The organism is Pseudomonas fluorescens, from assembly GCF_001307155.1.
GTDB lineage: Bacteria > Pseudomonadota > Gammaproteobacteria > Pseudomonadales > Pseudomonadaceae > Aquipseudomonas > Aquipseudomonas helvetica.
In genome coordinates this window covers 170,278-623,648 of the sequence record NZ_CP012830.1, presented here as the reverse complement: position 1 = coordinate 623,648, position 453,371 = coordinate 170,278, and the positions used below count along the sequence as shown (strand labels likewise).

Annotated in this window: 423 protein-coding genes, 9 tRNA genes, 2 pseudogenes and 1 riboswitch (2 of these 435 only partly in view); of the genes and pseudogenes, 281 read left to right on the top strand and 153 right to left on the bottom strand. The window is 58.7% G+C overall.

Annotated elements, in window-relative coordinates:
• Positions 1–436, bottom strand: partial view of a DUF6680 family protein gene (locus tag AO353_RS02925; RefSeq protein ID WP_146016078.1) — the 5' portion only. The gene continues 335 nt to the left of window position 1, outside the view; 436 of the gene's 771 nt are visible here — the first part of the coding sequence; it begins with the start codon at positions 434–436; the stop codon falls past the left edge of the window.
• Between the two features lie 27 nt (positions 437–463).
• Entirely contained in the window at positions 464–1,084 is a 621-nt protein-coding gene (locus AO353_RS02920; RefSeq protein ID WP_054593607.1) for a recombinase family protein, read from the bottom strand.
• A gap of 1,069 nt (positions 1,085–2,153) precedes the next feature.
• Between AO353_RS02920 and AO353_RS29500 the strand changes: the two genes are divergently transcribed.
• The 5 genes from AO353_RS29500 (at position 2,154) to AO353_RS02895 (ending at position 9,937) form a co-directional block, all read left to right on the top strand.
• Positions 2,154–3,155, top strand: a complete 1,002-nt coding sequence (locus AO353_RS29500; protein ID WP_237142959.1) for a fimbrial protein — start codon at positions 2,154–2,156, stop codon at positions 3,153–3,155.
• Positions 3,156–4,713: 1,558 nt separating this feature from the next.
• Positions 4,714–6,318, top strand: a complete 1,605-nt coding sequence (locus AO353_RS02910; protein WP_054593606.1) for a tetratricopeptide repeat-containing response regulator — start codon at positions 4,714–4,716, stop codon at positions 6,316–6,318.
• A complete protein-coding gene (locus tag AO353_RS02905; protein WP_054593605.1) occupies positions 6,315–7,007 on the top strand; it encodes a sensor histidine kinase in 693 nt (230 codons plus the stop codon). The genes AO353_RS02910 and AO353_RS02905 overlap by 4 nt, the downstream gene beginning before the upstream one ends.
• A 228-nt stretch (positions 7,008–7,235) precedes the next feature.
• Positions 7,236–8,477: a glutamine synthetase family protein gene (locus AO353_RS02900; RefSeq protein ID WP_173859950.1), complete on the top strand. Its 1,242-nt coding sequence runs from the start codon at positions 7,236–7,238 to the stop codon at positions 8,475–8,477.
• Positions 8,478–8,548: 71 nt separating this feature from the next.
• Positions 8,549–9,937 carry an MFS transporter gene (locus AO353_RS02895; RefSeq protein WP_054593603.1) on the top strand — a complete coding sequence of 463 codons (1,389 nt, stop codon included), beginning with the start codon at positions 8,549–8,551 and terminating at the stop codon, positions 9,935–9,937.
• 56 nt (positions 9,938–9,993) lie between these two features.
• Here AO353_RS02895 and AO353_RS02890 read toward each other — a convergent pair whose 3' ends face one another.
• The 4 genes from AO353_RS02890 to flgA all read right to left on the bottom strand — a co-directional run bounded on the left by AO353_RS02890 (position 9,994) and on the right by flgA (position 12,591).
• On the bottom strand, positions 9,994–10,740 hold the full coding sequence (locus tag AO353_RS02890; protein ID WP_054593602.1) for a flagellar brake protein: 747 nt from the start codon (positions 10,738–10,740) through the stop codon (positions 9,994–9,996).
• 95 nt (positions 10,741–10,835) lie between these two features.
• Positions 10,836–11,303, bottom strand: a complete 468-nt coding sequence (locus AO353_RS02885; protein WP_054593601.1) for a flagella synthesis protein FlgN — start codon at positions 11,301–11,303, stop codon at positions 10,836–10,838.
• Between the two features lie 48 nt (positions 11,304–11,351).
• Entirely contained in the window at positions 11,352–11,678 is a 327-nt protein-coding gene (gene flgM, locus AO353_RS02880) for a flagellar biosynthesis anti-sigma factor FlgM (RefSeq protein WP_054598161.1), read from the bottom strand.
• Between the two features lie 151 nt (positions 11,679–11,829).
• On the bottom strand, positions 11,830–12,591 hold the full coding sequence (gene flgA / locus AO353_RS02875) for a flagellar basal body P-ring formation chaperone FlgA (RefSeq protein ID WP_054593600.1): 762 nt from the start codon (positions 12,589–12,591) through the stop codon (positions 11,830–11,832).
• An 81-nt stretch (positions 12,592–12,672) separates the two neighbouring features.
• Between flgA and AO353_RS02870 the strand changes: the two genes are divergently transcribed.
• The 6 genes from AO353_RS02870 to flgE all read left to right on the top strand — a co-directional run bounded on the left by AO353_RS02870 (position 12,673) and on the right by flgE (position 17,689).
• Entirely contained in the window at positions 12,673–13,605 is a 933-nt protein-coding gene (locus AO353_RS02870; RefSeq protein ID WP_054593599.1) for a chemotaxis protein CheV, read from the top strand.
• Positions 13,606–13,650: 45 nt separating this feature from the next.
• Positions 13,651–14,478, top strand: coding sequence for a protein-glutamate O-methyltransferase CheR (cheR, locus tag AO353_RS02865; protein WP_054593598.1), 828 nt, complete (start codon positions 13,651–13,653; stop codon positions 14,476–14,478).
• 249 nt (positions 14,479–14,727) lie between these two features.
• Positions 14,728–15,135 carry a flagellar basal body rod protein FlgB gene (gene flgB / locus AO353_RS02860; RefSeq protein ID WP_054593597.1) on the top strand — a complete coding sequence of 136 codons (408 nt, stop codon included), beginning with the start codon at positions 14,728–14,730 and terminating at the stop codon, positions 15,133–15,135.
• A gap of 3 nt (positions 15,136–15,138) precedes the next feature.
• Complete coding sequence (gene flgC, locus AO353_RS02855; RefSeq protein ID WP_054593596.1) at positions 15,139–15,582, top strand: flagellar basal body rod protein FlgC; 444 nt, start codon at positions 15,139–15,141, stop codon at positions 15,580–15,582.
• A gap of 15 nt (positions 15,583–15,597) precedes the next feature.
• Entirely contained in the window at positions 15,598–16,326 is a 729-nt protein-coding gene (gene flgD, locus AO353_RS02850; RefSeq protein WP_054593595.1) for a flagellar hook assembly protein FlgD, read from the top strand.
• A gap of 31 nt (positions 16,327–16,357) precedes the next feature.
• A complete protein-coding gene (gene flgE, locus AO353_RS02845) occupies positions 16,358–17,689 on the top strand; it encodes a flagellar hook protein FlgE (protein ID WP_054593594.1) in 1,332 nt (443 codons plus the stop codon).
• Between the two features lie 172 nt (positions 17,690–17,861).
• On the opposite strand, the gene AO353_RS02840 is transcribed toward flgE, so the two are convergent.
• Positions 17,862–20,756 (bottom strand): ribonucleoside-diphosphate reductase subunit alpha, encoded by a 2,895-nt coding sequence (locus AO353_RS02840; protein ID WP_054593593.1) that lies wholly within the window; start codon positions 20,754–20,756, stop codon positions 17,862–17,864.
• A gap of 730 nt (positions 20,757–21,486) precedes the next feature.
• Here AO353_RS02840 and AO353_RS02835 point away from each other — a divergent pair.
• Positions 21,487–22,212: a response regulator gene (locus tag AO353_RS02835; protein WP_054593592.1), complete on the top strand. Its 726-nt coding sequence runs from the start codon at positions 21,487–21,489 to the stop codon at positions 22,210–22,212.
• Positions 22,209–23,819 (top strand): ATP-binding protein, encoded by a 1,611-nt coding sequence (locus AO353_RS02830; RefSeq protein WP_054593591.1) that lies wholly within the window; start codon positions 22,209–22,211, stop codon positions 23,817–23,819. The genes AO353_RS02835 and AO353_RS02830 overlap by 4 nt, the downstream gene beginning before the upstream one ends.
• Before the next feature lie 132 nt (positions 23,820–23,951).
• On the opposite strand, the gene AO353_RS02825 is transcribed toward AO353_RS02830, so the two are convergent.
• Both AO353_RS02825 and AO353_RS02820 read right to left on the bottom strand, forming a co-directional pair.
• Positions 23,952–24,677, bottom strand: coding sequence for a 4'-phosphopantetheinyl transferase family protein (locus AO353_RS02825; RefSeq protein ID WP_054593590.1), 726 nt, complete (start codon positions 24,675–24,677; stop codon positions 23,952–23,954).
• A gap of 224 nt (positions 24,678–24,901) precedes the next feature.
• Positions 24,902–25,693 carry a dienelactone hydrolase family protein gene (locus AO353_RS02820; RefSeq protein ID WP_054593589.1) on the bottom strand — a complete coding sequence of 264 codons (792 nt, stop codon included), beginning with the start codon at positions 25,691–25,693 and terminating at the stop codon, positions 24,902–24,904.
• Positions 25,694–25,932: 239 nt separating this feature from the next.
• Here AO353_RS02820 and AO353_RS02815 point away from each other — a divergent pair, with 239 nt between their 5' ends.
• Positions 25,933–26,610 carry a response regulator transcription factor gene (locus AO353_RS02815; protein WP_054593588.1) on the top strand — a complete coding sequence of 226 codons (678 nt, stop codon included), beginning with the start codon at positions 25,933–25,935 and terminating at the stop codon, positions 26,608–26,610.
• A complete protein-coding gene (locus AO353_RS02810) occupies positions 26,607–27,953 on the top strand; it encodes an ATP-binding protein (RefSeq protein WP_054593587.1) in 1,347 nt (448 codons plus the stop codon). Before AO353_RS02815 ends, AO353_RS02810 begins: the two co-directional genes overlap by 4 nt.
• 30 nt (positions 27,954–27,983) lie before the next feature.
• Here AO353_RS02810 and AO353_RS02805 read toward each other — a convergent pair whose 3' ends face one another.
• Positions 27,984–28,982: an AraC family transcriptional regulator gene (locus AO353_RS02805; RefSeq protein ID WP_054593586.1), complete on the bottom strand. Its 999-nt coding sequence runs from the start codon at positions 28,980–28,982 to the stop codon at positions 27,984–27,986.
• A 336-nt stretch (positions 28,983–29,318) separates the two neighbouring features.
• Between AO353_RS02805 and AO353_RS02800 the strand changes: the two genes are divergently transcribed.
• Positions 29,319–30,653, top strand: coding sequence for a dicarboxylate/amino acid:cation symporter (locus AO353_RS02800; protein ID WP_054593585.1), 1,335 nt, complete (start codon positions 29,319–29,321; stop codon positions 30,651–30,653).
• A gap of 145 nt (positions 30,654–30,798) precedes the next feature.
• Positions 30,799–31,980, top strand: a complete 1,182-nt coding sequence (locus AO353_RS02795; protein WP_054593584.1) for a CaiB/BaiF CoA transferase family protein — start codon at positions 30,799–30,801, stop codon at positions 31,978–31,980.
• A 119-nt stretch (positions 31,981–32,099) separates the two neighbouring features.
• Here the strand turns inward: AO353_RS02795 and AO353_RS02790 are convergent, their stop codons facing one another.
• Together AO353_RS02790 and AO353_RS02785 are read right to left on the bottom strand one after the other, a co-directional pair.
• Positions 32,100–32,594 (bottom strand): SprT family zinc-dependent metalloprotease, encoded by a 495-nt coding sequence (locus AO353_RS02790; RefSeq protein ID WP_054593583.1) that lies wholly within the window; start codon positions 32,592–32,594, stop codon positions 32,100–32,102.
• Positions 32,595–32,778: 184 nt separating this feature from the next.
• Entirely contained in the window at positions 32,779–33,381 is a 603-nt protein-coding gene (locus AO353_RS02785; RefSeq protein ID WP_054593582.1) for a Yip1 family protein, read from the bottom strand.
• Positions 33,382–33,817: 436 nt separating this feature from the next.
• Here AO353_RS02785 and ttcA point away from each other — a divergent pair, with 436 nt between their 5' ends.
• Both ttcA and AO353_RS02775 read left to right on the top strand, forming a co-directional pair.
• Positions 33,818–34,642, top strand: coding sequence for a tRNA 2-thiocytidine(32) synthetase TtcA (ttcA, locus tag AO353_RS02780; protein WP_054593581.1), 825 nt, complete (start codon positions 33,818–33,820; stop codon positions 34,640–34,642).
• Between the two features lie 67 nt (positions 34,643–34,709).
• Positions 34,710–35,381 carry a DNA-3-methyladenine glycosylase I gene (locus AO353_RS02775; RefSeq protein WP_054593580.1) on the top strand — a complete coding sequence of 224 codons (672 nt, stop codon included), beginning with the start codon at positions 34,710–34,712 and terminating at the stop codon, positions 35,379–35,381.
• A gap of 111 nt (positions 35,382–35,492) precedes the next feature.
• Here AO353_RS02775 and AO353_RS02770 read toward each other — a convergent pair whose 3' ends face one another.
• Genes AO353_RS02770 through arsC form a run of 3 tightly spaced genes read right to left on the bottom strand, consistent with a single transcriptional unit; the run spans position 35,493 to position 36,866 of the window.
• Positions 35,493–35,918 carry a DUF2069 domain-containing protein gene (locus tag AO353_RS02770; RefSeq protein WP_054593579.1) on the bottom strand — a complete coding sequence of 142 codons (426 nt, stop codon included), beginning with the start codon at positions 35,916–35,918 and terminating at the stop codon, positions 35,493–35,495.
• Position 35,919: 1 nt separating this feature from the next.
• Entirely contained in the window at positions 35,920–36,516 is a 597-nt protein-coding gene (gene wrbA, locus AO353_RS02765) for an NAD(P)H:quinone oxidoreductase (protein ID WP_054593578.1), read from the bottom strand.
• The gene (arsC, locus tag AO353_RS02760) at positions 36,513–36,866 is read right to left on the bottom strand and encodes an arsenate reductase (glutaredoxin) (protein WP_054593577.1); all 354 of its coding nucleotides are present in this window, start codon (positions 36,864–36,866) and stop codon (positions 36,513–36,515) included. The genes wrbA and arsC overlap by 4 nt, the downstream gene beginning before the upstream one ends.
• 116 nt (positions 36,867–36,982) lie before the next feature.
• Here arsC and AO353_RS02755 point away from each other — a divergent pair, with 116 nt between their 5' ends.
• On the top strand, positions 36,983–37,450 hold the full coding sequence (locus AO353_RS02755) for a TlpA disulfide reductase family protein (protein WP_054593576.1): 468 nt from the start codon (positions 36,983–36,985) through the stop codon (positions 37,448–37,450).
• Positions 37,451–37,646: 196 nt separating this feature from the next.
• On the opposite strand, the gene AO353_RS02750 is transcribed toward AO353_RS02755, so the two are convergent.
• From AO353_RS02750 to AO353_RS02735, 4 genes are all read right to left on the bottom strand, one after another.
• Positions 37,647–38,051: an META domain-containing protein gene (locus tag AO353_RS02750; protein ID WP_054593575.1), complete on the bottom strand. Its 405-nt coding sequence runs from the start codon at positions 38,049–38,051 to the stop codon at positions 37,647–37,649.
• Complete coding sequence (locus AO353_RS02745) at positions 38,051–38,485, bottom strand: hypothetical protein (RefSeq protein ID WP_054593574.1); 435 nt, start codon at positions 38,483–38,485, stop codon at positions 38,051–38,053. Before AO353_RS02745 ends, AO353_RS02750 begins: the two co-directional genes overlap by 1 nt.
• 81 nt (positions 38,486–38,566) lie before the next feature.
• Positions 38,567–39,556 carry a 2-hydroxyacid dehydrogenase gene (locus AO353_RS02740; RefSeq protein WP_054593573.1) on the bottom strand — a complete coding sequence of 330 codons (990 nt, stop codon included), beginning with the start codon at positions 39,554–39,556 and terminating at the stop codon, positions 38,567–38,569.
• A 66-nt stretch (positions 39,557–39,622) separates the two neighbouring features.
• The gene (locus AO353_RS02735) at positions 39,623–42,373 is read right to left on the bottom strand and encodes a response regulator (protein ID WP_054593572.1); all 2,751 of its coding nucleotides are present in this window, start codon (positions 42,371–42,373) and stop codon (positions 39,623–39,625) included.
• Positions 42,374–42,590: 217 nt separating this feature from the next.
• Between AO353_RS02735 and AO353_RS02730 the strand changes: the two genes are divergently transcribed.
• The 7 genes and pseudogenes from AO353_RS02730 to AO353_RS02700 all read left to right on the top strand — a co-directional run bounded on the left by AO353_RS02730 (position 42,591) and on the right by AO353_RS02700 (position 50,422).
• Entirely contained in the window at positions 42,591–43,313 is a 723-nt protein-coding gene (locus AO353_RS02730; RefSeq protein ID WP_054593571.1) for a response regulator transcription factor, read from the top strand.
• Between the two features lie 28 nt (positions 43,314–43,341).
• Positions 43,342–44,040, top strand: a pseudogene (locus tag AO353_RS02725) (sensor histidine kinase); the annotation flags it as partial.
• 210 nt (positions 44,041–44,250) lie between these two features.
• Positions 44,251–45,153, top strand: coding sequence for a cysteine synthase CysM (gene cysM / locus AO353_RS02720; protein ID WP_054593570.1), 903 nt, complete (start codon positions 44,251–44,253; stop codon positions 45,151–45,153).
• On the top strand, positions 45,153–46,505 hold the full coding sequence (gene rlmD / locus AO353_RS02715) for a 23S rRNA (uracil(1939)-C(5))-methyltransferase RlmD (protein ID WP_054593569.1): 1,353 nt from the start codon (positions 45,153–45,155) through the stop codon (positions 46,503–46,505). The genes cysM and rlmD overlap by 1 nt, the downstream gene beginning before the upstream one ends.
• Positions 46,506–46,627: 122 nt before the next feature.
• The gene (gene relA / locus AO353_RS02710) at positions 46,628–48,871 is read left to right on the top strand and encodes a GTP diphosphokinase (protein ID WP_054593568.1); all 2,244 of its coding nucleotides are present in this window, start codon (positions 46,628–46,630) and stop codon (positions 48,869–48,871) included.
• Between the two features lie 149 nt (positions 48,872–49,020).
• Positions 49,021–49,854 (top strand): nucleoside triphosphate pyrophosphohydrolase, encoded by an 834-nt coding sequence (gene mazG, locus AO353_RS02705; RefSeq protein ID WP_054593567.1) that lies wholly within the window; start codon positions 49,021–49,023, stop codon positions 49,852–49,854.
• A gap of 25 nt (positions 49,855–49,879) precedes the next feature.
• Positions 49,880–50,422, top strand: coding sequence for a DUF2058 domain-containing protein (locus AO353_RS02700; RefSeq protein WP_054593566.1), 543 nt, complete (start codon positions 49,880–49,882; stop codon positions 50,420–50,422).
• A 256-nt stretch (positions 50,423–50,678) separates the two neighbouring features.
• Here the strand turns inward: AO353_RS02700 and AO353_RS02695 are convergent, their stop codons facing one another.
• The 4 genes from AO353_RS02695 to purM form a co-directional block, all read right to left on the bottom strand.
• Entirely contained in the window at positions 50,679–50,867 is a 189-nt protein-coding gene (locus AO353_RS02695) for a hypothetical protein (RefSeq protein WP_054593565.1), read from the bottom strand.
• Positions 50,868–51,134: 267 nt separating this feature from the next.
• Positions 51,135–51,848, bottom strand: a complete 714-nt coding sequence (locus AO353_RS02690; protein WP_054593564.1) for a DUF3108 domain-containing protein — start codon at positions 51,846–51,848, stop codon at positions 51,135–51,137.
• An 8-nt stretch (positions 51,849–51,856) separates the two neighbouring features.
• Positions 51,857–52,507, bottom strand: a complete 651-nt coding sequence (gene purN / locus AO353_RS02685) for a phosphoribosylglycinamide formyltransferase (RefSeq protein ID WP_054598160.1) — start codon at positions 52,505–52,507, stop codon at positions 51,857–51,859.
• 11 nt (positions 52,508–52,518) lie between these two features.
• Entirely contained in the window at positions 52,519–53,577 is a 1,059-nt protein-coding gene (gene purM / locus AO353_RS02680; RefSeq protein ID WP_054593563.1) for a phosphoribosylformylglycinamidine cyclo-ligase, read from the bottom strand.
• A gap of 385 nt (positions 53,578–53,962) precedes the next feature.
• Between purM and AO353_RS02675 the strand changes: the two genes are divergently transcribed.
• The 6 genes from AO353_RS02675 (at position 53,963) to AO353_RS02650 (ending at position 59,269) form a co-directional block, all read left to right on the top strand.
• Positions 53,963–55,012 carry a DUF2066 domain-containing protein gene (locus tag AO353_RS02675; protein ID WP_173860021.1) on the top strand — a complete coding sequence of 350 codons (1,050 nt, stop codon included), beginning with the start codon at positions 53,963–53,965 and terminating at the stop codon, positions 55,010–55,012.
• Positions 55,013–55,047: 35 nt separating this feature from the next.
• Entirely contained in the window at positions 55,048–56,118 is a 1,071-nt protein-coding gene (locus tag AO353_RS02670; RefSeq protein WP_054593561.1) for an AI-2E family transporter, read from the top strand.
• Positions 56,119–56,350: 232 nt separating this feature from the next.
• Positions 56,351–57,055, top strand: a complete 705-nt coding sequence (gene hda, locus AO353_RS02665) for a DnaA regulatory inactivator Hda (protein WP_008033543.1) — start codon at positions 56,351–56,353, stop codon at positions 57,053–57,055.
• A 213-nt stretch (positions 57,056–57,268) separates the two neighbouring features.
• Positions 57,269–57,892 carry a C40 family peptidase gene (locus tag AO353_RS02660; protein WP_054593560.1) on the top strand — a complete coding sequence of 208 codons (624 nt, stop codon included), beginning with the start codon at positions 57,269–57,271 and terminating at the stop codon, positions 57,890–57,892.
• A gap of 165 nt (positions 57,893–58,057) precedes the next feature.
• Entirely contained in the window at positions 58,058–58,591 is a 534-nt protein-coding gene (locus AO353_RS02655) for a C40 family peptidase (RefSeq protein WP_054593559.1), read from the top strand.
• A 15-nt stretch (positions 58,592–58,606) separates the two neighbouring features.
• The gene (locus AO353_RS02650; RefSeq protein WP_054593558.1) at positions 58,607–59,269 is read left to right on the top strand and encodes an O-methyltransferase; all 663 of its coding nucleotides are present in this window, start codon (positions 58,607–58,609) and stop codon (positions 59,267–59,269) included.
• Between the two features lie 27 nt (positions 59,270–59,296).
• Here the strand turns inward: AO353_RS02650 and AO353_RS02645 are convergent, their stop codons facing one another.
• On the bottom strand, positions 59,297–59,881 hold the full coding sequence (locus AO353_RS02645) for a hypothetical protein (RefSeq protein ID WP_054593557.1): 585 nt from the start codon (positions 59,879–59,881) through the stop codon (positions 59,297–59,299).
• A gap of 157 nt (positions 59,882–60,038) precedes the next feature.
• Positions 60,039–60,274, top strand: a riboswitch (cobalamin riboswitch).
• 80 nt (positions 60,275–60,354) lie between these two features.
• Between AO353_RS02645 and cobO the strand changes: the two genes are divergently transcribed.
• The 13 genes from cobO to AO353_RS31850 all read left to right on the top strand — a co-directional run bounded on the left by cobO (position 60,355) and on the right by AO353_RS31850 (position 71,069).
• Entirely contained in the window at positions 60,355–60,966 is a 612-nt protein-coding gene (cobO, locus tag AO353_RS02640; protein WP_054593556.1) for a cob(I)yrinic acid a,c-diamide adenosyltransferase, read from the top strand.
• Positions 60,963–62,300: a cobyrinate a,c-diamide synthase gene (locus AO353_RS02635; RefSeq protein WP_054593555.1), complete on the top strand. Its 1,338-nt coding sequence runs from the start codon at positions 60,963–60,965 to the stop codon at positions 62,298–62,300. Before cobO ends, AO353_RS02635 begins: the two co-directional genes overlap by 4 nt.
• Entirely contained in the window at positions 62,297–62,947 is a 651-nt protein-coding gene (gene bluB, locus AO353_RS02630) for a 5,6-dimethylbenzimidazole synthase (RefSeq protein WP_054593554.1), read from the top strand. The genes AO353_RS02635 and bluB overlap by 4 nt, the downstream gene beginning before the upstream one ends.
• Positions 62,944–63,852 (top strand): adenosylcobinamide-phosphate synthase CbiB, encoded by a 909-nt coding sequence (gene cbiB, locus AO353_RS02625; RefSeq protein ID WP_054593553.1) that lies wholly within the window; start codon positions 62,944–62,946, stop codon positions 63,850–63,852. The genes bluB and cbiB overlap by 4 nt, the downstream gene beginning before the upstream one ends.
• A complete protein-coding gene (gene cobD, locus AO353_RS02620) occupies positions 63,845–64,837 on the top strand; it encodes a threonine-phosphate decarboxylase CobD (protein WP_054593552.1) in 993 nt (330 codons plus the stop codon). Before cbiB ends, cobD begins: the two co-directional genes overlap by 8 nt.
• A complete protein-coding gene (locus tag AO353_RS02615) occupies positions 64,834–66,285 on the top strand; it encodes a cobyric acid synthase (protein ID WP_054593551.1) in 1,452 nt (483 codons plus the stop codon). The genes cobD and AO353_RS02615 overlap by 4 nt, the downstream gene beginning before the upstream one ends.
• 12 nt (positions 66,286–66,297) lie before the next feature.
• Positions 66,298–66,819, top strand: a complete 522-nt coding sequence (gene cobU, locus AO353_RS02610; protein WP_054593550.1) for a bifunctional adenosylcobinamide kinase/adenosylcobinamide-phosphate guanylyltransferase — start codon at positions 66,298–66,300, stop codon at positions 66,817–66,819.
• Positions 66,816–67,871 carry a nicotinate-nucleotide--dimethylbenzimidazole phosphoribosyltransferase gene (cobT, locus tag AO353_RS02605; protein ID WP_054593549.1) on the top strand — a complete coding sequence of 352 codons (1,056 nt, stop codon included), beginning with the start codon at positions 66,816–66,818 and terminating at the stop codon, positions 67,869–67,871. The genes cobU and cobT overlap by 4 nt, the downstream gene beginning before the upstream one ends.
• On the top strand, positions 67,868–68,443 hold the full coding sequence (gene cobC / locus AO353_RS02600) for an alpha-ribazole phosphatase family protein (RefSeq protein WP_054593548.1): 576 nt from the start codon (positions 67,868–67,870) through the stop codon (positions 68,441–68,443). Before cobT ends, cobC begins: the two co-directional genes overlap by 4 nt.
• A gap of 2 nt (positions 68,444–68,445) precedes the next feature.
• Complete coding sequence (locus tag AO353_RS02595) at positions 68,446–69,177, top strand: adenosylcobinamide-GDP ribazoletransferase (RefSeq protein WP_054593547.1); 732 nt, start codon at positions 68,446–68,448, stop codon at positions 69,175–69,177.
• Positions 69,178–69,259: 82 nt separating this feature from the next.
• Positions 69,260–69,664, top strand: coding sequence for a MarR family winged helix-turn-helix transcriptional regulator (locus AO353_RS02590; RefSeq protein WP_054593546.1), 405 nt, complete (start codon positions 69,260–69,262; stop codon positions 69,662–69,664).
• Between the two features lie 86 nt (positions 69,665–69,750).
• On the top strand, positions 69,751–70,950 hold the full coding sequence (locus AO353_RS02585) for an MFS transporter (protein ID WP_162491277.1): 1,200 nt from the start codon (positions 69,751–69,753) through the stop codon (positions 70,948–70,950).
• Positions 70,947–71,069, top strand: a complete 123-nt coding sequence (locus AO353_RS31850) for a hypothetical protein (RefSeq protein WP_256583894.1) — start codon at positions 70,947–70,949, stop codon at positions 71,067–71,069. Before AO353_RS02585 ends, AO353_RS31850 begins: the two co-directional genes overlap by 4 nt.
• An 86-nt stretch (positions 71,070–71,155) precedes the next feature.
• Here the strand turns inward: AO353_RS31850 and AO353_RS02580 are convergent, their stop codons facing one another.
• From AO353_RS02580 to AO353_RS02570, 3 genes are all read right to left on the bottom strand, one after another.
• Positions 71,156–72,427, bottom strand: coding sequence for an OmpP1/FadL family transporter (locus AO353_RS02580; RefSeq protein WP_054593544.1), 1,272 nt, complete (start codon positions 72,425–72,427; stop codon positions 71,156–71,158).
• Positions 72,428–72,572: 145 nt separating this feature from the next.
• Positions 72,573–73,055 (bottom strand): hypothetical protein, encoded by a 483-nt coding sequence (locus tag AO353_RS02575; RefSeq protein ID WP_019693082.1) that lies wholly within the window; start codon positions 73,053–73,055, stop codon positions 72,573–72,575.
• Positions 73,056–73,333: 278 nt separating this feature from the next.
• Entirely contained in the window at positions 73,334–73,558 is a 225-nt protein-coding gene (locus tag AO353_RS02570) for a hypothetical protein (protein WP_007898912.1), read from the bottom strand.
• 1,018 nt (positions 73,559–74,576) lie between these two features.
• Between AO353_RS02570 and AO353_RS02565 the strand changes: the two genes are divergently transcribed.
• Together AO353_RS02565 and rmuC are read left to right on the top strand one after the other, a co-directional pair.
• Positions 74,577–74,900 carry a hypothetical protein gene (locus tag AO353_RS02565; RefSeq protein WP_054593543.1) on the top strand — a complete coding sequence of 108 codons (324 nt, stop codon included), beginning with the start codon at positions 74,577–74,579 and terminating at the stop codon, positions 74,898–74,900.
• 175 nt (positions 74,901–75,075) lie between these two features.
• Complete coding sequence (rmuC, locus tag AO353_RS02560) at positions 75,076–76,440, top strand: DNA recombination protein RmuC (RefSeq protein ID WP_162491276.1); 1,365 nt, start codon at positions 75,076–75,078, stop codon at positions 76,438–76,440.
• An 18-nt stretch (positions 76,441–76,458) separates the two neighbouring features.
• Here rmuC and AO353_RS02555 read toward each other — a convergent pair whose 3' ends face one another.
• Positions 76,459–79,929, bottom strand: a complete 3,471-nt coding sequence (locus tag AO353_RS02555) for a hybrid sensor histidine kinase/response regulator (RefSeq protein ID WP_054593541.1) — start codon at positions 79,927–79,929, stop codon at positions 76,459–76,461.
• Between the two features lie 140 nt (positions 79,930–80,069).
• Positions 80,070–80,609, bottom strand: coding sequence for a TetR/AcrR family transcriptional regulator (locus AO353_RS02550; protein WP_054593540.1), 540 nt, complete (start codon positions 80,607–80,609; stop codon positions 80,070–80,072).
• 91 nt (positions 80,610–80,700) lie between these two features.
• On the opposite strand from AO353_RS02550, the gene AO353_RS02545 reads away from it, so the two are divergent.
• The 4 genes from AO353_RS02545 (at position 80,701) to AO353_RS02530 (ending at position 85,498) form a co-directional block, all read left to right on the top strand.
• On the top strand, positions 80,701–81,885 hold the full coding sequence (locus AO353_RS02545) for an MFS transporter (RefSeq protein ID WP_054593539.1): 1,185 nt from the start codon (positions 80,701–80,703) through the stop codon (positions 81,883–81,885).
• Positions 81,886–81,969: 84 nt separating this feature from the next.
• Positions 81,970–82,281 carry a cupin gene (locus tag AO353_RS02540; protein WP_054593538.1) on the top strand — a complete coding sequence of 104 codons (312 nt, stop codon included), beginning with the start codon at positions 81,970–81,972 and terminating at the stop codon, positions 82,279–82,281.
• Positions 82,282–82,387: 106 nt separating this feature from the next.
• Positions 82,388–83,539: a TDT family transporter gene (locus tag AO353_RS02535; RefSeq protein WP_054593537.1), complete on the top strand. Its 1,152-nt coding sequence runs from the start codon at positions 82,388–82,390 to the stop codon at positions 83,537–83,539.
• An 84-nt stretch (positions 83,540–83,623) separates the two neighbouring features.
• Positions 83,624–85,498 (top strand): MFS transporter, encoded by a 1,875-nt coding sequence (locus AO353_RS02530; RefSeq protein ID WP_054593536.1) that lies wholly within the window; start codon positions 83,624–83,626, stop codon positions 85,496–85,498.
• 91 nt (positions 85,499–85,589) lie between these two features.
• Here the strand turns inward: AO353_RS02530 and sugE are convergent, their stop codons facing one another.
• The 3 genes from sugE to rdgC all read right to left on the bottom strand — a co-directional run bounded on the left by sugE (position 85,590) and on the right by rdgC (position 88,060).
• The gene (gene sugE, locus AO353_RS02525; protein WP_054593535.1) at positions 85,590–85,910 is read right to left on the bottom strand and encodes a quaternary ammonium compound efflux SMR transporter SugE; all 321 of its coding nucleotides are present in this window, start codon (positions 85,908–85,910) and stop codon (positions 85,590–85,592) included.
• Between the two features lie 118 nt (positions 85,911–86,028).
• Positions 86,029–86,994, bottom strand: a complete 966-nt coding sequence (locus tag AO353_RS02520; RefSeq protein ID WP_054593534.1) for a bile acid:sodium symporter family protein — start codon at positions 86,992–86,994, stop codon at positions 86,029–86,031.
• A 145-nt stretch (positions 86,995–87,139) separates the two neighbouring features.
• Positions 87,140–88,060 carry a recombination-associated protein RdgC gene (rdgC, locus tag AO353_RS02515; RefSeq protein WP_054593533.1) on the bottom strand — a complete coding sequence of 307 codons (921 nt, stop codon included), beginning with the start codon at positions 88,058–88,060 and terminating at the stop codon, positions 87,140–87,142.
• A 160-nt stretch (positions 88,061–88,220) separates the two neighbouring features.
• Between rdgC and AO353_RS02510 the strand changes: the two genes are divergently transcribed.
• From AO353_RS02510 to AO353_RS02495, 4 genes are all read left to right on the top strand, one after another.
• Positions 88,221–88,296: transfer RNA gene (locus AO353_RS02510), tRNA-Val, on the top strand.
• A gap of 19 nt (positions 88,297–88,315) precedes the next feature.
• A tRNA-Asp gene (locus AO353_RS02505) sits at positions 88,316–88,392 on the top strand.
• A 186-nt stretch (positions 88,393–88,578) separates the two neighbouring features.
• Positions 88,579–88,654, top strand: a tRNA-Val gene (locus AO353_RS02500).
• A 19-nt stretch (positions 88,655–88,673) separates the two neighbouring features.
• A tRNA-Asp gene (locus tag AO353_RS02495) sits at positions 88,674–88,750 on the top strand.
• Between the two features lie 140 nt (positions 88,751–88,890).
• Here the strand turns inward: AO353_RS02495 and AO353_RS02490 are convergent.
• Positions 88,891–90,027 carry a catalase family protein gene (locus tag AO353_RS02490; protein WP_054593532.1) on the bottom strand — a complete coding sequence of 379 codons (1,137 nt, stop codon included), beginning with the start codon at positions 90,025–90,027 and terminating at the stop codon, positions 88,891–88,893.
• 28 nt (positions 90,028–90,055) lie between these two features.
• Entirely contained in the window at positions 90,056–91,864 is a 1,809-nt protein-coding gene (locus AO353_RS02485) for a c-type cytochrome (RefSeq protein ID WP_081013849.1), read from the bottom strand.
• Between the two features lie 270 nt (positions 91,865–92,134).
• Between AO353_RS02485 and AO353_RS02480 the strand changes: the two genes are divergently transcribed.
• From AO353_RS02480 to AO353_RS02450, 7 genes are all read left to right on the top strand, one after another.
• Positions 92,135–92,848 (top strand): FKBP-type peptidyl-prolyl cis-trans isomerase, encoded by a 714-nt coding sequence (locus AO353_RS02480; protein ID WP_019693069.1) that lies wholly within the window; start codon positions 92,135–92,137, stop codon positions 92,846–92,848.
• Positions 92,849–93,141: 293 nt separating this feature from the next.
• On the top strand, positions 93,142–93,597 hold the full coding sequence (locus AO353_RS02475; protein ID WP_054593530.1) for a YkvA family protein: 456 nt from the start codon (positions 93,142–93,144) through the stop codon (positions 93,595–93,597).
• A gap of 115 nt (positions 93,598–93,712) precedes the next feature.
• Positions 93,713–94,054 (top strand): helix-turn-helix domain-containing protein, encoded by a 342-nt coding sequence (locus AO353_RS02470; protein ID WP_054598159.1) that lies wholly within the window; start codon positions 93,713–93,715, stop codon positions 94,052–94,054.
• Positions 94,051–94,422, top strand: a complete 372-nt coding sequence (locus AO353_RS02465; protein WP_019693066.1) for a hypothetical protein — start codon at positions 94,051–94,053, stop codon at positions 94,420–94,422. Before AO353_RS02470 ends, AO353_RS02465 begins: the two co-directional genes overlap by 4 nt.
• The gene (locus tag AO353_RS02460; protein ID WP_054593529.1) at positions 94,423–94,824 is read left to right on the top strand and encodes a hypothetical protein; all 402 of its coding nucleotides are present in this window, start codon (positions 94,423–94,425) and stop codon (positions 94,822–94,824) included.
• Between the two features lie 229 nt (positions 94,825–95,053).
• Positions 95,054–99,862 (top strand): RHS repeat-associated core domain-containing protein, encoded by a 4,809-nt coding sequence (locus AO353_RS02455; RefSeq protein WP_054593528.1) that lies wholly within the window; start codon positions 95,054–95,056, stop codon positions 99,860–99,862.
• On the top strand, positions 99,855–100,229 hold the full coding sequence (locus tag AO353_RS02450; protein WP_054593527.1) for a hypothetical protein: 375 nt from the start codon (positions 99,855–99,857) through the stop codon (positions 100,227–100,229). Before AO353_RS02455 ends, AO353_RS02450 begins: the two co-directional genes overlap by 8 nt.
• Before the next feature lie 47 nt (positions 100,230–100,276).
• Here the strand turns inward: AO353_RS02450 and AO353_RS02445 are convergent, their stop codons facing one another.
• Together AO353_RS02445 and AO353_RS02440 are read right to left on the bottom strand one after the other, a co-directional pair.
• Entirely contained in the window at positions 100,277–102,052 is a 1,776-nt protein-coding gene (locus tag AO353_RS02445) for a bifunctional diguanylate cyclase/phosphodiesterase (protein WP_054593526.1), read from the bottom strand.
• A 127-nt stretch (positions 102,053–102,179) separates the two neighbouring features.
• Positions 102,180–104,267, bottom strand: a complete 2,088-nt coding sequence (locus tag AO353_RS02440; RefSeq protein ID WP_173860024.1) for a carboxy terminal-processing peptidase — start codon at positions 104,265–104,267, stop codon at positions 102,180–102,182.
• A gap of 220 nt (positions 104,268–104,487) precedes the next feature.
• Between AO353_RS02440 and AO353_RS02435 the strand changes: the two genes are divergently transcribed.
• Entirely contained in the window at positions 104,488–105,450 is a 963-nt protein-coding gene (locus AO353_RS02435; protein WP_054593524.1) for a zinc-binding dehydrogenase, read from the top strand.
• A gap of 40 nt (positions 105,451–105,490) precedes the next feature.
• Here the strand turns inward: AO353_RS02435 and AO353_RS02430 are convergent, their stop codons facing one another.
• From AO353_RS02430 to AO353_RS02405, 6 genes are all read right to left on the bottom strand, one after another.
• Positions 105,491–106,144 (bottom strand): HAD family hydrolase, encoded by a 654-nt coding sequence (locus tag AO353_RS02430; protein WP_054593523.1) that lies wholly within the window; start codon positions 106,142–106,144, stop codon positions 105,491–105,493.
• 40 nt (positions 106,145–106,184) lie between these two features.
• The gene (locus tag AO353_RS02425; protein ID WP_054593522.1) at positions 106,185–107,189 is read right to left on the bottom strand and encodes an ABC transporter ATP-binding protein; all 1,005 of its coding nucleotides are present in this window, start codon (positions 107,187–107,189) and stop codon (positions 106,185–106,187) included.
• On the bottom strand, positions 107,186–107,986 hold the full coding sequence (locus AO353_RS02420; RefSeq protein ID WP_054593521.1) for an ABC transporter permease: 801 nt from the start codon (positions 107,984–107,986) through the stop codon (positions 107,186–107,188). The genes AO353_RS02425 and AO353_RS02420 overlap by 4 nt, the downstream gene beginning before the upstream one ends.
• Entirely contained in the window at positions 107,973–108,818 is an 846-nt protein-coding gene (locus tag AO353_RS02415) for an ABC transporter permease (protein WP_054593520.1), read from the bottom strand. Before AO353_RS02415 ends, AO353_RS02420 begins: the two co-directional genes overlap by 14 nt.
• Positions 108,815–109,621 (bottom strand): alkaline phosphatase family protein, encoded by an 807-nt coding sequence (locus tag AO353_RS02410; protein WP_054593519.1) that lies wholly within the window; start codon positions 109,619–109,621, stop codon positions 108,815–108,817. The genes AO353_RS02415 and AO353_RS02410 overlap by 4 nt, the downstream gene beginning before the upstream one ends.
• A gap of 137 nt (positions 109,622–109,758) precedes the next feature.
• Positions 109,759–110,835, bottom strand: coding sequence for an ABC transporter substrate-binding protein (locus AO353_RS02405; RefSeq protein ID WP_054593518.1), 1,077 nt, complete (start codon positions 110,833–110,835; stop codon positions 109,759–109,761).
• Positions 110,836–111,183: 348 nt separating this feature from the next.
• On the opposite strand from AO353_RS02405, the gene phnR reads away from it, so the two are divergent.
• The gene (gene phnR, locus AO353_RS02400) at positions 111,184–111,897 is read left to right on the top strand and encodes a phosphonate utilization transcriptional regulator PhnR (RefSeq protein ID WP_054593517.1); all 714 of its coding nucleotides are present in this window, start codon (positions 111,184–111,186) and stop codon (positions 111,895–111,897) included.
• Positions 111,898–112,592: 695 nt separating this feature from the next.
• Here phnR and AO353_RS02395 read toward each other — a convergent pair.
• The 7 genes from AO353_RS02395 to minC form a co-directional block, all read right to left on the bottom strand.
• Positions 112,593–114,749 carry a mechanosensitive ion channel family protein gene (locus AO353_RS02395; protein WP_054593516.1) on the bottom strand — a complete coding sequence of 719 codons (2,157 nt, stop codon included), beginning with the start codon at positions 114,747–114,749 and terminating at the stop codon, positions 112,593–112,595.
• A gap of 78 nt (positions 114,750–114,827) precedes the next feature.
• Positions 114,828–115,004 (bottom strand): hypothetical protein, encoded by a 177-nt coding sequence (locus AO353_RS31300; protein WP_173860023.1) that lies wholly within the window; start codon positions 115,002–115,004, stop codon positions 114,828–114,830.
• Between the two features lie 139 nt (positions 115,005–115,143).
• Positions 115,144–116,433 (bottom strand): M18 family aminopeptidase, encoded by a 1,290-nt coding sequence (locus tag AO353_RS02390; protein ID WP_054593515.1) that lies wholly within the window; start codon positions 116,431–116,433, stop codon positions 115,144–115,146.
• A 230-nt stretch (positions 116,434–116,663) separates the two neighbouring features.
• Complete coding sequence (locus AO353_RS02385) at positions 116,664–117,299, bottom strand: RluA family pseudouridine synthase (protein WP_007940846.1); 636 nt, start codon at positions 117,297–117,299, stop codon at positions 116,664–116,666.
• Between the two features lie 91 nt (positions 117,300–117,390).
• The gene (gene minE, locus AO353_RS02380) at positions 117,391–117,645 is read right to left on the bottom strand and encodes a cell division topological specificity factor MinE (protein WP_019693048.1); all 255 of its coding nucleotides are present in this window, start codon (positions 117,643–117,645) and stop codon (positions 117,391–117,393) included.
• Positions 117,645–118,457, bottom strand: coding sequence for a septum site-determining protein MinD (minD, locus tag AO353_RS02375; RefSeq protein ID WP_054593514.1), 813 nt, complete (start codon positions 118,455–118,457; stop codon positions 117,645–117,647). Before minD ends, minE begins: the two co-directional genes overlap by 1 nt.
• A 200-nt stretch (positions 118,458–118,657) precedes the next feature.
• Positions 118,658–119,395, bottom strand: a complete 738-nt coding sequence (minC, locus tag AO353_RS02370) for a septum site-determining protein MinC (RefSeq protein WP_054598158.1) — start codon at positions 119,393–119,395, stop codon at positions 118,658–118,660.
• Between the two features lie 121 nt (positions 119,396–119,516).
• Between minC and AO353_RS02365 the strand changes: the two genes are divergently transcribed.
• Both AO353_RS02365 and AO353_RS02360 read left to right on the top strand, forming a co-directional pair.
• Positions 119,517–120,449: a lipid A biosynthesis lauroyl acyltransferase gene (locus tag AO353_RS02365; protein ID WP_054593513.1), complete on the top strand. Its 933-nt coding sequence runs from the start codon at positions 119,517–119,519 to the stop codon at positions 120,447–120,449.
• A gap of 51 nt (positions 120,450–120,500) precedes the next feature.
• A complete protein-coding gene (locus AO353_RS02360) occupies positions 120,501–121,673 on the top strand; it encodes a patatin-like phospholipase family protein (RefSeq protein WP_054593512.1) in 1,173 nt (390 codons plus the stop codon).
• Positions 121,674–121,783: 110 nt separating this feature from the next.
• Here the strand turns inward: AO353_RS02360 and AO353_RS02355 are convergent, their stop codons facing one another.
• The 8 genes from AO353_RS02355 to puuE form a co-directional block, all read right to left on the bottom strand.
• Positions 121,784–122,638: a pirin family protein gene (locus tag AO353_RS02355; protein WP_054593511.1), complete on the bottom strand. Its 855-nt coding sequence runs from the start codon at positions 122,636–122,638 to the stop codon at positions 121,784–121,786.
• Between the two features lie 197 nt (positions 122,639–122,835).
• Positions 122,836–123,621, bottom strand: coding sequence for an outer membrane protein OmpK (locus AO353_RS02350; RefSeq protein ID WP_054598157.1), 786 nt, complete (start codon positions 123,619–123,621; stop codon positions 122,836–122,838).
• 520 nt (positions 123,622–124,141) lie between these two features.
• Complete coding sequence (locus tag AO353_RS02345; RefSeq protein WP_054593510.1) at positions 124,142–125,500, bottom strand: nucleobase:cation symporter-2 family protein; 1,359 nt, start codon at positions 125,498–125,500, stop codon at positions 124,142–124,144.
• Positions 125,501–125,688: 188 nt separating this feature from the next.
• On the bottom strand, positions 125,689–126,996 hold the full coding sequence (locus tag AO353_RS02340; RefSeq protein WP_054593509.1) for a urate hydroxylase PuuD: 1,308 nt from the start codon (positions 126,994–126,996) through the stop codon (positions 125,689–125,691).
• 51 nt (positions 126,997–127,047) lie between these two features.
• A complete protein-coding gene (locus AO353_RS02335; protein ID WP_007898831.1) occupies positions 127,048–127,551 on the bottom strand; it encodes an ureidoglycolate lyase in 504 nt (167 codons plus the stop codon).
• 121 nt (positions 127,552–127,672) lie between these two features.
• On the bottom strand, positions 127,673–128,668 hold the full coding sequence (gene alc / locus AO353_RS02330; RefSeq protein WP_054593508.1) for an allantoicase: 996 nt from the start codon (positions 128,666–128,668) through the stop codon (positions 127,673–127,675).
• A gap of 89 nt (positions 128,669–128,757) precedes the next feature.
• Positions 128,758–129,273 (bottom strand): 2-oxo-4-hydroxy-4-carboxy-5-ureidoimidazoline decarboxylase, encoded by a 516-nt coding sequence (gene uraD / locus AO353_RS02325; RefSeq protein ID WP_054593507.1) that lies wholly within the window; start codon positions 129,271–129,273, stop codon positions 128,758–128,760.
• The gene (gene puuE / locus AO353_RS02320; RefSeq protein ID WP_054593506.1) at positions 129,270–130,196 is read right to left on the bottom strand and encodes an allantoinase PuuE; all 927 of its coding nucleotides are present in this window, start codon (positions 130,194–130,196) and stop codon (positions 129,270–129,272) included. Before puuE ends, uraD begins: the two co-directional genes overlap by 4 nt.
• 436 nt (positions 130,197–130,632) lie before the next feature.
• On the opposite strand from puuE, the gene uraH reads away from it, so the two are divergent.
• Complete coding sequence (gene uraH, locus AO353_RS02315; RefSeq protein ID WP_054593505.1) at positions 130,633–130,986, top strand: hydroxyisourate hydrolase; 354 nt, start codon at positions 130,633–130,635, stop codon at positions 130,984–130,986.
• A 223-nt stretch (positions 130,987–131,209) separates the two neighbouring features.
• Here uraH and AO353_RS02310 read toward each other — a convergent pair whose 3' ends face one another.
• The 3 genes from AO353_RS02310 to AO353_RS02300 all read right to left on the bottom strand — a co-directional run bounded on the left by AO353_RS02310 (position 131,210) and on the right by AO353_RS02300 (position 134,038).
• Positions 131,210–131,836, bottom strand: a complete 627-nt coding sequence (locus AO353_RS02310) for a LysE family translocator (RefSeq protein WP_054593504.1) — start codon at positions 131,834–131,836, stop codon at positions 131,210–131,212.
• A 65-nt stretch (positions 131,837–131,901) separates the two neighbouring features.
• Positions 131,902–133,251 carry an NCS2 family permease gene (locus tag AO353_RS02305; protein WP_054593503.1) on the bottom strand — a complete coding sequence of 450 codons (1,350 nt, stop codon included), beginning with the start codon at positions 133,249–133,251 and terminating at the stop codon, positions 131,902–131,904.
• A gap of 343 nt (positions 133,252–133,594) precedes the next feature.
• Positions 133,595–134,038, bottom strand: coding sequence for a MarR family winged helix-turn-helix transcriptional regulator (locus AO353_RS02300; protein ID WP_054593502.1), 444 nt, complete (start codon positions 134,036–134,038; stop codon positions 133,595–133,597).
• 82 nt (positions 134,039–134,120) lie between these two features.
• Between AO353_RS02300 and AO353_RS02295 the strand changes: the two genes are divergently transcribed.
• A complete protein-coding gene (locus tag AO353_RS02295; protein ID WP_054593501.1) occupies positions 134,121–135,287 on the top strand; it encodes a PLP-dependent aminotransferase family protein in 1,167 nt (388 codons plus the stop codon).
• Between the two features lie 194 nt (positions 135,288–135,481).
• On the opposite strand, the gene AO353_RS02290 is transcribed toward AO353_RS02295, so the two are convergent.
• From AO353_RS02290 to AO353_RS02270, 5 genes are all read right to left on the bottom strand, one after another.
• Positions 135,482–135,853 (bottom strand): glutathione S-transferase N-terminal domain-containing protein, encoded by a 372-nt coding sequence (locus tag AO353_RS02290; RefSeq protein WP_054593500.1) that lies wholly within the window; start codon positions 135,851–135,853, stop codon positions 135,482–135,484.
• Positions 135,854–135,956: 103 nt separating this feature from the next.
• Positions 135,957–136,502 carry a GTP cyclohydrolase I FolE gene (gene folE, locus AO353_RS02285; protein ID WP_019693029.1) on the bottom strand — a complete coding sequence of 182 codons (546 nt, stop codon included), beginning with the start codon at positions 136,500–136,502 and terminating at the stop codon, positions 135,957–135,959.
• A 77-nt stretch (positions 136,503–136,579) separates the two neighbouring features.
• The gene (locus AO353_RS02280) at positions 136,580–137,137 is read right to left on the bottom strand and encodes a Smr/MutS family protein (RefSeq protein ID WP_054593499.1); all 558 of its coding nucleotides are present in this window, start codon (positions 137,135–137,137) and stop codon (positions 136,580–136,582) included.
• Between the two features lie 75 nt (positions 137,138–137,212).
• Complete coding sequence (locus AO353_RS02275; protein ID WP_054593498.1) at positions 137,213–137,533, bottom strand: hypothetical protein; 321 nt, start codon at positions 137,531–137,533, stop codon at positions 137,213–137,215.
• A 132-nt stretch (positions 137,534–137,665) separates the two neighbouring features.
• Positions 137,666–138,256, bottom strand: coding sequence for a cysteine hydrolase family protein (locus AO353_RS02270; protein WP_054593497.1), 591 nt, complete (start codon positions 138,254–138,256; stop codon positions 137,666–137,668).
• A gap of 238 nt (positions 138,257–138,494) precedes the next feature.
• Between AO353_RS02270 and prmB the strand changes: the two genes are divergently transcribed.
• Positions 138,495–139,403 carry a 50S ribosomal protein L3 N(5)-glutamine methyltransferase gene (gene prmB, locus AO353_RS02265; protein WP_054593496.1) on the top strand — a complete coding sequence of 303 codons (909 nt, stop codon included), beginning with the start codon at positions 138,495–138,497 and terminating at the stop codon, positions 139,401–139,403.
• 180 nt (positions 139,404–139,583) lie between these two features.
• Here the strand turns inward: prmB and AO353_RS02260 are convergent, their stop codons facing one another.
• Positions 139,584–140,375, bottom strand: a complete 792-nt coding sequence (locus AO353_RS02260) for a hypothetical protein (protein ID WP_054593495.1) — start codon at positions 140,373–140,375, stop codon at positions 139,584–139,586.
• 101 nt (positions 140,376–140,476) lie between these two features.
• Positions 140,477–141,490, bottom strand: coding sequence for an alpha/beta hydrolase (locus AO353_RS02255; protein ID WP_081013690.1), 1,014 nt, complete (start codon positions 141,488–141,490; stop codon positions 140,477–140,479).
• A 95-nt stretch (positions 141,491–141,585) separates the two neighbouring features.
• Here AO353_RS02255 and aroC point away from each other — a divergent pair, with 95 nt between their 5' ends.
• The 6 genes from aroC (at position 141,586) to AO353_RS02225 (ending at position 146,287) form a co-directional block, all read left to right on the top strand.
• The gene (gene aroC / locus AO353_RS02250) at positions 141,586–142,677 is read left to right on the top strand and encodes a chorismate synthase (protein ID WP_019693022.1); all 1,092 of its coding nucleotides are present in this window, start codon (positions 141,586–141,588) and stop codon (positions 142,675–142,677) included.
• A gap of 34 nt (positions 142,678–142,711) precedes the next feature.
• Positions 142,712–143,857, top strand: coding sequence for an MFS transporter (locus tag AO353_RS02245; RefSeq protein ID WP_054593493.1), 1,146 nt, complete (start codon positions 142,712–142,714; stop codon positions 143,855–143,857).
• The gene (locus AO353_RS02240; protein WP_054593492.1) at positions 143,854–144,474 is read left to right on the top strand and encodes a methylthioribulose 1-phosphate dehydratase; all 621 of its coding nucleotides are present in this window, start codon (positions 143,854–143,856) and stop codon (positions 144,472–144,474) included. The genes AO353_RS02245 and AO353_RS02240 overlap by 4 nt, the downstream gene beginning before the upstream one ends.
• A 100-nt stretch (positions 144,475–144,574) precedes the next feature.
• Positions 144,575–145,120: a 1,2-dihydroxy-3-keto-5-methylthiopentene dioxygenase gene (locus AO353_RS02235; protein WP_054593491.1), complete on the top strand. Its 546-nt coding sequence runs from the start codon at positions 144,575–144,577 to the stop codon at positions 145,118–145,120.
• A gap of 4 nt (positions 145,121–145,124) precedes the next feature.
• The gene (mtnC, locus tag AO353_RS02230) at positions 145,125–145,808 is read left to right on the top strand and encodes an acireductone synthase (protein ID WP_019693018.1); all 684 of its coding nucleotides are present in this window, start codon (positions 145,125–145,127) and stop codon (positions 145,806–145,808) included.
• Positions 145,809–146,053: 245 nt separating this feature from the next.
• On the top strand, positions 146,054–146,287 hold the full coding sequence (locus AO353_RS02225) for a response regulator transcription factor (RefSeq protein ID WP_054593490.1): 234 nt from the start codon (positions 146,054–146,056) through the stop codon (positions 146,285–146,287).
• Positions 146,288–146,354: 67 nt separating this feature from the next.
• Here AO353_RS02225 and AO353_RS02220 read toward each other — a convergent pair whose 3' ends face one another.
• A complete protein-coding gene (locus AO353_RS02220) occupies positions 146,355–146,633 on the bottom strand; it encodes a DUF3509 domain-containing protein (protein WP_024264778.1) in 279 nt (92 codons plus the stop codon).
• Between the two features lie 404 nt (positions 146,634–147,037).
• Here AO353_RS02220 and AO353_RS02215 point away from each other — a divergent pair, with 404 nt between their 5' ends.
• From AO353_RS02215 to csrA, 9 genes are all read left to right on the top strand, one after another.
• Positions 147,038–148,876, top strand: coding sequence for a long-chain-acyl-CoA synthetase (locus AO353_RS02215; RefSeq protein ID WP_054593489.1), 1,839 nt, complete (start codon positions 147,038–147,040; stop codon positions 148,874–148,876).
• A gap of 97 nt (positions 148,877–148,973) precedes the next feature.
• Positions 148,974–149,492, top strand: coding sequence for an ankyrin repeat domain-containing protein (locus AO353_RS02210; protein WP_054593488.1), 519 nt, complete (start codon positions 148,974–148,976; stop codon positions 149,490–149,492).
• Between the two features lie 241 nt (positions 149,493–149,733).
• Positions 149,734–150,264, top strand: a complete 531-nt coding sequence (locus AO353_RS02205) for a hypothetical protein (RefSeq protein ID WP_019693013.1) — start codon at positions 149,734–149,736, stop codon at positions 150,262–150,264.
• An 88-nt stretch (positions 150,265–150,352) separates the two neighbouring features.
• Entirely contained in the window at positions 150,353–150,544 is a 192-nt protein-coding gene (locus tag AO353_RS02200; RefSeq protein WP_054593487.1) for a PLDc N-terminal domain-containing protein, read from the top strand.
• A 264-nt stretch (positions 150,545–150,808) separates the two neighbouring features.
• A complete protein-coding gene (gene speE / locus AO353_RS02195; protein WP_054593486.1) occupies positions 150,809–151,684 on the top strand; it encodes a polyamine aminopropyltransferase in 876 nt (291 codons plus the stop codon).
• A gap of 314 nt (positions 151,685–151,998) precedes the next feature.
• On the top strand, positions 151,999–154,092 hold the full coding sequence (locus AO353_RS02190) for an LTA synthase family protein (protein ID WP_054593485.1): 2,094 nt from the start codon (positions 151,999–152,001) through the stop codon (positions 154,090–154,092).
• Positions 154,093–154,314: 222 nt separating this feature from the next.
• Positions 154,315–155,130, top strand: coding sequence for an SDR family oxidoreductase (locus AO353_RS02185; protein WP_054593484.1), 816 nt, complete (start codon positions 154,315–154,317; stop codon positions 155,128–155,130).
• A gap of 64 nt (positions 155,131–155,194) precedes the next feature.
• On the top strand, positions 155,195–155,527 hold the full coding sequence (locus AO353_RS02180) for a YnfA family protein (RefSeq protein ID WP_054593483.1): 333 nt from the start codon (positions 155,195–155,197) through the stop codon (positions 155,525–155,527).
• 141 nt (positions 155,528–155,668) lie between these two features.
• Positions 155,669–155,854 carry a carbon storage regulator CsrA gene (gene csrA, locus AO353_RS02175; protein WP_054593482.1) on the top strand — a complete coding sequence of 62 codons (186 nt, stop codon included), beginning with the start codon at positions 155,669–155,671 and terminating at the stop codon, positions 155,852–155,854.
• A gap of 37 nt (positions 155,855–155,891) precedes the next feature.
• Here the strand turns inward: csrA and AO353_RS02170 are convergent, their stop codons facing one another.
• Both AO353_RS02170 and mnmC read right to left on the bottom strand, forming a co-directional pair.
• Positions 155,892–156,119, bottom strand: coding sequence for a YheU family protein (locus AO353_RS02170; protein ID WP_019693006.1), 228 nt, complete (start codon positions 156,117–156,119; stop codon positions 155,892–155,894).
• A 78-nt stretch (positions 156,120–156,197) separates the two neighbouring features.
• Positions 156,198–158,192 carry a bifunctional tRNA (5-methylaminomethyl-2-thiouridine)(34)-methyltransferase MnmD/FAD-dependent 5-carboxymethylaminomethyl-2-thiouridine(34) oxidoreductase MnmC gene (gene mnmC, locus AO353_RS02165; RefSeq protein ID WP_054593481.1) on the bottom strand — a complete coding sequence of 665 codons (1,995 nt, stop codon included), beginning with the start codon at positions 158,190–158,192 and terminating at the stop codon, positions 156,198–156,200.
• 325 nt (positions 158,193–158,517) lie between these two features.
• On the opposite strand from mnmC, the gene pap reads away from it, so the two are divergent.
• Positions 158,518–160,041: a polyphosphate:AMP phosphotransferase gene (gene pap / locus AO353_RS02160; protein WP_054593480.1), complete on the top strand. Its 1,524-nt coding sequence runs from the start codon at positions 158,518–158,520 to the stop codon at positions 160,039–160,041.
• 221 nt (positions 160,042–160,262) lie between these two features.
• A complete protein-coding gene (locus AO353_RS02155; protein ID WP_054593479.1) occupies positions 160,263–161,225 on the top strand; it encodes a DMT family transporter in 963 nt (320 codons plus the stop codon).
• Positions 161,226–161,344: 119 nt separating this feature from the next.
• On the opposite strand, the gene AO353_RS02150 is transcribed toward AO353_RS02155, so the two are convergent.
• Entirely contained in the window at positions 161,345–162,739 is a 1,395-nt protein-coding gene (locus tag AO353_RS02150) for a class II fumarate hydratase (protein ID WP_054593478.1), read from the bottom strand.
• A gap of 192 nt (positions 162,740–162,931) precedes the next feature.
• Here AO353_RS02150 and AO353_RS02145 point away from each other — a divergent pair, with 192 nt between their 5' ends.
• The 7 genes from AO353_RS02145 to AO353_RS02115 all read left to right on the top strand — a co-directional run bounded on the left by AO353_RS02145 (position 162,932) and on the right by AO353_RS02115 (position 170,941).
• Positions 162,932–163,456: a DUF2059 domain-containing protein gene (locus AO353_RS02145; protein WP_054593477.1), complete on the top strand. Its 525-nt coding sequence runs from the start codon at positions 162,932–162,934 to the stop codon at positions 163,454–163,456.
• Between the two features lie 13 nt (positions 163,457–163,469).
• Positions 163,470–163,769, top strand: a complete 300-nt coding sequence (locus AO353_RS02140; RefSeq protein ID WP_054593476.1) for a BolA family protein — start codon at positions 163,470–163,472, stop codon at positions 163,767–163,769.
• Positions 163,770–164,039: 270 nt separating this feature from the next.
• Positions 164,040–164,981, top strand: a complete 942-nt coding sequence (locus AO353_RS02135) for a rhodanese-related sulfurtransferase (RefSeq protein WP_054593475.1) — start codon at positions 164,040–164,042, stop codon at positions 164,979–164,981.
• A gap of 36 nt (positions 164,982–165,017) precedes the next feature.
• Positions 165,018–165,620, top strand: coding sequence for a DsbA family protein (locus tag AO353_RS02130; protein WP_173859994.1), 603 nt, complete (start codon positions 165,018–165,020; stop codon positions 165,618–165,620).
• Positions 165,613–167,430: an ABC transporter ATP-binding protein gene (locus AO353_RS02125; protein WP_054593473.1), complete on the top strand. Its 1,818-nt coding sequence runs from the start codon at positions 165,613–165,615 to the stop codon at positions 167,428–167,430. Before AO353_RS02130 ends, AO353_RS02125 begins: the two co-directional genes overlap by 8 nt.
• Positions 167,431–167,641: 211 nt before the next feature.
• The gene (locus tag AO353_RS02120; protein WP_054593472.1) at positions 167,642–170,101 is read left to right on the top strand and encodes an EAL domain-containing protein; all 2,460 of its coding nucleotides are present in this window, start codon (positions 167,642–167,644) and stop codon (positions 170,099–170,101) included.
• Positions 170,102–170,179: 78 nt separating this feature from the next.
• The gene (locus AO353_RS02115; RefSeq protein WP_219731512.1) at positions 170,180–170,941 is read left to right on the top strand and encodes a TenA family transcriptional regulator; all 762 of its coding nucleotides are present in this window, start codon (positions 170,180–170,182) and stop codon (positions 170,939–170,941) included.
• 111 nt (positions 170,942–171,052) lie between these two features.
• On the opposite strand, the gene AO353_RS02110 is transcribed toward AO353_RS02115, so the two are convergent.
• From AO353_RS02110 to AO353_RS02090, 5 genes are all read right to left on the bottom strand, one after another.
• A complete protein-coding gene (locus tag AO353_RS02110) occupies positions 171,053–171,979 on the bottom strand; it encodes a GGDEF domain-containing protein (protein WP_054593470.1) in 927 nt (308 codons plus the stop codon).
• 370 nt (positions 171,980–172,349) lie between these two features.
• Positions 172,350–173,090 carry a YciK family oxidoreductase gene (locus AO353_RS02105; protein WP_054593469.1) on the bottom strand — a complete coding sequence of 247 codons (741 nt, stop codon included), beginning with the start codon at positions 173,088–173,090 and terminating at the stop codon, positions 172,350–172,352.
• 175 nt (positions 173,091–173,265) lie between these two features.
• Entirely contained in the window at positions 173,266–173,937 is a 672-nt protein-coding gene (gene mupP, locus AO353_RS02100; RefSeq protein ID WP_054593468.1) for an N-acetylmuramic acid 6-phosphate phosphatase MupP, read from the bottom strand.
• A 4-nt stretch (positions 173,938–173,941) separates the two neighbouring features.
• The gene (gene ubiG / locus AO353_RS02095; RefSeq protein ID WP_054593467.1) at positions 173,942–174,640 is read right to left on the bottom strand and encodes a bifunctional 2-polyprenyl-6-hydroxyphenol methylase/3-demethylubiquinol 3-O-methyltransferase UbiG; all 699 of its coding nucleotides are present in this window, start codon (positions 174,638–174,640) and stop codon (positions 173,942–173,944) included.
• Between the two features lie 63 nt (positions 174,641–174,703).
• Positions 174,704–176,035: a TRZ/ATZ family hydrolase gene (locus tag AO353_RS02090; RefSeq protein ID WP_054593466.1), complete on the bottom strand. Its 1,332-nt coding sequence runs from the start codon at positions 176,033–176,035 to the stop codon at positions 174,704–174,706.
• Between the two features lie 108 nt (positions 176,036–176,143).
• Between AO353_RS02090 and mtnA the strand changes: the two genes are divergently transcribed.
• The 26 genes from mtnA (at position 176,144) to AO353_RS01960 (ending at position 208,883) form a co-directional block, all read left to right on the top strand.
• Entirely contained in the window at positions 176,144–177,220 is a 1,077-nt protein-coding gene (gene mtnA, locus AO353_RS02085; protein WP_054593465.1) for an S-methyl-5-thioribose-1-phosphate isomerase, read from the top strand.
• Between the two features lie 404 nt (positions 177,221–177,624).
• Positions 177,625–180,294 (top strand): DNA gyrase subunit A, encoded by a 2,670-nt coding sequence (gene gyrA / locus AO353_RS02080; RefSeq protein ID WP_054593464.1) that lies wholly within the window; start codon positions 177,625–177,627, stop codon positions 180,292–180,294.
• A 64-nt stretch (positions 180,295–180,358) separates the two neighbouring features.
• Positions 180,359–181,444, top strand: coding sequence for a 3-phosphoserine/phosphohydroxythreonine transaminase (gene serC / locus AO353_RS02075; protein WP_054598156.1), 1,086 nt, complete (start codon positions 180,359–180,361; stop codon positions 181,442–181,444).
• A complete protein-coding gene (pheA, locus tag AO353_RS02070; protein ID WP_019692985.1) occupies positions 181,444–182,538 on the top strand; it encodes a prephenate dehydratase in 1,095 nt (364 codons plus the stop codon). The genes serC and pheA overlap by 1 nt, the downstream gene beginning before the upstream one ends.
• A gap of 11 nt (positions 182,539–182,549) precedes the next feature.
• Positions 182,550–183,662, top strand: a complete 1,113-nt coding sequence (hisC, locus tag AO353_RS02065; protein WP_054593463.1) for a histidinol-phosphate transaminase — start codon at positions 182,550–182,552, stop codon at positions 183,660–183,662.
• Between the two features lie 28 nt (positions 183,663–183,690).
• Positions 183,691–185,898, top strand: a complete 2,208-nt coding sequence (locus tag AO353_RS02060) for a bifunctional prephenate dehydrogenase/3-phosphoshikimate 1-carboxyvinyltransferase (protein WP_054598155.1) — start codon at positions 183,691–183,693, stop codon at positions 185,896–185,898.
• Complete coding sequence (gene cmk, locus AO353_RS02055; protein WP_054593462.1) at positions 185,895–186,584, top strand: (d)CMP kinase; 690 nt, start codon at positions 185,895–185,897, stop codon at positions 186,582–186,584. Before AO353_RS02060 ends, cmk begins: the two co-directional genes overlap by 4 nt.
• Before the next feature lie 121 nt (positions 186,585–186,705).
• Positions 186,706–188,397, top strand: a complete 1,692-nt coding sequence (gene rpsA, locus AO353_RS02050; RefSeq protein ID WP_019692981.1) for a 30S ribosomal protein S1 — start codon at positions 186,706–186,708, stop codon at positions 188,395–188,397.
• Positions 188,398–188,593: 196 nt separating this feature from the next.
• The gene (locus tag AO353_RS02045) at positions 188,594–188,875 is read left to right on the top strand and encodes a hypothetical protein (protein WP_054593461.1); all 282 of its coding nucleotides are present in this window, start codon (positions 188,594–188,596) and stop codon (positions 188,873–188,875) included.
• A gap of 174 nt (positions 188,876–189,049) precedes the next feature.
• Positions 189,050–189,346 (top strand): integration host factor subunit beta, encoded by a 297-nt coding sequence (gene ihfB, locus AO353_RS02040; RefSeq protein WP_003369729.1) that lies wholly within the window; start codon positions 189,050–189,052, stop codon positions 189,344–189,346.
• A 24-nt stretch (positions 189,347–189,370) separates the two neighbouring features.
• Positions 189,371–189,610 (top strand): LapA family protein, encoded by a 240-nt coding sequence (locus AO353_RS02035; protein ID WP_054593460.1) that lies wholly within the window; start codon positions 189,371–189,373, stop codon positions 189,608–189,610.
• Positions 189,610–189,789, top strand: coding sequence for a sugar nucleotide-binding protein (locus tag AO353_RS32010; RefSeq protein ID WP_054593459.1), 180 nt, complete (start codon positions 189,610–189,612; stop codon positions 189,787–189,789). Before AO353_RS02035 ends, AO353_RS32010 begins: the two co-directional genes overlap by 1 nt.
• A gap of 831 nt (positions 189,790–190,620) precedes the next feature.
• A complete protein-coding gene (locus AO353_RS02025) occupies positions 190,621–192,081 on the top strand; it encodes a mannose-1-phosphate guanylyltransferase/mannose-6-phosphate isomerase (RefSeq protein ID WP_054593458.1) in 1,461 nt (486 codons plus the stop codon).
• Positions 192,082–192,179: 98 nt separating this feature from the next.
• Complete coding sequence (locus AO353_RS02020) at positions 192,180–193,145, top strand: glycosyltransferase family 2 protein (RefSeq protein WP_054593457.1); 966 nt, start codon at positions 192,180–192,182, stop codon at positions 193,143–193,145.
• A 170-nt stretch (positions 193,146–193,315) separates the two neighbouring features.
• Positions 193,316–193,945: an acyltransferase gene (locus AO353_RS31915; RefSeq protein WP_054593456.1), complete on the top strand. Its 630-nt coding sequence runs from the start codon at positions 193,316–193,318 to the stop codon at positions 193,943–193,945.
• On the top strand, positions 193,929–195,176 hold the full coding sequence (locus tag AO353_RS02010; RefSeq protein WP_054593455.1) for a glycosyltransferase: 1,248 nt from the start codon (positions 193,929–193,931) through the stop codon (positions 195,174–195,176). The genes AO353_RS31915 and AO353_RS02010 overlap by 17 nt, the downstream gene beginning before the upstream one ends.
• A gap of 32 nt (positions 195,177–195,208) precedes the next feature.
• A complete protein-coding gene (locus tag AO353_RS02005; RefSeq protein WP_054593454.1) occupies positions 195,209–196,018 on the top strand; it encodes an ABC transporter permease in 810 nt (269 codons plus the stop codon).
• Positions 196,008–197,297 carry an ABC transporter ATP-binding protein gene (locus AO353_RS02000; protein ID WP_054593453.1) on the top strand — a complete coding sequence of 430 codons (1,290 nt, stop codon included), beginning with the start codon at positions 196,008–196,010 and terminating at the stop codon, positions 197,295–197,297. Before AO353_RS02005 ends, AO353_RS02000 begins: the two co-directional genes overlap by 11 nt.
• Positions 197,298–197,313: 16 nt before the next feature.
• The gene (locus tag AO353_RS01995; RefSeq protein ID WP_054593452.1) at positions 197,314–201,021 is read left to right on the top strand and encodes a polysaccharide pyruvyl transferase family protein; all 3,708 of its coding nucleotides are present in this window, start codon (positions 197,314–197,316) and stop codon (positions 201,019–201,021) included.
• Between the two features lie 115 nt (positions 201,022–201,136).
• Positions 201,137–202,249, top strand: coding sequence for a non-hydrolyzing UDP-N-acetylglucosamine 2-epimerase (wecB, locus tag AO353_RS01990; RefSeq protein ID WP_054593451.1), 1,113 nt, complete (start codon positions 201,137–201,139; stop codon positions 202,247–202,249).
• A 5-nt stretch (positions 202,250–202,254) separates the two neighbouring features.
• Positions 202,255–203,364, top strand: a complete 1,110-nt coding sequence (locus AO353_RS01985; RefSeq protein ID WP_054593450.1) for a hypothetical protein — start codon at positions 202,255–202,257, stop codon at positions 203,362–203,364.
• Between the two features lie 153 nt (positions 203,365–203,517).
• Positions 203,518–204,489, top strand: coding sequence for a UDP-glucose 4-epimerase family protein (locus tag AO353_RS01980; protein ID WP_054593449.1), 972 nt, complete (start codon positions 203,518–203,520; stop codon positions 204,487–204,489).
• Positions 204,486–205,505 (top strand): MraY family glycosyltransferase, encoded by a 1,020-nt coding sequence (locus tag AO353_RS01975; RefSeq protein WP_054593448.1) that lies wholly within the window; start codon positions 204,486–204,488, stop codon positions 205,503–205,505. Before AO353_RS01980 ends, AO353_RS01975 begins: the two co-directional genes overlap by 4 nt.
• A gap of 86 nt (positions 205,506–205,591) precedes the next feature.
• Positions 205,592–207,586 (top strand): polysaccharide biosynthesis protein, encoded by a 1,995-nt coding sequence (locus tag AO353_RS01970; protein ID WP_054593447.1) that lies wholly within the window; start codon positions 205,592–205,594, stop codon positions 207,584–207,586.
• 114 nt (positions 207,587–207,700) lie between these two features.
• Entirely contained in the window at positions 207,701–208,036 is a 336-nt protein-coding gene (locus tag AO353_RS01965) for a ComEA family DNA-binding protein (protein ID WP_054593446.1), read from the top strand.
• A 217-nt stretch (positions 208,037–208,253) separates the two neighbouring features.
• On the top strand, positions 208,254–208,883 hold the full coding sequence (locus AO353_RS01960) for a DUF5666 domain-containing protein (RefSeq protein WP_173859993.1): 630 nt from the start codon (positions 208,254–208,256) through the stop codon (positions 208,881–208,883).
• 62 nt (positions 208,884–208,945) lie between these two features.
• On the opposite strand, the gene AO353_RS01955 is transcribed toward AO353_RS01960, so the two are convergent.
• From AO353_RS01955 to gcl, 8 genes are all read right to left on the bottom strand, one after another.
• Positions 208,946–209,944, bottom strand: coding sequence for a sulfate ABC transporter substrate-binding protein (locus AO353_RS01955; RefSeq protein ID WP_054593445.1), 999 nt, complete (start codon positions 209,942–209,944; stop codon positions 208,946–208,948).
• Between the two features lie 89 nt (positions 209,945–210,033).
• Entirely contained in the window at positions 210,034–210,858 is an 825-nt protein-coding gene (locus AO353_RS01950; RefSeq protein WP_054593444.1) for an ion transporter, read from the bottom strand.
• A 21-nt stretch (positions 210,859–210,879) separates the two neighbouring features.
• On the bottom strand, positions 210,880–211,800 hold the full coding sequence (locus AO353_RS01945) for an urea transporter (protein WP_054593443.1): 921 nt from the start codon (positions 211,798–211,800) through the stop codon (positions 210,880–210,882).
• A 187-nt stretch (positions 211,801–211,987) separates the two neighbouring features.
• The gene (gene pyk, locus AO353_RS01940; protein WP_054593442.1) at positions 211,988–213,403 is read right to left on the bottom strand and encodes a pyruvate kinase; all 1,416 of its coding nucleotides are present in this window, start codon (positions 213,401–213,403) and stop codon (positions 211,988–211,990) included.
• Entirely contained in the window at positions 213,393–214,673 is a 1,281-nt protein-coding gene (locus tag AO353_RS01935) for a glycerate kinase type-2 family protein (protein WP_054593441.1), read from the bottom strand. Before AO353_RS01935 ends, pyk begins: the two co-directional genes overlap by 11 nt.
• Positions 214,674–214,844: 171 nt before the next feature.
• The gene (locus AO353_RS01930; RefSeq protein ID WP_054593440.1) at positions 214,845–215,735 is read right to left on the bottom strand and encodes a 2-hydroxy-3-oxopropionate reductase; all 891 of its coding nucleotides are present in this window, start codon (positions 215,733–215,735) and stop codon (positions 214,845–214,847) included.
• A gap of 108 nt (positions 215,736–215,843) precedes the next feature.
• The gene (gene hyi / locus AO353_RS01925; protein WP_054593439.1) at positions 215,844–216,626 is read right to left on the bottom strand and encodes a hydroxypyruvate isomerase; all 783 of its coding nucleotides are present in this window, start codon (positions 216,624–216,626) and stop codon (positions 215,844–215,846) included.
• A 145-nt stretch (positions 216,627–216,771) separates the two neighbouring features.
• Positions 216,772–218,547 (bottom strand): glyoxylate carboligase, encoded by a 1,776-nt coding sequence (gcl, locus tag AO353_RS01920; protein WP_054593438.1) that lies wholly within the window; start codon positions 218,545–218,547, stop codon positions 216,772–216,774.
• Positions 218,548–218,814: 267 nt separating this feature from the next.
• Here gcl and AO353_RS01915 point away from each other — a divergent pair, with 267 nt between their 5' ends.
• Together AO353_RS01915 and AO353_RS01910 are read left to right on the top strand one after the other, a co-directional pair.
• A complete protein-coding gene (locus AO353_RS01915; protein WP_054593437.1) occupies positions 218,815–219,255 on the top strand; it encodes a GlcG/HbpS family heme-binding protein in 441 nt (146 codons plus the stop codon).
• Between the two features lie 103 nt (positions 219,256–219,358).
• Entirely contained in the window at positions 219,359–220,426 is a 1,068-nt protein-coding gene (locus tag AO353_RS01910) for an alpha/beta hydrolase (RefSeq protein ID WP_054593436.1), read from the top strand.
• A gap of 72 nt (positions 220,427–220,498) precedes the next feature.
• Here AO353_RS01910 and AO353_RS01905 read toward each other — a convergent pair whose 3' ends face one another.
• Positions 220,499–221,104: a TetR/AcrR family transcriptional regulator gene (locus tag AO353_RS01905; protein WP_054593435.1), complete on the bottom strand. Its 606-nt coding sequence runs from the start codon at positions 221,102–221,104 to the stop codon at positions 220,499–220,501.
• 132 nt (positions 221,105–221,236) lie between these two features.
• Here AO353_RS01905 and AO353_RS01900 point away from each other — a divergent pair, with 132 nt between their 5' ends.
• Positions 221,237–222,151: a DUF808 domain-containing protein gene (locus tag AO353_RS01900; RefSeq protein ID WP_054593434.1), complete on the top strand. Its 915-nt coding sequence runs from the start codon at positions 221,237–221,239 to the stop codon at positions 222,149–222,151.
• A 99-nt stretch (positions 222,152–222,250) separates the two neighbouring features.
• Here AO353_RS01900 and AO353_RS01895 read toward each other — a convergent pair whose 3' ends face one another.
• On the bottom strand, positions 222,251–223,042 hold the full coding sequence (locus tag AO353_RS01895; RefSeq protein ID WP_054593433.1) for a VacJ family lipoprotein: 792 nt from the start codon (positions 223,040–223,042) through the stop codon (positions 222,251–222,253).
• The gene (locus AO353_RS01890) at positions 223,035–224,333 is read right to left on the bottom strand and encodes a serine/threonine protein kinase (protein ID WP_054593432.1); all 1,299 of its coding nucleotides are present in this window, start codon (positions 224,331–224,333) and stop codon (positions 223,035–223,037) included. The genes AO353_RS01895 and AO353_RS01890 overlap by 8 nt, the downstream gene beginning before the upstream one ends.
• Here AO353_RS01890 and AO353_RS31060 point away from each other — a divergent pair.
• Both AO353_RS31060 and AO353_RS01885 read left to right on the top strand, forming a co-directional pair.
• Positions 224,332–224,523, top strand: coding sequence for a hypothetical protein (locus tag AO353_RS31060; RefSeq protein WP_146016098.1), 192 nt, complete (start codon positions 224,332–224,334; stop codon positions 224,521–224,523). The two genes, AO353_RS01890 and AO353_RS31060, sit on opposite strands and share 2 nt — an antisense overlap.
• A 33-nt stretch (positions 224,524–224,556) precedes the next feature.
• Positions 224,557–224,928 (top strand): hypothetical protein, encoded by a 372-nt coding sequence (locus AO353_RS01885; protein WP_054593431.1) that lies wholly within the window; start codon positions 224,557–224,559, stop codon positions 224,926–224,928.
• A gap of 140 nt (positions 224,929–225,068) precedes the next feature.
• On the opposite strand, the gene AO353_RS01880 is transcribed toward AO353_RS01885, so the two are convergent.
• Positions 225,069–226,664: a hypothetical protein gene (locus tag AO353_RS01880; RefSeq protein ID WP_054593430.1), complete on the bottom strand. Its 1,596-nt coding sequence runs from the start codon at positions 226,662–226,664 to the stop codon at positions 225,069–225,071.
• Positions 226,665–226,952: 288 nt separating this feature from the next.
• On the opposite strand from AO353_RS01880, the gene AO353_RS01875 reads away from it, so the two are divergent.
• The 3 genes from AO353_RS01875 to AO353_RS01865 all read left to right on the top strand — a co-directional run bounded on the left by AO353_RS01875 (position 226,953) and on the right by AO353_RS01865 (position 230,054).
• Positions 226,953–227,804, top strand: coding sequence for a glycine betaine ABC transporter substrate-binding protein (locus tag AO353_RS01875; RefSeq protein WP_054593429.1), 852 nt, complete (start codon positions 226,953–226,955; stop codon positions 227,802–227,804).
• Between the two features lie 283 nt (positions 227,805–228,087).
• Complete coding sequence (locus tag AO353_RS01870) at positions 228,088–228,399, top strand: DUF485 domain-containing protein (protein WP_054593428.1); 312 nt, start codon at positions 228,088–228,090, stop codon at positions 228,397–228,399.
• Positions 228,396–230,054, top strand: a complete 1,659-nt coding sequence (locus AO353_RS01865) for a cation acetate symporter (RefSeq protein WP_054593427.1) — start codon at positions 228,396–228,398, stop codon at positions 230,052–230,054. The genes AO353_RS01870 and AO353_RS01865 overlap by 4 nt, the downstream gene beginning before the upstream one ends.
• 298 nt (positions 230,055–230,352) lie before the next feature.
• On the opposite strand, the gene gltA is transcribed toward AO353_RS01865, so the two are convergent.
• Positions 230,353–231,642, bottom strand: a complete 1,290-nt coding sequence (gene gltA / locus AO353_RS01860; protein WP_019692325.1) for a citrate synthase — start codon at positions 231,640–231,642, stop codon at positions 230,353–230,355.
• A 363-nt stretch (positions 231,643–232,005) separates the two neighbouring features.
• On the opposite strand from gltA, the gene sdhC reads away from it, so the two are divergent.
• From sdhC to AO353_RS01800, 12 genes are all read left to right on the top strand, one after another.
• On the top strand, positions 232,006–232,380 hold the full coding sequence (gene sdhC, locus AO353_RS01855; protein ID WP_081013689.1) for a succinate dehydrogenase, cytochrome b556 subunit: 375 nt from the start codon (positions 232,006–232,008) through the stop codon (positions 232,378–232,380).
• Positions 232,374–232,742 carry a succinate dehydrogenase, hydrophobic membrane anchor protein gene (gene sdhD, locus AO353_RS01850; RefSeq protein ID WP_019692323.1) on the top strand — a complete coding sequence of 123 codons (369 nt, stop codon included), beginning with the start codon at positions 232,374–232,376 and terminating at the stop codon, positions 232,740–232,742. The genes sdhC and sdhD overlap by 7 nt, the downstream gene beginning before the upstream one ends.
• Before the next feature lie 3 nt (positions 232,743–232,745).
• A complete protein-coding gene (gene sdhA / locus AO353_RS01845; protein ID WP_054593425.1) occupies positions 232,746–234,521 on the top strand; it encodes a succinate dehydrogenase flavoprotein subunit in 1,776 nt (591 codons plus the stop codon).
• An 11-nt stretch (positions 234,522–234,532) separates the two neighbouring features.
• A complete protein-coding gene (locus AO353_RS01840; RefSeq protein WP_054593424.1) occupies positions 234,533–235,237 on the top strand; it encodes a succinate dehydrogenase iron-sulfur subunit in 705 nt (234 codons plus the stop codon).
• 262 nt (positions 235,238–235,499) lie between these two features.
• Positions 235,500–238,331: a 2-oxoglutarate dehydrogenase E1 component gene (locus tag AO353_RS01835; RefSeq protein ID WP_054593423.1), complete on the top strand. Its 2,832-nt coding sequence runs from the start codon at positions 235,500–235,502 to the stop codon at positions 238,329–238,331.
• Positions 238,332–238,373: 42 nt separating this feature from the next.
• Positions 238,374–239,591 carry a 2-oxoglutarate dehydrogenase complex dihydrolipoyllysine-residue succinyltransferase gene (odhB, locus tag AO353_RS01830; RefSeq protein WP_054593422.1) on the top strand — a complete coding sequence of 406 codons (1,218 nt, stop codon included), beginning with the start codon at positions 238,374–238,376 and terminating at the stop codon, positions 239,589–239,591.
• A gap of 111 nt (positions 239,592–239,702) precedes the next feature.
• Positions 239,703–241,139 carry a dihydrolipoyl dehydrogenase gene (gene lpdA, locus AO353_RS01825; protein ID WP_054593421.1) on the top strand — a complete coding sequence of 479 codons (1,437 nt, stop codon included), beginning with the start codon at positions 239,703–239,705 and terminating at the stop codon, positions 241,137–241,139.
• A 196-nt stretch (positions 241,140–241,335) separates the two neighbouring features.
• Positions 241,336–242,502 (top strand): ADP-forming succinate--CoA ligase subunit beta, encoded by a 1,167-nt coding sequence (gene sucC, locus AO353_RS01820; protein WP_007919879.1) that lies wholly within the window; start codon positions 241,336–241,338, stop codon positions 242,500–242,502.
• Positions 242,502–243,383 (top strand): succinate--CoA ligase subunit alpha, encoded by an 882-nt coding sequence (gene sucD / locus AO353_RS01815; RefSeq protein WP_017127973.1) that lies wholly within the window; start codon positions 242,502–242,504, stop codon positions 243,381–243,383. The genes sucC and sucD overlap by 1 nt, the downstream gene beginning before the upstream one ends.
• A 341-nt stretch (positions 243,384–243,724) precedes the next feature.
• Positions 243,725–245,038, top strand: a complete 1,314-nt coding sequence (gene brnQ / locus AO353_RS01810) for a branched-chain amino acid transport system II carrier protein (protein WP_054593420.1) — start codon at positions 243,725–243,727, stop codon at positions 245,036–245,038.
• Between the two features lie 254 nt (positions 245,039–245,292).
• Complete coding sequence (locus AO353_RS01805) at positions 245,293–246,030, top strand: DUF599 domain-containing protein (RefSeq protein WP_054593419.1); 738 nt, start codon at positions 245,293–245,295, stop codon at positions 246,028–246,030.
• Complete coding sequence (locus tag AO353_RS01800; protein ID WP_054593418.1) at positions 246,030–246,431, top strand: MAPEG family protein; 402 nt, start codon at positions 246,030–246,032, stop codon at positions 246,429–246,431. Before AO353_RS01805 ends, AO353_RS01800 begins: the two co-directional genes overlap by 1 nt.
• 66 nt (positions 246,432–246,497) lie before the next feature.
• Here AO353_RS01800 and AO353_RS01795 read toward each other — a convergent pair whose 3' ends face one another.
• Positions 246,498–246,737 (bottom strand): hypothetical protein, encoded by a 240-nt coding sequence (locus tag AO353_RS01795; protein WP_054593417.1) that lies wholly within the window; start codon positions 246,735–246,737, stop codon positions 246,498–246,500.
• A gap of 160 nt (positions 246,738–246,897) precedes the next feature.
• Between AO353_RS01795 and AO353_RS01790 the strand changes: the two genes are divergently transcribed.
• The 4 genes from AO353_RS01790 (at position 246,898) to AO353_RS01775 (ending at position 250,612) form a co-directional block, all read left to right on the top strand.
• Positions 246,898–247,374, top strand: a complete 477-nt coding sequence (locus AO353_RS01790) for a PaaI family thioesterase (protein ID WP_054593416.1) — start codon at positions 246,898–246,900, stop codon at positions 247,372–247,374.
• Positions 247,371–247,823, top strand: a complete 453-nt coding sequence (locus AO353_RS01785) for a PaaI family thioesterase (RefSeq protein ID WP_054593415.1) — start codon at positions 247,371–247,373, stop codon at positions 247,821–247,823. The genes AO353_RS01790 and AO353_RS01785 overlap by 4 nt, the downstream gene beginning before the upstream one ends.
• Before the next feature lie 89 nt (positions 247,824–247,912).
• Positions 247,913–249,817: a molecular chaperone HtpG gene (htpG, locus tag AO353_RS01780; protein ID WP_054598153.1), complete on the top strand. Its 1,905-nt coding sequence runs from the start codon at positions 247,913–247,915 to the stop codon at positions 249,815–249,817.
• Between the two features lie 66 nt (positions 249,818–249,883).
• Positions 249,884–250,612 carry a dienelactone hydrolase family protein gene (locus AO353_RS01775; RefSeq protein ID WP_054593414.1) on the top strand — a complete coding sequence of 243 codons (729 nt, stop codon included), beginning with the start codon at positions 249,884–249,886 and terminating at the stop codon, positions 250,610–250,612.
• A gap of 83 nt (positions 250,613–250,695) precedes the next feature.
• On the opposite strand, the gene AO353_RS01770 is transcribed toward AO353_RS01775, so the two are convergent.
• The 7 genes from AO353_RS01770 to AO353_RS01740 form a co-directional block, all read right to left on the bottom strand.
• Positions 250,696–251,583, bottom strand: coding sequence for a pirin family protein (locus tag AO353_RS01770; RefSeq protein WP_054593413.1), 888 nt, complete (start codon positions 251,581–251,583; stop codon positions 250,696–250,698).
• Positions 251,584–251,645: 62 nt separating this feature from the next.
• On the bottom strand, positions 251,646–252,062 hold the full coding sequence (locus AO353_RS01765; protein WP_054593412.1) for an OsmC family protein: 417 nt from the start codon (positions 252,060–252,062) through the stop codon (positions 251,646–251,648).
• A 274-nt stretch (positions 252,063–252,336) separates the two neighbouring features.
• Positions 252,337–253,557 (bottom strand): beta-ketoacyl-ACP synthase I, encoded by a 1,221-nt coding sequence (gene fabB, locus AO353_RS01760; protein WP_019692305.1) that lies wholly within the window; start codon positions 253,555–253,557, stop codon positions 252,337–252,339.
• A gap of 11 nt (positions 253,558–253,568) precedes the next feature.
• Positions 253,569–254,084, bottom strand: a complete 516-nt coding sequence (gene fabA, locus AO353_RS01755) for a 3-hydroxyacyl-[acyl-carrier-protein] dehydratase FabA (RefSeq protein WP_010211704.1) — start codon at positions 254,082–254,084, stop codon at positions 253,569–253,571.
• A 246-nt stretch (positions 254,085–254,330) separates the two neighbouring features.
• Positions 254,331–256,229: an ATP-binding protein gene (locus AO353_RS01750; protein WP_054593411.1), complete on the bottom strand. Its 1,899-nt coding sequence runs from the start codon at positions 256,227–256,229 to the stop codon at positions 254,331–254,333.
• Positions 256,226–257,155: an ABC transporter substrate-binding protein gene (locus AO353_RS01745; RefSeq protein ID WP_054593410.1), complete on the bottom strand. Its 930-nt coding sequence runs from the start codon at positions 257,153–257,155 to the stop codon at positions 256,226–256,228. The genes AO353_RS01750 and AO353_RS01745 overlap by 4 nt, the downstream gene beginning before the upstream one ends.
• 1 nt (position 257,156) lies before the next feature.
• The gene (locus AO353_RS01740) at positions 257,157–259,280 is read right to left on the bottom strand and encodes a TonB-dependent receptor plug domain-containing protein (RefSeq protein ID WP_054593409.1); all 2,124 of its coding nucleotides are present in this window, start codon (positions 259,278–259,280) and stop codon (positions 257,157–257,159) included.
• Between the two features lie 196 nt (positions 259,281–259,476).
• Here AO353_RS01740 and AO353_RS01735 point away from each other — a divergent pair, with 196 nt between their 5' ends.
• From AO353_RS01735 to AO353_RS01690, 10 genes are all read left to right on the top strand, one after another.
• On the top strand, positions 259,477–260,502 hold the full coding sequence (locus AO353_RS01735) for an NAD(P)H-dependent glycerol-3-phosphate dehydrogenase (RefSeq protein ID WP_054593408.1): 1,026 nt from the start codon (positions 259,477–259,479) through the stop codon (positions 260,500–260,502).
• A 31-nt stretch (positions 260,503–260,533) separates the two neighbouring features.
• Positions 260,534–260,881: a DUF4389 domain-containing protein gene (locus AO353_RS01730; RefSeq protein ID WP_054593407.1), complete on the top strand. Its 348-nt coding sequence runs from the start codon at positions 260,534–260,536 to the stop codon at positions 260,879–260,881.
• Positions 260,878–261,327 carry a phosphohistidine phosphatase SixA gene (sixA, locus tag AO353_RS01725; RefSeq protein ID WP_054593406.1) on the top strand — a complete coding sequence of 150 codons (450 nt, stop codon included), beginning with the start codon at positions 260,878–260,880 and terminating at the stop codon, positions 261,325–261,327. Before AO353_RS01730 ends, sixA begins: the two co-directional genes overlap by 4 nt.
• 264 nt (positions 261,328–261,591) lie before the next feature.
• Positions 261,592–263,259, top strand: a complete 1,668-nt coding sequence (locus AO353_RS01720; protein WP_054593405.1) for an AMP-binding protein — start codon at positions 261,592–261,594, stop codon at positions 263,257–263,259.
• Positions 263,260–263,289: 30 nt separating this feature from the next.
• Complete coding sequence (locus AO353_RS01715; RefSeq protein ID WP_054593404.1) at positions 263,290–263,733, top strand: hotdog fold thioesterase; 444 nt, start codon at positions 263,290–263,292, stop codon at positions 263,731–263,733.
• 301 nt (positions 263,734–264,034) lie between these two features.
• Positions 264,035–264,841, top strand: a complete 807-nt coding sequence (locus tag AO353_RS01710) for an alpha/beta fold hydrolase (protein ID WP_054593403.1) — start codon at positions 264,035–264,037, stop codon at positions 264,839–264,841.
• Positions 264,838–265,689, top strand: a complete 852-nt coding sequence (locus tag AO353_RS01705) for an alpha/beta hydrolase (RefSeq protein ID WP_054593402.1) — start codon at positions 264,838–264,840, stop codon at positions 265,687–265,689. The genes AO353_RS01710 and AO353_RS01705 overlap by 4 nt, the downstream gene beginning before the upstream one ends.
• Positions 265,690–265,739: 50 nt before the next feature.
• Positions 265,740–266,399: a glutathione S-transferase family protein gene (locus AO353_RS01700; protein ID WP_019692294.1), complete on the top strand. Its 660-nt coding sequence runs from the start codon at positions 265,740–265,742 to the stop codon at positions 266,397–266,399.
• Between the two features lie 23 nt (positions 266,400–266,422).
• Positions 266,423–267,229, top strand: coding sequence for a DUF4892 domain-containing protein (locus AO353_RS01695; RefSeq protein WP_054593401.1), 807 nt, complete (start codon positions 266,423–266,425; stop codon positions 267,227–267,229).
• Positions 267,230–267,300: 71 nt separating this feature from the next.
• Positions 267,301–268,353, top strand: a complete 1,053-nt coding sequence (locus AO353_RS01690; protein WP_054593400.1) for an AI-2E family transporter — start codon at positions 267,301–267,303, stop codon at positions 268,351–268,353.
• A 168-nt stretch (positions 268,354–268,521) separates the two neighbouring features.
• Here the strand turns inward: AO353_RS01690 and AO353_RS01685 are convergent, their stop codons facing one another.
• The 3 genes from AO353_RS01685 to AO353_RS01675 all read right to left on the bottom strand — a co-directional run bounded on the left by AO353_RS01685 (position 268,522) and on the right by AO353_RS01675 (position 270,842).
• On the bottom strand, positions 268,522–268,926 hold the full coding sequence (locus tag AO353_RS01685; protein ID WP_054593399.1) for an EF-hand domain-containing protein: 405 nt from the start codon (positions 268,924–268,926) through the stop codon (positions 268,522–268,524).
• A gap of 111 nt (positions 268,927–269,037) precedes the next feature.
• The gene (locus AO353_RS01680) at positions 269,038–270,078 is read right to left on the bottom strand and encodes a sensor histidine kinase (protein ID WP_054593398.1); all 1,041 of its coding nucleotides are present in this window, start codon (positions 270,076–270,078) and stop codon (positions 269,038–269,040) included.
• Positions 270,078–270,842 carry a response regulator gene (locus AO353_RS01675; RefSeq protein ID WP_054593397.1) on the bottom strand — a complete coding sequence of 255 codons (765 nt, stop codon included), beginning with the start codon at positions 270,840–270,842 and terminating at the stop codon, positions 270,078–270,080. Before AO353_RS01675 ends, AO353_RS01680 begins: the two co-directional genes overlap by 1 nt.
• 306 nt (positions 270,843–271,148) lie before the next feature.
• On the opposite strand from AO353_RS01675, the gene pyrF reads away from it, so the two are divergent.
• Complete coding sequence (gene pyrF / locus AO353_RS01670; RefSeq protein WP_162491267.1) at positions 271,149–271,847, top strand: orotidine-5'-phosphate decarboxylase; 699 nt, start codon at positions 271,149–271,151, stop codon at positions 271,845–271,847.
• A 120-nt stretch (positions 271,848–271,967) separates the two neighbouring features.
• On the opposite strand, the gene AO353_RS01665 is transcribed toward pyrF, so the two are convergent.
• Positions 271,968–272,972, bottom strand: a complete 1,005-nt coding sequence (locus AO353_RS01665; protein ID WP_054593395.1) for an NADP-dependent oxidoreductase — start codon at positions 272,970–272,972, stop codon at positions 271,968–271,970.
• Positions 272,973–273,204: 232 nt separating this feature from the next.
• Here AO353_RS01665 and AO353_RS01660 point away from each other — a divergent pair, with 232 nt between their 5' ends.
• The 4 genes and pseudogenes from AO353_RS01660 to AO353_RS32000 all read left to right on the top strand — a co-directional run bounded on the left by AO353_RS01660 (position 273,205) and on the right by AO353_RS32000 (position 277,608).
• Positions 273,205–273,966, top strand: a complete 762-nt coding sequence (locus tag AO353_RS01660) for an SDR family oxidoreductase (protein WP_054593394.1) — start codon at positions 273,205–273,207, stop codon at positions 273,964–273,966.
• A 136-nt stretch (positions 273,967–274,102) separates the two neighbouring features.
• Entirely contained in the window at positions 274,103–275,509 is a 1,407-nt protein-coding gene (locus AO353_RS01655) for a PLP-dependent aminotransferase family protein (protein WP_054593393.1), read from the top strand.
• A gap of 89 nt (positions 275,510–275,598) precedes the next feature.
• Positions 275,599–276,747, top strand: a pseudogene (locus tag AO353_RS32005) (HAMP domain-containing protein); the annotation flags it as partial.
• On the top strand, positions 276,727–277,608 hold the full coding sequence (locus tag AO353_RS32000) for a methyl-accepting chemotaxis protein (protein WP_371917849.1): 882 nt from the start codon (positions 276,727–276,729) through the stop codon (positions 277,606–277,608). The pseudogene AO353_RS32005 and the gene AO353_RS32000, both read left to right, overlap by 21 nt.
• 159 nt (positions 277,609–277,767) lie before the next feature.
• Here the strand turns inward: AO353_RS32000 and AO353_RS01645 are convergent, their stop codons facing one another.
• Positions 277,768–278,526 carry a hypothetical protein gene (locus AO353_RS01645; RefSeq protein ID WP_054593391.1) on the bottom strand — a complete coding sequence of 253 codons (759 nt, stop codon included), beginning with the start codon at positions 278,524–278,526 and terminating at the stop codon, positions 277,768–277,770.
• A 370-nt stretch (positions 278,527–278,896) separates the two neighbouring features.
• On the opposite strand from AO353_RS01645, the gene AO353_RS01640 reads away from it, so the two are divergent.
• From AO353_RS01640 to AO353_RS01625, 4 genes are all read left to right on the top strand, one after another.
• Positions 278,897–278,972: transfer RNA gene (locus AO353_RS01640), tRNA-Glu, on the top strand.
• 2 nt (positions 278,973–278,974) lie between these two features.
• A tRNA-Gly gene (locus tag AO353_RS01635) sits at positions 278,975–279,050 on the top strand.
• Between the two features lie 104 nt (positions 279,051–279,154).
• Positions 279,155–279,230 (top strand) — tRNA-Glu (locus tag AO353_RS01630).
• Positions 279,231–279,232: 2 nt separating this feature from the next.
• A tRNA-Gly gene (locus AO353_RS01625) sits at positions 279,233–279,308 on the top strand.
• Between the two features lie 59 nt (positions 279,309–279,367).
• Here the strand turns inward: AO353_RS01625 and AO353_RS01620 are convergent.
• Positions 279,368–280,234 (bottom strand): helix-turn-helix transcriptional regulator, encoded by an 867-nt coding sequence (locus AO353_RS01620; protein WP_054593390.1) that lies wholly within the window; start codon positions 280,232–280,234, stop codon positions 279,368–279,370.
• 432 nt (positions 280,235–280,666) lie between these two features.
• Between AO353_RS01620 and AO353_RS01615 the strand changes: the two genes are divergently transcribed.
• The 12 genes from AO353_RS01615 (at position 280,667) to AO353_RS01560 (ending at position 290,983) form a co-directional block, all read left to right on the top strand.
• Positions 280,667–280,864: a Flp family type IVb pilin gene (locus AO353_RS01615; protein ID WP_054593389.1), complete on the top strand. Its 198-nt coding sequence runs from the start codon at positions 280,667–280,669 to the stop codon at positions 280,862–280,864.
• 158 nt (positions 280,865–281,022) lie between these two features.
• Positions 281,023–281,220, top strand: coding sequence for a Flp family type IVb pilin (locus tag AO353_RS01610; RefSeq protein ID WP_054593388.1), 198 nt, complete (start codon positions 281,023–281,025; stop codon positions 281,218–281,220).
• 27 nt (positions 281,221–281,247) lie between these two features.
• Positions 281,248–281,778, top strand: a complete 531-nt coding sequence (locus tag AO353_RS01605; RefSeq protein ID WP_054593387.1) for an A24 family peptidase — start codon at positions 281,248–281,250, stop codon at positions 281,776–281,778.
• A 2-nt stretch (positions 281,779–281,780) separates the two neighbouring features.
• The gene (locus tag AO353_RS01600) at positions 281,781–283,112 is read left to right on the top strand and encodes a hypothetical protein (RefSeq protein ID WP_054593386.1); all 1,332 of its coding nucleotides are present in this window, start codon (positions 281,781–281,783) and stop codon (positions 283,110–283,112) included.
• A gap of 15 nt (positions 283,113–283,127) precedes the next feature.
• The gene (gene cpaB / locus AO353_RS01595) at positions 283,128–283,949 is read left to right on the top strand and encodes a Flp pilus assembly protein CpaB (RefSeq protein ID WP_054593385.1); all 822 of its coding nucleotides are present in this window, start codon (positions 283,128–283,130) and stop codon (positions 283,947–283,949) included.
• A 67-nt stretch (positions 283,950–284,016) separates the two neighbouring features.
• Complete coding sequence (locus tag AO353_RS01590) at positions 284,017–285,363, top strand: TadE/TadG family type IV pilus assembly protein (protein WP_054598152.1); 1,347 nt, start codon at positions 284,017–284,019, stop codon at positions 285,361–285,363.
• 8 nt (positions 285,364–285,371) lie between these two features.
• Positions 285,372–285,851 carry a TadE/TadG family type IV pilus assembly protein gene (locus AO353_RS01585; RefSeq protein WP_054593384.1) on the top strand — a complete coding sequence of 160 codons (480 nt, stop codon included), beginning with the start codon at positions 285,372–285,374 and terminating at the stop codon, positions 285,849–285,851.
• On the top strand, positions 285,851–286,345 hold the full coding sequence (locus AO353_RS01580) for a TadE/TadG family type IV pilus assembly protein (protein ID WP_054593383.1): 495 nt from the start codon (positions 285,851–285,853) through the stop codon (positions 286,343–286,345). Before AO353_RS01585 ends, AO353_RS01580 begins: the two co-directional genes overlap by 1 nt.
• Positions 286,339–287,562: an AAA family ATPase gene (locus tag AO353_RS01575; protein WP_054593382.1), complete on the top strand. Its 1,224-nt coding sequence runs from the start codon at positions 286,339–286,341 to the stop codon at positions 287,560–287,562. The genes AO353_RS01580 and AO353_RS01575 overlap by 7 nt, the downstream gene beginning before the upstream one ends.
• Positions 287,563–287,565: 3 nt before the next feature.
• Positions 287,566–289,008: a CpaF family protein gene (locus AO353_RS01570; RefSeq protein ID WP_054593381.1), complete on the top strand. Its 1,443-nt coding sequence runs from the start codon at positions 287,566–287,568 to the stop codon at positions 289,006–289,008.
• Positions 289,005–289,991 carry a type II secretion system F family protein gene (locus AO353_RS01565; RefSeq protein ID WP_054593380.1) on the top strand — a complete coding sequence of 329 codons (987 nt, stop codon included), beginning with the start codon at positions 289,005–289,007 and terminating at the stop codon, positions 289,989–289,991. Before AO353_RS01570 ends, AO353_RS01565 begins: the two co-directional genes overlap by 4 nt.
• A gap of 29 nt (positions 289,992–290,020) precedes the next feature.
• Positions 290,021–290,983: a type II secretion system F family protein gene (locus AO353_RS01560; RefSeq protein WP_054593379.1), complete on the top strand. Its 963-nt coding sequence runs from the start codon at positions 290,021–290,023 to the stop codon at positions 290,981–290,983.
• 195 nt (positions 290,984–291,178) lie between these two features.
• On the opposite strand, the gene AO353_RS01555 is transcribed toward AO353_RS01560, so the two are convergent.
• From AO353_RS01555 to AO353_RS01545, 3 genes are read right to left on the bottom strand one after another with little or no spacing between them, the layout of a single operon-like run.
• Positions 291,179–291,451, bottom strand: coding sequence for a DUF3613 domain-containing protein (locus AO353_RS01555; RefSeq protein ID WP_054593378.1), 273 nt, complete (start codon positions 291,449–291,451; stop codon positions 291,179–291,181).
• A 19-nt stretch (positions 291,452–291,470) separates the two neighbouring features.
• Positions 291,471–292,181 (bottom strand): tetratricopeptide repeat protein, encoded by a 711-nt coding sequence (locus tag AO353_RS01550; protein WP_054593377.1) that lies wholly within the window; start codon positions 292,179–292,181, stop codon positions 291,471–291,473.
• A gap of 35 nt (positions 292,182–292,216) precedes the next feature.
• Positions 292,217–293,458, bottom strand: a complete 1,242-nt coding sequence (locus AO353_RS01545) for a type II and III secretion system protein family protein (RefSeq protein ID WP_054593376.1) — start codon at positions 293,456–293,458, stop codon at positions 292,217–292,219.
• 975 nt (positions 293,459–294,433) lie between these two features.
• Here AO353_RS01545 and AO353_RS01540 point away from each other — a divergent pair.
• The 4 genes from AO353_RS01540 (at position 294,434) to AO353_RS01525 (ending at position 297,574) form a co-directional block, all read left to right on the top strand.
• On the top strand, positions 294,434–295,213 hold the full coding sequence (locus AO353_RS01540) for a transporter substrate-binding domain-containing protein (protein ID WP_054593375.1): 780 nt from the start codon (positions 294,434–294,436) through the stop codon (positions 295,211–295,213).
• Positions 295,214–295,270: 57 nt separating this feature from the next.
• A complete protein-coding gene (locus tag AO353_RS01535) occupies positions 295,271–295,999 on the top strand; it encodes an ABC transporter permease (RefSeq protein ID WP_054593374.1) in 729 nt (242 codons plus the stop codon).
• Positions 295,996–296,706 carry an ABC transporter permease gene (locus AO353_RS01530; protein ID WP_054593373.1) on the top strand — a complete coding sequence of 237 codons (711 nt, stop codon included), beginning with the start codon at positions 295,996–295,998 and terminating at the stop codon, positions 296,704–296,706. Before AO353_RS01535 ends, AO353_RS01530 begins: the two co-directional genes overlap by 4 nt.
• A gap of 103 nt (positions 296,707–296,809) precedes the next feature.
• Positions 296,810–297,574: an ABC transporter ATP-binding protein gene (locus AO353_RS01525; RefSeq protein WP_019689330.1), complete on the top strand. Its 765-nt coding sequence runs from the start codon at positions 296,810–296,812 to the stop codon at positions 297,572–297,574.
• A gap of 189 nt (positions 297,575–297,763) precedes the next feature.
• Here AO353_RS01525 and AO353_RS01520 read toward each other — a convergent pair whose 3' ends face one another.
• Both AO353_RS01520 and AO353_RS01515 read right to left on the bottom strand, forming a co-directional pair.
• Entirely contained in the window at positions 297,764–298,141 is a 378-nt protein-coding gene (locus tag AO353_RS01520; protein ID WP_054593372.1) for a DUF6124 family protein, read from the bottom strand.
• A 95-nt stretch (positions 298,142–298,236) separates the two neighbouring features.
• On the bottom strand, positions 298,237–298,863 hold the full coding sequence (locus tag AO353_RS01515) for a hypothetical protein (protein WP_054593371.1): 627 nt from the start codon (positions 298,861–298,863) through the stop codon (positions 298,237–298,239).
• 90 nt (positions 298,864–298,953) lie between these two features.
• On the opposite strand from AO353_RS01515, the gene AO353_RS01510 reads away from it, so the two are divergent.
• A complete protein-coding gene (locus AO353_RS01510) occupies positions 298,954–299,952 on the top strand; it encodes a LysR family transcriptional regulator (protein WP_054593370.1) in 999 nt (332 codons plus the stop codon).
• Positions 299,953–300,050: 98 nt separating this feature from the next.
• Here AO353_RS01510 and AO353_RS01505 read toward each other — a convergent pair whose 3' ends face one another.
• Both AO353_RS01505 and AO353_RS01500 read right to left on the bottom strand, forming a co-directional pair.
• Entirely contained in the window at positions 300,051–300,449 is a 399-nt protein-coding gene (locus AO353_RS01505; protein WP_054593369.1) for a PA2817 family protein, read from the bottom strand.
• A gap of 95 nt (positions 300,450–300,544) precedes the next feature.
• Positions 300,545–302,992, bottom strand: a complete 2,448-nt coding sequence (locus tag AO353_RS01500; RefSeq protein WP_054593368.1) for an acyl-CoA dehydrogenase — start codon at positions 302,990–302,992, stop codon at positions 300,545–300,547.
• A 249-nt stretch (positions 302,993–303,241) separates the two neighbouring features.
• Between AO353_RS01500 and AO353_RS01495 the strand changes: the two genes are divergently transcribed.
• From AO353_RS01495 to AO353_RS01480, 4 genes are all read left to right on the top strand, one after another.
• A complete protein-coding gene (locus AO353_RS01495; RefSeq protein WP_054593367.1) occupies positions 303,242–303,901 on the top strand; it encodes a transglutaminase-like domain-containing protein in 660 nt (219 codons plus the stop codon).
• Positions 303,902–303,946: 45 nt separating this feature from the next.
• Positions 303,947–304,570, top strand: coding sequence for a glutathione S-transferase family protein (locus tag AO353_RS01490; protein ID WP_054593366.1), 624 nt, complete (start codon positions 303,947–303,949; stop codon positions 304,568–304,570).
• Between the two features lie 133 nt (positions 304,571–304,703).
• Entirely contained in the window at positions 304,704–305,636 is a 933-nt protein-coding gene (locus AO353_RS01485; RefSeq protein WP_054593365.1) for an ABC transporter ATP-binding protein, read from the top strand.
• Positions 305,633–306,412: an ABC transporter permease gene (locus tag AO353_RS01480; protein WP_019689336.1), complete on the top strand. Its 780-nt coding sequence runs from the start codon at positions 305,633–305,635 to the stop codon at positions 306,410–306,412. Before AO353_RS01485 ends, AO353_RS01480 begins: the two co-directional genes overlap by 4 nt.
• A gap of 345 nt (positions 306,413–306,757) precedes the next feature.
• On the opposite strand, the gene AO353_RS01475 is transcribed toward AO353_RS01480, so the two are convergent.
• Both AO353_RS01475 and AO353_RS01470 read right to left on the bottom strand, forming a co-directional pair.
• Complete coding sequence (locus AO353_RS01475) at positions 306,758–307,132, bottom strand: DUF6124 family protein (protein WP_054593364.1); 375 nt, start codon at positions 307,130–307,132, stop codon at positions 306,758–306,760.
• 395 nt (positions 307,133–307,527) lie between these two features.
• Positions 307,528–308,043 (bottom strand): DUF2062 domain-containing protein, encoded by a 516-nt coding sequence (locus AO353_RS01470; RefSeq protein WP_054593363.1) that lies wholly within the window; start codon positions 308,041–308,043, stop codon positions 307,528–307,530.
• Between the two features lie 134 nt (positions 308,044–308,177).
• Here AO353_RS01470 and AO353_RS01465 point away from each other — a divergent pair, with 134 nt between their 5' ends.
• The 11 genes from AO353_RS01465 (at position 308,178) to AO353_RS01415 (ending at position 318,568) form a co-directional block, all read left to right on the top strand.
• Positions 308,178–310,412 (top strand): DNA internalization-related competence protein ComEC/Rec2, encoded by a 2,235-nt coding sequence (locus AO353_RS01465; RefSeq protein WP_054593362.1) that lies wholly within the window; start codon positions 308,178–308,180, stop codon positions 310,410–310,412.
• 110 nt (positions 310,413–310,522) lie between these two features.
• A complete protein-coding gene (locus tag AO353_RS01460) occupies positions 310,523–311,158 on the top strand; it encodes a MotA/TolQ/ExbB proton channel family protein (RefSeq protein ID WP_019689340.1) in 636 nt (211 codons plus the stop codon).
• Entirely contained in the window at positions 311,155–311,583 is a 429-nt protein-coding gene (locus AO353_RS01455) for an ExbD/TolR family protein (protein WP_054593361.1), read from the top strand. The genes AO353_RS01460 and AO353_RS01455 overlap by 4 nt, the downstream gene beginning before the upstream one ends.
• Positions 311,583–312,593, top strand: coding sequence for a tetraacyldisaccharide 4'-kinase (gene lpxK, locus AO353_RS01450; RefSeq protein ID WP_054593360.1), 1,011 nt, complete (start codon positions 311,583–311,585; stop codon positions 312,591–312,593). Before AO353_RS01455 ends, lpxK begins: the two co-directional genes overlap by 1 nt.
• A 24-nt stretch (positions 312,594–312,617) precedes the next feature.
• A complete protein-coding gene (locus AO353_RS01445; RefSeq protein ID WP_019689343.1) occupies positions 312,618–312,803 on the top strand; it encodes a Trm112 family protein in 186 nt (61 codons plus the stop codon).
• Positions 312,800–313,564, top strand: a complete 765-nt coding sequence (gene kdsB / locus AO353_RS01440) for a 3-deoxy-manno-octulosonate cytidylyltransferase (protein WP_054593359.1) — start codon at positions 312,800–312,802, stop codon at positions 313,562–313,564. Before AO353_RS01445 ends, kdsB begins: the two co-directional genes overlap by 4 nt.
• Positions 313,564–314,028: a low molecular weight protein-tyrosine-phosphatase gene (locus AO353_RS01435; protein WP_054593358.1), complete on the top strand. Its 465-nt coding sequence runs from the start codon at positions 313,564–313,566 to the stop codon at positions 314,026–314,028. Before kdsB ends, AO353_RS01435 begins: the two co-directional genes overlap by 1 nt.
• Complete coding sequence (gene murB / locus AO353_RS01430) at positions 314,025–315,044, top strand: UDP-N-acetylmuramate dehydrogenase (protein WP_054593357.1); 1,020 nt, start codon at positions 314,025–314,027, stop codon at positions 315,042–315,044. Before AO353_RS01435 ends, murB begins: the two co-directional genes overlap by 4 nt.
• A 136-nt stretch (positions 315,045–315,180) precedes the next feature.
• The gene (locus AO353_RS01425; protein ID WP_054593356.1) at positions 315,181–315,651 is read left to right on the top strand and encodes a (2Fe-2S)-binding protein; all 471 of its coding nucleotides are present in this window, start codon (positions 315,181–315,183) and stop codon (positions 315,649–315,651) included.
• On the top strand, positions 315,648–317,963 hold the full coding sequence (locus AO353_RS01420) for a xanthine dehydrogenase family protein molybdopterin-binding subunit (protein WP_054593355.1): 2,316 nt from the start codon (positions 315,648–315,650) through the stop codon (positions 317,961–317,963). Before AO353_RS01425 ends, AO353_RS01420 begins: the two co-directional genes overlap by 4 nt.
• Positions 317,963–318,568 carry a nucleotidyltransferase family protein gene (locus AO353_RS01415; protein ID WP_054593354.1) on the top strand — a complete coding sequence of 202 codons (606 nt, stop codon included), beginning with the start codon at positions 317,963–317,965 and terminating at the stop codon, positions 318,566–318,568. Before AO353_RS01420 ends, AO353_RS01415 begins: the two co-directional genes overlap by 1 nt.
• Before the next feature lie 198 nt (positions 318,569–318,766).
• Here AO353_RS01415 and rne read toward each other — a convergent pair whose 3' ends face one another.
• Complete coding sequence (gene rne, locus AO353_RS01410; protein WP_054593353.1) at positions 318,767–321,952, bottom strand: ribonuclease E; 3,186 nt, start codon at positions 321,950–321,952, stop codon at positions 318,767–318,769.
• Positions 321,953–322,692: 740 nt separating this feature from the next.
• Between rne and rluC the strand changes: the two genes are divergently transcribed.
• The 3 genes from rluC to AO353_RS01395 are packed head-to-tail and all read left to right on the top strand — an operon-like array spanning position 322,693 to position 325,315.
• Complete coding sequence (gene rluC, locus AO353_RS01405; protein ID WP_054593352.1) at positions 322,693–323,652, top strand: 23S rRNA pseudouridine(955/2504/2580) synthase RluC; 960 nt, start codon at positions 322,693–322,695, stop codon at positions 323,650–323,652.
• Entirely contained in the window at positions 323,642–324,304 is a 663-nt protein-coding gene (locus tag AO353_RS01400) for an HAD-IA family hydrolase (RefSeq protein ID WP_054593351.1), read from the top strand. The genes rluC and AO353_RS01400 overlap by 11 nt, the downstream gene beginning before the upstream one ends.
• Before the next feature lie 21 nt (positions 324,305–324,325).
• A complete protein-coding gene (locus AO353_RS01395; protein ID WP_054593350.1) occupies positions 324,326–325,315 on the top strand; it encodes a S49 family peptidase in 990 nt (329 codons plus the stop codon).
• Positions 325,316–325,380: 65 nt separating this feature from the next.
• Here AO353_RS01395 and AO353_RS01390 read toward each other — a convergent pair whose 3' ends face one another.
• A complete protein-coding gene (locus AO353_RS01390; RefSeq protein WP_054593349.1) occupies positions 325,381–325,959 on the bottom strand; it encodes a Maf family protein in 579 nt (192 codons plus the stop codon).
• Positions 325,960–326,064: 105 nt separating this feature from the next.
• On the opposite strand from AO353_RS01390, the gene AO353_RS01385 reads away from it, so the two are divergent.
• The 13 genes from AO353_RS01385 to AO353_RS01325 all read left to right on the top strand — a co-directional run bounded on the left by AO353_RS01385 (position 326,065) and on the right by AO353_RS01325 (position 336,254).
• Positions 326,065–326,592, top strand: a complete 528-nt coding sequence (locus AO353_RS01385) for a YceD family protein (RefSeq protein ID WP_008152342.1) — start codon at positions 326,065–326,067, stop codon at positions 326,590–326,592.
• Positions 326,593–326,605: 13 nt separating this feature from the next.
• On the top strand, positions 326,606–326,788 hold the full coding sequence (rpmF, locus tag AO353_RS01380; RefSeq protein WP_003179396.1) for a 50S ribosomal protein L32: 183 nt from the start codon (positions 326,606–326,608) through the stop codon (positions 326,786–326,788).
• A 3-nt stretch (positions 326,789–326,791) separates the two neighbouring features.
• On the top strand, positions 326,792–327,802 hold the full coding sequence (gene plsX, locus AO353_RS01375) for a phosphate acyltransferase PlsX (RefSeq protein ID WP_081013687.1): 1,011 nt from the start codon (positions 326,792–326,794) through the stop codon (positions 327,800–327,802).
• Between the two features lie 126 nt (positions 327,803–327,928).
• Positions 327,929–328,867, top strand: a complete 939-nt coding sequence (gene fabD / locus AO353_RS01370; RefSeq protein ID WP_054593347.1) for an ACP S-malonyltransferase — start codon at positions 327,929–327,931, stop codon at positions 328,865–328,867.
• A gap of 17 nt (positions 328,868–328,884) precedes the next feature.
• Positions 328,885–329,625 (top strand): 3-oxoacyl-ACP reductase FabG, encoded by a 741-nt coding sequence (gene fabG / locus AO353_RS01365; protein ID WP_054593346.1) that lies wholly within the window; start codon positions 328,885–328,887, stop codon positions 329,623–329,625.
• A 197-nt stretch (positions 329,626–329,822) separates the two neighbouring features.
• Positions 329,823–330,059, top strand: coding sequence for an acyl carrier protein (acpP, locus tag AO353_RS01360; RefSeq protein ID WP_003175607.1), 237 nt, complete (start codon positions 329,823–329,825; stop codon positions 330,057–330,059).
• 110 nt (positions 330,060–330,169) lie between these two features.
• On the top strand, positions 330,170–331,414 hold the full coding sequence (gene fabF, locus AO353_RS01355; protein WP_054593345.1) for a beta-ketoacyl-ACP synthase II: 1,245 nt from the start codon (positions 330,170–330,172) through the stop codon (positions 331,412–331,414).
• A complete protein-coding gene (pabC, locus tag AO353_RS01350) occupies positions 331,414–332,229 on the top strand; it encodes an aminodeoxychorismate lyase (RefSeq protein WP_054593344.1) in 816 nt (271 codons plus the stop codon). Before fabF ends, pabC begins: the two co-directional genes overlap by 1 nt.
• Positions 332,230–332,232: 3 nt before the next feature.
• Positions 332,233–333,423, top strand: coding sequence for an endolytic transglycosylase MltG (mltG, locus tag AO353_RS01345; protein WP_054593343.1), 1,191 nt, complete (start codon positions 332,233–332,235; stop codon positions 333,421–333,423).
• A 19-nt stretch (positions 333,424–333,442) separates the two neighbouring features.
• The gene (gene tmk, locus AO353_RS01340; protein WP_054593342.1) at positions 333,443–334,075 is read left to right on the top strand and encodes a dTMP kinase; all 633 of its coding nucleotides are present in this window, start codon (positions 333,443–333,445) and stop codon (positions 334,073–334,075) included.
• Positions 334,068–335,054: a DNA polymerase III subunit delta' gene (locus AO353_RS01335; protein WP_054593341.1), complete on the top strand. Its 987-nt coding sequence runs from the start codon at positions 334,068–334,070 to the stop codon at positions 335,052–335,054. Before tmk ends, AO353_RS01335 begins: the two co-directional genes overlap by 8 nt.
• A 42-nt stretch (positions 335,055–335,096) precedes the next feature.
• The gene (locus AO353_RS01330; protein WP_054593340.1) at positions 335,097–335,453 is read left to right on the top strand and encodes a PilZ domain-containing protein; all 357 of its coding nucleotides are present in this window, start codon (positions 335,097–335,099) and stop codon (positions 335,451–335,453) included.
• Between the two features lie 12 nt (positions 335,454–335,465).
• Positions 335,466–336,254 carry a TatD family hydrolase gene (locus AO353_RS01325; protein ID WP_054593339.1) on the top strand — a complete coding sequence of 263 codons (789 nt, stop codon included), beginning with the start codon at positions 335,466–335,468 and terminating at the stop codon, positions 336,252–336,254.
• 238 nt (positions 336,255–336,492) lie between these two features.
• On the opposite strand, the gene AO353_RS01320 is transcribed toward AO353_RS01325, so the two are convergent.
• Positions 336,493–337,626, bottom strand: a complete 1,134-nt coding sequence (locus AO353_RS01320; RefSeq protein WP_054593338.1) for an aminotransferase class V-fold PLP-dependent enzyme — start codon at positions 337,624–337,626, stop codon at positions 336,493–336,495.
• A 79-nt stretch (positions 337,627–337,705) separates the two neighbouring features.
• Between AO353_RS01320 and AO353_RS01315 the strand changes: the two genes are divergently transcribed.
• From AO353_RS01315 to AO353_RS01300, 4 genes are all read left to right on the top strand, one after another.
• Positions 337,706–338,344 carry a TetR/AcrR family transcriptional regulator gene (locus AO353_RS01315; RefSeq protein WP_019689364.1) on the top strand — a complete coding sequence of 213 codons (639 nt, stop codon included), beginning with the start codon at positions 337,706–337,708 and terminating at the stop codon, positions 338,342–338,344.
• Between the two features lie 140 nt (positions 338,345–338,484).
• Positions 338,485–339,453, top strand: a complete 969-nt coding sequence (locus tag AO353_RS01310; protein ID WP_054593337.1) for a GTP 3',8-cyclase MoaA — start codon at positions 338,485–338,487, stop codon at positions 339,451–339,453.
• Positions 339,454–339,701: 248 nt separating this feature from the next.
• Positions 339,702–340,307, top strand: a complete 606-nt coding sequence (locus AO353_RS01305; RefSeq protein WP_054593336.1) for a DUF4823 domain-containing protein — start codon at positions 339,702–339,704, stop codon at positions 340,305–340,307.
• Between the two features lie 17 nt (positions 340,308–340,324).
• Positions 340,325–340,885: a DUF1285 domain-containing protein gene (locus AO353_RS01300; protein ID WP_054593335.1), complete on the top strand. Its 561-nt coding sequence runs from the start codon at positions 340,325–340,327 to the stop codon at positions 340,883–340,885.
• A gap of 45 nt (positions 340,886–340,930) precedes the next feature.
• Here the strand turns inward: AO353_RS01300 and AO353_RS01295 are convergent, their stop codons facing one another.
• Entirely contained in the window at positions 340,931–341,803 is an 873-nt protein-coding gene (locus AO353_RS01295) for an esterase/lipase family protein (RefSeq protein WP_054593334.1), read from the bottom strand.
• Between the two features lie 138 nt (positions 341,804–341,941).
• Positions 341,942–342,589, bottom strand: coding sequence for an HD domain-containing protein (locus tag AO353_RS01290; RefSeq protein WP_054593333.1), 648 nt, complete (start codon positions 342,587–342,589; stop codon positions 341,942–341,944).
• Positions 342,590–342,696: 107 nt separating this feature from the next.
• On the opposite strand from AO353_RS01290, the gene AO353_RS01285 reads away from it, so the two are divergent.
• The 7 genes from AO353_RS01285 to AO353_RS01255 all read left to right on the top strand — a co-directional run bounded on the left by AO353_RS01285 (position 342,697) and on the right by AO353_RS01255 (position 348,289).
• Positions 342,697–343,179 carry a GNAT family N-acetyltransferase gene (locus AO353_RS01285; protein ID WP_054593332.1) on the top strand — a complete coding sequence of 161 codons (483 nt, stop codon included), beginning with the start codon at positions 342,697–342,699 and terminating at the stop codon, positions 343,177–343,179.
• 170 nt (positions 343,180–343,349) lie between these two features.
• On the top strand, positions 343,350–344,048 hold the full coding sequence (locus AO353_RS01280) for a hypothetical protein (protein ID WP_237142957.1): 699 nt from the start codon (positions 343,350–343,352) through the stop codon (positions 344,046–344,048).
• A complete protein-coding gene (locus tag AO353_RS31295) occupies positions 344,045–344,557 on the top strand; it encodes a hypothetical protein (protein ID WP_237142956.1) in 513 nt (170 codons plus the stop codon). The genes AO353_RS01280 and AO353_RS31295 overlap by 4 nt, the downstream gene beginning before the upstream one ends.
• A 297-nt stretch (positions 344,558–344,854) precedes the next feature.
• Positions 344,855–345,850, top strand: coding sequence for a 2-dehydro-3-deoxygalactonokinase (locus AO353_RS01270; protein ID WP_054593331.1), 996 nt, complete (start codon positions 344,855–344,857; stop codon positions 345,848–345,850).
• A 9-nt stretch (positions 345,851–345,859) separates the two neighbouring features.
• The gene (locus AO353_RS01265; protein WP_054593330.1) at positions 345,860–346,489 is read left to right on the top strand and encodes a 2-dehydro-3-deoxy-6-phosphogalactonate aldolase; all 630 of its coding nucleotides are present in this window, start codon (positions 345,860–345,862) and stop codon (positions 346,487–346,489) included.
• A 60-nt stretch (positions 346,490–346,549) separates the two neighbouring features.
• On the top strand, positions 346,550–347,344 hold the full coding sequence (locus AO353_RS01260; RefSeq protein ID WP_054593329.1) for an IclR family transcriptional regulator: 795 nt from the start codon (positions 346,550–346,552) through the stop codon (positions 347,342–347,344).
• 63 nt (positions 347,345–347,407) lie between these two features.
• Positions 347,408–348,289, top strand: a complete 882-nt coding sequence (locus AO353_RS01255; protein WP_146016087.1) for a hypothetical protein — start codon at positions 347,408–347,410, stop codon at positions 348,287–348,289.
• A 103-nt stretch (positions 348,290–348,392) separates the two neighbouring features.
• Here AO353_RS01255 and AO353_RS01250 read toward each other — a convergent pair whose 3' ends face one another.
• Positions 348,393–349,445 carry an NAD(P)-dependent alcohol dehydrogenase gene (locus tag AO353_RS01250; RefSeq protein WP_054593327.1) on the bottom strand — a complete coding sequence of 351 codons (1,053 nt, stop codon included), beginning with the start codon at positions 349,443–349,445 and terminating at the stop codon, positions 348,393–348,395.
• Between the two features lie 180 nt (positions 349,446–349,625).
• Between AO353_RS01250 and AO353_RS01245 the strand changes: the two genes are divergently transcribed.
• Entirely contained in the window at positions 349,626–350,516 is an 891-nt protein-coding gene (locus AO353_RS01245) for an AraC family transcriptional regulator (protein WP_054593326.1), read from the top strand.
• A 90-nt stretch (positions 350,517–350,606) separates the two neighbouring features.
• Here the strand turns inward: AO353_RS01245 and AO353_RS01240 are convergent, their stop codons facing one another.
• Positions 350,607–352,271 carry an electron transfer flavoprotein-ubiquinone oxidoreductase gene (locus AO353_RS01240; protein ID WP_054593325.1) on the bottom strand — a complete coding sequence of 555 codons (1,665 nt, stop codon included), beginning with the start codon at positions 352,269–352,271 and terminating at the stop codon, positions 350,607–350,609.
• A gap of 546 nt (positions 352,272–352,817) precedes the next feature.
• Here AO353_RS01240 and AO353_RS01235 point away from each other — a divergent pair.
• From AO353_RS01235 to AO353_RS01170, 14 genes are all read left to right on the top strand, one after another.
• Positions 352,818–353,567, top strand: coding sequence for an electron transfer flavoprotein subunit beta/FixA family protein (locus AO353_RS01235; protein WP_054593324.1), 750 nt, complete (start codon positions 352,818–352,820; stop codon positions 353,565–353,567).
• A gap of 2 nt (positions 353,568–353,569) precedes the next feature.
• Positions 353,570–354,499, top strand: a complete 930-nt coding sequence (locus AO353_RS01230) for an electron transfer flavoprotein subunit alpha/FixB family protein (protein ID WP_054593323.1) — start codon at positions 353,570–353,572, stop codon at positions 354,497–354,499.
• 81 nt (positions 354,500–354,580) lie between these two features.
• On the top strand, positions 354,581–355,405 hold the full coding sequence (locus AO353_RS01225; protein ID WP_054593322.1) for a substrate-binding periplasmic protein: 825 nt from the start codon (positions 354,581–354,583) through the stop codon (positions 355,403–355,405).
• Between the two features lie 9 nt (positions 355,406–355,414).
• Positions 355,415–355,771 carry a DUF4398 domain-containing protein gene (locus tag AO353_RS01220; RefSeq protein WP_054593321.1) on the top strand — a complete coding sequence of 119 codons (357 nt, stop codon included), beginning with the start codon at positions 355,415–355,417 and terminating at the stop codon, positions 355,769–355,771.
• Entirely contained in the window at positions 355,768–356,580 is an 813-nt protein-coding gene (locus AO353_RS01215) for an OmpA family protein (protein ID WP_054593320.1), read from the top strand. Before AO353_RS01220 ends, AO353_RS01215 begins: the two co-directional genes overlap by 4 nt.
• Before the next feature lie 212 nt (positions 356,581–356,792).
• Complete coding sequence (locus AO353_RS01210; RefSeq protein ID WP_054593319.1) at positions 356,793–358,232, top strand: PLP-dependent aminotransferase family protein; 1,440 nt, start codon at positions 356,793–356,795, stop codon at positions 358,230–358,232.
• 91 nt (positions 358,233–358,323) lie between these two features.
• A complete protein-coding gene (locus tag AO353_RS01205; protein ID WP_054598149.1) occupies positions 358,324–358,827 on the top strand; it encodes a hypothetical protein in 504 nt (167 codons plus the stop codon).
• Between the two features lie 167 nt (positions 358,828–358,994).
• The gene (locus AO353_RS01200; protein WP_054593318.1) at positions 358,995–359,249 is read left to right on the top strand and encodes a YkgJ family cysteine cluster protein; all 255 of its coding nucleotides are present in this window, start codon (positions 358,995–358,997) and stop codon (positions 359,247–359,249) included.
• 41 nt (positions 359,250–359,290) lie between these two features.
• Positions 359,291–359,896: an START domain-containing protein gene (locus AO353_RS01195; protein ID WP_054593317.1), complete on the top strand. Its 606-nt coding sequence runs from the start codon at positions 359,291–359,293 to the stop codon at positions 359,894–359,896.
• Between the two features lie 137 nt (positions 359,897–360,033).
• A complete protein-coding gene (locus AO353_RS01190; RefSeq protein WP_054593316.1) occupies positions 360,034–360,270 on the top strand; it encodes a hypothetical protein in 237 nt (78 codons plus the stop codon).
• A 211-nt stretch (positions 360,271–360,481) separates the two neighbouring features.
• A complete protein-coding gene (locus tag AO353_RS01185; RefSeq protein WP_019689386.1) occupies positions 360,482–360,823 on the top strand; it encodes a ribonuclease E inhibitor RraB in 342 nt (113 codons plus the stop codon).
• A 302-nt stretch (positions 360,824–361,125) separates the two neighbouring features.
• A complete protein-coding gene (locus tag AO353_RS01180; protein WP_054593315.1) occupies positions 361,126–362,535 on the top strand; it encodes a circularly permuted type 2 ATP-grasp protein in 1,410 nt (469 codons plus the stop codon).
• A gap of 12 nt (positions 362,536–362,547) precedes the next feature.
• On the top strand, positions 362,548–363,498 hold the full coding sequence (locus AO353_RS01175) for an alpha-E domain-containing protein (RefSeq protein WP_054593314.1): 951 nt from the start codon (positions 362,548–362,550) through the stop codon (positions 363,496–363,498).
• Positions 363,495–364,298, top strand: coding sequence for a transglutaminase family protein (locus tag AO353_RS01170; RefSeq protein WP_054593313.1), 804 nt, complete (start codon positions 363,495–363,497; stop codon positions 364,296–364,298). The genes AO353_RS01175 and AO353_RS01170 overlap by 4 nt, the downstream gene beginning before the upstream one ends.
• Positions 364,299–364,364: 66 nt before the next feature.
• Here AO353_RS01170 and AO353_RS01165 read toward each other — a convergent pair whose 3' ends face one another.
• Positions 364,365–365,219: a c-type cytochrome gene (locus AO353_RS01165; RefSeq protein WP_054593312.1), complete on the bottom strand. Its 855-nt coding sequence runs from the start codon at positions 365,217–365,219 to the stop codon at positions 364,365–364,367.
• Between the two features lie 558 nt (positions 365,220–365,777).
• Here AO353_RS01165 and AO353_RS01160 point away from each other — a divergent pair.
• The 3 genes from AO353_RS01160 to AO353_RS01150 all read left to right on the top strand — a co-directional run bounded on the left by AO353_RS01160 (position 365,778) and on the right by AO353_RS01150 (position 369,989).
• Complete coding sequence (locus AO353_RS01160; RefSeq protein WP_054593311.1) at positions 365,778–366,983, top strand: acetyl-CoA C-acetyltransferase; 1,206 nt, start codon at positions 365,778–365,780, stop codon at positions 366,981–366,983.
• Positions 366,984–367,008: 25 nt separating this feature from the next.
• Entirely contained in the window at positions 367,009–369,153 is a 2,145-nt protein-coding gene (locus AO353_RS01155) for a 3-hydroxyacyl-CoA dehydrogenase NAD-binding domain-containing protein (RefSeq protein WP_054593310.1), read from the top strand.
• A 107-nt stretch (positions 369,154–369,260) separates the two neighbouring features.
• Complete coding sequence (locus AO353_RS01150; RefSeq protein WP_054593309.1) at positions 369,261–369,989, top strand: amidotransferase; 729 nt, start codon at positions 369,261–369,263, stop codon at positions 369,987–369,989.
• A 108-nt stretch (positions 369,990–370,097) separates the two neighbouring features.
• Here AO353_RS01150 and AO353_RS01145 read toward each other — a convergent pair whose 3' ends face one another.
• The 3 genes from AO353_RS01145 to AO353_RS01135 all read right to left on the bottom strand — a co-directional run bounded on the left by AO353_RS01145 (position 370,098) and on the right by AO353_RS01135 (position 372,838).
• Positions 370,098–371,069 (bottom strand): magnesium and cobalt transport protein CorA, encoded by a 972-nt coding sequence (locus AO353_RS01145; protein WP_054593308.1) that lies wholly within the window; start codon positions 371,067–371,069, stop codon positions 370,098–370,100.
• Between the two features lie 142 nt (positions 371,070–371,211).
• Positions 371,212–371,934, bottom strand: a complete 723-nt coding sequence (locus AO353_RS01140; protein WP_054593307.1) for a 1-acylglycerol-3-phosphate O-acyltransferase — start codon at positions 371,932–371,934, stop codon at positions 371,212–371,214.
• Positions 371,935–372,148: 214 nt separating this feature from the next.
• Entirely contained in the window at positions 372,149–372,838 is a 690-nt protein-coding gene (locus AO353_RS01135; protein WP_054593306.1) for a crotonase/enoyl-CoA hydratase family protein, read from the bottom strand.
• 308 nt (positions 372,839–373,146) lie between these two features.
• Here AO353_RS01135 and AO353_RS01130 point away from each other — a divergent pair.
• A tRNA-Ser gene (locus tag AO353_RS01130) sits at positions 373,147–373,236 on the top strand.
• 291 nt (positions 373,237–373,527) lie between these two features.
• Positions 373,528–374,211 carry a hypothetical protein gene (locus AO353_RS01125; protein ID WP_054593305.1) on the top strand — a complete coding sequence of 228 codons (684 nt, stop codon included), beginning with the start codon at positions 373,528–373,530 and terminating at the stop codon, positions 374,209–374,211.
• Positions 374,212–374,575: 364 nt separating this feature from the next.
• Here AO353_RS01125 and AO353_RS01120 read toward each other — a convergent pair whose 3' ends face one another.
• Positions 374,576–376,024, bottom strand: a complete 1,449-nt coding sequence (locus AO353_RS01120) for a PLP-dependent aminotransferase family protein (protein WP_054593304.1) — start codon at positions 376,022–376,024, stop codon at positions 374,576–374,578.
• Positions 376,025–376,330: 306 nt separating this feature from the next.
• On the opposite strand from AO353_RS01120, the gene AO353_RS01115 reads away from it, so the two are divergent.
• The 8 genes from AO353_RS01115 (at position 376,331) to AO353_RS01080 (ending at position 385,720) form a co-directional block, all read left to right on the top strand.
• Positions 376,331–377,335, top strand: a complete 1,005-nt coding sequence (locus AO353_RS01115; protein ID WP_054593303.1) for an SGNH/GDSL hydrolase family protein — start codon at positions 376,331–376,333, stop codon at positions 377,333–377,335.
• Between the two features lie 178 nt (positions 377,336–377,513).
• A complete protein-coding gene (locus tag AO353_RS01110; protein ID WP_054593302.1) occupies positions 377,514–379,706 on the top strand; it encodes an iron-containing redox enzyme family protein in 2,193 nt (730 codons plus the stop codon).
• A 22-nt stretch (positions 379,707–379,728) separates the two neighbouring features.
• The gene (locus tag AO353_RS01105) at positions 379,729–380,115 is read left to right on the top strand and encodes a hypothetical protein (RefSeq protein WP_054593301.1); all 387 of its coding nucleotides are present in this window, start codon (positions 379,729–379,731) and stop codon (positions 380,113–380,115) included.
• A 102-nt stretch (positions 380,116–380,217) separates the two neighbouring features.
• On the top strand, positions 380,218–380,841 hold the full coding sequence (locus tag AO353_RS01100) for a LysE family translocator (protein WP_054593300.1): 624 nt from the start codon (positions 380,218–380,220) through the stop codon (positions 380,839–380,841).
• A gap of 98 nt (positions 380,842–380,939) precedes the next feature.
• Positions 380,940–382,781, top strand: coding sequence for a carbamoyltransferase (locus AO353_RS01095; protein WP_054593299.1), 1,842 nt, complete (start codon positions 380,940–380,942; stop codon positions 382,779–382,781).
• A 201-nt stretch (positions 382,782–382,982) separates the two neighbouring features.
• Positions 382,983–384,302: an aspartate aminotransferase family protein gene (locus AO353_RS01090; RefSeq protein WP_054593298.1), complete on the top strand. Its 1,320-nt coding sequence runs from the start codon at positions 382,983–382,985 to the stop codon at positions 384,300–384,302.
• 95 nt (positions 384,303–384,397) lie between these two features.
• Entirely contained in the window at positions 384,398–385,000 is a 603-nt protein-coding gene (locus AO353_RS01085) for a formyltransferase family protein (RefSeq protein WP_054593297.1), read from the top strand.
• A gap of 90 nt (positions 385,001–385,090) precedes the next feature.
• A complete protein-coding gene (locus tag AO353_RS01080) occupies positions 385,091–385,720 on the top strand; it encodes a LysE family translocator (protein WP_054593296.1) in 630 nt (209 codons plus the stop codon).
• A gap of 221 nt (positions 385,721–385,941) precedes the next feature.
• Here the strand turns inward: AO353_RS01080 and AO353_RS01075 are convergent, their stop codons facing one another.
• The 4 genes from AO353_RS01075 to phbB form a co-directional block, all read right to left on the bottom strand.
• On the bottom strand, positions 385,942–386,208 hold the full coding sequence (locus tag AO353_RS01075; protein WP_054593295.1) for a hypothetical protein: 267 nt from the start codon (positions 386,206–386,208) through the stop codon (positions 385,942–385,944).
• 50 nt (positions 386,209–386,258) lie between these two features.
• The gene (phaC, locus tag AO353_RS01070) at positions 386,259–387,962 is read right to left on the bottom strand and encodes a class I poly(R)-hydroxyalkanoic acid synthase (RefSeq protein ID WP_054593294.1); all 1,704 of its coding nucleotides are present in this window, start codon (positions 387,960–387,962) and stop codon (positions 386,259–386,261) included.
• Between the two features lie 167 nt (positions 387,963–388,129).
• The gene (locus tag AO353_RS01065; RefSeq protein WP_054593293.1) at positions 388,130–389,308 is read right to left on the bottom strand and encodes an acetyl-CoA C-acetyltransferase; all 1,179 of its coding nucleotides are present in this window, start codon (positions 389,306–389,308) and stop codon (positions 388,130–388,132) included.
• 64 nt (positions 389,309–389,372) lie between these two features.
• Entirely contained in the window at positions 389,373–390,119 is a 747-nt protein-coding gene (gene phbB / locus AO353_RS01060; RefSeq protein ID WP_081013685.1) for an acetoacetyl-CoA reductase, read from the bottom strand.
• Positions 390,120–390,391: 272 nt separating this feature from the next.
• Here phbB and AO353_RS01055 point away from each other — a divergent pair, with 272 nt between their 5' ends.
• Positions 390,392–391,531, top strand: coding sequence for an AraC family transcriptional regulator (locus tag AO353_RS01055; protein WP_054593291.1), 1,140 nt, complete (start codon positions 390,392–390,394; stop codon positions 391,529–391,531).
• Between the two features lie 13 nt (positions 391,532–391,544).
• Here the strand turns inward: AO353_RS01055 and AO353_RS01050 are convergent, their stop codons facing one another.
• Positions 391,545–393,863 carry a DUF3141 domain-containing protein gene (locus AO353_RS01050; RefSeq protein WP_054593290.1) on the bottom strand — a complete coding sequence of 773 codons (2,319 nt, stop codon included), beginning with the start codon at positions 393,861–393,863 and terminating at the stop codon, positions 391,545–391,547.
• Positions 393,864–394,114: 251 nt separating this feature from the next.
• Between AO353_RS01050 and phaP the strand changes: the two genes are divergently transcribed.
• Positions 394,115–394,678: a TIGR01841 family phasin gene (gene phaP, locus AO353_RS01045; protein ID WP_054593289.1), complete on the top strand. Its 564-nt coding sequence runs from the start codon at positions 394,115–394,117 to the stop codon at positions 394,676–394,678.
• Between the two features lie 35 nt (positions 394,679–394,713).
• Here phaP and phaR read toward each other — a convergent pair whose 3' ends face one another.
• Positions 394,714–395,247: a polyhydroxyalkanoate synthesis repressor PhaR gene (gene phaR, locus AO353_RS01040; RefSeq protein ID WP_054593288.1), complete on the bottom strand. Its 534-nt coding sequence runs from the start codon at positions 395,245–395,247 to the stop codon at positions 394,714–394,716.
• Between the two features lie 541 nt (positions 395,248–395,788).
• On the opposite strand from phaR, the gene AO353_RS01030 reads away from it, so the two are divergent.
• Both AO353_RS01030 and AO353_RS01025 read left to right on the top strand, forming a co-directional pair.
• Complete coding sequence (locus tag AO353_RS01030) at positions 395,789–397,354, top strand: methyl-accepting chemotaxis protein (protein ID WP_054593286.1); 1,566 nt, start codon at positions 395,789–395,791, stop codon at positions 397,352–397,354.
• 624 nt (positions 397,355–397,978) lie between these two features.
• Complete coding sequence (locus AO353_RS01025; protein WP_081013684.1) at positions 397,979–398,161, top strand: hypothetical protein; 183 nt, start codon at positions 397,979–397,981, stop codon at positions 398,159–398,161.
• Positions 398,162–398,244: 83 nt separating this feature from the next.
• Here AO353_RS01025 and AO353_RS01020 read toward each other — a convergent pair whose 3' ends face one another.
• Positions 398,245–398,631, bottom strand: a complete 387-nt coding sequence (locus AO353_RS01020; RefSeq protein WP_054593284.1) for a hypothetical protein — start codon at positions 398,629–398,631, stop codon at positions 398,245–398,247.
• Positions 398,632–398,861: 230 nt separating this feature from the next.
• Positions 398,862–399,224 (bottom strand): osmotically-inducible lipoprotein OsmE, encoded by a 363-nt coding sequence (osmE, locus tag AO353_RS01010; RefSeq protein WP_054593282.1) that lies wholly within the window; start codon positions 399,222–399,224, stop codon positions 398,862–398,864.
• Positions 399,225–399,533: 309 nt separating this feature from the next.
• On the opposite strand from osmE, the gene AO353_RS01005 reads away from it, so the two are divergent.
• Complete coding sequence (locus tag AO353_RS01005; RefSeq protein WP_054593281.1) at positions 399,534–399,869, top strand: hypothetical protein; 336 nt, start codon at positions 399,534–399,536, stop codon at positions 399,867–399,869.
• A 150-nt stretch (positions 399,870–400,019) separates the two neighbouring features.
• On the opposite strand, the gene AO353_RS01000 is transcribed toward AO353_RS01005, so the two are convergent.
• Together AO353_RS01000 and AO353_RS00995 are read right to left on the bottom strand one after the other, a co-directional pair.
• Positions 400,020–400,598, bottom strand: a complete 579-nt coding sequence (locus AO353_RS01000) for a DUF4337 domain-containing protein (RefSeq protein ID WP_054593280.1) — start codon at positions 400,596–400,598, stop codon at positions 400,020–400,022.
• Between the two features lie 66 nt (positions 400,599–400,664).
• A complete protein-coding gene (locus tag AO353_RS00995; RefSeq protein WP_054593279.1) occupies positions 400,665–401,570 on the bottom strand; it encodes a LysR family transcriptional regulator in 906 nt (301 codons plus the stop codon).
• A 94-nt stretch (positions 401,571–401,664) separates the two neighbouring features.
• On the opposite strand from AO353_RS00995, the gene AO353_RS00990 reads away from it, so the two are divergent.
• Positions 401,665–402,654: an SDR family oxidoreductase gene (locus tag AO353_RS00990; protein ID WP_054593278.1), complete on the top strand. Its 990-nt coding sequence runs from the start codon at positions 401,665–401,667 to the stop codon at positions 402,652–402,654.
• Between the two features lie 33 nt (positions 402,655–402,687).
• On the opposite strand, the gene AO353_RS00985 is transcribed toward AO353_RS00990, so the two are convergent.
• A complete protein-coding gene (locus AO353_RS00985) occupies positions 402,688–402,882 on the bottom strand; it encodes a hypothetical protein (protein WP_054593277.1) in 195 nt (64 codons plus the stop codon).
• A gap of 116 nt (positions 402,883–402,998) precedes the next feature.
• On the opposite strand from AO353_RS00985, the gene AO353_RS00980 reads away from it, so the two are divergent.
• The 4 genes from AO353_RS00980 (at position 402,999) to AO353_RS00965 (ending at position 406,330) form a co-directional block, all read left to right on the top strand.
• Positions 402,999–403,319 carry a YbjQ family protein gene (locus tag AO353_RS00980; RefSeq protein ID WP_054593276.1) on the top strand — a complete coding sequence of 107 codons (321 nt, stop codon included), beginning with the start codon at positions 402,999–403,001 and terminating at the stop codon, positions 403,317–403,319.
• A 188-nt stretch (positions 403,320–403,507) separates the two neighbouring features.
• Positions 403,508–403,699 carry a hypothetical protein gene (locus tag AO353_RS00975; protein WP_054593275.1) on the top strand — a complete coding sequence of 64 codons (192 nt, stop codon included), beginning with the start codon at positions 403,508–403,510 and terminating at the stop codon, positions 403,697–403,699.
• Between the two features lie 472 nt (positions 403,700–404,171).
• Positions 404,172–405,593 (top strand): group II intron reverse transcriptase/maturase, encoded by a 1,422-nt coding sequence (gene ltrA / locus AO353_RS00970; protein WP_054598148.1) that lies wholly within the window; start codon positions 404,172–404,174, stop codon positions 405,591–405,593.
• A 392-nt stretch (positions 405,594–405,985) separates the two neighbouring features.
• The gene (locus AO353_RS00965; RefSeq protein ID WP_054593274.1) at positions 405,986–406,330 is read left to right on the top strand and encodes a hypothetical protein; all 345 of its coding nucleotides are present in this window, start codon (positions 405,986–405,988) and stop codon (positions 406,328–406,330) included.
• A 131-nt stretch (positions 406,331–406,461) separates the two neighbouring features.
• On the opposite strand, the gene AO353_RS00960 is transcribed toward AO353_RS00965, so the two are convergent.
• Together AO353_RS00960 and AO353_RS00955 are read right to left on the bottom strand one after the other, a co-directional pair.
• Positions 406,462–406,788: a helix-turn-helix domain-containing protein gene (locus AO353_RS00960; protein ID WP_054593273.1), complete on the bottom strand. Its 327-nt coding sequence runs from the start codon at positions 406,786–406,788 to the stop codon at positions 406,462–406,464.
• Entirely contained in the window at positions 406,769–407,023 is a 255-nt protein-coding gene (locus AO353_RS00955) for a type II toxin-antitoxin system RelE family toxin (protein WP_054593272.1), read from the bottom strand. The genes AO353_RS00960 and AO353_RS00955 overlap by 20 nt, the downstream gene beginning before the upstream one ends.
• Positions 407,024–407,279: 256 nt before the next feature.
• Here AO353_RS00955 and AO353_RS00950 point away from each other — a divergent pair, with 256 nt between their 5' ends.
• Entirely contained in the window at positions 407,280–407,972 is a 693-nt protein-coding gene (locus tag AO353_RS00950; RefSeq protein WP_054593271.1) for an HAD-IA family hydrolase, read from the top strand.
• An 81-nt stretch (positions 407,973–408,053) separates the two neighbouring features.
• Here AO353_RS00950 and AO353_RS00945 read toward each other — a convergent pair whose 3' ends face one another.
• Positions 408,054–408,800: a 3-oxoacyl-ACP reductase family protein gene (locus tag AO353_RS00945; protein WP_054593270.1), complete on the bottom strand. Its 747-nt coding sequence runs from the start codon at positions 408,798–408,800 to the stop codon at positions 408,054–408,056.
• 125 nt (positions 408,801–408,925) lie between these two features.
• On the opposite strand from AO353_RS00945, the gene AO353_RS00940 reads away from it, so the two are divergent.
• Entirely contained in the window at positions 408,926–409,849 is a 924-nt protein-coding gene (locus tag AO353_RS00940; protein WP_054593269.1) for a LysR family transcriptional regulator, read from the top strand.
• Positions 409,850–410,050: 201 nt separating this feature from the next.
• Here the strand turns inward: AO353_RS00940 and AO353_RS00935 are convergent, their stop codons facing one another.
• A complete protein-coding gene (locus AO353_RS00935) occupies positions 410,051–410,785 on the bottom strand; it encodes a phosphoadenylyl-sulfate reductase (protein WP_054593268.1) in 735 nt (244 codons plus the stop codon).
• Between the two features lie 174 nt (positions 410,786–410,959).
• Here AO353_RS00935 and thrH point away from each other — a divergent pair, with 174 nt between their 5' ends.
• Positions 410,960–411,577, top strand: a complete 618-nt coding sequence (gene thrH, locus AO353_RS00930; RefSeq protein ID WP_054593267.1) for a bifunctional phosphoserine phosphatase/homoserine phosphotransferase ThrH — start codon at positions 410,960–410,962, stop codon at positions 411,575–411,577.
• Between the two features lie 170 nt (positions 411,578–411,747).
• On the opposite strand, the gene pabB is transcribed toward thrH, so the two are convergent.
• The 4 genes from pabB to AO353_RS00910 form a co-directional block, all read right to left on the bottom strand.
• Positions 411,748–413,091, bottom strand: a complete 1,344-nt coding sequence (gene pabB / locus AO353_RS00925; RefSeq protein WP_054593266.1) for an aminodeoxychorismate synthase component I — start codon at positions 413,089–413,091, stop codon at positions 411,748–411,750.
• A 262-nt stretch (positions 413,092–413,353) separates the two neighbouring features.
• Complete coding sequence (locus AO353_RS00920; protein ID WP_054593265.1) at positions 413,354–414,340, bottom strand: alpha-L-glutamate ligase-like protein; 987 nt, start codon at positions 414,338–414,340, stop codon at positions 413,354–413,356.
• Positions 414,340–415,872, bottom strand: coding sequence for an inactive transglutaminase family protein (locus AO353_RS00915; RefSeq protein WP_054593264.1), 1,533 nt, complete (start codon positions 415,870–415,872; stop codon positions 414,340–414,342). Before AO353_RS00915 ends, AO353_RS00920 begins: the two co-directional genes overlap by 1 nt.
• Before the next feature lie 5 nt (positions 415,873–415,877).
• Complete coding sequence (locus AO353_RS00910; protein WP_054593263.1) at positions 415,878–416,417, bottom strand: ATP-dependent zinc protease; 540 nt, start codon at positions 416,415–416,417, stop codon at positions 415,878–415,880.
• A 270-nt stretch (positions 416,418–416,687) separates the two neighbouring features.
• Here AO353_RS00910 and AO353_RS00905 point away from each other — a divergent pair, with 270 nt between their 5' ends.
• The 6 genes from AO353_RS00905 (at position 416,688) to prpD (ending at position 425,124) form a co-directional block, all read left to right on the top strand.
• Positions 416,688–417,410, top strand: a complete 723-nt coding sequence (locus AO353_RS00905; RefSeq protein ID WP_019689463.1) for a GntR family transcriptional regulator — start codon at positions 416,688–416,690, stop codon at positions 417,408–417,410.
• Entirely contained in the window at positions 417,407–418,300 is an 894-nt protein-coding gene (prpB, locus tag AO353_RS00900) for a methylisocitrate lyase (RefSeq protein ID WP_054593262.1), read from the top strand. The genes AO353_RS00905 and prpB overlap by 4 nt, the downstream gene beginning before the upstream one ends.
• A 67-nt stretch (positions 418,301–418,367) precedes the next feature.
• Entirely contained in the window at positions 418,368–419,495 is a 1,128-nt protein-coding gene (gene prpC / locus AO353_RS00895; RefSeq protein WP_054593261.1) for a bifunctional 2-methylcitrate synthase/citrate synthase, read from the top strand.
• A gap of 200 nt (positions 419,496–419,695) precedes the next feature.
• Positions 419,696–422,290, top strand: a complete 2,595-nt coding sequence (gene acnD / locus AO353_RS00890; protein WP_054593260.1) for a Fe/S-dependent 2-methylisocitrate dehydratase AcnD — start codon at positions 419,696–419,698, stop codon at positions 422,288–422,290.
• Between the two features lie 54 nt (positions 422,291–422,344).
• Positions 422,345–423,535 (top strand): 2-methylaconitate cis-trans isomerase PrpF, encoded by a 1,191-nt coding sequence (prpF, locus tag AO353_RS00885; RefSeq protein ID WP_054593259.1) that lies wholly within the window; start codon positions 422,345–422,347, stop codon positions 423,533–423,535.
• 104 nt (positions 423,536–423,639) lie between these two features.
• A complete protein-coding gene (gene prpD, locus AO353_RS00880) occupies positions 423,640–425,124 on the top strand; it encodes a 2-methylcitrate dehydratase (RefSeq protein WP_054593258.1) in 1,485 nt (494 codons plus the stop codon).
• Between the two features lie 20 nt (positions 425,125–425,144).
• Here the strand turns inward: prpD and ppsR are convergent, their stop codons facing one another.
• Positions 425,145–425,963, bottom strand: coding sequence for a pyruvate, water dikinase regulatory protein (gene ppsR / locus AO353_RS00875; RefSeq protein ID WP_054593257.1), 819 nt, complete (start codon positions 425,961–425,963; stop codon positions 425,145–425,147).
• A 176-nt stretch (positions 425,964–426,139) separates the two neighbouring features.
• Between ppsR and ppsA the strand changes: the two genes are divergently transcribed.
• The 9 genes from ppsA to AO353_RS00825 all read left to right on the top strand — a co-directional run bounded on the left by ppsA (position 426,140) and on the right by AO353_RS00825 (position 434,503).
• The gene (gene ppsA / locus AO353_RS00865; protein ID WP_054593256.1) at positions 426,140–428,515 is read left to right on the top strand and encodes a phosphoenolpyruvate synthase; all 2,376 of its coding nucleotides are present in this window, start codon (positions 426,140–426,142) and stop codon (positions 428,513–428,515) included.
• 101 nt (positions 428,516–428,616) lie between these two features.
• Positions 428,617–429,606 (top strand): alpha/beta fold hydrolase, encoded by a 990-nt coding sequence (locus AO353_RS00860; protein ID WP_054593255.1) that lies wholly within the window; start codon positions 428,617–428,619, stop codon positions 429,604–429,606.
• Positions 429,607–429,706: 100 nt separating this feature from the next.
• Complete coding sequence (locus AO353_RS00855; RefSeq protein ID WP_054593254.1) at positions 429,707–430,006, top strand: Rieske (2Fe-2S) protein; 300 nt, start codon at positions 429,707–429,709, stop codon at positions 430,004–430,006.
• Positions 430,007–430,090: 84 nt separating this feature from the next.
• Positions 430,091–430,582, top strand: a complete 492-nt coding sequence (gene rraA / locus AO353_RS00850; RefSeq protein WP_054593253.1) for a ribonuclease E activity regulator RraA — start codon at positions 430,091–430,093, stop codon at positions 430,580–430,582.
• A 26-nt stretch (positions 430,583–430,608) separates the two neighbouring features.
• Positions 430,609–431,604 carry a zinc transporter ZntB gene (locus tag AO353_RS00845; protein ID WP_054593252.1) on the top strand — a complete coding sequence of 332 codons (996 nt, stop codon included), beginning with the start codon at positions 430,609–430,611 and terminating at the stop codon, positions 431,602–431,604.
• A 63-nt stretch (positions 431,605–431,667) separates the two neighbouring features.
• Complete coding sequence (locus AO353_RS00840) at positions 431,668–431,913, top strand: hypothetical protein (RefSeq protein WP_054593251.1); 246 nt, start codon at positions 431,668–431,670, stop codon at positions 431,911–431,913.
• A 2-nt stretch (positions 431,914–431,915) separates the two neighbouring features.
• Positions 431,916–432,740, top strand: a complete 825-nt coding sequence (locus tag AO353_RS00835; RefSeq protein ID WP_054593250.1) for a mechanosensitive ion channel family protein — start codon at positions 431,916–431,918, stop codon at positions 432,738–432,740.
• Positions 432,741–432,830: 90 nt separating this feature from the next.
• Positions 432,831–433,421 carry an RNA polymerase sigma factor SigX gene (sigX, locus tag AO353_RS00830; protein WP_015096065.1) on the top strand — a complete coding sequence of 197 codons (591 nt, stop codon included), beginning with the start codon at positions 432,831–432,833 and terminating at the stop codon, positions 433,419–433,421.
• 107 nt (positions 433,422–433,528) lie between these two features.
• Positions 433,529–434,503: an OmpA family protein gene (locus AO353_RS00825; RefSeq protein WP_054593249.1), complete on the top strand. Its 975-nt coding sequence runs from the start codon at positions 433,529–433,531 to the stop codon at positions 434,501–434,503.
• A gap of 105 nt (positions 434,504–434,608) precedes the next feature.
• On the opposite strand, the gene cobA is transcribed toward AO353_RS00825, so the two are convergent.
• The 8 genes from cobA to AO353_RS00785 form a co-directional block, all read right to left on the bottom strand.
• A complete protein-coding gene (cobA, locus tag AO353_RS00820) occupies positions 434,609–435,382 on the bottom strand; it encodes a uroporphyrinogen-III C-methyltransferase (protein WP_054593248.1) in 774 nt (257 codons plus the stop codon).
• 10 nt (positions 435,383–435,392) lie between these two features.
• Positions 435,393–438,110, bottom strand: coding sequence for a nitrate reductase (locus AO353_RS00815; RefSeq protein WP_054593247.1), 2,718 nt, complete (start codon positions 438,108–438,110; stop codon positions 435,393–435,395).
• Complete coding sequence (gene nirD / locus AO353_RS00810) at positions 438,110–438,427, bottom strand: nitrite reductase small subunit NirD (RefSeq protein ID WP_054593246.1); 318 nt, start codon at positions 438,425–438,427, stop codon at positions 438,110–438,112. The genes AO353_RS00815 and nirD overlap by 1 nt, the downstream gene beginning before the upstream one ends.
• Positions 438,424–440,877 carry a nitrite reductase large subunit NirB gene (gene nirB / locus AO353_RS00805; RefSeq protein WP_054593245.1) on the bottom strand — a complete coding sequence of 818 codons (2,454 nt, stop codon included), beginning with the start codon at positions 440,875–440,877 and terminating at the stop codon, positions 438,424–438,426. The genes nirD and nirB overlap by 4 nt, the downstream gene beginning before the upstream one ends.
• Positions 440,878–441,347: 470 nt before the next feature.
• On the bottom strand, positions 441,348–443,018 hold the full coding sequence (locus AO353_RS00800) for a bifunctional protein-serine/threonine kinase/phosphatase (protein WP_054593244.1): 1,671 nt from the start codon (positions 443,016–443,018) through the stop codon (positions 441,348–441,350).
• A gap of 7 nt (positions 443,019–443,025) precedes the next feature.
• The gene (locus tag AO353_RS00795) at positions 443,026–444,237 is read right to left on the bottom strand and encodes a nitrate/nitrite transporter (RefSeq protein ID WP_054593243.1); all 1,212 of its coding nucleotides are present in this window, start codon (positions 444,235–444,237) and stop codon (positions 443,026–443,028) included.
• Between the two features lie 379 nt (positions 444,238–444,616).
• The gene (locus AO353_RS00790) at positions 444,617–445,192 is read right to left on the bottom strand and encodes an ANTAR domain-containing response regulator (protein WP_054593242.1); all 576 of its coding nucleotides are present in this window, start codon (positions 445,190–445,192) and stop codon (positions 444,617–444,619) included.
• Between the two features lie 15 nt (positions 445,193–445,207).
• Complete coding sequence (locus AO353_RS00785; protein WP_054598146.1) at positions 445,208–446,419, bottom strand: CmpA/NrtA family ABC transporter substrate-binding protein; 1,212 nt, start codon at positions 446,417–446,419, stop codon at positions 445,208–445,210.
• Between the two features lie 393 nt (positions 446,420–446,812).
• On the opposite strand from AO353_RS00785, the gene AO353_RS00780 reads away from it, so the two are divergent.
• Entirely contained in the window at positions 446,813–447,832 is a 1,020-nt protein-coding gene (locus AO353_RS00780; protein WP_054593241.1) for a quinone-dependent dihydroorotate dehydrogenase, read from the top strand.
• Positions 447,833–448,139: 307 nt separating this feature from the next.
• Here AO353_RS00780 and rmf read toward each other — a convergent pair whose 3' ends face one another.
• Positions 448,140–448,355, bottom strand: a complete 216-nt coding sequence (gene rmf, locus AO353_RS29460; protein ID WP_003223300.1) for a ribosome modulation factor — start codon at positions 448,353–448,355, stop codon at positions 448,140–448,142.
• Positions 448,356–448,900: 545 nt separating this feature from the next.
• Here rmf and rlmKL point away from each other — a divergent pair.
• The gene (gene rlmKL, locus AO353_RS00775) at positions 448,901–451,171 is read left to right on the top strand and encodes a bifunctional 23S rRNA (guanine(2069)-N(7))-methyltransferase RlmK/23S rRNA (guanine(2445)-N(2))-methyltransferase RlmL (protein ID WP_054593240.1); all 2,271 of its coding nucleotides are present in this window, start codon (positions 448,901–448,903) and stop codon (positions 451,169–451,171) included.
• A gap of 138 nt (positions 451,172–451,309) precedes the next feature.
• On the top strand, positions 451,310–453,371 hold the 5' portion of the coding sequence (locus AO353_RS00770) for a GGDEF domain-containing protein (protein ID WP_054593239.1). Its footprint extends 338 nt past the window's final position; the window shows 2,062 of its 2,400 coding nt (coding positions 1–2,062); its start codon is at positions 451,310–451,312; its stop codon lies off the right edge, out of view.

The window sequence follows — 453,371 nt, the reverse complement described above, 5'->3', positions numbered from 1 at the left end:
GCTTCTCGACCCACCTTTCCGCGTTGTCCTCGTTTACCGTCGACGTAAGGTGCTCCAGGTAGTCACGCCAGGTATCCAAAACGTCTGTTTCTGAGGCCTTCCGGCGGTTTGAGCGGCCTCCGTTGAACGCAAGATCAATCATATTCAACGCTCGAACATGATCGGGTGAGAGCCTTGCGGCTCGAGTTGCCATCAACGTGCTAAATATCCAGTTTTTTTGGTTTCTGGACTCATTCACGCGCTCAAGATACTTCTGTGCTTGAACCGCTAGGATCGGCCCAAGCAACGTGGCAACGATCGTACCGATTCCGAAAACCCAGTTTGCTTCCATTCTTTTTTCCGCAAGGTTGGGGAAGATGGCTCGACAGCACTTGCCGAGTGCGGCTTTGAGAATATGTGTATTTTCTGTCGCACGCCAAGGCAAAGCCAAAAGCATTTATTTGTGATCGTCCAATTTTGCTTTTTAGACTAAGGCGATCTGATCCCTGATCCTAAGGACGGTAGTGGTCGAGCAGCTTGCGTGCCGTGCCGTCGCTCGGATGCCCAGGCCCGCAGCGAGCAACTCAGTCACGCGCTTGTGCAGATCGGCGTCCACCGGCCGGCCCTGGTACTTTCCGGCGGCCTTGGCCTTCTCGATGCCCTGCGCCTGGCGCTCACGGCGCTGCTCGTAATCCTTGCGGGCGATGGCGGCCATCATTTCCACCAACATTGAGTTGATCGCTCCCAGCATCCGCCCGGTGAACTCGTCGCCTTTGGTGTCCTGCATCCCCTGGTGGCTCGTTGGCAGGTCGAGCGCGACGATTCGCAGCCCCTTGGAGTCAATCGCAGCCTTGAGCTTCTGCCAGTCCTCCACAGGAAGGCGTGAGAGGCGGTCTATCGACTCCACCAGCAACACATCACCCTTACGCGCATCTTTGAGCAGACGCAGCAGCTCAGGCCGGTCTGCGGTCGCGCCGCTGGCATTCTCCAGGTACACACTTGCAATGACCTTGTTGTGATCGCTGGCGAACTGCTCGAGCGATTTCCGGGCGCGGCTGGCGTCCTGCTCTTCGGTCGATGCTCGGAGGTATGCGCGGATGAACATGATTGGTGCCTGTATCAGTTAGGGTGCACATAAAGTGCTACACGTAACCGGATTAAATGGGACTGAAATAGTTGGTTTGCAGCGGATCGAGGAGGGCGTTTTTGTTGCAGTAAGTCAGAGGTAGGCAAAGTGATACAGGGCCGAGTTTTCGGTTCAGTCGTCCACCTTCAACCTGAGGAAGTTGGTCGGATCTCAAATCCATCCAACCCCCAGTGGGGGATGAATCCGATGCAGGAGCGAGCAGGGGCTAATCCTCAATTTGAGGAATATCCACCGTTGGTGGGAATTGGCTTGAAGTCCGATTTCCGGACAACGACCTGACCTCCCATTTCGGTAGGGCAGGTATCGCGACACGTTTCGCGAATTCTGAAAACGTGTCGCGGAAAAGATGCCACGGATATTCGTGTGATCTCGGCCAGGCTGATGCAGCCGAATCTGGATGATCCCCCGCTGGGGAAGTACCCCTGATCGGTGGGATTTTCGAACCACAGAGAAATCCTAGGTAGTTCGCCCTTTCGCCAAAGGGGTTTTACGATCTGCTCGTAAAACCAGCCGGGATGCAACTGGGAGGGTGTTATTCCGAACGGCACCCGGTAGATGCGGGATTTTCCCGTATCACAAGCCGCCGTTGTGACGCACTTAGATTCCCTGTTTCCGGGTAGGTAGTTAGGGCAAAGTGAGGAAATCCCACTTTGCTCCGGATGGCTCAAATGTGAGCCATCGTCACATTTACCACCTGCTCCAGCCTGCTGTCAGGCCTGGCTAACGTTAGATAACGGTGGGTTAACGTTATGAGTGGAGGACGACTCCACACTTTTGCGGAGTCGGCCAATTCGAAGCACGAGATAGGCGAAATGTTTCGCCGATTTCCCTATTTTCGCGATATTCATCTGCTACTCCATTCAATGGTAGATCACTTGGTCTGCCTTAGGAGGTATCGGTGGGTATATTGCCTGGATGCAAAGTAGTTAAGCGCGCGGTAATGCACTCAGATTTGAGGGGATTAGGATTGCAGCGTTCGACGTTTTAAGAAGTGTCTTATGTGCACGGCCTTTAGAGATCCCATAAGATGATCGCCCCGCTATTCTGTATCGATATCAATATGAAACTTTCAAGAATGCAGAGCCGACTGCGCCCTCTGCTGAGCGTCGCTGCCGTAATGGCGATTGTATTTTCATCGGAAGCACCTGCGGACTGCCACTTCTACAGCGGCTACAAGACCATCACCATGAACTACGGGAGCAAACTGACGGAAGGCCTGACAGTCCCTCAGGATGCACCCATCGGCACTGTTATTTACCAGGAGATCATTAGCGCGGAGTATCAGCGGTTCAATTGTGGCGCCCCGACACTCTATGGCTTTGTCCTGAACCCGGCACTGGGGGGTAGCGTGACCAGCGGCAGTACCTTTCCTTTGGGTAAAACTGGGCTCTCATTCCGAATAGGCGACGACATAGGGTACCTAGAGGCGGCGCGCATGGACCTTTCTAACGGAAACTGGAGTGTGCCCGCCACTAATTACCGACTTGAAATCATCAAGTCGAGTGAATTGGCATCGGAAAACAGTGTTCCCGCTGGCTATCTGGGCCAATACCAAGCCGGTAGCGCAGTGTTTAACAAATTTTATCTGATCAATCCCATTATCCTAAATACGGCCTCCTGCCAGACCCCGGCAGTGTCGGTTCAAATGGGCGACGACTATCGCCTGGACGAATTCAACAAGAGCGGCGATACCCCTCGGACGATCAAATTCAACCTCGCCTTGAACCAATGCCAGCGCGGTATCAAAAAGGTGACCTATTCACTTAAGGCCACCACCCAGGTCATCGACGCGCAAAAGGGCATCGTCGCACTGAGCGCCGGCTCGACGGCCAAAGGCATCGGTCTGCAACTGATGAACGAGGCAGGACAACCTATCGCGCTGGACACTACCTACCCGTTCGACGGGTTCAACACCACAGGCACAAGCTTCAACATACCGCTGTCCGCCGCTTACTACCGCCTGGCCGGCAGCAAACTGGAAGCCGGCACCGCGAACACCGAAGTAACGTTCATCGTGAATTACCTGTAACGAGCTAAGGGCCGATAGCAGCGATTGCTTTTTGCCTGCTTCACGTCCCAGCACCTGATGTGCTCAGATTTGAGCACACCGACGATGACCCAGTTTTGGACCATCCCCACTTTCGGATTTGAAATCCAGAAGGGGCAGATTTGAGATCTGTAGTGGTCAACTAATCCCGGACACGACGTTAAGTTTTTTCTCGGCGCGGGCTGGCGCCACACCAGCCGTGATTGGGGCCGGTACAACAAACTCCCGCAATATATCGGAGTGTCGGGTTGCTCGAGCATCGCTTGTTTGCAGGTTTGTGAGCCTGGTTGTTTGCTGACTGACTCCTGCTCCTGCGTCAGGCTAAGCCCCTGAACCGTCCGAATTGCTCGCCGTCTTCCTGCAACATCGACACGGTACTGCGGCTGCCAGCGGTGCTTCGTCTTTGCGTGAACTGCTGGTCGACTCGACTGTGTAACGAGATGGTCGCCCCCGCGCCCTGTGAGGGCTACGCTTTTGCAGGGTGACTCTGGATTGCATTGGATCACTACACTTACCGATATCCACTAGCGTTGCGCATGGACGGTTCGCGATGATTCATCAAGGAAAGAAAGGCGTGAGGGTGCATCGCAGCCTCGCCGGTAGTGATGCGGGCGACACTTATACTGGGCAGGCCTATGGAGATGATGTGCCCTGCGGATCGTGTGGCGGAAAGCATCCCATTTACGAGACGCAACAGGTCTACGAGGTAGCGCGAACGATCGTCGACTGTATCATCGGCGGGCCAACTATGATGCTCGGAGTCCTTCGCTCAAACGATGGGCAATGGGTTGCCGCCTGTTCGCCGGCTGATGGAACACCAGGCTACAACGCCTTCCGAGGAGCTCTCACAGGCCATCACAAGCGCTTCCTTCCAGCACTGGTGATAGCGGGAAACATCCCGGATGACGGCAGCAGGTCATTTGGCGGTCTCCCTCTGGCGGCGAGCTTCATTCGCTCATGCACTGTGCAGAATGCACCCATTGCTGGTCGATGCGCCGCACCCAAGCTTGTTCATTATGCTATTCGTCTCTCGCTACCCCGGCCTTGGACAATGTCGGAGGTGCTGTACGACCCCGCAGGGAGTAACCCGAATTACACCGACTACCTGACGGCTCCCTCGTGCGCGACATGCGGTGTTCTCTTGCCACAACTACTTTGCCCATTAAAGGCAAGCGCGACACTCAAAGAGTTCACCGGCCTTATTCGGAATTCCTGGGGAGGCTCTTGGTAGGTTGTGGGCGGCATTTCGGCAAGCTGACCATCGCGCATTGAGCCACTGTGGACTATCTGCATTACTAAAACGATATCGAAACAGCCCCGTTCAGAATCACCTGGTGGGGCTTTTTTGAGACTTTTCCACGGCTTATTTGCAACGCTCCGACTAAACCCACAATTGTTTGCCAACACCTATAAGGGAACGCCACAACTGGCCGATAACCCGATGGGCCGTTGTCCTGCGCAACGCCCCTATGGGCGGCGAAGTTGAGCTGGTCCCTGCATTTGTCTTTGGGTTCATCTTCTTAATTGCCTGGAATCTTCGATGCTGGCGTACCACCAAAAGAGCTTTTTGATCGTCGATGATTTCTCGGATTTCCGTAGTTCGGTCAGGTCGATGTTGCGTGAGCTGGGTGTCAAGGATGTCGACACTGCCGACACGGGTGAGGTGGCGCTGCGCATGTGTGCGCAGAAGCGCTACGACTTCATCTTGCAGGATTATCACCTTGGCGATGGCAAGAAGAACGGTCAGCAGGTGCTTGAAGACCTGATGGTCGAGAAGCTGATCAGCCATGAAAGCGTGTTTCTGATGGTCACCGCCGAGAGCAGTCAGGCGATGGTGCTTAGTGCGCTCGAGCATGAGCCGGATGCGTATCTGACCAAGCCTTTCAACCGCGCTGGCCTGGCCCAGCGGCTGGAGCGACTGGAGCAGCGCAAGACGTTGCTCAAACCGATTCTGCAGGCGCTGGATCGGGGTAAGCCGGTTGAAGTCCTGAATGCCTGTATCGAGCTGTGCAAGCAGGACCCGCGCTATTCGCCGCTGTGCCTGCGCTACCGTGCCGATGCGTTGCGCGACATGAATCAGAATGAGGCGTTGGAGCGCTTGTACAACAGCATTCTGGCGGATCGTCCATTGCCTTGGGCCTATGTCGGTCTGGGGCGATTGATGTTCAAGCGTGGCCAGATCGCTCAGGCAAAAGCCGTCTACGAAAAGGCGCTAAAGGCTTTCCCGATGATGCCGGCGTTGTATGACGGACTGGCCGATGTGCTGGTCGCTGAAGGCGACACCAAGGCTGCGCAGAATGTGCTGGAAGAGGCCGTTCGCCTGTCGCCATTGGCGGTGCGCAGGCAATCGTTGTTGGGCAAGTTGGCGATGACCAACGAAGACTTCGAAGGTGCGGCGAAAGCCTATCGTCAAGCGGTCTCCCAGGGGGCGCAGTCACGTTTCAAGGACCCAGAAAGCAATCTTGGCCTGGCTCATGCGCTCATCAGTAAAGGCAGTGAAAAAGGCCTGGATACCCGCACTCGACTGGAGATCAACCAGACCCTGAGTGCCGTCGCCAAGGAAAACATCAACGATCCGGGGCTGCAGATCCGGGCGCGCTTGATGAAAGCCACCAGTCTGCTGCTCAACGATGCCGAAACCGCTGAGAAGCTGACGGAGCAAGCACTGGCCCGTCTCGATGGCATGGAGCAGTTCATGAGCGCCGAAGCGGCGTTGCTGGTCGCCAAGCAGTTGAAGATGCTGGGGCAGACTGACGCCGGTAATTCGATGTTGAAAAACTGCGCCGAGATTTACGGCGACGACCCGGTGGTGATGCAAGGCATTGCCCAGCAGACCGACGACCCGGCGATTCTCAACTCCGGCAACGCGGCGGCAGATCTCAACCGCCAGGGCGTGCGCAGTTACAAGGCGGGCGCGTTGCCCGAGGCGCGGGAGCTTTTTCGCGGTGCGCTGTTGTTGCAGCCGAAGAACATCAGTATTGCCCTCAATATGGCGCAATCGCTGTTGCACGGGGCTGATGCCAGCCTCGATTCAGCGCTGCTGGAAGAGTGCCGTACGTGCCTGAAAATGGTGGGCATGATGCCCGAGAGCGATGCGCGTTATCCGCGTTATCAGAAGCTGCGAAGCAAGGCGTTTGGCGAATGAATGATGTTGACGAGGGGCTCGACTTTTCCACGGTGATCGCCTCCACCGTACACGACATGAAGAACTCCCTGGCGTTGCTGATGCAGGCCCACGGACAGTGGCTTGCGCGCTTGCCTGCGGCTCAGCAGCACACTGCCGAGCAGGGCGTGATCGACTATGAGTTCGCTCATCTGAACGGCATGCTGGTGCAGTTGCTGGGGCTCTACAAGCTCGGCGTCAACCAGTTGCCGTTGCGTCCGGACTATCACGAACTGGACGATTTCATCGAAGCGCAGTTGGCGGCTCATCAGGACGTGTTCAAGAGTCGCGGCATTGTCGTGACTTATGAGATCGATCCCTTGAGCCCTCTCGGATTCTTCGACCGGGAGCTGATTGGAACGGTACTGGCCAATGCGATCAACAATGCCATTCGTCATGCCCGGCATTCGCTATTGATCAGCATCGGTGAGGAAACCGGGCAGTTGCTGTTGTCGATCAATGACGACGGCGAGGGTTTCCCGGACCAGATGATCGAGCGTCAGGCGGATTACGTACAGGGTATCAATCCGGCCAGTGGCAGCACCGGCCTGGGTCTGTACTTCGCTGCGCGTATTGCACAACTGCACCAGCGCAGCGGCGTGCACGGGCGCACTGAAATCCGTAATGGCGGCCCGTTGGGAGGCGGGTTGTTCAATCTCTACCTGCCCTGATATCCGCCACGGCACGCAGCATTTTTGTAGGACATTTTTATGTCCCGGTGCTTGATATTCCGAACAGCTGGTGCCTATTTTGTACATGTCGCCGTTCGCGGCTTGCACAACTTCAAGGATAGAGTCATGACGACCGATGGCCAGCGTTCACTCGCACAACGATTGACGGGCATTGATGAGATTGAATGCGTCACCCCGGATCTCAATGGCGTGCCGCGTGGCAAGGTCATGACCGCAGAAGGATTCCTTGAGGGACGGCGTTTGCAAATGGCGCGTGGCGTGCTGCTGCAATGCATCATGGGCGGTTATCCGCCGGCACGATTTTACGGCAGTGACGACGGCGACCTAGCGCTCAATGCCGATCCGAAACAGATTCACCGTTTGCCCTGGAGCAAGCAGCCCCGCGCGTTGGCCATTTGCGATGCCAATGAGTTGAGCGGGGAAAGCTCGCGTCTCTCGACTCGCGGTCAGTTGAAAGCGGTGATCGCCCGTTATGCTGCTCGCGGTTTGGCGCCCGTGGTGGCAACCGAGATGGAGTTCTTTGTTTTTGCACCGAACACCGACCCGACCCAGCCTTTCCAGCCGCCGGTTGGACTGGACGGACGTCGCGAGGAAGGTCATTCGGCATTCAGTGTCAGCTCCAACAACGGTTTGCGCCCGTTCTTCAATGAAGTCTACGAATGCATGGCAGCCCTGGGTTTGCCGCGCGATACCTTCATGCACGAGATGGGCGTCAGCCAGTTCGAAATCAATCTTCTGCACGGTGATCCGCTGCTGCTGGCCGACCAGACATTCCTGTTCAAGCATCTACTCAAGGAAGTCGCGCTCAAGCACCACCTGACCGTGGTCTGCATGGCCAAGCCACTGGCGCATACGCCGGGCAGTTCGATGCACATTCACCAGAGCATCGTCGAGGCGGGTACGGACCGAAATGTGTTCAGCGATGACGCTGGACAGCCGACTGCAATCTTCCGTCATTTCATCGGTGGCCAGCAGGCAGGGATGGCAGATTTCACGGCGTTGTTTGCGCCGAACGTGAACTCTTACCAGCGTCTGTGCCATCCTTACGCATCGCCGAATAATGCCTGTTGGTCTTATGACAATCGGGCGGCGGGTTTGCGGATTCCAGCCAGCTCGCCAGAAGCGCGTCGGGTCGAGAACCGTCTACCGGGCGCCGATGCCAATCCGTATCTGGCGATTGCCGCCAGTCTGGCGGCCGGGTTGTATGGCATTGAAAACGAACTGGAGCCGACGCCGGCCATTCAAGGCCAGTTTGAAGTGCCGGACAGTTTGTCGTTGCCGTGTACCTTGCATGCTGCTCTTGAGCGTCTGACACGTAGCCAATTGGCGAAGGAACTGTTTGGCAAGGAGTTCATCGAAGGCTACATCGCTTCGAAGACCATGGAGTTGAGCAGTTTTCTTGATGAAATCACTCCCTGGGAGCGGCGTGTTTTGGCCGCCCAGGCCTAACCGATTCGTCGCTGTCGGGCTATCGTTGTCGGTAGCCCGGTACTCACTGCAAGGAGCCGCTCGGAACGCCGATGCGCCAAATCCTGAAATCCTTTCGAGCGCTTTATTTCGCCTCGCTGATGATGTTGATCGGCTCGGGCCTCCTCAGTACGTACCTGGGCCTGCGCCTGGCAGCGGACCATGTCGACAGTCTGTGGGTCGGGGCGCTGATGGCGGCCAACTATTTCGGCCTGGTGCTGGGCGGAAAAATCGGTCACCGGTTGATCGCACGGGTCGGTCATATCCGGGCCTACTCGGCCTGTGCCGGGATCGTCGGTGCGGCGGTGCTGGGGCACGGTCTGATCGATTGGCTACCGGCCTGGCTGGTGCTGCGGATGGTCGTTGGTCTGGGCATGATGTGCCAATACATGGTCATCGAGAGCTGGCTGAACGAGCAGGCCGAAGCCAAGCAGCGCGGGCTGGTGTTCAGCGGCTACATGATCGCTTCGTACCTGGGGCTGGTGCTGGGCCAGTTGATTCTGGTCATGCACCCGTCCCTGGGGCTGGAATTGCTGATGCTGGTGGCGTTGTGTTTTGCGCTGTGCCTGGTGCCGGTCGCGCTGACGCGGCGGATTCACCCGGCGCCCTTGCACCCGGCGCCGATGGAGCCGCGCTTTTTCATGAAGCGGGTTCCGCAGTCTCTCAGTACGGTGCTCGGCGCTGGCCTGATCGTCGGTTCGTTCTATGGTCTGGCGCCGTTGTACGCGTCCCAGCAAGGGCTTTCCACTGAGCAGGTCGGTCTGTTCATGGGTAGCTGCATTTTTGCCGGGTTGCTGGTGCAGTGGCCGTTGGGCTGGTTGTCGGATCGTTATGATCGGGCCGTACTGATTCGCAGTTTTGCCTTTTGCCTGGCGCTGGCGGCGTTGCCGTTGGCGATCATGCCGCAGGTGCCGCTTGAGGTGCTGTTTATCGCTGGCTTCGCCTGCTCGCTGGTGCAGTTCTGTCTGTACCCGTTGGCGGTGGCGTTTTCCAACGACCACGTCGAGGGTGATCGGCGGGTATCGCTGACCGCCATGTTGCTGGTGACCTACGGTGTGGGGGCGAGCATCGGTCCGCTGGTGGCGGGTGTGCTGATGAAGTTGTTCGGCAGTCAGATGTTGTACGCGTTCTTCAGTTTCTTCGCAGTAGTGCTGGTATGGCGCATCCGGCCGAAAGCGGTGACCAATCTGCATCAGGTGGAAGACGCGCCGCTGCATCACGTGGCGATGCCGGACAGCATGTCGAGTTCGCCACTGGTGGCAGCTCTCGACCCGCGGGTCGATGAGCAGGTCGTGCATGACCAGATGCAAAATGGCGCGAGCCCTGATCCGGATCCTGAGCAGGATGCAAAGTCCGAAGCTCAGGACACCGACAGCGCTGATGAACAGACTGATGATCCGGGGGCGGAGCGCCCGAAAAGCTTTACCGAGGCCAGGCCTTAGGGCAAAAAAAACGGGCAGTCACCGCAAGGGACTGCCCGTTTTTTCAAGCGTCTGGATCAGATGTCGTCTTTGTCGAAGCGGCGCGCTTCGCGTTGCAACTGATAGACGAAGCGCTCGACCTGACGCTGCACCAGCCCGCTCATGTTGTGAAAGCGTACGCCGGCGAAAGTGGTGTCGATTTTCTCTTCGTGATGCAGATAACGCAGCTCGACCGGTGCGGTCATGCTGCCGAAGGGCAGGGCGGCGATGAAGCGTTCATAGACCTGACCCAATTGAAGTCCGCTGGTGATGTCGCCATCAAAGCGCAGCTTGCAACCCGTCGCCGAGATATCCAGCAGTTTACCGCTGACAGGCGTCTTGAGCTTTTCGCCACCGAGTTCGATGTTTACCAGTTGTGCCAGTTTCAAGGCTGCGCGAAACGCATTGCGACGCTGGTGGTAAACCACTTCATCGGGCAGCGTGCCACGGTAGCAGCGGCCACCGTTGGACTCGTCGATGGTCAGTGTGCCGTTGCTTTCCCAAGCAATACGTACGCCTTCATGAAAGCCTTCAACCCGAAAAGCTTCGCCGGCAAGCAGGAAGCGCTCACCATCGCGGGGGATCATTTCGTCCAGGGCGATCATGTTGCTGTCGCGATCGATATCGATCAGGTAGCTCTGAAATCGCTGGCTGCGTTCATGGAACGTGATGATCAGGGGATCATGGCTCTCTTGCAGCATCCGCAGGTTGCCGGTGATTTCCAGCGGGGTGCTGAGCACCTTGGGTGGCTGCGGAGCATCTTCCGCGCTTGAGGCGTTGAACACGGTTTATCAATCTCCAGACAGAATACGATCACACGCAAGAGCTAGCATTCTGCCAGCATGTTTCGTGCCTTGATAGAGCACGCTTATTTATGAGTTCAAGCCTGACTGAGCGCGCGGGGTTTCACCAGCATTGCGGTTGATCCGCGAGCGTCATAAAGGGTCGGAGACTCGCCACCGTTGAGGATTTTCAACTGATTGGCGGTGGTGGCTTGTTGCACCTGGATCGAGCGGCCGTTGAGCTCGTTGGCGGTTTGGCAATCTGCAAGCAGTTGGGTCAGGGCGTCGCTTTGGGTCAGCAACTGATCGCCGATACTTGAGTGGGCGGCGAACTGCTCCAGGCCTGCGCGGTTGGCAGGCAGATTCAGGCTCGCGAGAAGTTCGCTGCGTTTGCGGCCATGCTGTTCCAGCAGAATGATCAACCCCTGTTTCTGCGCCAGAATCTCTTCGAGCAGCGGCATGTCACGGCCGTGCAGGGCGAGGGATTCGGTCTTCAGCAGCTCCAGCAACTGTTGCGCTGGAGCGAGGTCATCGGTGATCAGTTGCAGTAAATGAGTGTCGTGCATGGCTGGCCTTGGGTTTTAAGCGTCCAAAAGCCTGGCGCAGGCCTTTGGCTAGCGCTGGGCTTCGAAATTAAGCAGTTTGCTGGCTACACGGTTGCTGTCGACCTTATAGCTGCCATCGGCAATCGCTGCTTTCAACTCGGCCACGCGGGCGTTGTCGACGGCAGGCTGATCGTGCAGCTTGTCAGTGATCTTCTGCAACTGTTGAGCCTCATTGCTGAGGTGTACCGATTCCCCGCTTTGGGTGGCACCGACCTGTTCGGTCGAGGTGCTCAGCGGCGCGGATTTGCCGGCATCGCCGGTGTCCTTGCTGACGCTGGCCCGCGTGCTGCTTGCGAGCGTGGGGGAGCTGTTTAAACGGCTGAAATCGATGACCATGATAAAAAAACCTCTGGGAATTTGGACGCTTGCCATGTTTTCGGCCATGCCCGGGAAAACTTTAGGCTCAATAGTCGATGAGCCCGGGCGCGTCGGTATTTGCCCTGCGTGAGGCACAGTTTAGGGAACAGGACGGTTGTGCGCCAGTTATCTACATGGAGACTTCCACCTGCCCCGGGGCCATGACTTGCGCCTTGATGACCCGTTGGGAGTTGAGGTTTTTGACTCTGATCTGTTCGTTAAGGCCGCCATTGGACAGCGCCTCACCCGGCATCCGCACGCTGAGCGTGCCGCTGCGGGCGGTGATGACCACCTGATCACCCTTGCGCACGACTTCTGCCTGCTCCAGATGAACAAGCGTAATCACTTGATCGCTGACCATTGGTCGGACAAGTTTTTGTCCGATGGCTTGATCGACGTTTGTCAGATATCCCTGATTGATCAGGCTGATATCGCGCTCACGCAACATGACATCCGAAGGGTCGATGATTCCGGCTCGTTTGAGGGGGCGGGTGGTCGTGACGACCTCGCGAAACAGGCGGACTTGAGCGGGTACGAAGACTGTCCAGGGGGAGACGCCATCGCAACGGACTTTCACCGTAACCCGGCCCAGAGGTATAGCGGGGCTCTCCAATGTCGCTGTCAATTCCCTGTCGCACGCCGGCATGTGCATGCGCGGGTCGAGCTTGTTGACTTCGATTTCGTAGCGCCCTGCGGTTTGGCTGGTGGCCAGATAGTCTTCTACGGTGAATTCAAGAAAGCCCTGAGTGACGCCGATAAGTAGATCAGGCAAGGTAACCGGGTCAGCAAAGGCAGGGCTGCCAACGTTCAACAGGCATACGGCTGACAGGGCGCCGAGGAATTTACGGCACATTGATGTCAGGCGTCGGGAAAATGTCGTTTTTGTGTTCATGGCAGTTAAAAAGCAAGCGCCGTGCCGTTTAGTGATGAATGTGCGTCGCAACACACTTAGCGTTGGTGTAGGAGTCTGGGCATGGCTGGTGTAATGGATTCGGTTAACCAGCGCACGCAACTGGTAGGGCAGAATCGCCTGGAGCTGTTGTTGTTCCGTCTCGACGGCCAGCAGCTTTACGGGATCAACGTGTTCAAGGTTCGGGAGGTGCTGCAATGCCCCAAACTGACCCTGATGCCCAAGTCCAGTCCTGTCGTGTGCGGTGTGGCGAATATTCGTGGGGCAACCATTCCGATTCTGGATCTGGCAATGGCGACCGGCTCAGGCGGGTTGCAGGATCAAAGCAATCCCTTCGTGATCATCACGGAGTACAACACCAAGACCCAGGGTTTTTTGGTGAGGTCGGTCGAGCGGATCGTCAACATGAATTGGGAAGAAATCCATCCGCCGCCCAAGGGCACGGGTCGCGATCATTACCTGACCGCAGTGACTCGAGTCGACAATCAGTTGGTCGAAATCATCGACGTGGAAAAGGTCCTGGCGGAAGTTGCACCGACGTCGGATGTGATTTCGGTGGGCGTGATCGATGCCGAGACCCAGCACAAGGCGATTTCGTTGCGAGTGCTCACGGTCGATGACTCGTCGGTGGCGCGCAAGCAGGTCTCGCGTTGCCTGCAAACGGTGGGGGTTGAAGTCGTTGCGTTGAACGACGGCCGGCAAGCGCTGGATTACCTGCGCAAACTGGTCGATGAGGGCAAGAAGCCGGAAGAAGAGTTTCTGATGATGATTTCCGACATCGAAATGCCCGAAATGGACGGCTACACCCTTACGAGCGAGATCCGCAGTGACCCTCGCATGCAAAAGCTCCATATCATCCTGCATACTTCGTTGTCAGGTGTATTCAATCAGGCGATGGTGAAGAAAGTCGGTGCCGATGACTTCCTTGCCAAATTCCGTCCTGATGACCTGGCATCCCGGGTAGTCGACCGGATCAAAGCAGCAGATATCAGCTAGTGGCCTTCGCTCCTGGCGGTCAATACGATTTAAGAGGCGGCATCATTGTCTACGGGTAATTTGGATTTCGAACAGTTCCGGGTCTTCCTGGAAAAAGCCTGTGGCATTTTGCTCGGTGAGAACAAGCAGTATCTGGTGTCGAGCCGTCTCAACAAACTGATGGAACAGCAAGGCATCAAGTCCTTGGGTGAGTTGGTGCAGCGGATGCAGACCCAACCGCGCAGTGGTTTGCGCGAGATGGTGGTGGACGCGATGACGACGAACGAAACCCTCTGGTTTCGTGACACCTATCCGTTTGAAGTCTTGAAGAACAAAGTGCTGCCTGAGTCCATCAAGGCCAGTCCCGGGCAGCGCCTGCGGATCTGGTCGGCGGCGTGCTCGTCCGGGCAGGAACCGTATTCGCTGTCGATGTCGATCGACGAGTTCGAGCGGGTCAATATGGGGCAGTTGAAGATGGGGGTGCAGATCGTTGCCACCGACCTGTCCGGGACCATGTTGACCAACTGCAAGACTGGTGAGTACGACAGCCTGGCGATCGGTCGAGGTCTTTCGCCGGAGCGCCTGCAACGCTACTTCGATCCGAAAGGGCCGGGGCGTTGGGCGATCAAGGCACCGATCAAGAGTCGGGTGGAGTTCCGCTCGTTCAACCTGCTGGACAGCTACGCCAGTCTCGGCAAGTTCGACATCGTGTTCTGCCGCAACGTATTGATCTACTTCTCTGCCGAAGTGAAGAAAGACATTCTGCTGCGGATTCACAGCACGCTGAAGCCGGGCGGTTATCTGTTCCTGGGGGCTTCCGAAGCGTTGAACGGTTTGCCGGATCATTATCAGATGGTTCAGTGCAGCCCGGGGATCATCTATCAGGCGAAGTGATTGGCCAGTCGTCGGTACTGAAAAAAATAACGGGAGTCCTCAGGGGCTCCCGTTTTTTTTGTCTTCTTTGTAGGAACTTTGGGAGGGCAGGCGGCAGAAAAGCGGCAGGCGCCGGAAATCCGTTGCCGCTTTTCTGGCATTGCCGCTTTGCCGCCGCTCGCAAAGCCCCGGTTTATGGGGTTTTAGAAGCTGGCACGGGGCTTGCTATAACCCTGTTACGAAAAATCAGGTCACCCAAAGGTTTCCGACATGAGCATCAGCTTCGATAAAGCGCTCGGTATCCACGAACAAGCCCTGGGCTTCCGCGCTCAGCGTGCCGAAGTCCTGGCCAACAACATTGCCAACGCCGATACCCCGAACTACAAGGCTCGGGATCTGGACTTCTCGTCGGTGCTGGCCGCCCAGAACGACAAGAACAAGAACGGCACCTTTGCTTTGAACATGACCAATAGCCGTCATATCGAAGCCCAGGGTATGAGCAGTGGTGAGGAGTCGCTGCTGTATCGCACGCCGATGCAACCGTCGATTGACCAAAACACCGTGGATGCCCAACTGGAACAGTCGAACTACGCGCAAAACGCGGTCAACTTCCAGGCCAGCTTCACGCTGCTCAACAGCAAATTCAAAGGGCTGGTATCAGCCCTGCGCGGGGAGTAATCCATGTCTCTGTCCAGTGTATTCAACATTGCCGGTAGCGGCATGAGTGCTCAAACCACTCGCTTGAACACCGTCGCCAGTAACATCGCCAACGCCGAGACCGTCTCTTCGAGCATCGATCAGACCTACCGTGCCCGTCACCCGGTGTTTGCCACCATGTTCCAGGGCGGTCAGTCCGGTGGCAGCAATTCGCTGTTCCAGAATCAGGATGCCGCAGGCCAGGGCGTGCAGGTACTCGGCGTAGTCGAAGATCAAAGCAACCTCGAAGCGCGCTACGAGCCGAACCATCCGGCGGCTGACGCCAAGGGTTACGTGTATTACCCCAACGTCAACGTGGTGGAGGAAATGGCCGACATGATTTCTGCCAGTCGTTCGTTCCAGACCAACGCGGAAATGATGAACACCGCCAAAACCATGATGCAGAAGGTCCTGACCCTCGGTCAGTGATAAGGGGCGATTTTTATGAGCGTTACCGATTCCACCGGCGGCCTGAGCATGACCGACCTGCTGGCGAACTCCTCGGTCAAGAGCACCGGTAAGGCCGCGAATGGCCTTTCCGCAGCAACCAGTAGCGCGACTGGCGGCAAGGCACTGGGCAAGGACGCGTTCCTGCAGTTGCTGGTGACGCAGTTGAAGAACCAGAACCCGCTTTCGCCGCAGGACAACGGCGCATTCGTGGCTCAACTGGCGCAGTTCAGCAGTCTTGAAGGGATCACTTCCCTCAATACGACTGTGAGTTCCATGGCCAGTAATTTCAGCTCTTCCCAGGCCTTGCAGGCTTCTTCTCTGGTGGGTCGTTCGGTGATTGCGCAAACCAGCACCGCCCAGATCAGCGACCCGAGCAAGGGCCTGACCGGTACGGTGAACCTGACATCGTCCATCGCCGATGGAACGGTGACTATCAGCGATGCCAGCGGAAAGGTTGTGAGAACCCTTAACCTGGGCACTCAGCCTGCAGGCAGCGCCAGCTTCACTTGGGACGGTAACGACAATAGCGGCGCCGCAGTCGCTGCGGGCACTTATACCGTCAAGGCCAATGCGCCGATCAACGGCACGGCGACCGATCTGGCCACCTACCTGCCAGCAACGGTCAACAGCGTGACGCTGAGCCAAACCGGCGGCGAGTTGATGCTCAATCTTGCAGGTCTGGGCCCTATCGCCCTGTCCAAAGTTCAAACCATTGGTCTATAGAGCCGGCTAACGCGGCATAAAGGAGTGGAATATGTCTTTCAATATCGGCCTTAGCGGTCTCTATGCAGCCAACAAACAACTGGACGTGACCGGTAACAACATCGCCAACGTTGCGACCGCCGGTTTCAAATCCTCGCGCGCCGAGTTCGCCGATGTCTACTCGGCAACCAAGCTGGGTAGTGGTAGTAAAGTCGTCGGCAGCGGCGTAAGTCTGGCCAACGTATCCCAGCAGTTCACCCAGGGTGATATCAACAACACCGGCAACGTGCTGGACATGGGTATCAATGGCTCGGGTTTCTTCACCCTGAGCAATAACGGTTCGACGACCTACACCCGTGCCGGTACGTTCAAGGTCGACAAGGATGGCTTCATCACCAATACCAATCAAACTGCCCGTTTGCAGGGTTACGGTGTGGACGCCAATGGCAAGGTCATCAACGGCGTGTTGACTGATCTTAAGATCGACACTTCGAATCTGGCGCCAAAACCGACGTCGACCGTGTCCTCGACGATCAACCTGGATTCGACGGCTCCGGTGATTGACGACACGGTGGCCACCGGTACTCCATTCAATCCAAACACCCTCGCCACCTACACCAAATCGTTCAGTACGCCGATCTATGACAGCCAGGGCAACTCGCACGTCATGGATCAATACATGGTGAAGACCGGCGCCAACACGTGGAAGACCTACACCCTGGTAGACGGTCGCAACCCGGATGCCACCGGCAGCGACCCGAAAGTCACCGCCCCGATTGCTACGACCATCACGTTTGATACCGCCGGCAAACTGGTCTCGGTGGCGACACCACCGGCGACGCCTGCGGCCCCTAACGCAGCCAACACCGTGACGTTGGCCAACTGGGTGCCGGGTAAGGTCACCAACGGTGTGTGGGCGGCCAACGGCGCGGCACCAAGCGCTAGCGGCATGGTCATTTCGATGACCAACACCACGCAGTTCAATGCCGACTCTGCCCGCTCTATCCCGGCTCAGGATGGTTATGCTACCGGCCAGATCACCAACCTGACCATCGACGGCACCGGCACCCTGTTCGCCAACTTCAGCAACAACCAGAGCAAGGCCATCGGCCAGGTTGCACTGGCCAGCTTCACCAACGAACAAGGCCTGCAAGCTGTGGGTGGCACCAGCTGGAAAGAAACGTTCGCCTCGGGTATCCCTGGCTACGATGCTCCGGAAACCGGGTCCCTGGGTTCGATTCAGTCCAACTCCCTGGAAGAGTCCAACGTCAACCTGACCAACGAACTGGTCAACCTGATCAAGGCGCAGAGCAACTACCAGGCGAACGCCAAGACCATCTCCACCCAGAGCACCATCATGCAGACCATCATTCAGATGACCTGATGCTGGTTGGTTGATAGCGCTACACAAGGAGCCCCTCGCAAGAGGGGCTTTTTTGTGCCTGAGGCAAACCTGTAGGCGCCCCCCAGCTCCTACGCAAAAGAAAACCCCCGACCAGTCCAGAAGACTGATCGGGGGTTTCAGGTAAGCACCTTGTGGCGCTTACCGGCTCAGCTTATTGGCAGGCTTCGCAATCCGGCTCGTCGATGGCGCACGCCTTCGGTACTGGAGCAGGACCGGCTGGAGCTGCCAGGACCGAGTCGTCACCGTGGTTGCCGCCGCTGGAAACAGCGTTCAGCTTGCCGGTGTTGATGGTCGACTTCTCGGTGCTGGTCGCGGCCAGGGCACGGAGGTAGTAAGTGGTTTTCAGGCCACGGTACCAAGCCATGCGGTAGGTCACGTCGAGCTTCTTGCCCGATGCGCCGGCGATGTACAGGTTCAGCGACTGAGCCTGGTCGATCCACTTCTGACGACGGCTGGCCGCGTCAACGATCCACTTGGTGTCGACTTCGAAGGCAGTCGCGTAGAGCTCTTTGAGTTCTTGCGGGATGCGTTCGATCTGCTGCACGGAACCGTCGTAGTACTTCAGGTCGTTGATCATGACCGAGTCCCACAGACCGCGAGCCTTGAGGTCGCGAACCAGGTACGGGTTGATCACGGTGAATTCGCCCGACAGGTTCGATTTCACATAGAGGTTCTGGTAGGTCGGTTCGATCGACTGCGAGACGCCAGTGATGTTGGCGATGGTCGCGGTCGGTGCGATGGCCATGATGTTGGAGTTACGAATACCTTTCTGTACGCGAGCACGCACCGGCGCCCAGTCCAGGGTTTCGTTCAGGTCAACGTCGATGTACTTCTGGCCACGCTGATCGATCAGGATCTGTTGCGAATCCAGCGGCAGGATGCCTTTGGACCACAGCGAACCCTGGAACGTCTCGTAAGCGCCACGCTCGTCAGCCAGGTCGCAGGAAGCCTGGATCGCGTAGTAGCTGACCGCTTCCATCGACTTGTCGGCGAACTCGACAGCCGCGTCGGAACCGTAAGGGATGTGCTGCAGGTACAAAGCGTCCTGGAAGCCCATGATGCCCAGGCCGACCGGACGGTGCTTGAAGTTGGAGTTCTTCGCTTGTGGCACCGAGTAGTAGTTGATGTCGATAACGTTATCGAGCATGCGAACGGCGGTGTTCACGGTACGTTCCAGCTTGGCGGTGTCCAGCTTGCCGTTGACGATGTGGTTCGGCAGGTTGATCGAGCCCAGGTTGCAAACGGCGATCTCGTCCTTGTTGGTGTTCAAGGTGATCTCGGTGCACAGGTTCGAGCTGTGAACCACGCCAACGTGCTGCTGTGGGCTGCGCAGGTTGCATGGGTCTTTGAACGTCAGCCATGGGTGGCCGGTTTCAAACAGCATGGAGAGCATTTTGCGCCACAGGTCTTTGGCCTGGATGGTCTTGAACAGCTTGACCTTGCCTGGGTACTCGGTCAGGGCTTCGTAGTACTCGTAGCGTTCTTCGAAGGCCTTGCCGGTCAGGTCGTGCAGGTCCGGAACTTCGGACGGCGAGAACAGGGTCCATTTGCCGTCATCGAAGACGCGCTTCATGAACAGGTCAGGGATCCAGTTGGCAGTGTTCATGTCGTGGGTACGACGACGGTCATCACCAGTGTTCTTGCGGAGTTCGATGAACTCCTCGATGTCCATGTGCCAGGTTTCCAGGTAAGCGCAGACAGCGCCTTTGCGCTTGCCACCCTGGTTGACGGCGACAGCGGTGTCGTTCACTACTTTCAGGAACGGAACAACGCCCTGGGATTTGCCGTTGGTGCCCTTGATGTACGAGCCCAATGCGCGAACCGGGGTCCAGTCGTTGCCCAGGCCGCCAGCGAATTTCGACAGCATGGCGTTGTCGTGGATCGCGTGGTAGATGCCCGACAGGTCATCCGGCACGGTGGTCAGGTAGCAGCTCGACAGCTGAGGACGCAGGGTGCCGGCGTTGAACAGGGTCGGGGTCGAGGACATGTAGTCGAAGGACGACAACAGGTTGTAGAACTCGATCGCACGGTCTTCCTTGTTCTTCTCTTCGATCGCCAGGCCCATGGCCACGCGCATGAAGAAAATCTGCGGCAGTTCGAAACGCACGCCATCCTTGTGGATGAAGTAACGGTCGTACAGGGTTTGCAGGCCCAGGTAGGTGAACTGCTGGTCGCGCTCGTGGTTGATCGCCTTGCCGAGTTTTTCCAGGTCGAAGGTCGCCAGGACCGGGTTCAGCAATTCGAATTCGATACCCTTGGCGATGTAGGCAGGCAGGGCCTTGGCGTACAGGTCGACCATTTCGTGGTGAGTTGCGCTTTCAGCAACTTCCAGGAAGCTCAGGCCTTCGGCACGCAGGGTGTCCATCAGCAGGCGCGCGGTCACGAACGAGTAGTTCGGCTCACGCTCGACCAGCGTACGGGCGGTCATCACCAGCGCGGTGTTGACGTCGGTCAGGGCCACGCCGTCGTAGAGGTTCTTCAGGGTTTCGCGCTGGATCAGGTCGCCGTCGACTTCTTCCAGACCTTCGCAGGCCTCGGTGACGATGGTGTTCAGGCGGCCCATGTCCAGAGGGGCAAACGTGCCGTCGGCACGGGTGATGCGGATCGACGGGTGAGCTTGAACCGCTTCCTCGGCAGGCGCGCGTACTGCGCGCTCTTTGGAGCGGGCGTCACGGTAGATCACGTAGTCACGAGCGACTTTCTGCTCGCCGGCACGCATCAGGGCCAGTTCGACCTGGTCCTGGATTTCTTCGATGTGGATGGTGCCGCCCGATGGCATGCGACGCTTGAAGGTCGCGGTGACTTGTTCGGTCAGGCGGGCAACGGTGTCGTGGATTCGCGACGAGGCAGCAGCAGTGCCGCCCTCAACTGCGAGAAACGCTTTGGTGATGGCGACGGTGATTTTGTCATCGGTGTAAGGAACGACAGTGCCGTTACGCTTGATCACGCGCAGTTGGCCTGGCGCGGTGGCGGACAGATCCGAATTCGAATCAGTGGCCATCGGCGCGGTGCCCTGCGGGTTCTCGCGAGTTGTGTCGGTTTGCATGGGTGTCTCCACGTTCTCTATGTTTGTTTGGGCACCATGAAGGCGCCCACCGTTCCGTCCTGAAGCACTACAACCGGCAAGCGCCGGGCATAACAACTTCGGGACAGTCAGGAAGGGGCTGTTGAGCGCCGCTTCCTTGCCGAAGTCTTTGGTCTCAAGCCTGGGGCCGAAAACCGAATTCCGTTTGGGTGACAGTAATTGACTGCAACACCCGTACCGTTTTCGCCGTTGGCGGCTAAAAAACAGTCGCCATCCGCAGGTGCGGTTTGGGCTTCTGAAAATACGTTTGGTTCAACCAGACAGAGGCAATAAAAGCGCTTGAATTTGGTGTCTGATTTGTGTTTGGTTTTTTGCGTAAACCCCTACATGTAGGGTTTTTTTTAGCGCGAGCTACAAGATAATGCGTTTTGGGGGGTGATTGCAATGTACTACCTGTGGATAAAGCTGTGCGTAAAATGTGTATGAAACTGTCAATCGGCGTGTAGGCCGCAACCCTGCTGGGGTGGACCGTTTGTCATGGAAATTTGCCCTGAAAAATAGCCTTGGGCGTATTTTTGAGGGCGCGAACCCTATCACAAAAAAACGCAGTTACCGAGAGCATTTGCCAGCTTGTGTTCTCAAGGTAAGGCGTTGCTACAATCGGTCACTGCATACGCAGACTTATCCACTCCAATCATTACAAAAAGACGAGTGGAGCCTTCCTTAATAGCGTTCGGCAAAGAGGTCACCCGTGGAGCAAGAAGCCTGGCAGGTATTGATTGTCGAGGATGACCAGCGCCTGGCTGAGTTGACTCGTGAGTATCTCGAAAGCCACGGTCTGCGGGTCACCCTCGAAGGCAATGGAGCGCTGGCGGCGGCGCGGATTATCGCCGAGCAACCGGACCTGGTGATCCTTGACCTGATGCTCCCCGGCGAAGACGGCCTGACGATTTGCCGCAAGGTTCGTGATCACTACGACGGACCAATCCTGATGCTCACGGCGCGCACTGACGACATGGACCAGATCCAGGGCCTGGACATGGGCGCCGATGACTACGTGTGCAAACCGGTGCGCCCGCGTTTGTTGCTGGCGCGTGTCCAGGCCTTGCTGCGACGCAGTGAAGCACCCGAGCCTGCGGCACCGGAAAAACTCCGTCGCTTGCAGTTCGGCCCGCTGGTCGTCGACAACGCGCTGCGTGAGGCGTGGCTGCAGGACACTGGCATCGAGTTGACCAGTGCCGAGTTCGATCTGCTCTGGTTGCTGGTGGCCAACGCCGGGCGGATTCTGTCCCGCGAGGAAATTTTCACGGCGCTGCGAGGCATTGGCTACGACGGCCAGGATCGCTCGATCGATGTGCGCATTTCGCGGATCCGGCCGAAGATCGGCGATGACCCGGACCATCCGCGACTGATCAAGACCATTCGCAGCAAGGGGTATCTGTTCGTTCCTGAAGCCTGTGTAGATCAACCCTTGTGAACTCGATCTTCCTGCGCATTTATGGCGGCATGTGCGCCGCGCTGATTCTGGTGGCGGTGCTTGGTGTACTGGCCTTGCACCTGCTCAACCAGGTGCGCAGCGAGCAATACCGTGAACGCCTGGCCCACGGCACGTTTTCCTTGATGGCCGACAATCTGCAACCGATGAACGAAACCGAGCGTCATCGAGCGTTGCTGGTGTGGGAGCGTTTGCTGGGCATTCCCTTGAGCTTGCAGACGTTCGCCCAGACCGACCTCGACTTGAGCCAGCGCACGCGGGTGCTGCACGGCCAGGCATTGGTGGAGCAGACCGGCCCGCACGCGGCAAAAGTCTACCGTTTGGTCAGCGATAAAGAGCAGCTGGTGCTGACGGGAGAAGTGCAACAGATCAGCGAGCAACTGGCGCGGGCGACCATTTACCTGTTGGCCGATGAATTGGTGCGTTACCCGGTGGCCGAGCAGCCCAAGCGTCTTGAGGCGTTGAAGAAGGACAAGGGCTTTGGCTTCGAGCTGCAACTGATTACGGTCGATCAGGCCGACATGGACGAGGACCAGAGCCGTCGGGTCTCTGAAGGCGACACGGTGATGGCGCTGGGCAAGGGCGGCGATTCGATCCGGGTGTTTGCCGGGATGGTCGGTACGCCCTGGGTGCTGGAAATCGGCCCGCTGTACCAGATGAACCCGTACCCGCCGGAGTGGCTGGTACTGATCGCTGCATTGGGCCTGAGCCTGATCGGGTTGATCGTCTATTTGCTGGTGCGCCAGTTGGAGCGCCGCTTGCGAGGTCTGGAGTCGGCCGCCACACGGATCGCCAAAGGCAGCCTGGAAACCCGCGTGCCGGCACGCGGTGCGGATTCGGTGGGGCGATTGGCGGCGGCGTTCAACGGCATGGCCGAGCACCTTCAGCAACTGTTGGCGATTCAGCGTGAGCTGGTGCGCGCGGTGTCCCATGAGCTGCGCACACCTGTTGCGCGGTTGCGTTTTGGACTGGAGATGATCAGCACGGCGAGCACGCCACAAGCGCGGGAGAAATACCTTGAGGGCATGGATCACGATATCCAGGATCTCGATGGCCTGGTGGACGAGATGCTCACGTATGCGCGGTTGGAGCAGGGTTCGCCAGCGCTGAACTTCCAGCGCGTCGACCTCGATGCCTTGGTCAATCAGGTGATTGGTGAACTGGCGCCATTGCGCGCCGATGTGACGGTGCATCGCGGCCTGTGCCTGTCGGCTGCCGATTGCGATGGCGCCTGGGTCGAGGCTGAGCCGCGCTACCTGCACCGGGCGTTGCAGAATCTTGTGAGCAACGCGATGCGTCATGCCCAGTCCCAGGTGTCGATCAGTTATCAGGTGGGGCAGCAGCGTTGTCGCGTCGATGTCGAAGACGATGGGCCGGGCGTACCGGAAAGTGCCTGGGAAAAGATCTTCACGCCATTTTTACGTCTGGATGACAGCCGCACCCGAGCGTCCGGCGGGCACGGCCTGGGGCTTTCAATCGTACGCCGGATCGTTCATTGGCATGGCGGTCGGGCGTTGATCAGCAAGAGTAAAAGCCTGGGTGGCGCGTGTTTCAGCCTGAGCTGGCCCAGGAATCAGGAGAAGCCCTGAGATCTTTACCGTCTGTAAGGGCCTCATCGCGAGCAAGCTTTGCTGCTGCGGATTCGCGTTGGTCGCAATTGACTCAACACCTGTAGGAGCAAGGCTTGCCCGCGATGACGGTCGAACAGGCACTGAAGTTCTTCAGGCCTTGATACTGACCAGGCTCAACAAATGCCCATCGTGCACGCCAAATTGCGCATCCAGTTCTGTGCCGTAATGCCATTCGCTGGAGAGGTCGGTCAACAAGCGCAGGCGCACATGCCCGCTGTCGGCCCATTCCAGCACTTCGGCATGTTCGAAATAGAAGCGCTTCTGCACGATAGGGTAGAGCGCCTTGAACAGGCTTTCCTTGACCGAGAAGGTCAGGGTCACCCACAACGCCAGCAGATCTTGACGGCCCGCAGCCATGCGTTCGAGCTCGGGCGGGGTCAGGATCTCGGCGGCCAGACGCTCGGCGCGTTCGGCGTTCAGCAGGTTCTCCAGGTCCATGCCCAAGCTGCGCCAATGCGTCTTGCGCGCAACAATAGCGGCGGCCCGGCCGGTGCTGTGGGTGATCGAGCCGCAGATATGCGCCGGCCACACGGGCGCGCGGTCCTCGCCAATCGCCGGAATGCAGTCCAGACCCTCCAGTTGCTGCAAGGCGGCCCGGGCGCACACCCGCCCGGCGAGAAACTCGGCCTGACGTTTGGCGACCGAGCGCTGGATGCTGGGGGGCGCTTCGATGATGCTGCGCCGGAAGTCGTCGAAGACCAGCAATGACGGATCGAAACGAGTGCTGAGCAACACCGTATCGGGCAGCGCATCAGGCAACGGCCAGTGGGCGTCGAGCGGTTTGCAGCAGGCGGGGAGAGCGGGGAGCGGGTTCATCCCGGCATTTTGCCGGGTTGACCTGGCGCTGGGTAGTGGCCGCGTAGTAATCATCTGGCGCGCAGCGCTGTTGTGGCGAGGGAGCTTGCTCCCGCTCGATGGCGTAGCCATCGCAAACCCTGCGTACTTGGTACATTCGAGTGAATGCATGTGCAGGTTTTGGGGGCCGCTTTGCGACCCAGCGGGAGCAAGCTCCCTCGCCACAAGGTGGGTGCAGTCAGCGATTAGCCAAAGATTTTTTTGAAGAAGGCCTTCATGTCCGCCCACGAGCTTTCATCGGCGGCTTTGTTGTAGCCGATGTCCGGGCCGCCGTGATCGCCGTGGCTCAGGCGATCAGCGTCCGGATTGCTGAAACCATGCTTGGCACCTTTCAGGCTGACGAACTTATAGTCGGCGCCAGCCTTGTCCATTTCGGTTTTGAACGCTGCCACTTGATCCGCGGTGATCATGCTGTCCAGAGCACCGTGCTCTACCAGTAGCTTGGCCTTGACGCTGCCAGGCGTCGCCGGGGTGTTGGTCGCCAATACGCCGTGGAAACTCACCACACCCGCCAGCGGAGACCCTTGGCGGGCGGCATCGAGGACAATCCCGCCGCCGAAGCAGTAACCGATCGCCGCGAGTTTTTTCGGGTCGGTCTGCGGTTGTTTTTTCAGCAGATCAAGCCCGGCATTGAAGCGTGCACTGGCCGTTGCGCTGTTTTTCAGCGCTTCATTCATGAATGCCATGGCGTCATTCGGGTGCTCGGTGTTTTTGCCTTTGCCATACATATCGATCGCCAGCGCGCTGTAGCCCAGCCCGGCGAGGTCGCGGGCCCGGCGCTTGGCGTAGTCGTTGAGCCCCCAGAACTCATGGACCACCACCACGCCCGGGCGAGCCCCCTGAATGCTGTCGTCGTAGGCGTAATAGCCGATCATTTCAGTCCCGTCGGCACTCTTGTAAGGAATCTCCTGAGTCTTGATTGCCGCTTGGCTGAGGCTGCTCAGGGCGAATAAAACGAGTGCGATCAATACGCGCATGGTTGATGCTCCTTTAAAAGACGTCCAGACAGCCTAGTCGATCCTGTTCAGTCCGAGTTCAGCGGGTTGTGGTTAACCTACAGTCACAACTGTGGTATCGGTTACTTCGTCAGGGTTGTCCGGGATGATGCAGCAGGTTTTGCCAAACACCTTGGTTGAATCAGGTTACCGTTACTGGCGTATTAGCAATCGAGGTGCGAGGTACCTGTGGAGATGTTGATTTTGCCTGGGAGAGCGTTATGAAACTGCTGGTCGTCGAAGACGAAGCGCTGTTGCGTCATCACCTGCAAACCCGCCTGACCGACAATGGCCACGTGGTCGAGTCCGTGGCCAATGCCGAAGAGGCCTTGTACCAGACCGGGCAATTCAACCATGACCTGGCGGTGATCGACCTCGGTTTGCCGGGCATGGGCGGGCTGGACCTGATTCGCCAACTGCGTGCGCAAGGCAAGACCTTTCCGATCCTGATCCTGACCGCGCGCGGCAACTGGCAGGACAAGGTCGAAGGCCTGGCCGCCGGTGCCGACGATTACGTGGTCAAGCCGTTCCAGTTCGAAGAGCTGGACGCGCGCCTGAACGCCTTGCTGCGCCGCTCCAGCGGTTTTACCCAGTCAACCATCATTGCCGGGCCGCTGGTGTTGGACCTCAATCGCAAGCAGGCGACCCTCGACGAGCAGCCGTTGGCATTGACCGCCTACGAGTACCGGATCCTCGAATACCTGATGCGTCATCACCAGCAGGTGGTCGCCAAGGACCGTTTGATGGAACAGCTCTATCCGGACGACGACGAGCGTGATCCAAACGTGATCGAAGTGCTGGTCGGTCGTCTGCGGCGCAAGCTGGAAGGGCCGACCGGCTTCAAGCCGATCGATACCGTGCGTGGCCTGGGCTACCTGTTCAACGAGCGCTGCCGGTGATTCGATCGCTGCGCCTGCGCCTGATGCTGGCCGCCACGACACTGGCGGTGCTGTTCATGCTGGCCTTGTTGCCGGCCATGCAGGGCGCGTTCAGCCTGGCGCTGCAAGATTCGATCAAGCAGCGCCTGGCCTCGGATGTCACCACACTGATATCTGCTGCGCGGGTTGAAAACAACCGATTGGTGATGCCCACGCAGTTGCCGGATGAGCTCCTCAACCTCACCGACAGTCGTCTGTTGGGCTACATCTATGATCGCGACGGTCATCTGGTCTGGCGCTCGCGGGCGACTCATGATGAGGACATCAGTTACCGACCGCGTTACGACGGACACGGCGATCAATTCGCGCGGATTCGTGAGGCCAACGGCCAGGAATTCTTCGTTTATGACGTCGAGGTCAAGTTGCTCGGCGGTAAAAGCGCAGCGTTCAGTATCGTCGCGCTGCAGCCGGTGCGTGAGTACGAGCAGACGCTCGACGGCCTGCGGGAAAATCTCTACCTGGGGTTTGGCGCTGCGTTGCTGGTGTTGCTGTCGCTGCTGTGGATCGGCCTGACCTGGGGTTTGCAGGCCTTGAAACGCTTGAGCCAGGAACTCGACCAGATCGAGAACGGTGCCCTTGAAAGCCTCAGCGAAGAACACCCCCGCGAATTGTTGCGCCTGACCGGCTCGCTGAACCGTTTGCTGCGCAGCGAGCGTGAGCAGCGCAGTCGCTACCGCGACTCTCTGGATGATCTGGCCCACAGCCTGAAAACCCCGTTGGCGGTGTTGCAAGGGGTCAGTGAAGACATGGCCCAGCGGCCGGAAGATCGGGAGCAGGCGTGGGTGCTGCAATCGCAGATCGAGCGCATGAGCCAACAGATCAGCTATCAGTTGCAGCGCGCGAGCTTGCGTAAAAGCGGTCTGGTGCGTCACCAGGTGCGGTTGCGGCCGGTACTGCAAAGCCTTTGCGACACTCTGGACAAGGTCTATCGCGACAAGCAGGTACGGACCTCGTTCGACCTGCCGAACCCGTGCTACGTGCCGATCGAGCAGGGCGCCTTGCTGGAAATGCTCGGTAACCTGCTGGAAAACGCCTATCGCCTGTGCCTGGGCGAAGTGCGCGTGAGCCTGCGGCAAACCATGAATGGTGTGGAGCTGTGCATCGAAGATGACGGCCCGGGCGTACCGCCGGATCAACGTGCGCGGATTCTTCAGCGCGGCGAACGGCTGGACCGCCAGCACCCGGGGCAGGGCATCGGCCTTGCGGTGGTCAAGGACATCATCGAGAGCTACGGCGCACAGTTGACCCTGGGGGATTCAGCTTTGGGCGGCGCGGCATTCCGGATTCATTTTCCGGTGGTGTGAAAATGGCGGTGTGGCTGCGATCTTTTGATCTTAATTCTCTTGTGCGCGATAAGCGCCAGGCGTCAACCCGGTCCACTTCTTGAACGCCCGGTGAAACGCCGACGGCTCGGAGAATCCCAGCTGTTCGGCAATCTGTTGCAACGACAGGTCGGCACGGCTGAGGTGATAAATCGCGATGTCGCGGCGCAGTTGGTCTTTCAATTCCTGAAAACTCGAACCCTCTTCACGCAAGTGCCGACGCAAGGTCTGCGGGCTGATGTGCAGGTGTGCGGCAACCGCTTCCAGGTCTGGCCAGCGCGCACTGTCGCGGCTGAGCAGGCGGCGTAACTGGCTGCTGAGGCTATCGCCGTCATCCGGGCGCGATAGCAGATCGGCGGGCGAGCGTTCGAGGAAATGCTTGAGGGTACGTTCGTCCTGCAACAACGGCATCTGCAGGTAACGGCTGTGGAACAACAGGCTGCTTTGCTCGGCCGAAAACACCATCGGGCAGGGGAACAACAGGTCGTACTCGGCAGCGTGCTCGGGTTTCGGGTAGCTGAAACAGGCCTGTTCCAGGCGAATGCGCTGACCGATCAGCCAACTGCCCAGTCGATGCCAGATCACCAGCTGACATTCGCTGAAAAAGTGATCCGGGTCCCACAGCTGAGAATCATCCAGGCTCAAACGCACCATTTCACCTTCGCGGGTCAGGGTCAGGCGCGGAGCGTCGGGGAATAGGCTATAAAATAATAAGCCGCGACTGAGTGCTTTCTCGAGCGTGCGGCAGTGAATCAAGGCATGGCACATCATGGCGAAGGTGCCACGTTTGCTTGGGCCGCGGGCAAAGCCCAGGTATTCGTCATCCAGCGCTTGCCAGAGCCCTTGCAGCAGGCTGGTGAACTGTTCGGGCGCGATCCTGGCGCGAGGTTCGTCGAGCAATTCGACGCTGATCCCCAGCTGTTGCAACAGACCCGAATAGTCATAGCCGCGTCGGCGCGCGCCACCGAGGGCCGCACGAGCAAAATGACTGGCGATGGTACGTTCGCGCATTGGGGTCTGATCCGTCCATTGAGTGGCGGATCTTAGCCACGGCCTGGTGGCGGGACAAGGCGGATATCCGCCAAATTGTAGGACGAGAGCCGGTTGGTGGGCGGAAATCCGCCACCCCGGTCGGGTGGTCAAGGGATGAAGGAACCCCGGCAACCCTGATGGCAAAAGGCTTTTGGACGATTTTGGCAAGGTGGCACGGGCTTTGCGATAAGGGTGAGAGGTCTGCCAGCGCGCAGCTCGACAAAACAAATCCCTCCGGTGCAGGAGGGTTCGCACTTTAGGTGTCGTCTGCGTCAGATGATTGATTGCAGCGCGGTGCTCTTGAGGAACTTTGTAATGACGACTCGTCAGCCACTGTACAAATCCCTGTATTTCCAGGTGATCATTGCCATCGCTATCGGCATCGCGCTCGGTCACTACTACCCGCAAACCGCCGTGGCACTGAAGCCACTGGGTGACGGGTTCATCAAACTGATCAAAATGGTCATCGCACCGATCATCTTCTGCACCGTGGTCAGCGGTATCGCGGGCATGCAGAACATGAAATCGGTGGGCAAGACCGGCGGTTACGCGCTGTTGTACTTCGAAATCGTTTCGACCATCGCGCTGCTGGTGGGTCTGGTGGTGGTCAACATCGTGCAGCCAGGTAATGGCATGCACATCGATGTCAGCACCCTGGATGCTTCCAAAGTGGCTGCTTATGTCGCTGCCGGTGCGGATCAAAGCGTCGTTGGCTTCCTCCTGAACATCATACCGGCCACCATCGTCGGTGCGTTCGCCAACGGCGATATCCTGCAAGTGCTGATGTTCTCGGTGATCTTCGGTTTCGCCCTGCATCGCCTGGGTGCCTACGGCAAGCCAATCCTGGACTTCATCGATCGCTTCGCCCACGTGATGTTCAACATCATCAACATGATCATGAAGCTCGCGCCAATCGGTGCCCTGGGCGCCATGGCTTTCACCATCGGTGCCTACGGCGTTGGCTCGCTGGTGCAACTGGGTCAGTTGATGGCGTGCTTCTACATCACGTGCGTGGTGTTCATTCTGGTCGTGCTCGGCGGCATCGCGCGCGCTCACGGTTTCAGCGTGCTGAAAGTGATTCGCTACATCCGTGAAGAGCTGCTGATCGTGCTGGGTACTTCCTCTTCGGAATCGGTACTGCCACGCATGCTGATCAAGATGGAGCGTCTGGGTGCGAAGAAATCCGTCGTGGGTCTGGTGATCCCGACCGGTTACTCGTTCAACCTCGACGGGACTGCCATCTACCTGACCATGGCTGCGGTGTTCATCGCTCAGGCGACCGACACCCACATGGACATCACTCACCAGATCACCTTGCTGGTTGTGCTGCTGCTGTCCTCCAAAGGCGCCGCCGGTGTGACCGGTAGCGGCTTCATCGTGCTGGCCGCCACCCTGTCGGCGGTCGGTCACCTGCCGGTTGCCGGTCTGGCACTGATCCTGGGTATCGACCGCTTCATGTCCGAAGCCCGCGCCCTGACCAACCTGGTGGGGAACGCGGTTGCCACCCTGGTCGTGGCCAAGTGGGTCAAAGAGCTGGATGTCGACCAGATGCATGAGGAACTGGCTTCCGGTGGTCGCGCAATCACCAATACGCATGGCGAAGACGATGCGCATGTGGCTGAAAGCCCAGCCCCGACTTCGGTGAAGTAATTCTTCGAGTTGATGAAAAACCCGCTTCGGCGGGTTTTTTATTGCCGCAGGTTTGAGCGCAAAGGTCAGTCCGGCTGATGGTTAAGGTGATTGCTGCCAGGTCATCGGCTGCCTAGGCTTTAGGTATCGCTGACGGAGAATGACCATGCAAGGCCCACTGGCATCACTCAAGGTTCTGGATTTTTCGACGCTGTTGCCGGGGCCGTTCGCCTCGCTGTTGCTGGCGGACATGGGGGCCGAGGTGCTGCGGATCGAATCGCCGACCCGGATGGATCTGGTGCGGGTTCTGCCACCCCACGATCAGGGTACTTCTGCCAGCCACGCCTACCTCAATCGCAACAAGCGCAGCCTGGCGCTGGACCTCAAGCAGCCGGCAGCGCTGGAAGTGGTCAAGCAACTGCTGCAGGACCATGACATCCTCCTCGAGCAGTTTCGCCCGGGAGTGATGGAGCGCCTGGGGCTGGGGTATGAGGCCCTGAAGGCGATCAATCCGCGGCTGATTTACGTCTCGATCACCGGCTACGGCCAGACGGGCCCCTACAAGGACCGCGCCGGTCACGACATCAACTATCTGTCACTGGCCGGCGTGTCCAGCTATACGGGGCACGAGGATAGCGGGCCGTTGCCGTTGGGCGTTCAGGTCGCGGACATTGCCGGTGGTTCGCTGCATGGGGTGATCGGCCTGCTGGCGGCGGTGATTGCCCGTGAGCACAGTGGCCAGGGGCAACACCTGGACGTGAGCATGACCGATTGCGCATTCAGCCTGAACGCCATGGCCGGCGCGGGGTATCTGGCTTGTGGCGTCACACCGGGGCGTGAAGATCAGATGCTCAATGGCGGCAGCTTCTACGACTATTACCGCACTCGCGATGGTCGCTGGATGTCTGTCGGCAGCCTGGAACCGGACTTCATGCAGCAGCTGTGCACGGCGCTGGGTCAGCCGGAACTGGCGGTACTGGGTTTGTCGCCTGTCCCCGAGCAGCAAAAGGCGCTCAAGCTGGCGTTTCAGATCGAATTCGAAAAACATGACTTTGCCGAACTCTGCACGCTGTTTGCCGGGCTCGATGCTTGCGTTGAGCCGGTGCTGAGCCTGGCTGAGGCGGTCGAGCACCCGCAGTTGAAGGCTCGGGATCTGGTCACCCAGGTACCACGCGGAGACGGCACCGCGCAGGCGCAGATGGCTTGTCCGTTGAAATTTTCAGAGGGCTTGCCGGAGCCACGACATATCGGCGCGGCGTTGGGTGAGCATACCGATCAGGTGTTGGGTGAGTTGGGGTATAGCGCTGAGCGGATTGAAGCGTTGCGGCGCGCCAGGGTGGTTATTTAGCGCCGGTCAGGGAGCCATCGCGAGCAGGCTCGCTCCCACAGGGGATTTGTGAGCGACGCAAATCCAATGTGGGAGCGAGCTTGCTCGCGATGGTGTCGGTATGGACGCCACACATCCCGCTACTCGACCCGCGACTCACCGGTAAACACCAGCGTCTGCCGGCAACGCCGGCACAAATACCGTCGTCCTTGACGCACCAGGCTATGGCGCTGGGCCGAGAACGGGAAATCGCTGTTGGCGCAGGGGCAGCGGTAGATGTAGCGGGTCACGCTGCGGCGTTTGATGGCGTAGGTGTGGCAGCGGTTGGGCGGCAGTTCGTACACCCCGCGCATGATCAATTGCCATTCTTCGCCATGCGGCTGTATGCGGTCGCCGAACAGTTGATGGGCGATCAGGTGCGCGACTTCGTGAGCCACGGTCTGTTTGAGGAAGTCTTCGGCGTTTTCCCGGTACAGCTGCGGATTGAAGCGCAGCAGGTTTTCATGCAGGTGCGCTACGCCGGCCTTCTGGCCGCGCAACTTGAGGCTGACCACCGGGCGTTTGAAAGGTCGCTTGAAAAAAGATTCGGCTTGTTGGAAACACTCTTCGACGCGGGAATTGAGTTGCTGAGGCATTCTTGGCGGATCTCCAGAGGCGTCGAGTATGCTGCAAACCGTGCTCATTGCGAATCGCCCAGGCGCCGAATGGTCGTCGCGCAATAGAGAAGGCCGCCTTGCGGCGGCCTGTGTTGGCAGATCCCTGTTTGTTATATAGGCAGCGTCCTTCGCCCGCTTCATTTGCCCGTTTAAGTTACCGATTCTAGTTGGTATAGACCGGGCCAACGCCCAGGCCCCAGACAATCACGGTGAATGCCATGATCGCCACCAGCACCACCAACCCTACGGCAAGCACTGAACTTGAGAACAGAAAACCTTCGTCCGACGGAATGTTCATGAAGGTCGGTAGCCCCACGTACAGCAGGTACACGGTGTAGCAGATGGCTGCAGTGCCAACGACCATGCCCAGCCACATGTGCGGATACAGCGCCGCCAGACCGCCGATGAACAGTGGCGTGGCAGTGTAGGTGGCAAACGCGACACAGCGCGCCAGGCTCGGGCTGGCGTCATAGGTGCGAGCCATCCAGTGAATGAACGCGCCCATCACCGCAACCCCGCCGAGCATCGCCAGGTACGACATGATGGTCATCCAGAGTGCGCTTTCCTGGGTCAGCATGACCGGCGCGCGGCTACCGATGACCCAGCCGACCTTGGTGGTACCGATAAACGCCGAAATAGCCGGTATTGCCGCCAGAATCAGCGTGTGGGTGAGGTACATGTGGCTGATACTTTCCTCTTGGTCGCCACGGATTTCTTTCCATTCTTGATCAGGGTGGGTGAAAAGCCCCACGACGTGATGGATCATAGTCAGTCACTCCTTCGTGATTGCTATCGCCCCCCAGCGGAGCGCCTACGGGCCAGCGGCCAAGTAAGTAGAGGTCTGAAATGCGCGCGACCTTATGACGCAGTATAGAAAGTACTGGCTGTCACAGGTGGGGGGGCTTTAGAGCAAATCGCGCTGTAAAAGCCGGGGTTAATTGCTGCTCGATCTGGGTATCGCCCCTGTGGCGAGGGAGCTTGCTCCCGCTGGGGCGCGAAGCGGCCCCAATACAGACACTTCGTTTTTTCAGCGCAACCGTAGCAGCAGGTTTTACGACTGCTGCGCAGTCGAACGGGAGCAAGCTCCCTCGCCACAGGGGTATGCTCAAGTCAGACAAAGCGCGGACTCCAGGCTCTTCGCCCCCGAAGGGTTTTTGCGTAAAATGTCGGCCTTTCGTCACACCTCGCGGATTTCAAGCGCCATGGGCACTCTTTCGGTCAACCAGAACAAACTGCAGAAACGTCTACGTCGACAGGCCGGTGAAGCCGTCGCCGATTACAACATGATCGAAGACGGCGACAAGGTCATGGTCTGCCTGTCCGGCGGCAAAGACAGCTACACCATGCTCGACGTGCTGATGCACCTGCAGAAGGTGGCGCCGATCAAGTTCGAGATCGTCGCGGTGAACATGGACCAGAAGCAGCCGGGTTTCCCTGAGCATGTGCTGCCGGCTTATCTGAAAGAGCTGGGTGTGGAATACCACATCGTCGAAAAGGACACCTACTCGGTGGTCAAGGAACTGGTGCCAGAAGGCAAGACCACTTGCTCGTTGTGCTCGCGCCTGCGTCGCGGCACGCTCTACACCTTCGCCGACGAAATCGGCGCGACCAAAATGGCCCTCGGTCATCACCGCGACGACATCGTCGAGACGTTTTTCCTGAACATGTTCTACAACGGCTCGCTCAAGGCCATGCCGCCGAAGTTGCGTGCCGACGACGGCCGTAACGTAGTGATCCGCCCGCTGGCCTACTGTAACGAGAAAGACATTCAGGCTTACTCGGACTTCAAGCAGTTCCCGATCATCCCGTGCAACCTCTGCGGCTCCCAGGAAAACCTGCAGCGTCAGGTGGTCAAGGAAATGCTTCAGGAGTGGGAACGCAAGACGCCGGGCCGCACCGAAAGCATTTTCCGCGGTTTGCAGAACGTCATTCCGTCGCAGTTGGCGGACCGTAACCTGTTCGACTTCACCAACCTGCGTATCGACGAAACCGCTGCGTCGCGTTTTGTGAACGTGGTGAATCTCTGATTGCTGGACCGTTCTGACTTAACGGCGCTCGCGGGCGCCGTTTTTATTTCATTGCTCAGGAGAGGGCATGCGCGATTACAAGTGGCTGCACGAATACTGTCTGAACCGTTTTGGTTCGGCAGCCGAACTGGAAGCCCATCTGCCCGTACCCAAGACCCCGGCACAACTGCGCCAGATCAGCGATGATCGCTACCTGTCGACCTTGGCATTGCGGGTCTTTCGCGCAGGCCTCAAGCACAGCCTGGTGGACGCCAAGTGGCCGGCATTCGAAGAAGTGTTCTTCGGGTTCGATCCAGAAAAGGTCGTGCTGATGGGCGCCGAGCACCTTGAGCGACTGATGCAGGACGCACGGATCATCCGCCACCTGGGCAAGCTCAAGAGCGTGCCGCGCAATGCGCAGTTCATCCTGGACGTGGCGAAAGAGAAGGGCAGCTTCGGCGAGTTGATCGCCGAATGGCCGGTGACCGACATCGTTGGCCTGTGGAAGTACCTGGCCAAACACGGGCATCAATTGGGCGGGTTATCGGCACCACGGTTTTTGCGGATGATCGGCAAGGACACCTTCGTGCCGAGCTATGACGTGGTCGCGGCGTTGAATGCGCAACAGATCATCGACAAGGTGCCGACCAGCCTGCGCGATCTGGCGACGGTGCAGAACGCCTTCAACCAATGGCACGCCGAGAGCGGCCGGCCGATGTGTCAGATATCGATGATGTTGGCTTACACCGTCAATCATTGAGGCCGTGTCGCCTTCATCGCGAGCAAGCTTTGCTCCTACGGTTTTAGTGGGTACGACACAAAACCGTAGGAGCAGGGGGGGCGCCTAGCTCTTGCCCGCGATGGCGTCCTGTCAGGCGACGGAGATCTCGCCTTCGCCAGCCAGCTTACGGTTCAACTGGAACCGCCAGCGCACATACAGCAGTGCCGAGCAGAACACTGCCAGGCTCGCGGCCATTTCCAGCAGACCAAACACCTGTCGATTCGGGTCGAACGCGGCGGTCGCGCCCTTGATGAAATACAGGTTCACCACAAAACACATCCATGAATGCCCGCGCGCGCTGCCGCTGAGCATGCCTGGTGCCAGCACCAACAAGGGCACCAGTTCAATCAGCAGGATGACCCACGGCCGTGCACCATGCAGGTCGGCGATCAGCAGGTAATAGGCGCAGAGTAATCCCGCCAGGCCGAAGTAGCACAGCAGGCTGATGACGCGCATCGCCCGAACTCGCGGTTCGAGCCAATCGATGGAGGGCAGAACCTTCGGCTTTTTGGCCACGTTAGCGCTCCAGTTTCAGGGCGGTTTTCGCCAAGCGCAGACCCAAGGCCCGGCACAAGGCGACTTCATGCTCGTTCAAGCCGCTTTTGCCGTCAGCACCGGCGTGATGGCTGGCGCCGTAAGGCGTGCCGCCACCGCGGGTCTCGAGCAATGCCGATTCGCTGTAGGGCAGGCCGGTGATCAGCATGCCGTGGTGCAGCAATGGCAACATCATCGACAGCAAGGTGGTTTCCTGGCCGCCGTGCAGGCTGGCCGTCGAGGTGAAGACCCCGGCCGGTTTGCCCACCAGTGCGCCGGTCAGCCACAGGTTGCTGGTGCCGTCGAGGAAGTACTTCAGCGGCGCTGCCATGTTGCCGAAGCGGGTCGGGCTGCCAAGGGCCAGGCCCGCACAGTTTTTCAGGTCGTCGAGGCTGGCGTACAGCGCGCCCTCGTAGGGAATGTCCGGCGACACCGCCTCGCATTCGCTGGAGATCGCCGGCACCGTGCGCAGGCGCGCTTCCATCCCGGCCTGTTCAACGCCACGGGCAATCTGTCGGGCCATTTCATTGGTCGAGCCGCTGCGGCTGTAATACAGAACCAGAATGTACGGCGTACTCACGGCAGAATCTCCAGCAGGTTCTCTATCGGACGGCCGATGACGGCTTTGTCACCGACTTCGAGAATCGGTCGTTCCATGAGTTTTGGATGTTCGGCGATGGCGGCGATCAATTGCGCTTCGCTCAGGCTGCTGTCGGCCAGGTTCAGGGCTTTGAATTCGTCTTCGCCGGTGCGCAGCAATTGGCGGGCGCTGATGCCGAGTTTGCCCAGCAAGCTTTGCAGCTGCGCGGCGTTCAGCGGGGTTTCCAGGTAGCGGACCACGGTTGGAGTCAGGCCACGGGCTTCCAGCAGTTCCAGCGCACCGCGGGATTTCGAGCAGCGCGGGTTGTGATAAAGCGTCAGATCGGTCATGTGCGGTTCGCATCTTGCGTAAGGTGGCGGCTATTCTACCTGTGCAGCGAGCAGTCCTGAACCTTGGGAGGCGATGGGTCGCAGCAGAACCTGTTTTTTTGAGTAAGGATGATCCCATGACAAGGCGACTGACAGCAGCATTGACCCTCTTCGCAACCTTGCTGCTTGGCGGCTGCGGCTATGACTACGGCACCGATCAGTTGGGACAGAAAGTAGCGTCCGAGCGGTTGGATGGCCGATGGTTTGTGCTTAATTACTGGGCCGAGTGGTGTAGCCCGTGCCGTACCGAAATTCCGCAATTGAACGTGTTGGCTGAACAGCTCAAAGGTCAGAAGATCAGTGTGTTCGGGGTCAATTTCGACAATGTGCAGGGCGAAGAACTCAAGAGCGCCAGTGAAAAGCTCGGGATCACGTTCACCGTGCTGGCCCAGGATCCGGCCGACCGCTTCGAATTGCCACGCAGCGAGGCGCTGCCGGTGACTTACATCATCGATGACAAGGGCAAGGTGCGTGAGCAGTTGATGGGAGAGCAGACGGCGGCGGGGGTGATGGCGAAGCTCAAGGTGTTGCAGGCGACGAATTGACGACGGGCCGAGCACCCACCTGCGGCGAGGGAGCTTGCTCCCGCCGGCCGGTCCGCGCTCGGGCAAAGCAGTCGTAGAATCGAGTAATGCGGCGTGCCTGACGAAATGAAATAGCAGGTTTCAGGGCTGCTTCGCAGCCCAACGGGGCGGTGCGGCGTTCCGACAAGCCCCCTCGCCACAGGAGCAATCGAGGGGTTTAGCCTTCTTCAAGCCACCAGCGTAGCGGCTTGCCTTCGGCGGGCCAGAAGCGCATTTGCTCGATTGGCGAGATGTCCCAGCGCTGTACGGTTTCCAGCGCTTGCAGGAAGCGTTTTTCCTGTTCCATCAAGGCCGGTGCGCACATTTTGCGGGTGCTGCCGACTTTGCCGAAGCTCAGTTTGTCGCCGTCCAGCGTGTAGGGCGCGAACCAGTGGTTGCAGCCACCATTGCCATAAGCGCGACCGTCTTCACCCAGGGTGATGGTCAGGTGGCTGTAGTCGATCAGCGGGCGTTCGCCGATCCACTCCAGCACATAGCTGCGATCCTGCTGCAGTTGCACCGGCTCAGCGGCGCAACCCAGCAGGCTGGCACCTGCCATGGCGGCCAGAACGAGGTGTTTCATTACACGGGCTCCTGGCATTTCGGGCACAGGTGCTTCTCGCTGGCGGTGGTCCAGCCCAGTTCGGCAATCCGTGCGGTGGCAGCCGGTTTTTCGGCCTTGTTGCCCAGCTTGGCGTCGACCGCGAACTCGAATTTCAGTTCTTTGGCGCAGCTGTCGCAGTTCACTTGCCAGTTGTGGATCGCCAGTTCACCAAACACCGGACCACTGGCCACGGCAACCCACTGGCCCATGGGTTTGAGCAGGTGACGAACGTTTTCAACGGTCAGGCGCATGGACAAGTCCTTGCTGCCTTTGAGGGTGACCAACAACACGTCATCGGCGCGTATCGAGCCGCCGTTGCCGGTGACTTGATAACGCCCCGGTGTCAGCGCGCGGCATTCGGTCAGGGTGTGTTGCGGGTTCATCAGGCTGTAGCGGAAATCGTGTTCGACCATGGGTCCTCCAAATATGCGCGGTATGCTAGCACGCGAAAGAACCGGGCATGGCCCATGGTTGCGACCTTCGATCAGACCAAATCAGCTTTCGACCTGATTGTGAGGTGTGCCAGCGGCCCAATCGGTGATGTTCTGCAAGGTGGTCATGGCAATTGCGGCCAATGCTTCGTGGGTCAGGAACGCCTGGTGTGCGGTGATGATCACGTTAGGGAAGGTCAATAGCCGCGCCAACACGTCGTCTTGCAGCGGCCGGTCGGAGCGGTCCTCGAAGAACAGTTGGGCTTCTTCTTCATAGACGTCCAGCCCCAGATACCCCAATTGACCGCTTTTCAGTGCGTCGATCAGCGCGGGTGTGTCCACCAGTCCGCCACGCCCGGTGTTGATCAGCATGGCGCCGGGCTGCAGATGTGCCAGCGACTGGCTGTTGATCAGGTGTTTGCTATCGGCGGTCAGCGGGCAGTGCAGGCTGATGATCTGCGCTTCGGCCAACAGCTCAGGTAACGGCAGGTAACGGACACCGAGCGCCTGGACTTGCGGATTGGGGAAGGGGTCGTAAGCCAGCAGCTTGCAGCCAAACCCGGTCATGATTTTCGCGAAGACGGCGCCGATCTGGCCGGTGCCGACCACGCCGACGGTCTTGCCGAACAGGTCGAATCCGGTCAGCCCGTGCAGGCTGAAATCGCCTTCGCGGGTCCGGTTGTAGGCGCGGTAAAGGCGTCGGTTCAGGGCCAGGATCAACGCCACCGCGTGCTCGGCCACGGCGTGGGGCGAGTAGGCCGGCACGCGGACGATGCTCAAACCCAGGCGTTTCGCGCACGCCAGGTCAACGTGGTTGTAACCGGCCGAGCGCAGGGCTATCAGGCGCGTACCGCCTGCGGCCAGTCGTTCAAGTACCGGCGCACTCAGGTCGTCATTGATAAAGGCGCAGACCACTTCATGCCGCTCGGCCAGCGCCGCCGTATCCAGACTCAGGCGCGCAGGCTGGAAGTGCAACTCGATACCTGCGGGCACTTTGGCTGCGAGAAAACTCTCGCGGTCGTATGTCTGGCTGCTGAAGAGAATCGTACGCATGGCGTCATCCTTGTGCTCGAGTGCGCTGAGTTTACCCCTCAACACCCGCCGCGCCATTGCGCTGGGTCAAGCGCCGATACGCGCTTGCGAGGCCAGGCGGTTGATCGCCCGCTCAAGCTCTTCCAGCGCCACGACCGCTTTGGGGTCTTGTTGCTTGAGCAGGGTTTCACTGCGCTGACAGGCCGCACGCAACTGCGGAACGCCGCAATAGCGTGTCGCCCCGTGCAGGCGGTGGACCCGTTCGATCAGGGCATTCTGGTCATTGCTTTCACGGGCGACGCGAATCGCCTCGCGATCGGCTTCCAGTGAGGCCAGCAACATCGCCAGCATGTCGGCCGCCAGATCGGCTTTGCCGGCCGCCAGGCGCAGGCCTTCATCGGGATCGAGTACCAGCAGGTCGCTGTTGTTGCCATAAACGTCGGCCCGCTCCGGACCGTGGTTACGCAGGGCCAGCCCGGTCCACTTCAACACCACCTGCGCCAGCTGGCGTTCGCTGATCGGTTTGGTCAGGTAATCGTCCATGCCGCTTTGCAGCAAGGCGCGTTTTTCGTTGGCCATCGCGTGTGCGGTGAGGGCGACAATCGGCAGTGGTGTGCAATGCCGTTCGCTTTCCCATTGGCGAATCGCCTCGGTGCTTTGGCGTCCATCCATACCTGGCATCTGCACGTCCATCAGCACCAGATCGAAGGCTTCGGTCTGCACGGCCTTGACCGCTGCGTAACCGCTTTCGACTGCCAGTACCTTGGCACCCATGTCTTCGAGCAGCGTCTGTACCAGCAGCAGGTTGGCCGGGTTATCGTCGACGCAGAGTACTTTGGGCGCGCGGCTGGAAATTGGTTCGCCCGGTTCATTGCGTAACTGACGCGGGTTGACCAGATCCGACAGCGCACGTCGCAACTTGCGGGTGCAGGCCGGTTTGGCCTGCAATTGGCTGTGAGGGTTGGGCACCGAGAGATGGAACAGCGTCTGTTCGGTGGTCGGGCACAGCACCAGCACTTTGCAACCCAGGTGCTCGAGGTCCCAGATATGCTGATTCAGCCGCTCCGGCGGCATGTCGTTGGAGGTGATGCCGAGCACGGCAAGGTCGATCGCCTGCTCGGTCTGGTGTGCGCCGGTGACGCCATTGGTCAGGCTTTCGAGGGTGTTGAACGGGGTCACTTCAAGGCCACAGTCTTCCAGTTGATGCTGCAAGGCCTGGCGTGCCAGTTCGTGGTTTTCCAGCACCGCAACGCGGCGTCCGAGCAACGGTGGTCCTGGCAGGTCTTCGGCATCGTCGCGGGTTTTTGGCAGGCTCAGGCTGACCCAGAATTCCGAGCCTTCGCCCGGCGTGCTGTCGACCCCAATCTCGCCGCCCATCTGCTCGATCAGACGCTTGGAAATCACCAGCCCCAGACCGGTGCCGCCCGGTTGCCGCGACAATGAATTGTCGGCCTGGCTGAAGGCCTGAAACAACGCGCGTACGTCCTGATTCGACAGGCCGATACCAGTGTCCTGAATGCTGATGCGCAGTTGCACGCTGTCTTCGTGTTCTTCTTCAAGCATGGCGCGGGCGACGATGGTGCCTTCGCGGGTGAACTTGATCGCGTTACTCACAAGGTTGGTAAGGATCTGCTTGAGCCGCAGCGGGTCACCGACCAGCGACAGCGGGGTGTCGCGGTACACCAGGCTGACCAGTTCGAGCTGTTTGGCGTGGGCGGCCGGGGCGAGGATGGTCAGGGTGTCCTGGAGCAGATCGCGCAGGTTGAACGGAATACTGTCGAGTACCAATTTGCCGGCCTCGATTTTCGAGAAGTCGAGAATCTCGTTGATGATTCCCAGCAGGCTGTCGGCGGACTTTTCGATCGTGCCCAGGTAGTCGAGCTGACGCGGCGTCAGTTCGCTTTTTTGCAGCAAGTGGGTGAAACCGAGGATGCCGTTGAGCGGCGTACGAATCTCGTGGCTCATGTTGGCGAGGAACTCGGACTTGATCCGGCTCGCTTCCAGGGCTTCCTTGCGCGCCAGATCCAGCTCGATGTTCTGGATCTCGATGGTTTCGAGGTTCTGCCGGACGTCTTCGGTGGCCTGATCGATGCTGTGCTGCAGTTCTTCCTGGGCGTTTTGCAGGGTACTGGCCATGCGGTTGATACCCGAGGCCAGTTCATCCAGCTCCTGGCTGCCAAGCGGGGGCAGGCGGGTTTCGAGATGACCCTCCTTGAGTTGTGCCACGGCCTGCTTGATCAGGTTCAGCGGTGTATTGATGGTGCGACCCATACGCAATGCCAGCAGCGCGGTGCCGACCAGACCTGCGGCGATCAACAGCACGCTGGCGAACAGGCTGCGATAACCGCGCAGCAACATGCCGTTGTGGGAGAGTTCCAGCTCGACCCAGCCCAGCAAGCGATCGGATTCATCGGGGATCAGCTCGCCGGCCAGGTTGCGATGCCTGCCAAACACCGGCAGCAGGTAACGGGTGGCGTCGTTGCCGGTGCGTTGCAGCATATGCGCGCTTTCGCCGGTGGGCGGCTGGTTGAGCATCAGCGGCCCGGCGTGCGCCAGTTGCGTGCGGTCCGGCGCCAGGAACGACACGGCGCGCACGTCCGGTTGCTCCAGTGACTGGGTCGCGATGCGCTCCAGCAAGTCGTCATTTTTGTGGCCCATGGCCGGGGCGACCAGAGGGGCGAGCTGTTCGGCGATCATTTCGCCGCGTTGCAGAAGTTGGGTTTGCAGGTCGGACTGTTGCATCCAGGTGAAGTAGCCGCCCAGAACCAAGGCCATCAGGCTGGTCGGCAACAAGGTCAACAACAATACGCGACCTTTGATCCCCAGTTTCTTCAGCACGTCACTCTCCTGCTATCACGCTGTTTATAGATGACCGTGCGTGCATCCGGCACGCGCTACCCGCGCAGTGTAGCGATTTGCTGGCAGGCAATCCCGGCAAATTATCCAGAGCTTTGTGACGGTTTGAACGTTACCGGGAGCCGCGACGAGAGTCACGGGTTGCTCACTGCCGGGCAATCTAGAATAATCAGTGATTGAGAATGACTAGCAGAAGCTAATGACTCCCGTATCCGTTGTCCCCCCGCGTGTCCTGGCGATTGAAGACGACCTTGTAGTGGGGGCACATGTTCATGAACATCTGGGGCGCTGTGGTTTTCAGGTGACCTGGTGCCAGAACGGCGAGGACGGGTTGGCGATTGCTCGCGAGCAGACCTTCGATATCGTGCTGATGGATATTGTGCTGCCAGGCATGGATGGCCTGGCGGTATTGACCGACCTGCGGACTCGCGATTCCACCCCGGTGCTGCTGATGTCGGCACTGGGCGCCGAAGCGGATCGCATCAGCGGTTTTCGTCTGGGGGCCGATGACTACCTGCCCAAGCCTTTCAGCATGGCCGAGTTGCGGGTACGCATCGAAGCTATCCTGCGGCGGGTGGCCCTGGACCGGCGACATACGTCGCCAGCGTTCAACGGCGACGTTCACAACCTGCGTTTCGATGATGAACAGTGTGATGTTCATTATGCTGAGCAGTGGGCCGGGCTGACTCGCAGCGAATACCGGCTGCTGGAAACCCTGAACCGCAATGGCGATGAAGTGCTCGGCAAGGCCTTCCTTTATCAGCAGGTGTTGCAGCGCGGCTACGCGCCCCACGACCGCAGCCTGGACATGCACATCAGCCAGATTCGCCGAAAACTCAAGACCATCGGCTACGGCGAACGCGAAGTGCGCACCGTGTGGGGCAAGGGCTATGTAATGAGTGCCGTTGATGAGAGGGTCTGACCGGGTGACGCCTTTGAACAACCGGGATGAACAGGTCCGCGCTTTCGATCAAATGTCCGAACGCCGGCAAAGCCCCGTGGCTGTGCAGCAGCAACTGCTACGCGACTTGTCTCATGAACTGCGCACACCGTTGAGCCGTCTGCGGGTGGCCAGCGAAAGTGAAGAGGACCTGCTGCAACTACGCGAGCGCATTGGTCGCGAAGTCGATGGCATGCAACGGCTGATAGAGGACACTCTGCAACTGGCCTGGCTCGACACGGAGTGCTCGGCATTACCGGATGAGGCGATCCAGATACAGGCGCTGTGGGAAATGCTCACGGAAAACGCCTGTTATGAAAGCGCTTGGCCCGCCGGGCAACTGCACTGCGCGGTGGCGGCTTCGTGCTGGGTTCGCGGCCACCTGAATACCTTGGCCCAGGCACTGGAAAACATCCTGCGCAACGCCATCCGCTATTCTCCGGTCGGTGGCAGCGTGCGCCTCGATGGGCAGCGCGACGGCAATTACTGGCTGCTGTGGCTCGAAGATCAGGGCGGCGGTGTCGCCGAAGACGATCTCGAGCGTATGTTCGACCCGTTCACCCGACTCGACGGCTCACGCCCCGGCAATGGCGGCTTTGGCTTGGGCCTAAGCATCGCGCGCAACGCGGTGCAGCGTCAGGGCGGGCGCTTGTGGGCGGAGAACACGGGGCAGGGGTTGCGGCTGAATATGCGGTTGTTGGCTCATTAATGAATGCCTCTAGGGACGCTCTGCATCCCGCATCTGGGCGCATGTGGCGCAGAGCGCCACGGGCTGCATTCCCACGCAGAGCGTGGTAACGATCTGAGTCAAAACCAGCGCTTATTCCCATTAGCCATAAGCACCACACTTTGCGTGATATGGCCTGCGCACGTTTGCCGGTATGATGGTCGCCCCCGCAGTCTGGATTGCGAATACGCCATGACCTTGCAGTACCCAACCATCGCCGATTGCGTCGGCAACACTCCGCTGGTTCGTTTGCAGCGCCTGCCCGGCGCCACCAGCAACACCCTGCTGCTCAAGCTCGAGGGTAATAACCCGGCGGGTTCGGTCAAGGACCGTCCGGCGCTGTCGATGATTACCCGTGCCGAGTTGCGTGGGCAGATCCATGCTGGCGATACGCTGATCGAGGCGACCTCCGGCAACACCGGGATTGCCCTGGCCATGGCCGCGGCGATCAAGGGTTACAAGATGATCCTGATCATGCCTGACAACTCCAGCGCTGAACGCAAGGCTGCGATGACCGCTTATGGCGCGGAGCTGATTCTGGTCAGCCAGGAAGAGGGCATGGAAGGTGCTCGCGACCTCGCCGAGCGGATGCAGGCTGAGGGTCGCGGCAAGGTGCTCGACCAGTTCGCCAACGGCGACAACCCCGAGGCGCATTACACCGGTACCGGCCCGGAAATCTGGCGCCAGACCCAGGGCACCATTACTCATTTCATCAGTTCCATGGGCACCACGGGCACCATCATGGGTGTCTCGCGTTACCTGAAAGAACAGAATCCGGCGGTGCAGATCGTCGGCCTGCAACCGATGGAAGGCTCGGCGATTCCGGGTATCCGTCGCTGGCCGCAGGAATACCTGCCGAAGATCTATCAAGCCGATCGGGTTGACCGGATCGTCGACATGGCCCAAAGCGAAGCCGAAGACGTGACCCGTCGTCTGGCGCGCGAAGAAGGGATCTTCTGTGGCGTGTCCTCGGGTGGTGCTGTAGCCGCGATGCTGCGCCTGTCCAAAGAAGTCGAAAATGCGGTGATGGTCGCGATCATTTGTGACCGTGGCGACCGTTACTTGTCGACCGGCATTTTCGACGCACCCAACTGATGGCCAAGCAAGAGAGAGGCCTGCGCTTCCAACCCACTGGCGGCAGCAAGGCCCCGCAAGTCCCGACCGGCAAAAAGCAGCGCTTGAGCATCGAGCGTCTGGCCAATGACGGTCGCGGTATCGCGTTTTTCGAAGGTCGTACCTGGTTCGTCATCGGTGCTTTGGCTGGTGAAGAAGTCGAGGCGCGCGTCCTGGGTGCCCACGGCAAAGTTGTCGAGGCACGCACCGAGCGCGTTTTCGTCGCCAATCAATTGCGTCGTCCGGCACCGTGCGCCCATGCCGGGCGCTGCGGTGGTTGCAGCGTGCAGCATCTGCCCCACAGCGAACAACTCGCCCTGAAACAGCGCATGCTCGCCGAGCAGTTGTCGCGGGTAGCGGGTGTCGAACCCGAGCAGTGGGCGGAGCCCTTGAGCGGTCCTGAGTTCGCCTACCGACGTCGCGCCCGGGTGGCGGTGCGTTGGAACGTGAAGACGAAAAAACTCGAAGTCGGTTTTCGTGCCGCCGGCAGCCAGGATATCGTCGGTATCAACGATTGCCCGGTGCTGGTACAGCCCTTGCAGCCGATCATGAGTGGCTTGCCGGAAATGCTCAGGCGTTTGAGCAAGCCTCAAGCGTTGGGTCATGTGGAATTGTTCGCCGGTTCATCCCTGGCCTTGTTGTTGCGGCACATGGCGCCACTGTCTGAAAACGACCTGAGCATTCTCAAGGAATTCTGCGCATTCCATGACGCCCAATTGTGGCTGCATGGCGAAGGCGAGCCGCAACCGGTCGATGCCGATCAGGCGTTGGGTTACCGACTTGAGCAATGGGATCTTGAACTGGCGTATCGCCCGGGTGACTTCATTCAGGTGAATGCCGGGGTCAATGAAGCGATGGTCGCCCAGGCGCTGGAATGGCTGAAGCCTGCCGCTGACGAACGCGTGCTCGATCTGTTCTGTGGCTTGGGTAACTTTGCCTTGCCGCTGGCGCAGAAAGTCCGTGAAGTGGTAGCGGTGGAAGGTGTGCAGGCCATGGTCGAGCGCGCCGCTGCGAATGCCGCTAGCAACAATCTGCATAACGCGAAGTTTTTTCAGGCCGATTTATCCCAGCCTTTGGCTGATGCCAAATGGGCCAGCGAGGGCTTTTCTGCGGTACTCTTGGACCCACCGCGCGACGGTGCTTTCGAGGTGGTGCGCACACTCGCATCACTGGGTGCCAAGCGCTTGGTTTATGTGTCGTGCAACCCGGCAACTTTGGCCCGCGACACGGTCGAACTGATCAAGCAGGGCTACCGGTTAAAACGTGCCGGGATCCTCGATATGTTTCCTCAGACGGCACATGTCGAGGCCATGGCGTTATTTGAAGCGAGCTAGGATGGCTCGTCTGGTCCGACCAGACCGCTCATGCATCAGCCGTTCAGCCCGGCAAGGGCGCATGAGCAACGAAGGTCAGCGATTTGACGCATTGAATCTGCGTCGTAGGGAAGGTAAGCAAGATGGTACAGGTGAGAGCACACCAGCCGATCAATACCGACGGCAGTATCAATCTCGAGGCTTGGCTCGATCATGCGGTCAGTGTCGATCCGGCACTGGATCGCGAAGCCTTGAAAGAAGCCTGCGAGTTCGCTCGTCAGGCCGAACAGCAAGACAAAGCGGCGAAGAATCTCTGGGCCGAAGGCACGTCGAGTTTTCGTACGGGCCTTGAGATCGCAGAGATCCTCGCCGACCTCAAGCTCGATCAGGATTCGCTGGTCGCGGCAATTCTTTACCGTGGCGTACGCGAAGGCCATATCCAGCTGCCGGCCGTCAGCCAGCGCTTTGGTCCGGTGGTCGCCAAACTGATCGATGGCGTGCAGCGCATGGCAGCGATCAGCGCTAGCCTGAGCCCGCGCCAATCGTTGGTGCTGGGCTCTCAGGGCCAGGTGGAAAACCTGCGCAAGATGCTCGTGGCCATGGTCGACGACGTCCGCGTCGCGCTGATCAAACTGGCCGAGCGCACCTGCGCGATCCGAGCGGTGAAAACCGCCGATGACGAAAAGCGCAACCGGGTCGCCCGGGAAGTCTTCGACATCTATGCGCCGCTGGCTCACCGTCTTGGCATCGGTCATATCAAATGGGAGCTGGAGGACTTGTCCTTCCGTTACCTGGAGCCTGACCAATACAAGCAGATCGCCAAGTTGCTGCATGAGCGGCGCCTTGATCGCGAGCGGTTCATCAGTGATGTGATGAACCAGTTGCAGGCCGAATTGCAGGCCACCGGCGTCGATGCCGACATCAGCGGCCGGGCCAAACACATCTATTCGATCTGGCGCAAAATGCAGCGCAAGGGTCTGGAATTCAGCCAGATCTACGACGTGCGTGCGGTGCGCGTGCTGGTGCCGGAAATGCGCGACTGCTACACCGCGCTGGGCATCGTCCACACCTTGTGGCGGCACATCCCGAAAGAGTTCGACGACTACATCGCCAACCCGAAAGAGAACGGCTACCGCTCGCTGCACACTGCGGTCATCGGTCCTGAAGGCAAGGTGCTGGAAGTACAGATCCGCACCCACGCGATGCACGAAGAGGCCGAGCTGGGCGTTTGCGCGCACTGGCGCTACAAGGGCACCGACGTCAAATCCGGCTCCAATCACTACGAAGAGAAAATCTCCTGGCTGCGTCAGGTGCTCGAGTGGCACGAAGAGCTGGGCGATATCGGTGGTCTGGCGGAACAGCTGCGGGTCGATATCGAGCCGGATCGGGTGTACATCTTCACCCCCGACGGTCATGCGATCGACTTGCCAAAAGGCGCCACACCGCTGGACTTCGCCTACCGCGTACACACCGAAATCGGTCACAACTGCCGGGGTGCGAAGATCAACGGGCGGATCGTTCCGCTCAACTACAGCCTGCAGACCGGTGAGCAGGTCGAGATCATCACCAGCAAGCACGGCACGCCGAGCCGCGACTGGCTGAACCCGAACCTGGGTTACATCACCACCTCGCGAGCGCGGGCAAAAATCGTTCACTGGTTCAAGTTGCAGGCGCGTGACCAGAACGTCGCGGCCGGTAAAACCCTGTTCGAGCGCGAACTCAATCGCCTCGGTCTGCCGCAGGTGGATTTCGAAAAGCTGGCCGACAAGGCCAACATGAAAACCGCCGAGGACATGTTTGCCGCGTTAGGTGCCGGCGATTTGCGCCTGGCGCAACTGGTCAACCTGGCGCAGCAACTGGTCGAGCCGGAACGCGGCAACGAACAGCTGGAACTGATTCCGCGCAAAGCCACTGGCTACAAGCCGGGCAAGCGCGGCGACATCCAGATCCAGGGCGTCGGCAACCTGATGACCCAAATGGCCGGCTGCTGCCAGCCGTTGCCGGGCGATGCGATCGTCGGCTACATCACTCAGGGTCGTGGCGTCAGCATTCACCGCCAGGACTGCGCCTCGGTGCTGCAGCTGGCCGGGCGCGAGCCTGAGCGGATCATCCAGGTCAGCTGGGGCCCGGTGCCGGTGTTGACCTATCCGGTGGACATCATCATTCGTGCCTACGACCGTTCCGGTCTGCTGCGTGACGTGTCGCAAGTGCTGCTCAACGAGCGGATCAACGTGCTGGCGGTCAACACTCGCTCGAACAAAGAGGACAACACCGCGTTGATGTCCCTGACCATCGAGATTCCGGGGCTGGACGCATTGGGGCGGTTGTTGGGGCGTATTTCCCAATTGCCGAACATCATCGAAACCCGGCGCAACCGCACCCCGTGACGGTGATCAATGTGGGGGCGGGCTCGCGAAAGCGATTTGCCTGGCACGGCGCCGACCTTGCAGGAGCTGAGCGTGCTCGCGATAGCGGTGTGTCATGCGTGCCGCCATCACGAGCTAGCTTTGCTCCTACAGTGTGAAGAGATTGATAGATGTATTCACTTCAAGACTTGCTACACCTGATGAACCGCCTGCGGGATCCGCAGTTCGGCTGTCCGTGGGATATCAAGCAAACGTACCAGACCATCGTCCCGCATACCCTGGAAGAAGCCTACGAGGTGGCTGATGCCATCGAGCGTGGCGACTTCGATCATTTGCAGGGTGAGCTGGGCGATCTGCTGTTCCAGGTGGTGTATTACAGCCAACTGGCGCGGGAAGAAGGGCGTTTCGAGTTCGACGGCGTGGTCGACAGCATCACCCGCAAACTGATTCGTCGTCATCCCCACGTATTTCCGACAGGCGATCTATACGCACCACTGGATATCCCGCGCCTCAGTGAGGAGCAGGTCAAGCAGCGCTGGGAGGAGATCAAGGCCGAGGAGCGGGCCGAGAAGTCCCAGGCCCCTGAACAATTGTCCTTGCTCGACGATGTGCCAGCGGCGCTGCCGGCGTTGTCCCGTTCGGCCAAGCTGCAAAAGCGTGCGGGGCAGGTGGGTTTCGACTGGCCGGACGCGTTGCCGGTGCTGGATAAAGTCCGCGAAGAGCTTGATGAAGTGCTCGAAGCCATGGCGGATAACGACGCGACAGCGATCAGTGACGAAGTCGGCGATCTGCTGTTTTCAGTGGTCAACCTGGCGCGTCACCTCAAGGTCGATCCCGAAAGCGCATTGCGTGGCGCCAACAGCAAGTTTGAAAGACGCTTCCGATTTATCGAACAGGCATTGCGCGACACCCGCCGTCCCATAGAAGATTGCACCCTCGAAGAGTTGGACGCCTTGTGGGGCGAAGCCAAACGTCAGGAAAAGAATTTGCCCAGCTGCGGCTGAGCTGTTGCCTAAGTGAGTAAGCACCATGAGCCTTTCCCTTCGCGACCAGTTGCTCAAAGCAGGGCTGGTCAACCAAAAGCAGGCCAAGCAGGTCGGCAAAGAAAAACAGAAGCAGCAACGTCTGGCCCACAAAGGTCAGATCGAACTCGATGATTCCCAGCAACGCGCGGCCCAGGAGGCCATGGCCGAGAAGGTCAAGCGCGACCAGGAACTCAATCGCCAGCAGCAGGAAAAGGCCGAGCAGAAGGCCCGTGCCGCACAGGTCAAGCAATTGATCGAAGTCTCGCGCTTGCCGAAGTTGACCACCGAGGACTACTACAACTTCGTGGACGACAAGAAGGTCAAGCGCATCTGCGTCAACACCCTGATGCGCAACAAGCTCAGCAGCGGTTCCCTGGCGATCGTGCATCACGCCGGCGGTTACGAAGTGATCCCGCGTGAAGCGGCTCTGAAGATCCAGGAGCGCGATCCACAACGTATCGTGCAACTGAATGTGAAGACAGAAGAAGTCAGCGCCGAAGACGATCCGTACGCGGCCTATCAGATCCCTGACGATCTGATGTGGTAAGCCTTTAAAGGTTGCAACAACGACAAACCCCGCTCATTGGCGTAATGCTGTTCACTTAAGGAAGTCTGGAGGCCTGAGAAGTATCTGTGGCGAGGGAGCTTGCTCCCGCTGGACTGCGTAGCAGGCCCAATTCAGGGCCGCTTCGCGCCCCAGCGGGAGCAAGCTCCCTCGCCACAACTGCGGTTGTGCCTGAAACATCGGCTTAAGTGAACAGCATTGCGCTCATTGGCGGGGTTTGTGGTTTTCAATGCGGTCATTACACGGAACGGGCGTCTCGTTGCTGTTCCAGATTTTCCAGTTCGGCCTTGTAGCTGTGGGCATCGCTCTCGGAGTGGAACATCCCCACCAGCATGTCTTGTTGATAGACGTCCCAGATCCGGATGCCGGCGGCTACGCCTTCGTGGGATTTATGTGAATCGTCGCGTTCAGTTACTTTTACAGTCATCTGCTGGCTCCAATCTCAATGGTTCTGCAGCAAGGCGTGTGCAGGCCTTTGTTATATATTTTGTTAGCTTGCTAAGTAAATGCCTGCGGTCGGTAACGATCTTTTGCAGAAATTGAAAAAATCCCGCAGCCCTTGCAGGCCGTGACATTCGGTCGCAGGGCGTCGGGTTTCATGACAGAAGTTTCATGTTTCCAAGGGCTTGGACACAAAACGACAGGCGAAAAAAAGCCTCGCAATCGCGAGGCTTCTTCATTTCGAGCTGCTTGCTTAGCTGCCTTTGACAGCCTTGCCGTCAACCGTACCGTCGAGGAGCATGATGTTGTACTCCTTGCCGTCGGTCTCGACCTGGCGCAGGGCTACCAGGATGTAGCCCCAGTCCTTGGCGAACCACATTTCGGTGATGCGTTTGTTCTGTGTCGGGTCGCGAACACGTTCGACCTTGATCGCATCGACCGAGCCCGCTTTGGTCTGGACTTTTTCCTGGCCAATCACGCGGAAGTCATAGGTGTCGGTGTCTTCACCTTCGACCACTTGGTAGCTCATGCTTTTTTTGCCGGCGGCTACATCGCGCTGCAGCGCCAGTTGGTAGGTGGACTTGTCCAGCATACCGGTGTTGAGCGGTACCTTGACCGGATCGCCGCGATCAGTGCCGGTGACCATCTTGGTGGTCCAGTCGAAGTCAAGATTGACCTTCTTGGCTTTACCCAGGCCGCCGCGTTCGAAGCGATATGACTGGGGCAGCAAGGCGTCCTTGTCCAGCTTCAGGGTGCTTTCTTCGGTCAGGCTGGCGACCAGCATGGAGGCCTTGAAATTCAAGGTCCAGGAGCCGTTATCATTTTTCGACAGGCTGCGTTCGGCCGAACCGCTCATCGGGAGTTGCTTCCAGTCGGCGGTGTAGCTGGCGGAGAACGGTTGAAGGTCTGCCGCCTGCGCAAGGGGCAGGGCGAGCAGAGCACAAGCGAAGAGCAGGGCGCGACGCATAAAATCTCCTAGTTTCGAATCAAGTGACCGCTGGCCGCGAGTAACTGACCATCCAGTAAAGCACCCTGTTCGCCAAGGCTCAGTCGGCCCTCGGCAAACCAGCGTACGGCCATCGGGTAAATCTGGTGTTCGCGGGCGTGAACCCGTTGCGCCAGACTTTGCGGCGTATCGTGCAACTCTACCGGTATTACTGCCTGTACGACCAGTGGTCCGCCATCGAGTTCCTCGGTGACGAAGTGCACGCTGCAGCCATGTTCGGTGTCGCCGGCTTCCAGCGCTCGCTGATGAGTGTGTAACCCTTTGTATTTGGGTAGCAGCGATGGATGGATATTGAGCAGGCGACCCTGATAGTGACGGACGAAATCAGCGCTGAGAATGCGCATGAATCCTGCCAGCACCACAAGTTTGGGTTGGAAGGCGTCGATCAATTCGATCAAGGCGGCATCGAAAGCCTCGCGACCTTCGAAAGCCTTGTGATCCAGGGTGCGGGTGTCGATGCCCGCGTCCCTGGCGCGCTGAAGGCCGTAGGCATCAGCGCGGTTTGAGATCACCGCGCGAATGCGCACAGGGGTGTCCGCGTTCTGCGCGTCGTCGATCAAGGCCTGCAAGTTACTGCCGGAGCCGGACAACAGCACCACAACATCACAGGTGGCGGACATCTGCTCTTGCATCAATGCGCCTTGAGGTTCTTCAGTTCAACCTGAGCCGCACCTTTGGCAGCGGTAGCGATCTGACCGATGACCCAAGGCTGCTCGCCGGCTTCACGCAGTACGTTCAGGGCGGTTTCAACGTGTTCCTGGGCCACACAGATCACCATGCCGACGCCGCAGTTCAGCACGCGGTGCATTTCGGTTTCGTCGACGTTGCCTTTCTCTTGCAGCCAGTCAAACACGGCCGGACGGGTCCAGCTCGCTACGTCAACCACCGCCTGGGCGCCTTTTGGCAGGACGCGCGGGATGTTGTCGAGCAGGCCGCCACCGGTGATGTGGGCCATGGCCTTGACTGCGCCGGTGTCTTTGATCAGCTTGAGCAGCGGCTTGACGTAGATACGGGTTGGCGCCATCAGCAGGTCGGTCAGCGGCTTGCCGTCGAGCTGGATGTTTTCGATGTCTGCACCCGACACTTCGATGATCTTGCGGATCAGCGAGTAGCCGTTGGAGTGTGGGCCGGAAGACGGCAGGGCGAGCAGGGCATCGCCAGCGGCAACTTTCGAACCGTCGATGATTTCCGACTTCTCGACCACGCCCACGCAGAAGCCGGCCAGATCGTAGTCTTCGCCTTCGTACATGCCAGGCATTTCAGCGGTTTCACCGCCCACCAGCGAGCAGCCGGACAGTTCGCAGCCAGCACCGATGCCGGTGACGACTTGAGCGGCGGTGTCGACGTTCAGTTTGCCGGTGGCGTAGTAGTCGAGGAAGAACAGCGGTTCGGCACCGCAGACCACCAGGTCGTTGACGCACATGGCAACCAGGTCGATGCCGATGCTGTCGTGCTTGTTCAGGTTCAGAGCCAGGCGCAGCTTGGTGCCGACGCCGTCGGTGCCGGATACCAGCACGGGCTGCTTGTAGCCAGCCGGGATTTCGCAGAGGGCGCCGAAACCGCCCAGGCCGCCCATGACTTCCGGGCGCGCAGTGCGCTTGGCGACGCTCTTGATGCGTTCGACCAATGCTTCACCGGCGTCGATGTCTACACCGGCGTCCTTGTAGCTCAGGGAGGGTTGCTTGCTCATGATCCAGGCCTTTAGGGGGGATTCAGGGGTAACGACCGAGTTCGGCGAGTGCGCTGAAATACGTCTGGCACGATTGCCGCGCAAGTATTTCAGAGTACCCAGCCGTTGCCGGTCTACGAAGGCGCGCGATTTTATCAGGCTTGAGGGGCAGCGGCCATCCTCGGGCCGACGGGCAGAGGCATATCGTGTTAAAAAAACCGAAAATGCCCGTGCTGGTGACCTCGCTCGTGGCTGTATAAGGTATAGCCGTTAACCGGCTATCGTTATGACAGAGTGAAAACTTCCATCGATTGCGTGAATGTTTTGCGCAGGCCGGCGGTCACAGCCTTGCTCAAGTCTGTTCATGCGGTCTGTTCCAGCCGCTTTTTGTCGTCGGGAATCCTCCATGCGTTTGTGTAAATTACTGTTTGTGGGCTGTTTGTCGTTGGTCAGCCTGGCGAGTCATGCCCAAACCGTTAACGGTCTCTATCAAGTGCGCGAGCCGGTCAGCAGTCAGACCCCGGAGGAGCGCGATCAGGCCACCCAGCGTGCGCTGGATACCCTGGTGCTGCGTCTGACCGGTGATGCCAAGGCAACACAGAGCCCCGGGCTGGCGGCGATTCGCAAGGACCCGCAGCAGATCATCAGCCGATATGGCTACGACGCCGGACCGCCGGAAAGCCTGCAAGTCGATTTCGATCCGGTCAGCACCGATCGGGCGCTGCGTCAGGCAGGCCTGGCCTTGTGGGGTGCCAATCGGCCGTCGATTCTCGGCTGGTGGCTGAACGATTCGACCGAAGGCTCAAGCCTGGTGGGCGACGGTCAGGCCAGTGCCGCGCCGCTGCGGCGTGCTGCACAGCATCGGGGGCTGCCGTTGCGCCTGCCGCTGGGTGACCTGAACGAGCAGATCGTCGCCACCGCGCCGCATCTGGAAGGCAATGATCCGGCGCCGCTGCATGGCATCTCTGAACGTTACGGCGCGGACGCTCTGTTGGCGGTGCATGCGCGGGAAGAGGGTGGTCAGTGGCAGGCCAAGTGGCATTTATGGCTGGGTGACCAACGCGAGCAAGGCAGCGTGCAAGGGGCCGACAGTGCGGCCGTGGCCGATGCGGTTCTGCTGGCGGTGAGTCAGCGCCTGGCACCGCGTTTCGTTGCCAGGCCGGGAGCGTCCACCGAGCAGGTGCTTGAGGTGCAAGGCATGAACCTGGAGCGTTACGCGGTGTTGGGGCGCTTGCTGGAACCGTTTGGTGCGCACCTGCAAAGTGTCGATGGCGACCGGATCGTGTATCGCGTCAACGGCAGTGCCGATCAGCTGCGAGCGCAGTTGAGTCTGGCGAAGTTGCAAGAAGTGCCGGCGGGCGTTGCGCCTGCACCGGTTCAGCCTGCGGTCATCGGTGTGGCACCCGCGGTCGCCCCGGCACCCGCGCCCAAAGCGCAGTTGAGTTTCCGTTGGTAGATTTTTCTTTCCTTATATAGAAGCTGGAGTGATTCATGGCCGATACACGGCGTTGGGTGTGGCTTGGTGGGATAGCCCTGCTGTGCGCATTTGTGTACCTGTTGCATCCGATCCTTACACCGTTCCTGGTGGCGCTGTTACTGGCCTATCTGTTCGACCCGCTGGTGGATCGCCTGGAGAAATTTGGCCTGTCGCGAACCTGGGGTGTGGTCGCGGTATTTGCGCTGTTCACCCTGGTCGTCATGACGTTGTTGCTGGTGTTGGTGCCAATGCTGGCCAAACAGCTGTTTCGCTTGTATGAGCTGGCGCCACAAATGCTTGATTGGTTGCAGCACACGGCGATGCCCTGGGCGCAGTCGAAATTAGGGTTGGCGAATGGGTTCTGGAAGTTCGACAAGGTCAAGGCCGCGATCACCGAGCACATGGGGCAGGCCACTGACATCGTCGGGATCGTGCTGAGCCAGGCCACCGCATCGGGTTTGGCATTGATCGGTTGGCTGGCCAATCTGGTGTTGATCCCGGTGGTGAGTTTTTACCTGTTGCGCGACTGGGACCTGATGATGGCGAAGATCCGCAGCCTGTTGCCGCGTGATCGTGAAGAGCGTGTAGTCTCGCTGGCGGGTGAGTGTCACGAGGTGCTCGGCGCATTTGTTCGTGGGCAGTTGCTGGTGATGCTGGCGTTGGGTGTGATCTACGCGGCGGGCCTGATGCTGGTCGGACTGGAGTTGGGGCTGTTGATCGGTCTGATTGCCGGTCTGGCAGCAATCGTGCCGTACATGGGCTTTGTGATCGGGATCGGCGCGGCGTTGATCGCCGGGTTGTTTCAGTTTGGTGGCGATCTGTATCCGATGATCGGGATTGTCGCGGTGTTCATGGTCGGTCAGGCGCTGGAAGGCATGGTGCTGACCCCGTTGTTGGTGGGGGACCGGATTGGCCTGCACCCGGTGGCGGTGATCTTTGCGATTCTGGCGGGCGGAGAACTGTTCGGTTTCACCGGGATCCTGCTGGCGTTGCCAGTGGCGGCGGTGATCATGGTGCTTGTTCGCCATCTGCATGATTTATATAAAGATTCTGGCATGTATAGCGGTGTGGACGATTCGGATTGATCAGCCCTGTCGATCAAGTGCTCAAGGACGCCCGGTGCATTGCCGGGCGAGCCTGTAAAACTCTCCCGGCTGTCACATACGCCGTCAAACAAACCCCGGTGATCCCCGCAAGTTAACGCAAACCTTTGATTTTGCTTATGGTCTGCTGCATTGTGCGGCTGGCGTCACGGGTATAAACTTTGCAAACTTTACACAGAGGCCACTAACGGTTCGTTTGAACTGTTCAGTCAGCATGAAACCGATTCAGCTGCCCCTAGGTGTGCGTCTGCGTGATGACGCTACCTTTATCAACTACTACCCTGGCGCCAATGCCGCTGCACTCGGCTATGTCGAGCGGCTGTGCGAAGCCGACGCCGGGTGGACCGAAAGCCTGATCTATCTCTGGGGCAAGGACGGCGTAGGGCGTACGCACTTGCTGCAAGCCGCGTGCTTGCGCTTCGAGCAGTTGGGGGAGCCGGCGGTGTACCTGCCGTTGGCCGAGTTGCTGGATCGCGGTATCGAAATCCTCGACAACCTTGAACAGTACGAGCTGGTCTGCCTGGATGACTTGCAGGCAGTCGCAGGGCGGGCTGACTGGGAAGAGGCGTTGTTCCATCTGTTCAATCGCCTGCGAGACAGTGGTCGGCGCCTGCTGATCGCTGCGTCAACCTCACCACGCGAGTTGCCGGTAAAACTGGCTGACCTCAAATCCCGCTTGACCCTGGCACTGATTTTTCAGATGCGGCCACTGTCCGATGAAGACAAGTTGCGTGCGCTGCAATTGCGCGCGTCACGTCGCGGCCTGCACCTGACCGACGAAGTCGGGCATTTTATTTTGACGCGCGGTACACGCAGCATGAGCGCGTTGTTCGAGCTCCTTGAACGCCTCGATCAGGCCTCCTTGCAGGCTCAGCGCAAGCTGACGATCCCCTTTCTCAAAGAAACCCTGGGCTGGTAAATCCGCGGCCTGTAGCGCGTTTCGGCATCTTTCAGGCGTCAGGAAACCCGCTTCCGGAAGGGTATTCGCGGCGCGCGCAGATTTAAAATGGGCTTAAGCGCTTAGATGTTAACGAGAAACCGATAAGTCACATTTGGATCGATTGAATTTGCAAATGAGGACGATAGAAGGCATAGTCTCGCCATCTTTAAAACTTCAGCCACGGTCGTGCCCATGCTAAATCGCTTCGCACCCCTCGTGCCTCTCGCACTTGTCACCCTGCTTTTTGGTTGCGCGGTTCATTCCCCGGTCTCGCAACAACAAAACGATCAGCAGATTAAAAATTCAGCGACTGCCCAGTCTTCCGTTATTTATCAGGAAGAACTGGCTACCGAAAAAGAACTGGCCGACTTTGCCAGCAGCAAGCCTTACCAGCTTCCGGTTCTGGCCGACAGCATCCTTGAGCGTGGCCTGTCCCTGGTCGGTACCCGTTACCGCATGGGCGGCACCTCTGAAGCCGGTTTCGATTGCAGCGGTTTCATCGGTTATCTGTTTCGTGAAGAGGCTGGCATGAACCTGCCGCGCTCCACTCGCGAAATGATCAACGTGAATGCCCCATTGGTTTCGCGCAACAACCTGAAGCCTGGCGACTTGCTGTTCTTCGCCACCAATGGTCGTCGCGGTCGCGTCAGTCACGCCGGGATCTACCTGGGTGATGACCAGTTCATCCATTCCAGCAGCCGCCGCAGCGGTGGTGTTCGGGTCGATAATCTGGGCGACAGCTACTGGAGCAAGACCTTCATTGAGGCCAAGCGAGCACTCGCCATGGCACCAACGACAGTCACGGCACGCAAGTAAACGGACTTTTTGTAAGGCTAACTTAAAGTCTTACTTGAAGTTTGGCGCGTAGCCGCTAGAATCCTGATCTATTGTTGACTAACTAACCGCGTAAGCCCTGCTTACGCGGTTTTGTTTTCAGCCTCTCGGCAGAGAAAGCCGCAGCCAGATCAGGATGTTCTGTATATGACGATGTCGGCCCGCCTTGTACTCATCTTCTTCGCAGCGCTGCTCAGCGCCTGCGCCAGCCGCACTCCGCCGCCTGTCAAAGTCGTTCGCGCCCCGGTTTTCGCTCCCGCCCAATCGTTCTCGCCTGCCGCTGAAGACGTGCTGATTCGCGCGCTGGGTCTGGTCGGCACGCCTTATCGTTGGGGTGGCAATACACCGGATTCAGGTTTCGATTGCAGCGGCCTGATCGGTTACGTCTACCGCGATGCAGCGGGTATTTCCCTGCCACGTTCAACTCGCGAGATGATCGGCATGCAGGCGCCGAACGTTGGCCTGGAGGCTCTACAAACCGGTGACCTGATCTTCTTCGCCACCAATGGCGGCTCGCAAGTCAGTCACGCCGGGATCTACGTCGGTGAAGGTCGCTTCGTGCATGCGCCCGCCACGGGTGGTACGGTGAAGCTCGACAGTTTGTCCAAGGCCTATTGGCAGAGAGCCTACCTGAGCGCCAAGCGTGTTATCGAGCCTGAGCATCTGGCGCACAATTTCTAGTTCGCAGAGGTTGTGATGACCGCTCGCACACTCAATCTTGACGATTCCCTTTATAACTACCTGCTCGACGTTTCCCTGCGCGAAACGCCGCTGCAACGCCGCTTGCGTGACGAAACCCAGGCACTGCCCATGGCGCGCTGGCAGGTGGCGCCCGAGCAAGGTCAGTTCCTCGCCTTGCTGGTCAAGCTGACGGGCGCCAGGCGCTTGCTTGAAGTCGGTACCTTCACCGGTTACAGCGCCTTGTGCATGGCGGCCGCCTTGCCGGATGACGGTTCGTTGATCTGCTGTGACATTCCCGGAGACTACAACGCCACTGCGCGCCGTTACTGGCAAGAGGCTGGGCTCGCCGGGCGCATCGATTTGCGTTTGGCCCCCGCGTTGCAAACCCTGGCTCAACTTGAGCAGCAAGGACAGGGCGGTTGCTTCGATCTGATCTTCATCGATGCCGACAAGGCCAACTATCCGGCTTATCTGGAAAGCGCTTTGCGGCTGCTGCGAAGTGGTGGGCTGGCGGTATTCGACAACACGCTGTGGAGTGGACGAGTACTGGAGGAAAACCCTGCGAGCGAAGACACCCGAGCCATCCAGGCGCTTAATCGTGCCTTGAAGGATGACTCGCGTGTCGATCTGTCGTTGTTGCCGTTGGGTGATGGTCTGACCTTGTGCCGCAAGCGCTAGCCCCGGATCGGTGTAAGGTTCAACCCGTCAGCCGCGGGCCTCTTTGAGCAATACCGCGATGCCTGGATGGTAGTTGCCGGCTTCGTTGTGCAATTTGCGATAGGCGTAGGGAAAGTACCAGGCCACTGCGCAGGTGTGTTCCTTTTGCAGATCGTCGACCATGTCCTGGAGTTCTTCCGGCGTAGGGCTGTGCTGGGCTTTTTGTGGGGCGACGAACAGGCAGCCGAGCTTCAGGTCGCTGGCGTAGCTGATTTTTTTCGCATCGCTCACGACATCGAGCAAGGCCTGGGTCAGATTCAGGTTGTTGACTCGCGGCCAGCGTTGCGTGGCTTGAAGGTAGGCGCGTTCTTCTCCACTGGCGATAAACAGGTCGGCGCGGCCATTACGCTCGCCTTCCTCGATCTGCTTTTTTGTCGGAGTCTGTTCAAGGGTGACCATTTCTGCCATCCACGCCGCCGCCGAAAGCAGGCTCAGGTTGGCGCGTTCGTCAAACCAGTAAGGGCTTTCGTTATCGCCGCGTACCGCGTTGTAACGGTCGATGCACTCGAACCAGCGTTCCAGTACCGGGCGCAGGAATTCCAGCTTCGGGTTACTGATGATCATGCCTTGCATGTTGCCCCCTCTTTGTTCTTGTAATGTAAGGTTGTGGCTCTTTGATATCACTGCTTTCAGTGTGGCACAAGATTGGCGCCAGTTTATTGATCGGGATCGGTTTCTATCCATTGATGAGCCCCCGGCTTTAATTGACGCTCCACCCCCAACCCTCTAACCTTCGCGACTTGTTTCAGGTGCTCTGTGACCCTGTGGTCGACCGAGTGAAACAGGGAAGCCGGTGAGGGCGCGTTCTTTGACAGAGCGGGCGACGATCCCGGCGCTGCCCCCGCAACGGTAAATGAGTAAAAGCTGCGCTTTGAGCCACTGTGTCGAAGGTCGATATGGGAAGGCGCGCAGTCAGGCGTCAGCCGCTCATGAGCCCGGAGACCGGCCTGATCCATCCAGCGGCATCACGGTGGGCGATGCCAGGCTTCTTGCCGTCTATTTCTATGCCTGCCCGCCGTTATCCAGCCTCAACGGAGAGCTCCCCCATGACTGATTCCCCCGATCGTGACGAACGCCATCTGGCACGCATGCTGCGCAAGAAAGCCGTGATCGATGAGCGCATTGCCAACTCGCCGAATGAATGCGGCTTGCTGCTGGTCCTGTCCGGCAACGGCAAGGGCAAAAGCAGTTCTGCGTTCGGCATGCTCGCCCGGGCGATGGGCCACGGCATGCAGTGCGGCGTGGTGCAGTTCATCAAGGGGCGCAGCAGTACCGGCGAGGAGCTGTTCTTCCGCCGGTTCCCGGAACAAGTGCGCTTCCACGTGATGGGCGAAGGTTTCACCTGGGAAACCCAGGATCGCCAGCGCGATATCGCCGCCGCCGAGGCCGCATGGGACGTCTCCCGCGAATTGCTGCGTGACCCGGCCATTGGTCTGGTGGTGCTCGATGAACTGAATATCGCCCTCAAGCACGGTTATCTGGACCTTGATCAGGTGCTCAGCGACTTGCAGGCGCGTCCGCCGATGCAGCACGTGGTAGTCACCGGTCGTGGTGCCAAGCCGGAAATGATCGAACTGGCCGATACCGTTACCGAAATGGGCATGATCAAGCATGCTTTCCAGGCCGGGATCAAAGCGCAGAAAGGCGTTGAGCTGTGAGTGAGCCGCGTTTTTGCCCGGCGGTACTGATTGCCGCGCCGGCTTCCGGTCAGGGCAAGACCACTGTCACCGCGGCGCTGGCCCGTTTGCATCGCAATCAGGGGCGCAAGGTCCGGGTGTTCAAATGCGGCCCGGACTTTCTCGACCCGATGATTCTCGAGCGCGCCAGCGGTGCCCCCGTCTATCAATTGGACATGTGGATGGTCGGCGAGCAGGAAAGTCGCCGGCTGTTGTGGGAAGCCGCCGCTGAGGCTGATCTGATTTTGATCGAAGGCGTGATGGGGTTGTTCGATGGCACGCCGTCCAGCGCCGATCTGGCGCGGCATTTCGGTGTGCCGGTGCTGGGCGTGATCGATGGCACCGCCATGGCTCAGACCTTCGGCGCGCTGGCGTTGGGGCTCGCACGTTATCAGCCGGACTTGCCGTTTGCTGGTGTCTTGGCCAACCGCGTCGGCACCTTGCGTCACGCGCAATTGCTCGAAGGCAGCCTCACTGAAGGCTTGCGCTGGTACGGCGCCTTGTCCCGGGAAACCGGAATCGAATTGCCTAGCCGTCACTTGGGGCTGGTCCAGGCCAGTGAATTGAATGACCTCGATCTGCGCCTCGACGCTGCGGCCGAGGCGTTGGCCAGCAGCTGCGAAGTGACATTGCCGCCTGCCGTCGAGTTCGCTGCGCCTGACGTGATTACCGCCGAGCCATTGTTGGCCGGTGTGCGAATCGCGGTGGCTCGCGATGAAGCGTTTGCCTTCACGTATGGCGCAAGCCTCGACTTGTTGCGGGCGATGGGCGCCGAGTTGCGATTCTTCTCGCCGATCCATGACCGTGAACTGCCTGAAGCGGACAGCCTGTATCTGCCCGGTGGTTATCCGGAATTGCACCACGTGGCGTTGGCTGAAAACCGCACAATGCTCGATGCCATTCGCGCACACCACGCCGCTGGCAGGCCGTTGCTGGCCGAATGTGGCGGCATGTTGTATCTGCTCGACTCACTGACCGATGTCGATGGCACGCGCGCTGAGTTGCTGGGGCTGCTGGCCGGTGATGCAGTGATGCAAAAGCGTCTGGCTGCGTTGGCCCTGCAAGCGGTCGAGTTACCTGAAGGCGCGTTGCGTGGCCACACCTACCATCATTCATTGACCAGCACCGAGCTTGAGCCGATCGCTCGCGGCCTGAGCCCTAATGGCGGGCGCGGTGCCGAGGCGGTTTACCGTGAGGGGCGGATGACGGCGTCTTATGTGCATTTTTATTTCCCGTCCAATCCATCCGCGATCGCCGCGCTGTTTGCGCCAGACCTGAATCTTGTAGAGGCGGGCTCGCCCGCGAAGCGGCCATGACCGACAACGCATTTTCCGAGGCCGAACGCGAAGCGGTGTATCGCGCGATTGCCGAGCGTCGCGACATGCGTCACTTCAGTGGTGGCAGCGTCGAGCCCGAGCTGCTTCGGCGGTTGCTCGAAGCGGCGCATCGGGCGCCAAGTGTCGGTTTGATGCAGCCCTGGCGGTTCATCCGCATCAGCGACCGAGCGTTACGCGGCAGGATCCAGCAACTGGTGGAAGAGGAGCGGGTACGCACCGCCGAGGCGCTGGGCGAACGCTCCGACGACTTCATGAAGCTGAAAGTCGAAGGCATCAACGATTGCGCCGAAGTGCTGGTTGCCGCGCTGATGGATGATCGCGAGCGGCATATCTTTGGCCGTCGGACTTTGCCTGAAATGGACATGGCGTCGTTGTCCTGCGCGATCCAGAATCTTTGGCTGGCGTCCCGTGCCGAAGGTCTGGGCATGGGCTGGGTCTCGTTGTTCGAACCGCAAGCCTTGGCGGATCTGCTCGGACTGCCGCCGGGGGCCAAGCCGCTGGCGGTGTTGTGCCTGGGACCGGTCAAGGAATTTTACCCGGCGCCGATGTTAGTCCTTGAAGGCTGGGCGCAGGCGCGTCCGCTAAGTGAACTGTTGTACGAGAATTTTTGGGGAGTGAGTCAATGAGTGTGGCGTTGCTGAGTGTCGCCGGCGTAGCGCTGGATGCGCTGCTGGGCGAACCCAAGCGCTGGCATCCGCTGGTGGCGTTCGGCCGTTTTGCCGATCGTATCGAGCAACGTTTCAACTCCGCCGGCCGTGGCTGGCGCAGTCACGGCGTTACGGCCTGGGTAATTGCCGTACTGCCGCTGACCCTGTTGATCACTGCATTGTCCTGGCTGCCTTATTTAGGCTGGATCGTCGAGATTCTCGCGTTGTATTGCGCCCTCGGTCTGCGCAGCCTCAGTGAGCATGTCGAGCCGGTGGCTCAGGCCCTGCGCAGCGACGACCTGGATGAAGCACGCAAGCGTGTCGGCTATCTGGTCAGTCGTCAGACCAGTGAGCTGGACTCGACCGAAGTGGCCCGTGCCGCCACCGAATCGGTTCTGGAAAATGGCAGCGACGCGGTATTCGCCGCGCTGTTCTGGTTTGTCGTCGCGGGTGCGCCGGGCGTTGTGCTCTATCGACTGAGCAATACCCTGGACGCCATGTGGGGTTATCGCAACGAGCGCTTTGAACGCTTCGGCTGGGCGGCGGCGAAAATCGACGATGTGCTCAACTATATTCCGGCGCGCCTGGTGGCTTTGACCTACGCACTGCTGGGTAAAACCCGTTTGGCGCTCAAATGCTGGCGCACGCAGGGGCCGACCTGGGACAGCCCGAACGCCGGGCCGGTGATGGCCGCTGGCGCGGGCGCTCTGGGCGTCGAGTTGGGCGGGGCGGCGATCTATCACGGTGAACTGCATCAGCGTCCACAGCTGGGCGAAGGTGTGCCGGCAGACGCCAACTCCATCGATCGCGGCTGGCAGCTGGTTCAGCGTGGGGTATGGCTTTGGTTGCTGATCCTCTGTGTGGGAGCCGAGATTTATGCTTGAGCACGGTGGCCGCTTGCGCAAGGCGGCGTTGCGGTACGGCATCGCCGAAGCCGATTGGCTCGACTTGTCCAGCGGTCTGGCACCTTGGCCGTGGGCAATCCCGGACATCCCGTTACGGGCCTGGGCACGCTTGCCGGAAACCGATGACGGCCTGGAGCAGGCTGCACGCGAGTACTATGGCGCCTCGCAGGTGCTGCCGGTCGCGGGCTCCCAGGCGGCGATCCAGTTGCTGCCACGCCTGCGTCGCGCCGGCAAAGTCGGCGTGCTCTCGCCCTGTTATGCCGAGCATGCCGAAGCCTGGCGTCGCAACGGCTACGTCGTGCGTGAAGTGCTGGAGCAGGAAGTCGACTTTTTCCTCGATAGCCTCGACGTGCTGGTGGTGGTTAACCCGAACAATCCCACCGGTCTGAGCCTGACCCCGGAACGCCTGCTCGACTGGCATGCAAGGCTGGCGCAGCGCGGCGGCTGGCTGGTGGTTGACGAAGCGTTCATGGACAACACCCCGCAGCTGAGTCTGTCGTCTTATGCCGATCAGGTCGGTTTGATCGTCTTGCGTTCGTTCGGCAAGTTTTTCGGCCTGGCCGGGGTGCGATTGGGTTTTGTGCTGGCTGAGCGCAAGTTGCTCAAACTGCTCGCCGAGCAGGTCGGTCCTTGGGCGGTCAGCGGGCCGACCCGGGTATTGGGTCAGGTCTGTTTGCGTGACACCCAAGGTCATGCTCGCCAGCGTCTGCGCAGTGAAGAAGCGAGCCAGCGTCTGGCTGAAGTCCTCGAGCGCCATGGCTTCAAGCCGCACGGTGGTTGTGCGTTGTTTCAATGGCTGGTCACCGATCACGCAGAGCATCTGCACGAATTCATGGCCCGGCGCGGCATCTTGCTGCGCCTGTTCACCCACAACAGCAGCCTGCGGTTCGGCTTGCCGGCCGATGACGCCGATTGGCAGCGCCTCGAGCACGCTTTTGAAGCCTACACCGAGGAAACCTCATGACCACGTTGATGGTGCAGGGCACCACCTCGGACGCCGGCAAAAGTACCCTGGTAACCGCGTTGTGCCGTTGGCTGACGCGCCAGGGTGTTCGCGTGGTGCCGTTCAAGCCGCAGAACATGGCGCTCAACAGTGCGGTAACCGCCGACGGCGGCGAAATCGGCCGCGCTCAAGCCGTGCAGGCCCAAGCGGCCAACCTTGAGCCACACACCGACATGAACCCGGTGCTGCTCAAGCCCAATAGCGATACCGGCGCGCAAGTGATCATTCACGGGCGTGCCGTGACCACCATGAACGCAGTCGCCTACCACGACTACAAAGCCATCGCCATGCAAGCGGTGCTCGCTTCTCACCAACGCTTGAGTGCAGCCTATCCGGTGGTGATGGTCGAAGGCGCCGGTTCACCCGCCGAAATCAATTTGCGCGCTGGCGACATTGCCAACATGGGGTTCGCCGAAGCGGTGGATTGTCCGGTGGTGCTGATCGCCGACATCAATCGCGGCGGGGTATTTGCGCATTTGGTGGGCACACTGGAGTTGCTGTCAGCCACTGAGCAGGCGCGGGTCAAAGGCTTCATCATCAACCGTTTTCGCGGCGATATCGCCTTGCTGCAGCCAGGCCTCGACTGGCTGGAAGAACGCACCGGCAAACCGGTGATCGGCGTGCTGCCGTATGTCATGGATTTGCATCTGGAAGCCGAAGACGGCATCGATCAGCGCCAGGCCGATAAGGCCGAGCAGGTGCTCAACGTGGTGGTGCCGGTGTTACCGCGAATCAGCAACCACACCGACTTCGATCCACTGCGTCTGCATCCGCAGGTCGATCTGCAATTCATCGGGCCAGGTCAGCCGATTCCGCCTGCCGACCTGATCATCCTGCCGGGCTCGAAGAGCGTGCGCAGCGACCTGCACTACTTGCGCGCCAACGGTTGGGACGCTGCCATTACCCGCCATTTGCGGTACGGCGGCAAGTTGCTCGGCATATGTGGTGGCCTGCAAATGCTCGGCGAGCACGTGCACGACCCGCTGGGGTTGGAAGGCGCGGCGGGCTCCAGTACTGGTCTTGGTTTGCTGGCTTTCGAAACCGTGCTCGAAGAAGAGAAGCAGCTGCGCAATGTGCGCGGACATCTGGCGTTGGAAAACGCTGAAGTCAGCGGTTATGAAATTCACGCCGGGGTTACCACCGGTAGTGCTTTGGAGCAGGCGGCGGTGTTGCTGGATGACGGTCGCAACGATGGAGCCCGAAGTGCTGACGGACAGGTGCTCGGCACGTATTTGCACGGCCTGTTCGAGTCCCCGGCGGCATGCAGCGCGCTGTTGCGCTGGGCCGGTTTGCAGGACGTACAGGAAGTCGATTACCACGCCTTGCGCGAGCGCGATATCGAGCGGTTGGCGGATTTGGTGGAAAAGCATCTTGATACGGGCTATTTACGCGAACTTTGTGGGCTCTAAGGGATTTCAATCATGTTGCAACTGATCCTCGGCGGCGCCCGCTCCGGTAAAAGCCGTCTGGCTGAAAAGCTCGCCAGCGAAAGCGCTCTGGCGGTGACGTACATTGCCACCAGCCAGCCGCTGGATGGCGAAATGAATGCCCGCGTGGCCCATCATCGCGAGCGCCGCCCGCCTGAATGGGCGCTGATTGAAGAGCCGCTGGAACTGGCCCGGGTGCTACGCGAAAACGCCAGTGCCGAGCGTTGTTTATTGGTGGATTGCCTGACCTTGTGGCTGACCAATCTGCTGATGCTTGAAGATCCCGAGCGTTTGGCTCATGAGCGTGAAGCCCTGCTGGAGTGTCTGGCATCACTGCCGGGAGAAATTGTTTTTGTCAGCAACGAGACCGGTCTGGGTGTCGTACCGCTGGGCGAATTGACTCGCCGCTATGTCGATGAAGCGGGTTGGTTGCATCAAGCCCTGGCTGAGCGCTGTCAGCGTGTCGTGTTGACCGTCGCCGGCCTGCCCCTGACTTTGAAAGGTACTGCGTTATGACTCATTCCTGGTGGTTGAACCCGTGCAAGCCGATCAATGCGCAAACGCATGAGCAAGCGGCGGCCCGACAGCAGCAACTGACCAAACCGGCGGGCTCCCTCGGGCAGCTGGAGTCAGTGGCGGTGCAACTGGCCGGGTTGCAGGGCCGGGTCAAGCCAAGCCTGAATCAGCTGTGGATTGCGATTTTTGCCGGTGACCACGGCGTGGTCGCCGAAGGTGTTTCGGCGTTCCCGCAGGAAGTCACCGGGCAGATGCTGCACAACTTCGTCAGCGGTGGCGCGGCGATCAGCGTATTGGCGCGGCAGCTTGAGGCGCGGCTGGAAGTGGTCGACCTCGGCACTGTCACGCCTTCGTTGAGTTTGCTGGGCGTGCGTCATCTGCACATCGGTCCAGGCACTGCGAACTTCGTGCACGGTCCGGCGATGACGCAAATCCAGGGCGAGCAAGCTTTACAGGCCGGCCGTGACAGCGTGCTGCGGGCGATTGCTGAAGGCTCCGAGCTGTTTATTGGTGGCGAGATGGGCATCGGCAATACCACCGCCGCCAGCGCTGTGGCCTGTGCATTGCTCGATTGCCCGGTGGCTCATCTGACTGGGCCAGGCACCGGTTTGAGCGCGGCGGGTGTCAGCCATAAAGCCCAGGTGATTGAACGCGCGCTGGCATTGCATGCTGCTCAGCGTGGCAACGTGTTGCAGACATTGTTCAACCTCGGCGGTTTTGAAATCGCTGCGTTGGTCGGCGCTTATCTGGCCTGCGCTCAAGAAGGTTTGGCGGTGCTGGTCGATGGCTTTATTTGCAGCGTGGCAGCATTGGTCGCGGTGCGCCTGAATCCGGCATGCCGCGAGTGGTTGCTGTTTGGTCATCGTGGGGCTGAACCGGGCCATCGGCATGTATTGGAAACACTGAACGCTGAACCTTTGCTGGATCTCGGCCTGCGTCTGGGTGAGGGCAGCGGTGCCGCAGTGGCAGTGCCATTGCTGCGTCTGGCCTGCGACCTGCACGGGCAAATGGCGACCTTCGCTGAAGCGGCTGTGGCCGATCGCCCGGCATGACGTTGCGTCTGGATCTGCTGCGTCACGGTGAAACCGAACTCGGTGGCGGTTTACGCGGCAGCCTGGATGACGCGCTGACCGCCAAAGGTTGGGAGCAGATGCGCGCGGCGGTGATTGATCAAGGCCCATGGGATCGCCTGGTCTGCTCGCCGCTGCAACGTTGCGCACGTTTTGCCGAAGAGTTGGCCGAGCGGTTGGGTTTGCCGGTGGTGCTGGACAAGGATCTGCAAGAGCTGCACTTCGGCGCCTGGGAAGGGCAGAGCGCGGCAGCGTTGATGGAAACCGACGCCGAAGCGTTAGGCAGGTTTTGGGCCGATCCCTACGGGTTCACGCCGCCGGAAGGTGAACCGGTGACTGCGTTTTCCGCGCGGGTGCTGGCGGCCGTCGAGCGCTTGCATCAGGCCTATGCCGGCGAGCGGGTGTTGCTGATCAGTCACGGTGGGGTCATGCGCCTGTTGCTGGCCCGCGCACGCGGATTACCGCGCGAGCAATTGCTCAACGTTGAAGTCGGTCATGGCGCGCTGTTTTCGTTGCGCGTCGAGGCTGATGCCGTGCTCAGGGAAGAGGGGTGAACATGTTGCCGTTCTGGATCGCCTTGCAGTTTCTCAGCAGCTTGCCGATTCGTCTGCCAGGCATGCCGACGCCTCAGGAGCTTGGGCGCTCGTTGCTGTTTTATCCATTGGTGGGGCTGCTGTTTGGCGGGCTGTTGTGGGCGCTGAATGGGCTGTTGCTCGGTACGCCGGCGTTGTTGCATGCGGCGTTGCTGTTGAGTGTCTGGGTGATGCTCAGCGGTGGTTTGCACCTCGACGGTCTGGCTGACAGCGCTGACGCCTGGCTCGGTGGTTTTGGCGATCGCGAGCGCACCTTGAGCATCATGAAGGACCCGCGCAGTGGGCCGATCGCGGTAGTGACGCTGGTGTTGGTGCTGTTGCTCAAGTTCACGGCGTTACTGGCGTTGATTGAACAGCACTCTATGGCCGGGCTGATCCTTGCACCATTGATCGGTCGCGGTGCGTTGCTGGGGGTGTTCCTGAACACGCCGTATGTGCGCGCCGGCGGCCTGGGACAGGCGCTGGCCGATCATCTGCCGCGCAAGACCGGTCAGCAGGTGTTGTTGCTCAGCGTGCTGGCGTGCGTGCTGATCGGCGGCTGGAGCGGTGTTGTTGCACTGGTGCTGGCGGCTCTGATGTTCTTCTGGTTGCGCCAGGTGATGTTGCGGCGTCTGGGCGGGACCACCGGCGATACGGCCGGGGCGTTGCTGGAGTTGCTGGAAACGGCGGTGCTGGTGGGGTTGGCACTGGCCTGAGAGTCACCGTCAACGTGCACGGCCTAACGGCTGTTTGATAATCGAACTTGCTTTAACTTTATCGCGGGTATATACACGCACCATGCTAGCCTCTCAATGTTTATGCACCAACCTGCGTCGCGCCGCCCGTGGCGTCAGCAGGCATTACGACGGCGCCCTCGACGGCTTCGGAATCAACGTTGCGCAGTATTCCTTGCTGTGCAATTTGCAGCGCCTCGATCAACCGAGCATTTCCACCTTGGCGGAAGCCATGGGCCTGGATCGCAGTACGCTGGGGCGTAATCTGCGGGTGCTCGAGGGGGAGGGGTTGGTGATGCTGGTCGAGGGTGAAGACCAGCGCAATCGCATCGTGCAACTGACCGAAACCGGGCGTGAACGCCTGGCGGCGGCCTTGCCGGCCTGGGAAGCGGCGCAGCAGCGGCTGATTGATCGTCTGGGCGCAGAGAAACGCGCAACCCTGCTGGCCTTGCTGGATGAGCTCGCCTGAGGCGGCGGGCCTTTCCAAGCGTAAGCCCGAATTTGAGCGAACTTAAGCGGGTATATACCCGTTACCGGAGAATAAGAATGACATCGATGTGGCGTGCCAGCGGTTGGGTTCTACTTGGAAGCGCACTGATTCTTGCACTGTCGCTTGGCGTGAGGCATGGCTTCGGGCTGTTTTTGCCGCCGATGAGCGCGCAGTTCGGCTGGGGGCGGGAAGTGTTCGCCTTTGCCATCGCCCTGCAGAACCTGATCTGGGGGCTGGCGCAGCCATTCACCGGGGCCTTGGCGGATCGTTTCGGCGCGGCGAAAGTGGTGCTGGTCGGTGGTGTTCTGTACGCCGTGGGTTTGGTGTTCATGGGCTTGTCCGATTCGGCCTTGTCGCTGTCGTTGAGCGCTGGCTTGTTGATCGGTCTTGGTCTGTCCGGCACCTCGTTCTCGGTGATTCTTGGCGTGGTGGGGCGTGCCTTGCCGCCGGAGAAACGCAGCATGGGCATGGGGATCGCCAGTGCTGCCGGTTCCTTCGGCCAGTTCGCCATGTTACCGGGCACGCTGGGGTTGATCGGCTGGCTCGGTTGGTCAACCGCGCTGCTGGTGCTGGGAATGCTGGTGGCATTGATTGTGCCACTGGTCAGCATGCTCAAGGACAAACCGCTGCCTGTGCTCGGTCATGAGCAAACCCTGTCCGAGGCCCTGCGCGAGGCGTGTTCGCACTCGGGCTTCTGGCTGTTGGCGTTCGGCTTTTTTGTCTGTGGTTTCCAGGTGGTGTTTATCGGCGTGCATTTGCCGGCCTATCTGGTCGACCAGCATCTGCCTGCCAGCGTCGGTACCACGGTGCTGGCGTTGATTGGCCTGTTCAATATCTTCGGTACTTACACCGCTGGCTGGCTCGGCGGGCGCATGTCCAAACCGCGTCTGTTGACGGGGCTCTACCTGTTGCGTGCGGTGGTGATCAGTTTGTTCATCTGGGCTCCCGTGACGCAGGCCAGTGCTTATCTGTTCGGTATGGCCATGGGGTTTCTCTGGTTGTCGACAGTGCCTTTGACCAACGGCACGGTAGCGACGCTATTTGGTGTACGAAACCTCTCTATGCTCGGTGGTATCGTTTTCCTCTTTCACCAGTTGGGCTCGTTCCTTGGCGGCTGGCTGGGTGGGGTGGTTTATGACCGAACAGGCAACTATGACTTGATCTGGCAGGTGGCGATTCTCCTCAGTCTGTTGGCGGCAGTCTTGAACTGGCCTGTACGCGAGCGTCCCGTGGCACGCTTGCAAGCTCAGGTGAGTGCGGCATGAACAGGATCGCAGCCTGGTTCGCTGCTGCCAGTGCTGGCGCGCTGTTGTTGGCGCTGGCCTGGTGGGGCTGGCATCGGGGAGGGCTCGCACTGATGCAGCTCGGTATGGGGGCTTGCTGAGTCACGCCCACTAAAAAGCCCCGCCTCTGTGCAAGAGAGCGGGGCTTTTTCAAGTCAGCGGGTGAGCTGTTCAGGCTCGCCGTGAATCAGAAGCGGTAGGTCGCGCCGACACCAAAACCATTGGAGCTGTTTTCATATTTGGCGCTGTAACTGTCGACTGCGTTGGAGTGATTCACTGTGACAGCTTCTTCCTTGAGGTAGGAGTAGGCGACGTCGATGGTCAGATCATCGGTGACGTTGTAGCCAGCGCCAAGGCTGAAGATAGTGCGGTCACCGGTAGGAATGCGTGGTGAACGGTCAGTATTGTTGGTCGGCGATTGGTCAAAGGTCAGGCCGGTACGCAATACCCACTGCTTGTTCAGCTTGTAGGAAGTACCGATGGCGTAGGCCCAGGTATTGTGCCAGTTCTGCTCTTCCGTAATGGTGCCGAACAAGGCTGGGGACAATACACCGCCCTGTGCCGCAGTGACGCCTTCGTTATTGACGGTGATGTTTTTCAGGCGGCTCCAGCGGGTCCAGGTGGAACCCGCATACAGGGTCCACGCATCTGTCAGTTGTTGCGTCACGGAGAAGTCGACCGATTCAGGCGTTTCGATTTTCAGCGAAGCGTCGTATCGATTGCTTTGCAGGAAGGCGGAAGGAGCGTTGGCGCCTGCGGTGATATCGGTATGACCTTCGAGCTTGTAATTCACTTTCGAGTGATAGGTCAGGCCGAGGCGAGTCGTGTCGGTGGCTTGTACCAGAACACCGAAGTTATAGCCCAGAGCGGTATCGTCGCCTTTGATCTTGACGTGGGTATCGCCAAAAAGAGGTACATCCGACTCGAGAGTGCCGCCAATACGGTTAATGGTCGGGCCGAAGCCGATCGATACTCTGTCGTTGAAGGCATAGCTGACGGTAGGTTGGAAGGTCACAACCTTGACTTCGCTCTTGCTGCCGAAGCCGCCGCCCTGGAAGCCACTTTCATAGTTGGTAATCAGACCAAAAGGTGCATAGACACCGAGGCCAAATGCCCAGTGATCATCGATCGGTTTGACGTAATAGCCCATCGGAACGGCTGTGAATGGCACCATGTCGCCCTTGTTGGTACCCGGATGGGCGCCGTGGGCGTCTTTGATATCGCTCGAAGCGTCGATAGCTGCCAGCCCGCCAGTGACTTCCTGGCGCTTGATCCGCGACATGCCGGCAGGGTTGCCAAATACAGTACTTGCATCCTCGGCGGACGAAGAGCGTCCCGCAAAACCAGTCCCCATCCCACTGATGCTTTGTTCGTTGAGGGCAAAGCCACTTGCAAAGATCTGGGTGGATGCCAAGGCAACGGCAAGGCTAAGGGTGGTTTTGAGCATTACTTTTTTCATTATTAGAACTCCTGGTGATCACCGGGGCGAAAATTACCAACATTTTCGTTTCAGCGCTATAGGCTGTATGGCTTGAGATAGAGCGCTTTTGTAGGACAATCAGACCAAAATCGCGTCTATATGCGCGATCTTGCAAATTGCCCGGTTAACAGGCGATCTGATTCAGCGGTGATACACAGGTTTGCCAGGCGCAGGTGAAGTCACGCAGACGACCTTGTGGCTGGAAGGTCTGGCGCCAGATTCGGGCCATGCCCAGCAGGTCATCGGCTTCGGGGAGCGGGGTATTCTGTTCTTCTATTAATAGCCAGGCGATGGCGGTGGCGTAACGCAGGTTGACGGTCAGTTCGAGGTGCGGACCGCTGAGAAATGCATGTTGGCTGGCGAGGCCGCGAACCAGGCTGGCGCGTTCCGGGTCCAGCGCCAGATAGTGATCCCAAAGCGCCTGGTGACGAGGTTCGGCAATCCGGTACAGGCCATGCCCGCGGCGGTCATGCAGGGCGGAACCAAGAGCGGACTGACTGGCTGCAACACCCAGTAGCAGGGATTCGGCAATCGTGCTGTGGCGTCCGAGGTAAATCAGCGTCGGACGGATCACATAACGGCACAGTTCGCTGGCGGCGATACCCATAAAGCCCTCGAAACGTGAAGTGGGCGGCGATTCCTGACGGGTGGGGCTTGGCAGCGGTGGATCGACTCAGGATCGCCGGAAGCGGATCAAGCCGCTTGAGTTGAAGTGTAGTGTCATATTCGTGCCGTAAAGGCCTGTTTTTAAAATATTTCCGGTGCCGAGTTATAACCGTTATATCGCTTGGTACTTAAGCCGATACAGCGTGTGGAGAAATATCAGGCAATAAAAAGCCCTGCTTTTTAAGCAGGGCTTTTGATGTTTTCAGCTTTTCTGGTGTTTCAGGCAACCAGTGCCTGACGGGTACGCTCGATCACTGCCTGCAGCGGCTCGGCGCTGGAGTATTGATCGGGGTACAGGCGTTCGCTGTGACGAGCGATACCGTGTTCATTGACCAGGGTGAAGCTGAAGCAGCCTTTGCGAGCAGCCATGATCAGGCAGTTCATTGGAGCAAAAGCGTTGGTTAGGGTGCGGATGGCATCCTGAGTGTGGATTTGAGTAGACATGGTTATTGGGTGTTCCTACAAATGACACGGATAAGAACCGTGCAACGTTAAAACGTTCCAGTAACGACGATCACCATTGATCGAACGAAGAACCCGACTGGAACAAAGCAGCCAGTTGAAGCGCTATGATTTTTGCGCGCTTGGGCCGGCAGGTAGGTACTTAGGAGGGCAGGCAACACATCAAGGGCAAAGGTTCTGGGCCCGGGGTGAAGATCCTGATCAATTTGCAGGTTGGTTCGGTCAGAGTAAGTGAGCTTCGCAACACCCTTTGCTTTCAATTCAAAGGCAGTGTTGTCGCAAGCATTACCTGGAAACCATCGAGGTGGTCGGTCCCGTGATGTCGGTAGAGGCTTCTCTTTAGGGAAGGTATACCGCAGGAGTTGTTCGACCAGAATTGACTTTCAGCTTGGTACTAACGCCGCGGATAGTAACGGATTGAATTCGAGAAAGGAAGTGTGTTAGGCAAAAAACTTTTACTGATGCTTAAATCGCTCTGCTCTCTGGCGGGGAATTGCCGTGCCTGGAGCATCTGCCGTCGGGGGTAAAACGTCGCGGCAACAGTAAAGCACACAATTGGGTCACCGGGCGTCCAGTGGCATGAGCCATCACCTCGCTTGAAACGCAGGTACAGTGAGGCTCGTTGCGACTGATTGACTGCAAAACGCACGAAAAAAGGGCGGTGATATAACCACCTCGAAGGGACTTGTGCACATTAGTTGCGTGGGCTGTCACCCGGTTGTCATTTCACCTTCAAGCGCAGTGGGTGCCTGTAATGGAAATTTAAGTCAATGAAAAACATCGCTTTTTTTTACTGGTGAAAAAATCGTCAGTTTGACTGCGAGCCCCATTCCACAGGGCTTCTGGCGAGTTCAGGGTGGGTTGTCCACTGAGTTATCCACAGCTTCTGTGGATTGTCCCAAGCGCTTGCTCTAGGACGGGCGTGCAGGCTTTTTTCGACTTTACCCGTACGAAAAAAAGAGTAGAGTGGCGCGCCTTCCGATTTGTCCCGCAGTGCTTTATGAAGTTTCGCTCAGTACCAACCTCCGTTACCTCCATCACCTCAGGTGTCACCCCACCCAAGCGCTTTTCGATTCGAGTCGCCGAATGGTTGCTCGACAGCCCACGCCTGGGCGATAACCCCAACATCAAACATTTCGCCGGGCGTTTGCTCAAGGCGCCAGCCCGTGAAGGGGTGGTGGTTGCGCAAAGTCGTCTGGGGCAATTGATGTGCCGCGAATGCGGCAATGCCCGGGATCGGCGCATTGGCCAGGACCTGCTGCGTCAGGCCGCGCGTGCCGGCGACCGGCGTGCCCGGCAGGAACTCGGTCAGATCGAAGACTGAGCTGTCCAAGCCCCGACGGCTTGGTTAACCTTCGCGCTTTAATTCATCGGCAGGAGTCGTCATGGCTATGGACGTGACCAGTGTGTTGCTCGGTCTGGCGGGTGCTGCGCTACCGTTATTGATGCTGGCGTGGCAGCTACAGCGGCGCCTGAGCACCGCGCAGTCCGAGCTGTCGCTGCTTGAAGAGCGCTTGGGTACTGCACAACTGGCGCAGGACGGGCTTAATGCGCAACTCGATGCCTGCCGTGATGAAATCAGCGACCTGAGTCAGGCCAATGCGGCCAAGCAAGCCGATCTGGCTGCCGTGCGCCGTGAAGTCGAGCTATTACAGATCGAGCGTGACAACGCCCGTGACGCGGCCCATGCCTGGAACCTCGAGCGCAGCAGTAAAGAGGCCGAGTTGCGGCGGCTGGACGCGCAGGCCGCCTCGTTAAATGCCGAGTTGCGTGAGCAGCAAGAAAGCCATCAACAACGCCTGAGCGACCTGCAAGGCTCGCGGGATGAGCTGCGGGCGCAGTTCGCCGAGCTCGCCGGGAAAATCTTCGATGAGCGTGAGCAGCGCTTTGCCGAAACCAGCCAGCAGCGTTTGGGCCAATTGCTCGACCCACTGAAAGAGCGCATTCAATCCTTCGAAAAACGCGTCGAGGAAAGTTATCAGGCTGAAGCTCGCGAGCGCTTTTCGCTGGCCAAGGAACTGGAGCGCCTGCAACAACTGAACCTGCGTTTGAGCGACGAGGCGACCAACCTCACGCGAGCACTCAAGGGGCAGAAAACCCAAGGCAACTGGGGCGAGTTGATTCTCGAGCGAGTGCTGGAACACGCAGGCCTGGAGAAGGGCCGTGAGTACCAGACTCAAGTCAGCCTCAAAGGCCCGGATGGCGAGCGCTTCCAGCCCGACGTGCTGATTTATCTGCCGGGCGACAAGCAGGTGGTGGTCGACTCGAAGGTCAGCCTGACGGCCTATCAGCAATACGTGGCGGCTGACGACGACGCGATTGGCCAAGCGGCGCTGAAGCAGCATGTGCTGTCGTTGCGTAATCACGTCAAGGGCTTGTCCGATAAGGACTATAAGCGCCTGGACGGTCTGCACAGCCTGGATTTCGTATTACTTTTCGTGCCCATCGAGGCGGCTTTTTCCGCGGCATTGCAGGCTGAACCAAATCTGTTTCAGGAAGCGTTCGATCGCCATATCGTTATCGTCAGCCCGACCACCTTGCTGGCGACGTTGCGGGTCATCGACAGCCTGTGGAAGCAGGAGCGCCAGAGTCAGAACGCCCGGGAAATCGCCGAGCGCGCGGGCTGGCTGTACGACAAGTTCGTGCTGTTTATTCAGGATCTGGACGAGGTTGGCAATCGCTTGCAGCAATTGGATAAAGCCTACAGCGCCGCACGTAACAAACTGACGGAAGGCCGCGGCAATCTGGTCAGTCGCAGCGAGCAGCTCAAATTGCTCGGCGCACGGGCCAGCAAGAGCTTGCCGGCCGATCTGCTGGAGCGGGCGATGACCGATGTCGATGGGTTGGCCGAGTTGCCGGAATAAATTAAAAGACTGTCTTCATCACAACGGCAAATGCCGACTCAACAACGCTCGCAACGCCGCCGGCTTCACCGGTTTCGGCAGGTATTCCAGGCCTGCTGCATGCACTTGGGCGACCATCTCCGGTCGCCCGTCAGCACTGATCACCACGCCAGGTACCGGCTCGCCGAGTTGGGAGCGTAGCCAGGCCATGAGTTCGGTACCGGTTTCGCCATGGTCGAGGTGGTAATCCACCAACGCCAGTTGCGGGCGCATGCCATCGCTGAGCAGGGCGACGCACTCATCGCGATTGCGCGCGGTATACACCTGGCAACCCCAGCGCGAGAGCAGGCTGTTCATGCCGATCAGAATGCTGTCTTCGTTATCGATACACAGCACCTGCGCGCCTGTTGGCAGCCGGCCATTGAGTTTGGCAGGTGTACCGGGCGCACTGGTTTGAGCATGGGCCAGAGGCACGCTGACGCTGAACACACTGCCTTTGCCTGGCCAGGAGCGGACTTGCAGTTGATGACCCAGCACCCGGCACAGGCCGTCGGCAATCGCCAGACCCAGGCCCAGACCTTTTTCGGCGCGGGTCTGGTGGCTGTCGAGGCGCTTGAACTCCTCGAAGATAACCTGGCGTTTGTCTTCGGGAATCCCCGGGCCACGGTCCCAGACCTCCAGGCACAGCTGATCGCCCTTGTGTCGCACGCCCAGCAGCACGGGGCCTTTGGCGTAGCGGAAGGCGTTGGTCAGGAAGTTTTGCAGAATCCGCCGCAGCAATTTGATATCGCTGTCGACCCGTAGGCGGCTGCCGCGCAGGCGAAATTTCAGCCCTTGCTCCTGCGCCAGCGCCTTGAATTCGGCGCCGAGGGTGTCGAACAAATCATTCAGCGCAAATGGCTTGCGATCCGGGTTGATCTTGCCGTTTTCCAGGCGCGAGATGTCGAGCAGGTCACTGATCAAGTCCTCGGCCGAGCGTAGCGAACTGTCCAGATGCTGCACCAGTTGCCGGGTCTCGCAGGAGAGATCGTCGTTCTGGTGGGAGAGGGCGGCCGAGAACAGCCGTGCGGCGTTCAATGGCTGCATCAGGTCGTGGCTGACGGCTGCAAGGAAACGGGTTTTCGACTGGTTGGCCGCCTCGGCGGTACCTTTGGCTTCGGTCAGCGCGATGTTCAACTGCGACAGTTCATGGGTGCGCTCGGCGACGCGTCGCTCCAGTCCCTCGTTGGCCTCGGTCAGCGCTTGCTCGGCTTCGCGAAACGCGGTGATGTCGGTGAAACTCATGACAAACCCGCCGCCCGGCATTGGATTGCCGATCAGTTCGATCACCCGACCGTTGGGGAACAAGCGCTCCGAGGTATGGGCGCGCCCCTGGCGCATCCAGTGCAGGCGCCGGGCAACGTGGACTTCCGCCTCGCCGGGGCCACACAGGCCGCGTTCGGCGTTATAGCGAATGATGTCGGCAATCGGTCGGCCGACGCTGATCAGGCCATCCGGGTAGTTGAACAGTTCAAGGTATCGACGATTCCAGGCCACCAGCTTCAGCGACTGGTCGACCACGCTGATGCCTTGGGTAATGTTCTCGATCGCGCCTTGCAGCAAGGCGCGGTTGAATTGCAGCACTTCCGAGGCTTCGTCGGCGATTCGTACCACGTCCTCGAGTTGCATTTCCCGACCTTCAATAGCGGCTTTTACGACGGCGCGGGTCGATGACGCCCCGAGTACACCGGCGAGCAAGCGTTCGGTGTGGGCAATCCATTCACCGTCGGCATTCTGATTCGGGTTGAAACCTTTGCCTTGGCGGTAGGCGAAGCGGATGAAGCTCTGGCGTGCCCGTTCTTCGCCGACAAAACGTGCCGCGAGTTGCAGCAGATCGTCGATTTGCACCGCCAGCATCGAGCGCGCGCTCGGCCGTGTGCTGATCTCCTGGCCAATGAAGCGCCCGGCCTGCCAGTGTTCCGAGACCCGTGTGCGCGACAACACCGACACCCAGGCGAACAAGGTGAAGTTACCGGCCAGCGACAACACCACGCCTTGAGTCAGTGGGGAAATCGGCAGGTTCAGCGGATTGCCGTGCAACCAGCCCAGCCCTGGGAAACTGTGCAGCGACCAGCCCAGGCTGTTGGCGGCGATCGGCAGAATCAACGTGTAGAACCAGAGAAAAGTCCCGGCGGCGAGACCGGCGAATACCCCGCGGCGGTTGGCCTGTTTCCAGTACAGCGCGCCGAGCATCGCTGGCGCCAGTTGGGTCACGGCGGCAAATGCGATCTGCCCGATGGTGGCCAGGCTGGCGGTCGAACCGAGCAGGCGATAGGAAACATAGGCCAGCAGCAGAATCGCCACGATGCTCACCCGACGCACCGAGAGCATCCAGTAGCGGAACACCTCGAACGGCCGTTCGGCATTTTTCCGGCGCAGCAGCCATGGCAGCAACATGTCGTTGGAGACCATGGTCGACAGCGCCACGCTGGCAACGATTACCATGCCGGTGGCGGCCGATGCACCTCCGATAAACGCCAGCAGCGCCAGTGCCGGATGGGCCTGGGCCAGTGGCAGGCTGATCACGAAGGAGTCGGGCAGTACCGAGCTTGGCAGCATCATTTGCCCGGCCAGCGCGATCGGTACCACGAACAGTGCGGCCAATCCCAGATAAGCCGGGAATACCCATTTCGCCAGGCGCAAATCCTGCGGTTCGATGTTCTCCACCACGGTCACATGGAACTGTCGGGGCAGGCAGATGATCGCCATCATCGCCACGCCGGTCTGCACCACCATCGATGGCCAATTCACGGTTTCTTTCCAGTATTCCTCCAGGCGTGGTGCGAGCATGGCCTGATCGAACAGGTCGTTGAAGCCATCGTACAAACCATATGTGACGAAGGCGCCGACGGCGAGGAAGGCGAGCAGCTTGACCAGTGCTTCGAAGGCGATCGCCAGCACCATGCCACGGTGGTGCTCCGTGGCATCGAGGTTGCGGGTGCCGAAGACGATGGTGAACAGCGCCAGAACCAGCGACACAATCAGCGCTGTGTCCAGGGCTCGGGTGCCCATGGCATCCGGGCCTGCACCGATCAACAGGTTGACCCCCAGGACGATGCCTTTGAGCTGCAAGGCGATGTAGGGCAATACGCCCACCAGACAGATCAGCGCCACCACCACCGCCAGCGATTGCGACTTGCCATAGCGGGCGGCGATGAAGTCGGCAATCGAGGTGATGTTTTCCTGTTTGCTGATCATCACCATTTTTTGCAGGACCCACGGCGCGAACACCAGCAGCAGGATCGGCCCCAGATAAATCGGCAAAAACGACCAGAGTTGTTCGGCGGCCTGACCGACGGCACCAAAGAACGTCCAGCTGGTGCAGTAGACCGCCAGCGACAGGCTGTACACCCAGGCACGCATACGCGGCGGCAGCGGTGTGCTGCGCCGGTCACCGTAAAAGGCGATGGCGAACATGACGGCCATATAGGCCAGGGCGACGGCGGCAATCAGCCCGCTGGACAGCGACATGGTAACTCCAGGCATAAAGACACCCGGGACGCAAACCCGGTCTGACAGTTTCGCACGACCACTTCGGTTCGTCAGTGTCGACCAAGGTCGTGGCGCGGCGGGGTGTCGCAGGGTGGATACGTAGCGTGTTTACGCGGCAGCTACGGGGCCAGCGCGATATCGATCAACCGATGCAACTCTTCAACCTCAAGCGCCGCTGACGCGAACAGAATGCGGAACACTGTCGGTGCCACCACCATGTTGATCAGTCGGTCGACACCGGGCTTCGGCTCATTCGGATAGCGGTCCAGTATCGTTTGCAACTGGCTACTGAGAATGCTCACGCAATACCCCGGCGTGGCGCTCGATTGCACGTCGCGCATCATGTTGCGGCCGGGCTCCGAACTCATTTCGTCCAGATACTGCTCGGCCCAGGCGCGCAGGTCGCTACGCAGGCTGCCGGTGTTGGCCGGTTCACTGTCAGGGCGCATGCGTACCAGCGCGACGTCGGCCAAGAGTGCCGACAAGTCGCCCCAACGTCGGTAGATCGTCGACGGCGTAACGCCTGCACGGGCAGCGATTTGCGGCACGGTCACGCTTGAACGCTCCTGCTCTTGGAGGAGTTCGCGGACTGCCGAATGAATCGACTCCTGCACCCGAGCACTACGACCGCCCGGGCGTAAACCTTCTTTAATAGCCATGCGTCGAACCTTAACACAAAGAATTTGCTTTAAGCCGAAGTCGGTAGCACACTCCGCAAAAGCAAAAAATTAGCTTTTGCGGAGTGTGCTCATGTCCAGTTCAGTCTCAAACCGTTCCAGTCTGGTGTTCCTGGCGATCACCTTACTGAGTTTTCTCGCCGCTTCCAGTGCACCAACGCCGCTTTATCACCTGTACCAGGAGGTGCTGCAGTTCTCTCCGGCGACCCTGACGCTGATTTTCGGGGTGTATGCCTTGAGCTTGCTGGCGGCGCTGCTGACGGTCGGCTCGTTGTCGGACCATCTGGGACGCAAGCCGGTAATTTTCGCTGCGTTGCTGCTGGATATGCTGGCGATGTTGCTGTTTATCAATGCCGACAGTGTGGCTTGGCTGATCGCTGCGCGGGTGCTTCAGGGGTTTGCCACCGGCATGGCCACCAGCGTACTCGGTGCGGCGTTGCTCGATACTGACCGGCAGCAAGGTCCGCTGGTGAATAGCGTTGCGCCGCTTCTGGGCATGGCGTTTGGCGCATTGGGCAGTGGATTGCTGGCGGAGTACGCGCCGCAACCGTTGCAGTTGGCCTACTGGATTCTGTTCGGGTTTTTCACGCTGCAAGCGCTGTACGTCTGGCGTCTGCCGGAAAGTGTCACTCGGCTAGCCGGCGCCTGGGCGTCGCTACGCCCGACCCTACATGTGCCGCCACAGGCCCGACGGGCGCTGTGGCTGGCGCTGCCGGTGAATGTGGCGGTCTGGGCGGTGGGCGGCTTCTTCCTGTCACTGGCGCCATCGCTGGTTCGTACGGCGACCGGTTCGACCTCGAATCTGATCGGCGGCGGCTTGGTAGCTGTGTTGACGGTTAGTGGCGCGTTGATGATCTTCACGTTGCGCAATCGCCCGGCAGACAAAGTCCTGCGCGTGGGCGCGAGCTTGTTGGCGATTGGCATCGCGCTGATTCTGACCGCCGTACACAGCGCCAGCCTGCCGCTGTTTTTCTTCGCCACTCTGGTGGCCGGCAGTGGTTTTGGTGCCGGTTTTCTCGGTGCCTTGCGCAGCGTGGTACCGCTGGCCTTGCCCCATGAGCGCGCGGGGTTGATGTCGGCGTTCTACGTGCTGAGTTACCTGGCGTTCTGCCTGCCGTCGCTGTTGGCAGGCAACCTGACCCGGACCTTCGGCCTGGTCGCCACCACCGATGGCTATGGCGCGGTATTGATCGTGCTGTCGTTGGGGGCGTTGCTGGGGTTGATGCGTCAGCGGCCGGCCAGACTTTGCGAGGCCTAGCATGGTCAAGACGTCTTCGGGCTCATGCGTTAGTCTTGGCTCTGATCGTAACCGCTCTGTTCCTATTCGAAGGATTGAACCCTCATGAAGATCATCCGCAGCAAGTCCTTCACCGGTGATCGCGCCTGGGCGGCGCTGGATATCGCCAACATGAACGGCATCACCACCCGTTTGCACTGGACCGATCAGCCCTACAAATGGCACGTCAACAACGGCCAGGAAGTGTTCGTGGTGCTCGATGGTCAGGTGCAGATGCGTTATCGGGAGAACGGCGTCGAGCAGGCTGCGCTGTTGGAGGTTGGTGACATCTTCTATGCAGCGGTTGGCACTGAGCATGTTGCTCATCCACAAGGCGCGGCTCGGGTATTGGTGGTTGAAGCGGAAGGCAGCGTTTAACGTGTATATCTGTAAAACAGATAACAGTTAGAGAAATTACCCGTTATATAGATATTCGATTCAGTTCTACCATGAGCTCTACCTCACCCGAGGACAGGAGTTCACGATGCAATGCCCCAACAGCAACAAAACCGCTAACCGGCCTTTGAGCCATTTACAGCACCCTCGCGAAGCGATTCGGCAGTTCACCCCGAACTGGTTCGCCGCGACCATGGGCACTGGGGTCCTGGCCCTGGCGCTCGCCCAATTGCCGGTGTCTTTCCCTGGCCTGCATGCCTTCGCCGAAGGCCTGTGGATGTTCAATATTTTCCTGTTCCTGCTGTTCAGTGGGTTGTATGCCGCGCGCTGGGCGTTTTTCTTCGATGAAGCGCGACGGATTTTCGGCCACTCCACGGTTTCGATGTTTTTCGGCACCATTCCCATGGGCCTGGCGACCATCATCAATGGCTTCCTGCTGTTCGGTCTGCCGCGCTGGGGGGAGGGCGTTGTGCACCTGGCCGAGGTGTTGTGGTGGCTGGATGTCGCCATGTCGCTGGCCTGCGGCGTGTTGATCCCGTACATGATGTTCACCCGCCAGGAACACAGCATCGACCAGATGACCGCTGTCTGGCTGCTGCCGGTGGTGGCTGCGGAAGTCGCGGCGGCCAGCGGTGGTTTGCTTGCGCCGCATCTGGCAGACGCCCACTCGCAATTGGTGGTGCTGGTGACCAGTTACGTGCTGTGGGCGTTCTCGCTGCCGGTGGCGTTCAGCATCCTGACCATCCTGCTACTGCGTATGGCCCTGCACAAACTGCCGCACGAAAACATGGCCGCGTCGAGCTGGCTGGCGCTGGGGCCGATCGGCACCGGGGCGTTGGGCATGTTGTTGCTGGGCAGCGATGCACCGGCGATTTTCGCCGCCAACGGCTTGCCGGGAATCGGTGAAATTGCCGCCGGGCTGGGCCTGGTCGCCGGGATTACATTATGGGGCTTCGGCTTGTGGTGGATGTTGATAGCGGTACTGATCACCTTGCGTTACCTGCGTGGTGGGATTCCCTTCAACCTCGGCTGGTGGGGTTTTACCTTCCCGCTGGGCGTTTACTCGCTGGCCACGCTGAAGCTGGCAAGCACCTTGAACCTGACTTTTTTCAGCTTCTTTGGCAGTGTCTTGGTGGTTGCGTTGGCGATCATGTGGCTGATCGTTTCCAAGCGCACCGTTCAAGGCGCCTGGCGCGGTGAGTTGTTTGTTTCACCGTGCATTGCCGGATTAGCGAAATAATTCGCAAAGTTTAGGTAAGGTTGTGGCCTGGATCGCGGTACGACATTCCAATAAGAGCATCCAAGCCACACAGGGACATGGAAGATGAGCCACCCTTCGCAGTTCACCTTGCTTCGCAAGCGGCGGTTTCTGCCGTTTTTTGTTACGCAGTCCCTCGGGGCGTTCAACGACAACATCTTCAAGCAATCGTTGATCCTCGCGATTTTGTACAAGCTGACCATCGAGGGTGACCGTTCGATCTGGGTCAACCTGTGTGCGCTGCTGTTCATCCTGCCGTTCTTTCTGTTCTCGGCGCTGGCCGGGCAGTTCGGGGAAAAGTTCGCCAAGGACGCGCTGATTCGTCTGATCAAGCTCGGTGAAATCGCGATCATGGCGGTCGGCGCAGTCGGGTTCCTGTTCGATCACCTGTCGCTGATGCTGGTGGCGCTGTTCGCCATGGGCACCCACTCGGCGCTGTTCGGTCCGGTGAAGTACTCGATCCTGCCGCAGGCCTTGCATGAAGAAGAGCTGGTGGGCGGTAACGGTCTGGTGGAAATGGGCACCTTCCTGGCGATTCTGGCCGGGACCATCGGCGCCGGGATCATGATGTCGTCCAGTCATTACGCACCGATCGTCTCCACGGCGATCATCGGTGTCGCGGTGCTGGGCTATCTGGCCAGTCGCGGCATTCCGCGCGCTGCGGCGTCGACCCCTGAGCTACGGTTGAACTGGAATATCTTCAGCCAGTCCTGGGCGACTCTGCGTCTGGGGCTGGGGCAAACGCCTGCGGTGTCGCGTTCGATCGTCGGCAACTCGTGGTTCTGGTTTGTCGGGGCGATTTACCTGACGCAAATCCCGGCCTACGCCAAAGAGTGGATGCACGGTGACGAGACGGTGGTGACGCTGATCCTGACGGTGTTCTCGGTCGGTATCGCGCTGGGTTCGATGCTCTGCGAGAAACTCTCCGGACGCAAAGTCGAGATCGGTCTGGTGCCGTTTGGCTCCTTTGGGCTGACAGTGTTTGGCTTGCTGCTGTGGTGGAGCTCCGGGGGCATCCCCCAAAGCCTTCAAGGTCATGGCTGGATCGAAGTGCTTGGCTTCGGTCAGACGTGGTGGGTGCTGTTCGATATTCTCGGGCTGGGGATTTTCGGCGGTTTCTACATCGTGCCGCTGTACGCGTTGATTCAGTCGCGCACTGCCGAAAACGAGCGGGCGCGGGTGATCGCGGCCAACAACATCCTCAATGCACTGTTCATGGTGGTTTCGGCGATTGTCTCGATTGTGCTGCTGAGCATCGTCAAGCTGTCGATTCCCCAGCTGTTCCTGGTGGTATCGCTGCTGAACATCGGTGTAAACGTCTACATCTTCAGTATCGTTCCCGAATTCAGCATGCGCTTCATGATCTGGCTGCTCAGCCATTCCATGTACCGCGTGCAGCATCGCAACCTTGAGCTGATTCCCGATGAGGGCGCGGCGTTGCTGGTCTGCAACCACGTGTCGTTCGTCGATGCGTTGCTGATTGGTGGCGCAGTGCGTCGGCCGATTCGCTTTGTGATGTATTACAAGATCTATAACTTGCCAGTGCTGAACTTCATCTTCCGTACGGCGGGGACCATTCCGATTGCCGGGCGCCAGGAGGACAGTCAGATTTACGAAAAGGCCTTCAAGCGAATCGCCCAGTACCTGAAGGATGGTGAGCTGGTGTGCATCTTCCCGGAAGGCAAGCTGACCGTCGATGGTGAGATCAATGAGTTCAAGGGCGGGCTGACGCGGATACTGGAAGAGACACCGGTGCCAGTGATTCCTTTGGCCTTGCAAGGGTTGTGGGGCAGCTTTTTCAGCCGCGATCCGAACAAGGGCTTGTTCCACCGTCTCTGGTCACGGGTGACCCTGGTGGCCGGGCCGGCGGTGGCGGTTGAAGTCGCGCAGCCTGCGCAGTTGCAAGCGCTGGTCGGCGAATTGCGTGGCACCGTTAGATAGTGGGTGTTTTGGCTGGCCTTATCGCGGGCAAGCCTTGCTCCTACAGAGGTACGAGATATCTGTAGGAGCAAGGCTTGCCCGCGATGGCGATCTAGGCCTGGGCGCTGACTTTGAGCCCGACCAACCCGGCGATGATCAGCGCGACGCTGGCCAGGCGGAACAGCGCCATGGATTCACCAAACAGGATGATCCCGGCGATAACCGTGCCCACGGCGCCGACGCCAGTCCAGATGGCGTAGGCCGTGCCCAACGGCAGATCCTTCATGGCCAGGCCCAGCAGACCCAGGCTGATTACCATGGCGCCGACGGTCAGGACGGTGGGAAGAGGGCGGCTGAAGCCGTCGGTATATTTCAGGCCAACGGCCCAGCCGACTTCAAACAAACCTGCGAAAAACAGAATGATCCAAGGCATGAAGACCTCCATCGATTGACGGGGTCGTCCCCAGATTAGTAACTCGATCGAGCCGCGAGGTCGTCCTCGCGATGCGCACTATAGTGCCCACTAATAATCCGGGGATCAAGTTACCGGGTCACTCGGTTGCTTGTCGGGCGGCCAGTTCGCGGTCCTGTTTCTCGCTCATCCGACGGAAATACGTCGAGAGCAACGCCCCGGAAATGTTGTGCCAAACGCTGAACAGCGCGCTCGGTACCGCCGCCAGTGGCGAGAAGTGGGCACTGGCCAGCGCCGCGCCCAGACCGGAGTTCTGCATGCCGACTTCCAGGGCCAGGGATTTGCGTTGCGCCAGCGGCAGTTTGAACACGCGTCCGGTGAAGTAGCCCAGCAGGAAGCCAAAGCTGTTATGCAGCATCACCACGGCCATGATCAGCAGGCCGGACTCGGCAATCTTTGCCTGACTCGCCGCGACAACGGCGGCGACGATGATCACGATGCTCACCACTGAAACCAGCGGCAGCACCTCTACCGCGTGGCGCACCCGATCTTCCAGCAGGCGTTGGGCAACCACGCCGAGCACGATCGGTAGCAACACCACTTGCAGGATCGACCAGAACAGTTCCATGAACGATACCGGCAACCAGGCCGAGGCCAATAACCAGATCAGAGCGGGCGTCAGCACCGGAGCGAGCAGGGTGGTGACGGCGGCAATCGCTACCGACAGCGCCAGGTCACCGCGGGCCAGCCAGGTCATCACGTTCGACGAGGTGCCGCTTGGGCAGCAACCGACCAGAATCACCCCGACAGCGATTTCCGGTGGCAGGTGAAACGCCTGGCAGAGCAACCATGCCACGCCGGGCATGATCACGAAATGTGCGACCACGCCCAGTGCCACGCGCCACGGATGACGGGCCACTTCAGCGAAATCTTCAAGTTTGAGGGTCAGGCCCATGCCGAACATCACCAGCCCCAGCAACGGCACGATCGCACCTTTCAGGCCGATGAACCACGCCGGTTGCAGGAAGGCCACTACGGCGAAGATCAAGACCCAGTAAGCGAAAGTGTTGCCGACAAAGCGGCTCAGTGCTGCCAGTGCACGCATGACCTGTTCCTTCCTATATCGTCTGTAAAAAGATCGCAGCCTGCGGCAGCGCCTACAGATGAACGCACATTACTGTAGGAACTGCCGCAGGCTGCGATCTTTTCTTTATAGGCGCCGCCAATTCGGCCGGCGCCCATTAGCGCGATTAGATCCCTTGCGGAGTCTCTTCGCCGCCCAACGCCTCAACCAGCGCTGGGAGGAATTCGCCGAAAGTCATCATCATCAGCATGAAGCTGGCGTCGAGTTGGCCGAGGGCTTCATCACCACCGTCCTGTTCTGCCTGATCCTGCAGCAGATCTTCAAACTTCAGGCGCTTGACCACCATCTTGTCGTCGAGGACGAACGACAGTTTGTCTTGCCAGGCCAGGGACAGCTGAGTGACCACTTTACCGGTGCTCAGGTGCAACTGGATTTCTTCGCTGGTCAGGTCCTGACGCTTGCAACGGACGATGCCGCCGTCTTCGTGGGTATCGCGCAGTTCGCACTCATCCAGTACGAAGAAGCCGTCAGCGGCTTTCTGGGTGGTGACCCACTCAGTCATGGTCGCGGTCGGGGACATTTTTACAGTCAGCGGACGTACCGGCAGCGTGCCGATCACTTCGCGCAGCGTGGAAAGCAGGTCTTCGGCGCGTTTCGGGCTGGCGGAGTTGACCAGGATCAGCCCCTGTTTCGGTGCAATGGCAGCAAAGGTCGACGAGCGACGGATAAAGGCGCGCGGCAGGAACGCCTGGATGATTTCATCCTTGATCTGATCACGCTCCTTCTTATAGACCTTGCGCATTTGCTCGGCTTCGATCTCTTCGACCTTTTCCTTGACCGCGTCGCGCACGACGCTGCCTGGCAGAATGCGTTCTTCCTTGCGTGCGGCGATCAGCAGGAAGTCTCCGCTGACATGTACCAGGGGTGCATCTTCGCCTTTGCCAAACGGCGCGACGAAACCGTAGGTGGTCAACTCCTGGCTTGCACATGGACGCGCCAGTTTGGTGGCCAGTGCAGTTTCCAACGCCTCAGCATCAAAAGGCAGATCTTGGGTCAGGCGATAGATAAGCAGGTTTTTGAACCACATGGGGTGAGTCTCTCCTTTATACAAAGGGGGGCATTATTCTCCGCGCAGCGTCATAGGCCAACCCTCAGCTAAGCCTTTGGAAGGCCTGAAAAAATTATTTTAAAAAGTGCTTGCCAGAGGTTGGGCTGCTCCGTAGAATGCGCGCCACACCGAACGTGAAGGGTGATTAGCTCAGCTGGGAGAGCGTCTGCCTTACAAGCAGAATGTCGGCGGTTCGATCCCGTCATCACCCACCATTCGCATTCAGTGTTACGCGCAGCGGTAGTTCAGTCGGTTAGAATACCGGCCTGTCACGCCGGGGGTCGCGGGTTCGAGTCCCGTCCGCTGCGCCATATTCGGTAATCTGGAACGCTGAACGCCAGGTCACCACGGAAAGCCCGCTAACGCGGGCTTTTTGCTGTAAGAGTTCCATGCGATGTGTACTGTTTCATTGAAATTCAGCTTTTTTAATATTTTTCTTAATTAAATCAGCACGTTATGAATTTTTGTGGCACAATGCGCCCCGCAACGAAGGTAAAGGGTGATTAGCTCAGCTGGGAGAGCGTCTGCCTTACAAGCAGAATGTCGGCGGTTCGATCCCGTCATCACCCACCACTTACTTTCAACGCTACGCGCAGCGGTAGTTCAGTCGGTTAGAATACCGGCCTGTCACGCCGGGGGTCGCGGGTTCGAGTCCCGTCCGCTGCGCCATATTCGGTAACCTGGAACACTGAACGCCAGGTCACCACAGAAAGCCCGCTTAATGCGGGCTTTTTGCTGTCTGGGGTTTTATCAAGTCATGGTCCCCGATAAAAAAGCGACCCTTGGTCGCTTTTTTCGTTTATGGGTTACTACTGCTCGGCATTGCGCGCGTGCCGGTAATCACTGACCGCTTCGTACACCGCTTTACGTAGCCGATTGATACCGCCGATAGGGCGGTGAGCTTCCAGGCCAAACCAGGGGTTGAAGGACTGGTTATCGCATTGCAGGTTCAGTGCTGGCGTGTCGAAGTCCTGAGCGGGGATCCGGATCCGCGCCACGGTTTCGAACGGCGCATCGCTTTCACGCCATTCGATGCTGGTGTCCTCGATCGGCATATACCTGGTTGGGTCCTGGCGCTGGATCTGCAAGACAAAACACGCGGCTACCCGGTCCGTCGACAGCTGTTGATTCAGCGCACTGCGCAAAAAGTTTGGCAGCGCTTGATTTTGCGCAGGGAGGGTATAGTCGGGGCAGCTGCCAGGGTCTGGCGCAACGCGGAACTTGGCATTGGCCGTACCGAATTTATACGGCGAGACGGAAAAATAAGTGCTCTGGGTCGGACTGGCCGGAGCTGGCGCCAGGGTCGCCAAGGCAATGAACAGGTGACGAACCTGCCAGCTGCGCGGATCCCAACTCGGAAAGAACGCCATGACTTGCTTGCCATCAGCTTGGGCTGCGACGTTTTGACGGTACTCGGCGACATTGCTGACGAAGAAGTTCGGATGGTTGAACATCACGAAGTCCTGCTCACTACGGTTCTGCTGATCCTTGAGTAGCTGTGTTCCGGGTACATCAAGCAATTTGATCGCCATGCCGCGGGCATCGCGAACGCTATCGAATTGCGGATAGGCGTTACCGTTGGACAGTCGCAAGATGGCTTGCCAGGTCTTGCCGGCCTCGCTAAAGACACCTTGACGCAGTTCAGGCGTGAGGTCGGTCAGCACTTGAACCTCGGCCTTTACGCAGCCATGCGCCTTGGCGTGGGCATCGCGCAGGAAACGAGTGTTTTCGCGGTGCTGGTCGACGATGCGCACGGCAGTCTGGATGATGTCCCGCGTCATTGCCGCTTCACCCGCCGGAATCTGTTCTTTGGCAGAGACCGGGCCGCTGTGATGCCAGGCGAACCAGGCTGTCGCCACCGCCCAGCCCAGCAAACCTAGCCCCAAAAGGAGCAGCAGGGTCTTGCCGAGCAATACGCCGATGCGCAGCCAAAGTGTGATCAACATGCACGAATCCTTTTTGCTGCGGTGATGGTCATGGTAGTTGCGACTCCAAAGGCCCGCCGAGCACCTTCAGGTATTCCACCAGCGCCCAGCGCTCTTGGGGTTGCAGCAGTCGGCCGATGACCCCGTTGCCTCGTTCGCCGGGACGAAATTCGTGACCGCTGTTGTGGTTGCCGGTGATTCGCGTGTCGAACTCAAAACCGTTGCTGAAGGCTTCAGTGCGATAACCCAGGTGCTGTGGGTCGTATTCGAACGTGCCTCTATAGAAGGTGGCTGCACGCTCATCCTGCGGCGAGAGCAGTTGGTAGATGTTCGGTACTGAACCGTTATGCAGAAACGGCGGCGTCGCCCAGACGCCCGCCAGCGGTCGTGCCTTGTAGGCACGTAGTTCACGAACGCCAATCGGCAGGCCGTATCCATCCATGTCGGGGCGCTCTTGAGGTGTGACGTTGGCGTCACGGTAAGCGCGGTTCTCGACGAAGGCAGTCACGTAGGCCAGACCTTTGGCAACCGAGAGTTTGCTCAGGTCCAGTGGCCCGGTAGGTGTCGGGTGCAGTTTGACGTCCAGTTTCGCCAGTTCGGCCACGTCCCATTTGAGCGGGCTCAGGTCAAAACGGTGGTCGGCGATGTTGTTGGCGGCCCCCGGGTCGGTACCAATGACGTCCACCGGCAACATTTTCAATTTCTGCTCAGGCCGACCATTGGTCACTGTCACGTTCGGTACATGGCAACCGGCGCAGTTTTCTGTGAACAGCGTGCGGCCCTTGGCGGCCAGTGGTTTGTCGATGCTACCGAGCAATGCTTCGGGCCAGGCCGGAGGTTTGAGTCGCTTCAGGGTTTCTTCGATCAGTTGCAGGTCGCGTACTCGCACGCTGGAAGGGTAGCGATCATCGCCCTTGAGCGGCTGGCCGGCGGCATCGAAGAAGTTCAGCGTCGCGCCGACGCCCAGGGCTTCGCCGATGTTGCGCGCCATGGGTTGCTGGGCTGAGCCGTTCCATTGCACCCAGTCGAAGCTCCAGATATCCCACAACTGCGGATAGTCCACCGGGGCATTGGCCACTCGGTAGTTATTCGGCGAAATAGCGTCGCCGAAACTGGCGTTGGCAATACGGCCGAAAGCGTCGGTACGGCCGGGGCCTTCTTCGGTGGGATAAAGGCCGCGGTGGGTGTCATTCCAGGCTGCGCGCAAGAAGATATCCAGCGACGTTTTGAAGTCCTGGCGCAGTTGTGAGTGTTGGGCGTCATAGTCCTGACCCAGCACGTTGCGTGCGAAGCGTTCGAATTTCCAGGGGTTGTAGTAGGTCGAGGCGAGGCTTGCGACCAATGCCTGACCGAAACTGCCGCCGCGCAGAGTGGGGACACTGGAAGGCAATACGTGCTGTGCCGAGCCGCCGTCGATGCGTACCGCCTGGCCTTTAAAGCGCAGCTCGCCGGTGTGGCAGGCAGCGCAGGTAACATCCAGAAACTCTTCTTTACTGTCTGAATTCTGATGGCGGGCGAAACCGACGGGCAGGTTGCCGGGGTTGTTGGGTGTGGCTTTTTGGGCCGGATCTACCAAAAAACCAAAACGCGCCAGGTATTCGGGCGTGGCAAAGCGTTGCTCCGAGAATGGCAGTTCAAGTGCTGTGAACCAGTTGTAGCGCAGGCCTTTGACCTGTGTGCCCTGTGGAGTGAAGTAGTAGGTCTGGCGGTCGGCGGCGTCCCATTGCTCGAGGTAGTTCACCTGCTCGACTGGCGTATAGGCCGGTAGCTTAGGGTTGGCGACGTAATACAGGACCACCGCCAGAGCGACTGCCAGCAGGGCGATTATCAGCAACAGCACGCGGATCAAGAGGCGCAAGTTAAACATCCTTGTTGATTTATAGTCTTGTTATGCCTTAGCTCCAGGTGCGAGGCAAGTGGCCATTACGCCAGGCGCTGTAGGAACCGGCGTTTATTGCGCTGAGAAGAAGCTGACAGAAGCTTCATGACCAGCGCTCGCAAAATGCATTAAAAGACCTGAACTTATCGGAGCTTTCCTGCTCTCATGCCGGTAGCCATTGGTCGTGGCGGCCTGATAAGCTCGCGGCTTTATTCGATTGCCCTTTAGGCGCATGAACAAGGAAATAGCATGAAACAGCATCGGTTGGCGGCGGCGGTGGCCCTGGTTAGCCTGGTACTTGCGGGTTGTGACTCGCAGACCAGCGTCGAGCTGAAAACCCCGGCGCAAAAAGCTTCCTACGGTATTGGCCTGAACATGGGCAAGAGCCTGGCTCAGGAAGGCATGGATGACCTGGACTCCAAAGCGGTAGCCCAAGGCATCGAAGATGCCGTTGGCAAGAAAGAACAGAAACTGAAGGATGACGAACTGGTCGAAGCTTTCGCTGCGCTGCAAAAGCGCGCTGAAGAGCGTCTGGCCAAGATGAGCGAAGAGTCGGCAGCTGCCGGCAAGAAATTCCTCGAAGACAACGCGAAGAAGCCGGGTGTCGTTACCACGGCTTCGGGTCTGCAGTACGAAGTGGTCAAGAAAGCCGATGGCCCACAGCCTAAGCCGACTGACGTGGTGACTGTCCACTACACTGGCAAGCTGACCAACGGCACCGTATTCGACAGCTCCGTCGAGCGCGGCAGCCCGATTGATCTGCCGGTTAGCGGCGTGATCCCGGGTTGGGTTGAAGGTCTGCAACTGATGCACGTCGGCGAGAAGTACAAACTGTACATCCCTAGCGATCTGGCCTACGGTGCACAAAGCCCTAGCCCGGCAATCCCGGCCAACTCGGTGCTGGTATTCGACCTGGAACTGCTGGCGATCAAAGATCCGGCAAAACAAGACGCTGCCAAGTAATCAGCGTCTGATATAAAAACAACGCCCCGTTCATGCGGGGCGTTGTTGCATCTGGCGTTCGGTGGTCGACAATTCAAGCGAACGGACGCGGTGGAGTGGAGTCACAGCATTGAGGGTGCCGCAGCTAAACGCTGTAGGTTGCCAAGTCAATGAAATATTGGGTTTTTTTATGTGAGTAAAAAACGCCCGATCTGAGCTTAGCCCTTGTAGGACGTGGCCTTCAGGCGTGAAAAGCGGCTCTGTTCACAAGGTTATCCACAATTTGTGTGGATAACATTTCAGCGGGAGAGATGATGAAAGCACCTTGGAACTTCGCTCGATTTTTACCCTTGGCGGGAAGGTTGCTCAGTCGTGGGCGATTACCGGCCCTATTGTTTGCCGTAGCCAGAAAAGGGGCGAGCCAGGGTAACCGTTTGGGCAAGCTTAAAGATGACCTGAGATTGCTGCAGGCATTGTGCCTGGCGTACTGGCGCGGTGAGTATCGGGACATCAGTCGCAAATCGATGCTGATAGTGGTGGCGGGGCTGATGTACTTCCTCAGCCCGCTCGACGCGATCCCGGATTTTATCCCGGTATTTGGCATGCTCGATGACATCGCCGTGCTGGCCTGGGTCTTGAAAACCCTCGATGACGAACTGAACGCTTTCCGTGCCTGGCGCGACCGTCAGAGTCCAGAAAAGCTTGCAGTCGTGGAGCGCTTGCCTGATACGCCGGAGCAATTACAACTGCAAGGCCCGAAAAAAACCTGAGTTGAATCAGGTTCATCCACAGATTGATCGCCCCTCGCGACCTTATCGGCTGTTAGGATTACACTTCTAAGGAAAAGTGCTGACTCGCTAAGTGTTGTTGTCCTACGGGGTAGTCATGGATATTCAGATAATTGCACGTGATGGCGAACCCGAATATGCGGTTCTAACGTGGGCTCAGTATCAAGCGTTATTGAAAGCAGCAGGCGTCACTGAACAACCACCGCGTGAAGCGACAGTCCGTCACGCGGCCACAGCAGACCAGGTTCTTCCAGGTCTGGATCAACTACGCAGTTTGCGCGAAGGGAAGGGCATCGCCATTGAGGCGCTGGCCCGCACGGTAGGCATCAGCCCGTCTTACCTGGCCTTGATTGAAAGTGGCGAGCGTCAACCTGACGCAGCGATTCGCCGCAGCCTGGCCTGGGAATTGACGGTGCCGGGATGGAGGGATGAATCGTGAGCGTACGCATCAGTCGTCAGCATTGGGACGGTTTAATCGGCGAGCTGGATCAGGCCCGTCGCCAGCGTCATCTTTTGACTTATCGCGCTTTGCTTGAGCGTTTGCAGTTGCCAAGCCCGGCCATGCAAACCCTGACTGCCGCGCTTGAGCACCTGGCAGCTCTGGATGCACGGGCCGAGCAGCCGCTGCGCAGCTCACTGGTCATCAGCCAGGGCGCTAGCCGTCTGCCGCGCACCGGGTTCTTCGAATGCGTCGAGCGACTGGGGCGTTTCTCCGGGCCTTCCGATGGCGTGGCTGCCGCGTCCTGGCATGCGTCGGAAGTGGTACGGGTGTTTGAGTACGAATACCCCGAATCTGCGGAGGCCTGAATGCTCTGGCGACTCAAGGCCCGTGCCAGTTACTGGCTGGCACGCAGGCTGTTTCATTGGTCATGGTTTGTCCGCCAGCCACGCGGCTGGAGCTGGCTTGAAGGCCAGTTCGCGCGCATGGCGAACCTTGGTGATGTTGGTGCGCAAAGCTTCTATGGCCACATCCTGACGTTCCGTGGCCAAGGTCTCGGCGCCCGTGAAGAAGGCGTACGTTTGTTGCGCCTTGCCGCATTGGCGGGGGACGCTAAAGCAGCCTATCAGGTTGGCGTGATCAGCCTTGCCGGAACACCGAGCAAGGCCCCTGACGCTGCCGAGGCGGCGCGTTGGTGGCAGATGGCGGCCAAAGCCGGACATCCGCTGGCCGAGATCAAGCTCAAGGAACTGGCGTCACGTGATGCTTGACGGCCACTCTCGCACCGGCTGATCCGGTTTGCCTGCGATCGCGGGTGAGCCACTTTCCTACAGGTGTTTGTAAAGTATTCGCCGATCAAGCAGTGCCCGTTCTGCTTGATTGAGCCATCCCCTTCGCTTTAACGAAATACCCTACATCATCCTCCGTTTGTCCTGACTTCATTCCCCGCGCAATCCCCGCACAGTCTCGCGTCCCACAGTGACCGCGCGAAGATTGAGAATGCTCGATCCAAAAAAACTGCAGGCCTTGAACACTGCCATTGGCCATCTGGTCATTGCTGCGCTGAACCCGAAAAGCCCGGACATTCAAGCCGTCTTCAACGACTTTCGGCACTGCCTCAGTGACTACGATTCCTGGGCCGAAAGTTTCTGGACGGGCGCAGCGCTGGATGTCGAGCAGGTGTTCAGGGTTGGCAACGACGTCAGCCTCAGTGCACCGAAAAACTCGACCACTCCGATCAGCGCCACCGTTGCGTCCTGTCCGGCCGGCGGATCGTTGACCCTGGTGCACATGTTCGAGGCGGCGCGTTTTGTGCCGATCGGCAATACCCCGGTGATGCTCGAAGCATTGATCGATGGGCCGGGAGGGGATGAGGTGGTCGGCGAGCCGGTCCACGCAGTTATCGGCCTTGGCGGCATTCTCGAAGTCCCCGAATGCTGGCGTGGCCAGCGGCACCGAATCACCTTTTACCCCAACGTCACTCAAGACCACGTCAAGGCACTCTACGCCTCTTATCAAACCACCATTACCGAGCTTGAGGACTGGCTGCAAAGCGAGTGGACGAACGAGTTTCAACCGTTGTGGGCGAGCTTTTCGCAAAGCGGTTTTATCGAGCGCTACAACGCGTTGCAGCAGGCTGATCAACGGGGTGTTGAAAGCGCCTTGCTCGACCTCTGGGACGATGTTCAGCAGCTCTATCAACTGCTGGCCGACCTGCAAGCCAACAGTGAAAAGCTCCTTGAGTACCTGACCCAGGCCGAGCTCGAAACCCTGCTCAACGCTTCCACAGAAGCGATTGCCAATGGTTTGCTGGTGCTCAGCGATGAACCGTTGCTGTTCATCTATCTGACGGCCGTCACCAGTTGGTTGCGGATGCTACCGCCGCAGTACGAAGCCGAAGTAATGGCCGAAATACGTACAGGCGTGTTGGTTGGATTGCTCCTGGCTTGCGTGACCGGACCGATGGGCGTTGGGGCCGGTGTGGGCGCCAAAGTGCTGGGGAAGATCAAGTCGCCGCGTGCTCGACAGTGGTTGGCAGCCTTGAGCATCCGACTGGCGCAAGTGTCGAGCAATCAGCGTTTCAGCAGTCATGCCGATGCGCTCAAGCCGCTGATGGTGAGTGCCCGGAAGGCGTCGCTGGCGCCAACACCCCGAGGGCCGCTGAAGATTACCCCCGGTGAAGCGCCGATCCTTTACGTGAAAAACCCTGCGGCCATCGCCCGCGACAAGTCTGGGCCCAAGACCAGCCTGAGCAAGCAGGAGCATCACGACAACGCCCCGGATCAGGCGAAAAACCCCAACGGCGACAGCGCCGATTCGGCAGATAAAACCGCCACCCACAACTGCCCGGTGTCGATGGTCACTGGCGAAGAACTGCTGACCCTCACCGATGGCGAGCTCGATGGTGTGCTGCCGTTCGCCTTCACCCGGTTGTACCGCACCAGCGCAGTCGAAATCGATAGCGGATTGGGCTTTGGCTGGAGCCACTCGTTGGCGCATCGCCTGGAAATCGACGGCGACAACGTCATCTGGATCGACCACGAAAACCGCCGCACACGATTTCCGAGACCGAGCGTCGAGCGTCCGGCGATCCACAACAGTTTGTCCCGTGCAGCGATTTATCTGGGTGACGACGTCGATGAACTGATCCTCGCTCAGGCCGGTGAGGCGACACGGTTCTACCATTTTCGTGACGGTAACCTCACGGCCATCAGCGACCCTTACAACAACCGCCTGCGTATCACCCGCGATCGCCAGGCGCGGATCAAACGTCTGGACAACGGCGCCGGTCGCGCCTTGCTGTTGTGTTACGACCGGCGACATCTGATCGCCGTCGACTATCAAGTCTATCGCGCGGCTGCGAGTGCCGATGAAGCCTGGCAGACCGAGCAAACGCTGGTCGCCTATCGCTATGACGACTGCCATCGGCTGATCGAAGCCATCAACGCCGCAGGCGAAAGCGAGCGTTACGACTACGACAATCAGGCGGTGATTCTCCAGCGGCAACTGGCTGGCGGCGCGAGTTTTTTCTGGGAATGGGAGCGCGAAGGCAAAGCCGCCCGATGCGTGCGGCACTGGGCGAGTTTTGCGCAGATGGACGCCCGTTATGCCTGGGACGATAACGGCAGCGTCACGCTGCACAACGCCGATGGCAGCGAAGAGGTTTACGTCCACGACCAGCAGGCGCGGCTGGTGCGCAAGGTCGAGGCGGGCGGGGCCGAACACCTCAATGCTTACGACGATAACGGTCAGTTGGTGGCCGAGAAAGATCCTCTCGGCGGTGTCACCCAATACACTTATGACGACGCCGGGCGGTTGCTGGCGGTCATTCCGCCAGAAGACGAACCGACTTACTACGAGTATCACAACGGTTTCGTTCGGGTGATGCGTCGGGGCAAGGCGCGTTGTAAGTACCAGCGAAACATCCAGGGTGATATCACTGAGCAAATCGACCCTGATGGGCATGTCACCCATTACCAGTACGATGATCGAGGGCGACTGCTGTCGATCCGCTATCCGGATAACAGTTGTCACCTCCTTGTCTGGAACAGCCTCGGGCAACTGACCGAAGAGCAACTGCCGGACGGTGGCCGGCGGTATTTCGCTTACGACGCATTGGGCCGGCAAAGCCGTCGTCAGGATGCACAGGGTGCGGTCACCCAGTATCAATGGGACGTTCTCGGCCGGCTGATCCAGACCACTTTGCCTGGAGGTGTCACCCGCGCCTTCAGCTACAACGCCTACGGAAAACTCATCGCCGAACGCGATGAGTCGGGCCAGGTCACGCGCTACGAATACGCTGATGACCTGCATCTGGTCAGCCGTCGCATCAATGCCGACGGCAGCCAGTTGCACTATCGCTACGACAACGCGCGGTTGTTGCTCAGCGAAATCGAAAACGAGGTGGGCGAAAAGTATCAGTTGGCGTACGGCGCCAACGGACTGATCGAGCAAGAAACCGGTTTTGATGGTCGGCGCACCGCGTACCGCTATGACCTCAACGGCCATCTGCTGGAGAAAACCGAATTTGGCGATGACGGCTCAACGCTGATCACCGCTTACCAGCGCGATGCGGCGGGGCGCTTGCTGGTCAAGACCTTGCCCGATGGCCAGAAGGTCGACTATCGCTACGACAGCCTTGGTCGTCTGGTCAGCATCGATGACGGTCGCGACCACCCGTTGGAGTTCGAGTACGACCAGCAAGACCGACTGATCACTGAGCATCAGGGTTGGGGCACCTTGCGTTATCGCTACAACGCTTGCGGTCAACTCGATCACCTGCGCCTGCCGGACAACAGCACCCTCGACTACCACCATGCCAAGGGCGGCGCGCTCAGCGCTATCGACCTCAACGGCACGCGGCTGACCACGCACGTCTTTGACGCGGGACGCGAGCGGCAACGCCAGCAGGGCCAACTGCTCAGTCGGTATCACTACGATGAGCAGGGTCGATTGCACGCCCACGCGGTTTCTCATGCTGAGCAGCCATGCCATCGTCGCGATTACGCCTACAGCGCCAACGGCAACCTCGACTTCATTGCCGACAGTCGTCACGGCCAGCGCAACTATCACTACGATCCGCTGAACCGCCTGGTTCGCGTCCGCCACTCTCGCGATCCACAGCAGGAAAGCTTTGCCCATGACCCTGCCGGCAACCTGCAGATGCACGATCGCCCGGGCCTGGCGACGATCAAAGGCAACCGCCTGCTGCTGCAAGGCGACCGCCATTACGACTACGACGCCTTTGGCAACCTGATCTTTGAGCGCCGCGGCACCGGGCAGAAACTCGTCACCGAATACCGCTACGACTGCCAGCACCGGTTGATCGGCATCACGCTGCCGGATGGCAAAACTGCCAGCTACCGCTATGACGCCTTCGGTCGGCGCATCGCCAAAACCGTCGATGGCCACACCACCGAGTTCTTCTGGCAAGGCGACAACCTCGTCGCCGAACGCGGCAAAGAACACTACCGCAGCTACGTCTACGAACCCGGCAGCTTCCGCCCCCTGGCCATGCTCGACGGCTTCGGTCCGCGCAAGGCCTGCCCGTTCTACTACCAACTCGACCACCTCGGTACCCCGCAGGAACTGACGGATTACAGCGGCGAGATCGTCTGGTCGGCGACCTACAAGGCTTACGGAAAACTCGCCAGCCTGAGGCACTTCGGTGAAGAACAGCTCGAGCAGCCGTTGCGCTTTCAGGGGCAATATTTCGATGCTGAATCAGGCCTGCACTACAACCGGCATCGCTACTACAATCCGGACATTGGCCGCTACCTGACGCCGGATCCGAGCAAGCTGGCGGGTGGGTTAAACGGGTATCAGTACACCCCGAATCCGACGGGGTGGGTTGATCCGTTGGGGTTGAATGACTGCCCGGAGGCAGGTAAGTGCAAGAAGCCGGGGGAGGCGGAGAATCCGGCGGCGAAGGCGGGGGTTGATGAGGGAGAAGCTAAGGCTCCAGAACCGAAGTCGCGACCTCAGGATTTTGGAAGTGAGGAAAAACTTGAAGGGCATTACGAAAAACACGGTTCGGAGTTCGGCGCGACGAGCAAAGAGGAGTATTTGCTTATAACACGAGATGTTGTGAATCAAGGAACACGAGTTGAATACAAATATCAGGGTGAGATTCGAGCAGGTTACTTACTGCTAATGGGTAATAATCGCAGAGGTGATGCAAAATTCGCTTTTGTCGGAACCAACAAGAATCAAGAAATTACGACTTTGCATACAAAAAGCGGAAAAGATTTTTGGAGAACAATCAACGGTGACGCTCAAGATAAAGTGGTGAGGCCCTCGAATGAGTAATGTAGACCTTGCACTCGTAATCTCGATCGGCGGGATAGTCGAGGAGGAAGTTGTGCTGCTCGTTAACGGTACCGTTGTTAAGTGCTTTGCGAGCTATTGCCCTCGAAATATTGTGCTAGGGGGGAGTTACGAGGTTGAGCTGGATATGGTAATTCCCGACAGCGATTTTATCGCTTTAGCCCAAGAAACAGATGTTATGGTTGAAAGGGTTGATGATGGATTTTCGTGTGTCCTTTATGGATATTTAGATGGGGGGATTTTCAGGTCTTTTGTTGATTTTTCGGATCAGGATATTCACTACGAATACCCATCTTTCAATGAGCAGTTTGTAAGGATAAAAGTAGATCGAATTGATGTGGCTTTCTGAGGTGAGAAGGAATGGGGAGGCCAGAGCAAAATCTTAAAACTCAATTCCTACAAACTATGCAGTTGAGGCTCCACCTCCAAGCTATCAATCACATAAATACTCCCCCCCTGAACATTCTTCGCATGATGCTTGGCCTGTGAGGCCATTTCCGCGAGTTGGCTGGCGTCGAGTTGTCCACAGGCCTCTGGGTGTAGATGCACCACGCCAATCGACAGCGACAGCAGCGCAAATTCCTGGCGGACGCCCTGACGATTAGGCGCGATGAAGCAGCCGGCTTCCAGGTGTTCGCTGCGGTAGAAGCGTCGGCATTGGCTGTGGAAGTCCTCGAGCAGCTGGTTCAGGCGCTTGCGCCAGTCTTCTGGACCGAGGACCAGCAGGAAATCATCGCCGCCGATATGGCCGACGAAATCGCGGCTGGGGTCGACGCGGTCGTTCAGGCATTGCGCCAGGCACAGCAGGACTTCGTCGCCGCGGCCGTAGCCGTAGATATCGTTGAAAGGCTTGAAACTGTCGATGTCGACGTAGCAGATCACCGACTCGCGGCTCTGTTGTAGCAGCCGGCTCAGGCACTGCTGGATCGGCACGTTGCCCGGCAACAGGGTCAGCGGGTTGGCGTAGCGGGCCTGTTGGATTTTCAACTCGGTAATCAGTTTGAGCACATCGATCACCCGACCCAGGCCCAGATAGCCGGCGTTGAGGGTGATGATGAAATCCTCTTCGATGCGCTGTCGGGCGCGGCTGGTGATCAGCCGGCTGACCTGTTGCAGCGACTGGCTGAGCTCAACGGCGAGGAAGTCATCGCTCATTAGCCGGCTGATCGGCTTACGCGCGAACAGATCGGTGGCAAACGGCTTGAGCAGCGCATCGGACAGCGAATGACGGTGGACGATGCCACAGGGCTGACCGAGTTCGTCGAGCACTGCCAGCGAGTTCAGATTGGCCTGACGACGGAAGGCTTCCAGCACGTCAGCGGTAGGGGTATCGCGGTGTACAGCCGGATGTTCGTTGAGCAGGGCGCTGAGGTCGCTGCCTTCATCGTTGAGCGCCACGGCGCTGCTGTCGTGCTTGGGCATCATCGTCCGGGCGTCCCGTGGCGGGTGCTCCTGCGGACGGCACAACAGATAGCCCTGCACCAGGTCGACCCCCATCTCGGTCAACACCGCGAGTTCTTCCGGCAGTTCGATACCTTCGGCAATGACCTGTGCCCGCGAAGCTTTGGCGATCTGCAGGATCGAGCCGACGAATTCGCGCTTGAGCGCGTCCTGATGAATGCCATCGATAAAATGCCGGTCAATCTTCACATAGTCCGGACGCAGTTCCGACCAGAGCCGCAGGCTCGAATACCCGGCGCCCAGGTCATCCAGTGCAATCGAAAAACCCATGGCACGGTAGTGATGCAATGCATTTTGCAGCAACTGAAAGTCGTCGGTCGGGGTTTGCTCGGTCAGCTCGATCACCACCTGGCTTGGCGGAATGCCGAAGTCCTGGAGCATTTGCAAGGTTCTACCCGGTTGATGGCCGGCTTCGAGCAACGATTCGGGAGAGACATTGAGAAAGAGCTTGCCCGGTAACTGCTGTTCATTGAAGCGGCGGCAGGCGCTGTGTCGGCAGGCCATTTCCAGTTCGCTGAGACGGCCTACCTGGCGGGCCACGGCGAATAACGCGATGGGCGAATGCAGAGGGTTGTTGGAGGGCCCGCGACTGAGGGCTTCATAGCCGAGGATGCGTCGTTCGGACAGTGAAACGATCGGCTGGAACAGACTGTGCAAACCACTTTGAGCCAGTATTGAACTCAAGGCACTCAGCTGTTCGGTCGTGGTCATGGCGATCTCTGGCGATAAAAAAAGGACCGGGCCCGCTCTTTTTCAGAGAGCGGGCCCAGTCCTTTATTTCACGACAGAATGATGACTGTTTGATGACGATCCGGGGATCGTCAGCATTAAATTGCCATCACTTTTTGTTGCTGGCGACCGCGGTGTTCAACTTCAAGTAATCCAGCAGGATCCGCCCGGTTTCGCTCAGGTAGGCATCGTCTTCCGGTTTGGTCTTATCTGGTTCGGCCGCGATGGCGTCTTCGTCTTCTTTCTTCAGTTCCTTGAGCGGATCTTCGCCCTTGGCCTTGCGGCGGATGTTTTCCATCACCAGCTGCTTGGCTTCGATATCGGCGTGTTGCGCGCGACGTTCGGCTTCATTGAGGCTGACGGTTTTTTCCGCCATCAGCTTCTGGGCCAGTGCCAGCTTGTCGCGAATGAACACAAACTCCGCGTCCTTGGCCGAACGGGCATCATGCTCGGACTTGAGCTGTGCCAGGTACGGTTTGAACGGGTCGACTGCCGGCTTGATGGCCGGGCGAATGGTGTCCCACGGCATGGATTCCGGCAGGGCGCTCTCGCCGATTTCCTTGGTGTCGATGATCGACGGGAAGTCGACATCCGGCAGCACGCCCTGATGCTGGGTGCTCTGTCCGGAAACCCGGTAGAACTTGGCCAGTGTCAGTTTCAGCTCGCCATGGTTCAGCGGCTGGATGGTTTGCACGGTGCCTTTGCCGAAGGTCTGGCCGCCGATGATCAGCGCACGGTGGTAGTCCTGCATGGCGCCGGCAAAAATCTCCGAAGCCGAAGCAGACAGACGGTTGACCAGCAACGCCATCGGGCCTTTGTAGAAGGCGCCCGGGCTTTCGTCTTCCAGTACATCGACCCGGCCGTCGGCGTTACGTACCAGCACGGTCGGACCTTTGTCGATGAACAGACTGGTCAGCTCGGTGGCTTCTTGCAAGGAACCGCCGCCGTTGTTGCGCAAGTCGATGACCACACCGTCGACCTTGTCTTTTTGCAGTTCGGTCAGCAGCTTCTTGACGTCGCGGGTGGTGCTCTTGTAATCCGGATCACCGGCGCGGAACGCCTTGAAGTCCAGGTAGAAGGCCGGGATCTCGATGACGCCGAGCTTGTAGTCCTTGCCGTCCTGCTTGAGGTTGAGGACCGACTTCTTCACCGCCTGATCTTCAAGCTTCACCGCTTCGCGGGTGATCGAGACGATCTTGGTGGTCTGGTCGTTTGGCGCATTGCTGGCCGGGATCACTTCCAGGCGCACCACAGTGCCTTTCGGTCCACGGATCAGCTTGACCACTTCGTCCAGGCGCCAACCGACGACGTCGACCATTTCTTTGCTGCCTTGGGCAACGCCGATGATCTTGTCGGCCGGTGCAACCTGCTTGGTCTTGTCCGCCGGGCCTGCCGGCACCAGGCGCACTACTTTCACCTGGTCGTTATCGCTCTGCAACACGGCGCCGATGCCTTCCAGCGACAGGCTCATGTTGATGTCGAAGTTCTCCGCGTTATCCGGTGACAGATAGTTGGTGTGCGGGTCGTAGGACATGGCGAAGTTGTTGATGTACGCCTGGAAGATGTCTTCCGGACGGGTCTGGTCCAGGCGCGACAGCTGATTCTTGTAGCGCTTGGTCAGGGTTTCCTGAATCTGTTTGGGGTCTTTGCCGGCGATCTTCATCCGCAGCACTTCGTCCTTGACGCGTTTGCGCCACAGGTCGTCGAGCTCGGCAGTGGTCTTGAGCCACGGGGCGTCCTTGCGATCGACCAGCAAGGTTTCCCTGGTGGTGAAGTCCATCTTGTCGACGCCTTTGTTCAGCTCGACCAAGGCAAAGTCCAGACGCGCCTTGACGCGGTCCAGATAGCGCTTGTAAATCGTGAACCCGGCGTTCAGGTCACCGCTTTTGAGGAACTCGTCAAACTGGTTTTTCCATTTGTCGAATTCGGCGATGTCGCTGGCCATGAAATAACTGCGCGACGGATCCAGCAGCTTCAGGTAGCTGTCGTAGATGATCGCGGAACGTGCGTTATCGAGCGGCGGCTTGCTGTAATGGTGGCGCTTGAGCAACTCGACGACGTTAAGGCTGGCAATCACCTCGTCACGATCGGGCTGAAGGTTGTCCCAGCTATTGGCTGCGAACGTAGTGGGCGACAGCGACAAGCTGCCCAGGCCAATGAAAAGCGCAAGTGCGGTGCTGGGGAACAAATGCTTCATGCTGATTCGACGCGGGGGCAATTGATAACGCATATTAGGCCGTCTTTAAAGTCGCCGGTTCCACAAGGCTCTACGCAAACTGCTCGCGTATCGATCAGGCTGGGTTAAAACTGCCTGATCGCCACTCGGCGAATTTTCGTACGACCCTGGGCCGGTCGCATAATGCAAAAAACCCGGCGCTACAGCATCGGGCTCAGTCCAGACTCACTATGGAGGCACTGTGAAAGCATTGCAAGGCGTTGAAGGTCGAGTGGAGTGGGTTGAAGCGCCCAGTCCGACGTGTGACGTAGGACAAGTTCGCATTCGAGTGGCGGCAGCGGGTCTCAATCGAGCCGATTTGTTACAGAAGGCAGGGCTCTATCCGCCACCACCGGGCGCCAGTCAGGTGCTGGGCCTTGAATGTTCAGGTGTGATCAGCGAGGTCGGCGCAGGGTCGTCCTGGCAGGTCGGAGACCGTGTCTGCGCACTGCTGGCGGGCGGTGGGATGGCCGAAGAAGTGGTGGTCGATGGCCGTCACGTATTGCCCGCGCCCGAAGGCTTGTCGCTGGTCGAAGCGGCAGCGTTGCCCGAGGTCTACAGCACCGCCTGGCTGAATTTGTTCCAGTTGGCTGCGCTCAAACCGGGTGAGAAAGTTCTCCTGCACGCCGGGGCAAGTGGAGTTGGTTCAGCTGCCATTCAGCTATGCAAGGCGTTCGGCAACCCGTGCTGGGTCAGCGTCGGTTCGGCGGACCGGCTGGCCTACTGCGAGGCGCTGGGTGCGCAAGGCGGGGTGGTGCGCACTGATGGGCTGGATGGTTTGCGTGACTTGGGGCCGTTCGATGTGATCCTCGACCCGGTCGGCGCCAACTATGCCGCGCTGAACCTGAAGTTACTGGCGCTCGACGGTCGTTGGCTGTTGATCGGCTTGATGGGCGGCCGTGAAGCGCCGCTGGATCTGGCGCAGGTGCTGGCCAAACGGATTCAGCTGCTGGGTTCGACCTTGCGTAGCCGTGACGAGCAGTTCAAGGCCGATCTGTTGAGTGACCTGAGCCAGCATGTCTGGCCGCTGTTCGCCGAAGGGCGCCTGAGCCCGCAATTGGCCAGGACCTTCCCGATCAAGGACGCTGAAGCGGCGTTCGCCGAGCTTGCGACCAACCGGGTGTCGGGCAAGTTGGTGCTGGTGATCGACGAAAGCCTGATTTGACTACTGAGAGATCGTTCCCACGCAGTGGGAACGATCAAGGTCACTTCCAGATGTGGATCGGCCAACCGGCCTTTTCGGCATGTTCGAGCAGTACCGGATCCGGGTTGACCACATGCGGATGGTCGACTTTGATCAGCAACGGCAAATCGTTGCGTGAGTCGGAATAGAAACTTGCGCCTTCAAGGTTCTCCTCTTCGGCGTCCAGCCACTCCAGCAAGCGAGTGATCTTGCCTTCGCGATAGGTCAGGGTGCCAACCGTGTTGCCGCTGTAGACCCCGTGAGTCACTTCCAGCTCTATAGCGAGGATCTCGTCGATACCCAGGCGTTCGGCGATGGGTTTGACCAGATGTGTGCCCGAAGCGGAGATCACCAGAATCCGGTCGCCGGCCTTGCGGTGCTCGGCGATGGCTTTGCAGGCGTCGCTGAAAATGATCGGTTCGATGAAATCTTCGACCCATGGGGCCACAAGGTGCTCGATTTCTTCCGGGGTGCGTCCGGCCATCGGCTCCAGGCTGAAGGTCATGTAATCCTCCATGGCCAGGTGGCCCCTGCCATAGGCGTCCATCAATTCCTTGTCGCGACGCAGGAAGGATTCGCCGTCGACCCAGCCGAGGCGGGCCATCTGCTCGCTCCACAGCGAGGCGCAGTCGCCGTGGATCAGGGTTTCGTCCAGATCAAAAATTGCCAAAGCCATCAGTGCTGCTCTCTCTTTAACAGTGTGCACAGCGAAAACATCAGGCTACCTCACACAGGGCTGTCGGATCGATGGAAAGTGCCAGCCGTTGACCATCGGCATGCAGGTCAGCCGCCGAACGGTTCAGCACGTCCACCACCAGTTCAACGCCGCGAGCCTCGACCCGATAGCGGATCACGTTGCCCAGCAGGCTGTGGCTACGGATCAGCGCATCCGGCTCGCCATTACGGCTCAGTTCGATGGCTTCCGGGCGAATCGCGATGCGGCCATTGATCGGACGTTGCAGCAGCTTGCTGGCGCTGGCGGCATCGAGCAGGTTGTAGTTGCCGATGAAGCCAGCGGCAAACACATCGACCGGTGCGGTGTAGAGCGTTTCAGCATCGCCGCTCTGGACGATCTTGCCTTGGTTCATCAGGAAGATCCGGTCGGACATGGTCAGGGCTTCTTCCTGATCGTGCGTCACGAAAATCGTGGTCAGCCCCAGCTCGCGCTGAATCTGCCGGATCTGCTCACGCAGGTGCTTGCGGATTCGTGCATCGAGTGCCGACAGCGGCTCATCGAGCAGCAGCAGGCGTGGTCGGGTGACCAGCGAGCGGGCGAGGGCCACGCGCTGGCATTGGCCGCCCGACAGTTGATGCGGATAGCGGCTGGCAAAATCGGTCAGTTCCACCAATTGCAGCACTTGGAGCACCCGCTTGCGGCTGTCGTCGGCGTTGACCTTCTGCATGCGCAAACCGAAGGCGACGTTCTGCTCCACGGTCATGTTGGGGAACAGCGCGTAGCTCTGGAACACCATGCCGATTCCGCGTTTCTGCGGGCTCAGCGGCACCAGGTCATGGCCGTCGAGCAGGATCTTGCCACCATCCACCGCGGTCAGCCCGGCGATGCAGCGCAGCAGGGTCGATTTGCCGCAACCGGACGGGCCGAGCAGGGTGACGAACTCGCCTTTCTGGATTTCGCAGTTGATGTCGCTGAACACCGGAGTGCCGGCGGAGCCCGTTTGCGAGTAGCTTTTTTGCAGGTGTTGGACGCTGACATAGCTCATTGGCTTTTGTCCTTGTTCAAGATATTGGCAGCCCAGGTCAGAACCAGCACAAAGAAAAAGTAGGAAATCACCAGCGCGCTGGTGAAGTGACCGCTGCTGTTACGCATGTTATTGAGGTAGACCTGCAGGGTTTCGTAGCGCGTGCCGACGAGGATGTTGGCGAACACGAACTCACCGAAAAGGAATGAGAATGACAGCAGCAACGCGACCATCAAGCCCTTGCGCAGATTCGGCAATACCACCAGGAACGCCGCTTGCCAGGTGCTGGCACCGAGCAGCTGGGCGGAGTCCATCAGGTCGCGCAGGTTGATCGCCTGCAGGTTGTTGGTGATCGCCCGGTACATGAACGGCAGCGCCACGGTGAAGTAGCAACCGACCAGAATCCACGGTGTGCCGACCATCGCGAACGGGCCCGAACCGTAGAGCTGCAACAGCCCCACCGAAGACACCACGGGCGGCACCGCGAACGGCAGGAGGATCAGGATGTTCATCAGCGCATCGAGTTTCGGGAAGTGGTAATGCACCACGAACAGCAGCGGCAGGATCAGCACCACCGACAGAATCAGCGCGCCCACGCAGACCAGCAGTGACTGGCCAAAGGCGTTGAGAAAACGCGGGTCGCTCCACAGTTGGATATACCATTTGAAGGTAAAGCCGCTGGGCAGAACGGTGGCCGACCAACTGCTGGCGATCGAGTAGATCAGGGTCCCGGCCAGCGGCAGCAACAGAATGGCGAACAGCAGATAAACCACGACCCGGTGATAGACACCGACGGGGCCCAGTTCAGCGCGAGACATGGTAGCTCCTCTTCAACAGCAACTGATGGACCACGGTCACCAGGGTCATCAACGTCACCAGCACAACGGCCAGGGCACTGGCCATGTTCGGGTCCAGGGAAATATCGCCCGAAACCATCGCCGCGATGCGGATCGGCAGCACGTTGAAGTTGCCGGTGGTCAGGGCGTAGACGGTGGCGTAGGCGCCGAGGGCGTTGGCCAACAGGATCACGAAGGTGCCGAGCAAGGCCGGGGTCAGTACTGGCAAGCCGATGTGCCGCCAGAACTGCCAGCCGCTGGCACCGAGCAGGGATGCCGATTCGCGCCAGTCTTCACGCAGGGCGTCGAATGCCGGGTACAGCAGCAACACGCCGAGGGGAATCTGGAAGTAGGTGTAGAGGATGATCAACCCGGTTTTCGAGTACAGGTTGAAGTCTTGAATAATCCCGGCCTGTTTGAGCATGATGGTGAAACTGCCGTTGAACCCCAGCAGAATGATGAACGCAAAGGCCAGCGGGACGCCGGCGAAGTTGCTGGTCATGTTGGCGAAGGCGTTGACGAAGTTGCGCAGCTTCGAATCGACCCGGCGCAGCGAGTAACTGCCGAGGATTGCGATGACGATGCCGAACACGCTGGACCAGAAGCTGATCTCGAGGCTGTACTGGATCGCCTGCATGTAGAACTTCGAGCTGAAGATCTTGTTGAAGTTGGCCAGGCCCCAACCGAACTCTTCCGATTGCACGCTGTTGATCAGCACCCAGCACAGCGGGGCGATCTGGAACACGATAAAGAAAATGGCGAAGGGCACCAGGCACAACGCCGCCAGCCATTTGCCACGGGTGATTGAATTCACTTGAGCAGCTCCCGGCACACAGGCTTGTCGTGGGCAACACCCAGCAACTCGCAGACAGTGCCACACAGTTCGGTTTGTTTCGGGGCTGCATGGGGATTGAAGCTGAAGGCATCGCCGATAACGAACAGCGGTACTTCACGTTCTTCGGCCAGCAGGCCGTTGTGGGAGCGGTCGTTGTTCATGCCGTGGTCGGCGGTCACCAGCACCTGATAGCCAGCGTCGAGCCAGCCTTTTAGGTAGTCGGCGAGAATGATGTCGGCCGAGCGGGCACTGTTGCGGTATTGCGCAGTGTCGAGGCCGTGCTTGTGTCCGGCGTCGTCGATGTTCATGGGGTGAACCAGCAGAAAGTTCGGCGCATGACGCAGACGCAGGTTCTCGGCGTCGGCGAACAGGTGCGAATCGGGGTAGTGATCGGACCAGTAGAAATGCGCATGCTGGATTGGCAGTTCAATGTTGTCGGTGTGGCGGTCGCGGGCCGCCACAAATGGCGAACGGTTATACAGTTCGCTGACCCAGTGGTAGGCCGCAGCGGCGGTGCTGAGCCCGGCGGCGGTGGCGTAGTGGAACACGCTGCGCTGGTTGGACAGGCGTGACACGTTGTTGTGGACGATACCGCTGTCGATCGGTGTGACGCCGGTGAGGATGCATTCATAGAGCGGGCGCGACAGGGACGGCAGTTCGCATTCGAGTTTGTAGAGGGCTGCGCGTCCTGCGCCGACATAAGCCTGAAGATGTCCCATGGCGTGGCGGGCAACCTCGTAATTGAGGCCGTCGAGCACGACAAGGATGACGTTGTGCTTCATGGGGGAGGAAACTCCAAAATCAGGTGGTAGCGTCAAAACCTGTAGGAGCAAGGCTTGCCCGCGATGGTATCGCCGCGCTCGTTAGACAGATCGCGGTGCCTGCATCGCGAGCAAGCTTTGCTCCTACGGATGCAGCATTACTGCATATTGATGATGACTTCTTCCTGCCACTTCTGCGGCAGGGCCTTGGAGGTTTTTTCCCAGGCATCGGCGTCGGTGATCGGCTTGGGCTTGGCGGCTTCGTACTGCGCGGCCGGGATCAGGTTTTTCGCGACATCAGCAGGCAGTTTCAGGCCCGTTTCAGCACGAATCGGACGGGCGTTACCGCGCGCCAGATTGATTTGGCCGGCATCGCTGAAGATGTACTCGCGGGCCAGTTTTGCGGCGTTCGGGTGCTTGGCGTATTTGTTGATGATGGTGGTGTAACCGGACTTCACCGAACCATCGGACGGGATCAGCACGACGTAGTCATCCGGGTTGACCATCTTGGCTTTATAGCTCAGGCCATTGAAGTCCCAGACCACACCGACTTCGACTTCACCCTTTTCCATGGTGGAAATGGTCGGGTTGGCCAGCGACAGGCGACCTTGCTTGGCGATCTCGGCGAACATCAGCAGTGCTGGTTGAATATTCTTCTCATCACCACCGTTGGCGATGGCGGCGGCCAATACACCGTTGGCGGCTTGTGCAGCGGTGCTCACGTCACCGATGGAGACCTTGTATTTACCGGTCTTCAGGTCAGCCCACTTTGTTGGGGCTTCGGAGCCGTGGAGCAGCTTCTTGTTGACGATAAACGCGATGGTGCCGGTGTAGGCCAGTGCCCAGTTACCGTCCTTGTCCTTGGCCCAGTCCGGAACTTGCGCCCAGGTGCTTGGCTTGTACGGTTGAACCACGCCTTGCTTGACTGCGATCGGGCCGAAGGCGGCGCCGACGTCGCCGATGTCAGCACTGGCGTTGTCTTTTTCGGCGGCGAACTTGGCGACTTCCTGGGCCGAGCTCATGTCGGTGTCGATGTGCTTGAGGCCGTAGTTCTTGGCCAGGTCTTCCCAGGTACCTTTCCAGTTGGCCCAGTCATCGGGCATGCCGACGCTGTTGACGGCGCCTTCCGCTTTCGCAGCGGCTTCCAAGGCTTTTAAATCGGTATCAGCCGCCATGGCTGCGGTGCACATGGCAATGGTCGAGCCTAACAGTGATGCCAGGAAAAGCTGTTTCATCCGAAGCTCCTTTGGGCGTATTCAACGCTGCGTTTGCGGTTTGTTGGTCTAGGTCAGCAATACCTGAGCCAATTTAGGTGAGCTGGATGACACTTTGATGTCGGTATCAGGCGCGCTCGCATTCTTTTCGCTCGGTAGTGAGGGCTGCGAAGTAAGCGTAGACCATGGCCGGAAGGCCGGTTTGCAAGGACTTGGCCGCTTATTTGCACAGGTCTGGATCAGCCGTTCGGCGGCTTTGTCATCGATCAGTCATATGTATTGCCTAGGCTTGCAATACGTTTCAGGACGCGCTTTTTGGCGCAGTCCTGCTCTGAAACAGTGCTGGTCTAGTCCAGATAGGTAACGTTGATGCGTGAAGAGGCAACGAAAGCGGTGACAGCCATCGGTCAGGTGCTCCAGGAGCAGATCGACCACGGTCTGCTGGCGCCCGCGAGCAAGCTGCCGGCCGAGCGCAAGCTCAGTGAGTTGTTCGGGACCACGCGGATCACTGTGCGTGAGGCGTTGTTGCAGTTGGAGGCGCAGGGGCAGATTTATCGCGAGGAGCGGCGCGGCTGGTTCGTTTCGCCACCGCGTCTGGCGTACAACCTGATGCAACGCAGCCACTTTCACGCGATGGTCAGTGCGCAGGGGCGGGTACCGTCGACCGAGGTGATTTCGGCGCGGTTGCAGCCGGCGTCAGCGGCGGTGTGTGCCTGGTTGCAGCTGCCGGCGTTGTCGAGTGTGATTCAGATCTGCCGTTCGCGGCGTATCGATGGGCGGTTGGTTTTGTATGTTGAGCACTATCTGAATCCGCAGTTTTTTCCGGGGATTCTGGCGTTTGATCTCAATCAGTCGATTACCGAGTTGTATGCGCGGCATTATGATTTGCACTATGGGCGGGTGCGCTTCGAGATTGTGCCGACGGCGTTGTCGGTGGATGCGGCGGCTGCGCTTCGGGTGTCCGTGGGCAGTCCGGGGTTGCGGATTGCGCGGGTCAATTATGATCAGCATGGGCGGTTGATCGATTGTGATCTGGAGTTTTGGCGGCATGATGCGATTCATGTCGGGGTGGATGTGGTCTGAAACTGCTCCCGTTCCTGCTCCTGCTCTTGTAGGAGCCGAGCTTGCTCGCGATGACGGCCTGACAGCCGACCAATCTCCCGCAGATGTACATAGATCTACTGTGGGAGCTGGGCTTGCCCGCGATGGCGGCCTGACAGCCGACCGATCTCTTGCAGATGTACATAGATCTACTGTGGGAGCTGGGCTTGCCCGCGATGACGGCCTGACAGCCGACCGATCTCTTGCAGATGTACATAGATCTACTGTGGGAGCTGAGCTTGCTCGCGATGACGGCCTGACAGCAGACCAACCTCTTGCAGGTGTACATATCCATTCCTGCGGTAACGGCCGCTTGCGGTTTCGCCCTGACGGCGACTCCCTTTGGCAGACGCCCCAAAGGAAGCAAAGGTCTTCGCCCCAAGCGTACGGCACCTCGCCTAGGCTCGGCGTTCCCTCACTCCGGTGTCCATCAGGGGGCATCGCCTACGGTCTGCTGCGCGACGACCTCCTCTCGATGTGTCCGGCTGCGCCGTACGGCACTGCGCGCCAACCCCCTGATGAACACCTCCACTCGGCCTCCCGAAGGGGCGGTAGATCAAAAGCAAAGCACGGCGGCCTGCCGGCCGGCCTGAGTGGTAAGAGCGCGAACGGCTTTAGATCGTTGCCACGTGCAGCAAAGGAATGCAGCCCTGGAGGCTGCGCGTCTGCTTTTTGCGTTATTCCTTCTCCAGCCCGCCGGCCGCGGTTACTACTTGAATGCTCATGCGCGGTGTCGCCAAATCCAGTCCTGCTTCATCCAGATGGCGTTTGAGTGACAGGTTGAACGCTCTTGAGACTTCCCACTGTTTGATCGGTGCGGTCTTGAACCGTGCGCGCAGAATTGCGCTGCCGGACTCGAAACTCTCGACGCCCTGGATTTCCAGCGGCGACCAGATGTTGCGGCGTTGTATCGGGTCGGTGCGCATTTTTTGGCCGACGTCGCGCATCAATTTGATCGCGTCATCGATTTCCATGTTGTACGGCACTGCCACGCGGAAGATCGCGTAGCCGAATTCCCGTGAGTAGTTCTTGATGCTTTTGATTTCACTGAACGGGATGGTGTGCACGATGCCGTCGATGTCGCGCAGGCGCACGGTGCGGATGGTCAGGCCTTCGACGGTGCCCAGGTGGCCGCCGACGTCCACGTAGTCGTCGATGGCCAGCGAGTCTTCGATGATGATGAACAGCCCGGTGATCAGGTCGGCAACCAGCGACTGCGCGCCAAAACCGATGGCCAGGCCGATCACGCCGGCACCTGCCAGCAGCGGTGTGACGTTCATGCCCATGTTGGCCAGTGCGACGATCATCCCGATGATGAAGATCGCCACGAACAGCACGTTGCGAATCAGCGGCATCATCGTTTGCGCCCGCGCATTGGCCTGGCCTTTGCGCGAGCGGGTGAGGGCGTGGTGCACGGCGGTGTCGCTGAGGATCCAGATCAGCCACGCGAAAATCAGCGTACCACCCAGGCTGAACAGTTTGACGCTGACTTCATGGCCCTCACCTTCGGTGAAGCGGATCAGCGACATGCCCCAGACCCGCAAGCCGAGTTCGATGAACACCAGCCACACCGCCAGATGCGCGAGGGTATAGAAGAAGTTCTTCAGGCGCTCCGAATACAGCGCATGACGCTTTGCCCCGCGTTGTGGCTTGAGCGCGTGGCGGCGGACCAGGCCGTTGATGACCATGCACAACACCAGCAGCACGGTGCAGATCAGTGATTGGCGCAGCGCGGTGCTGGTGTCGCCGGCGGAGACGAAGGTGGCGAACAGCGAGATTCCCACCAGCACCAGTGCAGGCAAGAACCAGAAGGTCCCAAGAATCTCGATCGTGTCGCTCAGTGCACGGCGGGTCAGTCGCCGCGACAGCGGCTGGTTGCGGATCAGGTGGGCGATGGGCCGACGGAAACGCAGGATGAACAGGCCGGTGAATATCGCTGCCAGCACATTGGCGATGGTCGCGGTGATGTGCGCCAGGTGAATGCCGAGGCTGGTGACCAGCCGTGGGTCGTTCAAGGCTTCGCCGAAGGCTGCAAAACTGCCAATCAGCCACAGGGGGCGAAAGGCCTGGTGCCGCAGTATGTACAGGGCGCGATGGCGGTGCGGGCCGTCGAGCACGGAGAACGCGATCACGCAGATCGCCGAGAAGCAGGTACCGACCACCAGTGCATAAGCCAGCACCATGGCCAGGTATTTACCCAGCGATGAGGGCAAGGCGTAGCTCATGTAGACAGTAATCAGCAGCGCGATCAGCCAGGGGCCGAGTTTACGCAGGGCAAAGCGCAGCATGTCCCAGGTCTTGGGGTGTTGCGGCAGTTCTTCGGTCAGGCCGAAGCGCGTTCGAACGCGATGACCGAGCCAGATCAGCGCAGCGGCGAGCAGGCTCCAGAGCATCAGGATCAGGGCGAAGGCAAAGAGCATCGGCAGCCATTCACTGGCTGGCAGCATCAGTGCGCTCAGTTCGTCCTTGGCCAGTTCGAACTCATCGGACCAGCGAGTGAGCGGGCTGTCGGCGCCGGAAAACTGTTTTTCGAGGTTGGCCAGGGTGCCGCCGATCAAACCGAGTACGCCATCTTCGGTCGGTGTCTGGGCTTTTTTGCTGACGTCGCGCAGTTTCTTCAGGTCGGCCAGCAACCTGGCTCGTTGCTGATCGTTTTCCAGTGATTTGATCACTTCGTCCAGCGATTGCCCCAGCGGTGCGGTTGCTTCGGGTTGGGCTTTTGGTGAACCGTTGAGCAGGCTCGGCAGGCCGACGGCCTGAGCAGGCGCCACGGGAAGCAGCATCAACAGGCAGATGAACAACGTAGACGGCAGGGCAAAAAGACGAGCGAACACTAGGCGGTCAACCTCAACGGGTACAGGTCGACCGAGTGTACGAGCGGGGCAAAACCAATGCGAGCGCAGTCAGTGCTTTTATTCGTTCAGCTTGGCGAGGATTTTGTAAATCACGGTGGCGAGGATCAGCAGCATGCCGATCCACATCGAGAGCACCCCGGCGTTCTTGTCACGAAAGTTGAAGCCAATGGCCAGCAGGATCATTCCCGAGAGAATCGGAATGAGCATGGAGTTGAACACAGACATCGAGATCATGACGACAGCCTTGTCGGGGAAGGTGATGTAAGTCTAGGTGGCTTTTGTGCGACGTGGGTTGATGCGTGTCAGAAATGGTTCAGCAGCATCGCGTAATGACAGTGGCGAGGGAGCAAGCTCCCTCGCCACAGGGATTGCGTTACGGCAACTCGCGACTGGCGTAGAAAGCGCTCAGCACTTTGACCAGGTGCGCCAGGTCATGGCTGCCGCACAGCTCACGGATCGAGTGCATGGCAAACGTCGGCAGGCCGATGTCCACGGTGCGTACGCCCAAATGGCTGGCGGTGATCGGGCCGATGGTCGAACCACAGCCCATGTCGCTGCGCACCACGAAGCTTTGCACCGGAACTTCTTCGGCCATGCACAGATGACGGAAGAACCCTGCGGTTTCGCTATTGGTGGCGTAGCGCTGGTTGCTGTTGACCTTGATTACCGGGCCGGCATTGAGTTTCGGGCCGTGATTGGCGTCGTGTTTGTCGGCGTAGTTGGGGTGTACGCCGTGGGCGTTGTCGGCCGAGACCAGCAGCGATTTCTGAATGGTGCGGACGAACTCGTCACCCTCAGGCAGCAGACGACGCAGGGTTTGTTCGAGCATCGGGCCGTCGGCACCGCATGCCGAGCAGGAGCCGACTTCTTCGTGGTCGTTGCACACCAGCACGCAGGTTTCATCGGTTTCAGCTGTCAGCAAGGCTTGCAGGCCGGCGTAGCACGACAGCAGGTTGTCCAGGCGCGCACCGGCAATGAAGTCGCCATGCAGGCCGATGACGGCAGCACTTTGGGTGTCGTAAAAGCTCAGCTCGTAATCGAGCACCACGTCGGCGTTCAGACCGTGTTCCCGGGCCAATTGATCGGTGAGTACGGCGCGGAAGTCCACGCGCTCGTCACCGGCAAATTGCGCGAGGATCGGCGGCAGTTCGGTCTGTGCGTTGATCGCCCAGCCCATGTTGGCTTCACGGTTGAGGTGAATGGCCAGGTTGGGAATGGTGGCGATCGGTGTCTTGAAGTCGATCAGTTGGCTTTCGACCTTGCCGTCGCGGCGAAAGGTCACGCGACCGGCCAGCGACAGGTCACGGTCAAACCAGGGGGCGAGCAATGCGCCGCCATAGACTTCGACGCCCAACTGCCAGAAACCCTGACGCTGCAATTCAGGTTGTGGCTTGACCCGCAGGCATGGGCTGTCGGTGTGAGCGCCGACCAGGCGGATGCCATCGTACAGTGGGGAATTGCGGCCCATCTTGATGGCAACGATCGAGGAGTCGTTGCGCGTGACGTAGTAGCGACCATTGGCTTCGGTGGCCCAGGGCTCGCGCTCGTCAAGGCGCTGATAACCCGCCGCTTCCAGACGCTGAACAAGGCTGGCGGTGGCATGGAATGGGGTAGGGGAGGCCTTGAGGAAGTCGATCAGGCCTTGGTTCAACTCTTCGCGCATAAGTAGCTCCAGACAGCAGTGCCGCGAGTTTAACGTATTGATCGAATAAAGTGCGTCAGGTGCGGAGCCTGTGGCGAGGGAGCTTGCTCCCGCTGGGCAGCGAGCTGCCCCAAAACCAGTTGCCGCGTTCCGTCAGGCGGAGCGCTTTTTGCCAGAGTTACGACTGCTTCGCCCGAGCGCGGACCGGCCGGCGGGAGCAAGCTTCCTCGCCACAAGGGTCGTAGTAACCGTTAAAACGGTGCCGGGCACTCGAAGCGCAAGCGTTCGCCACTTTGCGGGTGGGTGAAGCTGAGCATGCTGGCGTGCAGGCACAGGCGTGGCCAGGCAGCCAGGGCTTGCGGGTGAGCGTAAAGCCCGTCACCCAACAACGGATGGCCGATGGAGAGCATGTGCACGCGCAACTGATGCGAGCGGCCGGTAATCGGCGTCAGTTCCACCCGGCACCAGTCGCCGCAACGTTCCAGCACGCGCCAGAAGGTCAGCGCATGTTTGCCGAATTCATGGTCCACCACGTGGCGGGGTTTGGTCGGCGGGTCGTAGCGCAACGGCAAATCAATGCTGCCGCTGTCCAGTTCCGGTTGGCCCCAGCACAGTGCGGTGTAGGCTTTTTCGGTTTCGCGGTCGTGAAACTGTCGAGACAGTTCGCGATGGGTATCGGGGTCGCGGGCCAGCAGGATGATCCCGGAGGTTTCCCAGTCCAGTCGATGGACGATGCGCGCTTCCGGGTAGCCGTTTTCTTGCAGGCGGGTGATCAGGCAGTCCTTGTTGTCATCGGCGCGACCGGGCACGGAGAGCAGCAGGGTAGGCTTGTCCACCACCAGTACGGCGGCGTCCTGATGGATGATGCGGATATTCGACAGCGGCATTAAAACAGCCTCGTAACAAACGCCAACGGCGGCTCAGGTCCTCTCCGTTGCTGGAAAGGACCTGAGCCGCCGTGGCTCCAGCCGGATCGACTCAGCGATCAGGCAGGGTGATATTGAGTTCCAGAATCGAGCAGCTGCCCTGGTTTTCCAGTGCGACGTGCACGTCATCGGACCCGATATTGACGTACTTGCGGATCACCTCGACCAGTTCCTTCTGCAAGGCCGGCAGGTAATCTGGGGTACTGCGTTGGCCGCGTTCATGCGCCACGATGATCTGTAGACGCTCTTTCGCTACCGACGCGGTGCTTACTTTTTTGTTGGCACGAAAGAAGTCAAAAAGATTCATTATCTACCTCCAAACAGGCGCTCGAAGAATCCCTTCTTCTCAACGTCAAGGAACCGGTGTTGCACGGTTTTGCCCAGCAGACGATCGACGGCATCGCTGTACGCCTGACCGGCGTCGCTTTGGTCGTCGAGAATCACTGGCACGCCTTGGTTGGAAGCCTTGAGTACGGCTTGCGATTCCGGAATCACACCCAGCAGGGTGACCGCCAGAATCTCTTTGACGTCTTCGACGCCGAGCATTTCGCCGTTGCTTACGCGCTCTGGGTTGTAGCGGGTCAGCAACAGGTGTTCCTTGATCGGGTCTTCGCCGTTCTCGGCGCGACGCGACTTGCTGGCCAGCAGGCCAAGCATGCGGTCCGAGTCACGAACCGAGGAGACTTCCGGGTTGGTCACGACAATCGCTTCGTCAGCGAAATACATGGCCAGGTGGGCGCCTTTCTCGATACCCGCCGGAGAATCGCAGACCACGAACTCGAAGTCTTCTTTAAGTGCCATGAGCACTTTTTCCACGCCTTCTACGGTCAGCGCGTCTTTGTCGCGGGTCTGACTGGCGGCCAGCACGTAGAGGTTTTCCAGGCGCTTGTCTTTGATCAGGGCTTGCTGCAGGTTGGCTTCGCCGTTGACCACGTTGACGAAGTCGTACACCACGCGACGCTCGCAACCCATGATCAGGTCGAGGTTACGCAGGCCGACGTCGAAGTCGACGATAACTGTTTTGTGACCGCGCAGAGCGAGGCCGGTACCGATAGCGGCGCTGGTGGTGGTCTTACCCACACCACCCTTGCCGGATGTAACCACGAGAATCTTGGCCAAGGTGTTTCACCCCTAAGGAAAAAGGACTTTTAGCCCCTGAAAAACATCTCCTGAAAACTACTGCAGTCGGACAGCCTTGGCTGGAATCCGGTGTTGGGCGGGGTTTACCTCGGGTAAACGCTGCCTTGCGCCTTTTTCCTACTTCGTTTGAGCCGTTTTCGCTACGTTTTAGAGATGCTTGGAAAATGCGGCAGTATCCGTTAAAGCCGAATGATGTTCAACACGTCACCCGACAGGCTGACTTGTACACCGGCGCCCCACAGCGGATCGCGGCGCAGATCTTCGGAAACCTTGTAATGACCGGCGATAGAGAGTAGTTCAGCGCTCAATTGCTGACAGAAAATCCGTGCCTTGGAGTCACCCTTCACACCGGCCAGCGCACGACCGCGCATCGGTCCGTATACATGGATGTTGCCATCGGCGAGAAGTTCCGCCCCCGGGCTGACCGAGGAAACCACTACCAAATCGCCACCTTGGGCATAAATCTGCTGGCCGCCGCGTACTGGCGAAGTGATTATTCGGGTCGGTTTGATGGTCGGCTCCGGCGGTTTTTCCGGTTTTTTCCTGACTTCGCCTTCGTGCGGGTCAAGTGCTCGTTCGCGCGCGCCAGACGGCGGCAGCACCGGCAGGTCGACGGCAATGGCGGCGGCGATGTCTTCGATGCGACTGGCGCGGATGGCCAGCGTGCGCAAGCCATGGTGTCGGCAAACACGCATCAGCGCAGGCAGGTCGACCGCGCCTTCAGTGGCCGGGAGTTTGTCCAGGGCCAGCACCAGCGGCGCATTGCTGAAAAAATTAGGCGCCAGGGCGACCTTCGCAGCCAGTTGTCGGTCGAGGCTTTCGAGGTCATTGCGGGCCAGTTCCAGCACCGTAATGGCGAGCATGCTGCCCTTCAACTGGAACACGGGATCTTGGTCTAGCGGTTCGGTTTGGCTCATGGTCGGCATAAAACGGCTTGTCACTAAAAGTGCCGAGACTTATAACGAGAACGCCCGTAAGCCGCAAGCCGGGTCGAACCGATGTAGAATGCGCGGCCTTGTTGTCTGTCCGGAATCGTTAATGGATCGCCCGCAATTTCGAGCTGCATTTTTTCATCCGCGTTTTTGGCTGCTATGGTGCGGTCTAGGGCTGTTGTGGCTGATCGTACAGCTGCCGTATCCGCTGCTGCTGCGTATTGGTCGCCTGCTGGGTAGCGGGATGTATCGGGTTGCCACCGATCGTCGGCGCATCGCCAAACGTAACCTTGAACTGTGTTTCCCGGAAAAAACACCTGCCGAGCGCAAGCGTCTGCTCAAGGAAAACTTCGCCTCGACCGGCATTGCCTTCTTCGAGATGGCCATGAGCTGGTGGTGGTCCCGCGCGCGCCTGGCACGCCTGGCCCAGGTCGAAGGGCTGGAGCACCTCAAACAGGCTCAACGCGACGGCAAGGGTGTGATCCTGATGGCGTTGCACTTCACTACGCTGGAAATCGGCGCGGCGTTGCTCGGCCAGCAGCACACCATCGACGGCATGTACCGCGAACATAAAAACCCGCTGTTCGATTTCATTCAGCGGCGCGGTCGCGAGCGGCATAACCTCGACTCGCTGGCGGTCGAGCGCGATGACGTACGCGGCATGCTCAAGTTGCTGCGCGCTGGCCGGGCCATCTGGTACGCACCGGATCAGGACTACGGCGCCAAGCAAAGTATCTTCGTGCCGTTGTTCGGCATCATGGCGGCAACCGTTCCCGCCACCAGCAAGTTTGCCAAGCTGGGCAAGGCGCTGGTGGTGCCGTTCACCCAGGAACGCCTGGCCGACGGCAGTGGCTACCGCCTGGTGATCCATGCGCCGCTGAACGACTTTCCGGGTGAAAGCGACGAGGTCGATTGCATCCGGATCAACCAGTGGGTCGAAGGTTGCGTGCGCAATTGTCCTGAGCAATACCTCTGGACCCATCGACGCTTCAAGAGCCGTCCGCCCGGCGAGCCGAAATTGTATGCCAAGCGCGGTTGAATCCATTTCGTCAGACTAGATTGAAAGCCCCAAGCACCATGGAGTGTTGCGATGAGTTCAGGTGAGCCGGTTACAGGTTTGATTCTTTCCGGCGGCGGGGCTCGGGCGGCGTATCAGGTCGGGGTGCTGGCAGCGATAGCCGAGCTGCTGCCGGCAGGTTCCGCCAATCCGTTCCCGGTGATCGTCGGCACTTCGGCCGGGGCGATCAATGCGGTCAGCCTGGCCAGCGGGGCGACGGACTTTACCGCGGCCATCCAGCGGTTGACCGCGTTCTGGCAGGGCTTTCGCAGTGACCTGGTGTTACGTAGCGATTGGCCAGGAGTCATCAGCCAGGCGACTCGGTTTGTCAGTCACAGTCTGTTGGGGATTGGCGCAAAAGTGCCAGTGGCGCTGGTCAACAGCTCACCGTTGCGCAATTTGTTGAACGACAAGCTGCAGCTGTCCGGTATCAGTGAAGCCATTGCACAAAAACAATTGCACGCAGTCGCCGTTACCGCGTTCGGGTATGAGTCCGGGCAAGCCGTGACCTTCTATCAGGGTGGCCGGAGCATCGATGCCTGGCTGCGCCATCGGCGTATCGGCGTACCGACTCAATTGACGGTCGACCATTTGCTTGCCAGTTCGGCGATCCCGTTGTTGTTTGCACCCGTGAAGATCGGCAGCGAGTACTTCGGAGACGGCGCGGTGCGTCAGTCGGCGCCGATCAGCCCGGCCCTGCACCTGGGGGCGAGCAGGGTGCTGGTGGTGGGCGTCAGTGGCAACCCGCGCGGCGTTGACCCTGATAATCCGTTGCAGCGCACCTACACCGGTCAGCAACCCTCGTTGGCGCAGATTGGTGGGCACCTGCTCAACAGTACGTTCATTGACAGCCTGGAGAGCGACATCGAGCTGTTGCAACGCTTGAACGAGTTCAGTCACTTGTTACCGGCAAGTACCGCGGCCCGCAGCCTCGGCGTGGCACCGGTGGACGTGTTGGTGATTGCTCCGAGTCAGCCGATCGATGAAATCGCCGCACGGCATCGACAAGAGCTGCCAGCCGCGTTGCGACTGTTCTTGCGCGGGCCGGGTGCGACCAGGACCAGCGGTGCCGGGGTGCTGAGTTATCTGCTGTTCGAGGCGGGGTATTGCAGCGAGTTGATCGAGCTTGGCCGCCGCGATGCCTTGGCCAAGCGCGAAGAGTTGTGCCGATTCCTGGGGTTGGAAGAGCCTGCAATCCCGGCTTGAGATCGGCGGCGCGGCTATCGCGGGCAAGCCTTGCTCCTACAAATCTATGTCACACCCCAGATCCGTAGGAGCAAAGCTTGCTCGCGATGGCGTCCTTGCAGATGCAAAACTCAGGCAGTCAATCGATCATCGCGAAAATCACGCAACGCCTGTTCGATCTCCTCCCGGGTATTCATCACGAACGGTCCGTACTGCACGATCGGCTCGCCCAGTGGTTTACCGGCAATCAACAGCACTCGGGCTCCGGACTCGCTGCTCAGTTGCAACTCGCCTTCATCCGACAAACGGACCAGTTTGCTGACGCCGATACTCTGGGTTTGTCCCGGCAACTCCACACTGCCGTCATACACATAAAGCAGTGCCCGATGCCCATCCGGCAGTTTCGGTGTGATGCCAGTGCCAGCCGGCAGATGGAAATCAAAGTAATACGGTTCGGTGTCTGGCCGTTGCACCGCGCCCGTTTGCTTGACGGTGCCGTCGTCGAATAGACCGGCGATCACTACCACCTCGACGCCTTGCGCAGTTTTCAGCCGTGGAATGTCTGCCGGCTGAATGTCCCGATAGCTGGCCGGATCGAGCTTGTGCTTGCCTGGCAGGTTCAGCCACAGCTGGAAGCCGCGCATCACACCTTCTTCCTGCTCCGGCATCTCGCTGTGGATGATGCCCTTGGCGGCGGTCATCCATTGCACGCCACCGCCTTCCAGCAAACCGACGTTACCCAGATGGTCCTCATGACGCATGCGCCCTTCGAGCATGTAGGTCACGGTTTCGAAGCCACGGTGCGGGTGGGGTGGGAAGCCGGCAATGTAGTCGTCGGGATTTTCCGAGCCGAACTCGTCGAGCATCAGGAACGGGTCGAAGCGTTCGACGCCTGCGCCACCAAATACCCGGGTCAGCTTGACCCCGGCGCCGTCGGACGCAGGTTGGCCGGTATGCAGGCTAAGCACTTTGCGAAATTGAGTCATCGGTGCAACTCCTCGATCAGAGTGGAATGGCGCCATGCTATGCCAGACAGACTGATCAATGGTTGCGAATTTTGCGGAGGTTTAATCGGGTTGTTCGATGTGTTGGCGGCAAAGCAAAAGACCGCAGCCGGCGCCGGCCCCTACACTCGATGCGCTTATGTAGGAGCTGGCGAAGCCTGCGATCTTTCAACCCTGGATCAGAAGTGGTACTTCACCAGCAGGCTCGTGGCACTTTGATTGGTGGTGAAGTCCTTCGTGTCTTCGATGGCGTACTTGTTCTTCCAGTAGTCGTACTCGATACCGACGTACAGCTGCTTCTCGCCCCAGTGCAAGGCTTTGCCCAGGTCGTACTTGATCTGCGGGTTGAAGTGCAGGTTGGCGTGGTAGGTGCCTTGGCTGTTCTTGTCGTTGTCGACCACCCAGTCCATGAACCCGTCGATCAGCACGCTGGAGCTGCCCACCGGGATGGTGTAGGACCACACCGGAGTGATCTGCCAGATGTTGTTACCCGGGCGTTTGTCGTCGGTGTGGCGATTGTAGAAGTTCAGCTGGAAGTAATCGAAACCGGGAATGGCCAGGTCGAAACCCGGGCCGATCAGGTAGGAGTTGACGTCGCCTTCACCGGTTTCGTAGGTCATGGCCAGCAGGACGTCCTTGATCGGGCCGAATTCGAGTTTCTGGTCGAAGATCTTGCCGAACGACAGGCGCGGGCTGAACTCACCGTAGTACGTGTTATTGCCGAGGTAGGCGTCAGGTTTGCCGTTGTAGAAAATCTTGTCGATGAACAGGAAGTTGTCCCCGTATTTCCAGGCATCGGCGTGCTCGAAGGTCACGGTTTGCTGGATGCTCGGGTTGACTTTGAAGTCTTTGCCATAAAGATAAGTCAGGCTGTTGTTCTGCCACTGCAGCAGGTCGCCGGCCATTGCCTGGCCCCCCGCCAGCAAGGATCCAGCGAGCATCAGGCTAGTGCACGTACGGTTCATTCGGTTGCTCCCAAAGTAAGTGGTTCCACTTTTTTTTTTTGAATCGGCGCTCTGCTGTGGCGCCTGTTTTTCGTTGCCGTAAAACGTTATCCAGCCGGTCGGTTTCAGCGTTCCGGCAAGCGCTGAGCCAAGGCTTTTCAAAAGCAAAAGAACGCCCATTCGGCTGTTCGAAAACAGTCGATCAAGCGTCCATTCGGTTTTTATTGGAGTGTGCCGTGTGACCGTCCAGAGCCGGGATAAATTGGCTGTCTGGTCAGGAATTAAATCCGGGCTTTTTTTTAGAGCCGATTCAGGCGGCCGCGGAGAATACTGGCTCCCGCGCCATGGCTCAAGCGCCCCGCAATGGAGCGCCGCTATCAAGTCTGTCATCGTGTTGCTCCTCGATTGTTTTTATTGTTAAGGCGCAGGCAGCCGCTGACGGCGACCGGACGTATCGCCGGCCGGTCTGTCATGCGGGTATTTCGTGTCACGGGTGAAGCTGGATAACGATGGAAGGACGGGCGGACCGTCCGCTTATTCGTCAGTGCTGATGAGCGTGGCACTCGTTGTTGGCGGCTCGTTCTGCGCCGCCGAGTATGTTGAACAGCAGGTTCAACGAGAGGGCGCTGAGGGTCGCCATGGCAATGCCGCTGTGGGTGATCGGGCTCATCCACAATGGCAAGTGAGCGAAGAATTCCGGACGAACCACCGGGATCAGCCCCATGCCGGTACTCACCGCCACCAACAGTTGGTTGCGACGGTCGGCGATGTCGGCTTCCTGGAGAATCTTGATCCCGGTAGCCGCGACCATGCCGAACATCGCAATCGCCGCGCCGCCAAGTACCGCCGGTGGAATCGATGCCACCAGGAAGGCCGCTTTGGGCAGCAGGCTCAGCACCACCAGCAAACCACCGGCAACGATGGTCACTGAACGGCAGCGCACGCCGGTCATTTGCACCAGGCCGATATTCTGGGCAAACGAGGAATGGGTGAACGTGTTGAAGAACCCGGCGAAGAACGATGCACCCGCATCACACAGCAAGCCGCGGCGGAGCATCCGTGGGCAGACTTCCTGGCCGGTAATCTTTCCCAGGGCGAGGAACATTCCGGTGGACTCGACGAAGATGATCACCACCACCAGGCACATTGAAAGGATCGGTGCGAGATGGAATTGCGGCATGCCGAAATGCAGCGGGGTGACGATTTGCACCCACGGCGCCTGCGCCATGCCGCTGAGGTCGACCATGCCGATCAGGCCGCAGAGGATGTAGCCCAGGCCCATGCCGATCAGCACCGAAATGTTCACCCAGAAACCGCGCATGAAGCGGTGGATCAGCAAGATGGTGCCCAGTACCAGCGCGGCGATGGTCAGGTAGACGGGGGAGCCGAATTGCGCGGCAGCGTTGCCGCCACCCGCCCAGTTCACGGCCACGGGGAACAGCGACAAACCGATCGAGGTGATGACCGTGCCGGTCACCAGCGGCGGGAAGAACCGCACCACCTTGGACATGAATGGCGCGATGAGCATGCCGAAGAACCCGGCGGCGATGGTCGCGCCGAAGATCCCTTGCAGGCCGATGCCAGGCATGCCGGCCATTGCTACCATGCTGCCGACCGCCGCGAAACTGGCGCCCATCATCACCGGCATGCGAATGCCCATGGGGCCGATGCCCAGTGATTGCACGACGGTTGCGATGCCGGCGACCAGCAGGTCGGCGTTGATCAGGAAGGCGATTTCTTCACGACTCAGGCCTGCGGCCTGTCCGATGATCAGCGGCACCGCGATGGCGCCGCCGTACATCAGCAGAACGTGTTGCAGACCGACCAGAATCAGTTGCAACAGCGGCAGTCGTTGAATCGCGGGTGCGTCGGGGATGCGTGCTTCGGATGACACGGACATGCAACACCTCGGATCTTTTTTATTCTTGTGATTTTGTGCATCAGGTAAACCTGTGGCGAGGGAGCTTGCTCCCGCTGGGTCGCAAAGCGGCCCCGCTTTTCTCCAGGAAGAAAGGGGACTGCTGCGCAGTCCAGCGGGAGCAAGCTCCCTCGCCACAAAAGCCCGCTTGTCACAGGCTTTTGTATTGCTTAATTGGTCCGGGCTCCCTGATTGATCCAGGCGCCGATCAGGTCGCGTTCCTGCTGGGTCATCTGCGTGATGTTGCCCAACGGCATGATCTGGCTGGCGACAGCCTGGGCCTGGATCCGCGGGGCCAATTGCTGGATCTGTTGCGGGGTATCGAACATCACGCCAGCCGGTGCCGCGCTGAACAGCGGGCTGGTCGGTTTGGCCGAATGGCAGACCGCACAACGTTCCTGAATCACGCTGTGTACCTTGCTGAAGTCCGGACCGCTTGCCGTCGAAGCTTGCGCGGGTGCAGCAGCGGCGGCCGGAGCGGCAGGCGCTGCTTCAGCGGGTTTGGCACCACCGCCGAGTGCGGTTTCGGGCAGCGGCTGGTACTCGATCTTCGCCGGTGCCTTGGCCACTTCCGGGGTGTTCATCGGCGCAGGGCCGGTGACGTAGGCCAGGCAGATCATGCCCACTGCCGCGACGGGCAGGGTCCAGGCGAACTTGTGGCTTTCGTGGCGGGTGTTGAAATAGTGACGCACCAACACCGCGAGTACCGCGATCCCGGCCAGGATCAACCAGTTGTACTGGCTGCCGTAAGTGCTCGGGAAGTGGTTGCTGATCATGATGAACAGCACCGGCAAGGTGAAGTAGTTGTTGTGCCGTGAACGCAGCAAACCCTTGGCTGGCAGCGCCGGATCCGGCGTGCGGTTCTCGGCGATGGCCGCCACCAGTGCTCGTTGGGCCGGCATGATGATGCGGAACACGTTACCGACCATGATGGTGCCGATGATAGCGCCAACGTGCAGGTACGCACCGCGACCGCTGAACACTTTGCTGAAGCCGTAAGCGGCGCCAATGATCAGCGCGAACAGAATGAACCCGAGCAGGGCAGGGCGTTTACCCAGGGCCGAGTCGCACAGGAACGAGTAGATGAACCAGCCGATGAACAATGAGCCAAGACCGATGGCCACGCCTTCCGGTCCGCTCAGGCTGCTGCCCGGTGCCAGCAGGTACAGCGTCGGGTTGGAGTAGAACACCACGCACAGCAGCGCGATCCCCGACATCCAGGTGAAGTAGGCTTCCCATTTGAACCAGTGCAGGTTGTCCGGCATGGTCGGTGGGGCCAGTTTGTATTTCTCCAGGTGGTAGATCCCGCCACCGTGAATTGCCCAGAGATCGCCCGCCAGGCCGTTTTTCGGGTTGACCCGATTGAGATTGTTTTCCAGCCAGACAAAGTAGAACGACGCGCCGATCCAGGCCACGCCAGTGATCATGTGAACCCAGCGCACGCTCAGGTTCAGCCATTCCAACAGATGTGCTTCCACAGTCTTTACCTCTCGCCTGTCACTCTTGTTGTCGAGTGATCAGACCTTCTCTTATTGGTGGGGGGCGAGGATCAAACGCTCATCCTCTTTGAAAAAATGCTCATCGCAGTTATTGCCTGTGCCACTGCGATCAACCACCAGGAAGTCATCCCGCTTTTCGATCGTCAGCACCGGGTGGTGCCAAACGCCGCGATGGTAATTAATGCCCTGCCTGCCGTTGGTGACGAAGGCGCGGACCAAGCCTGATACAGGTTCATCGCCAAGTGGCGCGACCACGATCAGAAAGGGGTTGCCGAGCAGCGGAATGAAAGCCTGGCTGCCCAGCGGATGGCGCTCCAGCATGCAGACGGTCAGCGGCATGTCCTGCGCGTCGGCGCGGAAGATGCTGATGATCGCCTTGTCTTCTGGCGTGGCGGTTTCCACCGTCGCCAGTTTGTGAAAGCGCATGGTCGAACCGTTGTTGATCATGAAGTGATCGCTGCCATCGGTTTCGATCACGTCACCGAAAGGGGCGAAGGCTTCTTTGGTCAGCGGTTCAATCGTCAATGTGCGCATGCTGGTCTTCTTCTATGTGTTCATGATGTTTGTTGCTTTGCTTTTGTAGGAGCACGGCTTGCCGGCGATGGCGCCCTTACTGACGCCATCGCCAGCAAGCTGTGCTCCTACAGTCTCAGCATTACTTCGCGACCTTGCCCAATACACGCAAGCGGCTCACGCCACCGTCCGGGAACACGTTCAGGCGGATGTGGGTGATCGGCCCCAGGGCCTTGATCTGCTCGGCGAAGGTGTGTTCGGCGTGCATTTCCAGTTTCTGCGCTGGCAGCAATTCGCGCCAGAACAGCGACTGGGTTTCGATCTGGCTGTCGGTGCCACCCTTGACGAACGCGCCCTGGATCGAGCAGGTGTCCGGGTAGTTGCCCTTGAAGTGCAGGGTGTCGACGATGACTTTCTCGACTTCACCGGCATGGCCCAGCGCGACGATCACCCAGTCATTGCCCGGGGTACGGCGCCGAGCGGTTTCCCAGCCATCGCCCATATTGATGCCGCGACCCGGGTTGAGGATGTTGCTCATGCGCCCGAAGTGTTCATCGGAGCAGGCCAGGGCGCGACCGCCGTTCAGGGCTGCGGCCAGGTCAATTTGTTCGTTGTCGCCAACCGCCGACCAGTCGCGGTACGGAATGCCGTACACGCGCAGACGGGCGACACCGCCGTCCGGGTAAATGTTGAAACGCAGGTGGCTGAAGGCCTGGCCGTTGTTGATTTCGTGGTAGTGGTGGCTGTTGCCTTGCAGCTCGACGGCCGACAACACTTCAGTCCACTGGGTGTTTTCGTCCGGCTCGCCCGAGGCCAGGAAGCACGCTTCCAGGGAGGCCGATGGCGGGTAGTTGCCAGTGAAGAATGAAGTGTCGATGTCCACGCCCTTGATCGAGCCCGGAACGCCGAGACGGATCACCGCGCTGTCGTAGCCTTCGAAGCGCTTGCGGCGCGATTCCCAGCCATCCATCCACTTGCCGTTGTCATCGAACACACCTTCTTTCCACACCGCCGGGGTCGGCTGGAACAGGCGGTTGGCATCAGCGAACCAGTCATCGGTGACCGAGATGATTTTGGTGCCCAGGCGGGCGTCGGCCAGGTTGACGAACTTCTCGAAAGGTACGGCGTAAGCTTTCATTCTTCTTGTCTGCCTTTAATTAAAGTGGCTTGGGATGCTTGCAGGGCCCCGGGCGTTTTTCACGTTCACTCACGCTAGGGCCAAGTTCGCTAAAGAGTCAGTAATCGGAACAGGGCGATCTTGTTGATCTCCGCCAGCGCGCATTTGAATTCGGTGTCTGCCGAGTTGTGGATGCGCGTTTCGAACGCCGCGAGGATCTGATGCCGGTTGCTGCCTTTTACCGCCATGATGAAGGGAAACTTGAACTTGGCTTTGTAGGCGTCGTTCAACTCGGTGAAGCGCTGGAACTCTTCGCTCGTGCATTGGTGAATACCCGCGCCAGACTGTTCTTCAGTGCTGGCTGCGGTAAGCTGGCCCTGGACGGCGGCTTTACCGGCCAGGTCCGGGTGAGCGTTGATCAAGGCCAGCTGGCTGGCGTGATCGGCACAGAGCAGGATATCGCTCATGCGCTGGTGCAGGGTTTCAATCTCGTCGATTGCCGCGTCCTGGCCCAGGTCGAAGGCTTTTTCGGCGACCCATGGCGAATGTTCGTAGATGTCGGCGAAGGCGTTGACAAAGGCGTCTCGGCTCAGGGTCGATGGCTTCAGGGTTTGGAAAGCAGTCATTTCGAAGCCTCTGGGTACGGGTGGGTTTCGTGCCAGTGGCGGGCGATATCGACCCGGCGGCTGAACCAGACCTGCTCATGGCTTTTTGCGTATTCGATAAACCGCTTGAGTGCGGCCAGGCGGGCAGGGCGACCGATCAGGCGGCAGTGCAAACCGATGGAGAGCATTTTTGGCGATTCGGCACCTTCGGCGTAAAGCACGTCGAACGCGTCCTTGAGGTATTGGTAGAAATCGTCGCCCTTGTTGAAACCCTGAACCTGGGTGAAGCGCATGTCATTGGTGTCCAGGGTGTACGGAATCACCAGGTGCGGCTTGCCGGTCGGGTTGTTCGGTTCCCAGTACGGCAGGTCGTCGTCGTAGGTATCGCAGTCGTACAGGAAGCCGCCTTCTTCCATCACCAGCCGACGGGTGTTCGGCCCGGTGCGGCCGGTGTACCAGCCCAGTGGGCGCTCGCCGCTGATTTCGGTGAGGATGTGGATCGCTTCGAGCATGTGCTCGCGTTCTTGTGCTTCGTCCATGTACTGGTAGTCGATCCAGCGATAGCCATGGCTGCAAATCTCGTGGCCGGCTTGAACCATGGCGCGGATCACGTCCGGGTGGCGCTGGGCGGCCATGGCCACGGCGAAGATGGTCAGTGGAATGTCGAATTCCTTGAACAGCTTGAGGATCCGCCAGACGCCGGCACGGCTGCCATACTCGTACAGCGACTCCATGCTCATGTTGCGCTCGCCTTGCAACGGCTGCGCCGAGACCATTTCCGAGAGGAAGGCTTCCGACTCTTTATCGCCGTGCAGGATGTTGCGCTCGCCGCCTTCCTCGTAATTGAGCACGAAGGACAAGGCAATGCGGGCATTGCCCGGCCAGTGTGGGTGGGGAGGGTTACTGCCGTAACCGATCAGGTCGCGTGGGTAGTCAGCGCTCACTGCAGTCTTCCTTCTTATTCGGGGTTACTTATTCGCGATAAGGGTGGTGTGGCGGCCTGATGGTGGGGTGACAGGCTGGCGTCACAGCGATGGGCTGATTGTATACAACTTTATATTCACTTTGTAAGCCTGATTTTTTGCATTTTTCATCAGCTGTCATCTTTTCAGGGGGCTGCAAGAAACCTGCCTGAGTGGTCAGCTAATGGATGGAAGGTCCTCTGATCTTATGGTTCAGCGTCAGATTCGCCGAGAAACCATGGATGGCGAGTGCCGTGGTAAAAATGTCGTTTTTATTGTGTACAATTTTTTTAAAAAGTGTCTTAATCAGTCGCTCGCCGCCGCTTTTCGTGCTCCGAAAAGGTGCGGTCTCCTTTTTAACTGACTCCGGGAGGCGCGAGGCCTGACTGCTGCAAACGCAGGCGGGCGCGCAGAATCAATGGGACGTTTGACTACACACGTTTTGGACGCAGCACATGGTTGCCCGGGCAGCTCGATCAAGGTCGAGTTGTACCGCGTTGAGGGTTCGCAGCTGGAATTGGTCGCCAGTGCACTGACCAACAGCGACGGCCGTTGCGACGCGCCCTTGTTGCAAGGCGATGACTACTGTTCCGGGGTCTATCAGTTGCAGTTTCATGCCGGCGATTACTACCGCGCACGTGGTGTACAGCTACCGGAGCCGGCCTTTCTGGATGTGGTGGTGCTGCGCTTCGGCATCTCGGCAGAGCAGGATCACTACCATGTGCCATTGTTGATTTCGCCCTACAGCTATTCGACCTACAGAGGAAGCTAGGACTTTCCCCCAGCTATCTTCTCAGAAGCGACTGCGCATATAGCTTCTTTGGTCTTTCGCCCGCTCACACTGCGGGCTTTTTTTCGTCTTGAGAAATGTGGTGTGTCTGATGACGCCATCGCGGGCAAGAACTAGGCGTCCCCCCGCTCCTACGGATTTATGTCGTTCGCATGCATTGAGAGCGACTCAGGACCTGTAGGAGCAAGGCTTGCCCGCGATGCTTTTAGCGGCTCAACAGGGAGGCAGCACCCGCGCCACTGAACAGCCCGGCACTGATCCGGTTGAACCAGCTCTGGCCCTTGCCGCTGCGCAGATACCGCGCCGCACCATGCGCACCGAGGCCGTAGGCCACCTTGCAGCACAGATCCAGCACGGTCCAGGTGGCGATCATGATCAGCAACTGCGGCAGAAAGGGCTGCTGTGCGCTCAAGAACTGTGGCAGGAAGGCGGCGAAGAACAGAATGTCTTTCGGGTTGCTGGCACCCAGCACGAACGCGCGCCCGAACAGTGCACGAAAGCGCGGTGTCGGCGCGGTCTGGGGCACTTCGGCGCCGACCGATGGCTGGCGCGATTGCTGCCAGCTTTGCCAGGCGAGGTAGAACAGGTACAGCGCGCCGACAATCTTCAGCGCACTGAAGAGTTGCTCCGAAGCCAGCAGCAGGGCGCCCAGACCCAATGCCGATGCGCTCAGCAGGCAGATCGAGGCAAATACGCCGCCGAGAAACGCCGGGTAAGAACGCCGCAGACCATAATTCAGACTGTTGCTGATCATCAGCAACGACAGTGGCCCCGGGATCAGGATCACCACCAGTGCAGCGCCGCTGAACAGCAGCCAGGTTTCCAGACTCATCACTTTCCTCCCTATGTGCAAAAGCCCCACCCGACGGGGTGAGGCTGGTTTGAAACGCGTACCGCTTACAAGAAAATGAACTTGGCGATAAAGATCGCGCAGAGCACCCAAAGACTGATGGAAATTTCCTTGTGTTTACCCGTACCGGCCTTGAGCACCACGTAGGTGATAAAGCCCAGCGCGATACCGTCTGCAACCGAGAAGGTCAGCGGCATCATGATGGCCGTGACGATCGCCGGAATGCTGTCGGTGGCTTCGCTCCACTTGATGTGCTCCAGGCCGCTCATCATCAGCATGGCCACGTAGATCAGCGCACCGGCGGTGGCGTAAGCGGGGATCATGCCAGCCAGCGGCGCGAAGAACATCGCGGCAATAAATAGCACACCTACGGTCACTGCGGTAAGACCGGTACGACCGCCGGCGGCTACACCGGCAGCACTTTCCACGTAGCTGGTGACCGGCGGCACTCCGACCATCGCCCCGAACACGCTCGACGCACTGTCGGCTTTCAATGCTCGGGAGAGGTTTTCGATCTTCCCGTCTTCGCCGACCAGGCCTGCCCGTTGCGCAACGCCCATCAGGGTTCCGGCGGTGTCGAACATGTGCACGAAGAGGAACGCCAGCACCACGCTGATCATGCTGATGTTGAACACGCCGGCGATGTCCATGGCCATCCAGGTCGGTGCCAGGCTGGGCGGGGTCGACATGATGCCGCTGTAGTGCACCAGGCCCAGACCCCAACCGGCGAGAGTCACGGCGATGATGCTGATCAGGATTGCACCGAACACGCGGTGGTAACTGAGTACCGCAATCATCAGGAAGCAGACGGCGGCCAACAGCGGGCCAGGCTCACGCAGATTACCCAGCTTGATCAATGTGGCCGGGCTGGCGACGATGATGCCGGCGGTTTTCAGGCCGATGATCCCGAGGAACAAGCCAACGCCTGCGCCCATGGCGAAGCGCAAGCTCACCGGAATACTGTTGAGCAGCCATTCCCGCACGCGCGACAGCGTCAGGAACATGAACAACACACCGGAAATGAACACCGCGCCCAGCGCAGCTTCCCAGTGGTAGCCCATGGTGCCGACCACGGTGTAGGTAAAAAAGGCGTTCAAGCCCATGCCTGGTGCGAGGCCGACAGGCCAGTTGGCGTACAGACCCATCAACAGGCAACCAAGTGCAGCGGCGATGCAGGTTGCGACGAAGGCCGCGCCGTGGTCGATCCCGGCGTCCGCCATGATGTTGGGGTTGACGAAGATGATGTAGGCCATGGTGATGAAGGTGGTAATACCTGCGATCAACTCGGTCTTCACCGTGGTGCCATGCAAGCTGAGTTTAAAAATGCGCTCCAGCCAGCCAGTGCGTAACGGCGGCGAGAGTTCCAGCGTCGAGGCTTCGGATTTGCGGCTTTCCACAGCGAGTACTCCTCAAGAGTTTTATTGTTATTTCCAGAGCCGGACACATGAGGTGGGCAGCGGCTCTTTGAGGTACTTGCGAATTTGTTGACCGCTTGGTCAGGAACTCGCACGAAACGGATTATGCTTTTGTATACAAATAAAGCAAATAATGTTTTTGATTCTGTAGACGAAAAGATTGGCAATAGGGATATATCGCCAGGAAGGACGCCATCGCGGGCAAGCCTTGCTCCTACGGATCGATGTCGTTTGAAAATATCGAACACGACTCAAGATCCGTAGGAGCAAGGCTTGCCCGCGATGACTGACGTGTCCGCAACTCAAATTCCGAAGCGTAGCCGCGCTAGATTTTCTGCTGGTTTTCGCCCAGCGCTTTGTTCACCGCTAACCAGCCATCTACCGCCGCCTCGCCAGCCTCGGCAAACACTCGCTCAAGCAATTTCACTTGCTCACGTCGCAGCGACTCCTCGAACCGCGCGCCGTCGACGGTCAGTTCCAGCAGGCGTTTACGCTTGTCGGTCGCTGACGCCACGCTGTCCACCAAGTGCATTTCCACCAACTGACGCAGCGGAATGTTCAGCGCCTGCTTGCTCACACCGAGTAGCGCGAGCAGTTCCTTGACGCTCAGGGCCGGGTAGCGGGCGATGAAAAACACGATGCGCTGATGCACGCGGCTCAAACCGCGCCGCTCGAGCATTTCGTCGGCTTTGGCAGTGAAGGCCTGGTAGCCGAAGAAGAACGCTTCCATGGCGGCTTGCTGGGTGCTTTGGTTTTTAAGGTCAAGCATATTGACGTATCTGCTCGCACTGTCGTAATTTCGGTCAAGTAGTTTGACTTAATTTCCTTGGCTTTCGCTACCGGTGACCCCCATGGCTTTTTCCGAACGTGTCTCGCGCCTTAAAAGTTCTTTGATTCGTGAAATCCTTGCCGCGGCTCAGCGCCCGGAAGTGATGTCGTTTGCCGGTGGCCTGCCTGCCGAAGCCATGCTGCCGAAGGTCGAGTGGGCTGACATGCCATTGGCGATGGGCCAATACGGCATGAGCGAAGGCGAACCGGCATTACGCGAAGCGCTGGCGGCTGAGGCCCGGGCCTTGGGCGTACCGTGTGAGGCGAGTCAGGTGTTGGTGGTCAGCGGCTCCCAGCAAACCCTGGATCTGGCGGCCAAGCTGTACATCGACAAAGGCACCGAGATCATGCTCGAAGCGCCGACCTATCTGGCGGCGCTGCAAATCTTCCAGCTGTTCGGCGCTGACTGTCTGACCGTGCCGCTGGAGGCTGACGGCCCGAACCTGAATGAGCTGCGCGCGCGCCTGGAAAAACATCACCCGGCGTTCATCTACCTGATCCCGACGTTCCAGAACCCCTCGGCAGTGCGCTACAGCGAAGCCAAGCGCGATGCAGTGGCAGCGTTGCTCGATGAGTTTGGCGTGACCCTGATCGAAGACGAACCCTACCGTGAACTGACCTTTGATGGCGGCAGCGCGACGCCCATCGTCAGTCGCTTGAAGAAGGCCAGCTGGATCTACACCGGCACCGTGTCCAAGACCTTGCTGCCAGGCTTGCGCGTCGGCTATTTGATCGCCAGCCCGGACCTGTTCCCGCACCTGCTGCGACTCAAGCAATCGGCTGACTTGCACACCAACCGTGTTGGCCAATGGCAGGCGTTGCAATGGATTGGCAGCGAGAAGTTTCGCGATCACCTGAGTGAGCTGCGGGACTTCTACCGGGTTCGGCGTGACGCCTTCCAGTTGGCACTGGAAACCCATTTCTGCGATCTGGCCGAGTGGAATGTACCGCAAGGCGGGCTGTTTTTCTGGTTGACCCTGAAGCAGCCATTGGACACCCGGACCTTGCTGAACGAGGCGTTGGCGCAGGACGTGGCCTTTATGCCGGGGGAGCCGTTCTTCTCTGAGCCGGACAACAATCCGGGGCATCTGCGGCTGAACTTTAGCCACATCGATCCGGCGCGGCTGGACGAAGGGCTTAAACGATTGGCTGGAGTAGTGCGTCAGGCACAGGCTGCTCAGGCTGCGTGAGGGAAGGTTAAAAACCAATAAACCGGCGAATGAGCCGGTTTATTTTTTCTGAGTTTTACGGTATCTGTGCGGGCCTCATCGCGGGCAAGCCTTGCTCCTACGGATGAGGGGCGTCCGCAAATGTTGTGATCACCGCTGCCTTTGTAGGAGCAAGGCTTGCCCGCGATAGCGCCCTCAAAAACACCACAAAACCATCAGGCTGTCGCGAAGCGCTTGTCCAGATAATCAATGATCACCTTGGATTCATACATCCAGGTAGTCTGGCCATTCTCTTCGATACGCAGGCACGGCACCTTGATCTTGCCGCCTTGCTCAAGCAGGGTTTGGCGATCCTGTTCGTTGTTCTTCGCATCACGCAAAGCCACCGGCACATTCAGGCGGCGCAGGGTGCGGCGGGTTTTCACACAGAACGGGCAGGCGTGGAACTGATACAGCGTCAGGCCTTTCGCTGCGTTTTCGACCTGGGCCTGAGCAACGGCAGGGCGCTTCTTTTTGCTCGGGCGGGTGAGGAAGTCGATGAAAATGATCAGCTGGCCGAGGCCGATACGAAGCGCTTTTACTAACACGGTATAAGCCTCACGGGCGAATGAAGAAAGGCGCGCAGCTTACCTGATTTTTCACAGGCGAAAAAAAACCGGCGATGAATGCCGGTTTTCTTCGTACAGCGGATTACTTGATCAGGCTGAGAAACTCGCTGCGGGTCGCCGCGTTTTCGCGGAACTCACCAAGCATCACCGAGGTGATCATCGACGAGTTCTGTTTCTCTACACCACGCATCATCATGCACATGTGCTGGGCTTCGATCACCACCGCCACGCCCAGGGCGCCAGTCACTTGCTGGACCGCCTCGGCGATCTGCCGGCTGAGGTTTTCCTGGATCTGCAGGCGGCGGGCGTACATATCGACGATCCGCGCGACTTTCGACAGGCCCAGCACCTTGCCACTCGGGATATAGGCCACGTGGGCCTTGCCGATGAATGGCAGCAAGTGGTGTTCGCACAACGAGTAGAGCTCGATGTTCTTGACCAGCACCATTTCGCTGTTGTCGGAGCTGAACAAGGCACCGTTGGTGACTTCTTCGAGCGTCTGCTCATAACCGCGGCAAAGGTACTGCATGGCTTTGGCGGCACGCTTCGGCGTGTCGAGCAGACCTTCGCGGGTGGCGTCTTCGCCAAGCTGGCCGAGGATCGCCGTGTAATTCTGTTCCAGGGACATGAAACTACCTGTGGGATTTTACGCAAAGGACAAGGGTACGGTGGCGGACACGGCGCTGCAAGCGTAGCGCATCAGCTTTACTCGTCACGACCTTCCATCATGGTCCGTTTCAGCATCACGTAAACTGCTCCGGCGCCGCCATGTTTTGGCTGGCACGAGGTGAAGCCAAGCACCTGCGGATGCTGGCGCAGCCACGTGTTGACGTGACTTTTGATCATCGGCCGCTTGCCGTCCAGGCGTACAGCCTTGCCATGGGTCACGCGCACGCAGCGGATTTCGAATTTTGTTGCTTCGGCGAGAAAAGCCCACAGCGTCTCGCGGGCTTTTTCGACGGTCATGCCGTGCAGGTCGAGGCTGCCTTCGAACGGGATCTGCCCGACCTTCAACTTGCGCATCTGGCTTTCCTGCACACCGTCACGCGCCCACATCAACTCGTCTTCCGGACCGACATCGATCACGAACTGATCGGACAGACCGTCAACAGTGGTGGCATCGGTGCGCACGGTGGCGGCCTGGCGCAGCTTGGCGATGTGCGCGCGGTCAGCCTTGGGTTTGCCGGTTTCGGCGCGATCGTGCTTGATCGGCTTGACGCCTTGGATCGCGCTTTTGAACAGGGAAAAATCGTCGTCTTGCATGTCAGCCTCCGCGAAGGGCGGCCAGTTTACCCAAGTCGAGGTGAATCGGGCGCGTCAAAACGCAACGCGCGCCACTCAGTCATGTTTTTTCATCAAATGCGGAGCCAGGTTCAGCTCACGCGGTTGGCGCATCCGGCGACGGCAGCGACGCCACAACGCGACACCGACATACAGCAGCAACAGGCCAAGCGCCAGGACCACCGCGGCGCCGGCCCGGCTGGTGTTCAACTCGCCAAGAGCCGGCGGGTGGCCCAACAGGCTGGCGGCACCGGCCAGCGCCAGCAACACGCCGAGGGTTGCCAGCAGCGCGGAAAATGCCGCACCAAAGCGATAACGCCAGTTGCGCGGGCCTTTGGGCCGCAAGCGGCGAGCGTCAAAACCATCGGATTTCTTCATTCCGACCTTCCTCAATGGGTATCGGCCCTTCGACCGGGAGTTGACCGGGTGGTTCCTGAGGCTAAGGCAATTGCGGGGAATGAGCGGTTTTTGCGGATGAGCGGCTGCGTTGGCCGCTCATCAAGCGCTTGATCAGATCAGTTCCTGAGTCTGGGCGAGGGTCGCGAAGTTGTCGGCCATGATCGCCATTTCAGTCTGCTGGACATGTTCGGCGCTGAGGACGCCACCTTTGAAAGGCAGGTCCCGGGTGGCACAGGCGTCTTCGACCAGGGTGCAGCGAAAGCCCAGGTTCTTGGCGGCGCGCACGGTGGTACTGACGCTGGAGTGACTCATGAAACCGCAGACGATCAGGTCCAGCGAGCCGAGGTCTTGCAGGCGTTTTTCCAACGGGGTGCCGTGGAACGCACTGGGCAGCAATTTACCGATGACAGTTTCGTCAGCCAGTGGCTCAAGGCCCGGGATGAATGCACCGCGTTCGCCTTGTGGGTCGAACAGGCCACCGACGGTGCCGAGGTGGCGTACATGGACGATCGGCCGACCCGCCTTGCGGGCAGCCGCGAGCAGTTGCTTGATATTGTCGACGGCGGCGTCCATGCCGGAAAGGGCCAGGGGGCCGCTCAAGTATTCTTTCTGGGCATCGATGATCACCAGCGTCGCATGGGCCAGATTGGCCGGCGCGTAACCACGACCGCTGAGTTGAAACATCGTTTTTGGAACGGACATTCTGGGGCTCCTTCGAGTGGGGCTTTTGCGACATTGTCCTCTGGCTGAGCGCTTCTGTGAATCGCTACCATCGTAGGCACCGTCGTTGCTGGCCTGCAGCCTGTCAAGAGCTGAGCAGATGTTCAATCAAAAGCTGAAAATCAGGATCAATCCTACATCCGTCAGGTGATTTTCTTGCGTCGTCGGGGCGGGTTTAGGCTGTTAGAATCGCCAGTCGTTTTTTCAGGAGTTTGCCCCCGTGATCACTTCCCGCCTGCGCACCTTGCGCGACCACATTCGTTGGGCTGTCAGCCGTTTTCATGGGGAGGATCTGTTTTTCGGCCATGGGACCGACAACGCCTGGGACGAAGCCCGTCAACTGGTGTTGGGGGCGTTGCACCTGCCGTGGGAAATCGCCGATAGCTATCTGGACTGCCGTCTTGAAGACGACGAACTGGTCAACCTGCAGCGCTTGCTCAAGCGTCGAATCGAGGAGCGCATCCCGACGGCTTACCTGTTGGGCGAGGCCTGGTTCTGCGGGATGTCGTTCATCGTTGACGAGCGTGTATTGATTCCGCGCTCACCGATTGGCGAGCTGATCGAAAAACGTTTTGAGCCGTGGCTGGGCAGCGAACCTGCACGGATTCTTGACCTGTGCACCGGTTCCGGTTGCATCGGCATTGCCTGCGCCTACGAGTTCCAGAACGCTGAAGTGGTGTTGGCGGACCTGTCCTTCGAAGCGCTGGAAGTGGCCAATCAGAACATCGAGCGCCATGGCGTCGATGAGCGCGTGTACACCGTTCAGGGCGATGGCTTCGACGGTTTGCCAGGGCAGCGTTTCGATTTGATCGTGTCCAACCCGCCTTACGTTGACGCCGAAGATTTTGCCGACATGCCGGATGAATACCAGCACGAACCCGAACTGGGTCTGGCCTGTGGTGACGATGGTTTGAACCTGGTGCGGCGCATGCTCGCCGAAGCGGCGGATCACCTGACCGAGAAGGGCTTGCTGATCGTTGAAGTCGGCAACAGCCAGGTGCACGTCGAGGCGTTGTACCCGGAAGTCGATTTCGCCTGGCTGGAATTCGAGCGCGGCGGTCACGGTGTGTTCATGCTCAGCGCCGAGCAATGCCGCCAGCATCAGGCGTTGTTCGCTGCCAGGGTTTAATGTGGTGAACGTGGCGAGGGAGCTTGCTCCCGCTGGGCTGCGCAGCAGCCCCCGACCTTGTTATCTCAACGATGAGGTAACAGGATTGCGAGCGCTTCGCGCTCGAGCGGGAGCAAGCTCCCTCGCCACAAGAGCCTCAGCAAACTCCCTTGCCACAAGAACCACAGCAAACTCGGGTTTTTAGCGGTGCGTAGCAATCCAGATCAGCAGTCCCGCCTGGAACACCGAAAACGCCACCAGACAGCTGATGGTGAAGCGTAGTCCGGTGTCCTCACGTTTGTATTGGCTGACTTTCTCTTCCTGCTTTTGCAGTTTGACTTCCTGCTCCGCCAGATTCTGCTCGGCTTGCTGCAGCATCTGCGCGGCTTCGAGGATTTCCACGAATTGCAGTTTTTCGGAGTTCCAGTCGCCGAGCAGATCGCCGACCTTTACCTCTTTGACGCTGCCCTTCAAATGCTGGGCATCGGCGTAGACCACGTCAAAGCCATGCACTCGCAGGAAGTGGTCGCGGCGCAGGCGGGTGTCTTCGTTGAGGGCGTCCTTGTTGTTCAGGTCTGCACCGTCGACGGTGTAGCTCGACCACTTTTTCTTCGCCCACGTAATGCCTTGAGCGGCCAGAAAACGGCCAATGCCACGGTTCAGCGGTTCAATCTGCAGACCGCTGTCGGGACCGAAGTGCACGCGACGGTTCTCATGATCGACCCAGACGTCCAGGTGGTTCTGTTCTTTGCGCACCCGTTGACCGGGCAGTGAAATGCTCATGCGCAGCAGGCTGCGTTCTTTGCTGTTGCGCTCGGCATAACCGAACTCGACAAAGCGCAATGGCCGCCCACCGGTCGCTCGATCGGTTTTCAGCGGCGCCAGGCGAAGCATCTTGTGGTGCTCGGCCTGGACGTCCGACCACGGCAGGTCGACCACTTCAGTGGCGGTGGTTTGCGGCGCAGTGTCGGGTGAATTCTGGGTATCAGTCATAACGGCGAGATCCTGTCCAAGCCCTGCTTGGCGGCAGCCAATGGGCTACCGACACACAGGCTTATCGGCCGTTTTTTCCAGGACTGGAGGGTAATACCGGCTTAACTGGCGCGAAGTCCGTCAATAAAGCTCAGGATGCTCGAGCCGAGTTCGACAGCGAGGGGCAGTTGCGGGTCTTTGTAGGAGGCCAATTGCCGTTTGATGTCATTGGGCACGATACGCATCACGTGGTTCATGCCTTCGATCAGCGCCAGTTGGGCATCCGGTTTCGCCGCTTTGAGCATCTGTGCGTCACCGACACCGACCTGCATGTCGTTGCTGCCCTGGATGATCAGCGCCGGCATTTTCAACTTGGCGAAAGCCGCTGCCGGGTCCTGGCGAAACAGGCTGATCAAGTACGGTTGCACGCTGGGACGGAAGATCACCTGCAGCGGCGTCGGAACATGTTCATCGACATGTCCGGCCTTGAGGCTGTCCAGCAGCTCATTGCTGCGCAGCAGCAGATCGGGAGGCATTCGATTGCTCAATTGTTGACGCAAGACCTGATCTACCGGACGGGCGCTACCGGACACGGAGATCACTGCGGCGGCATCGACTTGCGGAGCGGCGAGTGTGGCCACCAGTGCACCTTCACTGTGCCCGAGCAGAATCAATGGCCCCATACGCGGGTCGGACTTGAGTTTCTGGCCCCAGGCCACGGCATCGGCAACGTAGGCCTCAAGGGTCAGATTGCGTTCATCCGGGGTCGCTGCGAGGCTGGCCGCCACGCCGCGCTTGTCGTAACGCACGCTGGCGATGTTGTGTTTGGCCAACACCCAGGCCAGGCGCTTGAGGCTGTCGTTGTTGCCGCCTTCCGGGTTATTGCCGTTACGATCAGTTGGGCCCGAGCCGGAAATGATCAGCACAACCGGCACCGGGCTGTCGGACTTTGGCAGCAACATCGAGCCGAAAAGCTCACCGCTGCCGGTATCCAGACTGATTGGCCGTTGCAGTACAACAGAGGCCTGGGCTGCATTGGAAAGCAGGCCAGTAAACAGGGTAAGGCTCAAGGCAATAACTCGCAGCATCATCACGCCATCATTCAGAAGGTGTCGGTTGGACTTGCAGGCACCGATAAGGTTCGAGGATGAACTAGTTGGATAGCCTGCGTATACTCGCCGACATTACATTTTCAGGTTGAGTCACTCAGCGAATTCACGGAGCGCCCTGCATGTCCGGCAATACCTACGGCAAGCTGTTCACTGTCACCACCGCGGGCGAAAGCCATGGTCCGGCGTTGGTCGCCATTGTCGACGGCTGCCCGCCGGGCCTTGAGCTGTCCCTGGAAGACTTGCAGCGTGATCTGGACCGCCGCAAGCCCGGCACCAGCCGCCACACCACCCAGCGTCAGGAAGCCGACGAAGTCGAAATCCTCTCTGGCGTGTTCGAGGGCCGCACCACCGGTTGCGCGATTGGCCTGCTGATCCGCAATACCGACCAGAAGTCCAAGGACTACTCGGCGATCAAGGACCTGTTCCGCCCGGCCCACGCTGACTACACCTATCACCACAAATATGGCGAGCGCGATTACCGTGGCGGTGGTCGCAGCTCGGCGCGGGAAACCGCCATGCGTGTGGCTGCGGGGGCGATTGCGAAAAAATACCTGGCGACCCAGGGCATCGTCATTCGCGGCTACATGAGCCAGCTCGGGCCTATCGAAATCCCGTTCAAGACCTGGGACTCGGTCGAGCAAAACGCCTTCTTCAGCCCCGACCCGGACAAAGTGCCAGAGCTTGAGGCCTACATGGATCAATTGCGCCGCGACCAGGATTCGGTCGGCGCGAAGATCACCGTGGTCGCCGAAGGCGTGAAGCCTGGGCTCGGCGAACCGATCTTCGACCGTCTCGACGCCGAACTGGCCCATGCGCTGATGAGCATCAACGCGGTGAAAGGCGTGGAAATCGGTGCCGGTTTCGCCAGTGTCGCCCAACGCGGCACCGAACACCGTGACGAAATGACCCCGGAAGGTTTCCTCAGCAACAACGCGGGCGGGATTCTGGGCGGCATCTCTTCGGGACAACCGATCGTTGCGCACCTGGCACTCAAGCCAACGTCGAGCATCACCACGCCGGGCCGTTCGATCGATATCCACGGCAACCCGGTGGACGTCGTTACCAAGGGCCGTCATGACCCGTGCGTCGGCATCCGCGCTACGCCGATTGCCGAAGCGATGATGGCCATCGTGTTGATGGACCACCTGCTGCGCAATCGCGGGCAAAACGCCGACGTGCGCGTCAGCACTCCGGTGCTGGGCCAGCTGTGAAGCCATGCCCTGACGTCGCCGCGGTCTGACGGCCGTGGCGGCGCTTCCCTACTGGCGGTTGTCCAGCTTCTATCTGTTCTATTTCGCCTTGCTCGGTTCGACCGCACCGTTCCTGGCGCTGTACTTCGATCACCTGGGGTTTTCCAGTGCGCGCATTGGCGAACTGGTGGCGATTCCGATGCTGATGCGCTGCGTCGCACCGAATATCTGGGGCTGGCTCGGTGACTACACCGGCCGGCGCCTGGCCATCGTGCGCTTCGGCGCGATCTGTACGCTGCTGACCTTTTCGCTGATCTTCGTCAGCAAAAGCTACGCCTGGCTGGCGATGGTCATGGCGCTGCATGCATTCTTCTGGCACGCGGTATTGCCGCAGTTCGAGGTCATCACCCTCGCGCATTTGCAGGGCCAGACTTCGCGCTACAGCCAGATCCGCTTGTGGGGATCGATCGGTTTCATCATCACCGTGGTTGCGTTGGGGCGGCTGTTTGAATGGTTGAGCCTGGACATCTACCCGGTGACGCTGGTGGTGATCATGGGCGGGATAATCATCAGCAGCCTCTGGGTGCCGAACGCCCAGCCGGCGCAAGGCAATCGGCTGGCGGGCGAGGGCTTTCTCAAGCAACTGCGCAGCCCCGGCGTGTTGGCATTTTATGGCTGCGTGGCACTGATGCAGATGAGCCATGGGCCGTATTACACTTTTCTGACCCTGCACCTTGAACACCTCGGTTACAGCCGCGGCGTGATCGGTATGCTCTGGGCGTTGGGAGTGGTCGCCGAAGTCCTGATGTTTTTGTTCATGAGCAAGATCCTTGGGCGCTTCTCGGTACGCCGGGTGTTGATGGCGAGTTTCCTGCTGGCGGCGTTACGCTGGCTGCTGCTCGGCTCGTTCGCCGAATTCCTGTGGGTGCTGCTGTTTGCGCAGATTCTGCACGCGGCGACCTTCGGCAGTTTTCACGCCGCGGCCATCCATTTCGTGCAACGTAGCTTCGGTGCACGCCAGCAAGGGCAGGGCCAGGCGTTGTACGCGGCACTGGCCGGCACCGGCGGAGCGTTGGGCGCGTTGTATTCCGGTTACAGCTGGAATGCCCTGGGCGCTACATTGACCTTTAGTATTGCCAGCCTCGCAGCGTTCGCTGCAGCCGTTATCATTGCCACACGTATGCAAGAGGACAGGCCATGAGCCTTACCCGTGAACAGCTCGCCCAGCAAATCATCGACGCCGGGCGTTTTTTGTATGGCCGAGGCTGGTCGCCCGCCACCAGCAGCAACTATTCGACGCGACTGGCGGCCACTGAAGCCCTGTTGACCGTTTCCGGTAAACACAAAGGGCAGTTGGGGATGGATGACGTGCTGGCCACGGATATGTCGGGCAACAGCCTGGAACCGGGCAAGAAGCCGTCTGCCGAAACCCTGCTGCACACCCAGTTATATAATTGGCGTGCCGACATCGGTGCGGTGCTGCACACCCATTCGGTCAATGCCACGGTGTTGTCGCGACTGCTGCAGAGTCCGGTCATTACGTTTGAAGACTACGAACTGCAAAAAGCCTTTAGTGGGATCTCGACTCATGAGTCCAAGGTGCGGGTGCCGATCTTCGACAATGATCAGGACATCGAGCGCCTGGCGTCCAAAGTCCAGCCATGGCTCGACGACCATCCCGACTGTGTCGGTTACCTGATTCGCGGTCATGGCCTCTACACCTGGGGCCCGAAGATGAGCGATGCGTTGCGGCAGATCGAAGCGTTTGAGTTCCTGTTTGAATGCGAGCTGAAAATGCGCGCGTTGATTAACCGTTAAGGCCTACTTCTACCTGAAGTCGCCAACCGCCTGATGAAACGCGTTGCCTGACCGGTCTGTAAAAGCCGGACGGCAGCGCCGCTAACGAGGAATTGCCAGCATGAGCAGCCTGTCCGTTTACCACGTTTCAAGCCCGGACCTGCCGAACAAGGTCCTGACCCACTTCGACGATATCGCCTCGACCCTGGCCGAAAAAGGTGTGCGCTTCGACCGTTGGCAAGCCGCGGCGAAGATCCAGCCGGGCGCCAGCCAGGAAGAAGTGATTGCCGCTTATCAGGTGCAGATCGATCAATTGATGACCGAGCGTGGTTACATCACCGTCGACGTGGTCAGCCTTAACAGCGATCACCCGCAAAAAGCCGAATTGCGTGCCAAGTTTCTGGAAGAACATCGTCATGGCGAAGACGAAGTACGATTTTTCGTCGCGGGCCGTGGCCTGTTTACTTTGCACATCGACGACTACGTGTACGCCGTGCTCTGCGAGAAAAACGACCTGATTTCGGTGCCCGCCGGTACTGCACACTGGTTTGACATGGGCGAGCACCCGCACTTCGTGGCGATTCGGCTGTTCAACAACCCCGAAGGCTGGGTGGCCAACTTCACCGGCGACGACATCGCCAGCCGCTTCCCGCGTCTCGAGGACTGATGGCATGACGATCAAAGCCATTCTCACCGACATCGAAGGCACCACCAGCGCGGTGAGTTTTGTGTTCGAGGTGCTGTTTCCCTACGCCGCCAAACATTTGCCGGACTTTGTCCGTCAGCAGGCGCAACGGGCCGACGTAGCCCGGCAGATCGACGCCGTTCGCCAGGACAGCGCCGAACCTGGCGCTGACGTCGAGCGGGTGATCGAAATCCTGCTGGGCTGGATTGCCGAAGACCGCAAGGCCACGCCACTCAAGGCGTTGCAAGGGATGGTCTGGGAGCAGGGTTATCAGGCCGGGCAGTTGAAGGGGCATGTTTACCCGGACGCGGTCGAGGCGCTGAAACGCTGGCATCAGGCCGGTTATCAATTGTTTGTTTACTCGTCCGGTTCGATCCAGGCCCAGAAGCTGATCTTCGGTTGCTCCGAGGCCGGTGATTTGACGCCGCTGTTCAGTGGCTACTTCGACACCACCTCGGGACCCAAGCGTGAGGCGCAGTCCTATCAGCGCATTACTCAAGCCATTGGCTGCGAGTCTGCGCAGATCCTGTTTCTCTCCGATATCGTTCAAGAACTGGATGCCGCCCGTGAAGCCGGCATGGCCACCTGCGGACTGGTACGCGAAGGCGGTGAGCTCGCCGGGCATCTGAACGTCAGCAGCTTTTCGCAGATCGATCCCGCCACGTTCTGAGTGGCTACGGCTGACTGCAACTCACGCAGTCAGCCGACTTTCCATCACGAACTAACATCACGGCCAACGCACGTCTGTAGGACGTGTAGGAAGTTGCCTGTTGATAAGTCGGCCATGCCTGTTTGTGGTTTTCCTTACTTGTTTAATCTTGTCCCTGTGTAACTCTTCGGCCCTTAAGTTTGTTCGCTTACCCAGGCACTTTTCGCGCTTGGCAATGGTGCGGACTCCTGGTGAGAGGACTAAGGATGAAAACACCAAAGCGACAGCGTCCGGATCCGGCAGGCAAACCGCTGAGCGAAAAGGAACTGGAGATTCTGTATTGGGCCAAGGCCGGCAAAACGGTGTGGGAAATCAGTGTGATTCGGGACATTTCCGAGGCGACGGTGAAGTTTCACCTGAGCAACATCTACTCCAAGCTCGAAGTCACCAACCGTGCTCAAGCAGTCGGCGAGGCGGTTAATCGTGGCTTGTTGAGCTGAGCTCAAAACGCACTCAGGCCGTGCAGCGCAAGGCTTGCACGACCTGAAAGGTGTGAATGGTTGGTGCTTATCTCGAGTGATAGGTCGGCAAGGCGAAACGCTGCTGGCTTTGCAGCATCGAAATCTGCGGCAGTTCGCTGGCCTGTTCGGCCAAGTCACGGCGAATGGCACTGATGACCCAGGACAGTTGATCGCCGGCGTGCAATTGAGCGTAGGAAATCGAGCGTTTGAACACTCGGCCATCGCTGCTATTGAGCGTCAGCAGAATACCGCCGTCAGGGCGAGCTTGCGTGGTGACGTCGAAGTTGGAGAACAGGGACGAAAATTTTTCCTGGATCAGGCTCATGTCGATCAGCTCCGTTTGCACTTGAATGGCAAGCATGGAGTGATAGGTGCACTGATTGTGCCATTATGAGATTTTATAAAAACCGTTATAAATCAATAGCATAGAAAGTTCGTAATTTTTTGGCATCGTGCATTTTGCATGAATGGCCATCGTGCATCCTGCATTTTGCGTGTTTGCCGCAGTATCGACCCGGATACAAAACATTTCAAAAACCGCGTGTACAGCGACACAAGCGCGGGCGTACTTTTTGGCTTGAATCGACTCTTCCACGTTTGTTTTTATCTCTAACCAGAGGTTATCTGCCTTCTCTGATCCGGGGATGAAGTTGCCTCAATATCTGCGACCAAATGTTCACCCGACAATAACAAAACAGGCCTGGCATCAAGGGCCGAACGGGAGCAACCATGAGTCTCGCGTCAAACGACATGATCACCTGGGGCATGATGCTCCGTAAGTTGCCGTCCATTGCCAAGGCCCTGCCACGGGTGGTCAAGGGGCTGAAAGTCGCCAATGTCAAACAGCTGGATCAACCCTGCGGCCTCGGTTGGAGCTTCGAGCAAGCGACACAGCGTAATCCCGATGGTCCGGCGCTGCTGCAAGGTGAGGTCAAACTCAGTTATGCACAGGTCAATCAGTGGGCCAACCGCATTGCTCACTACCTGATTGCCCAGGGCATTGGCAAAGGTGATGTGGTCGGGGTCTTCATCGAAAACCGCCCGGAACTGCTGGTCACAGTGTTGGCGGTGGCCAAGGTTGGCGCGATCAGCGCGATGCTCAATACCTCGCAAACCCGACAGGCGCTGGTGCACAGCGTGAATCTGGTGGCTCCGGCGGCAATCGTGGTGGGCGAGGAGTTGGTCGGGGTTTATTCGGCGATCCGCGAGCAGGTTGCAATCGATACCGCGAGAACCTGGTGGGTGGCCGACCAGGACACGTCCCGTGATCCCGGTTCGGTGCCCGCAGGCTTCATCAACCTGATGTGCCTCAGCGCCGATTACCCGCGCGACAACCCGCTCAGCAGTCAGCAGGTATACCTCAACGACCCTTGCTTCTATATCTACACCTCCGGTACGACCGGGTTGCCCAAGGCCGGAGTGTTCAAGCATGGCCGCTGGATGAAGACCTCCGCCAGTTTCGGGTTGATCGCGTTGGATATGACCCCCGACGATGTCATCTATTGCACCTTGCCGCTGTACCACGCCACGGGGTTGTGCGTGTGCTGGGGCTCGGCGATTTGCGGGGCGTCGGGCTTTGCCATTCGGCGCAAGTTCAGCGCCAGTCAGTTCTGGAACGACGCGCGCAAATACCAGGCGACCACCATCGGCTACGTCGGCGAGTTGTGCCGTTACCTGATCGATCAGCCGCCGAGCACCGCCGACTGTGATAACGCGGTGCTGAAGATGATCGGCAACGGGCTGCGCCCCGGCGTCTGGAGCGAGTTCAAGCGGCGCTTCGGGGTCAATCACATTTGCGAGTTGTACGCCGCCAGCGACGGCAATATCGGTTTCAGCAACATCCTCAACTTCGACAACACCATCGGCTTCTCACTGATGTCCTGGGCGTTGGTCGAGTACACCCACGACAGCTGCACGCCAATCCGCAACAGCAAGGGTTTCATGCAGAAAGTCGGTAAAGGACGGCAAGGCCTGTTGCTGGCAAAGATTGATGACAAGGCGCCGTTGGACGGCTACACCGACCCGCAGAAGACCGAAAAAGTTGTGCTCCACGATGTCTTCGAGAAGGGCGATCGCTACTTCAATACGGGTGACTTGCTGCGCAGCATCGGTTTTGGTCATGCACAGTTTGTCGACCGCCTCGGCGATACCTACCGCTGGAAGGGCGAGAACGTGTCGACCACCGAGGTCGAGAACATCCTCTTGAAACACTCCCACATCGCCGAGGCGGTGGCCTATGGCGTCGAGATCAACAACACCAACGGCCGCGCCGGCATGGCTGCGATTACCCCGGCTGAGTCGCTGGCGACCCTGGACTTCAGCGAGTTGCTGAGCTTCGCCCGCCAACACCTGCCGGCCTATGCGGTGCCGTTGTTTTTGCGGGTGAAAGTGAAAATGGAGACCACCGGGACCTTCAAGTACCAGAAGACCCGCCTCAAGGATGAAGCCTTCGATCCGCGCAAAACCGGCGAAGATCCAATCTACGCCTGGCTGCCGGGCTCGGACACTTATGTGCAGGTCACCGAACAGGTACTGGCGGATATCCACGCTGGCAAGTTCCGTTATTGATTCTGGCTATGGCCGGACGAGAGAAAAAAGGAGTGACAGGTGTCAGGCCGCTTAAGGAAACTAGCGGCTTTGCGATTGACCGAATGTGGAGTCCCCAATGACAGACAAATCCCGCCAGATGACCCCGGAAGAAGCCGCGGAGTTTGCCGAGCAGGTGTTCAACAAGGCACGTGATGGTGACGCGGCGATGCTCGCCGCACTGCTGAGCAAAGGCCTGCCGCCGAACCTGCGTAACCACAAGGGCGACACCTTGCTGATGTTGGCCGCCTATCACGGCCACGTCGATGCAGTGAAAGTGCTGCTTGAGCACAAGGCCGATCCAGAGATTCGCAACGAAAATGGCCAAAGCCCGATTGCCGGCGCGGCGTTCAAAGGCGATCTGGCCGTGGTGACCGCCCTGGTTGAAGGTGGCGCCGAGGTTGAAGGTTCGTCCTTTGACGGCCGCACCGCGTTGATGATGGCCGCGATGTTCAATCGCAGCGCAATCGTCGACTACCTGATCAGCAAAGGTGCTGATCCCAAGGCCAAGGACGCCAACGGCATCAACGCCCTGGACGCGGCCAGGACCATGGGCGCGGCAGACACCACGGCGCAGTTGCAGAAGCTGCTTGGCTGATCCCGAACCCTGTGGCGAGGGAGCTTGCTCCCGCTGGGGCGCGAAGCGGCCCTGAATCCTGAACCCCGGTTGTATCTGATACTCCGAGTGTTTCTGATTACGACTGCTTCGCCCGAGCGCGGACCGGCCGGCGGGAGCAAGCTCCCTCGCCACAGGTTCGCGCTTGACCTCGGGCTCGGTATCCATTCGCGAATGCGCTATCCTTCGCGCCCTCAAATTTCCCTCGCTACAGGATCCGCCCATGAAAGCCGCACTCATCGAACTCATCAGCAAAATCAGCTCCGGCTGCATGAGCGAGGCGGAAATTGTGCAGATCGCCGATGAAGCCGCCCAGGCCTATGCCGATCCCGAGGCGTTTCTGGCGGCCAACCCGGACATCAACTACGACGACACTTTCCCGATCCCGCTGGGTGAATGGGTGGTAGTCGGCAGCCTGCCGGAAACCGTGCTGTTCCAGGCCGACACCTACATGGACCTGTTTGAGCAGATCGTTGCGTCTTTCGGCCCGGGTGTGGCGTTCAACATCAAGCCCAAGCAACTGGCCAAGACCGAAGCGTTGACTGCACTCAACCGCATCCAGATCCAGATGGGCAGCATGAACCCGGAAAACGGCGGCTACACGCTGATGAACTTCAGCCAGCTGCTCGATGACGAGATTCAGGTCGTGCTGGTCTATGGCAACGATGTCCCGCGGGTGCTGGAGTTGTGTGCGCACATCGGGATTGCCGCGGCACCGTCGCTGGAAGCGCTGAAAGTGGCGATCCACGTTTAAGGCCATTACGGCGCCAACCGTAATAAATCGGAGCCCTTGTCAGGCCCGACTATCCTAAGGGGGAAATTCTTCTCCTGGGAGCGACACCATGGGTTCCACCTTCAATGGCCTGGTTGGCCTGATCATCCTCGCGCTGGATATCTGGGCGATCATCAACGTGCTTAAAAGCGGTGCAGAAACCGGGATGAAAATCATCTGGGTGCTGCTGATTCTCCTGCTTCCGGTGCTGGGCCTGGTTATTTGGGCAATTGCGGGCCCTCGGGGCAACGTACGGTTCTAACCCCCACACCATGACCCTGTAGGAACAAGGCTTGCCCGCGATGAACGATAACGCGGTTTGGCTGAAAAAACGCGGAGTCTGCATCGCGGGCAAGCCTTGCTCCTACGCCGAAGTATGGCCAGCCGTAACGTGAGGTTCGACCTGTCATGTTCGGCGACGTAGAATGCGCGCCTTTCCGTGGACAATCGCCAGCCCGGCGCCTGCGATTGTCCGTCATGGGCGGGTGACCGTCCGTTGCCACCAGCATTCACCGGGGGACTTCCCATGAGCACCACCAACACCTGCGAGTACCTGGAAACCCTCTACGAAGGCTACGGCCAGCGTTTTCGCATGGAAAAACTGCTGCACGAAGTGCGCACCGAGCACCAGCACCTGGTGATTTTCGAGAACCCGCGCATGGGCCGGGTCATGGCGCTCGACGGTGTGATCCAGACCACCGAAGCCGACGAGTTCATCTACCACGAGATGCTCACTCACGTGCCGATCTTGGCTCACGGCTCCGCCAAGCGCGTATTGATCATCGGCGGTGGCGACGGCGGCATGCTGCGTGAAGTGGCCAAGCACCGCAGTGTCGAACACATCACCATGGTCGAAATCGACGGCACCGTGGTCGACATGTGCAAGGAATTCCTGCCGAATCACTCCAAAGGTGCGTTCGATGATCCACGCCTGAACCTGGTGATCGACGATGGCATGCGTTTTGTCGCCACCACCCAGGAAAAATTCGACGTGATCATCTCTGACTCCACCGACCCGATCGGTCCGGGTGAAGTGCTGTTCTCGGAGAACTTCTACCAGGCCTGCCGCCGCTGCCTGAATGAAGGCGGTATTCTGGTGACCCAGAACGGCACGCCGTTCATGCAGATCGAAGAAGTGAAAACCACCGCCGGGCGCTTGCGCAGTCTGTTCCCGGACTGGCACTTCTATCAGGCTGCGGTGCCAACCTATATCGGCGGTGCCATGACGTTTGCCTGGGGCGCGACCAACACGGCGTACCGCAAGCTGTCGCGCGAAACCCTGAGTCAGCGTTTTGCCGGCAGCGGCATCATCACCCGCTACTACAATCCGGAAATCCATATTGGCGCATTCGCTCTTCCGCAGTACGTGCTGCAAGCGGTGAACAAGCCGAGTAATGATTAAGCCGGGCTGACCGAAAAGGGCCGAGAGGCCCTTTTTGTGTTTCCAGATATACGTTGCACGAAATTTTCACAAACACTCCAAGACAATTCACCCACGCCGATTTAACGCTCAACCCCCTGTGACTCTTGTTCCAGAGCCCTGGAAGCCAGGCTTTGGGGGGGTGTTTGCCAGTAATGAATGGTAATGCCGCGAGTGATCGTGCAACATTTGCGCATCGCGCACGCTCCCGGCCACTTCCTGCAAGTAATCGCAACGGAGGGCAGGGCGCCGCAACATCTTTGAAACTTCAACTTCCAATGAGTCCTATAAACGACATGGCTAACCCGGACGCCCTTAGTCAGCCGCGAGCTTCGAATCGCTTGCTGCAACCGACCGTCAAATCGCATCTGGCGTACACACTGCTCTGTGCCGTGGTCATGATGGCAATGCTCTCCCTGCTGCGCGTTGCGCTGCTGGTGTACAACCGGGAGATGATCCTCGACACACCCGCCTCGACCTTCCTCGAAGCGTTCGCCAATGGCTTGCGTTTTGACCTGCGCCTGGTGGTCTACCTCAGCATTCCACTATTGCTGTCCCTGTTCAGTGTCCGGGCGATGGCTGCCCGTGGTCTGTTCCGGTGCTGGCTGACCATCGCCTCGAGCATCGCGCTGTTCCTCGGCCTGATGGAAATGGACTTCTACCGTGAGTTCCACCAGCGCCTCAACGGCCTGGTCTTCCAGTATGTGAAGGAAGACCCGAAAACCGTCATGAGCATGCTCTGGTATGGCTTCCCGGTCGTCCGTTATCTGTTGGCCTGGGCCGTTGGCACCTGGTTGCTGAGCCTGGCGTTCAAGGGCGCCGACCGTGCAACCCGCCCACGCGGCCCGTTCAGCGGTGGCGCCATCAGCACCCGTCAGGTAGCCCCGTGGTACGCGCGCATCGCGGTATTCGTGGTTTGCCTGTTGATCTGCGTCGTGGCTGCCCGTGGCACGTTGCGTCAAGGTCCGCCGCTGCGTTGGGGTGACGTTTACACCACCGAGTCGAACTTCGCCAACCAGTTGGGCCTGAACGGCACGTTGCAATTGGTTGCTGCTGCAAAGAGCCGCATGTCCGAAGAGCGCGACAACATCTGGAAGCCGACGATGGAACAGTCCGTGGCCCAGAAAATTGTCCGCGATATGCTGGTGATGCCGGACGATAAGCTGGTTGATGCCGGTATCGCTGCGGTACGCCGCGATTACACGCCACCGGCCGACAAGACGCTGCCGATCAAGAACGTCGTTGTGATCCTGATGGAAAGCATGGCCGGTCACTCGGTCGGTGCCTTGGGCGCGCCGGGCAACATCACGCCCAACCTCGATAAACTGTCGAAAGAAGGCCTGTTGTTCGACCGCTTCTTCTCCAACGGCACTCATACCCACCAGGGTATGTTCGCCACCATGGCCTGCTTCCCGAACCTGCCAGGTTTCGAATACCTGATGCAGACCCCGGAAGGCAGCCACATGCTGTCCGGCCTGCCACAGTTGCTCAGCGCCCGTAACTACGACGATGTGTACGTCTACAACGGTGATTTTGCCTGGGACAACCAGTCGGGCTTCTTCAGCAACCAGGGCATGACCAACTTCATCGGGCGTAACGACTACGTCAACCCGGTGTTCTCCGACCCGACGTGGGGCGTGTCCGACCAGGACATGTTCGACCGTGGCCTGCAGGAACTCAAGGCGCGCGAAGGCAAGCCGTTCTACGCGCTGCTGCAAACCCTGTCCAACCACACTCCCTATGCCTTGCCGACGCCATTGCCGGTCGAAAAAGTCACTGATCGTGGCAGCCTGAACGAGCATTTGACGGCCATGCGTTACGCCGACTGGGCGTTGGGGCAGTTCTTTGAAAAGGCCCGTAAAGAGCCGTACTTCAAGGAAACCCTGTTTGTCATCGTGGGCGACCATGGTTTCGGCAACGAGCGTCAAATCACCGAAATGGACCTGGGCCGCTTCAACGTGCCGATGCTGATGATTGCACCGGGCATCCAGGAAAAATTCGGTCAGCGTGACCACACAGTGGGCACTCAGATCGACATCGTGCCGACCATCATGGGCCGCCTCGGTGGCGAAGTGCGTCAACAGTGCTGGGGACGAGACCTGCTCAACCTACCGCAAGGCGACACCGGTTTCGGCGTGATCAAGCCATCGGGTACTGAACAGACCACGGCCATCGTCACGGCTGACCAGATCCTGATTCTGCCGAAGGAAAAGGAAATGGATCCGAAGATGTACCAGTACCAGCTGGGTGCCAACCCGCATGCCGAAATCATCCCGAATGCACCGCGTACCGCTGAGCTGAAGCTCAAGCTGGAAGCGTTCCTGCAAACCGCGACCAAGAGCTTGCTGGATAACACCGCCGGCGTGACTGAAAGCATGCAGACCAAGTAAACCGTCAATAAAAAAGAGGCCCGCGAGGGCCTTTTTTTTCGTCTGCCGAATCTGTCGGCGGGCGGTTGAACCTTGCCGACAACCCGGTCGGCTCGGCGCGTTTCCGTGCCATGCAACCGCTACGGTTTGCCTGGGGTATTCAGCAATCTGATGGTCATGGGTGTAGGAAAATCCTTCGCTACACTGCGAGCATCTTCCCCCGGAACATCAAGGCAACTCCCTATGCAAAATCGCATGATGATCACTGGTGCCGGGTCCGGCCTGGGTCGCGAAATCGCTCTGCGCTGGGCTCGAGAAGGCTGGCAGTTGGCCTTGTCCGATGTCAGCGAGCCAGGCTTGAAAGAAACCCTGAAACAGGTCCGTGAGACGGGTGGTGACGGTTTCATTCAGCGTTGCGATGTGCGCGACTACAGCCAGCTGACCGCCTTCGCCCAAGCCTGTGAAGAGAAGCTGGGCGGCATCGATGTGATCGTCAACAACGCCGGCGTGGCCTCGGGCGGTTTCTTCAGTGAGCTGTCGCTGGAAGACTGGGATTGGCAGATTGCGATTAACCTGATGGGCGTGGTCAAAGGCTGCAAGGCGTTCCTGCCGCTGCTGGAAAAGAGTAAAGGCAAGATCATCAACATCGCCTCGATGGCTGCGTTGATGCAGGGGCCTGCCATGAGCAACTACAACGTGGCCAAGGCCGGTGTCGTGGCGCTGTCCGAGAGCCTGCTGATTGAACTGGCACAGCAGGAAATCACTGTGCATGTGGTCTGCCCGTCGTTCTTCCAGACCAACCTGCTGGACTCCTTCCGTGGCCCGACCCCGGCCATGAAAGCCCAGGTCGGCAAGTTGCTGGAAAGCTCGCCGATTACCGCCAGCGATATCGCTGACTACATCTACCAGCATGTTGCCGCAGGTGAGTTCATGATCCTGCCCCATGAGCAGGGCCGTATGGCCTGGGCACTCAAACAGAAGAATCCGCAGTTGCTCTACAACGAGATGACCGTGATGGCCGACAAGATGCGCGCCAAGGCCAGGCAAAGCGCCAGCTGAGCTTGCGAGTAGCGGGCTGCGTCGTTAGGGTTGCCGCTTCTGGCCGCCCTGACGAGATGTGTGCATGCTCAATTACCTGTGGTTTTTCCTTGCGGCGCTGTTCGAAATCGCCGGCTGTTTCGCTTTCTGGATGTGGTTGCGGCAGGGCAAAAGCATCTGGTGGGTCGTGCCGGCGCTGCTCAGCCTGACGCTGTTCGCCCTTGTGCTGACCAAAGTCGAATCGACCTACGCGGGCCGTGCTTATGCAGCCTACGGCGGCATTTACATTGTTGCGTCCATCGGCTGGCTCGGCGTGGTCGAGCGGATTCGACCGTTGGGCTCGGACTGGCTGGGCGTTGCACTGTGCGTACTAGGCGCGAGCATCATTCTGTTTGGCCCACGCTTCACGACACCTTGAGTCATTGATGTTGCCGTGAAAGGGAAGTCTGTAAGAGGAGTCGTTTTGCCGTGTAGGGGGGGACTGTTTTGCCGCTGTTGCATTGTAGACCCGGCTTCAGCCGGTCATCTTCAAGGCCCGGTAATCTCAAGGACTAGAGCCATGCTCGTACTCAGCCGCGTTGTGGGCGAAATGATCTCCATTGGCGACAACATCTCTGTGCGTATCCTCGCCGTGAACGGAGGCAATGTCCGCTTCGGTATTGAAGCCCCGCAAAACATCAATGTGCATCGTGCCGAAGTCTACGAGCGCATTCAGGCCAAACAGGTACACGGCAAACGCGGCTGAAGTACTCGATCAAATAGCTGCCCGGCCAAACGGGTGCTCAATCAAACAGGTGCTTGGGCACATCGTGCTTGAGCATCAGTTGGCATTGCTGGCTTTCAGGATCGAACACGATCAGCGCCTGACCTTTGCTCAACGCATGGCGCACCCGCAACACGCGGGTTTCCAGCGGGGTTTCGTCGCCATTGTCGGTACCGTCACGGGTGACGAAGTCTTCGATCAGGCGGGTCAGGGTGTCGACTTCAAGTTGGTCGTGGGGAATCAGCATAGGCACCTCGGATCATCAATTCGGCGATCCTACGGCGCTTCACGCCGCAGGACCAGTCTGTCCGCCTTGATCCCATCATCACGAACCGCGAATCAGCTTGCGCAAGGCAAACCGATTCGGATGACAGGCCTCGGCGACGCTTCGCGGCAGGGGCAACGGTTCGTTGTCCAGCCACGCCGCCAGCAATTCGCCGGACAGCGGTGCGGTGATCAATCCGCGTGAACCGTGCCCGCTGTTGATGTACAACCCGTCGAGCCATGGACACGCGATGTCTGGCACCTGCCGAGCGTCTTTGCTCAGTGCGGTGTAGGCCTGGGCGAACGCCTGGCTGTCAGCCAATGGGCCGACGATCGGCAGGTAGTCGGGGCTGGTGCAGCGGAACGCGGCGCGACCTTGTAGCTGTTCCGGGTCCAGCTGTCTGGCGTGCAGACGAGTGACCAGGTCGCTGGATATTTCCTCGAGCAGCTCCAGGTTGCCAAGGTGTTCGGCAGTCGTCGGAGTCAGGTCGTCGCTCTTGAAATCGAAGCTGGCACCCAGGGTGTGTTCACCCAAGCGTGCGGGTGCGACGTAACCTTCAGCGCAGACCACCGTCGCCAGACACCGGCTCTCAGCGGTTTGCGCCAAGCGGGTGATTTGCCCGCGAATGCGTTTGAGCGGCAGCTCGGCACTGTGTGCGAAGCGTTTGATTTCCGCCGCGCCGGCCAGTACCACCACGGGCGCGCTGGCGAGCAGGGTCTCGCCGTCCCAGGCTTGCCACTGATCATCGACCTTGCGCAGTTCCAGTACATCGCGGTGCGTCAGCAGTTGGACATTGGGGGGCGATGCTTGCCATTGGCACAGGGCCGGCAGATGAACCCAACCACCCTCTGGATAGAACAGCCCGCCATGGGCCAGTTCGATTCCGGCCTGGGCCTGCGCGTGCGGCTGGTCCAGCAGGTGCAACAGATCGGCGGGGAAGGCCGCCGCCAGTTGCGCCTGACGCTCGGCTTCCTTGGCATTGAATGCCAGTTGCAGCACGCCGCAATCGTCCCAATCGACGCCACGTTGCAAGTGTTCAAGCAAGCGCCGGGTGTGCCCGAAACCGCTGACGATCAATTGCGAAAGTGCGGTGCCGTGGGCCGAGAGTTTCAGGTACAGCACGCCTTGCGGGTTGCCGGAGGCTTCTTGGGCCAGGTCGGCATGCCGTTCCAGTAGGCTGACCTGCCAACCGCGCGCGGCGAGGCTGGCGGCGCTGGCGCAACCGGCCAGTCCGGCGCCGATCACCAGTGCACGACGTTCGCCGCTCAGTTGATTCGGGCGAGCAAACCAGGGTTTGACGGTTGCCGGGGCCGATGTTTCCTGCGGCCAGCCGACGAACTCACCCCGCAGGATTTCCCATTTGTGGCCGATGCCCGGTGTGCGGCGCATTTTGAAACCCGCCGCATTGAGCAGGCGGCGCACCCAGCCGGTGCTGGTGAAGGTGCTGATGGTCGAACCGGGTGCCGACAGACGCGCCAATTCGGCAAACAGTTCAGCGGTCCACATGTCGGGGTTTTTCGCTGGAGCGAAGCCGTCGAGAAACCACGCGTCGATCTGCGCGTCCAGCTGTGGCAGTTGTTCCAGCACGTCACCGATCAACAGCGTCAGGGTTACGCGGCCATTGTCCAGCACCAGTCGCTGAAAGCCCTGGTGGATGGCGACGTACTGCGCCAACAACTGATCGGCAAACGGTTTGAGGTCGGGCCAGAGTGTCAGGGCCCGTTGCATATCTGCCGGGCTCAGCGGGTACTTTTCGACGCTGATGAAATGCAGCCGTGCACCAGCCACAGCCTGTTGCTCGAACAATTGCCAGGCGCAGAGAAAATTCAGCCCGGTACCGAAACCGGTCTCGCCAATCACCAACCTTTCTCCGGCCGGCAGTTCGGCAAAACGTTCGCTCAGGCGGTTTTGCTCGATGAACACGTAACGGGTTTCATCAAGGCCCGACTGGTCGGAGAAATACACGTCGTCAAACACCCGCGAGCGCGGGCGACCTTGGTCGTCCCAGTCGAGCTGGGCATGCGGTACGGGGTTCGGCAGTGTTTCAGGGTTCATGGTCGGCTCAAGCGAGGCTAGGTGGCCATTCTAGCCGATCGCGACACAAGCGATTGATCCATGGCAACGTTCGGGGATGCTGGCTCAACGAAAGTCCCGGTCGGGTTCGTTTTTTGTGGCGAGGGAGCTTGCTCCCGCTGGACGGCGAAGCCGACCCAAAACCGGCGCGCGCGGTTTATCGGACAGAACGCGTCATCCTGATTCGCGACTGCTTCGCCCGAGCGCGGACCCGCCGGCGGGAGCAAGCGCCCTCGCCACAGGGAATTTCTCTGCTAAGCACCTGCTCAATCCGCTAGTCTTGGACAATCTTGGAAGGGAGTCGCTCATGTTCGAATCTGCTGAAATCGGTCATGTGATTGATAAAGAAACCTACGATGCTGAAGTGCCGGCGTTGCGTGAGGCTTTGCTTGAAGCCCAGTTCGACCTCCAGCAGCAGGCGCGATTTCCGGTGATCGTGCTGATCAACGGGATTGAAGGTGCAGGCAAGGGCGAGACGGTCAAGTTGCTCAATGAGTGGATGGACCCGCGACTGATTGAGGTCCGCACCTTCGATCAGCAAACCGATGAAGAGCTGGCGCGACCACCGGCCTGGCGCTATTGGCGAATGCTCCCGGCCAAGGGGCGAATGGGGGTGTTTTTCGGCAACTGGTACAGCCAGATGCTGCAAGGGCGGGTCCATGGTCTGTTCAAGGATGCGGTGCTGGACCAGGCGATCAACCAGACCGAACGCCTGGAGAAAATGCTCTGCGATGAAGGCGCAGTGATCTTCAAATTCTGGTTTCACCTGTCCAAGCAACAAATGAAAGCGCGCCTCAAGTCCTTGCAGGACGACCCGTTGCACAGCTGGCGCATCAGCCCGCTGGACTGGCAGCAATCGAAAACCTACGACAAGTTCGTGCAGTATGGTGAGCGGGTGATTCGCCGCACCAGCCGCGACTACGCACCCTGGCATGTGATCGAAGGTGTGGATGCCCATTACCGCAGTCTGACCGTGGGCAAGATCCTGCTCGACGGTCTGCAAAATGCCCTCAAGCGCCCCAAGATCAACCCGGACAAAGTCAGCGCTGCGCCGCTGTCGGCCAGTGTCGATCACTTGAGTTTGCTCGGTAGTCTGGACATGAGCCAGCGGCTGGAAAAGGACGATTACGAGGAGCAACTGATTACCGAACAGGCACGGTTATCCGGCCTGATGCGTGACAAACGGATGCGCCGACACGCACTGATCGCGGTATTCGAGGGTAATGACGCCGCGGGCAAGGGCGGGGCGATTCGTCGTGTGGCCGCCGCACTCGACCCGCGCCAGTACAGCATCGTGCCGATTGCCGCGCCGACCGAGGACGAGCGCGCCCAGCCGTATTTGTGGCGTTTCTGGCGCCAGATCCCGGCGCGCGGAAAATTTACTGTCTTCGACCGTTCCTGGTATGGCCGGGTGCTGGTGGAACGCGTCGAGGGCTTTTGCAGCCAGGCCGACTGGCTGCGCGCCTATGGCGAAATCAACGACTTCGAAGAGCAGATCAGCGCCTCCGGGGTGATCGTCGTGAAGTTCTGGCTGGCCATCGACAAACAGACCCAGCTGGAGCGTTTCCAGGAGCGCGAAGCCATTCCCTTCAAACGCTTCAAGATCACCGAAGACGACTGGCGCAACCGCGAGAAGTGGGACGACTACCGGACGGCTGTCGGCGATATGGTCGACCGCACCAGCACCGAGGTTTCACCCTGGACCCTGGTGGAAGCCAACGACAAGCGCTGGGCCCGGGTCAAAGTACTGCGCACCCTCAACCGTGCGCTGGAAGAGGCCTTCGAGAAATCCGACAAGGACCAGAAGAAGCTGAAGAAGGACAAGAAGTAGCCCGATGGGTTTGCATACGCGGGGTGAATGATTGTCGCGGTCGGCCGGGAGCTGGCAGGGGCAATGTCGTGGGCACGCCTGGTTAACTGATCAACGGTAAACGTCAACTTCTCGGTGCGACCGATACAGTCTCATTTACGGCTTGTCGCCAACTGTCCGTGTGTGATGCCTCGCCGGCAGCCTAGAATGGCTTTTCTCGCCGTCAGCCTTTTGGGGTTTCCATGCACATTTCGTCCGGTCGCTGGGTTTATGGTCTGTTCCTCGCCTTGCTGACCGCGTTTTTGTGGGGAATCCTGCCGATCAAACTCAAGCAGGTATTGCTGGTGATGGACCCGGTCACGGTGACCTGGTTTCGGCTGATCGTATCCGGCAGCTTGCTGTTCCTTTATCTGGCGGCGACCAAGCGTCTGCCGAGCCGACGGGCGCTTGGGCCTAAAGGTGGCTGGCTGGTGCTGATGGCGGTACTCGGGCTGGTGGGCAATTACGTGTTGTACCTGATGGGCCTGAACCTGTTGAGCCCGGGTACTGCGCAACTGGTCGTGCAGATGGGGCCGATCCTGTTGCTGATCGCCAGCCTGTTTGTGTTCAAGGAACGTTTCAGCGTGGGGCAGGGGATTGGCCTGCTGGTGCTGTTGTTGGGGTTCGGGTTGTTTTTCAATCAGCGGCTCAGCGAGTTGCTGACATCGTTGAGTGATTACACCGCAGGCGTGTTGCTGGTACTGGCGGCGTCAACCGTCTGGACCTTCTATGCGCTGGGCCAGAAACAATTGCTGACGGCGTGGAATTCGTTACAGGTGATGATGGTGATCTACCTGTTTTGCGCCTTGTTGCTGACCCCGTGGGTACATCCATTGGAAGCTTTGCAACTGAGCCCGCTGCAAGGCTGGTTGCTGCTTGGGTGCTGTCTGAACACGCTGATCGCTTACGGCGCTTTTGCCGAAGCGCTGGCCCATTGGGAGGCGTCGAGGGTCAGTGCGACGCTCGCCATCACACCGTTGGTGACCTTCGCGGCCGTGGCGCTGGCCGCCTGGTTGTGGCCCGAGTATGTACAGGCCGAACAGATCAACAGTCTGGCGTATGGCGGTGCAGTGCTGGTGGTGCTGGGGTCGGCACTGGTCGCGTTGGGGCCATCGCTGATCGCCGGGCTCAAGGCCCGACGGATGCGGGCCGCGGTCAGCCGGTAACCGCGTTATCGTTCATCGCGAGCAAGCTTTACGCCTGCAGAGGAGATGCGAGCTTCTCTTCTGTAGGAGCAGAGCTTGCTCGCGATGACTGACCGTCAGACGCTAGATAACTGACTGATTCAACCCTGCTTCCCGGCCTCCAGCATGTTCTCCGGCCGCACCCAGGCATCAAACTGCTCATCCGTCAGATAACCGAGCTGCAACGCCGCCTCGCGCAGGGTCAGCCCTTCGGCATAGGCTTTCTTGGCAATCTCGGCGGATTTGTCGTAGCCGATGTGCGGGTTCAGCGCCGTCACCAGCATCAAGCCACGTTCCAGGTGAGCGGCCATTTGCTCGGCATCCGGCTCAAGGCCTGCAATGCAATGCTGCTGGAAGTTACTGCAGCCATCACCGAGCAAGCGGATCGATTGCAGCAGGTTGTGAATGATCACCGGCTTGAACACGTTCAACTGCAGGTGGCCCTGGCTGGCGGCGAAGCCAATCGCCACGTCGTTGCCCAGTACCTGGCAGGCGAGCATCGACAATGCTTCGCACTGAGTCGGGTTGACCTTGCCAGGCATGATCGAACTGCCGGGCTCGTTGGCGGGCAGCTTGACCTCGGCGAAACCCGCTCGTGGTCCGGAGCCCAGCAAGCGCAAGTCGTTGGCGATTTTCATCAGGGTCACGGCGAGGGTTTTCAGCGCGCCAGACAAGGTGGTCAACGGTTCGTGCCCGGCCAGTGCGGCAAACTTGTTCGGCGCGGTGATAAACGGCAGGCCGGAGAGCGCGGCCAACTCGGAGGCAATCGCTTCGCCAAAGCCATGCGGCGAGTTGAGGCCGGTCCCCACCGCAGTACCGCCCTGAGCCAACTCGCAGACGGCCGGCAAGGCGCTGCGGATCGCACGTTCGGCGTAATCGAGCTGGGCGATGAACGCTGAAAGCTCCTGGCCGAAGGTGATCGGCGTGGCATCCATCATGTGCGTGCGACCGGTCTTCACCAGTTTCATGTGCCGTGCGGCCTGCTCGGCCAGCCCGGCGGAGAGTTCAGCGATGGCCGGCAACAGCTGCTGTTGTACGGCCTGCACCGTGGCGATATGCATGGCGGTGGGGAAGCTGTCGTTGGAGCTTTGCGAGCGATTGACGTGGTCGTTGGGGTGCACCGGAGCCTTGCCGCCACGAGGGTTGCCGGCCAGTTCGTTGGCGCGGCCGGCGATCACTTCGTTGACGTTCATGTTGCTTTGGGTGCCACTGCCGGTCTGCCAGACCACCAGCGGAAACTGGTCGTCATGCTGGCCGTCGAGCACTTCGTCGGCGGCCTGCTCGATCAGCCGGGCGATGTCGGCCGGCAGATCGCCATTGCGACTATTGACCCGTGCCGCGGCTTTCTTGATCAGGGCCAAGGCGTGCAGTACGGCCAGCGGCATGCGTTCATTGCCAATGGCAAAGTTAATCAGCGAGCGCTGCGTCTGAGCGCCCCAGTAGGCTTCATCCGGGACTTCCACTGGGCCAAGGCTGTCGGTTTCGATACGGCTCATCGGTTACATTCCTGTAGGTCTGATAGCGAAGTTTAGGTCGTGAATGACGCTTAGGGTTCCATCAGTCGTTTTTTTAACCGTTCGGTCCTGAAAATCAGGCCTGGCAAGGGGGAGGGGTTGAGCGCATGAGTTTTTTAGGCGCAGAATGGCCCCCCTTGGGGTTTTACCTCGCCTGCTAGAAAAGGAAACTCGATGACTCGTCTTCGTGCCATCTGTACCGCGGTTGCTCTGGTCTGTGCCAGCGGCCAGGTTTTCGCCGATACCGCCAGCCACAACGCCAGTGCCGAAGCTTTCCTGACCCTGGCGCATGCTGACAAACTGGGCACACCGGTGTACATGCAAGTGCAGCAAATGTTCGCCCAGCGCTTTGAACAAACCAAAGCGCCGGAATCGAAAAAAGCCTTGCTGGAAACCTACCAGGCCAAGGCCAACGCCGCTCTGGACCAAGCCATTGGCTGGAACAAACTGAAGCCGGACATGGTCAAGCTCTACACCACCAACTTCAGCGAATCCGAGCTCAAGGACCTGGTTGCGTTCTACCAGTCGCCACTGGGCAAGAAAGTCCTGGAAAAAATGCCTCAGCTGACTCAGCAATCGGCCCAGATGACTCAAGCCAAACTGGAAAGCGCGGTGCCTGTGGTCAACAAGCTGCTGGCTGACATGACTGCCGAGCTGACGCCGAAAGACGCCGCTGCTCCCGCCAAGAAAAAGCCTTGAGCGGAGCCCCGCAATGACCATGCAACAACGTATTGAATCGGCACTGAACGCGTTGCAACCTGCACATCTGGAGGTGCTGGACGAAAGTCATATGCACAGCCGAGGGCTGCAAACCCACTTCAAGGCCGTGGTGGTCAGCGAGCAATTTACCGGGCTCAACAGCGTCAAGCGTCACCAGAAGGTCTACGCCACGTTGGGTGACCTGATGGGTGAATTCCATGCGTTGGCGCTGCATACCTATACGCCTGAGGAATGGGCAAAGACCGGCGCGGCACCTGCCTCGCCGACCTGTGCTGGCGGCAGCAAGCACTGATTCTGATGGCTGTTGTGGCGAGGGAGCTTGCTCCCGCTGGGTTGCGAAGCGACCCTAATATCAACCGCCGCGAGTATTCAGATGGAACGCGATTGCCGGATTACGACCGCTTCGCGGTCCAGCGGGAGCAAGCTCCCTCGCCACAGGTGAAACACCACAGTCCTAAAACCACAGTGTTTTTGTTAGAATCCGCAACGCGCCGCTTAGCCGGCGCGTTTTTTTTCGCATCCGGTTCACCCCTTGCGCGGGTAGCCACCTGGAGAATCACCCATGACACAACAGATTGTCGTGGCGGCACTGTATAAGTTCGTCACCCTTGAAGATTACGTCGCCTTGCGCGAGCCACTGTTGCAGGCAATGGTCGACAACGGCATCAAAGGCACCTTGCTGATTGCCGAAGAAGGCATCAACGGCACGGTTTCCGGTAGCCGCGAAGGCATCGACGGGCTGATGGCCTGGCTCAAGAACGATCCGCGCATGGACGACATCGATCACAAAGAGTCGTACTGCGACGAGCAGCCGTTCTACCGCACCAAGGTCAAACTCAAGAAAGAGATCGTCACCCTGGGTGTTGAAGGCGTTGACCCGAACAAGAAGGTCGGCACCTACGTTGATCCGCAGAATTGGAACGCGTTGATCAGCGACCCTGAAGTGCTGCTGATCGATACCCGCAACGACTACGAAGTGTCGATCGGCACCTTCGAAGGCGCGATCGATCCGAAGACCACCAGTTTTCGCGAATTTCCCGACTACATCAAAGCCAACTTCGACCCGGCCAAGCACAAGAAAGTCGCGATGTTCTGCACCGGCGGCATTCGCTGTGAAAAGGCTTCGAGCTACATGCTCAGCCAGGGCTTCGATGAAGTCTTCCACCTCAAGGGCGGAATCCTCAAGTACCTCGAAGAGGTGCCGCAGGAAGAAACCAAATGGCAGGGTGACTGCTTTGTGTTCGATAACCGCGTCACCGTTCGCCACGACCTGAGCGAAGGCGACTACGATCAATGTCATGCCTGTCGTACGCCAGTGAGTGTGGAAGACCGTGCATCCGAGCACTATGTCGCTGGCATCAGCTGCCCGCATTGCTGGGATAAGCTGAGTGAGAAGACCCGTCGCAGTGCGATCGACCGGCAGAAACAGATCGAACTGGCCAAGGCCCGTAATCAGCCGCACCCGATCGGTTACAACTACAAGCAATCCAACACCGAGGCCTGAACCATGTCCGCGCGCCTGCTCTATGTAATGGATCCGATGTGCTCCTGGTGCTGGGGCTTCGCTCCGGTGGCCGAGGCCCTGGTCAAGCAGGCGCAGGCTGCGGGCATTGATGTGCATCTGGTGGTTGGCGGTTTGCGCACCGGCAGTGGTGCAGCGCTGGAACCCACTACGCGGCGCTACATTCTCGAACACTGGCAGGCGGTCGCCGAAGCCACCGGCCAGCCGTTCAAGTTCGAAGGCGCGCTGCCCGACGGTTTTGTCTACGACACCGAACCTGCCTGCCGTGCGCTGGTGACGGCGCGCAGCCTGGCACCGGATTGCGCCTGGAAACTGCTCAAACTCATCCAGCAGGCTTTTTATACCGAGGGTCGTGACGTCACCCGCGCCAGCGTGTTGGTGGAGTTGGCCGAACAAGCCGGCTTGCCGCGTATCGAGTTCGCGGCAGCATTCGACCGTGCCGATCAGCACGCGGCGACGGCGGCAGACTTCACCTGGGTTCAGGATCTGGGCATCGCCGGCTTCCCGACCTTGCTCGCCGAGCGCAACGGTCAATTGGCGCTGTTGACCAATGGTTATCAACCGCTCAGCGAACTGGCCCCGTTGCTCGGCCGTTGGCTGGAGCGCGCAGCCTGTGTATGAGCAACCCGATGATGCACCGCAACCCAAGCGGGTCGATCGGCTGAGTTGGGCAGAAATCCGTCGACTGGCACTTCAGCATAAAAAATCCTTGTGGATCGCCAACGGCGTCGCCGTATTGGCAACCCTGTGCAGTGTGCCAATCCCTTTACTGTTGCCATTGCTGGTGGACGAAGTGCTGCTGGGGCATGGCGACGCCGCACTGAAAGTGATGAATCACGCGCTGCCCACCGGCTGGCAACGTGCTGCCGGTTACATCGGTCTGATGTTGCTGGTGACGTTGACCCTGCGTTGCGGCGCATTGATGTTCAACGTCTTGCAGGCGCGTCTGTTTGCAAGTCTGGCCAAGGACATCGTTTACCGTATCCGCGTACGGCTGATCGAGCGACTCAAGCGTATTTCCCTTGGCGAATACGAAAGCCTGGGCAGCGGCACGGTGACCACGCACCTGGTCACGGACCTGGACACGGTCGACAAATTCGTCGGCGAAACCCTTAGCCGCTTTCTGGTGGCGATGCTCACGCTGGTCGGCACGGCGGGGATTCTGGTGTGGATGCACTGGAAGCTGGCGCTGCTGATCCTGTTGTTCAACCCGCTGGTGATCTACGCCACCGTGCAGTTGGGTAAGCGGGTCAAACACCTGAAGAAACTTGAGAACGACAGCACTTCCCGGTTCACCCAGGCGCTGACCGAAACCCTGGATGCAATTCAGGAAATCCGCGCTGGCAATCGTCAGGGGTTTTTCCTGGGACGTCTCGGCTTGCGGGCGCAGGAAGTGCGCAACTATGCCGTCAACTCACAGTGGAAAAGCGACGCATCGAGCCGTGCCAGCGGTTTGCTGTTCCAGTTCGGTATCGATATCTTCCGCGCCGCCGCGATGCTCACGGTGCTGTTCTCCGACCTGTCCATCGGCCAGATGCTGGCGGTGTTCAGCTACCTCTGGTTCATGATCGGGCCGGTCGAGCAGTTGCTGAATTTGCAATACGCCTATTACGCGGCCGGCGGTGCACTGACGCGAATCAACGAGCTGTTATCGCGTGCCGACGAGCCGCAATACCCAGGTGGCGTCGACCCGTTCAAAGGGCGCGAGACGGTGGGCATCGAGGTCCAGGGCTTGAGTTTCGGCTATGGCGGTGAGCTGGTGCTGGATCAGATGAACCTGTCCATCGCACCCGGTGAAAAAGTCGCCATCGTCGGCGCCAGTGGTGGCGGTAAAAGCACGCTGGTGCAGTTGCTGCTGGGGCTCTATACGCCACAGTCGGGCAGCATCCGTTTTGGTGGCGTCACTCAACAGGACATCGGCCTGGAAACGGTGCGCGAGAATGTCGCCGTGGTGTTGCAGCACCCGGCACTGTTCAACGACACCATACGGGCCAACCTCGCCATGGGCCGCGAACGCAGTGACGAAGCCTGTTGGCAGGCACTGGAAATCGCCCAGCTCGAGGCAACGGTCAAGGCGCTGCCGCAAGGTCTGGATAGTGTCGTTGGCCGTTCCGGTGTGCGCTTGTCCGGCGGGCAGCGTCAGCGCCTGGCGATTGCGCGCATGGTGCTGGCCGAACCCAAGGTCGTGGTCCTCGATGAGGCGACTTCGGCGCTGGACGCCGCCACCGAATACAACCTCCATCAGGCGCTCGCGCGGTTTCTCAGCGGTCGCACGACACTGATCATTGCTCACCGGTTGTCGGCGGTGAAACAGGCAGATCGTGTGCTGGTATTCGATGGCGGGCAGATTGCCGAAGACGGCGACCATCAGCAACTGATTGCTGAAGGTGGCCTGTATGCCAAGTTGTATGGGCATTTGCAGCAGCATTAGCAGTCTTGAGTTTTGCCCGGATTTCTGTACTTATTGATCAGCCATCCTTTTTGGGAATCGGCCTTGTGGACCCTTTGATTGTTACATTGCCCCTAAATCGAGCTTGATCGAAGCCTGACGCCTTCGAAAAATCGAAAATTAGCCTAGTCTGTGCTGCTAGGAGCGGAATTCTCTAGGGTGTTCATCAGGCAGCGCTTATGCAAGGGACCTCATGAAGCAAAAGCGGACTCTCGGAACGCCACGGTTGTTGGGCATCGTCTGGCCATTTATCGCCGTCGTATTGTTTCAGGCCCTGTTGGGCGGCGTCAGCCTGTACGTTTTGTCGGCGGTTCGCGGCTATGTTGCCGGAGAAAGCCTGTGGTCCAAGGGTCAGAAAGACGCTATCTATTACCTCAATCTCTACGCTGACAGTCGCGACGAGTCGATTTTCCTCAAGTATCAGAAGGCTATTTCAGTCCCCCAGGGCGGGCATGAACTGCGGGTCGCGCTGGATCATCAACCGCCTGATCTTGAGGCCGCGAGGCGGGGTATCCTCAACGGCGGTAACCATCCCGATGACGTTTCAAGCCTGATTTGGCTGTACCTGAACTTCCGGCATTTCAGTTACCTGGAAACCGCTATCGATCGCTGGACCGTGGGCGATGCCTACCTGATGCAGCTCGATAACGTCGCCCTTGAAATGCATCAGCGCATTGTCGGCAACCAGGCGAGCGACGCCGACATTCAGCGCTGGAAAGCCCGGATATTTGCCATCAACGAAGCGGTGACCCCCGCCGCCAAAGCATTCAGTGACGCATTGGGCGAGGGCTCGCGGCTGATTCTGCGGTTGTTGCTGTTCACTAACCTGGCCACGGCGTTGGGGTTGATTGCCCTGGCACTCTTGCGCACCCATAAGCTACTGGCTCAGCGCCACGCGTTTGCCAATGCCTTGCAGCTGGAAAAGGAACGCGCGCAAATCACCTTGCAGTCCATTGGCGATGGCGTGATCACCACCGACGTTGAAGGTGCCATTGCTTACATGAACCCGGCAGCCGAGGAGTTGACCCACTGGAAGGCTGAGCAGGCAATCGGGCTACCACTGGCAGCCTTGTTCAATCTGCTGGATGACAATGCCCAGGCGGATGGCTTCACGCTGATCGAGCATATTCTCAGCGGTCAGCTCAGCGGCGGCAGTGAACACTCCAAACTGATCCAGAGGCTGGATGGCAGCACGGTTTCAGTCACGCTGGTAGGTTCGCCGATTCGCAATGCCGGTAAAGTCAGTGGCACGGTACTGGTGCTGCATGACATGACCCAGGAGCGGCAGTACATTGCCAATCTTTCCTGGCAGGCCACCCACGACGCGTTGACCGGGCTGGCCAACCGCCGCGAATTCGAATATCGCCTGGAGCAGGCGTTGCACAGCCTGACGCGCCAGCCAGCCCGACATGCCTTGATGTTCCTCGATCTGGATCAATTCAAACTGGTCAACGACACTTGCGGGCATGCTGCGGGTGATGAGCTGCTGCGGCATATCTGCGCACTGTTGCAATCGGGTTTGCGCGAAGGTGACACCTTGGCCCGATTGGGCGGTGACGAGTTCGGCATTCTGCTGGAAAACTGCTCGCCGCAAGCCTCGGAAAAAATCGCCGAGGGCCTGCGCCAGACGGTACAAAACCTGCACTTTGTCTGGAAAGGCCGGCCATTCGTGACCACCGTCAGCATCGGTCTGGTGCACATCATTCAAGCTCCGGCCACCCTTGAGGCTTCATTGCGTGCTGCAGACATGGCCTGCTACATGGCGAAGGAGAAGGGCCGCAATCGGGTGCAGGTCTATCATGCCGACGACTCCGAGTTGTCCCTGCGTTTTGGCGAGATGGCCTGGGTGCAACGCCTACACATGGCGCTGGAAGAGAACCGCTTCTGTCTGTATTCACAGGAAATCGCTGCGCTGGGGCATATCGAACGGGGCGGCGGGCATATCGAAATCCTGCTGCGTCTGCACGACGAAGCCGGGCGGATGATTCTGCCGGACAGCTTCATTCCTGCCGCCGAGCGTTATGGACTGATGACGTCCCTGGATCGTTGGGTGGTCGAGAATGTTTTCAGGATCATTGCGCAGGGCATCGCCCAAGAGCGCAAAGGGCCGTTGGCCATGTGTGCGATCAATCTGTCAGGCACTACCATCGGTGATGAGGCTTTTCTGCACTTTCTGCGTGAAAAATTCACTGCCTATGCCATCCCGCCTGAAATGATTTGTTTTGAAATCACTGAAACCAGCGCGATTTCCAATTTGGGCAGCGCAATCAGATTTATCAATGAGCTCAAAGGGTTGGGATGTCATTTTTCGCTGGATGACTTTTGTGCCGGTATGTCCTCATTCGCCTATCTAAAACATTTACCTGTAGACTTCTTGAAGATCGACGGGAGTTTCGTAAAGGATATGCTGGACGACCCGATTAACCGTGCAATGGTCGAAGTGATCAATCACATCGGTCATGTCATGGGTAAGCGCACCATTGCCGAGTTTGTTGAAACACCCCAGATCGAGCAGGCATTGCTGGAGATCGGGGTGGATTATGCTCAAGGGTATATCATTGAACGCCCGCAATTGTTTACCTGTGACAGCCTGCAATGTCGGCCCGCCAGACCGCAGCCTCTGTTATTCAGGGCGCCTGGCACGTTCCGTTGAAATCTCTTGCTGATCCGTACCATCACAATCAAAAGGAGTGCGACAGTGATCGATACATTCAACAGGTCCGGCCCGCTTATGGAAGCCGCAAGTTACCCCGCCTGGGCTCAGCAACTGATCCGGGATTGCAGCGAGAGCAAGCGTCGGGTTGTCGAACATGAACTGTATCAGCGGATGCGTGACAACAAACTCAGTGCAAGGACCATGCGTCAGTACCTGATTGGTGGCTGGCCGGTCGTTGAACAGTTCGCGTTGTACATGGCGCAAAACCTGACGAAGACCCGCTTTGCCCGCCATCCCGGCGAGGACATGGCGCGTCGCTGGCTGATGCGCAACATTCGGGTTGAGCTCAATCATGCCGACTATTGGGTGCACTGGAGTCGCGCGCATGGCGTCAGCCTCGATGATTTGCAGGCGCAGCAGGTTGCACCTGAGCTTCATGCGTTGAGTCATTGGTGCTGGCATACCAGCTCGGCGGATTCGCTGATTGTTGCCATTGCGGCAACCAACTATGCCATTGAAGGGGCGACCGGGGAGTGGTCGGCGCTGGTGTGTTCCAGTGGAGTCTATGCGGCAGCGTTCCCTGAGGACGACCGCAAGCGCGCGATGAAGTGGCTGAAAATGCACGCTCAATACGATGATGCCCATCCATGGGAAGCCCTGGAAATCATCTGCACGCTGGCGGGCCTGAACCCCACCAGATCCCTGCAAGCTGAACTGCGTCAGGCGATCTGCAAGAGCTACGACTACATGTACCTGTTCCTGGAACGCTGCATGCAACTGGAACACTCCGAAAGGGTTCCGGTAGCCCGGGAGCGGATGGCGCTGGCCGAAAGCTAAACAATCACAGCCAGGTGGCAGTTCCTATATTCGGCGGGGTGTCATGACAGACCGCAGTCTGTAGGAGCTGCCGCAGGCTGCGATCTTTTCCGGAGCGCTTGAGTTCAAGCTTCAACCCGCCATCGCCAACCGGTTGCGCCCCTCGCGCTTGGCCACATACAGCGCACTGTCGGCGCGTCGCAACAAGCTGTCTGCGGACTCACCCGGCAGCAGCGTCGAGCATCCGAGGCTGACCGTTAAGCCGATCAGCGTCCCATCCGCCGAATACTCCCCGGCTTGTGCGGCATAGCGCAGGCGTTCGCCTATCATTGCAGCGGCATCGCGGCTGGTGTTGGACAGCAGAATCAGAAACTCTTCTCCGCCGAAGCGAAAGACCATGTCTACGTTGCGCAACTGGTCTTTGATCAAGGTTGCGACAGCCTTCAACACGTCATCGCCGGCGCTGTGACCGTAGTTGTCATTGATCTGTTTGAAGTGATCGATATCGAGCATCAACAACGACAGCGGCTGCAAGTGTCGCCGGGCCATGTCGATCTCCCGTTGCAGGGTCTGATCCATGGCAATGCGATTGCCGGTGCCGGTCAGTGGGTCGCGCAGTGCACTTTGAGTGGCCGCTCGATAGAGCAGGGCATTGCGCATCGGGAAGAGCAAGCTGGATAGCAGGGATTCGAGGTTACCCTGATCCTTTTCGCTGAAGCGCTGATTGCGACGGAACACCAGATCGCCCAGGTGTGTGCCTTCGTGGCTCAGGCTATAGCTCACCGAGTGATGTCCGCGCTGACCGAACTCCAGGCGCAGGTCGCTGGTTTTGTGTTGATAGTTCAAGGCGTCCAGTGGCACAAGGCGCTGAATTTCGCGGAAAAACAGTCCCAGAATGCGCTGCGGCTCAAGGCTGGTTTGCAGTTGCAGGCCCAGCTGCTGGCGCAATTGACCGAGGCTGGCAGGACGCTCCAAAAGGGCTGGCAACTGGCCAAAGCCCAGCCGCTGCATTTTGGCGCTATCGAAGTCAATTGCGTTGGTCTGGGTTGGAGATTTCATATGGCGTGAGCCCCTAAGCAGGAGTGCTGTCTTACAGGCTGGGTGAGAGCGGCTTTGGGCTGCGCGTCATACTGGTCCATCAGTCCCGTAGGACATGTGGCTAGATTTTAGTCTGCTTTGTCGAGCAAACGTAAGCTCGACATGGCGCTGCCCGATCGCTAACACGCTGCGTGTTTCAACAGGATTAGAGCGAAAGTCATGCCATTCGGTTCAGACGAATAAAATTCGTTTTAAATCAGCTTGTTGGCTTGTGTGTCGGTGACTGGTGGCTGATTCGGCGGCATTTGATTGACTTCAAACAGACGCTTGAAGGAGGGGAGACGCGTGCCGCGACAGTATGCCGTCGCGGCAGCGGGGTGCGGCGAGGGCCTTACTGAGCGTTGAACGCCTGACCGTTGATGCCAGTGCTGTCCGGCCCCATCAGGTACAGGTAAACCGGCATGATCTCTTCAGGCGTCGGGTTGTTGGCCGGGTTTTCGCCCGGGTACGCTTGAGCGCGCATGCTGGTGCGGGTTGCGCCTGGGTTGATGCTGTTTGAGCGAACCGGCGCGACGTTGTCGACTTCGTCGGCCAGGGTTTGCATCAGGCCTTCGGTGGCGAATTTCGACACGCCATAAGCGCCCCAGTACGCACGACCTTTGCGGCCGACGCTGCTGGAGGTGAAGATTACCGAGGCGTCCTGAGACAGCTTGAGCAGTGGCAGCAGGGTGCTGGTCAGCATGAACATGGCGTTGACGTTGACGTGCATCACGCGCATGAAGTTTTCGCCGGAGAGTTGCTCCAGTGGCGTGCGCGGGCCAATGATCGAGGCGTTGTGCAACAAGCCATCAAGGTGACCGAACTCGGTTTCGATCATGGCCGCCAGTTCGTCGTATTGATGCGGCAGGGCGGTTTCCAGGTTGAACGGAATCACTGCAGGCTGTGGATAACCGGCCGCTTCGATTTCGTCGTAAACCTGGGTCAGATTGGCCTCGGTCTTGCCCAGCAGCAGTACGGTCGCGCCGTGAGCGGCATAGGTTTTTGCCGCGGCAGCGCCGATGCCACGACCGGCGCCAGTGACCAGGATGACCCGATCTTTGAGCAGTTCAGGGCGGGCGGAATAATCAAACATAAAAAACCTCTACAAAGCAGAAAACAGACTGTGGCGAGGGGGCTTGCCCCCGCTGGGTTGCGAAGCGACCCCAAGCTCGGTTTGTCAGCTTCACCGAACTGGCTGATTTACGACTGCTTCGCAGCCGAACGGGGGCAAGCCCCCTCGCCACAAATGCCTCCGGCAGCCAGTTAGATCAGCAGCTACACAGTGCGCTATCGAGCACCTTGCGCAACTCCGAAGGGTGGTCCACCACCACATCCGCGCCCCAGTTTCGTGGATTGTCATCAGGGTGAATGTAGCCAAAGGTCACCGCAGCGGTCCGGGTGCCGGCATCGCGGCCCGACTCGATATCGCGCAGGTCATCACCCACGAACAGCACGCTGGCCGGGTCCAGGTCGAGCATTTTGCAGGCGAGTATCAACGGCTCCGGGTGCGGCTTGCTGTTGGTCACGTGGTCTGGGCAAATGAGCAACGCCGAGCGTTCGGCCAGTCCCAGTTGTTGCATGATCAGCTCAGCGAAGCGCAGCGGTTTGTTAGTCACCACGCCCCAGATCAGATTGGATTTCTCGATGTCGGCCAACAGTTCAGCCATGCCATCGAAGAGTTTGCTGTGAACCGCGCAACCCTTGAGATAACGCTCCAGAAACTCCAGTCGCAATGCCTCGAAACCCGGTGATTCCGGGTCCATCGAGAAGGTTACCGCCACCATGGCTTTGGCCCCGCCAGAGATCTCGTCGCGGATGTGTTTGTCCGGGATCGGTGCCAACCCGCGGTCTGCCAGCATGCTTTGGCAGATGGCAATGAAGTCCGGCGCGGTGTCGAGCAGGGTGCCGTCCATGTCAAAAAGAACTGCTCTGATTGCCATCGGCTTACTCCTCGCGCAGCGTCTGGATCATATAGTTGACGTCAACGTCGGCGGCCAGCTTGTAGTGCTTGGTCAGCGGGTTGTACGTCAGGCCAATGATGTCCTTGACGCTCAGGCCGGCCTGGCGGCTCCAGGAACCGAGTTCGGAAGGACGGATGAATTTCTTGAAATCATGCGTGCCGCGCGGCAGCAGTTTCATGATGTATTCGGCGCCGACGATAGCGAACAGGTAAGCCTTCGGATTACGGTTGATGGTCGAGAAGAACACCTGGCCACCCGGTTTTACCATGCGGAAGCAGGCACGAATGACCGACGATGGATCGGGTACGTGCTCGAGCATTTCCAGGCAGGTGACGACATCGAATTGCTCGGGCATTTCTTCCGCCAGGGCTTCGGCGGTGATTTGCCGGTACTCGACGCTGACGCCGGATTCCAGTTGATGCAATTGCGCGACCGCCAACGGCGCTTCGCCCATGTCGATGCCCATCACGGTAGCGCCGCGTTGTGCCATGGATTCGCTGAGGATACCGCCGCCGCAACCGACGTCCAGGACCTTCTTGCCGGCCAGTTTAACGCGCTCGTCAATCCAGTTGACCCGCAGCGGGTTGATGTCGTGCAGCGGCTTGAACTCGCTTTCACGGTCCCACCAGCGATGGGCCAGGGCTTCGAATTTGGCGATTTCAGCGTGGTCGACGTTGCTCATGGGTAATCCTCTAAATCTAAAAAATTCTGCTGTCAGCCTTGAAGTTCGATTCAAGGGGTCGTTCTATTCGGCGTGTCCGCTGATGCGCAGGCCCCAGGCGGTGGCCGTGGCGCATAGCTGTTGTTCGTCGAGGCGTGTCAGGCGCCGGTCGTCGAGCAATTGCTTGCCGGCGACCCAAAGGTGTTTCACACAGTCCCGGCCGGTGGCGTAGATAAGCTGCGACACCGGCTCATAAACCGGTTGCTGGGCCAGGCCAGACAGGTCGAAGGCCACCATGTCCGCGGCCTTGCCAACTTCCAGCGAGCCCACTTCGGCTTCCAGCCCCAGCGCACGGGCCCCGTTGAGGGTCGCCATGCGCAAGGCGCGATGAGCGTCCAGGGCGGAGGCCGAGCCGGCAACGGCTTTGGCCAGCAGGGCGGCGGTGCGGGTTTCGCCCAGCAGGTCGAGGTCATTGTTGCTGGCCGCGCCATCGGTGCCGACCGCCACATTGACTCCAGCCTGCCACAAGCGCTCCACTGGGCAAAAGCCGCTGGCCAGTTTCAGGTTCGATTCCGGGCAATGAATCACACTGGTGTTACTTTCTACCAGTAACGCCAGGTCTTCTTCGCTGATTTGCGTCATGTGAACGGCCTGGAAGCGCGGTCCGAGCAAGCCCAGGCGACCGAGGCGGGCCAATGGCCGCTCGCCGCGCTGTTCGACCGATTGCTGGACTTCGAAGGCTGTTTCGTGGACGTGCATGTGAATCGCTGCGTCCAGCTCCTCGGCGATTACCCGGATTTTTTCGAGGTTTTCGTCACCGACGGTGTAGGGTGCATGAGGGCCGAAGGTGATTTTGATGCGCGGGTGATGCTTGAGATCGCCGAATAGCTCGACGCCCTGACGGATAGCCTCATCCGCATCGCAGGCGCCGGGAATCGGGAAATCGAGGATCGGGATGGCGATTTGTGCGCGAATACCGCTGTTGTGCACGCGTTCGCTGGCAACTTTCGGGAAAAAATACATGTCCGAGAAGCAGGTGATGCCGCCCTTGATCTGCTCGGCAATGGCCAGGTCGGTGCCGTCGCGGACGAAGGCCTCATCGACCCATTTGGTCTCGGCTGGCCAGATGTGCTGCTCAAGCCAGGTCATCAGCGGCAAATCATCGGCCAGGCCACGGAACAATGTCATCGCCGCATGTCCGTGGGCGTTGATCAGGCCCGGGCTGAGCAGCATGCCCGGCAGTTCACGGACCTCGCTGGCCTTGAGCTTCAAGGCTTCGCTGCGCGGGCCGATGAAGGCAATACGCCCGTCACGGATGCCCAGGCCGTGCTCCTTGAGGACTACGCCAGCAGGTTCGACAGGTACTAACCAGGTTGGCAGCAAGAGTAAGTCGAGCGCAGCGGCAGGATTCGGCATCGAGGGTTCGGTCCAGTGCTTTTATGTAGGATGGCGAAGTATACCCGAGCGTCTTCGCGGGGGGATCGCTATAATCGGCGGCTTTTGTTCATGAGTGCGGGGTGAGGGATGCGCGATCGACTGTTGGCTGCGGAGAAGGTGAAGGCCATCGATTGGCGGGACGGCGCCCTGTACCTGCTGGATCAGCGCATTCTGCCATTCGAGGAAACCTGGATTGCCTATACCAGCGCAGCGGGTGTGGCTGAGGCTATTCGCTCGATGGTGGTGCGTGGTGCTCCGGCAATCGGCATCAGCGCAGCCTACGGCGTGGTGCTGGCGGCGCGCGCGCGGTTTGCTGCGGGTGGTGACTGGCAGGTGGCGCTGGAAGAAGACTTTGCCCTGCTCGCGGATTCACGGCCGACCGCCGTCAACCTGTTCTGGGCGCTGGGTCGCATGCGCGAACGCCTGGAGCGGCTCAAGGATCACCCCAATCCATTGGAAGTGCTTGAGGCAGAGGCTTTGGCAATCCATGAAAGTGATCGCGAAGCCAACCTGACCATGGCGCAATTGGGTGTCGACCTGATCCGCAAGCATCAGGGCAATGCCCAGGCTGTCTTGACCCACTGTAATACGGGGGCGTTGGCGACTGGCGGTTTCGGTACTGCGCTCGGGGTGATTCGTGGCGCGTTCCTGGAGGGCATGATCGAGCGGGTTTATGCCGACGAAACCCGGCCTTGGCTGCAAGGCTCGCGCTTGACCGCCTGGGAACTGGCCAACGAAGGCATTCCGGTCACCCTGAACGCCGACTCGGCCGCTGCGCACATCATGAAAACCAAGGGCGTGACCTGGGTGATCGTCGGCGCTGACCGAATTACCGCCAACGGTGACGTGGCGAACAAGATCGGCACTTACCAGTTGGCGGTCAATGCCATGCACCACGGCGTGCGTTTCATGGTGGTGGCGCCGAGTTCGACCATCGACATGAACCTGGCCAGTGGCGACGACATCCCGATCGAAGAGCGTGATGGCAGCGAGTTGCTGGACATCGGTGGCAAGCGGGTGGGGGCTGATGTCGATGCATTCAATCCGGTGTTCGATGTCACGCCGGCTGATCTGATCGACGTCATCGTTACCGAAAAAGGCATCGTCGAGCGCCCGGATACCGCGAAGATGGCGCAACTGATGTGCCGCAAACGCTTGCACTGACGATCCGGGGCGCCTGAAATATTGCCATCGCCGGCAAGCCTTGCTCTGTAGGAGCAAGGCTTGCCGGCGATGAACGATGACTCGGTCTGCCGTTCCTGGCACCCATATTTTGCTTGTGAATCGAGGGTTGTCACGGCTCTAAGCCTCTCTCGTCGCCTTTACGCCTGTCACCGGTCAACTAACTATGCTCCATGCGCATCTGGGGGATAGGTGCGTGGCGGCTCTTGTGATAACATCCGGCGGTTTCCAAGGTAGTCCGATGTGGCTGCCTTTACTGCGCAGATCCATGGCATAACTCGTTGATTTGTCGTAAGTCGGTGCTGGCACTCAGCCTGCAGCGGCGAGCTTCGTTCGTCCCATATGGATGTGACGAAGTTTCACCAGAAAAAGGAATCAGGCTTCTCATGGGCGAACTGGCCAAAGAAATCCTCCCGGTCAATATCGAAGACGAGCTGAAACAGTCCTACCTCGACTACGCGATGAGCGTAATTGTCGGTCGGGCACTGCCTGATGCGCGCGATGGCTTGAAGCCCGTGCATCGGCGTGTGCTGTTCGCGATGAGCGAGCTGGGTAACGACTTCAACAAGCCGTACAAGAAATCTGCCCGTGTTGTCGGTGACGTGATCGGTAAGTATCACCCGCACGGTGATACCGCGGTGTACGACACCATCGTTCGTATGGCGCAGCCATTCTCGCTGCGTTACCTGCTGGTAGACGGTCAAGGCAACTTCGGTTCGGTCGACGGCGACAACGCCGCTGCGATGCGATACACCGAAGTGCGCATGACCAAGCTGGCGCACGAGCTGCTGGCTGACCTGCATAAAGAAACCGTGGACTGGGTGCCGAACTACGACGGCACCGAAATGATCCCGGCGGTCATGCCGACCCGCATTCCCAACCTGCTGGTCAACGGTTCCAGCGGTATCGCCGTGGGCATGGCGACCAACATTCCGCCGCACAACCTCGGTGAAGTCATCGACGGTTGCCTGGCACTCATCGACAACCCCGAGTTGACCATCGATGAGCTGATGCAATACATCCCAGGTCCGGACTTCCCGACCGCCGCGATCATCAATGGTCGCGCCGGTATCATCGAAGCCTACCGTACCGGTCGCGGGCGCATTTACATGCGTGCCCGTTCGATCATCGAAGACATCGACAAGGTTGGTGGTCGTCAGCAGATCGTCATCACCGAACTGCCTTACCAGTTGAACAAGGCACGTCTGATCGAGAAGATCGCCGAGCTGGTCAAAGAGAAGAAGCTGGAAGGCATCACCGAACTGCGCGACGAGTCCGATAAAGACGGTATGCGCGTGGTGATCGAGCTGCGTCGTGGCGAAGTGCCTGAGGTTATCCTCAACAACCTCTACGCCCAGACCCAGCTGCAAGCGGTGTTCGGTATCAACATCGTTGCGCTGATCGACGGCCGTCCGCGGATCCTGAACCTCAAGGACCTGCTGGAAGCCTTCGTCCGTCACCGTCGCGAAGTGGTGACCCGCCGTACCGTGTTCGAACTGCGTAAGGCCCGTGAGCGTGGTCACATCCTCGAAGGTCAGGCAGTTGCGCTGTCGAATATCGACCCGGTCATCGCCCTGATCAAGGCTTCGCCAACGCCGTCGGAAGCCAAGGAAGCGCTGATCAGCACGCCGTGGGAGTCCTCCGCGGTGGTTGCGATGGTTGAGCGTGCCGGTGCTGACTCTTGCCGTCCAGAGACCCTGGACCCGCAATACGGTCTGCGCGAAGGCAAGTACTTCCTGTCGCCGGAACAGGCGCAAGCCATTCTGGAACTGCGTCTGCACCGTCTGACCGGCCTGGAACACGAAAAACTGCTGGCCGAGTATCAAGAGATCCTCAACCAGATCGGCGAGCTGATCCGCATCCTCAACAGCGCCACGCGCCTGATGGAAGTGATCCGCGAAGAGCTGGAAGTGATTCGTGCCGAGTACGGCGATGTGCGTCGCACCGAAATTCTCGATGCGCGTCTGGACCTGACCCTGGGTGACATGATCCCGGAAGAAGAGCGCGTCGTGACCATTTCCCACGGTGGCTACGCCAAGACCCAGCCTTTGGCTGCGTACCAGGCCCAGCGTCGTGGCGGTAAAGGCAAATCGGCTACCGGCGTCAAGGATGAGGACTACATCGCTCACCTGCTGGTCGCCAACAGCCATACCACGCTGCTGCTGTTCTCCAGCAAGGGCAAGGTTTACTGGCTGAAAACCTACGAAATTCCTGAGGCGTCCCGCGCTGCCCGCGGTCGTCCGCTGGTCAACCTGCTGCCGCTGGACGACGGTGAATACATCACCACCATGCTGCCGGTCGAGGAATACACCGAAGGTCACTACATCTTCATGGCTACCGCCAACGGCACCGTGAAGAAGACCCCGCTGGAATCCTTCAGCCGTCAGCGCAGCGTTGGCTTGATCGCGCTGGAGCTGGACGAAGGCGACGTGTTGATCAGTGCTGCCATCACCGATGGCGAGCGTGAAGTCATGCTGTTCTCCGACGGCGGCAAGGTTACCCGCTTCAAAGAGTCCGACGTTCGCGCCATGGGCCGTACCGCTCGCGGTGTCCGCGGCATGCGTCTGCCGGAAGGCCAGAAGCTGATTTCCATGCTGATCCCGGAAGAAGGCAGCCAGATCCTCACCGCTTCGGCGCGTGGTTTCGGCAAGCGTACCGCCATCACCGAGTTCCCTGAGTACAAGCGTGGCGGTCAGGGCGTTATCGCCATGGTCAGTAACGAGCGTAACGGCCGTTTGGTCGGTGCAGTCCAGGTGCTCGACGGCGAGGAAATCATGCTGATTTCCGACCAGGGCACCCTGGTGCGTACTCGTGTTGACGAAGTATCCAGTCTGGGTCGTAACACCCAGGGCGTGACCCTGATCAAACTGGCCAGCGATGAAACACTGGTCGGTCTGGAGCGGGTTCAGGAGCCATCGGAAGTCGAAGGCGAAGAGCTGGAAGGCGAAGAGGGTGCCGGGCTCGAAGGTGTGGTGCTCGATGCCGGCACCGAGCCGGACGATACTGTCGAAAGCCAGCAGGCTGAAGCAACTGACGAAGAAGAGTCGCAAGACTAACCAAATCGTAGCAGGGCAGAGTGTTTGCTCTGTCCGCTACCGTGAATGCATAGCGAGAGTGGATGTGAGCAAACGAGCCTATAACTTCTGCGCAGGTCCTGCTGCGCTGCCTGAAGCTGTCCTGTTGCGTGCCCAGTCGGAATTGCTCGACTGGCATGGCAAGGGTCTCTCGGTCATGGAAATGAGCCATCGCAGCGATGAGTTCGTGTCCATTGCGACCAAGGCCGAGCAGGATCTGCGTGATCTGCTGAATATCCCCTCGAACTATAAAGTGCTGTTTCTGCAAGGCGGCGCCAGCCAGCAATTTGCTCAGATTCCTCTGAACCTGTTGCCGGAAAACGGCAAGGCCGACTATATCGACACCGGTATCTGGTCGCAGAAAGCCATTGAAGAAGCGCAGCGCTACGGCCACGTCAACGTCGCCGCGACCGCCAAGCCTTACGACTATTTCGCAATTCCCGGCCAGAACGAATGGAAGCTGTCGCAAGACGCGGCCTACGTGCACTACGCGCCGAACGAAACCATCGGTGGTCTGGAATTCCAGTGGATCCCGGAAACCGGTGATGTTCCGCTGGTTGCAGACATGTCTTCGGACATTCTCTCGCGCCCTGTGGATATCTCGCGTTTCGGCATAATCTACGCCGGTGCCCAGAAAAACATCGGCCCGAGCGGCATCGTCGTCAACATCGTGCGTGAAGACCTGCTGGGTCGTGCCCGTTCGTTCTGCCCGACCATGCTCGACTACAAGGTCGCGGCCGACAACGGCTCGATGTACAACACCCCGCCAACACTGGCCTGGTACTTGTCCGGTCTTGTGTTCGAATGGCTGAAAGAGCAGGGTGGTGTTGAGGCCATTGGCAAGCTCAATGAAGTCAAGCAGCGCACGCTGTACAACTTCATTGATGCCAGCGGCTTGTACAGCAACCCGATCAACAAGACTGACCGCTCGTGGATGAACGTGCCGTTCCGTCTGGCTGACGATCGCCTCGACAAGCCGTTCCTGGTCGGTGCTGAAGCACGCGGACTGCTGAACCTCAAGGGTCACCGTTCGGTAGGCGGCATGCGTGCCTCTATCTACAACGCCGTCGACATCAACGCAGTCAACGCGCTGGTGGCGTACATGGCAGAGTTCGAGAAGGAACACGGCTAATGTCTGAGCAAGAACTCAAGGCACTGCGCCTGCGCATTGATGCTCTGGACGAAAAAATCCTCGAGCTGATCAGTGAGCGTGCACGCTGCGCCCAGGAAGTCGCGCGAGTAAAGATGGCTACGCTGGCCGAAGGCGAAGTGCCGGTGTTCTATCGTCCTGAGCGTGAGGCTCAGGTGCTCAAGCGCGTAATGGAGCGCAATCAGGGGCCGCTGGGCAACGAAGAGATGGCGCGGTTGTTCCGTGAAATCATGTCCTCGTGCCTGGCGCTCGAACAGCCGCTGAAAGTGGCCTACCTCGGGCCTGAAGGAACCTTCACTCAAGCGGCGGCGATGAAGCACTTTGGTCATGCGGTGATCAGCAAGCCAATGGCGGCGATCGACGAAGTGTTCCGTGAAGTGGCTGCCGGTGCGGTGAACTTTGGCGTGGTGCCTGTGGAAAACTCCACGGAGGGTGCGGTCAACCACACTCTCGACAGCTTCCTCGAACACGACATGGTTATCTGTGGCGAAGTCGAGCTGCGCATTCACCACCACTTGCTGGTGGGTGAAAACACCAAGACCGACAGCATCAGCCGCATTTATTCCCATGCCCAGTCCCTGGCGCAGTGCCGCAAGTGGCTGGACGCTCATTACCCGAACGTCGAACGCGTGGCGGTATCGAGCAACGCCGAAGCGGCCAAGCGGGTCAAGGGTGAGTGGAACTCGGCGGCGATTGCCGGCGACATGGCGGCAGGCTTGTACGGTTTGACCCGTCTGGCCGAAAAAATCGAGGATCGCCCGGACAACTCCACGCGATTCCTGATGATCGGCAGCCAGGAAGTGCCACCGACCGGCGATGACAAAACGTCGATCATCGTCTCGATGAGCAACAAACCTGGCGCGCTTCACGAGTTGCTGGTGCCGTTCCATGACAATGGCATCGACCTGACGCGAATCGAAACCCGTCCATCGCGCAGCGGCAAGTGGACCTACGTGTTCTTCATCGATTTCGTCGGCCACCACCGCGACCCGCTGATAAAAGCGGTGCTGGAGAAAATCAGTCAGGAAGCGGTAGCACTTAAAGTGTTGGGTTCCTACCCGAAAGCAGTTCTCTAAAGGCGTTGATAATGAGTGGCGACTTCCTCGCTCTGGCACAGCCGGGCGTGCAACAACTTTCGCCTTACGTTCCGGGCAAACCCGTGGACGAACTGGCCCGCGAGCTGGACATCGATCCGGCAAAAATCGTCAAGCTGGCGAGCAACGAAAACCCGCTGGGTGCCAGTCCCAAGGCGCTGGCGGCGATTCGCGAAGAACTGGCTGAGCTGACTCGCTATCCAGACGGCAACGGGTTTGCGCTGAAAACCCTGCTGGCTGAGCAGTGCCGGGTCGAGCTCAATCAAGTGACGTTGGGCAACGGCTCCAACGACATTCTGGAGCTGGTCGCGCGTGCCTATCTGGCGCCAGGTCTGAATGCGGTCTTCAGTGAGCACGCGTTTGCCGTCTACCCGATCGTCACTCAGGCGGTGGGTGCCGAGGCGCGAGTGATTCCAGCCAAGGACTGGGGTCATGACCTGTCGGCGATGCTTGAAGCCATCGACAGCAACACTCGCGTGGTGTTCATCGCCAACCCGAACAACCCGACCGGAACCTGGTTCGACGCCGAGGCGCTGGACGAGTTTCTGCAGGACGTGCCTGAGCGCGTGCTGGTGGTGCTGGATGAGGCGTACATCGAATACGCCGAAGGCAGCGACCTGCCGGATGGTCTGGATTTCCTCGCGGCGTACCCGAACCTGCTGGTTTCCCGGACCTTCTCCAAGGCCTACGGTCTGGCTGCGCTGCGTGTGGGTTATGGCTTGTCGACCGCAGTGGTCGCCGATGTGTTGAATCGTGTGCGTCAGCCATTCAACGTCAACAGCCTGGCCCTGGCAGCAGCCTGCGCAGCGTTGCAGGACGATGAATACCTGGCTGAAAGCCGTCGTCTGAACGAGTCCGGCATGCAGCAGCTCGAAGCAGGTTTTCGTGAGTTGGGGCTGAGCTGGATTCCTTCCAAGGGCAACTTCATCTGTGTCGATCTGGGGCGCGTTGCGGCGCCGGTTTTCCAGGGTTTGCTGCATGAAGGTGTGATCGTGCGTCCGGTGGCCAATTACGGCATGCCGAACCACTTGCGCATCACCATCGGTCTGCCGGCTGAAAACAGTCGCTTCCTCGAGGCGCTGGCCAAGGTTCTGGCCCGTGGTTGATGTCATCGCCGTGCAACCTGCTGTGCCTATGATCGGTCGCCTGGTGGTGATCGGTCTCGGGCTGATCGGTGGTTCGTTCGCCAAGGGCCTGCGTGAAAGCGGGTTGTGCCGCGAAGTGGTGGGTGTTGACCTCGATCCGCAATCGCGAAAACTGGCGGTCGAGCTGGGCGTGGTGGACCGTTGTGAAGACGACCTCGCTACCGCGTGCTGCGGTGCCGATGTGATTCAGCTGGCGGTGCCGATCCTGGCGATGGAGAAACTGCTGGTGCTGTTGGCTGGCATGGACCTGGGGGCGGCGATTCTGACCGATGTCGGCAGTGCCAAAGGCAATGTGGTGCGCGCAGCGACCGAAGCCTTCGGTGGCATGCCGGCACGCTTCGTTCCAGGGCATCCGATCGCCGGTTCCGAGCAGAGCGGAGTCGAGGCTTCCAATGCTCAGCTGTTCCGTCGACACAAAGTGATTCTGACACCGCTTGAACAAACCGATCCGGCTGCACTGGCAGTTGTCGACCGGCTCTGGCGTGAATTGGGTGCCGATGTCGAGCACATGCAGGTTGAGCGTCACGACGAAGTGCTGGCGGCGACCAGTCATTTGCCGCACCTGTTGGCGTTCGGATTGGTCGATTCGTTGGCTAAACGCAGTGAAAATCTGGAAATCTTCCGTTACGCTGCCGGCGGTTTCCGCGATTTCACGAGAATCGCCGGCAGTGACCCGGTCATGTGGCACGACATCTTCCTCGCCAATCGCGAAGCTGTCCTGCGCACACTCGATACATTTCGCAGCGATCTCGACGCCTTGCGCGACGCGGTCGATGCAGGGGACGGGCACCAACTGTTGGGCGTCTTTACGCGCGCCCGGGTTGCCCGCGAGCATTTCAGTAAAATCCTGGCCCGCCGGGCCTATGTGGACGCTATGAACTCCAACGATCTGATTTTCCTGGCAAATCCTGGTGGCCGCCTGAGTGGGCGGATTCGTGTACCGGGCGACAAATCAATTTCCCACCGTTCGATCATGCTCGGCTCCCTCGCTGAAGGCGTTACCGAAGTCGAAGGTTTCCTCGAGGGTGAAGATGCCCTGGCGACCTTGCAGGCCTTCCGTGACATGGGTGTCGTGATCGAAGGTCCGCACCATGGTCGCGTGACCATCCACGGTGTCGGCCTGCATGGCTTGAAACCGGCTCCCGGCCCGATCTATCTGGGCAACTCGGGTACGTCGATGCGTCTGTTGTCCGGCTTGCTGGCTGCGCAGGACTTCGACAGCACCTTGACGGGCGATGCGTCGCTGTCCAAGCGTCCGATGAATCGTGTGGCCAACCCGCTGCGCGAAATGGGTGCGGTGATCGAGACGGCGGCAGAAGGTCGTCCGCCGATGACCATTCGTGGCGGCAACAAGCTCAAGGGCCTGACCTACACCATGCCGATGGCCAGCGCCCAGGTTAAATCCTGCCTGCTGTTGGCGGGTCTGTACGCCGAGGGCAAGACCACCGTCACCGAACCTGCTCCGACCCGTGACCATACCGAGCGTATGCTGCGTGGCTTCGGCTACCCGGTTACCGTCAACGGCGCCACCGCGTCGGTCGAATCCGGCCACAAGCTGAGCGCGACGCACATTGAAGTGCCGGGCGATATCTCCTCGTCGGCATTCTTCCTGGTCGCGGCGTCGATTGCCGAGGGTTCGGAGTTGGTGCTCGAGCACGTGGGGATCAACCCGACCCGTACCGGTGTGATCGACATCCTGCGTCTGATGGGCGCCGATATCACTTTGGAAAACCAGCGTGAAGTCGGTGGTGAGCCAGTGGCTGATTTACGCGTGCGGGCAGCTAAGCTTAAGGGTATCGAAATTCCTGAAGCGCTGGTTCCGCTGGCCATCGACGAGTTCCCGGTACTGTTCGTGGCGGCGGCCTGTGCCGAAGGTCGGACTATTTTGCGCGGCGCGGAAGAGTTGCGGGTCAAGGAATCGGATCGTATCCAGGTGATGGCGGATGGTTTGCTGGCGCTGGGCGTCAAGTGCGAGCCAACGCCGGACGGCATCATCATCGACGGCAGCCAGATTGGCGGCGGCGAAGTGCATGGTCACGGCGATCACCGGATTGCCATGGCGTTCAGCGTTGCATCGTTGCGTGCCAATGCACCGATCCGTATCCATGATTGCGCCAACGTTGCGACCTCCTTCCCGAACTTCCTCGCGTTGTGCGCGCAAGTCGGTATTCGTGTTGCTCAAGAGGCTCAGTCGTGACCAGCCACGCTCCGGTAATCACCATCGACGGACCGAGCGGCTCGGGCAAGGGCACCATTGCCGGGATTCTCGCCAAGCGCTTGGGTTGGTGCTTGCTGGATTCCGGTGCGTTGTACCGTTTGCTGGCATTCGCTGCGCGCAATCATGGTGTCGACCTGACCAACGAAGAGTCGCTGAAGCTGTTGGCCGCTCATCTCGATGTGCAGTTCATCGGGGCGACCGAAGGTCATCCGCAGCGCATCATCCTTGAAGGTGATGATGTCACTGACGATTTGCGCAACGAGCAGGTTGGAGCATGGGCCTCGCAAGTGGCGGCACTTCCTGCCGTGCGTGACGCCTTGCTGCAGCGCCAGCGGGCATTTCAGGAGGCGCCGGGGTTGGTGGCTGATGGCCGCGACATGGGCACCGTTGTATTTCCCGACGCGCCGCTGAAGATTTTTCTGACCGCCAGCGCCGAGGAACGGGCGCGCCGACGTTATTTGCAGTTGAAGGGCAAAGTCGAGGGTGTTAGTCTGTCGAGTCTGCTAGATGAGATCCGTGTGCGCGATGAGCGCGACACCCAGCGAGCGGTAGCCCCGCTCAAGCCGGCGGTCGACGCCATACAGCTGGATTCCACGGAGTTGTCCATCGAGCAGGTGCTGGAACGCATCATGAGCGAGATCGCCATTCGCGATATCGCCGGGTGACCAAGAAGCACCGCAGGGGACCAGTCATAGTCTTGCGGCGTTTCTTTTATATAAACGTAACCCACATTGTCTGGGATGTGGCAGATGGGCGTATTCTTCGCCCTTATCAACAGGAATTAAAATGAGCGAAAGCTTTGCGGAACTCTTTGAAGAAAGCCTAAAAACCCTGAACCTTCAGGCAGGCTCCATCATCACCGGTGTTATCGTTGATATCGATTACCAAGCTCGCTGGGTAACCGTTCACGCTGGCCTGAAGTCTGAAGCACTCATCCCGCTTGAGCAGTTCTACAACGACGCTGGCGAACTGAATATCAACGTCGGTGACGAAGTTCACGTTGCGCTGGATTCGGTTGAAGACGGCTTTGGTGAAACCAAGCTGTCCCGTGAAAAAGCCAAGCGCGCTGAATGCTGGATCGTTCTGGAAGCAGCCTTCGCAGCCGAAGAAGTGGTCAAGGGCGTTATCAACGGTAAGGTTAAAGGCGGCTTCACTGTCGACGTTAACGGCATCCGTGCGTTCCTGCCTGGTTCTCTGGTTGACGTCCGTCCAGTGCGCGACACCACGCACCTGGAAGGCAAAGAGCTGGAATTCAAGGTCATCAAACTCGACCAGAAACGCAACAACGTTGTCGTTTCCCGTCGTAGCGTCCTCGAAGCCGAGAACTCCGCTGAGCGTGAAGCTCTGCTGGAATCCCTGCAGGAAGGTCAACAAGTCAAAGGTATCGTCAAAAACCTCACCGATTACGGCGCATTCGTCGATCTGGGTGGCGTCGATGGCCTGCTGCACATTACCGACATGGCTTGGAAGCGTATCAAGCATCCTTCCGAAATCGTCAACGTTGGCGACGAGATCGATGTCAAGGTTCTGAAGTACGATCGCGAGCGCAATCGTGTTTCCTTGGGCCTGAAGCAGCTGGGCGAAGATCCATGGGTTGCTATCAAAGCCCGTTACCCAGAAAGCACTCGCGTTACCGCACGTGTAACCAACCTGACCGACTACGGCTGCTTCGCTGAGCTGGAAGAAGGTGTTGAAGGCCTGGTACACGTTTCCGAAATGGACTGGACCAACAAGAACATCCACCCTTCGAAAGTCGTACAAGTCGGCGACGAAGTGGAAGTTATGGTTCTGGACATCGACGAAGAGCGTCGTCGTATCTCCCTGGGCATCAAGCAGTGCAAATCTAACCCATGGGAAGATTTCTCTGGCCAGTTCAACAAGGGCGATAAAATCTCCGGCACCATCAAGTCGATCACCGATTTCGGTATCTTCATTGGTCTGGACGGCGGCATCGACGGCCTGGTTCACCTGTCCGACATTTCCTGGAACGAAGTGGGCGAAGAAGCCGTACGTCGCTTCAAGAAGGGCGATGAGCTGGACACCGTTATCCTGTCGGTTGACCCAGAGCGCGAGCGTATCTCCCTGGGTATCAAGCAACTGGAAAGCGATCCGTTCTCCGAGTACGTTCAAGAGAACGACAAAGGCGCAATCGTTAAAGGCATCGTGAAAGAAGTTGACGCTAAAGGCGCCATCATCACTTTGGCTACCGATATCGAAGCTACTCTGAAAGCCTCCGAAATCAGCCGTGACCGCATCGAAGATGCGCGCAACGTTCTGAAAGAAGGCGAAGAAGTTGAAGCCAAGATCATCAGCGTTGACCGCAAGAGCCGTGTAATCCAGCTCTCGATCAAGTCGAAAGACGTTGAAGACGAGAAGGAAGCAATCCAGAGCCTGCGCGACAAGCCAGCTGCTTCGGATGCTCCAGTTGACACCACTCTTGGTGCTCTGCTGCGTGCACAAATGGAAAAACAGAACTGAGTTCTGTCAGACCATAGAAAAAGGGCGACTTCGGTCGCCCTTTTTTGTGCCTGAAATTTGAGGTTGTCGGGGTGCTGGGGAAACAATGCGGGAATAAGGTGGTCTGTTGTTTGGGTGTATCAATTGCCTATCTGGAGCTAGGCTTTAGCTTGAACCGAGCATTCGTCGGGTGTGACTCCTGGCATTAAGGAAGGGAATGAACAAGCTCATTGTTGCATTGGCAGTCTTGGTCTTGGTGGGGTGTACGACAAGTGCCAAGACTCACGTGGTGCGTGGCGTGAGTGGTATCGAGATCGATTGTTCGGGGCTCGGATCAGGTTGGGATAAGTGTTACAAGCGCGCTGCAAGAGAATGTGGGGTGGAGGGGTACAAGGTCATTGGCAGGTCCAGTGATGCTAAAGAAGAGGAAGAGGATTATCTATTCGGGTGGAACCCGGCCGGATACCTCACTCGCGTCATGTTGGTGGTTTGCAGGTGACGGTTCGGTTTGCTTCTGTGGTGAGGAAGGGTGGGGTGTCGGTCTCCGGGAGGCGAACTTTGCGGTGTCTGTCAGGGAATACAGGTAAGTCAATATATAGGCTGTTCAAAACCCTTCGAGCATGCTAAAACCTTTGAAGCGCTGATCTAGCTGCTTGAAAAAGAAGGGAAAAATATGACGAAGTCGGAGTTGATCGAACGAATTGTCACCCATCAAGGGCTACTCTCATCCAAGGATGTGGAGCTGGCCATCAAGACCATGCTTGAGCAAATGTCCCAGTGCCTGGCTACCGGTGATCGAATCGAAATCCGTGGCTTTGGCAGCTTCTCTTTACACTATCGTGCACCGCGCGTCGGTCGTAATCCAAAGACCGGCCAATCCGTCAGCCTCGACGGTAAATTCGTTCCTCATTTCAAACCGGGCAAAGAGCTCCGGGATCGGGTGAATGAGGATGAGGAGGAGGGGCTTTGACAGTCGTCATTCAGAGAGCGATTCATGCGTAATCTCAAACGCGTACTCCTCGGAGTCTTTGTGTTGTTGCTGGTTTTGGCAGTTTTGGCATTCGTGCTGGAGAATCAGCAGTCAGTCTCATTGTTGTTCCTGGGGTGGGCAGGGCCACAGTTGCCGGTCTCGGTGGTCGCGGTCATTGCACTGCTGCTCGGAATGTTGCTTGGCCCTTGTCTTGGGTGGCTTGTCGGGCGCGTCGGCAAAGCGAGGCGTAAACATCTGGCTTGATGGATTCAGACGAAACCTACTCCGGCTGCAAATACCTGATTTTTCGTACGGGTTGGATCTGTGAGGCTCACGGTAATAATTTCGCCAAGACGATGCTGTGCTTGGGCAAAGATCAGGAAACTTTGAGTGTGATTGCTGATCAGATTGGTATGCGTAACTGGCGCTGCTCTCATGATTGATATCATAATGAGTGCGTTTTTGGGGCGTCGAACATCCGGTTTTTGGCAGTGGTTATCACCTGGTCGTGGATGGTGAAATCTTCTGGTGCGGCTATGTTTGCCATGTTATCGACTTTGCGCGTAGGTGCGGTGAGGCGTTGACCGTGGTTGCCGTGAATGCAATCGATAAGGATCCATACCGTTGAGCAGTTCTTGGGGCCGAAGTTCGCTTGGGTGGACGGGATTGCTTATAATTTGGTCGGATCACCACCGGTTGAGCTCGATGTTCAGACTGAGCGACTGAAAAGCGTCGTTTATGCTCAGTATTTGCCAAAGCTGCTGGATGCATGAGCTGATTGATCGAGGTTTTACGCCGGCTTCTCGGATTTGGCGTGTTCCGTTCCGCCAGCATTTTGAGGTCGATCTGATAGCTCCGTGGAGTGCAGGACGTGGCTTTGGTGAGTGCGATGTTCGAAGGTTATTCACTCGCTAAAAATCTGTGGTTTCGGGCCTTATCGTTAGGTTTGGGACGGGTTTGCCGACGCCTGGCCAGGTCTCCGATTGGCCCTGGATCGAGTTTCAGATTCGGGGTTGTGAGTTGTTCGTAAAAAATGGTGTTAGCTGTAGAATGGGCGGGTATGCATTTCTGGCCGAGCGGGCCTCTACAGCTCGGGTCAAATGTAATGGCCATTAACGGCTGAACGGCCGTAGCACAAGCGGACTGCTTGATGGTTTCGCAAGAATTCAACCCCTCGACTTTGCATCTGAAAGAGGTGCAAGGCGACCAGAATATAAACGAGCTCCGTTTTCTGTAGTTAACCTTTCAGAGAGTGAGGATTAAGGACGTTGAGTATGGAACTGATTCCCGTAATTTTGTCTGGTGGTGTGGGTAGCCGGTTGTGGCCTGTTTCTCGAGAGGCCCACCCCAAGCCGTTCATGGATTTGCCAGGTGGCCAGAATCTAATCCAGAAAACCTTCCTGCGAGCTTCGCAACTGGAGGGTGTTGTAGAAGTGCTTACGGTGACTAATCGTGAGCTTTTGTTCAAGACTGAAGACGAATACGGCGCTGTCAATACTGCCAAGCACTCTCAAGGCTTTATTCTTGAGCCTTTCGGGCGTAATACGGCTGCGGCTGTTGCGGCGGCTGCGCTGCAGTTGGAGGCCACCCATGGCTCCAACGTCCATATGCTGGTGCTGGCTGCCGACCATCTGATCAAGGATGAAAAGGCCTTTGCCGCCGCAGTAGCAAATGCCGTTACGTTAGCCGCCGAAGGCTGGCTGGTCACTTTTGGCATCCAGCCGACCTACCCCGAAACCGGATTTGGCTACATCGAGGCGCAAAAGAATGCTCCGCTGAACGGCGGCTTGAAAGTTGCTCGTTTCGTCGAGAAGCCTGACCTTGAAACCGCTCAAGGTTACGTAGGTGCCGGCAACTACTACTGGAACTCCGGAATGTTCTGCTTCCGGGTCGGCACCGTTCTCGAAGAACTGCGTGAGCATGCTCCAGACGTAGTCGAAGCGGTTGCCAGGACCATTGAGCAGTCTCGCGTTACTTCGTCTGACAAGTACCGTTGCCTCGCCCTCGATGCCGAGGCGTTTGCAGAGGTCCCGGATATCTCCATCGATTATGCGTTGATGGAGCGTTCTGCCAAGGTTGCGACCATTCCCTGTGATATCGGCTGGAGTGATATCGGCTCGTGGAATGCTGTTGCTGAGCTGACAGCCCCCGATGCTGACGGCAACCGTTTCGAAGGTGAAGTGTTATCTCATGGTTCCCGCAACAACTATGTAAACAGTGAAGGTCGACTCACTGCGCTGGTTGGCGTCGAGGATCTGCTGGTAATCGACACGCCAGATGCCGTGATGATCGCGCATAAAGACCATGCGCAAGATGTGAAACACATTGTTGGCCAGCTCAAGGCCAATAGCCATACGGTACACTTGCTTCATCGGACGGTGCATCGCCCGTGGGGTACTTACACGACGCTGGAGAACGGCGAGCGCTTCAAGATCAAGCGTATCGTCGTGAAGCCAAAGGCATCGTTGTCGCTGCAAATGCATCATCACCGTAGTGAACATTGGATTGTTGTAAGTGGCATGGCTGTTGTTATCAACGACCAACAGGAGTTGATGCTTAACACCAATGAGTCAACGTTTATTCGTGCGGGTCATAAGCATCGCCTACAGAATCCGGGCGTAATCGACCTTGTAATGATCGAGGTGCAGAGCGGGGATTATCTTGGTGAAGATGATATTGTTCGTTTTGAGGATAACTATGGGCGAGTAGATGGCGTAGCCACTACTAAGTTTTGAGCTCGTGGTTGAATTCAATAGCGTTAGTTGCGAGTTGGGTAAGGGTATTAGCTGGCTCAACTATGTGGTTTTAATTGAGTTTTTCGGTTGTCTATCCAATGCCTGATTTCTTATCTATTGCTGATAGTGGTGACGATAACCAGGTTGTTGGACGTGTCGCTATTTTGTTGTCAACTTACAATGGTGAAAAATACCTGGCGGCTCAGCTGGAGTCGCTGATCTCTCAGGAGTATCAAAACTGGGAGATTCATGCTTCGGACGACGGATCCAGCGATGGCACTTTGGAGATTCTCGAGCGTTATCGTGAATCTCTGGGCGCTTCTCGCTTGAGCATTTATCGTGGCCCAGGTCGAGGTTTTGCGGCGAATTTCATGTCCTTAGTTCGGCGTGAAGGGATACAGGCAAGCTATTTTGCGTTTTGTGATCAGGACGATATCTGGGCTAAGGAGAAGATTTCCAGTGCGGTGCGCTGTTTGGAAGAAGGGGGGCTCGTGCCGGCGCTCTACTGCTCGCGCACTCGCCTTGTTGATGAGAGTGGTGTTGAGATGGGGTATTCAGCGCTTTTTTCCGGTCAACCTTGCTTTGAGAACGCTCTGGTTCAAAGCATTGCAGGAGGTAACACCATGGTGCTTAACGCCTCGGCCAGAAAATTGCTTAGTCGGACGCCCGTAGCTTTATCGATTGTTTCGCATGATTGGTGGGCTTATTTGCTGGTGAGCGGTAGTGGCGGAAAAGTTTACTATGATCCGACTCCGCAAGTTGATTACAGGCAGCATGATAATAATTTAATGGGTTCTAACCGACGTTTGAGTGAGCGCTTACTGCGGCTTAAAAAAATGTTTGATGGAACCTTTCGCGCTTGGAGTACGGCTAATTTGGCTGCTCTGGAGCACTTTCGGCAGGAGCTGACAGGCAAACACCTGGAGCGCGTTGATATGTTTCATATGGCTCGAAGCTCTGCTCTGCCAATGAGGCTGGTTTGCTTTAAGCGTGCAGGCATCTATCGGCAATCTGCTGCCGAGAACGTGGTTTTGATTGCGGCAGCTCTAATAAATCGGTTGTAAGGCCAATGCCGCTTGTGGAGGGAATCCAATACCGCTTGTACTGATATTGGATTACACTGCGTGCCCATTTCAGGCGGGCAGCTAGCATTTCAGGCTTCTTGCTTCGTAGGTTCTGATGGAAGAGGCTGAATACACAAAGCGTTTACGGGCGCTTCACTTTGGGAAAGGAAATGGTAGGTAAGTTGAAGGTCAGGCTCAAGCAGGCACTACTGAAGTCCAGCACCTACTATGTGCTGGCAGCGGCAAAGTATTTTATCGCCAATAATGTTATCGCGAAGATGCCGATCGAATCAGTGCGAAAAGCCTATTATCGGCGGATAATGGGGTTGTCAATTGGGAATGATACCCATCTGAGCATGAGGATTTTTCTTACGGGCTACCACAGTCGCTGCCAGGTTGCAATTGGCAATAATTGCGTAATTAATCGCGATATATATCTGGATGGCAGAGCTGGCGTGCATATTGGGAACAATGTGAATGTGTCGTTCCAGGCATGCCTATTGAGTTTGCATCATGATCATAATGACCCGGGCTTTTCCGCGATTGGCGCGCCAGTTGTTGTTCAGGACCATGCCTGGATCGGCGCCAGGGCGATGATTTTGCCTGGAGTAACAGTAGGTGAAGGGGCGGTTGTCGCTGCTGGGGCTGTGGTAACCCGTTCAGTGCCTGACTACGCGGTGGTGGGGGGAGTGCCGGCCCGAGTGATTGGTCAGCGTAACCGTGATCTGACCTATGTTACTGATTTTGCTCCTTTCTTCGACACAGATATCTTCGATGAGTCCCATGCTAAATCCAGTTAAGAAAAGTCTTCTGATTTTCACACTTTCCCCACCTTTGCCAGCCAACTCTGGTGCGCCTATCTACATTACCAATACGCTGATACCGCTCGCCGATAAGTACGACCTGCACTTGTATACAATCGGTGGCTCGGATGAAATTGCGCATATCAAGCGATATCAGGGTCTCTATGATCGCTATTTCCGCAGTGTGCATATAGAGCCGCGGGCACTGATGCCTTCACAGAAGGGAGAAGTTGGTCGGATTGCTCATAGTCTGGTGCACCTCTATCACGGTTTACCGTTTATGGATGCTAGTTATTACAGCTATAACGCTGTAAGAAATGCGCGTAAGATCGTGAAAAAATACAACATTCAAGCGATGGAGATTCACTCAAGTCATCTGGCTTTTTTCAAAAAATTTATGCCGGAAGTGCCTGCGCTGTTGGTCAGTCATAATATCGAATCCGATATTTTTCCATTTTGGATTCCGCAGCATTTGACAGGTTGGAGAAAGGCTGCAGTCGAGTATGTGGCTCGAGCCAGTCGACATAATGCTCATCAGGTCGAAGTGGAAAATAAGTGGAAGTTTGAGGCGATGACTTTCATTTCCATGAGTGACATGGCTCGCGTCAGCGATGTGGTGGAAAAAAGCTATATCCCTCTTTGTCTTCCTGTGAAAGGCATCGACTATGCGGATAAACCTGAGCAACACATCAATTTGCTTTGGATGGGCGGCTTCTGGTGGCACCCGAACGCTGAGGGCGTACTTTGGTTCGTCAGAAGTATTCTGCCGCTAATCAGCGATAAACTTGCTGTCTTGAATATTCGTCTGCACTTTCTGGGTGCTGCTCCTCCGGATGAGTTGAAGGCTGTTGATGATGGTCAGAATATATTTGTGCACGGTTTTGTGGACTCCCTGGAAGATATGCTCGATAGCGCGCATCTGCTATTCGTTCCTCTGTTGTCGGGTGGTGGGGTGCGTGTGAAGATCCTCGAGGCAATGAGTAACGGCATTCCTGTTCTTAGCACCAGCAAAGGGTGCGAGGGGCTGGGTGCGACTGACGGGCTCGATATAGTAGTTCGCGATGATGCTCAGGCGTTCGCTGATGCCATTCTTCAACTTGCGGTCGACCCAGTGCGGCGTTCCCAGCTTTCAAGTGCTTGCAAGCAACTTCTTAATGAGAAGTACAACTTGCAGAGCTGCATCCATGAAAAAGACCGGATTTATCATAAACTGCTGGCCTCTGTTTGAGCCAGCACCCGAATTGAGATTAAAAAACGCCCATGATTAGAACTCTTGCATTCGGTGCTCGAAGCTTCATCAAGAGCCGTGAACTTATCTGGCAGCTCGTTCGGCGAGAAGTCAGTCTTCGTTATAGCGGCTCGTTCCTAGGAATAGTCTGGTCGTTTATCAACCCGCTGGCCATGCTGATGGTATACAGCTTTGTTTTCGGTACAGTCTTCAAGGCGCGATGGGGAGGTGTAGCCACTGAGAGTCAGGACTACACCATTCTGCTTTTCGTCGGAATGTTGATTCATGGTCTGTTCGCGGAGTGTCTGGGTAAATCAGCGACGCTGATTGTGGCAAACAGTAACTACGTTAAAAAGGTCATTTTTCCTCTCGAAATCCTGCCTTGGACGATAATCGGAGCGGCGCTTTTCCACTTCTTTACTGGCCTGATTGTGCTGATCGCTTTGCAGTTGGTTCTGACCGGAGATTTGCAGTGGACGTTGGTATATCTTCCATTGCTTCTGATTCCGTTTATTTTATTTTTAGTGGGATTGTCCTGGTTTGTGTCGGCGCTGGGGGTGTTCTTTAGAGATATCGCCCAGCTCGTCGGAATGATCACGGCGGTAATGATGTTTCTTTCGCCCGTGTTTTATTCAGTCGAATCAATTCCCGAGCGCTTTCGCCCTTATATGATGGCCAACCCTTTGACATTGGTTATCGAGCAATCCAGGCGAGTGCTGATTTACGGTTTGCAGCCTGATTCTCAAGCCCTTCTTATCCTCAGCTTAGTTGGCATTTTTACTTGTGGTGCTGGCCTGTGGTTCTTCAACAAGACGCGGAAAGGATTTAGTGATGTCCTCTAACGATATCCTCATCGACGTGGCCGGGTTGTCGAAGTGCTTTCATATCTACGATAAGCCGTCGCACCGTTTCATGCAGTTTGTTGTTCCTCGATTGCAACGTGCTGTTGGGCTTCGGCCAAGTAGTTTTATGCATGAGTTCTGGGCGTTGCACGACGTTTCCTTTCAGTTGCGCCGGGGCGAGACTATCGGGATTATTGGTCGTAACGGCTGCGGAAAATCCACCCTTTTGCAAATGATTTGCGGTACGTTGACCCCTACGGGGGGGCGAGTTGACATCAACGGCCGAATTGCTGCTTTGCTTGAGCTTGGTGCTGGCTTCAATCCCGAGTTTTCCGGGCGTGACAATGTTTTCCTTTCTGGAAGTATTGCCGGTATTTCTCAAGAGGAAATGCGTAATCGGTTCGCTGATATCGCAGCTTTCGCAGACATCGGGGAATTCATTGAACAGCCGGTAAAAACATATTCTTCAGGTATGTTCGTGCGCTTGGCATTTGCGACTGCTATCCATACCTCTCCGGATATTCTTGTCGTCGATGAGGCTTTGGCAGTGGGAGACACAGCTTTTCAGACCAAGTGCTTGACGCGAATTCGGGAGTTACAGAAGAAAGGTACAACCATTCTATTGGTAACTCACTCGACTAATACCCTGATTGAATACTGCGATCGAGCTATTTACCTCAAGCGGGGAGTTCTGGTAGAGGATGGTGTTTGCCGTGATGTAGTGAAGCACTACGCCAACGATTTGGTCGAAGAAGAGGGTGGTATTGCTCTTGCTGAGAGAACGCAGGACGACGCGATAGCGCTTCAGGATCTCGAGTCCACAGCATTTGTAGAAGTGCCGGGCGGGACGGAGGAGAAAATAGCCATTGCCGGAGTAGATATACTTGATTCGTTGGGGCAGCAGCGCAGTACTTTCTCTTATGGCGATACTTTTTTGGTGAGGGTGAATCTGAAGGTCGGCGCATCTATCGAGTTGCCTTGTTTTGGCATGCAGATCAAGAGCGTCGATGATATCGTGCTCTGGAGTGCAACTACACAGAGTATGGAAGTTCCGTTAGGTCGACTTGAGGTGGGGTATCATCAACTTACCTGGGTTTGCAAAGCGACCTTCTCAGGTAATCGCTATGTTTTGGCAATTGGTGCCGGAAGTACCGAAACGGGCGAGTATCGCCGACATTCGCGGCTTCCTTATGCTGGGCATATTGATGTCTTGCCGCAGGAGCGTAGTGGTTCAGGCTGGTTGGCCCCGTGCCCGGCCGTTTCGCTCTCATCAGTTTAGTCATCGAGGATAAGTAATGACTGACAAACCGAAGGTCGTAGTCAGCGGATGGTACGGGGCCAGCAATATCGGCGATGAGTTGCTCCTGGGGGCCGTTGCAGCCTGGGTTGCAGATGCTGGTGGCGAGTTGACGATCATTAGTCTCAATCCCGAGCATACGGCCCAAGTTTATGGGGCTGCAACGGTTGACTTCCATAACTTGGGTGAGATTGCCGCGGCGCTGTCCGACTGTGACTTGTTCATGATGGGCGGGGGGGGGATCTTTCAGGATCACCATCCGTTTCACATCAGTGCGTTATATGATGCTACGGCGCTCGATATTGCGCAGTACGCGCGTCCTTTCTATCTAGCTCGCCAGTTTGGGGTGAAAACCCTGATCCTTGCCCATGGCGTCGGGCCTTTAGCCAGTCATGACGCTCAGGAAATCGTCAGAGATGTTTTCACTCTTGCGGATTTCGTCTCGGTCAGAGATGAACACAGCAAAGAGCTTCTACGCAGGATTGGTGTCACTCGCGAACTTCTGGTAGCTGCGGATCCGGGTTGGTTTGCAGCCGGGGAGGTTATAAGTGCGGGCCAGGACCGGCAGGTGGCTATTCGTGCGCCTGGCGACAGGAAAAAGCTTGCTCTGATCATTCGTGAGTGGCATGCAGATCGGGACTGGGAAGATAAGTTGGTGGCAGCCCTTAATAGCCACTTACCCACCGGTTGGAGTTGTGTCTGGTTTGCTTTTCAGAACGCTCTGGATGAAAGCCGTGCAGGCTCTGACAGGTCATTCCTTGAGCAGCTGTCGACCGGCTTGGATGCGCGTATCGAAAGTGAGATTGTTGATTACGTTGCTGTCGCAGATGCGGTGCATGCAATGAATGGGTGTGATGCGGTGCTGTCGATGCGCTTGCATGGCAGTATTCTGTCGCTCGCCCTTGGTAAGCCCTGTGCTTTCCTTGAGTACGATGACAAAATGACCCAAGCACACAATATGGCGCACGTCCCAGAGGATTTGAGACTCAATCTGAAGTGCCCTCTGAGTGCCTACGAACTCATAATTGCCAAGCTTGGGAACCTTGAAGCGGGCTGGCGTATTGATGCAAAGGTATTGCAAGAATTGCAAAATTCGGCATTAGCGCACCAGGCTATGTTAGTCGGCGCGTTAGAGCAGGTTCGCGACAACGGCGAGACGCGCCGCCGATGGTCCAGCCAGAATCTGGACTGGATGTCAGTCTGGTTACAGGATCTTATCTGGCAGAAGCGTGCTATCCAGCGTGTGAGTACGCGCGCGCACGAGTTGTTGAGATACCGCGACATGCAGATCCAGGAGAAGGAGCTTCAGCTCAGCGAAAGCGATCTGCGGTTTCAGGAGTTACAGCAGCAGAACGTAAAGTTAGACCACGCGCACGAGTTGTTGAAGTACCGCGACATGCAGATTCAGGAAAAGGAGCTTCAGCTCGCCGAAAGCGACTTGCGATTTCAGGAGTTACAGCAGCAGAACGCAGAGTTAGATAAGGAAGTTCAGGCGAACAAGCAGCAGGCTGTTGAGTTTGAAAGGCTGCATCAAGAGCAACTACAACGCAATGCAGTGCTTGCTGCGGTGCCACTACAAACTCAAGAGACCTATGATCTCGATCATGAACTGTCTCAAATTAAACAGCAATTTCTCACGTTGAAGGCCACCACCGTCAGCCTGCAACAAGAGTTGGATGCCCGGACGACGCAGCTACAAACAGTCGAAAGTGTAAAGCAAAACACAGGAATGATAATGTCAGGCAGCATGCGAAACTTAACTCGGAAATTTCAGCGCGCGACTTATTTGTTGCAAAATGGTGGCCCTCGTGCATTGCTTTCGGCGTTGAAAAGACGTCGGCAGTTGCTGTTGGCGCAACAGATGCCATTGCCGGCCATCGCACCTTCGGATTCCATGATTCAGGTTGACCTTGATCGTGCAATTTTTGAAGGTGCTGCGAAGCTGCGTGCGGAAGAAGTCGTCATTTTTGCCTCACGTGCATTCGAGTCGCTGGGTGAACATCACCGTGCTGCGCAGTTGGCAAGGGCTGCCTTATCTGCCGGGCATCGGGTGATCTACGTGACCAAGGATCAAAAGGATGTGCTGAGCGGCTTGGCGCCACAGCGCCCAGCTGGTTTGTTGCAAATGACCTTGAGCGATCTGTCAGTTACTAAGCTGTTTTCGCTGCTTTCTGAGCATTCGGTACTCTTGAACTTTTTGCTGGATCCGGCAGTGCTGCCATACCTGCAGTATGCTCAAAGTCGCGGACTGAAGTCTTACTTGGATACGTCTGCTTGCTTGACCGACCCTCGGGTCGTCTCCACACCTTTGTTCGAGATGCTGGCCAGCAAGATCAGCGCGTTTTGCGTGAACTCCACGAAAGCAGCCGGTTATCTGGGCGCGTTTAACAACGTACCTGTGCTTTGCGTCGCTACCGCCGCCAGCCATACCTACTTTGATATTTATCAAAACTATCAGATCCCGCAGCAGTATCAAGGGGACTGCGGTGTCAAGGCCATCATCTTCGCGGCCGGGGAAGAGGCAAGCGTTGACTGGCTTTATGTTGAGCGCATCGCGGGCCTGAATCCGCAGGTGACGTTCTATCTATTGGGGCTGTTCAATCGCTCTGAAAAATTACCAGGCAACGTAGTGGTTCTCCCTAAAGAGTGCCTAAATATCGCTAATGCGATCATTGCCCATAGTGATTTCTTGCTTTCACCGTTTTTGAAGTCTGCGGTGGGTAACGCCGGTATACCTCAAGGTGTATACGCTGGAGCCTTTCTGAATAAACCGGTAATCAGCTCCCAGGCAATCGACATTCCTCAGTTAAATAATTTCCTCCATCTACCGGATGCCGAGGCCCTGGGAGACTTGAACGAACGCTTCCCTGTCGTTCTAAAGAACGATTTGTTTGTATCGGAAAATTCCTGGCTTGCCCGTCTGGAAGCGCTGGTGCCAGCGCTTCCTCGCAACGACGTCAGTGTGGTCATTCTTATCCATAACAACGCGGGTATTATTGCACGCTGCCTTGAAACCCTGCTGATACACTGCGGCCCTTATGTCAAAGAAGTTATTGTTGTCGATAACGCCAGCTCTGATGGCGGTGCAGAAATCGTTGAGCAACAGTTTCGCGGTGTCAAACTGGTAAGAAATCCGGAGAACGGTTGTTCATCCGGTCGTAATCTGGGAGTTACCCATTCCAGTGGCAAGTATATTGCCTTTTTCGACAGCGATCAGTGGTTCACGGGGGCATCTGGTTTTGCAGAAGCCTTATCAATTCTTGAGACTCGCGCCAATGTTGGGGTAATCGGTTGGAATGCGGGTTGGTTTGACGCAACTCGTACTGACCTTGGAGGGATGATTGCCGATTACTGCCCGAACCGAGCAATGAATCCTGCTGCCATACGCGATGGCTATCGCTCGGATATTGGCTTCCTGGGTACTAGTGGTTTCTTTATGCGTCGCTCTGTATTCGATGCAATCGAAGGCTTCGATACGTATTACGACCCGACCTGCTTTGAAGATACGGATCTGTGCTTCCAGATTCGGGCGCTGGGAATGGAAGTTTCATTCCGTGATTTGTCGGGGATTCGTCATCAACCCCATCAGACGACTGGGGCTGATAGCGGAAGTGATAAGTACAAAATGCTTTTCCTGCGAAACTCGACTTACTTCAAGGAAAAGTGGAAGCATCAACCAGAATTTTTCGTCGATTACTCCGTATGATCAGGACTGGGTTGGGGTTGAAGCACCTGTCATAAGCCGTCGAGGTCATCTTGGGCCAATTACCCTAAAGATGACCTTTCTCAAGGCTTCCAATTAATATCATGCGGTCGTTTCTATGTTGAGCCACCCTCGAAAAAAAATTCTGTGCATTATCGGTACAAGACCAGAAGCCATAAAAATGGCGCCTCTCATTCTTGGTCTGAAGGAGCAGGAGTGGGTGGAAGTCAGGGTTCTGGCTACGGCTCAGCATCGGGATATGCTTGATCAGACGTTAGCGGATTTCTCGATCGTTCCTGATTTTGACTTGAACATAATGCAGCCCAACCAGTCGTTGAGCGCTTTGACGGGAAAGTTGCTCCTTGCGATTGATAAGGTGCTGTTGGCTGAAAAGCCTGATGCGGTGCTGGCTCAGGGAGATACGACGACTGTCTTGACCGCCTCTCTGGCAAGTTTTTATGCGGGCATTCCATTTGGCCATATTGAAGCAGGGCTTAGAACTCGCGATATCAATAGCCCATTTCCTGAGGAGGCCAATCGCGTGATGACCGGCTTGTTGGCTCATTGGCACTTTGCTCCCACGTCGAGCGCCGCTGAGAATTTACTTGCGGAGCGCACACCTGCTCATAAGGTGTTCATAACGGGTAATACCGTTATCGATGCATTGCACTACACAGCTGCAAAAGAAATACCGCTTTCAGTTTCGTTGGACCTCTGCAAACGAATGATTCTGGTAACTGCGCATCGCAGGGAAAATTTTGGACAGCCATTCATTGATATCTGCACTGCTATCAAGACGATTGCTGTTAATAATCCTGATGTGGAAGTGCTCTTTCCTGTCCACCCCAACCCGAATATTCGTAATGTCGCTTATAATCTGTTGGGTGATGTTGCCAATCTCCATCTTGTGAACCCGTTAGGTTACAAAGAGTTCGTGATGGCGATGAAACGGGCCTATTTTATTATTAGTGACTCAGGTGGTGTTCAGGAGGAGGCGCCTGCACTAGGAAAACCGGTGTTGGTAATGCGTGAAAGCTCGGAGCGCCCTGAGGCGATATCCGCTGGTTGTTCACGGCTGGTGGGTACCGATGTTGAGGTAATTGTTCGGGAGGCTGAAAAGCTCCTCGATAATCCTGATGAGTACAAGAAGATGGCTATTGGTGTTTCTCCTTACGGAGATGGAAAAGCATCTTCGCGGATCATTCAGGTTTTACGGGAGCACTTTTGTTGAAACGCATGATTTACCTATCCCCGGTCCCGTGGGACAGCTTTTCCCAGCGTCCTCATAAATTTGTGGAGTGGTTCCACACAATCTCCGGGGGAGACGTGCTTTGGGTTGATCCTTACCCGACCCGGTTGCCAGGGTTGGGAGATTTTGCTTTCCGGCCGGGTCCTAGTCGCCACCTGAGCAGGTCGGAACCATGGTTGAAGTGTTTGGCGGTCAAGGCGCTGCCAATCGAGCCGATTTCAGGTTTGAACGTCGTAAACTGCTACCTGCGGCGCGCGATGGTAGAGGACATCAATGCTTTCGCGAGCGCCGGGCCTACCAGTCTGGTGATTGGCAAACCATCGGCATTGGCTTTGCAACTCTTGAGGGGAGGGAACTTCACCAAGAGTGTTTACGATTCGATGGATGATTTTCCGGCATTCTACAGCGGACTTTCCAAGCGTTCGATGCAGAGCAAGGAGCGCGCAGTAGTCAGCTCTGTAGACCATGTGCTGGTTTCATCCACTCTCCTTATGCGCAGAGCGCAGCAAATGCAGCCGGGGGCTGATATTCGGCTATGCGAGAATGCTTGTGCGGTCGAGGTTCTTCCGCCTGTCGGGCAACAGGTTCATCGTTCGGGAACCAGGATTCTGGGGTACGTGGGTACTATCGGGAAATGGTTCGATTGGGAGATGATCAAGCGCTTGGCGGAATGCGCTGAAGTAACCGTCCGCTTGATCGGTCCTGTCTATACTCCAGCTCCGTTCAGGTTGCCCCCCAATGTCGAAGTTCTGCCGCAGTGTTCACATGCGCAGGCCATCGCGGCCATGCTTACATTTGACGTCGGTTTGATCCCGTTCAAGATCACAGCGTTGACCGAGTCGGTTGACCCCATCAAATATTACGAGTACTGCGCGCTTGGCTTGCCCGTCATTACGTCAGATTTCGGCGAAATGCGCCTTCATGCCCGTCAACCAGGCGTATTTACTGTTCATCGGACGGATGACCAGTCTAGTTTGATCCGCACGGTTGAGGCTGCTCTTGCGTTCAGATTTTCCCTGAGCGAGATAGAGATATTCCGGCAGAAAAACTCTTGGAGTGCTCGGTTTTCCTCTGCGAAAATTTTCACTCCGGCGTAGATTGATGTCGTTGTCGATGTGCCACCCCGTTACTGATCAGGGCATATGTCGTGTCAATGAGCGGCCAGTGAATGATTAGGGTATGAGAAATCTGAGTGGCAGTTGTTTTGGCCTGCATCGTGTGCGGCTTTGTTTTTTGTCAGAGTTATTGAAATGAGCGCTGAGACGATTCTTGTAACAGGAGGGACCGGTTTTCTTGGGGCTGCCTTAGTAAGGCAATTAGCCACAATGGATAGCTGTGCTCTCGTCCTACCTGTCAGAAATACCCACGCTCAGTTCTCGCCCGTTGCTCGGGTTCTGCAGATTGATGACCTGGCTGCTGATACCGATTGGAGGCAGGCACTCTCGGGTGTCGACAAGGTAGTCCACGCTGCAGCTCGAGTACATATCATGAAAGAAACCAGCGCTGATCCGTTGACCGAGTTTCGCAAAGTAAATGTTGACGGCACTCTGAGCCTCGCCAGGCAATCAGTCGCTGCGGGCGTCAAGCGTTTTATCTTCATAAGTTCCATTAAGGTCAACGGTGAGCGTACCGGCACCGGTACAGCGTATTGCGCAGATGATGTTCCTGCGCCTGTCGACCCCTATGGGATAACCAAGATGGAAGCGGAGCAGGGGCTGAAGGAGTTGGCGTCCAACTCGTCCATGGAGGTTGTCATAATTCGCCCGGTGTTGATTTATGGTCCTGGAGTAAAGGCTAACTTTCTGAGCATGATGAACTGGCTCTCCAAGGGAGTGCCGCTACCTTTTGGCGCGATTCACAATCGTCGCAGTTTGGTAGCGCTGGATAATCTTATCGATCTGATCATTACGTGCCTCAATCATCCAGCAGCGGCTAATCAGACGTTTCTGGTCAGTGATGGCCAGGATGTATCCACTACCGAATTGTTACGCAAGACCAGCGATGCCTTGCACCATCCTGCCTGTCTCATTCCTTTGCCTGTCTGGATAATGAGGGTTTTAGCCGTATCGTTAGGGAAGCAAGCACTTTTCCAGCGCCTTTTCGATTCTTTGCAGGTGGATATTAGTAAAAACAAGCAACTCTTGGACTGGACACCTCCCATGAGCCTTGAACAGTCTCTGGCCAAGACCGTACAGCATTTTTTAGAGTCTACAAAGTCGTGAGTTATGGTTGGTTTGCTCTCCTGGCTGTAGGGATTTCCTTTTTTCTTACGAGAGCAATGCGTCGGTACGCGCTCTCCCGTAGTCTGGTGGACATTCCGAACGCACGTAGCTCGCACGTACTGCCGACTCCGCGGGGCGGTGGTGTGGCTATCGTATTGACCTTTCTGATGGCACTTGGCCCATTGTTGTTTTTTGGGCTGATTTCCCCTGCTGTTTTCGCTGCGTGTGCCGGGGCGGGAGGGCTCATCGCGATTATTGGATTCATGGATGATCATGGGCACATAGCCGCAAGATGGCGTCTGCTGGGGCATTTTATTGCGGCTTCCTGGGCCATCTTCTGGTTGGGGGGCTTGCCTGCGATTAATGTACTGGGGATTGTGTTTGATACGGGTTGGGTGGGCTCAGCATTGGCCGTGGTATATTTGGTCTGGATGTTAAACCTCTACAACTTCATGGATGGAATTGATGGTATTGCAGGCGTGGAAGCTGTTTGTGCCTGCATTGGAGCCTGCCTGATGTACGGGATGTCAGGGCAAAACGGCTTGATCTGGGCTCCTTTGCTTCTTTGCGCTTCGGTCGCAGGTTTTCTATGTTGGAATATTCCTCCTGCCAAGATTTTCATGGGCGATGCCGGTAGCGGTTTTCTCGGCATAATACTTGGGGTCCTGTCCCTCCAGGCTGGCTGGATTTCAGCGCAACTGCTTTGGGGGTGGCTCATCCTGTTTGGGGTGTTTATCGTTGACGCGACTTTCACCTTGTTCCGTCGACTGATGCGGGGAGACAGAATCTATGAGGCCCATCGTAGCCACGCGTATCAGTTTGCTTCGCGTCAGTTTGGCAAGCACCTTCCGGTGACACTCGCGGTCGGGTTGATCAATCTGTGTTGGCTGCTGCCGATTGCCCTTTGCGTTGCTCTCTATAGTTTGGACGGGGCTATTGGATTGCTGCTGGCCTATAGTCCATTGCTGGTGTTGGCATGGTGGTTTCGCGCAGGAGAACTGGAAAGTCCTCCTTAAAGGACTCATCGATACTCCTGAATTTATGTCTTGGGCGTCAGGGAATGGGGCGAAACGAGGGAGGAGTTCTAGTGTTTGAGGGGCTTATGGATAAAGTTAGAGCGTTTTTACTGGGATTACCCAGACGTAAAAAAAGACTCATTCAGGTCATCACTGACATGGTGCTGGTTTGGGTTGCGCTCTGGTTGGCATTTATTGTGCGGCTAGGCATTGATGAGATGGCCACCCCCTTAAAAATACATCTCTGGCTCTTCGCCTGCGCCCCTGTTATCGCCATCCCCCTGTTCATCCGCTTCGGCATGTACCGTGCGGTCATGCGCTACTTCGGCAATGACGCCCTCATAGCCATCGTCAAGGCCGTAAGCCTCTCGTCACTGATCCTGGCAGTTATTGTCTATTGGTACAGCAACCACCAGGTCGTGGTTCCGCGCTCCATCATCTTCAACTACTGGTGGCTCAGCCTGGTCATCATCGGCGGCTTACGCCTGTGCATGCGTCAATATTTCATGGGCGACTGGTTTACCGCCGCTCAGCACGTGCCGTTCACCAATCGTGACGATGGTTTGACCAAGGTCGCCATCTACGGCGCGGGTGTCGCTGGCAACCAGCTCGTCGCGGCGCTTCGCATGGGGCGGGTAATGCGTCCTGTGGCCTTCATCGATGACGACGCGAGTATCGCGGATCGCTCTATTTCAGGCCTGCAGGTCTACAAGCCCAAGCATATTCAGCAGATGATCGATGTCACCGGCGCGCAGGAAATTCTTCTGGCGCTGCCGTCATCCACGCGAGCACGACGTAGGGAAATTCTGAATCTCCTGGAAGGCTTTCCGCTTCACATCCGTAGCGTTCCGAATTTCACTGACCTGGCCAGTGGGCGGGTGAAGGTCGAGGACATCCAGGAGGTCGACATTGCCGACTTGCTGGGGCGTGACTCGGTACCGGCTCAGCCTGATTTGCTGGAGCGTTGTATCAAGCGCAAAACGGTCATGGTGACCGGTGCGGGCGGCTCTATCGGTGCGGAGCTTTGCCGGCAGATTTTTTCTCTTGGTCCTACGACGCTAATCCTGTTTGAACACAGCGAGTTCAATCTTTACAGCATTCTTTCCGAGTTGGAGAAACGAGCCAGTCGTGAATCCCTGTCTGTTCGCCTGCTGCCTATCCTCGGTTCTGTCCGGCATCAGGACAAGCTTCTGGACGTAATGAAAACCTGGAAAGTGGAAACGGTTTACCACGCAGCGGCCTATAAGCATGTGCCGATGGTTGAGCACAATATCGCCGAAGGCGTGTTGAACAATGTGATGGGTACGCTCAATACCGCACAAGCCGCTTTGCAATCAGGTGTCGCCAACTTTGTGCTGATCTCCACCGACAAAGCCGTGCGTCCGACCAATGTGATGGGTAGCACCAAGCGCTTGGCCGAAATGACACTGCAGGCGCTTAGTCGTGAGATTGCGCCGGTATTGCTGGGCGACAAGGCCAATGTATCGCGTGTCAACAAGACCCGGTTCACGATGGTGCGCTTTGGTAATGTGCTGGGCTCTTCCGGTTCGGTGATCCCGTTGTTCCATAGTCAGATCAAGTCGGGTGGGCCGTTGACGGTGACTCACCCGAAGATCACGCGCTACTTCATGACCATTCCCGAGGCGGCGCAACTGGTGATCCAGGCCGGTTCCATGGGGCAGGGCGGCGATGTGTTTGTGCTGGACATGGGTGAGCCGGTGAAAATTGTCGAGCTGGCTGAAAAGATGATCCATCTGTCTGGTTTGAGCATTCGCTCGGAGAAGAACCTGCAAGGTGACATTGCCATTGAGTTCACCGGTTTGCGCCCGGGTGAAAAGCTCTATGAAGAGTTACTGATCGGCGATAACGTCGCAGCGACTCAGCACCCAATGATCATGAGTGCCAATGAAGACCATCTGCCTTGGGACGTGCTCAAGACGCGGCTGACCGAGCTGCTCGGCGCTGTCGAGCGGGATGACTACTCACGGGTTCGTCAGTTGTTACGCGAAACCGTCAGTGGCTACACCCCCGATGGTGAAATCGTCGACTGGATCTACCAGCAACGCCGTCTCGAACCCTGATTGTTACACACTCTGTAACTGATACATTTTTGACAGGCTCACAGCATGACCTAGGTTTGGGAGGCAGCTTCGGAAAAGCTGCTTCTTTCCTATCGATGTCATGGAGCGTCACTTATGCGTACAGGCTATTTCTACTCTCTGGTTTTTGCCCTGCTGACCAGCGCCTCTATTGCCGCTATCGCTGCGCCAGCGACAAACACGGAGGCTGTAACCGCGCCATTGACCGTACAGGTCGCACCGTCCGGGGAGGCTGCAAAAGTCGATCTCAATACGGCGGATGCAACGACACTGCAGCGGGAACTCGCCGGAGTAGGTGAGGCCAAGGCCAAGGCGATTGTTGCATATCGTGAGAGTAATGGACCGTTTGCATCGGTGGATGAGTTGTTGGAGGTCAAGGGCATCGGCAAGGCGATTCTGGACAAGAATCGCGACAAGCTTGAGGTGAACTGATTCGTAGCGCTAGCGCCAGAGGCCGGTCATTGACCGGCCTTTTTCGTTGGTGTGCCTAATTGCGTCTTGCAGTGGCTGTTAGAGAGCGTTGCGAGACGGTCAAGAGGACGTTGCCCGCAAAACTTTCATCTTGCACCGTAACGCCTATGATTTGTGTGGGCGGTTAGGCCCTTTGGTATCAGTCATTTTCAACGTCTCATCAGTGGAAACCGGTCCCATGAAAACGATGTTTGGTCGCCTGATACGCAACATCGGTGTGATTTCCCTGGGCAGCGTGCTGATCGCCACGGCTGCTCTGGCCGAGGAGGCACCGGGTATGCGTATCGGCGTGCGCGGTGAAATCACCGGGGTATCCGAAGAGGTCTTGAAGGTGCATGCCAACACGGGCGAGAACGTGATCATCCAGTTGACCAAGGACACCCAGGTTCGCGCCGTAACCCCGGCCAACATCGAAGACATCAAGCCCGGCAGCTACATTGGCTCAGCGGCAATACCGCAAGACGATGGCACGCTCAAGGCACTGGAAGTGCATGTGTTCCCACCTGAAATGGCTGGCACCGGCGACGGCCACCGTCCGTTCGATCTGGTCAAGGGCAGCAGCATGACCAATGGCATCGTCGGCGATCTGGTGGTCAACAATGGCCGAATCCTGACCGTCAATTACAAGGGTGGCCAGCAGACCATCCTGGTGCCGGAAGACGTGCCGATCGTCAACCTGACACCGGCTGATCGCAGCCTGCTCAAAGTCGGGGTCAAGGTCGTGTTGTTCGCCACTCAAAGCGCCGATGGCACCCTGACGGCGCAATCAATTTCGGCTGGCAAGGATGGCGTGGCACCGCCGATGTGAGATACCGGCGGGTATGAAAAAGGCGACTACTGAGGTCGCCTTTTTCATTGCTGATCCCGCGCTTATTGCCCGCTGTAAATCTGGTCGAAAACCCCACCATCGTTGAAGTGGGTTTTCTGCACGGTGCGCCAGTCACCGAAGGTTTTTTCTACCGACAGGAAGTCGACTTTCGGGAAGCGGTCGGTGTGCTTGGCCAAAACGGCCGGGTCACGCGGACGCAGGTAGTTGGCGGCGGCGATTTCCTGGCCTTCCGGGGACCACAGGTACTTCAGGTATTCCTCGGCGGCAGCGCGGGTGCCTTTCTTGTCGACAACTTTGTCGACCACGCTTACCGGCGGCTCGGCTTCGGCAGAGACGCTTGGGTAGATGACTTCGAACTGGTCGCGACCGAACTCGCGGGCGATCATTTCCGCTTCGTTCTCGAAGGTCACCAGCACGTCGCCGATCTGATTGGTCATGAAGGTGGTGGTGGCTGCGCGGCCACCGGTGTCGAGTACCGGGGCTTGTTTGAACAGCTTGCCGACGAAGGCCTTGGCCTTGTTCTCGTCACCGCCGTTTTTCAGCACGTAGCCCCAGGCCGACAAATAGGTGTAGCGGCCGTTGCCCGAGGTTTTCGGGTTGGGCACGATAACCTGCACGCCATCCTTGAGCAGGTCCGGCCAGTCTTTCAGGGCTTTCGGGTTGCCCTTGCGCACGATAAACACGGTGGCGGAAGTGAACGGCGCACTGTGGTCCGGCAGGCGAGTTACCCAGTTGTCCGGGACCAGTTTGCCGTTGTCGACCAACGCGTTGATGTCGGTGGCCATGTTCATGGTGATGACGTCAGCCGGCAGGCCATCGATCACTGATCGGGCCTGTTTGCTGGAGCCGCCGAAGGACATCTGCAGGGTGATGTTTTCGTTGTGCTCGGCTTGCCAGTGTTTCTGGAAGGCGGTGTTGTAGTCCTTGTAGAAATCGCGCATCACGTCATAGGACACGTTGAGCAGGGTCGGTGCGGCCTGGGCCACGCTCGCGAGGGTCAGGCCAGCGGCCAGAAGTGAGGCGCCAAAGATCTTTTTCACTGCACATTCCTTTTGTTCGAGATGAAGGCAATTTGCCGTCGACTATAGCCGGGGCTACATATCCCTTTAAAGATTAAAAAGTACTTTGCTTATTCTATTTTCTTGAACAGTGCATTACCGCAGCGTGAGCAAAATGCCGCGCTGTGTTCGTGCTGGTTTTTGCGGCACACCGGGCAGTCATGTTGCTGCTGTTCGCCGCGCATGGCGTTGGCCAGTTCGGCGGTAAAAATCCCGGTGGGGACGGCGATGATCGAGTAACCGGTGACCATCACCATCGCCGAGATGACCTGCCCCAAAGCGGTCTTGGGCACGATGTCGCCGTAGCCGACGGTGGTCAGGGTGACGATCGCCCAATAGATCCCTTTGGGGATGCTGGTAAAGCCATGCTCCGGGCCTTCGACCACATACATCAGTGTGCCGAACACCGTTACCAGCGTGCAGACGCTGAGCAGGAATACGATGATTTTCTGTTTGCTGCCGCGCAGGGCGTCGAGCAGGTAATGGGCCTGCTTCAGGTAGGGGAGCAGTTTGAGCACGCGAAAGATCCGCAGCATACGGATGATTCGGATGATCAGCAGGTACTGCGCATCGCTGTAATACAGCGCAAGGATGCCGGGAACAATCGCCAGCAAATCCACCAGCCCGTAAAAACTGAAGGCGTAACGCAGCGGCCTGGGCGAGCAGTACAAGCGCAGCATGTACTCGACCAGGAAGATCAGGGTAAAGCCCCACTCGAAGTACGCCAGGGTGTTGGCGAAGTTCTGGTGAACGTCATCGATGCTGTCGAGGATCACCACCACCAGACTGGCAAGGATGATCAGCAGCAGCGTTTTATCGAAGCGCCGCCCGGCCACCGTGTCGGTATGGAAAATCATCACGTACAGGCGCTTACGCCACGTGTCGTTGCTGTCCATTCAAATCGCCTTGGCCATAAATCAGCGCAGCCTAGGTTGATTCTCCGAGGTTTGGCAAGGCGCACTGTCTGTAGTTGCGTGGCGCAGCAGGCGAATACCCGAGCGCAGCAACCAGCAGGCGAGAATGAACGGCGCGGTCAAGGTCGCCAACCCCACGGCAGCAAACGCTGGTGTGAGGAGGATCGCCAGTGCAATACCCAGCAGCGGCAGCCAGGGTTGGCGGCGTTGCTGGCTGAAGGCGAGGGCGGCCAGCGCCGGGTTGTAGCCATACAGGCCGAGCAATGCGTCGGGCGTTTGGTTCAGCCACACGGCGCAGAGCAGACCCGCGGCGGAACCCAGCAGTGCCCAGAGCGCGGCACGGCGGTTGGCAAGCAGCAGCCCGACGACGATCAGCACGCCTGCCAAAGGATGGTCGAGGAAGATGACTTGGCCCAAGCCTTTGAACTCGGCGCCGAGCAGGCCCAGGGCATCGAGTTCTGGACGCGGCGCAGGTATCGAGTGAGCCGGGGCAGCAACGCTCAGCAGTATCCAGCCCAGCCCCACGAAAGGTGCGGTGTAGGCGGGTAGAAAATGCTGGTCGCGTGCGCGCTTGAGCCATTGCTGGGTGACGATCGCACTCAGTCCACCGCTGGCGAGAATCAGTGGCGGCAGCATGGCCGACCAACTGAACTGCAGGCTCAGCAAGAGGCCGAGCAAGACGCCGTTGTAGCTGAAGAGTCCGGCTTGGCGATCAGCCTTGGCGTAGCCGCGACGTTGCGCAGTGAGCAAGCCGGCCACGCCACCCAAGAGGGCGCCGCCGAGCAACGTCGGAGCGCTAAACAGGATGGCCAACAGGCACAGCAGGCCGCACAGCGGATGGCGCTGGAGGAAAATCTGACTGAAACCGTTGAGCAGGGCAGTGGCCCAGTCGGGGCAGTGGGTGTTGAAGTGGTTGGCAGGCATGTTGGGGTCTAAGGGCAGAGGAAGCACCAAGGAGTTGCATCAAGCCCGTGGCGAGGGAGCTTGCTCCCGCTGGGGCGCGGAGCGGCCCCAAAACGTATCCCGTTTTTTATAGGAGGAATCGGGATTACGTATCACGACTGCTGCGCAGTCGAGCGGGAGCAAGCTCCCTCGCCACAAGGGCAGTTCGCTAAATCAACGTCTCTATACGCAACGAGTTCGTTGATCCCGGCTGACCGAAAGGCACACCCGCAGTGATCAACAACGTATCACCACGCTTGGCCATGCCTTGCGCCTGGGCGATTTCCAGGGCGGTGGAGCACACCTCGTCGACCTGCCGCAAACGATCGTTGACCACCGAGTGCACGCCCCACGCCACGCTCAAGCGCCGCGCGGTTTGCAGGTTCGGCGTCAGGTTGAGAATCGGCACTGCTGGCCGCTCCCGCGCCGCACGCAAACTCGAACTGCCGGACTCGCTGTAGTTCACCAGCACCGCTACTGGAAGGATGTTGCTGATCCGGCGGATCGCACAGCTGATGGCGTCCGAAGTCGTGGCTTCGGCTTTTGGTCGGCTGACATCCAGTTGCGCCTGGTAATCCGGACCGCTTTCGACCTGACGGATGATCTTGCTCATCATCTGCACCGCTTCGAGCGGGTAATCGCCAGAAGCGGTTTCCGCCGAGAGCATCACCGCGTCAGCCCCTTCAGCTACCGCGTTGGCGACGTCGGTTACCTCGGCCCGTGTCGGCGCCGGGGAGAAGCGCATCGACTCAAGCATCTGGGTCGCCACCACCACCGGTTTGCCGAGCTGGCGGCAGGTGCTGATGATGTCTTTCTGGATCTGCGGCACGCTCTCGGCCGGCACTTCCACACCGAGGTCGCCACGGGCAACCATGATCGCGTCGCTCAGCTCAGCGATTTCGCGCAGTTGTTCAACGGCCGACGGTTTTTCGATTTTCGCCATCAAAAAGGCTTTGTTGCCGATCAGTGCGCGTGCCTCACGAATGTCTTCAGGACGCTGCACAAATGACAGCGCGACCCAATCGACACCTAATTCCAGACCGAAACTCAGGTCGCGACGATCCTTGGCCGTCAGCGGGCTGAGGTCGAGCACCGCTTGCGGCACGTTGACGCCTTTGCGGTCCGACAGCTCGCCGCCATTGAGCACCGTGGTGTCGATGGCATCGGCGTACTTGGTCACCACCCGTAAACGCAGTTTGCCGTCGTCCAGCAACAGGTCCATGCCGGGTTCCAGCGCGGCGATGATTTCCGGGTGCGGCAGGCTGACCCGCCGCTCGTCACCCGGCGTGGCGTCGAGGTCCAGGCGCAGGGCCTGACCGCGTACCAGTTGCACCTTGCCCTCGGCAAACTGGCCGACCCGCAGCTTCGGGCCTTGCAGGTCCATCAGAATGCCCAGCGGGTAATTGAGTTGGCGCTCGACTTCGCGGATCCACTGGTAGCGCTGGGCGTGGTCGGCGTGATCGCCGTGGCTGAAGTTCAGGCGAAAGATATTCACCCCGGCTTGCACCAGCTCGCGGATGTCATCGATCCCGTCAGTGGCGGGGCCAAGGGTGGCGAGGATTTTGACCTTCTTATCAGGCGTCATGTTCAGGGCTCTCGAGGATCAGGATGGCGCGGAAGTCGTTGACGTTGGTGCGCGTCGGCTCGGTGACGATCAGCCCGTCGAGCGCTGCGAAATAGCCATAGCCATTGTTGTTGTCCAACTCGTCGCTGGCGCTCAAACCGAGAGCCGTGGCGCGGGCGTAGCTGTCCGGGGTCATGATTGCGCCGGCGTTATCTTCGGAGCCGTCGATGCCATCGGTATCACCGGCCAGCGCGTAGACGCCGGGCAGACCTTTGAGGCTGTCGGTCAGGCTGAGCAGGAACTCGGCGTTGCGTCCGCCTCGACCATTGCCGCGCACGGTGACGGTGGTTTCGCCGCCAGAGAGAATCACGCAGGGCGCCGCCAACGGCTGAGCGTGCAGTACCACCTGGCGCGCGATCCCGGCATGGACTTTCGCCACTTCGCGGGATTCGCCTTCCAGATCGCCGAGGATCAACGGGCTGAAACCGGCCTGGCGGGCTTTCACCGCTGCCGCTTCCAGGGATTGCTGTGGTCGGGCGATCAACTGGAAATGGTTGCGGGCAAGGCTCGGGTCACCCGGTTTTACCGTCTCCGATTCGGGACTTTGCAACCAGCTGCGTACCGACGCCGGAACCTCGATGGCGTAGCGCTTGAGGATCGCCAGGGCTTCAGCCGAGGTGCTCGGATCGGCCACGGTCGGGCCGGAAGCAATCACCGTGGCGAGGTCGCCCGGGACATCGGAAATCGCGTAGGTATAAACAGTGGCTGGCCAGCAGGCTTTACCGAGGCGGCCGCCCTTGATCGCCGAGAGGTGCTTGCGCACGCAGTTCATCTCGCCGATGGTTGCGCCGGATTTGAGCAGGGCTTTGTTGATCGCCTGTTTGTCGGCCAGAGTGATACCGGCTGCGGGCAGGGCGAGCAGGGCCGAACCGCCACCCGAGAGCAGGAAGATCACCCGGTCGTCTGCGCTCAGGTTACTGACCAGTTCCAGCACCCGTTTGGCTACCGCCAGACCGGCCGCATCAGGCACTGGGTGGGCGGCTTCGACCACTTCGATTTTTTCGCAAGGGGCGCCGTGACCGTAGCGGGTGACCACCAGGCCAGACACTTCGCCCTGCCAGCAGCGCTCGACCACTTGGGCCATGGCCGCGGCGGCTTTGCCGGCACCAATGACGATCACCCGACCGCTGCGATCTTTCGGTAGATGGGCTTCGAGGACCTGCTGCGGATGGGCCGCGTCGATGGCTGTGGCAAACAGCTCGCGCAGGAATTGTTGCGGATCGACCGACATGGCGGGCTCCCGGAATTCTTGTTATTGGGGATATCGAGACTTGCATAGCCCCTGTAGGAGCAAGGCTTGCCCGCGATCCAGACACCACGGTGTTTCAGCTGCACCGAGGCGATTCGATCGCGGGCAAGCCTTGCTCCTACAGAGGGTCAAGCTAACCCTCTGTAGCAGGGCTTACTTATCGCGAATCGAGAAGTTCGCCATGTGTTCCAGTCCTTTGATCAGCGCCGAGTGGTCCCAGTTGCTACCACCGAGGGCCGCGCAGGTGCTGAACACTTGCTGGGTGCCCGCGGTGTTGGGCAGGTTGATGCCCAATTCGCGCGCACCGGCCAACGCCAGGTTGAGGTCCTTCTGATGCAGGCTGATGCGGAAGCCTGGATCGAAGGTGCCTTTGATCATGCGCTCTCCATGTACTTCAAGGATCTTCGAGGAGGCGAAACCGCCCATCAGCGCTTCACGGACCTTGGCAGGATCGGCACCGTTCTTGGAGGCGAACAGCAAGGCTTCGGCCACGGCCTGGATGTTCAGCGCCACGATGATCTGGTTCGCCACTTTGGCGGTTTGACCGTCGCCATTGCCGCCGACCAGGGTGATGTTCTTGCCCATGCTCTGGAACAGCGGCAGCGCGCGTTCGAACGCATCGCTGTCGCCACCGACCATGATGCTCAGGGTCGCAGCCTTGGCACCGACTTCACCACCGGACACCGGAGCGTCAAGGTATTGCGCGCCTTTCTCGTTGATCTTCGCCGCGAAGGCTTTGGTCGCGGTCGGCGAGATCGAGCTCATGTCGATGACCACTTTGCCTTTGCCAACACCGGCGGCGACGCCATCGGCACGGAACAGCACGTCGTCGACTTGTGGGGTATCCGGCACCATGATGATGATGAATTCGGCTTCCTGAGCGACTTCTTTCGGGCTCGCCAGGGCGACCGCGCCAGCGGCAAGCAGGTCAGCCGGAGCAGCGTCGTGGTGCGCCGACAGGAACAGGCTGTGACCGGCTTTCTGCAGGTTCAACGCCATTGGGTGGCCCATGATGCCGGTGCCGATAAATCCGATTTTAGCCATGAGAAAATCCTCTTGTTTTTATAGCTCTGTTCGCAATTCCACCTACAGGTAAACCTGACTCCTGTAGGAGCAAGGCTTGCCCGCGATGAACGATGACGCGGTCTTCGATCAGATTGCGTTATGGGTTTTCAACCAGCCAAGACCCGCTTCAGTGGTGGTCAGCGGCTTGTATTCACAGCCGATCCAGCCCTGGTAGCCGATGCGGTCCAGGTGTTCGAACAGGAAGCGGTAGTTGATTTCACCGGTGCCCGGCTCGTTGCGGCCCGGGTTGTCGGCCAGTTGAATGTGGTTGATCTCTTCCAGGTGCGTGGCCATGGTGCGGGCCAGGTCACCCTCCATGATTTGCATGTGGTAGATGTCGTATTGCAGGAACAGGTTGGCGCTGCCCACTTGTTCGCGAATCGACAGCGCCTGGGCGGTGTTGTTCAAGTAGAAGCCCGGGATGTCGCGGGTATTGATTGCTTCCATTACCAGTTTGATGCCCACCGCTTGCAGCTTGTCGGCGGCATATTTGAGGTTGGCGACAAAGGTCTTTTCCACGGTGGCGTCGTCGACGCCTTGTGGGCGGATACCGGCCAGGCAGTTGACTTGGGTGTTGCCCAGAACCTGTGCATAAGCGATCGCCAGATCGACGCCGGCGCGGAACTCTTCCACGCGATCCGGGTGGCAGGCGATCCCGCGTTCACCCTTGGCCCAGTCACCGGCCGGCAGGTTGAACAGCACTTGGGTCAGACCGTTGGCATCCAGTTGAGCCTTGATGTCGGCGGAGCTGAAATCGTAAGGGAACAGGTATTCGACACCACTGAAGCCGGCTTTGGCGGCCGCTTCAAAGCGGGCAAGAAAATCCTGCTCGGTAAACAGCATGGACAGGTTGGCTGCGAAACGCGGCATGGTGGTCTCCTGTAAAAAATATGTGCCTGTAGCAGCTGCCGAGGCACGAGGCTGCGTTGCGTGTCCGCAGGACCGCCGTCGGGGGCCGCTTCGCAGCCCAACGCAGCCTCGTGCCTCGGCAGCTGCTACAGGTGACAAGTCATTCTTAATCCAGCAACGAAATCGCTGTCGGTGCGTCGCTGCCGACCAGCGCCAGGTCCTCGAATTCGTTGACGGCGTTGATCTCGGTGCCCATGGAAATGTTGGTCACGCGCTCCAGGATGATCTCGACGATCACCGGAACCTTGAACTCCTCGATCAGCTCCTCGGCCTTGCGCAGGGCAGGGGCGATGCCCGCCGGCTCGAACACGCGCAACGCCTTGCAACCCAAACCTTCGGCAACCGCTACGTGGTCCACCCCGTAACCATTGAGCTCCGGTGCGTTGAGGTTGTCGAAGGACAATTGCACACAGTAGTCCATGTCGAAACCGCGCTGCGCCTGACGGATCAGACCCAGGTATGAGTTGTTCACCACAACGTGGATGTACGGCAGTTTGAACTGCGCGCCCACCGCCAGTTCTTCGATCATGAACTGGAAGTCATAGTCGCCCGAGAGTGCCACGACCTTACGGCTCGGATCGGCCTTGACCACGCCCAGCGCTGCCGGAATGGTCCAGCCCAGAGGGCCGGCCTGACCGCAGTTGATCCAGTGACGCGGTTTGTAGACGTGCAGGAACTGCGCGCCGGCAATCTGCGACAGACCGATGGTGCTGACGTAGCAGGTGTCTTTGCCGAACACCTGGTTCATCTCTTCGTACACGCGCTGCGGTTTGACCGGCACGTTGTCGAAGTGAGTCTTGCGGTGCAGGCTGGCCTTGCGTTGCTGGCAGTCTTGCAACCAGGCGCTGCGATCCTTCAGTTTGCCGGCGACTTTCCACTCGCGGGCGACTTCGATGAACATTTTCAACGCCAGGCCGGCGTCGGAAACGATGCCCTGGTCCGGGGTGAATACGCGGCCGATCTGGGTCGGCTCGATGTCGACGTGGATGAATTTGCGGCCTTCGGTGTAGACGTCGACCGAACCGGTGTGACGGTTGGCCCAACGGTTACCCACACCCAGCACCACGTCGGACTTGAGCATCGTCGCGTTGCCGTAACGGTGCGAAGTCTGCAGGCCAACCATACCGACCATCAGCGGGTGATCGTCCGGGATCGTGCCCCAGCCCATCAGGGTCGGGATCACCGGAATACCGGTCAGCTCGGCGAATTCCACCAACAGGTCGCTGGCATCGGCGTTGATGATGCCGCCGCCGGCTACCAGCAATGGACGTTCAGCCTGATCGAGCATGGCCAGGGCTTTCTCGACTTGCTTGCGGGTTGCCGCGGGCTTGGCCAATGGCAGTGGTTCGTAGGTGTCGATGTCGAATTCGATTTCAGCCATCTGCACGTCGAACGGCAGGTCGATCAGTACCGGGCCCGGACGGCCGGAGCGCATTTCATAGAAGGCTTTCTGGAACGCGTAAGGCACCTGGCCCGGCTCCAGAACGGTGGTCGCCCATTTGGTCACCGGCTTGACGATGCTGGTGATATCGACGGCCTGGAAGTCTTCCTTGTGCATACGGGCACGGGGTGCTTGCCCGGTGATGCAAAGAATCGGGATCGAGTCGGCCGAGGCGCTGTAAAGCCCGGTGACCATGTCGGTACCGGCAGGGCCGGAGGTGCCGATGCACACGCCGATGTTGCCAGCCTTGGTGCGGGTGTAACCCTCGGCCATGTGCGAGGCGCCTTCAACGTGGCGAGCGAGGACGTGATCGATGCCGCCGACCTTTTGCAGGGCGGAGTACAGCGGGTTGATTGCAGCGCCCGGAATGCCAAAAGCGGTATCAACCCCTTCACGGCGCATCACCAGAACGGCGGCTTCGATTGCTCTCATTTTGCTCATGGTTTTGTGCCTCTTTACGTTTTGTAATTGTATACAAGTGGCTTTGCGCAGAGTGTATTCACGGCGGACGGCGCAGGTCAATCCATTTTCTCAAGCGGCTGTTTCATTCGTTGGAGGGCCATAAATACTGTGGCGTTTCGTCGCATGAGCCGTATTTCGAGAATTATTGTATACAAAAAAATAATTCATTGTGTTCTATTTGTCGCGTCGGGCTTCGGAGCAAAAGAACCCCAAAGGCTTTCCCATAACAAGATAAGGACGGCACCCATGAGCGCTTTAACCTTGAAAGTCGCAGTCAGCCTGACCAATCGGGCTATCGTTGCGGGGCGCAAGATCGCCGCGGCACCGCTGACCATTGCAGTACTCGATGCGGGCGGGCATTTGTTGAGCCTGCAACGCGAAGACGGCGCGAGCCTGCTTCGTCCACAGATCGCCATCGGCAAAGCCTGGGGCGCGATCGCGCTGGGTAAAGGCTCGCGGCTATTGGCACTGGACGCGCAACAGCGCCCGGCGTTTATCGCTGCGTTGAACAGCCTGGGGCAGGGCAGCGTCGTGCCCGCGCCGGGCGGGGTGCTGATTCGTGATCAGGACGGGGTTGTGCTGGGGGCCATCGGCATCAGCGGCGACACCTCGGACATCGACGAGCAATGCGCGATCAACGCCATCGAGGAACAGGGGTTGCGGGCGGATGCGGGAGTCAGTGCTTGATCTGGAGTAAGCCGATATCGTCTGTTAAGGGATAGCGGTGACGAGAGAGGGTGACGTCTATAGACTGTCGCCCCCTCTCGTTCTGTATCAAGGAAGATCCCGCGTGAAAACGCTTTTTGGTATTACCCTGTCTGCGATTCTGGCTCTAGGCATTTCTTCTGCGCACGCCGAAACTCTGGATGCCGATGACATTGCTTTTCAGGCGCTAAGTCCGGTTGTCAGCGCGTTGCTCAACAGCGAAGACGCTGACGAATTAATGGTTAGAGCCGATAAACTCGAATCCACGGATACCCTGCAGGCTATCGCCGTTTACCTGGCTGCCACCCGTGAAGACCACAAGCAAATACTGGCGCCTTATCAAGTGGCGGCGCTATTTGCCCGACGCGGGGATGACAAGCTGGCGGAGCGCTTTTTGAAGGTGGCCGATGACCGAGGCCTGTGGTTCGGTCCGCAGCTGGCGGGTGACGAAGACTTTGCCGATCTGCGTCAGACGTCGACCTTCAAGAGCGTGTTGGCCAATGCTCAGCAGCGTTACGCAAAGATCGCCAAAGGCAAGGTTGGCGCGATTTCAGTGTTGAGTCCTCCTGCAACTATCCCCGTTCCGGCGGCTTGTCGTCCCGTGTTGGTATGGCTGCATGGTTACGGCGTCAACGGTGAGGTGGATGAGAGTTATCAGCCGCTCGCCGACACCGGGGCAATTGTGTTGGGGATCAACGGCACGGAAATGATCAACGCTGTCGACAGCTTTCGCTGGATCGGTCCAGGTTTCGAGGGAACACATAAAGCGGTACAGAACGGCCTGAAAGAACTGGCCGCGCAACAATGCATCGACCGCAAGCGTGTTTATTTGATGGGGTTCTCTCAGGGCTCTCAGCATGCCGGCGCATTGTTGGCACAACATCCTGAGGATTATGCCGGAGCGTTGCTGTTGTCACCCGGCGGTAATCAGCCGACGCCTACGGTGAGCAAGGCTCGTGGGAAAAAGGTTTACGTAATCAACGGGAAAATGGAAGGGCCGGGTAATCAGCAGATGAGTGCCGATTTCCGCAAACTGTTTAGTGAAGGAAACGAGGTCAAGTCCACCACCCATGACGGGGGACACTTCTTCCCGGAGGACTGGAGAACATCACTACCGCTGGCGTTGCGTTGGATGATGGGCACTGAAGCCTGAGACCAACAGATCGCAGGCTTCGCCAGCTCCCTGCCGAACGCGTTGGAGCCGCCGAAGGCTGCGATCTCTTAATCAGTCCGGCTCACAGCCCTTGAGCACCAACCGAATGATGGTTTGCGCCGCGGCTTCGTAGTCGCTTTCATCCAGTTTGGCCTTGCCGGTGACGGCGGAGATCTGCCAGTCGAAGTCGGCGTAGGTCTGGGTCGCGGCCCAGATGCTGAACATCAGGTGGTTGGGCTCGATCGGGGCGATCTGGCCGCGATCGATCCAGGTCTGGATGCAGTCGATGTTGTGCTTGGCCTGGGCGTTGAGCTGTTCGACCAGGTCGGCGCTCAGGTGCGGCGCACCGTGCATGATCTCGCTGGCAAACACCTTGGACGCAAACGGCAGGTCGCGGGAGATGCGAATCTTCGAGCGAATGTAGCCGCTGAGCACTTCGCTCGGCACGCCATCCGCGTTGAACGGCGTCGAGGCCTGGAGAATCGGCTCGATGATGCTTTCCAGGACCTCGCGGTAGAGGTTTTCCTTGGATTTGAAGTAGTAATAGACGTTGGGCTTGGGTAACCCCGCCTTGGCCGCGATGTCACTGGTTTTGGTCGCAGCGAAGCCTTTGTCGGCAAACTCTTCACTGGCGGCACGCAGGATCAGTTCTTTATTGCGCTCGCGGATAGTGCTCATAAACCAGGTGATTCCTTGCCGATACTGGCGGTTGCGCATGGTAGCACCGGCCTCGCGCAGCGCTCAAGAATGCACTTGGGCACCGCGGCACGCTATGCTGCGCAACATTTATATACCAAGGAAGCCTGACCCATGGCAGGAAGCAGTTTGCTGGTGTTGATCGACGATATCGCCGCCGTACTCGACGATGTCGCGCTGATGACCAAGATGGCCGCGAAGAAAACCGCCGGCGTGCTCGGCGACGACTTGGCGCTCAACGCCCAGCAGGTATCCGGTGTCCGCGCCGAGCGGGAAATTCCGGTGGTCTGGGCCGTGGCCAAGGGCTCGTTTCGCAACAAGCTGATCCTGGTGCCGTCGGCGTTGGCCATCAGTGCATTCGTTCCTTGGCTGGTCACACCCTTGTTGATGGTCGGTGGGGCCTACTTGTGTTTCGAAGGCTTCGAAAAGCTTGCCCACTCGTTTTTGCACAGCAAGGCTGAAGATCAGGCGGAACATGCGCAATTGGTCGAAGCCGTCGCTGATCCGGCGACAGATCTGGTGGCATACGAGCAGGACAAGATCAAAGGCGCGGTGCGCACCGACTTTATCCTTTCGGCTGAAATCATCGCCATCACCCTCGGCACCGTCGCCGGTGCAACGCTGATGCAGCAAGTGATCGTGGTTTCAGGCATCGCTATCGTCATGACCATCGGCGTCTATGGCCTGGTGGCGGGTATCGTCAAGCTCGACGACCTTGGCCTGTGGCTGACCCGCAAGCCTGGGCAATTGGCCAAAAGCATCGGTGGCGCGATCCTGCGCACCGCGCCGTACATGATGAAAAGCCTCTCGGTGATCGGCACCGCGGCGATGTTTTTGGTCGGCGGCGGGATCCTGACCCACGGTGTGCCGGTGGTGCATCACTGGATCGAAAGTGCCGGCGCGGTGGCGGGCGGTGCCGGGTTTATCGTGCCGACGTTGCTCAACGCAGTGGCGGGGATTATTGCCGGTGCGGTGGTGTTGGCGGGTGTGATGGTCGTCAGCAAAGTTTGGCGGGCTGTAAAAGGCTGAAAAGATCGCAGGCTGCGATCTTTGCGATGTATGCAAAGCTAAATAAAAAAGGCCATTCGATTCATATCGAATGGCCTTTTTTGTTACCCGCTGAATGCCTTACTCGGCAATCTGCAGCTTGCGTGCTTCGGTGTACACGTAACGCACTTTCTCGTACTCGAACGGCGAGTTCAGCTGGCCGTAGCGGAAGTTGGTCTGATAGCGCTTGTCGATGCTGCGCAGGACCCAGATTTCCGGGTGGTTTGCGCTGACTTTCGAGACGTTCAGGTAGTTGATGGCCGACTCCGCCGTATAGTCGACCGCAAGGCCTGCGGTATCACGCAGGTTCGAGGGGCCGAGGATTGGCAGTACGAAGTAAGCGCCGCCCGGAACCCCGTAGAAGCCCAGCGTCTGGCCGAAGTCTTCGACCTGGCGCGGCAGGCCCATGGCAGTGGCCGGGTCCCACAGGCCGCCGATGCCGAGGGTCGTGTTGAGCAGCAATCGCCCGGTGATGTCCAGTGAGCGCTGGCCCTTGAACTGCAGCAGGCTGTTCACCAGATTGGGTACGTCACCCAGGTTGTTGAAAAAGTTGCTGACGCCAGTGCGCAGGAAGCTTGGGGTGACGTAGCGATAACCGTCGACCACCGGCAGAAACACCCATTGGTCGAAGCGGTAGTTGAAGTGGTAGACCCGACGGTTCCACGACTCCAGCGGGTCATAGACACTCAGCGCATTCAGGGTCGAGCGTTCGAACTCACGCTGGTCCAGTCCCGGGTTGAACTTGAGTTTGGTCATCGGCTCGGTGAAGCCGTCCTGATCAACCACAGTCGTGGAGTTGGCCTTGCTGTTGTCGGCATGGGCATAGCCGACTGCGCCAAGCAGTGCAGCTAGCAGAAGGAGGTGTTTAGCCACGGAAGAACTCCAGCATGGCGTCGGCGTTGACGCGGTAGTTGAGGTTGCCGCAATGGCCGCCGTGAGGGTAAACCGTCAGGCGATCGCCGAAGGTTTTACGCAAGAAACCGAGGTCGCCCGGGCCGAGGATTACATCGTCGGCATTGTGCATCACGGCAATTTTCGGGCTGTCGTGCAGGTAGTCCTTGAGTGCGTAGAGGCTGACCTGGTCAATCAACTGCAAGATGCTGCCGCCGTCGGTCCGGGCGCGCCACATCGGGATCACCTGCTCGGTGAGGTAGCAGTTGAAATCACATTGCAGTGCACGCTTGAGGAATGGCGTGAGGCTGGTGCCTTCGGTGATCGGAAACTTGGGCGGGGTGATCAGGCCGCGTCGGTTGATCAGGTCCGAGGTGAAGGTGATGTCGGCGGCCGAAAAACGGAACGAGGTGCCGATCAGCATGGCCATCTGTTCGTTGCTCAGGTGCTGTTTCGATTGCTGGAAGTCGTAGACCAGCGCGTCGTTGAGGTCGATGTAGCCTTTTTGCTGGAAGTAGCGCGTCAGCTTGTTGAGCATCAGTTCATAGAACGTGGTGCTGTTGTTGATGCCCTTGACTTCCGTTTGTACAAGCTTGTCGAGGTTGGTGACAGAGGTGTAGAGGTTGACTGGAGGATTGAGCAGCAAGACTTTCTTGAAGTTGAAGCTGCGTCGGGTTTCATCCAGCTTGCTGACAAACGCCGCATCCAGTCCACCCAGGCTGTAGCCGGTGAGGTAGTAGTCGGTGATTGGCAGCTTCGGGTTTTGTGCACGCACCGCTTGCATCACGCGGTACATGTCCTCGGCGTCTTCCTTGGACACGCCCGGGGTGGCAAAGCGGGAAGCGGCGCTCATGAAGTCGAAACTGGTCGGTGAGGACAGTTGCACGACGTGATAACCGGCCTTGTAGTAGAGCTTTTTCAGGTATTCGTTAATGCTGCTGTCAAAGCGCGCGCCGGTGCCGGCAATCAGGAAAATCAGCGGTGCGGCGTGATCCTGTGTGGCCATGCGATAGGTGAGCTTTTTCACTGGCCAGAAATTGTCCGGCAGGTCGAACTCGCGTTCCGGGCGCAGCTTCAGGGTGTAGTCGGATTGATGGATCGCGTCATCGGACGGCAACTCGGGACGCAACTCCGGCGGGGTCGTGGCGATGGTCGCCTCGAACGGGTTGGTCAAGGGGTAGCCATAACTGACGGCGTCGATGTCTGCCGCCAGTGCGGACGCACTCAAAATAACGCCGCTTATCAAGGCAGCAAAGCGCAAGGAACGGAGCATGACTAATTCCCTTAGAGGAAGGTACCTGATGATGTTCGCAGGCTATGACCACCGCTGCTGCGCCAAAGTGCCATGCGGCGGCACCAAAGAGGCTGAATTCGGATCAATAGCGGCTGAACGATACACTTTGCAGCGATTGTCTGAACAGATTTCTACGGGTCTCGCTTGCTTACGGCTGGCGGGCGATTAAGCTGGGCGCCGTTTTCGTTTATCGGAGTGCTTCATGTCTCGCCGTCTGCCCGTCATTATTTTGCTTATCGCCTTGCCGCTGTGGCTGGCCGCCAGTTATGGCCTGCGTTATGTCCTGATGGAGGATGCCCAGTGGGTGGGTCTCTGCGTTGATGAGGCGAGCCGTTGGGAATGCCAGGCGCGCTCGACCCTCGGCTTGATGATTCACTTCAAGGTGATGGGCGGGGCTGCATTGGCGGCAGCGGTGCTGGGCTTTGTGGTGCCGGGCCGGGCTGGCTGGTGGCTGGCGGTGTTGGCACTGGTGTTCGGATTTCCGGCATTGGCGCTGTATAACACCGGCATTGCGGTATTTGCCGTGGTGATCGCAGGGTTGCGGTTGGTGCGGGCTCGTGGCGAGGGGGCTTGACGGAACGCCGCACCGCCCCGTTCGGCTGCGAAGCAGCCGTAAAAGGCTTGTAGTGAACCGGCTGGACTCGGGACTACTCCGTAGTCCAGCGGGGGCAAGCCCCCTCGCCACAAAAGACCGCCGATATTCAATGCGATTTATCAGGTATTGCGAACCCGCAAGCTGCGCCACAGCGCGGCAATCATCAGCAGGCAAACCAGCGCCCAGCCCCAGGCTTGCTGGTTGAACAGGCCTTCGCGGTACAGCTGCGGGGCGATGCTGGCGCCGATGATGAAAGTCAGCAGTGCAATTTCCCGGCGCGGTGCGCTGACCGGGCGAATCAGATAGACCAGCGCTGGCAGCAGCAGGGCGGCGCTCGGGAAGCTGCGATAGCGCGGTTCGAACACCAGCCCCAGCATCATCACCGCGCCAGCGAATCCGGCGGCAGCGAGCAGCCAGCCAGCGCGACGTTCCAGTGCATTGAAGGCGCGTTCACGCCAACCGGTTCTGGCGCTGAGGAACAACGCCGCATGAGCCAGCACCAAAAAGTTCAGGCCGGTCAGTAACGCAGCCCAGATCCACTCATCGGCAAAGCGGCTGGTAGCGCGAGCCAGCTCACCCCAGGTGCCAATGGAGCATGCAGCGACCGCACCGAGCAGTGGCAACACCAACGCTGCGCGAGTACTGCGTACGCGGCCGCCAAGCATCAGCGTACCGACGAAGATCAGGCCGCCGACGGCCAGCCATTGCGGCCAGAACGGCAGGTTGGTGACGGGGCCTGCCAGTACGCCCTTGTCCTGGCGGTTTGCGTCGAACAGCCCCCAGTAACCGCCGACCGCTCCTTCACTGGCGCGTTTCCACGGTTGGTCAAAGGCTTCGATCAGGTTGTAGTGCCAGCCTTGCTGCTCGGCCATCGCCACAAAACCACGAATGAACTTGGCTTCATTGACTCGGCTCGGTACTGCGGTTTCCCGCTGGCGACCTTCGCTCGGCCAGCCGGTTTCGCCAATCAGCACGTCCTTGGGCGCGAAGCGGCTGCCGAAGATCTGCCGAACCTCGGCAACGTGCTGCAGGGCGGCGTCGATGTTGGACGGATCATCTTCCCAGTACGGCAGCAAATGGATGGTCAGGAAGTCCACCGCCGGGGCGACTTCAGGATGCTTGAGCCAGAACTCCCAGACGTCGGCGTAGGTCACTGGCTGTTTGACGTGGCTCTTGACGTGGTTGATCAGCTTGGCCAATTGCGCGCCGGTGACTTCCTTGCGCAGCAGGGTTTCGTTGCCTACGATCACTGAGCTGACCACGTCCGGGTTGGCGTTGGCCTCGGCGATCAGCAGTTCGACTTCCTTGGCAGTGTCCACCGGGTTGCTGTTGACCCAGGCGCCGATCATCAGCTTCAGGCCATGCTTGCGCGCCAGGTCTGGCAGCGCTTCGAGACCGGTCATCGAATAGGTGCGAATGCACTCGAAGCGGGTTGCCAGCAACGCGAGGTCGGCGTCCATGCGTTCAGGGCGCAGTTTGAACGGCTGATCGAATGGCGATTGGTCCTTGTCGAACGGTGTGTACGAGGCGCACTGCAATTTGTGCGTGGCGCTGGCCACGTCCGGCAGCAGCACCGGTTGACCGAGCCCGTACCAGTAACCACCAAGGGCAAACAGGCCAAGCAGGCAGGCAAATAGATAAGCGAAGAAGGGGAAGCGCGAGGTGGCGGGCATGGTCAGGCCGTCTGGGAACAAAGCCGCGCATCTTACCTGCATTTGTCCCGTGCTTGGTGACCTGCATGGTTTTGACATGCAAAGTTCAGGCGGGATTCGCAGGGGCATTTTTGCAGGGCGCGATTACTGGCGTTCTGATGTCGTTTCTCGATGCCTTGAGGTCGCAGGCAGAGCAGGTCGCCGCAGGCGCGAGGTTGATTATCGACTCGTCAGTACTCCGCTGATGTTCGAACGGATTTGCGGTGAGGCGTGATGGGGGCGCTGGGCACCATAACAATACATTGACGCTGCTCGGCATCCGTCGGGCGCAGCACTTTCGGGGAAGTAACGATGAAGATGCGACTACTCTTGGGCGCAGGTGCGGCTTTGGTGCTGGCGATCAGTTCTACTGTGGCCAGCGCCGAAAGCAAGGCAGTGACGATCGGTTATGTCGATGGCTGGTCGGACAGCGTCGCCACCACCAACGTGGCTGCAGAAGTGATCAAGCAAAAGCTCGGCTACGACGTGAAACTGCAAGCCGTGGCCACCGGGATCATGTGGCAGGGTGTAGCCACCGGTAAACTCGATGCAATGCTGTCGGCCTGGCTGCCAGTGACCCATGGCGAATACTGGGCGAAGAACAAGGATCAGGTCGTCGATTACGGCCCGAACTTCAAGGATGCGAAAATCGGTCTGATCGTGCCGGAGTACGTCAAGGCCAAGACCATTGAGGATCTTAAAACCGACGAGAGCTTCAAAGGTCGTATCGTCGGCATTGACGCCGGTTCAGGCGTGATGCTCAAGACCGATCAGGCGATCAAGGACTACGGTCTGAGCAACTACACCCTCAAGGCCAGTTCCGGCGCCGGCATGATTGCCGAGCTGACCCGTGCCGAGAAGAAAAACGAATCCATCGCGGTCACCGGTTGGGTACCTCACTGGATGTTCGCCAAGTGGAAACTGCGCTTCCTGGAAGACCCAAAAGGCGTTTATGGCGCAGCTGAAACCGTAAACAGCATCGGTAGCAAAGAGCTGGCAACCAAAGCGCCGGAAGTTGCGAAGTTCCTGAAGAACTTCCAGTGGGCGTCGAAAGACGAAATCGGCGAAGTCATGCTGGCCATCCAGGATGGTGCCAAACCTGAAGTGGCAGCCAAGGAGTGGGTGACCAAACACCCGGCGCGCGTCGCCGAGTGGACCAAGTAATTTGATCTGACACGTCTGATCAGCACGTTCCAGGGCCACCTGATATCACTGTAGGAGCCGAGCTTGCTCGCGATGCGGTCTTAAGGACGTCATCGCCGGCAAGCCGTGCTCCTACAGTGATGTAGGTGGCTTTTGTATTTTTGTTGGGGAGGGGCGCTTTTTATCGACTGAAAATTGGCGAAATGGTCATGTCGTTCTAATACTAAGGTCGTCTGGAACCTGTTCTGCAGCCGCATAGAGTGGATACGTTCCAACTAAAATCTGTGCTGCGAGGATAAAAACAATGAACGACAGCATTTACCTCTCGATTCAAAACAGCCCGCGCTTCAAGGAGCTGGTTCGCAAACGAGAGCGGTTCGCCTGGATTCTCTCGGCGATCATGCTTGGGCTGTACGCAGGATTCATTCTTCTGATTGCTTACGGGCCGCATCTACTGGGGGCGAAGATCAGCCCTGAGTCATCGATTACCTGGGGCATACCGATTGGTGTAGGGCTGATTGTGTCGGCCTTCGTCCTGACGGCCATCTACGTACGACGCGCCAATGGCGAATTCGACGACCTGAACAATGCGATTCTCAAGGAGGCTCAGCAATGATCCGGCGTCTATTGGCAGCTTTAGGCATTGCAGCCTTCGCACCGGCCGTTTGGGCGGCCGAAGCGCTTACTGGCGAAGTGCATAAACAACCGCTCAACGTCTCGGCGATCCTGATGTTCGTAGTGTTCGTCGGCGCAACGCTGTGCATCACCTACTGGGCCTCCAAGCGCAATAAGTCGGCGGCTGACTACTACGCGGCGGGTGGCAGGATCACCGGTTTGCAGAACGGCCTGGCGATTGCCGGTGACTACATGTCGGCGGCGTCCTTCCTGGGGATTTCCGCACTGGTGTTTGCGTCTGGCTACGATGGCCTGATCTACTCGATCGGCTTCCTGGTGGGCTGGCCGATCATTCTGTTTTTGATCGCCGAGCGTCTGCGTAACCTGGGTAAGTACACCTTTGCCGACGTGGCGTCCTACCGCCTTGGGCAAACCCAGATTCGCACCTTGTCCGCCTGTGGTTCGCTGGTGGTGGTGGCGTTCTACCTGATCGCGCAAATGGTCGGTGCCGGCAAGCTGATCCAGCTGCTGTTTGGCCTGGATTACCATGTTGCGGTGATTCTGGTGGGGATCCTGATGTGCCTCTATGTGTTGTTCGGCGGCATGCTGGCGACCACTTGGGTGCAGATCATCAAGGCTGTGCTGTTGTTGTCCGGTGCGTCGTTCATGGCGCTGATGGTGATGAAGCATGTTCACTTCGACTTCAATACGCTGTTCTCCGAGGCGATCAAGGTTCACCCTAAAGGTGAAGCGATCATGAGTCCGGGCGGTCTGGTGAAAGACCCGATCTCGGCATTCTCCCTTGGCCTGGCATTGATGTTCGGTACCGCTGGCCTGCCGCACATCCTGATGCGCTTCTTCACCGTGAGTGACGCTAAAGAAGCGCGCAAAAGCGTGCTGTATGCCACCGGCTTCATCGGTTACTTCTACATCCTGACGTTCATCATCGGTTTCGGCGCAATCCTGCTGGTCAGCACCAATCCGGCCTTCAAGGACGCTACGGGCGCGCTGTTGGGCGGCAACAACATGGCGGCGGTGCACCTGGCCAATGCGGTGGGCGGCAGTATCTTCCTCGGCTTCATCTCGGCAGTAGCCTTCGCCACCATTCTGGCGGTGGTTGCCGGACTGACCCTGGCCGGGGCCACGGCGGTGTCTCACGACCTGTACGCCAGTGTGATCAAGAAGGGCAAGGCCAACGAGAAGGATGAGATCCGGGTTTCGAAGATCACCACCATCGCCTTGGGCGTGTTGGCGATTGTTCTGGGCATCCTGTTCGAAAGCCAGAACATCGCGTTCATGGTGGGCCTGGCATTCTCGATCGCTGCCAGCTGCAACTTCCCGGTACTGCTGCTTTCCATGTACTGGAAGAAACTGACTACGCGCGGTGCGATGGTCGGCGGCTGGATGGGGCTGGTCAGTGCGGTGGGCCTGATGGTGCTGGGCCCGACCATTTGGGTGCAGATCATGGGGCACGAGAAGGCGATCTTCCCGTATGAGTACCCGGCGCTGTTCTCGATGGCCATTGCCTTTGTCGGTATCTGGTTCTTCTCGATCACCGACAAGTCCGCAGCGGCTGACAATGAGCGGGCGCTGTTCTTCCCGCAATTCGTCCGTTCGCAGACCGGATTGGGGGCGAGCGGGGCGGTGTCGCACTAACGTACAGGGTTGTATAAGCGTCTCTATATAAGCAGCGTTAAACAGAAATGCCCCGGTCGAGAGATCGGGGCATTTTTTATGAGAAGTACGCTCTCCGTAGCAGCTGCCGAGCCTGCGAGGCTGCGTTCGGCTGCGCAGCAGTCGCAAATCAGGCGCGTCGGTTCTTCGGGGGGCATCGTGTATGGCGGGTTTACAGGGGGCGGTGGGGTGATCCGGGGTAAACAAAAACGGCCTCTGCTCTTTTATCAGAGGCAGAGGCCGTTTTCGGTGCAGCTAAGACGTTATCGCAAGACAGGTCTTACTTGCGGTCTTCAAGCCGGGTGATGTCACGCGACTCGTAGCCGGTGTACAGCTGGCGCGGGCGGCCAATCTTGTACGGGCTGGAGAGCATTTCTTTCCAGTGGGAGATCCAGCCAACGGTCCGCGCCAGGGCGAAGATCACGGTGAACATACTGGTTGGAATGCCGATCGCCTTGAGGATGATCCCCGAGTAGAAGTCGACGTTCGGGTACAGCGAGCGTTCGATGAAGTACGGGTCGGTCAGGGCGATCTCTTCCAGGCGCATGGCCAGTTCGAGTTGCGGATCGTTCTGGATACCCAGTTCCTTGAGCACTTCGTCGCAGGTCTTTTTCATGACGGTAGCGCGTGGGTCGCGGTTTTTGTAAACCCGGTGACCGAAGCCCATCAGTTTGAACGGATCGTTCTTGTCCTTGGCCTTGGCGATGAACTTGTCGATGTTCGAGACATCGCCAATTTCGTCGAGCATGGTCAGCACGGCTTCGTTGGCGCCGCCGTGAGCCGGGCCCCAAAGTGCAGCGATACCGGCAGCGATACAGGCGAACGGGTTGGCACCCGACGAGCCGGCCAGGCGTACGGTGGAGGTCGATGCGTTCTGCTCGTGGTCGGCGTGGAGGATGAAGATCCGGTCCATGGCCTTGGCGAGTACCGGGCTGATCGGTTTGATCTCGCACGGGGTGTTGAACATCATGTGCAGGAAGTTTTCCGCATACGACAGGTCGTTGCGCGGGTACATCATGGGTTGACCCATGGAGTACTTGTAAACCATCGCTGCGAGGGTTGGCATCTTGGCAACCAGGCGGATCGCGGAGATTTCGCGATGCTGCGGGTTATTGATGTCCAGGGAGTCGTGGTAGAACGCCGAAAGGGCGCCGACTACACCGCACATGACGGCCATCGGGTGGGCGTCGCGACGGAAGCCGTTGAAGAAGGTCTTCAGTTGCTCATGAACCATGGTGTGGTTCTTGACGGTGCTGACGAACTGGGCCTTCTGTTCTGCAGTCGGCAATTCGCCGTTGAGCAGCAGGTAGCAGGTTTCCAGATAGTCCGACTTCTCGGCGAGTTGCTCGATCGGGTAGCCGCGGTGCAACAAAATGCCGTTGTCGCCGTCGATATAGGTAATCTTCGATTCGCAAGAGGCGGTCGACATGAAACCCGGGTCAAAAGTGAAACGGCCCGTGGCCGTCAGGCCCCGAACGTCGATTACATCGGGACCAACGGTGCCGGTTAAAATGGGCAGCTCGACGGGGGCTGCGCCCTCGATGATCAACTGCGCTTTTTTGTCAGCCATGTGGCCTCCTATTTATGCTTGAAATCATCAGACAGACCCCCCACGCAGGGCCCGCACCACTATAGTGAGATAAATTCGAATGTCAATTTGCCTAAAGTCTTGCTCCAGAAGGCTTTAACCGGACTTTTTCCTCGAAATTACCTGCCGTTTACGCCTTTTATCCCGCTTGCGCAATGAGCTATTAGGGGAAGGTGAACGCGTTGTCATTAGTAGCCTAACTGTCTATACTCGGCCACCGACCGCCAGGGGCTTTTGGGCCTGCTTTATTGGGGGTCGCATCCCTGGGTGGTGGTTACCTGACCAGTGCACTCCCCAACAACTTTGCCCTGATTGTTAGGGGCTCTTCAGTGTGAAAAAAAAGCCGTGAAAAGCCAACGACCTGTAAACCTAGACCTAAGGACCATCAAACTCCCCATCACCGGCGTTACGTCGTTTCTTCACCGTGTTTCCGGCATCATCCTCTTCCTGGGCCTTGGCATCATGCTGTATGCATTGAGCAAATCCCTGGGTTCCGAGGAAGGTTTTGCCGAGGTGAAGGCATGCTTGACCAGTCCGCTGGCCAAGTTCGTAGCATGGGGCCTTCTGTCCGCCTTGCTGTATCACATGGTGGCCGGTGTACGCCATCTGATCATGGACATGGGCATCGGTGAGACGCTGGAAGGCGGCAAGCTGGGCTCGAAAATTATCATCGCCATTTCCGTGGTGTTGATCGTTCTGGCGGGAGTTTGGATATGGTAACCAGCGTTACGAACCTATCGCGTTCGGGCCTCTATGACTGGATGGCACAGCGTGTGTCTGCGGTCGTTCTCGCGGCTTATTTCATTTTCCTGATCGGATACCTTGTTGCGCACCCTGGCCTTGGCTACGCCCAATGGCACTTGCTGTTCGCAAACAACTGGATGCGCATCTTCAGTCTGTTGGCCCTGGTTGCCCTTGGCGCTCACGCCTGGGTCGGCATGTGGACCATCGCGACCGACTACCTGACGCCGATGGCGCTGGGCAAGTCCGCGACTGCAGTACGTTTCCTTTTCCAGGCAGTATGCGGCGTTGCGATGTTCGCTTACTTCGTCTGGGGTGTGCAGATTCTCTGGGGTATCTGATTCATGTCTAACTCAGTAAATACGCTTTCGTTCGACGCCATCATCATTGGCGGCGGCGGTGCCGGCATGCGCGCTGCGCTGCAGCTGGCACAAGGTGGTCACAAGACTGCCGTAGTCACCAAGGTTTTCCCGACTCGTTCGCACACCGTATCCGCACAGGGTGGCATCACCTGCGCCATCGCCTCCGCTGATCCGAACGATGACTGGCGCTGGCACATGTACGATACCGTCAAGGGTTCCGACTACATCGGTGACCAGGACGCTATCGAATACATGTGTTCCGTAGGCCCGGAAGCGGTCTTCGAGCTCGAGCACATGGGCTTGCCGTTCTCCCGTACCGAACAGGGTCGCATCTATCAGCGTCCGTTCGGCGGTCAGTCGAAAGACTTCGGTAAAGGTGGCCAGGCTGCCCGTACCTGCGCTGCTGCCGACCGTACCGGTCACGCTCTGCTGCACACCCTGTACCAGGCCAACCTGAAGGCCGGCACCGTATTCCTCAACGAATACTACGGCGTCGACCTGGTGAAGAACGAAGACGGTGCCTTTGTCGGCATGATCGTCATCTGCATCGAAACCGGCGAAACCTCCTACGTCCGCGCTAACGCCACCGTTCTGGCGACTGGCGGTGCAGGTCGTATCTACTCGTCCACCACCAACGCCCTGATCAACACCGGTGACGGCGTCGGCATGGCTCTGCGTGCTGGCGTGCCGGTACAAGACATCGAAATGTGGCAGTTCCACCCGACCGGCATTGCCGGCGCCGGTGTACTGGTTACCGAAGGTTGCCGCGGTGAAGGCGGTTACCTGATCAACAAGCACGGCGAGCGTTTCATGGAGCGTTATGCTCCGAACGCCAAAGACCTTGCCGGTCGTGACGTGGTTGCTCGCTCGATGGTTAAAGAAATCATCGCCGGCAACGGTTGCGGTCCGGATGGCGACCACGTGATGCTGAAACTCGATCACCTCGGTGAAGAAGTTCTGCACAGCCGTCTGCCAGGCATCATGGAACTGTCCAAGACCTTCGCTCACGTCGATCCAGCCGTAGCGCCGATCCCGGTTGTTCCAACCTGCCACTATATGATGGGCGGCGTTGCCACCAACATTCATGGCCAGGCAATCACTCAGGACGCCGACGGCAAGGACCAGATCATTCCTGGCCTGTTCGCGGTAGGCGAAGTGGCGTGCGTATCGGTTCACGGTGCCAACCGTCTGGGCGGCAACTCGCTGCTCGACCTGGTGGTATTCGGCCGTGCGGCCGGCCTGTTCCTGGAGCAGACCCTGAAAGAAGGCGTCGACTACGCTCGCCCTCGTCAGTCCGACATCGACGCAGCCCTGGCGCGTCTCGATGGCCTGAACTCGCGTACCGAAGGCGAAGACGTCGCTACCCTGCGTAAAGAGCTGCAAAGCTGCATGCAGAACTACTTCGGTGTATTCCGTACCGGCGAATACATGCAGAAGGGTATTGCTCAGCTGGCTGATCTGCGTGGCCGTATCGCCAACGTCAAGATCAACGATAAGAGCCAGGCGTTCAACACTGCTCGTATCGAAGCGCTGGAACTGCAAAACCTGCTGGAAGTGGCCGAAGCTACTGCCATTGCTGCAGAGATCCGCAAAGAGTCCCGCGGCGCTCACGCCCGTGAAGACTACGAAGATCGCGACGACGAAAACTGGCTGTGCCACACCCTGTACTTCCCGGGTGACAAGCGCGTTACCAAGCGTGCCGTGAACTTCTCGCCGAAGACTGTTCCGACTTTTGAACCTAAGATTCGGACTTATTAAGGGTGGCCGCCATGTTGCAAGTCAGTGTTTATCGCTACAACCCTGATCAGGACGCCGCGCCGTTCATGCAGGAATTCAAGGTCGACACCGGTGGTAAAGACCTGATGGTGCTGGACGTGCTGGCCCTGATCAAAGAGCAGGACGAGGGTTTCTCCTATCGTCGCTCTTGCCGTGAAGGTGTTTGCGGTTCCGACGGCATGAACATCAACGGCAAAAACGGTCTGGCCTGCGTCACGCCGCTGTCTGCCGTCGTCAAAGGTAACAAGTTGATCGTTCGTCCTCTGCCAGGTTTGCCGGTTATCCGTGACCTGGTCGTCGATATGAGCATCTTCTACAAGCAATACGAAAAGGTTAAGCCTTTCCTGCAGAACGACACGCCGGCTCCGGCCATCGAGCGTCTGCAGACTCCTGAAGAGCGTGAAAAGCTCGACGGTCTGTACGAGTGCATCCTGTGCGCTTGCTGCTCGACCTCTTGCCCGTCCTTCTGGTGGAACCCGGACAAGTTCCTGGGTCCAGCTGCTCTGCTGCAAGCCTACCGCTTCCTGGCAGACAGCCGTGACACCAAGACTTCCGAGCGTCTGGCTTCGCTGGATGACCCGTTCAGCGTATTCCGCTGCCGCGGGATCATGAACTGCGTCAACGTATGTCCGAAAGGCCTGAACCCGACTAAGGCCATCGGTCACATACGTAACATGCTGCTGCAAAGCGGCGTGTGATTCAGCTGTTGTACCCGTAGAACTGCTGTACCCGTAGAGGCTAAGGCGCGGGCTTCAACCCGCGTCTTGGCTATAACCAGAGTGGCAGCCCACAAGGCTGCGGCTCTTATTTTGAAGAAATGAGACAAGCAGGGGCATCCGGGCTGGTACCCGGACTATCAGCGTGATCCTAAGTGGCTTGTTTTGGTCGCTGCACTCGGACTTCTGCAAGCTTGCTCGGTGTCTTCGCCGATGGTGTTCCCCTAACCGAGGGTGACCAAGCATGCAAGAAAGCGTGATGCAGCGCATGTGGAACAGCGGCTATCTTTCAGGTGGTAACGCTGCCTATGTGGAAGAGCTTTATGAGCTCTACCTGCACGACCCTAACGCTGTGCCAGAAGAATGGCGCACCAAATTTCAGACGTTGCCCGCTGACGGCAACGCTGCCACCGATGTATCGCACTCGACGATTCGCGATCATTTCGTGCTGCTGGCAAAGAACCAGCGCCGCGCCCAACCGGTTTCCGCCGGCAGCGTGAGCAGTGAGCACGAGAAGAAGCAAGTTGAAGTGCTGCGACTGATCCAGGCCTACCGTATGCGTGGCCACCAGGCAGCCCAGCTTGACCCGCTGGGGCTGTGGCAGCGTCCTGCACCTGCAGACCTGTCGATCAATCATTACGGCTTGACCAATGCCGATCTTGATACGACCTTCCGTGCCGGCGACCTGTTCATCGGCAAAGAGGAAGCGAGCCTACGCGAAATTCACGAAGCGTTGCAGCAGACATATTGCCGCACCATCGGCGCTGAATTTACTCACATCGTCGATTCCGAGCAGCGCCAGTGGTTCCAGCAGCGTCTGGAAGGCGTGCGTGGTCGTCCGGTGTATTCGGCCGACATCAAGAGCCATCTGCTTGAGCGCGTCACTGCAGGTGAAGGTCTGGAAAAATACCTGGGTACCAAATACCCGGGCACCAAGCGTTTCGGCCTGGAAGGCGGCGAAAGCCTGATTCCGATGCTGGACGAGCTGATCCAGCGCTCCGGTTCCTACGGCACCAAGGAAATCGTTATCGGCATGGCCCACCGTGGCCGTCTGAACGTGCTGGTCAACACCTTCGGCAAGAACCCGCGCGAGCTGTTCGACGAGTTCGAAGGCAAGAAGAAGGTCGAGCTGGGTTCCGGTGACGTTAAATACCACCAGGGCTTCTCCTCCAACGTGATGACCGCAGGCGGCGAAGTCCACCTGGCCATGGCCTTCAACCCGTCCCACCTGGAAATCGTTTCGCCAGTGGTCGAGGGTTCGGTCCGTGCCCGTCAGGATCGTCGCAACGATCCGACCGGTGAGAAAGTCCTGCCGATTTCCATCCACGGTGACGCGGCATTCGCTGGTCAGGGCGTGGTCATGGAAACCTTCCAGATGTCGCAGACTCGCGGCTTCCGGACTGGCGGTACGGTTCACATCGTGATCAACAACCAGGTTGGTTTCACCATCAGCAACCCGGAAGACTCGCGCTCCACCGAGTACGCCACCGACGTTGCGAAAATGATCCAGGCGCCGATCCTCCATGTGAATGGTGATGATCCGGAAGCCGTATTGTTCGTGACCCAGCTGGCCATCGACTACCGCATGCAGTTCAAGCGTGACGTGGTGATCGACCTGGTCTGCTACCGTCGTCGCGGCCACAACGAAGCGGACGAGCCAAGCGGCACCCAGCCTCTGATGTATCAGCAGATCACCAAGCAGCGCACCACGCGTGAGCTGTATGCCGATCGCCTGACCCAGAGTGGTGTGCTTGACGCTGCGCGTGTTCAGACGAAAGTCGACGAATACCGCAACGCGCTGGACAACGGTCTGCACGTAGTGAAAAGCCTGGTCAAGGAGCCGAACAAAGAGCTGTTCGTCGACTGGCGTCCGTACCTGGGCCACGCCTGGACTGCGCGTCACGACACCACGTTCGATCTGAAGACCCTGCAAGAGCTGTCCGCCAAACTGCTGGAAATCCCGGAAGGTTTCGTGGTTCAGCGCCAGGTTGCGAAGATCTACGAAGACCGTCAGAAAATGCAAGCCGGCGGCCTGCCGATCAACTGGGGTTACGCCGAAACCATGGCGTACGCGACCCTGGCGTTCGAAGGTCACCCGATTCGCATGACCGGCCAGGACATCGGCCGCGGTACGTTCTCGCACCGTCATGCGGTATTGCACAACCAGAAAGACGCGGGCACCTACATCCCGTTGCAACACCTGTACGAAGGCCAGCCACGTTTCGACCTGTACGATTCGTTCCTGTCCGAAGAAGCCGTACTGGCGTTCGAATACGGCTACTCCACCACCACGCCTGACGCGCTGGTGATCTGGGAAGCCCAGTTCGGCGACTTCGCCAACGGTGCCCAAGTGGTTATCGACCAGTTCATCACCAGCGGTGAGCACAAGTGGGGCCGTCTGTGCGGTCTGACCATGTTGCTGCCACACGGTTATGAAGGTCAGGGTCCGGAGCACTCTTCGGCTCGTCTGGAGCGTTACCTGCAGCTGTGCGCCGAGCACAACATTCAGGTGTGCATGCCGACTACGCCGGCCCAGATCTACCACTTGCTGCGTCGCCAGGTGATTCGTCCTCTGCGCAAACCATTGGTAGTGCTGACTCCGAAGTCGCTGTTGCGTCACAAGCTGGCCATCTCGACCCTGGAAGATCTGGCCGAAGGTTCGTTCCAGACCGTTATTCCGGAAATCGATGCGCATGATCCGAAAAAGGTCACTCGTCTCGTGCTGTGTAGCGGCAAGGTCTACTACGACCTGCTGGAAAAACGCCGTGCCGAAGGTCGTGACGACATCGCCATCGTGCGTCTTGAGCAGCTGTACCCATTCCCTGAGGACGACTTGATTGAAGTCCTGGCTCCTTATTCCAACCTCAAACACGTCGTTTGGTGTCAGGAAGAGCCGATGAACCAGGGTGCCTGGTACTGCAGCCAGCATCACATGCGCCGCATCGTTGGCGGTCACAACAAGTCTCTCGTACTCGAGTACGCGGGCCGTGACGCTTCTGCTGCACCTGCATGTGGTTATGCATCGATGCACGCCGAGCAGCAGGAAAAACTGCTGCAAGACGCCTTTACTGTTTAACGCCTTCGCGCACCTGAAACCGAATTTAAGGAACCACAGACAATGGCTATCGAGATCAAAGCCCCCACTTTCCCGGAATCGGTTGCCGATGGCACCGTTGCCACCTGGCACAAAAAACCGGGCGACGCGGTCAAGCGCGACGAACTGATCGTCGACATCGAAACCGATAAAGTCGTACTGGAAGTGTTGGCTACCGCTGATGGCGTACTGGGCGCTATCGTTAAGAACGAAGGCGACACCGTTCTGTCCGACGAAGTCCTGGGCTCCATCGGGGAGGGCGGTGCTGTTGCCGCCGCTCCGGCTGCCGCTGCTGCACCTGCACAGGCTGCTGCTTTGTCCGTTGTTGGCGAAGATGATCCTGTTGCTGCACCGGCTGCTCGCAAGCTGGCTGAAGAAAACGGCATCAACATCGCTTCCGTTGCCGGTACTGGCAAAGGCGGTCGTGTGACCAAGGAAGACGTGGTTGCTGCAGTTGCTGCCAAGGCCGCTGCTCCGGCTGCCGCACCTGCCAAGGCTGCCGCCCCGGCTGCCGCTGCTCCTGTGTTCGCCGCTGGCGACCGCACCGAGAAGCGCGTACCGATGACCCGCGTGCGTGCAACCGTGGCCAAGCGCCTGGTTGAAGCCCAGTCGAACATGGCGATGCTGACTACTTTCAACGAAGTCGACATGACTGAAGTCATGGCCCTGCGTTCGAAGTACAAGGACCTGTTCGAGAAGTCCCACAATGGCGTGCGCCTGGGCTTCATGTCGTTCTTCGTGAAAGCGGCTACCGAGGCGCTGAAACGCTTCCCGGCTGTCAACGCTTCCATCGACGGTGGCGACATCGTGTACCACGGCTATGCTGACGTCGGCGTTGCCGTGTCCAGCGACCGTGGCCTGGTGGTGCCGGTTCTGCGTAACGCCGAACTGATGAGCCTGGCTGAAATCGAAGGCGGCATTGCCAACTTCGGCAAGAAGGCTCGCGACGGCAAGCTGACCATCGACGAAATGACTGGTGGCACGTTCACCATCACCAACGGTGGTACATTCGGCTCGATGATGTCGACCCCGATCGTCAACCCGCCACAAGCGGCTATCCTGGGCATGCACAACATTCTGCAGCGTCCGATGGCGATCAACGGTCAGGTTGTTATTCGTCCGATGATGTACCTGGCTCTGTCCTACGATCACCGTTTGATCGACGGCAAAGAAGCTGTGACCTTCCTGGTTACCATCAAGAACCTGCTGGAAGACCCGGCTCGTCTGCTGCTGGATATCTGATTCCGTTGCACGGGCCGCTCAGCGATGAGCGGCCCATCTGTAATGACCAGCTTCGTCCCACGACGGTCCCCTGAACGGGATCGTCCGGTTTGATTCGAGAAGGAATGACACATGACTCAGAAATTCGACGTGGTAGTGATTGGTGCGGGCCCTGGCGGCTACGTAGCTGCCATTAAAGCTGCGCAACTTGGCCTTTCGACTGCCTGCATCGAGAAATACACCGACAAAGAGGGCAAACTGGCCCTCGGCGGTACTTGCCTGAACGTCGGCTGCATTCCGTCCAAGGCGCTGCTGGACAGCTCCTGGAAGTTTCACGAAGCTCAAGACGGCTTCGCGATCCACGGCATCAACCACGCTGGCGTGACCATGGACGTGCCAGCAATGGTCGGCCGCAAGGCCAACATCGTCAAAGGCCTGACCTCTGGCGTTGCCACCCTGTTCAAAGCCAATGGCGTGACCTCCCTGCAAGGCCACGGCAAACTGCTGGCCGGCAAGAAAGTCGAGCTGACCAAGCCTGACGGCAGCGTCGAAATCATCGAAGCCGAGAACGTGATCCTGGCTCCAGGTTCGCGTCCGATCGACATTCCACCGGCTCCGGTTGACCAGAACGTGATCGTTGATTCGACCGGCGCTCTGGAATTCCAGTCCGTACCTAAGCGTCTGGGCGTAATCGGCGCTGGCGTGATTGGTCTGGAGTTGGGTTCGGTCTGGTCCCGTCTGGGCGCAGAAGTTACCGTTCTTGAAGCGCTGGACACCTTCCTGATGGCGGCTGACGCTGCTGTTTCCAAGGAAGCGCTGAAAACCCTGACCAAACAGGGTCTGGACATCAAGCTGGGTGCTCGCGTTACCGGTTCCAAAGTGAACGGCAACGAAGTCGTTGTGAACTACACCGATGCCAACGGCGAACAGAACATCACTTTCGACAAGCTGATCGTAGCCGTTGGTCGCCGTCCAGTGACCACTGATCTGCTGTCCGCCGATTGCGGCGTGACCCTCGACGAGCGCGGTTTCGTGCACGTTGACGATCACTGCGCCACCACCGTACCGGGCGTTTACGCCATTGGTGACGTGGTTCGCGGCATGATGCTGGCACACAAGGCCTCGGAAGAGGGCATCATGGTTGTCGAGCGCATCAAGGGCCACAAAGCCCAGATGAACTATGACCTGATCCCTTCGGTTATTTATACTCACCCGGAAATTGCATGGGTCGGTAAAACCGAGCAGGCCTTGAAAGCTGAAGGCGTTGAAGTTAACGTCGGCACTTTCCCGTTTGCAGCTTCTGGCCGTGCCATGGCAGCCAACGATACCGGTGGTTTCGTCAAAGTTATCGCCGATGCCAAGACTGACCGCGTATTGGGCGTCCACGTGATTGGCCCGAGCGCAGCAGAACTGGTACAGCAGGGTGCAATCGGCATGGAATTCGGCACTAGCGCCGAAGACCTGGGCATGATGGTTTTCTCCCATCCGACCCTGTCCGAAGCCTTGCACGAAGCAGCTCTGGCAGTGAATGGCGGCGCCATCCACATCGCCAACCGCAAGAAGCGTTAAGACAATAAGAAACCACGGCGGAATGGCCCGTCGTGAGCCTTGCCTGCAAGACTCACCGCGGAATATCCGCTGGACGCAGCCTTGCGTAGCTGTACCGGGTATCCGGAAAGGCTACGCAAGCAGCAGTCACAGGTGGTGCGGCACTTGAATGAGTGCAGCACCGAATGCGCAGTACCTAACGAAGACGGTAATAAGCATGAATCTTCACGAGTATCAGGGTAAGCAGCTGTTCGCTGAGTACGGCCTGCCAGTATCGACCGGTTACGCGGTAGACACCCCGGAAGCAGCAGCAGAAGCTTGCGACAAAATCGGCGGCAGCGAGTGGGTTGTCAAAGCCCAGGTTCACGCCGGTGGTCGCGGTAAAGCGGGCGGCGTCAAGCTGGTTCGCAGCAAAGAAGACGCTAAAGCATTCGCTCAACAGTGGTTGGGCAAGCGTCTGGTGACTTACCAGACTGATGCCAATGGTCAGCCAGTCACCAAGATCCTGGTTGAATCGTGCACTGATATCGCTAAAGAGCTGTACCTGGGCGCTGTCGTTGACCGTTCGAGCCGTCGCATCGTGTTCATGGCTTCCACCGAAGGTGGCGTGGACATCGAGAAAATCGCTCACGACACCCCTGAGAAAATCCTCAAGGCCACTATCGATCCACTGGTTGGCGCTCAGCCATTCCAGGGTCGCGAGCTGGCATTCCAGCTGGGTCTGGAAGGCAAGCAAGTTGCTCAGTTCGCCAAGATCTTCGTAGGTCTGGCCAAGCTGTTCAAGGATCACGACCTGGCTCTGCTGGAAGTGAACCCGCTGGTGATCAAGGCTGACGGCGATCTGCACTGCCTGGACGCGAAGATCAACATCGACGCCAACGCCATGTACCGTCAGCCTAAGCTGAAGACTTTCCACGATCCGTCGCAAGACGATCCGCGCGAAGCGCACGCTGCCAAGTTCGAACTGAACTACGTAGCCCTGGAAGGCAACATCGGTTGCATGGTCAACGGTGCTGGCCTGGCCATGGGTACCATGGACATCGTCAACCTGCATGGCGGCAAACCAGCCAACTTCCTCGACGTGGGCGGCGGTGCTACCAAAGAACGCGTTACCGAAGCGTTCAAGATCATCCTGTCCGACACTAACGTCGCTGCAGTATTGGTCAACATCTTCGGCGGCATCGTTCGCTGCGACATGATTGCCGAAGGCATCATTGGCGCTGTGAAAGAAGTCGGCGTGAAAATCCCGGTTGTTGTTCGCCTTGAAGGCAACAACGCTGAGCTGGGCGCTAAAGTACTGGCAGAAAGCGGTTTGAACATCATCGCTGCTACCAGCCTGACCGACGCTGCTCAACAAGTCGTTAAAGCTGCGGAGGGCAAATAATGAGCGTCCTGATCAATAAAGACACCAAAGTTATCTGCCAGGGTATTACCGGTTCGCAAGGTAGTTTCCACACCCAGCAAGCCATCGAGTACGGCACCAAGATGGTTGGCGGCGTAACTCCAGGCAAAGGCGGCACCGAGCACCTGGGTCTGCCAGTGTTCAACACTGTGAAAGACGCTGTAGCAGCCACTGGCGCCACCGCCAGCGTGATCTACGTTCCAGCTCCTTTCTGCAAGGACTCGATCCTGGAAGCAGCATTCGGCGGCATCAAGCTGATCGTTTGCATCACTGAAGGCATTCCTACCCTGGACATGCTGGATGCCAAGGTCAAGTGCGACGAGCTGGGCGTGATTCTGATCGGCCCTAACTGCCCAGGCGTGATCACTCCAGGCGAATGCAAGATCGGCATCATGCCAGGTCACATTCACTTGCCAGGCAAGGTCGGTATCGTTTCGCGTTCCGGCACCCTGACCTACGAAGCTGTGAAGCAGACTACTGACGCCGGTTTCGGTCAGTCGACTTGCGTCGGCATCGGCGGTGACCCGATCCCGGGTTCGAACTTCATCGACATCCTGAAGCTGTTCCAGGAAGACCCGAAGACCGAAGCGATCGTCATGATCGGTGAGATCGGCGGTTCGGCTGAAGAAGAAGCGGCTGCCTACATCAAGGCACACGTGACCAAGCCGGTTGTTTCCTACATCGCTGGTGTGACTGCTCCTCCGGGCAAGCGCATGGGCCATGCTGGCGCAATCATCTCTGGCGGCAAAGGCACTGCAGACGAGAAATTCGCTGCTCTGCAAGACGCAGGCGTTAAAACCGTGCGTTCGCTGGCAGACATCGGCAAGGCCCTGGCCGAGCTGACTGGCTGGGCTGTCAAGTAAGCCTCGCGCTTAGCTGACGCTCCACCAAACAAAGGCCACCTTCGGGTGGCCTTTGTCGTTTCCGGGGGTATGTGTTGCCAGACAGGCCCGCGATGGCGTCTTGACGGCAAACGGAGATTTAGATGCAAAAACACGACATGGATATGTCGCGCATCGGATAGTTCGCCCTGTAATAGTGCGTTTGTCAGACAAATTAGTTACGCTAGCCGCCATTTTGCGTTTGCTGCCCACAAGGACGCTGCGCGCTAAACGGGTCAGTCCTATACGGACCGACAGCATTTCCCTCACCCATAAGGGAAATCCCTCTCTAAATTCCGATTCAGTAGTGTGGTATTTCCTTAATGAAAGTGTTGAAAGGCCAGGACATCCTGGCACTCGGCTTCATGACGTTTGCCCTGTTCGTCGGGGCTGGCAACATCATCTTCCCGCCTATCGTCGGTTTGCAGTCCGGGCCTAATGTCTGGATGGCGGCGCTGGGCTTTCTGATCACCGCCGTCGGTCTGCCGGTGATCACCGTTGTCGCGCTGGCCAAGGTCGGTGGTGCCATGGACTCTTTGAGCAGCCCGATCGGCAAAATCGCCGGTGGTGTGCTGGCCGCCGCGTGCTACCTCGCGGTGGGTCCGCTGTTCGCCACCCCGCGGACCGCGACCGTGTCCTTCGAAGTGGGCCTGGCGCCGCTGACCGGCGAAAGCCCGCTGGCGCTGCTGCTCTATAGCTCGGTTTACTTCCTGCTGGTGTTCTTCATCTCGCTGTACCCGGGCCGTCTGCTGGACACCGTGGGCCGTTTCCTCGCGCCACTGAAGATCATCGCACTGGCCGTACTCGGTATTGCCGCGTTCGCCTTGCCGGCGGGTGACATCGGCACCGCCACACCTGAGTACGTTGCGGCACCGTTCTCCCAGGGTTTCATCAATGGTTACCTGACCATGGATACCCTCGGCGCACTGGTGTTCGGCATCGTGATCGTCAACGCCATTCGTTCTCGCGGCGTCGAGTCTCCAGCCCTGATCACGCGTTACGCGATCATCGCCGGGTTGATTGCCGGTGTCGGTCTGGCGCTGGTGTACGTGAGTCTGTTCCGCCTGGGGTCGGGCAGCCATGAAGTGGCTGTCGGTGCTACCAACGGCGCAGCGGTATTGCACGCTTATGTGCAACACACCTTTGGATCCCTCGGCAGCGGTTTCCTCGCAGTGCTGATCTCTCTGGCCTGCCTGGTGACGGCGGTCGGCCTGACCTGTGCTTGCGCCGAATACTTCAGTCGTGTGTTGCCACTGTCCTACAAGACACTGGTGATCATCCTGGCAGCGTTCTCGCTGCTGGTGTCTAACCTGGGCCTGACCAAGCTGATCGCGTTCTCGATCCCGGTACTGACCGCGATTTACCCGCCTTGCATCGTCTTGGTGGCGCTGAGCTTCTGCAAGGATTTCTGGCTGGAGCAAGGTCGCATCGTTGGCCCGGTGATGCTGGTGTCGTTCCTGTTCGGCATGATCGACGCGCTCAAGGGCGCGGGCCTGGCGGACTGGATGCCGACTCAATTGGCACACTTGCCGCTGGCCGAACAAGGTCTGGCATGGCTGGTGCCATGCGTCTTTACCCTGGTGGTTGCATTTGCCTGCGACCGTTTGCTGGGCAAGCGCAGCGAAGCTTTGGCTTAACGTTTCAAGGGCCCGTCACAAGCAGGCCTTGAGCAACAACAGAAATGCCCCGTATCAATCGATACGGGGCATTTTTTATGGGCGAGCGGCGGTGTCTTTTTCTTTGCGCTAACGTCGAAGCACTACCTGTAGGAGCAAGGCTTGCCCGCGATGAGGACATAACATCCGACGGAGTTGTCGACTGACACACTGCCATCGCGGGCAAGCCTTGCTCCTACAGGTTTCAACCTTGTCAACGCCTAACAGGGATACGCATGTCGTTCATCCACACCAATCTGATCCATATTCTTGCCGCGCTCTGGTTTGTTATCTGCTGGGGCGGTTACACCCGTTACGCTATCTGGAAGGGCCGCGATACCGCGTGCCTGGCCAGTGTGCTGCACCTTTACCGCGAAGACTGGATGCGCCGCATGCTGCTGCGCGACAACCGCATCGCTGATGCCAGTGTGGTGGGCAACCTGGAGCGTAACGCCTCGTTCTTCGCCTCGAGCACCTTGATCATCCTCGCCGGTATTCTCACGGTGCTGGGCTCTTCCGAGCGGGCGCTGTCGTTACTGGCGGACATTCCGATGGTTCAACAGGCTTCCCAGGGCATGTCGGAGATCAAGCTGCTGTGCCTGGCGCTGGTGTTCGTCTACGCCTTCTTCACCTTCAGTTGGTGCATGCGCCAATACAACTTCGCGGCGATCCTGATCGGCTCGGCGCCGATGATCGGTGAGCGCCATGTGTCCGAGCCGGAACGCAAGGCCTTCGCTTCGCGCGCCGCGCGGGTGATCTCGATGGCGGCAAACCAGTTCAACTTCGGTCTGCGCTCCTATTACTTCGGCATGACCATGCTCGCCTGGTTCGTCAGCCCGTGGCTGTTCATGTTGATGAGCGCGGGTGTGGTGCTGGTGTTGTATCGCCGGGAGTTTCACTCCGACGTGCTCGACGTAATGGTCTATACCCCTACAGAGGCGCCATTGCCTGAGGCGATCAAAGAGGTGGCCTGATGAGTATTCCGTTCTGGTGCGTGTTTATCAGTGCTGTGCTGATTTACGTCGCCCGCATACCGGTGGCCAAGGCCATGAAAGAGCAGGGTGGTTACAACAATCATCTGCCACGTGTGCAGCAAGCACAGCTCACAGGCTTTGGCGCTCGCGCGCTGTCCGCGCATCAGAACAGTTTCGAGGCTTTCCTGTTGTTTGCGGTCGGGGTGTTGATGGCGCACACCACACAAACGGCGGGGTGGCTGGTTGACGTTCTGGCAGTCATCTTCGTGATTGCACGGGTGATCTACTTGTTGTGCTACTGGGCAGACTTGGCCTGGCAACGAAGTCTGGTGTGGTTTGTCGGCCTGGTCTGTTCGTTTTTGCTGATGCTTAGTCCGACCCTGCGCACGGTGTTGCTCTAACATTTTAGTGACAAACACAATAAAGCCCGCACTTGGCGGGCTTTATTATTGCTGCACTAAAACCGATTAGTTGGTTTTAGGAGCGGCTTCTTCAGTAGCTGCTTTGGTCGAATCTACCTGAGCTTTGGCAGCATCGGCGGCTTCTTTCGCAGCGTCGCTCACTTTATCCTGAGCTTCACTCATTTTTTGCTGGACTTGTGCAGCAGGTTGGGTGGCTTCTTGAGCTTTGTCCTCGGTTTTTTTACCGCAGGCAGCGATGCCGAGGGAAGCGGTCAACATCAAGGCAATAGCTAAAGTCTTACGCATGGGGTGTTTCTCCTGGTGGAAAGTATCTACTTGCCCTTTCGAACGCACCGCCATGGGTTAAGTTCCATGTTTCCTACAGATATATAAGATTTATCTAGGAGGGAACTTTTTCTTAGTCCCTATGCTGCTATGCAACACCACTAAAAAGAGCCTTTATCGAATGATCGACAACCCCGTTTTCGAGCGAGCGACGCGGTTTTTATCGGCGCTGAGGCATTGCCAGGTGCTCGGGTTACGTGTGCACAGCGCAAGTAATGACGGGCTGACGGTCACGTTGCCGTACAGCCCGCAGATCGTCGGTAATCCGCAAACCGGTGTGATTCATGGCGGTGCCATTACCTCGCTGATGGACACCGCGTGCGGCATGGCAACGCTCTGTGTTTTGCCGGAGTTCGAGATTTGCCCGACCCTGGATCTGCGTATCGACTACATGCATCCGGCCGAGCCGCATAAAGAGGTGCATGGTTTTGCCCAGTGCTACCGGGTGACGACTGACGTGATCTTCACGCGCGGGTTTGCTTACCAGGATGATCCGCAAAAGCCGATCGCCCACGTGGTCGGGACCTTCATGCGCATGGGCAAAGGTGTCAAAGGCACCAAAGGTTTTGGTGGCGTCATCAGTGGTGGGACGAAATGACTGATAATTTCAAAGAGCAATTGCAGCAGGCCCACGAGCGTGGCGATTACGCCTCGCTGCTGCAGATGATTCCCTACGCCAAGCTGATCGGCGTCGAGTGCTCGCGATTGGGTGACGAACTGCTTTTTCGTTTGCCGGCGAACAAGGACAATATTGGCAACCCTTTGCTGCCCGCGATTCATGGCGGGGTGATAGCCGGGTTCATGGAGCTGGCGGCGGCCCTGCATTTGCTGATTTTCACCGGTTCCCCCGGTGTGCCGAAGATCATCGACTTCTCCCTCGATTATCTGCGTGCCGGGCAGTTTCGTGACACCTACGCCAAATGCCAGGTGTGCCGTCAGGGGCGGCGGGTCGCCAACGTTGCGATAACCGCGTGGCAGAGCACTCAAACCGAGCCGATTGCCACGGCGCGTGCGCATTTCAAGATTGAAGAAACGCCAAGCCCTTGAAATCCTCGGCATAGCCCCCAACTCTGATGACATCCCGCCGTCACCCCTTCAGGGTGCGGCCACTGCCATCCAATCGGAGTTTGATGACCATGAGCGTGGAAACTCAAAAGGAAACCCTGGGCTTCCAGACCGAGGTGAAGCAACTGCTGCACCTGATGATCCATTCGCTGTATTCCAACAAGGAAATTTTCCTTCGCGAACTGATCTCCAACGCCTCCGACGCTGTCGACAAATTACGTTTCGAAGCCCTGTCCAAGCCTGAGTGGCTGGAAGGTGGCGCCGAACTGAAAATCCGCGTGAGCTTCGACAAGGACGCGAAAACCGTCACTCTCGAAGACAACGGTATCGGCATGAGCCGTGACGATGTCGTGACCCACCTGGGTACCATCGCCAAATCCGGCACTGCCGATTTCATGAAACACCTGTCCGGCGATCAGAAGAAAGACTCGCACCTGATCGGTCAGTTCGGCGTGGGTTTCTACTCGGCATTCATTGTTGCCGATAAAGTTGACGTATACAGCCGCCGTGCCGGTCTCGCTGCCAGCGAAGGCGTGCACTGGTCGTCCAAGGGCGAAGGCGAATTCGACGTCGCCACCATCGACAAGGAAGACCGTGGTACTCGCATCGTCCTGCATCTGAAGTCCGCTGAAGACGAGTTCGCCGATGGCTGGCGTCTGCGCAACATCATCAAGAAGTACTCCGATCACATCGCTTTGCCGATCGAGCTGCCGAAAGAAGTGGCAGCCGCCGAAGGCGAAGAGAAACCAGCCGTTGAATGGGAAACCGTCAACCGCGCCAGTGCTCTTTGGACCCGTCCGCGTACCGAAGTCAAAGACGAGGAATACCAGGAGTTCTACAAACACATCGCTCACGATTTCGAGAACCCGCTGAGCTGGAGCCACAACAAGGTCGAAGGCAAGCTGGAGTACAACTCGCTGCTTTACGTGCCGGCCCGTGCTCCGTTCGACCTGTATCAGCGTGAAGCACCACGCGGCCTGAAGCTGTACGTGCAGCGCGTGTTCGTCATGGACCAGGCTGAATCGTTCCTGCCGCTGTACCTGCGTTTCATCAAAGGTGTGGTCGACTCTAACGACCTGTCGCTGAACGTCTCGCGGGAAATTCTGCAGAAAGACCCGATCATCGATTCGATGAAGTCGGCGCTGACCAAGCGCGTTCTGGACATGCTGGAAAAACTGGCGAAGAACGAGCCTGAGCAATACAAGGGCTTCTGGAAAAACTTCGGTCAGGTCATGAAAGAAGGCCCGGCTGAAGACTTCGCCAACAAAGAGAAAATCGCTGGCCTGCTGCGCTTCGCCTCCACCCAGGGTGAAGAGGGTGAGCAAGTGGTCTCGCTGACCGAATACCTGGCTCGCGCCAAGGAAGGTCAGGACAAGATCTACTACCTGACCGGTGAAACTTATGCACAGGTCAAGAACAGCCCGCACCTGGAAGTCTTCCGCAAGAAAGGCATCGAAGTGCTGCTGCTGACCGACCGTATCGACGAGTGGCTGATGAGCTACCTCAGCGATTTCGACGGCAAGAGCTTTGTCGACGTGGCGCGCGGTGACCTGGACCTGGGCAACCTGGACTCGGCAGAGGACAAGAAAGCCGCAGAAGAAGTCGCCAAGAGCAAGGAAGGCCTGGTTGAGCGGATCAAGACTGCGCTGGGTGAAACCGTCAGCGAAGTGCGGGTTTCCCACCGTCTGACCGATTCTCCGGCGATTCTGGCGATCGGTGAGCAGGACCTTGGCCTGCAAATGCGTCAGATCCTCGAAGCCAGCGGTCAGAAGGTTCCGGATTCCAAGCCGATCTTCGAATTCAACCCGGCTCACCCGCTGATCGAAAAACTCGACGGTGAGCAGAGCGAAGAGCGTTTTGGCGACCTGTCGCACATCCTCTTCGATCAGGCAGCCCTGGCTGCCGGCGACAGCTTGAAAGACCCGGCCGCTTATGTGCGCCGTCTGAACAAGCTGCTGGTTGAACTGTCGGTTTAACTGAGTTGTAGAAAAACCCGCTTCGGCGGGTTTTTTCATTCTGGCGTTTCTTTACGGGAGTGAGTCATGAGCCAAGTTACTGTGCGTTCCGTGGTCTATCAGATTGAGGGGCAGTCTTACGAAGGTCGTCTGGCGTTCGACGCCGGCCACACAGGCCCACGTCCGGGCTTGCTGATGGCGCCGAACTGGATGGGTGTCAGCGCCGGGGCCGAGAAGATTGCCCAGGAGGTCGCAGCCAAAGGTTATGTAGTGTTGATTGCTGACCTGTATGGGCAGTCGATTCGCCCACAGAATGGCGACGAGGCGGGCGCGGCGATGATGCCGCTGAAGAATGATCGTGCGTTGTTGCGCAAGCGCATGCAGGCGGCATTCGCTGCGTTGCAGAGCCAGGGTGAAGCAGCGGTCGATACGTCGAAACTGGCAGCGTTCGGTTTCTGCTTCGGCGGTTGCTGTGCTCTGGAGCTGGCCCGTACCGGCGCGCCGCTCAAGGCTGCCGTGTCGTTCCACGGTACGCTGGATACGCCGAATCCTGCCGATGCGAAAAACATCAAGGGCTCGGTGCTGGTGTTGCACGGTGCATCCGATCCATTGGTGGCGAAAGAGCAACTGCCGGCCTTCGAAGCTGAAATGAATGCTGCAGGCGTGGATTGGCAATTGCTCAGCTACGGCGGCGCGGTGCATTCCTTTACCGATCCGCACGCCAATGTGCCGGGCACGATGATGTACGACGCCAAGACCGCCAAGCGGGCCTTTGTGTCGATGCACAACTTGCTGGATGAAGTGTTCAACGGCTGACGCCCCAGTGATCGTTCCCACGCCCCGCGTGGGAATGCCTCAATGGACGCTCCGCGTCCGCTCTTGAATGTGGGAACGATCAGTTACAGAGGTGTCGGTGGAGCTGGTTTTGTAGGCAACTCGATCCGCTCACTCTCGCCCGGTACGGTTGGCCAATCACCGGCCGCCCAGCGTCGGCGGGCCTCATCGATCACCGCGGGATCGCTGGCGACGAAGTTCCAGTTGATCCGGCGCGGCCCGTCCATGGGTGCGCCGCCAAACAGCATGACGTGGCAATCGCTTTCGGCGAACAGGTCCATTTCTTCCCCGGCAGGCAGCACTATTAGCGAGTGCGGTTCAATCGGCTCGCCATTGAGTTGGGCTTCACCGTCCAGCACGTAAAGGGCGCGTTCTTCATGCTCGGTAGGGATCAGCAAGGTCGTCGCCGTTTTCAGCTCAAGCTCTGCGTACAGCGTAGGGGAAAGCACCGGCACCGGTGACTCCAGGCAAAAGCCTTTGCCGGCAATCATCCTGATCTTCACCCCGAGGTTATCGCTGACCGGCAGGCTGGCGGCCGGGTGATGGCTGTAATGGCCAGGACCTTGTTCGTGCGCTTTGGGGGAGGCCAGCCAGATTTGCAGGCCGTGCATCTTGAAGTCGGTATCCCACAGGGCTTTTGGAGTGCGCTCGACGTGAGCAATCGCACTGCCTGCGGTCATCCAGCTGACGTCGCCCGGTTTCACGATCTGGTCAGAGCCCAGGCTGTCCTTGTGCTGGAGCTCGCCTTCGAACAGGTAGGTGAGGGTGGACAGGCCAATGTGCGGATGCTGGCGGATGTTCATGCCCTTGCCGGCCGGGTAGCGGGTTTCAAGCATGTGATCGAAAAACACGAAAGGCCCGACGCTTCGGCATTGGGCCGACGGCAGCGGGCGCAGGATCGGTTGGCCTTCGACATCTTCGGTGCGTGGGCGGATCACGAGCGGGCTGTTCATGGTGCATTCCAGGCTGTACGAGTGATGCCGCTGAGCATAACCCGCACAGCCTGTGTTTGCCGCTATTGGCTGAAGGCGCCTTCAGACAGGTGAGTCTCGATGGTCACTTCGCTGGTGGTCATCAGCTTGTGCACCGGGCAGCGGTCGGCCACACGATGCAACTCTTCACGCTGGGCGTCGGTGAGTACGCCTTTGAGGGTCAGTTTGACATGCAGGGCGTATTTGCCTTTCTGCTCCTGGCTGTTGTCGCGCTTGACCTCGACCGTGACGCCGGTCAGCGGGATTTCCTTCTTCTGTGCGTAGAGCTTGAGGGTCAGTGCCTTGCAGGCGCCCAGCGCTGCGTCGAAGTAATCGTGGGGCTCTGGTGCGGAACCTTCGCCGCCGGAGGCTTTGGGCACATCGGCGAAGAGTTGATGGTCGTCGATCTGGATGCTGTGACGAAAACCTTCGCTGGATTCGGTATTGACGGTAATGGTCATGACAAACCTCATGGGCAGTAAGAAAGAGTGTGCGTCAGAAATAGACCTTGCAGTTATAGAGCATCCAGCGATTCAGGTGTTCCACTCAGATTGAAATCATGGCGGCGCAATCGCGGGCAAGGGCTGGGCGCCCCCCCCGCTCCTACAGATCACACGAACCGTAGGAGCAAAGCTTGCCCGCGATGAAGTCGACCTGGTCTACCTTTGTAAACGCCCAATAAAAAACGCCCCGAACCAGTCGGGGCGTTTTCATGTGCAGCGAAGCAGCGGGGCGTTATTTGCCCTGCCAGCGCTTCAGGACCAGAGTGGCGTTGGTGCCGCCGAAGCCGAAGCTGTTGCTCATCACGGTGTTGATGGTGGCGTCTTCGCGAGTCTTGGTCAGGATTGGCATATCAGCCACTTCAGGATCCAGTTCTTCGATGTTGGCAGAACCTGCCATGAAGTTGCCTTCCATCATCAGCATGCAGTAGATCGCTTCGTGAACGCCGGCGGCGCCCAGGGAGTGACCTGACAGGCTCTTGGTGGAGCTGATGGCTGGAGCCTTGTCGCCGAAGACTTCACGCACGCCTTTCATTTCCGCGACGTCGCCGACCGGAGTCGAAGTGCCGTGGGTGTTCAGGTAGTCGATCGGCGTGTCGACGGTGGACATGGCCATCTGCATGCAGCGGATGGCGCCTTCGCCGCTTGGAGCGACCATGTCGTAGCCGTCGGAAGTCGCGCCGTAGCCGACGATTTCCGCGTAGATCTTCGCGCCGCGGGCCAGAGCGTGTTCCAGCTCTTCGACCACGACCATGCCGCCACCGCCGGCGATGACAAAACCGTCACGCTTGGCGTCGTAGGCACGGGAAGCTTTTTCCGGTGTCTCGTTGTACTGGCTGGACAGTGCGCCCATGGCGTCGAACAGGAACGATTGGCTCCAATGCTCTTCTTCACCGCCGCCGGCGAACACGACGTCCTGCTTGCCCATCTGGATCTGTTCCATGGCGTTGCCGATGCAGTGAGCACTGGTGGCGCAGGCAGAAGCGATGGAGTAGTTCAGGCCCTTGATCTTGAATGGAGTGGCCAGGCAAGCGGAAACCGTGCTGCTCATGGTCCGCGTTACGCGGTATGGGCCGACGCGCTTGACGCCTTTTTCGCGCAGGATATCCAGCGCTTCCATCTGGTTCAGGGTCGATGCGCCACCGGAACCGGCGATCAGGCCGGTGCGCGGGTTGGAAACCTGCTCTTCGGTCAGGCCGGAGTCAGCAATGGCGTCTTTCATGGCCAGGTAGGCGTAAGCCGCCGCGTGGCCGACGAAGCGATAGATCTTGCGATCGATCAACTCTTCGAGTGGCAGGTCAATGGAGCCGGAAACCTGGCTACGCAGACCCATTTCGGCATATTCCGGGTTGAACCGGATGCCAGGGCGGCTTGCACGCAGGTTAGCGGAGACGGTCTCTTTGTCATTGCCCAGGCACGAAACGATGCCCAGACCAGTGATAACGACGCGGCGCATGCGGATAACCCTTAGAAGTTGTCAGTGGATGTGAATACGCCGACCCGAAGGCCTTCGGCGGTGTAGATCTCGCGGCCGTCGACGCTGACCGAACCATCGGCGATGGCCAGGTTCAGCTTGCCCTTCAGGACGCGTTTGATCTGAATGTTGTAAGTGACTTTTTTAGCGGTCGGCAGAACCTGGCCAAAGAATTTCACTTCGCCCGAACCCAGGGCGCGGCCGCGGCCCGGCAGGCCTTGCCAGCCGAGGAAGAAACCGACCAACTGCCACATGGCATCGAGGCCCAGGCAGCCTGGCATCACCGGGTCACCTTCGAAGTGGCAGGCGAAGAACCACAGGTCCGGAGTGATATCCAGCTCGGCGACCAATTCACCTTTGCCGTACTTGCCACCCTCTTCGCTGATATGAGTGATGCGATCCACCATCAGCATGTTCGGGGCGGGCAGTTGCGCGTTACCAGGGCCGAACAGCTCACCGCGACTGCAGCGCAGCAGGTCTTCCCGGGTAAAGGCGTTTTGTTTGGTCATGCGAGCTCCTCAATAGTCCCATGCGGCAGGTGGGGCAAATCTTCCCGGCCGATCGAAGCGTTCATGCTTCGAACCGGCAGCCTACTCATAGACTATTGCGTTGTGGTGAAAGTCACAGCACAAGGGACATGAATGTACACTTGTGCACTGAAATTATTTTTCAAGCCCGATTCCGAGCTGTCAAGGTGCCTAAGACTGCCGCACTTTCGCCTTTCACGCCAGTCGCAGATGGAGGATCACTCCCCACTACCGTACCCAACGTTGCAGAATTTGCTGCAGATCAGCGCGTTTGAAAGGTTTGGCCAGATAATCGTTCATCCCCGCCGACAGGCAGGCCTCGCGGTCACCCTGCAGCGCGTTGGCGGTCAGGGCGATAATGGGCAGGTCCGTGCAGCCGGGCAATTGACGGATCTGTCGGGTGGCTTCGTAACCATCGATAACCGGTAGCCGGCAATCCATCAGAATCGCCTCGAAAATCAGGCTCTCGGCACTGCGTACCGCCTGCGCTCCATCGGTGGCGACGCTGACAGTAAAGCCCAGACTGCGCAGCATAGCTTCGATGACGGTCCGATTCACCGGATTGTCTTCTACCAGCAGCACATTGCGCCCCTCGCCGTGGTCGTTGCCGGCAGGCGTGCGCGGTGCCAGGGCCGGTGGTGTCTGCCTGGACCGCGCCAGCGGAATTTCCAGGGTGAATACCGAGCCTCGGCTTTCCTCGCTCTGGGCACGCAGTGTGCCGCCCATCCGCTCGGCCAGCGTGCGCGCAATCGGCAGGCCCAGGCCGGTGCCGCCGTAACGTCGGGAGATCGAGCTGTCAGCCTGCTGGAAGGCGTTGAACATCAACTCCAGGCTTTCGGCCGAAATGCCAATCCCGCTATCGCGCACGGTGCAGGTGAACCACAGCAGTTCGTGGTCCAGCGATTGCCACTGCGGCTCGATCGTTACCCGGCCTTTCTCGGTGAACTTCAAGGCATTGCCGATCAGGTTGACCAGGATCTGCCGGATCCGCGTCGGGTCGCCCTGTACCTGCAAGGCTTGCATGTCGTCCGGAATCTGCAGCTCCAGGCTCAGGCCGCGTTGCATCGCGCTGTGCTGGAAAGCCTGGGCGCAGCTGTTGATCAGCTCGGCGAGGTTGAACGGGATGTGCTCCAGCTCCAGGGCCGAGCGTTCGATGCGCGAGAAGTCGAGAATGTCGTTGATGACCTTGAGCAAGTGCTCGGTAGACTCCGACGCCAGCGCGGCGTACTCGATCTGCTCCTCGGTCATGTTGGTGGTTTCGAGCAGTTGCAGCATGCCCAGCACACCATTCATCGGTGTGCGCAATTCATGGCTCATCATCGCCAGAAAGTCGGACTTGGCGCTGTTGGCCTTTTCCGCTTCTTCGCGGGTCTGGATCAGTTGCGCCATGGCCTGATGCTGCTCGCGGCTGGCGAGCTCAAGGCCATCGGCGAGGTTGTTGATGTGGCGCGACAGGTCGCCCAGTTCTGAATCGTCGACGATCGGCAGCGGCTTTTTGTAGTCGCCTTGCTGAATCGCTTTCACCGCATTGCCCATGGCGCTGATGGGCTCCGACAGGCTGGCGGCCAGGCGCCGCGCCAGCAGGAAGGTAAAGAGCAGGGCAAACAGTGCGAGGATCGCGGCCTTGAGCAGGATCTCCTGTTGCCGCTGACTGAAGGCATCGTTGGACATGCCGACGACGACACGCCCCAGATAGTCTTCGGAAGGACCGATTGCCGGTGGTGGCCCCTGCAGGAAATCGTCGCTGAGCCTGATTCGTTGCAAGCGCACCGGTGCTTGAAACACTTCGATCTGTTGCGAGCGTTGGCGGTTTTCCGAAGGCTGCTCGACGTGCACCAAGACCTTGTTGGCGTTGTCCTGCACCTCGAGAAAACGCACGTGCGGCGTTGTCAGCGAGGCTTTCATCAGGCTTTCGAGCACCTCATTGTTGCCGGAGATCACCCCGTATTCGGTGGCCGGGGCCAGTTGATTGGCGATCAGTTGGCCGGTGTGGTTGAGCTCCTGGCGTAAATCCTGAATTCGCACGACGGTAAAGAAGCCGATCAGCAGCAACGTCAGCAGCAGCGCCGGGCCGAGGCTGATGATCTGGGTGCGGGTATTGATGCCCCAATGGCGACGCAGGTTCATGGGCGGTTTTCTCCTTCGGCCAACTGTGTTGCAACAGCCGTGGGGTCAATTTGTTCGATGCCTAAGGAACGAGCGACTTGCGGGTTACTTAATACCTTGAAGCGCTGCGGATAGAGGGTGCGCGGCCAGCTGGCCGGTGGACGGTCAAGCACGTTATCCAGAACGGCCAGCCAATCGCCTTGATCGCTGTAGGTGCTGGCCAGGCTGCCGGCCTTGACGAACCCGGCGTTGGGGCCGATCAACGCAAGCTGTCGGGCATAGCTGCTGAGCAGCAGATTCTTGGCGGTTTTGGGGTTGTACAGGTCAGGGTCGTCGAGCCCCAACAGTACGTCGCTGTTCTTCAACAGGGTTTGCAGAGGCCGGCTGTCATTGGTGTTGTCCCAACGCTCGGCGACGATCTCCAGCCCCAGCCGGTGCGCGGCGTGGTGCAGTTCCTTGAGCAGGAATTCGCTGTTCATCCCGTACAGCACGCCGACCCGTCGGACTTGCGGCAACAGGGCCTGGATCAGGTGAAGTTGGCGGCCTGGCGGTGGATCACTCCATAGCAGGCTCAGGTGCAGGGGCAGGGCATTACCCAGGCGCTGATGGGCTTGAAGGCGGCTGATGCGCAGCACCAGCGTCGCCGGCCCTTCGCTGTCTTGCAGGCGCCAGTCGAGGCTCGGCAGGTCAAGCAGGATCAGTCGGGTCGCGGCGGGTAGCCGGGACGGCGCGGGGAGGTCGGCAAGGCGTGCGAAGCGCACCGTGTCTTCGGGGCGCTGCTCGGCCAGGGCGCGGGTAAAGGCCTGCACGCCAGGACTGTCCTCGGCGCCGGTCAGCAACACGTCGGCAGCACGCACGGGCAAACTGCCCAGGCAGACAAGCAACAGTCCCCAAACCCAAGGCCGGCGGCTTCGGGGGGAGCGGGTACGTGTCTGGTTGAGGGCCATGTCAGAACTCTAACTCGGCGCTGAAGTAGAGCGCATGGCGCGAGTCGTAGTTGTTGTCGACGAAGGTGGTCGGCTGGCTGTCGAGGCGTTGTTGCAGGATACCGGCCAGTTCGAGATTGGCCTTGCCCAGCGCAATACGTTTGGCGATGCGCGTGTCGATACGTTCGAAGCGGTAGCCATTCAGTGCGTCGTCGCCATAGTAGAACAGTGCACTGTTCCAGCCGTTGCCCCAATCGCGTAGCCAACCGGCGGAGCCGCTGTTGCGTGCGCTGAATTGTTCGTCCAGAGGGTTACTGGCCGTGGCATCGACATAGGCGTAGGTCAGGCGCAGCCGGTCGGCGGTGCTGACACGCCAGTCAAGCTGGGTTTCAGAGCCGCTGAAGCGCGAGGCATTGCTGTTGCTGGCAATGTACTGATTGTTGCGCAGCGGCTCGCTGATCATGTCGGTGATTTCGTCGTAGAACAGTTTCACGTCGACGTTCAGCCCAAGGTCAGCGAAGAAGCCGTTATACCCCAGTTCCCGCGAACGCATGTGTTCTTGAGCGAGGTTGCCGGGACCTCGGGTCTTGACGAAGTAACGGGCACTGGACTGACCGTAGGCACCGGGGCTGAGGTTGGTCACCTGATAGCTCCAGTTGACGTTGTTCTCGAACATGTCGGGCGAGCGGATGGCCTCCGAATACACCGCGCGCAGGCCGTGGCGCGGGTTGATCAGGTAATTGATTGCCACGCGTGGGGTTAGCGAGTCGCCGACCAATTCGGTTTTTTCGTACATCGCACCGCCTTGCAACAGCCAGTGCTCGCTGGCACGCCACTCCAGTTGGCCGAACAACCGCCAGATAGAGTCGTCGAGAGTGCCATTGAAGTACGTTTCGGAGTCGGCCCGGTCGTATCGATAGTTCATGCCGCTGACCAGTCGCAGACTGTCGGACAGGCTCAGGGTGTCCTGCAATTCCAGGTCGTAGCGCGACTCGCGGGCACTCTGGTCGATGTCACCGCAGACCGTGCGGTTGGCGCCACCTTTCCATTGATCGAGCACTTGGTTGGCCAGTGCCTGCTCGGTCGGCGTGCCGTGCGGTGCACCAGTGCCGGTATAGCTTTCCATGTGCCGCGCCAGGCGCTCGGCATAGTTGGGGTCGAGCTGCCAGAGTTGGGTGAGCTGCGGACTGAACGACACTTCGGCGTCGCAGGCGCGCCAGACCTGTTGGCGATCCCAGTGCTGCGCCGAACCCTGGACGTAAAGGCTGTGATCCGGGTTGAGCTCCAGGTTCCAGCGCAACGAACCGGCGTAATCCTTGGCAATCACGTCAGAGTTGTCGCCCGCCGAGGTAATCCCGGAAAACACCGGGCGGTAGGTATAAGGCCGCTGGTTGGTGCCGTCTTTGGCATTCAGTTGCCAATCGATGCTTTGCTGCTCATTGAGCGTCTGGCTGACGGCCAGGTTGACGCGGTTCAAGCGGCGACTGTCGCGGTAGTCCGCTCCCAGGCGGTTCGAGTCGAAACCGTCATCTTCCTGGCCGGACAGCGACAAGCGCAGGTCGCCGGTCTCCCAACCGCTGCCCTGGCTGGCGTACCAGTCGTTGATCCCACGTTCACCGCGAGCGACTTTCAGCCGCGTGCCGTGGCTGTTGGCCGGTGCGCGGGTGATGATGTTGACCACCGCCATCAGCGCGTTGGCGCCATAGCTGACAGTGTTCGGGCCACGGAACACCTCGATGCGCTCGATGTCTTCCATGGCTACCGGAATGTCACTCCAGTCCACGGTCGCCAGACCTGCGCGGTACACCGAACGGCCGTCGATCAACACTTGCATGCGTCGCGCTTCGCTGGCGTTGGTGCCGTGATAGTTCACTGCGGCCTGGTTGCCGCTGACGTTACCGACCATCATCCCCGGCACCAGCCGCAGTAATTCGCTGATGTCGCGGGCGCCGCTGGCCTTGATCAGTTCGCTGTCGATTACCGTCATGCTCCCGGGCACGGCGGCCGCCGACTGTTTGAGTCGGGTGGCGGTCAATACCTGGGGCAGTGCGGTGTTGTCGAGAAACAGGTCATCGGCCAACAGCGGGTCGCAGAGCATCAGCGCCAGAACCAGCGAGGAGCGAAGGTGAGGAGGGCCAGCAGACACGGTACAGCCTTGATCGCAGTTGATTGCCGCGCATGTTAACCGAGCTGTTCGAGTTTTCCAGTCACGTTACCGGCATTTTCCCAGGTTTTGGAGGTCTGCTTCCTACAAGTGCCGCTAATTGATAGAGGGGCTGGCCGACGCTGGACCGCCCCGTATAATGCGGCTATCGCCACTGGTATGGATTAACGGATTGCATATGACTGAACAGCGCCCGATTGCGGTCCTGGGAGGCGGAAGTTTTGGTACCGCCGTGGCTAATTTGTTGGCCGAGAACGGTCATCAGGTCCGGCAGTGGATGCGCGACCCTGAACAGGCCGAGGCCATTCGGGTCAACCGCGAGAATCCACGCTACCTCAAGGGCATCAAGGTTCACCCCGCGGTGGAGCCGGTCACCGACTTGCTTGCTACCCTCAATGAGTGCGACCTGTGTTTCGTCGCACTGCCTTCGAACGCCCTGCGTTCGGTGCTCGCACCCTATGCCGAGCGTCTGAGCGGCAAGTTGCTGGTGAGCCTGACCAAAGGCATCGAGGCCCACACCTTCAAGCTGATGAGCGAAATCCTTCAGGAAATCGCTCCGCAAGCGCGCATCGGCGTGTTGTCCGGGCCGAACCTGGCCCGTGAAGTGGCCGAACACGCGCTGACCGCCACAGTGGTCGCCAGTGAAGACGAAGAACTCTGCCAGCGGGTCCAGGCTGCATTGCACGGTCGGACCTTTCGCGTGTACGCCAGTGCCGACCGTTATGGTGTGGAACTGGGCGGGGCACTGAAAAACGTCTACGCGATCATCGCCGGCATGGCGGTGGCGTTGGGCATGGGCGAAAACACCAAGAGCATGCTGATCACCCGGGCATTGGCGGAAATGACCCGCTTTGCGGTGAATCAGGGGGCCAACCCGATGACGTTCCTGGGGCTGGCCGGGGTGGGCGATTTGATCGTCACCTGTTCGTCACCGAAAAGCCGCAACTATCAGGTTGGTTTTGCCCTTGGCCAGGGCATGAGCCTGGAAGAGGCGGTGACCAGCCTTGGTGAAGTCGCCGAGGGCGTCAACACGCTGAAGGTGCTCAAGGCCAAGGCCCAGGAAGTCGGGGTTTACATGCCGTTGGTCGCCGGGTTGCATGCGATCCTGTTTGAAGGACGCACGCTCAATCAGGTGATTGAGCTGTTGATGCGCGGCGAGCCGAAAACCGATGTCGATTTCATCTCCACCAGCGGTTTCAACTGAGTACTCAATTTACAGAGGCAGGGAGCGAGACATGAACGATCCAAAAGTAGCAGCCAAGTACGAATCCATCCTGCTGCGCGTGCTGTGGATGCTGGTGTATGTGCTGGTCTGGCAAGTCGCGCAATTGATCCTCGGCGCCGTGGTGCTGGTGCAGCTCATCTATCGGTTGATCTACGGTGCACCGAACGCCGGCCTGATGAACTTCGGTGACAGCCTCAGCCAGTTCCTGGCGCAGATCGGCCGCTTCGGCAGTTTTCACAGCGACCAGAAACCTTGGCCATTCGCCGATTGGCCGACACCGCGTGCACCGGAAGGCGAGGCCCCGCACGCTGTACCGCCAGCGCCGCATCCGGCCCGTGATGAGGAGCCAAAGCTATGAAGCTCTGGGTGTTGCGCCACGGTGAAGCCGAGTCTCACGCCCGGAGCGATGCTGAACGGGAGCTGACTGCACATGGCCGCGAAGAAGTGCTGCGCAGTGCCGCGCAACTGATCGGTCAGCCGATTCAGGCGATCATCGCCAGCCCGTACATGCGGGCGCAGCAGACTGCGCAACTGGTGCGTGAGGTGCTGGGTTTTGAGCCGGAGATCCGCACCGAGACCTGGCTGGCGCCAGACAGCAATCCGTTGACCGTCGTCGATCGGCTCGACACGGAGGATAACGTCCTGCTGGTCAGCCATAACCCGCTGGTGGGGAGCTTGATCGGCTACTTGCAGCACGGTCATTTGCGTGCGCCGCAGCCGATGAGCACGGCCAGCCTGGCCGAGCTTGAAGCTGATTTGCCGTTGGCCGGGGGCATGACGCTCAATAGCGTCAAGAACCCCTAGCCCACAATCAATGTGGTGATAATGCTTGATGTGGCGAGGGAGCTTGCTCCCGCCGGCCGGTCCGCGCTCGGGCGAAGCAGTCGTCAATCAACCTGACAAACCGAGGTGCCGGTTTTAGGGGCGCTGCGCGACCCAGCGGGAGCAAGCTCCCTCGCCACAGAGCGACCGTGTTGTTCTCTTGATTTTTTGTATGAAATAGCCAACCAAGCAACTGCTTGGTTGGACTACGCTTGCCGCCACATCGAACAAAAAGGAGCGCATCGCATGTCCGCCGCTTTTCGTTTGCCGCTGCAAGTGTTCTACGAGCGTGAAGCTCGCCATCCCCGCCAGCGCTTTCTGGTACAGCCGATGGGCGGTGGTCAGGTCGAGACGCTGACCTGGGCCGACGTCGGCCATCAGGCGCGGTGCGCCGCTCACTGGCTACGCGCCCGGGAGCTGCCTCAAGGCAGCCACATTGCGCTGATCTCGAAAAACTGTGCGCACTGGATCATTGCCGACCTAGCGATCTGGATGGCCGGGCATGTCTCCGTTCCGTTGTACCCCAACCTCACTGCCGATTCGGTAGCCCAGGTGCTCGAACATTCCGAAGCCGCGCTGGCGTTCATCGGCAAGCTGGATGATTGGCCGGGCATGTCCAGAGGCGTCAGCGCCGATCTGCCGACCATCAGCCTGCCGTTGTGTCCCGCGGGTGGCTTCGATTTCAGTTGGGCCGACCTGCAACGCAGCTCACCGATACAGGACGACCCAACGCCCGACGCCGACCAGTTGGCGACGATCATCTACACCTCCGGCACTACCGGCTTGCCCAAAGGCGTGATGCACAGCTTCGGCAACCTGGGCTTCGCCACGACTCACGGCACGCAGTTGTTTGGCCTCAATGAGTCGGACCGGTTGCTGTCGTACCTGCCGCTGTGCCACGTCGCCGAGCGGATGTTTGTCGAGCTGGCGTCGATCTATACCGGGCAAACGGTATTTTTTGCTGAAAGCCTCGACACGTTTCTCAGCGATTTGCAGCGTGCGCGGCCCACGGCGCTGTTCGGCGTGCCGCGCATCTGGAGCAAATTCCAGATGGGTGTGTACAGCAAAATTCCGGCAAAACGCCTGGATTTCCTCCTTGGCTTGCCGATCATCGGTAAGCGGGTCGGGCACAAGGTGCTTGCAGGTCTGGGGCTGGATGCCTTGCGCATAGCCTTGTCGGGCGCCGCGCCAGTGCCGCAAGCCTTGCTGCACTGGTACCAGCGCCTTGGGCTGGAGGTGCTTGAGGTCTACGGCATGACCGAAAATTGCGGCTATTCGCATATTTGCCTGCCGGGCCAGAACAAGCCTGGCTGGATTGGCAAGCCGTGCCCGGAGGTGGAGGTGCGGATCGAGGATTCGGGCGAGGTGCTGGTGCGCAGTGGTGCGACCATGCTCGGCTATTTCAAGGAGCCGCAGAAAACCGCCGAGACGATCACCAAGGACGGCTTTCTGCGCACCGGTGACAAGGGCGAGCAAGACGCCGAAGGCAACTTGCGCCTGACCGGGCGGCTCAAGGAAATCTTCAAGACCAGCAAGGGCAAATACGTCGCACCGGCGCCGATCGAAAACCGTCTGGCGGTACATTCACGTATCGAACAGGTGTGTGTGGTCGGTGATGGCCTGAGTGCGCCACTTGGGTTGTGCGTGCTCTCGGCTGTGGGTTTGCAGGACGCCGCCAGCGTGGCGCGCAATGCCTTGCAGTCGAGCCTGGAAAGCTTGCTCGACGAGGTTAATGGCGCCCTTGATAAACACGAACGCCTGCGCCAACTGGTGGTGGTCAAGGACAGCTGGGCGGTGGAAAACGGCTTTCTCACGCCGACACTGAAGATCAAGCGCAACGTGATCGAGGCCGTGTATGGCGCACGGTTTGAAGAATGGAGTGCGCGCAGCGAAGCCGTGCTGTGGCAGGATTGACCTGAAATAAAACCAACGAAGGATGCAGTGATGACTCTGTGGCGTACCGCTCCCAACATTGAACAGCTGAACTCGATTCAGAAAAACACCATCGGCGAAGTGCTGGATATACGCTTCGAGGCGTTTGATGACGAGTCGCTGACCGCCAGCATGGTCATCGACCATCGCACCCACCAGCCCTACGGTTTGCTGCATGGCGGCGCCTCGGTGGTACTGGCCGAAACCGTCGGTTCCGCGGCCAGCTTCCTGTGCATCGACGCCAGCAAATTCTATTGCGTGGGCCTGGAAATCAACGCCAACCACTTGCGCGGCTTGCGCAGCGGTCGGGTAACGGCGGTGGCCAAACCGATCCACATCGGCCGCACCACACACGTCTGGGATATTCGCTTGAGCAGCGATGAAGGCAAGGCCAGCTGTGTGTCGCGGTTGACCATGGCAGTAGTGCCGCTGGGTGAAACACCACCGGCTCGTTGATTTTTGAGCGAGTAAGACTCGGTGATGAGAGGGTTTACTGTGGCGAGGGAGCTTGCTCCCGCTCGGCGGCGCAGCCGTCGTAAACCTGATTGACGCGGAGTGTCTGTCGATATGCGAGCAAAGGTTTTGGGGCCGCTGCGCACCCCAGCGGGAGCAAGCTCCCTCGCCACAACAGCTCGCACGGGGCTGAATTGCCCATAGCCTTGGCCTGACTGTCATCATTCCTGGCAGTTACGGTCATTGCTGTGGGCTTGCGTCTTACGGACAATCAACACCTGATTTCGTTTATGGACGCGCCGTTATGTCGCAGCAGATCTTTTTCGCCCATGCCAATGGCTTTCCTTCAGGCACCTACGGCAAGTTGTTCGCCGCGCTGGCGCCGGAATATCAGGTCGCGCATCTGCAACAGCACGCCCATGACCCGCGGTTCCCGGCCGACGATAACTGGCACAATCTGGTGGACGAGCTGATCCATCATCTGAAACAGCAACCCGAGCCGGTGTGGGGCGTTGGCCATTCCTTTGGTGGCGTCTTGCACCTGCACGCGGCCTTGCGTTGCCCAGAGCTGTATCGTGGCGTGGTGATGCTGGATTCACCGGTGCTGACCCGCCCCGATCAATGGGTTATCCGCGCCGCCAAGCGTTTTGGCTTTATCGACCGCTTGACCCCGGCAGGCCGCACATTGGGGCGTCGCGAGGAGTTCGCCGACCTGGAATCGGCGCGCAGCTATTTCGCCGGTAAAACCCTGTTCCGCGGTTTCGATCCGGACTGCCTCGATGCGTACTTGCAACACGGCCTGCACCAGGTTGGTGATCGCCTGCGTTTGCGCTTTGATCCGGCCACCGAGATCAGCATCTACCGTGGCGTTCCGCACACCAGTCCAGGTCGTCCTCGCCAGTTGAAAGTACCGCTGGCGGTGGTTCGTGGCCGGCAGAGCCGGGTGGTCATGCGCCATCACGCCAGCTTCGTCGGCCGTATGCCGCAAGGTGAGTCGCTGACCATGCCCGGTGGCCACATGTTTCCCCTTGAGCGCCCGCAAGACACTGCGACGTTGCTGAAAAACCTGTTCAGCCGGTGGGAAGGGCGCAACGAGCGGAGTTGCGCATGAGCAGCGTCGAAGAAGTCCGCCTGAGCCTGCCGCACATCGAATTGGCCGCGCACCTGTTCGGCCCGGAAGACGGTCTGCCGGTGATTGCCTTGCACGGTTGGCTCGACAACGCCAACAGCTTTGCACGCCTGGCGCCGAAGCTTGAAGGGCTGCGCATTGTCGCGCTGGACATGGCCGGCCACGGGCATTCCGGGCATCGGCCATTGGGCGCCGGTTATGCGCTGTGGGATTACGCTCACGACGTGTTGCAAGTCGCCGAGCAGTTGGGCTGGAAGCGGTTTGCGCTGCTCGGCCATTCCTTGGGTGCAATCGTTTCGGTGGTGCTCGCCGGTGCCTTGCCCGAGCGTGTGACGCACCTGGCGCTGATCGACGGGGTGATTCCGCCCACTGCCGCTCACGATAACGCCGCCGAACGCATGGGCATGGCCCTGCAAGCGCAGCTGGATCTGCAAGAAAAGCGCAAACCGGTCTACCACACCCTGGATCGCGCCATCGAGGCCCGTATGAAAGGCCTGGTCGCGGTCAGTCGGGAAGCTGCCGAATTACTCGCTCAGCGGGGTTTGATGCCGGTGCCGGGCGGCTACACCTGGCGCACTGACAGTCGCCTGACGCTGGCATCGCCACTGCGCCTGACCGATGAACAGGCGATGTCCTTCGTTCAGCGAATCAGTTGTCCTGCGCAACTGGTGGTCGCTGCTGACGGCATGCTCGCCAAACATCAGGAATTGCTGGAGCGTCTACCCTTTAGCCGTGAACAGCTGCCTGGCGGCCATCATTTGCACCTGAATGACGAGCCCGGCGCCGCCCTTGTTGCAGACTGTTTCAATCGGTTCTTCGCCGTTCCTTGACTTGCAGCGGGCAACTGTCGAGGCTGGGCGGGTTGAAATGGGAGACAACCATGATAGATCTCTACACCGCTGCGACCCCGAATGGCCACAAGGTCTCTATCGTGCTCGAGGAACTCGGCATGCCCTATACGGTGCATGTCTTGAGTTTCGACAAAAAGGAACAAAAGGCTCCAGCGTTTCTCAAGATCAATCCCAATGGCCGGATTCCGGCGATTGTCGATCGGGACAACGGTGATTTCGCCGTGTTCGAATCCGGCGCGATTCTCATCTACCTGGCTGAACTGAGCGGAAAACTGCTGCCCAAAGACCCGAAAGGACGTTCGGTGGTGATCCAGTGGCTGATGTTCCAGATGGGCGGGATTGGCCCGATGCAGGGGCAGGCCAACGTGTTTTTCCGTTATTTCCCGGAAAAGCTTCAGGGCGCCATCGACCGCTATCAGCATGAAACCCGGCGTTTGTATGAAGTGCTGAACACGCGCCTGGAAACTGTCGAGTACCTGGCCGATGACTACAGCATTGCCGACATCGCCACTTATCCGTGGGTCCGTGGTCATGAGTGGTCTGGCGTTTCGGTAGACGGTTTACCCGCCTTGCAACGCTGGATGGCGGCGATGGAAGCTCGCCCGGCGGTGCAGCGTGGCTTGCAAATTCCGCCGCGTAATGACGACGCGAATGTCGTCAAAGGCGCTCAGGCCATGCTGATCCGATGAGAGTACCTTCAAGGTTGAACAGCATGCGCTTGATCTGTTTGTTGGGGCTGGGGTGTTTCAGTTCGCTGGTGTTTGCCGCCGATGTACCGGGAAGTCACGATTTGCCGCTGGTGCCGCGTCTGGCCGATGCGCAGATCGTTGACTTTCGCCCAACTGCCGAGCTTGAACGGATCTATCCCATGGGCTCGATCCGCAAAATCAGCGGCCAATTGCGTTTCGATGGCCAGGTCAGTGCCCGTGGAAAAGTGACCTCGGTGACCTACGAGTTGCCGCCCGAGCATTCGTCCACCGAGGCCTTCACCCTCGCTCGCGAAGCCTTGCAGAAACAGGGCGCCGAACTGTTGTTCTGGTGCCAGGCCCGCGATTGCGGCGAAAGCAGCCTGTGGGCCAATCAAGTGTTCGGCAACGCCAAGCTCTATGGCGCCGACGATCAACAGGCTTATCTGCTGTTGCGACTTGCGGCACCGCAGGACAACTCGCTGTTGGCGCTTTACAGCATCACTCGCGGCAATCGAAAAGCCTATCTGCATGTCGAGCAGTTCGACGCCAGCACGCCATTGGGCGAGTTGTTGCCGACCTCGGCGACCCTGTTACGTCAGCTCAAGGACACCGGCGTGCTGGACCTGCCGCGGCTGACGGGGGAGCCGCAACCGATTTGGCTGACGTTGCTGTCGCGCGGCTTGAACCTCGATACGACTTTGCGCGTCAGTGTTTCCGGAGCCAACGCCGAAGCCTGGCGTCAGGCGCTGGTCGGGCAAGGCGTGCGTGCGGCGCGGATGGAACTGGGCAACGTGCCGGCAACTGGCCTGCACATCGAGTTCCTGCGATAGTTTTTCCCTCGGCGAACGTGCCATTGGCCGTTCGCCTACTCTTTGTTGATTGACCTTGCTCGAGATTTTTCATGATCAATAACGATCGCCTGTTGGTGCAGATCCTGCTCCTGGTGTTGTTCGGTGCCAGCTTCTGGGTGATGGCGCCCTTTTGGTCGGCGCTGTTCTGGGGCGCGGTGCTGGCGTTCGCCAGTTGGCCGCTGATGCGCTTGCTGACTCGCTGGCTCAATGGTCACGAATCTCTCGCGGCGGCGTTGCTGACGCTGGGCTGGATGGTGCTGGTGGCGGTGCCATTGGTGTGGCTCGGTTTTAACCTGGCCGATCATGTGCGCGACGCCACGGTGTTCATCAAGGACGTTCAGGTTGACGGCTTGCCGGCGGCCCCGGTGTGGCTGGCCGGGATTCCGCTGGTTGGCGAGCGGCTGGTTGGGCTCTGGAACAGCCTTGATCAGCAAGGCGCGGCGTTGTTGTTGGCGGTCAAACCCTATCTGGGACAAGTCGGCAACTGGTTGCTGGCGCGCAGTGCGCAGATCGGCGGAGGGATTCTCGAGCTGACCTTGAGCATCGTTTTCGTGTTCTTTTTCTATCGCGACGGCCCACGGTTGGCGATGTTTGCTCACCGTCTGCTGGAACGGCTGATCGGCGAGCGTGCCGGTTATTACATCGAGCTGGTCGCCGGAACAGTGCAGCGGGTGGTCAACGGGGTCATCGGCACTGCAGCCGCCCAGGCGATCCTGGCGCTGATCGGCTTCCTGATTGCCGGTATTCCGGGCGCACTGGTGCTGAGTATCGTCACCTTCCTGCTCAGCCTGATCCCCATGGGCCCGCCGTTGGTGTGGATTCCGGCGACTGCCTGGCTGGCCTGGAAGGGCGAGTACGGTATGGCGGTGTTCCTCGGCATTTGGGGCACGTTTATCATCAGCGGCGTCGATAACGTGCTCAAGCCCTACCTGATCAGCCGTGGCGGCAACTTGCCGTTGGTGATCGTGCTGCTTGGGGTGTTTGGCGGGTTGATCGCCTTTGGCTTTATCGGCTTGTTCATCGGTCCGACCTTGTTGGCCGTGGCGTACAGCCTGTTGATTGACTGGAGCAACAGTCAGGGGCGGGTTGAAGAAAAGCGTTGATCAATTGTGGTGAGGGGGCTTGCCCTAATGCCGATCAGTTAAGCCGAATACTGAACCTGTGGCGAGGGAGCTTGCTCCCGCTGGGGCGCGAAGCGGCCCTAAAAATGGGACTGCTACGCAGTCCAGCGGGAGCAAGCTCCCTCGCCACAGGTTATGAGTTCAATAGCCTCAGGCCGCGGCGCTCAGGTTTTTGCTTGAGTTCAGGGTATTGGCCTGCGAGTACTGCTGGTTCATGCTGACGATCAATTTGCTCAGCGCCTCGGCTACTGCGCCTTGATCGATGGTGCCGCTGTTCTGGCTGCTGCCCGTTTGCAGCGCCGCTTTCAATTCGTCGCTGCTGACGCCGCCGCTGTTGTCCGTGTCGAGCATCTTCAGCAGGGCCGCACCATTGTCGGTGCTGCTGGTGGACGAGGTTGCGGCCAGGGCGCTACTCAGTTCGCTGGTGCTGATGCTGCCATCACCATTCGTGTCGAGCTTGGCAAACAACTCTTTCTGACGCTGCTGGAGTCGGGCGGTATAGGCCGCACTGGTGGCGCTGGTATAGCTGGAGTTACTGCTGACGCTGCCGATCATGGGCTCACTCCCTGGATGGATAAAACCGGTGAAGGCACCGGCCCATGCAACCTCGAGGGAGCAGTTGTCGTGGGTATGTGGAATTTGTACGAATCAGCACACAGAGTCTGTTCAGACCCGTGGCAGGCAGACCACGGCAGTCAGGCCGCCGCCCGGGGTTTCTTCCAGGCTTAATGCTCCGCCCAGCCGTTGAGCAGCTTCGCGGGCGATGGTCATGCCCAGTCCAATGCCGCCAGAGTTGCGATTGCGTGAACCTTCCAGGCGAAAGAACGGCTCGAACACGGCTTCGCGTTTGTCGGCGTTGATCCCCGGGCCATGGTCGATCACTCGAATGATCAACTGTTCACGGCTGTCTTCAAGGGTGATCAGAGCCTGGCCGGCGTACCGCAAGGCATTGTCCAGCAAGTTGTTGATGCACGACCGCAGGGCCATCGGTTGAACCTGCAACGGTGCGCAGTGCCCACTGGCCTGCACGTCAGCGCCTTGATCCTGGGCGTTTTCGCAGAGTGATTCGATCAGCGCCTGCACGTCCATCCACTGCAGGGCTTCGCTGGTACGTTGTTCGTGCAGGTAGCTGAGGGTCGCATCGAGCATGCGAATCATGTCGTCGAGGTCCTGCCGCATCTGCCCTTGCAGCTTGATGTCGTCGATCTGCTCCAGGCGCAACTTGAGCCGCGACAGTGGCGTACGCAGGTCATGGGAAACGGCGCCGAGCATCCGCGAGCGCTGCTGCACCTGCTCACGGATACGCTTCTGCATCAGGTTGAAAGTATGCGCCGCCTGCCGTGACTCTCGGGGGCCGGACTCATCAAGCGGTGGACTGTCGAGGTTTTCGCTGAGGCTTTCGGCGGCCGCGCTCAGGCGTTGAATCGGCCGGGAGAGCAGCTTTGCGCCGTACCAGGCGGCAATCACCAACGAGATAAGCTGAAAGGTCAGCGGTACGATCGGCCCGCCAAACCAGGGTCGCGGTGGCCTGTGTTTGAAGGGCGGTGGCGGCTGCCCATTGAACCCGGCGGAAAACTCCGGCGGTGGAGGGGGCGGGGGATGGCCGTAATGGTGAAACCAGAAGAACGCCAGAAGGTGCGCCAGGATAATCGCCAGCAACAGCACGCCAAACAGGCGGCCGAACAGCGTATCGAAGCGCGCACGCATCAGCCGATGTCTCGGGCGTCGAACAGGTAACCTTCGCCGCGAACGGTTTTGATCAACTGAGGCGATTTGGGGTCGTCACCGAGCTTTTGTCGCAGGCGCGAGACCAGCAGATCGATACTGCGATCGAACGCTTCGATCGAGCGTCCACGGGCGGCATCCAGTAATTGCTCACGGCTGAGCACCCGTCGCGGGCGTTCGATGAATACCCAGAGCAAGCGGAATTCGGCGTTCGACAGCGGCACCACCAGGCCATCGACGGAGATCAACTGACGCAGCACGCTATTGAGGCGCCAGTTGTCGAAGCGAATGTTGGCGCGTTGTTCGGTACGGTCATCGCGTACGCGGCGCAGGATGGTTTGAATCCGTGCGACCAGCTCTCGTGGCTCGAACGGCTTGGCCATGTAATCGTCGGCCCCCAGTTCCAGGCCGATGATGCGGTCGGTGGGTTCGCAGCGGGCGGTGAGCATCAGGATCGGGATGTCCGATTCGGCGCGCAACCAGCGGCACAGCGACAGACCGTCTTCGCCGGGCAGCATCAGGTCCAGCACCACCACGTCGTAATGCTCCGCTTGCAGAGCCAGACGCATGGCGGCGCCGTCGGTAACGCCGCTGGCGAGGATGTTGAAACGGGCCAGGTAGTCGATCAGCAGTTCGCGGATTGGAACGTCGTCGTCAACGATCAGCGCGCGGGTGTTCCAGCGTTTGTCTTCGCCGGCTGCGGGGGCTTTTTGATCATCGTTCAGAGGAGCAGGGCTATTTTGCATGCGTACGTTCATCTGCCAGAGAGGCTGCCAACCACAAAAGATGGGCTGCGAGGTTGTGGCTTCAGCATAAGGCGTCCGGCCGTGAGGCGGGAAGTGCTGTAGGAAGTCTTGCGGTTGGCGAGGGTAGCCTTGGGCGGTGTTGAGGGCGTGTCGTGAGTGTATCTGTTTCGACACAATTGCCAGGCGTGCAGGGCTTATCATCCACCAACCGGCACTGTTGAAGATGATTTACCGATCATCGGGTCCCGGACGGGCTCGCGTTCCGCTACAATGCGCGCCGATTTCGACTTGCCTGAGAGCCCACTCATGTCCGCCTGCCAGACTCCTATCATCGTCGCCCTGGATTTCCCTACCCGTGACGCCGCACTGAAGCTGGCCGACCAGTTGGACCCGAAACTGTGCCGGGTCAAAGTCGGTAAGGAACTGTTCACCAGCTGCGCTTCGGAAATCGTCGGGACCTTGCGTGACAAGGGCTTCGAGGTGTTTCTCGACCTTAAATTCCATGACATTCCGAACACCACCGCGATGGCCGTCAAGGCGGCTGCGGAAATGGGCGTGTGGATGGTCAACGTGCATTGTTCCGGCGGCCTGCGCATGATGGCGGCCTGTCGCGAGGTGCTCGACCAGCGCAGCGGTCCTAAACCACTGTTGATCGGCGTGACCGTGCTGACCAGCATGGAGCGTGAGGATCTGGCCGGGATTGGCCTGGACATCGAGCCACAGGAGCAAGTATTGCGTCTGGCGGCACTAGCAGAAAAAGCCGGGATGGATGGCCTGGTGTGCTCGGCGCTCGAGGCCTCGGCGTTGAAAGCGGCGCATCCGTCGCTGCAACTGGTGACGCCGGGGATCCGTCCGGCGGGCAGCGCCCAGGACGATCAGCGTCGCATCCTGACACCGCGCCAGGCCCTGGATGCCGGTTCCGACTATCTGGTGATCGGCCGTCCGATCAGTCAGGCAGCCGACCCGGCCAAGGCCTTGGCCGACGTCGTGGCCGAACTGGCTTAAGCGCAGCCCGGTAAAACCAATCGCGGGCAAGCCTTGCTCCTACATCTATGGATGTCGTGCGCGGATGATGCGACCGACAGATGACCTGTAGGAGCAAGGCTTGCCCGCGATGCTTTTGGGCTACACCTTCAACACCAGCTTCCCAAAATTCTCACCGCTGAACAGCTTCATCAGCGTTTCCGGGAATGTCTCCAGCCCTTCGACGATGTCTTCCTTGCTCTTGAGCTGCCCCTTGGCCATCCACCCGGCCATTTCCTGTCCCGCAGCAGCGAACTGCGCGGCGTAATCCATCACCACAAAGCCCTCCATCCGCGCACGGTTGACCAGCAGCGATAGATAATTGGCCGGGCCTTTGACCGCTTCCTTGTTGTTGTACTGGCTGATGGCGCCGCAGATCACCACGCGGGCCTTCATGTTCAGGCGGCTGAGCACGGCGTCGAGAATATCCCCGCCGACGTTATCGAAATACACGTCTACGCCTTTCGGGCATTCGCGCTTGAGGCCGGCAACCACGTCTTCGTGCTTGTAGTCGATGGCGCCGTCGAAGCCCAGTTCGTCAATCAGGAACCTGCACTTGTCCGCGCCGCCGGCGATACCCACCACGCGGCAGCCTTTGATCTTGGCAATCTGCCCGGCAATGCTGCCCACCGCGCCGGCTGCACCCGACAGCACCACGGTCTCCCCGGCCTTCGGCGCGCCGACGTCGAGCAGCGCGAAGTAAGCGGTCATGCCGGTCATGCCCAGTGCTGACAAATAACGCGGCAATGGCGCCAGTTTCGGATCGACCTTATAGAAACCTCGAGGCTCCCCAAGGAAGTAATCCTGCACGCCCAGCGCACCGTTGACGTAATCGCCCACGGCAAAGCCCGGGTTGTTCGAGGCAATCACCTTGCCCACGCCGAGGGCGCGCATGACTTCGCCGATGCCCACAGGCGGGATGTAGGACTTGCCTTCGTTCATCCAGCCACGCATGGCCGGGTCCAGCGACAGGTACTCGTTCTTGACCAGGATCTGGCCCGCCGCCGGCTCGCCGACAGGGACTTGTTGATAGGTGAAGGTCTCGCGGGTCGCAGCTCCCACCGGGCGTTTGGCGAGCAGGAATTGACGGTTGATCTGGGCAGTCATGGCGGGCACTCAAGGTTGAATGAAGTCTGATTGATAGACCCTCATGGCGGTTGTCGCAAGGTTTGCTGACGCAGCGAATACAGTCCGATCCAAAGGAGTGATAGTCGGGCGGGGATCTTCATCACCGCAACTCATAAGCAATCAACCGGCCCTCTGATAGTGCTGCCGCGTGACGGGGCAGGGTGCTTAGACTGCGAGAACGAGATCACCCACATCTTTCGAGGACCTAACAATGAGCATGACGTTTTCCGGCCAGGTTGCGTTGGTGACAGGGGCTGCCGCCGGTATTGGCCGCGCAACCGCCCAGGCGTTTGCTGCCGAGGGATTGAAAGTGGTGGTCGCGGACCTTGATGTGGCTGGCGGCGAAGGTACCGCCGAGCTGATTCGGGCTGCCGGTGGCGAAGCGGTTTTCGTGCAGTGCAACGTGACCCAGGAAAGCGATGTTCAGAATCTGATGGCGAAGGCGGTGAGCACTTATGGTCGCCTCGACTACGCCTTCAACAATGCCGGGATCGAAATCGAAAAGGGCAAGCTCGCCGAAGGCACGCTCGATGAGTTCGACGCGATCATGGGCGTCAACGTCAAGGGCGTCTGGTTGTGCATGAAGTACCAACTGCCGCTGATGCTGGCGCAAGGTGGCGGCGCGATCGTCAATACCGCTTCGGTGGCCGGGCTTGGCGCCGCGCCGAAGATGAGTATCTATGCGGCATCCAAGCACGCGGTCATCGGCCTGACCAAATCGGCAGCCATCGAATACGCGAAGAAGAAAATTCGCGTGAATGCAGTCTGTCCGGCGGTTATCGACACCGACATGTTCCGTCGTGCCTATGAAGCCGATCCGAAGAAAGCCGATTTTGCCGCCGCCATGCACCCGGTGGGACGTATCGGCAAGGTCGAGGAAATTGCCAGTGCGGTGTTGTATCTGTGCAGCGATGGGGCGGCGTTCACCACCGGGCACTCGCTGGCGGTGGATGGCGGGGTGACGGCGTTCTGAGGGTTTGCCTGCGACGTCGCGCCGGACATTGTGTTTCAAGGGGTTAGAGGAGGGTGTTTTAGCGGCGTTGTCGCACATCTTCATGCGAGCGCCTGTGCTTAACTGGCCCCAGAAAAACAGTTGGAGTGGGTCTCTCATGGAATTGAGAATCGATCGGCAGGCGTTGGTGCCCGTCGTGCAGCAAATTGTTGATGCCCTCGCTGGCTGGATTCGCCAAAGTGCCATTGAGCCCGGAACGCGTTTGCCGTCCATTCGACAACTGGCCCGGGAAAACCTGCTCAGTCAGTCCAGTGTCATCGAGGCGTATGAGCGCATGGTCGCCCAAGGCGTGCTGGCATCGCGTCATGGCTCGGGGTTTTTCGTTGCCGGGCCTTTGGATGCCACACATCGTTGCGCTGACCCATCGGGCCCCACGGCTGCTGACGCAAACAGTGTCGGGTTGGCCGACGACCCGTTGGGCATGTTGCCGCTGGGGCGTGGTGGTCTGCCCGAAAGCTGGCGCGAGAGCGACGATCTCAGTTATGCCATTCGCCAGGTTTCGCGTACCGACATGGCCGGACTGTTTAACTACAGCCCTTCATACGGGTTGCCGGTCTTGCGCCAACAGATCCTCAAACGCTTGCAACAGATGAGTATTACCGTCGATGAGAACCAGGTTCTCACCACTACGGGAGCTACTCACGGGCTTGATCTGATCGTACGGACGCTGCTCAAGCCGGGTGATTGCGTGGTGGTCGAAAGTCCGGGGTATTCGAATCTGTTCAAGCTGCTCAAGTTGCATGGTGTCAGGTTGCTGGAAGTACCAAGGACCTCTCGCGGCCCGGACATTGAAGTGCTTGAGGCCTTGTTGAGCGCGAACAATCCCCGTGCGTTGTTCATCAATAGCCTGTTCCACAATCCGACCGGCAGTAGCCTGGCACCCGCCGTTGCGCAACGGATTCTGCAATTGGCCAAGCGTCATGAGTTAATCATCGTCGAGGATGACGTCTACGCTGACTTCCAGGGCAGTGCCGGCACCCGCCTGGCGGCAATGGACGCGGGTCAGAGCGTGGTCTATGTCGGCAGCTTTTCGAAAACCCTCAGCAGTTCGCTGCGGGTCGGTTATGTCGTGGCCAGCGCTGCAATCATTGCGCGCCTGGCAGACATGAAGATGATTACCAGCCTGGGAGCTTCGCGGTTTTGCGAGTCGGTGCTGAGCAGTCTGTTGGCCAATGGCGCCTATCGCAAACTGGTACAGCGCCAGCGTCAGCGATTGAAGCGGGATATGGCGGCGACATTGCTGGTGCTTGAAGACGCCGGCTGGGAGGTGTTCGGCAAGCCTGCGGGCGGGTTGTACATTTGGGCCCGACCACGAGAGCACGAATCGGCATGGGTGCGCACGCTGGCTCACTCATTCGGTATCGTGCTGTCCTCCAGGACGGCCTTCAGCCCCAGTGGCGAGACTATCGATTGGCTGCGTATCAATGTGGCTTATGCCAGCGATCCTCGGGCGCAGGCGTTTTTTCAGGCGTGCGCCTTACCGGATCGACTTCGACCGTTCTGAAAACGACTCACGCGTAGCTTTTTGCCATTATCGCGGCGCCAAAGGCTTGTGCTTGGGTGCACCCCATTGCGAATCTGCAACAACAGAAAATGGTCGTGTTGCCATTGAGTATGGGAAGGGGGTTACGAGCAATGATTTCGGCCGTGCAAGGACGTTTTGCCAACCTCGGTATGGCAAAAAAACTGGGTGTCGGTTTTATTCTGGTCCTGATGTTGACGGCCGTGGTGGCCGCTATCGGCGTCTGGTCCTTGCAAACCATCAGCCAGCGCTTCGACGGGCTCAAGCAGATGTCGTCGCTCAACAGTGGCCTGCTCAAGGTGCGTTTGCTTGAGCAGGAATACGCCTTGCATAGTGATCCGAAAACCGTCGATGCCTTGCACAAGGGTGTTGACGCGTTGGTCGCCCTCGCAACGCAACTCAAGGCTCAGTCGGCAGCTAACGTTCCGGTGATGAATGATGTCGAGCAGTCGCTGGGGGCTTACCGCAAAGCCTTCGATGAATTCGTCGAACTGACCCAGTCCAAGGAACTGGCGCTGGAAATGGCCAGTTGGTCGGTGTCCAGCGTGGCCAATAACCTTGATGTGCTGCAGGCTGGCCTTGCCGACGATGGTGCTTATGCGCTCAAGGATACGCAAGGCAAGGAGGGCGCTGAGTTTATCGAGCAGGCCAATCAGGTCAGTCAGGTATCGAGGCTGATGTTGCAGGCCATGAATGAGGCGCGAGTGCGCCTGGATCAAAGCCGCAAGGCCAGTGATGAAAGTGCCGAGCAAGGCAAGATTGAACAGGCCGACCAGGCATTGACCCAGGTTGAGGCATTGAAGAGCGCGGTCAAGGATGCGGGCTACCAGACAGTGCTCAACGAAGTGGCCGGGCATATCGCCAGTTTCAGCGAAAAACTTGCCGAGTACACGGGACTGCTGAGTCAGGAGAAAAAGGTCTATCAGCAGTTGCATGAGCGCGCCGCCGAAGTGGTGCAGCGGGTCGACCAGGCTTACGCGGCCGAGGACCAGTCGATGCAGGCAGAACTGAAGAAGAATTCGGTGTTGATCATTGCGTCCTCGGCGCTTGCGTTGCTGGTCGGGCTGATCGCCGCGTGGGTGATTACTCGCTTGATCGTTGCGCCACTGCGCAGTGTGATTCTCGTCGCCCAGAAAATTGCGGCGGGCGATCTGAGCGCGACCGTGCAGGTGACGCGACGTGATGAAATCGGCCAGTTGATGCAGGCCATGCAGCAAATGGGCGCGGGGTTGAGCAGCATTGTCAGCGGCTTGCAGGCGGGTATCGAGCAGCTTGCGAATTCCGCGCAATCGCTCTCGGCGGTGACCGAGCAGACCAACCTGGAAGTCAGCAGCCAGAAAGAAGAGACCGAGCAAGTTGCCACCGCGATGAATCAGATGACCGCGACCGTGCATGACGTTGCGCGCAATGCCGAGGAAGCTGCACTGGCAGCGCAGACGGCAGACGGCAAGGTCGAAACCGGTCAGCAGGTCGTGCGTCAGAGTATGCAGCGCATCGAGCAACTGGCTGACTCGGCGACGTCGGCCAGCTCCAGCATCGAAAGCCTCAGTGCGGAAATCCAGAACATTGGCACTGTCCTCAGCGTGATCAAGAGCGTTGCCGAGCAGACCAACCTGCTGGCACTCAATGCGGCCATCGAGGCAGCGCGAGCGGGTGAGCAGGGCAGGGGCTTTGCCGTGGTTGCCGATGAAGTCCGGGCCCTGGCCAAGCGTACCCAGCAATCCACAGAAGAAATCGAACGTCTGGTGAGTGCCTTGCGTTCAGCTGCGCAGGCGTCGGTGCAGCAAATACAGAGCAGCGGTGAGTTGGTCAAGCTCGCCGTCAGTGATGCGCTACAGACCGAGAGTGCGCTGGGCAGTATCGCTGCGGCGGTCTCGCTGATTCAGCAGATGAACCAGCAGATCGCTGCAGCGGCCGAACAACAGAGTTCGGTTGCCGAAGAGATCAATCGCAGCGTGACCAGCATCCGTGCCAGTGCCGATCAATCCTCGGTGGCCATGCAAGGCAATGCCACGTCGAGTATCGAACTGGCGCAATTGGGGGTTGAGCTGAAGGGGATGGTGGGGCATTTCAGGTTGTAAGCGTGTGTGGCGAGGGAGCTTGTGCTCCCGTCAGCACGGTCCGTGCTCGGGTGCAGCAGTTGTACAGCGGTACTTGCGGTCTGACTGAACTAAGCGAAGGGGGAGGGTCGCTTCGCGACCCAGCGGGAGCAAGCTCCCTCGCCACGGGTGTTACCACTATCAGTCGTAGATAGCTTTCTTCTTCCAGTCTGCGTCGGCTTCCACGTCCTTGAGGCCTTCGGTCAACTCGTTAACTTCGCCTTCCACCGGTGCAATGTTGGTCAGCACCATGGAGTTGGCACGCGCCAACAGTTTTTCCAGGTACTGCAACTGCTCGCTGTAAACCTGCGGGTCTTGCTGTTTACGCAAGTACTGCACGCCACGTTCGAACGCCAGGCGGGCTTGCCCGGGTTGTTCCTGCTGCAGTGCATGTTGACCGAGGTTGTTGAAGAACTCGATGTGCAGCAATACCAGGATGTGGCGAACTTCACGAATCCAGCGCTTGGCTTCGTTGGTTGGCAGGAAACCGTCCTGTGCTGCGCGAGTGATCTGGCCATGCAAGGCTTCAAGCAAAAAGCGTACGTCCTTGGCCTTGGCTTCAGTCTGGATCGGTGCCGGTGGGTTGTTGACCGGAATCGATTCACCTCGTGCGACCAGTGCACGCAGTTCCTCGATGCGGGCTTTGGCCGTCGAATTGGTTTTATCCAGATTGAGCAGGCGTTGGCAGACGTTGAGTTCCAGTCGCGTCAGCAGCAGCTTGAGCGCCGGAGTCATCAGCTGGCCAGGGAAGGTCTCGGTGATTTCGCCACAGCGGCGCAATCGATCATTGAGTTCGACCTTGGTGCGGGCCTTTTCCAGTTTATTGTTTTCCACCACATGGTTCATGTAGCCAATGGCGATCAATATTGCGATCCCGACTATTACTAGCAGGGTGATCATGAGTGGTGTCACCGTGAAGACCTCTTTATAGGGTTTGCGTGCGAGTGTAGTGGCTAAGCCTGGGGGCGCATAGGGTGGCGCGACGAGTTGGATCGAGCCTTTGCGCTGTCTATATAGGCAATGTGTGGGTGGGTGCACATTGCCATCATCTGCTGGAGAGGACTATAGCGCCTTGGCGAGTGACAGAATATAGGCGTCAAACCCCGGTCGGACGAAAACCCGGAATTGCCCCTTAAAGGGGGGCGAAGTCATTGATTTAAATAAATTTATAGTTGGGGGTTGACGACCCCTCAATCCATCCATAGAATGCGCGCCACTTACAGCGGAAAGCACACAGCGAAACGCGGTAGGGAGTGAATGTTGTACGTGTGTCCCCTTCGTCTAGTGGCCTAGGACACCGCCCTTTCACGGCGGTAACAGGGGTTCGAGTCCCCTAGGGGACGCCAATGCGGGAATAGCTCAGTTGGTAGAGCACGACCTTGCCAAGGTCGGGGTCGCGAGTTCGAGTCTCGTTTCCCGCTCCAATTTTAAACGGCTTTGCTTTCGGGCAGGGCTGAGTGAAACCAGAACCAAGTCTTCGGATGCGGGTCTGGACACCGAAACACACACCATGTGTTCCGGGTAGCGTGTCCCCTTCGTCTAGTGGCCTAGGACACCGCCCTTTCACGGCGGTAACAGGGGTTCGAGTCCCCTAGGGGACGCCATTGCGGGAATAGCTCAGTTGGTAGAGCACGACCTTGCCAAGGTCGGGGTCGCGAGTTCGAGTCTCGTTTCCCGCTCCATATTTAACAAAAACGCCGCTCACTGAGCGGCGTTTTTGTGTGCGCGTTATAAAAATATCTCAGCCTCCCAGGCTATGGATCAGGTTATCCAGCACTTCAGCGGTTGTTTCATCCAGCTCTGCAACCACCGACGCTCTAAGCTGCTGGTGCGCCAAGCGATATTCGCTGGGTGTGCAGTTGGCGAAATGCTTGAAGGCACGAGCGAAGTAGGAGGGGTCCTTGAAACCGGCTTCATAGCCGATGCTGGTGATAGGCATCTGGCTGTTACCGAGCAATTCCTTCGCAAAACTCATGCGTTTGTTCAGGATGTAATCCATGAAGCCGAGTCCGTAGGCTTCCTTGAACAGGCGGCTGAAGCGAAAGGTGGTCATGCCGCAGCGTTTGGCCACATCCCGCTGATCGATGTTGTCCCGAAAGTGCTGATCGATGTACAGCAGCACATTGCTCAACGCCTGGTGTTTTTGGTGTTCCGGCGTCATCCGGATACTGCCCGGAAGGGTCGGGGAGTGGTCGATCTGCATCGTCTTGCGTTGGTCGCGAACATTGCGGCGTAGCTCGTGCAACTGAATGACAGCCGTCAGGTAGCGATTCTTTTCGGCGGCGGAAAGGGGCAGCACCATGTATTCCCAGACACAGGAACGCATCGCCCATACGGCCAGCTCTTCGGAGTGCTGCACGGTGAACATGGTGATCGGAATGGCCGGTGCGGTGCGTTTGATCTCCAGCAGCATCCTCAGGCCGGGTGTGTCGGGGCGATCAAAATGGATGCAGATCATGTCGGCCTGCATCCCGCTGGAAAATGTGGAGCCTTTCGCCAGTTTGCAGTCGCAGGCGTGCTCGAACTGCGCCATGAGTTCCGGGGTGGACCGATCGTGGGTCCGATCGAACCAGAGTAGTGATGGTTTCCTGATCACGTTTGACGTCATGTGTTTAGCTCTGGCTTCTGAGGTTCTTCGTGCCTCTATCCGCTGAGTAGTATTGTCAATGTGATATCGCTTTGCAGACTAAATCCTGATAAGAAAACCCGAATTTAGTTCTATGCGCTCTATGGTTTGCTTGTCAGTCAGTGTCGGGTGGTTATTTATTGGCGCGTTGGCGGCGGATTTGCGATCAACCGTTCGTCGCTTGTGAATCATGGGCAATGGCCTTTGCCCGCCGTTCCTTGTTTAGAGCCTTTTCTTTCCCTTCTTTTCCTTCTGCAGACACCCACTACCCACTCGTTGGCCGTGCCCGCAAAAAAGTCCTAGCGATGCGCAAAATCCTCCTAACCCCCTTGGGGATGCCCTGACTAAGGTAGCTACAAGCAGTGCAAAAAGTGCTGCTCCCCGGAAGAACAACATTCGAGTGAGGTGGGCAAAATGACTCTGCAAACTATCAAGGCTTCGGTACTGAAGTTCGCCAAAGATGAAGACGGTCTGACCATTGTGGAATACGCAGTGGCCGGTGGGCTGATTACGGTGGCTGTCGCCGCAGCGTTCCTTACCCTTGGAACCCATGTGAATACCCAAATCAAGGCGCTGTGCACCGCGGTTAACGGCGGTACTGCTTGCCCATAACGATGATTCCCGGTGGGGGAACGCGGCGATGTCCATGGAGCAATTGGTTGCCTCAATTTTGCTGATTAGGGCTACCGGGCATCTTCTTTAATGGACATCGCGCTGTTTCTACCAATGTACGTTCTGAGCGGTATGGCAGCTGGAGTGAGGTGAGCAAAATGACACTGCAAACAATCAAAATTTCGGTACTGAAATTCGTCAAAGATGAGGATGGCCTGACCATTGTGGAATACGCGGTGGCGGGCGGGTTGATTACGGTGGCTGTCGCCGCAGCGTTCGTGACTCTTGGCGGCCAAGTGAATGCCAAAATCACAGCGCTGTGCACTGCGGTTAATGGTGGCACTGCGTGCCCATAACAATAATTCCCAGTAGGGAGGCACGCCATGTCCACGGAACTGATGGTATCGACTGTTTTACTGATAGGACTTCTGGGCGTGGCGGTGGTGAGCGATCTGCTTCGCCACCGTATTCCCAATTTGCTGATTCTGTTGGGACTTGCCTTGGGATTGGTCGCTCAGACGTACTCGGGGGGAGTCAGCGGATTGGGAGACGGCCTGTTGGGCATCCTGATCTGTTTTGCACTGTTTCTGCCCATGTACGCCTTGGGTGGCATGGCCGCCGGTGACGTCAAGTTGATGGCCATGGTCGGCAGTTTCCTACCGTTTCATTACGCGTTGTGGGCTGCCTTTTTCAGCCTGATCGCCGGTGGCGTGTGCGGTTTCCTGATAGTGCTGGTTCGCGGTCAGTTGTTACAGACCCTGGGGCGCTATTGGCTGATTTTGAAGGCGCAGTCTTATCTGGCGCCGACTTCAGACGAGGTGGCCGGCAAGCCTTTCCCTTATTCGGTTGCCATTTTGCTCGGTACTTTAAACGCCGTTTACTGGCAACTCTTTGCCAGTGGGTTGGGAGGTTAGCCATGCACGTCATTCTCGAAAGTGATGCCTGCCACAATGAGCGAGAAGCGGTGCAGCGTCTGGCTCCCCAACCGTGCACTATCAGCGAGACGGGGTTGACGGACAGTTTCCTCGGCGAGTTGGTGTGCAAGCATTTGTACGACGCCGGTGTGCTGGATATGCCGCGGCTGGTAGAGCGCCTGGCACTGACCGGCGCTGTAATGGAGGAGGTCCTGGCGTTTCTGCGCAAGGATGGTCGTGTCGAAGTGCTTGGGCAGATGGGCGCGCAAATGGCAGGTGGCTCGCTGCGCTATGGCCTGACTGACCGTGGACGCAGTGCGGCCCGCGATGCCCTGTCACGTAGCGGCTATATCGGCGCGGCACCGTTCCCGGTGAGTGCCTACCGTTCCCTGCTCAAGCTTCAGACCATTCACCATGGACGCATCGGTGCGCACGATATGCGCACGGCGCTTAACGGCGTGGTGCTCACGGAAGGGATGCTCGATCAGCTGGGCGTGGCGCTGAACTCCGGGCGCGCGATCATGATTTATGGCCCCGCCGGGACTGGCAAGACCTATGTCAGCAGTCGGCTGATTCGCCTGTTCGCCGAGGCCATCTGGGTGCCCCATGCCATAGCGATCAACGAGTCGGTAATCGAGATCTATGACCCGCAGGTACACCAGCGGCTGGATGATGGCAGTCCACAGAACAATTTGATGCTCAACGAAGGGATCGACCGTCGGCTGCTGTGCTGCAAACGCCCGATCGTCATTACCGGCGGTGAGTTGAGCATGGAACAGCTGGACATCCGGTATGACCCCTTTACCCGTCAGTACCAGGCCGCCTTGCAGCTCAAGGCCAGCAATGGCCTGTTCATCATCGACGACATGGGGCGCCAGCGCATGCCGCCCGCCGAGCTGCTGAATCGCTGGATCGTCCCGATGGAAGAGAAGCGCGACTTCCTCAACCTGGGCGGCGGGCGGCATTGCGAGCTGCCGTTCGATCTGATTCTGGTGTTCTCCACCAACCTCAATCCCCTGGAGTTGGCCGATGAGGCCTTCCTTCGCCGGATTGGCTACAAGCTGCAATTCGGTTACCTGAAGCCCGACGAGTACGAACGGATCTGGCAGCAGGAGTCCGAGCGTCTGGGTATTCGTCATGACCCGCTGCTGATGCGCTTTGTACTGCAGAAACTTTACGCCATTGAAGGCACGCCCCTGGTGCCTTGCCACCCCCGCGATCTCCTGAACATGGCGCTGGATCGTCAGCGTTACCTGGGCGGGTCCGGGCCACTGTCGCCGCAGGAACTGGAATGGGCCTGGCACAACTACTTTGTCCAGCTTGACTTCCTCTGAGTAGGAGATACAGACATGAGCTCTCGTACTGCAACGCTGATTGGTATTTCGTTGGTCATGGGCCTCGGCGCCGCATGGATGGCCAATTCCTGGCTAAGCGCGCGGCTCAATGCCAGCCCGGATGATCACCTTCGAAGCGTGGTAGTCGCCACGGTCGAGATTCCATTCGGGCAGATGGTCGAGGCCCAGCAGGTCACGACTGTGCGCATGCCCATGGATACGATCCCGGACGATGCCTTCGATTCCAGCGACAAGGCGGTGGGCAAGATCGCCACGTTCGACATCCTGCGCGGCGACATCGTGCGGGGTGCGCGCCTCAGTGAACACTTGGGTGGCAGCACCCTGGCCTCTTTGATTGCTCCCGACAAACGCGCCATTTCGGTACGGGTGGATGATGTGGTCGGGGTCGGCGGGTTCCTGTTGCCGGGTAACCGGGTCGATGTGCTGGCAACCAAGCAAACCAACGGCAGCAACAACAACGCCGTGTCGCGGACCATCCTCGAAAACTTGCGTGTGTTGGCGGTGGATCAGACCGCAGGCACCGACAAGACGCAGCCAGTGGTGGTGCGTGCCGTGACACTGGAAATGACCACTACCGAGGCGGAAGCCCTGGTCACCGCGCAGACCGAAGGGAAGTTGCAACTGGCCCTGCGCAACCCGCTGAACCTCACGAAAAAACCAACCCCCGCACCTGTAGCACCCGCTGCGCCTGTTACGCAGACCATTGCCATGGCCACCGAAACGGCGCCAAGACGCGTGGTACACCGTAGCAGCGGTAACGGCGGGGCTGTCACCGTTATTCGTGGCATCGAATCCCATGTCGTCAATGTGCGCTGACAAGGCGCAATGGGTAGCAAGGTAGTGGCGGAGCCGATTCGGGTCCGTATTGGCAAATGAGGGCTTGATCATGAATTCTCGAATTCAACGGCCGTTTCCGGTAACGCCAAGGCGCCAGCGGGGATCGGTGACCGTACTGATGGTGATCGCGTTGGCGGCGATTACCATGATGGCGGCATTGGCGCTGGATGGCAGCCACATGCTGCTGAACAAGACCCGCCTGCAAAATGCGGTGGACGCCGCCGCCCTGAGTGGCGCAAAAACCCTGAGTCAGGTCACCGGCGGTACCAGTATTGCCAGTACAACGCGCACTGCCGCACTGAATACGCTGACGCTCAATGCGAATGCCACCGGCAACACCGAGCTGGCAACGGCCATCGCCAGCAGCACGGGCACTTTCGCGGTGGTGGAACTGGCCAACAACGTTTACGGACCGTTCTCCTACCCAGGGCCGGCGGATGCCACTTACGTTCGGGTGACGGTGCCGAGCTATCGCCTGACCGGGTTTTTCTGGAGTTTCGTCCAGTCGTTGGGCACTGCCGGCCTGGGCAACAAGGCGGTGGCGGCGATGGCCACTGCCGGCCCCAGCCCCACCAGCCCCTGTGATCTCGCACCATTGATGATCTGTGGGGATCCGACTCAATACAACCCGAGCGCCGGGGTGTTCTGGGGCTACCACTTTGGCGATTTGCAGGATTTGAAATCGGGCGCCGGAAATACGTCCCCGATTGGCCCAGGCAACTTTCAACTGCTCGATTTTGGTTCGGGTGGCAGCACGATCAGGCAGGATCTGGCCGGAGGCGGCTCGGTGTGCCGCAGCGTCGGGCAAAATGTCACGACCCAACCGGGCAACCAGGTCGGCCCGGTGTCCCAAGGTTTGAACACCCGTTTCGGCCAGTACAGTGGAGGGCTCAGAGCCGCGGATTATCCGCCAGACCTGATCGTTAGCTACAACTCGCCGCAGATCACCTGGAACAGCTCAAGCACGCCGCCACGGGCGGAGTACCAGGGCCAGCCCGTCACATCGAACAATGGCAATCTTTCCGCCGGCGGTACGGCGCTCCTGGACTACAACGACTGGCTGGCGAGTTCCGCCGGGTGTGTTGCCGGCTCGGGCAGTGGCTGCCAGAGCGGTGGGGTCTTTGAGCGACGGATGCTGAAAATCGTGATTGGCGACTGCAGCGGGAAAAACAATGGCGCCACTTCGATTCCAGTCCTGGGTTTTGGCTGCTATTTCGTGGTGCAGCCGGCCGGCGTCGGTGGGACTGTAGCGCAGATCTTCGGGCAGTTCGTGCAGGAGTGTACAGGCGACAACGTGCCCGGCCCCAATCCTTCAGGTGATGCCGGTCCACGGATCATTCAGCTCTACAAAACCTATATCAATGGCAGCGGCACTCCGAGCACTGACTCGTAGGAGGCGTCATGAGACTTCACGCGTTGAAACAACCGCAGGGCCAGCAAGGCATGGCATTGGTGGAATTCACCATCGTCCTGCCGTTGATGCTGCTGCTGTTGCTGGCCCTCGGCGAGTTTGGCCGCATGCTCTTTCAGTACAACACCCTGTTACAGGCCAGTCGTGATGCCGGCCGTTACGTCGCCAGCCAGGCGTGGAACTCGACGCTCGGGACTGTCGCTCTAAGCAGCACGCTGCAGACCCAGACGAAAAACGTCGCGGTCTATGGCGTGCCTGCCAACACCGGGACGCCTGTGGTGTCAGGGTTGACGACCGGTAACGTCGCGGTCTCCGCCGTGGGCACCGACCATGTGCAGGTCACCATCACCTATACCTTCTGCCCGGTGATTGGTGCAAGCACCTGTACCGGGTCGATTACCGGGCTTTTTGCAAACTCGATTGCACTGAGCATTCCGCTGGTCGCCACGACTGTCATGAGGGTTCTGTGATGAATCGCAAACACATGCGCGGCGTCTATGTGGTGGAGTTCGCCTTCATCGGCTTGCTGGTGTTCGTCCTGTTGTTCGGCGTGCTGGAAATGGGCCGCCTGTACTTCACGGTCAATGCCCTCGATGAATCCGCGCGGCGCGGTGCGCGTTTGGCGGCGGTGTGCAACATCAGCGATCCGGTTGTGTTGCAGCGGGCGATCTTTAATCCCGCGGGCAACACCGGCACCAGCCAGCTGATCACCAATCTGGGCACTGGCAACCTGACGCTGACTTACCTGGACGCGAACGGTGCGCTGGTGAGCAACCCCACCGACACCGTCAGCGCCACCGGGTTCCGTGCCATCCGTTATGTCCGGGTGAGCCTGCAAAGCTACGTATTCAATCTGTTTATCCCCGGGTTTGGCGTGCCCATTACGTTGCCTACCTTCAGGGCAACCTTGCCACGCGAAAGCCTTGGGCATCATTCCGAGTCAGGGGAGGTCACCCCATGCTGAATATAAAGGAAACATCGTTAAGCACCGCGACGACCGGCAAGCCCGGGCTGCGATTGCTGATCAGCAGCCGTGATGCTACGGCACTGCGTGATCTGCAAAGCGTTTGCCAGCGGATGCCGAGCCTGGAGGTGAGCACGCGCCTGGTGAGTAATGGGCATGTCGACCCGCTCTATGGTCTGGAGCGGATGCCCGATCTGTTATTGGTGCGTGTCAGCCATCTGTGGCGTGAGGAGCTGGCGGCACTGTTACAGCATCCGGCCCATGAGCGTCCGCCGCTGCTGGTGTGTGGCCTGTTGAACGAGCAGGACGCCATGCGCCTGGCGATGCAGGCCGGCGCCCGTGATGTCCTGCCGGAACCGATAGCCGAGACAGAACTGGTTTCAGCCTTGAGTCGTCTGGTCACAGAGGTCCGGGTCAACAGTGGGGCAGAAGGGAAGCTGATTGCCGTGATGGGTGCCAAGGGCGGCTCCGGCAGTACCTTGCTGGCCTGCAACCTGGCTCACCAGCTTAGCGTCAAGGGCGGCAATACCCTGCTTTTGGACATGGACCTGCAATTTGGCAGCGTGACGCATTACCTCGATGTGGCGCAGTCGCACAGCCATCTGGAGGTGTTGCAGCAGGTCGAAGACATGGACAGCGTTGCGCTACGCGGTTTTTGCAGCCACTTCAGCCCGACCTTGCATGTGCTGGGTGGGCGGGCCGGTGAGTTGTGTCTGCCGCAGGATGCCCAGCCCGAGCAACTCGATGCCCTGTTGCAGTTGGCCCGCGCCAGTTATGACTGGGTGGTGGTCGATCTGCCACGGCAAATCGACCACCTCACAGGCTCCGTGCTGGAGCAGGCAGACCGGGTGTACGTCGTGGTGCAGCAGAGTGTCAGCCATCTTCGGGATGCCAGCTCGCTGACGCGGATTCTTCGCGAAGACCTGGGCGTGCGCGGGGATCAATTGCAGGTGGTGGTCAACCGCTATGACAAGTCGGCAGCGATCAGCCTCAAGGATATCGGCGAGGCGCTACGCTGCGCGAACCTGTTGAAATTACCCAACGACTTCAACCTGGTCAGCCAGAGTCAGAACTCTGGTGTGCCGTTGGGGGTGCAAGCACCGCGGGCTCCGATCAGCGTCGCCGTACGGCAGATGTCCGAGGCGTTGGTCGGTAAGCAGATGACCGGGAACAAAGGCTTGTTCAAACGTGCCTTCAACCGTTTTTTCGGGGGATAACCCATGATCAGCGACTTTCGTAACCGCTTGCGCAAACAGTCCGGTAAACCCGCCGCATCGTCGCTTGGGCAACCGGGTGACGACTTGCTGGACCCGGCAGAGGAGTTGATGGCGTGGGAACGTTCGGTTCCGGACGTTATTTACGAAACCCGAAGCCAGGTCACCCCGGTGGAAGCTGAGTGGCGGGAAAAAATCTACCAGCAGTTGCTCAAGGTCATGGACCTGTCCTTGCTCGATTCCCTTGAGCAGGCCGAGGCCACGCGGCAGATTCGCGAGATTTGCCAGCGCTTGCTGGATGAGCATTCAGCTCCCGTGAGTTCGGTCAGCCGTCAGTTGATCATCAAGCAGATCACCGATGAGGTGCTGGGCCTTGGCCCGCTGGAGCCGTTACTGGCGGATCACACCGTGTCTGACATTCTGGTCAACGGCTCTGCCTCGGTGTATGTCGAACGCTTTGGCAAGCTGCAGAGGACCGATGTGCGCTTTCGTGACGATCAGCATTTGCTGAACATCATCGACCGCATCGTTTCCAGTCTGGGGCGGCGCATCGATGAGTCCTCACCGTTGGTGGACGCCCGGCTCAAGGACGGTTCACGGGTCAACGCGATTATTCCACCGCTGGCCATCGACGGGCCGAGCGTGTCGATCCGCCGTTTTGCGGTGGACCTGCTCAATACCGATAGCCTGATCCAGGTCGGTACCTTGACCCCGGCCATTGCTTTGCTGCTCAAGGCGATTGTTCGTGGACGCTTGAACGTATTGATCTCCGGCGGTACCGGCAGCGGCAAGACCACCATGCTCAATGTGCTGTCCAGTTTCATTCCGCAAAATGAACGAATCGTCACCATTGAAGACTCGGCCGAACTGCAACTGCAGCAGCCGCATGTGGTGCGTCTGGAAACCCGTCCTTCGAACATCGAGGGGCGTGGAGAGGTGAGCCAGCGCGAATTGGTGCGCAACAGTTTGCGGATGCGCCCCGACCGCATTGTGATCGGCGAAGTCCGTGGCGCTGAAGCGCTGGACATGCTAACGGCGATGAACACCGGCCACGACGGTTCGTTGACCACGATCCACGCCAATACCGCGCGCGATGCATTGGGGCGAATCGAGAACATGGTGTCGATGACCGGTGCGACTTTCCCGATCAAGGCCATGCGTCAGCAAATTGCTTCGGCCATTGATGTGGTGATCCAGCTGGAACGTCAGGAGGACGGCAAGCGGCGCCTGGTCAGTGTGCAGGAAATCAACGGCATGGAAGGCGAGATCATCACCATGACCGAGATTTTCTCGTTTGCACGCAGTGGCATGGGCGAACAGGGTGAAGTGCTCGGCGATTATCGGCCCAGCGGCATGATCCCGGCCTTTCGCGACGTGTTGGCCAAACGTGGCATCGAGTTGCCACTGAACTTGTTCAGGCCTGAATGGATGGAGGCACGGCAGTCATGAACCATATATCCGGTGAATTCATTCTGGTCTTTCTCGGCATGGTGTTTATCGCCGTCTTCCTTCTTTCCCAGGGCGTGGTGGTGCCGGTGTTCGGTGAGGCGGGCAAGATGCGCAAGCGCATTCGCGGCCGCCTGCATGTGCTGGAAAAAGCCAACAATCTGCCCAATATGCAGACGGTACTGCGGCAAAAGTACCTGACACGCTTGTCGCCACTGGAGGCCTTGCTTGAGCAACTTCCATTTATGGCGAGCCTGACACAACTGATCGAGCAGTCCGGACACGAATATCGGGCTTATCGGGTGCTGTTCCTCGGGATCGCCATGGGAGTTGGTGCAGGAGCCCTGGTCTTCTTGCTCTCGTCACTCTGGTGGATGGCGTTGGCGGTGGCCTTTGCGGTGGCTTGGCTGCCGCTGCTGAAAATCCTCCGTGACCGCAACAAACGCTTTGCCGAGTTTGAGGAGGGTTTGCCGGATGCGCTGGATGCCATGTGCCGGGCGTTGCGCGCCGGGCATCCGTTCAACGAAACCCTGCGTCTGGTCGCCGAAGAGCACAAGGGGCCAGTGGCGCATGAGTTTGGTCTGACCTTCGCCGATATCAACTATGGCAATGATGTGCGCCGGGCCATGCTCGGCCTGTTGGAGCGCATGCCGAGCATGACGGTGATGATGCTGGTGACGTCGATCCTCATCCATCGCGAGACCGGCGGCAATCTGACCGAGGTACTGGAGCGTTTAAGTCGCTTGATCCGGGGGCGCTTCCGCTTTCAACGCAAGGTCAAGACTCTATCGGCCGAAGGGCGGATGTCGGCCTGGGTGCTGGTGGCCATTCCTTTCGTGCTGGCGGCGGTGATCCTGATCACATCCCCGAGCTACCTGCCTGTGCTGACCAATGATCCACTCGGCCACAAGCTGATCATCGGGGCTTTCTGCGCGATGCTGGTCGGGATTGTCTGGATCCGCAAAATCATCCGGATTCAGGTTTAAGCGGTATTCGCTACGTGGAGGTGCAGGTCATGGACTATTTGCTCGGGTTGTTGAGTCGGGTGACGGGTAATGAGGCGCTGGCGCGCCTGTTGTTCGTCAGTGCGATAGGGGTGAGTACGGTGCTCGCTGTCGCCACCGTGGTATTGCTGGTGTTGGGGCTTCAGGACCCGATGCAACGTCGCCTTGCGCTGATCAAGCGGGGGCATTACGGGAGTGCAGGGGGGCCAGACGCGCCGGGTAATCTGCAACTGTTGCTGGAGCGGGTCGGCCAGCGTTTTGGCTCTACCGAAACGGCTAAGGCGTCCGAAACCCAGCTGTTGTTGATGCACGCGGGGTACCGCTCGTCTTCAGCAGTGCAGATGTACTGGGCGGTGCGCTTGTTGTTGCCGCTGATATTGGTTGGCATTTCGCTGCTGGTGTTGCCGCTGATTCCCGGTATTTCTCTGACCCTGGGCCTGCTGCTGGTGCTCATGGCGGCTGCTGTCGGTTGGCTGTTGCCAGCAATGTATGTCGGCAAGCGCAAACAGCTGCGTCAGACCCGGCTGCGTGTCGCGTTTCCGGATGCCCTGGATCTGATGGTGGTCTGCGTGGAATCGGGGCTGGCCTTGCCTACGACCATCGAGCGGGTGGCTGACGAGATGGCGGTCAGTCAGGTCGAACTGGCGGAGGAACTGGCGTTGGTCAATGCGCAAATCCGTGCCGGCATCACCAGTACCGAGGCGCTCAAGCAACTGGCCGTGCGCACTGGACTGGAAGACGTGCAAGGGTTGGTCAGCCTGTTGGGGCAGAGTATCCGCTTCGGTACGAGCGTGGCCGATACCCTGCGCATCTATGCCGATGAGTTTCGCGACCGGCGTACGCAGGCAGCCGAGGAGATGGGGGCGAAGATTGGTACCAAGCTGATATTCCCACTGATCTTCTGTCTGTGGCCGAGCTTCTTCCTGGTCGCTATTGGACCGGCGTTGATCGGGGTGCTCAAAGCGTTCGGGTGAGATAAGCGAGGGGGGCTGCCAAGCAGGATGGCGGCTCCTGTCGGAGCAGAGGGTGGAGCAAATACAAAGTGGATCAGGCCCGGCGCCTGATCCACTTTTATCCTTTTATTCGTTTAACCACGCACGTTCTTGGCCCCGACGTTCTTGCCAGGTAACGCTGGACTACGCCAGAGGCTGATCGCCCACTGACGTGGCTCATTTGCCGCCGTTGCTCATGCTACCCGCTGCCTTCTGGTCAAAATGTTCAGGAATCGGGTGGGTGAAGCTATCCAGCCAGCGTTGCATGGAAAGGTCACGTTCGGTGGCCGAAACGCTCTGCAGTCGAGGGGACGCCACGACGCCGCGAATCTGTAGTTGCATCCATTGTTCCGTGCCTTGTTGCGGCACCGAAGAGGGCCCAGGCTCAATAGCCCAGGCGGTCGTGGACAGGCAAGCCATGCACACTATCAACAGCCTCTTGGTATTCATTTGCGACTCCTCGTCTTGTCTACTTGATCGCATTGGCTGAGGCATTGACTACCTCTGTCATGCCTTTACCCTCGGTAGCCACCACTTTTTTGGCCGGGGCCTTGAGTCTTTCCGCGCGAGCTTGAGCATCCGAGACTTGCTTGGGGCTCAGGCTGGCGCGGTTTGCGAGTTCGGCAGCCTGCTTCCAGTTGTCCTGATAGATCAGCAGCGTCACCAAATTGAGTGCCGCCAGCGAGTCCGACGGCTTGAGTTCCATGGCGGTCATAAACTGAAAGCGTGCCTCATTGGGCCGACGCTGGTTGAGGTAGACGACCCCCAGGTCATTGCGGATTTTGTCGTCGGTAGGGGCCATCCTCATCGCACGTTCCAGGTGATCGACCGCGGCCGCATTATCATTTCTGGCCACGGCCAACTGGCCCAGACCGTGCTCGCCTTCAGCGGCCAGGCATGTACCGAGCAGACTCTTGTACAACGGTTCGGCCTCGTTACGGCCCAGCAGGCGCAGTACTCGAGCCTTGCGCAGGCGAACCTGCGGCAGGTCATCAGGCAGCCCTTCCAGATTCGCCAAGCTGGCGTACAAACGGCTATCGTTGGTCATGTCGTCGGCCAGGTTCAGCGACAACTGCTGATCGGAGCTTGGGCTCGAGCAACTACTCGGTCGCGAAGACAGGCCATTGGTGGCACACCCTGCGAGCATCACCGTCGCCGCTATTGCTATGACCGCTTTCATTGAGTGTCCTCTGGTTACAACACCTTGAACCAGGCTCATTGCGAGAGCCCCATGCGGCTGTCGAAGTCACCGTTGTCGAGGAAGTACATACGGTAGAAGTTCGGGTCGTAATTGCGCAGTTGCTCACCTGGCAATGACGGCAGTTTTGCGTTGACTGCCAACGGTTGAACCAGGTGCGGGGTGACGATCATCAGCAGCTCGCGCTCTTCACGGTTGATGCTGTTATTGCGAAAGAACGCGCCGAGAATCGGGATATCGCCCAGTCCTGGAAACTTGTTCACCTGGGAGCTGTTGCTGGTGCTGATCAGGCCGCTGATGACGAAGCTTTCGCCATCGGCCAGGGAAATGCTGGTATCGGTACGGCGCACGGTAAATGCCGGGACCACGGTGCCGGCGATCTGTATGGCCTTGGTGAAGTCCAGCTCGCTGACCTCGGGTGCCACCTTCAGGGCAATGCGTCCTTTGTCGATGATGGTCGGGGTCAGGGTCAGGCGGACACCGAATTCCTTGTACTCGATGGAGATGTTGTCGCTGCCTGAGCTGGGCACCGGGATCGGCACTTCACCACCGGCCAGGAAGCTCGCACTTTGTCCGCTGAGTGCTACAAGGCTCGGCCGCGCCAGGGTATAGGCAAAGCCACTGCCTTCCAGCGCATTGATCATCCCCAGCACATTGCCGCCGCCAAAGCCGATATTGAACGTGTCGTTATTGAGCGGGATGTTTGGCGCCAGATTACCAATGTGGCCGGGGGTTACGGTCACCCCGGGTACAGAGCCCGGCGAGCCGAACAGAAAATTGCCGCTCTTGCCGAAGATCGACGTGCTGGCCTCTTTCAACTTGGTGCGGCTGACTTCGACGAAGCGAATATCGGTCTGCACCTGGCTCGGCAACAGCGGGTCTGCAGAAGGCACCGTCGACACGCTGGTCAGCGCTGCGGTAGCCCTGCCTTTGACGAACACCATGCTTTGGCGCGGCGTGGGCGAGCAGGCGGTCCAGACCATCAGGCTGGTGGCGCCGGGAGCTACACCCGTGAGGATGAAGGAGTTGCTACTGCTGGTTTGCACGTCGGCAACCTTCGGGTCGCCCACTGCCAGTTGCTTGATCGGGACTGGCATGCGCAACTCATCCTGAAGCCCTTGGCCGACCTCGAACACGGCGGGCAGACTGGCCAGTTGCGAGCAATTGTTCGCCGCGGCCTGAGCCGCATCCACACCAAGGCCCATCCACAACAGGCCATGGATAATTCGTTTGAAAGCGGGCACGGTACGATAGCTCATTAAGTGCATCCTCGCTGAATAGGCCATCTGCGGGCTAACCTGGTTACCCTGGATCGCTTCAAGGCGCCCGGGCCGGCCCTCCACTTCACCAGACCACTAACCATTAGTGGTCCTGGCAATATTGCTGGGTGCTGCGCGCGAGCAGGTGCAATACACGGGTCTGACTGACCTGCGAGCTACCTGCGCTAAAACTGTCGTTAGTGATCCAGATACCTGGGCTCGGGACACTCGAGGTTTTTTGCCAACCTTGTTTGGTTCGCACAGGCTACCGACCGGAGCGATATGCACGGGCTCGACAGCAACAGTGGCTATAAACAGGGCTGTCAGCCGACGTGGTTCCCCCAAAAAACAACTGGCAATCAGGCCACAAAGCAGAAAAACGCCAGCCAGGATCATAGTGAGGTATCTCCTTTTGCCAATTCGCTATCTGATCACTGAACAAAACGTGGACAACTCGAAACCGTATGATTTGCTCTTTGCTTGAAGGTAGTTCAACCGAGGCAAAGCGCCATTGTTTAGAAGAAAAACTTCTGTGCGAATGTGGGCGCGTTGCTGTTTTTCGAGTTGTGCTCTCACCCGCGAGTTGGCCCCATGACGGGGTATTTCCACACGCAATGTGCCCTTTCAAATTGTTACCGGGTGCACCAATACGACGCAAAAACGTGGCTCCGGTAACATTCACAAAAGCGGCTCGGCCACCCTCAAGATTTTTTTGATCATTGCCAAAGGCCCGTTCCAGACGCCTTCCTGTTGCTTAAAAAGTTTTCTTCAGCGGCCGTTCAGCGAGTTGGCTGGTTGATTGCATATGCTTGTATGTACAAGTAAGTGTGTGTGCGTAAGAGGTACCCGAAGGTGCTGACGCACAAGATGGCTTTAAAGCACGTACTTGAGGTTCAGGTTTACAGCGTCACACGCATTCCAGTAGCAGCACCCATGCGCCACAAGCGCCCGTAGTGGTTTTAGGAATTGATAATAATGAAAAGAACATTGCTGACCCTTTCTGCTTTGACACTGTGCATGGCCGCAGGCGTAGCCACGGCCAAAGAGTACAAAGAGCTGCGTTTTGGCGTTGATCCTTCCTACGCTCCGTTCGAGTCCAAAGCGGCCGACGGCAGCCTGGTGGGCTTCGACATCGATCTGGGCAACGCGATCTGCGCCGAGCTGAAGGTCAAGTGCAAATGGGTCGAGAGCGATTTCGACGGCACGATTCCAGGCCTCAAGGCCAACAAATTCGACGGCGTAATCTCTTCCATGACCGTGACTCCGGCCCGTGAGAAAGTCATCGACTTCTCCAGCGAGCTGTTCTCCGGCCCGACCGCTCTGGTCTACAAGAAAGGCTCCAGCGTTTCTGACGTAGCCTCGCTCAAGGGTAAAAAAGTCGGCTACGAGCAAGGCACCATCCAGGAAGCCTACGCCAAGGCCGTACTGGACAAAGCCGGGGTAGAAACCAAGGCCTACGCCAACCAGGACCAGGTTTACGCGGACTTGATGTCCGGTCGCCTCGACGCCACGATCCAGGACATGCTGCAAGCCAAGCTGAGCTTTTTGAAGTCTCCGCAAGGGGCTGATTACGAGGTCAGCCAGCCGATCGACAGCGAGTTGTTGCCCGCTAAAACAGCGGTGGGTATCGCCAAAGGCAACACCGAGCTCAAGGCCCTTCTCGATAAAGGCATCAAGGCGATCCACGATGACGGCACCTACGACTCGATCCAGAAGAAACACTTCGGTGATTTGAGTCTCTACAGCGGCAAGTAAGGCCCCGGTGCCCGTCCTCGGGACGGGCGCTTTTTTATCGCGATAGGTTCCTGAATTATGTTCGAAGCACTTTTGCAGACACTCGGGCTCTCCGGATTCAGCTTGAAGGGGTTCGGCCCTCTGTTGCTGGAAGGCTCCTGGATGACCGTCAAGCTATCGATACTGTCGCTGTTGTTGAGCGTTCTGCTCGGCCTGATCGGCGCCAGTGCCAAACTCTCCAGCGTCAAACTGTTGCGAATTCCGGCCCAGCTCTACACCACGCTGATTCGCGGGGTGCCGGACCTGGTGCTGATGCTGCTGATTTTCTACAGCCTGCAAACCTGGTTGACCAGTTTCACCGAGGCGCTGGGCTGGGAATACATCGAGATCAATCCATTCGCCGCCGGGATCATCACCCTGGGTTTCATCTACGGCGCGTACTTCACCGAGACCTTTCGCGGCGCGATCCTCGCTGTGCCCCGCGGACAGATGGAAGCCGCCACGGCCTATGGCTTGAGCCGTGCCCAGCGCTTTCGCTTCGTGGTGTTCCCGCAAATGATGCGCTTCGCCCTGCCGGGCATCGGCAATAACTGGATGGTGATCCTCAAGGCCACCGCACTGGTGTCGATCATCGGCCTGGCGGACCTGGTCAAGGCTGCTCAGGACGCCGGTAAAAGCTCCTATCAACTGTTCTTTTTTCTGGTGTTGGCGGCGCTGATCTATCTGGTGATCACCAGCGCATCGAACTATGTCCTGCGCTGGCTCGAACGGCATTACGCGGCAGGTTCCCGGGAGGCTGTACGATGATCGAATTACTGCAGGACTACTGGAAACCGTTCCTCTATAGCGACGGTTACCACATCACCGGCCTGGCCATGACGCTGTGGCTGCTCAGCGCCTCGATCTTCATCGGTTTCCTGGTGTCGGTTCCACTGTCGATTGCCCGGGTTTCCAACAAACTTTACGTACGCTGGCCGGTGCAGTTCTACACCTACCTGTTTCGCGGCACGCCGCTGTATATCCAGCTGCTGATTTGCTACACCGGGATCTACAGCCTGGCCGCGGTCCGTGCGCAGCCGCTGCTCGACGCGTTCTTTCGCGATGCGATGAACTGCACCATCTTAGCCTTTGCCCTGAACACCTGCGCCTACACCACGGAGATTTTCGCCGGGGCGATTCGCAGCATGAACCACGGTGAAGTCGAAGCCGCCAAAGCCTACGGTCTGACGGGTTGGAAGTTGTATGCCTACGTGATCATGCCGTCGGCCCTGCGTCGCTCGTTGCCGTACTACAGCAACGAAGTGATCCTGATGCTGCACTCGACCACCGTGGCCTTCACCGCCACCGTCCCGGACATTTTGAAAGTGGCGCGGGATGCCAACTCGGCGACCTTCCTGACCTTTCAGTCGTTCGGCATTACCGCGCTGATCTACCTTCTGGTGACCTTTGCGCTGGTCGGACTGTTCCGCATTGCCGAACGTCGCTGGCTGGCTTTTCTGGGCCCGGCTCACTAGGACTTAGCGCTCTGTACGGCCACTCATCGGGCCACGGGCTTTGTCGCCGCTTGCGACGTCTACGCAGCGGCGACCCATTTTCCCTTAGAGGATGCTTGCGCACATGTACAAATTGACTGTTGAAGAACTACACAAGAGCTACGGTAGCCACGAAGTGCTCAAGGGCGTTTCCCTGAAAGCCAAAACCGGTGACGTGATCAGCCTGATCGGCGCCAGCGGCTCGGGCAAAAGCACCTTTCTGCGCTGCATCAACTTTCTCGAAACGCCCAACGACGGCGCGATGAGCCTGGACGGCAAGCAGATCCGGATGGTCAAGGATCACCATGGCATGCACGTGGCCGACGATGCCGAGCTGCAACGACTGCGCACCCGTCTGGCGATGGTGTTCCAGCACTTCAACCTGTGGGGCCACATGACCGTGCTGGAAAACATCACCATGGCCCCGCGCCGGGTGCTGGGAGTCAGCAAGAAGGACGCCGAAGATCGCGCCCGGCGTTATCTGGACAAGGTCGGCCTGCCGGCCCGCGTGGCGGATCAGTACCCGGCGTTCCTGTCCGGCGGTCAGCAGCAGCGGGTAGCGATTGCCCGCGCACTGGCGATGGAGCCGGAAGTCATGCTGTTCGACGAACCGACTTCGGCGCTGGACCCGGAACTGGTGGGCGAAGTGCTCAAAGTGATCCAGGGCCTGGCCGAAGAAGGTCGGACCATGATCATGGTGACCCACGAAATGAGCTTTGCCCGCAAAGTCTCGAATCAGGTGCTGTTCCTGCATCAGGGGCGGGTAGAGGAAGAGGGCGCGCCTGAAGACGTGCTGGGCAATCCGAAGAGCGAACGCCTGAAGCAGTTCCTCAGCGGCAACCTCAAGTAACGCCCCCGGCCCTTGTAGGAGCAAGGCTTGCCCGCGATGGGCACAATGCGGTCCACCAGATAAACCGCATTATCGTTCATCGCGGGCAAGCCTTGCTCCTACAGGGGGGGACGCCTCTGAGCAGGCACGATTCACATCGACAGAATCAAGCGCCCGTCGAAGAGGGTCAGGACCATCCCTCATTTAGCGTTATTTGATTAATGGAACTTCAAGCATGCCTTCGGGTAAGTCCAGATTGTCTAGCGCTCGATTGATCAACAACTCGCCCAGCACCGCCAGTTGCTGAATGGCCAACGCTACGTTGCGGCGCGAGCCTTCCAGTTCCCCGGCAAGGTCGGTGGTCATGACGTTCAGGGAGGCGAGGGTTTCACTGGCATGACAGAGCAGAGATTCGGTGTCGATATTCGGGACGATGGTGAAGATGTGGCTGATTGGGGTGGGGCGGTCTGGATTACGTGGACGGGCGCTGACAAGGCGTGGAGTGCTTTTGGAACACGTGGACAGATCGACGGTGTCGGTTGGTGGAGCATCTGGGGATTCTGGAGAGTGCGAGGTGGTTTTTTTCATGTGTCAGGTCCATCCATAGAAAGTCATTGGGCCTGCGAGTGCAGGCGCCTGGCATCAGGCGATGTCGTGCAGTGGGCGCAGCATCGCCGAATGTTTCAGCCCACCTCGTAGCGGACCGAAAGCGTGCCCTTCTTCTGCGAAAGGGCTGCGATAGTGACTGTGCCTAATTCCTGCAGGCGCCTTACATGGGTACCGCCGCAGCCGTAGGCGGGCAGTTCACCGAAGCCGATTTCACGCGAACCTTCGCGCAGCGTAGTCAGGCGTGGCAGATCGGTGGCGATCCACTGGGCGAGGGCTTGCTGGATCGTTTCGGCTTCCAGTTCCTGGGACGTTTCACCGGGTGTGAAGGTGACCTTGCCTTCGCCCGGCCAATGATGGGCCTTGATTGGTGTCCAGCCCTTGGTTTCGAGGAAGTGCCCGATCAAATGGCCGGCCGAATGCAGGCGGGTATTAAGTTGACGGCGTTGTTCGTCGACCCTGATTGAGGTCATGCCCGGGCCTACCGGTCGGTCGACGTAGTGCACGATACGATCCTGCTCTTGCACGACCCGCGTGACCTGGCTTTCGCCGATCCAGCCGGTATCACACGGCTGGCCACCGCCCTGGGGATGAAACAGGGTAGCGCGCAGCACCACGGCGAACTCGTTCTCGGAGGGCGTGCAATCCAGGACTTCCACATTGGCGCTGAGATCATCGCTATGGAAAAAGAGGCGATACGTCATATTCCATGCCCTTATTAAAGTTTCTATTTTTATTATATGAAGGCTGGAATTGCGTGATAATCCGTTCAAACATCAAAGGACTGTTGCGCTGTGAGCATAAATCTACCGCTGCCGTTGCTGGGTGAAATGGCGATTTTCGTCAAGGTTGTCGAGACCGGTAGCTTCTCGGAAGCTGCTCGACAGCTGGGCTCGTCGCCTTCGGCAGTGAGTCGCAGCATCTCGCGCCTGGAGAAGGCGCTGGCCACGCGGTTGTTGCAGCGGACCACACGCAAGTTGCGTTTGAACGACGGTGGCGAAGAGGTGTTCAAGCGCTGTCAGGAAATGGTCAGCGCCGCTCGGTCAGTGATGGAGATCAGTGGCCAGTTCACCCATGAAGCTGAAGGGCTGGTGCGGGTCAGCGTACCGAAGGCGGTGGGGCGATTCGTGATCCATCCGCATATGCAGGAATTTCTGCGTCGTTATCCCAAAGTCGATGTAGAGCTGCTGCTTGAGGATCGTCAGGTCGATTTGATCGACGATCATGTCGACCTGGCGATCCGCATTACGGATCGCCCACCGGTCGGCCTGGTCGGCCGGCAATTATTGACCATCGATCATTTACTCTGCGCGACCCCGCAATACCTGGCTGAACACGGAACCCCGACTCATCCCCATGACTTGCTCAATCACAGCTGTATCTATCTGGGCGAAACGCCTGGCGATGCACGCTGGAAGTTCAAGAAAGGTACCAAAGCAGTGACCGTCGGTGTCCGTGGCCGGTACGCCGCTAATCACACTGGCGTGCGGCTGGAGGCAGTTCTGCAGCATATCGGCATTGGCAGCTTGCCGTACTTCACGGCGCGTCATGCGCTTGAACAAGGGTTGATTGTGCAAGTCCTGCCGGACTGGACCTTTCTGGCGTCCTATCATGGCGGTGCCTGGCTGCTGCATTCGCCGACGCGCTATTTGCCGCCCAAACTTCGAGTGTTTATCGATTACCTGGTGGAGTGTCTGGAGAAAGAGCCGACGCTGGGCAAACCGGGAAAATTGAGTGGTCCGGGCAAGGTCGCGGCGGCGTATGAGTTGCCGGAGAGCTATGGATTACTCTGAAGGCCCTTTCGCGAGCAAGCCACCGAGTCATTCGGCAATGCCACAAAAAAAGGCCCGCATGTTTAACCATGCGGGCCTTTTGTATTTCTGATCCGGGATCAGTGCTTGCTGTCCTGGTTCGACAGGGCCAGCAGTTGTTTTTCCTGATTCCAGTCGAACGGTTCGTCGTTCTGTTCGGCTTCGTAACGACGTTCTTCCAGTGCCTGATACAGGGCGATTTCATCGTCGGGCATGTAATGCAGGCAGTCGCCGGCGAAATACCACAACAGGTCGCGGGGGACCAGGTGGGCAATTTGCGGATAACGGGTGATGACCTGACAAATAATGTCCTGGCCCAGGTATTGGCTTTCGATCGGATCGATTGGCAGCGACGCACGCAGTTCGTCGAAGCGTTCCAGGAACAAGGCATGACTTTCGTCTGGAACCTGCTCGGCTTCACCGACAGCGACCAGGATACTGCGCAGGAGGTCGAGCTGGACGAGAATTTGGTCGAGCATAACGGGAGTCCTCTAGATCAAAAGCAAAACGGGCGCCGGAGTATATAGCTCCAGCGCCCGCTTTTCATCATTGACCCGCCGGATGAGCCACCGCGTTAGCGGGTCTTGCCCTGCGCCAGTTCAAGTTGCTCCTTGGAAAAGTCATCGACGTCGATCACTTTGCGCCGCGCCGCTTCGGCCTCATGCAGGGTATGTGCTTCTGCGGCTTGCAGCACGCCGGCCTCCAGGGCGGCGTCGATGACGTGCTCCCCGGCACCCGGTTTGAACTGCCCGCTCTTGAGCGCAAAGTGCATTTTTTTCTGCAGCGGTTGGGCGGCGCTCAGCAAGTTGCAGGCATGTTGCAGGGCACCAACCGGGTCATCGACTGATTGTGGCCGGTAACATCCCCCCAGCAACTCTTCGAGCGTCGGATCGCCTTTGGCACGGCCAATGACCGCTGCCACTTCGGCGCCGAGTTTGTCCGACGGCCCTTTGTGACGGCGACCGAACGGGAACACGATGACTCGCATCAGGCAACCCAGGACCTTGCTCGGGAAGTTGCTCAGCAGTTCATCCAGCGCCCGTTCCGACTGGCCGAGACTCTCTTCCATGGCCCAGGTAAACAGCGGCGCCATGTGTTCGGGGGAATCGAGGTCGTGGTAACGCTTGAGGGCGGCGGAGGCCAGGTACAAGTTGCTCAGCACATCGCCGAGTCGGGCCGACAGACGCTCGCGACGTTTCAGTTCACCGCCCAGCAGCATCATGCTCAGGTCAGCGAGCAGGGCAAATGCCGCGGCCTGACGGTTGAGGGCGCGGAAGTAGCCCTGGCTGAGTTTGTCTCCAGGTACCTGTTCGAAATGCCCGAAGCCGAGGTTCAGTACCAACGTGCTGGCGGCGTTGCTCACGGCGAAACCGATGTGCTTGAGCAGCAGGCCGTCGAACTCCTTCAGTGCCTGGTCCTTGTCTTCACGGCCGGCGAGGGCCATTTCCTTGAGCACGAACGGATGGCAACGGATCGCGCCTTGACCAAAGATCATCAGGTTGCGCGAAAGGATGTTCGCGCCTTCCACCGTGATGAAGATCGGCGCGCCTTGCCAGCTGCGCCCGAGGTAGTTGTTGGGGCCCATGATGATCGCCTTGCCGCCATGTACGTCCATGGCGTGGCTGATGCATTCGCGACCGCGTTCGGTGAGGTGATACTTGAGAATCGCCGAGAGCACTGAAGGTTTCTCGCCGAGATCCACCGCGTTGGCGGTGAGCATCCGCGCGGCGTCCATCATCCAGGCGTTGCCGCCGATACGTGCCAGCGCTTCTTGAATCCCTTCGAAGGCCGACAGCGGCACGTTGAATTGCTCGCGAACCTGAGCGTATTGGCCGGTCACCAGGCTGGTGAACTTGGCCGCCCCGGTGCCGACTGCCGGCAGCGAAATAGAACGCCCGACCGACAGGCAATTCATCAGCATCATCCAGCCTTTGCCGAGCATCTCCTGGCCGCCGATGAGGAAGTCCAACGGCACGAATACATCCTTGCCGGAGTTCGGGCCGTTCATGAAGGCGGCGCCGAGGGGCAGGTGGCGTCGACCGATGTCCACACCAGCGGTATCGGTCGGGATCAACGCGAGGCTGATGCCAAGGTCTTCCTCGTCACCCAGCAGATGATCCGGGTCATAGGCCTTGAACGCCAGACCGAGCAGGGTGGCGACCGGGCCCAGGGTGATGTAGCGTTTTTCCCAGTTCAGCCGCAGCCCCAGGACTTCCTGACCTTCCCATTCACCTTTGCAGATTACCCCGGTGTCGGGCATAGCGCCCGCATCGGAGCCGGCCAGCGGGCCGGTCAACGCGAAACACGGGATGTCGTCGCCACGCGCCAGGCGGGGCAGGTAATGGTTGCGTTGTTCATCGGTGCCGTAATGCAGCAACAGTTCGGCCGGGCCGAGGGAGTTGGGCACCATCACGGTCGATGCCAGGTCGCCGCTGCGGGTGGCCAGTTTCATCGCCACTTGCGAGTGGGCGTAGGCGGAAAACCCCTTGCCGCCGAACTCCTTGGGGATGATCAGGGCAAAAAAGCCATTCTGCTTGATGTGCGCCCAAGCCTCGGCCGGCAGGTCCATCGCCTGGCCGATCTGCCAGTCGCTGACCATGGCGCAGAGCTCTTCGGTCGGGCCATCGATGAACGCCTGTTCTTCTTCGCTCAACTGCGCTTTGGGATAGGACAGCAGTTTGTTCCAGTCCGGACGCCCGCTGAACAGCTCGCCATCCCACCAGACGGTGCCGGCATCGATGGCGTCGCGTTCGGTTTGCGACATTGGCGGCAGGGTTTTCTGGAACCAGTTGAACAATGGAGCACTGAAATATTTGCGTCGCAGGTCGGGCAGCAGCAGGGGCGCCGCGACGACAGCCAGCACGATCCAGAAAATCAGCAGCAGCCAGCCTCGAGCGTGGCTGAAGATTCCCATCGCCAGCAGATAGACCGCCACGATACCCAGGGCGGGCAGGGGCGCGATGCGGCGGTGAGCCAGCCAGGCAATCCCGACCACCAGAACCAGTATCCACAACAACAGCATATTCAATCCTCCGTGAAGCCAGGGTCAAAACCACCTTCAGAGCTTAGACGGCATCTGCAAAACAGGGTGGTCAGAGCGATGTGTTTGAAATCGTGGGAAACAGCGGTGAATTTCGTGAGTGATAGCGCTGGCGGACGCTGTAAAAAAGCTCCGCTGAGCGTGCGACAAGCTCTCGTATTTGGCCGAAACGTCGTTATCTCTGTGCTGGGTCTGCCGATAGACTCAGGGCTTCTCCAGGAGATTGTTCTCATGCACGAGTACCTGAGCCCCGGCCGCTTCATCGATAGTGACCACCCAGCGGTGGTGGAGTTCGCTGAACGGCACCGCGGCAACAGCCGTGACCCGGTCGAGCAGGCGGTGAGCCTGTATTACGCCGTGCGTGAAGCGGTGCGCTACAACCCCTACACCTTCAGCCGTGATCCCGCGACCTTGCGCGGCAGTTATGCACTGGCCACCGGTGAAAGCTACTGCGTGCCCAAAGCCACTTTGCTGGCCGGTTGCGCGCGGCACTGCGGGATCGCCGCGCGGATTGGTCTCGCAGATGTGCGCAATCACCTGTCGACCCCGCGCTTGATCGAGTTGCTCAAGAGTGACGTGTTCGCCATGCACGGTTACACCGAGTTGTATTTGCAGGGGCGCTGGGTCAAGGCCACACCGGCGTTCAACCAAAAGCTCTGTGAGCTGTTCGATGTGCCGGCGCTGGAGTTCGACGGGATCAATGACAGCATCTTCCACCCGTTCAATCGCCAGGGGCTGCAGTCGATGGAGTACCTGGTCGACCATGGCCAGTTCGCCGACGTGCCCGAAGCATTCTTCTTCGAGTACCTGGAAAAACTCTACCCGCATTTGTTCGGTGAGCAGTCGCCAGCCCTGTTGGGCGACATGCAGAGCGATTTGAGTCGCGGCTGATCCGGGGCGTAGACTGCCCCGGCATTCATCCATCGAGGAGCGGTCATGCTGAAGATCTGGGGTCGGAAAAATTCGTCGAATGTCAGAAAGGCACTGTGGTGCGCCGAAGAACTTGGGCTGACCTACGAAACGCAGGATGCGGGCGGGGCTTTTGGTGTGGTCGACACACCGGAATATCGCGCGATGAACCCCAATGGCCGCATTCCGGTGATTGAAGACGACGGTTTTGTGCTGTGGGAATCCAACGCCATCGTGCGTTACCTGGCTGCCCGTCACGCAGCGGGTTCGAACTGGTTCCCGGCCGATGTGCAGGCCCGGGCGAGCGCGGAAAAGTGGATGGACTGGACCACTTCGTCGTTTGCCGAACCTTTCCGCCAGGTGTTCTGGGGCGTATTGCGCACCCCGGCCGATCAGCAGGATTGGGTGGCGATCAACGCGGCGCAGAAAACCTGTGAGCAATTGCTGTCGATGGTCGACCAGGCATTGGCGCAGAAGCCGTATTTGTCCGGCGACGAGATCGGCGCGGGCGATATTCCGTTGGGCAGCTTTATCTATGCCTGGTTCGAGATGCCCATCGAGCGAGCGCCAATGCCTCATCTGCAAGCCTGGTATGCGCGACTGAAGCAACGTCCGGCTTATCAAAAAGCTGTCATGACCGCGTTGACTTAATACTGACTATCAACACACTTGACTGTACTTGTGCGGCGTCGCCAAGCACCATTGCGTTCATGCGCCGCGGTTGCATGGGTCGCCGCCCGCTCTTATTTATTCCTGACTTTCCTTCTTGGTGCGTAAATCCGATATGAGTTCTGCTCTGTCCATCCGGCAGCTAACCAAAACCTACGGCAACGGTTTCCAGGCCTTGAGTGGTATCGATCTGGATGTCGCCGAAGGTGACTTTTTCGCCTTGCTCGGCCCCAACGGCGCCGGCAAATCCACGACCATCGGCATTCTCTCGACCCTGGTGAACAAGACCAGCGGAACGGTGAATATCTTTGGCCACGACCTGGACCGCGACCCGGCGGGGCTCAAGCGCTGCATCGGCGTGGTGCCGCAGGAATTCAACTTTAACCAGTTTGAAAAGACCTTCGACATAGTCGTGACCCAGGCCGGTTACTACGGTATCCCGCCCAAAATCGCCAAGGAACGCGCTGAGCAATACCTGACTCAGCTCGGCCTGTGGGACAAGCGCGATGTGCCGTCACGCTCACTGTCGGGCGGCATGAAGCGTCGACTGATGATTGCGCGTGCGCTGGTGCATGAACCGCGCCTGCTGATCCTCGACGAACCGACTGCCGGCGTGGACATCGAACTGCGTCGCTCGATGTGGACTTTCCTCACCGAGCTGAACCAGAAAGGCATCACCATCATCCTCACCACGCATTACCTGGAAGAGGCTGAGCAGCTGTGCCGCAACATCGGCATCATCGACCACGGCACCATCGTCGAAAACACCAGCATGCGTAACCTGCTCAGCCAGCTGCATGTCGAGACGTTCCTGCTGGACCTGAAGAACGACATGACGGTGGCGCCGCAGTTGATCGGCTATCCGACTCGCCTGGTCGACAGCCACACCCTGGAAGTCCAGGTCGACAAGGCCGTCGGTATTACCGCGTTGTTCGGTCAGTTGGCCATGCAGAACATCGAAGTGCTGAGCCTGCGCAACAAAACCAATCGCCTTGAGGAGTTGTTCGTGTCTCTGGTGGAGAAAAATCTGGCGAAGGTGGCCGTATGAGTTCCGAACTGAAACCCAACCTCGTTGCGCTCAATACCATTGTTTATCGAGAGGTCCGGCGTTTTACCCGGATCTGGCCGCAGACCCTGCTGCCGCCAGCCATCACCATGGTTCTGTACTTTGTGATCTTCGGTAATCTGATTGGCCGGCAAATCGGTGATATGGGTGGCTTCACCTATATGGAATACATCGTGCCGGGCTTGATCATGATGTCGGTGATCACCAACGCCTACGGCAACGTGGTCTCAAGCTTTTTCGGCAGCAAATTCCAACGCTCCATCGAAGAACTGATGGTTTCACCGGTTTCGCCGCACACCATTCTGATCGGCTACACCGTGGGCGGAGTGCTGCGTGGCCTGGCGGTGGGGGTGATCGTGACGCTGCTTTCGCTGTTCTTCACTCACCTGCAAGTGCACCATTTGGGGATTACCCTGCTGGTGGTGCTGCTGACGGCAACGATCTTTTCGCTACTGGGTTTCATCAACGCGGTGTTTGCACGCAACTTCGATGACATTTCGATTATCCCGACGTTCGTGCTGACGCCGTTGACCTACCTGGGCGGGGTGTTTTATTCGATCAGCCTGCTGCCACCGTTCTGGCAGACCGTGTCGCTGGCCAACCCGGTGCTGCACATGGTCAACGCTTTCCGTTACGGCATCCTCGGTGTTTCGGACATCAAGATCAGCATCGCCATTACCTTCATGCTGGTAGCAACCGTAGTGCTGTACATCGGTTGCGCGCGGTTGCTGGTCAGCGGACGCGGGATGCGCACCTAACCTGCGGCAAACTCGATCCTTGTGGGAGCGAGCTTGCTCGCGAAGGCGTGATTGTCAGCACTGCAAAAGATGGGTACTACACAAAAAACGGCCTCCCAAGTGGATAATGCTGTTCACTTAAGCCGATGTTTCAGGCACATCCGCAGTTGTGGCGAGGGAGCTTGCTCCCGCTGGGGCGCGAAGCGGCCCTGAATTGGGCCTGCTGCGCAGTCCAGCGGGAGCAAGCTCCCTCGCCACAGATACTTCTCAGGCCTCCAGACTTCCTTAAGTGAACAGCGTTGCTCCCGGGTGGAGGCCTTTTTTTATTGATCGTTCCCACGCGGGAACGATCAGCGTGTTGGCGTGCTACTGCGGTGAGTCCGGTGGATCGAGGTGATCCAGCGCCCGATTCACCGCCAACTCGGCCAGAGAAATCATCTGCTGAATCGCCAGCGCGGTATTGCGTTTGGGGCCTTCAAGTTCAAACGCCAGATCGCTGGCCATGACATTGACCGAGGCGAGGGTCTCGCAGGCGTGGGCCAGCAGGGTTTCACTGTCGATGTCGGGGGCGATGACGAAAATGCAGCCAGGGCGTCGGTCGGCTAACAATTGCTTGGTCTCGGGCAGCACGAGGTAATGGTCGAGCGCACGGTGCGCGGCGGCGTGGAGCTCTTTTGAATCGAGAGAGGCGTAGGGGGAAACGGGGTCGGTTTCGGGCGGATTTGGAGTTGGTTTGAACATGGTAAATATCCTTGGAAGTGAAGCCGCTACCTGTCGCTGCTAAACGATGGGTGGCAGCTGTACGCGGGTTAGCAGACCGGACCAAGGAGTATCCCGGCGCACCGAAGTGCCCCACGCACAGCCGCCATAATGCAGAACAACTAGCGCTAGAAAAGTGCTGGCTGATCGAGAGGCGGTACTGGCGTGCCTTGGTCCGAGCTGCTAAACCCGACCGCTGAATTGTCAGCGGCACGGAAACAATAGAGGCCACGACCAAGGCGCACAAGCCGGCGGATTCTGGCGTAGGTGTAGGTCGCTACGCAAGGTGCTGTAGCCTCCGACGGAGGCTGAGTCGGCAAATATAAACGCGCGTAACGGAATCAATAACGGCACCTCAAAGGTGCCGTTATTGCGTTCTACATCCGACTCTGCCTGCGCCGCGTCCATTGCCGACCGACCCACCAGCGCCAGTAGATCATGGTCAGGCAGTAGGCCAACGCGCCGAGCACCAGGCCAGTCACCACCGAGCCCAGTAGAAACGGTTGCCAAAGAGTCGACAGCTCACCGCTGATCCATTCCCAGGTCAGCTCATCCGGCAGGCTGCGGGCGGGGACATCCATCAGCCAGGCGCCGGTCTGATAGGTGCAGTAAAACACCACGGGCATGGTGATCGGGTTGGTCAGCCAGACCAGACTCACGGCGATCGGAATATTGCCGCGCAGCCAAATGGCGAGCATTGCCGCCACCAGCATTTGCAACGGAATCGGTAGAAATGCGGCGAACACGCCAATGGCCATGGCGCGCGCAACCGAATGCCGATTGAGGTGCCAGAGGTTCGGGTCGTGCAGCAGCGTGCCGAGAAAGCGTAAGGATTTGTGTTCCCGGATGCTGGTCGGGTCTGGCATGTAACGTTTGAATAAGCGCCGGGGCATAAGGCTTCTCGGTCGGTCAAGCGGCAAGTATGCCCGGATTCTACGGAGCTCCCGTTCAGACTTTGTGACAATTAATAAATGCGGACTGTGGTAACTCGGCTAATCCAAGAGAGGGGACTCTCAAGGACAGGCTAATGCGCACAGGGATGTTGGCGCTCGCGTTGGGTCTGTTGGCCTTGCGTTTTTTACCGGTGTTGCCACCGGTCTGGTTACTGCTGTTGCTGCCCGTACTGGCATTGATGCTGTTGCCATTTCGCACGTACCCACTGGCGTTTTTTCTGTTCGGTTTCAGCTGGGCGTGTGCCAGTGCGCACTGGGCCTTGGCGGATCGTTTGGCGCCGGACCTCGACGGGCAAACCCGCTGGGTCGAAGGACGAGTCGTCGGCTTGCCGCAGCACGCGCAAGGCGTGGTGCGTTTCGAGTTGGCCGATAGCGAATCGCGGCGCACACGCTTGCCGGGTTTAATGCGATTGGCCTGGTACGACGGTCCGACGGTCAACAGCGGCGAGCGCTGGCGACTGGCGGTGAAATTGAAGCGCCCCACAGGCCTGCTCAATCCGCAGGGCTTTGATTACGACGCTTGGCTGTTGGCACAACGCATCGGCGCGACGGGAAGCGTCAAGGACGGGCAGTTGCTCCGGCCTGCACAAGGGGCCTGGCGTGATGCTGTTCGCCAGCGTTTGCTGGCGGTCGATGCACAAGGGCGAGAGGGGGCGTTGGCGGCGCTGGTGCTGGGCGACGGCTCTGGATTGAGCAGCGAAGACTGGCGCGTGTTGCAAGACACCGGCACCGTGCATTTGCTGGTGATCTCCGGGCAGCACATCGGTTTGCTGGCCGGAATGGTTTATCTGCTGATTGCCGGATTGGCGCGTTATGGATTGTGGCCGCAGAGATTGCCTTGGTTGCCGTGGGCCTGCGGCATGGCATTCGCGGCGGCGCTCGGCTATGGGTTGCTCGCCGGTTTCGAGGTGCCGGTGCGCCGAGCCTGCGTGATGATCGGTCTGGTGCTGTTATGGCGCCTGCGGTTTCGTCATCTGGGTGCCTGGTGGCCTTTGCTGCTGGCGTTGAATACGGTGTTGTTGCTTGAGCCGTTGGCCAGTTTGCAGGCGGGGTTCTGGTTGTCATTTGCAGCGGTGGCGGTGCTGATTTTTACCTTCGGCGGCCGCCTGGGCGCCTGGCGCTGGTGGCAAACCTGGACGCGGGCGCAATGGCTGATCGCGATTGGCTTGTGTCCGTTGCTGCTGATACTCGGTTTGCCCATCAGTCTCAGTGGCCCGTTGACCAATCTGCTGGCCGTGCCGTGGATCAGCCTGGTGGTGTTGCCTCCGGCTTTGCTGGGGACATTGTTGTTGCCGCTGCCTTATGTCGGCGAAGGGCTGTTGTGGCTGGCCGGCGGATTGCTCGACGTGCTGTTCAACGGTCTCGCATTGGTGGCCGGGCGGATTCCGGCATGGGTTGCACCGATGATTCCGCTCTGGGTCTGGGGGATAAGTGCGTTTGGCGCTTTTCTACTATTGCTGCCCAAAGGCCTGCCCATGCGTTTGTTGGGCTGGCCGATGTTGCTGTTGATGGTATTCCCGCCACTCAGATCCGTACCTGACGGCATGGCTGAAATCTGGCAACTGGACGTCGGCCAGGGGCTGGCCATCGTGGTCCGCACGCGTCATCACGCGTTGCTCTATGACGCCGGTCCGCGTTTCGGTGATTTTGATCTGGGCGAGCGGGTGGTGTTGCCGTCGTTGCGCAAGCTCGGTGTGCGCAAGCTGGAGGTGATGTTGATCAGTCATGCCGATGCCGATCACGCCGGTGGCGCGCGCTCGGTCGCACGCGGATTGCCGGTGGCGCAGGTGCTCAGCGGTGATCCCGAAGCCCTGCCGGCCGAGTTGTACGCGCAGGCCTGCGAGAGCGGTCAGCGCTGGGAGTGGGACGGTGTGGGTTTTACGCTCTGGCAATGGTCCGGGGCGAGTGAGAGCAACCAGAAGTCCTGCGTCCTGCAGATCGAAGCCAACGGCGAGCGTCTGTTGTTGACTGGCGACATCGACGCCTGGGCCGAGCAGGCGTTGCTGGAAAGTCCGCTGGCGGTCGCGACCGACTGGCTACAAGCGCCGCATCACGGCAGTCGCAGCTCATCGTCGATGGCCTTTCTCACCGCGTTGGCACCCAAGGCTGTGTTGATTTCTCGTGGGCACGACAATTCGTTCGGTCATCCGCATCCGCAAGTGCTGGCGCGTTATCGCAAGCTGGGTATGCAGGTTTATGACAGCGCCGAGCAGGGCGCCTTGCGTTTGCGTCTGGGGGCGTTCGAGGCGCCCGAGTCACTGCGCCAGCAACCACGTTTCTGGCGTGCACCGCCGTTGGTCAGCCAATAACCACCGGTCATCAGCGCGGCGCGCCATGCGACACACGGTCTGTGGCGTGTCGGGTCTCTCTGTCGAGTCTGTATGTTAAAGTGGCGGACTTTTTCGAGGGGACTGTCACTGTGTGGGAATTGGTCAAATCCGGCGGCTGGATGATGCTGCCGATCATTCTGAGTTCCATCGCGGCAATGGCGATCGTTGCCGAGCGTCTCTGGACCTTGCGCGCCAGCCGTGTGACCCCGGAGCATTTGCTCGGGCAGGTCTGGGTCTGGATCAAGGACAAGCAACTCAACAAGGAAAAACTCAAGGAGCTGCGCGCCAACTCACCGTTGGGCGAGATCCTCGCCGCGGGCCTGGCCAACTCCAAGCATGGTCGCGAGATCATGAAAGAGTGCATCGAAGAGGCCGCCGCCCGGGTGATCCACGAGCTGGAACGCTACATCAACGCGCTGGGCACCATCGCCGCCATGGCGCCGTTGCTCGGCCTGCTCGGCACGGTGTTGGGCATGATCGATATCTTCAGTTCGTTCATGAGCACCGGCATGACCACCAACGCAGCGGTGCTGGCCGGCGGTATTTCCAAAGCCTTGATCACCACGGCTTCGGGCCTGATCGTCGGTATCCCGTCGGTGTTCTTCCACCGGTTCCTGCAACGGCGCATTGATGAACTCGTCGTGGGCATGGAGCAGGAAGCCATCAAGCTGGTTGAAGTGGTGCAGGGCGACCGTGACGTCGATCTGGCTGAGGGCAAAGCGTGAAATTCCGCCGTAAGCAACGGGAGAACGTGGACATCAACCTCGTGTCGCTGATCGACGTGGTGTTTGTCCTGCTGCTGTTCTTCGTCGTGACCACCACCTTTACCCGGGAAACCCAGCTGCGCGTCGACCTGCCGGAAGCCGTCAGCGGGTCGCCTGCCGAAGACCAGCAGGCCAAGCAACTGGACATCGCCATCAGCGCCGACGGCGTGTTTTCGGTCAACAACCAGTTGTTGCCGAAGAACGATCTGGCCAGCCTGATCGACGCCTTGAAGACGGCGTCGAATGGCGACACCAACTCGCCGCTGTCGATCAGCGCCGATGGCAAAACCCAGCATCAGGCCGTCGTCACGGCGATGGATGCCGCGGGCAAGCTGGGTTTCACCCACTTGCGCATGACCACCGTTGAGGCGGCGCCGGCACCCTGATGGCCATGTCCGATCGTTTGCTCGCCGCCTGGTACGCCGGTCATCCGGCGCTGAAACTGTTGCAGCCACTGGAGTGGCTGTACCGGCGCGTGGTCACGGCCAAGCGCGAACGGTTTCTGGCCGGCCAGGGCGAGATCTACCAGCCACCGGTGCCGCTGATCGTGGTCGGCAACATTACCGTCGGCGGTACCGGCAAGACGCCGTTGATCCTGTGGATGATCGAACACTGCCAGCGCAGTGGCCTGCGGGTGGGCGTGGTCAGTCGCGGTTATGGCGCCAAACCAGCGCAATTGCCCTGGCGGGTCGACGCCGGGCAGAGCGCGGCTATCGCGGGCGACGAACCGCTGTTGATCGTCCAGCGCACCGGCGTGCCATTGATGATTGATCCCGATCGCAGTCGCGCCGTGCAGGCGCTGCTGGCCGCTGAGCCGCTGGATCTGATTCTGTCTGACGATGGCATGCAGCATTACCGTATGGCACGCGATCTTGAGCTGGTGTTGATCGATGCCGCACGCGGACTGGGCAATAAGCGCTGCCTGCCGGCCGGTCCTCTGCGTGAGCCGGTCGAACGCCTGCAAAGCGTCGATGCGCTGCTCTACAACGGTGCCACGGCAGATCGCGACGACGGCTTTGCCTTCCAGCTGCGACCGACCGCGCTGGTCAACCTGCTGACGGGCGAACGGCGCTCGCTTGAGCATTTCCCCGCTGGCCAGGCCTTGCACGCGGTGGCCGGAATCGGTAATCCGCAACGTTTCTTCAACACCCTTGAAACGCTACACTGGCAGCCTGTTCCACATGCTTTTGCCGACCACGCCGAATACAGCGCGGCGGCCTTGAATTTCACACCGTCGCTACCGTTGGTGATGACCGAGAAGGATGCGGTGAAATGCCGAACCTTCGCGGCCGCTGACTGGTGGTATCTGACGGTCGATGCTGCGCCATCGCCGGCCTTCGTGGCCTGGTTCGACACGCAGTTGATGCGGCTGTTGCCCGCGCGGCTTTTACCTTAAAACGCTTTTATCCAGGGAATGCTCATGGACACCAAATTGCTCGACATCCTCGCTTGCCCGATCTGCAAAGGTCCGCTCAAGCTCAGCGCCGATAAAACCGAGCTGATCAGTAAAGGCGCCGGTCTGGCCTATCCGATTCGTGATGGCATTCCGGTGATGCTCGAAAGCGAAGCGCGCACCCTGACGGCAGAAGAGCGTCTGGATAAATGAGCACTGCCTTCACCGTTGTGATTCCGTCGCGTTTTGCTTCCACCCGTCTGCCGGGCAAGCCTCTGCAAATGATTGCCGGCAAGCCGATGATCCAGCACGTTTGGGAACAGGCGAGCAAAAGCAGTGCGCAGCGGGTGGTGGTCGCCACGGACGATGTGCGCATAGTCGAGGCCTGCAAGGCCTTTGGCGCTGAAGTGGTGATGACTCGCGAGGACCACAACTCCGGCACCGATCGTCTGGCTGAAGTCGCTGCCCAACTGGGCCTGGCGTCGGACGCTATCGTGGTCAACGTGCAGGGCGACGAGCCGTTGATTCCGCCGAGTGTGATCGATCAGGTTGCGGCCAATCTGGCGGCCCATGCCGAAGCGCGCATGGCGACCCTCGCCGAGCCGATCGAAGACGTTGAAACCCTGTTCAACCCCAACGTGGTCAAGGTCGTCAGCGATCTGAATGGCCTGGCGCTGACGTTCAGCCGCGCCACCTTGCCGTGGGCGCGTGACGACTTCGCCAAGAGCCGCGAGCAATTGCCGGCTGGCGTTCCTTACCGTCGGCACATTGGCATCTATGCCTATCGCGCTGGTTTCCTGCATGACTTCGTCAGTTGGGGCCCGTGCTGGCTGGAAAACACCGAGTCTCTGGAGCAGCTGCGTGCGCTCTGGCACGGTGTGCGGATTCACGTTGCCGATGCACTGATTGCGCCGCCACCGGGTGTCGACACGGCTGAAGACCTCGAGCGCGTTCGTCGCCTGCTGGAGGCCTGATGCGGGTTCTGTTCGTCTGCTTGGGCAACATCTGCCGTTCACCCACGGCCGAAGGTGTGCTGCGACACAAACTGCGTGAAGCGGGTCTGGCCGATCAGGTCGAAGTGGCTTCTGCGGGCACCGGCGACTGGCATATCGGCAAGGCGCCGGACAAACGCAGCCAGGCCGCCGCGTTGCGCCGTGGTTATGACCTGTCCGCGCAACGTGCCCAACAGGTCACGCGCGCCGACTTTTCCAGCTATGACCTGATCCTCGCCATGGACCACAGCAACCTGCGCAACCTCAAGGCGTTGCAACCGGCCAAGGGCAGGGCGGAGCTGGATTTGTTCCTGCGTCGCTATGAGTCGAGCGTGGATGAAGTGCCGGATCCTTATTACGACGGCGATCAAGGCTTCGAGCAGGTGCTGGACCTGATCGAGCGCGCCAGCGATTTGCTGGTGATTGAATTGAAGGGACGCTTATGACTTTGCACCTGCAATCGCAGGTTTCGCTGAAGCCGTACAACAGCTTTGGCGTGGACGTGCGCGCGCAATGGTTCGCCGAAGCCCACAGTGATGCCGATGTGCGCGAGGCGCTGGCGTATTCGGCGGCGCACGCTGTGCCGCTGCTGGTGATTGGCGGTGGCAGCAATCTGTTGTTGACCGCAGACATTGCCGCGCTGGTGCTGCGCATGGCCACCCGTGGTATTCGGGTGTTGAGCGACGACGGCAGTCAGGTGGTGATCGAAGCCGAGGCCGGTGAAAGCTGGCACCCGTTTGTGCAATGGACACTGGCGCAGGGCCTGTCAGGCCTTGAGAATCTCAGCCTGATCCCTGGCACCGTCGGTGCTGCGCCGATGCAGAACATCGGGGCCTACGGGGTCGAGATCAAGGATGTGTTCGCCGGTCTGACCGCGCTGGACCGCCAGACCGGCGAGCTGCGCGATTTCACGCTGGCCGAGTGCAACTTTGCCTACCGTGACAGCCTGTTCAAGCAGCAAGTCGGTCGCTGGTTGATCCTGCGAGTACGTTTTGCCCTGAACCGCGTCGAGCATTTGCATCTGGAATACGGCCCGGTTCGTCAGCGCCTGACCGAGCAAGGCATCGATCATCCCACCGCGACCGATGTCAGCCAGGCGATTTGCAGCATTCGCAATGAGAAGCTCCCTGACCCGGCGGTGCTCGGTAATGCCGGCAGCTTTTTCAAGAACCCGCTGGTGTCGGCAGCGTTGGCGGCACAAATTCGCCTTGAGCATCCGGGCCTGGTTGGTTATCCACAAGCGGATGGCCGGGTGAAACTGGCGGCAGGCTGGTTGATCGAGCAGGCGGGCTGGAAAGGCTTCCGTGACGGCGACGCCGGCGTGCATCGCTTGCAGTCGCTGGTGCTGGTCAACTACGGCACGGCCACCGGGCTTGAGTTGCTTAACCTGGCACAGCGGATCCAGAGAGACATCGCCGAGCGCTTCCATGTCGAGCTGGAGATGGAGCCGAATCAGTATTGAGCTACGCTTGATCGCTGAATCCAGAGCCCTGCACACCTTCCTTGGTTGCAGGGCTTTTTTGTTAATGCTGAGTTAACTTAGCCTGCTAACGATGCAATCATTTGCTCCATAACTCTACCTATATGCGGGCGTGCCCATGATTACCCTGAAGCTCAATGGTCAAGATCATCAACTCGACGTCACCGAGGACATGCCGCTGCTCTGGGCAATCCGCGATGTGGCCGGTTACAGCGGCACCAAATTCGGTTGCGGCATGGGCCTGTGTGGCGCTTGCACGATTCATATCGACGGCGCACCCGCGCGCAGTTGCATCACGCCTATCGGTTCGGTGATCGGGCAGGACGTCAGCACCATCGACAACTTGCACAGCGATCCGGTTGGCCAGGTCGTCCAGCAAGCCTGGCTCGACACGGCAGTCGCCCAGTGCGGCTTTTGCCAGGGCGGGCAGATCATGTCGGCCACTGCATTGCTCAAGACCAACCCCAATCCCAGCGATGAACAGATCGAACAGGCGATGGTCGGCAATATCTGCCGCTGCGGCACGTACAACCGCATCAAGACCGCGATCCGCCAGGCCTCCACTCATCTGCAGGAGCGCAAGGCATGAGCCAGCTGCCGAATGATTTCGCCCTGAGTAATCTCAGTCGTCGTGGTTTTCTCAAAGGCGTGAGTGCGACGGGTGCGCTGGTGCTCGCCGCCAGTTGGGGCTGGCAGGACGCGTTCGCCGAAGAGAAGAAGTTCGGTGCCGCCGGTATGCCCAACGGCTGGATCGATGATCCCAAGGTCTACGTGAGCATTGCCGCCGACGGCAGCGTGACGGTGGTCTGCAACCGTTCGGAAATGGGCCAGGGTGTGCGCACCAGCTTGAGCATGGTGGTCGCCGATGAACTGGACGCCGATTGGGCAATGGTCAAAGTCCGGCAGGCGCCGGGAGATGAGGTGCGCTTCGGCAACCAGGATACCGACGGTTCGCGCAGCATGCGCCATTGGTACGAGCCGATGCGCCGTTGCGGTGCTGCTGCGCGAACCATGCTGGAACAAGCGGCGGCCGATCAGTGGAAAGTCCCGGTTGGCGAATGCCGCGCGCAATTGCACAAAGTTATCCACCAGCCCACCGGGCGTGAACTCGGCTACGGTGCGCTCGCCGTTGCTGCGGGGGCGCTGGCCGTGCCGGCTCGTGAAAGCCTGCGGCTCAAGCAGTCGTCGGAATTCCGTTATATCGGTAAGGAAGGGACTAAGGCTATCGATGGTGCGGACATCGTCAATGGTCGTGCGGTCTACGGTGCCGACGTGCACTTTGACGGCATGCTCTTCGCCACCGTGGCGCGGCCGGCGGTTTATGGCGGCAAGGTCAAGTCCTTCGATGCCAGCGCGGCGCTGAAGGTCCCGGGCGTGGTCAAGGTCATCCAGATTGAAAGTCGCCCATTGCCCTCGGAATTCCAGCCGTTGGGCGGGGTGGCGGTGATTGCCAGCAATACCTGGGCGGCGATCAAGGGTCGTGAGGCGTTGAAGATCGAGTGGGATGACGGTGCCAATGCCGGTTACGACTCGATTGTCTATCGCAAGGAGCTGGAAGCCGCAGCTCTGAAACCGGGCAAAGTGGTGCGCAGCACCGGCAATATCGAAGAGGCCATGAACAGCGCCGACAGCAGTCTGGAGGCGGCCTACTACTTGCCGCATCTGGCACAGTCGCCAATGGAGCCGATGGTTGCCGTTGCGCGCTTCAAGGATGGCCATTGCGAAGCCTGGGCGCCGAGTCAGGCCCCGCAAGTGACCCGCGAGCGCATCGCCGAACGCTTGGGTATCCCATTCGACAAGGTCACGGTCAACGTCACCTTGTTGGGCGGTGGTTTCGGTCGCAAGTCCAAGCCGGATTTCATTCTGGAAGCAGCGATTCTGGCCAAGGAGTTTCCCGGCAAGGCTGTGCGCGTGCAATGGACCCGTGAAGACGACATCCACTGTTCGTACTTCCATACCGTCTCGGCGGAGTACCTCAAGGCCAGCCTGAACAAGGACGGTATGCCGTCCGGCTGGTTGCACCGCACCGTGGCGCCAAGCATCACTGCGTTGTTCGCGCCAGGCATGAATCACGAAGCGGCCTTCGAGTTGGGCATGGGCTTTACCAACATGGCCTATGCGATTCCCAATGTGCGTTTGGAAAACCCTGATGCGGCGGCGCATACCCGGGTCGGTTGGTATCGCTCGGTGTCGAACATTCCTCACGGTTTCGCGATTCAGAGCTTTGTCGACGAGTTGGCACACAAGGCCGGACAAGACCCGCTGAAGTACCAGATCAAACTCTTGGGGCCGGACCGTCAGATCGATCCGCGAACCCTGAGCGAAGAGTGGAACTATGGCGAATCCCCTGAGCGTTATCCCATCGATACGGCGCGCCTGCGTGGCGTTCTGGAAACGGCGGCCAAGGGTGCCGGCTGGGGGCGTAAATTGCCCAAGGGCCGTGGTTTGGGCCTGGCGGTGCATTACAGCTTCGTCACCTATGTGGCGGCGGTCATCGAGGTTGAAGTCAAGGACGACGGTACGCTGATCGTGCATAAGGCCGACATCGCGGTCGATTGCGGTCCGCAGATCAACCCGGAGCGGATTCGCTCGCAGTTCGAAGGCGCCTGCGTGATGGGCCTGGGTAACGCGGTGCTGGGTGAAATCAGCTTCAAGGACGGCAAGGTCCAGCAGGACAACTTCCATATGTACGAAGTGGCGCGCATGTCCCTGGCGCCGAAAGAGGTGGCGGTGCATTTGGTCACGCCAGCGGGCAATGTGCCGCTGGGCGGTGTCGGTGAACCGGGCGTGCCGCCCATCGCTCCGGCGCTGTGCAATGCGATCTTCGCTGCCACCGGCAAGCGTATTCGCAGCTTGCCAGTGCGCTACCAGTTGCAAGGCTGGCAGCAGAGCAAAGCCTGATGCGTAGCGTCGAGCAGAGTCTGAAGCTGGGCGCGATCATTCTTGCGGCGGGGCAGGGCAGTCGTTATCGACACGTGGCGGGTGCCGACCAGGACAAGTTGCTGGCGATGTGCGAAGGGCGCGACGGCATTGTGCGACCGGTGATCGAGCAGGTGCTGCGCAATCTGCCGATGGGCATGGACACCCGGTTGTTGGTGACGACGCCGGATCGTCCAGAGGTTGCACTGCTGGCCCGGGCTTATGGTTGCCAGGTGCTGTTGCTGGCATCGGCGGGCATGGGCGACAGCATTGCGGCGGCGGTCGCTGCGTGCCCGGCGCTGGATGGCTGGCTCGTGGTGTTGGGCGATATGCCGTTTATCTTGCCGTCGAGTATTGAGCGGATTGTTGAGGGGATAGCGGTCGATACGATTAGCGTGCCCGTGCAGGGTGGCGAATTTGGGCATCCGGTAGGATTTGGGCGTTCGTTGGGTGCCGCGCTGATGGCGTTGTCCGGCGACCGCGGGGCCAAGCCGCTGTTTGCCTCGGCGAAAGTGGCAGAGGTGGCGGTAGAGGATCCGGGCGTGTTGTGGGATGTGGATGTGCCTGAAGCGTTGATCTTTCAGTAGGTGTCGTCTGACAGATTGCCATCGAGGGTAAGCCTTGCTCCTACAAGTCATGTGTCCTTCGCATCATCACAGGTCGACATAAAACTGTAGGGGCAAGGCTTGCCCGCGATGAACGATAACGCGGTAGGCCTGCTTCACCGCAGGCATAAAAAAGCCCCGCCTGGGTTACCAGGCGGGGCTTTTTAGTGGCTGATGGAATCAGGCGAGGGGTTTAGGCTCGTGCTCTTTTTCCAGGGCCTCAGGTTTGTGCTCTACCACTTCTTCGACGGAACGCAGGTTTTCGTCGATGGTTGGGGTGGCAGGCTCGGCAGTGACTTCAGCGGCCGGGGCAGGGGCTGCCTCGACGACTTCAGCAACAACCGGAGCAGGCTCGACAGCAGCAACCGGTGCAGCAGCGGCAGCCAGTTCGGCTTCCTTCTGCAGGCGCTCCTCTTCACGCTTGCGGCGACGCACTTCACGTGGGTCGTTTGGCGCGCGGCCACTTGGCGTCAGGGCACTGACCGGGGCGGCTTCGACAACCGGTGCAGCCACTTCGGTGACAACCGGAGCTTCAACCACCGGAGCAGGCTCGGCAACAACAGCCGGGGCTTCAGCGACTGGCGCTGGAGCTTCGACAGCTGCAGTTTCTGCAACCCAGTTGAACGCAGTTTGCTCTTCGCGAACTTCAGGCGCCTTTTCAGCAACCGGGGCTTCAGCCACAGGCTCGGCAGCGACTACTGGCTGTTCGGCAACTACAGCTGGTTCTACAGCAGCGTGAACTTCAGGCTGTGCTTCACGAGCTGGAGCTACTTCGACGGCAGGAGCGACTGGCACTTCGACCGGGGTAGTGGCTTCCACGACTGGCGCTTCAACCTGAGCCACTTCCTGAGCAGCATCTTGAGTCACGGCGGTAGCGCGTTCAGCTTGCTGATGAGCCTGGGCTTCAGCAGGAGCGCTGATCACAGTGCTGGCAACAGCGGCGGTAACGGCCAGGCCGGCAGCCAGTTCAGCGCCTGTTGGCTCTTCGCTGGTTTCGGACTCTTCCGAGCCTTCGATCACGTTGCCGTTGGCATCGCGTTGACGCTCGCGACGGTTGCTGCGACGACGCTGGCCACGGGAGCGGCGGCGTGGACGATCGCCTTCGGCGTTGTCCTGGCCATCTTCCTGCAGTTGCTCTTCGCTGGTTGGCAGCTCTTCTTCAGCAACGGCGGCAGCGGCTTGTTCGGCACGTGGTTGACGTTCTTCACGCGGTGGGCGTGGAGCGCGCTCTTCACGTGGCTGACGAGCCGGACGCTCTTCAGCAGCAGCCGTTACAGCGGCGGCAGCGGCTGGCGCGGCATCCAGAGGTTCACGCAGTTCACGAACCGGGCGCTCTTCACGCTCGCCACGTGGTTTGCGGTCTTCACGAGGGGCGCGTGGTGCGCGCTCTTCACGCGGTGGACGCGGTGCGCGTTCTTCGCGAGCGACTGCTGGAGTCTCTTCACGGGCTTCGCGTGGTTGACGCTCTTCACGAGGCTCGCGCGGTGCGCGTTCTTCACGAGGGGCGCGCTCTTCGCGTGGCTTGCGTTCTTCATCGCGGCGACCGTTACGGTTGCGGCTCTGCTGACGACCGTTACGACGCTCTTCGTTGCGTGCCGGACGCTCGGCGGCTGGTTTTTCAACCACAACCGGAGCAGCAGGCTCTTCCTTGGTGGCGAACAGGCTCACCAGCGATTTCACCAGGCCTTTGAACAGGCTTGGCTCTGGCGCTGCGACCGGAGCGGCAACCGGGGCAGCAACGACTTCGGTCGGAACCGGAGCGTTGGCGCGGGCCGGAGCGGTTTTTACGGCGGCTTCCTGGCGAACCAGGGTGCGGGTGGCGGCGGCCGGTTGAACTTCTTCCACTTCAGCAGCGGCAGCAGCGATTTCGTAGCTGGACTGGTTGATGTGGGCTTCCGGGCTGTCATCGCGCAGACGCTGAACTTCGAAGTGCGGCGTTTCGAGGTGATCGTTCGGCAGGATGACGATGCGGGCACGGGTGCGCAGTTCGATCTTGGTGATCGAGTTGCGTTTTTCGTTCAGCAGGAACGCAGCGACCGGGATCGGCACTTGTGCGCGAACTTCGGCAGTGCGGTCTTTCAGGGCTTCTTCTTCGATCAGGCGCAGGATCGCCAGCGACAGCGATTCAACGTCACGGATGATGCCGGTGCCGTTGCAGCGAGGGCAGACGATGCCGCTGCTTTCGCCCAGCGATGGGCGCAGGCGCTGACGGGACATTTCCAGCAGGCCGAAGCGCGAGATGCGACCGACTTGCACGCGAGCGCGGTCGGCTTCCAGGCATTCGCGGACTTTCTCTTCCACAGCGCGCTGGTTCTTGGCAGGGGTCATGTCGATGAAGTCGATGACGATCAGGCCGCCGATGTCGCGCAGGCGCAACTGACGGGCGATTTCTTCGGCGGCTTCAAGGTTGGTCTGCAGGGCGGTTTCTTCGATGTCGCTGCCTTTGGTGGCGCGCGCCGAGTTGATGTCGATGGACACCAGGGCTTCGGTCGGATCGATAACGATGGAGCCGCCGGAAGGCAGTTCAACGACGCGCTGGAATGCGGTCTCGATCTGGCTTTCGATCTGGAAGCGGTTGAACAGCGGAACGCTGTCTTCGTACAGTTTGATCTTGCTGGCGTACTGCGGCATCACCTGGCGGATGAAGGTCAGGGCTTCGTCCTGGGCTTCAACGCTGTCGATCAGCACTTCGCCGATATCCTGGCGCAGATAGTCGCGGATCGCACGGATGATCACGTTGCTTTCCTGGTAGATCAGGAATGGCGCGGAACGATCCAGCGAGGCTTCTTTGATGGCGGTCCACAGTTGCAGCAGGTAATCGAGGTCCCACTGCATTTCTTCGCTGCTGCGGCCAAGGCCGGCAGTGCGCACGATCAGACCCATGTCAGCCGGGGCAACCAGGCCGTTCAGGGCTTCACGCAGTTCGTTGCGCTCTTCACCTTCGATGCGACGGGAGATACCGCCGGCACGCGGGTTGTTCGGCATCAATACCAAGTAACGACCGGCCAGGCTGATGAAGGTGGTGAGGGCGGCGCCCTTGTTGCCACGTTCTTCTTTTTCGACCTGAACGATGACTTCCTGGCCTTCGCTCAGGACGTCCTTGATGTTGACGCGGCCTTCAGGGGCTTTCTTGAAGTATTCGCGGGAGATTTCTTTGAGGGGCAGGAAGCCGTGGCGCTCAGAGCCGAAATCGACAAAGGCAGCCTCAAGGCTTGGTTCGATGCGAGTAATCCGGCCTTTATAGATGTTGGCCTTCTTCTGCTCGCGTGCACCGGACTCGATGTCCAGGTCGTAGAGGCGCTGGCCATCTACCAGTGCAACACGCAACTCTTCGGGTTGAGTTGCGTTAATCAGCATTCTTTTCATGTAGTACCGTCGGTTTCCGGGCTGCCGGAAACGGCGTTCGGCACACACGACTTCTCACGGTCGGTGTCAGGTGCGTCAGGAGTGGTTGGCCACTCCAGTGTCTAGCGAGGTTCGACCAATTGGGCCGGAGTCGCGACGTACGCGTCCTGCTTGCTGTGGCTACTTAAGCACTCAGTCAGGAGGAGGAATCAACCGGCGACTGTGGACGAGATGAAGCGTCTAAATATAAGCCTAGTGCTACACAGTCCGACGGTTGTGCATCTCCACCCTACACGTATCCCTGATAATTCGGGTGCTGCCGCGCGCAGAATCCGCAGCGGGTTGGCATTTACCGTGTTCTCCAATGGGGAGTTCACGCTCATGGCTACACAAGACTGGGTGACAGCTGTTTTGCTGGTACTCAGCTTGTAACAGGCGTTGTTTCCGAAGCACTCGCTCAAGGGCTGGTTCGGGACTGACTGCACTTTGTGAACTGGCCGTAAATATCGGCGCATCAGACGAGTGGTTACTCTGTTGCTGCGCTCGCTTCAGGCCTCATGTCACCTGCGCTTGTTACAATCACAAACCTTCCAATCGTTGCGAAAGCCCCGTAGGACGGCCTCGCGTCCTGATGAATTGCGTTGGTCAGGGCCGGCAATTTGCCGTTTGTCCTCTGTCCAGGCCGCTTTTGGCGGCGTTCGCGACTATAGCAGCAATGATTAAGTGCTTCAATTCCATAAAAAATTGTTATCATTCGCGGCATGACGACTACTGCCCCCTCGACCCCAAGCGTACAACTGCTGGAGGTCTCGCCGGAATATGCCGGCCAACGTATTGATAACTTCCTTCTTGCTCGGCTCAAAGGCGTGCCCAAGACCTTGATTTACCGCATTTTGCGTAAAGGCGAAGTGCGTGTGAACAAAGGTCGGATCAAGCCCGAATACAAGCTGCAGGCGGGCGACATCGTGCGCGTGCCGCCGGTGCGTGTGCCGGAACGCGACGAGCCTGTGCCATTGGCGCAAGGGTTGTTGCAGCGACTCGAAGCCTCGATTGTCTTCGAAGACAAGGCGCTGATCGTGATCAACAAGCCTTGCGGCATCGCTGTTCACGGCGGCAGCGGCTTGAATTACGGCGTGATCGAAGCCTTTCGTCAGTTGCGTCCGGATTGCAAGGAGCTTGAGTTGGTTCACCGTCTCGATCGTGACACCTCCGGCCTGCTGATGATCGCCAAAAAACGCAGCATGCTGCGTCACTTGCACACGGCATTGCGCGGCGATGGTGTCGATAAGCGCTATATGGCGCTGGTCCGCGGTAACTGGGCTGCCTCGATCAAGCAAGTCCGTGCGCCGCTGGGCAAGAGCAATCTGCGCTCCGGCGAGCGCATGGTCGAGGTCGACGAGGAGGAGGGCAAGGAGTCCGTGACCGTGTTCAAGGTCCTGCGTCGCTTTGGCGACTTTGCCACCCTGATCGAAGCCAAACCGATCACCGGCCGGACTCACCAGATTCGCGTCCACACCTTGCACGCCGGGCACTGCATCGCTGGCGACACCAAGTACGGCGATGACGACTTCAGCAAAGAGATTCGCGATCTGGGCGGCAAGCGCCTGTTTCTCCATGCCTACATGCTGACTGTGTCGCTGCCTGATGGCGGCGAGCTCAAGCTTCAGGCGCCGGTGGATGAAATGTGGGCCAAGACCGTGGAGCGCCTGAGTGCACCCTGATTACAAGTTGCTGATTTTCGATTGGGACGGCACGTTGGCCGACTCCATTGGTCGGATTGTCGAGGCGATGCATGTGGCGTCGCAGCGATCCGGTTTTCAGTTACGTGATGATCTTGCTGTCAAAGGCATCATCGGCCTGGGGCTGCCCGAAGCAATTCGCACGCTGTATCCGGAAATTGGCGATGACGAGCTGGTGGCATTCCGTCAGCACTATGCGGATCACTACATCGCCTCGGAGGCCGTGCCTTCGCCGTTGTTTGACGGTGTTGTCGAGTCGCTTGAGGCGTTTCGTGCCGAGGGTTATCACCTGGCGGTGGCTACCGGAAAAGCGCGTCGCGGGCTGGATCGGGTGTTGAAATCCCACGGTTGGGAGGATTATTTCGATATCACTCGCGCCGCCGACGAAACCGCCAGCAAGCCGCATCCGCTGATGCTCGAACAGATTCTGGCCCATTGCGACGTCCGCCCTGAGCAGGCGTTGATGGTGGGGGATTCGTCGTTCGATCTGCAGATGGCGCGCAACGCCGGGATGGATTCGGTTGCCGTCAGCTATGGTGCTCAATCGATGGAAGCCTTGCGCGTGTTCGAACCGCGCCTGGCCATTGATCATTTTTCGCAATTGCACGCCTGGCTGGGTCAGCGGGCCAATTAGGTTTTTGTTGGGGTGGATGGAATGACCGACGAATGGAAGGCGCCAGCCAAGGCCAGTGCCGAAGATGGCGAAGACAAGAGCTGGAAGCTGCTTGAGAAAACCCTGCTTGCGGGAGTGCAGGAGCAGCGTCGCTCGCGGCGTTGGGGGATTTTTTTCAAGCTGCTGACCTTTGTTTATCTGCTCATCGCGTTGGTCCTCTTCACGCCGCTGATGGATATTGAAAAAAGCGCGACTCGCGGGTCGAGCTACACCGCGTTGATCGAAGTGACCGGGGTGATTGCCGATAAGGAATCGGCCAGTGCCGACAACATCGTTGGCGGTTTGCGCGCCGCGTTCGAAGATCCGAAGGTCAAGGGCGTCGTGCTGCGAATCAACAGTCCGGGCGGCAGTCCGGTGCAGTCGGGTTATGTCTACGATGAGATTGGTCGTCTGCGTGCCCTGCATCCGGCGATCAAGGTGTATGCAGTGATTTCCGATCTGGGGGCTTCGGGGGCGTACTACATCGCCAGCGCGGCGGACCAGATCTACGCCGACAAGGCGAGCCTGGTGGGTTCGATTGGCGTGACGGCGGCCGGTTACGGGTTTGTCGGGACCATGGAAAAACTTGGTGTCGAGCGTCGGACCTATACGTCCGGCGAGCATAAGTCGTTCCTCGATCCGTTCCAGCCGGAAAAGCCGGATGAGATCAAGTTCTGGCAGGGTGTGCTGGATACCACTCACCAGCAGTTTATCGCCAGTGTCAAAAAGGGTCGCGGCGACCGCTTGAAAGACAAAGAGCATCCGGAGTTGTTCTCCGGGCTGGTCTGGTCGGGCGAGCAGGCGCTGCCATTGGGCTTGATCGATGGTTTGGGCAGTGCCAGTTCGGTGGCGCGTGACGTAATCGGCGAGAAAGAGCTGGTCGACTTCACGATTCAAGAGTCGGCGTTCGACCGCTTCTCGAAAAAACTCGGCGCCAGCGTGGCTGAGCAGTTGGCGATGTGGATGGGCTTTCATGGGCCGGCATTGCGCTGATCGTCGCGCAATATAAAAAAAACCGGCCTGCGAGGCCGGTTTTTTTTGAGCAAAAGGTCGCAGCCTCAGGGAATCTGCACGCCTTCAGCCAGCAGCATGTCCACCAGGCGAATCAGTGGCAGGCCGACCAGGCTGGTGGCGTCGGGGCCTTCGGTGCTTTGAAACAGGCTCACACCCAATCCTTCGGCCTTGAAGCTGCCAGCGCAGTCGTAGGGCTGTTCGGCGCGTAGGTAGCGTTCAATGCGTGCCTGATCCAGTGTGCGCATGTGTACGGTGAAGGGGATGCAGTCGAGCTGGCAATGGCCGGTCTGGCTGTTGAGCACCGCCAGGCCGGTCAGGAAGGTCACGCTGGCACCGCTGGCGGCCAATAATTGATCGCGAGCCCTCTCGAACGTATGGGGTTTGCCAATAATCCGTCCGTCGAGCACCGCGACCTGGTCCGAGCCGATAATCAAATGGGCGGGATGACTGCCGGCCAGCGCCTGGGCTTTTTCGCGGGCCAGGCGTTTTACCAGTTCGATGGCTGGCTCTTCCGGTTGATGGCTTTCGTCGATATCCGGTGAGCTGCAGGTAAATGGCAGTTGCAAGCGGGTCAGTAATTCGCGGCGATAGACCGAGCTTGAAGCAAGTAATAAAGGCAGCATACGGCTCTCCAAAAGTCAGTCGCAAATTCTAGCGGGGCTTCCAAGTGACGGACAGGACTGAATTTCCTTTGACATGGCTGGGGGCATCCCTATAATGCTGCGCCTATGTTGAATGACCCGATTCCACCTCACGTTGACCCGCGCAAATTGGCTGATCGTGGCACCACCCTTCAAGGTGAAATGCTGCTGGCCGATTTGGAGAGACTCTGCGACCCGCTTTCCGACACTGTCGGTACGGTGCAGGCTAAATTCGTTTTTGAACGAGATGAACGTAAATCTGTGGTTATCCACAGTTTTATCGACACCGAAGTCAAAATGGTTTGCCAGCGTTGTCTTGAGCTGGTCACCCTGCCGATTCACAGCGAATGCAGTTATGCTGTGGTGAAGGAGGGTGCGAATACCCAGTCGTTGCCGAAAGGTTATGACGTGCTGGAACTGGGCGAAGATCCTTTGGATCTGCAGTCACTGATCGAGGAGGAGCTTCTGCTCGCCTTGCCCATTGTGCCTGCTCATCATCCGGAAGAATGCCAGCAGCCGGCGGGTCTCGATGAGCCCGAACCGAGCGAGGACGAGGTAACGCGGTCCAACCCGTTCAGTGTATTGGCGCAGTTAAAGCGTGACCCAAACGTTTAGGAGTTAATCAATTATGGCTGTTCAGCAGAACAAAAAATCCCGCTCCGCCCGTGACATGCGTCGTTCGCACGATGCTCTCGAGGCAAGCACCCTGTCCGTAGAAAAGACCACTGGTGAAGTTCACCTGCGTCACCACGTATCGCCAGAAGGCGTATACCGTGGCCGTAAAGTGATCGACAAGGGCGCTGACGAGTAATCCTTGTCCGCTCAAGTCATCGCGATTGACGCAATGGGCGGGGACTTCGGTCCCCGCAGCATTGTTCAGGCCAGCCTTGCTTGTCTGTCTGCTACGCCCTCGTTGCACCTGACCCTCGTCGGTCAACCCTCCCTTTTAGAAGAATTGATCGCCAGCCAGTCGGCTGTGGATCGCGCGCGCCTGACGATTGTGCCGGCCAGCGACGTGATTGGCATGGACGAGAAGCCTTCCCAGGCCCTGCGTGGCAAACCGGACTCCTCGATGCGGGTTGCGCTTGAGTTGTTGCGTGATGGCAAGGTTCAGGCTTGTGTCAGTGCCGGCAATACCGGTGCGCTGATGGCGTTGTCGCGTTATGTGCTCAAGACCTTGCCGGGTATCGATAGACCGGCCATGGTGGCGGCGATCCCGACGCAGCGCGGTTATTGCCAGTTGCTCGATCTGGGGGCGAATGTCGATTGCAGTGCCGAGCACCTGTTCCAGTTCGCGGTGATGGGCTCGGTGGCGGCTGAAACCTTGGGCATTGCTCGGCCGAAGGTCGCATTGCTGAACATCGGCACGGAAGACATCAAGGGCAATCAACAGGTCAAGCTGGCGGCGACGCTGCTGCAAAACGCTCGCGGGCTGAATTACATCGGCTTCGTCGAAGGTGATGGCTTGTACCGTGGCGAGGCTGACGTGGTGGTTTGCGACGGTTTTGTCGGCAATATCCTGCTCAAATCCAGCGAAGGGCTGGCGACCATGATCGCCGGGCGGATCGAGGCGTTGTTCAAGCAAAACCTGGCATCGAGAATGGTCGGGGCTCTGGCGTTGCCGCTGATGAAGCGTTTACAGGCTGATCTGGCGCCTGCGCGACATAATGGCGCAAGCTTCCTCGGTTTGCAGGGGATCGTCGTTAAAAGTCACGGTTCGGCCGGTGTACAGGGCTTCCAGAGTGCCATTCAGCGCGCCTTGATCGAGATTCAGGAGAACCTCCCGCAGCGGCTTCACGGTCGCCTCGAGGATTTGTTGCTTTAGGCATTTTCGCTCGACAATGCTTAAATGTGACCGCTCAGTTCAATTAGCCATCCAACTGTCAGTTTCTTGCGTCCAGCAGTACAGGACGTCAATTCTCCGACGACAAGATCATTAGGGGCTTGTTACATGTCTGCTTCCCTCGCATTCGTCTTTCCAGGACAGGGTTCGCAGTCCCTCGGCATGCTGGCCGAGTTGGGCGCGCAACATCCGTTGATCCTCGAAACTTTCAAAGAAGCTTCCGATGCCCTGGGTTACGACCTGTGGGCACTGACCCAGCAAGGGCCGGAAGAGCAGCTCAATCAAACCGACAAAACCCAACCGGCGATTCTCACCGCTTCGATTGCCTTGTGGCGTCTGTGGCTGGCTGAGGGCGGCGCACGTCCGGCTTACGTTGCCGGTCATAGCCTGGGTGAGTACAGCGCGCTGGTCGCGGCCGGTAGCCTGAGTCTGGGTGACGCCGTGAAGTTGGTAGAGCGTCGCGGTCAGTTGATGCAAGAAGCGGTGCCGGCCGGTCAGGGCGGTATGGCTGCCATTCTCGGTCTGGACGACGCTGATGTGCTGGCTGCCTGTGCCGAAGCGGCGCAAGGCGAAGTCGTCAGCGCGGTCAACTTCAACTCGCCAGGCCAGGTGGTAATCGCCGGTGCCAAGGCGGCTGTCGAACGCGCCATTGAAGGCTGCAAGGCGCGTGGTGCCAAGCGCGCCATGCCGCTGCCGGTCAGCGTACCGTCGCACTGTGAGCTGATGCGCCCGGCTGCCGAGCGCTTTGCCGAGTCGATCGCTGCGATCAACTGGCAGGCTCCGCAAATCCCGTTGGTGCAGAACGTCAGCGCTGATGTGGCGCCGGATCTGGAAACGCTTACGCGCGATCTGCTCGAGCAGCTTTACAAGCCGGTTCGCTGGGTTGAGTCGGTCCAGGCGCTGGCCGCCAAAGGCGCTACTCAACTGGTTGAATGCGGTCCGGGCAAAGTCCTGGCTGGCCTGAACAAGCGCTGCGCCGAAGGCGTGTCGACCTCTAACCTGAACACCCCGGATGCTTTCGCTGCTGCTCGTGCAGCGTTGGCCTGAACTTAGGAGAAGCCTGCATGAGTCTGCAAGGTAAAGTTGCACTGGTTACCGGCGCGAGCCGTGGTATTGGCCAGGCTATCGCACTGGAACTGGGTCGTCAGGGCGCTATCGTGGTGGGTACTGCGACTTCTGCTTCGGGCGCTGAGCGCATCGCGGCAACCCTGAAAGAAAACGGCATTCAAGGCACTGGCCTTGAGCTCAATGTCACCAGCGACGAGTCCGTAGCGGCCGTACTGGCGAGCATTCAGGAGCAATTCGGTGCGCCGGCGATTCTGGTGAATAATGCCGGTATCACCCGCGATAACCTGATGATGCGCATGAAAGATGACGAGTGGCATGACGTTATCGACACCAACCTGAACAGTCTGTTTCGCCTGTCCAAGGGTGTTTTGCGTGGCATGACCAAGGCGCGTTGGGGACGAATTATCAGTATTGGTTCGGTTGTGGGTGCCATGGGCAACGCAGGCCAAGTAAACTATGCAGCCGCCAAGGCAGGTCTGGAAGGTTTCAGCCGCGCTCTGGCGCGTGAAGTAGGTTCGCGCTCGATTACGGTCAACTCGGTGGCCCCTGGGTTCATCGATACCGATATGACCCGCGAACTGCCAGAAGCGCAGCGTGAAGCCTTGCAGGCGCAAATTCCGCTGGGCCGTCTGGGGCAAGCTCAAGAGATCGCGTCCGTGGTCGCTTTTCTTGCGTCGGACGGTGCGGCTTACGTTACTGGGGCTACAATCCCGGTGAACGGCGGGATGTACATGTAATTCAAATGTGACGGATTGCTTCAAAAAAATGTCATACGAGCTGTCTAAAATCCGTTATAAAGCTGCAATCTATTTATAGGCAGATGGTCGTCAGGGTTTGAGGAGTGAAGCTTTCAGTTGAAAAACTGAAAAGCCTTTCTATACACTTACCCACTGGCCAGCTGCCTGAATTTGTCCATTAGGAGTGAAAACAAGGTATGAGCACCATCGAAGAGCGCGTCAAGAAAATCGTTGCTGAGCAACTGGGCGTTAAAGAAGAAGAAGTTGTGAACACTGCTTCCTTCGTTGAAGACCTGGGTGCCGACTCCCTTGACACCGTTGAGCTGGTGATGGCTCTGGAAGAGGAATTCGAGACCGAAATTCCTGACGAAGAAGCTGAGAAGATCACTACTGTACAAGCTGCCATCGACTACGTTACTAGCCATCAGGCGTAATAGTTTGTAGCCGTTGTTAGCTGTCATGGAAAAACCGCACTGCCATCACGGCGTGCGGTTTTTTCCTTTAGGCCTGATGCAAAGTCGTCATTTGAAAAAAGGAGAGTGCTGTGTCGCGTAGACGCGTCGTAGTCACCGGTATGGGTATGTTGTCGCCACTGGGCACGGATGTGCCGAGCAGCTGGCAGGGTATTCTGGCTGGCCGCAGTGGCATTGGTCTGATCGAACACACCGACCTTTCTGCCTATTCCACCCATTTTGGCGGCTCGGTAAAGGGCTTCAATGTCGAGGAATACCTGTCGGTCAAGGAAGCTCGCAAACTCGACCTGTTCATTCAATACGGTCTGGCAGCAGGGTTTCAGGCAGTGCGTAACGCTGGCCTGGAGGTCACCGACGCCAATCGTGAACGTATCGGCGTGGCCATGGGCTCGGGTATTGGTGGTCTGACCAATATCGAAGAAACCAGCCGCACGCTGCATGATTCGGGGCCACGGCGGATTTCTCCGTTTTTCGTGCCGGGCTCGATCATCAATATGATTTCCGGTTTCCTGTCCATCCATCTGGGTACGCAGGGGCCTAACTACGCCATTTCGACAGCCTGTACCACCGGTACGCACTGTATCGGTATGGCGGCGCGCAACATTGCCTACGGCGAAGCCGACGTGATGATTGCTGGTGGTGCCGAGATGGCCGCGTGCGGTCTTGGCATGGGTGGCTTTGGTGCTGCTCGTGCGTTGTCGACCCGCAATGACGAGCCGACCCGCGCCAGCCGTCCATGGGACAAGGGCCGTGATGGCTTCGTGTTGTCCGACGGCGCCGGTGCGTTGGTGCTTGAAGAGCTGGAGCACGCCAAGGCGCGTGGTGCGACCATTTACGCCGAGCTGATCGGCTTTGGCATGAGTGGCGATGCGTACCACATGACCTCGCCGCCGGCCGATGGCGCAGGCGCTGCACGTTGCATTGTCAATGCACTGCGTGACGCCAAGCTGAACGTCGACCAGGTCCAGTACATCAACGCCCATGGTACGTCGACCTCGGCCGGCGACCTCGCCGAAGTCTGCGCGATCAAGTCGGTGTTTGGCGATCACGCCTACAAGCTGGCGGTCAGCTCGACCAAGTCCATGACCGGTCACCTGCTGGGTGCGGCGGGCGCGGTTGAAGCGATTTTCAGTGTGCTGGCAATCAACGGCCAGGTGGCGCCACCGACCATCAACCTCGATGAACCGGATGAAGGTTGCGACCTCGACTTCGTGCCACACGCGGCGCGTGATACGAAGATCGATGTGGTGCTCTCCAACTCGTTCGGTTTTGGCGGTACCAATGGCTCGCTGGTGTTCCGTCGGTTCGCTGAATGATGGAAAGCTGGGTCGACGGTCAGCCGGCTGACGCACTGTCGCTTAAAGACCGCGGCCTGGCGTACGGCGATGGTCTGTTCGAGACCATCGCCGTCAAGGGTGGGCAGCCATTGTTGCTGGATCGACATTTGAGTCGTCTGGCCGATGGCTGCTCGCGCTTGGCGATTAACGCGGATCATGCATTGATTCGCAGCGAGCTGCTGACCTACGCCGCCGCCCTTGGCGAAGGTGTGCTCAAGCTGATGCTGACCCGTGGCGATAGCCAGCGCGGTTACGCAGCCGATCCATCGGTGTCGCCGCGGCGTATTCTTCTAGGCAATCCTCCTGCGGCTTATCCTGCCGTGCACGCGCAGCAAGGTATTCGGCTGTTTCCCTGCGCTACCCGACTTTCCGAGCAGCCGCTACTGGCCGGCCTCAAGCACCTCAATCGTCTCGAACAAGTCATTGCCCGTTCCGAATGGCAGGACGGCGAGCACGCCGAAGGCTTGATGCTGGATCTTCAGGGACGGGTGATCGAGGGTGTTTTCAGTAATCTGTTCCTGGTGCGTGATGGCGCGTTGTTGACGGCTGATCTGAGTCGTTGTGGCGTCGCCGGAGTGATGCGCGCCGAACTCTTGTCCCAGGCCGAAAGGCTGGGGATTGTCATGCATGTCACTGACATCAGTCTTGATCAGCTGCAACAGGCTGATGAAGTTTTCGTCTGCAACAGCGTGTACGGCATCTGGCCGGTACGCGCTTATGTTGCACTGAGCTGGCCGGTTGGGCCGCTCACCCGTAAACTGCAAGGCATTGCCCGCGCGCTACTGGATGCTTGATTCGTGAGACGTAAATTCTTGCTGCTGCTGGAAACCGGACTGGTTCTGGCAGGGCTACTGCTGGGCGCTTCGGCCTGGAAGATCAACTCGGCGCTGGAGCAGCCACTCAAGATTACTCAGGAAGAGTTACTGGATGTACCGAACGGCGCGACACCGTCCGGGACCTTCAATCGCCTCGAAACCGATGGCGTGCTTCAGGACGCCTTTTGGCTGCGCCTGTACTGGCGCTTGAACCTTGCTGCGCAGCCGCTGCACAGCGGTGAATACCGCATGCTCCCGGGGATGAATGCACAGGGCTTGATCGGTCTTTGGCAGCGCGGTGAAGTGGTTCAGTACAGCCTGACGCTGGTCGAGGGCTGGAACTTCCATCAGGTCCGTGCGGCGCTGGCAAAAAATGACAAACTCCAACAAACCCTTGCGGGACTGAGCGACAGCGATGTGATGGACAAGCTCGGTCACGCCGGAGTGTTTCCGGAGGGTCGGTTTTTCCCGGACACCTATCGTTTTGTGCGGGGCATGACCGATGCCGAGCTGCTGGAAAAAGCGTACGAGCGCCTCGATGACGTCCTCGCAAAAGAGTGGAACAAGCGCTCCCCTGACGCACCCTATACCGAACCCTATCAGGCGCTGATCATGGCCTCGCTGGTCGAGAAGGAAACCGGTGTGCCGCAAGAGCGAGGGCAGATTGCCGGAGTGTTCGTGCGGCGCATGCAGATCGGCATGTTGCTGCAAACCGATCCGACCGTGATCTATGGCCTGGGTGATCGCTACAACGGCAAATTGACCCGCGCCCACCTGAAAGAACCGACGCCCTACAATACTTATATGATCGCTGGGTTGCCGCCGACGCCGATTGCCATGGTCGGTCGTGAAGCGATTCATGCGGCGCTGAATCCGGTGTCCGGCACCAGTTTATATTTCGTGGCACGCGGTGACGGCAGTCATGTTTTCTCCGACGACCTGGATGCCCACAACAGTGCTGTGCGCGAGTTCCAGATCAAACGGCGTGCCGATTACCGTTCCAGCCCGGCGCCGGCCAACGGGGCCGTAGCGCCTGATGCGCAGACAGCGACTCCTTCAGCGTCGCCTGACACGGCACCAGAGGCGGCACCGCAACTGCCGTCATCGCAACCGGCTCCGGCTCCAGCTGCTACTCCGGCACCGAGTGCCGATGAGCCGCAAAGCTCGCAATGACTCTGACTAAGGACTGCCCGTGACTGGCTTGTTTATTACCCTGGAAGGCCCGGAAGGCGCGGGCAAGAGCACCAATCGTGAATACCTGGCCGAGCGTCTGCGCGCCGAGGGTATCGAAGTCGTGTTGACTCGCGAGCCTGGTGGCACACCGCTGGCCGAGCGAATCCGCGACGTGCTGCTGGCTCCGGTCGATGAGGTCATGAATCCCGATACCGAGCTGTTGCTGGTGTTCGCGGCGCGCGCGCAGCATCTGTCCGAGGTCATTCGTCCGGCGCTGGCGCGAGGCGCGGTGGTCTTGTGCGACCGCTTTACCGATTCGACTTACGCCTATCAGGGCGGTGGTCGCGGATTGTCGCTTGAGCGTATCGCGACCCTGGAAACCTTCGTTCAAGGCGATCTGCGCCCGGACCTGACGCTGGTGTTCGACTTGCCGATTGAAATCGGCATGGCGCGTGCCAGCGCTCGCGGTCGGCTGGACCGGTTCGAGCTTGAGGGGCGAGTGTTTTTCGAAGCGGTGCGCAGCGCGTTCTTGAAGCGTGCCGAGGCTGATCCGGCGCGTTACCTGCTGGTGGATGCCTCGCAACCGTTGGCGCAGGTTCAGCAGTCGCTGGATGCCTTGCTGCCGCGTCTGTTGGAGCGGGCCCGTGGCTGAAGCCTATCCGTGGCAAGACAGCCTTTGGCAGCAACTGGCCGGTCGCGCCCAGCACGCCCACGCCTATTTGCTGCATGGCCCGGCCGGGATCGGCAAGCGTGCGCTGGCCGAGCGGCTGATGGCCAGTTTGCTCTGCCAGCGTCCAACCGCGGAAGGCGCCTGCGGCGAGTGCAAATCCTGCCTGTTGCTCAAGGCCGGTAGCCACCCCGATAACTACATCCTGGAACCTGAAGAAGCCGACAAGGCAATCAAGGTCGATCAGGTGCGTGATCTGGTCAGCTTCGTGGTCCAGACCGCGCAGATGGGCGGGCGCAAAGTCGTGCTGATCGAGCCCACCGAGTCGATGAACATCAACGCCGCCAACGCCTTGTTGAAAAGCCTCGAAGAACCCTCGGGCGATACCGTATTGCTGCTGGTCAGCCACCAGACCAGCCGTCTGCTGCCGACCATCAAGAGTCGCTGCGTGCAACAGGCCTGTCCGTTGCCAAGCGAAGCCATGAGCCTGCAATGGCTGGCCAAGGCCTTGCCCGATTGCACGGAAGAAGAGCGTGTCGAACTGTTGACCCTGGCCGCGGGTTCGCCGCTGGCGGCGGTCAAGCTGCAAGGGCAGGGTGTGCGTGAGCAGCGTGCGCTGGTCGTCGAGGGCGTGAAGAAGTTGCTCAAGCAGCAACAGTCGCCAACGCAGCTGGCCGAAGAGTGGAAATCCATTCCGATGTTGCAGCTGTTCGACTGGTTCTGCGACTGGTCGAGCCTGATTCTGCGTTATCAGCTGACTCAGGACGAAGCCGGGCTCGGCCTGGCGGACATGCGCAAAGTGATTCAGTACCTGGCGCAGAAAACCGCCCAGGAAAAAGTCTTGAATATTCAGGACTGGATTCTCGCCCAGCGGCAGAAAGTGATGAGCAAGGCCAACCTCAATCCAGCGTTGCTGCTGGAAGCGCTGTTGGTGCAATGGGTGTCCTTGCCTGGCCCGAAGTGAGCGTCTGCGCCTAGACTCTGATCATCAGCCATGGAGGTCAGCATGAATGAACTTGTCAGCCTGGGCCCGCGTAACGGCATCCTGTCCCTGACCATCAAGGACAAATCCGTGCTTTATGCGGCCTACATGCCGTTCATCAAGAACGGCGGTCTGTTTATCCCGACCAACAAAAGCTACAAGTTGGGCGACGAGGTATTCATGCTGCTGCACTTGATGGATGAACCGGAAAAAATTCCGGTGGCCGGTACCGTGACCTGGATTACCCCCAAAGGGGCTCAGGGGAATCGCGCTGCCGGTGTCGGCGTGCAGTTCAATGAAGGCGATGACACCGCTCGAAGCCGAATCGAAACCTACCTGGTCGGAGCCCTGAAGTCCGACCGTCCCACTCATACGATGTAGTTGCCGTCTTTTATGCTCGTAGATTCCCATTGTCACCTTGACCGTCTCGACCTCGCCGCACACGACGGCTCGCTGGATGCTGCACTTGCCGCTGCTCGTCAGCGCGGGGTAGGGCACTTTCTGTGTATCGGCGTCAGTGTCGACAACGCCAAGGACGTCAAGGCCCTCGCCGAGCGTTACGACGATGTCGATTGTTCGGTGGGCGTGCATCCACTGGATGTTCAGCCGGGCGCCGCGCCGGCGCTGGACTGGCTGCTGCAGGAACTCAATCACCCGCGGGTGGTGGCAATCGGTGAAACCGGTCTGGATTACCACTACGAGCCGGAAGCGGCCGAGTTGCAGCAGGAGTCCTTCCGTTTGCACCTGCAAGCGGCCCAGCAGACCGGCAAACCGGTGATTGTCCACACCCGTGGCGCCCGCGCCGATACGCTGGCGTTATTGCGTGAGGCAGCGTTGCCGCAGGCGGGGGTGTTGCATTGCTTCACCGAAGATTGGGACATGGCCAAGGCCGCACTGGATCTGGGTTTTTATATTTCGTTGTCGGGGATCGTGACGTTCCGTAATGCGGACGCCTTGCGCGATGTGGCCCGGCAAGTACCGGCGGACCGTCTGCTGGTGGAAACCGATTCGCCGTACCTGGCACCGATCCCTCATCGCGGCAAGCCGAACCTTCCGCAGTACGTGCGGGATGTGGCGGAGTTTCTGGCCATGTTGCGCGGCGAATCCTACGAACGCTTTGCCGAGCAAACTACGGAGAACTTCAAGCGGCTGTTTCCGTTGGCGCACGTCAAGTCGATTTGACAGGTTGAGCCGCTGGCTCAAATCGCAGGCAAAAAAAACCCGGGTTCTGGGGGGTGAATCCGGGTTAAGACCATTAGGAGTAAAACAAAGGTACGCGGTCCTTTGGTACCTTCATCGGCGCAACACTTGGGGGAGATGTCACGCCGACAGTTCAAGTATTGATCACTATTGCGCCGAGTCCAGTTTGCCCCTGCTGTTTCTTAAACAGATTTGGAATACAGGCGCTTCGCTTGGGTTCTCACTGCTTGGCGATCGACGCGACAATGGCGACAGTTTCGTCAATTACGCGCTTTTCGGTGTAGAAGTGCGGTGAAAAGCGAATGCCTGGGCCGCGTGGGATACAGACCACCTGTTCGGCTTTCAGGGCCTCATAAACGGTCTGAATATCGATGCCATCGATACTGAACGAAAGAATCCCCCCGCGCCGGGCTGGATTCAGCGGGCTATGCAGTACGACGCCGGGAATTGCGCTCAGGCCGTCCTGCAGCCATTTCACGCGCTCGGCGATCAGTGCGGCGACGTGCTCCATGCCGACTTCTTCCAATAACGACAGGCTGGCTTCCAGCGCCATCGCCCCGAGCATGTTCGGGCTGCCGCATTCAAAGCGTCGTGCACTCTTGGCCGGTTCCCATCCGGAGCGAGTGTAATCGCCCATGTGTTCGAGCATGTGCCAGCCGAACTCGTGCAGTTTCAGCTGTTCACGCAATTCGCTACGTACATAGAACACCCCCAGGCCTTCTGGCCCGAGCAGCCATTTGTGGCCGTCGGCCATGGCGAAGTCGCATTGATAGCTCTGGACGTCGAAGGGCAGGGCGCCCAGCTGCTGGATGGCGTCGATGCAAAACAGCACGTTCTGTTGTTTGCAGCCGGCACCCAGGCGTTGCAAGTCGAGGCGCAGACCGCTGGCGAATTGCACCGCGCTCACCGACATCAACCGGGTGCGCGGTCCGCAGGCTGCCAACAGGGCGCCTTCCGGGTCATCGCCGGTGAGACTGGCCTGCACCACTTCCACGCCTTGTGCCGCCAATGCTTCCCAGACAATGCGATTGGAAGGGAATTCTTCATCGCTGATGACGATCTGGTCGCCGATTTGCCATGGCAGTCCGAAGGCGACAAAAGACAATGCTTCAGAAGTATTTTTGACCAGCGCCACATCATCCGTCGACGGTGCATTAAGCAGGCGCATCAGCCGTTCACGCAGGCGTTGTTCCAGGTCCATCCAGTCCGAATAGTCCCGTGCGCCCAGTAAAACGTTCTCTTGAGCGAAGCGTGTCACCGCCATGGCGGCGCGATTTGGCCAGGGTGCAACGGCTGCATGATTCAAATAACGCAGGCCTGGAGCCTGTACAAATTCATCAAGAAACATAGTCATGGTCGGATGATCCGTGCAATTTGGCGCAAGTTAGGCATAATACGCGGCTTCGTATTTTGACCCCTACAGACCTTTTCTTATGCATAAAGAACCTCGTAAGGTCCGTGAGTTTCGTCGCCGCGAGCAAGAAATTCTCGACACCGCGCTCAAGCTGTTCCTCGAACAAGGTGAAGACAGTGTCACCGTCGAGATGATCGCTGATGCCGTGGGTATCGGCAAAGGCACCATCTACAAGCACTTCAAGTCCAAGGCGGAGATCTATCTGCGCCTGATGCTCGATTACGAGCGTGACCTGAACGAGCTGCTGCACTCTGCCGATGTCGATAAGGATAAGGAAGCCCTGTCCCGGGCCTATTTCGAATTCCGCATGCGCGATCCGCAACGTTACCGGTTGTTCGATCGCCTGGAAGAGAAGGTGGTCAAGGGCAATCAGGTGCCGGAGATGGTCGAGGAGTTGCACAAGATTCGCGCCTCCAACTTCGAACGCCTGACCTTGTTGATCAAGGGCCGCATCAGCGAAGGCAAGCTTGAAGACGTGCCGCCGTACTTCCACTACTGCGCTTCCTGGGCGCTGGTGCACGGCGCTGTTGCGCTGTATCACTCGCCGTTCTGGAGCAACGTGCTGGAAGATCAGGAAGGTTTCTTCCAGTTCCTGATGGACATCGGCGTGCGCATGGGCAACAAGCGCAAGCGCGATACCGACACGCCGAGCAGCTGAACCATTCAGATGCCTTATTGCGCCATGTTTTCTCTGTATGGCGCAGTGCCCCAGGAATATACTCAGGCTTAGGTATTGCTAAAACTTGATTTGTGAGTCAAGTTTTAGCGTTTCCGAATCTACTTTCGCCGGAGTGATCCATGATCGTTGACCGACAAGGCAGGCAGTTCCGCAATTTGCGGGTCAGTCTGACCTCCGCCTGCAACTACGCCTGTACCTATTGCGTGCCCAATGGCAAGCGACTGGTGGCTGCGCAGGATGAACTGTCGGCCGAGGCCATGGCGCGCGGCGTTGCCTATCTGATCGAAGCCGCGGGCATCGAGCGCTTGCGCATCACCGGTGGCGAGCCGCTGGTGAGCCCGAAGCTGGAAACCTTCATGACGGCTGTCGGGGAGATGGGCCTTGCCGACATCAGCCTGACCACCAACGGTCAGTTGCTGGCGAAAAAGCTGCCCTTGCTGGTGGACGCCGGCATTCGGCGGATCAACGTTTCCCTCGATACCCTGGACGCCGATGCGTTCCGCAGCATTGCGCGCGGTGGCGATCTGGCGACGGTGCTCAACGGCATGGACCAGGCTCGCGCAGCGGGCATCAAGATCAAGGTCAACATGGTGCCGTTGCGCGGGCAGAACCTCGATCAAGTGATGCCGTTGCTCGATTATTGCCTGGAGCGCGGTTATGAATTGCGCTTCATCGAGCTGATGCGCATGGGCCATCTGGCCAGCGATTCGAACGCATTCCTGCAGCAGTTTGTCAGCCTCAAGCAGTTGCTGGGCCTGATCGGCGAGCGTTATGAGTACCTGCAGGCCGACGCGCCGGTGGATGCAACAGCCGTGCGTTACGAAATTCCGGGGCGCGGCTATTTCGGCGTGATCGCCAATGAAAGCGTGCCGTTCTGCCGCACGTGCTCACGCTTGCGGCTGTCCTCCACTGGCTGGCTGCATGGCTGCCTGTCGTCGAGTAACCGCCACTATGTCGGTGACTTGCTGGACAAACCCCGTCATCAAGCATTGCCGGCGCTCCAGCGTCTGCTGGTGAAAGCTCTGGGCGACAAGCAGGAAGTGGCATTCTCTGGTGGCGCAACAATCATGAAGATTATCGGCGGCTGATAAATCTCTGTGGCGAGGGAGCTTGCTCCCGCTGGGTCGCGAAGCGGCCCTGAAAACATATCCCCGCGACCTGTCGGGCATACCGCATTTACCTGTTTTACGACGGCTGCGCCGCCGAGCGGGAGCAAGCTCCCTCGCCACAGGTGCTCATTCTCAATCTGGAAATGTTCAAGTCCTCAAGGACTGGCGCGGAAGCTGCATCCTGCCGACATTCGCCGGTTTTCCGTCACCGGCCTCTGGAGGATAGGATGCGTAGCCTGGTTTTGCTGCTGGCCTTTTTGGCGCTTGGCGGCTGCATGAATGTCAGCGACATGGGCGAAGGGGTTCGCTACCACATGAGCGACTCTGGTCTGCTTGATCACAGCGACAGCCATCGCGTGAATAATCTGCGCATTCAGCCGGACTCGTTTATCTACATTGCCCAAGGTGCTTTTGTGCCGCCGGGCAGTGCCTATCCGCGGCCGAACGTGGTCGCTGAAGAAGCCTTCAACGGCTTCATCGAATATTTCCCGATGGTTCGCCGTGCCCGCGCCCCCGAAGGTCTCGACACCGCCATGGGCGAGGCGCGTGCAGCTGGCGCGCATTACCTGCTCTACACCCGATTTGCCAAGGCCGACGACCGTATCGGCAACTCGGATGAATTGCTCGATCAGGGTGCCGTGGATCGCCTGGGGATCGACAGTGGAGTGATTCAGATCATGCTGATCGAGACCAGCACCCAGTATTTGATCGATACTGCACGAATCAAGAGTCGTGGCGGTTTACTGACGTTCCACGACAACAAGCCAGAAGACTTGATCGCTCAGCCGCTTGCGCAATACGCTCGTAGCCTGCTGGGCATGAGCGATCGGTAACTCACCAGGAGAGCAGCATGAATGGTCCGCAAAAAGCTAATGATCTGTTGGGGCAAATCCCCAAGTCCAAAGGCTTGCCACCGGTCCATTTGTGGAACCCCGACTTCTGCGGCGATATCGACATGCGCATCGCCCGCGACGGCACCTGGTATTACCTGGGCACGCCGATCGGGCGCAAGCCGATGGTCAAGCTGTTCTCCACCATCATTCGCCGCGACGGCGATGATTACTTCCTGATTACTCCGGTCGAGAAAGTCGGGATCAAGGTCGATGACGCGCCTTTCATTGCTGTAACGCTGGAGGTCGAAGGCGAGGGCGAAGCCCAGTTGTTGCGCTTCACCACCAATGTTGATGAGCAGGCCGAGGCGGGTGCCGAGCATCCGTTGCGGGTCGTGATCGATCCAGTGACCCAGGAGCCTGCGCCTTACGTGCATGTACGCACCAACCTTGAAGCGCTGATCCATCGCAACGTGTTTTATCAACTGGTCGAACTGGCCGTGACCCGCGAAATCGACGGGCAACGCTGGTTGGGTGTCTGGAGTGGCGGCGAGTTTTTCCCTATCGGCCTTGAGCCGTAACCTGGAAAACGGCCCAGTGTTTAAACCGGGCCATGGCCGATGGGCTTACAAGCCTTTGCTCTTGAGCCTGGCAGCATGTTCCAGATAGAGACTGACCGGGCTCACGTTCCAGCTGGTGATCCCGGCCATTTGATTGACGGCGTCAAAATGGTCCATGGGGTAATCCGAGCGAATCACTTTCCCCAGGTGTGAGCTGTATCGTCCGACCAGTCCGTCATTGGCGAGTTTCTCTTTATAAAATAACTTTGACAGCACAATGCAGTTGATGTGGGTTGGATCGAGTATTTGCGGGGTTTGGAAGTTCTGCAGGATCCCGCTCCAGGAGTAGTAATACACGCCGTTTTCAATTTCGTTGCCTTCACCGCCCCAGACTTTCGGCACCCCTTGCGGATACTTGCGATTGAATTCAGCCAACCCTGCGCTGGTCAGCGATTCGAAAGCTGCTTGAGGGTCCTGAGGGTTTTGCGGGTGGCCGCTGATCAGCGAAATGAACGTGCCGACTGCGCTGAACAAGGCCAGTACGAACGCTTCGGGCAACTCTCCCGGTGTCAGCGCCTTATGCAATTGGTCGGCAATCTCGGAGCCGTGGTTGGGGCAACTGACAGAGGTGACCGACGCGACCTTTTCCGGGTGCAGCGCTGCTACGTAGCGTGCGGCCAGGGGACCTTGGCTATGGCCGATCAGATTGACCTTGGCGGCGCCTGTTTCCTGCAAAATGCGGTTGACCTGTTCGAGCAGTTTTTCACCGCGTTCTTCATTGCCGTTGACGGCTGGAATATTGACCGTAAACACCCGAGCGCCAGCGTGTTCCAGGGCTTCCTTGATATCGAAGAAGTAGGGATAACCGGCAATCGTATCGAAACCGAAAAGGCCGTGAACCAAAACAATCGGGTATTGCGTAGACGCATCCATGTTCATGCTTATACCTGTCGATAGCGGATTCAAGTGGAACAGATGCTATTGACTGCTTGATCTGTCGCGGCTAACCGTAGTTTACAAAGCACGATGGTACAAATTGCTCCGGGTGGAGCAATGACTCCAGGTCGTGCTGGATGGTCAGCCGATTTCTTCGATGAATTCGTCCATGAAACGCTTCAGGCGTTCATGACGCAACTGAGCCAAATGCTTGCCGGTTGGTGTCTGGAAGCCATTGGCGAGGTGCAACAGCTTGGTCTGGAAGTGGTCGAGGCAAAAGCGTTTGTCGTCGTACTCGCGGGATATCGCCGTGGGATCCTGCGGATCATACAGCGTGCTGCCCATGCGCCCGGCGATGTAAAACGTGCGGGCAACACCGAGCATGCCAAGGGAGTCGAGGCGGTCGGCGTCCTGGAGGATTTGCGCTTCCAGGGTCGTCGGCGTGATGCTCGCCGAAAAACTATGGGCCTCGATGGCGTGAGCGACTGCTGCGCTTTTGTGCTTGGGCCAATTCAACTGGCTGAGGATTGCCGAGGCTTTTTCCGCGGCCAGTCGCGAGGCCTGAGAGCGCAAGGGTGAATTTTTTTCCACCGCCACGCAGTCGTGCAGTAACACCGCTGCCAGCAGTACCTCAAGGTCTCCACCTTCCTCGGTTTGAATCTGCTGAGCGTTGCGCCACACCCGTTGCAAGTGCGACAGATCGTGGGCGCCATCCTCGGACGGCTCCAGCGCGTGGGGCAGCAAGGTTGAGGCGAGGTTTTGCAGTGGCGCGAAGGCAACGAGGCTCATAACAATCCTTTTGTGGCGACGCCCGTAGATTAAGTTTTGAAGTGACATGTGACGAGCGCTGATTGCCGACATAGTATGGCGGTTTCAACTGTTCACAAGGCACGTCCATGTCGATCGAAATCCGCCCGGCCACCCCCAGTGATGCGCCACAAATACTCGCGTTCATCACCGAGCTCGCTGACTACGAACGCGCCCGGCATGAAGTCATCGCCAGTGTCGCCGACATCGAGCGCAGCCTGTTCAGCGAAGGCGCTACCGCCCATGGTCTGATCTGTCTGCGCGACGGCTTGCCGATTGGCTTCGCGGTGTTTTTCTTCAGCTACTCGACCTGGCTCGGCAGCAACTGCCTGTACCTCGAAGACCTCTACATCACCCCCGAGCAACGCGGTGGCGGCGCCGGCAAACAACTGCTGCGCCACCTCGCAAAAATCGCCTGCGCCAACGACTGCGGCCGCTTTGAATGGAGCGTGCTGGAATGGAACACCCCGGCCATCGACTTCTACAAATCCCTCGGCGCCCAGCCGCAGGAAGAGTGGGTGCGTTACCGCATGGATGGGGAGGTGTTGCGGGGGTTTGCCGAGGGCAGATGATTTGTCGCGAGGACCTGTTTGAAGGTCTTCGCGAATAAGTTGTGGAGGCCGTTTTAGTCCGGCATTCTGTTCACCCTTTGCGCGCTCACGGACGACACCTGCAATGCCTTTGGCACTGTTTTTTTCCCCGTCCCCCGTGAGGCCTTCGCCGCATCAGCGAGCGAACGGTGATGAGCGGATTTTGGGCGTCAATGCGTCTGTATGGACTGGTGAAAAACCTTGGTTCCACTGACGTCATCCTTCAGCAGTCTGTAGAAATTCTTTGCACCGTCAGCTGCGCTGGCAGCAAAGCCATTCGCGCGTTAGTGTCGCGTCTGGATGCCGAGTTAGTGGTGCGCAGGGTCGATATTGAGCTATTTCAGGGAGAAGTAACGGTGCGCAAGTTTGTTTTTTATATATTCGTCTCATTGTGTGCTTCGTGTTCTTTTAATCATGGAAGAGCAATAGCGACGTTAAATTATTCGGGTGTTGAACATACTCCTGGCAGCGTGGCTTATCAGATTGGCTTTACAGCGGATACAGACCTTTTAGGGCTGTTTGAGTCTGCAATCGGTGAGGGGTTGGTGTGCGCGCTGGAGGATGATGTTGATTTTTCCATTGGGCATTACATCAAGCGTTCAGGAAGAGGGGCGGTGGAGTATGTGAAAGACCCTGTTGGTGGGCATTACGTCTCAAGAGTGATGTTTCGAGAGACTGGAGAGTCGGAGGGGGAAGAAAATCTTCTCACAGGTGAAGCGTTGGGTGAGGTCTTGAAAACACGGGAGTTCATCGTTTGCAGTTTCAGGGTTCATACGACTAAATATAAAACCTATTTTTCGAATCCAATGCCTGTACCTACCTCTGATCTGTTGGGGGTGCTTGGTCGGTGAGCCATTTTTCGGTGCGGAAGTTGAGCTTGTGGGGCTTGATCCTGGCGTGCTCTTCTTGCTCGCTTGATCATGGAAGGTCTGTCGCGACGCTGGAGTACTTAAGCGTCGAGGAACTTCGTAATACGGGTATTTATCAGATTTATTTTCATTCGAGTGAACCTGTTCTTGAATTGTTTAAGTCTCGAATTGGCGAAGGGCTTGTTTGTTCGCTGGATGATGATCTCGACTTTGCGCAGGCGCATCACATTAAGCTCTCAGGCTTTGGGTTAGTTGAGTTGGTTAAAGATAAAGAGCAGAGCAGCTACAGGGCAAATATGATTTTCACTGACTCTGAAGAGGGTAAGGGCAGAGAGAGCTATCTCGAAGGAGATACCTTGAAACCGTTGTTGCTCAAGCGAGATTATATTTCTTGCGTGTTTCGAGTCCATACCACCCGCTACAAGACCTACTTCTCAACAGTTATGCATGTTCCTACGGCAGACTTATTGAAAGCAATTAACAAGAAATAAAGGTGTTGGTTCTTTCAGTCAGACTGGCAAGTGAAAGGGGCGCACCGTCCCTACGTCAGGACGAACGGTTCGAATTTGAGCATCAATGGATCAGGTGAGGGGGATACCGATCGGCTTGGTATGGGTGAATCTGCTGCGGTGAAATTTTGCTCAGAAAGCATCGGGTTCGGAGCGAAAGATCAAGAATGGTTTTTACTGCATCCCAATATGTGGGAATTAAATTTACATATTGAGATTTTTCTTCCGCAAGGTTTATAGTCCAGCTCACTCACTGCCAAAAACAAAACAGGTGAAGCGATGCTGGCGCAATTGATCGCGCTCGATTGGGGGACGACGTCCCTTCGTGCGTACAGGCTCGGCCCGAATGCTGGCGTCCTCGATCAGCGGTCACTGGCGTCAGGGATCATGCAGTTGCCGAAAGCGCCGCGGGTGATCGCCGGCCACTTGTGTGCCGACGGTTTTGAACTGGCATTCGACGAGGCCTGCGGTGATTGGCTCGATGCACAGCCCGGTCTTCCGGCGATTGCCTGCGGCATGGTCGGCAGTGCTCAGGGCTGGCGTGAAGCGGCTTACTGCGATACTCCGGCGAATGTCGCCAACCTCGGCACTTCCCTGCAAACCGTCCGCAGCTTGCGCGGCGTCGATGTGCATATCGTGCCCGGTGTCATCCAGCGTTCGCGGCTGCCGAATGTGATGCGCGGCGAGGAAACCCAGGTCCTTGGCGTGCTGCAAAACCTGCCTGCCGGGGCAGGGGACAATCTGTTGATCGGCCTGCCGGGCAGCCATTCGAAATGGGTCGAAGTGGTCGAAGGCTGCATCACTCATTTCGACACGTTCATGACTGGCGAACTGTTCGCTGTGCTGAGCGAACACAGCATTCTCGGGCGCACGCAACAGCGCGGCGCAGCCTTCGACTGCGCAGCCTTTGATCGCGGCGTGCAGGTGGCGTCGTCGGCGGATGGTGAGATCGGCCCATTGTCGACGCTGTTCAGTTCTCGCAGTCTCGGCTTGACCGGTGAACTCAGCGCCGAGCAGCAGCCTGACTATCTGTCTGGTCTGTTGATCGGCCATGAACTGGCGGCGCTGGCAACGGTGCATCGCCACCACAGCGCAAAGCTTGCTTCGATCGTTCTGATCGGCAATACCCAACTCTGCACCCGCTATCAGCGTGCGCTCGCTATCTGCGGTTTTCCTCATGTGGCCTTGGCCGAACAAGCCACCGAACGCGGTTTGTGGCAACTGGCGGTCGCAGCCGGGCTGATCGGCAAAACCGCTCCCGTTCAACCCGACTAGAGGTCTGACATGCTCAAGCAAGCACTGGCAACAAACGGACTGATCGCGATCCTTCGGGGCCTGCGCCCACAAGAGGCGGCGGCCATCGGCGAGGTTCTGTACCAGTCCGGTTTTCGGGTTATCGAAGTGCCGCTCAATTCTCCTGAACCCTATGAAAGCATCCGCATTCTGCGCAGCACCTTACCCGCCGATTGCCTGATCGGCGCGGGTACGGTGCTGACCCCGGAGCAGGTCGCGCAGGTGAAAGCCGCCGGTGGACAGGTGATTGTCATGCCGCACAGCGATGCCGAGGTCTTGCGTGCGGCAAAGGCGGCCGGCTTGTATCTGGCGCCGGGTGTGGCGACACCGACCGAAGCGTTCGCAGCACTCGCAGAAGGCGCGGATGTGCTGAAGATGTTCCCGGCCGAGCAGATGGGACCGGCGGTAGTGAAGGCCTGGCTCGCAGTATTACCGGCCGGGACCATGCTGGTGCCAGTGGGCGGGATTACTCCTGACAACATGCAGGCGTTTGTCGAGGCAGGGGTCAAAGGCTTTGGCCTGGGTTCCGGGTTGTTCAAGCCAGGCCTCACGCCTGCGGAAGTGGCCATTCGGGCCGGGGTGTATGTCGCAGCCTGGAACGCGCTGCACTTCGAGTTGTAGTGACGGCACGGGGGCAACCATAATGCCGCCCGTTCACTCGCTTAACGGTAAGGCTGGACTATGCAGGAAGAGCTCTCGAAAAATGCCGCGCCAACCGGCACGCAAACGTTGCTGCGCGGTTTGGCTGTGGTGCATGCCGTGGCTGGCGGTGCTCGTGATCTCAAGGAAATCGCCCGGCTGATAGGCACTACCCGCAGCACCACGCACCGCTTGGCCAGTTGCCTGGTGGACGAGCGATACCTGCGCGTGGTGCCGCAAGTGGGTTACCTGCTCGGGCCCAAGTTGATCGAGTTGGGTTTTCAGGCCCGCGAAGAGCTGCCGCTGGTGACCCTTGCCGGGCCCTATCTGGACGAGTTGTCGGCGTTGACCGGCGACACCATCCATCTGGCGATCCGTGAAGGCGACGAGGTGTTGTACTTGCACAAGATTCCGGGGCGCATTGGCCCGGAAATGCGCTCGCGAGTCGGTCATCGCATGCCACTGGCGCGCACCGGGATCGGCAAGGCGCTGATGCTCGATGACTCGCAGCAAGAGTGGCAGCGGTTGTATCAGATCAGCTTGCCGGCGGGTGGGAAGAGCCAGTTCTGGCCGCAGCACCCGGAGCAATCCTGGGAGCAGTTTCAGCAGCGCATGCTGGAATATGTGACGGGTGGTTATGCCTTCGACCTGGAAGACAACGAACCGTCGATCCGCTGTGTGGCGGCACCGGTTCGCGACGCCAGTCGGCGGATCGTCGCGGGCATCAGCATCGCCAGCACGGTTCCGTACATGCCGCTGGAGAAAATGGCCGAGCTTATTCCCTTGATCAAAGGAGTCACGGCTCGGCTGTCGGCAGAGCTAGGGGCCAGGTTATAAGCCGCTAACGTCTGATCAGACGTGCGGTGGGTTGAGCAGGTTTTTGGGGAATGGAGCGTTATCTTGGGAATGAAAATGGTACGGATGCTATGGGTGTTGATGGTTGTTTTGTGTTCGTCGTGCATGCAGTTACACGTACCGGATGCGCGGGTTGAGTTTACCTCGATCAAACACCAAGGCTATGGTCAGTATGAGTTACGTTTCAGGTCCGATCGGGACGTGGCGAACATCTACAAGTCCAACGGTATCAACGATGGTGTCAATGCGTGGATTACGTGCTCACTGGACGGTGATAGGAACTTTTCAAACAATCACACTATGACCTTGTCGATGCAAGGTTTTCTGGAGGATGCCCATCTTGTTGAGGGTGATCGTCGCTACGAGTTCTGGACCTCGGTCAGATTTACCGAGGATAGCGATCATCACCGCGCTCAACGTGAAATCAGGAAGGAAGTACTGCTCCCGTTGCTGAAATCCCAGGAGTACATTCCCTGTAAAACCGTGAGTGTTGCGTGGTTTTTCAAGCCGTACTATTCAACGATCATGTATATCCCGACGTCACGCATCATTGCCGAGGTGGATAAACAAATCCTTTCACCCGCCTATGTGATTCTGCCGCCAGAAGATCGTCCGTTTTCCTGGTTGTTGTTTGAGCCTGTTTGTATCAACGAATGGGTTTGGTATGGCGGTGAGACCATTGTCCATGGCGGTGTATGCAGCAGTTTGCCTTACAGTGGGCTGTTAAGTTCTTTTGCGCCCTATAACGACAAGTACCGCATTGTTGATCAGGAAACCGGCTTGGCGAAACCGGACGCTCCCTACATTATTGTGCGCATGGATGGGCGCAAGGAGGAGGGTGTGACCGACTCCTTGGGCTACACCCATCAAGTGGGGGCCGATGAGCCTGAAACAATAAAGGTCTATGTCCCTGGTGAGGGGCCCTGACCCAAGGTGGATTGGCAGGCCCAAATGAAAAAAACCGGGCGAGAGTCTTGGGTCGAAGAGCTCACAGCCCGGTGGTTTGCTCCGCTAAGCGACAGGGCCTGACTCAGACTTTCAAGGTTGCCATGTCGATGACGAAGCGGTACTTCACGTCACCGGCGATCATGCGGCTGTAAGCCTCGTTGATCTGGCGGATGTCGAGCATTTCGATGTCGCAGGTGATGTTGTGCTCGGCGCAGAAATCCAGCACTTCCTGGGTTTCTGCAATACCCCCGATCAACGAACCGGCCAGCACCCGACGACCCAGCACCAGTTTGGCGGCGTGGACGGGCGGGTCAATCGGCTCGATCAGGCCGACCAGGATGTGCACGCCGTCGAAGCGCAGCGTATCGAGGTACGGGTTGAGATCGTGCTGCACCGGAATGGTGTCGAGCAAAAAGTTGAACTGTCCTGCAGCGGCCTTCATCTGTTCAGCGTCGGTGGAGACGATCACGTGGTCCGCACCCTGGCGGCGACCTTCTTCGGCCTTGCTCGCCGAACGGGTGAACAACGTCACTTCAGCGCCCATGGCTTTGGCAAACTTGATGCCCATGTGACCGAGGCCGCCCATGCCGAGAATCCCGACTTTGTCGCCGGCTTTCACGCCATAGTGTTTGAGCGGCGAGTAGGTGGTGATTCCCGCACAGAGGATCGGTGCGGCGCTGGCCGGGTCGAGTTTCTCGGGGATACGTACGACGAAGTGCTCGCTGACCACGATGCTATCCGAGTAACCGCCCATGGTGTTGCTGCCGTCGACCCGGTCCGGGGTCGCGTAGGTCAGGGTCGGACCTTCGAGGCAATATTGCTCGAGGTCGGCATGGCAGGCTTCGCAGTGGCGGCACGAGTCGACCATGCAGCCGACGCCGACCAGATCACCCACCTTATGGGCGGTGACATTGGTGCCGATGGCGGTGACTTTGCCGACAATTTCGTGGCCGGGCATCAATGGGTAAACAGCGATGCCCCATTCGTTGCGGGCCTGGTGGATGTCGGAGTGGCAGACGCCGCAGTAGAGAATCTCGATCGCTACGTCGTCGGCACGCGGGCTGCGACGTTCGAAGGTCATCGGGGCGAGGGGAGTGGTGGCCGACTGGGCGGCGTAACCGATGGCGGTGTACATGGTGAACCTCGCAAAAGCAGTGACGGGTGAGGTGGGGGATTTTCCGCGCCGTCCGCCTCACCGGCCATGACGATTCCTCCGCGTCTTATGCCTATTCCTCCGGCATCTTCGGTGGAGCGGTCGCATTGGCGCTCAGACCTGCGATGATGCTTTCATCCCTTTTTTCGCGAAGTTTTTGCCATGTTGTTAACTCGTCATCTCGATGCCAATGCCGCGCTGGTTGGGCTGATTCAGCCGTTGGCGACCCGTGATGGTTTCGTGCCGACACGCTTGCCCGGCGTGCACGTACTCAGAGCCAGTTGCGATGTGGCGCGTGGCCCGCAGATCTATGAGCCGAGCCTGATGATCATTGCCCAAGGCAGCAAAGTCGCCTATCTGGGCGCGCGTACGCTGGAATACGGTGCCGGGCATTACCTGATTCAGGCACTGCCGGTGCCGTTCGAATGCGAAACCTTTGCCATGGCTGATGCGCCATTGCTCGGGGTTTCGATTGCCATCGACCGCGCGCTTTTGGGCGAACTGGTGTTGGCCATGGGGTTGGTGCATGGGCGCAATACGCCTGCGCAAACACCCGAATCCATGACCTCGGCGGTACTCGATGACGGCATGCGTGGCTGTGTCGAGCGCTTGTTGCACTGCCTGCACGATCCGCTGGAATGTCAGGTCATGGGGCCGGCGCGGTTGCGTGAGTTGTTGTTCGTGGCGTTGCGCGGTCCGCAGGCTGATGTGCTGCGGGCGTTGGTCGAGCAACAGGGACAATTTGCCCGGATTGCGGCGTCCTTGAGTCATTTGCATGCGCACTTCACCGAGCCGCTGAACGTCGAGACGTTGGCCAGTTGCGCGAACATGAGTACGTCGACCTTTCATGAGCATTTCAAGCGCAGCACCTTGTTGTCGCCAGTGCAGTATTTGAAGCGCTTGCGATTGCTCAAGGCGCAGCAGTTGTTGCTGTCGGAAGGGCTGGGGGTGGCGCAGGTTGCGCATCGGGTGGGTTATCAGAGCACGTCGCAGTTCAGTCGCGAGTATAAGCGCTACTTCGAGCGTAATCCGGGGGACGAACGGGTGGCTTAGATTTCAGTCGCAGTTACAGAGGGCGGTGTCGTTTTCTCCGGGCAACAAAAAGGCCCCCATTTCGGGAGCCTTGATGTTTGGCAATTTGACTTACATGTTCGGGTAAGTCGGGCCGCCAGAGCCTTCCGGCGTTACCCAGGTGATGTTCTGCGCAGGGTCCTTGATGTCGCAGGTCTTGCAGTGCACGCAGTTCTGGGCGTTGATCTGGAAGCGCTTCTCGCCGTCTTCCTTGGTGATCACTTCATACACGCCAGCCGGGCAGTAGCGTTGAGCGGGCTCATCGTACAGCGGCAGGTTCTTGCTGATCGGGATGCTCGCGTCGGCCAGCTTCAAGTGGCAAGGTTGTTCTTCTTCGTGGTTGGTACCGGAGATGAACACCGAGCTGAGCTTGTCGAAGCTGAGTTTGCCGTCCGGTTTCGGGTAGTCGATCTTCTTGCTGTCGGCCGCGAGCTTGAGGCAGGCGTAGTCCGGCTTGGTGTCGTGCAAGGTGAACGGCAGTTTGCCGCCGAAGATGTTCTGGTCGAGCCAGTTGAAACCACCGCCGACGATAGCGCCGTACTTGTGGATCGCCGGGCCGAAGTTGCGGCTGGCGAACAGTTCTTCGTAAAGCCAGCTGGCTTTGAACGATTCAACGTAGCTGTTCAGTTCATCAGCGCCTTCGGAACCTGCGAAGAGGGCGTCGGCCACGGCGTCAGCGGCGAGCATGCCGGACTTCATGGCGGTGTGGCTGCCTTTGATCTTGGCGAAGTTCAGGGTGCCGAGGTCGCAACCGATCAGTGCGCCGCCCTTGAAGACCATCTTCGGCAGCGAGTTCAGGCCACCTTTGCAGATCGCGCGCGCACCGTAGCTGATGCGCTTGCCGCCTTCCAGGTACTGCTTGAGCACCGGGTGATGCTTGAGGCGCTGGAACTCGTCGAACGGCGACAGGTAAGTGTTGCTGTAGGACAGGTCGACGATAAGGCCGACTACAACCTGGTTGTTTTCCAGGTGATAGAGGAACGAGCCGCCGGTGTTTTCGGTGCCCATGATGTCCAGCGGCCAACCGGCGGTGTGCACCACCAGGCCTGGCTGATGGTTGGCCGGATCGATTTCCCAGATTTCTTTCAGGCCAATGCCGTAGTGCTGGGCGTCGGCATCGGTGTCGAGGTTGAAGCGCTTGATCAGTTGCTTGCCGATGTGGCCACGGCAGCCTTCGGCGAACAGCGTGTACTTGCCACGCAACTCCATGCCTGGGGTGTACAGGCCTTCTTTCGGATTACCTTCACGGTCAACGCCAAGGTCGCCGGTGATGATCCCGCGAACCACGCCGTTTTCGTCGAACAGTGCTTCCTGAGCGGCGAAGCCCGGGTAGATCTCTACGCCCAGGTTCTCGGCCTGCTGAGCCAGCCAGCGGCACAGGTTGCCCAGGGAGATGATGTAGTTGCCTTCGTTGTGCATGGTCTTGGGCACAAAGAGGTCTGGAATCTTGATTGCGCCATCGGCGTTTTTCAGAACGAAAATGTCATCGCGAGTGACCGGAGTGTTCAGCGGTGCGCCGAGTTCTTTCCAGTCCGGGAACAGTTCGTTCAGCGCCCGAGGTTCGAACACCGCACCAGACAGAATGTGAGCGCCGACTTCGGAGCCTTTTTCGACCACGCAGACGCTAATTTCCTTACCGGCTTCGGCGGCCTTCTGCTTCAATCGGCAGGCGGCGGAAAGACCAGCGGGGCCGGCACCGACGATGACCACGTCGAATTCCATGTATTCGCGTTCCACAGGTTATCTCCTACTCAAGGCTCAACAGTTTTTTTCTAATTGGAGGTTTGGTGTCGCATCCATGAATCCCTGCACAACGCTGGGAGAGGACAATCGATGAGCCACCTTTCTCTCTAGGCGGCGCATTATATCTACACCACTCTTAGCGTCCAATACAAACGTTTGTTTGAATTTGCTCCAGCCCAGAGAAATCAAAGAAGCGCGGCTTATGACTGGCCATTTTGGCGTATTGACCGGAATAGGTGTTCCGGTCAAGATACGGGCGGTTTTGCGCTCGCCGTAGGCTGACTGTTGGTTTCAAGAGCACCTCTAAAGACAGGGCGAAGGCGGTACAAGGTGACGCGCAGCACAGGTTTGGCGCGAAGTTTACACGTCGCGACAAAGAATGACTCGTTAGTCACCACTGACGAACGGTCATTACGCTTCGTGAGCTGGGTCACCCAGTACAAATGCCGGCGTTTTTAGAGGTGCCCTTGTGCCCGATGAGCATCAACCGCCAGGTTCGCCTAGGCGACTTTCTTTTCACCGGAGAGTAACGAGGAATCCATGAAGGTTCTTGTAGCTGTCAAACGAGTGGTCGACTATAACGTCAAGGTTCGCGTCAAAGCGGACAACTCCGGCGTCGATCTCGCTAACGTCAAGATGTCGATGAACCCTTTCTGCGAAATCGCAGTGGAAGAAGCCGTACGCCTGAAAGAGAAAGGTGTTGCGACTGAAATCGTCGTCGTCTCCATCGGCCCGTCCACCGCTCAAGAGCAACTGCGCACCGCGCTGGCTCTGGGTGCCGACCGCGCCATCCTCGTCGAATCCGCCGAAGACCTGACTTCGCTGGCCGTTGCCAAGCTGCTCAAGGCTGTTGTCGACAAGGAACAGCCTTCGTTGGTGATCCTTGGCAAACAAGCCATCGACAGCGACAACAACCAGACTGGCCAGATGCTCGCGGCACTGAGCGGTTACGGTCAGGGCACTTTCGCTTCGAAAGTCGAAGTCACTGGCGACAAAGTTGCCGTGACCCGCGAAATCGACGGCGGTGCACAGACGGTTTCGCTGAAACTGCCGGCCATCGTCACCACCGACCTGCGTTTGAACGAGCCGCGCTATGCGACCCTGCCAAACATCATGAAAGCCAAGAAGAAGCCGCTTGAAGTGCTGACTCCTGACGCTTTGGGCGTTTCCACCGCCTCTACCAACAAAACCCTGAAAGTCGAAGCGCCGGCTGCACGCAGCGCAGGCATCAAGGTCAAGTCGGTGGCTGAACTGGTCGAGAAACTGAAAAACGAAGCGAAGGTAATCTGATCATGACTATCTTGGTAATCGCCGAACACGACAACAAAGTAGTGGCCCCGGCCACGCTGAACACCGTGGCGGCTGCCGCCAAAATCGGTGGTGACATCCACGTTCTGGTTGCCGGTCAGGGCGTTGGCGCTGTAGCTGAAGCTGCCGCGAAAATCGCTGGCGTGGCCAAAGTGCTGGTCGCCGATAACGCTGCCTACGCACACCAACTGCCAGAAAACGTTGCACCGCTGGTAGCAGAGTTGGGCAAGGGCTACAGCCACATCCTGGCTGCTGCCACCTCCAACGGTAAAAACATCCTGCCGCGCGTTGCCGCTCAGCTGGACGTTGACCAGATCTCCGAGATCATCTCGGTTGAAAGCGCTGACACCTTCAAGCGCCCAATCTATGCCGGCAACGCCATCGCGACCGTTCAGTCCAACGCTGCGGTAAAAGTCATCACCGTGCGTGCTACCGGTTTCGATCCGGTTGCCGCCGAAGGTGGTTCGGCTGCCGTTGAAGCAGTTGCGGCTGCTCACGACGCTGGCACTTCCAGCTTCGTTGGCGAAGAACTGGCCAAGTCCGATCGTCCGGAACTGACCGCTGCCAAGATCGTCGTTTCCGGCGGTCGCGGCATGCAGAACGGCGACAACTTCAAGCACCTGTACGCCCTGGCCGACAAGCTGGGCGCTGCTGTTGGCGCTTCCCGCGCCGCGGTCGACGCAGGTTTCGTGCCCAACGACATGCAGGTCGGTCAGACCGGCAAGATCGTTGCGCCACAGCTGTACATCGCCGTCGGTATCTCCGGCGCGATCCAGCACCTGGCCGGCATGAAAGATTCCAAAGTGATCGTTGCGATCAACAAGGACGAAGAAGCGCCGATCTTCCAGGTGGCCGATTACGGCCTGGTAGCGGACTTGTTCGAAGCCATCCCCGAGTTTGAGAAGCTGGTCTAATCCAGCGGCTTGACTTATAAAGAGCCCGGCCTTTTGGCCGGGTTTTTTATTGTCTGCGATTTGAGGGTGGGGAAATTCGCCATGGATTTGCGTCGCTGGAGCGGCTTGTGGGTGCTGCTGAGCCTGTCGGCTTTGCCCTTGCTGTCAGTCGCTGCGGGCAAATGCGAGCGTCTGGTGGTGACCGGCAGTCCGGATGCACCACCGTATCTGTGGCAAGACCCGAAAGACCCGACGCACTTGATCGGTACCAGCGCCGACTTGTTGCAGCAGATGGCGGGGGAGTTGGGAATCAAGGTCGAGTTGCTGTACGCCGGCAATCGATCTCAAGCGTTGGATGAAGTGCGTAGCGGGCGTATCGACATGCTGGCCGACGCGCCTCTGATGGACAATCAACTCGAATCACTGGACTACATCCAGCCGCCATTGCTGGAAAACGACTACCTGGTCTGGACCCGCAAGGGCTCGGCATGGGTCTACAACGAGGCGCAGGATTTGCGTGGGCATGTTGGCGCAGTCTCGGCAAAGGCTCGTTTGACACAACCGTTCGAGGCCTACGCACAAGAGCAATTGACCTTGATGAGTCTGCCGAACCTGACACAGGCTTTTCAGAAGTTGCTGCTGGGTGACGCGGACTATGTGCTCGCCGGGCGTTATACCGGGATAGCCATGGCGCAGACATTGGGCATGGCCAACGATGTGCAAGCGTATCCGCAACCGATCGACCGACCGGGGCTGTTCCTTGCCATTTCCCGCAACTCTGCCTGCAACGATCCATGGTTACGCGGACAGCTGTCGAAAAAGATGACAGAATTGCCCGCGTCCGGCCTGACGGAGGCCGTGCTGCAGCGCAATCTGGAGCGCTGGAAAGCACACTTGCAGCAACCCGTCAGCACCCCAAAACAGTAGGGATTTTTAGTGACTCTTCGACCTCTTTTCGCTGCCCTGGCCGTTATGGCCCTGGCGGGTTGTGCTGCCGATCCGGCGCCGAATGAACAATTGCGTTTGACCGAACGGGCCCTGGAACAGGCCGCCGCTGTCGGGGCAACGACTGAAGACGTGCCAGAGCTGAAACTCGCTGAAGGCAAGTTTGCTCAGGCTAAGGCCGACATGACCACTCAAGCCTTCAAGGATGCGCGGATGCAGGCCGAACAGGCAGAACTGGACGCGCGTCTGGCCGAGGCCAAGGTTCTGACAGTGAAAAGTCAGGAAAAGCTGAACGTGCTCAACACCCGCATTACTCGCCTGCGCAAGCAACTGGGAGATGCCCAATGAGCCTGAAAAACACCATTCTGGGCGGATTGCTGCTGGTGGGTTGCGCAGGGCTTGCCGGCTGCGCAGGTCAACACAGTGCGGCGGCATTGCAACAAGCCAGCGCTGACTTTCAGAAGGTCAAGGAAGATTCGAATGTGCTGCGCATCGCGCCCAAGGACGTGATTCGGGCGGGTGAGTCGCTTGCCAGGGCTGATCGCCTGTCGACCTACTGGGGCAGCGGCCCGGATGTTAAGCATTACGCTTACCTGAGTCAGCGTTACAGCGAAATTGCCCGTCAGCACACCGAGCAAGCGCTGAATGACGAACGTGGGGCCAAGCTTGAGCTGGAGCGTCAGCGCCTGCAGTTGGCGTTGCGCGAGAACAAACTGCTCAGCGTGCAACAACAGGGTAAATGGCTGGAAGAGCAAATCATCAACCTGGCTACGACCCAGACTGATCGCGGTCTGGTCATGACCCTGGGAGATGTGCTGTTCGACACCGGTGAAGCTGAGCTGAAAAACTCGGCAAATCGCACCGTATTGAAAATTGTCCAGTTTCTGCAGCTCAACCCCAAGCGCGTGGTGCGTATCGAAGGTTATGCCGACAACACCGGCGGCAAGCAGGACAACCTGAAGCTGTCTCGCGATCGCGCCCAGTCGGTGGCGGACATGCTGATAGATCTGGGGATCGAAGATAAGCGCATTCAAGTCGAAGGCTACGGCGATGAATACCCGGTAGAGGCCAACGCTTCCGAGCGGGGGCGTGCGCAGAACCGCCGGGTCGAAATTGTGTTCTCCGACGAAAAAGGCCAGCTCGGCGCTGCCCGCTAAGGTCAGCGTTACTGGAAAACCCGGCCCCCTCAGCGGTGCCGGGTTTTTTTTGCCTGCGAATTGGATCGCGCCATATCCATAAAAGCAGTACAGTTTTTGCTGTCACTGCACTGTACGGTCGACTATTGTGGCAACTGTCCCAGTACACTTCTAAACTGTTCCGGTAATGTTTCACACAAGAATAAAATGCCCGTGAAATCGAGTGCTGCGTCATGACCAATCTCTTGCTCTATCAACGAATCGCTCAGCAATTGGCTGAGGATATCCGGCGTGGTGTCTATCAGCCCGGCGAGCGCGTACCTTCTGTGCGCAAAATGAGCTCGCAGCTCAATGTCAGCCACGCGACGGTGCTTCAGGCATATGCCAACCTCGAAGATCAGGGGCTGATTCGCGCACGCCCGCAGTCGGGTTACTACGTCCACCAGACCCCGGCACTGACCGCGCCGACGCCGGATATCGCGCGTGTCGAACGTCCCGGCCTGGTCACGCGCAGCAGTATCATTCAGCAAGTGTTGGTCGAGTCGCGTCGCGAAGGGGTGTTCCCGCTAGGCGCTGCGGTGCCCAGTGTCGACTATCTACCGGTACGGGCACTGCACCAGCAATTGGCCAAGGTCACGCGGTTTCACAGCCCGCGGGCGTTCAGTTACATGTTCAGTCCGGGTTTTGAACCGTTGCGTCGCCAGGTGGCGATCCGTATGCGTGATGCCGGTGTAGTGGTCGACCCATCGGAAGTGGTCATCACCCATGGTTGCGTCGATGCGCTGCAAATGTCGTTGCGCGTCCTGACGCGCCCCGGCGATCTGATCGCGGCTGAGTCGCCGACCTACTACGGCTTGTTGCAGCTTGCCGATTTGTTGGGTTTGAAAGTCATCGAGATCCCCAGTGACCCGGCGACGGGCATGAGCCTGGAAGCCTTGCAACTGGCCGCCAACCAGTGGTCGATCAAGGCGTTGGTGCTGACCACGCGCCTGAGCAACCCGCTGGGTGGCACCATGCCGGAAGAGCGGCAAAAACAGCTGCTGCGTCTGGCTTCGGACTTCGATATCCAAGTGGTCGAAGACGATATTTACGGCGAACTGATGTTCGAGCAAGGCCGCACCAAATCGCTGAAAGCCTATGACCGGCTGGATCGGGTCATCTATTGCTCAAGTTTCTCCAAGACCCTGTCACCCGGTGTGCGCATCGGCTGGATGATTGCCGGCAAGTACCAGCAGGAAATCCAGCGGCTGCAGACCTTCAGCACCCATTCGGCGTGCAGCGTGACGCAGATGGGGATCGCAGCCTATCTGGAGAACGGCGGCTACGATCGTCATTTGCGCTACATTCGCCAGGAATACCGCAAGAACCTCAGCGCCTTCCAGTTGGCGGTACAGCAGTATTTCCCTGAGGGAACTCAGATAACCCGGCCCACGGGTGGCTTCATTCTATGGGTCAGCCTGCCGGGGCGGGTCAATACGCAGGAACTGCATGTCCGTGCGTTGCAGCAGGGCATCAGTATCGCGCCGGGGCTGATTTTCAGTAACACCGAACAATTCAATCACTGCATTCGCTTGAACTGCGGCACGCCGTGGAATCGTGAGGCCGAGCGGGCGCTGATGACACTCGGGATGCTGGCCACTCAGCTTTGTCAGGAGACGGCTGGCGGTTTTTGATGTGCACCAGGGGCTGGATTGCTATGCGAGCTTGTCAGGAGCCTTACAACAAGCGAGCATATGGCCCTCTGCCGTTAGCGCTGTAGTGTTCATGAAAGCGATTTTTCCTGCTGGTTTGGTGTTGGCGTGCCTCTTGAGTGTCTTCATGCCGGGTAGCGCAATGGCTGCGGCCGCCCCGGATAAAGGGGGTATCAGCATTTCTGAGGTGAAGGCAAAGCCCGTTGTGCCGACAAAAAAACACATACCAGCCAAAAAGGCCGAAGCAGTAAAGAAGCCGAAGTCACAAAAGAAACGCCCACCCATTGCTTCAAAATCAAAATCCGCGAGCGAGGTGGTCAGAACCACGTACTTGCCTCCGGCCAAGCTGGATTTGAGCCTGCCGCCGGACATGGTTAAGCAGTTACAACCTGTTGGCGCTGTTCCGCTAGTCAAACATGCCCCTTTGCTGCCGCCCATGTTTGGTGAAAAAACCAAGGCTGACAGCCCGTTCCAGCTTAACGGTCGCCTGCTCAGTAACGAAATGCAGTTGCAAATGCGCAAGGAAGAGCACCGAGAGGTCGACGGTGCGGCACTGGAATTCCAGTTTAAGCAGTAAAATCGCACATTGCTCTGTGACCCGCGCACCTGACGCTTGGTCGGAGACTGGTTAGTCACGCGTGTTTGAGCGAAAAACCTCTATCTGGCCAATTTCAAACGGCTGTTTTAGCGGGTACTCTAGTCCACGTTATCCAACACATTACCCGTCGCGAGGAGCGTGTCGTCATGAACTGCCGTGAAGGCTGTGGCGCCTGTTGCATTGCCCCTTCCATCAGCACACCCATCCCCGGCATGCCAAACGGCAAAGCGGCGGGAGAACGTTGTGTGCAACTGTCTGTCGATAATCTGTGCCGTATTTTCGGCGAGCCTGAACGGCCGGCGGTCTGTGGTGCGTTTCAAGCGGATGTCGAGGTGTGTGGCAACAGCCGGGAAGAGGCCATCAAGTTGATCGGTTGGTGGGAGCAAATGACCGCGGCGTAGTGTGTTCAACGAACGGAACTTCAACAATAAGGAATAAGACTATGGGTTCGCTGCATCGTATCGCTGTGTTGTGTGGCTTGACCGTTCTGTTGGCCACGACAGCCCAGGCCGAAGACTGGAAAACTGCCAAGGATGAGGACGGAATCAAGGTTTCCCTGAGTGAAGTCGCCGGGTCTCAGTACAAGGCCTACCGCGGTGTGACCGTAATGAAGACCTCCGTGGCCAAGTTGCGTGCGCTTCAGGAAGACGTGCCTGGCGCGTGTGCCTGGATTCATGAGTGCAAGGTGCAGAAGTTGCTCAAGCACGAAGGCGATCAAAGCTGGACCTACACGCAGTTCAGCACCCCATGGCCGGTGACTGCGCGTGACTCGGTATTGCACGTGACTACTGTCGAAGGCGCCGATGGCAGCCTGACGCGTAAGCTTGAAGGCGTACCGACCTACCTGCCTGAAGAAAAAGGCTTTGTTCGTGTCACCCAGGTCCAGGGTTTCTGGAAACTTGTTCCAAAAGGCACGGACCAGGTCGAAGTGACCTATCAGGTTCACACCGAACCAGGTGGTAGCGTGCCGTCCTGGCTGGCCAACAAGTTTGTGGTCGACGCACCCTTCAATACCTTGAAAGCCCTGAAAGCACGCGCCGAGAAGTAATGCCGTGCTTTTCGCAAAGAGGCTGCCAACCGGCGGCCTTTTTCATATCAAACCGATGGATTCAGGAGGAACGATTTTCCGGTATTCGGGGTCGAGATGTTGTAAGCCCATCTGTGGGTTTTACCAAGGAGGCACCGATGCAAAAGTGGGAAGTCACCTTCGTAGATGATCACGGCGTGCAGACCGTGGAGCAATTCGATTGCGAACAAAAACCCACGATGGAGCGGGCCGCGCAATTGATTCGCTCAAAACTCCTCCCTGTTCCGGCCGAGCTCGATCTCAATGATCTGGAGGGGCGAACCGAGGACCCGACGGTCAAAAGCCTGAAAGATCAGAACAGCATTGAAATTCTCAGTATCACTCCAATTGCATAACCACTTGATGCGACTCGCAAACAGGCCTTGGCAGCAACTCTGACTTGGGGCTACTCTGCAAACGAGATCAGCGAATGGATCGCTAAGGTCTGGTCTTGTCAGCTACATGCTTGTTTCCCGGCGGCAATTTGATTGCCGTATCGCCCTCACCATTCGGTTGCGGGCGCAGGGAGTACGGAAAGTCTATCCATCAGTTTGAGGAGGACGTTTCATGAGCACAGCCTATCAAGAAGACATCAGCAGCAGTGTGCTGCGCCGCATGAAAGAAGGCGGTTTTGATTTTTCACGGTTCCATCCCATCGAGTTCTACGCCATTTTTCCGGATGAGGAGCGGGCACGCAGGGCGGCAGGGCATTTTCGCGGTGAGTCCTTGAATGCGCAGGTCAGCGTGCGTGATGACGGTGCCTGGCATTTGGAGTTGAGCAAGGTGATGTACGCCACTTATGGCGGCATCGGTGACTTTGAACAGGACTTTGAGGCGGTGGTCGAGCCTTTGGGGGGGATTATCGAAGGATGGGGCGTCAAGCAGGAGGTACGAGGGCTACTCGCATAACACTATGAACAGCGACAACACTCAGCAACGGCTGACCTCAGGGTTGGCCGTTTTCGTTTTCGGACATTGAGAAGTCAAAGGATCGCAACCGCACACAGGCCGTGAAATCAACTCTGGCTAGGCGGGTATTGACCATGAGCATTGCTTCGCAATGAAGCGGGGGACGAACGGGTTGGGGCATTTACTGCACAGGATTGGTGCGGCGTGTCTTCGGTGATTAGCCAACCGATTGATAGTAAAGCGTTTATGCCACTGGCACGGGCCTTGCGAAGTCCAGGTGTCCGGGTGACAAGGAGTACGGCATGATCCGCACCTATTTTGATGAAATGTACGACGCTGGCGGCCTGGTCCGCCCGCACTATCGGGAGTTCGCCCGTTGGTTAGCTGAAACGCCTGACGAGCTTTTGGCACAACGGCGACGCGAGGCCGATCTGTTATTTCATCGTGCCGGGATAACCTTCACGCTCTATGGTGATGAGCAGGGGACAGAGCGCCTGATTCCCTTCGACACCATTCCCCGCAGCATCCCCGTCAGCGAATGGCGGATCGTTGAGCGCGGCTGTATTCAGCGGGTCAAGGCATTGAACATGTTCCTCGCCGACCTGTATCACGAGCAGCGCATCATCAAGGCCGGCATCATCCCGGCCGAACAAGTGCTGGCCAACGAGCAATACCAGCTCGCCATGCAAGGGCTGGATCTGCACCGCGATATCTATTCGCACATCTCTGGCGTCGATCTGGTGCGCGATGGCGACGGCACGTACTACGTGCTCGAAGACAATTTGCGCACGCCCAGTGGCGTCAGCTACATGCTCGAAGACCGCAAGATGATGATGCGGCTCTTCCCCGAGTTGTTCGCCGCCCAGCGCATCGCGCCCATCGATCATTACCCGAACCTGTTGCTCGACACGCTGAAAAGCTCCAGCCCACTGGACAATCCAAGTGTCGTGGTGCTGACTCCCGGGCGCTTCAACAGTGCGTTTTTCGAGCACGCGTTTTTGGCGCGGGAGATGGGCGTGGAGCTGGTGGAAGGCGCGGACCTGTTCGTGCGCGACGACAAGGTGTTCATGCGCACCACCGACGGGCCGAAAGCCGTCGACGTGATCTACCGTCGCCTCGACGATGCTTTCCTCGATCCGTTGGCGTTCAATCCGGATTCGATGCTCGGCGTTCCAGGACTGTTGTCGTCCTATCGCTCCGGCAATGTGGTGCTGGCAAATGCCATCGGCACCGGTGTCGCGGACGACAAGTCGGTTTATCCGTTCGTGACCGAGATGATTCGTTTCTACCTGGACGAAGAACCGATCCTGAAGAACGTGCCGACTTGGCAGTGTCGCAACCCGTCAGAACTTTCTCACGTGCTGGCGAACCTGCCTGAGCTGGTGGTCAAGGAAACCCAGGGTTCCGGTGGTTACGGAATGCTGGTCGGGCCCGCGGCCACCGCCGCCGAAATCGAAGCGTTCCGCGCACGCATCAAGGCCAAGCCCCACGCGTATATCGCCCAACCGACGTTGTCCCTGTCGACCTGCCCGACGTTTGTCGAAAACGGCATCGCGCCGCGGCACATCGACTTGCGTCCGTTTGTCCTGTCTGGCCGCGAAACCCGGGTCGTACCCGGTGGCCTTACCCGTGTAGCCCTGCGCGAAGGATCCCTGGTGGTCAATTCGTCCCAGGGTGGCGGAACCAAGGACACCTGGGTGGTCGAGGATTGAAGGAAACCTGCCATGTTAAGTAGAACCGCCTCGGATTTGTATTGGATGTCGCGTTACCTGGAACGGGCGGAAAACCTCGCACGGATGCTCGACATCAGTTATTCGCTGTCATTGATGCCGCAGGATGGGCGCGGCGATGGTCTGCACGAATTGGCGATGCCCTTGCTGATCACCGGCACGCTGGACGATTACCTTGAGCGCCACGGTCAATTGCATGCCGAGCGTTTGCTGCACTTCTTCGCCCTGGATGCGGCGAACCCGGCCAGTATCTACAGTTGTCTCGGCGCCGCGCGGGCCAGTGCTCACGCAGTGCGTGGGCGGATTACTGCCGACATGTGGGAAAACATCAACGCAACCTGGCTGGAGATTCGCGGTATCGCCGAACAGGGCCTCAGTCGCTATGGCATGAGCCGTTTCTGCGAGTGGATCAAAGAACGTTCCCACCTGTTCCGGGGCGCGTGCTACGGCACCATCATGCGCAACGATGCCTTTCGCTTCATTCGCCTGGGGACCTTCATTGAAAGGGCCGACAACACGCTGCGCCTGCTCGATGCCCGCTACGAAATGGCCGGCGATCAGGCCGAGGCGGTCAGCGATGGTACGGCCTACGCGTATTACCAGTGGAGTGCGTTGCTGCGGGCCTTGTCGTCGTTCGAGGCGTATACCGAGATCTACCGCGACGCGCCTGGCGCGAGGCACATCGCTGAGCTGTTGCTGCTACGTGCCGACGTACCGCGTTCGCTGCGTGCCTGCACTGAGGAAATCGACCAGATCCTCGCCAGCCTGCCGGGGACCAATGGCCGTCCAGCGCAACGTCTGGCAGCAGAAGTGGATGCGCGGCTGCGATACACCGGCATCAACGAAATCCTCGCCGAAGGCCTGCACGCCTGGCTGACCGAGTTCATCCCGCTGGTGCGCCAGTTGGGCAACGCCATACACAGTTCCTATCTGGAGGCTGCATGAGACTTTCCATTAGCCACGAGACCACCTATCACTATGAAGATCAGGTGCGGGCAAGTATCCAGTATTTGCGATTGACGCCTCACGACAGCGAGCGTCAGCACGTACTGAACTGGCGGCTCGACCTGCCACGGCCAGTGCGTGCGCAACTCGATCCGTTTGGCAACATCCTGCATGTGCTGACGATGGACGAGCCGCATGAGGCGATCATCATCGGCGCACGAGGGCTGGTGGACATTGATGAGTTGCGTGAGGCCGAGCATGAGAGCCAGTCAGCGCTGCCGTTCTTGCGTTTCACTCGACTGACCGAGGCGGATGAAGCGTTACGCGCATTCGCCGAGAAGCAATGTCACCAACGGCGCGATCGCACAGCGTTGATCGACTTGATGCATGGCCTCAACCAGCACATGACCTACACGCCGGGCTCCACCGAAGTCGACACCAGCGCCGCTCAAGCGTTCGCCGGGCGCGCCGGGGTCTGTCAGGATCACGCCCATGCGTTTCTTGCCTGTACGCGTAGCCTGGGGATTCCAGCGCGGTATGTGTCGGGTTATCTGTACAGCGAAAACAGCGAACACCTGGCCAGTCACGCCTGGGCAGAAGCCTGGCTCGACGACGCGTGGTACAGCTTCGATGTCACCAATGAACTGGCCAAGCCCGAGCGTCACCTGAAGCTGGCTGTAGGCCTCGACTATCTCGATGCCTGCCCGGTACGTGGCATGCGTCGTGGCGGTGGCGGGGACCAGATGCACGCCAAGGTGTTCGTCGCGCCGACGCCGGTGATCTCCGTGCAACAGCAGTAATTTGGGATCCCTCATCGCGAGCCTGCTCGCGAAGAGGCCCGCTCAGGCGCCGCACCTCTCAAACCATCAGGGCTGCTGCTTACGCCCGGCCATATGCTTCAAATACCCCACCAGCAACGTCAGTTCCTCATCCGACAATACCTGTGTCGAGAACCCCGGCATTTTTGCCTGTGGCCATTGGCGCAAGCTTTGCGGGTCGCGGATATAGCGCTTGAGGAATTCAGCGCCAAAGTACTCGGTAGGGCTGAAAGGAATGTTCAGGTCCGGACCAAACTGCGCGTCCCCAGCGCCATTCAGGCGGTGACACGCCAGGCAGTTTTTCTGGAACAACGCATAGCCCGTATTCACCGGGTCATTGGCGGCGAGCGCCGGGTCTGGAAGCAGGGCGGGGAAGCGTACGCCGACCGCCGCCAGGCGTTTGATACTGGCGACCTGAAATGGCCATTGCTCAGGGCTGATATGGCCAGCCTGAGGGTTGGTCCACACCAGATAAAAAGGTCCGGCACTGGGTTTGCCTTCCGCCAGCGCTGGCCAAGGGGTGGCCGGGTCTTCAATGGCCAGCCACGCCTGTGCACCCACCGTGTTGAGCAACGGTGCGGCAGCCAGTTCGGCAGCAAAACCGTCCAGGGCCACGGCTTGCAAGTGGTCGTCAGCCTTGATGCCAGTCAACAATACCGCCAGCGGCACCGCGCGATAACTCATGTTCCTTTTGTAGGAAACATCGTCGGTGATCTGAATCGTCTGAACCTGAGGATGCTTGAGCAGCTCCTCGGTTTTCCAGGTTCGGCTGCCGGTACCCAGGTCGAGCACCAGCTGTGCGGCATACGAGGGCGTGCAGAGCAGCAAGGCCCCAAGCAAAAGTAGAGCTTTCAAGTGATCGCCATCCTGTCGAAGGTATGCCGTAAAGGTTGGCACACACATGCAGGCCCGGAAAGCGAGCGAGTCAGTTTTTTAGTGAGGCGTCGTCAACAACCACGCTTGATTATCCGATCACCTTGGTAAGGTTCGGCAAAATCAGTAGCAGCGTAGTGGCGAACAAAATGAGCCCGGCTTGACGCACTTTCGAATGTTTGAACATGGCTGTTTGCCTTTTTTTGTTATTTCCTGAGCGTCGAATGCTTGCCTGCATTTCTCCATGACGGCAAAGCGCTGTAATTCCTTTCTCACGAGCGCCTCGGCAAAACCCGACGACAACTTCGTAAGGTTTACCTTAGGGGCCCCGCAGGCTGTGCTTTAGATCCATTTAGTATCAACTAAGAGCAAACTGCTTCTAAAAAGCTATGAGGCATACTGCCAGCTGCTTTACCGGCCTTTTGCTAGACCGTTCCGTGACCTGCATCGATTAATCCGATAGCTGACTACCGTTCGTCTGAGCGTGACCGTCAAGGCCGATGAGCGCTTCGGTCATTGAATCCGCCGCTGCTGAGCCTAAGGTGAGAACTCGCTAATTGTTCACCTGCCCAGCGGTACGAGGACGTCATGACCCAAGCTTTGATTTTCGACGCGTTACGTACGCCCCGTGGCCGTGGCAAGGCTGACGGCGCCTTGCACAGCGTCAAACCGGTGAATCTGCTGGCAGGCTTGCTCGGTGCGCTGCAACAGCGGACGCAACTCGACACCCGCGAGGTTGATGACATCGTGATTGGCTGTGTCACGCCGATTGGCGATCAGGGCGCCGATATCGCCAAAACCGCGGCGCTGGTGGCCGACTGGGACGTTAGCGTCGCGGGTGTGCAAATCAACCGCTTCTGCGCATCCGGGCTGGAAGCGGTGAATCTTGGGGCGATGAAAGTCCGCTCCGGCTTTGAGGACCTGGTGGTGGTCGGCGGCGTCGAGTCCATGTCGCGGGTGCCGATGGGCAGCGACGGTGGTGCCTGGGCGCTGGATCCGCAGACCAACCTGCACAGCCATTTCACCCCGCAAGGCGTGGGCGCCGACTTGATCGCCACGATTGAGGGCTTCAGCCGTCAAGACGTCGATACTTACGCGCTGCACTCTCAACAGAAGGCTGCGCGGGCGCGGGCGGACGGCTCGTTCAAAAAGTCCCTGGTGCCGGTGCAGGATCAGAACGGCATCATCCTGCTGGATCATGATGAGTTCATTCGCGCCGAGTCGACGCTGGAAGGTTTGGGCAAGCTCAAGCCGAGCTTCGAGATGCTCGGGCAAATGGGCTTCGACGCTACCGCGTTGCGGGTCTACAGCCATGTGGAGCGAATCAATCACGTTCACACGCCCGGCAACAGCTCGGGGATCGTCGACGGCGCGGCGCTGATGTTGATCGGCTCTGAGGCCAAAGGTCGGGCACTGGGCTTGCAGCCACGGGCGCGAATCGTCGCCACGGCGGTCACCAGCACCGATCCGACCATCATGCTCACCGGTCCGGCGCCGGCCACTCGCAAGGCCTTGGCCAGGGCCGGGCTGCGGGTCGAGGACATCGATCTGTTCGAGGTCAACGAAGCGTTCGCCTCGGTGGTGCTCAAGTTCATCAAGGACATGGCCATCGATCCGGCCAAGGTCAACGTCAACGGCGGCTCTATCGCCATGGGCCACCCGCTGGGCGCCACCGGTTGCGCGATCCTCGGCACCTTGCTCGATGAACTGGAAGTGCGGCAGTTGCGCTACGGCCTGGCGACCCTCTGTGTCGGTGGCGGCATGGGCATTGCCACCATCATCGAACGCCTCTGAGCCCCGACTTCAAGGAAGCACCTTTATGACTGATGCCATTCGTTACGAAAAAGGTCAGGACCAGATTGTCGTCCTGACCATCGACATGCCGGGCCAGAGCGCCAATACCATGAACGCGGTGTACCGCGAGGCGATGGCTGATTGCGTTGCGCGGCTGGTGGCCGACAAGGACTCGATTACCGGAGTGATCATCACCTCCGCAAAAAAAACCTTCTTTGCCGGTGGCGATCTCAACGAGCTGATCAAGGTCGGCAAGTCTCAAGCCAAAGCCTTCTACGACATGGTGCTGCTGCTCAAGGCTCAGCTGCGGACACTGGAAACGCTCGGCAAACCGGTGGTCGCGGCAATCAATGGCGCGGCGCTGGGTGGCGGTTGGGAAATCTGTCTGGCCTGCCATCACCGCGTTGCACTGGACAATCCGTCGGTGCAGATCGGTTTGCCGGAAGTCACGTTGGGGCTGTTGCCGGGCGGCGGTGGGGTGGTGCGCATGGTGCGCCTGCTGGGGCTGGAGAAGGCGCTGCCGTATCTGCTCGAAGGCAAGAAAGTCCGGTCGCAACAAGCCCTGCAAGCGGGTTTGGTTGATGAGCTGGCGGCGGATCGAGATGAACTGCTGGCCAAGGCACGCGCCTGGATTGCTACCAACCCGACGGTCAAGCAGCCTTGGGATATGAGCGGTTACCAGATTCCCGGCGGCACACCGTCGAGCCCGAAAGTCGCGCAGATGCTGGCCATCGCGCCGTCGATTTTGCGCAGCAAAACCCAGGGTTGCCTGCCGGCGCCGGAGAAGATCCTCTGCGCTGCGGTTGAGGGCGCTCAGGTCGATTTCGACACGGCGCAGTTGATCGAAACCCGCTACTTCACCGAGCTGACCACCGGCCAGGTGGCGAAGAACATGATCGGCACCTTCTGGTTCCAGCTCAACGAGATCAACGCTGGCGGCTCGCGTCCTGCGGGTTTTGCGCCGCACGCGACGAAAAAACTCGGAGTGCTCGGCGCGGGCATGATGGGCGCCGGGATTGCCTACGTCAGTGCCGTGGCCGGTATCGACGTGGTGCTCAAGGACATCAACCTGGCGGCAGCCGAGAAAGGCAAGGCTCATTCGGCAGCACTGCTGGACAAAAAAGTCGCCCGTGGCCAGCTAAGCGCAGCGCAGCGTGACGCCACCCTGGCGCGGATCAAGACCAGCGAGCAGGGCGCCGATCTGGCGGGCTGTGATCTGATCATCGAAGCCGTGTTCGAAGACCGCGAGCTGAAAGCCAGGGTCTCGTCCGCCGCACAAAAAGTCGTCGGGGCAGATGCGGTCATTGCTTCCAATACCTCGACCTTGCCAATCAGTGGTCTGGCGACCGCCGTGCCGGATCAGTCGAAATTCATCGGCCTGCACTTCTTCAGCCCGGTCGACAAAATGCCGCTGGTGGAAATCATCAAAGGTGTCAATACCAGCGATGAAACCCTGGCCCGTGGTTTTGATTTCGTCCTGCAAATCAAGAAAACCCCAATCGTGGTCAACGACAGCCGTGGCTTCTTCACCTCGCGAGTGTTCGGCACGTTTACCAATGAAGGTATCGCCATGCTCGGTGAAGGCATCTCGGCGCCGATGATCGAAACCGAGGCGCGAAAGGCTGGAATGCCGATAGGTCCGCTGGCGATCTCCGACGAAGTTTCCCTGAGCCTGATGAGCCATATCCGTCAGCAAGCCGCCAAGGACCTGCAAGCCGAAGGCAAACCGCTGCCCGCGCACCCGGCGTTTGCGGTGATCGATCTGCTGCTCAACGAATGCCAGCGTCCCGGTAAAGCCGCGGGTGGCGGTTTCTATGAATACCCGGCCGGTGGACAGAAACATTTGTGGCCAGAGCTGAAAACGCGTTTCGAGAAAGCTGACGGACAGATATCGCCACAGGATGTACGTGATCGCTTGCTGTTTGTGCAAGCCATCGAAACCGTGCGCTGTGTAGAGGAGGGCGTGCTGCTGTCGACGGCCGATGCCAACATCGGTTCGATTTTCGGCATTGGTTTCGCCGCCTGGACGGGCGGGGCGTTGCAGTTCATCAACCAATACGGCGTGAAGGATTTTGTCGCCCGTGCCCAATACCTGGCCGAGCAGTACGGCGAACGGTTCACACCGCCGGCTTTGTTGCTGGAAAAAGCCGCGAAGGGCGCGTTGTTCTGAGGGAGTCGCTCTGACGGATTGGCGGTGCGCACCGGGCTTGCCTGACCCCGCGTTTCAAGGCAGGCTCTGGGTGTGCACTATCGCCTCTATCGTGTCAGGTATTTTTTATGTCGTTACGCATCTGCATTCTGGAAACCGACATCCTGCGTCCAGAGTTGGTCGATCAATATCAGGGTTACGGGCAGATGTTCCAGCGTCTGTTTTCGCAGCAACCCATCGCTGCCGAATTCACTGTCTACAACGTCATGCAGGGCGAATACCCAAGCGATGACCTGAGTTTCGATGCCTACCTGGTGACCGGCAGCAAGGCTGACTCGTTCGGCACCGACCCGTGGATTCAAACTCTCAAGACTTACCTGTTGTCGCGCTATCAGCGCGGCGACAAGCTGCTGGGCGTGTGCTTCGGCCATCAATTGCTGGCGCTGCTGCTGGGTGGCAAAAGCGAGCGTGCGACCCAGGGTTGGGGGGTCGGCACCCACAAGTACAAACTGGCCGCCAAAGCGCCGTGGATGAGCCCGGTGAAGGAAGAACTGACCCTGCTGATCAGTCACCAGGATCAGGTCACCGCGCTACCGGAAAACGCCACGGTGATCGCTTCCAGCGATTTTTGCCCGTACGCCGCGTATCACATCAATGACCAGGTGCTGTGCTTCCAGGGCCACCCGGAGTTCATTCACGATTACTCGCGGGCGTTGCTGGAAATTCGCCAGCAACACCTTGGCGAACAGGTCTATCAAAAAGGCATTGAAAGCCTGGCAAATGAGCACCACGGCACCACCGTTGCCGAATGGATGATGCGGTTTGTGGCCCACAAACCCGAAACCAAATCGGTTTAAATCCTGAAAGCATCGCGGGCAAGCCACACTCCCACAGGATTTAGGTGTACCTGTGGGAGCGTGGCTTGCCCGCGATCGAGCGCGAAGCGCTCGCCATGCATCCTGCCGTTATAACCACCCCGACCGCTTGAAGCTCGCCCACAACGCGAAACATCCCACGGTCATAAACCCCATCACCACAAAATAGCCGTAGTGCCAGCTCAGCTCCGGCATGTTCTGAAAGTTCATCCCGTAGATCCCGGCCACCGCCGTCGGGAACGCCAGAATCGCCGCCCAGGCCGCAAACTTGCGCTGCACCACGCTTTGACGGGCCGCTTCCAGCAATACGCCAATCTCGATGGTCTGGCTGGCAATATCACGTAACGTCGTCAGGTCTTCCATCTGTCGCGTGACGTGGATCTGCACATCACGAAAGTACGGGCGCATGTTCTTGTCGATGAACGGGAAGTTCAGTTTCTGCAGCTCTTCGCTGATCTCCACCATCGGCGCCGCATAACGGCGCAGGCGCAACACGTCGCGTCGCAAACCATGAAGGTTCTGAATGTCCTTTTCGTTGAGCGTGCTGCACAGCACGTTGCGCTCCAGCTCATCGATCTCGCTATGGATCGCTTCGCCCACTGGCTGATAGTTTGCGATGACGAAATCGAGCAGGGCGTAGAGCACGAAATCTTCGCCGTGCTCAAGCAACAGCGGACGCGCCTCACAGCGTTGGCGCACATGCGCGTAGGACGCCGAGTGACCGTTACGGCAGGTGATGATGTAACCCTTGCCGGCAAAGATGTGGGTTTCGATGAACTCCAGTTTGCCCTCATGGCGCACCGGCGAGTACGTGACGATAAACAGCGCATCGCCAAAGGTTTCCAGCTTCGATCGGCTGTGTTTATCCAGGGCGTCTTCAATCGCCAGTTCGTGCAGGCCGAACTGGCGTTGCAGGTTGGCCAGCTCCTGGGCGTTCGGCTCTTCGAGGCCGATCCATACAAAGTGGCCTGGTTTTGCAGCCCAGGCGGCGCCCTCATCAAGGGTGATATCGGTGACTCTCTTACCGGCACTGTAGACCGCAGCCGCAACGACTCTACCCATAATTCTTATTCACTTCTTCTTGGCAAATGGCAATGACAGGCAATGACAGGCAATGACCAGATTATCCTGCTCTTAAGCTTGAGAGTCAGCAAAATCAGCGAAGTTCGCCGGCAAAAAGAAGCCCGCACGAGGCGGGCTTCATTCAGGCTGCTTGCAGCTGTCGATCCATCGATTCAATGCACTCGCGCATCTGTTCACGGCACTGGGCGATCAGCATCGGCATGTCGTCCATGCTCAAGCCGGCAGTAGGAATCGCCGGCAACGAGCGGATCAGGATCTTGCCACTGCGCCAGCGGTTCAGGCGCATATGATTGATGTAGCTGCTGACGCACACCGGCACGATTGGCACCCCGGCAGCGATGGCCATCTGGAACGCGCCTTTCTTGAATGGCAGCAATTCTTCACCCAGGTTGCGCGTGCCTTCCGGGAACACCCAGATCGAGGTGTCCTTGTGCTGCAAGGTGTTGGTGGTCGTGAGCATCGACTGCCGAGCCTTGTGCGCATTGCCACGGTCGATCAGCACATTACCGGCCAACCAGAACAACTGCCCGAACAACGGCACCCACTTCAGGCTTTTCTTGCCGATGCACACGGTGCGGTGCGGCACCACATTACCCAGCACAAACAGATCGTAGTTGGACTGATGGTTGGCGATTACCACGCAGCTTTGCGTCTTGTTCTTCAGCCCATCGACGTCGGCCTTTACCCGCAAACGCAAAATACACATCGCTGGCCAGGCATAAAGACGCGCGCACAAACGGCTGTTATCCGGATTGAACGGTCGGCACAGGCCAAGCACCACACCGAGCACACCCGCTACAGCAAAATGCAGACCCATCAATAACATGCGAAACAGATACAGCATCTACAGGCCCGCCGGGACAAAAGGTGGCGCAGTGTACGGATGTGCACTGTTTTCGGCAATTGCTGCTATAGAGGTAGGAGATAGGCGATGTTTAAGCGCATGTTTCAGACTGATAGCGTCAGATGCGGAGTAGAGCGGCTGAAGGACTGTAAACAGATCAGCCAAGAAAAAGCCCGACTCGGCGGTCGGGCTTTTCGTTGTAGCGCTTTCGGGATTAAACCAAGTGTTCCTGATCCTGGATGATCGCGTTGTCCAGGGTCTCCAGCAGGGCCTTGCGTACTTTGAGCTTGGTGTTCTTGTGCGCGGTCATGTTGATCTTTTTCAACTGACGCGCCATGGCCAGTGCTGCACCTTGCAGTTCTTCGGCAGAAACGACCTTGTCGAGGAAGCCAGCATCCACAGCGCCCTGCGGATCGAACATCTCGGCGTTGATCACCGAGCGGTGGAACGCCGACTTGCGCAGACGATCACGGGCCAGCTCGATGCCGGCGTGGTGCATGGTCATGCCAATCTGCACTTCGTTCAGGCCAATGCTGAACGGGCCGTCGACACCAATCCGGTAATCGGCCGACAACAGAATGAATGCGCCCTTGGCTACCGCATGCCCTGGGCACGCGACGATCACCGGGAAGGGGTGCGACAACAGACGACGGGCGAGGGTCGAACCGGCAGTCACCAGGCTCACGGCTTCTTTAGGGCCGGCCGTCATCACCTTCAAGTCATAACCGCCCGACAGAATGCCTGGCTGACCGGTGATGATCACCACCGCGCGATCCGTCACCGCCTGATCCAGCGCAGCATTAAACGCGGCAATCACGTCCGGTGAGATGGCATTGACCTTGCCATTGCTCAAGGTCAGGGTCGCGATACCGTCTTCGAGGTGGTAGGAAATCAACTCACTCATGACGCTATTCCTTGTATTGAAGTGGGGCAGACGTTACCCACCGTCGTAGGCCAGGTAAAGCGCCATGACTGACCGGCCAGTCAGCCAATTCACGCCCGCCCAGCGTAGCCGGCCATACGTACCGCGCATTGCCCTCTATATAGAAACATTCACCCGGCCGAAGATTGGCAGGTTTGCCATGCCTCCAAACCCGCCCGAACTCGTAAATCGCTTAACCGCATGAAAATTCTGAAAAAAATATTTGCCATCGGAAAAGCTTTCGACTACATTAGCGCGCCTCGACAGACAGAACATGTTTGAAGAGATACGGTGAAGTGTCCGAGTGGCTTAAGGAGCACGCCTGGAAAGTGTGTATACAAGAAATTGTATCGAGAGTTCGAATCTCTCCTTCACCGCCACATTCTGCAAACACAAACCCCTGATTTTCCTAGAGAAAGTCGGGGGTTTGTGGTTTTTGGCGTCTGAAAAAGGGCGATATGGGACCGCTATGGGACTGGCGCTCTATTTCGGTGCGTAAAAAGCAGGCTCTGACGAGAAGGCTTTGGAGTTTCCAATAAACGAGGGTGAAATTCCCGTGCTTCAGCGGTTCCCTTTGGTTATGGTTCTGCGCAATAGTGGCGTTTTGTTATTGCTTTCAGGAAGAGCTACTTACCTGGAAGCTCATCGGCAGTTCAACGCAGGGAAGCGCAGTGAAGACAGTTGTCACGACGGTTCTATTTTTGGGGTTGTGCGGCTGCGGTTCCGACTTTCGTAGCTCTGCGCCGACACTCTGGACAGATGGCATCATGCTGGAGCAGAAGAAGGTCACCGTAGATGATCAACATGCCAAAGTGATCATGCAGGCATCAGGCGATACGGCCAACCCAGTAGATTTTGAAGTGGTCCGAGGTAACGACCCGGATACACGTCCCGATCATCTGGGGACAGTAGTCAAACCGTTTCGCAATAAAGTCGGCGGCTGGTTCAGTCGTCTCAGCAGCGCGGTCTCCAAGCATTTCCCCCAGCTGGAAATACAGGCCGATCCCGGCCAGATTTTGCAGGTGGGCGGGTCATCGACGATTAGTAGTCACGTTCCGGCACCGGGTTATCGGACGCTTTACAACGAAGACTATGTATTCAACCCGTCGAAGAACAAGTTTGAGAAAAAGGTAACCGCCAATCCGACCGTCTCGTCGTATTACGCCTGTGGGCCGATCACTAGTACCTTTATTCCCGAGAAGCAAAAGGTCTATCTGGCGGAGTTTGTCTTCGTAGATCGGGGGGAAGGGTGTGAACTGCAGGTCTATGACATCACACAACCCGAACTACGTGTCCCGGTCGTTGCCATCAAGGGCGCGCAGCCCTCGTCCCGCAGGTCGTACCACTCCCCATAGGCTCTGTAGGAAACTTGCTTGATCGCCGCTCGGCGAGTTTTCGTAACGACCCTAATGAGCTTGAGAGGCACCTTGGTAGAAGGTGTGTTTCTGTTCCCCCACCCACCCTCTCGCTCAGTCTATTGAGCGTACTGACAAGCCAGCGTTCGAGATCATCCAAACCCGATCTGGATACCCGCGGGCACAAAGGACCAGACCCTCCAAAAACGTCGACCCCATGCCGCAGATGTTCGATCTCTTCGATGATCGTCACCCCTGCATTACCGCCAAAAAACTCGCTGCCCAACGACCCGCGCTCTCCGCTGCGAAAGCCGTTTTGTCGGAGATTCCGCCTCGTCTTCGATGCTATGCGGTCTGTTTAACGCTAAGCGTTGGGTGCCGGAGGCCCGAAACCTGAATCCAGGTGTATCAGTTGGCTGATGGTCTGGCCGACCTTGCTCACGGCCATTTCGATTTTTCGATTAGGTGCGTTGGCGAAGTTGAGCCGAATGCAGTTGCGGTATTTGCCGGCCGCCGAAAAGATGTTGCCGTTGGCGACTTGTACGTCTTGGGCTTCGAGCAGGCGGTTGAGGGAATAGGTGTCGAAATCTTCCGGCAGTTCGACCCACAAGGTAAAGCCGCCCTGCGGCTGGCTGACGCGGGTGCCTGCCGGGAAGTAACGACTGACCCATTCGGTCATCAGGTCGCCGTTGCGTTTGTATTGCTTGCGCATGCGTCGTAGATGCAGCAGGTAGTTACCCTTGGCGATGAATTCGGCGACGGCTAGTTGTGGCTGGGTCGCGGTGGTGCCGGAGCCGATGTATTTCATGTACAGCGCTTGTTGCAGGTAGCGCCCTGGTGCAATCCAGCCGACGCGCAGGCCAGGCGCCAGGGTCTTGGAAAATGAACTGCAGAGCAGCACGCGGTTGTCTTCATCAAAGGACTTCAGCGTGCGCGGCCGTGGATAACGATGGGACAGGTCGCCATAGATGTCGTCTTCAATGATCGGCACATCGAAGCGTTGGGCCAGGCGGATCAGAGTGCGCTTGCGGTCGTCGGGCATGATGTAGCCCAGCGGATTGTTGCAGTTGGCGGTCACCTGGATGGCTTTGATCGGCCACTGTTCGAGGGCCATTTCCAGGGCTTCCAGGTTGATGCCGGTCACTGGATCGGTGGGAATCTCCAGGGCCTTCAAACCGGTGGCATTGAGGATTTGCATCATCCCGTGGTAGCTCGGCGAGGCGATGGCAATGATGTCGCCCGGCACGCAAATCGCCCGGATGGCGGTTGACAGGGCTTCCTGGCAACCGCTGGTGACGATGATCTCGGCCGGGATCAGGCGGCAGCCGGAGTCGATGGCCAGCCGGGCGATTTGTTCGCGCAGGACCGGCACTCCTTGGATGTGATTGTATTTCAGGCTTTGGCTGTCGCTGCGCCGGTTGATGCGCGCCATGGCGGTGAGCAGCGGCTTGAGGGTAGGGGCGGTGACATCCGGCATGCCGCAACCCAACTGCACGACGCTGGCGCTTTGTCCGAAACGCATCAGTTCCTGCACCATGTCCCACTGGGAAATGTCCACCGGCCGCAAGGTCGGGCGGCCCATCTGCGGCAGTTCCGGCATGTGTCGGTCGGTCGGCACGAAGTAACCGGACTTGGGGCGCGGTATCGCCAGCCCCGAAGATTCAAGTACGCGATAGGCCTGTTGCACGGTGGTCAGGCTGACGCCGTGTTCCTGGCTTAGCGTACGCACAGAGGGCAGGCGCTCGCCTGGCCCATAAAGGCCCTGCTCGATGCGGCTGCTGATGAATTCGGCGAGGTTCAGATAGAGAGTCATGGATTTGACTGTAGCGTGTCATCTGTAGCTTAAGAAGCTACAGATTTGACTTATTTTGAATTATTTTTCGCCAAAAAAAGCCAACTGTATTAAAAAAAATAGCCGGCGCTGTATCTGCAATACACACAGACACCTTGGGATGATAGTTCTTCTGGGGTGCAGGAATGTCCAGTAGAGACGCTAGTCGCAACATTCCAGGGCGGCACCCCCGTGTTTTGGGAAAAATCCTACAAATTCAGACGTCTGGCAGCGGCTTAGAACGCTTCCGGCACATGATCAGCGATTACTGATGAGGATGAAGGCGGTATGACGGCAAGGATGACACTCACTCCGCAGATGGCTGAATACGAGCAAAAGTTCACTGACGGCGGCGAAGTCCGCTGGTTACCGTATTTGATGTATTTCCATCCGGCCAACCACCGCTCGCCGGTGGTCAACACTGACAGTGTGGGCTTTCGCTACTCTGAATCTCTGGGGGTCGAGTATTCGGCGGCTGATTGCGACAAAAGCAGCAGTGTTCGCCTGTTGGCCGGCAGTTCTACGGTATTCGGTATCGGTGCCAGTTCCGACAGCTGCACCTTGTCTTCGCGCCTGTCGGCGAACGATCCGCGCGGTCAACGCTGGCTGAACTTCGGCGGTCGCAGTTTCAACTCAACCCAAGAACTGATGCTCTTCACGCTCAACCGCCACCTGCTGCCAAAGGTGGATGAGATCGTGCTGTTTTCCGGGTTCAACAACCTCGGCTTGGCACGCCAGCCAAAGGAGTACCGCGGCGAGCACGGGGCCTTTTTCAATTGCCATCAGTTCTTCAGTGCATTCGCGCCCGAGCAGCCAACGCACAGCTCGTGGAGCCTGACCAACCTGTTCGGCAAGACCCTGGAGCCAGAGCCACCGGCTCCACCGTCGATGGGAGAACAGATCGACTACGCGGCCAACCTGACGCTGCAACAATTGGATATCTGGCGCGCCCTGGCCAAGGATATGGGCGCGAAGCTGACCTTCATTTTGCAACCGCTGGCCGGCTGGATTCGGGCAAAAGGTTGCAGTGAAGAGGAGCAACTGTTTGCCGAACTGGACCAGGCCGGAAATTTCACTGAGATGTATGGCGATATTTTGCAGACCCGTGTGCGTGAAGCCTATGCCGCACAGTTGCGCGAAGGGGCGCACAAAATGGGTGTGGGCTTTGTCGATATCACGCCGTTGCTGGCCGAAGCGCTAGGCCCGGATGACTGGCAGTTCGTCGACCGGATTCACTTCACCGACAAAGGCAATGACCTCGTTTCAAAGCTCATTCTTGATGCCACTCACTAAAAGGAAACTGTGATGAAATCGATCAAAAAATTTATCCAACGCCTCTTCGGTAAAAAGAAGAAAAAGCCCGATTCCTCCATTTATCCGATGTTCTGACGTTCGCTTAATAACGTCACTTGCACTGAACAGGATGTTGGCAATGGATGGCTCGGTTTCAATTCACGCAAGGGCAGGGGATGTGTGGCGCCAGCTGTATCGCTCGGCGATCAGTCCCGAAAGCTTCCTGGATGACGTGTATCTCAAAAGCCTGATGCAGGCGTGCGCGCCGGCTACCGGTGAAGCCAGTCCTGGCTTGTCGGAGCTGGCGCAACAGATCGACCGCTGGCGGGTCGAACAGGGCGCGGCCTATAGCGCCGTGGCCGCTGCCGCTGCGCAACACGGAAATGCCAAGGAATTTGCCCAAGCGCTGGCTATTTACTCGGCGCCGATGGCGTCGATTCTGGGTTGCTGGCTGCAAGGCATGAGTGCGCCCGGGGTCTTCGAAGACAATGCACAGCTGAAAATCATGCAGCTGTTTGCTCATGACGTCGGCGTGGGCCGCCCCCGGGCCTCACGCGCCGATCACTTCAAGGCGCTGCTTGGTCAGCTGGAGCTGAAGTCCTATGCGGTAGCGCCTTTCGAACTTTCGATGTTACCCGACTTAAGCGATGAGGCCTTTGAGTTGCCCGCGCTGTTGCTGGCCCTCAGCCGTCGCAGCGATGAGTTTGGCGATGTGCTTTGCGGCATTGATTGGGCGCTGCGTACGGTTGGCCTTTGCCCTGGCTGGGCCGTCTTGGGGCAGATTGAAAGCCTGCCGTTGGACATCCGGCGGCTGGATTTGAACGAGCCGTTCGGGGGGCTGGACGAGACCTCGTCGCTGGCGATCGCGCAGTGGATCAGCAATCAGGTCGCCGCTCAAGGTGAAGCCCGGCATACCGAGCTGATCCGGGGTGCCACCTGGTTGTTCTCGGCGCTGCGGCGCTGGAATGCCCAGCTCTACAACGCGGCACTGGTAGCCTCGTCACCGCAGCATGCGATGGCGCAACTGATCCAGCGGCTGGCTCGGGTTGGTGCGGTTTATCACCAGAATTACCTGGTGGAAGGACGTAGCCTTTCCGAGTGGCTCAAGGATGCGCAAACCGATCCGCTGCCGCTGTTGGATGTATTGTCGCGCAGCCGCTTGATCGTGCCCGGCGATGCACAGAAAAGTATCTTGGTCACCAGCCTGGTTGCGCCGACCGGGCGTATGTTCCGAATCTTCAGCGACGCCGACCTGAGTGTGATTCGTAAATGGATCGACTGGCTGCCCCAAGCAGCGCATAGCGAACCCTTACCTCGACAGTCGATCATCAACCCTACCGATGCAAGCGCTATCCGCACCCTGACCGAGACCCGCCACACGTCTCTCGGTCACTGGCCGAAAAGCCTGCGCGAGGCCTATTTTATCTTGCAGGGGCGCGCGCTCGGGCCAACCACCCAAGCCTTTGCCCACGCCTACGTGACACGTTGGCTGGAGCGCTCAAGCCGTTCGCTGGAGACTTCCGGGCGTCCGCTACCTGAGTACTGGGGCGTGAACGTGTTGCGCTCTTGGTTGCTGGACAAACATGACCAGAACGGCGAGCAGTTCGATGAAAGCGACCCGGAACAACTGCCGACCCGTGAAGAAATTGTCGAGTCGACCCTACAGTTGGCGCCCCTGACGTTAATCGACGGCGCTTGGTTGCAGGGTTTCACCGACCTTGACCTGGCGTCCTCGCCTATTGGCTATGCGCTGTTTCAAACCTATTGGGATGAACTGGGCAACGGCGTTTACGCGTTGAATCATCCAAAGATTTATCGCGACGGTTTGCGTCAGATGGGGCACGAGTTGGCACCGACCGGCAGTCGTGAGTTTGCCCAGGACCCACGTCTGGACGAGGAGTCGTTCCGCTTGCCGGTGTATTGGCTGTGCCTGGGCAAATTGCCGGTGACGTTTATGCCGGAGACGCTCGGTATGAACCTGGCGATGGAATTATCTGGCGTGGGCGGCAGTTACCGTTTGGCGCGGCGTTTCCTGCGCCATTACGGCTTCAGTACGGCCTTCGTGGACTTGCACAACACCATCGACAACGTCTCCACCGGGCACTCGGCCTGGGCCGCCGATGCGATTGACGCCTACATGCGCAAGATTGCCGCAGGCGGTGCGCAGTCGTTGGCCGAGCATTGGCAGCGGGTGCGGGTGGGATATGAATCCCTGGCACCGATGCCGGGCAAGTGGGCTTCGGTGTTGCGCCGGTTGGGGGTCGGGTCCGCTGGGAGGGTGTTGCCGCGTGCCGGACGCCAGGCCTCTTCGCAACAGCTCTTCCACCATTTGCCAATCACCCGCAAGACATTGGTGGAAGTGGCCGGCTAATAAAAACAACAAGGAGCTACACATGTCTCTGGTCAATGTGCACAACGAGTGGGATCCCCTCGAAGAGATGGTTGTTGGCATCGCCACTGGCGCGCGGGTGCCACTGCCTGATAAGGGCTTATTCGCCCTCGACTATAGCGAGCACCACACCGATCAAGAGGACATTCTGCCGATCGGCCAGACCCTCATCGAAGCACCGATGGCCTTGCGTAGCCGGTATTTCGAACCCTTCGCCTATCGCAAGCATGTGCAGGACTATTTCGCCAGCGGCGCCAACTGGATCTCGGCACCCAAGCCGCAATTGGCCGATTCCATTTATCGAGTCAACCCGTCACTGGCGGTGATCAATGACCAGCAGGTTCCGTTGATCCGCGCGTTGGAAAACAGGGTGTCGACGTGGCGCCATTGAAGATGCGCCATGCTCGTAGTTTGAGTGGTGGTTTCCATTGTGTGTCGCTCGACATCCGTCGGCGCGGGACGTTGGAAGATTACCGTTGATAAGGGGGTGACGATGCAAACCCTGGATTACTACTCGATCATTTTGTTTGTCATCGCCACCTGCGTCACGCCGGGGCCTAACAACGTCATGTTGATGTCGTCGGGAGCGAACTTTGGCATCGGGCGCACGATGCGCCATGTGGCGGGGATCAACATCGGTTTTCCACTGATGCTGATTGCCGTCGGGGTGGGGGCCGGGGCGATTTTTCAACAGTACCCCAGGCTTCACGATGTATTGCAGGTGGTGGGTGCGCTGTACCTGTTGTACCTGGCCTACCAGATCGCCAGCGCGCCGACCGTGGACCTTGACGACAAGTCTGGAAAGCCCTTGGGCTTCACCCATGCGGCATTGTTTCAGTGGATCAACCCCAAGGCCTGGGTGATGGCGGTGGGTGCGGTGCTGACGTATACCTCGCCGGTCGATGCCTACGGTTTTCAGATTTTGCTGATCGCGCTGCTGTTCTTTTTGTTCGGCTCGCCGTGTTCGATGGTTTGGGTGTTTTTTGGGCAATACCTGCGGCGCTTCTTGACTCACCCGCAGCGTTTGAAGGTGTTCAATATCACCATGAGCCTGGTGCTGGTGGCGTCATTGATACCGGTATTGAAAAGCTTGCCGTTCGGCGAGTGGTGGTCTTGAAGGTATTTATAAAAGTAAGAGTTACCGAGAAGCCAGTAGATGCGTCTGGCGAAAGGGATTCCATGTATTGGCATGATGCTAAGAGGATGCACGTTTAAATGGCTATTTATGTATTAGGGATCTCTGCCTTCTATCACGACAGTGCTGCCGCCTTGGTGAAAGATGGCGTCCCGGTTGCAGCTGCCCAGGAAGAGCGTTTCACCCGCGTGCGACACGACGCGGCATTTCCGGCCCAGGCGATTCAGTATTGCCTGGATGCCGAGGGTATTACCCTGGATGACCTGGAGGCCGTGGTCTATTACGAAGACCCCCAGGAGAAGTTCTCACGGGTCATTTCCTCCTTTGCCAGTGGCGGCATCGGTGGCGCGCGAACGTTCATCAATGCGATGCCGGAATGGATTCGTTGGAAGTGGAACGTACTCAAGTTTGTCGATGAAAAACTCGAAGAGCTGGAGCGAGGCAAAGCCCCGCGCACCCAGGCGTCCCAGCACCATCGCTCCCACGCCGCTGCGGCGTTCTACCCGTCGCCGTTCGAGAACGCCGCGGTACTGTGCATTGACGGAATCGGCGAATGGCACTCGACCACTATCTGGCAGGGCGAGGGCTCCAGGCTTGAGCTGAAGAACTCGATTTCGTACCCGCATTCGGTGGGTCTGTTCTATTCGGCGATGACCTATTACTGCGGCTTCAAGGTCGATTCCGGCGAATACAAACTGATGGGCCTGGCGCCTTACGGTCAGCCGATCTACGCCGACAAGATTCGCGATGAGCTGATTAATATCCGTCCTGACGGCTCCTTCACCCTGAACATGAAGTACTTCGAATACCTGCGCGGCGAGCGCATGGTGGGCGAGGCCTTTGAAGAGCTGTTCGGTGGGCCGATCCGTAAACCGGAAAGCCCGATTTCCCAGCGTGAGTGCGACCTCGCGGCTTCGGTCCAAAAAGTCACGGAAGAGGTGGTGCTGGGGTTGGCGACCGCTGCGGTCAAGCAGACCGGTAAACGTAATCTGTGCCTGGCCGGAGGCGTGGCGTTAAATTGCGTGGCCAACGGCGTGCTCAGCCGTTCCGGGCGTTTCGACTCGATCTGGATCCAGCCGGCGGCCGGCGATGCCGGTTGCGCGCTGGGTGCGGCGATGGATTATTCGGTCAAGCGTACCGGGCGCCCACACCTGACCGGGAGCAAGACTGACGCCATGAGCGGTAGCCTGCTGGGGCCAGGATTTGGCGACGAAGAGATCGAAGCGTTCCTGCGCGAAAACAACTACCCCTACACCCGCTACGACGATGCCCAGCTGTATGACCAGGTCGCCAGCCGTCTGGCTGACGGTGCGGTAGTCGGCTGGTTCCAGGGGCGTATGGAATTTGGTCCGCGGGCCTTGGGCGCACGTTCGATTCTCGGCGATGCACGCAACCCCGAGATGCAGCGCACCATGAACCTGAAGATCAAGTACCGCGAATCGTTCCGGCCATTTGCGCCAGCGGTCCTGGCTGAAGACGCCAAGACCTATTTCGATATCTGTGAAAGTAGCCCGTACATGTTGATGGTCGCGCCGGTGACCGATTCGATCAAATCCGAGACTTCGCTCAAAGAGGGCGGTCCCGCGCGTGGGTTGGGCAGCATCAACAATATTCGCTCGCAGTTGCCGGCGGTGACTCACGTCGACTTATCGGCTCGGGTGCAAACCGTGACCGAAGAAAATAACGCACCGTTCACTTATCTGCTGCGTAGTTTCAAAGCGCGTACCGGTTGTTCAGTGTTGGTTAACACTTCGTTCAACGTGCGTGGCGAACCGATCGTGTGCAAGCCGCAAGAAGCTTATGCCTGCTTCATGCGTACGGAAATGGACGTGCTGGTGCTCGGCCGTTTCGTGCTTGAGCGTCCTGGTCAGCCAGCGTTCGTTGAAGAAGTCGACTGGCGCAGCGAAATCCCGCTGGATTGATGTTCACCTTTAACAATAAGGAGATTTTTTCGTGCTCAGGTTCCTCGCGTTTCTTATGTTCATCGTTGTACTGCTGCCCATTGGACTGACCCGCTCGGTCTTTCATTCATCGCGTTTTGGCCGGAATTTTCACCAGGCCCCGACGGCATGGGATCATCCGGCAAAGGGAAAATAGCCCCAACAGCCCAAGGACTCACGCCCATGTCAAAGGTCATTTACAAAAACCTGAATATCTCACCGATCCTCGCCGTCAAGGGGACCGGTGTCTGGCTCGAAGATGTTTCAGGCAAGCGTTACCTTGATACCTGTGGTGGTGTAGCGGTGTCGAGCCTTGGGCATGCGCATCCGCGTATCGTGGCGGCTTTCGAGCGAGAAGCGAAAAAGCTCGCTTGGGCCCATGCCGGCAGTTTCACCACGGCAGCCGCCGAAGAGCTGGCTGAACAGTTGGTGGATGCTTCCGGTGGCTTGGCGCGGGCGCAGTTTCTGTCGGGCGGTTCGGAGGTCATGGAGTTGGCGATGAAAATCGCCTACCAATATCAATGTGAGCGTGGCTTGCCCTCCAAGTCGACGTTCATTTCGCGGCGCCAGAGCTATCACGGCAGTACCTTGGGCACCCTGAGTATTTCCGGGAATGCCCAACGCCAGTCGGTGTTCGGGTCGCTGTTGCCGCCCGCTGAATTTGTTTCGCCGTGTTATGCCTATCGCGAACTGCGCGTAGGCGAGAGCGAAGAGCAGTACGCCACGCGTCTGGCCCAGGAGCTGGACGACAAAATCAACGCGCTGGGCAGCGAAAATGTCGCCGCGTTCTTCGCTGAAACCGTTGTTGGCTCGACCAACGGGGCGGTTCCTCCCGTCCCTGGCTACTTTCGCAAAATCAAGGAGGTCTGCGAGCGTCACGACGTTCTGCTGATCCTCGATGAAGTGATGGCGGGCATGGGCCGCACCGGCCAGATGTATGCCTATGCCGATGACGGGATCGTGCCGGACATGGTGGCCGTGGGCAAAGGGCTTGCGGCCGGTTACATGCCCATTTCAGCGTTGCTGGTTAGCGACCGGGTACATTCGGTCATGGCCCAGGGTTCCGGGGTGCTGGGCAACGGCCAAACCCATGTCAACCATCCGCTGGCGTGCGCGATTGCTTTGGAAGTACAGAAGGTCATCGCTGAAGAAAACCTGTTGGCAACGGTTCGCACCCGTGGCGAACAATTGCGCAGTTGGCTCAGAGAAAGCCTGGCTGACGTTGATACCGTTGGCGATGTGCGGGGCCGTGGTTTGTTTGTCGGCCTCGAATTCGTCGAAACCCGCACGGGTAAAGAGCCGTTTCGTGGTGGCGGGGCGTATGCAGCCGCCCTCAAGCAGGAAGCCTTGAAGCGCGGTCTGCTGATCTATCCCGGCAGTGGAACCGTCGATGGCACTCACGGCAATCATGTGCTGTTTGCGCCGCCCTTTATTTCCAGCGAGGCCGAAGTCGCCGAGATGGTCGAACGTTTCAGTGCAGTTGTAAGGGCCGTCGGTCAATGACGGTTCGCCCTTTTTGCGCAGGCGCGAGCACGTTCGCGACTGTCGTTCAGCGCTTGCCGGTTTCACCGTTATTACTCGTTGATGGGGAATAGAAGATGCAGATCATTGAGCCATGCAAGGACAAAGTCCTCCTTTCGGTGTGCACCATGGACTGGTGCGATCACGGAGTCGAGTTCGCCAAAACCGTGTTTTCCAACCTTGAAGTGTTCTGCTGGGACCCCGGCGATCCTTATCCCTATCACCTGGATGACTGGGAAGGCGATTGGATCATTTCCTATCGCGGCGACTTTATCTTCCCGGAAAGTATTTATAAGAACGCCCGCAAGGGCGCGATCAACCTGCACCCAGCCCCGCCAAAATACCGTGGGCTGGGCAGCCAGCACTATGCGATTTACTACAACGATGAAACCTACGGTTCGACTTGCCATCACCTGGCGCCTTCGGTCGACAGCGGGGAGATCATCCATGTCGCGCGCTTTAACGTTGCTCCGGCCGAGACGGCGTCTTCGCTCCGTTTGCATGTGGGCGCGTATTGCTTGCAGCAGTTTATTCATCTGCTCACCGATTACATCCTGCAAGGGCGGTCGTTACCGGTTTCACCGGAGCGCTGGGGCGAGCGGCTGTACAAGCAATCCGAACTGAAACCCTGGATGGAAAAAATTCGCGCCCAGGAGCCCGATCATCGTTGCTTCAAATAAGTGCTTTTTTTGGGCTGGGGGACTTCAGGCCGATAGTGGCTTGAAGGGTGTGCATTGCGCGCGTTGGTACGACTGATAAGAGACCGTCATATGTTTGATCTTTCGAGCTTCGGAGCCGCGCTGGCGGTCTATGTCATCGGCACCGCCAGCCCCGGTCCGGGTAACCTGGCGATTGCCAATACCTCCCTGAACTTTGGGCGTACGCCTGGGCTGGCGTTGGCGGCGGGGGTCATTTCCGGTTCGCTGTGCTGGGGGGCAATGACCGCGGCTGGGGTATCGGCGTTGCTGCTTTCCTACACGCAGATTCTGGTCTGGCTGAAAGTCCTTGGCGCCTGCTATTTGTTCTTTCTGGCCTACAAGTCGATTCGCGGTGCACTGGCACACAATGCCACCACGGTTGCTCGAGCTCGCACCAAACAGACCAGGAACATTGGGTATTATTTACAAGGACTGGGTATTCACCTCACCAACCCAAAAGCCGCCTTGACCTGGTTCACCGTGACCACGGTCGGGCTTAGCGCGAATGCACCCGCCTGGGCCAGTTTTGTCCTGGTGGCCGGTTGTGCCGTACTCGGGTTCCTGATCTTCAGTACTTACGCGTTGGCGTTTTCAGCCCATTCGGCTGAACCGTTTTTCACTCGAACGCGAAAATCGTTCGGGATGATCTGCGCAGCCTTCTATTCGATCGTCGCGATTGGGTTTATCAGCTCGTTGTTTTAATGCTGATGCAAAAACCAGATGTCACGCCGCATTCTTTACGCCTTCCTGACCCCCGACGCCAAAGGCGATGGTGTCCATCTGAATTTGGACTGCACCCCAAAGGTTAGACATAACCGATGGGGTGTTCCATGGGAAAGCATACGGGGCAGGCGAAGCGTTCAGCGGTGCAGGATTACTGCTCTGGGATCAGGTGGATCAGCGTTGGCGATCCGCGAGAATGCTTAACCTGGCATTGTCCAGGATTGCAGCGTGTAACCCTCCTGGCTCAACTCGGTGCGCACCTCCTCCAGCAGGCGTTCCAGCTGCGTCGGGTCGGAATAGGCACTGCTTGGAATCAGTTTGCGACAAATACGCGTGTTGGCCTGGTCGATGACACTCAGGCTCAATTCGCCATTACCGTCTTGCGGAGCCCAAGCGACACATTGAAACGGTTTGAATGCGTGGCCGGCAATCAAAAGTGCTTCGTTGATGCGGAACGGGGTGCTCACGGGTTGTCTCTCCTTGTACCCAAACAAAACAAATAATGTGCCGCCAACTTTCATTGCTTTACATAACTGCCTGGCGCCGGTTCCAGAGGCGGGAATTTTTCGTTCCCGGTGTGCGCAACCGCGGGTTGGCGCTCGCCGGAGTGTCCCGCCAGCCAGTTGAACCAATCGTTCCACCAGCTACCGGGTTGCTGCTCGGCATTCTTGAACCAGGTCTCCGGGTTTTTCGTGACCCGATTGTTGGTCCAGTAATGGCGCTTCTGCTTGGCGGGTGGATTGATGACACCGGCGATATGCCCGGAAGCGCCCAGTACAAAGCGCTTGGTCCCGGAGAGCAGGTTGGTACTGGCGTAGGCGCTTTTCCAGGGCACGATGTGATCGTCATGGGTGGCGAGGATGTAGGCGGGAGCGTCGATTGCACGCAAATCCAGTTTGACCCCACAGCACTCAAGCTCACCTGATTTCAAATCGTTCTGCAGATAGGTGTGGCGCAGGTACCAGCAGTACATCGGGCCCGGAAGGTTGGTGCTGTCGTTATTCCAGAACAGCAAATCAAGTGGAATCGGCTTCTGACCCTTGAGGTATTTGTCGACGTTGTAGTTCCACCACAAGTCGTTGGGGCGCAGCAGGGAGAAGGTATTGCCCATGTCCTCGCCACGAAACAGGCCGATGGGGCCATTCATGCCGCCGATGGTGCGCTCTCGATAGGCCACCAGTTCTTCGTCGACGAAAATGTCGATGGGACCGGTATCCAGGTAGTCAAGGAACGTGGTCAACAGGCTCACGCTGGCAATCTCTCGATCACCGCGTGCAGCCAGTACGGCCAGCGCGGTGCTCAACAGGGTGCCGCCGATGCAGAAACCCACGCAATTGAGTCGCTGTTCGCCACTGATCTCACGGGTCACTTGCAGGGCGTCGATGACCCCGTGCTCAATCAGGTCATCCCAGGTGGTGCCCGCGTGTTCCTCATCAAAGTTGCGCCAGGACATCAGGAATACGGGATGTCCCTTTTCCAGCAGATGGCGGACCATCGAGTTGTCCGGGCGCAGATCAAGGATGTAGTACTTGTTGATCGACGGCGGTACGACGAATACCGGATGTCGGTACTGGGTCTCGCTTTGCGGGTAGTACTGAATGAGCTGGAAGAGGTGATTCTCGAAGACGATTTCGCCCGGAGTGTTGGCCAGATCGACGCCAACCTTGAAGGCACCGCTATCACACTGGCGCATTTTGCCTTCGTTCATGTCGCTGGCCAGATGCTGCAGACCGGTGATCAGGCTGGCACCTTTTGTCTCAACCGCACGCTGGAGCGCATCAGGGTTACTGACCAGAAAATTGCTTGGCGCACTGGCGGCAATGGCTTGCTCCACCAGATAGCGCAGGCGTTGGCGCGGTTTCTTATCGTCGATCAGCAGCTTGTCGAGCAGTTTCAGGAGAAAGCTGGAGTTGAGCAGGTAAAACGCAGCGAGGGAGCCGAACAGTGGCTCGCTCCAGTTGCCGCTGGCGAAACGTCGATCATCGAAGCTGAAGGATTGGCCGGTCAGCAGTTGTTGGCCGAGTTGGCCCCATTGAGCCTGGTAGTCCGCTTGAAGGCTGTCCAGGGTTTCGCGAGGCAACTCGAACCAGGCGCCGTGCTCATGTCCGGAAAACCAGGGATTAGTACTGACCCATAGGCGCAATTGTTGCACTGCCAAGGATGCGATGAACGGAACCTGGCCTGACCAATAGGTCTTGAATGTATGCGCGTTGTTGTCCATTAAAGTTCCTTGCCCATACCGATGAGCCGGGCAGAAAAAAGCCGCGCTTTGCCGAACTCCGGCGTAGCGACGGCAGGAATGCAGGCAGTTTTGTTTGACGCCAGCCTGATGCGCGGAACAAGGTCCCAGGTCCCAGTTCCGCGCATTGGCTACTCAAATGCCGTTGGTTAACGCTCGATAGCCAGGCCGACGCCTTGTCCGCCACCGATGCACAAAGTGGCCAGACCCTTCTTGCCGTCGCGACGGATCAGTTCGTGCACCAGCGACACCAGAATCCGTGCCCCCGACGCGCCGATCGGATGGCCAAGGGCGATCGCACCGCCGTTGACGTTGACCTTGCTGGTGTCCCAACCCAACTCTTTGCCAACCGCCAGCGCCTGGGCGGCGAAGGCTTCATTGGCTTCGATCAGGTCCAGGTCCTCGACGTTCCAGCCAGCCTTTTGCAGGGTCAGACGCGTAGCCGGGACCGGGCCGATGCCCATGATCGACGGGTCCACACCGGCGCTGGCATAGGCTTTGATCCGTGCCAGTACCGGAAGGCCCAGCGCTTGTGCTTTAGCGGCGCTGGCCAGCAACAGTACGGCGGCGCCATCGTTGAGGGTCGAAGCATTGCCGGCGGTCACGCTGCCGTCTTTCTGGAATGCCGGTTTGAGTTTGGCCAAGGCTTGCGCAGTACTGTCGATACGCGGCTGTTCGTCGGTGTCGAAGACCAGTGGTTCGCCCTTACGCTGAGGAATCAGGATCGGGGTGATTTCGCTCTGGAATCGCCCGCCCTCAATGGCAGCGGCGGCCTTCTGTTGCGAGGCGGCGGCGAAGGTATCCTGCGCTTCACGAGAGATCTCGTACTTTTGCGCCAGATTCTCAGCGGTGATACCCATGTGGTAGTCGTTGAAGGCATCCCACAGGCCATCCTGGATCATGCTGTCTTGCAGTTGCGCATGACCCATGCGCAGACCCGTGCGTGCCTTGGGCAGAACGTAGGGAGCCAGGCTCATGTTTTCCTGACCTCCAGCGATCACCAGTTCCGCGTCGCCGCAACGGATTGCCTGGACGGCGAGATGGACCGCCTTGAGACCCGAGCCGCAGACCTTGTTCAAAGTCAGGGCAGGGGTGGTGTGTGGCAAGCCGGCCTTGATCGCCGTCTGGCGGGCCGGGTTTTGCCCAGCGCCGGCAGTGAGTACCTGGCCGAGGATCACTTCATCAATTTGAGCAGCATCGATACCCGTCTGCTCCAGCAAGCGGCGAATCACTGCGGCACCCAGTTCGGTCGCGGGAATTGCAGACAAAGCACCCTGGAAACTGCCGATGGCGGTACGAGTAGCGGCAACGATTACGACTTCGTTCATGCGTGACCTCATTGAAAAGACAAAATTCGTCGAACACACCAGGGCATTCATGCCCTGGTTGGGCTTACTGCATGTTCATGCCGCCGTTTACCGAGAAGTCGGCACCGGTGCTGTAGGCGGACTCATCGGAGGCCAGCCAGGCCACGATTGAGGCGATTTCTTCGGGTTGGCCAAGGCGACCCACCGGAATGCCGGCAATCATGCCGTCCAGAATGTCCTTGCGGATTGCCGCAGTCATGTCGGTCTGGATGTAGCCTGGGGAGACGGTGTTGACGGTCACGCCCTTGCCGGAAACTTCCCGGGCCAGTGCCATGGTGAAACCATGGATGCCAGCCTTGGCGGCCGAATAGTTGGTCTGACCGAACTGGCCACGCTGGCCGTTGATCGACGAGATGTTGATGATCCGCCCCCAACCCTTGGAGAGCATGCCTTCGATGACTTGCTTGGAGGTGTTGAACAAGCTGTTCAGGTTGGTTCCGATCACCGCGTTCCAGTCTTCCGGGGTGAGCTTGCGGAAGGACGCGTCACGAGTGATGCCCGCATTGTTGACGAGTACGTCGATCGGCCCGAAGTGTTCGCGCACCATCTCAAAGGCCTTGCGGGTCGATTCCCAATCGGTGATGTCGGTTTCGACGCATTCGAATTGATAGCCTGCTGCAAGCTGTGTTGCCATCCAGTCATCCTTGCGGCCGGAATTGGCACTGCAGCCGACAATAACCTTGAAGCCTTCCTTGTACAGACGTTGGCTGATGGCTGTACCAATGCCGCCCATACCACCTGTTACTACCGCAATACGACTACGCGACTCCATATTTCTACTTCCCTTCTTTTTGTGCTGCAGGAGAGAAGATTGTTCGATATCAACGGTTCGTGCGGAAGTGTTGGTAGGTGACGTATTCGTGTCCATCGGTGCCACACGGGCGTTTTAGACGGCTTGCAAAAAATGAGGAGTACCTATACTGGGATCAATACTTGAAACGGAGCGGATAATTAATATTCGTGCAACATGGCTGAAATATGTTCAGCGTAGGTCAATATCGGCTCCGGACAGGATGTTCGGTTCCACAGGTTATTGAGGGCGCTATGTATAGAATGAGTTCAGGTTATGCAGGCATGCTGGCGAATACGCTTTTGGCTCAAGGACTGGACGTTACCGGTCTGTGCCAAGACGCGGGACTGGACGTCGAACTCGTGAATAAACCTGGAGCATACTGCGAGCGAAGCGTTATCTATCGTCTTTGGGATCTGGCTGCTCAGGCCTCGGATGATCCGAACATCGGTTTGAAAGCCTACGGGAGCTTCCACCCAGGCGTTTTTCAGATCGTGGGCTACACAATGATGTCCAGTTCGAATCTGAAGAGGGCGCTCGAACGCCTGGTTCGTTTCAGCCCGTTGATAAGTACCGGATTCAGTCTTTTCTTTGTTCAGGAGCAGCAACATTTCCGTCTGGCCAGCCTCGATCATCAGCAACGTGGCTCGGTCAAACCCCGGCAATATACGGATGCAGGCCTGGCTTCGCTGCTGGGTTTCTGCCGCTGGCTGGCGGGTGGCAAGTCGCCGCAGCCGTTGAGTGTAGAGTTCGCTTATCCCGAGCCTGAAGATACGTCGGAGCATCAGCGGCTTTTTGGCTGCCCGCTGCGTTTCGGGGCGGCTTATGACAGCATCCTGTTCGATGGCGAGGAGCTTCTGCGTCCTTTGAGTATGGCCAACGAGGCGCTCGCCGTACTCCATGACAGTTTTGCCGAGGCTCAACTGGACCAGTTGTCCGGCTGCTCTATTGTTGGCAGGATTCGCGCGCTGATTATCGAGCGCTTGAGCCAGGGGCAGGGCCAAGGGCAATGTGATATGGAATCGATTGCGGCGGCACTGAACGTCAGCAAACGAACGCTTCAGCGAGGCCTTGAGAAGGATGGCACGCAATTCAAGGATGTCCTGAACGATGTGCGCCGGCAGTTGGCCGACTTCTATTTGCGCCATTCTCGTCTCAACATGAAGCATGTGACGTATCTGCTCGGCTTTCATGATCACAGCAGCTTCCATAAGGCATGCACCCGTTGGTTCGGCATGCCCCCCGGTCAGTATCGAACCGATGAGTCGTTGTTTGCGCTCGAGAAAGTCGAGGCCGTGCCGGTGCCGGTCCGAGCCATGAACTCTGTCGGTCTGCGCAGAGACCATAGAATTGCAGGCTTCGCCAGCGCCTACGCCGAACGGATACACCGCTAATCCCTATGGCGGGTCATTGAGGCTTTGGACCTTTTGTTGCTTTGCGCTTTGGGGCTTTAACGACGATGGCGGGAGCGGGTAGGGGGACTTCGAGCAGCGTGTGCAGTTCACGCCAGAATTCGCCTTCGGTTCCAGCAGTCGAGAGCAATTCAGGCATTAATTGCCCGACGGCTGTCAGTACCTGTTGGCGTTCCTTGGCCTCGGGTAGCAACAAGGGCAGGCTGCGCAAGCTTTCTTGCGGGTGGGCAAAAACCAGCAGGTTCTGCAATCGGATGGCTTCGCGCAGGGCTGTGGGCTCAGTGCTGTAGTCCTGGACCAGCAAGTGCACCTGCTGGATCAGTTTCTCTATGCTTTCCTTGCCTGCCTTGTCGCTGTCGCGGCCCAGCAAAAACAGAATCCGCACTAACGCTTCCAAGGGGCCGCCATGGGGCAGCGCATCCTGCAGGCGTTCGATCAAGGCCTGGTCCTGCTGGTCGGCATGTGCCTGGAGATTTCGCACCGGACTGTTGCTGGTGAGGGCACCCAGTGCGCCGTAGATACCGTAAAAACACAGCTCCTGAGTGGCGTCACGCACATCGCGATAAGCATTCAGGGCGTCTTGTATCTGGTTGGAGAACAGCTCCTGCCACGCCAGCAACGGGTTGTCCTGGCGTGCGGGACGACGATCGCTGCTCACTTGGGAGGCGGCCCCGGCTAACCACCACAGCGCCGGATTCAGGCTGCTCCATAGTAATTGCTGCTGATGGAAGGGGTGCGTCCTGCGTATCAGTTCGGCAATGGGCTCGTTGACGACCTGACGCAGCCACGGGCGTATGAACCCGTCGTAAAACTCGCTGTTGATTTCAGAGGCATGCTCCACCAGAGAGAATTCGCGATCGTCATCACGGGCTGGCTCGACGTCATCATGGATATCAGCGATTCGCCTTGATTCGAAACTCACGCTGTATTGCACGTCACTGCTGCCTGAGGGGGCCGGCAGATCGTCGATCAGCATTTCGTATAGCCCTGCCGGCAGTGCGTTGATGGCTTCGACCGCACCGAGCAATCCACGGTGTTCACGTCGAGCCACCTTGCCGGAAACAAAGATGCCCAAATGGCCGATGCTGGCGTGTCGCAGGTAGACGATGGTACGTCCTGCATCATGCAAGGCGAGATCGCTGGGATAGACATCGGCGATCCAGTTCAACGCTTGCTGGGGAGGGGTGATGTTGTCGCCGTAGGAGCAGAACACCACCACCGGTACTTCGATCCGTTTCAGGTCAATACCGGAGCTCTTGCGGCCAAGGCCGCCGGACAATTGGTTGCCGATGAAAAGGTCATCGACAATCATCTCGATCTCTTCGCCATTGAGCAGGGTCGGGCTGCCCCACCAGCGTTCGAAGTCGAGAAAGCGCGCAGCCTCACTGTCGATCTGGCTGAACAACTGGTAGTACTTGCCCCAATAGGTGTTGGCCGGGTCCAGGTTTTCGAAATTGCTGACCAGCCAGGTGCCGTCGAAACGGTTATTGCCCAAGTCGCTGCCCAGGCGAGCCATCCAGCCACCACCCAGCAGGCCACCGGTGTAACGCATCGGATTGCGTCCATTGACACCGGCCCAGTACGACAAGGGGGCACCATTGATAATGATCAATCCCGGCAGTTCCGGCCGTGTTGCCGCCAATCCCATTAAGGCCCAGCCGGCCTGGCAGTTGCCGATAATGATCGGCTTGCTGTTGGTTGGGTGAAGGGCGCTGACGACCTCGATGAACCGGGCCTGGGCTTCGACGATATCGGCCAGGGTTTGCCCAGGCTGTGGTGAGTGGCTGAAAGAGATGAAATAAGTGGGGTGGCCGGCTCTGAGGCTTTCGCCTAATACCGAATCCTGTTTGAAGCCACCGATTCCCGAGCCATGGCCGCCGCGTGGGTCAATGATGATCACCGGCTGGCCATTGCTGTCGATTTTTTGCTCGGGACCCAGGAGGATTCGCAGCAGTGAATAGTTGACCGGGCGCGGGAGGTCGGCGCCTGCGATCAGGGTTTCATGATCGAACTTGAGCAGCAGCGGATACCCGGCGCGTTCATGGGCCAGCGTATTGTCGCCGCGCTGGCGCAGGGTGTCCCAGAACAGCAGGCAGCGTTGGCCAAGGTCGGTGACATATTCCTGCCATTCAGCGGGCGTAGGTTGTCTGAGTTGACCCTGCTTCAGCGGCGCGAAGGTTTTTTCCTGACGCTGGCGCAAAGCATCAAGGATGTTCAGCGTATTGAGGCGCTGCAGATGACTCAGGTGTTCGAACAGGCCGCGTTGAGAGAAGGGTTTTTTATATTGCGATGCAATAATATCTTCCTGGCCCATGGTGATCTCCTGAGGTTATGCATGCGAAGCAGCGGCCTGCGGCTCATTGATGAATGAGACTCAGGCTGTCCGCTTGATGTCAGGAGTCTATAGCGAATATCAGCAGTGGTGGAAAAACTTTTGTGCACTGCACAAAAAACCATTGCCAAAAAAAATTGTGCGCTGCAATATTAAATCTAGCGCGATGACCGGCAGGATCGCTATCGCGTCCTCAGGCCTATGCCGGCCTTTCAGAATCAGGAGATTCAAGCATGTCTTTTTTCAACTCGGAAAAATTGCAAGACGCTCAGAAAGCCAACCTAGACCTCCTGCAGCAAATCAGCGGCAAAATCTTCTCCAGTGTTGAACAGCTCAGCCAATTGCAGTTCAAGACGCTGCAGGCCTCCACCGAGGAGCAGTTCGAGGTCTTTCGCAAGCTGCTGGCAGTCCGTGATCCACAAGGGTTCGCTGAGCTCCAGGCTTCTTTCACCCAGCCAAATGTACAAGCCGAACGCCTGGCTGAGTTCAATCGCCAAGTGCAAGCGTTGATTGTCGGCACTCACTCGGAAATCACCAAGCTGGCCTCGCGTCAGGTCGAGGCGGGCACCCAGCAGGTGCAAGAGTTCGTTGACGTGATCAGCAAGAATGCACCGGCTGGCTCCGAGCCTGTTGTGGCCGCATTCAAGTCGTCGCTGGCGAATGCCGGTACCGTTTTTGAAAGCGCACAGAAAGCCGTAAAACAGGCTGCTGACGTTGCCCAGAGCGGTTTTGAGGCAGCGACCGCAGCAGCCGGCAAAGCCGCTCCAGGTGCCAAGGCCACAAGCGGCAGCAAGTAAGTCACATTAGAGCGGTTGAACGGATGGCGATGGGTTTACTCCCCATCGCCATTTTTTTTCGTCCCGCCACCGCCACCCGGCTTGCCTGGTGGCATGCCGCCGAACAGGCCGAAGAGGTTCTGAGTGTTCAGGTAGAGGGCTTTTGACTGGTCGACATACTGGCGCATCAAATCCTGCATGACCGGTGCTTGCTGGTGCATGAACTCACTCCAGGCTTCAGAGGACTGAGCTCCGGTCTGGGACTGGATGTCGATGACCGTCTGGATGCTTTTATCCAGGTAGCTGCCGAGGACACTCTGGTAGGGACCGTAGAACTGGATAATCCCCATGAGCATCTCACTGGAGAATATCGGCTCACCGCCACTTTCGGCTTCCAGAATGACCTGCAGCAAAATACTTCGGGTCAGATCCTCGCCGGTCTTGGCGTCGACCACCTCGAACGGGATTTTATCGACGACCAATTGGCGTATATCCGCAAGGGTCAAATGACTGCTGGTGTGCGTGTCATATAGACGGCGATTCGGGTACTTCTTGATCAGGCGGGTGGTGTTCCGACTGTTATCTGTCATGCGGGGCTACTCATGGCGAGCCTGATTTACAGGCATCTTATCCTACTCTGACCACTGCCACTCCAATGCGTCGCCCCACGCGGCACGCACTGGGTGTTCAGAGTAAGAACTTGTTTCATCTTTTGAGTGCGATCCACGCTACGGGCCTTTTGCTTGTGCTTTTTTTTTGCAGGCGTTAACCGAAGAGGCCTACCGCTCGATCGTCTTGCTCCAACGCGCATTCCATTCCGGCCGCCGTTGGTTGACCTGATCCCAATCGATAGAGATGGCCTTCGCAAATATTCGGTGGGCAGGGCTGAAATCTCATTCCGCGTTGTTAGAGATGATGCGAACTTTCAGGTCGTCCATGAAAGTCTCCTGCCTGTTTGAAACGCTATTTATCCAGGGTATTCAACGAGATAGCGACATGCTGTCTTGGATCCAATTTAATCGAATTGGTATAATGCAACTCATTGTTATTAAAGGGTTTTTTTGAAAGTCCAGCTAACCTTTTCCTGATGCCTGCCGATGGCACTATTACAGGACACAGGGAGCAGTAGGAATGAGAAACAACCAACCCGTTACGCAACGTGAAATCGCGCTTGCACCTCAACAAAAACTGATCTCGACAACCGATGTCCGAGGCGTCATCACTTACTGCAATGACGCCTTCGTCGAGATCAGTGGTTTCGACCGAGCCGATCTGATTGGCGCCCCTCAAAACATCGTTCGCCATCCTGATGTGCCACCCGCGGTTTTTGCCCATATGTGGGGCGCTCTCAAGCAAGGCAATCCCTGGATGGGGATCGTCAAGAACCGCTCCAGGAATGGCGATCACTACTGGGTCAACGCTTACGTCACGCCGATTTTTGAAGGCAGCCAAGTGGTTGGTTTTGAGTCGGTCCGGGTCAAACCTACCGCCGACCAGATCCGCCGCGCCGAAGCCCTCTACAAGCGCATCAGACAGGGAAAGCCGGCCATTCCCACTCGAGACAAGTGGCAACCTGTCCTCCAGGATTGCCTGCCGTATCTGGTTATGGGGCTGGTGGGCACTTTGGGAGGGATGCTCCTCGATTCCACGCTGGCTTTTGTCGTCGCGGCAGGCGTCTCGGCTCCACTCGGTTTGATGACGTCCCGCTGGCAAAAGCAAAGCACTTTGCGTCTGTTGCGGATGGCTGAACCTTCCACGTCCGATCAACTCATCGCACAGATGTACAGCGATGAGCGCGGGCCTCAAGCACGTTTGGAAACGGCTTTTGTTAGTCAGACCGCACGCCTGAAAACCTGCCTGACGCGCCTTCAAGACACCGCAGAGCAACTCAGCGGGCTTGCCGGAAGATCCAACGTTCTGGCGTCCGATAGCTCACAAGGTCTTGATCGACAGCGTGTCGAAACCGAGCAAGTGTCCGCCGCGGTCAATCAAATGGCGGCGACCACGCAGGAAGTTGCTAGCCATGTCCAACGCACTGCTGACGCCACCCGGGAGGCTAACCAGCTGACCGGGCGCGGACGCGATGTGGCCAGAGACACCCGAGAAGCCATCGAGCGTCTTTCTGCCGTGGTCGGTGAAACCGGGCAAACGGTGGCGCAGTTGGCCAAGGACAGCAATGAAATCGGAACAGTCGTCGACGTGATCAAGGGCATTGCCGATCAAACGAACCTGCTGGCCCTGAATGCCGCGATCGAAGCGGCACGTGCTGGCGATATGGGTCGAGGCTTCGCCGTGGTGGCTGACGAGGTTCGTCAGCTGGCGCAGCGCACGTCCGAGTCGACGACACAGATCCATGGCCTGATCACCAAGCTCCAGGCGTCCTCCAATAACGCTGTGCAGACCATGGAAAGTGGTCATCGTCAGGCCGAAGAGGGCGTGGCGTGGGTACTTGAAGCAGACAAGGCGTTGGTGGGTATCAGCGAAGCCGTAGCCAATATCGCCGACATGACCACTCAGATTGCGGCCGCTACCGAAGAGCAAACCGCCGTTGCCGAGGAAATCAGCCGCAATATCAGCACCATTGCGCACCTGGCAGATCAGACTTCAGAGCAAGCCCATCACTCGGCAGAGCTCAGCAACGAGCTGACTAAAACGGCGGCCACTCAGTACTCACTGGTCGAGCGGTTCAATCGATAGCCTGCCTCTCTTTGCGTATGGCAACAGTGCTGCGGGGTTGGTCTGGCACAAGGCGTACAGGGAAGGTGCGTTTGGATAGCACCGTGGGGTGAACGAAAGGGGAGGGCTTACGAGTCTTCCCCTTTTGTTTGTTAAATAAATCCTCACCTTCTTTTACGATCAAAACGAGCTCGTTGAGCGATTAACCCAAGTGGAACAACATGAGTGCCGTTAAGGCCGGCAAAAGCAGCCCATTGGCTAATGTCGGTCAGTCGGGAGACTCAGGGCACGATGCTGATGCTTGACCTGTAGCAGCAGGCTTCGCCAGCTGCGGTGCGTGATACGGCTTAACTGATTGGCAACAACACTATGGTCCTCGATTCCGAAGCCCAGCCTAGCGCTGGGCTTTTTCATTAGGCCATTACGGGGGGACTTCCGAAATTGCTGTAGGGCAAATGATGGAGGTGTGGGAAGCAACGCTGAAAAGCCGGGTGCTTGAGCGCTTCCATGGGGTTCAGCGCTTCACACGAAACACGTCCGGAGGGGGTATTCATTTCACACCATTAGGGTAGAAAATGAATCAAAGCGCAGCGTACCCGACGCAATCCGCCACCCGAAAGGACGAACGTTATGCAGGAGCTGACAATGCAACAGGCCGAACTGGAAAAGGTTCACGTGGAAATCGTCAAGCTGATGGCTGAGCAGCGCAAGCTGAACGCCGAGGCCGGCAAGATGACCCGTGAAACTTTCTGGTATCCGGTTGCCGTTGCGACTGGCCTGATCGGCACGGTGGCTGCGGTCACTGCGGTGTTGATCAAGCTTCTCTAAAAGCCCCTTGCCGGTTTCCCGGCAAGAGGCAGGGCTTTCACCGGCTCATTCGCCTTTGATGATCAGGCTGCCGTCGGCCATTGTCACCTCTCCTCTTGGTCGATTCCCGAGATGGGGTGCGAGCATCCCGCTTCCAGATGTCGATAGGTGTCGATATCTGTCAGGCAGAGCATTTTCCTGCCATCCCTGAGCTCAATCCAGAACGTCACGTCTGCATCAGCCCGGGCCATGGCGGTGTCTGTCACGGACCAGGTGGGGGCAATAGCCATCGCAGCGGCCAAGCCCATTCCGGCACAGCGGTGTGTCAGTGCGATCGGAGTTTGGTTTATGACGTTAACGAGTTTGATATCGGTAACCGGGACACTGATACCTGGCCACGGATAGAGCGCTGTCTCGATACTGACAACACCGGAGTCGTACGCCCCCACTCCATGAAGAAAATCACCAGCTAGAACTTTTATTTTAGCCATGTGGAAATCCTCCCGACATCTGTTGCATCAGGGGCTATTGATGTTTTGTGATGACCGCGACGCTGCCCATTTGATGCAGGACATCGCAACCCGGTTCGCCACCAAACGTCAACAGATCCAGAATATTCCACGCCCCAAAAAGGGGCGCGTCAACGACTCTGCGACGAAATACTGTTGAACTGATGTCGGAGAGGAAGATAGAAGTCCGTGAGGGTAAGGACTGTCATAGGCTAATAACCGCCACCGCCCATCCCACCCATACTGCCGGATGGTTCTCTGGCCTTTTGTTGCACGCGACTCCATTCCGCGCACGTCATAAAACTCTTATGGTCGACTTTGCCTCGAGCATCGAAACTGACATTGAACGTGTGCTTTTGGCCGGCTTGCGTGAGCATGTAGTCAAAACAGGTGCCGGGCTCGACGGTGCGATCACTGATTGATAAAGGCTTGCCGCCGATTTGCTGGACTTGATCCTTGCTCATGCCCATTTCTACTTTTGCGACCAGCGGTTGCTCTCGATAGACCGATGTCTCGGAGCTGCATCCAGCCACCGCAGACAGCACGACGACCAGTGCGAATAGACGGGTGTTCATGACTGGGCTCCCGAAAGTGAGTGTCGTGAAGAAACTCTTGGGTGCATCAATAAAAGTAAAGTCGAGTTCGGCGGTGCACGCCAAATATCCTCAAGGCTGAGACATTGGCGTGCGAGGGAAGGGCAGATAACAGAAAGCTCACGCGTGGCGGGTTTTGCGACAAGAAGCAGAGCGACTTTCAGAAACGCGCGAAAGCGTTCCTTTTCGATAGGTTTGTTCTCAATACTGCAACAGTACGTTCCCTTAATTACGCTGGATGTCTACCCGGCCACACGTTACATTTGCCACATTTTATTGCAGAGAACAATTATGCGAGTTTTGATAGGTGCGCTTGCTGTTGCAGCGTTGGCGGGGTGCTCTTTGCCGGCCTCCTTGGTGCCGGGTGAGCCAAATGTCAGCGAGATCACTGCCAAGGTTCCCAAGGAATACGCGCAGTGCGTTCTGCCGGCCTGGCAGCGCGAGATCCCTAAAACCACCCAGACTACGATTTCAAACGGCTACAGGATTACTGCGCCAAGCATTGTGACGGCCGATGAGACGCTGGATATCGTGAAGTACAAGAATGGGAGCCGCATATCGCTGTATCAAGGCCCGCCGTGGGCCAAATCCCGCGCTCTGATGAAGTCGGTGCACGACTGTTTGTAATTCCTGCCTGATGAATTGACGTTGGAATGATGCCGGATGCGCGCACCACTGCTTTGGCTGTCTGTTCTGGTCACGATTGTTTATTGATTGCCTGCGTGCGAAAAAGCCGGGTCGAAGGGGGATGACCTGATGTCGTCCCCCTCAATAAACTCATAGATGCAACCAGGCCAGCGAACCCAGCACGACGCTAATGCCAGCGGCACTGTACGCGACCCGTTTCAGCCACTCCTTACGCGTCAACAAAGTGATCGCTGCCAGCGAAATGGCAATCTGAATCGCCGTCATTGCCTGTGCCCAACGGTGATGCTGATGCAATACCAATTCTGATTTTTCATCCCACTCGCGAGCTTCTGCTTCGAGGGCTTCCGCTTTCTTGCGCACTTCTTCTTTTTCGGTTTTGTAGCGTTGCGCTTCGGCGGTGTAGTGCGCGGCATCGAGGCCGGGGATGTGAATCGCCAGTTCAGAGAGGTTTTGTCGGCTGGATTTCGCCTGGTAGTAATTCCACTCGTTGGAGGCTTCGGTTTTCTTGATGGCGGCGTTGTTCTTGTCCATGGCCGCTTCGCTTTCCGTGGAGCCCGCCTGGTAGCTGAGCATGGCACCGATGGTTGCCATGATCGCCGTCATCACCGCTATCTTGCTGGCGAAACTGTCCCCGCGGGCCTGGGCGTGTTCGGTCGCGTGTTCCAGATGCTTTTCGTGGGGGCTGGGGACTTCGAAGTCTTCAGTCATGGCTGTGAGTCTGCAGGAGTGAATAGGTATCAAATTGTAACTGGAGTGGATGCCTAAGGCGCTATCTCAATCATCCTGCCCATCCGGACTTGCATACTGCTGCAACCCTTCAACCAGCGCGTCGAAGGTCGCGCGGCATCGCGGGCTATTGCGCAAGTCTTCATGCATGGTGACCCAGGTGTCCAGTCCCAGCGAAAACGTCGTCGACAGCACGCGTTGCAATGCTGCATCACACTTGGCCAGCGGAACCTGGCAGAAGCCGATACCAGCCCCCGCGCGTATCAACGCCAGCTGCGCCAGATCGCTGTCGCTGCTCAGTGAGAAGAGCTGGCGGTCAATGCCTTTGATGGACTTGGTGATATTGCGGATAAAGGCGTTCGGCTGGTCGTAGCCGATGATCGAATGGCCGGCCAGTTCGTTGAGGTCGCGCGGCATGCCATGTTGGTTCAAGTACTCGGCACGCGCATGTAGCCCAAGTTCGATTTTACCGATCCGACGCGCCACCAGCTGCTCTTGGCGGGGGCGCATCATGCGCACGGCGATGTCGGCTTCGAGCTGCAAGAGATCGACCACGCGGTTAGTCAGTACGAGTTCTACTTTTAACGCCGGGTGTTGTTGGCGAAGCCGGGTGATGATGGGTGGCAATACTTCGACGCCAATCACGTCGCTGGCTGAAATACGGACAATCCCGTGTACAGCCGCGCCTTGACTTGAGGCGGCTCGCTCAATCGAGGCCGCTGTACTTTCCATGGTTTGTGCGTGGGCGCGCAGGGTCAGTGCCACTTCGGTGGGCATCAGCCCTGTTTGTGATCGTGTAAACAAAACGACATCCAGCGCTTTTTCGAGCGCGGCGATGTGCCGGCCGACCGTTGGCTGTGTGATGCCGAGCAAGCGCGCCGCGCCCGACAGCGATCCTTCATTGAGTACGCCCAGGAAGGATCGATAGAGCTCCCAACCAATATTCGATGCCATGCATAAATGTATAGCGTCCAACTGATCTTCTGCAATTTATCTATAGCGCCCATTCGCTCAGGATCAAGCCCTCTATAACCTTGAGGTGTCGGGCATGAACGGCAATAAAGTGCTGGTACTGGGAGCGACAGGAGGGATTGGCGGGGAAGTGGCGCGTCAATTGAAAGACGCCGGTTGGGAGGTGTGCGCACTAACACGTCATCTCGAAAAAGCTGTCGATCAACAAGCGGACATCACGTGGTTACGCGGTGATGCGCTGAATCGGCAGGAGGTTATCGAGGCCGCGAAAGGCTGCTCGGTGATTGTGCATGCGGTCAATCCGCCGGGCTATCGTCGATGGCCGGAGCTGGTGTTGCCGATGCTCGACAACACCATCGCTGCGGCCGTGGTCGAGGGTGCAACCATTGTGCTGCCCGGTACGGTTTATAACTTTGGCCCTGATGCTTTTCCGGTATTGCATGAAGACTCACCACAGCAGCCGCTTACCCGAAAAGGCGCTATTCGGGTGGAGATGGAGCAGCGCTTGCGCAAGGCTGCTGACAAGGGGGCTCGTGCGTTGATCGTTCGCGCCGGAGATTTTTTCGGGCCGCGAGCCGGTAACAACTGGTTTTCCATGGGCTTGATCAAGCCGGGGAGACCCGTCAACGCAGTGAGTTATCCAGGTGAGCAGGGCGTTGCTCACCAGTGGGCCTATCTGCCTGACGTTGCGCGGAGCATGGTCGAGTTGCTGGAGCGGCGCACCACACTCCAAGCCTTCGAAAGATTTCATATGGCTGGTCATCTGGATACCGACGGTACCCGAATGAGCCGTGCTATCCAGCGTGTTGTTTATCGGCACGCGGGCATGGAGCCGCGAGTGACAGCGTTCCCGTGGTGGTTGCTGACACTGGCTTCGCCTTTTGTCGTGACCTTCCGTGAAATGCTGGAAATGCGTTATTTATGGCGCACGCCAGTGCAGATGGACAATGCGCGATTGATCGAGGTGCTGGGGCGCGAGCCGCATACGCCGTTGGATGAAGCTGTCGAAGCGGCGTTGCTGGGCATGGGGTGTATCCGTCGAGACGGCTTGGCGACTTTTTCCTGATGCAAGAACACTAACAGGTGTCTTCATTGGCGGTCACTGACCGACTTGAGTTTCGCAGACAAAGTAATTGCTCTTTCGATTCTTGGCGGTGAGATCGATCGTCAGCTTTTTGGCTGCGGCCATGCATTGTTTGTAAGCATCAGCGTGTACCCAGTGTTCCACGGGTATCACCTGGCAGTCAGTGCGGGAGGCGTCAGTGCATAGGTACAGCAGCAAAAATACCGTCATACGACCTCCTGTGCACCCAACATCAAAACCGCGGGATGAACTTAGTCCTTAGTATGTATGTCTCTCCAGCTTCAGCCAGCAGCATGGCTGACACTCAATCAATAAAGGAATGCCACGTGATCATAACCACCACCCAATCCATCGAAGGTCGTCAGATCGCAGCCTACCTGGACATTGTCAGCGCCGAATCCGTGCAGGGCATCAACGTTGTGCGGGATATGTTCGCCGGAATGCGGGATTTCTTCGGCGGGCGTTCCCAGACGTTGGAAAGGGCGTTGAAGGAGGCGCGAGCCCAGGCAACGGATGAGCTCAAGGAGCGTGCGCAGAGTCTTCGGGCGGATGCGGTGGTCGGGGTGGACTTCGAGATCAGTATGCCCTCGGGCAGGGGCAGCATGCTGGTGGTGTTTGTGACCGGAACGGCGGTGACGCTCAAATAGGCTGATTGACGTTTTATCTGTCAGAAACAGGTAGAGGAAGTCAGAGGCTTTTCCTGGCCGTTCGTCGGGTGTTGCGCATTTGAATCATTGGTCTGGGAATGACCGGCTAGTCTCAGAAACCTTGGAGGTCGGTACTTTTTAGGCAATCAATTGCTTGCCGGTATCGATCTGTCTGGAGGGACTGATAGATGAGCATTCCTTACATTGAAGATGATGGCGCTGAGTATCCGGTCAACAATTGTGTGCAATGTGGCCAGACGGATTATGTGGCGGGGTTTGGTGAAACACCGACCAAACCGGGCAAGGCCAGGCTGCCTGCGGTGACAAAAAACACCGCAAAGCCGTTCATGCCCAAGGTCTCCGTGCCTGTACGCAAGTAATTGAAAATTAGACTGACCCCGCCATTGAGCGGGGTTTTTTTTGAGGTGCGCCAGGCATGGCGCGTTGCGCGCAAGCGCAACCAGCTTGGCTGTGGTGGCCTCGCTGGTGACTTGGAGGTGAAAGTCCTCTACACACCCGGCAAGGGGAAGTGTTAGCCAGAGGCAAGGGTGTCGCGGGCGACTGCGAATCTGAAGGAAGCCCGAGGCAAAATGCTGGCCTGACGAACAGGAAGCGGATAGAGGCGGCGCAGCGGGGTAAGACGGCCTCAATCGTCAAAGCCCAATACTTGCACGGAACGCTGTGACGTAAATCCGACAGGCATAAGCAGGAAGGTCGCGCGAATTACCCTGGGAGATCTGCAGGTTTGCCACTGTGCTACCGAGCGTCGCGAGGCGACGGGATGGATCTGCAGAAGTCAGCCGAGGCCGTAGTAAGTGGCGAATCACCATGCCACCAAGGGCCGAACAGGTTATGCCGCCAGTAGGCGTCAGAGTCTCGTTGAATACCGAAATGCAGAAATTTCTCCCAGAGAAGACTGTTACTCCGAATCCCGGACAGAATCCGAGGATGACGGCTGACAGTGCACAGGTATCAGCGGCGTCCGTGACGTGGACGAACGCGGAGTCGGATACGCTGATGGCGCGGGTGCTTGCACCGGCCAACCTTAGGTGTGCGTATCAACGCGTGGTCAGCAACAAGGGCGCACCGGGTGCCGATGGCATGACGGTCGACGACTTGGCGAGCTACGTGAAACAGTATTGGCCGATCCTTAAGGCTCGGTTGCTGGCCGGCGAGTATCACCCGCAAGGTGTACGCGCCGTCGACATCCCCAAACCCAAAGGCGGCACAAGGCAGCTGGGCATTCCCGGCGTCGTGGACCGCTTGATCCAACAGGCACTGCTGCAACAGCTCACGCCGATCTTCGATCCGCTGTTCTCGGACTACAGCTACGGCTTTCGTCCGGGCAGAAGCGCCCACCAAGCAATCGAAACAGCCCGTGCCCATGTGGCGGCGGGTCACCGCTGGTGCGTGGAGCTCGATCTGGAGAAGCTCTTTGATCGGGTCAACCACGATGTGTTGATGGCTTATGTACAGCGTCATGTCGAAGACCGGCGGGTACTCACGCTGATCCGTCGTTACCTCCAGGCCGGAGTGATGTCGGGCGGGATCGCCAGCCGACGGCAGGAAGGGACGCCGCAAGGCGGCCCGCTCTCGCCGTTGCTGTCGAACATTCTGCTCAACGAACTCGACCGAGAGCTGGAGCGGCGGGGCCATCGCTTCGTGCGCTATGCCGACGATGCGAACATTTATGTGCGCAGTCGCCGTGCGGGCGAACGAGTGATGGTCAGCGTTGAGCGCTTCCTGAGCCAGCGTCTGAAACTGACGTTGAATCGGGAAAAGAGCCGCGTGGCACGGCCTTGGGTCTGTGATTATCTGGGCTATGGGATGAGCTGGCATCAACAGCCGAAGCTGAGAGTGGCGAGCATGAGCCTGCATCGCTTGCGCGACCGACTCAGGGAACTGCTGCGTCGGATACGGAGCCGTTCAATGAGATACATCATTGAGCATATAACCCCCGTGCTGCGTGGTTGGGCTGGCTACTTCAAGCTGAGTCAAAGCAAGCGGCCACTTGAGGAGCTGGACGGCTGGGTGCGTCACAAACTTCGTTGTGTCACCTGGCGTCAATGGAAGCGGCCCTCTACGAGGGCGCGCAACCTGATGCGCTTGGGGCTTGATGAGGCGCGGGCGTGGAAATCGGCCTTCAATGGCCGAGGCCCATGGTGGAACTCGGGAGCGCCACATATGAATCAGGCGCTGCCGAAGAAACTGTGGGATCGACTCGGGCTGGTCTCGATACTGGATACGATAAACCGGCTTAGCCGCATAACCTGAACCGCCGTATACGGAACCGTACGTACGGTGGTGTGAGAGGACGGCGGTTGTGAAGCCGCCTCCTACTCGATTGGTGTCTGAGCGTGTGGCGTGGTGCAGGAGGTTAGTGGGAGCTTGTGACGTGTCATGCGCGGTATCAACATTATTGATTTTCGGGCGTTTCTTTCACGCTTCTTTCACAAGCATATCCGTAGGCTCAACTCATCCGTTAAAAAGCAATTCCATTAGCCCGTCTCCCCAGCGGGCTTTTTTTTTGCCTGCGATAAAACTCTTTGCGTATAAACTGTCCAACCCTCGCGCTCATGAGGGTTGGGCCGGTTCTTTGACTGAACCGACGGCCCTTTTTAGCATCCGGTTTTTTACTAATCAGTACCCTTTTTGAGGTTCATGTCATGCGTTTAACTTTGCCTGCTCTGGTTCTGGGTCTTCTGGTCGCTCAAGGCGCAATGGCCGGTGATGGCAGCGCAGCGCTCGGCGGCGGCTTGGGTGGTGCGCTGGGTAATGTGGTTGGTCAGAAGCTTGGTGGCAGCACCGGCGCGGCGATCGGTGCAGGCGTTGCAGGCGCTGCAGGCAGTGCTGCCGGCGCGAAAAAGGGCCATCGCGCTAAAGCAGCAATCGGCGGTGGTGTAGGCGCAGCGGGTGGTTCGGTCATCGGCAACTCGCTGGGCGGCAAGACCGGTTCCGCCATTGGTGCTGGCCTTGGTGGCGCAGCCGGCGGCGCGCTCATGGGCAAGTAAGCGCACTGGTTCCAGCGATACGATTTGAAAAAGCCCGGCTGATTGCCGGGCTTTTTCGTTTTGGGTTACTCGACCCCTGGCACCCCATGCTAGTGCGCTACCTGAATCCAGAGCCTGCAATGACCCGGACTTCACAACTCCAGCTGATCAGCCCTGATCCCGAACGCCATGGCGATCTTTTCCCGAGTGGCTCGGCGCGGTTTGTTTACCGCCTCCTGCTGGGCGAACGCAGGTTGTGAAATCCCCATTCGCTTTGCCACTTCTTCCTGCGTCAGGTTCAAGTGTTCACGCCAGGCGCGGATTGGGGTGGCGCCGTCGACAATACGACTGACCACCTGATGAGGAATCAGCTCGGTGTCGCCGTGTTGAGCGACATATTGCTGGTAGGGGATGACCACAAAGGCTGGCTCACCGTCCGGGCCGTTGATGATTTGTATGTCAGTAGGTGCGTTCGTCACGTTTTTTGACCTCTTGAATGCTGACCACCTGGACCGAGCCGTCCCAGTCAAACAGAACCCGGTAGTTACCGACTCTCAGGCGATACCCGCAATTGTGCAGGGCCAGCGCCTTGACGTTGATTGCGTCGGGCATGCGCACCAACTGCGTTACGGCATCGCGGATTTGCACCCGGTGCTCCGTGTGTACCCTGAGCAGTTGCTTTACGGCTTTGCGGGTCCAGTAGATTTCGTTCATGAGAGCTTAATAAGTCTTCCATAAGTCGTGCAATGATTTTCTTATATTTCTATAAGTGACCGTGCGGCGCTTTCCTTGCGCTCACTACACACCCTAGGCCGTGATCTGAGGGTGAGGGGCGGCAAACAGTTGCCGCATGTGAGCCGCGCTCGTTATGCTGCCGGGCCCTTTGGTCGATCCTTTTTTCGGTCGATCAAGGCACTGGCCGTACCTGAGCCGCTTCCCGGAATGTTGTGTTGATAACGGATCAGATGCGATGAATGCACCGCTCGACTTCGGCCCGATCAAGGCCGTGATTTTCGATATGGATGGTCTGCTGCTCGATACCGAGGGTATCTACACCGAGGTCACGCAAATCATTGCTGAACGCTATGGCCGAACCTTCGACTGGCACATCAAGCAGAACATCATCGGCCGCGGTGCTGGCGATCTGGCGCGCTATGTCGTTGAGGCGCTGGAGCTGCCGATCAGCGCCGAAGAGTTTCTGCTGATCCGCGAACCGTTGATGCGTGAACGTTTCCCGCGTGCGCTGGCGATGCCGGGCGCGCGGGAGCTGGTTCAGCATTTGAAGGCGAACAATATTCCGATTGCCGTGGGTACCAGCTCTTCGAGTCAGTCCTTTGGACAGAAAACCACCTTGCATGGCGATTGGTTTGCGCTGTTCGACACCATTGTGACCGCCGATGACCCTGAGGTCGGCGCAGCCAAGCCAGCGCCGGATATTTTCCTCATCGCTGCGCAACGCTTGGGGGTGGCACCGCGTGATTGCCTGGTGTTTGAGGACTCGCCGTTTGGCGTCACCGCAGCAAAAGCGGCGGGGATGACCGCGATTGCGGTGCCGGATGCGGCCATGGCTGACGAAAAATATGCGCATGCCGACAGCATTCTTCGTACGTTGAAAGCGTTCCAGCCGCATGCCTATGGTTTGCCGACACTCGAGCAGGCGTAACGGGAAAACACTGGACAACAAAACGCCGGGCAACCTGATCAAAGGTTGCCCGGCGTTTTTTTATGCTGCAAAAAAGCTGGATCAGGCGCCAAAACCACCGTCGATGCTCAGGCTGGCACCAGTGATGTAGCCGGCCTCCGGGCCGACCAGGTAAGCAACGAAACTGGCGATCTCGGAGGCAGTGCCATAACGACCAACAGCCATCAACGGGATCAGGCTCTCGGCGAACTCACCGTGGGCCGGGTTCATGTCGGTATCGACCGGGCCAGGCTGCACGTTATTGATGGTGATACCGCGTGGGCCCAGGTCGCGGGACAGGCCTTTGGTCAGGCCGACCAGCGCCGCCTTGCTCATGGCGTAAGGGCCGCCACCGGCGAAGGGCATGCGGTCGGCGTTGGTGCTGCCGATGTTGATGATGCGACCGCCTGCGGTCATGTGTTTGGCCGCTTCTTGAGTCGCGATGAACACACTGCGTACGTTGATCGCCAGGGTTTGGTCGAAGTCTTCGAGTTTGAAGTCTTCCAGCGGGGCGACGGCCAGCACACCGGCGTTGTTGACCAGAATATCGAGGCGACCAAAGGTTTCGACGGTGCTGTTGACGGCATTGCGAATGGCGGCCGCATCAGCGCTGTCGGCCTTGATGGCCAAAGCTTTACCGCCGGTAGCAGTGATGCTGTTTTGCAATTCTTCAGCCTTGGCAGCCGAGCTGACGTAAGTGAAGGCAACCGCTGCGCCTTCAGCGGCCAGACGTTTGACGATGGCGGCGCCGATACCGCGGGAACCGCCCTGGATCAGAGCTACTTTACCGCTGAGGTTCTGAGTGGTCATGTCTATCTCCAAAGTCCCGAGGCGAAATGTCTCGGTTGATGGAGCCTAGTATCGATACTGGATTACCCCCTGTGTAGACGGTCATTGCTATAGTCTGTGTAAACCAGAAGTTTATAGTGGCGACCATGGAAACCTTCAGCAGTATCGAATGCTTCGTGCGCAGCGCCGAGGTCGGCAGCTTCGCCGAAGCCGCGCGGCGCTTGAGCCTGACCCCCGCAGCGGTAGGCAAAAGTGTCGCCAAACTTGAGGCGCGCCTGGGCGTTCGGCTGTTTCAGCGCAGCACGCGCAGCCTGACGTTGACCGAAGCCGGTCAGTTGTTTCTCGGCGAAGTCAGTGCCAGTCTGCACACCATTCAAAATGCCATGGCCAATCTGGCCAGCGCTGAAGGGCGTCCGGCCGGGACGCTGAAAGTCAGCATGGGCACGGTGTTTGGACGGCTGTACATCGTGCCGCTGCTGGGTGAGTTTCTGCGGCGTTTTCCGGCGATCAATCCGGATTGGCATTTTGATAACCGCCAGGTCGATTTGATCGGCCAAGGCTTCGACGCAGCGATTGGTGGCGGTTTTGAACTGCCGCCAGGGGTAGTGGCGCGCAAGCTGACGCCGGCTCACCGGGTGTTGGTGGCATCCAGGGATTATCTGGCGCAGCGCGAGGCGATTCGTGAGCCGGATGATTTAAGTGACTGCGACGGGATTCTGATTCGTTCACCGCAGACCGGTCGCGTGCGTTCCTGGCAATTGACCAGCCGTCGTCAGGAACACAGCCCGCTGAGCCTCAAGGCGCGGATGACCATGAGTGACTCCGAAGCGGCTTGCGCCACTGCGGCGCAAGGCTTGGGGATTGCGCTGGTGAGCATGCCGTTTGCGGTTGGCTACCTGAATGCCGGCACTTTGCAGCGCGTGCTTGCGGAGTGGTACGTCGATGATGGCAACATCTCGATCTACTATGCCGAACACAAACTGCTGCCGGGGAAAACGCGGGCGTTCGTGGATTTCATTATCGAGCAGTTTGCCGAGCAGCAATTGGCGCAGCGGTTCAGCGCTGTTTGAGCTTGGCGCAGGACCGAGGTGCTGCCATCGCGGGCAAGCCTTGCTCCTACGAATTCGAGTCGAGCCACAATGATGTATTCGACACTGAACCTGTAGGAGCAAGGCTTGCCCGCGATGACGGACTGACATTCAACATTGATGTTGATCGTTACACCGCTATCGCGAGCAAGCTCCCACAGGGGGGATTTCGCAGGGCGGGGATCAGGCTTTCTGGATGATGTTGCCCGCGTGCAAGCCGCACTCTTTCTGTGTGGCTTCTTCCCACCACCAGCGACCTTCACGTTCGTGCTGGTTTGGCAGCACCGGGCGGGTGCACGGTTCACAGCCAATGCTGATGAAGCCACGTTCATGCAGGCTGTTGTATGGCAGCTCCAGCATGCGGATATAGCCCCAGATCTCTTCGCTGGTCATTTGTGCCAGCGGGTTGAATTTGTACAGGGTGCGCTCTGGCGTCGAGAACGCGCTGTCGATTTCCAGTACGGCAACCTGGCTACGGGTGCCCGGGCTCTGGTCGCGGCGCTGGCCGGTAGCCCAGGCGCTGACGGTGGACAGCTTGCGGCGCAGTGGTTCGATCTTGCGGATGCCGCAGCATTCGCCATGGCCATCCTTGTAGAAGCTGAACAGGCCTTTTTCTTTGACGAACGGTTCGAGCTTTGTATGGTCCGGGGAGACCAGTTCGATCTCGATCTTGTAGTGCTCGCGCACCTGGTCGATGAAGCGATAGGTTTCCGGATGCAGGCGTCCGGTGTCGAGGCTGAAGACCTTGACGTTCTTGTTGATTTTCCAGGCCATGTCCACCAGCACCACGTCTTCGGCGCCGCTGAAGGAGATCCACAGGTCGTCCCCGAACTCGGCAAAGGCGAGTTTGAGAATGTCCTGGGCGGATTTGGTGGCATAGGTCGCGGCGAGTTCAGTGACGTCGAACGATGGGCTCATCAGGGCGGTTTCCTACAGGTCGGTGGCGCTAAGCGCTCTATATGGTGGCGATGGTAGCAAAATCCCGAGAAAACGGGGGCGCTCGTCTGCGTTGCGTCGGTCGGTATGTCTCGCTAGAGTTCGGCAGTCCTTTTGCTCGCTCAACTCAATAATCAGTACAAATGGGAGTGTCTTGTGGAAATTGCCTGTCTCGATCTGGAAGGTGTGTTGGTCCCGGAGATCTGGATCGCCTTTGCCGAAAAAACCGGGATTGAATCCCTCAAGGCAACCACCCGGGATATTCCCGATTACGACGTGCTGATGCAGCAGCGCCTGCGCATCCTCGACGAGCACGACCTGAAGCTGTCCGATATTCAGGAAGTGATCGCCACCCTGAAGCCACTCGACGGTGCCATCGAGTTCGTCAACTGGCTGCGCGAGCGCTTCCAGGTGGTGATTCTTTCTGACACGTTCTACGAGTTTTCCCAGCCGCTGATGCGTCAACTGGGCTTCCCGACCTTGCTCTGCCATCGTCTGATTACGGATGACACCGGGCGGGTGACGGGCTATCAACTGCGTCAGAAAGATCCCAAGCGTCAGTCGGTATTGTCCTTCAAGAGCCTTTACTATCGGGTGATCGCCGCCGGTGATTCGTACAACGACACCAGCATGCTGGGCGAGGCGGACGCCGGAATCCTGTTCCACGCACCAGACAACGTGATCCGCGAGTTCCCGCAGTTCCCGGCGGTGCACAGCTTTGCCGAGTTGAAGCAGGAATTTCTCAAAGCTTCAAACCGTGAGCTGAGCCTGTAAAGGACGCCGAGGAACTGTGGCGAGGGGGCTTGCCCCCGCCGGCCGGTCCGCGCTCGGGCGTAGCAGTCGTAAACCAGTACACGCGAACTTTCTGAAGATTCGCGGCGTCAGGTTTTGGGGGCGCTCCGCTCCCCAGCGGGAGCAAGCTCCCTCGCCACAACAGCCATGCATCAGAGGCCTTGCAGGGTTTCGAGCAACACCTTCACCTTGGTGATGGACTCCTGATATTCGGCCTGCCAGTCCGAATCGGCGACGATCCCGCCGCCGCCCCAGCAGCAGACCTGGCCATCCTTGACCAGCAAGCTACGGATGGCGATCGAGCTGTCCATTTCCCCGCGTACGTCCAGATACAGTAACGAACCGCAGTACAAACCACGGCGGGTTGGTTCCAGCTCGTCGATGATTTGCATGGCGCGGATTTTCGGTGCGCCAGTGATCGAGCCACCGGGGAAGCTGCCGGCGATCAGGTCGAGGGCGTCTTTGTTGTCAGCCAATTCGCCAGTGACGCTGCTCACCAGGTGATGCACGTTGGGGTAACTTTCCAGGCTGAACAACTCGGGCACGCGCACCGAGCCAATGCGGCAAGTGCGGCCCAGATCGTTGCGCAACAGGTCGACGATCATCAGGTTTTCCGCGCGATCCTTGGGGCTGGCCAACAGTTCGGCAGCGTTGGCCGCGTCTTCGGCAGCGTTCTGGCCGCGCGGACGGGTGCCTTTGATCGGACGGGTTTCTACGTGGCCTTCGCTGACTTTGACGAAACGCTCTGGCGACAGGCTCAGCACCGCGCCGCCGTCGGGCAGGCTCTGGAAGCCAGAGAACGGTGTTGGGCAAGCTGCCCGTAGCGCGCAATACGCGGTCCACGGATCGCCTTGGCATTGTGCGCGAAAGCGTTGTGCGAAGTTGACCTGATAGCAGTCGCCGGCCTGGATGTACTGCTGGATACGCACGAACGCCTGCTGATAGTCGCTGGCGCTGAGGTCGGGGCTCATGGCGCCGCTCAGGGTGAACGGTGCGGTCGCTGCAGCCGCGGGCTGGCTGAACAGTTCGATCAGGCGCTGGCGCTCGGATTCGATCAGGTTGGGATGGAACACCAACTGACTGCTGCCGGTCAGGTGATCGCTGATCATCGCCCAGTCATACAGGCCGAAGCGCGCGTCGGGCAGTTGCAGGTCATCGTGAGCCTGGGAGGGCAGGGCCTCCAGGTGACGGCCGAAATCGTAACTGAGGTAGCCGATCAAGCCACCGGCGAAGGGTAATTCGTAGGGGGCAGGGATCGCTGCATTGCCGAGCCGGGCCAGCGTGTCGCGCAGGCGTTGCAGGAATGCGCCGCCACTTTCGTCAGGCGAAACCGCCAGTGTTGCCACTGGCCAGGCGCTGAGCACGTCATAGCGTCCGCGCTCGGCACTCGGTCGGCCACTGTCGAGCAGTACGCTGCCCGGGGCATGGCGAATCGCCGCGAAATACTCGGCGGGGTTGGCGCGATAGGGAAGCGGGTATACGGAGCAGGTCAACATGAGCGGGGCAGATCAGCCATCGAGGCGGGGGTGGCGATTGTAGTCCTCTGCGGGATTTGCTCCTAGAGGGGATGTCGGGAAGAGATACATCATGTGCGACTGCACAAACCCTGTGGCGAGGGAGTTTGCTCCCGCTGGGGCGGTCCGCGCTCGGGCGAAGCAGTCGTAAAATCGGCACATGTGTTCTGCTTGTAAGGTTGTGTTGTCGGGTTTTAGGGCCGCTTCGCGCCCCAGCGGGAGCAAGCTCCCTCGCCACAAAGGCTTAGCCTTCGGCCGAGGGGATATTCCCGAACATGTGCTGAACAAACTCCACGCGCTCTTGCGGTGTTTCGGTAATCCCTCTGGCTTTCAGCTCTTCCAGGTGTGCCTCGACTGCATGAGTGCGCGTGGTCAACCCGCAATCATTGGCGATCTGAATGTTCAGCCCGGGCCGTGCGTTGAGTTCGAGAATCAGCGGACCTTTTTCCTGGTCCAACACCATGTCGACACCGATGTAGCCCAGGCCACACAGCTCATAACAGCTGGCGGCGAGTTTCATGAAACCGTCCCAGTAGGGCAGTTGCACGCCATCTACCGCGTTGGTGGTGTCCGGGTGTTTGAGAATGAATTTGTTCAGCCAGGTGCCGCGCAAGGTCATGCCGGTGGCCAGGTCGACACCGACGCCGATAGCGCCCTGGTGCAGGTTGGCCTTGCCGCTGGATTGCCGGGTGGGCAAACGCAGCATGGCCATCACCGGGTAGCCCATCAGCACGATGATGCGGATGTCCGGCACGCCTTCATAACTGATGCTTTTGAAGATCTGGTCGGGAATTACCCGGTATTCGATCAGTGCGCGGTCGCGGTGGCCGCCCAGGGAATACAGGCCGGTCAGAATGCTGGAGATCTGGTGCTCGATTTCTTCATGGCTGATGATCCTTCCGGAAACCGTGCGGTACTGGCCTTCGAAGCGGTCGGCGATCACCAGGATGCCGTCACCGCCGGCACCCTGTGCCGGTTTGATCACGAAGTCGCTATGGTTGCCGATGATCTCGCCAAGCTTTTCGATTTCTTTCTCGGTGGAGATCACGCCGTACATTTCCGGCACGTGAATGCCGGCCTTGATTGCGCGTTCCTTGGTGATGATCTTGTCATCGACAATCGGGTACAGGCTGCGCTTGTTGTACTTGAGTACGTAGTCAGCGTTGCGCCGATTGATGCCCATGATGCCTTGGGCGTGCAGGGCCTTCCAGGTCTTCCAGAAACCGAACATTACGAATCGGCCTTGACGAAGGCTTTGAAGCGCATCAGCTCGGTCAGGCGGTAGCCGCGATAGCGACCCATGGCCAGCATGAAGCCCACCAGGATCAACAGGATCGCCGGGAAGGTGAACACAAAATAAACCAGTTCCGGAATGCTCATGATCAGGTGTCCCAGAGAGGCGGCGAACAGCGTACCAATCGCGACTTTCAGCGCATGCCCGGCGCCACGTTCTTCCCAGGTGATCGACAGGCGTTCGATGGTCATGGTCAGGATCACCATCGGGAACAGCGCTACCGACAGCCCGCGCTCCAGCCCCAGTTTATGGCTGAACAGGCTGATGGCGGCAATCAGCACCACAACGAAGGTCAGCACCACCGACAGCCTCGGGAGCATTTGCAGCTTCAGGTGCTCAAGGTAGGAGCGCAACGAAAGCCCCAGTGCCGTGATCACTGTAAACAGCGTAATGCCGAAACCCAACCCGGTTTCGCGAAAGGCCAGGGCAACCAGCACCGGGGTAAAGGTGCCGAGGGTCTGCAAGCCGATCAGGTTGCGCAGGATCAGGATAACCAGCACGCCGATCGGGATCATCACCATGATCATGAAGGTTTGCTGGGTTTGCAGCGGCAAGCCGTACAGCGAGTAATCGAGGAAGCTGGCGTCGGTATTTTCGTCGGTCAGCTTGGCCAGGCGAATGGCGTTCATTTCGCTGTTGTTCAGGCTGAAGGTGACGTTGGCCTTCTTGCCGCCCTCGACGGTGATCAGGTTGTCATCGCCGGTCCACCACAGCAGGCGATCGGTGGGCAGGCCTTGCTCGCCGGTTTCCGGGTTGAAGTACAGCCAGTCAGTGCCGTTGAAGCTACGCAGCCAGAGCTCCGGGGTTTGCGGCTGATCGGCGACCAGGCGGATGGTGTGGACCTTTTCCAACGGTACGTGGGCGATGGACAGCAGCAGTTCGACGATTTTCGCTTTGTGCGCTGGTGACGGATCGCCGGCCAGCAGCAGTTTTGCATTGTCGTCATTGGAATTGTTGACGCGTTTGATCGCTTCGCCGATGAAGGTCTCGACGTCTGCCGAGTGCTGGCGAATCGGCGCGAGCAGGGCGTCGGCGGCGACTTTCTCCGGGCCTTCGACGGCGATGCTGTCGCGGAAGGTCGGGCCTTTGACTTTGGATTTTTCACCGGTGTAGCGCTTGGTCAGCACCAGGCGGTAGTAAAGCGTCTGGTTGCCCTTGGCCCGGCGTGCCGACCAGGTGACCTTGCGGTTGCCGTCGACGCGGTTCACCGCAACGCCATAGTTGTTGGAGATAAAGCTTTCATTGAGGCTGACGTAGTCGCGACTCAGCGGTGGCACGAACATCTGGATCTTGACCGGGTCCTTGGCACTGGCGACGAACTCGACCTTGGCGTCGATGTTCCACAAGTCGTCGGTGGCGTCTTCGGTCACCGGAATGCCCAGCACGAAAATCTGATAGGCCGTGACCGAAAGGCCCAGCACCACCAATAGGGTGATCAGGATTTTCAGGTGGAGGGTAAGGGAGCGCATGGGCATTACTCTGCGGTATGAGCGTCGATGGCGCAGGCGGGTTTGCCAGCAGCGTATTTAAGACTCGGGTCGACCAGCGCATCAAAGCGTTTCAAGGCTTCGGAACCGATCAAGAGCGGGAATTGGAATGCACTTCGGTCGGTCAGGTTCACTTCTATGCTGCGCAACGCCGTGCCCATGCAGATATCCAGCTCGATCACCGGGCGAGCGGTGTACTGCTTGCCTTCCTCGGGATCGAAGTCGCCAGCGCGGCGTTTGATTTTGCTGACGCGTGCCAATGGGCGCTCGATCGGGTGCGAGTGGGCGGTGTCGATGGCCAGATAAAAGCGCACCCACGATTCGCCATTGCGTTTGAAGCGCTTGATATCACGGGCACTGAGGGAGGCGGTTTTGGCCCCCGTGTCGAGTTTGGCCGCGACTTCCAGGTCGATTCCTGCCAACTGCGCGTATTCGTTGAGACCGTACACAGTCTTTTCACCCGCGATAGCGAGACCTGGCAGGCAGAGGAGTAGACAGATCAACAGGGTGAAGGGCTTGAGTCTCATAGATCCTGGCGCGGCGCCGTCCGTTCTTCAGTTCAAGGCGACTGGCATTGCTGCACAAGCTCCTTCTAGTGCCTGCCATAAAAAGATGACAGACAAATGCGGGCGGCATTCTAGCACGGTGGTTTTATGGCGCCAGCCGCGGGTCAGTCCTTTACTTAGGTTTTACTTAAGGCGTTTATTAGACGATTGTCGACAATAGTTCTTTTTCCTTTGACTGGTTGCGCGATATTGGTTAGTTTTTGGCGCATTGGCTTATGAGGTGTCGACAATATGCTGGATCAACTTGATCCCCCGGTGATGGCGTCAGACGATTCGGAAACCCTTTCCGAAAACGTCTTCCGACGCATTCAGGCGGCCATCGTCAAAGGCGAGATCGCCCCGGGCAGCAAGATTTCCGAGCCTGAACTGGCGCGCACTTACGGCATCAGCCGTGGGCCGTTGCGTGAGGCGATCCATCGTCTCGAAGGTCAGCGCCTGCTGGTCCGCGTCCCGCACGTAGGGGCGAGGGTGGTGTCGCTGAGTCACGCCGAACTGCTTGAGCTCTACGAAATTCGCGAGTCCCTGGAAGGCATGGCCTGTCGTCTGGCCGCCGAGCGCATGACCACCGAAGAAATCGACGAGTTGCGTCAGGTGCTGGAAACCCATGAGCGTGATGCGGCGTTTCAGGCAGGCGTCGGCTATTACCAGCAGGAAGGCGATTTCGACTTTCACTACCGAATCATTCAAGGCAGCGGCAACCGCACGCTGACGCAAATGCTCTGCGGCGAGCTGTATCAGCTGGTGCGCATGTACCGCATCCAGTTTTCCGCCACGCCCAATCGGCCGCGCCAGGCGTTTGCCGAGCACCACCGGATTCTCGATGCCATCGCCGACCGTGACGGTGAATTGGCCGAGTTGTTGATGCGTCGTCACATCGGCGCTTCAAAACGCAATATCGCCCGTCACTATCAGGACGGAGCCCATCAGACAGCCACTCCACGAGGTGAGTCATGAGTTCGAACAAGAGCACACCAGGCCAGCGTTTCCGCGATGCGGTTGCCAGCGAGCATCCTTTGCAAGTGGTCGGCACGATCAACGCCAACCATGCGCTGCTGGCCAAGCGCGCCGGTTTCAAGGCTATTTATCTGTCCGGTGGCGGGGTCGCTGCCGGTTCTCTCGGTGTGCCGGACCTGGGGATTACCGGGCTCGATGACGTGTTGACCGACGTACGCCGGATCACCGATGTCTGCGACCTGCCGCTGTTGGTGGACGTGGACACCGGTTTTGGTTCCTCGGCATTCAACGTCGCGCGCACCGTGAAGTCGATGATCAAGTTCGGTGCGGCAGCGATTCACATCGAAGACCAGGTCGGCGCCAAGCGCTGCGGTCACCGCCCGAATAAAGAGATCGTTTCCCAGCAGGAAATGGTCGACCGGATCAAGGCGGCAGTCGATGCGCGCACCGATGACAGCTTCGTGATCATGGCCCGCACCGACGCCCTGGCGGTGGAAGGTCTGGAGTCGGCACTGGATCGCGCCGCGGCGTGCATCGAGGCCGGCGCCGACATGGTGTTCCCGGAAGCTATCACCGAACTGGACATGTACAAGCTGTTCGCCAGCCGCGTCAAAGCGCCAATCCTGGCCAACATCACCGAGTTCGGCGCCACGCCGCTGTACACCACCGAACAGCTGAAAGCCGCCGATGTGTCGCTGGTGCTGTACCCGCTGTCGGCCTTTCGCGCGATGAACAAAGCAGCGGAAAACGTCTACACCGCGATCCGTCGCGACGGTACGCAACAGAACGTCATCGACACCATGCAGACCCGCATGGAGCTTTACGATCGCATCGATTACCACACCTTCGAGCAGAAGCTCGATGCGTTGTTTGCCCAGAAAAAGGGTTGATCGGCAATACTCGATTCATCGTTTAGATGTTGCAGATTCCCTAACAAATTCAAGATTGGAGACAGCAATGGCCGAAGCAAAAGTATTGAGTGGCGCCGGTCTGCGTGGCCAGGTGGCCGGGCAAACCGCATTGTCCACCGTAGGGCAAGAGGGCGCAGGCCTGACCTATCGCGGCTATGACGTTCGCGAACTGGCGGCCCAGGCGCATTTTGAAGAAGTGGCGTACATGCTGTTGTACGGCGAACTGCCGAACAAGGCGCAACTGGCCGCCTACATCAACAAACTGAGCAAGCTGCGTGACCTGCCGCAAGCCCTGAAGGAAGTGCTCGAACGCATCCCGGCCGACGCCCACCCGATGGACGTGATGCGCACCGGTTGCTCGTTCCTCGGCAACCTTGAGCCGGAGCATGACTTCTCCGAGCAACATGACAAAACCGACCGGCTGCTGGCCGCGTTCCCGGCGATCATGTGCTACTGGTATCGCTTCAGCCATGACGGCAAACGCATCAACTGCGTGACCGATGAAGAGTCGATTGGCGGGCACTTCCTGCACCTGCTGCACGACAAGAAGCCGAGCGAGCTGCACGTCAAGGTGATGAACGTTTCGCTGATCCTTTATGCGGAACACGAGTTCAACGCATCGACCTTCACCGCCCGCGTGTGCGCATCGACCTTGTCCGACCTGTTCTCCTGCGTTACCGCGGCCATCGGTTCCCTGCGCGGCCCGCTGCATGGCGGCGCCAACGAAGCGGCGATGGAAATGATCGAGCGCTTCGCGTCGCCGCAAGAGGCGATCAAAGGCACCCTCGACATGCTTGCGCGCAAAGACAAGATCATGGGTTTTGGTCACGCGATCTACAAAGACAACGATCCGCGTAATGAAGTGATCAAGGGCTGGTCGAAAAAGCTCTCTGACGAAGTCGGCGACACCGTGTTGTTCCCGGTGTCCGAAGCCATCGACAAGACCATGTGGGAACAGAAGAAACTGTTCCCCAACGCGGACTTCTACCATGCCTCGGCGTACCACTTCATGGGCATTCCAACCAAGCTGTTCACGCCGATTTTCGTCTGCTCGCGCTTGACCGGCTGGGCGGCGCATGTGTTCGAACAGCGTGCCAATAACCGAATCATCCGCCCGAGCGCCGAATACGTCGGCGTCGAACAGCGCAAGTTCGTGCCAATCGAACAACGCTGACCGGTAGGTGCCGGCGCTGCTTGCTGAATGAACCGAAAACCCTTGTAGGAGCCGAGCTTGCTCGCGATGACGGACTGACACTCAACATTGATGTCAACCGTTACACCGCTATCGCGAGCAAGCTCGGCTCCTACAAAGGTCGGGTTTCAAATCCGGCGCCAGGCCCCACCTTTTGTAATCACCGTGACCGAGTCTTGACGATGAACACAGATTTCCGCAAATCGCTGCCCGGCAGCCATCTGGATTACTTCGACACCCGCGCGGCAGTCGAGGCCATCCAGCCCGGCGCCTATGACACCCTGCCGTACACCTCTCGCGTACTGGCGGAAAACCTGGTGCGCCGCTGCGACCCGGCCACGCTCACCGAATCCCTGAAACAGTTCATCGAGCGCAAACGCGACCTCGATTTCCCATGGTTCCCGGCCCGCGTGGTCTGCCACGACATTCTTGGGCAGACCGCCCTGGTCGACCTCGCTGGCCTGCGTGATGCCATTGCCCTGCAAGGTGGTGATCCCGCGCAAGTGAACCCGGTGGTACCGACGCAATTGATCGTCGACCACTCCCTGGCCGTCGAGCGCGGTGGCTTCGATCCGGAAGCGTTCGAAAAGAACCGCGCCATCGAAGACCGTCGTAATGAAGACCGTTTTCACTTTATCAACTGGACCAAGAAGGCTTTCAAGAACGTCGACGTGATCCCGCCAGGCAACGGCATCATGCACCAGATCAACCTGGAGAAAATGTCGCCGGTGATCCAGGTGCGTGACGGCGTGGCCTTCCCGGATACCTGCGTCGGCACCGACAGTCACACCCCGCATGTCGATGCCCTGGGCGTGATCGCCATCGGTGTTGGCGGTCTGGAGGCGGAAAGCGTGATGCTCGGTCGTGCCTCCTGGATGCGTCTGCCGGAAAGTGTCGGCGTCGAACTCACCGGCAAGCTGCAACCAGGCATCACCGCCACCGACATGGTGCTGGCTCTGACTGAGTTCCTGCGCAAGCAAAAAGTCGTTGGAGCCTGGCTGGAGTTCTTCGGTGAAGGCGCCTCCGCGCTGACCCTCGGCGACCGTGCAACCATTTCCAACATGGCTCCGGAATACGGCGCCACCGCGGCGATGTTCTACATCGACCAGCAGACCATCGACTACCTGAAACTCACCGGCCGTGAAGACGAGCAGGTGCAGTTGGTCGAGAATTACGCCAAGACCACAGGCCTGTGGGCCGATAGCCTGAAGGGCGCACAATACGAGCGCGGCTTGACCTTCGACCTGTCTTCGGTGGTGCGCAACATGGCGGGGCCGAGCAATCCTCACGCCCGTGTCGCTACCTCTGATCTCGCGGCCCAGGGCATCTCCGGCCAGTGGGACGATGTGCCCGGCCAAATGCCGGACGGCGCGGTGATCATTGCCGCCATCACCAGTTGCACCAACACCAGCAACCCGCGCAACGTCATCGCTGCAGGCCTGTTGGCACGCAATGCCAATAAGCTCGGGTTGACCCGCAAGCCGTGGGTCAAATCGTCCCTCGCACCGGGTTCGAAAACCGTGGCGTTGTACCTCGATGAAGCCGGCCTGACTTCTGAACTGGAGCAGCTTGGTTTCGGCGTGGTGGCATTCGCCTGCACCACCTGCAACGGCATGTCCGGTGCGCTGGACCCGGTGATCCAGCAAGAGATCATCGACCGCGACCTGTACGCCACTGCCGTGTTGTCGGGTAACCGCAACTTCGATGGCCGGATTCACCCGTACGCCAAACAGGCGTTCCTTGCGTCGCCGCCGCTCGTAGTGGCGTACGCGATTGCCGGGACCATCCGTTTCGACATCGAAAAAGACGTGTTGGGCCTGTCGGCGGATGGCAAGGAAATCCGCCTGAAGGACATCTGGCCGAGCGACGAAGAGATCGACGCAGTGGTCAAGGCATCGGTCAAGCCGGAGCAGTTCCGTCAGGTCTACATCCCGATGTTCGCCATCCACGAAGACACCGGCCCGAAAGTCAAACCGTTGTACGACTGGCGCGAGATGAGCACCTACATCCGTCGTCCACCGTACTGGGAAGGCGCACTGGCCGGGGCGCGTCCGCTCAAGGGCATGCGCCCGCTGGCGGTGCTGCCGGACAACATCACCACCGATCACCTGTCGCCGTCCAACGCCATCATGCTCGACAGCGCCGCTGGCGAATACCTGGCGAAAATGGGCTTGCCGGAAGAGGACTTCAACTCCTACGCGACACACCGCGGTGACCACTTGACTGCGCAACGCGCGACGTTCGCCAACCCGAAACTGTTCAACGAAATGGTTCAGGAAAATGGCAAGGTCAAGCAGGGTTCGCTGGCGCGTGTCGAGCCGGAAGGCCAGGTCATGCGCATGTGGGAAGCTATCGAAACCTACATGGAGCGCAAGCAGCCGCTGATCATCATCGCCGGCGCCGACTACGGTCAGGGTTCGTCCCGCGACTGGGCGGCCAAGGGTGTGCGTCTGGCCGGTGTCGAAGCCATCGCTGCCGAAGGTTTCGAGCGCATCCACCGCACCAACCTGGTGGGCATGGGCGTGTTGCCGCTGGAGTTCAAGCCGGGCACCGACCGCAAGACGCTGGGCATCGACGGCACTGAAACTTTCGATGTGATCGGCGAGCGCACGCCGCGTGCCACGCTGACCCTGGTTATTACCCGCAAGAACGGTGAGCAGGTGTCGGTGCCGGTGACCTGCCGTCTCGACACGGCTGAAGAAGTCTCGATCTATGAAGCCGGCGGCGTGTTGCAGCGTTTCGCCCAGGACTTCCTTGAATCGGCTGTTGCTGTCTAACGCGACTTGCCGGGGCAGGGCGGTGACGTCCTGCTCCGGCGCATAAGGAACATTATGGTCCACGTACCTCAGATCAAGATCCCTGCCACCTATATGCGCGGCGGCACCAGCAAAGGCGTGTTCTTCAGCCTGCAAGACCTGCCTGAATCGGCGCAGGTTCCGGGCCCGTCCCGCGATGCGCTGTTGTTGCGAGTGATCGGCAGCCCTGACCCGTATGAAAAGCAAATCGACGGTATGGGCGGGGCGACCTCCAGCACCAGCAAAACGGTGATCGTGTCCAAGAGCATCAAGGCCGATCACGATGTCGATTACCTGTTCGGTCAGGTCTCCATCGACAAGCCTTTTGTCGACTGGAGCGGTAACTGCGGCAACCTCTCGGCGGCGGTCGGTTCGTTCGCCATCAGCAGCGGTCTGGTCGAGGCCAGTCGCGTTCCACGTAACGGTATCGCGGTGGTGCGCATCTGGCAGGCCAATATCGGCAAGACCATCATTGCCCACGTGCCGATCACTGACGGCGCGGTGCAGGAAACCGGTGATTTCGAACTCGATGGCGTGACTTTTCCGGCCGCTGAAGTGCAGCTCGAATTCATGAACCCGGCGGCCGAGGAAGAGGGCGCAGGCGGCTCGATGTTCCCGACCGGCAACCTGGTCGATGACCTGGAAGTGCCCGGTGTCGGCACGCTCAAGGTGACCATGATCAACGCCGGCATTCCGACCATCTTCGTTAACGCCGAAGCCATCGGCTACACCGGCACCGAGTTGCAGGGCGATATCAACGGCGACCCGAAAGCGCTGGCGATGTTCGAGACCATTCGTGCGTATGGCGCGCTGCGCATGGGGCTGATCCAGAATCTTGAAGACGCCGCCAAGCGTCAGCACACCCCCAAGGTGGCGTTCGTCGCACGGCCTGCCGATTACCTCGCTTCCAGCGGCAAGCCGGTGGCGGCAGGCGATGTCGACCTGTTAGTTCGGGCACTGTCCATGGGCAAGTTGCACCACGCGATGATGGGCACGGCTGCCGTAGCGATTGGCACCGCGGCAGCGATTGACGGCACGCTGGTCAACCTCGCCGCGGGCGGTATTCCTCGCAACGCGGTGCGCTTCGGGCATCCGTCCGGCACCTTGCGCGTGGGCGCCGAAGCCCAACAGGTCGATGGCGAATGGACCGTGACCAAAGCCATCATGAGCCGCAGTGCGCGAGTATTGATGGAAGGCTGGGTGCGCGTGCCGGGCGATTCTTTCTGAGGGGGGGCTGAAACAGCAGGGTGAACGCAGTCTCCGTAGCAGCAGGCTTCGCCAGCTGCTACGGAGCGCGTCGCAGGTCCGTCCATTTGCGGAGGAAACCAAACATGAGCGCCAACGTCGACCTGAACATTCGTCCCGACTACGACAAGGTCCTGCAGGACATTGCCGATTACGTTCTCAATTTCAAGATCGAGTCCAAAGAGGCGCTGGACACCGCCCGCAATTGCCTGATGGACACCCTCGGTTGCGGCCTGTTGGCCCTGCGCTTTCCCGAATGCACCAAACACTTGGGTCCTATCGTTGAAGGCACAGTCGTGCCTTTTGGCGCACGTGTTCCCGGCACCCATTTTCGTCTCGACCCGGTAAAAGCGGCGTGGGACATCGGCTGTATCGTCCGCTGGCTCGATTACAACGACACCTGGCTGGCTGCCGAGTGGGGCCATCCGTCCGATAACCTCGGCGGGATCCTCGCGGTTGCCGACCACCTGTCGCAAAAACGCGTGGCCAATGGCGATGCGCCGCTGACCATGCGAGCGGTGCTGGACGCGATGATCATGGCCCACGAGATTCAGGGTGTGATTGCCCTGGAGAACTCCTTCAACCGGGTTGGCCTGGACCATGTGCTGCTGGTCAAAGTCGCCTCGACGGCGGTGACCGCGAAACTGATGGGTGCCAATCGCGAGCAACTGTTGGCGGCGCTGTCCCACGCGTTTGTCGATGGTCAGGCACTGCGCACTTACCGTCATGCGCCGAACGCCGGTTCGCGCAAGTCCTGGGCAGCGGGCGATGCCTCCAGTCGTGGCGTGCGGTTGGCGGACATCGCCATGCGTGGCGAGATGGGCATTCCGGGTGTGTTGACCGCGCCGCAGTGGGGTTTCTACGACGTGCTGTTCAGCCACACCAACAAGGACCTGGCGCTCAAGCCCGCCGATAAACGTACGTTCAGCCTCTCGCAGAAGTACGGCACCTACGTGATGGAAAACGTGCTGTTCAAGATCAGCTTCCCGGCCGAGTTTCACGCGCAAACCGCTTGCGAAGCGGCGGTGACCCTGCACCCGCAGGTGAGCAATCGTCTGGATGAAATCGACAAGATCGTTATCACCACTCACGAGTCGGCGATTCGTATCATTTCCAAGGTCGGCCAACTGGCCAATGCCGCCGACCGCGATCACTGCATCCAGTACATGACCGCCGTGCCGCTGGCCTTCGGCACTCTGGTGGCTGAACAGTACGAAGACCAGTTTCACGCCGCGCACCCGATCATCGACGAGTTGCGCAAGAAGATGGTCATCGTCGAAGACCCGCGTTACACCCGCGAGTACCTGGAGGCTGACAAGCGCTCTATCGCCAACGCCTTGCAAGTGTTCTTCAAGGACGGCTCAAGCACCGGACAAGTGGTGGTCGAATACCCGATTGGTCATCGTCGTCGCCGCGCCGAGGGCATTCCCTTGCTGGAGGACAAGTTCAAGGCCAATCTGGCGACGCGCTTCACTGCACAACGGTCGGCGCAGATCTTTGCCTTGTGCCAGGATCAGGCAAAACTCGAGGCTACGCCGGTTAACCGTTTCATGGATCTCTTCGTGATCTGAAGCTGAACCCGCGGCAGCTCCTACTTGAAGCGCCGCTCGACGCCTTTTTCCACCAGGATCTTCGCCGAAATCTCTTCCACGGAAAAATGCGTGGAGTTGATGTGTGCGATGTTCTCGCGGCGGAACAGGTTTTCGACTTCACGCACTTCGAACTCGCACTGGGCGTAGCTCGAGTAGCGGCTATTGGGCTTGCGTTCGTTGCGGATCGCGGTGAGACGGTCCGGATCGATGGTCAGGCCAAACAGCTTGTGCTTGTGGGCGCGCAACGCCGATGGCAGTTGCAGGCGCTCCATGTCGTCTTCGGTCAGCGGGTAGTTGGCCGCGCGAATGCCGAATTGCATGGCCATGTACAGGCAGGTCGGGGTTTTGCCGCAGCGTGACACACCGACCAGGATCAGGTCGGCCTTGTCGTAATAGTGGGTGCGGGCGCCGTCGTCGTTGTCGAGGGCGAAGTTCACTGCCTCGATACGCTCCATGTAATTGGAGTTGTGGCCAATGGAGTGGGACTTGCCGACCGAATACGACGAGTGTTCGCTCAGTTCCTGCTCGAGCGGCGCGAGGAAGGTCGAGAAAATGTCGATCATGAAACCATTGGAGGTCGCGAGGATCTCACGAATATCCTGGTTGACGATCGTGTCGAAGATGATCGGACGAAATCCGTCCTTTTCGGCGGCCATATTGATTTGTTGTACCATGGCCCGCGCTTTGTCCACGTTGTCGATGTACGGTCGTATGACTTTGCTGAAGGTAATGTTTTCGAACTGCGCCAACAGGCTTTGACCCAGGGTTTCGGCTGTAATGCCCGTGCCATCGGAGATAAAGAAAGCAGATCGTTTCATTTGCGCCTTGGGCCTTAAGCTGGTGACGATTCTTGGATATGATAGGCGCGGTTTGTCGGCCTGGATTGGCCCGCATTCTCACTTATTTTCCAGGTCCAGGCCATATTGCTGGCAAATGCTCCTGATGAGCTGCCGGCGCCCTGAGCTTTTCCAACACAGTTAGTGGAGAGATCACCTTGGTAGAGTACGTAGTTTCCCTCGATAAGCTCGGCGTCCAGGATGTAGAGCATGTGGGGGGCAAGAACGCATCCCTGGGCGAGATGATCAGTAATCTTGCAGGTGCCGGTGTATCGGTCCCGGGTGGCTTCGCCACGACGGCTCAGGCTTATCGTGATTTTCTCGAATTAAGTGGTTTGAACGACCAGATCCACGCAGCCCTCGACGCGCTGGACGTTGACGACGTGAACGCCCTGGCGAAAACCGGTGCGCAAATCCGTCAATGGATCATGGAAGCCGAGTTTCCGGAGAAGCTCAACGCCGAAATCCGCACCGCGTTCGCCACGCTGTCGGCCGGTAACCCGGACATGGCCGTGGCCGTGCGCTCTTCGGCAACGGCCGAAGACTTGCCGGACGCTTCCTTCGCCGGTCAGCAGGAAACCTTCCTGAACATCCGCGGCGTCGAAAACGTCATTCGCGCTGCCAAGGAAGTATTTGCTTCCCTGTTCAACGACCGTGCCATTTCCTACCGCGTGCACCAGGGCTTCGACCATAAACTGGTTGCCCTGTCGGCCGGCGTACAGCGCATGGTCCGTTCGGAAACCGGTACTGCCGGCGTAATGTTCACCCTCGATACCGAATCCGGCTTCCGTGACGTTGTGTTTATCACCGGCGCCTACGGCCTGGGCGAAACCGTCGTACAAGGCGCGGTGAACCCGGATGAGTTCTACGTCCACAAAGGCACGTTGGCAGCCGGGCGTCCAGCGATCCTGCGCCGTAACCTGGGCAGCAAAGCCATCAAGATGATCTACGGCGACGAAGCCAAGGCTGGTCGTTCGGTCAAGACGGTCGATGTCGACAAGGCCGAGCGCGCACGTTTCTGCCTGACCGATGCTGAAGTCAGTGAACTGGCCAAGCAGGCGATGATCATCGAGAAGCACTACAAGTGCCCGATGGACATCGAATGGGCCAAAGACGGTGACGACGGCAAGCTGTACATCGTTCAGGCTCGCCCTGAAACCGTGAAAAGCCGTACCCACGCCAACGTCATGGAACGTTACCTGCTGAAAGAAACCGGCACCGTGCTGGTGGAAGGTCGCGCCATCGGCCAGCGCATCGGCGCCGGTAAAGTGCGCATCATCAAAGACGTTTCCGAGATGGACAAAGTCCAGCCGGGCGACGTTCTGGTTTCCGACATGACCGACCCGGACTGGGAACCGGTCATGAAGCGCGCCAGCGCCATCGTCACCAATCGTGGCGGCCGTACCTGCCACGCGGCGATTATTGCGCGTGAGCTGGGGATCCCGGCCGTCGTGGGTTGCGGTAACGCCACCGAGCTGTTGAAAGACGGCCAGGGCGTGACCGTTTCCTGCGCTGAAGGCGACACCGGCTTCATCTTCGAAGGCGAGCTGGGCTTCGACATCAAGAAAAACTCCGTCGACGCCATGCCGGAACTGCCGTTCAAAATCATGATGAACGTCGGTAACCCGGATCGCGCCTTCGATTTCGCGCAGTTGCCGAACGCCGGTGTGGGCCTGGCCCGTCTGGAGTTCATCATCAACCGCATGATCGGCGTGCACCCTAAAGCACTGCTGAACTACGACGGCCTGCCGTTGGAAATCAAGGAAAGCGTCGACAAGCGCATTGCCGGATACAACGATCCGGTCGGCTTCTACGTCGAGAAACTGGTCGAGGGCATCAGCACCCTGGCTGCCGCGTTCTGGCCGAAAAAGGTCATCGTGCGTCTGTCGGACTTCAAGTCCAACGAATACGCCAACCTGATCGGCGGCAAGCTCTACGAGCCGGAAGAGGAAAACCCGATGCTGGGCTTCCGTGGCGCTTCGCGTTACATCAGCGAGTCGTTCCGTGACTGCTTCGAACTCGAATGCCGTGCGCTGAAACGCGTGCGCAATGAGATGGGCCTGACCAACGTCGAAATCATGGTGCCGTTCGTCCGTACCCTGGGCGAAGCCAGCCAGGTTGTGGAGCTGTTGGCCGAAAACGGCCTGGCCCGTGGCGAAAACGGTCTGCGCGTCATCATGATGTGCGAACTGCCGTCCAACGCGATCCTTGCTGAAGAGTTCCTCGAGTTCTTCGACGGTTTCTCCATCGGCTCCAACGACCTGACCCAGCTGACTCTGGGCCTGGACCGCGACTCCGGGATCATCGCGCATCTGTTCGACGAGCGTAATCCAGCGGTCAAGAAGCTGCTGTCCAACGCGATTCAGGCCTGTAACAAGGCCGGCAAATACATCGGTATTTGCGGCCAGGGCCCTTCCGACCACCCAGACCTGGCCAAGTGGCTGATGGAACAGGGTATCGAAAGCGTTTCGTTGAACCCCGATTCCGTACTGGAAACCTGGTTCTTCCTGGCTGAAGGTCAGGCTGAAGTCTGATCCGTGAATGAAGCCCGGGTCGGCTACACTGCTGACACGGGCTTTAAGATTCAAGTAGGGCGGGCTCCGGTGGACGCCGCCCTTTTTTGTGCAAGAGCATTATGCAAAGCAGCAGCAACCTGTTTCCTGTCGCCTTGATCAGCGCCGAGCGTCGCGGCGATCTGAGCGAGGACGTCTATCGTTTGAAACCCGGCAACAGCCCGGACGGCACCGTAGAACTGGCGGTTACCCGCCTGGGTATGGCCGATGAGCCCGCCGTGCGTGGCGTTCCGGTGATTTTGCTGCATGGCAGCTTTTCCAATCGGCGTTTCTGGTTTTCTCCCAAAGGCCTTGGTCTGGGCGCCTATCTGGCGCGTGCCGGCTTTGATGTGTGGATACCGGAAATGCGCGGTCACGGCTTGTCCCAGCGCAACCAGAACTATCGAAAGAACCGCGTTGCCGACTATGCCCGTTACGATCTGCCGGCGATTGCTGCGTTCGTTCGTGAGCAAAGCGCTCAGGTTCCGCACTGGATTGGTCATTCACTGGGCGGAATCACCCTGGCGGCAGCGCTGGGTGGTCAGTACCTGGGTGAGCCTGCCGTGGCCTCTGCGGCATTTTTTGGTACGCAGGTCAGTCGCACCTATTGGCCGTTGAAAATTCCCCCGGTGGAGTGGAGCGGGCGGTTCATCCTGAAGCGTTTCGCGCAAATTTCGGGCTCTCGCCTCAAGCGTGGTCCGGAGGACGAGCCGATAGGCCTGGCCCTGGAGGGCATGCGCTGGTATGGCCTGTTCGGACGCTTTGGCGATGCCGAGAAAGACTGGTGGGCAGGGCTGGCGGAGGTTCAGGTGCCGGTCCTGGGCGTCAGCGCGACCAGCGATCATCAGGACCCGGATTGGGCGTGTCGCAAGCTGTTCGATCAGATCGGTTCCGAGCACAAGCAGTTCATCTGCCTGGGGCGCGAGCAGGGTTTTTCGGATAATTTCGGGCATGTTGAAATGCTTGTCAGCAAAGCTGCTCAGGCCGAAGTCTGGCCGTTGGTGCAGCGCTGGCTGACAGATCCGCAGGCGCCGTTGTTGGCTGACAAGCCGAGTTTGGCGACAGCAGTCTGAGTACGAATGCTCTGACAAGAGCGTTTCACTCCGATCAGCGAACGGCTAAGATATGACGCATTGAGCTGTTCTGGTCACAAACGGTTGTTGAGTCGACCTTATGTTCGTACCACTTGAGCGTCTGATCAATCTGAATGAAGGTTATCGGCGGACGTTCCAGGTTGAAGGGCGTAGCCTGCTGCTGTTGGTGCTGGATAATCAGCCGTTGTTGCTGATAGACAGCTGCCCGCACCAAGGCTCGCCGCTCGGCAGCGCGACATTGTCGGGAAATATTCTGCGTTGTCAGCGCCACGGTATCGAGTTTCAGTTGCCCAGCGGCGTGCCGGTACAGGCACAGTGCCCTGGCTTGAGTATGCTGAAGGTGGCTTACAAGGGTGATCGCGTCGGGATCGATGTTTAACCGTGGCGAATACACGTTCAATACCGTAACCCCTGCGATTTTCGACAGCCCACGATCTGTTCTTTCTCTTACAGGAGTTTCTCGATGAACCATTACCTTACTCCCGACCTGTGTGATGCCTACCCGGAACTGGTGCAGGTGCTTGAGCCGATGTTCAGCAATTTTGGTGGCCGTGACTCCTTTGGCGGCGAAATCGTTACCATCAAGTGCTTCGAAGACAACTCGCTGGTCAAGGAGCAGGTCGAGCACAAAGGGAATGGCAAGGTGCTGGTGGTTGATGGCGGTGGTTCGCTGCGCCGCGCATTGCTGGGCGACATGATCGCCGAGAAAGCCGTGAAAAACGGCTGGGAAGGGCTGGTTATCTACGGCTGCATCCGGGATGTCGACGTTATCGCGCAAACCGACCTGGGCGTGCAGGCGCTGGCCAGCCACCCGATGAAAACCGACAGGCGTGGCGTCGGTGAGCTGAACATTGCGGTAACCTTCGCCGGCGTGACTTTCCGTCCGGGTGAATACATTTACGCGGACAATAACGGCGTGATCGTCTCGCCAAGTCCGCTGAAGATGCCAGAATAAACAGCCGATTCAAGCCAGGGGTGAGGATGTTCGAGGAAGAAAACGCGCAGTGGGGGCTGGTGCATGCCCTGGTGCTGGATGGTAAAGGTGGTGCGCGTTGGCTTGCCCGGACTGAACTGGATGACCTGCAACTGCAACCTCATGAAAGCCTTTGGCTGCATTGGGACCGTAGTCACCCGCAAACTCAGACCTGGTTGCGTAAATCCAGCGGTCTGAGTGAGTTCAGCTGTGACCTGCTCCTCGAAGAGAACACCCGGCCGCGCCTGTTGGCGCTGCCGGACTCCGAGTTGTTGCTGTTTCTGCGCGGAATCAACCTCAACCCGGGTGCCGAGCCTGAAGACATGGTGTCGGTGCGGATCTTCGCCTCTGCTCAGCGGGTCATTTCCCTGCGTTTACGCCCGTTGCGCGCCACCGATGAGTTGCTGGTGCAACTGAATGAGGGCAAGGGGCCGAAAACCACCTCCGAACTGATCCTCTATATGGCTCAGTACCTCACCCATAAAGTGCAGGATCTGGTCAGTGATCTCTCCGAAATCGTCGATGACGAAGAAGAAAAGCTGGATGCCGACGAACGGTATACTCCGGAACATGGCTCCATTTTGCAGATCCGTCGGCGAGCGGCCGGACTGAAGCGCTTCCTTGCTCCGCAGCGGGATATTTTCGGCCAGCTGACGCGGATAAAACTGCCATGGTTTGTCGACGATGACGGCGACTACTGGAACGAATTGAACAACAGCCTGACGCGTTACCTGGAAGAGCTGGAATTGACCCGGGAGCGCGTGGGACTGGTGCTGGAGACCGAAGACCGGCGTTTGAACGTGCACATGAATCGCATCATGTACCGCTTCGGGATCATCACCGGGATCTTTTTGCCGATGAGTTTTCTGACCGGTTTGCTCGGTATAAACGTCGGTGGAGTTCCTTTTTCCGGAAACCCTTATGGCTTCGTGATTGCCTGTCTGATGATGGTGGCGGTAGGGGTGGGGCAGTGGTGGTTGTTCCGGCGTTTGCGCTGGGTATGAGGGAGAGCCATGTGACCCGAAGAATTTTGATCGCGTCTTTCACAGATATCACGAGAGGTGCGTATGCACGATCCGTTTGAACAGTCCTTGCGCGACATGCTCAAGGCATCACCGTCCACCCGTGACGACGATGCCTGTCTGGGGCGTGTGCTGAAAACCGCCAACCGCCAGGTTGGTGCCGGTGATCTGTTCAGTCTGCTGGGCCGCTGGCTGCCCGCGCTGATGATCGCCCTGAATAACGGATCGGCCCATGTCATGCCGGTTTCCCGTCATAAACCTGCTGCCCGCACTGCTGATAAGGCTGATTGAATATGGAACTTGATCTCTGGACTCAGAGCCTCGTCACGGCAATGACCGCGTTGTGGACCAAGGTAGCGAACTTCATTCCGAACCTGTTCGGCGCACTGGTAGTGCTTCTGCTGGGGTTTGTCGTGGCCAAGCTGCTCGACACCCTGCTCTCGAAATTGCTTGCAAAACTTGGCCTGGATCGCTTGATGGGCGGTACCGGCTTGACCAAGCTGCTGTCCCGCGCAGGGCTGCGGGTGCCGATTTCTACGCTGATCGGCAAGATCGTTTATTGGTTCGTTTTGCTGATTTTCCTGGTTTCTGCTGCAGAATCCCTTGGCTTGGAGCGAGTTTCGGCTACGCTCGACATGCTGGCACTGTATTTACCGAAAGTATTTGGTGCCGCGCTGGTGTTGCTGGTGGGCGTATTGCTCGCTCAATTGGCCAACGGGCTGGTGCGCGGCGCCGCAGAAGGCGTAGGGCTGGATTACGCATCGGGCCTTGGACGTATCGCTCAGGGCCTGGTGATCATCATCAGTATTTCGGTTGCGATCAGTCAGCTTGAGGTCAAAACAGACCTGCTGAACCATGTGATCGTGATTGTCTTGATTACCGTTGGTCTGGCAGTTGCCTTGGCCATGGGGTTGGGAAGCCGGGATATCGCCGGTCAGATTCTTGCTGGAATCTATGTGCGTGAGTTGTATCAGGTTGGGCAACAAGTGCGTGTTGGTGAGGTCGAAGGTCAGATCGAAGAGATCGGCACGGTTAAAACTACATTGCTGACCGATGAGGGTGAGCTAGTCTCACTTTCCAATCGGATCCTCCTGGAACAGCATGTTAGTAGCCGCTAACCCGGCAAACCCTGCTAATGTATGCCGCCGCAAAATGCCCGATACGATGGGCTGCGGCGGACATTGACCTGACTGTCGGCCCGACTTGTTTTGAATAAAGCCCAATCGCTATCCATGCGCTACGACCCCCGCGAGCTCTCTGATGAGGAGTTGGTCGCGCGCTCGCACACGGAGCTGTTTCACGTGACGCGCGCCTACGAAGAGCTGATGCGGCGTTATCAGAGAACATTATTTAACGTTTGTGCACGGTATCTTGGGAACGATCGTGATGCAGATGATGTCTGTCAGGAAGTGATGTTGAAGGTGTTGTACGGTCTGAAGAACTTCGAGGGTAAATCGAAGTTCAAAACGTGGCTCTACAGCATCACGTACAACGAATGCATCACTCAGTATCGGAAGGAACGGCGTAAGCGTCGCTTGATGGATGCTTTGAGTCTGGACCCCCTTGAGGAAGCGTCTGAAGAGAAGACGCCGAAACCTGAGGAAAAGGGTGGACTTGATCGCTGGTTAGTGTATGTGAACCCGATTGACCGAGAAATTCTAGTGCTACGATTTGTCGCAGAGTTGGAGTTTCAGGAGATCGCGGACATCATGCACATGGGTTTGAGTGCAACGAAAATGCGGTACAAACGCGCTCTTGACAAATTGCGTGAGAAATTTGCGGGCATCGCTGAAACTTAGTTCAGCGCAAATATTTCTTACGTGTAGGCAAGTTCTGATAGACTTGCCGCCGAGTTGTCCCCCGGTTTGCGGGACTGCTTTACAATCACCAGATGGGGATTTAACGGATGAAACTGAAAAACACCTTGGGCTTGGCCATTGGTTCTCTTATTGCCGCTACTTCGTTCGGCGCTCTGGCACAAGGCCAAGGCGCGGTCGAAGGGGAAGCATTCTGGGGCAAAACCTGGAACCACAGCGTCGATTCCTACGAGAACGGCCGCACTCCTGGCGTCTCGATCGGCTACTTCCTGACCGATGACGTGTCTGTGAACGCGACCTATCGCAAAGACGAATACACCCGTTCGGACACCGATACTGGCAACCAGCGGATCAAAGGCGATCACTTCGGTCTGAAATCCCAGTACCACTTCGGTACCGTAGGCGACGCTATCCGTCCTTACGTTGAAGGCGGTGTATCCCACGGCAGCATGACCAACGTCGCTGCTGACGGTCACACTGGTCGTGACAAGTCCACCTACCTGACCACTGGCGCTGGCGCCAAGTGGTACATGACCGACAACCTGTACGCTCGTGCTGGCGTTGAAGCCGACTACAAGCTGGACAGCGGTCGTTGGGACTACCAGGCTCTGATCGGCCTGGGTGTTAACTTCGGCGGCACTGGCGGCAAAGTTGCTCCAGCTCCAGTAGCTCCGGCACCGGCTCCAGAGCCAGTTGCAGAAGCTCCAGTTGCTGAAGTTGTTCGCGTTCAACTGGACGTGAAATTCGACTTCAACAAGGCTGTTGTTAAGCCAAACAGCTACGGCGACGTGAAGAACCTGGCTGACTTCATGAAGCAGTACCCGAACACCACCACCGTAGTTGAAGGTCACACCGACAACGTCGGTCCTGACGCTTACAACCAGAAGCTGTCCCAGCGTCGTGCTGACGCTGTTAAGCAAGTTCTGGTCAAAGACGGCGTTGAAGCTAACCGCGTTCACTCGGTTGGTTATGGCAAGTCCCGCCCAATTGCTGACAACAGCACTGAAGCTGGCCGCGCTGCAAACCGTCGCGTAGAAGCGCAGGTTGAAGCTACCGCTAAGTAATTAGCCTGGTAGTTCGGAAAAGCCCGGCTTAGGCCGGGCTTTTCTTTGTCTGCGATTTAGCTTTTTGAAAGATCGTCCGAGCGCGGTCCGAGCCTTTGAGGGCACTTACGCCAGGTTAGCGTTCCAAAACTCTTCTCTAGAAGCTGTTGCAGGCTGCGATCTCTTGGCATTGTCACTGGCAGCCACCGCACCGATCACCAGGATCGCCGGGCTTTTCAGTTGGAAGCTGTGGGCGGCTTCCTGCATTGCCGTCAGGTTGCTCCGACATTCGCGCTGGTGAGGCAATGAAGCGTTTTCAATCATCGCCACGGGCGTATCAGCCGCCATCCCACCGGCGAGCAATTGCTCGCCAATTGAGCTCAGTTTCGCTACGCCCATGTAAATCACCAGTGTCGTACCGCTTTGGGCCAAGGCTCGCCAGTTAAGCTCGCTGTCGTCCTGAGTGTGCGCGGTGACCAGGGTTACGCCGCGGGCAACGCCGCGCAGGGTCAGGGAAATATCGCATTGCGTTGCGCCGGCCAGGCCTGCGGTGATGCCATTGACCAACTCCACTTCAATCTCGCGCTCGCGCAGCCACTGCGCTTCTTCACCGCCACGCCCGAAAATGCACGGATCGCCGCCCTTGAGCCGCACCACACACTTGCCTTGGCGGGCATAACGCAGCATCAAGCGATGAATGAATGCCTGCGGAGTAGAGCGACAGCCACCACGTTTGCCGACCGCAATGATCCGTGCCTGTGGGCAATGCACCAGCACTGCGTCGTTGACCAGGTCATCGATCAGCACTACATCGGCTTCGTTCAGCGCCCGTACAGCTTTGAGGGTCAGCAATTCGGGGTCACCCGGACCTGCGCCCACCAACCAGACTTTTGCGCTCATGTTCTATTCCTCACGAGGTGATTGCGATGGGCTGCACATTGGCCGCCAACAGACGCTTGATTTCCGGGACACAGGAACCGCATTGCGTGCCGCAACCGAGTTGTTGTTTCAGGCCCTGCAAATCCAGGCCACTGCGAATGCCGGCGCACACCGCGCTTTCGCTGACGTTCTTGCAGTTGCACAGAGTTTTCGTGGTGCTGACGGATGAGCCCGCACTGCCGGGTGGTGTGCTCAACGGTGCCAAGAGCCAGCGCCGCAGTTGTTCGTCGGCGCGGCCTTCCAGCCAGAGGTTTTGCAGCCAGTGTTGGGCAAGGGTTTCACCGGCCAGGCGAATGGCGGTAATCCGGCCCTGTTCGATGCGCACGCGTTTGCCAATGGCGCGCCGTGGATCGTCGTAAGCCAGGACCGGGCCATCGTTGAGTCCCAGTTGCTGATCGATGGCATGCAGCCGCTGCGGGTCGGGTGCCTGGGCGCTGGCAGCGCGTATCAGCAGCGCCGGGCGTTCACGGCCGGTCAAGCTGAGGCTGGCGTAGGAAAAGTCCTCACAGAGCGGTCGTAAGGTCTCGAAATGCTGCTGAACATCGCCCTCAACCAGTGCGAACAAATGCCATGGCAGCTTTACCGGCTCGATACGCACGCCGCTGTGCTTGAGTTCGGGTTGCTTCGACAGGGGGTCGAATGCCGGCTGCGTGAGCGTATTGACGCCACCCTTGAGGAAACGGTCTCCCCAGTGCATCGGCAGAAATGCCTGGCCCGGGCGCACACTGTCATCACTGCCGATCGCAACGATCACGCTGCCTCGACGGCTTTTGAGGTTGACCAGATCGCCGGTCTGCAGTCGATAGCGACGCAGTTCATCAGGGTGCAGGCTCAGCAGGGCTTCGCTGACGTGGCCGAACAATTGTGCAGCCGTGCCGGTGCGGCTCATGCCGTGCCATTGATCGCGCAGGCGCCCGGTGATCAGGGTCAGCGGAAAGCGTGCGTCACGCTGCTCTTTGGCCGCGCGATATGGATCGGCGACAAACTGTGCACGGCCGCTCTCGGTAGGGAAAATCCCGTCCGCGTAAAGCCGTGGCGTTCCGCTCGAGGCGCCGTCCGGGAACGGCCATTGCTGCGGGCCGAGGCGATCGAGCAGCGCATGGCTGATCCCGCAGAGGTCCAGATCGCGTCCGCGTGTCAGTTGTTTGTATTCATCGAAGACCTGCGCCGGTTGTTCGAAAGCAAACAGGCTGGGCTGTCCTGGACGCAGACGCCGCTCCAGGCGTTGTGCGAAATCCACTGTGATCGCCCAGTCCGGGCGCGCTTCACCCGGTGCGTTGATGGCGCGGCGAACATGGGAAATCCGCCGTTCGGAGTTGGTCACCGTGCCTTCTTTCTCACCCCAACTGGCGGCCGGCAGCAGCAGGTCGGCAAACGGCGCGGTTTCGGTGGTGCGAAAGGCTTCTTGCAGCACCACGAATGGGCAAGCCTGCAATGCAGCGCGCACGGTTTGCTGATCCGGCAGCGACTGCGCAGGGTTGGTGCAGGCGATCCACAATGCTTTGATCTTGCCGCTCTGGACCTGTTCGAACAGTTCAATGGCGGTTAGCCCGGTGGTGTCAGGTAGTTTTTCGACACCCCAGTAAGCCGCCACTTCGGCGCGATGTTGCGCATTGGCTGCTTCGCGATGGCCAGGCAGCAAGTTCGACAAACTGCCGGTTTCGCGCCCGCCCATGGCATTCGGCTGACCGGTAAGCGAGAAGGGGCCGGTGCCCGGCCGACCGATTTGCCCGGTGGCCAGGTGCAGGTTGATCAGTGCACTGTTTTTTGCGCTGCCGGCAGTGGACTGGTTCAGCCCCATGCACCATAGCGAGAGAAAACTGCTTGAGGTGCCGACCCACTCGGCGCATTGCTGCAGCTGTTCAACGCTGATCCCGCAAAGTTGCGCGACCATTTGCGGGGTGTAATCGCGTACCAGGCTTTTCAGCTCGGCCAAGCCTTCGGTGTGCGCCTTGATGAACTCACGGTCGACCCAGTCTTCCCACAACAGCAGGTGCAAAATTCCGTGGAACAGCGCGACATCGGTGCCCGGCAGAATGGCCAGGTGCAGGTCGGCGAGGTCACAGGTGTCAGTACGTCGAGGATCAATGACGATGACTTTCATCTGTGGTCGGCGGGATTTGGCTTCTTCCAGTCGGCGAAACAGCACCGGATGGGCGTAGGCCATGTTGCTGCCGACAATCATCACGCAATCGCTCAGCTCAAGGTCTTCATAGCTGCACGGCGGGGCGTCGGCGCCCAGGCTGCGCTTGTAGCCGACCACCGCCGACGACATGCAGAGTCGCGAATTACTGTCGATGTTGTTGGTGCCAACCAGCGCCCGGGCCAACTTGTTGAAGGCGTAATAGTCTTCCGTCAGCAATTGCCCGGAGATATAGAACGCCACACTGTCCGGGCCGTGCTCGGCGATGGTGTCGGCGAAAACGCTGGTGGCGTGATCGAGGGCGGTGTCCCAATCGGTACGGCTGCGGGCCATGCCTTTGCCGAGGCGCAGTTCCGGGTACAGCGCCCGTGCCGCGAGGTCGCCGGTGAGGTGCAGGGTCGAGCCTTTGCTGCACAGCTTGCCGAAGTTGGCCGGGTGCGTCGGGTCGCCGCTGACGCCGAGGATCTGCTCGCCGTCATGCTCGATCAGTACGCCGCAGCCCACCCCGCAATAACAGCAGGTCGAGGCGGTCGTCTGGCGGCTCATCAGCCTGCTTCCCGCAGAGCCAGCATGACCCGACCGTTCTCCACCCGCGCCGGATGGTGATGGGCGCAACCGACATCAGGCGCCAGGGCCTGACCGGACTCCAGGTCGATCTGCCAGTTGTGCAACGGGCAGGCGACGCGTTTACCGTAGATCAGTCCTTGGGACAGCGGTCCACCCTTGTGTGGGCAGCGGTCGTCGAGAGCGAAAACCTCGTCGTCACTGGTGCGAAAAATCGCGATGTCACCTTTGGGGCCGCTGACGATGCGCGAGCCCAAGGCGTTGATTTCTTCGAGTGCGCAGATATCCAGCCAGTTCATGCCGGCACCTCCAGGTTTTTCACGGGGATCACATCGAACTCCTTCTTCAGCAATGGCTGCTCAAGGCGTTCTTTCCATGGGTCCTGCTCGAACGACAGGGAGAATTGCAGCCGGTCGTTGAGCGCTTTGCGGCGCTCCGGGTCTTCCAGCACGGCTTTCTTGATGTGCTCCATGCCGACTCGTTGCAGGTAGTGCACGGTGCGCTCGAGGTAGAAGGCTTCTTCGCGGTACAGCTGCAGGAAAGCGCCGTTGTACTCGCGCACCTCCTCGGCGGTTTTCAGTTTGACGAAGAATTCCGCGACCTCGGTTTTGATCCCGCCGTTGCCGCCGATGTACATCTCCCAGCCAGAGTCGACGCCGATGATGCCGACGTCCTTGATCCCGGCTTCCGAGCAGTTGCGTGGGCAACCAGAGACCGCCAGCTTGACCTTGTGCGGCGACCACATGTTGAACAGGTCATGCTCCAGTTCGATGCCCAGTTGCGTGGAGTTTTGTGTGCCGAAGCGGCAGAACTCGCTGCCGACGCAGGTTTTCACCGTGCGGATCGATTTGCCGTAGGCATGGCCGGACGGCATGTCGAGGTCCTTCCAGACGCCAGGCAGATCCTGCTTCTTGATCCCCAGCAAGTCGATGCGCTGGCCGCCCGTGACCTTGACCATGGGCACGTTGTACTTGTCGGCGACATCGGCAATGCGCCGCAGCTCCGAAGGATTGGTCACACCGCCCCACATCCGAGGGACTACAGAGTAAGTGCCGTCTTTCTGGATGTTGGCGTGGGCCCGTTCGTTGATCAGCCGTGATTGCGGATCGTCCTTGGCCTCGCCTGGCCACGTGGAAATCAGGTAGTAGTTGAGCGCCGGGCGGCAGGTGGCGCAGCCATTCGGGGTGCGCCAGTTCAGGTAGCTCATGGTCCCGGCGATGGTCAGCAGATGCTCTTCGCGGATCGCCTGGCGGATCTGTCCGTGGTTGAGGTCGCTGCAACCGCAGATGGCTTTTTCGCTTTTCGGTTTGACGTCCGCCGCACCGCCGACGGTGTTGATCAGGATCTGTTCCACCAGTCCGGCGCAGGAGCCGCAGGAGCTGGCTGCTTTGGTGTGTTTCTTGACCTCGTCGACGCTGAACAGCCCGTGTTCCTGAATCGCCTTGACGATGGTGCCCTTGCAGACGCCATTGCAACCGCAGACTTCGGCGTTATCAGCCATGCTCATGGCTTTGTCCTGGCCTTGATGGCCTACATCGCCCAGAGCGTTTTCGCCGAACATCAGGTGATCGCGGATCTCGCCGATGGCGTGGTTCTCGCGAATCTGCCGGAAATACCAGCCGCCATCCGCGGTGTCGCCGTACAGACAGGCACCGACCAGCACGTCATCCTTGATCACCAGTTTTTTATAGACCCCGCCGATCGGGTCGGAGAGGGTGATGGTTTCGGTGCCTTCGCCGCCCATGAAGTCGCCAGCGGAGAACAGATCGATGCCGGTGACTTTCAATTTGGTCGAGGTCACCGAGCCCGAATAGCGGGCAAACCCCAGTTGCGCCAAGTGGTTGGCGCAGACCTTGGCCTGCTCGAACAGTGGCGCTACCAGGCCGTAGGCGATGCCGCGGTGACTGGCGCATTCGCCGATCGCATAGATGCGCGGGTCATAGGTTTGCAGGGTGTCGTTGACCAGAATCCCGCGGTTGCACGGGATGCCGGATTTTTCCGCGAGTTCGGTATTGGGGCGAATGCCGGCAGCCATCACCACCAGGTCAGCGGGAATGATGTCGCCGTTCTTGAACTGCACCGAGCCGACCCGGCCATTGCCGGCGTCGTGCAGGGCCTGGGTCTGTTCGCACAGGCGAAAGTGCAAGCCGCGTCCTTCCAGGGCGGTTTGCAGCAACTGGCCGCTGGTTTTGTCCAGTTGCCGCTCCAGCAACCACTCGCCGAGGTGCACCACGGTCACGTGCATGCCGCGCAGCATTAGCCCATTGGCCGCTTCAAGGCCGAGCAGGCCGCCGCCGATGACTACCGCGTGCTTGTGGGTCTTGGCGGTGTCGATCATGACCTGAGTGTCGGCGATGTCGCGGTAACCGATGACGCCTTCCAGGGTATTGCCCGGAATCGGCAGGATAAACGGTGTCGAGCCGGTAGCGATCAGCAGCCGGTCGTATTCGGCTTCGCTGCCGTCTTCGGCGATGACCCGGCGTTTGACCCGGTCGATTTCCACTACCTTGCGGTTGAGCAGCAGTTTGATGTTGTTTTCCAGGTACCAATCAAGATCGTTGAGCACGATCTCTTCAAAGGTCTGCTCACCTGCCAGCACCGGCGAGAGAAGAATGCGGTTGTAGTTGGTATGAGGCTCGGCGCCGAAGACCGTGATGTCATACAGCTCGCTGCTCAGCTTGAGCAATTCTTCCAGGGTGCGAACCCCGGCCATGCCATTGCCGATCATCACCAGTTTTAGTTTTTTCATCAGGTTCTCCGGGGAGCTCAGGCTTGCCTCATCAGGGCGGTCAGGCTGGCTCGACAAATTTTGCGCAAACAAAAAAAGGCGTCCCGCTAGTTACCTAGCGAGGACGCCTTTGTCCTGGTCCCGTTCTCTCGGGAAGCACACCCTTCGTCGTTGAAGGCCGGGCTTTATGTCTGTTGGAAAAGGTAATGCAGTGGTCGTGCCAAATCGGCGGAGGGCGTGGTTTTGTTGGGTTTTGCTTCGTTAAGTAGTGTCGGGTTTGAGCTTTTTGCACCAAATCAAGGCGCGCCGCCCAGTCATGGCGCGGAGAAGACCTGTGGCGAGGGAGCTTGCTCCCGCTCGAGTGCGCAGCACTCGTAAAACCTGAAACCGTGGTCTGCCTGAAACACCGCGATTGAAGGTTTGGGGTCGCTTCGCCCGAGCTCGGACCGACCCGCGGGAGCAAGCTCCCTCGCCACAAGGGGGTGTTTGACTCAGGAATGGAGCAGCAGATACAACAACACCAGATTGATCAACAACGACACCAGCGCCAGGGTCCGCCACACCTTCAACGGTTCACGTTCCAGCAACGGCCTGGGCCGTACACTCAAACTGCGCCGTTCGCCTTGTTCCAGCAGCAGCAACCATTCCTCCGCCGTTTCATAGCGTTGCGCCGGGTCGGCGCACACCGCACGCTCCAGGCTTTGTCCCAGCCAGTCGGGTAAATCCGGCCGATAACGATTGGCGTTGATTGGCAGGCCAAAGCGCGGACGTTGAAAGGCTTCGATTTCGCCGTAGGGATAATGCCCGGTGGCCAGGTAATAAAGCGTCACGCCGACGGCATACAGATCCTGTTGCGGTGTCGGTGGACTCCCGTTGAACGCTTCCGGGGCGATATAACTCGGGGTGCCCGGCAGCGCGTTCGATTGGTCTTCGGATAAACCGGTGCAGTATGCCAGGCCGAAATCCAGCAGCCGTAACTCACCGTCCTCAGACAGCAGCAGGTTTTCCGGTTTGATGTCGCGATGGAAGATCTGCCGCCGATGCAGCATGCCCACCGCCCGCAGCAAACGTTCGGCCAGTTGTTGCCATTGGGGCAGCGGCAACGGGCCGTTTTGCGCGAACAGCTCGGCCAGGGTCACCCCCGGATACTCGCGCATCACGTAATACAGGTGCTGACGTTGCGCCGCCGGGTGAACTTCCGGAAAGCTTCGACCGGCAACGCGCTTGAGAAACCACTCTTCAGAGAGCAGCGCCTGGGCGGCCGTGGTGTCGTTGTTCAACGATGAGGGAAGCGTCTTCAGTAGCCAGGGCTGTTGCTGCCCATCACGAACACGGTAAATCAGTGACTGCTGACTTTGCCCGAGCAGCTTCTCGACGTGCCAGCCCTCGAAGGCCTGACCGGGTTTGAGCGGCGGTGGCAATGGCCATTGCTGCAGCTGGATCAGCGTATCGCCGATGCTCGTTTCGCCGAGGGCGTCGACTCGTACCAGCAGCGCGCTGGCGTTGTCCTGACTGCCGGCCAGGTGAGCGGCGTTGACCAGAGTTTGCGCCGCGCTGTCGAGGTCGGGTTGATCGCGCAGAATGGCCGCGATGGCGGTGTCGCCCAGCGTCGCCCAAACGCCATCGCTCAGCAGGACGAAGCTCTCACCGGCGCGCAATTCACCATCGAGAAAGTCCAGCACCAGATGCTGATCCAGTCCCAATGCGCGCTTGAGCACATGCTGCATCCCCGGTTGTTCCCAGACGTGGTCCTCAGTGATGCGCTGCAACTGGTCGGCGTGCCAGCGATACACCCGACAATCGCCAACATGCGCCAACGTGAAGCGACGACCGCGCAGCACCAGCGCGCTGACGGTGGTGAGCAATGGCTGGCCGCCGCCATTGGCCTGCAACCAGCGATTCTGCGCCAGCAGCAGGCGGTCCAGCGCTTGCGCCACAGCCCAGGTTTGCGGCGTGGCGTAGTAATCGAGGGCCAGGGCCTGCAAGGTTGCCCTGGCTGCGAGCCCGCCATCGGCGCATTGACTGACGCCGTCGGCGATGGCGAACAGAAACCCCTTGCTCGCCGCCAGTTCAGCGGCGGGCGTGACCAGGCGCAGGGCGTCCTGGTTTTCGTCCCGTGGGCCGATGGCGCTGGCCTCGGCGAAGCTCAATTGCAGGCTCATTGGCGCATCATACCCGCGCGGCAGTCACAGCAGCCGAACCCCATGTAGTTCTCCAGCGGCGCTTGACCCCGTGCAGGCCAAACCAGGCCAGGACACCGAGGCTGGCGAACAACCACAAGGCCAGTTGATAGCTACCAGTGCTCTGCTTGATCGCACCCATGCCTGCCGCGAGGGCGAAACCACCGATGCCGCCTGCCATGCCGATCAACCCGGTCATCACGCCGATTTCGCGGCGAAAGCGTTGTGGCACCAGCTGGAACACCGCACCGTTACCCGCGCCAAGGCCGAGCATGGTGCAGACGAACAGTGCCAGCGCAGCGTAAGAGCTGGGCAGGTTGAAACCCACGGCAGCAATGCAGGTCGCGGCCAGCGTGTACATCACCAGTAAGGTGCGAATGCCACCGAAACGATCCGCCAGTGCACCACCGAGTGGCCGCATCAAACTGCCGCCGAACACGCAGGCTGCGGTGTAGTAGCCGGCGGTGACCGGGCTCAGGCCGTATTGGTCGTTGAAGTAGCCGGGCAGGGCGCTGGCCAGGCCGATGAAGCCGCCGAAGGTCACGCTGTAGAAAAACATGAACCACCAGCTGTCGCGGTCACCGAGGGCCTTGAAGTAGTCAGTCATGGATTTGGCTTTCGGCCGTTCAGGTGCGTTTTTCGCCAGCCAGGCGAAGATGATCAGCGTCAGGATCAGCGGGATCAGTGCAAAGCCAAAGACGTTGCTCCAGCCAAACGAGGCCGCCAGCATCGGGGCGATCAGCGCAGCGAATACCGTGCCCGAGTTGCCCGCACCGGCGATGCCCATCGCCTTGCCTTGATGCTGTGGCGGATACCACTGCGAGGCCAGGGGCAGGGCGACCGCGAACGAGGCGCCGGCCATGCCGAGGAACAGGCCCAGCAGCAGCGCTTGTTCGTAGCTGTGGATGCCCAGCTTCCAGGCGCCAAACAGGGCGCAAATCACGATCACTTGACCGATCAGCCCGGCGGTTTTCGGTGACAGACGATCTGCCAGCAGTCCCATCACGAAGCGCAGGAACGCCCCGGCCAGAATCGGCGTGGCCACCACGAGCCCGCGTTGCTGGGTGGTCAGGTGCAAGTCGGCGGCGATCTGCACTGCCAGTGGACCCAGCAGGTACCAGACCATGAAGCTCAGGTCGAAATACAGAAAGGCCGAGAAGAGTGTCGGGGTATGGCCGGATTTCCAGAAGCTTGAATTCATCGCGCACCTCAGCTGTGAAGAGTCTCGAAGGGAGTCATGAGCTTTGCGGTGGCGCGCCGCAACGGCCGCACCACCGGCCCCGGGCTGTGGGGCCAAAACGAAAAAACGCCGCAACCCGCTGCACTTGCGCGAAAGGGGTATGCGACGTCTTTGTCGTAGGTGGGGCAACCGCCGTTGGTTACCTGTGTGGTTTACCTAGCGAGATCTGTGCCAATAACTAGCTATTGTGGCGAGGGAGCTTGCTCCCGTCGGCCGGTCCGCGCTCGGGCGGATCAGTCGTGATCTGGCTGACGGGCTTTAACTGACACTATGCGCTGGCGGGTTTTGGGGGGCGTTTCGCACCCCAGCGGGAGCAAGCTCCCTCGCCACAACGATCGGCTCAGCCCAGCAACTCGCTCATGGCAATGATCTGTTCGGCCACCTGGATCAGTTTCTGCTGACGGCTCATGGCCTGGCGGCGCATCAGGGTGTAGGCCTGTTCTTCATTGCAGTCCTTCATTTTCATCAGCAAGCCCTTGGCCAGTTCAATGCGCTTGCGCTCGGCCAGTTGCTGGTCGCGGGCCTGGAGTTGGGCACGCAAGGCCTGATCGCTTTCAAAGCGTGCCATGGCCACGTCGAGGATCGGTTGCAGGCGCGCGGCATGAATGCCTTCGACGATGTAGGCACTGACGCCGGACTTGATCGCCTGGCGCATCACGTCCGGGTCGTGCTCGTCGGTGAACATCACGATGGGCCGTGGCTGGTCGCGGCTGACCAGCACCACTTGCTCCAGCACATCGCGGCTCGGTGACTCGGTATCGATCAGGATCACGTCCGGACGCACCGTTTCGACGCGCGCAGGCAGGTCGACGGTCAGGCCTGACTCATCGATCACCTCAAACCCGGCTTCGGTCAGCGCGGCCTTGAGCCGCCCGACCTTTTTCGCGGTGTCGTTGATCAGCAGGATACGCAACATATTTGCAGCCTCCTGTCAGCGGCGGGCGAGAAGAGCGGGAGTGTCGGCCATGGCGTGCAGCTTGAAGCTGCGGGCATACGCCGCCGGGTCCGAGCCATTCCATATTTTACCGTCGATCAACTGGCTGCTGCGCATTTCCTGATCCCGGGCCGCGATGCCCAGCGCACTGGCGGCATCGCGATAGACACCAAGTTGCTGGACCTGACGCGCCACCTGCAGATAGTCCGGGTCTTCGCGCAGCAAGCCCCAACGCCGGAATTGAGTCATGAACCACATGCCATCGGAAAGGTACGGCAGGTTGACGTCGCCACCGCCATGGAAGCGCAACGCGTGAGGGTCCTGCCAGCGATTGCCCAGGCCGTCGGCATAATCGCCCAGCAAGCGCGGTTCGATGCAGTCGAGCGGTGCATCCAGGTATTCGGCAGCACTCAACAGTTGCGCGGTGCTGCGGCGGTTTTCCGTGCTTTGTTCAATGAAGCGGCTGGCCTCCAGGACTGCCATGACCAGTGCCCGTGCGGTGTTCGGGTATTGCTCGATGAAGGCGCGGGTGCAGCCGAGGACTTTTTCCGGGTGATCGGGCCAGATGGTCTGGCTTGTCGCCAGGGTGAAGCCGAGGTTCTGCTTCACCGCACTGGCGCTCCAGGGTTCGCCGACGCAGAAACCGTCGATCCGTCCGGCCTGCAAGTGCGCGACCATTTGTGGCGGTGGCACCACGACGCTGTCGACATCCTGCAACGGATGGATGCCCTGGCTCGCCAGCCAGTAATACAACCACATGGCGTGGGTGCCAGTGGGGAAGGTCTGGGCGAAGGTGAGTTTTGGGCGACTTTGGTGCACGTGACGGTCCAGCGCTTCAGGACCGGTCACGCCCAGCGCTTGCAGGCCATGGGAAAGGTTGATGCTCTGGCCGTTCTGGTTCAGCCCCATCAGCACGGCCATGTCCGTCGCGGCGACGCCGCCAATGCCCAGATGCACCGCATAGATCAAACCATAGAGGCTGTGGGCGGCATCCAGTTCACCGCTGACCAGTTTGTCCCGCAGGTTGGCCCACGACGACTGGCGCTTTAGGTTCAGGGTCAACCCGTAGGGTTGGGCGAAGCCCTGAGTCGCCGCAACCACTACGGATGCACAGTCGCTCAGGGCCATGAAACCGAGGTTGATCGCGGTCTTTTCCGGGGCATCGCTGCCATTGACCCAGGCCAGCGGTCCTGCTTCAGGTTCAGTCATCACATAAGCACCTTGCATGAAAAAAGCGCCGTACCCAGGCCCCAAGTGCAAACCAGGCCAGGTGACGACGCCGTTGTCCTTTTTAATCGTTACCTGGCACGCATCCCGCCATTGGCATGGGTGCCGATGTCAGTACCAGTGCAAGGCATATGCCATGCAGGCCGTGTGAAAACTACTGCACTCGACAATCCTGCGTTAAAAACAGGCTCGGAATGCTCATTTACAACCCGTAAACTCCGCTTCCTCGCCTGTTTTTGCCTTGTCTTGCCTTCGCTCGCTACGTTTTCACACGGCCTGCACTGATGGCTGATTTCATCACGCACCTCGCTTGCGACCCCGATGCACGGCTATAATCGCCGCCTTATTTCGCCGCCAACCGAGTCAAATCCGCCCATGTATACCCTGGCCCGCCAACTGTTGTTCAAACTCTCCCCGGAAACCTCCCACGATCTGTCCCTGGACCTGATCGGCGCAGGTGGGCGTTTGGGTCTCAATGGCTTGCTGTGCAAGGCGCCAGCGCAGTTGCCAGTGAATGTCATGGGCCTGGACTTTCCAAACCCGGTGGGGCTGGCGGCCGGTCTGGACAAGAACGGCGCAGCGATCGATGGGTTTGCGCAATTGGGTTTTGGCTTCGTTGAAATCGGCACCATCACCCCGCGTCCGCAACCGGGCAATCCAAAGCCACGGATTTTCCGCTTGCCGCAAGCCGAGGCGATCATCAACCGCATGGGGTTCAACAACCTCGGCGTCGATCATCTGCTGGCGCGTGTGGCAGCGGCCAAATACAAGGGCGTGCTGGGGATCAACATCGGCAAGAACTTCGATACGCCGGTTGAGCGTGCGGTCGACGACTACCTGATCTGCCTGGACAAGGTTTACGCCCACGCCAGTTACGTGACGGTCAACGTCAGCTCGCCGAACACTCCGGGCCTGCGCAGCCTGCAGTTTGGCGATTCGCTCAAGCAACTGCTCGAAGCCTTGCGTCAGCGTCAGGAAGATCTGGCTCAACGCCACGGCAAGCGTGTACCGCTGGCGATCAAGATTGCACCGGACATGACTGACGAAGAAACCGTTCAGGTGGCACAAGCGCTGATCGACACCGGGATGGACGCGGTAATTGCGACCAACACCACCCTGAGCCGCGTAGGCGTCGAAGGCATGGAATACGGTGACGAGGCGGGCGGCTTGTCCGGCGCTCCGGTGCGCGACAAGAGCACTCACACGGTCAAGGTGTTGGCAGCCGAGTTGGCCGGGCGTTTGCCGATCATCGCGGTGGGCGGTATTACCGAAGGCAAGCACGCGGCTGAGAAAATCGCTGCGGGCGCCAGTCTGGTGCAGCTGTATTCGGGCTTCATTTACAAAGGCCCTGCGTTGATTCGCGAATCGGTGGATGCCATCGCCGCCCTGAGATAACCCCAACCCACGTGGCGAGAGGCCTTTGTGGCGAGGGAGCTTGCTCCCGCTGGGCAGCGAAGCGGCCCTAAAATCAGCAAATGCGGTGCATCAGGAATAACGCGGTGTCTGGATAGGGGCCGCTTCGCTGCCCAGCGGGAGCAAGCTCCCTCGCCACACAGTATTTCATCGTTGGTTTTGAGTTGATTGCAGGCATAAAAAAGGGCTCCTCGAAGGAGCCCCTGGGCCGAAGCCCGCCGTCCGGAGAGGACGTGCGTGGTTAAGTCGTTACCTATTCAGATTTTCGTGTCGGAGTGTGTGCCCTGTTTTAGCCGACGGCGTGAAGTTCGTTGAGTCTATGGATTCCCGCAGTGCCGGTCATACCGTCCCAGTTGTCGCCGCGTCCTTCTCGCCAGCCGTTGATCCAGGCTTGGCGTACCGACGGTAGAGTAAAGGGGCAAAGCTCACGGGATTTTCCACCAACGCCATATTGATATCCGCGCAAAAATGCTCTTTCCAACGGATCACGCTTAAGTCTTCTCATAGGGTGTTTCCCTCACTTGTTGACTGTATTTGTCGCGTCGACCTCGATTGAGGTCAGGCAGAAAAATTTCTGCCGTTGGTGGCTCGCTGCCGGCGTCACGAGCCAAGGTGTTGACGTCGTTGCGGCGTCAACCTGTGTTGAGTTCTAACCAATGCGTCACATCGAGGGAATGATCGTTTTGTCATAAGGACGTAACGATAATGATGCTAAGGCCATAAGTAACACGATGTAATTCCCGTGTTCATTGACCAAAGCTCGCTATGATCAGCCTTTCACTGGATGATGAGGCTAATGATTGAGTAAAAATGTCCACCCGTTGCACTCGGGTACTATTCGACGAAGGGTCGAGTTATGACATTTTGTTGCACAGAATTTTTTATCTGCCCTGGCATCTAAGCTCATTCAACCGGTTGGTTGGGTGAGCGGCCAGGGTGGGGCGGCACACTTTCGTGCCACGCGAGCGCTCTTCAAGAAAAGCGCTTGATTGAAAACCGAGCGGTCAATGCGTTGCCCGTTCACTTATTGCTAAAGGCCCTGGAACTCCCATGTCGGATCGTTACGAACTCTTCCTCACTTGCCCCAAGGGCCTCGAAGGCCTGCTGATCGAGGAAGCCGTCGGGCTTGGCCTTGAGGAAGCGCGCGAGCACACGTCGGCTGTGCGCGGCATGGCCGACATGGAAACGGCTTATCGCTTGTGCCTGTGGTCGCGTCTGGCTAACCGGGTGCTGCTGGTGCTCAAGCGTTTTCCGATGAAGGATGCCGAAGACCTGTACCACGGCGTGCTGGATATCGAGTGGCAAGACCACATGCTCAATGACGGCACCCTGGCCGTCGAATTCAGCGGTCACGGCTCGGGCATCGACAACACGCACTTTGGCGCCCTGAAAGTGAAGGACGCCATCGTCGACAAGCTGCGCACCCCATCGGGTGAGCGTCCGTCCATCGACAAGCTCAATCCGGACCTGCGCATTCACCTGCGCCTGGACCGTGGCGAAGCGATTCTGTCCCTCGATCTCTCCGGCCACAGCCTGCACCAGCGTGGTTACCGCCTGCAGCAAGGGGCGGCACCGCTGAAGGAAAACCTCGCGGCAGCGATTCTGATCCGCTCCGGCTGGCCGCGCATTGCGGCTGAAGGCGGCGCCCTGGCTGACCCGATGTGCGGTGTCGGTACATTCCTCGTCGAAGCCGCGATGATCGCCGCCGACATGGCGCCGAACCTGCGTCGCGAGCAGTGGGGCTTCACCGCCTGGCTCGGTCACGTGCCGGCGCTGTGGAAAAAACTTCACGAAGAAGCCGTCGCCCGCGCCGCTGCCGGCCTGGCCAAGCCGCCGCTGTGGATTCGCGGTTACGAAGCCGACCCAAGGCTGATTCAACCGGGGCGTAATAACGTCGAGCGCGCAGGCCTGAGTGAGTGGATCAAGATCTACCAGGGCGAAGTCGCAACCTTCGAGCCGCGTCCGGACCAGAACCAGAAAGGCCTGGTGATCTGCAACCCTCCGTACGGCGAGCGTCTGGGCGACGAGGCAAGCTTGCTCTATCTCTACCAGAACCTCGGCGAGCGTCTGCGCCAGGCCTGCCTGAACTGGGAAGCGGCGGTGTTCACCGGCGCACCGGACCTGGGCAAGCGCATGGGGATTCGCAGCCACAAACAGTATTCGTTCTGGAACGGCGCCTTGCCGTGCAAATTGCTGTTGATCAAAGTACTGCCGGACCAGTTCGTCACAGGGGAGCGTCGTACCCCGGAGCAGCGTCAGGCCGAACGTGAGCAGGCGGCCTACGATCAGTCGCCGGCCGAGCCGCAAGAGCGCCAGTACAACAAGAACGGCAACCCGATCAAACCTGCACCGGCGCCGGCTCCCGTTATTGAACAGCCACGTCTGAGCGAAGGCGGGCAGATGTTTGCCAACCGCCTGCAAAAAAACCTCAAGGCGCTGGGCAAGTGGGTCAAGCGTGAAGGTATCGACTGCTACCGTGTCTACGATGCCGACATGCCGGAATACTCCATGGCCATCGACCTGTATCACGACTGGGTTCACGTTCAGGAATATGCGGCGCCGAAATCGATCGATCCGGAAAAAGCCTCGGCACGGATGTTCGATGCGCTGGCAGCCATTCCGCAGGCCTTGAACATCGACAAAAACCGCGTGGTCGTCAAACGTCGCGAGCGTCAGAGCGGCACCAAGCAGTACGAGCGCCAGAGCGCGCAGGGCAAGTTCACCGAGGTGAACGAAGGCGGCGTGAAGTTGCTGGTCAACCTGACCGACTACCTCGACACCGGCCTGTTCCTGGATCACCGTCCAATGCGTCTGCGGATTCAGAAAGAGGCGGCCGGCAAGCGCTTCCTCAACCTGTATTGCTACACCGCGACGGCCAGTGTTCATGCAGCCAAGGGTGGCGCACGCAGCACCACCAGCGTCGACCTGTCGAAAACTTACCTCGATTGGGCGCGACGCAACCTGTCGCTGAACGGTTTCTCCGACAAGAACCGTCTGGAGCAGGGCGACGTGATGGCCTGGCTGGAAGCCAACCGTGACGAGTTCGACATGATCTTTATCGATCCGCCGACTTTCTCCAACTCCAAGCGCATGGAAGGCATCTTCGACGTGCAGCGTGACCATGTGCAGTTGCTGGACCTGGCCATGGCCCGTCTGGCGCCGGGTGGCGTGCTGTATTTCTCCAATAACTTCCGCAAGTTCCAGCTCGAAGAAAACCTCACGGCGCGTTATGCCGTCGAGGAGATCACCGCACAAACCATCGACCCGGACTTTGCCCGTAACGGCAAGATCCATCGCGCCTGGAAAATCATGGCGCGCTAAGGCCTGATTGGATCCGCAGAGCCTTGATTTTTCGAGGTTCTGTGGTGTTTTTGCGCTGGCTAATCTAATGGCTAATAGCTATAACTTCACTCAAAGCCAAGGTGACGCCTAAGCACGCCGGCGTTTTGAGTTTCGCTTATGCCGTTGCACGCCGTACGACCCAAGATCCTGGGCTTGATCAGTGAAGATGTTTCGGCCTGGCTCGTTGCGCTGCTGGTGTTGCTGGCCGGGGGCGTACTGACGGGGCTGCTCGCCTGGGCCAGCTTCAATGCGCAGCATCAGCAGATGGCGCAGCGTTTCCAAATGCTGGTCAACGAACGCAAGAGCCGGATTACCGAGCGTTTCGACGATCAGGAGCAGCGCCTTGATAGCCTGCGGCGATTCTTCGTCAACTCCGAGTCGGTTTCCCGTGAAGAGTTCGACGGCTTTACCAAAGCACTGTTACACAGGACTCAGGCCTACGCCTGGGCGCCGCTGGTTGCCCGCAGTGAGCGTTCCGCGTTTGAGCAACGGGTGCGCGAACAAGGTAAAGCAGGATTTTCCATCCGCGATCTGACACCTTCCGCAGAGCTGCAACCTGCCGCCTTGCGCGATGAATACGCGCCGGTGTTGTACAGCCAGGCGCTAGGCTCAAAAGCCGCGCCGCTGGGTTTTGATATGCTCTCGGAACCGACACGTCGGGCAACGCTGGAAAGGGCCCGCACCCTCAACGCGATGGCGGTGTCCGAGCCCACGCTGCTGATTGGCGTCGATCCTGAATATGCCCATGGCGTGCTGCTGGTCGAGCCGGTTTTGCGCGATACCGCAGCGTCAGCTCATGACGCTACGCCCCTTGGTTATGTGCTGGCAGTGATCAGCATGCGTCAGTTGGTAGTCGATGGTTTTCCGTTGCCCGGGCAGGACAACCTTGTGGTGCAGATTCGTGATCGGGCACAGGGCGCTCAGGCGCAAGCGCTCTACGAATCTACCAACCCGGTGGCGAATCAGCCGCTGCATTACAGCTCGATGTTGCGACTGGGCGAACATGTCTACGATCTCGATATTCGTACCAGCCGCGTGTTTGAACATGCCACTCATTCGGCGGTTGCCAGCCTGATCGTGATGGGGACGCTGTTGAGCGTGCTGCTCAGTGCCTTGCTCTACATTCTGGTCAGTCAACGGCAACGAGCGCTGGCGCTGGTCGAGCAGCGTACCCGCGAGTTGCGCCTGCGAGAGCAGGAGTTGAGCGGCGCTCATGGTCAATTGCGCGGGGTGCTGGCCGCGGCGACCCAAGTGGCGGTGATTGCCACCAACCTGCGCGGTGTGATCACAACGTTCAATGCCGGTGCCGAGCATATGCTCGGCTATCGCAGTGTCGATGTGTTGGGACAGGCGACCCTGGAAAGCCTGCATCTGCCCGCCGAGCTGGAAGCGCGAGCGGTGGAACTCAGTCAGCGTTACTGCAAGCCGGTGCCGGGCTGTCAGGCGATGCTGGTGGAAGGTGGCAAAGCGGGCGGGCATGAAGCGCGTGAATGGACTTTAGTGCGCCAGGACGGCAGCCATCTGACGGTGAACATGCTCGCCACCGCGGTGCTTGATGAGCAGGGGCTGTGGGTCGGGAATCTGGCGATCTGCATCGACATTACCGAGCGCAAGCGCGTGCATGAAGCGTTGGCCGCGCGCGATTTACTGCTCAAGAAACTCAGCGCTCATGTGCCGGGCGGCATTTATCAATTCAAGATGGCGGCAGACGGGCTCTTCAGTGTGATCTATGCCAGTGATGGCATTCGCGATATTTACGAAATCGACCCGGACGTACTGCAACAGAACGCCGAGGCTATTTTCGAGCGGATCCATCCGCAGGATGTCGCTCGGGTGCGTGCCTCGATCCGGGTCTCTTCGTTAAAGCTCAGCCCGTGGCGCGAAGAGTACCGCGTTCAGTTGCCGGTCCGTGGTCTGCGTTGGGTACGCGGTGAGGCAACGCCGGAAGAGCTGCCCGGCGGCGGGGTGTTGTGGCATGGCTACATTTCGGATATTTCCGACCTCAAGCGGGTCGAGGAAGAGCTGCGCGCCTTGTCGGTGACCGACTCGCTGACCGGCATTCACAATCGACGTTATTTCCAGGAGCGGTTGACCATGGAAATGGCCCGCGTCGAGCGAGGTGTCGGGGACTTGGCGGTGATCATGCTGGATATCGATCACTTCAAGCGCATCAATGATG

What these genes read in the sequence shown, in the direction of transcription:
- AO353_RS02920 (WP_054593607.1), bottom strand. Translation starts at nt 1,084, where the DNA reads ATGTTCATCCGCGCATACCTCCGAGCATCGACCGAAGAGCAGGACGCC.
- AO353_RS29500 (WP_237142959.1), top strand. Translation starts at nt 2,154, where the DNA reads ATGATCGCCCCGCTATTCTGTATCGATATCAATATGAAACTTTCAAGA.
- AO353_RS02910 (WP_054593606.1), top strand. Translation starts at nt 4,714, where the DNA reads ATGCTGGCGTACCACCAAAAGAGCTTTTTGATCGTCGATGATTTCTCG.
- AO353_RS02905 (WP_054593605.1), top strand. Translation starts at nt 6,315, where the DNA reads ATGAATGATGTTGACGAGGGGCTCGACTTTTCCACGGTGATCGCCTCC.
- AO353_RS02900 (WP_173859950.1), top strand. Translation starts at nt 7,236, where the DNA reads ATGACCGCAGAAGGATTCCTTGAGGGACGGCGTTTGCAAATGGCGCGT.
- AO353_RS02895 (WP_054593603.1), top strand. Translation starts at nt 8,549, where the DNA reads ATGCGCCAAATCCTGAAATCCTTTCGAGCGCTTTATTTCGCCTCGCTG.
- AO353_RS02885 (WP_054593601.1), bottom strand. Translation starts at nt 11,303, where the DNA reads ATGCACGACACTCATTTACTGCAACTGATCACCGATGACCTCGCTCCA.
- flgM (WP_054598161.1), bottom strand. Translation starts at nt 11,678, where the DNA reads ATGGTCATCGATTTCAGCCGTTTAAACAGCTCCCCCACGCTCGCAAGC.
- flgA (WP_054593600.1), bottom strand. Translation starts at nt 12,591, where the DNA reads ATGAACACAAAAACGACATTTTCCCGACGCCTGACATCAATGTGCCGT.
- AO353_RS02870 (WP_054593599.1), top strand. Translation starts at nt 12,673, where the DNA reads ATGGCTGGTGTAATGGATTCGGTTAACCAGCGCACGCAACTGGTAGGG.
- flgB (WP_054593597.1), top strand. Translation starts at nt 14,728, where the DNA reads ATGAGCATCAGCTTCGATAAAGCGCTCGGTATCCACGAACAAGCCCTG.
- flgC (WP_054593596.1), top strand. Translation starts at nt 15,139, where the DNA reads ATGTCTCTGTCCAGTGTATTCAACATTGCCGGTAGCGGCATGAGTGCT.
- flgD (WP_054593595.1), top strand. Translation starts at nt 15,598, where the DNA reads ATGAGCGTTACCGATTCCACCGGCGGCCTGAGCATGACCGACCTGCTG.
- flgE (WP_054593594.1), top strand. Translation starts at nt 16,358, where the DNA reads ATGTCTTTCAATATCGGCCTTAGCGGTCTCTATGCAGCCAACAAACAA.
- AO353_RS02840 (WP_054593593.1), bottom strand. Translation starts at nt 20,756, where the DNA reads ATGCAAACCGACACAACTCGCGAGAACCCGCAGGGCACCGCGCCGATG.
- AO353_RS02825 (WP_054593590.1), bottom strand. Translation starts at nt 24,677, where the DNA reads ATGAACCCGCTCCCCGCTCTCCCCGCCTGCTGCAAACCGCTCGACGCC.
- AO353_RS02820 (WP_054593589.1), bottom strand. Translation starts at nt 25,693, where the DNA reads ATGCGCGTATTGATCGCACTCGTTTTATTCGCCCTGAGCAGCCTCAGC.
- AO353_RS02815 (WP_054593588.1), top strand. Translation starts at nt 25,933, where the DNA reads ATGAAACTGCTGGTCGTCGAAGACGAAGCGCTGTTGCGTCATCACCTG.
- AO353_RS02805 (WP_054593586.1), bottom strand. Translation starts at nt 28,982, where the DNA reads ATGCGCGAACGTACCATCGCCAGTCATTTTGCTCGTGCGGCCCTCGGT.
- AO353_RS02800 (WP_054593585.1), top strand. Translation starts at nt 29,319, where the DNA reads ATGACGACTCGTCAGCCACTGTACAAATCCCTGTATTTCCAGGTGATC.
- AO353_RS02795 (WP_054593584.1), top strand. Translation starts at nt 30,799, where the DNA reads ATGCAAGGCCCACTGGCATCACTCAAGGTTCTGGATTTTTCGACGCTG.
- AO353_RS02790 (WP_054593583.1), bottom strand. Translation starts at nt 32,594, where the DNA reads ATGCCTCAGCAACTCAATTCCCGCGTCGAAGAGTGTTTCCAACAAGCC.
- AO353_RS02785 (WP_054593582.1), bottom strand. Translation starts at nt 33,381, where the DNA reads ATGATCCATCACGTCGTGGGGCTTTTCACCCACCCTGATCAAGAATGG.
- ttcA (WP_054593581.1), top strand. Translation starts at nt 33,818, where the DNA reads ATGGGCACTCTTTCGGTCAACCAGAACAAACTGCAGAAACGTCTACGT.
- AO353_RS02775 (WP_054593580.1), top strand. Translation starts at nt 34,710, where the DNA reads ATGCGCGATTACAAGTGGCTGCACGAATACTGTCTGAACCGTTTTGGT.
- arsC (WP_054593577.1), bottom strand. Translation starts at nt 36,866, where the DNA reads ATGACCGATCTGACGCTTTATCACAACCCGCGCTGCTCGAAATCCCGC.
- AO353_RS02755 (WP_054593576.1), top strand. Translation starts at nt 36,983, where the DNA reads ATGACAAGGCGACTGACAGCAGCATTGACCCTCTTCGCAACCTTGCTG.
- AO353_RS02750 (WP_054593575.1), bottom strand. Translation starts at nt 38,051, where the DNA reads ATGAAACACCTCGTTCTGGCCGCCATGGCAGGTGCCAGCCTGCTGGGT.
- AO353_RS02745 (WP_054593574.1), bottom strand. Translation starts at nt 38,485, where the DNA reads ATGGTCGAACACGATTTCCGCTACAGCCTGATGAACCCGCAACACACC.
- AO353_RS02740 (WP_054593573.1), bottom strand. Translation starts at nt 39,556, where the DNA reads ATGCGTACGATTCTCTTCAGCAGCCAGACATACGACCGCGAGAGTTTT.
- AO353_RS02730 (WP_054593571.1), top strand. Translation starts at nt 42,591, where the DNA reads ATGACTCCCGTATCCGTTGTCCCCCCGCGTGTCCTGGCGATTGAAGAC.
- cysM (WP_054593570.1), top strand. Translation starts at nt 44,251, where the DNA reads ATGACCTTGCAGTACCCAACCATCGCCGATTGCGTCGGCAACACTCCG.
- rlmD (WP_054593569.1), top strand. Translation starts at nt 45,153, where the DNA reads ATGGCCAAGCAAGAGAGAGGCCTGCGCTTCCAACCCACTGGCGGCAGC.
- relA (WP_054593568.1), top strand. Translation starts at nt 46,628, where the DNA reads ATGGTACAGGTGAGAGCACACCAGCCGATCAATACCGACGGCAGTATC.
- mazG (WP_054593567.1), top strand. Translation starts at nt 49,021, where the DNA reads ATGTATTCACTTCAAGACTTGCTACACCTGATGAACCGCCTGCGGGAT.
- AO353_RS02700 (WP_054593566.1), top strand. Translation starts at nt 49,880, where the DNA reads ATGAGCCTTTCCCTTCGCGACCAGTTGCTCAAAGCAGGGCTGGTCAAC.
- AO353_RS02695 (WP_054593565.1), bottom strand. Translation starts at nt 50,867, where the DNA reads ATGACTGTAAAAGTAACTGAACGCGACGATTCACATAAATCCCACGAA.
- AO353_RS02690 (WP_054593564.1), bottom strand. Translation starts at nt 51,848, where the DNA reads ATGCGTCGCGCCCTGCTCTTCGCTTGTGCTCTGCTCGCCCTGCCCCTT.
- purN (WP_054598160.1), bottom strand. Translation starts at nt 52,507, where the DNA reads ATGTCCGCCACCTGTGATGTTGTGGTGCTGTTGTCCGGCTCCGGCAGT.
- purM (WP_054593563.1), bottom strand. Translation starts at nt 53,577, where the DNA reads ATGAGCAAGCAACCCTCCCTGAGCTACAAGGACGCCGGTGTAGACATC.
- AO353_RS02675 (WP_173860021.1), top strand. Translation starts at nt 53,963, where the DNA reads ATGCGTTTGTGTAAATTACTGTTTGTGGGCTGTTTGTCGTTGGTCAGC.
- AO353_RS02670 (WP_054593561.1), top strand. Translation starts at nt 55,048, where the DNA reads ATGGCCGATACACGGCGTTGGGTGTGGCTTGGTGGGATAGCCCTGCTG.
- hda (WP_008033543.1), top strand. Translation starts at nt 56,351, where the DNA reads ATGAAACCGATTCAGCTGCCCCTAGGTGTGCGTCTGCGTGATGACGCT.
- AO353_RS02660 (WP_054593560.1), top strand. Translation starts at nt 57,269, where the DNA reads ATGCTAAATCGCTTCGCACCCCTCGTGCCTCTCGCACTTGTCACCCTG.
- AO353_RS02655 (WP_054593559.1), top strand. Translation starts at nt 58,058, where the DNA reads ATGACGATGTCGGCCCGCCTTGTACTCATCTTCTTCGCAGCGCTGCTC.
- AO353_RS02650 (WP_054593558.1), top strand. Translation starts at nt 58,607, where the DNA reads ATGACCGCTCGCACACTCAATCTTGACGATTCCCTTTATAACTACCTG.
- AO353_RS02645 (WP_054593557.1), bottom strand. Translation starts at nt 59,881, where the DNA reads ATGCAAGGCATGATCATCAGTAACCCGAAGCTGGAATTCCTGCGCCCG.
- cobO (WP_054593556.1), top strand. Translation starts at nt 60,355, where the DNA reads ATGACTGATTCCCCCGATCGTGACGAACGCCATCTGGCACGCATGCTG.
- bluB (WP_054593554.1), top strand. Translation starts at nt 62,297, where the DNA reads ATGACCGACAACGCATTTTCCGAGGCCGAACGCGAAGCGGTGTATCGC.
- cbiB (WP_054593553.1), top strand. Translation starts at nt 62,944, where the DNA reads ATGAGTGTGGCGTTGCTGAGTGTCGCCGGCGTAGCGCTGGATGCGCTG.
- cobD (WP_054593552.1), top strand. Translation starts at nt 63,845, where the DNA reads ATGCTTGAGCACGGTGGCCGCTTGCGCAAGGCGGCGTTGCGGTACGGC.
- AO353_RS02615 (WP_054593551.1), top strand. Translation starts at nt 64,834, where the DNA reads ATGACCACGTTGATGGTGCAGGGCACCACCTCGGACGCCGGCAAAAGT.
- cobU (WP_054593550.1), top strand. Translation starts at nt 66,298, where the DNA reads ATGTTGCAACTGATCCTCGGCGGCGCCCGCTCCGGTAAAAGCCGTCTG.
- cobT (WP_054593549.1), top strand. Translation starts at nt 66,816, where the DNA reads ATGACTCATTCCTGGTGGTTGAACCCGTGCAAGCCGATCAATGCGCAA.
- cobC (WP_054593548.1), top strand. Translation starts at nt 67,868, where the DNA reads ATGACGTTGCGTCTGGATCTGCTGCGTCACGGTGAAACCGAACTCGGT.
- AO353_RS02595 (WP_054593547.1), top strand. Translation starts at nt 68,446, where the DNA reads ATGTTGCCGTTCTGGATCGCCTTGCAGTTTCTCAGCAGCTTGCCGATT.
- AO353_RS02590 (WP_054593546.1), top strand. Translation starts at nt 69,260, where the DNA reads ATGCTAGCCTCTCAATGTTTATGCACCAACCTGCGTCGCGCCGCCCGT.
- AO353_RS02585 (WP_162491277.1), top strand. Translation starts at nt 69,751, where the DNA reads ATGTGGCGTGCCAGCGGTTGGGTTCTACTTGGAAGCGCACTGATTCTT.
- AO353_RS31850 (WP_256583894.1), top strand. Translation starts at nt 70,947, where the DNA reads ATGAACAGGATCGCAGCCTGGTTCGCTGCTGCCAGTGCTGGCGCGCTG.
- AO353_RS02580 (WP_054593544.1), bottom strand. Translation starts at nt 72,427, where the DNA reads ATGAAAAAAGTAATGCTCAAAACCACCCTTAGCCTTGCCGTTGCCTTG.
- AO353_RS02575 (WP_019693082.1), bottom strand. Translation starts at nt 73,055, where the DNA reads ATGGGTATCGCCGCCAGCGAACTGTGCCGTTATGTGATCCGTCCGACG.
- AO353_RS02570 (WP_007898912.1), bottom strand. Translation starts at nt 73,558, where the DNA reads ATGTCTACTCAAATCCACACTCAGGATGCCATCCGCACCCTAACCAAC.
- AO353_RS02565 (WP_054593543.1), top strand. Translation starts at nt 74,577, where the DNA reads ATGAAGTTTCGCTCAGTACCAACCTCCGTTACCTCCATCACCTCAGGT.
- AO353_RS02555 (WP_054593541.1), bottom strand. Translation starts at nt 79,929, where the DNA reads ATGTCGCTGTCCAGCGGGCTGATTGCCGCCGTCGCCCTGGCCTATATG.
- AO353_RS02550 (WP_054593540.1), bottom strand. Translation starts at nt 80,609, where the DNA reads ATGGCTATTAAAGAAGGTTTACGCCCGGGCGGTCGTAGTGCTCGGGTG.
- AO353_RS02545 (WP_054593539.1), top strand. Translation starts at nt 80,701, where the DNA reads ATGTCCAGTTCAGTCTCAAACCGTTCCAGTCTGGTGTTCCTGGCGATC.
- AO353_RS02540 (WP_054593538.1), top strand. Translation starts at nt 81,970, where the DNA reads ATGAAGATCATCCGCAGCAAGTCCTTCACCGGTGATCGCGCCTGGGCG.
- AO353_RS02535 (WP_054593537.1), top strand. Translation starts at nt 82,388, where the DNA reads ATGCAATGCCCCAACAGCAACAAAACCGCTAACCGGCCTTTGAGCCAT.
- AO353_RS02530 (WP_054593536.1), top strand. Translation starts at nt 83,624, where the DNA reads ATGAGCCACCCTTCGCAGTTCACCTTGCTTCGCAAGCGGCGGTTTCTG.
- sugE (WP_054593535.1), bottom strand. Translation starts at nt 85,910, where the DNA reads ATGCCTTGGATCATTCTGTTTTTCGCAGGTTTGTTTGAAGTCGGCTGG.
- AO353_RS02520 (WP_054593534.1), bottom strand. Translation starts at nt 86,994, where the DNA reads ATGCGTGCACTGGCAGCACTGAGCCGCTTTGTCGGCAACACTTTCGCT.
- rdgC (WP_054593533.1), bottom strand. Translation starts at nt 88,060, where the DNA reads ATGTGGTTCAAAAACCTGCTTATCTATCGCCTGACCCAAGATCTGCCT.
- AO353_RS02490 (WP_054593532.1), bottom strand. Translation starts at nt 90,027, where the DNA reads ATGTTGATCACACTTTGGCTGCGCATCGGCGTATTGCTCGGCAAGACC.
- AO353_RS02480 (WP_019693069.1), top strand. Translation starts at nt 92,135, where the DNA reads ATGAAACAGCATCGGTTGGCGGCGGCGGTGGCCCTGGTTAGCCTGGTA.
- AO353_RS02475 (WP_054593530.1), top strand. Translation starts at nt 93,142, where the DNA reads ATGAAAGCACCTTGGAACTTCGCTCGATTTTTACCCTTGGCGGGAAGG.
- AO353_RS02470 (WP_054598159.1), top strand. Translation starts at nt 93,713, where the DNA reads ATGGATATTCAGATAATTGCACGTGATGGCGAACCCGAATATGCGGTT.
- AO353_RS02460 (WP_054593529.1), top strand. Translation starts at nt 94,423, where the DNA reads ATGCTCTGGCGACTCAAGGCCCGTGCCAGTTACTGGCTGGCACGCAGG.
- AO353_RS02455 (WP_054593528.1), top strand. Translation starts at nt 95,054, where the DNA reads ATGCTCGATCCAAAAAAACTGCAGGCCTTGAACACTGCCATTGGCCAT.
- AO353_RS02450 (WP_054593527.1), top strand. Translation starts at nt 99,855, where the DNA reads ATGAGTAATGTAGACCTTGCACTCGTAATCTCGATCGGCGGGATAGTC.
- AO353_RS02445 (WP_054593526.1), bottom strand. Translation starts at nt 102,052, where the DNA reads ATGACCACGACCGAACAGCTGAGTGCCTTGAGTTCAATACTGGCTCAA.
- AO353_RS02440 (WP_173860024.1), bottom strand. Translation starts at nt 104,267, where the DNA reads ATGAAGCATTTGTTCCCCAGCACCGCACTTGCGCTTTTCATTGGCCTG.
- AO353_RS02430 (WP_054593523.1), bottom strand. Translation starts at nt 106,144, where the DNA reads ATGGCTTTGGCAATTTTTGATCTGGACGAAACCCTGATCCACGGCGAC.
- AO353_RS02425 (WP_054593522.1), bottom strand. Translation starts at nt 107,189, where the DNA reads ATGAGCTATGTCAGCGTCCAACACCTGCAAAAAAGCTACTCGCAAACG.
- AO353_RS02420 (WP_054593521.1), bottom strand. Translation starts at nt 107,986, where the DNA reads ATGTCTCGCGCTGAACTGGGCCCCGTCGGTGTCTATCACCGGGTCGTG.
- AO353_RS02410 (WP_054593519.1), bottom strand. Translation starts at nt 109,621, where the DNA reads ATGAAGCACAACGTCATCCTTGTCGTGCTCGACGGCCTCAATTACGAG.
- AO353_RS02405 (WP_054593518.1), bottom strand. Translation starts at nt 110,835, where the DNA reads ATGAAACAGCTTTTCCTGGCATCACTGTTAGGCTCGACCATTGCCATG.
- phnR (WP_054593517.1), top strand. Translation starts at nt 111,184, where the DNA reads ATGCGTGAAGAGGCAACGAAAGCGGTGACAGCCATCGGTCAGGTGCTC.
- AO353_RS31300 (WP_173860023.1), bottom strand. Translation starts at nt 115,004, where the DNA reads ATGATCTCGATGTCTGTGTTCAACTCCATGCTCATTCCGATTCTCTCG.
- AO353_RS02390 (WP_054593515.1), bottom strand. Translation starts at nt 116,433, where the DNA reads ATGCGCGAAGAGTTGAACCAAGGCCTGATCGACTTCCTCAAGGCCTCC.
- AO353_RS02385 (WP_007940846.1), bottom strand. Translation starts at nt 117,299, where the DNA reads ATGCCGCTGTCGAATATCCGCATCATCCATCAGGACGCCGCCGTACTG.
- minE (WP_019693048.1), bottom strand. Translation starts at nt 117,645, where the DNA reads ATGAATCTTTTTGACTTCTTTCGTGCCAACAAAAAAGTAAGCACCGCG.
- minC (WP_054598158.1), bottom strand. Translation starts at nt 119,395, where the DNA reads ATGAGCCAAACCGAACCGCTAGACCAAGATCCCGTGTTCCAGTTGAAG.
- AO353_RS02365 (WP_054593513.1), top strand. Translation starts at nt 119,517, where the DNA reads ATGGATCGCCCGCAATTTCGAGCTGCATTTTTTCATCCGCGTTTTTGG.
- AO353_RS02360 (WP_054593512.1), top strand. Translation starts at nt 120,501, where the DNA reads ATGAGTTCAGGTGAGCCGGTTACAGGTTTGATTCTTTCCGGCGGCGGG.
- AO353_RS02355 (WP_054593511.1), bottom strand. Translation starts at nt 122,638, where the DNA reads ATGACTCAATTTCGCAAAGTGCTTAGCCTGCATACCGGCCAACCTGCG.
- AO353_RS02350 (WP_054598157.1), bottom strand. Translation starts at nt 123,621, where the DNA reads ATGAACCGTACGTGCACTAGCCTGATGCTCGCTGGATCCTTGCTGGCG.
- AO353_RS02345 (WP_054593510.1), bottom strand. Translation starts at nt 125,500, where the DNA reads ATGTCCGTGTCATCCGAAGCACGCATCCCCGACGCACCCGCGATTCAA.
- AO353_RS02335 (WP_007898831.1), bottom strand. Translation starts at nt 127,551, where the DNA reads ATGCGCACATTGACGATTGAACCGCTGACCAAAGAAGCCTTCGCCCCT.
- alc (WP_054593508.1), bottom strand. Translation starts at nt 128,668, where the DNA reads ATGAAAGCTTACGCCGTACCTTTCGAGAAGTTCGTCAACCTGGCCGAC.
- uraD (WP_054593507.1), bottom strand. Translation starts at nt 129,273, where the DNA reads ATGACTGCTTTCCAAACCCTGAAGCCATCGACCCTGAGCCGAGACGCC.
- uraH (WP_054593505.1), top strand. Translation starts at nt 130,633, where the DNA reads ATGGGACGTTTGACTACACACGTTTTGGACGCAGCACATGGTTGCCCG.
- AO353_RS02310 (WP_054593504.1), bottom strand. Translation starts at nt 131,836, where the DNA reads ATGAGTCTGGAAACCTGGCTGCTGTTCAGCGGCGCTGCACTGGTGGTG.
- AO353_RS02300 (WP_054593502.1), bottom strand. Translation starts at nt 134,038, where the DNA reads ATGCTTGACCTTAAAAACCAAAGCACCCAGCAAGCCGCCATGGAAGCG.
- AO353_RS02295 (WP_054593501.1), top strand. Translation starts at nt 134,121, where the DNA reads ATGGCTTTTTCCGAACGTGTCTCGCGCCTTAAAAGTTCTTTGATTCGT.
- folE (WP_019693029.1), bottom strand. Translation starts at nt 136,502, where the DNA reads ATGTCCCTGGAACAGAATTACACGGCGATCCTCGGCCAGCTTGGCGAA.
- AO353_RS02280 (WP_054593499.1), bottom strand. Translation starts at nt 137,137, where the DNA reads ATGCAAGACGACGATTTTTCCCTGTTCAAAAGCGCGATCCAAGGCGTC.
- AO353_RS02275 (WP_054593498.1), bottom strand. Translation starts at nt 137,533, where the DNA reads ATGAAGAAATCCGATGGTTTTGACGCTCGCCGCTTGCGGCCCAAAGGC.
- AO353_RS02270 (WP_054593497.1), bottom strand. Translation starts at nt 138,256, where the DNA reads ATGTCCGTTCCAAAAACGATGTTTCAACTCAGCGGTCGTGGTTACGCG.
- AO353_RS02260 (WP_054593495.1), bottom strand. Translation starts at nt 140,375, where the DNA reads ATGACTGATACCCAGAATTCACCCGACACTGCGCCGCAAACCACCGCC.
- aroC (WP_019693022.1), top strand. Translation starts at nt 141,586, where the DNA reads ATGTCCGGCAATACCTACGGCAAGCTGTTCACTGTCACCACCGCGGGC.
- AO353_RS02240 (WP_054593492.1), top strand. Translation starts at nt 143,854, where the DNA reads ATGAGCCTTACCCGTGAACAGCTCGCCCAGCAAATCATCGACGCCGGG.
- AO353_RS02235 (WP_054593491.1), top strand. Translation starts at nt 144,575, where the DNA reads ATGAGCAGCCTGTCCGTTTACCACGTTTCAAGCCCGGACCTGCCGAAC.
- mtnC (WP_019693018.1), top strand. Translation starts at nt 145,125, where the DNA reads ATGACGATCAAAGCCATTCTCACCGACATCGAAGGCACCACCAGCGCG.
- AO353_RS02225 (WP_054593490.1), top strand. Translation starts at nt 146,054, where the DNA reads ATGAAAACACCAAAGCGACAGCGTCCGGATCCGGCAGGCAAACCGCTG.
- AO353_RS02220 (WP_024264778.1), bottom strand. Translation starts at nt 146,633, where the DNA reads ATGAGCCTGATCCAGGAAAAATTTTCGTCCCTGTTCTCCAACTTCGAC.
- AO353_RS02215 (WP_054593489.1), top strand. Translation starts at nt 147,038, where the DNA reads ATGAGTCTCGCGTCAAACGACATGATCACCTGGGGCATGATGCTCCGT.
- AO353_RS02210 (WP_054593488.1), top strand. Translation starts at nt 148,974, where the DNA reads ATGACAGACAAATCCCGCCAGATGACCCCGGAAGAAGCCGCGGAGTTT.
- AO353_RS02205 (WP_019693013.1), top strand. Translation starts at nt 149,734, where the DNA reads ATGAAAGCCGCACTCATCGAACTCATCAGCAAAATCAGCTCCGGCTGC.
- AO353_RS02200 (WP_054593487.1), top strand. Translation starts at nt 150,353, where the DNA reads ATGGGTTCCACCTTCAATGGCCTGGTTGGCCTGATCATCCTCGCGCTG.
- speE (WP_054593486.1), top strand. Translation starts at nt 150,809, where the DNA reads ATGAGCACCACCAACACCTGCGAGTACCTGGAAACCCTCTACGAAGGC.
- AO353_RS02190 (WP_054593485.1), top strand. Translation starts at nt 151,999, where the DNA reads ATGGCTAACCCGGACGCCCTTAGTCAGCCGCGAGCTTCGAATCGCTTG.
- AO353_RS02185 (WP_054593484.1), top strand. Translation starts at nt 154,315, where the DNA reads ATGCAAAATCGCATGATGATCACTGGTGCCGGGTCCGGCCTGGGTCGC.
- AO353_RS02180 (WP_054593483.1), top strand. Translation starts at nt 155,195, where the DNA reads ATGCTCAATTACCTGTGGTTTTTCCTTGCGGCGCTGTTCGAAATCGCC.
- csrA (WP_054593482.1), top strand. Translation starts at nt 155,669, where the DNA reads ATGCTCGTACTCAGCCGCGTTGTGGGCGAAATGATCTCCATTGGCGAC.
- AO353_RS02170 (WP_019693006.1), bottom strand. Translation starts at nt 156,119, where the DNA reads ATGCTGATTCCCCACGACCAACTTGAAGTCGACACCCTGACCCGCCTG.
- mnmC (WP_054593481.1), bottom strand. Translation starts at nt 158,192, where the DNA reads ATGAACCCTGAAACACTGCCGAACCCCGTACCGCATGCCCAGCTCGAC.
- pap (WP_054593480.1), top strand. Translation starts at nt 158,518, where the DNA reads ATGTTCGAATCTGCTGAAATCGGTCATGTGATTGATAAAGAAACCTAC.
- AO353_RS02155 (WP_054593479.1), top strand. Translation starts at nt 160,263, where the DNA reads ATGCACATTTCGTCCGGTCGCTGGGTTTATGGTCTGTTCCTCGCCTTG.
- AO353_RS02150 (WP_054593478.1), bottom strand. Translation starts at nt 162,739, where the DNA reads ATGAGCCGTATCGAAACCGACAGCCTTGGCCCAGTGGAAGTCCCGGAT.
- AO353_RS02145 (WP_054593477.1), top strand. Translation starts at nt 162,932, where the DNA reads ATGACTCGTCTTCGTGCCATCTGTACCGCGGTTGCTCTGGTCTGTGCC.
- AO353_RS02140 (WP_054593476.1), top strand. Translation starts at nt 163,470, where the DNA reads ATGACCATGCAACAACGTATTGAATCGGCACTGAACGCGTTGCAACCT.
- AO353_RS02135 (WP_054593475.1), top strand. Translation starts at nt 164,040, where the DNA reads ATGACACAACAGATTGTCGTGGCGGCACTGTATAAGTTCGTCACCCTT.
- AO353_RS02130 (WP_173859994.1), top strand. Translation starts at nt 165,018, where the DNA reads ATGTGCTCCTGGTGCTGGGGCTTCGCTCCGGTGGCCGAGGCCCTGGTC.
- AO353_RS02120 (WP_054593472.1), top strand. Translation starts at nt 167,642, where the DNA reads ATGAAGCAAAAGCGGACTCTCGGAACGCCACGGTTGTTGGGCATCGTC.
- AO353_RS02115 (WP_219731512.1), top strand. Translation starts at nt 170,180, where the DNA reads ATGGAAGCCGCAAGTTACCCCGCCTGGGCTCAGCAACTGATCCGGGAT.
- AO353_RS02110 (WP_054593470.1), bottom strand. Translation starts at nt 171,979, where the DNA reads ATGAAATCTCCAACCCAGACCAACGCAATTGACTTCGATAGCGCCAAA.
- AO353_RS02105 (WP_054593469.1), bottom strand. Translation starts at nt 173,090, where the DNA reads ATGTTTGATTATTCCGCCCGCCCTGAACTGCTCAAAGATCGGGTCATC.
- mupP (WP_054593468.1), bottom strand. Translation starts at nt 173,937, where the DNA reads ATGGCAATCAGAGCAGTTCTTTTTGACATGGACGGCACCCTGCTCGAC.
- ubiG (WP_054593467.1), bottom strand. Translation starts at nt 174,640, where the DNA reads ATGAGCAACGTCGACCACGCTGAAATCGCCAAATTCGAAGCCCTGGCC.
- AO353_RS02090 (WP_054593466.1), bottom strand. Translation starts at nt 176,035, where the DNA reads ATGCCGAATCCTGCCGCTGCGCTCGACTTACTCTTGCTGCCAACCTGG.
- mtnA (WP_054593465.1), top strand. Translation starts at nt 176,144, where the DNA reads ATGCGCGATCGACTGTTGGCTGCGGAGAAGGTGAAGGCCATCGATTGG.
- gyrA (WP_054593464.1), top strand. Translation starts at nt 177,625, where the DNA reads ATGGGCGAACTGGCCAAAGAAATCCTCCCGGTCAATATCGAAGACGAG.
- pheA (WP_019692985.1), top strand. Translation starts at nt 181,444, where the DNA reads ATGTCTGAGCAAGAACTCAAGGCACTGCGCCTGCGCATTGATGCTCTG.
- hisC (WP_054593463.1), top strand. Translation starts at nt 182,550, where the DNA reads ATGAGTGGCGACTTCCTCGCTCTGGCACAGCCGGGCGTGCAACAACTT.
- AO353_RS02060 (WP_054598155.1), top strand. Translation starts at nt 183,691, where the DNA reads ATGATCGGTCGCCTGGTGGTGATCGGTCTCGGGCTGATCGGTGGTTCG.
- rpsA (WP_019692981.1), top strand. Translation starts at nt 186,706, where the DNA reads ATGAGCGAAAGCTTTGCGGAACTCTTTGAAGAAAGCCTAAAAACCCTG.
- AO353_RS02045 (WP_054593461.1), top strand. Translation starts at nt 188,594, where the DNA reads ATGAACAAGCTCATTGTTGCATTGGCAGTCTTGGTCTTGGTGGGGTGT.
- ihfB (WP_003369729.1), top strand. Translation starts at nt 189,050, where the DNA reads ATGACGAAGTCGGAGTTGATCGAACGAATTGTCACCCATCAAGGGCTA.
- AO353_RS02035 (WP_054593460.1), top strand. Translation starts at nt 189,371, where the DNA reads ATGCGTAATCTCAAACGCGTACTCCTCGGAGTCTTTGTGTTGTTGCTG.
- AO353_RS32010 (WP_054593459.1), top strand. Translation starts at nt 189,610, where the DNA reads ATGGATTCAGACGAAACCTACTCCGGCTGCAAATACCTGATTTTTCGT.
- AO353_RS02025 (WP_054593458.1), top strand. Translation starts at nt 190,621, where the DNA reads ATGGAACTGATTCCCGTAATTTTGTCTGGTGGTGTGGGTAGCCGGTTG.
- AO353_RS02020 (WP_054593457.1), top strand. Translation starts at nt 192,180, where the DNA reads ATGCCTGATTTCTTATCTATTGCTGATAGTGGTGACGATAACCAGGTT.
- AO353_RS31915 (WP_054593456.1), top strand. Translation starts at nt 193,316, where the DNA reads ATGGTAGGTAAGTTGAAGGTCAGGCTCAAGCAGGCACTACTGAAGTCC.
- AO353_RS02010 (WP_054593455.1), top strand. Translation starts at nt 193,929, where the DNA reads ATGCTAAATCCAGTTAAGAAAAGTCTTCTGATTTTCACACTTTCCCCA.
- AO353_RS02005 (WP_054593454.1), top strand. Translation starts at nt 195,209, where the DNA reads ATGATTAGAACTCTTGCATTCGGTGCTCGAAGCTTCATCAAGAGCCGT.
- AO353_RS02000 (WP_054593453.1), top strand. Translation starts at nt 196,008, where the DNA reads ATGTCCTCTAACGATATCCTCATCGACGTGGCCGGGTTGTCGAAGTGC.
- AO353_RS01995 (WP_054593452.1), top strand. Translation starts at nt 197,314, where the DNA reads ATGACTGACAAACCGAAGGTCGTAGTCAGCGGATGGTACGGGGCCAGC.
- wecB (WP_054593451.1), top strand. Translation starts at nt 201,137, where the DNA reads ATGTTGAGCCACCCTCGAAAAAAAATTCTGTGCATTATCGGTACAAGA.
- AO353_RS01985 (WP_054593450.1), top strand. Translation starts at nt 202,255, where the DNA reads ATGATTTACCTATCCCCGGTCCCGTGGGACAGCTTTTCCCAGCGTCCT.
- AO353_RS01980 (WP_054593449.1), top strand. Translation starts at nt 203,518, where the DNA reads ATGAGCGCTGAGACGATTCTTGTAACAGGAGGGACCGGTTTTCTTGGG.
- AO353_RS01970 (WP_054593447.1), top strand. Translation starts at nt 205,592, where the DNA reads ATGGATAAAGTTAGAGCGTTTTTACTGGGATTACCCAGACGTAAAAAA.
- AO353_RS01965 (WP_054593446.1), top strand. Translation starts at nt 207,701, where the DNA reads ATGCGTACAGGCTATTTCTACTCTCTGGTTTTTGCCCTGCTGACCAGC.
- AO353_RS01960 (WP_173859993.1), top strand. Translation starts at nt 208,254, where the DNA reads ATGAAAACGATGTTTGGTCGCCTGATACGCAACATCGGTGTGATTTCC.
- AO353_RS01950 (WP_054593444.1), bottom strand. Translation starts at nt 210,858, where the DNA reads ATGGACAGCAACGACACGTGGCGTAAGCGCCTGTACGTGATGATTTTC.
- AO353_RS01945 (WP_054593443.1), bottom strand. Translation starts at nt 211,800, where the DNA reads ATGCCTGCCAACCACTTCAACACCCACTGCCCCGACTGGGCCACTGCC.
- pyk (WP_054593442.1), bottom strand. Translation starts at nt 213,403, where the DNA reads ATGACGCCTGATAAGAAGGTCAAAATCCTCGCCACCCTTGGCCCCGCC.
- AO353_RS01935 (WP_054593441.1), bottom strand. Translation starts at nt 214,673, where the DNA reads ATGTCGGTCGATCCGCAACAATTCCTGCGCGAGCTGTTTGCCACAGCC.
- AO353_RS01930 (WP_054593440.1), bottom strand. Translation starts at nt 215,735, where the DNA reads ATGGCTAAAATCGGATTTATCGGCACCGGCATCATGGGCCACCCAATG.
- hyi (WP_054593439.1), bottom strand. Translation starts at nt 216,626, where the DNA reads ATGCCGCGTTTCGCAGCCAACCTGTCCATGCTGTTTACCGAGCAGGAT.
- gcl (WP_054593438.1), bottom strand. Translation starts at nt 218,547, where the DNA reads ATGAGCAAAATGAGAGCAATCGAAGCCGCCGTTCTGGTGATGCGCCGT.
- AO353_RS01915 (WP_054593437.1), top strand. Translation starts at nt 218,815, where the DNA reads ATGAGCGCTTTAACCTTGAAAGTCGCAGTCAGCCTGACCAATCGGGCT.
- AO353_RS01905 (WP_054593435.1), bottom strand. Translation starts at nt 221,104, where the DNA reads ATGAGCACTATCCGCGAGCGCAATAAAGAACTGATCCTGCGTGCCGCC.
- AO353_RS01900 (WP_054593434.1), top strand. Translation starts at nt 221,237, where the DNA reads ATGGCAGGAAGCAGTTTGCTGGTGTTGATCGACGATATCGCCGCCGTA.
- AO353_RS31060 (WP_146016098.1), top strand. Translation starts at nt 224,332, where the DNA reads ATGACTAATTCCCTTAGAGGAAGGTACCTGATGATGTTCGCAGGCTAT.
- AO353_RS01890 (WP_054593432.1), bottom strand. Translation starts at nt 224,333, where the DNA reads ATGCTCCGTTCCTTGCGCTTTGCTGCCTTGATAAGCGGCGTTATTTTG.
- AO353_RS01885 (WP_054593431.1), top strand. Translation starts at nt 224,557, where the DNA reads ATGTCTCGCCGTCTGCCCGTCATTATTTTGCTTATCGCCTTGCCGCTG.
- AO353_RS01880 (WP_054593430.1), bottom strand. Translation starts at nt 226,664, where the DNA reads ATGCAGGTAAGATGCGCGGCTTTGTTCCCAGACGGCCTGACCATGCCC.
- AO353_RS01875 (WP_054593429.1), top strand. Translation starts at nt 226,953, where the DNA reads ATGAAGATGCGACTACTCTTGGGCGCAGGTGCGGCTTTGGTGCTGGCG.
- AO353_RS01870 (WP_054593428.1), top strand. Translation starts at nt 228,088, where the DNA reads ATGAACGACAGCATTTACCTCTCGATTCAAAACAGCCCGCGCTTCAAG.
- AO353_RS01865 (WP_054593427.1), top strand. Translation starts at nt 228,396, where the DNA reads ATGATCCGGCGTCTATTGGCAGCTTTAGGCATTGCAGCCTTCGCACCG.
- gltA (WP_019692325.1), bottom strand. Translation starts at nt 231,642, where the DNA reads ATGGCTGACAAAAAAGCGCAGTTGATCATCGAGGGCGCAGCCCCCGTC.
- sdhD (WP_019692323.1), top strand. Translation starts at nt 232,374, where the DNA reads ATGGTAACCAGCGTTACGAACCTATCGCGTTCGGGCCTCTATGACTGG.
- sdhA (WP_054593425.1), top strand. Translation starts at nt 232,746, where the DNA reads ATGTCTAACTCAGTAAATACGCTTTCGTTCGACGCCATCATCATTGGC.
- AO353_RS01840 (WP_054593424.1), top strand. Translation starts at nt 234,533, where the DNA reads ATGTTGCAAGTCAGTGTTTATCGCTACAACCCTGATCAGGACGCCGCG.
- AO353_RS01835 (WP_054593423.1), top strand. Translation starts at nt 235,500, where the DNA reads ATGCAAGAAAGCGTGATGCAGCGCATGTGGAACAGCGGCTATCTTTCA.
- odhB (WP_054593422.1), top strand. Translation starts at nt 238,374, where the DNA reads ATGGCTATCGAGATCAAAGCCCCCACTTTCCCGGAATCGGTTGCCGAT.
- lpdA (WP_054593421.1), top strand. Translation starts at nt 239,703, where the DNA reads ATGACTCAGAAATTCGACGTGGTAGTGATTGGTGCGGGCCCTGGCGGC.
- sucC (WP_007919879.1), top strand. Translation starts at nt 241,336, where the DNA reads ATGAATCTTCACGAGTATCAGGGTAAGCAGCTGTTCGCTGAGTACGGC.
- sucD (WP_017127973.1), top strand. Translation starts at nt 242,502, where the DNA reads ATGAGCGTCCTGATCAATAAAGACACCAAAGTTATCTGCCAGGGTATT.
- brnQ (WP_054593420.1), top strand. Translation starts at nt 243,725, where the DNA reads ATGAAAGTGTTGAAAGGCCAGGACATCCTGGCACTCGGCTTCATGACG.
- AO353_RS01805 (WP_054593419.1), top strand. Translation starts at nt 245,293, where the DNA reads ATGTCGTTCATCCACACCAATCTGATCCATATTCTTGCCGCGCTCTGG.
- AO353_RS01800 (WP_054593418.1), top strand. Translation starts at nt 246,030, where the DNA reads ATGAGTATTCCGTTCTGGTGCGTGTTTATCAGTGCTGTGCTGATTTAC.
- AO353_RS01795 (WP_054593417.1), bottom strand. Translation starts at nt 246,737, where the DNA reads ATGCGTAAGACTTTAGCTATTGCCTTGATGTTGACCGCTTCCCTCGGC.
- AO353_RS01790 (WP_054593416.1), top strand. Translation starts at nt 246,898, where the DNA reads ATGATCGACAACCCCGTTTTCGAGCGAGCGACGCGGTTTTTATCGGCG.
- AO353_RS01785 (WP_054593415.1), top strand. Translation starts at nt 247,371, where the DNA reads ATGACTGATAATTTCAAAGAGCAATTGCAGCAGGCCCACGAGCGTGGC.
- htpG (WP_054598153.1), top strand. Translation starts at nt 247,913, where the DNA reads ATGAGCGTGGAAACTCAAAAGGAAACCCTGGGCTTCCAGACCGAGGTG.
- AO353_RS01775 (WP_054593414.1), top strand. Translation starts at nt 249,884, where the DNA reads ATGAGCCAAGTTACTGTGCGTTCCGTGGTCTATCAGATTGAGGGGCAG.
- AO353_RS01770 (WP_054593413.1), bottom strand. Translation starts at nt 251,583, where the DNA reads ATGAACAGCCCGCTCGTGATCCGCCCACGCACCGAAGATGTCGAAGGC.
- AO353_RS01765 (WP_054593412.1), bottom strand. Translation starts at nt 252,062, where the DNA reads ATGACCATTACCGTCAATACCGAATCCAGCGAAGGTTTTCGTCACAGC.
- fabB (WP_019692305.1), bottom strand. Translation starts at nt 253,557, where the DNA reads ATGCGCCGCGTCGTTATCACTGGTCTGGGCATCGTTTCGTGCCTGGGC.
- fabA (WP_010211704.1), bottom strand. Translation starts at nt 254,084, where the DNA reads ATGACCAAACAAAACGCCTTTACCCGGGAAGACCTGCTGCGCTGCAGT.
- AO353_RS01750 (WP_054593411.1), bottom strand. Translation starts at nt 256,229, where the DNA reads ATGAACCTGCGTCGCCATTGGGGCATCAATACCCGCACCCAGATCATC.
- AO353_RS01745 (WP_054593410.1), bottom strand. Translation starts at nt 257,155, where the DNA reads ATGGCCCTCAACCAGACACGTACCCGCTCCCCCCGAAGCCGCCGGCCT.
- AO353_RS01735 (WP_054593408.1), top strand. Translation starts at nt 259,477, where the DNA reads ATGACTGAACAGCGCCCGATTGCGGTCCTGGGAGGCGGAAGTTTTGGT.
- AO353_RS01730 (WP_054593407.1), top strand. Translation starts at nt 260,534, where the DNA reads ATGAACGATCCAAAAGTAGCAGCCAAGTACGAATCCATCCTGCTGCGC.
- sixA (WP_054593406.1), top strand. Translation starts at nt 260,878, where the DNA reads ATGAAGCTCTGGGTGTTGCGCCACGGTGAAGCCGAGTCTCACGCCCGG.
- AO353_RS01720 (WP_054593405.1), top strand. Translation starts at nt 261,592, where the DNA reads ATGTCCGCCGCTTTTCGTTTGCCGCTGCAAGTGTTCTACGAGCGTGAA.
- AO353_RS01715 (WP_054593404.1), top strand. Translation starts at nt 263,290, where the DNA reads ATGACTCTGTGGCGTACCGCTCCCAACATTGAACAGCTGAACTCGATT.
- AO353_RS01710 (WP_054593403.1), top strand. Translation starts at nt 264,035, where the DNA reads ATGTCGCAGCAGATCTTTTTCGCCCATGCCAATGGCTTTCCTTCAGGC.
- AO353_RS01705 (WP_054593402.1), top strand. Translation starts at nt 264,838, where the DNA reads ATGAGCAGCGTCGAAGAAGTCCGCCTGAGCCTGCCGCACATCGAATTG.
- AO353_RS01700 (WP_019692294.1), top strand. Translation starts at nt 265,740, where the DNA reads ATGATAGATCTCTACACCGCTGCGACCCCGAATGGCCACAAGGTCTCT.
- AO353_RS01695 (WP_054593401.1), top strand. Translation starts at nt 266,423, where the DNA reads ATGCGCTTGATCTGTTTGTTGGGGCTGGGGTGTTTCAGTTCGCTGGTG.
- AO353_RS01690 (WP_054593400.1), top strand. Translation starts at nt 267,301, where the DNA reads ATGATCAATAACGATCGCCTGTTGGTGCAGATCCTGCTCCTGGTGTTG.
- AO353_RS01685 (WP_054593399.1), bottom strand. Translation starts at nt 268,926, where the DNA reads ATGATCGGCAGCGTCAGCAGTAACTCCAGCTATACCAGCGCCACCAGT.
- AO353_RS01680 (WP_054593398.1), bottom strand. Translation starts at nt 270,078, where the DNA reads ATGCGTGCGCGCTTCGATACGCTGTTCGGCCGCCTGTTTGGCGTGCTG.
- AO353_RS01675 (WP_054593397.1), bottom strand. Translation starts at nt 270,842, where the DNA reads ATGCAAAATAGCCCTGCTCCTCTGAACGATGATCAAAAAGCCCCCGCA.
- pyrF (WP_162491267.1), top strand. Translation starts at nt 271,149, where the DNA reads ATGTCCGCCTGCCAGACTCCTATCATCGTCGCCCTGGATTTCCCTACC.
- AO353_RS01665 (WP_054593395.1), bottom strand. Translation starts at nt 272,972, where the DNA reads ATGACTGCCCAGATCAACCGTCAATTCCTGCTCGCCAAACGCCCGGTG.
- AO353_RS01660 (WP_054593394.1), top strand. Translation starts at nt 273,205, where the DNA reads ATGAGCATGACGTTTTCCGGCCAGGTTGCGTTGGTGACAGGGGCTGCC.
- AO353_RS01655 (WP_054593393.1), top strand. Translation starts at nt 274,103, where the DNA reads ATGGAATTGAGAATCGATCGGCAGGCGTTGGTGCCCGTCGTGCAGCAA.
- AO353_RS32000 (WP_371917849.1), top strand. Translation starts at nt 276,727, where the DNA reads ATGCAGGCCATGCAGCAAATGGGCGCGGGGTTGAGCAGCATTGTCAGC.
- AO353_RS01645 (WP_054593391.1), bottom strand. Translation starts at nt 278,526, where the DNA reads ATGATCACCCTGCTAGTAATAGTCGGGATCGCAATATTGATCGCCATT.
- AO353_RS01620 (WP_054593390.1), bottom strand. Translation starts at nt 280,234, where the DNA reads ATGACGTCAAACGTGATCAGGAAACCATCACTACTCTGGTTCGATCGG.
- AO353_RS01615 (WP_054593389.1), top strand. Translation starts at nt 280,667, where the DNA reads ATGACTCTGCAAACTATCAAGGCTTCGGTACTGAAGTTCGCCAAAGAT.
- AO353_RS01610 (WP_054593388.1), top strand. Translation starts at nt 281,023, where the DNA reads ATGACACTGCAAACAATCAAAATTTCGGTACTGAAATTCGTCAAAGAT.
- AO353_RS01605 (WP_054593387.1), top strand. Translation starts at nt 281,248, where the DNA reads ATGTCCACGGAACTGATGGTATCGACTGTTTTACTGATAGGACTTCTG.
- AO353_RS01600 (WP_054593386.1), top strand. Translation starts at nt 281,781, where the DNA reads ATGCACGTCATTCTCGAAAGTGATGCCTGCCACAATGAGCGAGAAGCG.
- cpaB (WP_054593385.1), top strand. Translation starts at nt 283,128, where the DNA reads ATGAGCTCTCGTACTGCAACGCTGATTGGTATTTCGTTGGTCATGGGC.
- AO353_RS01585 (WP_054593384.1), top strand. Translation starts at nt 285,372, where the DNA reads ATGAGACTTCACGCGTTGAAACAACCGCAGGGCCAGCAAGGCATGGCA.
- AO353_RS01580 (WP_054593383.1), top strand. Translation starts at nt 285,851, where the DNA reads ATGAATCGCAAACACATGCGCGGCGTCTATGTGGTGGAGTTCGCCTTC.
- AO353_RS01575 (WP_054593382.1), top strand. Translation starts at nt 286,339, where the DNA reads ATGCTGAATATAAAGGAAACATCGTTAAGCACCGCGACGACCGGCAAG.
- AO353_RS01570 (WP_054593381.1), top strand. Translation starts at nt 287,566, where the DNA reads ATGATCAGCGACTTTCGTAACCGCTTGCGCAAACAGTCCGGTAAACCC.
- AO353_RS01565 (WP_054593380.1), top strand. Translation starts at nt 289,005, where the DNA reads ATGAACCATATATCCGGTGAATTCATTCTGGTCTTTCTCGGCATGGTG.
- AO353_RS01560 (WP_054593379.1), top strand. Translation starts at nt 290,021, where the DNA reads ATGGACTATTTGCTCGGGTTGTTGAGTCGGGTGACGGGTAATGAGGCG.
- AO353_RS01555 (WP_054593378.1), bottom strand. Translation starts at nt 291,451, where the DNA reads ATGAATACCAAGAGGCTGTTGATAGTGTGCATGGCTTGCCTGTCCACG.
- AO353_RS01550 (WP_054593377.1), bottom strand. Translation starts at nt 292,181, where the DNA reads ATGAAAGCGGTCATAGCAATAGCGGCGACGGTGATGCTCGCAGGGTGT.
- AO353_RS01545 (WP_054593376.1), bottom strand. Translation starts at nt 293,458, where the DNA reads ATGAGCTATCGTACCGTGCCCGCTTTCAAACGAATTATCCATGGCCTG.
- AO353_RS01540 (WP_054593375.1), top strand. Translation starts at nt 294,434, where the DNA reads ATGAAAAGAACATTGCTGACCCTTTCTGCTTTGACACTGTGCATGGCC.
- AO353_RS01535 (WP_054593374.1), top strand. Translation starts at nt 295,271, where the DNA reads ATGTTCGAAGCACTTTTGCAGACACTCGGGCTCTCCGGATTCAGCTTG.
- AO353_RS01530 (WP_054593373.1), top strand. Translation starts at nt 295,996, where the DNA reads ATGATCGAATTACTGCAGGACTACTGGAAACCGTTCCTCTATAGCGAC.
- AO353_RS01525 (WP_019689330.1), top strand. Translation starts at nt 296,810, where the DNA reads ATGTACAAATTGACTGTTGAAGAACTACACAAGAGCTACGGTAGCCAC.
- AO353_RS01520 (WP_054593372.1), bottom strand. Translation starts at nt 298,141, where the DNA reads ATGAAAAAAACCACCTCGCACTCTCCAGAATCCCCAGATGCTCCACCA.
- AO353_RS01515 (WP_054593371.1), bottom strand. Translation starts at nt 298,863, where the DNA reads ATGACGTATCGCCTCTTTTTCCATAGCGATGATCTCAGCGCCAATGTG.
- AO353_RS01505 (WP_054593369.1), bottom strand. Translation starts at nt 300,449, where the DNA reads ATGCTCGACCAAATTCTCGTCCAGCTCGACCTCCTGCGCAGTATCCTG.
- AO353_RS01500 (WP_054593368.1), bottom strand. Translation starts at nt 302,992, where the DNA reads ATGCTGTTGTTGTGGATACTGGTTCTGGTGGTCGGGATTGCCTGGCTG.
- AO353_RS01495 (WP_054593367.1), top strand. Translation starts at nt 303,242, where the DNA reads ATGCACGAGTACCTGAGCCCCGGCCGCTTCATCGATAGTGACCACCCA.
- AO353_RS01490 (WP_054593366.1), top strand. Translation starts at nt 303,947, where the DNA reads ATGCTGAAGATCTGGGGTCGGAAAAATTCGTCGAATGTCAGAAAGGCA.
- AO353_RS01485 (WP_054593365.1), top strand. Translation starts at nt 304,704, where the DNA reads ATGAGTTCTGCTCTGTCCATCCGGCAGCTAACCAAAACCTACGGCAAC.
- AO353_RS01480 (WP_019689336.1), top strand. Translation starts at nt 305,633, where the DNA reads ATGAGTTCCGAACTGAAACCCAACCTCGTTGCGCTCAATACCATTGTT.
- AO353_RS01475 (WP_054593364.1), bottom strand. Translation starts at nt 307,132, where the DNA reads ATGTTCAAACCAACTCCAAATCCGCCCGAAACCGACCCCGTTTCCCCC.
- AO353_RS01470 (WP_054593363.1), bottom strand. Translation starts at nt 308,043, where the DNA reads ATGCCCCGGCGCTTATTCAAACGTTACATGCCAGACCCGACCAGCATC.
- AO353_RS01465 (WP_054593362.1), top strand. Translation starts at nt 308,178, where the DNA reads ATGCGCACAGGGATGTTGGCGCTCGCGTTGGGTCTGTTGGCCTTGCGT.
- lpxK (WP_054593360.1), top strand. Translation starts at nt 311,583, where the DNA reads ATGGCCATGTCCGATCGTTTGCTCGCCGCCTGGTACGCCGGTCATCCG.
- AO353_RS01445 (WP_019689343.1), top strand. Translation starts at nt 312,618, where the DNA reads ATGGACACCAAATTGCTCGACATCCTCGCTTGCCCGATCTGCAAAGGT.
- kdsB (WP_054593359.1), top strand. Translation starts at nt 312,800, where the DNA reads ATGAGCACTGCCTTCACCGTTGTGATTCCGTCGCGTTTTGCTTCCACC.
- AO353_RS01435 (WP_054593358.1), top strand. Translation starts at nt 313,564, where the DNA reads ATGCGGGTTCTGTTCGTCTGCTTGGGCAACATCTGCCGTTCACCCACG.
- murB (WP_054593357.1), top strand. Translation starts at nt 314,025, where the DNA reads ATGACTTTGCACCTGCAATCGCAGGTTTCGCTGAAGCCGTACAACAGC.
- AO353_RS01425 (WP_054593356.1), top strand. Translation starts at nt 315,181, where the DNA reads ATGATTACCCTGAAGCTCAATGGTCAAGATCATCAACTCGACGTCACC.
- AO353_RS01420 (WP_054593355.1), top strand. Translation starts at nt 315,648, where the DNA reads ATGAGCCAGCTGCCGAATGATTTCGCCCTGAGTAATCTCAGTCGTCGT.
- AO353_RS01415 (WP_054593354.1), top strand. Translation starts at nt 317,963, where the DNA reads ATGCGTAGCGTCGAGCAGAGTCTGAAGCTGGGCGCGATCATTCTTGCG.
- rne (WP_054593353.1), bottom strand. Translation starts at nt 321,952, where the DNA reads ATGAAAAGAATGCTGATTAACGCAACTCAACCCGAAGAGTTGCGTGTT.
- rluC (WP_054593352.1), top strand. Translation starts at nt 322,693, where the DNA reads ATGACGACTACTGCCCCCTCGACCCCAAGCGTACAACTGCTGGAGGTC.
- AO353_RS01395 (WP_054593350.1), top strand. Translation starts at nt 324,326, where the DNA reads ATGACCGACGAATGGAAGGCGCCAGCCAAGGCCAGTGCCGAAGATGGC.
- AO353_RS01390 (WP_054593349.1), bottom strand. Translation starts at nt 325,959, where the DNA reads ATGCTGCCTTTATTACTTGCTTCAAGCTCGGTCTATCGCCGCGAATTA.
- AO353_RS01385 (WP_008152342.1), top strand. Translation starts at nt 326,065, where the DNA reads ATGTTGAATGACCCGATTCCACCTCACGTTGACCCGCGCAAATTGGCT.
- rpmF (WP_003179396.1), top strand. Translation starts at nt 326,606, where the DNA reads ATGGCTGTTCAGCAGAACAAAAAATCCCGCTCCGCCCGTGACATGCGT.
- fabD (WP_054593347.1), top strand. Translation starts at nt 327,929, where the DNA reads ATGTCTGCTTCCCTCGCATTCGTCTTTCCAGGACAGGGTTCGCAGTCC.
- fabG (WP_054593346.1), top strand. Translation starts at nt 328,885, where the DNA reads ATGAGTCTGCAAGGTAAAGTTGCACTGGTTACCGGCGCGAGCCGTGGT.
- acpP (WP_003175607.1), top strand. Translation starts at nt 329,823, where the DNA reads ATGAGCACCATCGAAGAGCGCGTCAAGAAAATCGTTGCTGAGCAACTG.
- pabC (WP_054593344.1), top strand. Translation starts at nt 331,414, where the DNA reads ATGGAAAGCTGGGTCGACGGTCAGCCGGCTGACGCACTGTCGCTTAAA.
- AO353_RS01330 (WP_054593340.1), top strand. Translation starts at nt 335,097, where the DNA reads ATGAATGAACTTGTCAGCCTGGGCCCGCGTAACGGCATCCTGTCCCTG.
- AO353_RS01325 (WP_054593339.1), top strand. Translation starts at nt 335,466, where the DNA reads ATGCTCGTAGATTCCCATTGTCACCTTGACCGTCTCGACCTCGCCGCA.
- AO353_RS01320 (WP_054593338.1), bottom strand. Translation starts at nt 337,626, where the DNA reads ATGACTATGTTTCTTGATGAATTTGTACAGGCTCCAGGCCTGCGTTAT.
- AO353_RS01315 (WP_019689364.1), top strand. Translation starts at nt 337,706, where the DNA reads ATGCATAAAGAACCTCGTAAGGTCCGTGAGTTTCGTCGCCGCGAGCAA.
- AO353_RS01310 (WP_054593337.1), top strand. Translation starts at nt 338,485, where the DNA reads ATGATCGTTGACCGACAAGGCAGGCAGTTCCGCAATTTGCGGGTCAGT.
- AO353_RS01305 (WP_054593336.1), top strand. Translation starts at nt 339,702, where the DNA reads ATGCGTAGCCTGGTTTTGCTGCTGGCCTTTTTGGCGCTTGGCGGCTGC.
- AO353_RS01300 (WP_054593335.1), top strand. Translation starts at nt 340,325, where the DNA reads ATGAATGGTCCGCAAAAAGCTAATGATCTGTTGGGGCAAATCCCCAAG.
- AO353_RS01295 (WP_054593334.1), bottom strand. Translation starts at nt 341,803, where the DNA reads ATGAACATGGATGCGTCTACGCAATACCCGATTGTTTTGGTTCACGGC.
- AO353_RS01290 (WP_054593333.1), bottom strand. Translation starts at nt 342,589, where the DNA reads ATGAGCCTCGTTGCCTTCGCGCCACTGCAAAACCTCGCCTCAACCTTG.
- AO353_RS01285 (WP_054593332.1), top strand. Translation starts at nt 342,697, where the DNA reads ATGTCGATCGAAATCCGCCCGGCCACCCCCAGTGATGCGCCACAAATA.
- AO353_RS01280 (WP_237142957.1), top strand. Translation starts at nt 343,350, where the DNA reads ATGAGCGGATTTTGGGCGTCAATGCGTCTGTATGGACTGGTGAAAAAC.
- AO353_RS01270 (WP_054593331.1), top strand. Translation starts at nt 344,855, where the DNA reads ATGCTGGCGCAATTGATCGCGCTCGATTGGGGGACGACGTCCCTTCGT.
- AO353_RS01265 (WP_054593330.1), top strand. Translation starts at nt 345,860, where the DNA reads ATGCTCAAGCAAGCACTGGCAACAAACGGACTGATCGCGATCCTTCGG.
- AO353_RS01260 (WP_054593329.1), top strand. Translation starts at nt 346,550, where the DNA reads ATGCAGGAAGAGCTCTCGAAAAATGCCGCGCCAACCGGCACGCAAACG.
- AO353_RS01250 (WP_054593327.1), bottom strand. Translation starts at nt 349,445, where the DNA reads ATGTACACCGCCATCGGTTACGCCGCCCAGTCGGCCACCACTCCCCTC.
- AO353_RS01245 (WP_054593326.1), top strand. Translation starts at nt 349,626, where the DNA reads ATGTTGTTAACTCGTCATCTCGATGCCAATGCCGCGCTGGTTGGGCTG.
- AO353_RS01235 (WP_054593324.1), top strand. Translation starts at nt 352,818, where the DNA reads ATGAAGGTTCTTGTAGCTGTCAAACGAGTGGTCGACTATAACGTCAAG.
- AO353_RS01230 (WP_054593323.1), top strand. Translation starts at nt 353,570, where the DNA reads ATGACTATCTTGGTAATCGCCGAACACGACAACAAAGTAGTGGCCCCG.
- AO353_RS01225 (WP_054593322.1), top strand. Translation starts at nt 354,581, where the DNA reads ATGGATTTGCGTCGCTGGAGCGGCTTGTGGGTGCTGCTGAGCCTGTCG.
- AO353_RS01215 (WP_054593320.1), top strand. Translation starts at nt 355,768, where the DNA reads ATGAGCCTGAAAAACACCATTCTGGGCGGATTGCTGCTGGTGGGTTGC.
- AO353_RS01210 (WP_054593319.1), top strand. Translation starts at nt 356,793, where the DNA reads ATGACCAATCTCTTGCTCTATCAACGAATCGCTCAGCAATTGGCTGAG.
- AO353_RS01205 (WP_054598149.1), top strand. Translation starts at nt 358,324, where the DNA reads ATGAAAGCGATTTTTCCTGCTGGTTTGGTGTTGGCGTGCCTCTTGAGT.
- AO353_RS01200 (WP_054593318.1), top strand. Translation starts at nt 358,995, where the DNA reads ATGAACTGCCGTGAAGGCTGTGGCGCCTGTTGCATTGCCCCTTCCATC.
- AO353_RS01195 (WP_054593317.1), top strand. Translation starts at nt 359,291, where the DNA reads ATGGGTTCGCTGCATCGTATCGCTGTGTTGTGTGGCTTGACCGTTCTG.
- AO353_RS01190 (WP_054593316.1), top strand. Translation starts at nt 360,034, where the DNA reads ATGCAAAAGTGGGAAGTCACCTTCGTAGATGATCACGGCGTGCAGACC.
- AO353_RS01185 (WP_019689386.1), top strand. Translation starts at nt 360,482, where the DNA reads ATGAGCACAGCCTATCAAGAAGACATCAGCAGCAGTGTGCTGCGCCGC.
- AO353_RS01180 (WP_054593315.1), top strand. Translation starts at nt 361,126, where the DNA reads ATGATCCGCACCTATTTTGATGAAATGTACGACGCTGGCGGCCTGGTC.
- AO353_RS01175 (WP_054593314.1), top strand. Translation starts at nt 362,548, where the DNA reads ATGTTAAGTAGAACCGCCTCGGATTTGTATTGGATGTCGCGTTACCTG.
- AO353_RS01170 (WP_054593313.1), top strand. Translation starts at nt 363,495, where the DNA reads ATGAGACTTTCCATTAGCCACGAGACCACCTATCACTATGAAGATCAG.
- AO353_RS01165 (WP_054593312.1), bottom strand. Translation starts at nt 365,219, where the DNA reads ATGTGTGTGCCAACCTTTACGGCATACCTTCGACAGGATGGCGATCAC.
- AO353_RS01160 (WP_054593311.1), top strand. Translation starts at nt 365,778, where the DNA reads ATGACCCAAGCTTTGATTTTCGACGCGTTACGTACGCCCCGTGGCCGT.
- AO353_RS01155 (WP_054593310.1), top strand. Translation starts at nt 367,009, where the DNA reads ATGACTGATGCCATTCGTTACGAAAAAGGTCAGGACCAGATTGTCGTC.
- AO353_RS01150 (WP_054593309.1), top strand. Translation starts at nt 369,261, where the DNA reads ATGTCGTTACGCATCTGCATTCTGGAAACCGACATCCTGCGTCCAGAG.
- AO353_RS01145 (WP_054593308.1), bottom strand. Translation starts at nt 371,069, where the DNA reads ATGGGTAGAGTCGTTGCGGCTGCGGTCTACAGTGCCGGTAAGAGAGTC.
- AO353_RS01140 (WP_054593307.1), bottom strand. Translation starts at nt 371,934, where the DNA reads ATGCTGTATCTGTTTCGCATGTTATTGATGGGTCTGCATTTTGCTGTA.
- AO353_RS01135 (WP_054593306.1), bottom strand. Translation starts at nt 372,838, where the DNA reads ATGAGTGAGTTGATTTCCTACCACCTCGAAGACGGTATCGCGACCCTG.
- AO353_RS01120 (WP_054593304.1), bottom strand. Translation starts at nt 376,024, where the DNA reads ATGACTCTCTATCTGAACCTCGCCGAATTCATCAGCAGCCGCATCGAG.
- AO353_RS01115 (WP_054593303.1), top strand. Translation starts at nt 376,331, where the DNA reads ATGACGGCAAGGATGACACTCACTCCGCAGATGGCTGAATACGAGCAA.
- AO353_RS01105 (WP_054593301.1), top strand. Translation starts at nt 379,729, where the DNA reads ATGTCTCTGGTCAATGTGCACAACGAGTGGGATCCCCTCGAAGAGATG.
- AO353_RS01100 (WP_054593300.1), top strand. Translation starts at nt 380,218, where the DNA reads ATGCAAACCCTGGATTACTACTCGATCATTTTGTTTGTCATCGCCACC.
- AO353_RS01095 (WP_054593299.1), top strand. Translation starts at nt 380,940, where the DNA reads ATGGCTATTTATGTATTAGGGATCTCTGCCTTCTATCACGACAGTGCT.
- AO353_RS01090 (WP_054593298.1), top strand. Translation starts at nt 382,983, where the DNA reads ATGTCAAAGGTCATTTACAAAAACCTGAATATCTCACCGATCCTCGCC.
- AO353_RS01085 (WP_054593297.1), top strand. Translation starts at nt 384,398, where the DNA reads ATGCAGATCATTGAGCCATGCAAGGACAAAGTCCTCCTTTCGGTGTGC.
- AO353_RS01080 (WP_054593296.1), top strand. Translation starts at nt 385,091, where the DNA reads ATGTTTGATCTTTCGAGCTTCGGAGCCGCGCTGGCGGTCTATGTCATC.
- phaC (WP_054593294.1), bottom strand. Translation starts at nt 387,962, where the DNA reads ATGGACAACAACGCGCATACATTCAAGACCTATTGGTCAGGCCAGGTT.
- AO353_RS01065 (WP_054593293.1), bottom strand. Translation starts at nt 389,308, where the DNA reads ATGAACGAAGTCGTAATCGTTGCCGCTACTCGTACCGCCATCGGCAGT.
- phbB (WP_081013685.1), bottom strand. Translation starts at nt 390,119, where the DNA reads ATGGAGTCGCGTAGTCGTATTGCGGTAGTAACAGGTGGTATGGGCGGC.
- AO353_RS01055 (WP_054593291.1), top strand. Translation starts at nt 390,392, where the DNA reads ATGTATAGAATGAGTTCAGGTTATGCAGGCATGCTGGCGAATACGCTT.
- AO353_RS01050 (WP_054593290.1), bottom strand. Translation starts at nt 393,863, where the DNA reads ATGGGCCAGGAAGATATTATTGCATCGCAATATAAAAAACCCTTCTCT.
- phaP (WP_054593289.1), top strand. Translation starts at nt 394,115, where the DNA reads ATGTCTTTTTTCAACTCGGAAAAATTGCAAGACGCTCAGAAAGCCAAC.
- phaR (WP_054593288.1), bottom strand. Translation starts at nt 395,247, where the DNA reads ATGACAGATAACAGTCGGAACACCACCCGCCTGATCAAGAAGTACCCG.
- AO353_RS01030 (WP_054593286.1), top strand. Translation starts at nt 395,789, where the DNA reads ATGAGAAACAACCAACCCGTTACGCAACGTGAAATCGCGCTTGCACCT.
- AO353_RS01025 (WP_081013684.1), top strand. Translation starts at nt 397,979, where the DNA reads ATGCAACAGGCCGAACTGGAAAAGGTTCACGTGGAAATCGTCAAGCTG.
- AO353_RS01020 (WP_054593284.1), bottom strand. Translation starts at nt 398,631, where the DNA reads ATGGCTAAAATAAAAGTTCTAGCTGGTGATTTTCTTCATGGAGTGGGG.
- osmE (WP_054593282.1), bottom strand. Translation starts at nt 399,224, where the DNA reads ATGAACACCCGTCTATTCGCACTGGTCGTCGTGCTGTCTGCGGTGGCT.
- AO353_RS01005 (WP_054593281.1), top strand. Translation starts at nt 399,534, where the DNA reads ATGCGAGTTTTGATAGGTGCGCTTGCTGTTGCAGCGTTGGCGGGGTGC.
- AO353_RS01000 (WP_054593280.1), bottom strand. Translation starts at nt 400,598, where the DNA reads ATGACTGAAGACTTCGAAGTCCCCAGCCCCCACGAAAAGCATCTGGAA.
- AO353_RS00995 (WP_054593279.1), bottom strand. Translation starts at nt 401,570, where the DNA reads ATGGCATCGAATATTGGTTGGGAGCTCTATCGATCCTTCCTGGGCGTA.
- AO353_RS00990 (WP_054593278.1), top strand. Translation starts at nt 401,665, where the DNA reads ATGAACGGCAATAAAGTGCTGGTACTGGGAGCGACAGGAGGGATTGGC.
- AO353_RS00985 (WP_054593277.1), bottom strand. Translation starts at nt 402,882, where the DNA reads ATGACGGTATTTTTGCTGCTGTACCTATGCACTGACGCCTCCCGCACT.
- AO353_RS00975 (WP_054593275.1), top strand. Translation starts at nt 403,508, where the DNA reads ATGAGCATTCCTTACATTGAAGATGATGGCGCTGAGTATCCGGTCAAC.
- ltrA (WP_054598148.1), top strand. Translation starts at nt 404,172, where the DNA reads ATGCCGCCAGTAGGCGTCAGAGTCTCGTTGAATACCGAAATGCAGAAA.
- AO353_RS00965 (WP_054593274.1), top strand. Translation starts at nt 405,986, where the DNA reads ATGCGTTTAACTTTGCCTGCTCTGGTTCTGGGTCTTCTGGTCGCTCAA.
- AO353_RS00955 (WP_054593272.1), bottom strand. Translation starts at nt 407,023, where the DNA reads ATGAACGAAATCTACTGGACCCGCAAAGCCGTAAAGCAACTGCTCAGG.
- AO353_RS00950 (WP_054593271.1), top strand. Translation starts at nt 407,280, where the DNA reads ATGAATGCACCGCTCGACTTCGGCCCGATCAAGGCCGTGATTTTCGAT.
- AO353_RS00945 (WP_054593270.1), bottom strand. Translation starts at nt 408,800, where the DNA reads ATGACCACTCAGAACCTCAGCGGTAAAGTAGCTCTGATCCAGGGCGGT.
- AO353_RS00940 (WP_054593269.1), top strand. Translation starts at nt 408,926, where the DNA reads ATGGAAACCTTCAGCAGTATCGAATGCTTCGTGCGCAGCGCCGAGGTC.
- AO353_RS00935 (WP_054593268.1), bottom strand. Translation starts at nt 410,785, where the DNA reads ATGAGCCCATCGTTCGACGTCACTGAACTCGCCGCGACCTATGCCACC.
- pabB (WP_054593266.1), bottom strand. Translation starts at nt 413,091, where the DNA reads ATGTTGACCTGCTCCGTATACCCGCTTCCCTATCGCGCCAACCCCGCC.
- AO353_RS00920 (WP_054593265.1), bottom strand. Translation starts at nt 414,340, where the DNA reads ATGTTCGGTTTCTGGAAGACCTGGAAGGCCCTGCACGCCCAAGGCATC.
- AO353_RS00915 (WP_054593264.1), bottom strand. Translation starts at nt 415,872, where the DNA reads ATGCGCTCCCTTACCCTCCACCTGAAAATCCTGATCACCCTATTGGTG.
- AO353_RS00910 (WP_054593263.1), bottom strand. Translation starts at nt 416,417, where the DNA reads ATGAGACTCAAGCCCTTCACCCTGTTGATCTGTCTACTCCTCTGCCTG.
- AO353_RS00905 (WP_019689463.1), top strand. Translation starts at nt 416,688, where the DNA reads ATGCTGGATCAACTTGATCCCCCGGTGATGGCGTCAGACGATTCGGAA.
- prpB (WP_054593262.1), top strand. Translation starts at nt 417,407, where the DNA reads ATGAGTTCGAACAAGAGCACACCAGGCCAGCGTTTCCGCGATGCGGTT.
- prpC (WP_054593261.1), top strand. Translation starts at nt 418,368, where the DNA reads ATGGCCGAAGCAAAAGTATTGAGTGGCGCCGGTCTGCGTGGCCAGGTG.
- acnD (WP_054593260.1), top strand. Translation starts at nt 419,696, where the DNA reads ATGAACACAGATTTCCGCAAATCGCTGCCCGGCAGCCATCTGGATTAC.
- prpF (WP_054593259.1), top strand. Translation starts at nt 422,345, where the DNA reads ATGGTCCACGTACCTCAGATCAAGATCCCTGCCACCTATATGCGCGGC.
- prpD (WP_054593258.1), top strand. Translation starts at nt 423,640, where the DNA reads ATGAGCGCCAACGTCGACCTGAACATTCGTCCCGACTACGACAAGGTC.
- ppsR (WP_054593257.1), bottom strand. Translation starts at nt 425,963, where the DNA reads ATGAAACGATCTGCTTTCTTTATCTCCGATGGCACGGGCATTACAGCC.
- AO353_RS00860 (WP_054593255.1), top strand. Translation starts at nt 428,617, where the DNA reads ATGCAAAGCAGCAGCAACCTGTTTCCTGTCGCCTTGATCAGCGCCGAG.
- AO353_RS00855 (WP_054593254.1), top strand. Translation starts at nt 429,707, where the DNA reads ATGTTCGTACCACTTGAGCGTCTGATCAATCTGAATGAAGGTTATCGG.
- rraA (WP_054593253.1), top strand. Translation starts at nt 430,091, where the DNA reads ATGAACCATTACCTTACTCCCGACCTGTGTGATGCCTACCCGGAACTG.
- AO353_RS00845 (WP_054593252.1), top strand. Translation starts at nt 430,609, where the DNA reads ATGTTCGAGGAAGAAAACGCGCAGTGGGGGCTGGTGCATGCCCTGGTG.
- AO353_RS00840 (WP_054593251.1), top strand. Translation starts at nt 431,668, where the DNA reads ATGCACGATCCGTTTGAACAGTCCTTGCGCGACATGCTCAAGGCATCA.
- AO353_RS00835 (WP_054593250.1), top strand. Translation starts at nt 431,916, where the DNA reads ATGGAACTTGATCTCTGGACTCAGAGCCTCGTCACGGCAATGACCGCG.
- AO353_RS00825 (WP_054593249.1), top strand. Translation starts at nt 433,529, where the DNA reads ATGAAACTGAAAAACACCTTGGGCTTGGCCATTGGTTCTCTTATTGCC.
- cobA (WP_054593248.1), bottom strand. Translation starts at nt 435,382, where the DNA reads ATGAGCGCAAAAGTCTGGTTGGTGGGCGCAGGTCCGGGTGACCCCGAA.
- AO353_RS00815 (WP_054593247.1), bottom strand. Translation starts at nt 438,110, where the DNA reads ATGAGCCGCCAGACGACCGCCTCGACCTGCTGTTATTGCGGGGTGGGC.
- nirD (WP_054593246.1), bottom strand. Translation starts at nt 438,427, where the DNA reads ATGAACTGGCTGGATATCTGCGCACTCGAAGAAATCAACGCCTTGGGC.
- nirB (WP_054593245.1), bottom strand. Translation starts at nt 440,877, where the DNA reads ATGAAAAAACTAAAACTGGTGATGATCGGCAATGGCATGGCCGGGGTT.
- AO353_RS00800 (WP_054593244.1), bottom strand. Translation starts at nt 443,018, where the DNA reads ATGAGCCTGCAATTGAGCTTCGCCGAGGCCAGCGCCATCGGCCCACGG.
- AO353_RS00795 (WP_054593243.1), bottom strand. Translation starts at nt 444,237, where the DNA reads ATGAATTCAAGCTTCTGGAAATCCGGCCATACCCCGACACTCTTCTCG.
- AO353_RS00790 (WP_054593242.1), bottom strand. Translation starts at nt 445,192, where the DNA reads ATGTTGCGTATCCTGCTGATCAACGACACCGCGAAAAAGGTCGGGCGG.
- AO353_RS00785 (WP_054598146.1), bottom strand. Translation starts at nt 446,419, where the DNA reads ATGACTGAACCTGAAGCAGGACCGCTGGCCTGGGTCAATGGCAGCGAT.
- AO353_RS00780 (WP_054593241.1), top strand. Translation starts at nt 446,813, where the DNA reads ATGTATACCCTGGCCCGCCAACTGTTGTTCAAACTCTCCCCGGAAACC.
- rmf (WP_003223300.1), bottom strand. Translation starts at nt 448,355, where the DNA reads ATGAGAAGACTTAAGCGTGATCCGTTGGAAAGAGCATTTTTGCGCGGA.
- rlmKL (WP_054593240.1), top strand. Translation starts at nt 448,901, where the DNA reads ATGTCGGATCGTTACGAACTCTTCCTCACTTGCCCCAAGGGCCTCGAA.